At 64.9% G+C, this 454,409-nt stretch carries 415 protein-coding genes, 1 tRNA gene, 2 other RNA genes, 1 pseudogene and 1 riboswitch (2 of these 420 cut by a window edge); of the genes and pseudogenes, 219 read left to right on the top strand and 200 right to left on the bottom strand.

The genetic code is table 11. From position 1 onward, the window contains the following. Positions 1–973: the 5' portion of an ABC transporter substrate-binding protein gene (locus WN73_RS03435; protein WP_110117203.1), read on the bottom strand. Its footprint begins 242 nt before the window's first position; 973 of the gene's 1,215 nt are visible here — the first part of the coding sequence; its start codon is at positions 971–973; the stop codon falls past the left edge of the window. Positions 974–1,044: 71 nt separating this feature from the next. Here WN73_RS03435 and WN73_RS03430 point away from each other — a divergent pair, with 71 nt between their 5' ends. Continuing rightward, complete coding sequence (locus tag WN73_RS03430; RefSeq protein ID WP_271551424.1) at positions 1,045–1,365, top strand: hypothetical protein; 321 nt, start codon at positions 1,045–1,047, stop codon at positions 1,363–1,365. Then, positions 1,362–2,663 carry an MFS transporter gene (locus tag WN73_RS03425; protein WP_110117201.1) on the top strand — a complete coding sequence of 434 codons (1,302 nt, stop codon included), beginning with the start codon at positions 1,362–1,364 and terminating at the stop codon, positions 2,661–2,663. Before WN73_RS03430 ends, WN73_RS03425 begins: the two co-directional genes overlap by 4 nt. A 6-nt stretch (positions 2,664–2,669) precedes the next feature. Here WN73_RS03425 and WN73_RS03420 read toward each other — a convergent pair whose 3' ends face one another. Both WN73_RS03420 and WN73_RS03415 read right to left on the bottom strand, forming a co-directional pair. Further along, entirely contained in the window at positions 2,670–4,193 is a 1,524-nt protein-coding gene (locus WN73_RS03420; protein WP_271551423.1) for a hypothetical protein, read from the bottom strand. A gap of 184 nt (positions 4,194–4,377) precedes the next feature. Next, entirely contained in the window at positions 4,378–4,674 is a 297-nt protein-coding gene (locus tag WN73_RS03415; RefSeq protein ID WP_038965684.1) for a hypothetical protein, read from the bottom strand. Between the two features lie 282 nt (positions 4,675–4,956). Here WN73_RS03415 and WN73_RS03410 point away from each other — a divergent pair, with 282 nt between their 5' ends. Both WN73_RS03410 and WN73_RS03405 read left to right on the top strand, forming a co-directional pair. Beyond that, the gene (locus tag WN73_RS03410; RefSeq protein ID WP_162603772.1) at positions 4,957–5,748 is read left to right on the top strand and encodes a fumarylacetoacetate hydrolase family protein; all 792 of its coding nucleotides are present in this window, start codon (positions 4,957–4,959) and stop codon (positions 5,746–5,748) included. Positions 5,749–6,012: 264 nt separating this feature from the next. Then, positions 6,013–6,429: a hypothetical protein gene (locus WN73_RS03405; protein WP_038965678.1), complete on the top strand. Its 417-nt coding sequence runs from the start codon at positions 6,013–6,015 to the stop codon at positions 6,427–6,429. Positions 6,430–6,439: 10 nt separating this feature from the next. Here WN73_RS03405 and WN73_RS03400 read toward each other — a convergent pair whose 3' ends face one another. The 4 genes from WN73_RS03400 to WN73_RS03385 are packed head-to-tail and all read right to left on the bottom strand — an operon-like array spanning position 6,440 to position 9,770. After that, the gene (locus WN73_RS03400) at positions 6,440–7,183 is read right to left on the bottom strand and encodes an IclR family transcriptional regulator (protein ID WP_011089537.1); all 744 of its coding nucleotides are present in this window, start codon (positions 7,181–7,183) and stop codon (positions 6,440–6,442) included. Between the two features lie 37 nt (positions 7,184–7,220). Then, a complete protein-coding gene (locus WN73_RS03395) occupies positions 7,221–8,072 on the bottom strand; it encodes an HpcH/HpaI aldolase/citrate lyase family protein (protein WP_271551422.1) in 852 nt (283 codons plus the stop codon). Beyond that, entirely contained in the window at positions 8,072–8,587 is a 516-nt protein-coding gene (locus tag WN73_RS03390; RefSeq protein ID WP_323922755.1) for a MaoC family dehydratase, read from the bottom strand. Before WN73_RS03390 ends, WN73_RS03395 begins: the two co-directional genes overlap by 1 nt. Continuing rightward, positions 8,568–9,770, bottom strand: a complete 1,203-nt coding sequence (locus tag WN73_RS03385; protein WP_211434259.1) for a CaiB/BaiF CoA transferase family protein — start codon at positions 9,768–9,770, stop codon at positions 8,568–8,570. Before WN73_RS03385 ends, WN73_RS03390 begins: the two co-directional genes overlap by 20 nt. Before the next feature lie 226 nt (positions 9,771–9,996). On the opposite strand from WN73_RS03385, the gene WN73_RS03380 reads away from it, so the two are divergent. From WN73_RS03380 to WN73_RS03360, 5 genes are read left to right on the top strand one after another with little or no spacing between them, the layout of a single operon-like run. Then, positions 9,997–11,031 (top strand): TRAP transporter substrate-binding protein, encoded by a 1,035-nt coding sequence (locus tag WN73_RS03380; RefSeq protein ID WP_271551421.1) that lies wholly within the window; start codon positions 9,997–9,999, stop codon positions 11,029–11,031. 35 nt (positions 11,032–11,066) lie between these two features. Further along, on the top strand, positions 11,067–11,621 hold the full coding sequence (locus tag WN73_RS03375) for a TRAP transporter small permease (protein ID WP_271551420.1): 555 nt from the start codon (positions 11,067–11,069) through the stop codon (positions 11,619–11,621). Positions 11,622–11,633: 12 nt separating this feature from the next. Continuing rightward, positions 11,634–12,923, top strand: a complete 1,290-nt coding sequence (locus WN73_RS03370) for a TRAP transporter large permease (RefSeq protein ID WP_271551419.1) — start codon at positions 11,634–11,636, stop codon at positions 12,921–12,923. A 40-nt stretch (positions 12,924–12,963) separates the two neighbouring features. Next, positions 12,964–14,130, top strand: coding sequence for an acyl-CoA dehydrogenase family protein (locus tag WN73_RS03365; protein WP_028174522.1), 1,167 nt, complete (start codon positions 12,964–12,966; stop codon positions 14,128–14,130). 31 nt (positions 14,131–14,161) lie between these two features. Continuing rightward, positions 14,162–15,409, top strand: coding sequence for an acetyl-CoA hydrolase/transferase family protein (locus WN73_RS03360; RefSeq protein WP_271551418.1), 1,248 nt, complete (start codon positions 14,162–14,164; stop codon positions 15,407–15,409). A gap of 53 nt (positions 15,410–15,462) precedes the next feature. Here the strand turns inward: WN73_RS03360 and WN73_RS03355 are convergent, their stop codons facing one another. The 10 genes from WN73_RS03355 to WN73_RS03310 all read right to left on the bottom strand — a co-directional run bounded on the left by WN73_RS03355 (position 15,463) and on the right by WN73_RS03310 (position 21,448). Continuing rightward, positions 15,463–17,037: an AMP-binding protein gene (locus WN73_RS03355; RefSeq protein WP_271551417.1), complete on the bottom strand. Its 1,575-nt coding sequence runs from the start codon at positions 17,035–17,037 to the stop codon at positions 15,463–15,465. Between the two features lie 33 nt (positions 17,038–17,070). After that, positions 17,071–17,706: a uracil phosphoribosyltransferase gene (gene upp, locus WN73_RS03350; protein WP_028174525.1), complete on the bottom strand. Its 636-nt coding sequence runs from the start codon at positions 17,704–17,706 to the stop codon at positions 17,071–17,073. A gap of 298 nt (positions 17,707–18,004) precedes the next feature. After that, positions 18,005–18,133, bottom strand: coding sequence for a hypothetical protein (locus WN73_RS03345; protein WP_018641127.1), 129 nt, complete (start codon positions 18,131–18,133; stop codon positions 18,005–18,007). 90 nt (positions 18,134–18,223) lie between these two features. After that, positions 18,224–18,610 carry a hypothetical protein gene (locus WN73_RS03340; protein WP_011089526.1) on the bottom strand — a complete coding sequence of 129 codons (387 nt, stop codon included), beginning with the start codon at positions 18,608–18,610 and terminating at the stop codon, positions 18,224–18,226. A 17-nt stretch (positions 18,611–18,627) separates the two neighbouring features. After that, complete coding sequence (locus WN73_RS03335) at positions 18,628–18,816, bottom strand: hypothetical protein (RefSeq protein WP_028174527.1); 189 nt, start codon at positions 18,814–18,816, stop codon at positions 18,628–18,630. Between the two features lie 110 nt (positions 18,817–18,926). Beyond that, positions 18,927–19,322 carry a hypothetical protein gene (locus WN73_RS03330; protein ID WP_271551416.1) on the bottom strand — a complete coding sequence of 132 codons (396 nt, stop codon included), beginning with the start codon at positions 19,320–19,322 and terminating at the stop codon, positions 18,927–18,929. Between the two features lie 27 nt (positions 19,323–19,349). Beyond that, positions 19,350–20,267, bottom strand: a complete 918-nt coding sequence (dapA, locus tag WN73_RS03325; RefSeq protein WP_271551415.1) for a 4-hydroxy-tetrahydrodipicolinate synthase — start codon at positions 20,265–20,267, stop codon at positions 19,350–19,352. Between the two features lie 25 nt (positions 20,268–20,292). After that, positions 20,293–20,547: a hypothetical protein gene (locus WN73_RS03320; protein ID WP_271551414.1), complete on the bottom strand. Its 255-nt coding sequence runs from the start codon at positions 20,545–20,547 to the stop codon at positions 20,293–20,295. A gap of 132 nt (positions 20,548–20,679) precedes the next feature. Beyond that, the gene (locus tag WN73_RS03315) at positions 20,680–20,940 is read right to left on the bottom strand and encodes a hypothetical protein (RefSeq protein ID WP_271551413.1); all 261 of its coding nucleotides are present in this window, start codon (positions 20,938–20,940) and stop codon (positions 20,680–20,682) included. Positions 20,941–20,980: 40 nt separating this feature from the next. Then, positions 20,981–21,448 (bottom strand): hypothetical protein, encoded by a 468-nt coding sequence (locus tag WN73_RS03310; RefSeq protein ID WP_271551412.1) that lies wholly within the window; start codon positions 21,446–21,448, stop codon positions 20,981–20,983. 433 nt (positions 21,449–21,881) lie between these two features. Between WN73_RS03310 and WN73_RS03305 the strand changes: the two genes are divergently transcribed. From WN73_RS03305 to WN73_RS03275, 7 genes are all read left to right on the top strand, one after another. Next, the gene (locus tag WN73_RS03305; RefSeq protein WP_162185871.1) at positions 21,882–22,040 is read left to right on the top strand and encodes a hypothetical protein; all 159 of its coding nucleotides are present in this window, start codon (positions 21,882–21,884) and stop codon (positions 22,038–22,040) included. An 11-nt stretch (positions 22,041–22,051) separates the two neighbouring features. Next, entirely contained in the window at positions 22,052–22,141 is a 90-nt protein-coding gene (locus WN73_RS03300) for a K(+)-transporting ATPase subunit F (RefSeq protein ID WP_038965694.1), read from the top strand. 112 nt (positions 22,142–22,253) lie between these two features. Next, entirely contained in the window at positions 22,254–23,957 is a 1,704-nt protein-coding gene (gene kdpA, locus WN73_RS03295; protein WP_011089518.1) for a potassium-transporting ATPase subunit KdpA, read from the top strand. 65 nt (positions 23,958–24,022) lie between these two features. Continuing rightward, complete coding sequence (gene kdpB, locus WN73_RS03290; protein ID WP_271551411.1) at positions 24,023–26,137, top strand: potassium-transporting ATPase subunit KdpB; 2,115 nt, start codon at positions 24,023–24,025, stop codon at positions 26,135–26,137. A gap of 177 nt (positions 26,138–26,314) precedes the next feature. Continuing rightward, positions 26,315–26,920: a K(+)-transporting ATPase subunit C gene (locus tag WN73_RS03285; protein WP_060908709.1), complete on the top strand. Its 606-nt coding sequence runs from the start codon at positions 26,315–26,317 to the stop codon at positions 26,918–26,920. Between the two features lie 40 nt (positions 26,921–26,960). Then, complete coding sequence (locus tag WN73_RS03280; RefSeq protein WP_060908708.1) at positions 26,961–29,684, top strand: sensor histidine kinase; 2,724 nt, start codon at positions 26,961–26,963, stop codon at positions 29,682–29,684. Next, the gene (locus WN73_RS03275; RefSeq protein ID WP_011089514.1) at positions 29,681–30,370 is read left to right on the top strand and encodes a response regulator; all 690 of its coding nucleotides are present in this window, start codon (positions 29,681–29,683) and stop codon (positions 30,368–30,370) included. Before WN73_RS03280 ends, WN73_RS03275 begins: the two co-directional genes overlap by 4 nt. Before the next feature lie 111 nt (positions 30,371–30,481). On the opposite strand, the gene ku is transcribed toward WN73_RS03275, so the two are convergent. Then, positions 30,482–31,366 carry a non-homologous end joining protein Ku gene (gene ku / locus WN73_RS03270; RefSeq protein ID WP_271551410.1) on the bottom strand — a complete coding sequence of 295 codons (885 nt, stop codon included), beginning with the start codon at positions 31,364–31,366 and terminating at the stop codon, positions 30,482–30,484. A 116-nt stretch (positions 31,367–31,482) separates the two neighbouring features. Here ku and ligD point away from each other — a divergent pair, with 116 nt between their 5' ends. Beyond that, entirely contained in the window at positions 31,483–34,161 is a 2,679-nt protein-coding gene (gene ligD / locus WN73_RS03265) for a DNA ligase D (protein ID WP_271551409.1), read from the top strand. A gap of 113 nt (positions 34,162–34,274) precedes the next feature. Here the strand turns inward: ligD and WN73_RS03260 are convergent, their stop codons facing one another. Continuing rightward, on the bottom strand, positions 34,275–34,439 hold the full coding sequence (locus tag WN73_RS03260) for a DUF3309 family protein (protein WP_007595743.1): 165 nt from the start codon (positions 34,437–34,439) through the stop codon (positions 34,275–34,277). A gap of 181 nt (positions 34,440–34,620) precedes the next feature. Between WN73_RS03260 and WN73_RS03255 the strand changes: the two genes are divergently transcribed. Further along, positions 34,621–34,938, top strand: a complete 318-nt coding sequence (locus WN73_RS03255; RefSeq protein ID WP_271551408.1) for a polyhydroxyalkanoic acid system family protein — start codon at positions 34,621–34,623, stop codon at positions 34,936–34,938. 3 nt (positions 34,939–34,941) lie between these two features. Here WN73_RS03255 and treY read toward each other — a convergent pair whose 3' ends face one another. Genes treY through WN73_RS03225 form a run of 6 tightly spaced genes read right to left on the bottom strand, consistent with a single transcriptional unit; the run spans position 34,942 to position 48,955 of the window. Next, entirely contained in the window at positions 34,942–37,728 is a 2,787-nt protein-coding gene (gene treY, locus WN73_RS03250; protein WP_271551407.1) for a malto-oligosyltrehalose synthase, read from the bottom strand. A gap of 1 nt (position 37,729) precedes the next feature. Continuing rightward, on the bottom strand, positions 37,730–39,481 hold the full coding sequence (gene treZ, locus WN73_RS03245) for a malto-oligosyltrehalose trehalohydrolase (protein ID WP_271551406.1): 1,752 nt from the start codon (positions 39,479–39,481) through the stop codon (positions 37,730–37,732). Beyond that, complete coding sequence (glgX, locus tag WN73_RS03240) at positions 39,478–41,556, bottom strand: glycogen debranching protein GlgX (RefSeq protein WP_011089508.1); 2,079 nt, start codon at positions 41,554–41,556, stop codon at positions 39,478–39,480. Before glgX ends, treZ begins: the two co-directional genes overlap by 4 nt. A 3-nt stretch (positions 41,557–41,559) precedes the next feature. Further along, complete coding sequence (gene glgB / locus WN73_RS03235; protein WP_060908701.1) at positions 41,560–43,707, bottom strand: 1,4-alpha-glucan branching protein GlgB; 2,148 nt, start codon at positions 43,705–43,707, stop codon at positions 41,560–41,562. Beyond that, entirely contained in the window at positions 43,700–46,996 is a 3,297-nt protein-coding gene (gene treS / locus WN73_RS03230; protein WP_271551405.1) for a maltose alpha-D-glucosyltransferase, read from the bottom strand. Before treS ends, glgB begins: the two co-directional genes overlap by 8 nt. 12 nt (positions 46,997–47,008) lie before the next feature. Further along, the gene (locus WN73_RS03225) at positions 47,009–48,955 is read right to left on the bottom strand and encodes a maltotransferase domain-containing protein (RefSeq protein WP_271551404.1); all 1,947 of its coding nucleotides are present in this window, start codon (positions 48,953–48,955) and stop codon (positions 47,009–47,011) included. A 203-nt stretch (positions 48,956–49,158) separates the two neighbouring features. Between WN73_RS03225 and malQ the strand changes: the two genes are divergently transcribed. Then, complete coding sequence (malQ, locus tag WN73_RS03220; protein ID WP_161533606.1) at positions 49,159–51,120, top strand: 4-alpha-glucanotransferase; 1,962 nt, start codon at positions 49,159–49,161, stop codon at positions 51,118–51,120. Between the two features lie 29 nt (positions 51,121–51,149). Next, a complete protein-coding gene (locus tag WN73_RS03215) occupies positions 51,150–52,955 on the top strand; it encodes a glycoside hydrolase family 15 protein (protein ID WP_271551403.1) in 1,806 nt (601 codons plus the stop codon). A gap of 4 nt (positions 52,956–52,959) precedes the next feature. On the opposite strand, the gene WN73_RS03210 is transcribed toward WN73_RS03215, so the two are convergent. Genes WN73_RS03210 through WN73_RS03185 form a run of 6 tightly spaced genes read right to left on the bottom strand, consistent with a single transcriptional unit; the run spans position 52,960 to position 60,460 of the window. Then, positions 52,960–53,772: an HAD family hydrolase gene (locus tag WN73_RS03210; protein WP_271551402.1), complete on the bottom strand. Its 813-nt coding sequence runs from the start codon at positions 53,770–53,772 to the stop codon at positions 52,960–52,962. Continuing rightward, complete coding sequence (locus WN73_RS03205) at positions 53,769–54,311, bottom strand: gluconokinase (RefSeq protein WP_011089501.1); 543 nt, start codon at positions 54,309–54,311, stop codon at positions 53,769–53,771. The genes WN73_RS03210 and WN73_RS03205 overlap by 4 nt, the downstream gene beginning before the upstream one ends. Further along, positions 54,298–55,047, bottom strand: a complete 750-nt coding sequence (gene pgl, locus WN73_RS03200) for a 6-phosphogluconolactonase (RefSeq protein WP_271551625.1) — start codon at positions 55,045–55,047, stop codon at positions 54,298–54,300. The genes WN73_RS03205 and pgl overlap by 14 nt, the downstream gene beginning before the upstream one ends. Next, positions 55,047–56,558: a glucose-6-phosphate dehydrogenase gene (gene zwf / locus WN73_RS03195; RefSeq protein WP_011089499.1), complete on the bottom strand. Its 1,512-nt coding sequence runs from the start codon at positions 56,556–56,558 to the stop codon at positions 55,047–55,049. Before zwf ends, pgl begins: the two co-directional genes overlap by 1 nt. Positions 56,559–56,598: 40 nt before the next feature. After that, positions 56,599–57,597, bottom strand: coding sequence for a phosphogluconate dehydrogenase (NAD(+)-dependent, decarboxylating) (gene gnd, locus WN73_RS03190; RefSeq protein ID WP_011089498.1), 999 nt, complete (start codon positions 57,595–57,597; stop codon positions 56,599–56,601). A 13-nt stretch (positions 57,598–57,610) separates the two neighbouring features. Continuing rightward, on the bottom strand, positions 57,611–60,460 hold the full coding sequence (locus tag WN73_RS03185) for a bifunctional transaldolase/phosoglucose isomerase (RefSeq protein ID WP_271551401.1): 2,850 nt from the start codon (positions 60,458–60,460) through the stop codon (positions 57,611–57,613). A gap of 290 nt (positions 60,461–60,750) precedes the next feature. Here WN73_RS03185 and WN73_RS03180 point away from each other — a divergent pair, with 290 nt between their 5' ends. The 4 genes from WN73_RS03180 to WN73_RS03165 all read left to right on the top strand — a co-directional run bounded on the left by WN73_RS03180 (position 60,751) and on the right by WN73_RS03165 (position 66,508). Then, a complete protein-coding gene (locus WN73_RS03180; RefSeq protein WP_028174547.1) occupies positions 60,751–61,434 on the top strand; it encodes an STM3941 family protein in 684 nt (227 codons plus the stop codon). 298 nt (positions 61,435–61,732) lie between these two features. Then, positions 61,733–63,676 carry a PrkA family serine protein kinase gene (locus WN73_RS03175; RefSeq protein WP_011089495.1) on the top strand — a complete coding sequence of 648 codons (1,944 nt, stop codon included), beginning with the start codon at positions 61,733–61,735 and terminating at the stop codon, positions 63,674–63,676. Positions 63,677–63,695: 19 nt separating this feature from the next. Further along, the gene (locus WN73_RS03170) at positions 63,696–64,973 is read left to right on the top strand and encodes a YeaH/YhbH family protein (protein WP_028174548.1); all 1,278 of its coding nucleotides are present in this window, start codon (positions 63,696–63,698) and stop codon (positions 64,971–64,973) included. Beyond that, on the top strand, positions 64,970–66,508 hold the full coding sequence (locus WN73_RS03165) for a SpoVR family protein (protein ID WP_011089493.1): 1,539 nt from the start codon (positions 64,970–64,972) through the stop codon (positions 66,506–66,508). Before WN73_RS03170 ends, WN73_RS03165 begins: the two co-directional genes overlap by 4 nt. A 137-nt stretch (positions 66,509–66,645) precedes the next feature. On the opposite strand, the gene WN73_RS03160 is transcribed toward WN73_RS03165, so the two are convergent. The 6 genes from WN73_RS03160 to WN73_RS03135 all read right to left on the bottom strand — a co-directional run bounded on the left by WN73_RS03160 (position 66,646) and on the right by WN73_RS03135 (position 69,309). Further along, on the bottom strand, positions 66,646–67,089 hold the full coding sequence (locus WN73_RS03160; RefSeq protein WP_271551400.1) for a DUF1801 domain-containing protein: 444 nt from the start codon (positions 67,087–67,089) through the stop codon (positions 66,646–66,648). Continuing rightward, a complete protein-coding gene (locus WN73_RS03155; RefSeq protein ID WP_082755416.1) occupies positions 67,086–67,298 on the bottom strand; it encodes a hypothetical protein in 213 nt (70 codons plus the stop codon). The genes WN73_RS03160 and WN73_RS03155 overlap by 4 nt, the downstream gene beginning before the upstream one ends. A gap of 44 nt (positions 67,299–67,342) precedes the next feature. After that, a complete protein-coding gene (locus WN73_RS03150; RefSeq protein WP_011089490.1) occupies positions 67,343–67,774 on the bottom strand; it encodes an SRPBCC family protein in 432 nt (143 codons plus the stop codon). Continuing rightward, positions 67,771–68,094 (bottom strand): ArsR/SmtB family transcription factor, encoded by a 324-nt coding sequence (locus WN73_RS03145; RefSeq protein WP_271551399.1) that lies wholly within the window; start codon positions 68,092–68,094, stop codon positions 67,771–67,773. The genes WN73_RS03150 and WN73_RS03145 overlap by 4 nt, the downstream gene beginning before the upstream one ends. A 100-nt stretch (positions 68,095–68,194) precedes the next feature. After that, positions 68,195–68,644, bottom strand: a complete 450-nt coding sequence (locus WN73_RS03140) for a DsrE family protein (RefSeq protein WP_028174550.1) — start codon at positions 68,642–68,644, stop codon at positions 68,195–68,197. Positions 68,645–68,685: 41 nt separating this feature from the next. After that, the gene (locus tag WN73_RS03135; RefSeq protein WP_271551398.1) at positions 68,686–69,309 is read right to left on the bottom strand and encodes a hypothetical protein; all 624 of its coding nucleotides are present in this window, start codon (positions 69,307–69,309) and stop codon (positions 68,686–68,688) included. Positions 69,310–69,516: 207 nt separating this feature from the next. Here WN73_RS03135 and WN73_RS03130 point away from each other — a divergent pair, with 207 nt between their 5' ends. The 3 genes from WN73_RS03130 to WN73_RS03120 all read left to right on the top strand — a co-directional run bounded on the left by WN73_RS03130 (position 69,517) and on the right by WN73_RS03120 (position 72,476). Continuing rightward, positions 69,517–70,086 (top strand): STM3941 family protein, encoded by a 570-nt coding sequence (locus WN73_RS03130; RefSeq protein ID WP_028174552.1) that lies wholly within the window; start codon positions 69,517–69,519, stop codon positions 70,084–70,086. 393 nt (positions 70,087–70,479) lie between these two features. Then, positions 70,480–72,012 carry an SUMF1/EgtB/PvdO family nonheme iron enzyme gene (locus WN73_RS03125; protein ID WP_060908687.1) on the top strand — a complete coding sequence of 511 codons (1,533 nt, stop codon included), beginning with the start codon at positions 70,480–70,482 and terminating at the stop codon, positions 72,010–72,012. Positions 72,013–72,029: 17 nt separating this feature from the next. Further along, complete coding sequence (locus WN73_RS03120; protein ID WP_060908686.1) at positions 72,030–72,476, top strand: DUF4399 domain-containing protein; 447 nt, start codon at positions 72,030–72,032, stop codon at positions 72,474–72,476. Here WN73_RS03120 and WN73_RS03115 read toward each other — a convergent pair whose 3' ends face one another. From WN73_RS03115 to pqqA, 10 genes are all read right to left on the bottom strand, one after another. Next, positions 72,477–73,532, bottom strand: a complete 1,056-nt coding sequence (locus WN73_RS03115; RefSeq protein ID WP_011089483.1) for a 2-oxoacid:ferredoxin oxidoreductase subunit beta — start codon at positions 73,530–73,532, stop codon at positions 72,477–72,479. Continuing rightward, the gene (locus tag WN73_RS03110) at positions 73,529–75,376 is read right to left on the bottom strand and encodes a 2-oxoacid:acceptor oxidoreductase subunit alpha (protein ID WP_161533613.1); all 1,848 of its coding nucleotides are present in this window, start codon (positions 75,374–75,376) and stop codon (positions 73,529–73,531) included. Before WN73_RS03110 ends, WN73_RS03115 begins: the two co-directional genes overlap by 4 nt. Then, entirely contained in the window at positions 75,346–77,145 is a 1,800-nt protein-coding gene (locus WN73_RS03105) for an FAD-dependent oxidoreductase (protein ID WP_271551397.1), read from the bottom strand. Before WN73_RS03105 ends, WN73_RS03110 begins: the two co-directional genes overlap by 31 nt. A gap of 237 nt (positions 77,146–77,382) precedes the next feature. Then, positions 77,383–78,060 carry a DUF4286 family protein gene (locus WN73_RS03100; protein WP_271551396.1) on the bottom strand — a complete coding sequence of 226 codons (678 nt, stop codon included), beginning with the start codon at positions 78,058–78,060 and terminating at the stop codon, positions 77,383–77,385. A gap of 13 nt (positions 78,061–78,073) precedes the next feature. Next, positions 78,074–79,060, bottom strand: coding sequence for a prolyl aminopeptidase (gene pip, locus WN73_RS03095; protein ID WP_161533614.1), 987 nt, complete (start codon positions 79,058–79,060; stop codon positions 78,074–78,076). After that, positions 79,050–80,249, bottom strand: coding sequence for a pyrroloquinoline quinone biosynthesis protein PqqE (gene pqqE / locus WN73_RS03090; protein WP_271551395.1), 1,200 nt, complete (start codon positions 80,247–80,249; stop codon positions 79,050–79,052). The genes pip and pqqE overlap by 11 nt, the downstream gene beginning before the upstream one ends. Next, positions 80,246–80,557: a pyrroloquinoline quinone biosynthesis peptide chaperone PqqD gene (gene pqqD, locus WN73_RS03085; RefSeq protein WP_271551394.1), complete on the bottom strand. Its 312-nt coding sequence runs from the start codon at positions 80,555–80,557 to the stop codon at positions 80,246–80,248. The genes pqqE and pqqD overlap by 4 nt, the downstream gene beginning before the upstream one ends. Positions 80,558–80,582: 25 nt before the next feature. Next, positions 80,583–81,362, bottom strand: coding sequence for a pyrroloquinoline-quinone synthase PqqC (gene pqqC / locus WN73_RS03080; protein WP_271551393.1), 780 nt, complete (start codon positions 81,360–81,362; stop codon positions 80,583–80,585). Then, entirely contained in the window at positions 81,359–82,288 is a 930-nt protein-coding gene (gene pqqB, locus WN73_RS03075; protein WP_011089475.1) for a pyrroloquinoline quinone biosynthesis protein PqqB, read from the bottom strand. Before pqqB ends, pqqC begins: the two co-directional genes overlap by 4 nt. 148 nt (positions 82,289–82,436) lie before the next feature. Beyond that, the gene (gene pqqA, locus WN73_RS03070; protein ID WP_007595659.1) at positions 82,437–82,517 is read right to left on the bottom strand and encodes a pyrroloquinoline quinone precursor peptide PqqA; all 81 of its coding nucleotides are present in this window, start codon (positions 82,515–82,517) and stop codon (positions 82,437–82,439) included. 265 nt (positions 82,518–82,782) lie between these two features. On the opposite strand from pqqA, the gene WN73_RS03065 reads away from it, so the two are divergent. From WN73_RS03065 to tarD, 5 genes are all read left to right on the top strand, one after another. After that, complete coding sequence (locus tag WN73_RS03065) at positions 82,783–83,040, top strand: DUF6894 family protein (protein ID WP_028174561.1); 258 nt, start codon at positions 82,783–82,785, stop codon at positions 83,038–83,040. 232 nt (positions 83,041–83,272) lie between these two features. Further along, positions 83,273–84,673: an amidase family protein gene (locus tag WN73_RS03060; RefSeq protein WP_271551392.1), complete on the top strand. Its 1,401-nt coding sequence runs from the start codon at positions 83,273–83,275 to the stop codon at positions 84,671–84,673. 2 nt (positions 84,674–84,675) lie between these two features. Further along, positions 84,676–85,152, top strand: coding sequence for a glutathione peroxidase (locus WN73_RS03055; RefSeq protein ID WP_011089471.1), 477 nt, complete (start codon positions 84,676–84,678; stop codon positions 85,150–85,152). Continuing rightward, complete coding sequence (locus tag WN73_RS03050) at positions 85,149–85,406, top strand: DUF3297 family protein (RefSeq protein ID WP_011089470.1); 258 nt, start codon at positions 85,149–85,151, stop codon at positions 85,404–85,406. The genes WN73_RS03055 and WN73_RS03050 overlap by 4 nt, the downstream gene beginning before the upstream one ends. A 106-nt stretch (positions 85,407–85,512) precedes the next feature. Beyond that, the gene (gene tarD / locus WN73_RS03045; RefSeq protein ID WP_271551391.1) at positions 85,513–86,682 is read left to right on the top strand and encodes a D(-)-tartrate dehydratase; all 1,170 of its coding nucleotides are present in this window, start codon (positions 85,513–85,515) and stop codon (positions 86,680–86,682) included. 202 nt (positions 86,683–86,884) lie between these two features. Here tarD and WN73_RS03040 read toward each other — a convergent pair whose 3' ends face one another. Both WN73_RS03040 and WN73_RS03035 read right to left on the bottom strand, forming a co-directional pair. Beyond that, positions 86,885–88,234 (bottom strand): malonyl-CoA decarboxylase, encoded by a 1,350-nt coding sequence (locus WN73_RS03040; RefSeq protein WP_011089468.1) that lies wholly within the window; start codon positions 88,232–88,234, stop codon positions 86,885–86,887. A gap of 299 nt (positions 88,235–88,533) precedes the next feature. Further along, positions 88,534–89,334 (bottom strand): AraC family transcriptional regulator, encoded by an 801-nt coding sequence (locus WN73_RS03035; protein WP_161533618.1) that lies wholly within the window; start codon positions 89,332–89,334, stop codon positions 88,534–88,536. A gap of 59 nt (positions 89,335–89,393) precedes the next feature. Here WN73_RS03035 and WN73_RS03030 point away from each other — a divergent pair, with 59 nt between their 5' ends. Further along, entirely contained in the window at positions 89,394–90,566 is a 1,173-nt protein-coding gene (locus tag WN73_RS03030; RefSeq protein WP_161533619.1) for an MFS transporter, read from the top strand. Positions 90,567–90,985: 419 nt separating this feature from the next. Here the strand turns inward: WN73_RS03030 and WN73_RS03025 are convergent, their stop codons facing one another. Both WN73_RS03025 and WN73_RS03020 read right to left on the bottom strand, forming a co-directional pair. Further along, positions 90,986–94,144, bottom strand: a complete 3,159-nt coding sequence (locus tag WN73_RS03025) for an efflux RND transporter permease subunit (protein ID WP_271551390.1) — start codon at positions 94,142–94,144, stop codon at positions 90,986–90,988. Between the two features lie 12 nt (positions 94,145–94,156). After that, a complete protein-coding gene (locus tag WN73_RS03020; protein WP_028174566.1) occupies positions 94,157–95,350 on the bottom strand; it encodes an efflux RND transporter periplasmic adaptor subunit in 1,194 nt (397 codons plus the stop codon). A 243-nt stretch (positions 95,351–95,593) separates the two neighbouring features. Here WN73_RS03020 and WN73_RS03015 point away from each other — a divergent pair, with 243 nt between their 5' ends. From WN73_RS03015 to WN73_RS03005, 3 genes are all read left to right on the top strand, one after another. Further along, a complete protein-coding gene (locus tag WN73_RS03015; RefSeq protein WP_271551389.1) occupies positions 95,594–96,385 on the top strand; it encodes an ABC transporter substrate-binding protein in 792 nt (263 codons plus the stop codon). A gap of 185 nt (positions 96,386–96,570) precedes the next feature. Then, a complete protein-coding gene (locus WN73_RS03010) occupies positions 96,571–98,277 on the top strand; it encodes a phospholipase C (protein WP_271551388.1) in 1,707 nt (568 codons plus the stop codon). A gap of 13 nt (positions 98,278–98,290) precedes the next feature. Further along, on the top strand, positions 98,291–99,634 hold the full coding sequence (locus WN73_RS03005; protein WP_271551387.1) for a cytochrome-c peroxidase: 1,344 nt from the start codon (positions 98,291–98,293) through the stop codon (positions 99,632–99,634). A gap of 146 nt (positions 99,635–99,780) precedes the next feature. Here WN73_RS03005 and WN73_RS03000 read toward each other — a convergent pair whose 3' ends face one another. The 5 genes from WN73_RS03000 to WN73_RS02980 all read right to left on the bottom strand — a co-directional run bounded on the left by WN73_RS03000 (position 99,781) and on the right by WN73_RS02980 (position 105,292). After that, a complete protein-coding gene (locus WN73_RS03000) occupies positions 99,781–100,563 on the bottom strand; it encodes a hypothetical protein (RefSeq protein WP_039185849.1) in 783 nt (260 codons plus the stop codon). 371 nt (positions 100,564–100,934) lie between these two features. After that, complete coding sequence (locus tag WN73_RS02995) at positions 100,935–101,918, bottom strand: SDR family oxidoreductase (RefSeq protein ID WP_060908673.1); 984 nt, start codon at positions 101,916–101,918, stop codon at positions 100,935–100,937. Positions 101,919–101,984: 66 nt separating this feature from the next. Continuing rightward, the gene (locus WN73_RS02990) at positions 101,985–103,058 is read right to left on the bottom strand and encodes a hypothetical protein (RefSeq protein ID WP_060908672.1); all 1,074 of its coding nucleotides are present in this window, start codon (positions 103,056–103,058) and stop codon (positions 101,985–101,987) included. A 102-nt stretch (positions 103,059–103,160) separates the two neighbouring features. Then, positions 103,161–104,654, bottom strand: coding sequence for a flavin-containing monooxygenase (locus tag WN73_RS02985; RefSeq protein ID WP_271551386.1), 1,494 nt, complete (start codon positions 104,652–104,654; stop codon positions 103,161–103,163). 188 nt (positions 104,655–104,842) lie between these two features. After that, on the bottom strand, positions 104,843–105,292 hold the full coding sequence (locus WN73_RS02980; protein WP_011089457.1) for a cupin domain-containing protein: 450 nt from the start codon (positions 105,290–105,292) through the stop codon (positions 104,843–104,845). 187 nt (positions 105,293–105,479) lie between these two features. Between WN73_RS02980 and WN73_RS02975 the strand changes: the two genes are divergently transcribed. Then, entirely contained in the window at positions 105,480–106,505 is a 1,026-nt protein-coding gene (locus WN73_RS02975; RefSeq protein ID WP_271551385.1) for an AraC family transcriptional regulator, read from the top strand. Between the two features lie 9 nt (positions 106,506–106,514). Here WN73_RS02975 and WN73_RS02970 read toward each other — a convergent pair whose 3' ends face one another. Then, positions 106,515–108,392 carry an ATP-binding protein gene (locus WN73_RS02970; RefSeq protein ID WP_011089455.1) on the bottom strand — a complete coding sequence of 626 codons (1,878 nt, stop codon included), beginning with the start codon at positions 108,390–108,392 and terminating at the stop codon, positions 106,515–106,517. A gap of 164 nt (positions 108,393–108,556) precedes the next feature. Beyond that, positions 108,557–109,189: a cupin domain-containing protein gene (locus tag WN73_RS02965; protein WP_028174575.1), complete on the bottom strand. Its 633-nt coding sequence runs from the start codon at positions 109,187–109,189 to the stop codon at positions 108,557–108,559. A 218-nt stretch (positions 109,190–109,407) separates the two neighbouring features. Here WN73_RS02965 and WN73_RS02960 point away from each other — a divergent pair, with 218 nt between their 5' ends. The 11 genes from WN73_RS02960 to WN73_RS02910 all read left to right on the top strand — a co-directional run bounded on the left by WN73_RS02960 (position 109,408) and on the right by WN73_RS02910 (position 127,824). Next, positions 109,408–111,099, top strand: coding sequence for a peptide ABC transporter substrate-binding protein (locus tag WN73_RS02960; protein WP_271551384.1), 1,692 nt, complete (start codon positions 109,408–109,410; stop codon positions 111,097–111,099). Between the two features lie 27 nt (positions 111,100–111,126). Continuing rightward, complete coding sequence (locus tag WN73_RS02955; protein WP_271551383.1) at positions 111,127–112,077, top strand: ABC transporter permease; 951 nt, start codon at positions 111,127–111,129, stop codon at positions 112,075–112,077. Between the two features lie 2 nt (positions 112,078–112,079). Further along, positions 112,080–112,955, top strand: coding sequence for an ABC transporter permease (locus WN73_RS02950; RefSeq protein ID WP_271551382.1), 876 nt, complete (start codon positions 112,080–112,082; stop codon positions 112,953–112,955). Positions 112,956–112,995: 40 nt separating this feature from the next. Further along, the gene (locus tag WN73_RS02945) at positions 112,996–114,324 is read left to right on the top strand and encodes an NAD(P)/FAD-dependent oxidoreductase (protein WP_271551381.1); all 1,329 of its coding nucleotides are present in this window, start codon (positions 112,996–112,998) and stop codon (positions 114,322–114,324) included. 13 nt (positions 114,325–114,337) lie between these two features. Then, complete coding sequence (locus WN73_RS02940) at positions 114,338–115,264, top strand: 2-hydroxyacid dehydrogenase (protein WP_271551380.1); 927 nt, start codon at positions 114,338–114,340, stop codon at positions 115,262–115,264. Between the two features lie 200 nt (positions 115,265–115,464). Then, positions 115,465–117,333: an ABC transporter ATP-binding protein gene (locus WN73_RS02935; RefSeq protein ID WP_271551379.1), complete on the top strand. Its 1,869-nt coding sequence runs from the start codon at positions 115,465–115,467 to the stop codon at positions 117,331–117,333. A gap of 449 nt (positions 117,334–117,782) precedes the next feature. After that, positions 117,783–118,298 (top strand): hypothetical protein, encoded by a 516-nt coding sequence (locus WN73_RS02930; protein ID WP_028174581.1) that lies wholly within the window; start codon positions 117,783–117,785, stop codon positions 118,296–118,298. A gap of 316 nt (positions 118,299–118,614) precedes the next feature. Beyond that, complete coding sequence (locus WN73_RS02925) at positions 118,615–121,944, top strand: adenylate/guanylate cyclase domain-containing protein (protein ID WP_271551378.1); 3,330 nt, start codon at positions 118,615–118,617, stop codon at positions 121,942–121,944. Positions 121,945–122,262: 318 nt separating this feature from the next. Further along, positions 122,263–123,543, top strand: a complete 1,281-nt coding sequence (locus tag WN73_RS02920; protein ID WP_231166566.1) for an HlyD family efflux transporter periplasmic adaptor subunit — start codon at positions 122,263–122,265, stop codon at positions 123,541–123,543. 12 nt (positions 123,544–123,555) lie between these two features. Then, a complete protein-coding gene (locus tag WN73_RS02915) occupies positions 123,556–125,748 on the top strand; it encodes a glycosyltransferase (protein ID WP_271551377.1) in 2,193 nt (730 codons plus the stop codon). Positions 125,749–126,000: 252 nt separating this feature from the next. Continuing rightward, a complete protein-coding gene (locus tag WN73_RS02910; RefSeq protein ID WP_439711372.1) occupies positions 126,001–127,824 on the top strand; it encodes a diguanylate cyclase domain-containing protein in 1,824 nt (607 codons plus the stop codon). A 31-nt stretch (positions 127,825–127,855) separates the two neighbouring features. On the opposite strand, the gene WN73_RS02905 is transcribed toward WN73_RS02910, so the two are convergent. After that, positions 127,856–129,079: a polyhydroxyalkanoate depolymerase gene (locus WN73_RS02905; RefSeq protein WP_011089442.1), complete on the bottom strand. Its 1,224-nt coding sequence runs from the start codon at positions 129,077–129,079 to the stop codon at positions 127,856–127,858. Positions 129,080–129,260: 181 nt separating this feature from the next. Here WN73_RS02905 and WN73_RS02900 point away from each other — a divergent pair, with 181 nt between their 5' ends. Continuing rightward, a complete protein-coding gene (locus tag WN73_RS02900) occupies positions 129,261–129,917 on the top strand; it encodes a glutathione S-transferase family protein (protein ID WP_038967666.1) in 657 nt (218 codons plus the stop codon). 280 nt (positions 129,918–130,197) lie between these two features. On the opposite strand, the gene WN73_RS02895 is transcribed toward WN73_RS02900, so the two are convergent. Next, positions 130,198–130,422: a hypothetical protein gene (locus tag WN73_RS02895; RefSeq protein ID WP_011089440.1), complete on the bottom strand. Its 225-nt coding sequence runs from the start codon at positions 130,420–130,422 to the stop codon at positions 130,198–130,200. A 196-nt stretch (positions 130,423–130,618) separates the two neighbouring features. On the opposite strand from WN73_RS02895, the gene WN73_RS02890 reads away from it, so the two are divergent. Continuing rightward, positions 130,619–130,975, top strand: coding sequence for a hypothetical protein (locus WN73_RS02890; RefSeq protein ID WP_038967667.1), 357 nt, complete (start codon positions 130,619–130,621; stop codon positions 130,973–130,975). A 9-nt stretch (positions 130,976–130,984) separates the two neighbouring features. On the opposite strand, the gene WN73_RS02885 is transcribed toward WN73_RS02890, so the two are convergent. Next, the gene (locus WN73_RS02885; RefSeq protein ID WP_060908659.1) at positions 130,985–132,088 is read right to left on the bottom strand and encodes a mandelate racemase/muconate lactonizing enzyme family protein; all 1,104 of its coding nucleotides are present in this window, start codon (positions 132,086–132,088) and stop codon (positions 130,985–130,987) included. Between the two features lie 183 nt (positions 132,089–132,271). On the opposite strand from WN73_RS02885, the gene WN73_RS02880 reads away from it, so the two are divergent. The 4 genes from WN73_RS02880 (at position 132,272) to WN73_RS02865 (ending at position 136,594) form a co-directional block, all read left to right on the top strand. Further along, positions 132,272–133,105 (top strand): AraC family transcriptional regulator, encoded by an 834-nt coding sequence (locus tag WN73_RS02880; protein WP_038967668.1) that lies wholly within the window; start codon positions 132,272–132,274, stop codon positions 133,103–133,105. Between the two features lie 167 nt (positions 133,106–133,272). Further along, the gene (locus WN73_RS02875; protein ID WP_271551375.1) at positions 133,273–134,199 is read left to right on the top strand and encodes an SMP-30/gluconolactonase/LRE family protein; all 927 of its coding nucleotides are present in this window, start codon (positions 133,273–133,275) and stop codon (positions 134,197–134,199) included. Positions 134,200–134,339: 140 nt separating this feature from the next. Further along, positions 134,340–134,933, top strand: a complete 594-nt coding sequence (locus tag WN73_RS02870; RefSeq protein WP_038967669.1) for a GNAT family N-acetyltransferase — start codon at positions 134,340–134,342, stop codon at positions 134,931–134,933. A 14-nt stretch (positions 134,934–134,947) separates the two neighbouring features. Continuing rightward, the gene (locus WN73_RS02865; RefSeq protein WP_271551374.1) at positions 134,948–136,594 is read left to right on the top strand and encodes a GMC family oxidoreductase; all 1,647 of its coding nucleotides are present in this window, start codon (positions 134,948–134,950) and stop codon (positions 136,592–136,594) included. A gap of 1,138 nt (positions 136,595–137,732) precedes the next feature. Here the strand turns inward: WN73_RS02865 and WN73_RS02860 are convergent. Together WN73_RS02860 and WN73_RS02855 are read right to left on the bottom strand one after the other, a co-directional pair. Continuing rightward, positions 137,733–138,575 (bottom strand): AAA family ATPase, encoded by an 843-nt coding sequence (locus tag WN73_RS02860; protein WP_028152332.1) that lies wholly within the window; start codon positions 138,573–138,575, stop codon positions 137,733–137,735. Positions 138,576–138,682: 107 nt separating this feature from the next. Further along, positions 138,683–138,928, bottom strand: a complete 246-nt coding sequence (locus tag WN73_RS02855) for a GlsB/YeaQ/YmgE family stress response membrane protein (protein WP_011089433.1) — start codon at positions 138,926–138,928, stop codon at positions 138,683–138,685. Positions 138,929–139,080: 152 nt separating this feature from the next. Between WN73_RS02855 and WN73_RS02850 the strand changes: the two genes are divergently transcribed. From WN73_RS02850 to sseA, 3 genes are all read left to right on the top strand, one after another. Then, positions 139,081–140,256 carry a vWA domain-containing protein gene (locus WN73_RS02850; RefSeq protein WP_011089432.1) on the top strand — a complete coding sequence of 392 codons (1,176 nt, stop codon included), beginning with the start codon at positions 139,081–139,083 and terminating at the stop codon, positions 140,254–140,256. A 131-nt stretch (positions 140,257–140,387) separates the two neighbouring features. Continuing rightward, entirely contained in the window at positions 140,388–140,801 is a 414-nt protein-coding gene (locus WN73_RS02845) for a rhodanese-like domain-containing protein (RefSeq protein ID WP_018641027.1), read from the top strand. A gap of 125 nt (positions 140,802–140,926) precedes the next feature. Then, the gene (gene sseA / locus WN73_RS02840) at positions 140,927–141,778 is read left to right on the top strand and encodes a 3-mercaptopyruvate sulfurtransferase (RefSeq protein ID WP_028174595.1); all 852 of its coding nucleotides are present in this window, start codon (positions 140,927–140,929) and stop codon (positions 141,776–141,778) included. 2 nt (positions 141,779–141,780) lie between these two features. On the opposite strand, the gene WN73_RS02835 is transcribed toward sseA, so the two are convergent. Beyond that, positions 141,781–142,548: a hypothetical protein gene (locus WN73_RS02835; RefSeq protein ID WP_028174596.1), complete on the bottom strand. Its 768-nt coding sequence runs from the start codon at positions 142,546–142,548 to the stop codon at positions 141,781–141,783. 368 nt (positions 142,549–142,916) lie between these two features. On the opposite strand from WN73_RS02835, the gene WN73_RS02830 reads away from it, so the two are divergent. Then, positions 142,917–144,119, top strand: a complete 1,203-nt coding sequence (locus WN73_RS02830; RefSeq protein ID WP_039185840.1) for a L,D-transpeptidase — start codon at positions 142,917–142,919, stop codon at positions 144,117–144,119. 56 nt (positions 144,120–144,175) lie between these two features. Here WN73_RS02830 and WN73_RS02825 read toward each other — a convergent pair whose 3' ends face one another. Both WN73_RS02825 and WN73_RS02820 read right to left on the bottom strand, forming a co-directional pair. Then, complete coding sequence (locus WN73_RS02825; RefSeq protein ID WP_271551373.1) at positions 144,176–145,138, bottom strand: D-2-hydroxyacid dehydrogenase family protein; 963 nt, start codon at positions 145,136–145,138, stop codon at positions 144,176–144,178. A 130-nt stretch (positions 145,139–145,268) separates the two neighbouring features. Beyond that, positions 145,269–145,484 (bottom strand): hypothetical protein, encoded by a 216-nt coding sequence (locus WN73_RS02820; RefSeq protein ID WP_271551372.1) that lies wholly within the window; start codon positions 145,482–145,484, stop codon positions 145,269–145,271. Positions 145,485–145,720: 236 nt separating this feature from the next. Here WN73_RS02820 and ettA point away from each other — a divergent pair, with 236 nt between their 5' ends. Together ettA and WN73_RS02810 are read left to right on the top strand one after the other, a co-directional pair. Next, complete coding sequence (gene ettA / locus WN73_RS02815; RefSeq protein ID WP_271551371.1) at positions 145,721–147,370, top strand: energy-dependent translational throttle protein EttA; 1,650 nt, start codon at positions 145,721–145,723, stop codon at positions 147,368–147,370. Positions 147,371–147,377: 7 nt separating this feature from the next. Further along, on the top strand, positions 147,378–148,604 hold the full coding sequence (locus tag WN73_RS02810) for a lytic murein transglycosylase (RefSeq protein WP_271551370.1): 1,227 nt from the start codon (positions 147,378–147,380) through the stop codon (positions 148,602–148,604). Between the two features lie 83 nt (positions 148,605–148,687). Here the strand turns inward: WN73_RS02810 and WN73_RS02805 are convergent, their stop codons facing one another. Together WN73_RS02805 and WN73_RS02800 are read right to left on the bottom strand one after the other, a co-directional pair. Beyond that, positions 148,688–148,969, bottom strand: a complete 282-nt coding sequence (locus tag WN73_RS02805; protein WP_011089423.1) for a hypothetical protein — start codon at positions 148,967–148,969, stop codon at positions 148,688–148,690. Between the two features lie 211 nt (positions 148,970–149,180). Beyond that, positions 149,181–149,516 (bottom strand): hypothetical protein, encoded by a 336-nt coding sequence (locus WN73_RS02800; protein WP_038966395.1) that lies wholly within the window; start codon positions 149,514–149,516, stop codon positions 149,181–149,183. A gap of 134 nt (positions 149,517–149,650) precedes the next feature. On the opposite strand from WN73_RS02800, the gene WN73_RS02795 reads away from it, so the two are divergent. The 3 genes from WN73_RS02795 to bfr all read left to right on the top strand — a co-directional run bounded on the left by WN73_RS02795 (position 149,651) and on the right by bfr (position 151,004). After that, positions 149,651–149,953, top strand: a complete 303-nt coding sequence (locus tag WN73_RS02795) for a hypothetical protein (RefSeq protein ID WP_028176313.1) — start codon at positions 149,651–149,653, stop codon at positions 149,951–149,953. A 165-nt stretch (positions 149,954–150,118) separates the two neighbouring features. Then, positions 150,119–150,382 (top strand): (2Fe-2S)-binding protein, encoded by a 264-nt coding sequence (locus WN73_RS02790; RefSeq protein ID WP_271551369.1) that lies wholly within the window; start codon positions 150,119–150,121, stop codon positions 150,380–150,382. Between the two features lie 133 nt (positions 150,383–150,515). Further along, complete coding sequence (bfr, locus tag WN73_RS02785) at positions 150,516–151,004, top strand: bacterioferritin (protein ID WP_011089420.1); 489 nt, start codon at positions 150,516–150,518, stop codon at positions 151,002–151,004. A 130-nt stretch (positions 151,005–151,134) separates the two neighbouring features. Here bfr and WN73_RS02780 read toward each other — a convergent pair whose 3' ends face one another. The 3 genes from WN73_RS02780 to WN73_RS02770 all read right to left on the bottom strand — a co-directional run bounded on the left by WN73_RS02780 (position 151,135) and on the right by WN73_RS02770 (position 153,403). Continuing rightward, entirely contained in the window at positions 151,135–151,737 is a 603-nt protein-coding gene (locus tag WN73_RS02780; protein ID WP_161533643.1) for a pyridoxamine 5'-phosphate oxidase family protein, read from the bottom strand. 76 nt (positions 151,738–151,813) lie between these two features. Continuing rightward, positions 151,814–152,167 carry a hypothetical protein gene (locus tag WN73_RS02775; RefSeq protein WP_271551368.1) on the bottom strand — a complete coding sequence of 118 codons (354 nt, stop codon included), beginning with the start codon at positions 152,165–152,167 and terminating at the stop codon, positions 151,814–151,816. Between the two features lie 174 nt (positions 152,168–152,341). Continuing rightward, complete coding sequence (locus tag WN73_RS02770) at positions 152,342–153,403, bottom strand: alpha/beta fold hydrolase (RefSeq protein WP_161533644.1); 1,062 nt, start codon at positions 153,401–153,403, stop codon at positions 152,342–152,344. Between the two features lie 125 nt (positions 153,404–153,528). On the opposite strand from WN73_RS02770, the gene WN73_RS02765 reads away from it, so the two are divergent. Together WN73_RS02765 and WN73_RS02760 are read left to right on the top strand one after the other, a co-directional pair. After that, entirely contained in the window at positions 153,529–153,795 is a 267-nt protein-coding gene (locus WN73_RS02765) for a DUF2277 domain-containing protein (RefSeq protein ID WP_028176309.1), read from the top strand. A gap of 96 nt (positions 153,796–153,891) precedes the next feature. Beyond that, entirely contained in the window at positions 153,892–154,113 is a 222-nt protein-coding gene (locus WN73_RS02760) for a hypothetical protein (protein WP_028176308.1), read from the top strand. Between the two features lie 95 nt (positions 154,114–154,208). On the opposite strand, the gene WN73_RS02755 is transcribed toward WN73_RS02760, so the two are convergent. Next, the gene (locus WN73_RS02755; RefSeq protein WP_038966398.1) at positions 154,209–154,727 is read right to left on the bottom strand and encodes a collagen-like protein; all 519 of its coding nucleotides are present in this window, start codon (positions 154,725–154,727) and stop codon (positions 154,209–154,211) included. 158 nt (positions 154,728–154,885) lie between these two features. On the opposite strand from WN73_RS02755, the gene WN73_RS02750 reads away from it, so the two are divergent. Next, positions 154,886–155,167, top strand: a complete 282-nt coding sequence (locus WN73_RS02750) for a hypothetical protein (RefSeq protein WP_039185831.1) — start codon at positions 154,886–154,888, stop codon at positions 155,165–155,167. 26 nt (positions 155,168–155,193) lie between these two features. Here the strand turns inward: WN73_RS02750 and WN73_RS02745 are convergent, their stop codons facing one another. Both WN73_RS02745 and WN73_RS02740 read right to left on the bottom strand, forming a co-directional pair. Next, positions 155,194–155,439 carry a helix-turn-helix domain-containing protein gene (locus WN73_RS02745; RefSeq protein ID WP_027547911.1) on the bottom strand — a complete coding sequence of 82 codons (246 nt, stop codon included), beginning with the start codon at positions 155,437–155,439 and terminating at the stop codon, positions 155,194–155,196. 285 nt (positions 155,440–155,724) lie between these two features. Further along, on the bottom strand, positions 155,725–156,492 hold the full coding sequence (locus WN73_RS02740; protein WP_011089411.1) for an SDR family NAD(P)-dependent oxidoreductase: 768 nt from the start codon (positions 156,490–156,492) through the stop codon (positions 155,725–155,727). Between the two features lie 111 nt (positions 156,493–156,603). Here WN73_RS02740 and WN73_RS02735 point away from each other — a divergent pair, with 111 nt between their 5' ends. Then, positions 156,604–157,089 carry a J domain-containing protein gene (locus tag WN73_RS02735; RefSeq protein WP_161533648.1) on the top strand — a complete coding sequence of 162 codons (486 nt, stop codon included), beginning with the start codon at positions 156,604–156,606 and terminating at the stop codon, positions 157,087–157,089. Between the two features lie 129 nt (positions 157,090–157,218). Here WN73_RS02735 and WN73_RS02730 read toward each other — a convergent pair whose 3' ends face one another. From WN73_RS02730 to WN73_RS02715, 4 genes are all read right to left on the bottom strand, one after another. Next, positions 157,219–157,857: a hypothetical protein gene (locus WN73_RS02730; protein ID WP_271551367.1), complete on the bottom strand. Its 639-nt coding sequence runs from the start codon at positions 157,855–157,857 to the stop codon at positions 157,219–157,221. Positions 157,858–157,950: 93 nt separating this feature from the next. Continuing rightward, complete coding sequence (locus WN73_RS02725) at positions 157,951–158,202, bottom strand: hypothetical protein (protein ID WP_028176303.1); 252 nt, start codon at positions 158,200–158,202, stop codon at positions 157,951–157,953. Positions 158,203–158,442: 240 nt separating this feature from the next. Further along, positions 158,443–158,703 carry a hypothetical protein gene (locus WN73_RS02720; protein WP_271551366.1) on the bottom strand — a complete coding sequence of 87 codons (261 nt, stop codon included), beginning with the start codon at positions 158,701–158,703 and terminating at the stop codon, positions 158,443–158,445. Positions 158,704–158,846: 143 nt separating this feature from the next. Then, on the bottom strand, positions 158,847–159,230 hold the full coding sequence (locus WN73_RS02715) for a RidA family protein (protein WP_028176301.1): 384 nt from the start codon (positions 159,228–159,230) through the stop codon (positions 158,847–158,849). A gap of 480 nt (positions 159,231–159,710) precedes the next feature. On the opposite strand from WN73_RS02715, the gene WN73_RS02710 reads away from it, so the two are divergent. Continuing rightward, positions 159,711–160,145 carry a hypothetical protein gene (locus WN73_RS02710; RefSeq protein ID WP_038966402.1) on the top strand — a complete coding sequence of 145 codons (435 nt, stop codon included), beginning with the start codon at positions 159,711–159,713 and terminating at the stop codon, positions 160,143–160,145. Between the two features lie 94 nt (positions 160,146–160,239). Here WN73_RS02710 and WN73_RS02705 read toward each other — a convergent pair whose 3' ends face one another. Together WN73_RS02705 and WN73_RS02700 are read right to left on the bottom strand one after the other, a co-directional pair. After that, complete coding sequence (locus WN73_RS02705) at positions 160,240–160,935, bottom strand: glutathione S-transferase family protein (protein WP_271551365.1); 696 nt, start codon at positions 160,933–160,935, stop codon at positions 160,240–160,242. A 106-nt stretch (positions 160,936–161,041) separates the two neighbouring features. Next, positions 161,042–161,689 carry a glutathione S-transferase family protein gene (locus WN73_RS02700; protein WP_271551364.1) on the bottom strand — a complete coding sequence of 216 codons (648 nt, stop codon included), beginning with the start codon at positions 161,687–161,689 and terminating at the stop codon, positions 161,042–161,044. Between the two features lie 205 nt (positions 161,690–161,894). Here WN73_RS02700 and WN73_RS02695 point away from each other — a divergent pair, with 205 nt between their 5' ends. Next, positions 161,895–162,623 carry an SDR family oxidoreductase gene (locus tag WN73_RS02695; RefSeq protein ID WP_028176297.1) on the top strand — a complete coding sequence of 243 codons (729 nt, stop codon included), beginning with the start codon at positions 161,895–161,897 and terminating at the stop codon, positions 162,621–162,623. 124 nt (positions 162,624–162,747) lie between these two features. Here WN73_RS02695 and WN73_RS02690 read toward each other — a convergent pair whose 3' ends face one another. From WN73_RS02690 to WN73_RS02655, 8 genes are all read right to left on the bottom strand, one after another. Continuing rightward, positions 162,748–163,287, bottom strand: a complete 540-nt coding sequence (locus WN73_RS02690) for a mismatch-specific DNA-glycosylase (protein WP_271551363.1) — start codon at positions 163,285–163,287, stop codon at positions 162,748–162,750. A gap of 53 nt (positions 163,288–163,340) precedes the next feature. Beyond that, a complete protein-coding gene (locus WN73_RS02685) occupies positions 163,341–164,306 on the bottom strand; it encodes a DUF4917 family protein (protein WP_060908639.1) in 966 nt (321 codons plus the stop codon). A gap of 179 nt (positions 164,307–164,485) precedes the next feature. After that, entirely contained in the window at positions 164,486–166,384 is a 1,899-nt protein-coding gene (gene thiC, locus WN73_RS02680; protein WP_271551362.1) for a phosphomethylpyrimidine synthase ThiC, read from the bottom strand. A gap of 202 nt (positions 166,385–166,586) precedes the next feature. Continuing rightward, entirely contained in the window at positions 166,587–167,195 is a 609-nt protein-coding gene (locus WN73_RS02675; RefSeq protein WP_271551361.1) for a thiamine phosphate synthase, read from the bottom strand. Beyond that, entirely contained in the window at positions 167,182–167,964 is a 783-nt protein-coding gene (locus WN73_RS02670; protein WP_271551360.1) for a thiazole synthase, read from the bottom strand. Before WN73_RS02670 ends, WN73_RS02675 begins: the two co-directional genes overlap by 14 nt. A 152-nt stretch (positions 167,965–168,116) precedes the next feature. Continuing rightward, positions 168,117–168,314: a sulfur carrier protein ThiS gene (thiS, locus tag WN73_RS02665; protein WP_011089396.1), complete on the bottom strand. Its 198-nt coding sequence runs from the start codon at positions 168,312–168,314 to the stop codon at positions 168,117–168,119. 7 nt (positions 168,315–168,321) lie between these two features. Then, a complete protein-coding gene (locus WN73_RS02660) occupies positions 168,322–169,332 on the bottom strand; it encodes an FAD-dependent oxidoreductase (RefSeq protein ID WP_271551359.1) in 1,011 nt (336 codons plus the stop codon). Beyond that, positions 169,321–169,448, bottom strand: a riboswitch (TPP riboswitch). (Overlaps the previous gene by 12 nt.) 134 nt (positions 169,449–169,582) lie before the next feature. Continuing rightward, entirely contained in the window at positions 169,583–170,125 is a 543-nt protein-coding gene (locus WN73_RS02655) for a lytic transglycosylase domain-containing protein (RefSeq protein ID WP_060908634.1), read from the bottom strand. Between the two features lie 296 nt (positions 170,126–170,421). Here WN73_RS02655 and WN73_RS02650 point away from each other — a divergent pair, with 296 nt between their 5' ends. Then, positions 170,422–170,682, top strand: a complete 261-nt coding sequence (locus tag WN73_RS02650) for a pentapeptide repeat-containing protein (RefSeq protein WP_430640715.1) — start codon at positions 170,422–170,424, stop codon at positions 170,680–170,682. A gap of 8 nt (positions 170,683–170,690) precedes the next feature. Here the strand turns inward: WN73_RS02650 and WN73_RS02645 are convergent, their stop codons facing one another. Beyond that, a complete protein-coding gene (locus tag WN73_RS02645; protein ID WP_271551358.1) occupies positions 170,691–172,016 on the bottom strand; it encodes an ATP-binding protein in 1,326 nt (441 codons plus the stop codon). A gap of 14 nt (positions 172,017–172,030) precedes the next feature. After that, the gene (locus WN73_RS02640; protein WP_028176288.1) at positions 172,031–172,801 is read right to left on the bottom strand and encodes a response regulator; all 771 of its coding nucleotides are present in this window, start codon (positions 172,799–172,801) and stop codon (positions 172,031–172,033) included. A 180-nt stretch (positions 172,802–172,981) separates the two neighbouring features. Between WN73_RS02640 and WN73_RS02635 the strand changes: the two genes are divergently transcribed. Continuing rightward, positions 172,982–173,551, top strand: a complete 570-nt coding sequence (locus tag WN73_RS02635; protein ID WP_271551357.1) for a hypothetical protein — start codon at positions 172,982–172,984, stop codon at positions 173,549–173,551. 222 nt (positions 173,552–173,773) lie between these two features. Further along, positions 173,774–174,301 (top strand): PRC-barrel domain-containing protein, encoded by a 528-nt coding sequence (locus tag WN73_RS02630; RefSeq protein ID WP_028176286.1) that lies wholly within the window; start codon positions 173,774–173,776, stop codon positions 174,299–174,301. A gap of 248 nt (positions 174,302–174,549) precedes the next feature. Here the strand turns inward: WN73_RS02630 and WN73_RS02625 are convergent, their stop codons facing one another. The 8 genes from WN73_RS02625 to WN73_RS02590 form a co-directional block, all read right to left on the bottom strand. Further along, positions 174,550–175,761: an ABC transporter substrate-binding protein gene (locus WN73_RS02625; protein WP_011089388.1), complete on the bottom strand. Its 1,212-nt coding sequence runs from the start codon at positions 175,759–175,761 to the stop codon at positions 174,550–174,552. A 242-nt stretch (positions 175,762–176,003) separates the two neighbouring features. Then, on the bottom strand, positions 176,004–176,834 hold the full coding sequence (locus tag WN73_RS02620; protein WP_063921533.1) for an ABC transporter permease: 831 nt from the start codon (positions 176,832–176,834) through the stop codon (positions 176,004–176,006). Beyond that, on the bottom strand, positions 176,831–178,093 hold the full coding sequence (locus tag WN73_RS02615) for an ABC transporter permease (protein WP_271551356.1): 1,263 nt from the start codon (positions 178,091–178,093) through the stop codon (positions 176,831–176,833). The genes WN73_RS02620 and WN73_RS02615 overlap by 4 nt, the downstream gene beginning before the upstream one ends. A 22-nt stretch (positions 178,094–178,115) precedes the next feature. Then, the gene (locus tag WN73_RS02610; protein WP_028176283.1) at positions 178,116–179,174 is read right to left on the bottom strand and encodes an ABC transporter substrate-binding protein; all 1,059 of its coding nucleotides are present in this window, start codon (positions 179,172–179,174) and stop codon (positions 178,116–178,118) included. A gap of 56 nt (positions 179,175–179,230) precedes the next feature. Next, a complete protein-coding gene (locus WN73_RS02605; protein ID WP_011089384.1) occupies positions 179,231–180,340 on the bottom strand; it encodes an ABC transporter ATP-binding protein in 1,110 nt (369 codons plus the stop codon). Positions 180,341–180,475: 135 nt separating this feature from the next. Continuing rightward, complete coding sequence (locus tag WN73_RS02600) at positions 180,476–182,044, bottom strand: DUF4403 family protein (RefSeq protein WP_028176281.1); 1,569 nt, start codon at positions 182,042–182,044, stop codon at positions 180,476–180,478. Between the two features lie 140 nt (positions 182,045–182,184). Next, complete coding sequence (locus WN73_RS02595) at positions 182,185–182,823, bottom strand: Vgb family protein (protein WP_038966417.1); 639 nt, start codon at positions 182,821–182,823, stop codon at positions 182,185–182,187. Between the two features lie 28 nt (positions 182,824–182,851). After that, positions 182,852–184,072 carry a helix-turn-helix domain-containing protein gene (locus WN73_RS02590; RefSeq protein WP_271551355.1) on the bottom strand — a complete coding sequence of 407 codons (1,221 nt, stop codon included), beginning with the start codon at positions 184,070–184,072 and terminating at the stop codon, positions 182,852–182,854. Between the two features lie 150 nt (positions 184,073–184,222). On the opposite strand from WN73_RS02590, the gene WN73_RS02585 reads away from it, so the two are divergent. Next, the gene (locus WN73_RS02585; RefSeq protein ID WP_271551354.1) at positions 184,223–185,017 is read left to right on the top strand and encodes a DUF899 domain-containing protein; all 795 of its coding nucleotides are present in this window, start codon (positions 184,223–184,225) and stop codon (positions 185,015–185,017) included. Continuing rightward, positions 185,010–185,288, top strand: coding sequence for a hypothetical protein (locus WN73_RS02580; RefSeq protein ID WP_271551353.1), 279 nt, complete (start codon positions 185,010–185,012; stop codon positions 185,286–185,288). Before WN73_RS02585 ends, WN73_RS02580 begins: the two co-directional genes overlap by 8 nt. Before the next feature lie 114 nt (positions 185,289–185,402). Here the strand turns inward: WN73_RS02580 and WN73_RS02575 are convergent, their stop codons facing one another. From WN73_RS02575 to WN73_RS02565, 3 genes are all read right to left on the bottom strand, one after another. Then, positions 185,403–185,741 (bottom strand): GIY-YIG nuclease family protein, encoded by a 339-nt coding sequence (locus WN73_RS02575; RefSeq protein ID WP_011089378.1) that lies wholly within the window; start codon positions 185,739–185,741, stop codon positions 185,403–185,405. A 233-nt stretch (positions 185,742–185,974) separates the two neighbouring features. Further along, positions 185,975–186,397 carry a c-type cytochrome gene (locus WN73_RS02570; protein WP_246740539.1) on the bottom strand — a complete coding sequence of 141 codons (423 nt, stop codon included), beginning with the start codon at positions 186,395–186,397 and terminating at the stop codon, positions 185,975–185,977. 112 nt (positions 186,398–186,509) lie between these two features. Then, complete coding sequence (locus tag WN73_RS02565; protein WP_271551352.1) at positions 186,510–187,226, bottom strand: L,D-transpeptidase; 717 nt, start codon at positions 187,224–187,226, stop codon at positions 186,510–186,512. Between the two features lie 275 nt (positions 187,227–187,501). Here WN73_RS02565 and WN73_RS02560 point away from each other — a divergent pair, with 275 nt between their 5' ends. The 3 genes from WN73_RS02560 to WN73_RS02550 all read left to right on the top strand — a co-directional run bounded on the left by WN73_RS02560 (position 187,502) and on the right by WN73_RS02550 (position 190,062). Then, positions 187,502–188,554 (top strand): glycosyltransferase family 4 protein, encoded by a 1,053-nt coding sequence (locus WN73_RS02560; RefSeq protein WP_271551351.1) that lies wholly within the window; start codon positions 187,502–187,504, stop codon positions 188,552–188,554. 33 nt (positions 188,555–188,587) lie between these two features. After that, positions 188,588–189,277 (top strand): class I SAM-dependent methyltransferase, encoded by a 690-nt coding sequence (locus WN73_RS02555; protein WP_011089374.1) that lies wholly within the window; start codon positions 188,588–188,590, stop codon positions 189,275–189,277. A gap of 125 nt (positions 189,278–189,402) precedes the next feature. Further along, positions 189,403–190,062, top strand: a complete 660-nt coding sequence (locus tag WN73_RS02550; protein WP_271551350.1) for a hypothetical protein — start codon at positions 189,403–189,405, stop codon at positions 190,060–190,062. 281 nt (positions 190,063–190,343) lie between these two features. Here the strand turns inward: WN73_RS02550 and WN73_RS02545 are convergent, their stop codons facing one another. Next, a complete protein-coding gene (locus WN73_RS02545) occupies positions 190,344–192,008 on the bottom strand; it encodes an aminotransferase class III-fold pyridoxal phosphate-dependent enzyme (RefSeq protein WP_271551349.1) in 1,665 nt (554 codons plus the stop codon). A 35-nt stretch (positions 192,009–192,043) separates the two neighbouring features. Between WN73_RS02545 and asd the strand changes: the two genes are divergently transcribed. Both asd and WN73_RS02535 read left to right on the top strand, forming a co-directional pair. Then, positions 192,044–192,907 (top strand): archaetidylserine decarboxylase, encoded by an 864-nt coding sequence (gene asd, locus WN73_RS02540; protein ID WP_271551348.1) that lies wholly within the window; start codon positions 192,044–192,046, stop codon positions 192,905–192,907. A 67-nt stretch (positions 192,908–192,974) separates the two neighbouring features. Further along, on the top strand, positions 192,975–193,538 hold the full coding sequence (locus tag WN73_RS02535; protein WP_271551347.1) for an NUDIX hydrolase: 564 nt from the start codon (positions 192,975–192,977) through the stop codon (positions 193,536–193,538). Positions 193,539–193,804: 266 nt separating this feature from the next. On the opposite strand, the gene WN73_RS02530 is transcribed toward WN73_RS02535, so the two are convergent. Together WN73_RS02530 and WN73_RS02525 are read right to left on the bottom strand one after the other, a co-directional pair. Then, positions 193,805–195,247 (bottom strand): FecR domain-containing protein, encoded by a 1,443-nt coding sequence (locus tag WN73_RS02530; RefSeq protein WP_271551617.1) that lies wholly within the window; start codon positions 195,245–195,247, stop codon positions 193,805–193,807. Between the two features lie 295 nt (positions 195,248–195,542). Continuing rightward, positions 195,543–196,337: a DUF2147 domain-containing protein gene (locus WN73_RS02525; protein WP_271551346.1), complete on the bottom strand. Its 795-nt coding sequence runs from the start codon at positions 196,335–196,337 to the stop codon at positions 195,543–195,545. Between the two features lie 197 nt (positions 196,338–196,534). Here WN73_RS02525 and WN73_RS02520 point away from each other — a divergent pair, with 197 nt between their 5' ends. Next, positions 196,535–197,425, top strand: coding sequence for a DUF2147 domain-containing protein (locus tag WN73_RS02520; protein WP_011089367.1), 891 nt, complete (start codon positions 196,535–196,537; stop codon positions 197,423–197,425). Positions 197,426–197,835: 410 nt separating this feature from the next. Further along, positions 197,836–199,050: an extensin-like domain-containing protein gene (locus tag WN73_RS02515; RefSeq protein ID WP_271551345.1), complete on the top strand. Its 1,215-nt coding sequence runs from the start codon at positions 197,836–197,838 to the stop codon at positions 199,048–199,050. Between the two features lie 34 nt (positions 199,051–199,084). On the opposite strand, the gene WN73_RS02510 is transcribed toward WN73_RS02515, so the two are convergent. Then, the gene (locus WN73_RS02510) at positions 199,085–199,426 is read right to left on the bottom strand and encodes a DUF6665 family protein (protein ID WP_271551344.1); all 342 of its coding nucleotides are present in this window, start codon (positions 199,424–199,426) and stop codon (positions 199,085–199,087) included. 55 nt (positions 199,427–199,481) lie between these two features. After that, positions 199,482–200,117, bottom strand: a complete 636-nt coding sequence (locus WN73_RS02505) for a TetR/AcrR family transcriptional regulator (protein ID WP_060908615.1) — start codon at positions 200,115–200,117, stop codon at positions 199,482–199,484. A 195-nt stretch (positions 200,118–200,312) separates the two neighbouring features. Here WN73_RS02505 and WN73_RS02500 point away from each other — a divergent pair, with 195 nt between their 5' ends. From WN73_RS02500 to WN73_RS02485, 4 genes are all read left to right on the top strand, one after another. Further along, positions 200,313–201,629 (top strand): HlyD family secretion protein, encoded by a 1,317-nt coding sequence (locus tag WN73_RS02500; RefSeq protein WP_060908614.1) that lies wholly within the window; start codon positions 200,313–200,315, stop codon positions 201,627–201,629. A gap of 29 nt (positions 201,630–201,658) precedes the next feature. Next, complete coding sequence (locus WN73_RS02495; protein ID WP_271551343.1) at positions 201,659–203,242, top strand: DHA2 family efflux MFS transporter permease subunit; 1,584 nt, start codon at positions 201,659–201,661, stop codon at positions 203,240–203,242. 447 nt (positions 203,243–203,689) lie between these two features. Continuing rightward, complete coding sequence (locus tag WN73_RS02490; RefSeq protein ID WP_271551342.1) at positions 203,690–205,489, top strand: ABC transporter ATP-binding protein; 1,800 nt, start codon at positions 203,690–203,692, stop codon at positions 205,487–205,489. Between the two features lie 70 nt (positions 205,490–205,559). After that, positions 205,560–206,966, top strand: a complete 1,407-nt coding sequence (locus WN73_RS02485) for an MATE family efflux transporter (RefSeq protein ID WP_162603759.1) — start codon at positions 205,560–205,562, stop codon at positions 206,964–206,966. 32 nt (positions 206,967–206,998) lie between these two features. Here WN73_RS02485 and WN73_RS02480 read toward each other — a convergent pair whose 3' ends face one another. Continuing rightward, the gene (locus WN73_RS02480) at positions 206,999–207,742 is read right to left on the bottom strand and encodes a sulfite exporter TauE/SafE family protein (RefSeq protein ID WP_110117105.1); all 744 of its coding nucleotides are present in this window, start codon (positions 207,740–207,742) and stop codon (positions 206,999–207,001) included. 228 nt (positions 207,743–207,970) lie between these two features. On the opposite strand from WN73_RS02480, the gene WN73_RS02475 reads away from it, so the two are divergent. Further along, complete coding sequence (locus tag WN73_RS02475) at positions 207,971–208,231, top strand: hypothetical protein (protein WP_162603758.1); 261 nt, start codon at positions 207,971–207,973, stop codon at positions 208,229–208,231. Between the two features lie 7 nt (positions 208,232–208,238). Here WN73_RS02475 and WN73_RS02470 read toward each other — a convergent pair whose 3' ends face one another. After that, on the bottom strand, positions 208,239–209,609 hold the full coding sequence (locus WN73_RS02470; protein ID WP_271551341.1) for an aminotransferase-like domain-containing protein: 1,371 nt from the start codon (positions 209,607–209,609) through the stop codon (positions 208,239–208,241). Between the two features lie 49 nt (positions 209,610–209,658). Here WN73_RS02470 and WN73_RS02465 point away from each other — a divergent pair, with 49 nt between their 5' ends. Both WN73_RS02465 and WN73_RS02460 read left to right on the top strand, forming a co-directional pair. Continuing rightward, positions 209,659–210,117 carry a DUF983 domain-containing protein gene (locus WN73_RS02465; RefSeq protein ID WP_161533690.1) on the top strand — a complete coding sequence of 153 codons (459 nt, stop codon included), beginning with the start codon at positions 209,659–209,661 and terminating at the stop codon, positions 210,115–210,117. A gap of 70 nt (positions 210,118–210,187) precedes the next feature. After that, positions 210,188–210,901, top strand: coding sequence for an alpha/beta fold hydrolase (locus WN73_RS02460; RefSeq protein WP_271551340.1), 714 nt, complete (start codon positions 210,188–210,190; stop codon positions 210,899–210,901). A gap of 247 nt (positions 210,902–211,148) precedes the next feature. Here WN73_RS02460 and rnpB read toward each other — a convergent pair. Continuing rightward, an RNA gene (gene rnpB, locus WN73_RS02455) (RNase P RNA component class A) lies at positions 211,149–211,575 on the bottom strand. 148 nt (positions 211,576–211,723) lie between these two features. Here rnpB and WN73_RS02450 point away from each other — a divergent pair. Further along, on the top strand, positions 211,724–212,074 hold the full coding sequence (locus WN73_RS02450; protein WP_011089353.1) for a YciI family protein: 351 nt from the start codon (positions 211,724–211,726) through the stop codon (positions 212,072–212,074). After that, positions 212,071–213,309 carry an RNA polymerase sigma factor gene (locus WN73_RS02445; RefSeq protein ID WP_439711370.1) on the top strand — a complete coding sequence of 413 codons (1,239 nt, stop codon included), beginning with the start codon at positions 212,071–212,073 and terminating at the stop codon, positions 213,307–213,309. Before WN73_RS02450 ends, WN73_RS02445 begins: the two co-directional genes overlap by 4 nt. A 113-nt stretch (positions 213,310–213,422) precedes the next feature. Here WN73_RS02445 and WN73_RS02440 read toward each other — a convergent pair whose 3' ends face one another. Next, positions 213,423–214,205, bottom strand: coding sequence for an N-acetylmuramoyl-L-alanine amidase (locus WN73_RS02440; RefSeq protein WP_271551339.1), 783 nt, complete (start codon positions 214,203–214,205; stop codon positions 213,423–213,425). Between the two features lie 510 nt (positions 214,206–214,715). Between WN73_RS02440 and rsmH the strand changes: the two genes are divergently transcribed. The 18 genes from rsmH to recN all read left to right on the top strand — a co-directional run bounded on the left by rsmH (position 214,716) and on the right by recN (position 238,889). Further along, a complete protein-coding gene (gene rsmH, locus WN73_RS02435; protein WP_271551338.1) occupies positions 214,716–215,705 on the top strand; it encodes a 16S rRNA (cytosine(1402)-N(4))-methyltransferase RsmH in 990 nt (329 codons plus the stop codon). A gap of 3 nt (positions 215,706–215,708) precedes the next feature. After that, a complete protein-coding gene (ftsL, locus tag WN73_RS02430; RefSeq protein WP_011089349.1) occupies positions 215,709–216,101 on the top strand; it encodes a cell division protein FtsL in 393 nt (130 codons plus the stop codon). After that, a complete protein-coding gene (locus WN73_RS02425) occupies positions 216,098–217,840 on the top strand; it encodes a peptidoglycan D,D-transpeptidase FtsI family protein (protein ID WP_028176250.1) in 1,743 nt (580 codons plus the stop codon). The genes ftsL and WN73_RS02425 overlap by 4 nt, the downstream gene beginning before the upstream one ends. Before the next feature lie 70 nt (positions 217,841–217,910). After that, entirely contained in the window at positions 217,911–219,368 is a 1,458-nt protein-coding gene (locus WN73_RS02420; RefSeq protein WP_271551337.1) for a UDP-N-acetylmuramoyl-L-alanyl-D-glutamate--2,6-diaminopimelate ligase, read from the top strand. Beyond that, a complete protein-coding gene (locus WN73_RS02415) occupies positions 219,365–220,744 on the top strand; it encodes a UDP-N-acetylmuramoyl-tripeptide--D-alanyl-D-alanine ligase (protein WP_271551336.1) in 1,380 nt (459 codons plus the stop codon). Before WN73_RS02420 ends, WN73_RS02415 begins: the two co-directional genes overlap by 4 nt. A gap of 169 nt (positions 220,745–220,913) precedes the next feature. After that, entirely contained in the window at positions 220,914–222,017 is a 1,104-nt protein-coding gene (gene mraY / locus WN73_RS02410) for a phospho-N-acetylmuramoyl-pentapeptide-transferase (protein WP_011089345.1), read from the top strand. A gap of 112 nt (positions 222,018–222,129) precedes the next feature. Then, entirely contained in the window at positions 222,130–223,530 is a 1,401-nt protein-coding gene (murD, locus tag WN73_RS02405) for a UDP-N-acetylmuramoyl-L-alanine--D-glutamate ligase (protein ID WP_271551335.1), read from the top strand. Between the two features lie 236 nt (positions 223,531–223,766). Next, positions 223,767–224,918: a putative lipid II flippase FtsW gene (gene ftsW / locus WN73_RS02400; RefSeq protein WP_028176246.1), complete on the top strand. Its 1,152-nt coding sequence runs from the start codon at positions 223,767–223,769 to the stop codon at positions 224,916–224,918. A gap of 194 nt (positions 224,919–225,112) precedes the next feature. Continuing rightward, positions 225,113–226,213, top strand: coding sequence for an undecaprenyldiphospho-muramoylpentapeptide beta-N-acetylglucosaminyltransferase (gene murG, locus WN73_RS02395; protein ID WP_271551334.1), 1,101 nt, complete (start codon positions 225,113–225,115; stop codon positions 226,211–226,213). Positions 226,214–226,502: 289 nt separating this feature from the next. Next, a complete protein-coding gene (murC, locus tag WN73_RS02390) occupies positions 226,503–227,906 on the top strand; it encodes a UDP-N-acetylmuramate--L-alanine ligase (protein WP_271551333.1) in 1,404 nt (467 codons plus the stop codon). Between the two features lie 192 nt (positions 227,907–228,098). Further along, positions 228,099–229,016 (top strand): UDP-N-acetylmuramate dehydrogenase, encoded by a 918-nt coding sequence (gene murB, locus WN73_RS02385; RefSeq protein WP_211433520.1) that lies wholly within the window; start codon positions 228,099–228,101, stop codon positions 229,014–229,016. 156 nt (positions 229,017–229,172) lie between these two features. Then, positions 229,173–230,159 carry a D-alanine--D-alanine ligase family protein gene (locus WN73_RS02380; protein ID WP_271551332.1) on the top strand — a complete coding sequence of 329 codons (987 nt, stop codon included), beginning with the start codon at positions 229,173–229,175 and terminating at the stop codon, positions 230,157–230,159. 339 nt (positions 230,160–230,498) lie between these two features. Next, complete coding sequence (locus WN73_RS02375) at positions 230,499–231,527, top strand: cell division protein FtsQ/DivIB (protein ID WP_271551331.1); 1,029 nt, start codon at positions 230,499–230,501, stop codon at positions 231,525–231,527. Beyond that, positions 231,524–232,846, top strand: a complete 1,323-nt coding sequence (gene ftsA, locus WN73_RS02370) for a cell division protein FtsA (protein ID WP_011089337.1) — start codon at positions 231,524–231,526, stop codon at positions 232,844–232,846. The genes WN73_RS02375 and ftsA overlap by 4 nt, the downstream gene beginning before the upstream one ends. 93 nt (positions 232,847–232,939) lie before the next feature. Next, entirely contained in the window at positions 232,940–234,745 is a 1,806-nt protein-coding gene (gene ftsZ, locus WN73_RS02365) for a cell division protein FtsZ (RefSeq protein ID WP_271551330.1), read from the top strand. Between the two features lie 356 nt (positions 234,746–235,101). Further along, positions 235,102–236,064: a UDP-3-O-acyl-N-acetylglucosamine deacetylase gene (gene lpxC / locus WN73_RS02360; protein WP_011089335.1), complete on the top strand. Its 963-nt coding sequence runs from the start codon at positions 235,102–235,104 to the stop codon at positions 236,062–236,064. A gap of 247 nt (positions 236,065–236,311) precedes the next feature. Continuing rightward, complete coding sequence (locus tag WN73_RS02355; protein ID WP_271551329.1) at positions 236,312–237,202, top strand: outer membrane protein assembly factor BamD; 891 nt, start codon at positions 236,312–236,314, stop codon at positions 237,200–237,202. Positions 237,203–237,215: 13 nt separating this feature from the next. Further along, entirely contained in the window at positions 237,216–238,889 is a 1,674-nt protein-coding gene (gene recN, locus WN73_RS02350; protein ID WP_271551328.1) for a DNA repair protein RecN, read from the top strand. An 87-nt stretch (positions 238,890–238,976) separates the two neighbouring features. On the opposite strand, the gene WN73_RS02345 is transcribed toward recN, so the two are convergent. Then, the gene (locus WN73_RS02345) at positions 238,977–239,264 is read right to left on the bottom strand and encodes a GIY-YIG nuclease family protein (protein WP_271551327.1); all 288 of its coding nucleotides are present in this window, start codon (positions 239,262–239,264) and stop codon (positions 238,977–238,979) included. A gap of 113 nt (positions 239,265–239,377) precedes the next feature. On the opposite strand from WN73_RS02345, the gene ligA reads away from it, so the two are divergent. Further along, a complete protein-coding gene (gene ligA / locus WN73_RS02340) occupies positions 239,378–241,525 on the top strand; it encodes an NAD-dependent DNA ligase LigA (RefSeq protein ID WP_271551613.1) in 2,148 nt (715 codons plus the stop codon). A 104-nt stretch (positions 241,526–241,629) separates the two neighbouring features. Here ligA and WN73_RS02335 read toward each other — a convergent pair whose 3' ends face one another. Both WN73_RS02335 and WN73_RS02330 read right to left on the bottom strand, forming a co-directional pair. Next, entirely contained in the window at positions 241,630–242,907 is a 1,278-nt protein-coding gene (locus WN73_RS02335; RefSeq protein WP_271551326.1) for a multidrug effflux MFS transporter, read from the bottom strand. Positions 242,908–243,267: 360 nt separating this feature from the next. After that, positions 243,268–245,097: an aminopeptidase P family protein gene (locus tag WN73_RS02330; protein WP_271551325.1), complete on the bottom strand. Its 1,830-nt coding sequence runs from the start codon at positions 245,095–245,097 to the stop codon at positions 243,268–243,270. Positions 245,098–245,285: 188 nt separating this feature from the next. Between WN73_RS02330 and WN73_RS02325 the strand changes: the two genes are divergently transcribed. Continuing rightward, a complete protein-coding gene (locus WN73_RS02325; RefSeq protein WP_271551324.1) occupies positions 245,286–245,465 on the top strand; it encodes a hypothetical protein in 180 nt (59 codons plus the stop codon). 227 nt (positions 245,466–245,692) lie between these two features. On the opposite strand, the gene WN73_RS02320 is transcribed toward WN73_RS02325, so the two are convergent. Then, entirely contained in the window at positions 245,693–246,580 is an 888-nt protein-coding gene (locus WN73_RS02320; RefSeq protein WP_011089328.1) for a 50S ribosomal protein L11 methyltransferase, read from the bottom strand. A gap of 164 nt (positions 246,581–246,744) precedes the next feature. On the opposite strand from WN73_RS02320, the gene WN73_RS02315 reads away from it, so the two are divergent. Beyond that, the gene (locus tag WN73_RS02315; protein ID WP_011089327.1) at positions 246,745–246,900 is read left to right on the top strand and encodes a Flp family type IVb pilin; all 156 of its coding nucleotides are present in this window, start codon (positions 246,745–246,747) and stop codon (positions 246,898–246,900) included. A 287-nt stretch (positions 246,901–247,187) separates the two neighbouring features. On the opposite strand, the gene WN73_RS02310 is transcribed toward WN73_RS02315, so the two are convergent. Continuing rightward, positions 247,188–248,798 carry a phytoene desaturase family protein gene (locus tag WN73_RS02310; RefSeq protein WP_271551323.1) on the bottom strand — a complete coding sequence of 537 codons (1,611 nt, stop codon included), beginning with the start codon at positions 248,796–248,798 and terminating at the stop codon, positions 247,188–247,190. Between the two features lie 318 nt (positions 248,799–249,116). Here WN73_RS02310 and WN73_RS02305 point away from each other — a divergent pair, with 318 nt between their 5' ends. Beyond that, complete coding sequence (locus WN73_RS02305) at positions 249,117–251,396, top strand: spermidine synthase (RefSeq protein WP_271551322.1); 2,280 nt, start codon at positions 249,117–249,119, stop codon at positions 251,394–251,396. A 138-nt stretch (positions 251,397–251,534) separates the two neighbouring features. Here WN73_RS02305 and WN73_RS02300 read toward each other — a convergent pair whose 3' ends face one another. Continuing rightward, on the bottom strand, positions 251,535–252,518 hold the full coding sequence (locus WN73_RS02300; protein WP_161533705.1) for a glycerophosphodiester phosphodiesterase: 984 nt from the start codon (positions 252,516–252,518) through the stop codon (positions 251,535–251,537). Positions 252,519–252,674: 156 nt separating this feature from the next. On the opposite strand from WN73_RS02300, the gene WN73_RS02295 reads away from it, so the two are divergent. Then, a complete protein-coding gene (locus WN73_RS02295; RefSeq protein ID WP_271551321.1) occupies positions 252,675–253,937 on the top strand; it encodes a hypothetical protein in 1,263 nt (420 codons plus the stop codon). 17 nt (positions 253,938–253,954) lie between these two features. On the opposite strand, the gene WN73_RS02290 is transcribed toward WN73_RS02295, so the two are convergent. After that, complete coding sequence (locus WN73_RS02290) at positions 253,955–254,734, bottom strand: L,D-transpeptidase (protein ID WP_038966441.1); 780 nt, start codon at positions 254,732–254,734, stop codon at positions 253,955–253,957. Positions 254,735–255,061: 327 nt separating this feature from the next. Between WN73_RS02290 and WN73_RS02285 the strand changes: the two genes are divergently transcribed. Continuing rightward, positions 255,062–255,385, top strand: a complete 324-nt coding sequence (locus WN73_RS02285; protein WP_161533706.1) for a hypothetical protein — start codon at positions 255,062–255,064, stop codon at positions 255,383–255,385. 113 nt (positions 255,386–255,498) lie between these two features. On the opposite strand, the gene WN73_RS02280 is transcribed toward WN73_RS02285, so the two are convergent. Both WN73_RS02280 and WN73_RS02275 read right to left on the bottom strand, forming a co-directional pair. Beyond that, positions 255,499–256,260, bottom strand: coding sequence for an ABC transporter permease (locus WN73_RS02280; RefSeq protein ID WP_011089319.1), 762 nt, complete (start codon positions 256,258–256,260; stop codon positions 255,499–255,501). Continuing rightward, positions 256,257–257,180 carry an ABC transporter ATP-binding protein gene (locus tag WN73_RS02275; protein ID WP_011089318.1) on the bottom strand — a complete coding sequence of 308 codons (924 nt, stop codon included), beginning with the start codon at positions 257,178–257,180 and terminating at the stop codon, positions 256,257–256,259. Before WN73_RS02275 ends, WN73_RS02280 begins: the two co-directional genes overlap by 4 nt. A 288-nt stretch (positions 257,181–257,468) precedes the next feature. On the opposite strand from WN73_RS02275, the gene WN73_RS02270 reads away from it, so the two are divergent. Further along, positions 257,469–258,182 (top strand): hypothetical protein, encoded by a 714-nt coding sequence (locus tag WN73_RS02270; RefSeq protein WP_028176226.1) that lies wholly within the window; start codon positions 257,469–257,471, stop codon positions 258,180–258,182. A 121-nt stretch (positions 258,183–258,303) separates the two neighbouring features. Here the strand turns inward: WN73_RS02270 and WN73_RS02265 are convergent, their stop codons facing one another. Further along, on the bottom strand, positions 258,304–259,155 hold the full coding sequence (locus WN73_RS02265; RefSeq protein ID WP_271551320.1) for an alpha/beta fold hydrolase: 852 nt from the start codon (positions 259,153–259,155) through the stop codon (positions 258,304–258,306). Positions 259,156–259,285: 130 nt separating this feature from the next. Here WN73_RS02265 and WN73_RS02260 point away from each other — a divergent pair, with 130 nt between their 5' ends. Both WN73_RS02260 and WN73_RS02255 read left to right on the top strand, forming a co-directional pair. Further along, complete coding sequence (locus WN73_RS02260; RefSeq protein WP_271551319.1) at positions 259,286–259,906, top strand: CGNR zinc finger domain-containing protein; 621 nt, start codon at positions 259,286–259,288, stop codon at positions 259,904–259,906. A 177-nt stretch (positions 259,907–260,083) separates the two neighbouring features. Continuing rightward, positions 260,084–261,019: a LysM peptidoglycan-binding domain-containing protein gene (locus tag WN73_RS02255; RefSeq protein ID WP_271551318.1), complete on the top strand. Its 936-nt coding sequence runs from the start codon at positions 260,084–260,086 to the stop codon at positions 261,017–261,019. A gap of 340 nt (positions 261,020–261,359) precedes the next feature. On the opposite strand, the gene WN73_RS02250 is transcribed toward WN73_RS02255, so the two are convergent. The 5 genes from WN73_RS02250 to WN73_RS02230 all read right to left on the bottom strand — a co-directional run bounded on the left by WN73_RS02250 (position 261,360) and on the right by WN73_RS02230 (position 265,192). Continuing rightward, entirely contained in the window at positions 261,360–261,602 is a 243-nt protein-coding gene (locus WN73_RS02250; protein WP_051000309.1) for a hypothetical protein, read from the bottom strand. Between the two features lie 30 nt (positions 261,603–261,632). Continuing rightward, the gene (locus WN73_RS02245; RefSeq protein ID WP_271551317.1) at positions 261,633–261,950 is read right to left on the bottom strand and encodes a hypothetical protein; all 318 of its coding nucleotides are present in this window, start codon (positions 261,948–261,950) and stop codon (positions 261,633–261,635) included. A gap of 120 nt (positions 261,951–262,070) precedes the next feature. Further along, complete coding sequence (hspD, locus tag WN73_RS02240) at positions 262,071–262,526, bottom strand: small heat shock protein HspD (RefSeq protein ID WP_011089311.1); 456 nt, start codon at positions 262,524–262,526, stop codon at positions 262,071–262,073. A gap of 272 nt (positions 262,527–262,798) precedes the next feature. Then, positions 262,799–263,872, bottom strand: a complete 1,074-nt coding sequence (locus tag WN73_RS02235; protein WP_271551316.1) for a tartrate dehydrogenase — start codon at positions 263,870–263,872, stop codon at positions 262,799–262,801. Between the two features lie 21 nt (positions 263,873–263,893). After that, a complete protein-coding gene (locus WN73_RS02230) occupies positions 263,894–265,192 on the bottom strand; it encodes a D-galactonate transporter (RefSeq protein ID WP_271551315.1) in 1,299 nt (432 codons plus the stop codon). Between the two features lie 156 nt (positions 265,193–265,348). On the opposite strand from WN73_RS02230, the gene WN73_RS02225 reads away from it, so the two are divergent. Then, positions 265,349–266,266 carry a LysR family transcriptional regulator gene (locus tag WN73_RS02225; protein ID WP_028176218.1) on the top strand — a complete coding sequence of 306 codons (918 nt, stop codon included), beginning with the start codon at positions 265,349–265,351 and terminating at the stop codon, positions 266,264–266,266. Positions 266,267–266,304: 38 nt separating this feature from the next. Further along, a complete protein-coding gene (locus tag WN73_RS02220) occupies positions 266,305–267,129 on the top strand; it encodes an aspartate dehydrogenase (protein ID WP_271551314.1) in 825 nt (274 codons plus the stop codon). A 4-nt stretch (positions 267,130–267,133) separates the two neighbouring features. Here WN73_RS02220 and WN73_RS02215 read toward each other — a convergent pair whose 3' ends face one another. The 7 genes from WN73_RS02215 to WN73_RS02185 all read right to left on the bottom strand — a co-directional run bounded on the left by WN73_RS02215 (position 267,134) and on the right by WN73_RS02185 (position 274,916). After that, the gene (locus WN73_RS02215; protein ID WP_271551313.1) at positions 267,134–268,438 is read right to left on the bottom strand and encodes a PQQ-dependent sugar dehydrogenase; all 1,305 of its coding nucleotides are present in this window, start codon (positions 268,436–268,438) and stop codon (positions 267,134–267,136) included. A gap of 314 nt (positions 268,439–268,752) precedes the next feature. Further along, positions 268,753–269,379, bottom strand: coding sequence for a methyltransferase family protein (locus WN73_RS02210; RefSeq protein WP_271551312.1), 627 nt, complete (start codon positions 269,377–269,379; stop codon positions 268,753–268,755). Positions 269,380–269,406: 27 nt separating this feature from the next. Then, on the bottom strand, positions 269,407–270,438 hold the full coding sequence (locus WN73_RS02205; protein ID WP_060908588.1) for an NAD-dependent epimerase/dehydratase family protein: 1,032 nt from the start codon (positions 270,436–270,438) through the stop codon (positions 269,407–269,409). Between the two features lie 29 nt (positions 270,439–270,467). Then, positions 270,468–270,986 (bottom strand): Mpo1 family 2-hydroxy fatty acid dioxygenase, encoded by a 519-nt coding sequence (locus WN73_RS02200; protein ID WP_271551311.1) that lies wholly within the window; start codon positions 270,984–270,986, stop codon positions 270,468–270,470. Positions 270,987–271,160: 174 nt separating this feature from the next. Then, complete coding sequence (locus WN73_RS02195; RefSeq protein ID WP_038966451.1) at positions 271,161–271,832, bottom strand: OmpA family protein; 672 nt, start codon at positions 271,830–271,832, stop codon at positions 271,161–271,163. Next, on the bottom strand, positions 271,832–272,248 hold the full coding sequence (locus tag WN73_RS02190; protein WP_271551310.1) for a hypothetical protein: 417 nt from the start codon (positions 272,246–272,248) through the stop codon (positions 271,832–271,834). The genes WN73_RS02195 and WN73_RS02190 overlap by 1 nt, the downstream gene beginning before the upstream one ends. Positions 272,249–272,342: 94 nt before the next feature. Beyond that, entirely contained in the window at positions 272,343–274,916 is a 2,574-nt protein-coding gene (locus WN73_RS02185; protein WP_271551309.1) for an ATP-dependent helicase, read from the bottom strand. Positions 274,917–275,153: 237 nt separating this feature from the next. On the opposite strand from WN73_RS02185, the gene WN73_RS02180 reads away from it, so the two are divergent. Further along, positions 275,154–275,327, top strand: coding sequence for a DUF1328 domain-containing protein (locus WN73_RS02180; RefSeq protein WP_011089300.1), 174 nt, complete (start codon positions 275,154–275,156; stop codon positions 275,325–275,327). Between the two features lie 4 nt (positions 275,328–275,331). On the opposite strand, the gene WN73_RS02175 is transcribed toward WN73_RS02180, so the two are convergent. After that, a complete protein-coding gene (locus tag WN73_RS02175; protein ID WP_060908584.1) occupies positions 275,332–275,838 on the bottom strand; it encodes a thioesterase family protein in 507 nt (168 codons plus the stop codon). A gap of 85 nt (positions 275,839–275,923) precedes the next feature. On the opposite strand from WN73_RS02175, the gene WN73_RS02170 reads away from it, so the two are divergent. From WN73_RS02170 to WN73_RS02160, 3 genes are all read left to right on the top strand, one after another. Next, positions 275,924–277,348, top strand: coding sequence for an FAD-binding oxidoreductase (locus WN73_RS02170; protein WP_271551308.1), 1,425 nt, complete (start codon positions 275,924–275,926; stop codon positions 277,346–277,348). Positions 277,349–277,453: 105 nt separating this feature from the next. After that, positions 277,454–278,782, top strand: a complete 1,329-nt coding sequence (locus WN73_RS02165) for a Spy/CpxP family protein refolding chaperone (RefSeq protein ID WP_271551307.1) — start codon at positions 277,454–277,456, stop codon at positions 278,780–278,782. 123 nt (positions 278,783–278,905) lie between these two features. Next, positions 278,906–279,268: a hypothetical protein gene (locus WN73_RS02160; protein ID WP_271551306.1), complete on the top strand. Its 363-nt coding sequence runs from the start codon at positions 278,906–278,908 to the stop codon at positions 279,266–279,268. A gap of 183 nt (positions 279,269–279,451) precedes the next feature. Here the strand turns inward: WN73_RS02160 and WN73_RS02155 are convergent, their stop codons facing one another. The 3 genes from WN73_RS02155 to WN73_RS02145 form a co-directional block, all read right to left on the bottom strand. Continuing rightward, positions 279,452–281,125, bottom strand: a complete 1,674-nt coding sequence (locus tag WN73_RS02155; protein WP_271551305.1) for a SulP family inorganic anion transporter — start codon at positions 281,123–281,125, stop codon at positions 279,452–279,454. Between the two features lie 203 nt (positions 281,126–281,328). Beyond that, entirely contained in the window at positions 281,329–282,816 is a 1,488-nt protein-coding gene (locus WN73_RS02150) for a caspase family protein (RefSeq protein WP_271551304.1), read from the bottom strand. Between the two features lie 145 nt (positions 282,817–282,961). Then, the gene (locus WN73_RS02145; protein ID WP_038966458.1) at positions 282,962–283,882 is read right to left on the bottom strand and encodes a LysR family transcriptional regulator; all 921 of its coding nucleotides are present in this window, start codon (positions 283,880–283,882) and stop codon (positions 282,962–282,964) included. Between the two features lie 95 nt (positions 283,883–283,977). Here WN73_RS02145 and WN73_RS02140 point away from each other — a divergent pair, with 95 nt between their 5' ends. The 4 genes from WN73_RS02140 (at position 283,978) to WN73_RS02125 (ending at position 288,657) form a co-directional block, all read left to right on the top strand. Further along, the gene (locus tag WN73_RS02140) at positions 283,978–284,421 is read left to right on the top strand and encodes a DoxX family protein (RefSeq protein ID WP_060908579.1); all 444 of its coding nucleotides are present in this window, start codon (positions 283,978–283,980) and stop codon (positions 284,419–284,421) included. Between the two features lie 353 nt (positions 284,422–284,774). Continuing rightward, entirely contained in the window at positions 284,775–285,806 is a 1,032-nt protein-coding gene (locus WN73_RS02135; protein ID WP_028176203.1) for a TRAP transporter substrate-binding protein, read from the top strand. A 7-nt stretch (positions 285,807–285,813) separates the two neighbouring features. Beyond that, a complete protein-coding gene (locus tag WN73_RS02130; protein ID WP_271551610.1) occupies positions 285,814–287,667 on the top strand; it encodes a TRAP transporter large permease in 1,854 nt (617 codons plus the stop codon). 12 nt (positions 287,668–287,679) lie between these two features. Beyond that, entirely contained in the window at positions 287,680–288,657 is a 978-nt protein-coding gene (locus WN73_RS02125) for a hydroxyacid dehydrogenase (RefSeq protein WP_271551303.1), read from the top strand. On the opposite strand, the gene WN73_RS02120 is transcribed toward WN73_RS02125, so the two are convergent. Further along, positions 288,654–289,820 carry an ABC transporter substrate-binding protein gene (locus tag WN73_RS02120; protein WP_271551302.1) on the bottom strand — a complete coding sequence of 389 codons (1,167 nt, stop codon included), beginning with the start codon at positions 289,818–289,820 and terminating at the stop codon, positions 288,654–288,656. The two genes, WN73_RS02125 and WN73_RS02120, sit on opposite strands and share 4 nt — an antisense overlap. A gap of 326 nt (positions 289,821–290,146) precedes the next feature. Between WN73_RS02120 and WN73_RS02115 the strand changes: the two genes are divergently transcribed. From WN73_RS02115 to WN73_RS02105, 3 genes are all read left to right on the top strand, one after another. Then, positions 290,147–292,537 (top strand): bifunctional diguanylate cyclase/phosphodiesterase, encoded by a 2,391-nt coding sequence (locus WN73_RS02115; RefSeq protein ID WP_271551301.1) that lies wholly within the window; start codon positions 290,147–290,149, stop codon positions 292,535–292,537. Between the two features lie 139 nt (positions 292,538–292,676). Beyond that, a complete protein-coding gene (locus WN73_RS02110; RefSeq protein ID WP_110117067.1) occupies positions 292,677–293,975 on the top strand; it encodes an MFS transporter in 1,299 nt (432 codons plus the stop codon). Positions 293,976–294,115: 140 nt separating this feature from the next. Next, positions 294,116–296,701 carry an EAL domain-containing protein gene (locus tag WN73_RS02105; protein ID WP_110117066.1) on the top strand — a complete coding sequence of 862 codons (2,586 nt, stop codon included), beginning with the start codon at positions 294,116–294,118 and terminating at the stop codon, positions 296,699–296,701. A gap of 155 nt (positions 296,702–296,856) precedes the next feature. Here WN73_RS02105 and WN73_RS02100 read toward each other — a convergent pair whose 3' ends face one another. From WN73_RS02100 to WN73_RS02090, 3 genes are all read right to left on the bottom strand, one after another. Further along, positions 296,857–297,036: a hypothetical protein gene (locus WN73_RS02100; protein ID WP_131234274.1), complete on the bottom strand. Its 180-nt coding sequence runs from the start codon at positions 297,034–297,036 to the stop codon at positions 296,857–296,859. Between the two features lie 26 nt (positions 297,037–297,062). Beyond that, a complete protein-coding gene (locus WN73_RS02095) occupies positions 297,063–297,422 on the bottom strand; it encodes a hypothetical protein (RefSeq protein WP_110117065.1) in 360 nt (119 codons plus the stop codon). A 127-nt stretch (positions 297,423–297,549) separates the two neighbouring features. Continuing rightward, positions 297,550–297,993, bottom strand: a complete 444-nt coding sequence (locus tag WN73_RS02090; RefSeq protein WP_171463814.1) for a hypothetical protein — start codon at positions 297,991–297,993, stop codon at positions 297,550–297,552. A 341-nt stretch (positions 297,994–298,334) separates the two neighbouring features. Between WN73_RS02090 and WN73_RS02085 the strand changes: the two genes are divergently transcribed. Next, entirely contained in the window at positions 298,335–300,338 is a 2,004-nt protein-coding gene (locus tag WN73_RS02085) for a BTAD domain-containing putative transcriptional regulator (protein ID WP_110117063.1), read from the top strand. A gap of 3 nt (positions 300,339–300,341) precedes the next feature. Here the strand turns inward: WN73_RS02085 and WN73_RS02080 are convergent, their stop codons facing one another. Beyond that, positions 300,342–300,878: an MAPEG family protein gene (locus WN73_RS02080; RefSeq protein WP_011089282.1), complete on the bottom strand. Its 537-nt coding sequence runs from the start codon at positions 300,876–300,878 to the stop codon at positions 300,342–300,344. A 127-nt stretch (positions 300,879–301,005) separates the two neighbouring features. Beyond that, positions 301,006–301,317 (bottom strand): hypothetical protein, encoded by a 312-nt coding sequence (locus WN73_RS02075; protein ID WP_231166563.1) that lies wholly within the window; start codon positions 301,315–301,317, stop codon positions 301,006–301,008. A gap of 167 nt (positions 301,318–301,484) precedes the next feature. On the opposite strand from WN73_RS02075, the gene WN73_RS02070 reads away from it, so the two are divergent. Beyond that, positions 301,485–302,528: a medium chain dehydrogenase/reductase family protein gene (locus WN73_RS02070; protein ID WP_011089280.1), complete on the top strand. Its 1,044-nt coding sequence runs from the start codon at positions 301,485–301,487 to the stop codon at positions 302,526–302,528. Between the two features lie 167 nt (positions 302,529–302,695). On the opposite strand, the gene WN73_RS02065 is transcribed toward WN73_RS02070, so the two are convergent. The 4 genes from WN73_RS02065 to WN73_RS02050 all read right to left on the bottom strand — a co-directional run bounded on the left by WN73_RS02065 (position 302,696) and on the right by WN73_RS02050 (position 305,476). Then, on the bottom strand, positions 302,696–302,962 hold the full coding sequence (locus WN73_RS02065) for a hypothetical protein (protein WP_129557363.1): 267 nt from the start codon (positions 302,960–302,962) through the stop codon (positions 302,696–302,698). A gap of 255 nt (positions 302,963–303,217) precedes the next feature. Further along, positions 303,218–303,814, bottom strand: coding sequence for a tetratricopeptide repeat protein (locus WN73_RS02060; RefSeq protein WP_271551300.1), 597 nt, complete (start codon positions 303,812–303,814; stop codon positions 303,218–303,220). Next, on the bottom strand, positions 303,793–304,731 hold the full coding sequence (locus WN73_RS02055; protein ID WP_271551299.1) for a hypothetical protein: 939 nt from the start codon (positions 304,729–304,731) through the stop codon (positions 303,793–303,795). The genes WN73_RS02060 and WN73_RS02055 overlap by 22 nt, the downstream gene beginning before the upstream one ends. Before the next feature lie 133 nt (positions 304,732–304,864). Next, complete coding sequence (locus WN73_RS02050; RefSeq protein ID WP_271551298.1) at positions 304,865–305,476, bottom strand: TetR/AcrR family transcriptional regulator; 612 nt, start codon at positions 305,474–305,476, stop codon at positions 304,865–304,867. Between the two features lie 132 nt (positions 305,477–305,608). Between WN73_RS02050 and WN73_RS02045 the strand changes: the two genes are divergently transcribed. The 4 genes from WN73_RS02045 (at position 305,609) to WN73_RS02030 (ending at position 312,384) form a co-directional block, all read left to right on the top strand. Then, complete coding sequence (locus WN73_RS02045; protein ID WP_182872364.1) at positions 305,609–306,841, top strand: cytochrome P450; 1,233 nt, start codon at positions 305,609–305,611, stop codon at positions 306,839–306,841. A 145-nt stretch (positions 306,842–306,986) separates the two neighbouring features. Further along, the gene (locus WN73_RS02040; protein ID WP_271551297.1) at positions 306,987–310,607 is read left to right on the top strand and encodes an AsmA family protein; all 3,621 of its coding nucleotides are present in this window, start codon (positions 306,987–306,989) and stop codon (positions 310,605–310,607) included. A 354-nt stretch (positions 310,608–310,961) separates the two neighbouring features. Further along, positions 310,962–312,080: a DUF2336 domain-containing protein gene (locus WN73_RS02035; protein WP_028176188.1), complete on the top strand. Its 1,119-nt coding sequence runs from the start codon at positions 310,962–310,964 to the stop codon at positions 312,078–312,080. 61 nt (positions 312,081–312,141) lie between these two features. Then, complete coding sequence (locus tag WN73_RS02030) at positions 312,142–312,384, top strand: hypothetical protein (RefSeq protein WP_011089274.1); 243 nt, start codon at positions 312,142–312,144, stop codon at positions 312,382–312,384. 203 nt (positions 312,385–312,587) lie between these two features. Here the strand turns inward: WN73_RS02030 and WN73_RS02025 are convergent. The 3 genes and pseudogenes from WN73_RS02025 to WN73_RS02015 form a co-directional block, all read right to left on the bottom strand. Continuing rightward, a pseudogene (locus tag WN73_RS02025) lies at positions 312,588–312,981 on the bottom strand ((R)-mandelonitrile lyase). A gap of 121 nt (positions 312,982–313,102) precedes the next feature. Further along, the gene (locus tag WN73_RS02020) at positions 313,103–314,119 is read right to left on the bottom strand and encodes a zinc-dependent alcohol dehydrogenase family protein (protein WP_011089272.1); all 1,017 of its coding nucleotides are present in this window, start codon (positions 314,117–314,119) and stop codon (positions 313,103–313,105) included. A gap of 23 nt (positions 314,120–314,142) precedes the next feature. Further along, entirely contained in the window at positions 314,143–314,565 is a 423-nt protein-coding gene (locus WN73_RS02015) for a cyclophilin-like fold protein (RefSeq protein WP_249163080.1), read from the bottom strand. A gap of 208 nt (positions 314,566–314,773) precedes the next feature. Here WN73_RS02015 and WN73_RS02010 point away from each other — a divergent pair, with 208 nt between their 5' ends. Beyond that, positions 314,774–315,670, top strand: coding sequence for a LysR family transcriptional regulator (locus WN73_RS02010; RefSeq protein WP_271551296.1), 897 nt, complete (start codon positions 314,774–314,776; stop codon positions 315,668–315,670). Positions 315,671–315,745: 75 nt separating this feature from the next. Here the strand turns inward: WN73_RS02010 and WN73_RS02005 are convergent, their stop codons facing one another. Continuing rightward, on the bottom strand, positions 315,746–315,979 hold the full coding sequence (locus tag WN73_RS02005; protein WP_038966470.1) for a hypothetical protein: 234 nt from the start codon (positions 315,977–315,979) through the stop codon (positions 315,746–315,748). 319 nt (positions 315,980–316,298) lie between these two features. Here WN73_RS02005 and WN73_RS02000 point away from each other — a divergent pair, with 319 nt between their 5' ends. The 3 genes from WN73_RS02000 (at position 316,299) to WN73_RS01990 (ending at position 317,880) form a co-directional block, all read left to right on the top strand. Further along, complete coding sequence (locus tag WN73_RS02000; RefSeq protein ID WP_211433851.1) at positions 316,299–316,670, top strand: cupin domain-containing protein; 372 nt, start codon at positions 316,299–316,301, stop codon at positions 316,668–316,670. Between the two features lie 126 nt (positions 316,671–316,796). Beyond that, complete coding sequence (locus tag WN73_RS01995; protein WP_028176183.1) at positions 316,797–317,174, top strand: RidA family protein; 378 nt, start codon at positions 316,797–316,799, stop codon at positions 317,172–317,174. 220 nt (positions 317,175–317,394) lie between these two features. Beyond that, the gene (locus WN73_RS01990; RefSeq protein ID WP_011089267.1) at positions 317,395–317,880 is read left to right on the top strand and encodes a YkgB family protein; all 486 of its coding nucleotides are present in this window, start codon (positions 317,395–317,397) and stop codon (positions 317,878–317,880) included. 15 nt (positions 317,881–317,895) lie between these two features. Here the strand turns inward: WN73_RS01990 and WN73_RS01985 are convergent, their stop codons facing one another. Beyond that, positions 317,896–318,393, bottom strand: a complete 498-nt coding sequence (locus WN73_RS01985; RefSeq protein ID WP_060908566.1) for a GNAT family N-acetyltransferase — start codon at positions 318,391–318,393, stop codon at positions 317,896–317,898. Between the two features lie 175 nt (positions 318,394–318,568). Here WN73_RS01985 and WN73_RS01980 point away from each other — a divergent pair, with 175 nt between their 5' ends. Both WN73_RS01980 and WN73_RS01975 read left to right on the top strand, forming a co-directional pair. Then, complete coding sequence (locus WN73_RS01980) at positions 318,569–318,832, top strand: hypothetical protein (RefSeq protein WP_038966475.1); 264 nt, start codon at positions 318,569–318,571, stop codon at positions 318,830–318,832. A 177-nt stretch (positions 318,833–319,009) separates the two neighbouring features. Next, positions 319,010–319,765, top strand: coding sequence for an outer membrane protein (locus WN73_RS01975; protein WP_060908565.1), 756 nt, complete (start codon positions 319,010–319,012; stop codon positions 319,763–319,765). Positions 319,766–320,076: 311 nt separating this feature from the next. Here the strand turns inward: WN73_RS01975 and feoB are convergent, their stop codons facing one another. From feoB to ssrA, 7 genes are all read right to left on the bottom strand, one after another. Continuing rightward, the gene (gene feoB / locus WN73_RS01970) at positions 320,077–321,948 is read right to left on the bottom strand and encodes a ferrous iron transporter B (RefSeq protein ID WP_060908564.1); all 1,872 of its coding nucleotides are present in this window, start codon (positions 321,946–321,948) and stop codon (positions 320,077–320,079) included. Between the two features lie 49 nt (positions 321,949–321,997). Continuing rightward, positions 321,998–322,273, bottom strand: coding sequence for a FeoA family protein (locus WN73_RS01965; protein ID WP_011089262.1), 276 nt, complete (start codon positions 322,271–322,273; stop codon positions 321,998–322,000). 116 nt (positions 322,274–322,389) lie between these two features. After that, a complete protein-coding gene (locus tag WN73_RS01960) occupies positions 322,390–322,641 on the bottom strand; it encodes a ribbon-helix-helix domain-containing protein (protein ID WP_011089261.1) in 252 nt (83 codons plus the stop codon). Continuing rightward, positions 322,638–322,826: a DUF4169 family protein gene (locus tag WN73_RS01955; protein ID WP_011089260.1), complete on the bottom strand. Its 189-nt coding sequence runs from the start codon at positions 322,824–322,826 to the stop codon at positions 322,638–322,640. Before WN73_RS01955 ends, WN73_RS01960 begins: the two co-directional genes overlap by 4 nt. A 276-nt stretch (positions 322,827–323,102) precedes the next feature. Then, positions 323,103–324,536, bottom strand: coding sequence for a class II fumarate hydratase (gene fumC, locus WN73_RS01950; RefSeq protein ID WP_271551607.1), 1,434 nt, complete (start codon positions 324,534–324,536; stop codon positions 323,103–323,105). Positions 324,537–324,626: 90 nt separating this feature from the next. Next, the gene (locus WN73_RS01945; protein ID WP_011089258.1) at positions 324,627–325,145 is read right to left on the bottom strand and encodes an SspB family protein; all 519 of its coding nucleotides are present in this window, start codon (positions 325,143–325,145) and stop codon (positions 324,627–324,629) included. A gap of 114 nt (positions 325,146–325,259) precedes the next feature. Next, positions 325,260–325,627: a transfer-messenger RNA gene (ssrA, locus tag WN73_RS01940) on the bottom strand. Positions 325,628–325,710: 83 nt separating this feature from the next. Between ssrA and WN73_RS01935 the strand changes: the two genes are divergently transcribed. The 12 genes from WN73_RS01935 (at position 325,711) to WN73_RS01880 (ending at position 336,450) form a co-directional block, all read left to right on the top strand. Further along, positions 325,711–326,316: a chromate transporter gene (locus tag WN73_RS01935; protein WP_271551295.1), complete on the top strand. Its 606-nt coding sequence runs from the start codon at positions 325,711–325,713 to the stop codon at positions 326,314–326,316. Beyond that, positions 326,313–326,843, top strand: coding sequence for a chromate transporter (locus WN73_RS01930; RefSeq protein WP_011089256.1), 531 nt, complete (start codon positions 326,313–326,315; stop codon positions 326,841–326,843). Before WN73_RS01935 ends, WN73_RS01930 begins: the two co-directional genes overlap by 4 nt. A gap of 94 nt (positions 326,844–326,937) precedes the next feature. After that, on the top strand, positions 326,938–327,699 hold the full coding sequence (locus WN73_RS01925; protein WP_271551294.1) for a tripartite tricarboxylate transporter TctB family protein: 762 nt from the start codon (positions 326,938–326,940) through the stop codon (positions 327,697–327,699). 7 nt (positions 327,700–327,706) lie between these two features. After that, positions 327,707–329,221 (top strand): tripartite tricarboxylate transporter permease, encoded by a 1,515-nt coding sequence (locus tag WN73_RS01920; RefSeq protein WP_027544749.1) that lies wholly within the window; start codon positions 327,707–327,709, stop codon positions 329,219–329,221. A gap of 147 nt (positions 329,222–329,368) precedes the next feature. Further along, positions 329,369–330,349 carry a tripartite tricarboxylate transporter substrate binding protein BugD gene (locus WN73_RS01915; RefSeq protein WP_161533742.1) on the top strand — a complete coding sequence of 327 codons (981 nt, stop codon included), beginning with the start codon at positions 329,369–329,371 and terminating at the stop codon, positions 330,347–330,349. Between the two features lie 169 nt (positions 330,350–330,518). Then, positions 330,519–331,313, top strand: coding sequence for a thymidylate synthase (locus WN73_RS01910; protein ID WP_060908560.1), 795 nt, complete (start codon positions 330,519–330,521; stop codon positions 331,311–331,313). Between the two features lie 5 nt (positions 331,314–331,318). Then, entirely contained in the window at positions 331,319–331,804 is a 486-nt protein-coding gene (locus tag WN73_RS01905) for a GNAT family N-acetyltransferase (RefSeq protein ID WP_011089251.1), read from the top strand. Further along, positions 331,804–332,313, top strand: a complete 510-nt coding sequence (locus WN73_RS01900; RefSeq protein ID WP_011089250.1) for a dihydrofolate reductase — start codon at positions 331,804–331,806, stop codon at positions 332,311–332,313. Before WN73_RS01905 ends, WN73_RS01900 begins: the two co-directional genes overlap by 1 nt. Before the next feature lie 153 nt (positions 332,314–332,466). Further along, positions 332,467–333,609, top strand: coding sequence for an FtsH protease activity modulator HflK (hflK, locus tag WN73_RS01895; RefSeq protein WP_011089249.1), 1,143 nt, complete (start codon positions 332,467–332,469; stop codon positions 333,607–333,609). Next, entirely contained in the window at positions 333,606–334,502 is an 897-nt protein-coding gene (gene hflC / locus WN73_RS01890; protein ID WP_011089248.1) for a protease modulator HflC, read from the top strand. Before hflK ends, hflC begins: the two co-directional genes overlap by 4 nt. A gap of 74 nt (positions 334,503–334,576) precedes the next feature. Then, the gene (locus WN73_RS01885; protein WP_011089247.1) at positions 334,577–334,783 is read left to right on the top strand and encodes a DUF2065 domain-containing protein; all 207 of its coding nucleotides are present in this window, start codon (positions 334,577–334,579) and stop codon (positions 334,781–334,783) included. Positions 334,784–334,926: 143 nt separating this feature from the next. Further along, entirely contained in the window at positions 334,927–336,450 is a 1,524-nt protein-coding gene (locus tag WN73_RS01880) for a Do family serine endopeptidase (RefSeq protein ID WP_011089246.1), read from the top strand. A gap of 140 nt (positions 336,451–336,590) precedes the next feature. Here the strand turns inward: WN73_RS01880 and serB are convergent, their stop codons facing one another. Continuing rightward, entirely contained in the window at positions 336,591–337,496 is a 906-nt protein-coding gene (serB, locus tag WN73_RS01875) for a phosphoserine phosphatase SerB (RefSeq protein WP_060908559.1), read from the bottom strand. 11 nt (positions 337,497–337,507) lie between these two features. Here serB and miaA point away from each other — a divergent pair, with 11 nt between their 5' ends. The 11 genes from miaA (at position 337,508) to WN73_RS01820 (ending at position 351,627) form a co-directional block, all read left to right on the top strand. After that, on the top strand, positions 337,508–338,464 hold the full coding sequence (miaA, locus tag WN73_RS01870; protein WP_271551293.1) for a tRNA (adenosine(37)-N6)-dimethylallyltransferase MiaA: 957 nt from the start codon (positions 337,508–337,510) through the stop codon (positions 338,462–338,464). A 433-nt stretch (positions 338,465–338,897) separates the two neighbouring features. Next, the gene (locus WN73_RS01865) at positions 338,898–340,673 is read left to right on the top strand and encodes an acetolactate synthase 3 large subunit (RefSeq protein WP_271551292.1); all 1,776 of its coding nucleotides are present in this window, start codon (positions 338,898–338,900) and stop codon (positions 340,671–340,673) included. A 4-nt stretch (positions 340,674–340,677) separates the two neighbouring features. Beyond that, the gene (locus WN73_RS01860) at positions 340,678–341,649 is read left to right on the top strand and encodes a threonine dehydratase (protein WP_271551291.1); all 972 of its coding nucleotides are present in this window, start codon (positions 340,678–340,680) and stop codon (positions 341,647–341,649) included. Positions 341,650–341,672: 23 nt separating this feature from the next. Next, a complete protein-coding gene (ilvN, locus tag WN73_RS01855; RefSeq protein WP_011089241.1) occupies positions 341,673–342,215 on the top strand; it encodes an acetolactate synthase small subunit in 543 nt (180 codons plus the stop codon). 3 nt (positions 342,216–342,218) lie between these two features. Further along, positions 342,219–342,908, top strand: coding sequence for a class I SAM-dependent methyltransferase (locus WN73_RS01850; RefSeq protein ID WP_011089240.1), 690 nt, complete (start codon positions 342,219–342,221; stop codon positions 342,906–342,908). A gap of 69 nt (positions 342,909–342,977) precedes the next feature. Continuing rightward, positions 342,978–343,853, top strand: coding sequence for an EamA family transporter (locus WN73_RS01845; protein WP_011089239.1), 876 nt, complete (start codon positions 342,978–342,980; stop codon positions 343,851–343,853). A 7-nt stretch (positions 343,854–343,860) separates the two neighbouring features. Beyond that, positions 343,861–344,463 (top strand): LysE family translocator, encoded by a 603-nt coding sequence (locus WN73_RS01840; protein ID WP_028176170.1) that lies wholly within the window; start codon positions 343,861–343,863, stop codon positions 344,461–344,463. Positions 344,464–344,596: 133 nt separating this feature from the next. Next, entirely contained in the window at positions 344,597–345,616 is a 1,020-nt protein-coding gene (gene ilvC, locus WN73_RS01835) for a ketol-acid reductoisomerase (RefSeq protein ID WP_011089237.1), read from the top strand. Positions 345,617–345,973: 357 nt separating this feature from the next. Continuing rightward, positions 345,974–349,357, top strand: a complete 3,384-nt coding sequence (locus WN73_RS01830; protein WP_271551290.1) for a bifunctional diguanylate cyclase/phosphodiesterase — start codon at positions 345,974–345,976, stop codon at positions 349,355–349,357. A 51-nt stretch (positions 349,358–349,408) separates the two neighbouring features. After that, positions 349,409–350,509 (top strand): DUF2336 domain-containing protein, encoded by a 1,101-nt coding sequence (locus WN73_RS01825; protein WP_271551289.1) that lies wholly within the window; start codon positions 349,409–349,411, stop codon positions 350,507–350,509. A gap of 266 nt (positions 350,510–350,775) precedes the next feature. Next, positions 350,776–351,627 carry an SDR family oxidoreductase gene (locus WN73_RS01820; protein WP_162603835.1) on the top strand — a complete coding sequence of 284 codons (852 nt, stop codon included), beginning with the start codon at positions 350,776–350,778 and terminating at the stop codon, positions 351,625–351,627. Between the two features lie 9 nt (positions 351,628–351,636). Here the strand turns inward: WN73_RS01820 and WN73_RS01815 are convergent, their stop codons facing one another. Beyond that, the gene (locus WN73_RS01815; protein ID WP_271551288.1) at positions 351,637–352,257 is read right to left on the bottom strand and encodes a hypothetical protein; all 621 of its coding nucleotides are present in this window, start codon (positions 352,255–352,257) and stop codon (positions 351,637–351,639) included. Between the two features lie 37 nt (positions 352,258–352,294). On the opposite strand from WN73_RS01815, the gene WN73_RS01810 reads away from it, so the two are divergent. Beyond that, a complete protein-coding gene (locus tag WN73_RS01810) occupies positions 352,295–353,017 on the top strand; it encodes a TetR/AcrR family transcriptional regulator (protein ID WP_028176165.1) in 723 nt (240 codons plus the stop codon). Between the two features lie 180 nt (positions 353,018–353,197). Beyond that, entirely contained in the window at positions 353,198–354,910 is a 1,713-nt protein-coding gene (locus WN73_RS01805) for a sulfatase-like hydrolase/transferase (protein WP_271551287.1), read from the top strand. Positions 354,911–355,102: 192 nt separating this feature from the next. On the opposite strand, the gene WN73_RS01800 is transcribed toward WN73_RS01805, so the two are convergent. Then, positions 355,103–356,662 carry a glycine betaine ABC transporter substrate-binding protein gene (locus WN73_RS01800; protein WP_182869398.1) on the bottom strand — a complete coding sequence of 520 codons (1,560 nt, stop codon included), beginning with the start codon at positions 356,660–356,662 and terminating at the stop codon, positions 355,103–355,105. Then, positions 356,659–357,441 carry an ATP-binding cassette domain-containing protein gene (locus WN73_RS01795; protein ID WP_182869396.1) on the bottom strand — a complete coding sequence of 261 codons (783 nt, stop codon included), beginning with the start codon at positions 357,439–357,441 and terminating at the stop codon, positions 356,659–356,661. Before WN73_RS01795 ends, WN73_RS01800 begins: the two co-directional genes overlap by 4 nt. Positions 357,442–357,585: 144 nt before the next feature. On the opposite strand from WN73_RS01795, the gene WN73_RS01790 reads away from it, so the two are divergent. The 6 genes from WN73_RS01790 (at position 357,586) to WN73_RS01765 (ending at position 362,638) form a co-directional block, all read left to right on the top strand. Further along, positions 357,586–358,404: an ABC transporter ATP-binding protein gene (locus tag WN73_RS01790; protein ID WP_011089228.1), complete on the top strand. Its 819-nt coding sequence runs from the start codon at positions 357,586–357,588 to the stop codon at positions 358,402–358,404. Continuing rightward, positions 358,404–359,192 (top strand): ABC transporter permease, encoded by a 789-nt coding sequence (locus WN73_RS01785; RefSeq protein WP_011089227.1) that lies wholly within the window; start codon positions 358,404–358,406, stop codon positions 359,190–359,192. The genes WN73_RS01790 and WN73_RS01785 overlap by 1 nt, the downstream gene beginning before the upstream one ends. Positions 359,193–359,368: 176 nt before the next feature. Beyond that, positions 359,369–359,830, top strand: coding sequence for a DUF305 domain-containing protein (locus tag WN73_RS01780; protein ID WP_049832629.1), 462 nt, complete (start codon positions 359,369–359,371; stop codon positions 359,828–359,830). Between the two features lie 9 nt (positions 359,831–359,839). Then, complete coding sequence (locus tag WN73_RS01775; protein WP_271551286.1) at positions 359,840–361,309, top strand: YncE family protein; 1,470 nt, start codon at positions 359,840–359,842, stop codon at positions 361,307–361,309. 40 nt (positions 361,310–361,349) lie between these two features. After that, on the top strand, positions 361,350–361,868 hold the full coding sequence (locus tag WN73_RS01770) for a sigma-70 family RNA polymerase sigma factor (protein WP_271551285.1): 519 nt from the start codon (positions 361,350–361,352) through the stop codon (positions 361,866–361,868). After that, a complete protein-coding gene (locus WN73_RS01765) occupies positions 361,865–362,638 on the top strand; it encodes an anti-sigma factor family protein (RefSeq protein ID WP_271551284.1) in 774 nt (257 codons plus the stop codon). The genes WN73_RS01770 and WN73_RS01765 overlap by 4 nt, the downstream gene beginning before the upstream one ends. Before the next feature lie 56 nt (positions 362,639–362,694). Here the strand turns inward: WN73_RS01765 and WN73_RS01760 are convergent, their stop codons facing one another. Beyond that, complete coding sequence (locus tag WN73_RS01760) at positions 362,695–363,144, bottom strand: cupin domain-containing protein (RefSeq protein ID WP_028176159.1); 450 nt, start codon at positions 363,142–363,144, stop codon at positions 362,695–362,697. 139 nt (positions 363,145–363,283) lie between these two features. Between WN73_RS01760 and WN73_RS01755 the strand changes: the two genes are divergently transcribed. The 9 genes from WN73_RS01755 (at position 363,284) to WN73_RS01715 (ending at position 371,790) form a co-directional block, all read left to right on the top strand. Next, positions 363,284–364,309, top strand: a complete 1,026-nt coding sequence (locus WN73_RS01755) for an ABC transporter substrate-binding protein (protein ID WP_028176158.1) — start codon at positions 363,284–363,286, stop codon at positions 364,307–364,309. Positions 364,310–364,338: 29 nt separating this feature from the next. After that, the gene (locus WN73_RS01750) at positions 364,339–365,043 is read left to right on the top strand and encodes a hypothetical protein (protein ID WP_011089220.1); all 705 of its coding nucleotides are present in this window, start codon (positions 364,339–364,341) and stop codon (positions 365,041–365,043) included. Positions 365,044–365,138: 95 nt separating this feature from the next. Then, entirely contained in the window at positions 365,139–366,449 is a 1,311-nt protein-coding gene (locus tag WN73_RS01745) for an ABC transporter substrate-binding protein (protein ID WP_271551283.1), read from the top strand. Between the two features lie 29 nt (positions 366,450–366,478). Continuing rightward, positions 366,479–367,246 (top strand): ABC transporter ATP-binding protein, encoded by a 768-nt coding sequence (locus tag WN73_RS01740; RefSeq protein WP_161533757.1) that lies wholly within the window; start codon positions 366,479–366,481, stop codon positions 367,244–367,246. A gap of 3 nt (positions 367,247–367,249) precedes the next feature. Continuing rightward, positions 367,250–367,954, top strand: a complete 705-nt coding sequence (locus tag WN73_RS01735) for an ABC transporter ATP-binding protein (RefSeq protein WP_011089217.1) — start codon at positions 367,250–367,252, stop codon at positions 367,952–367,954. A 15-nt stretch (positions 367,955–367,969) separates the two neighbouring features. After that, entirely contained in the window at positions 367,970–368,851 is an 882-nt protein-coding gene (locus tag WN73_RS01730) for a branched-chain amino acid ABC transporter permease (RefSeq protein WP_028176153.1), read from the top strand. Beyond that, positions 368,848–369,867 carry a branched-chain amino acid ABC transporter permease gene (locus WN73_RS01725; RefSeq protein ID WP_182872347.1) on the top strand — a complete coding sequence of 340 codons (1,020 nt, stop codon included), beginning with the start codon at positions 368,848–368,850 and terminating at the stop codon, positions 369,865–369,867. The genes WN73_RS01730 and WN73_RS01725 overlap by 4 nt, the downstream gene beginning before the upstream one ends. Continuing rightward, positions 369,827–370,756 carry a polyphosphate kinase 2 family protein gene (locus WN73_RS01720; protein WP_011089214.1) on the top strand — a complete coding sequence of 310 codons (930 nt, stop codon included), beginning with the start codon at positions 369,827–369,829 and terminating at the stop codon, positions 370,754–370,756. The genes WN73_RS01725 and WN73_RS01720 overlap by 41 nt, the downstream gene beginning before the upstream one ends. After that, positions 370,753–371,790, top strand: coding sequence for a patatin-like phospholipase family protein (locus tag WN73_RS01715; protein WP_182872346.1), 1,038 nt, complete (start codon positions 370,753–370,755; stop codon positions 371,788–371,790). Before WN73_RS01720 ends, WN73_RS01715 begins: the two co-directional genes overlap by 4 nt. A gap of 361 nt (positions 371,791–372,151) precedes the next feature. On the opposite strand, the gene WN73_RS01710 is transcribed toward WN73_RS01715, so the two are convergent. Then, positions 372,152–373,036 carry an MBL fold metallo-hydrolase gene (locus tag WN73_RS01710; RefSeq protein ID WP_028176150.1) on the bottom strand — a complete coding sequence of 295 codons (885 nt, stop codon included), beginning with the start codon at positions 373,034–373,036 and terminating at the stop codon, positions 372,152–372,154. Positions 373,037–373,738: 702 nt separating this feature from the next. Here WN73_RS01710 and WN73_RS01705 point away from each other — a divergent pair. The 5 genes from WN73_RS01705 (at position 373,739) to WN73_RS01685 (ending at position 380,274) form a co-directional block, all read left to right on the top strand. Further along, on the top strand, positions 373,739–376,078 hold the full coding sequence (locus tag WN73_RS01705) for a mechanosensitive ion channel domain-containing protein (RefSeq protein WP_271551282.1): 2,340 nt from the start codon (positions 373,739–373,741) through the stop codon (positions 376,076–376,078). 102 nt (positions 376,079–376,180) lie between these two features. After that, a complete protein-coding gene (locus WN73_RS01700) occupies positions 376,181–377,179 on the top strand; it encodes a tripartite tricarboxylate transporter substrate-binding protein (protein WP_271551281.1) in 999 nt (332 codons plus the stop codon). 325 nt (positions 377,180–377,504) lie between these two features. After that, positions 377,505–379,157 carry an NAD-dependent malic enzyme gene (locus WN73_RS01695; protein WP_182869370.1) on the top strand — a complete coding sequence of 551 codons (1,653 nt, stop codon included), beginning with the start codon at positions 377,505–377,507 and terminating at the stop codon, positions 379,155–379,157. Between the two features lie 332 nt (positions 379,158–379,489). Further along, positions 379,490–380,008 (top strand): septal ring lytic transglycosylase RlpA family protein, encoded by a 519-nt coding sequence (locus tag WN73_RS01690; RefSeq protein ID WP_011089208.1) that lies wholly within the window; start codon positions 379,490–379,492, stop codon positions 380,006–380,008. A 101-nt stretch (positions 380,009–380,109) separates the two neighbouring features. After that, complete coding sequence (locus WN73_RS01685) at positions 380,110–380,274, top strand: hypothetical protein (RefSeq protein WP_166466032.1); 165 nt, start codon at positions 380,110–380,112, stop codon at positions 380,272–380,274. 263 nt (positions 380,275–380,537) lie between these two features. On the opposite strand, the gene WN73_RS01680 is transcribed toward WN73_RS01685, so the two are convergent. From WN73_RS01680 to WN73_RS01670, 3 genes are all read right to left on the bottom strand, one after another. Continuing rightward, positions 380,538–380,843, bottom strand: a complete 306-nt coding sequence (locus tag WN73_RS01680; protein WP_271551280.1) for a hypothetical protein — start codon at positions 380,841–380,843, stop codon at positions 380,538–380,540. Between the two features lie 128 nt (positions 380,844–380,971). Next, positions 380,972–381,244: a hypothetical protein gene (locus WN73_RS01675; protein WP_011089206.1), complete on the bottom strand. Its 273-nt coding sequence runs from the start codon at positions 381,242–381,244 to the stop codon at positions 380,972–380,974. A 129-nt stretch (positions 381,245–381,373) separates the two neighbouring features. Next, positions 381,374–384,064, bottom strand: coding sequence for a flavin-containing monooxygenase (locus WN73_RS01670; protein ID WP_271551279.1), 2,691 nt, complete (start codon positions 384,062–384,064; stop codon positions 381,374–381,376). A gap of 190 nt (positions 384,065–384,254) precedes the next feature. On the opposite strand from WN73_RS01670, the gene WN73_RS01665 reads away from it, so the two are divergent. Further along, positions 384,255–384,503, top strand: a complete 249-nt coding sequence (locus WN73_RS01665; protein ID WP_011089204.1) for a hypothetical protein — start codon at positions 384,255–384,257, stop codon at positions 384,501–384,503. A 151-nt stretch (positions 384,504–384,654) separates the two neighbouring features. Next, on the top strand, positions 384,655–386,136 hold the full coding sequence (locus tag WN73_RS01660) for a carboxylesterase/lipase family protein (RefSeq protein WP_271551278.1): 1,482 nt from the start codon (positions 384,655–384,657) through the stop codon (positions 386,134–386,136). Positions 386,137–386,143: 7 nt separating this feature from the next. Here WN73_RS01660 and WN73_RS01655 read toward each other — a convergent pair whose 3' ends face one another. Then, a complete protein-coding gene (locus WN73_RS01655; RefSeq protein ID WP_028176145.1) occupies positions 386,144–386,323 on the bottom strand; it encodes a hypothetical protein in 180 nt (59 codons plus the stop codon). A 158-nt stretch (positions 386,324–386,481) separates the two neighbouring features. On the opposite strand from WN73_RS01655, the gene WN73_RS01650 reads away from it, so the two are divergent. Next, entirely contained in the window at positions 386,482–387,285 is an 804-nt protein-coding gene (locus tag WN73_RS01650; RefSeq protein WP_028176144.1) for a DODA-type extradiol aromatic ring-opening family dioxygenase, read from the top strand. Between the two features lie 257 nt (positions 387,286–387,542). Then, a complete protein-coding gene (locus WN73_RS01645) occupies positions 387,543–388,016 on the top strand; it encodes a Crp/Fnr family transcriptional regulator (protein ID WP_211433578.1) in 474 nt (157 codons plus the stop codon). A gap of 25 nt (positions 388,017–388,041) precedes the next feature. Here the strand turns inward: WN73_RS01645 and WN73_RS01640 are convergent, their stop codons facing one another. Genes WN73_RS01640 through glgC form a run of 3 tightly spaced genes read right to left on the bottom strand, consistent with a single transcriptional unit; the run spans position 388,042 to position 391,064 of the window. Next, positions 388,042–388,302, bottom strand: a complete 261-nt coding sequence (locus WN73_RS01640) for a SemiSWEET transporter (protein ID WP_011089200.1) — start codon at positions 388,300–388,302, stop codon at positions 388,042–388,044. A gap of 45 nt (positions 388,303–388,347) precedes the next feature. Beyond that, on the bottom strand, positions 388,348–389,805 hold the full coding sequence (gene glgA, locus WN73_RS01635; RefSeq protein WP_271551277.1) for a glycogen synthase GlgA: 1,458 nt from the start codon (positions 389,803–389,805) through the stop codon (positions 388,348–388,350). After that, a complete protein-coding gene (glgC, locus tag WN73_RS01630; protein ID WP_161533769.1) occupies positions 389,802–391,064 on the bottom strand; it encodes a glucose-1-phosphate adenylyltransferase in 1,263 nt (420 codons plus the stop codon). Before glgC ends, glgA begins: the two co-directional genes overlap by 4 nt. A 334-nt stretch (positions 391,065–391,398) precedes the next feature. Here glgC and WN73_RS01625 point away from each other — a divergent pair, with 334 nt between their 5' ends. Then, a complete protein-coding gene (locus tag WN73_RS01625; protein WP_038966491.1) occupies positions 391,399–391,827 on the top strand; it encodes a hypothetical protein in 429 nt (142 codons plus the stop codon). Between the two features lie 119 nt (positions 391,828–391,946). On the opposite strand, the gene WN73_RS01620 is transcribed toward WN73_RS01625, so the two are convergent. After that, positions 391,947–392,933, bottom strand: a complete 987-nt coding sequence (locus WN73_RS01620; protein ID WP_271551276.1) for an ABC transporter substrate-binding protein — start codon at positions 392,931–392,933, stop codon at positions 391,947–391,949. Positions 392,934–393,411: 478 nt separating this feature from the next. Between WN73_RS01620 and WN73_RS01615 the strand changes: the two genes are divergently transcribed. From WN73_RS01615 to WN73_RS01575, 9 genes are all read left to right on the top strand, one after another. After that, positions 393,412–394,512: an ABC transporter substrate-binding protein gene (locus WN73_RS01615; RefSeq protein ID WP_271551275.1), complete on the top strand. Its 1,101-nt coding sequence runs from the start codon at positions 393,412–393,414 to the stop codon at positions 394,510–394,512. Next, positions 394,490–395,512: an ABC transporter permease gene (locus WN73_RS01610; protein ID WP_271551274.1), complete on the top strand. Its 1,023-nt coding sequence runs from the start codon at positions 394,490–394,492 to the stop codon at positions 395,510–395,512. Before WN73_RS01615 ends, WN73_RS01610 begins: the two co-directional genes overlap by 23 nt. Further along, a complete protein-coding gene (locus WN73_RS01605) occupies positions 395,506–396,306 on the top strand; it encodes an ABC transporter ATP-binding protein (protein WP_011089193.1) in 801 nt (266 codons plus the stop codon). Before WN73_RS01610 ends, WN73_RS01605 begins: the two co-directional genes overlap by 7 nt. After that, positions 396,300–397,472: an acyl-CoA dehydrogenase family protein gene (locus tag WN73_RS01600; protein WP_271551273.1), complete on the top strand. Its 1,173-nt coding sequence runs from the start codon at positions 396,300–396,302 to the stop codon at positions 397,470–397,472. Before WN73_RS01605 ends, WN73_RS01600 begins: the two co-directional genes overlap by 7 nt. Positions 397,473–397,502: 30 nt before the next feature. Continuing rightward, a complete protein-coding gene (locus WN73_RS01595) occupies positions 397,503–398,603 on the top strand; it encodes an LLM class flavin-dependent oxidoreductase (protein ID WP_110117019.1) in 1,101 nt (366 codons plus the stop codon). Further along, a complete protein-coding gene (locus WN73_RS01590) occupies positions 398,600–399,538 on the top strand; it encodes an ABC transporter substrate-binding protein (protein WP_060908529.1) in 939 nt (312 codons plus the stop codon). The genes WN73_RS01595 and WN73_RS01590 overlap by 4 nt, the downstream gene beginning before the upstream one ends. Positions 399,539–399,898: 360 nt before the next feature. Further along, a complete protein-coding gene (locus WN73_RS01585) occupies positions 399,899–400,744 on the top strand; it encodes a CmcJ/NvfI family oxidoreductase (RefSeq protein WP_271551271.1) in 846 nt (281 codons plus the stop codon). 104 nt (positions 400,745–400,848) lie between these two features. Beyond that, on the top strand, positions 400,849–401,145 hold the full coding sequence (locus WN73_RS01580) for a septal ring lytic transglycosylase RlpA family protein (protein WP_060908527.1): 297 nt from the start codon (positions 400,849–400,851) through the stop codon (positions 401,143–401,145). A gap of 43 nt (positions 401,146–401,188) precedes the next feature. Then, a complete protein-coding gene (locus WN73_RS01575; RefSeq protein ID WP_271551268.1) occupies positions 401,189–402,358 on the top strand; it encodes a Gfo/Idh/MocA family protein in 1,170 nt (389 codons plus the stop codon). Positions 402,359–402,568: 210 nt separating this feature from the next. Here the strand turns inward: WN73_RS01575 and WN73_RS01570 are convergent, their stop codons facing one another. The 7 genes from WN73_RS01570 to WN73_RS01540 all read right to left on the bottom strand — a co-directional run bounded on the left by WN73_RS01570 (position 402,569) and on the right by WN73_RS01540 (position 410,212). Then, the gene (locus WN73_RS01570; protein ID WP_271551267.1) at positions 402,569–403,879 is read right to left on the bottom strand and encodes an ABC transporter substrate-binding protein; all 1,311 of its coding nucleotides are present in this window, start codon (positions 403,877–403,879) and stop codon (positions 402,569–402,571) included. 189 nt (positions 403,880–404,068) lie between these two features. Then, entirely contained in the window at positions 404,069–405,307 is a 1,239-nt protein-coding gene (locus WN73_RS01565; RefSeq protein WP_271551265.1) for an ABC transporter substrate-binding protein, read from the bottom strand. A 41-nt stretch (positions 405,308–405,348) separates the two neighbouring features. Continuing rightward, a complete protein-coding gene (locus WN73_RS01560; protein WP_161533779.1) occupies positions 405,349–406,830 on the bottom strand; it encodes an ATP-binding cassette domain-containing protein in 1,482 nt (493 codons plus the stop codon). Continuing rightward, positions 406,830–407,756 carry a branched-chain amino acid ABC transporter permease gene (locus tag WN73_RS01555; RefSeq protein ID WP_011089184.1) on the bottom strand — a complete coding sequence of 309 codons (927 nt, stop codon included), beginning with the start codon at positions 407,754–407,756 and terminating at the stop codon, positions 406,830–406,832. Before WN73_RS01555 ends, WN73_RS01560 begins: the two co-directional genes overlap by 1 nt. Position 407,757: 1 nt before the next feature. Further along, positions 407,758–408,633 (bottom strand): branched-chain amino acid ABC transporter permease, encoded by an 876-nt coding sequence (locus WN73_RS01550; protein WP_110117013.1) that lies wholly within the window; start codon positions 408,631–408,633, stop codon positions 407,758–407,760. Between the two features lie 98 nt (positions 408,634–408,731). Further along, positions 408,732–408,854 (bottom strand): hypothetical protein, encoded by a 123-nt coding sequence (locus WN73_RS01545; RefSeq protein WP_256380425.1) that lies wholly within the window; start codon positions 408,852–408,854, stop codon positions 408,732–408,734. A gap of 254 nt (positions 408,855–409,108) precedes the next feature. After that, entirely contained in the window at positions 409,109–410,212 is a 1,104-nt protein-coding gene (locus WN73_RS01540) for an NAD(P)/FAD-dependent oxidoreductase (RefSeq protein ID WP_271551256.1), read from the bottom strand. Between the two features lie 223 nt (positions 410,213–410,435). On the opposite strand from WN73_RS01540, the gene WN73_RS01535 reads away from it, so the two are divergent. After that, positions 410,436–411,602, top strand: coding sequence for a hypothetical protein (locus WN73_RS01535; protein WP_244647667.1), 1,167 nt, complete (start codon positions 410,436–410,438; stop codon positions 411,600–411,602). 85 nt (positions 411,603–411,687) lie between these two features. Here the strand turns inward: WN73_RS01535 and WN73_RS01530 are convergent, their stop codons facing one another. Next, positions 411,688–412,809, bottom strand: coding sequence for a D-alanine--D-alanine ligase family protein (locus tag WN73_RS01530; protein ID WP_271551250.1), 1,122 nt, complete (start codon positions 412,807–412,809; stop codon positions 411,688–411,690). A 131-nt stretch (positions 412,810–412,940) separates the two neighbouring features. Then, entirely contained in the window at positions 412,941–414,173 is a 1,233-nt protein-coding gene (locus tag WN73_RS01525) for an SMP-30/gluconolactonase/LRE family protein (RefSeq protein ID WP_271551248.1), read from the bottom strand. A gap of 278 nt (positions 414,174–414,451) precedes the next feature. Here WN73_RS01525 and WN73_RS01520 point away from each other — a divergent pair, with 278 nt between their 5' ends. The 5 genes from WN73_RS01520 to WN73_RS01500 all read left to right on the top strand — a co-directional run bounded on the left by WN73_RS01520 (position 414,452) and on the right by WN73_RS01500 (position 418,999). Beyond that, positions 414,452–414,715: a hypothetical protein gene (locus tag WN73_RS01520; RefSeq protein WP_028176124.1), complete on the top strand. Its 264-nt coding sequence runs from the start codon at positions 414,452–414,454 to the stop codon at positions 414,713–414,715. A gap of 451 nt (positions 414,716–415,166) precedes the next feature. Next, a complete protein-coding gene (locus tag WN73_RS01515) occupies positions 415,167–416,729 on the top strand; it encodes a 2-isopropylmalate synthase (RefSeq protein ID WP_011089175.1) in 1,563 nt (520 codons plus the stop codon). 228 nt (positions 416,730–416,957) lie between these two features. Next, complete coding sequence (locus WN73_RS01510; protein ID WP_028176123.1) at positions 416,958–417,962, top strand: TRAP transporter substrate-binding protein; 1,005 nt, start codon at positions 416,958–416,960, stop codon at positions 417,960–417,962. 197 nt (positions 417,963–418,159) lie between these two features. Next, positions 418,160–418,756, top strand: a complete 597-nt coding sequence (locus tag WN73_RS01505) for a Spy/CpxP family protein refolding chaperone (RefSeq protein ID WP_271551241.1) — start codon at positions 418,160–418,162, stop codon at positions 418,754–418,756. Positions 418,757–418,923: 167 nt separating this feature from the next. After that, a tRNA-Lys gene (locus WN73_RS01500) sits at positions 418,924–418,999 on the top strand. Between the two features lie 408 nt (positions 419,000–419,407). Here WN73_RS01500 and WN73_RS01495 read toward each other — a convergent pair. Continuing rightward, positions 419,408–420,142, bottom strand: coding sequence for a spermidine synthase (locus WN73_RS01495; RefSeq protein WP_271551239.1), 735 nt, complete (start codon positions 420,140–420,142; stop codon positions 419,408–419,410). A gap of 270 nt (positions 420,143–420,412) precedes the next feature. Here WN73_RS01495 and WN73_RS01490 point away from each other — a divergent pair, with 270 nt between their 5' ends. Further along, the gene (locus WN73_RS01490; protein ID WP_011089086.1) at positions 420,413–420,733 is read left to right on the top strand and encodes a helix-turn-helix domain-containing protein; all 321 of its coding nucleotides are present in this window, start codon (positions 420,413–420,415) and stop codon (positions 420,731–420,733) included. Positions 420,734–421,460: 727 nt separating this feature from the next. Here the strand turns inward: WN73_RS01490 and WN73_RS01475 are convergent. From WN73_RS01475 to WN73_RS01445, 7 genes are read right to left on the bottom strand one after another with little or no spacing between them, the layout of a single operon-like run. Further along, positions 421,461–421,994, bottom strand: coding sequence for an NADH-quinone oxidoreductase subunit B family protein (locus WN73_RS01475; RefSeq protein ID WP_271551237.1), 534 nt, complete (start codon positions 421,992–421,994; stop codon positions 421,461–421,463). A gap of 13 nt (positions 421,995–422,007) precedes the next feature. Beyond that, on the bottom strand, positions 422,008–423,519 hold the full coding sequence (locus WN73_RS01470; RefSeq protein WP_271551235.1) for a hydrogenase large subunit: 1,512 nt from the start codon (positions 423,517–423,519) through the stop codon (positions 422,008–422,010). An 18-nt stretch (positions 423,520–423,537) separates the two neighbouring features. Continuing rightward, positions 423,538–424,989 (bottom strand): hydrogenase 4 subunit F, encoded by a 1,452-nt coding sequence (locus tag WN73_RS01465; RefSeq protein ID WP_110116924.1) that lies wholly within the window; start codon positions 424,987–424,989, stop codon positions 423,538–423,540. Further along, complete coding sequence (locus WN73_RS01460) at positions 424,986–425,648, bottom strand: hydrogenase-4 component E (protein WP_027548289.1); 663 nt, start codon at positions 425,646–425,648, stop codon at positions 424,986–424,988. The genes WN73_RS01465 and WN73_RS01460 overlap by 4 nt, the downstream gene beginning before the upstream one ends. Positions 425,649–425,653: 5 nt before the next feature. Further along, entirely contained in the window at positions 425,654–426,610 is a 957-nt protein-coding gene (locus WN73_RS01455) for a respiratory chain complex I subunit 1 family protein (RefSeq protein WP_028176117.1), read from the bottom strand. Next, a complete protein-coding gene (hyfB, locus tag WN73_RS01450) occupies positions 426,601–428,613 on the bottom strand; it encodes a hydrogenase 4 subunit B (RefSeq protein ID WP_271551230.1) in 2,013 nt (670 codons plus the stop codon). The genes WN73_RS01455 and hyfB overlap by 10 nt, the downstream gene beginning before the upstream one ends. Further along, on the bottom strand, positions 428,613–428,933 hold the full coding sequence (locus tag WN73_RS01445; protein WP_028176116.1) for a helix-turn-helix domain-containing protein: 321 nt from the start codon (positions 428,931–428,933) through the stop codon (positions 428,613–428,615). The genes hyfB and WN73_RS01445 overlap by 1 nt, the downstream gene beginning before the upstream one ends. Positions 428,934–429,265: 332 nt before the next feature. On the opposite strand from WN73_RS01445, the gene WN73_RS01440 reads away from it, so the two are divergent. Next, a complete protein-coding gene (locus WN73_RS01440) occupies positions 429,266–430,816 on the top strand; it encodes an ABC transporter transmembrane domain-containing protein (protein WP_271551227.1) in 1,551 nt (516 codons plus the stop codon). Further along, positions 430,698–431,357: a hypothetical protein gene (locus tag WN73_RS01435; protein WP_271551225.1), complete on the top strand. Its 660-nt coding sequence runs from the start codon at positions 430,698–430,700 to the stop codon at positions 431,355–431,357. Before WN73_RS01440 ends, WN73_RS01435 begins: the two co-directional genes overlap by 119 nt. Before the next feature lie 345 nt (positions 431,358–431,702). Here the strand turns inward: WN73_RS01435 and lpdA are convergent, their stop codons facing one another. The 5 genes from lpdA to WN73_RS01410 are packed head-to-tail and all read right to left on the bottom strand — an operon-like array spanning position 431,703 to position 436,936. Further along, complete coding sequence (gene lpdA, locus WN73_RS01430) at positions 431,703–433,100, bottom strand: dihydrolipoyl dehydrogenase (RefSeq protein WP_271551223.1); 1,398 nt, start codon at positions 433,098–433,100, stop codon at positions 431,703–431,705. Positions 433,101–433,113: 13 nt separating this feature from the next. Next, positions 433,114–434,397, bottom strand: coding sequence for a dihydrolipoamide acetyltransferase family protein (locus WN73_RS01425; RefSeq protein ID WP_271551221.1), 1,284 nt, complete (start codon positions 434,395–434,397; stop codon positions 433,114–433,116). Beyond that, positions 434,397–435,413, bottom strand: a complete 1,017-nt coding sequence (locus WN73_RS01420; RefSeq protein WP_011089072.1) for an alpha-ketoacid dehydrogenase subunit beta — start codon at positions 435,411–435,413, stop codon at positions 434,397–434,399. Before WN73_RS01420 ends, WN73_RS01425 begins: the two co-directional genes overlap by 1 nt. Before the next feature lie 3 nt (positions 435,414–435,416). Next, complete coding sequence (locus WN73_RS01415) at positions 435,417–436,649, bottom strand: 3-methyl-2-oxobutanoate dehydrogenase (2-methylpropanoyl-transferring) subunit alpha (protein WP_028176113.1); 1,233 nt, start codon at positions 436,647–436,649, stop codon at positions 435,417–435,419. Continuing rightward, a complete protein-coding gene (locus WN73_RS01410) occupies positions 436,646–436,936 on the bottom strand; it encodes a hypothetical protein (protein WP_271551217.1) in 291 nt (96 codons plus the stop codon). The genes WN73_RS01415 and WN73_RS01410 overlap by 4 nt, the downstream gene beginning before the upstream one ends. Positions 436,937–437,091: 155 nt before the next feature. Here WN73_RS01410 and WN73_RS01405 point away from each other — a divergent pair, with 155 nt between their 5' ends. Beyond that, the gene (locus WN73_RS01405; RefSeq protein WP_011089070.1) at positions 437,092–437,592 is read left to right on the top strand and encodes an Lrp/AsnC family transcriptional regulator; all 501 of its coding nucleotides are present in this window, start codon (positions 437,092–437,094) and stop codon (positions 437,590–437,592) included. Between the two features lie 143 nt (positions 437,593–437,735). Here WN73_RS01405 and WN73_RS01400 read toward each other — a convergent pair whose 3' ends face one another. Continuing rightward, positions 437,736–438,245, bottom strand: a complete 510-nt coding sequence (locus WN73_RS01400; RefSeq protein ID WP_011089069.1) for a hypothetical protein — start codon at positions 438,243–438,245, stop codon at positions 437,736–437,738. 378 nt (positions 438,246–438,623) lie between these two features. On the opposite strand from WN73_RS01400, the gene WN73_RS01395 reads away from it, so the two are divergent. The 8 genes from WN73_RS01395 (at position 438,624) to WN73_RS01360 (ending at position 449,143) form a co-directional block, all read left to right on the top strand. Continuing rightward, a complete protein-coding gene (locus WN73_RS01395; protein WP_011089068.1) occupies positions 438,624–439,622 on the top strand; it encodes an ABC transporter permease in 999 nt (332 codons plus the stop codon). A 38-nt stretch (positions 439,623–439,660) separates the two neighbouring features. Next, positions 439,661–440,674, top strand: a complete 1,014-nt coding sequence (locus tag WN73_RS01390; protein ID WP_028176110.1) for a sugar ABC transporter substrate-binding protein — start codon at positions 439,661–439,663, stop codon at positions 440,672–440,674. Positions 440,675–440,725: 51 nt separating this feature from the next. Further along, the gene (locus WN73_RS01385) at positions 440,726–442,846 is read left to right on the top strand and encodes an ABC transporter permease (protein ID WP_271551210.1); all 2,121 of its coding nucleotides are present in this window, start codon (positions 440,726–440,728) and stop codon (positions 442,844–442,846) included. Then, a complete protein-coding gene (locus tag WN73_RS01380; protein WP_271551208.1) occupies positions 442,843–443,925 on the top strand; it encodes a strictosidine synthase in 1,083 nt (360 codons plus the stop codon). Before WN73_RS01385 ends, WN73_RS01380 begins: the two co-directional genes overlap by 4 nt. Before the next feature lie 4 nt (positions 443,926–443,929). Further along, positions 443,930–445,423, top strand: coding sequence for a sugar ABC transporter ATP-binding protein (locus WN73_RS01375; RefSeq protein WP_271551206.1), 1,494 nt, complete (start codon positions 443,930–443,932; stop codon positions 445,421–445,423). Between the two features lie 17 nt (positions 445,424–445,440). After that, on the top strand, positions 445,441–446,403 hold the full coding sequence (locus WN73_RS01370) for an NAD(P)-dependent oxidoreductase (protein WP_333925089.1): 963 nt from the start codon (positions 445,441–445,443) through the stop codon (positions 446,401–446,403). 98 nt (positions 446,404–446,501) lie between these two features. Further along, the gene (locus WN73_RS01365; protein WP_011089062.1) at positions 446,502–447,983 is read left to right on the top strand and encodes an aldehyde dehydrogenase family protein; all 1,482 of its coding nucleotides are present in this window, start codon (positions 446,502–446,504) and stop codon (positions 447,981–447,983) included. Between the two features lie 80 nt (positions 447,984–448,063). After that, positions 448,064–449,143: an isocitrate/isopropylmalate dehydrogenase family protein gene (locus WN73_RS01360; protein WP_110116916.1), complete on the top strand. Its 1,080-nt coding sequence runs from the start codon at positions 448,064–448,066 to the stop codon at positions 449,141–449,143. A 10-nt stretch (positions 449,144–449,153) separates the two neighbouring features. Here the strand turns inward: WN73_RS01360 and WN73_RS01355 are convergent, their stop codons facing one another. From WN73_RS01355 to WN73_RS01335, 5 genes are all read right to left on the bottom strand, one after another. Continuing rightward, positions 449,154–450,050 (bottom strand): LysR family transcriptional regulator, encoded by an 897-nt coding sequence (locus tag WN73_RS01355; protein ID WP_038967682.1) that lies wholly within the window; start codon positions 450,048–450,050, stop codon positions 449,154–449,156. A gap of 820 nt (positions 450,051–450,870) precedes the next feature. Further along, positions 450,871–451,476 (bottom strand): DsrE family protein, encoded by a 606-nt coding sequence (locus WN73_RS01350; RefSeq protein ID WP_011089058.1) that lies wholly within the window; start codon positions 451,474–451,476, stop codon positions 450,871–450,873. Positions 451,477–451,512: 36 nt separating this feature from the next. Beyond that, entirely contained in the window at positions 451,513–452,133 is a 621-nt protein-coding gene (locus WN73_RS01345) for a hypothetical protein (protein WP_182872302.1), read from the bottom strand. Beyond that, entirely contained in the window at positions 452,130–453,173 is a 1,044-nt protein-coding gene (locus WN73_RS01340) for a TAXI family TRAP transporter solute-binding subunit (RefSeq protein ID WP_110116914.1), read from the bottom strand. Before WN73_RS01340 ends, WN73_RS01345 begins: the two co-directional genes overlap by 4 nt. A gap of 93 nt (positions 453,174–453,266) precedes the next feature. Next, positions 453,267–454,409: the end of a hypothetical protein gene (locus tag WN73_RS01335; RefSeq protein ID WP_271551196.1), read on the bottom strand. Its footprint extends 1,227 nt past the window's final position; 1,143 of the gene's 2,370 nt are visible here — the last part of the coding sequence; its start codon lies beyond the right edge, outside the window; the stop codon is at positions 453,267–453,269.

Here is a 454,409-nt window from a genome sequence, read left to right as displayed (position 1 = left end):
CGGCCGCCTTGATGCCTTTCAGGTAATGCAACACCGAGCCGTAGACGCCGGTGTGGATCATGGTCGGCATCACCTTGGTGCGCTCGTAGAACTTCTTCGACCAGGCGCGGGTGGCCTCGTCCATGTTCCAGTACGCGGCCGTGGTCATGTAGGTGCCCTGCGCGGCCTTGAGGCCGATCGCATGCACGTCGGTGTCGAACATCAAGAGGCCGACGAGCTTCTGGCCGCCCTGGACCAGGCCGAACTCGCCGGACTGCTTGATGGCGTTGTCGGTGTCCTGGCCGGCGTTGGCGAAGGCGACGACGTCGGATTTCGAGCTCTGTGCCTGGAGGGCGAAGGAGGAGAAGTCCGCGGTGTTGGTCGGGTGCTTCACGCCACCAAGCACCTTGCCGCCCATCTCGTTGATGAAGCGCGTGGCGTCCTTCTCGAGCTGCTGGCCGAAGGCATAGTCCGCGGTGATGAAGTACCAGGATTTTCCGCCCTCCTTGATCACGGCGGAGGCGGTCACCTTCGACAGGGCGTAGGTGTCGTAGGTGAAATGCACGGTGTTCGGGCTGCACAGCTCGTCGGTCAGCGAGCTCGCGCCGGGGCCCGAGAGCAGGGCGATCTTGTTGCGCTCGCGCACCATGTTGTGCACGGCGATCGCGATGCCGGAATTGGGGATGTCGACGACGGCGTCGACCTTGCCGTTGTCGAACCAGCCGCGCACGATCTGGACGCCGACGTCGGTCTTCATCTGATGGTCGGCGCTGATGATCTCGATCGGCTTGCCGAGCACGGTGGGGCCGAATTCCTCGACCGCCATTTTCGCGGCTTCGACCGACCCCGGCCCGCTGTTGTCGCGGCCCCAGCTTGACAGGTCCGTCAGCACGCCGATCCGCACGGCGTCGTCGGAGACCTGCGCGGTCGCGGTTGACGTCATGGCAGCCGAAGTCATGGCCGCGAGCATGGCGCAGGCCAAAAACCCTCTCATCGTCGTTCCCTCTCTTTTTGTGGGCCGCTTGGCGCGGCCGATTATCATGGCGACAAGTTAGATATTAGCGAATGAATTTGTCAATGGCGAATAAAAGCCCGGAAGGTTCCTCCGTGCTGGCGGACGACGGGAAGCGCAACTGCTTCAACACCCGTCATTGCGAGCGCAGCGAAGCAATCCAGACTCTTTCCGTGGAGGCAGTCTGGATTGCTTCGTCGCATCAGCGCAAAATTGCCACGCAATTTTGTCGCGAGCTCCTCGCAATGACGGCGTTGATGCAGTTGTGCGCCACCATTCCCGCTGTGGTCATCGCAGCAGCAACACCCCCGCAGGTTGCAACCGCCACCGCGATTGGCCATGATGCCGTCGGGAATCTTTGGGGCATGGAATGACGGCAGCAACGGGGGTCTCCGGCGCGGCGGAGCGATCGACGACGGCGCATGTGGTGTGGGCGAGCGCGCTCGGCACCGCGATCGAGTGGTACGACTTCCTGATCTACGGCACGGCGGCGGCGCTGGTGCTGAACAAGCTGTTTTTTCCGAGCTTCGATCCCTTTGTCGGCACGCTGGTGGCATTCTCGACCTATGCGGTCGGCTTCGTGGCGCGGCCGATCGGTGGCGCGATCATCGGGCATTATGGCGATCGGCTCGGCCGCAAGACAATGCTGGTCGCGACCATGATCGCGATGGGGCTCGGCACCTTCCTGATCGGCTGCCTGCCGACCTACAGCCAGATCGGCGTGTGGGCGCCGATCCTGCTCATCGTCCTGCGCTTCGTCCAGGGCATCGGGCTCGGCGGCGAATGGAGCGGCGCGGTCGTCATGGTGATCGAGCATGCCGGCAATCGCCGCGGCTTCTACGGCAGCCTGGTGCAGATCGGCTTTCCTGTCGGCGTTGCCGCATCCACCGGCATCTTCGCCCTGATGACGAAGCTGCCTGAGGCCGACTTCCTGAGCTGGGGCTGGCGCGTGCCGTTCCTGATCAGCATTGTGCTCGTCGGTGTCGGTTTCGTCGTGCGGCTGAAGCTTGCGGAGACGCCCCACTTCAAGGAGGTGGTCGAGCGCAAGGAGGTGCTGGCGCAGCCGGTCTGGGAAGTGCTGCGCCGCGACTGGCGCAGCTTCCTGCTGGCGATCGGCATCACGGTCTCGGAAGTCGGGCTCGCCTACCTCCTCACCGTCTTCACCGTGGTCTACGCCACGACAAAGCTCGGCCTGCCGCGCCAGGTTATCCTGGATGCGGTGGTCTATGCGGCGATCGTCGAATTCGCCACATTGCCGCTTGCAGGCTGGTTGTCCGATATCTTCGGCCGCAAGGCGCTGTATCTCGCCGGCGGCGTGTTCTCGGTGGCGCTGGCGTTTCCGCTGTTCTGGTTCCTCGACACCAGGGACCCGGCGTTGATCACGCTCGCGCTCGTCGTCACGATGACGCTGACGCATGCGCTGCTGTTCGGGCCGAAGGCCGCGTTCATGCCGGAACTGTTCCGCACCCAGGTGCGCTACAGCGGCGCATCGCTTGGTGCCAACGTCGCGGCCGCGCTCAGCGGCGGCTTCTCGCCGTTGATCGCAACCGCGCTGCTCGCATGGGCCGGCTCCTATTGGGCGGTGTCGGTCTACATCATCGCGCTGTCGATCATCACGATCGTCGCGACGCTGATGGCGCCGGAGACGGCGCGCGACGCGCTCAAATCGTGAGCGCCGTCATCGGCAGGCGGAGTTCGCGGCGCCCGGAATGGCGAGGAAGGTGATGGTCTGGGGTGCAAGGTGCACTGCGCCGGCCGCGGTCGCGCGCCCGGCGAGGTGCGGCAGCCCATCTTCGTCGGTCAGGGCCAGCGTGTTGCCGTTCAGTTGCACGGTTGTGCCTTCCAGCCTAGCGGCCTGGAAGGTGTAGCGCTCGGCGGGCAGCGGCAACACGATCGTGCGCGCTGTGCTGCGCGAGATATTGATCGCGAGCACGGTCACGGCGCCGCGCTTCGACGGATGACAGTGCGCGTAGACATGGAGGCCGGGTGCCATCGCGGCGCCTGCGTCGAGCACCGTCGTACCCATCAACCGACGCCAGAGCAGCGCGCCCCAATAATTCGGCCGCGGGCGGAACGTCTTCTCGTCCAGCAGTCCGTAATCGCTCGCGGCCAGCGTGTTGTGCATCACCACTTGAGCGCCAGCCCTGGCCATCCGTCCGAGCTGATCGAGATAGCGGAACGTATCGAGGAAAGTCTTGTCCCAGCGGTTGCCGCCGCAGGCGGCGTCCGCGGTTTCCGTCAGCCAGATCGCCTTGTCCGGCGCCAATTCGTCGCGCAGCGACTTGTAGGTCGCCAGCGCGGCATCGGTGCGGGCGAGCCACGCTTCGGACAGCGCGCGTGCCGGCTCATCGCGGCCGCCGCAGCGCGGCGAGATCGTGTTGTAGTGATGATAGGAGAAGCGATCGACACCGGCGCCCGAGGCGGCGAGCAGGTCGCGCGTGCGGAGGCCGGACGCGCCGGCGGAAGTTGAGTCACCGACCGAGCCTGGTCCGACGATCAGCGTCTGCGGCGCGGCGCGCAGCATCCACTCGCGAAAGATCCCGACATCGCGGACATAAGCCTTCGCATCGTATCCGGGCGGCGCACCGTTGGTCGCCGCGAGCGTCGGCTCGTTCATGAATTCGGCGGCGGCGATGTGGCCGCCCAGCGAGCGCGTATAGTCGATCAGGCGTTGCGCCTGATCCGGCCTCCAAAGGCCATCCGCATCGCGGCTGCCTGGGCTGATGGCAAAGGAGGTGACGATCTCTGCATCGACCGCGCGCGCAAAGTCGACGACGCCGCGCCACTGCGCGCGGCTTAGCACCGCGTTGAACCCCGGTGGCGGCGCGGCTGGCGCACTCTCGGTGTCGACGAAGAACGTCGCATTGGCCCAGGTGCCGCTCACGCGCAGATAAGCCGGCGACAACGCCGCCGCGAGCTTGCGCAGACGCGTGTTGCCGAGATCGATTGGAGGTCTGTAACTGTAGCGATCCTTGTCGGCCCACGCGCGCATCGCTTGCGGATAAGGCTTCCAGAACCGCCCGCCGGTCACCTCCACCATCTCGATGTTGTAGGACTGAAAGCGGGGATCGATGGTACCGATCGCTTGCAGCCCCGCAGGCGCGATCGCCACGGCGGCGGCGTGCGCTGCGCACGATGTTCCGGCCGCGAGCAGCGCAAGCCCTGTCGCCCGTGCTGCGTCAAGAAGTCCGCCGCGTGGCATTCGCCGTCTTGTATGCACGTCCTGACGCCTTACTTATGCGTGCTGCCAAAAGCAAATGCAGCCGCCCGAACCATTAGCCCCGCTACGTTCGAAGCGGCGCAGCCCTGGGCAAAGTTCTGGCCATAGCTGGCGTTGCGCGAGCAGAGCCTGGCGCATGTCAAGGCGTGAGTAGCCATGCGAGCATCTACGCGGCAGATTCTATATTCACCAGGACTTCTCCGGCGATGATTTCGGGATCCCCGAGATCAAGGTCATGCATGCTTGCTTGAACGAACTCCATCACCTTGTCGTTCGCCGCATTGGCGCATTCGCGGTCCTCAAATATCATCACGGCGACACCAACGCCTTCGCCCCCATCCAGCACATAGTAAGACTTGAAGCCGCGCGACTCCCTCAGGATCTGACCGACGCCGCTTTTGGCGCGGCGGGCAGCATCCGCGACCGAACGAACCTTGGTGTATTTTCGAATGAGTATGTACATCAGGCCACCCTTGCGTCTCGGTTCCTCCCCCACGCATCAAAGCATACCGGGCCGCTGCCGGACTAGGGCCTACTTATGGAATGGCCCAAAAGTGGAGGTCAACGCAGGCGCTGACAATGTCCGTCCTGCCGCATGACGGGTTGGATGCGGTTGAAGTTGGCTCATCAATAAGACGATGTCTCGTCGCGCCCGTCCAGCGTTGCTGGCATATTGAATATCGTCTAAGCAGACGGATCGGCGCGCATGAACGCCGACCTGCGAAGCAAAAAGGGAGCACAAAAGATGAAAAAGACCACGCGCCGGGATCTGCTCGCAACATCCGCCGCAGCCACCGCAGCTTCCATCGCGGAGGTTGCGCCCGCCGCAGCGCAGGCCGGACCGAAGCCGATCTTCCCGGTGCCGATGGTCGCGATCCCGATCGTCGGCGAGACCCAGGTGTTCCAGGTCCGCCGCATCTACTGCATCGGGCGCAACTATGCGGCGCATGCGATCGAGCGCGGCTCGGATCCGAACCGCGAGCCGCCGTTCTTCTTCCAGAAGCCGACGGACGCGATCCAGAACGTCGCGGTCGGCGAGGTCGCCGACCATCCCTATCCGTCGCTGACCAAGAATTATCATCACGAGGTCGAGCTGGTTGCCGCGCTGAAATCCGGCGGCACCAATATCCCGGCCGAAAAGGCGCTCGACCACGTCTATGGCTACGCGCTCGGTCTCGACATGACCCGGCGCGATCTCCAGAACGGCATGGCCGCGGAGAAGAAGCCGTGGGAAATCGGCAAGAGCTTTGACCACGCCGCGGTGCTCGGTCCGATCCACCCCGCGAGCAAGACCGGCCATTTCGAGAAGGGCGCGATCTCGCTCGCAATCAACGGCACCGTGAAGCAGAGCTCGGATCTCAGCAAGATGATCTGGAGCGTCGCCGAGCAGATCGCAAAGCTCTCGGAAGCGTTCGAGCTGAAGGCCGGCGACATCATCTATTCCGGCACGCCGGAGAATGTCGGCCCGGTGGTGAAGGGCGACGTGCTGCTGTGCAAGCTCGAGGGACTGCCGGACATGTCGATCAAGATCGTCTGATCGTCTTCGCCTCTCCCCGCGTGCGGGGGGAGGCCGGATTGCACCTTCAGATGCAATCCGCGTCGCGCGCTCGACGCTAACGGGTTTACCAGCGACAAGGTCGCGCCGTAGTTGCGCCGCGCGACCTCCGCTGGAATCGCGGTTTGAAGGCGAGGCCTCTGAATTGCCGGAGTTCCATCGGCGATTGCCCCGTGTTTGGCAACGAACAAACGTTCTGCAGCCATATTTCAGTAAGAAGTGATCTCCCGTGAGGGAGGCGCTCCGATGAACAAAGCTTTGATCACTGCCGTCGTGCTGCTGGCTGGCGTGCCTGCAAGCGCCGCCGCGCAAGAGCGCGCCGGTGCTGCAGCAATCGGAGCCGTATCAGGCGCTGTGGTGCTGGGGCCGATCGGTGCCGTCGCGGGCGCGGTGGTGGGCTATACCGCCGGACCTGCAATCGCCCGGTCCTGGGGCGCGAGAGATTCACGTTCGGCGAGACATCGGCAGCCGCCGCGCCGCGAGACGTATCGCGCAGCTGCAACCGGAGCTCCGCCGCGCGCACGTGAGGCGATGAATGCCAACGGCCAAATCAGGGCTGCCGGCAATCCGCCGGCCCAAGCCGCGCCTGCGGAGCAGCCTGTTGAAGCTGCACCGGCTGCGCCGGTACAGACTTTGGCGCCGCCGATTCAGGGATTCGAATGAAGCTTCGGCGTTAGGCCGCGGTGGTCTTCGGCCGCAGCCGGTCGACCGTGCGCGCGATCAGCGCCGCCACCTCGGCCACCTTCGGTCCAATCCGGAACTCCGGCCCCGCGACGACGACGGAGAGCCTGCGGTCGCCGATCGGCAGTGGAATCGCAGCGCCCGCGAGGTCGCGGCTGTAGTCGCCAAAGCTCTGGCAATAGCCGCGCTCGATCGAGTTGCGCAGTTCGGCTTCCACCGCCTCGATGCTGATCGGCGTCGACGGACCGTACTGCTTGAACTCGATCTTGCGATAGACGGAGTCGCGCTCCTCCTGCGAATATTGCAGCAGCAGCGCGCGGCCGCTCGCGGTCGCGTGGATCGGCACGCGGTGGCCGATGGTCGCGAAATAGCGGATCGCCGCCTTGGACTCGACGACGTCGATGAACACCGCCATCACGCCCGCGGGCGCCACGATCGACGCAGTCTCGCCGGTCTCGGCCGAGAGATCGGCAACCAGCGTATGCGTCCATGGCGGCAGCGGCTCGACCTCCGAGATCATCCGCGCCATGGCGAGCCAGCGCGGTGTCGGATAGAAGCCGGCGCGCGGCCGCGGCTCGTACAGATAGCCCTTCTCCGAGAGCGTCGCGAGCAGGTTGAAGGTCGACGAGCGCGGCCAGCCGAAATGATCGGCGATCTCCGCAAGCGTCGCCGGCTTCCTCGTATGGGCGAAGAATTCCATGATCTCCAGGACGTTTGCGGCTTGGCGAACGATCATGATCCGGTCCCGTCTGTCGCAGCGCGATGCCCTTGATCTAGGACTGGCCGAGGATCTTCTTCGCCGCGCGAAGATGCGGCTTGTCGATCATCTGGCCGTCAAGCCGCAGCGTTCCGGAGTTCGGATTGCTCGCGAACGCCGCGATCACCTTCTCCGCCCAGCTGCGCTCGGCTTCCGTCGGCTCGAATGCCGCGTTGACGACATCGACATGCTTGGGATGGATCAGCGCCTTCGCCGAAAACCCGTCGCGCCGCGCCGCCCGGGTTTCCTGCTCGAGGCCGGCCAGATTGTCGATGTCGGTATAGACAGTGTCGATCGGCGCGACCTCGGCCGCGGCGGCTGCCATCAGGCAGAGATCGCGCGCGAGGCGATAGGGACTGTGGAACACGCCGCCCGAGGACTTCTCTGTGGCACCCAAAGAGGCGGAGAGATCCTCCGCGCCCCACATCAGGCCGGCGAGGCGAGGGGAGCAGCCCTTGTAGCTGCCGAGCCCGAAGATCGAGCCGGCGGTCTCCGTCGCGACGCAGACGATGCGGGTTGCGCCGACCGTGATGCCGGCCGCCGCCTCGAGTGCTTCGAGCCAGGTCGCGACCTGCCGCACATCGTCGCCGCCTTGCGATTTCGGCAGCACGATGCCGTCGGGCCTGCCCGGCATCACCGCGGCGAGATCGGCCAGCGTCATGCCGGTGTCGAGCGCGTTGACGCGGACATAGAGCTGGTGTGGGCCGGGACGGCTCTTCAGCATCGCCAGCGTCAACCCGCGTGCTTCCGCCTTCTTCTCGGTGACGACGGAATCCTCGAGATCGATGATCAGCGCGTCGGCCTTGCCTTCGCTCGCCTTCTCGAATTTGCGCGGGGAATCCCCCGGCACGAACAGCATCGAACGCATCAGACCGGCCTCTTGTGCATCATCGCCATGCGGCGGCATTTTCCGACGATCTCGTCGTTCTGGTTCAGGGCGTGGTGCTCGAACTCGACGATGCCCGCTTTGGGGCGCGATTTGGATTCCCGCAACGAAAGCACCTTCGTCGTCGCCCGCAAGGTGTCGCCATGGAAGACCGGCTTCGGAAAGGTGACGTCGGTCATGCCGAGATTGGCGACGGTGGTGCCCATGGTCGTATCATAGACCGTCATGCCGATCATGATGCCGAGGGTGTAAAGGCTGTTGAAAATGCGCTGGCCGAACTCGGTCTTTTCGGCGAAATGCGCGTCGATATGCAGCGGCTGCGGGTTGAGCGTCAGCAGGCTGAACATGGTGTTGTCCATCTCCGTGACGGTCCGGGTCAGCGGATGCCTGAACTCCTGGCCCACGGAAAAGTCCTCGAAATAAAGTCCGGCCATCGCGATTTCCTCCCTGTATCGTGCGGTTTGGCTGGCGCTGCCGTTAAGGCGGCGCCGCCAGATGAACTGCTTTCTGCTGCGCGAGCGCCTCGATCTCGTCTGCCGAGAAGCCGGCCTCGTGCAGAATGTCGCGGCCATGCTGGCCGAGCGTCGGCGCCGGGCCGGCCGGCTCCGGCTGGGTCACGCTCCAGGTCGAAGGCACCCGCATCTGGCGGATGCGGCCTTCCACGGGGTGATCGACCGTCCTGAAGAAGCCGACCGCGTTGAGATGCGGATCGTCCAGAATCGTCTCCAGGGTGTGCATCGGCATCACCGGAATGTCGGCGTGCTCCAGCAGCTCGCGCCACTCCGCGGTGGTGCGGGTGAGGAAGATGTGGCCGATCTCCTCATAGATCTCGTCGATATGTTTCGTGCGTGACGCGTGGTTGGCGAAGCGCGGCTGCTGCAGGAATTCCGGCTGCCCGATCGCCTCGAAGAAGCTGCGCCAGTGCTTGTCGTTGTAGATCAGGACGCAGAGATAGCCGTCGCTGGTCTTGTAGGGCTTTCGGTAGCGCGAGAGCAGGCGGACATAGCCGCCATGGTCGAGCGGCGGATCGTAGGTGAGGCCGCCGAGATGATCGACCAGCACGAACTCGGTCATCGATTCGAACATCGGCACGTCGATGCGCTGGCCCTGGCCGGTGCGCTGCTGGTGCATCAGCCCGCCCATGATGGCGTTGACCATCATCAGACCGACGACGCGGTCGGCGATGGTCACAGGGACGTAGCGCGGCGTGCCGTCACCGGCGGCCGCGAGCAGCGTCGGAATGGTCGCTGCGCCCTGGATCAGATCGTCGTAGGCGGGCTTTGCGGCGTAGGGGCCGGATTGGCCGTAGCCGAAGGCGCCGACATAGACGAGGGCGGGATTGACCGCGGCCAGCGTCTCGTAGTCGAGGCCGAGCCGCGCCATCGCCTGCGGGCGCACATTATAGACGAGCGCGTTGGCGCGCCTCGCCAGCCGCAGCAGCGTGTCGCGGCCTTCCGTCTTCTTGAGGTCGAGGACGATGCTGCGCTTGCCGCGATTGGCGTTGTGAAACATCCCGCCCATGCCGGGCGTGCGGCCGGGACCGATCTGGCGGACAATGTCGCCCTCGGGGCTTTCGACCTTGATGACATCGGCGCCCATGTCCGCCAGCACCTGGGTGCCGTACGGGCCCATCAGGACGGAGGTCAGGTCGAGAACGGTGAAGCCGGCGAGCGGTCCCATGGGGCCTCGTTGGGTGCATTCATATTCGTGGAGTTAGAATTCATAAATCTGAGGTGTCAATTCGACCGTCCCGATGTTCCGTGCATGGGCCCATGCATAGTTCATATACTTGACTTATAAATTCACGTATATGTACATTTTCCTCAAGCAAGAAGTGGAGTGAGGGCCGGACGGATGGCAGCCGAAGGCTGCCGCCTTCGGCATGGGACGCGTCAGGGAGAACGAAATGAAGAAGAACAAGGTCTGGGCCGCAGCAGTGTTCGCGCTCGCGCTGCCGGTCTCGACGTTTCAGGCGCAGGCGCAGGCGCTGGAGCTGAAGGTCGCCGATAGCTTCCCCGCCGGCCACTATCTGGTTCGCCTGCTGCTCAAGCCCTGGATGGACGACGTCACCAAGCGCACCAATGGCGCGGTAACCTTCACCTATTATCCGAACCAGCAGATCGGCAAGGCCGCCGACATGTTGCGGTTGACGCAGTCCGGTGTGGTCGACATCGGCTACATCGGGCCGTCCTACGTCTCCGACAAGATGCCGCTGTCGGAAGTCGCGCAGTTGCCGGGGGCCTTTGAGACGAGCTGCCAGGGCACGCTCGCCTATTGGAAGACCGCGCGCGAAGGCGTTTTGGCCAAGCAGGAATACGCGCCGAACAAGATCAAGCTGCTGTTCGAGGTGGTGCTGCCGCCCTATCAGGTGTGGACCGCAAAAACCAAGGTCGACACGACCAAGGACATGCAGGGCCTGAAGCTGCGCGCCACCGGCGGCGCGCAGGATCTGACATTGCGTGCGCTCGGCGCCGTGCCGGTGCGCATGGCGGCGCCCGATGCGTATGAATCACTGTCGCGCGGTACCATGGACGGCCTGCTGTTCCCGATGGAGAGCGTCGTGGCCTATGGTCTGGACAAGCTGGTCAAGCACGCCACCGAAGGCGTCAGCTTCGGCAGCTTCATCGTCGCTTATTCCATCAACCAGTCGGTCTGGGACAAGCTGCCCGACGACGTGAAGAAGGCGATGAACGAGGCGTCCGAGGCGATCGAGCCGACTGCCTGTGCCCAGGTCGACAAGGAGACGGAGACCACCAGGAAGCACCTTCAGGACCAGGGCGTCAGCTTCGAGCCGCTGCCGGAGGCGACGCGTGCCGAGATGAAGGACAAGCTGAAGGGCGTCGGCAAGGAGTGGGCGAGCGGGCTCGACAGCCGCGGCAAGCAGGCGTCCGCCGCGCTGAAGGAGTTTGAAGATCTGCTCGCCTCCGGTGGCGCCAAGTAACCGTCCATGAAATACGGCAAAGGGAGGCGCTGGAGGTGATCAAGCGGGCGGGAGATGTGCTCGGCGCGCTGGAGCGCGCGCTGACGGTGATCGCGGTGTTGTTCCTGTTCGTGATCATGCTGCTTGTCGTGACCGACGTGTTCATGCGCTACGCGCTGAACCGTCCGTTTGCCTTCACCTATGATCTGATCGGCCTCTATCTTCTGGCCGGCGTGTTCTTCTTCACGCTGTCGGACGGGTTGCGCGAGCATGCGCATGTCGGCGTCGATATCCTCCTGTCGCGCTTCTCGCCGGCGGGACGGCGACTGTCCGAGATCATCACCGCGCTTGCCGGCCTGTTCGTGTTCGTCCTGATCTGCAAGGTCGGGTTCGAGCGTGCGCTGGAGAATTACGAGCAGCACGACGTGCTGGCCGGTGCGATCGCCTGGCCGACCTGGATATCGGCGGCGCTGGTGCCGTTCGGCTGCGGCGTGCTGGTGCTGCGGCTGGCGCTCCAGCTCGTCGGCAATGTGCTGAGCCTCGTCAGCGGGCGCGACCTCTATCCGCTGCCGCCGGTGACCGGCGTCGGCGAAACGCGAAGCTTTGAGTAACGGCAGGCATCCATGACACCTTTCATCGTTCTCGCCCTGCTGTTCGGCCTGCTGGCACTCGGCACGCCCGTCGGCTTCGCAATGGCCTTCTCCGGTTCGGTCGGCCTCGTGATGGTCGGCGGTTGGGGAACGCTGTTCGGCATCCTGCAAACCGCGCCGCTCTCGACTGTCTCGTCCTACGAGCTGATCACCATCCCGATGTTCCTGCTGATGGCGGACCTCGTGCTGCTGTCGGGTGTCGCGGACGACCTGTTCAAGACGGCGTCGGCCTGGGTCGGGCGCATTCCCGGCGGGCTCGGCATGGCGACGGCACTTGCCGGCGCAGGTTTTGGCGCGATCTGCGGCACCTCGACGGCGTCCGCCGCGACGCTGTCCTCGACCAGCCTTCCCGCGATGATCCGCCAGGGCTATGAGCCCAAGATGGCCGCCGGCGTGGTCGCGATATCAGGCACGCTGTCGATGCTGCTGCCGACCAGCGTCGCGCTCGTCATCTTCGGCCTGCTCGCCGAGGTGAACATCGGCAAGCTCCTGATCAGCGGCATCATCCCCGCGATCCTCGTCACCATCACCATCATGGCCACGATCTACTTCCTGGTCTGGCAGGATCCTTCGCGCGCGCCCGCCGCGAAATCGGTGCCGTGGCGCGAAAAATTCGCGCTGTTGTGGCAAGTCTCTCCGATGGTGGTGCTGTTCTCGATCGTGACGGGCACGATCTATCTCGGCGTCGCCACGCCGACGGAGGCTTCCGCCTTCGGCGCGTTCGGCGCCTTCCTGCTCGCGATCGGCAAGGGCAAGATCACGCCGTCATCGCTTTACCGGACGCTGCTGCGGGCCTGCCACGGCACCTGCATGATTATCATGATCCTCGTCGGCGCCTCGATCTTCGGCTACTTCTTCACGCTCACCCACGTCACGCAGGACCTCGTCGCCTGGATCGGCAGTCTGCCGACTTCGCGCTGGGTGATCATCACGCTGATCCTGTGCGGCTACATCGTGCTCGGCTCCTTCATGGACCAGATCGCGATCCTGGTGCTGACCGTGCCGATCGTGCTGCCGCTGATCAAGACGCTCGGCTTCGATCCGATCTGGTTCGGCGTCATCAAGATCGTCACCGCCGAGGTCGGCATGATCACGCCGCCGGTCGGGCTGAACTGCTTCATCGTCGCCCGTTATGCCAAGCGGCCGGTGGCGGAAGTGTTCCACGGCACTTTCCCGCATTTCATCGCCCATCTGATCGCGATCGCGATCCTGGTGGCGTTTCCGAGCATCATTCTCTGGCTGCCCTCGCAGATGGGGCGCTAGGATCGGAGCCCTGGCGGCTCCCAATCAGGAGATCGAGAACATGGATTTCGCGCTCACCGATCAGCAGGAAGCCATTCGCGATGCCATCGCCAAGATCTGTGAAGGCTTTCCCGATGCCTACTGGTTGAAGAAGGACCACGACGGCGGCTTTCCGCACGATTTCCACAAGGCACTGGCCGACGCCGGCTGGCTCGGCATCTGCGTGCCGGAGGCCTATGGCGGCTCGGGGCTCGGCATCACGGAAGCGGCGATCATGATGCGTACCATTGCCGAATCCGGCGCCGGCATGTCCGGCGCCTCCGCCGTGCATATCAACGTGTTCGGGCTCAATCCTGTCGTCGTGTTCGGCACCGAGGAGCAGCGCAAGCGCATGCTGCCGCCGATGGTCGAGGGCCGCGAGAAGGCGTGCTTCGCCGTCACCGAGCCCAATACCGGCCTCAACACCACCCAGCTCAAGACCCGCGCGGTGGCCAAGAACGACCGCTACATCGTCAACGGCCAGAAGGTCTGGATCTCGACCGCGCAGGTCGCGCACAAGATCCTGCTGCTGGCGCGCACCACGCCGCTGGAAGAGGTGCGCTCGCCCACCCACGGCCTCAGCCTGTTCTACACCGACTTCGACCGCAAGAAGATCAAGGTCCACGAGATCGAGAAGATGGGCCGCAAGGTCGTCGATTCCAACGAGCTGTTCTTCGAGGATTTCGAGATCCCGATGGAGGACCGCATCGGCGAAGAGGGCAAGGGCTTCCAGTACATCCTCGAAGGCATGAACCCCGAGCGCATCCTGATCGCGGCGGAAGCCGTCGGCCTCGGCAAGCTCGCGCTGTCGCGCGCGACCGAATACGCCAAGACCCGCGTCGTCTTCAACCGCCCGATCGGCAAGAACCAGGGCATCCAGCATCCGCTCGCGGTGAACTGGGTCGAGCTCGAGGCGGCCTGGCTGATGGTGATGCAGGCGGCCTGGCAATACGACAAGGGCTTGCCCTGCGGGGCCGGCGCGAATGCCGCGAAATATTTCGCAGGCGAAGCCGGCTACCATGCCTGCGAGCAGGCCGTGATGACCCATGGCGGCTTCGGCTATGCCAAGGAGTTCCACGTCGAGCGTTATCTGCGTGAAGTGCTGATCCCGCGCATCGCGCCGGTCAGCCCGCAGCTCGCGCTCAGCTTCATCGCGGAAAAGGTGCTGGGGCTGGCGAAGTCGTACTAGGTTGCCCGCGGATCGGTCGGGAGGATTGCCGATGCCCGAGGACAGCTCGCCGATCGATTTTGCCGGCCTGGTCCGGAACGATGATCTGGTCGTGTGCGGGCAGGCGACGGCGGAGCCGGTCACGCTGACGGAAGCGCTGATGGCGCAGGCAGCACAGCTTCCGCCCTTCCGCATGATGATCGGGCCAGTGTTCTCGGAGACGTTTTCGGCGTCGTGCGCGGGAAATGTGTCGTTCCAGAGCTACGGCGTGATCGGCAATTCGCGGCGGCTCGCGAAAGCGGGGCGGCTCGACGTGATCCCGAGCAATTACAGCGCCTTCTGTGCCGACTTCGCGGCGCGCCGCTACAAGGCCGATGTCGTTCTGGTGCAGCTTGCGGAGCTCGAAGGGCGGCTCAGCGCCAGCCTCTCCAACGACTACGTCATCGATGCCGCGCGCGGCGCACGCCTCGTCATCGCCGAGATCAATCCGGATACGCCCTTTACGTTCGGCGCCGAATGGCCGGAGGATGTGCCGATCCATGTTCGCGTGGCAGCCCGCAGGCCGCCGGTTGAATTGGCCTCGACGCCGCTCGATGACGTTTCGCGCCGCATCGCCGCGCATGCGGCAGGCCTGATCGCCGACGGCAGCACGCTCCAGTTCGGCGTCGGCCGAATTCCGGATGCGATCCTGTCCTCGCTGTCGCATGCGCGCCGTCTCGGCATCCATTCCGGCCTGATCAACGATGCCGTCGTCGACCTGATCGAGCGCGGCGCGGTGACGAATGCTGAGAAGGGCATCGATGTCGGCATCACTGTCACCAACCAGGTGATCGGGACCCGGCGGCTCTATCGCTTCGTGCACGAGAACAAGGCGGTCGCGGTGCGGCCGACGTCCTATACGCACGGCCAGAACGTGCTGGCGCGGATCAACCGGCTGGTCGCGATCAATTCGGCGCTTCAGGTCGGCCTCGACGGCAGTGTCAATTCCGAGACGCTGAATGGCGTCGCGATCGGCGCCATCGGCGGGCAGCTCGATTTCGTGCGCGGCGCCAACGCCTCTCGCGGCGGAAGGGCGATCATCGCGCTGCCGGCGACGGCCTCCGACGGGACCAGCCGGATCGTCGCTGACGTCGAGACGGTGACGACACCGCGCGCCGATGTCGATGCCATCGTCACCGAATGGGGCGTTGCGGAGCTGCGTGGCTGCGGCCTTGCCGAGCGCGCGCGCCGCATGATCGCGATCGCGGCGCCTGAGCATCGCGACGCGCTTTCGGCGCGGCTTCGCGGGCCCGCGCGCTAGCTCAGTTCATCATCGCGAGCGTCCATGACGAGATCGTCGAGGAGGTGGCCGGCCTATTCGGCGGCAATCCGCTCCATCGCCATGGCACGAAGCCGGGCGCGCTGGATTTTCACACCGTTGGCGCTGTCGGTGACGGGGAAAGCATCGACGACATAGATTCGTGCCGGCACCTTGTAGCCGGCGAGCCGCTCGCGCAGGCGCGCGACCAGCATCTCCTGTTGAGGCGGCTCCCCTGCTGGAATCACAAAAGCGACGCAGCGTGCGTTTCCCTTCAGGTCGACCGCGACCGCCTGGGCGTCGGCAACACCTGCGCAGGACTTGAGCTCGTCCTCGATCTCGCCGGGCGCGACAAGGAAGCCGCCGAGCCGCATCGCATCGCCCGCGCGGGTCTCGTAGACGAAGGAGCCGTCGCCGCGCAGCCGGCCGATGTCGCCGGTGCGGAAGAAGCCGTCCGCGGTAATCGCGTCGCGCGTGGCGTCGGGATTGTTGAAGTAGCCGAGGAAGCGTGACGGCGCGCTGATCTCGATCTCGCCGGAGACGCCGGGAGCTGCGAGTTCGCCGGTCTCGGTGTCGCGCACGCGGACCCTGGCCTCCGGCGACATCGGCCAGCCGCCGCCCTCGATCCGGTCGGCGAACGCGTCGCTGGCGCGGCCGATCGAGAACAGGGCCTGCACCTCGCTCGAACCGTAGAGGCCGTAAAGCGGCATGCCGCGCGCCTCGGCCTCCGCGGCAAGCTCGCGCCAGCCGGGCTGGAACGCGGCGAAGCCGAACACCTCGGCACGGAGGAAGGGCTGGGCCACGTCGGTGAGGGCGAGGATGCGGCGAAACATCTCGTCGGAGCCGAAGGCGTGGGTGATCTCATGCTCGCCGAGGATCTTCAGCGCCGGCGCCGCTTCGAAGGCGTCGAGCACATGGATGGTCGCGCCCGCCGCGATGAAGCCGAGCAGGCTCGTCATGCCGAAGGTGCCGCAGAACGGCAGCATGGCGAGGAGCGAATGGTTTTGCGGCGCGAGGCTTAGCGCCCTGGCGACGGCGGCGGCGTGCGCGGCCAGCGTCCGCTGCGAATGCGCGACGAGCTTCGGTCCCTTGGTCGTGCCCGACGTGGTGTAGAGCAGCACGGGGAGGTCGACGTCATCCTGGGCGGGCGGGGCCGGCGGATAGGGTTGGTCGAACGCATCGAACCGTACACACGGCCAGTGCGCCGGGATCGTATCCGCGCCGACCACTGCAAGCTGTCGCAGCGCGGGCACCTCGTCCTTGGCGATATCGGCGAGGATGGCGGCAAAGTCGATCGAGCGGAACGCGGCCTCGACCACCATCAGCCTGGCGCCGGACAAGCGAAGCAGATGGGCGACTTCCGCGCTGCGGTAGCGGGTATTGACGGCGGAGACGATCGCACCGAGGCGGGCGGCGGCGAACAGCAGCGCGACCCATTCGATCCGGTTGACCAGCCAGACCGCGACGACGTCGCCCTTGCCGACACCCTGCGCAGCAAGCCAGGCCGCGGTCTTTTCGATATTTGCCGAGAATTCCGCGCGCGAGACCGGCGTGCCGTCGAACACGAAGGCGGGATCCGCGAAGGCCTCGGTGCAGATCAGCGATTGCAGCGAAAATTCGTTGGAGCTCATGGCGCCCGGAGTAACCCGATCGCGCAAAACTGTCTACTTGGTGCCGAACATCCGGTCGCCGGCATCGCCCAGGCCCGGCACGATGTAGCCGTGGTCGTTGAGCCGCTCGTCGATTGCGGCGGTCCAGATCGGCACGTCGGGATGTTCGCTCTGGAACTGCGCGATGCCTTCCGGCGCGGCCAGAAGGCACACGAAGCGGATGTCGCGGGCGCCGCGGTTCTTGAGCAGGGACGCGCCGGCGCAGGCCGAGTTGCCGGTCGCCAGCATCGGGTCCATCAGGATCACGGTGCGGTCGGACAGGTCCTGCGGCGCCTTGAAGTAATATTCCACGGCCTGCAATGTTTCGGGGTCGCGGTAGAGCCCGATATGGGCAATGCGCGCCGAGGGCATCAGCGCCAGCATGCCGTCGAGGAAGCCGACGCCGGCGCGCAGGATCGGCGCCAGCGTGAGCTTCTTGCCGGCGATCTTCGGCGCCCGCATCGATGCGATCGGCGTCTCGATCTCGACCAGCTCCAGCGGCAGGTCGCGCGTCACCTCGTAGCCGAGCAGCATCCCGATCTCGTTCAGGATCTCGCGAAAGCTCTTGGTCGAGCGGTCCTTCTCCCGCATCAGCGAGAGCTTGTGCTGGACCAGAGGGTGGGCGACGACGTTGACGCTGCTTGTGCTCATGAAACCGCTCTACACGGTTCCGTGAAATTGCGCCAGATCGGCCGGGTATTTTCCGCGGGATACGTGGCCTCAAGCCGGCATCGCGACCTCCTTGCGGGCACGGCTGCTCGCCTCGTAGGCAGCCATGGTCAATTCACGCTCGATCGCCGTCCGCATGGCATCCATGGCCGGCTGGCGCAGGCGCTTGCCGTGCTCTGCACGTCGGCGCTCCAGGGCGCGCTGATCCAGGCGCGCGTCGAACGCAGCGGCCGGCCGATCGAGGTCACGGCGGCGGAACTGGCGCGTGAAGCGGTAAAGGCTAGACCCCGAGCCCCCGCGCGACGAGCGTGATCACGATCGTCAGGACCGCGCCCCAGACCAGGCTCAGCGTCATGGTCAGGATCGTCGTGGTGACTGCGTGCTCGAGATTTCCCTTGAGGAGCTGCACGCTACTTGTCCGGGGCGGGCGCCGCGCCGATGCGCATGCCGAGCAGCAATGCTCCCATCAACACAACCAGGATCGCGATCTTGAGCTCGATCATGTCCGCCGTCTCGCGGTCACGCGTGCAAGAAGCTGCCTCGCTCCCTCCGCGAGCACAATCAGCGGATTGCCGCGGTTCTCGATGTCGAGCTCGAAGGTCTCGGCGGGAAACACCAGCGCGCACCGCGCCGGCGCGCTCTGACGGTTGGCGAAATCCACCGCCGAGCTCTTGAACAGGAACAGGCCGCCGACACGTCCGTTCGCTTCGCGCACCACCCAGAGGCCGGCGCTGTTGCGTCCAATGAAGAACGCGGGAATGGCGGCGCTGACGACATCCGGATCGAGTGGCTTGAGCGCCGCCGCCTGCCTGGTATCGGGGCGGCGACGGGAAGCCTGAAGCGCAATTGCGGCCATGGCGGCTTCCTCACACATCTGCAAGGTCATAGGGGCCTCCCTGCGGGTCAGCCGTGCATGTGCCAGACATAGATTGCGGTCCTCAGCGCGATCAGCGCGGTGAGCACGCTACCCATCGAGAGCAGCGTCAGTGTGCCGAGAGCGAAACCTTTGAGCTGCGCCTTGCGTGCCTCGGAGATGCGCGCCGAACGCCCAGGCACGAAGGGGCGGTCAAGGCCATGTGTCAGGATCGACATTTTTTCAGTCCTTATCCGGAGTGGCGAGACGGCCGCTCCGATCTGTCCCGTATGATGGCCACCGCTGCGTATGATTGCGAGGTGACCGCCGCAGTTGCCGTATAGGAAAGTCATAAAGGCGCCGGCGGTCGCGCCAGCAGTCCTCTGAAGAGGTTCTGGTCGCGTTTCGGTTGCGGTTTGGATCGCGCAGGCTTCGAACGCGCCAGCCCGACGGCGGCGACGAAGGCGAGCCGCAGCCGCGGCTCCTCGATCTGCTTGCAGAAGCAGTCCAGGGTCGCCTCCGCGTCTTGCTGCCGGCCGTCGATGGCCGCGCAGAGACGGGAGCTGGTGCGCCGGAAGAAGTGCAGCGAGTCCTCGCCGCTGCGCCGGCCGCCGAGACGATCGAGTTCAACCGCGAGTGCGGCGACATTGTGCCTGTCGGAGTCGCTCAGCGTCACGGCAAAGCGCAGGATCGCCAGCTGCCAGGCGCCGAGCAGCCTCCGATGATCTTCAACTGATGGCGGCATGCGAGATCCGAACGACTGCGCGAGGCGTCAGGCGCCGACGCGGTCGATCAGCTCCTCGTCGGCGATCGCGGCGAAGGCGCGTACCACCTCCCGCTGCGCGGCCGCGTCCAGCGGCACGATCGGCAGCCTCGTCGCCGGCGACATCAGGCCCAGCACGCTCAGCGCGCCCTTGAGCGCCGCCGGGCTGTCCTTGGAGAGGCAGGTGATGAGCGGGATGAGGCGCCTGTGCAGGTAACGTGCCGATTGCAAGCGGCCTTGCCTGACCTGCGAGAAGATCATGCGGCACAGATCGGGGGCGATGTTGGAGACTTCCGAGATCGCCCCGTCGCCGCCGCTTGCGATATAGCCGAAGGCGGAGACGTCGTCGCCGGAGAGCAGGCGAAAGCCGGCCGGGAGCAACCGGGCGAGGCGCATCGGACGGGTGATGTCGCAGCTTCCATGGCGCAGGCCGACGAATTGACGGGACTCGACGAGACGCACCAGCGTCTCGTCGGCGAGCGGGCGCAGCGTGCGGGAGGGAATATCGTGCAGGATCACGGGCAAGCCGGTTGCACCGGCGATGGCCCGGAAATGCGCGAGCATCCCCTCCTGCATCGGCTTGTTGTAGGCCGGCACCACCGCCATCACGGCATCGGCGCCGGCGGCCTCCGCGCGCCGCGCGAGCGCGATGGCCTGGCTGGTCGCGTTCGACATCGCGCCGGCGATGATCCGCACCCGGCCGCGGGCGACGTCCACCGCGGCGCGAATGACGAGCTCCTGCTCGGCCGGGGAGAGCGTCGGCGCCTCGCCGGCCGTCTCGCAGACCACGATCGCGGGGACGCCAGCCGCGATCTGGCGCTCGCAGAGCGCGGTGAACGCCTTGAGATCGATTGTGTCAGCCGCGTCGAACGGCGTCGGCAGGTCCGGAATGAAGCCCGTGAACCAGGCAGAGGGAGGAGTGAACATGGCGTTTTCGCGGGATGGCGCCGGCTCAGGCGGCGCGCCGCGAGACGATGGCGTTGGGGCTCTTGCCCATGTCGAGCTCGATCTCGCGCGGCAGCTCGACGATGGTCTCCGGATGCTGTCCGTTCTCGAACAGCGCATATTTGACGGCCTGGGCGCGGCTGACGAACAAGCCGCCATAGAGGCCGTTCTGCTCCTGCGCGACCCATTGTCCCCGGCGGTTGCGGCCGATAAGGACGATGGTTGAGGTGGAGGTGGACGAGGGAGGGTCGACGAGTTTCACGGATGTATTCCTTCTGAACGACGCCGGCGCGGGATGCATGTCCCTGCCTGCGCGCTCAATATCCCGTCTCGCGAATATGATTTCGAGGGCGGGTGCGCGGTGATCTCATAGGAAGGTCATAAAGCCGACCGCTCAGGTCACATCATTGGCAATGTGGACCAGCGCGAAGAGCGCACCGAATGCAGCAGCTTCGTCCCAATGATTGAGGGCAGGGCCGAACAGCGCTTCGCGTCTGACGAGGCCGGCGAGCGCGCACAGGATGATCGACATCCAGAGCAGAACGGCAAGGCTTCGGCCGAAACCGATGCTACCGAATGCGGCAAAGGCGGCGAGCAGCGCGATGCGGACGGCGAAGCGTGCGATCACGCGCGCCGGGCTCAGCTTGTGCGGCATGTCCGGAGCTTGCGACAAGGTGTGAACCCGTCAGGCTGCTCTAGCCGAAATTGTCGCAGGCGACCGGCTCGTAGAGCGGATCCGGCACAGGACGAACGGAGGGAACGCTCGGCCGCGATACGTCCACGGCCAATGCCCGGACCTCGACGAAGGCCGACAGCAAGGCCAGTGCGAGGTCGGCGTGGCGTGCCTCGACCGCAGCGTCGAGCCAGTCCGGCAGCTCACGCTCGCGCGAGAGCGCGCAGTGCCACTCGCCCTCGTCATAGGCAATGCGGCGGACCTGCCATAGCGGCAGCTCGAGCTCGATCAGCGCCAGCGCCGCATCGGCCCAGGCCTCGGCGTCGATCAGGCGCATGACGCGCGTGGTGCGTTCGTTCTGGCCGAGCGAGGGGATGCGCCGGCAAGCATAATCGATGACGTCGTGCATCAGCGGTCGCGTCATCGCCGGCGCCGCGTGAAGCCGCTGGCTGAGGGATGGTGGGTCGAAACGTCGGAGAGCGGCGGTCATGTCAGGCCTCCCGGAGTTGGCGTCGGTCAGTCGGCCGGCATTGCCAAGATGGCCGGGAAGGCATTTGAAAACGAGATGGGGATCGGGCGAGAGATATAGGGATTTCATAAGTGCCCGGATTCTTCCGTGTAAGACCGACAGATCCTCGCCTGCCGTCTCGGTCGTAGGTGGAGGCTTATAGAAGCAGGGCTTTTTGAAAAGACCTTGGCCTCGGCCCGCCGTAACAACGGGAGGCGAAAGCGTTGGTGGATTGCGTCGCTGCGCGGCCTGCCTGGAACGATCGCCTGGAATGCGTCGTCCGTGTCACACGGCCGGCGGCTACGACGGGCCGGCCTTTATGAGATTCCTATAACGTCGCCATAGGCCTCATCTCGAAAACCTATGTGCGCGGTGGCACTTCGGCGCGGTGACGTTTCCCGGCCGGGAGAGACACGTGTTGCATTCGCCCGCAGCAAGCGGCCCGCCGGCGGGCAATGCCGGAGATCGTCTCGCATTGAGGAGTATCGCCATGATGGACATTCTGATGCTGGCGCTGGGCTTCGTCTTCTTTGCCCTCGCGATCGGCTACACCTACGCCTGCGAACGGCTGTGATGGAGCACACCATGATTTTCGATTATGCGCTCGCCGGTGCCGTCTCGTTCGGCCTCCTGTTCTACCTCACTTATGCACTGCTGCGGCCCGAGCGGTTCTGAGCCGTGCTGCTGCTTGCCGAATTGCTGCTGGCCGACGTCGCACTCGTCGCGGGCCTGCTTGCGCTACTCCTGCCACTGTTGCGGCGGACACAAAGCCTGAAGGGTTAATGCCATGACCATGATCGGTTGGCTCCAGATCATTCTTTTCTGCGTCATTATCGTCGCGCTGACCAAGCCGCTCGGCTGGTACATGACGCGCGTGTTCAACGGCGAGCGGACCTTCCTGTCGCCGGTGCTGCGTCCGATCGAAGCCGGGATCTACTGGATCTCCGGCGTCGATGAGAGGCGCGAGCAGCATTGGCTGACCTACACGGTCGCCATGCTGCTGTTCCATGTCGGCGGCTTCCTGGTCATCTACGGCGTGATGCGGCTCCAGGCCGTGCTGCCCTTCAATCCGGCCGGGCAGTCGGCGGTGGCGCAGGATCTCTCCTTCAATACCGCGATCTCCTTCATCACCAACACCAACTGGCAGAACTACGGCGGCGAGAGCACGCTATCCTATCTCGTGCAGATGCTCGGCCTGACGCACCAGAACTTCCTGTCGGCGGCCACCGGCATCGCGCTGGCGATGGCCCTGATTCGCGGCTTCTCGCGCGCCTCGGTGCGCACGGTCGGCAATTTCTGGGTCGACGTGACGCGCTGTACCCTCTACGTGTTGCTGCCGATCTGCGTCGTCTACACGCTGTTCCTGGTCTGGCAGGGCATCCCGCAGACGCTCGGCGACTATGTCGAGGCCACCACGCTCGAAGGCGCCAAGCAGACCATCGCGGTCGGCCCGGTCGCCTCGCAGGTCGCGATCAAGATGCTCGGCACCAATGGCGGCGGCTTCTTCAACGCCAATGCCGCGCATCCCTTCGAGAACCCGACGGCGCTGTCGAACTTCGTGCAGATGCTGTCGATCTTCGCGCTCGGGGCCGCGCTCACCAACGTGTTTGGCCGCATGGTCGGCAACCAGCGCCAGGGCTGGGCGATCCTCGCCGTGATGGGCGTGCTGTTCGTCGCCGGTGTCGCGGTCACCTACTGGGCGGAAGCCAACGGCACCTCGACCATGCATGCGCTGGGCCTGACCGGCGGCAACATGGAAGGCAAGGAGGTCCGCTTCGGGCTCGTCGCGTCCTCCCTGTTCGCCGTAATCACGACGGCCGCCTCGTGCGGCGCCGTCAACGCCATGCATGACAGCTTTACCGCGCTCGGCGGCATGATTCCGCTGATTAACATGCAGCTCGGCGAGATCATCGTCGGCGGCGTCGGCGCAGGCCTCTACGGCATGCTGCTGTTCGTCGTGCTCGCGATCTTCGTGGCCGGCCTGATGGTCGGCCGCACGCCGGAATATGTCGGCAAGAAGATCGAGGCGCGCGAGGTCAAGATGGCGATGCTCGCGATCCTGGTGCTGCCGCTGATGTATCTCGGCTGGACCGCGGTCGGTGTGGTCTATCCGGCGGCGGTTGCCTCCATGGCGAATGCCGGCCCGCACGGTTTCACCGAGGTGCTCTATGCCTTCACGTCGGCGACCGGCAACAACGGCTCGGCCTTCGCGGGCCTGACCGGTAACACCCTCTTCTACAACCTCACGCTGGCAAGCGCGATGTTCGTCGGCCGCTTCTTCATGATCGTTCCGGCGATGGCGATCGCGGGCTCGCTCGCCGCCAAGAAATCGATCCCTCCGTCGGCGGGCACCTTCCCGACCACGGGCGGGCTGTTCGTCGGCCTTGTTGTCGGCGTCATCCTGATCATCGGCGGCTTGACGTTCTTTCCGGCCCTCGCACTCGGCCCCATCGTCGAGCACCTCGCGATGAACGCCGGCCAAGTCTTCTGACCGCAAGTCTTCTGATCGACAAGTCTTCTGATCGACAATCTTCCGATTGGTTTGGAGTGACCTCCATGGATACGATGAAACTGCAAAAACGTGCTGCCGTATCGGCGATGCTCGATCCCAGGATCGTAGTGCCCGCGATCCGTGCCTCCTTCACCAAGCTCGATCCGCGACTGATGGTGAAGAATCCCGTGATGTTCGTGGTCGAAATCGTGGCCGCGCTCACCACCGTGATCTTCCTGCGCGACCTCGTCACCGGTGGCGCGAATCTCGGCTTCACGTTCCAGATCATCCTCTGGCTCTGGTTCACCGTGCTGTTCGCGAACTTCGCCGAGGCGGTCGCCGAAGGCCGCGGCAAGGCGCAGGCTGAATCGCTGCGCAAGACCCGTACCGAGAGCCAGGCCAAGCTGCTCACCGGCACCGGCCAGGCCTTCAAGCTGGTTCCGGGCACGAGCCTGAAGGTCGGCGACATCGTGCTGGTCGAAGCGGGGGACACCATTCCCTCCGACGGCGAGGTGATCGAGGGCGTCGCCTCCGTCAACGAGGCCGCCATCACCGGCGAATCCGCGCCCGTCATTCGCGAGTCCGGCGGCGACCGCTCGGCGGTGACCGGCGGCACGCAGGTGCTGTCGGACTGGATCCGCGTCCGCATCACGGCCGCGCAAGGCTCGACCTTCATCGATCGCATGATCAAGCTGGTCGAGGGCGCCGAGCGGCAGAAGACGCCGAACGAGATCGCGCTCAACATCCTGCTCGCCGGCCTCACCATCATCTTCGTGTTCGCCACCGTCACGATTCCGAGCTATGCGGCCTATGCCGGCGGCTCGATCTCGGTGGTCGTGCTGGTCGCGCTGTTCGTGACGCTGATTCCGACCACGATCGGTGCGCTGCTGTCGGCGATCGGCATTGCCGGCATGGACCGCCTGGTGCGCTTCAACGTGCTGGCGATGTCGGGCCGCGCCGTCGAGGCGGCCGGCGACGTCGACACGCTGCTGCTCGACAAGACCGGAACGATCACGCTCGGCAATCGTCAGGCGACCGCGTTCCGCCCCGTTCGCGGCGTGACCGAGCAGGAGCTGGCCGACGCAGCCCAGCTCGCCTCGCTCGCCGACGAGACGCCGGAAGGCCGCTCCATCGTCGTGCTGGCGAAGGAGAAGTACGGCATTCGCGGCCGCGACATGGCCGAGCTCGGGGCGACCTTCATCCCGTTCACGGCGCAGACCCGCATGAGCGGCGTCGATGCCGGCGGCGCGTCGGTGCGCAAGGGCGCGGTCGATGCCATGCTGAACTATGTCGGAGGCGGCGCGCCGCTGGCGGTGGCTTCCGGCAACACCGCACGGGCGATCCAGCCTGCGGAGCTCTCGGAGGTCGGCCGCGAGATCCAGATCATCGCCGACGAGATCTCGAAAGCCGGCGGCACGCCGCTGGCCGTCGCGAAGGACGGCAAGCTGCTCGGCGTCATCCAGCTCAAGGATATCGTCAAGGGCGGCATCCGCGAGCGCTTTGCCGAGCTGCGCCGCATGGGCATCCGCACCATCATGATCACCGGCGACAACCCGATGACGGCCGCCGCGATCGCGGCGGAAGCCGGCGTCGACGATTTCCTGGCGCAGGCAACGCCCGAGGACAAGCTCAAGCTGATCCGCGACGAGCAGGCCAAGGGCAAGCTGGTGGCGATGTGCGGCGACGGCACCAATGATGCGCCGGCGCTCGCCCAGGCCGATGTCGGCGTCGCAATGAACACCGGCACGCAGGCGGCCCGCGAGGCCGGCAACATGGTCGATCTCGATTCCAACCCGACCAAGCTGATCGAGGTGGTCGAGATCGGCAAGCAACTGCTGATGACGCGCGGCGCGCTGACCACGTTCTCGATTGCCAACGACGTCGCAAAATACTTTGCGATCATCCCGGCGATGTTTTTGGCGTTCTACCCGCAGCTCAACGTGCTCAACGTCATGAACCTGTCGAGCCCGCAGAGCGCCATCCTGTCGGCGATCATCTTCAACGCGCTTGTCATCATCGCGCTGATTCCGCTCGCGCTGAAGGGCGTCGCCTACCGCGCCGTCGGGGCCGGCGCACTGTTGCGACGTAACCTGCTGATCTACGGGCTTGGCGGCATCGTCATTCCCTTCATCGGGATCAAGGCGATCGACCTTGTCGTCGTCGCCTTGCACCTGGCCTGATCGTTGTCATGCGAGGAGCAAATTCTCTCTGTCATTCCGGGGCGCCTCGAAGAGGCGAACTACGGTGCGCAATTGCGCACCTGAGAATCTCGAGGTTCCGGGTTCGATGCCTTGCATCGCCCCGGAACGACGACAGAGATGCTTCGCTCGCAATGACGAAATAACTGGAGATTTGATATGCTCAGAGAAATCCGCCCCGCCATCGTCCTCCTGCTGGTGTTAACCGCCATCACGGGCCTTGCTTATCCGCTCGCGATGACCGGCATCGTCGGCATGCTCTTCCCCGCGCAGGCGCAAGGCAGCCTGATCGAGAGGGATGGCAAGGTGATCGGCTCCGCCCTGATCGGGCAGGAGTTCAAGGACGACAAATATTTCCACGGCCGCCCCTCGGCGACCCTGGCGCCGGACCCGAATGATTCGACCAAGACCGTCTCGGCGCCCTACAACGCCGCCAACTCGGGCGGCTCCAATCTCGGCCCGACCAGCAAGGCGCTGGCCGACCGGCTGAAGGAAGACGTGGACAAGCTGAAGGCGGAGAATCCGAACGCCGCCGTGCCGGTCGACCTAGTGACGACGTCTGCCAGCGGCCTCGATCCGGATATCTCGCCGGAAGCCGCGCAATTCCAGGTGCCGCGCGTTGCCAAGGCCCGGAATATGCCGGAAGAGGCGGTGAAGCAGCTTGTGGCTTCCAACGTCCAGGGCCGTCTGCTCGGCCTGCTTGGCGAACCGCGCGTTAACGTATTGGCGTTGAATCTCGCGCTCGATCGCGCCGCCGCCAAGTAGCGGTCTAGGCTCCCGGTGCGCAGATGATTATATTGGCAAAATGGTCCGAGAGCGCCGCGATTCCGAACAACGTCCGTCTCCCGAGGCACTGCTGGAAGCCGCGCGCCGGGAGGAAAGCGCGAGCGGCAAGCTGAAGATTTTCGTCGGCGCGGCTCCCGGCGTCGGCAAGACCTACGAGATGCTGCAAAGTGCCCATGCCAAGCGCAAGGCCGGCATCGACGTCGTGGTCGGCTTCGTCGAGACCCATGGCCGCGCCGAGACCGAGGCGCTGGTGCGGGGGCTCGAAGTCGTCCCGCGCAAGAGGCTCGACTACCGCGGCCAGACGATCGAGGAGATGGACCTCGACGCGGTGATCGCGCGCCGGCCGCAAATCGCGCTGGTCGACGAGCTCGCCCACACCAACGCGGCCGGCAGCCGCCATCCCAAGCGCTATCTCGACGTCGAGGAGCTGCTCTCCCACGGCATCGACGTCTACACCGCCGTCAACATCCAGCACATCGAGAGCCTGAACGACGTCGTCGCCCAGATCACCCATGTCCGGGTGCGTGAGACGGTGCCGGACTCGGTGTTCGACCGCGCGGATGCGATCGAACTGATCGACCTCACGCCCGATGACCTGATCCAGCGGCTCAGGGAAGGCAAGGTCTACGTCCCCAAGCAGGCCGAGCGGGCACTGGAGCATTATTTCTCGCCGGGCAATCTGACCGCGCTGCGCGAGCTCGCTTTGCGGCGGACAGCCGAACGGGTCGACGAGCAGCTCCTCACCCACATGCAGGCGAATGCCATCGCCGGCCCCTGGGCCGCGGGCGAGCGTATTCTCGTCTGCGTCAGCGAGGATCCGCGCGCCGCCGGCCTCGTGCGCTACACCAAGCGGCTGGCCGACCGGCTGCATGCGCCGTTTACCGCGATTTCGATCGAGACGCGGCGCTCCCTCCAGCTTTCCGATGAGGAGCGCGACCGGCTCGCCGACACGCTGCGGCTCGCCGAAGCCTTGGGCGGCGAGGCACTGACGATTCCCGCTGTCGGCCGCCGCATCGCCGACGACGTCGTCAATTTCGCACAGGGCAACAACGTCACCCAGATCGTGATCGGAAAGTCGACGCGCTCGCGCTGGTTCGAGATCACGCGCGGCTCGGTCGTGCATGACCTGGTGCGCCGTGCCGGCAATATCACGGTTCATGTCATCGCCGGCGACGATGTGCCGGGCGAGGCGGCGCCCAAGACCGCGGTGCAGACCGCGGCGCGGACGGAGCCGTTCGATCCGCTGCCCTATCTGAAGGCGCTCGGCATCGTGCTGATCGGCCTCGGCGCTGCCGAGCTGATTCAGCCGAGGTTCGGCATCGAGAACGTTGACCTCGTGCTGCTCACGGCCGTGGTGGCGGTCGCGGTCCGCTATGGCCTGTGGCCGTCGCTGCTCGCCACCGTCGCGGCCTCGCTGTCCTATAATTTCTTCTTCCTGCCGCCGATCTACACCTTCACGATCACCGATCCGACCAACGTCGCCGCCTTTGTCCTGTTCATGGTGGTGGCGATGATCGTCTCCAATGTCGCCGCGCGCGTGCGCACGCAGGCCGACACCGCGATCGGCCGGATCAGGACCACCGAGCAGCTCTATGCTTTCAGCCGCAAGCTTGCCGGCACCGCCACACTCGACGACGTCTTGTGGGCGACGGCCTATCAGATCGCGCTGATGCTGAAGGTTCGCGTGGTGCTGCTGCTGCCGGAGGATGGGCTGCTCACGGTGAAGTCCGGCTATCCGCCGGAGGACCAGCTCGACCAGGCGGACCTTGCCGCCGCCAACTGGGCCTGGAGCAATGATCGCCCAGCCGGTCGCGGCTCGGACACGCTGCCGGGCGCGAAGCGGCTGTTCCTGCCGATGCGCACCGGCCGCGGCCCGATCGGGGTGATCGGCATCGACAACGACCGTACCGGCCCGTTGCTGACGCCGGACCAGCGCCGGCTGCTGGACGCGCTGGTCGACCAGGGCGCGCTCGCGATCGAGCGCGTGCTGCTGGTCGAGGACATGGACCGCGTCAAGCGCACCGTCGAATCCGAGCGGCTGCGCTCGGCACTGCTCACGTCGATTTCGCATGACCTCAAGACGCCGCTCGCCTCCGTGTTGGGGGCCGCCTCCACGATGCGCGATCTGGCAGGTGCCTTGTCCGACACCGAGAAGCGCGACCTGCTGGCCACCGTGATCGACGAATCCGAGCGGCTCAACCGTTTCATTGCCAATCTGCTCGACATGACGAAACTCGAATCCGGCGCCATCGTGCCCAACACGGCGCTGCATGATCTTAGTGAGATCGTCGGCAGCGCACTCCGGCGGGCAGCCAAGATCCTCACGGCGCACAAGGTCGAGCTGGTGCTGGCCGCCGATCTGCCGATGCTCCAGCTGGATGCCGTGTTGTTCGAGCAGGTGCTGTTCAACCTGCTCGACAACGCCGCGAAGTATTCGCCGGCAGAGACGACGATCTCGATCAAGAGCCAGCGCGAGCGAGATCAAGTGGTGCTCCAGATCGCCGACGAGGGGAGCGGTATTCCGCCGGACGAGGTCGAGAGCGTGTTCGACAAGTTCTATCGCGTGCAGAAGGGCGATCACGTTCGTCCCGGCACCGGGCTCGGGCTCGCCATTTCCCGCGGCTTCGTCGAGGCAATGCATGGCACGATCTCGGCCGCCAACCGCAGCGACCGGAGCGGCGCGGTCCTCACCATCCGTTTGCCCGTTCCGGCACAGACCCACGCATTGGATACCGCCGCATGAGTGCCGCCCCGATCAAGGTTCTGGTCATCGACGACGAACCACCGATCCGCAAACTGCTGCGGATGGGGCTGACGACGCAGGGCTATGAGATCCTGGAAGCGTCAAACGGCAAGATTGCGCTGGAGAAGCTCACCGAGGAGCCTGCCCTGATCATCCTCGATCTCGGCCTGCCCGACATCCAGGGCCACGAGCTGCTCCGCACCATCCGGGCCCGCAACGAAGCGGTGCCGATCGTGGTGCTGTCGAGCCGGGGCGACGAGGCCGGCAAGGTGCAGGCGCTCGATCTCGGCGCCGACGACTATTTGACCAAGCCGTTCGGGATGGACGAGCTGCTGGCGCGCCTGCGCGCCGCGCTGCGGCACCAGCTCCAGGTCCAGGGCGAGCGACCGATATTCCGCACCGGCGATCTCTCCGTCGATCTCGTCCGCCGCATCGTCAAGGTCGGCGAGCGCGAGGTCAAGCTGTCGCCGAAGGAGTACGACCTCCTGCGCGTGCTGGTGCAGCACGCCGGCAAGGTGCTGACCCACAGATTCCTGCTCAAGGAGCTTTGGGACGAGCTGACGGATGCGCAATATCTGCGCGTCTACGTCCGCCAGCTCCGCCAGAAGATCGAAGCCGATCCGGAACGTCCGCAATATGTGCTGACGGAGACGGGGATCGGGTACCGCCTGAAGGCGGGGGATTGACTAAGCCGTCGTTCCGGGGCGATGCGAAGCATCGAACCCGGAACCTCGAGATTCTCAGGTGCGCAATTGCGCACCATAGTTCGCCTCTTCGAGGCGCCCCGGAATGACAAGCTAACCCGCCTTCCTCTGTCGCGCCGTCGACCGGTGCACCTTCTTCGCGGCTCGTCCCCGTCCTGTCGTCCGTCTTCCATGCGACTTGGCCGACGGCCGTCCCCCGCCGCGCCCCCTCAGGCTCTGCTTCAGCGCATCCATCAGGCTGACGACATTGCTCGGCCGCTCCTCCGGCTCCGGCAGCTTGATCGTCTTGCCGCTCGCCTTCCGCTTCACCAGCGCCTTCAGCGCGGTCTCGTACTGGTCCTTGAACTTGCTCGGATCGAAATGCGCAGCCTTGGTGTGCAGGATGTGACCGGCGAGCTCGACCATGTCCTTGGTGATCTTCGGACTCTTGATGTCGTCGAAGAACTGGCCCTCGTCGCGGAGCTCATAAGGATAGCGCAGCGTGGTGCCGAGCAGGCCCTTGCCGAGCGGCTCGATCGCCATGACATGCTCGCGGTTGGTAAGCACGATTTTTGCGAGCGCGACGCGCTCCTGGTCCTTCATGGCGTCGCGGATCACGGCAAAGGCGTCGATTGCGGCCTTGCCGTCTGGTGCGATGTAATAGGGATGGTCCAGGTAGCGCTGGTCGATCTCGTCGCTCGGCACGAAGCTCTCAATGTCGATGGTGTGGTTGCTCTCGATCTGGACCGCCTCGAGCTCCTCCGGCTCGATCTCGACGTATTTGCCCTTGCGCAGCTCGTAGCCGCGTCCCTTCTGGTCGCTCTCGACGACGTCGCCGGTTTCCGAATCGACCATTTGCTGCTTGAGGCGATTGCCGGTTTCGCGGTTGATCATGTGAAACCGGGTCTTCTCGGCGGCGGTCGTTGCGGGATAGAGCACGACCGGGCAGCTGACCAGCGACAGCTTCAACGTTCCCTTCCAATAGGCGCGGGGGGCCATTCCATTCTCCAGCGTTTTCAAGGCGTTTTGGAACTCCAACCGGCGCGTCGGGTTTTGGTTCCGGATGGGACTTTTGCCGTGATAGGCTTGAAGCCGAAAGAGATGCGGGACCGGTCGTGCTGCGAAAACTCTCCACCTATCGACAGAAGCGGGACTTCGAGAAGACCCCTGAGCCCTCCGGCGAGGCCGCGGTAGCCTCTTCGAAACAGCGACGCTTCGTGGTCCAGAAGCATGACGCCAGCCGGCTGCACTACGATTTCCGCCTCGAGTTCGACGGCGTGTTCAAGTCCTGGGCGGTGACGAAGGGCCCCTCGCTCGATCCGCACGACAAGCGGCTGGCGGTCGAGGTCGAGGACCATCCGCTCGACTATGGCGATTTCGAAGGAACGATCCCGGAAGGCCAATATGGCGGCGGCACGGTCATGCTGTGGGACCGCGGCACCTGGCAGGCCGATGATCCCGAGCGTGGTTTTCGGAAGGGCGACCTGAAGTTCACGCTGCACGGCGAAAAGCTGCACGGAAGCTGGGTGCTGGTCCGCATGCGCAACGATCGCGATGGCGGCAAGCGCACCAACTGGCTGCTGATCAAGCATCGCGACGAATTTGCCCGCGAGGGCGAGGACATCCTTGCCGAGGACAAGTCAGTCGCCTCCGGCCGCGCGATGGCGCAGATCGCCGAAGGCAAGGGCCGCGCGCCAAAGCCGTTCATGCTGGCGAAGGGTGCCAAGGGTAAGGCCGATGCTGTGTGGCAATCCAACCGCGTCGAGGAGACGAAGGGGCGGACCGTCGCGCCGGCGCCACGCGCGGCGTTGAAGGGCGGCAAGACCGTAAACAAGGCCGCAAAGAAGAGTGCCACGGCGGCTACGAACGCCAAGACGGTCTCGGAGATGCCGGATTTCGTCGCGCCGCAGCTCTGCACGCCGGTCGAGCGTCCGCCGGCCGGCGACGGCTGGTGCCACGAGATCAAGTTCGATGGCTACCGCGTGCAGCTTCGCATCGAGGACGGCAAGGCGACGCTGAAGACCCGCAAGGGTCTCGACTGGACCGACAAGTTCGCCTCCATCGCGAAGGAGGCGAATTCGCTGCCGGAGGCCATGATCGACGGCGAGATTGTCGCGCTCGACCACAACGGCGCGCCGAACTTTTCCTCGCTCCAGGCCGCGCTGTCGGATGGCAAGACCGAGGACCTCATCTTCTTTGCCTTCGATCTCCTGTTCGCCGAAGGCCGCGACTATCGCCGCCTTCCGCTCAGGGAGCGTAAGTCGCGGCTCAAGGAGCTGCTGGAGGCACAAAAGCGGAAATCGAACCAGATCCGCTATGTCGAGCATTTCGAGAGCGGCGGCGACGCCGTGCTGCAATCGGCCTGCAAGCTCGAGCTTGAAGGCGTGGTGTCGAAGAAGCTGGACGCGCCGTACCGGTCGGGACGGACGGAGAGCTGGACCAAGGCCAAATGCCGGGCCGGCCATGAGGTCGTGATCGGCGGCTGGAAGACCACCAACGGCAAATTCCGCTCGCTGATGGCCGGTGTGCATCGCGGCGATCACCTCGTCTTCGTCGGCATGGTCGGTACCGGCTTCGGCGCCGACACGGTCAAGCGCATCATGCCGCTCCTGAAGGAGGCGGCGTCGAACGACAGCCCGTTCGGCGGCAAGAACGCGCCGAAGAAGACGCGGGACGTGCACTGGCTGAAGCCGGAGCTCGTCGCCGAAATCGAGTTCGCCGGCTTCACCGCCGACGGCAACATTCGCCAGGCCGCGTTCAAGGGGCTGCGGCAGGACAAGCCGGCCGAGGAGGTCGAGGCGGAGACGCCCGCCGATACCGAGCTCGCCAGGCCGTCTGCTGGAAAGCGCGTTCGTGCGAAGTCCGGAAAGAAGAAAGATGCCGGCGCTGCCGAGGTCATGGGCGTCGTGATCTCGAAGCCGGACAAGGAGCTGTGGCCGGATGGCGGCGACGGCGAGGGCGTCACCAAGCTCGATCTCGCGCGCTATTTCGAGGCGGTCGGCGGCTGGATGATCGAGCACCTGAAGGGGCGACCTTGCTCGATCCTGCGCGCGCCCGACGGCATCGGCGGCGAGACATTCTTCCAGCGCCATGCCATGCAGGGCACCTCGAACCTGCTCGAGCTCGCCAAGGTGTCCGGCGATCGCAAGCCGTATTTGCAGATCGATCGCGTCGAGGGCCTCGCCGCGGTCGCGCAGATCGGCGGCCTCGAGCTGCATCCCTGGAATTGCGCGCCTGATGCTTATGATACGCCGGGCCGGCTGGTGTTCGATCTCGACCCCGCGCCTGATGTCGGTTTCGCCGATGTCGTCGAGGCGGCCAAGCAGATGCGGCAGCGGCTCACTGACGTTGGCATGGAGAGCTTCTGCAAGACCACCGGCGGCAAGGGCCTGCATGTGGTGGTGCCGCTGCTCCACGGCGCGCGCGACAAGGTGAGCTGGAAGGAGGCCAAGGCGTTCGCGCAAGGAATCTGCCAATGGATGGCGGATGACGAGCCCGAGCGCTATCTGCTCAACATGTCCAAGAAGCTGCGCAACGGAAAGATCTTTCTGGACTTTCTGCGCAACGATCGCCTGGCGACGGCGGTGGCGCCGCTATCGCCCCGCGCCCGCGACGGCGCGACCGTGTCGATGCCTGTCACCTGGGCGCAGGTGAAGGGCGATCTCGATCCGAAGCGATATACGGTGCGCACGGTGCCGGGCCTGCTGGCGCGTTCCAAGGCGTGGGAGGGCTATGACGATGCGGCCGCGTCGATCAAGGCCGCGATGAAGAAGCTTGCGGGGAAGATGAGGTAGTCGCTCTTTTAAACGTCATTCCGGGCTGCGCGAAGCGCAGACCCGGAATCCAGAGGTTTGCGGCGCGAGATTCCGGGTTCGCGCTTGCGCGCGCCCCGGAATGACCGACTTGGCTAGATCCGTCCGAGCAGCAGCAGGATCAGCAGGATGACGATGACGAGCCCGAGGCCGCCGCCGCCGTAATAGCCGGTGCCGTAGAACGGCCCGCCGCCGATGCCGCTGAAGCCGCCGAGCAGGGCGATGACCAAAATGATCAGAATGATCGTACCGATAGACATGCTAGTCTCCTCCAGCCCTCTGTTGAAAGGGTCGTTTGCACCTGTCCCTTTGGTGCGGGGGCAACTTGCCGCAGGTTTTAAAGTTCCGGTTTTGAAACGGGGCGACAGGTGCAAGTTGCATGGAACCTTTGCCGCTCGGGCCGGCATGATGAATGAGATTCAATCAGCGTAGGGCACGGCCATGTCAGCACCGCTTGTCGTTTCAATTCCCCATCGTCTCGGCCGCGAGGAAGCGGTGCACCGGCTGAAGTCCGGGCTTGGCCGCGCGGCGGCGAGCATTCCCGTGATGCAGGTGGAGGAGGAGCGCTGGAGCGGCGACAGCATGACCTTTCGCATCCGCGCACTCGGGCAGATTGCCACCGGCCAGGTCGACGTCGCCGACGACCAGGTCAAGGTGCAAGTCGTGCTGCCCTGGCTGTTGCAGCGCTTTGCCGAGATGGCGCAGGCGACGATCCGCAAGCGCGGGCAGTTGCTGCTGACCAAGGACGGGGGAAAGTGAGTTTCAGGCGCGCACGCGCTGCCGCGCAGGCCTGATGGCGCCCGCTGTACGGGCCTCGATGACGGCCGCGGGAAAATCACGAAAAGCCTGCGCGACCGGCAGTTCGTTGCCTGCAAGTCCCGGCGCAGCGTAGCCGGTGATGTCGATGGTGGCGTCAAAACCTTCGAGCGCGGGCCATTCCCGGCCGCCTTGCGAAAATGGCGCGAACAATCGCCCGACCACGACAATCGCCGCAGCGCGGTCGTGGCGACGGGCGAAAGCGATGACATGATCGGCGTGCGCGCCATGGACGTCCAGCGACTGGTAGTCGCCTTGCGTAAAAACGCCGGCGAGCTCGTTGCGCAGCTTGAGGAGGTGCCGCGTCCAGGCCAGCTTGAGCTGGCCATCCGGCCAGGTCTTGATAAGGCTGCTCCAATCCGGACCGGACAGCGAACCAAGCGCCGTATCCCGCGCGGAAAAATCCACCGGACGGCGGTTGTCGGGATCGACCAGCGACAGATCCCAGAATTCGGTGCCCTGGTAGAAGTCAGGAACGCCCGGCAGCGTTGCCTTGAGGGTGAGCTGGCTCAGCGAGTTCAACGCGCCGAGCAGCGCGACGCGGCGCGCCAGGGTTTGCAGCGCCTCCAGGAATTCGCGCGACTGCGCGGGATCGAGGATCTTCGCGACGAAGTCTCGTAGTCCGGTCTCGTAGGTCTCGTGCGGGTTGAGCCAGCTCGTCTCCTCCTTGCCCTCGCGGGCGGCCTTCAGCGCATAGGCCTGGATACGCTCGACGAAGCCGGCGTTCGCGGGTGTCTGAAGCGGCCAGGCGCCGAGCAGGGTCTGGTAGAGCATGTATTCGAACGTCGCCGACGGCGCGCGCAGATGGCCATGGAGCGCGAGATGCGGCGCGTTCAGCACCTTCCAGCGCGAAACTGCGCTGGTCCATTCGCCGGGAATTTCGCTGAGCGCTGCGATCCGGGCGCGGGCGTCCTCGCCGCGCTTGGTGTCGTGGGTGGCGGTTGCCGTCATCCCTTGCGGCCATTCCTTGGCGCGCGCGCGCATGGCCTCGTGGAAGGCGGGAATGGCAAGGCCGGTGCTCGCGGGATCGCCGCCGACCTCGTTCAGCGCGAGCAGCCGGTGGAATTGGTAGAACGCGGTGTCCTCCAGCGACTTCGCCATCACCGGCCCGGTGAACTGCTGCACCTTTAGCGCGAAGCGGCGCACGCGTGGGGCACTGTGCGGGGGCCGGCCGGGCTTGAGCAGGTCCATGGTGAGGGCATCGCGCAGGAAATCGAAAATGCCCTCGTCCGCGGCGAACCACTCTGCCCGGGCACGCGCGATGGTATCGTCGATCAGCTTGCGATCGTGCGCGGCAGGCGCGCCGGACGTGAGATAGGTGCGATAGACCGGGAAATGCAGCACGTAGAGCTCGAGCGCCTGCCGCAGGCTGTCGGCCGAGAAGTCGCGGGTCGAGTAATGCCCGTTGGCAATGCGTGCGAGCAGGCGCGTCAGCACGATGAATTCGCTGGTGAGCAGCGTCTCCAGCACCCGCCGCTTGGCCTCCTTGACGTAAGGCGCAAGCCGCGGTGGGCGATTGCTGACTTGCCGCCAGGTCTCGTCCAGCGCCTCCAGCCCCTTGGCGTCGACCAGCACTTGCGTGATGACGTTCATCCACTCATAGCCGGTGGTGCCCTGGATGCCGGCGAAATGCGGCAGGTGCTCGTGCTCGCACAGGATCTTTTCGATCACGGTGTAGAACGGCTTGGTGTTGCCTTGCGCGTCGCGCACCAGCCGGCGCAGCCGCTGGCAGTACTGGGCGGGATCGCGCAGGCCGTCGATGTGATCGAGCCGGATGCCGTGCAGCTTGCCGTCGGCCACGAGCTGCTTCACCAGCCGGTGCGTGGCAGCGAACGTGCCGGGGTCCTCGACGCGCAGGCCGGCGAGCCCGTTGACGTCGAAGAAGCGGCGGTAGTTGATGTCGCTGGAGGCGAGCCGCCAATGACCGAGCTTGTAGTGCTGGCGCTCCAGCAGATGATGCAGCGCCAGCGTCTGCGCCGGACGATCCTTGGCGGCACGATAGGCGGAAAGGCCGCTCGCGATGATGTCGGCCGCGCCCGCGATCTCCTTCAGCTCCGCCTTGAAGCCAGGGGCTTCCTTGCGGTTGGGACGGCGAAGGCCGGTGTAGCGGGCCGCGAGCGCGAGCAGGCGCTTGCCGGCCTCCGTCTCGGCGGCATCGGCTTCCTTCACGAACATCCGCAGCATTTCGCCATAGCGCTCCGGGGCGATCGGCAGGCGATGCTCGAAATACCAGGCAGAAAGGCTGCCTTCGCCGGCATCGTAGCGCAGCTCGATGTCGCCGCGCTCCAGCGCCTCGCCATAGGACGAACCGAGGATCGGCAGCAGCACGCCGCCGCGGGCGCGGTGGGGCAGCAGATCCCAGTCGATATCGAAGGCGGCCGCGTGCGGCGAAGTCGGTCCCCATTCCAGCACGTCAAGCCACCAGGGATTGTCAGCAAAGTGCACGCCGACATGGTTCGGCACGAAGTCGATGATGAGGCCGAGGTCGTTCCTGCCGAGTGCCTCGCTCAGCCGCGCAAAGCCGGCCTCGCCGCCGAGCTCCGGATTGAACTGGCTGTGATCGACGGTGTCGTAGCCGTGCGTCGAGCCCTTGCGCGCCTTCATCACCGGCGAGGCATACAGATGCGTGATTCCGAGCGATTTGAGATAAGGCACCACTGCGGCAGCCTTGTCGAAGTCGAAATCCGCGGTGAGCTGAAGCCGGTAGGTCGCGAGAGGAATGGCCGGAGGCATGTCAACCTCCGAGGCGCCAGACCACCGACCAGGGCGGAAGGCGATCGCCGGCCGCGCCGCCCCAGATCGGCGTGCCCGCATTGTCAGTGGAAATGATCTCGTGATCCGAGAGATTGGCGACGAGGCGCAGCGTCGTGCCGTCGCCCATGCGCCAATGCGCGCGGAGCAAGCCGCTATCGGTCGCCTCGGCGTCGCCGAAGCGCGCGCCTTTTAGCCGCGGCATGATCTCCTTGCGGCGGAGCGCGAGCAGGTCACGCACCAGAGCCAGCCGCGCATCCTGCTCCGGCGTGCGGCCGCCCCAATCGAGCACGGCCGATTGCAGTGTTGCCGGATCGAGCGGGTCGGGCACCTCGTCGCCGTATTTCTCATAGGCCCAGGCATATTCTTGCCTGCGTCCCTTGCGCACGGCGTCGGCCAGCCCGCCCTGGAAGTCGCAAAAGAACGGGAAGGGGACCTTCGAGCCCCATTCCTCGCCCTGAAACAGCATCGGCACCATCGGCACCAGCAGCGTGACCGCGAGCGCGGCTTCGATCTGCCGCGGCGATGCCAGGCTTTCGAGCCGCTCGCCGAGCGGACGGTTGCCGATCTGGTCGTGGTTTTGCAGGAAGTTGACGAAGGTCGCCGGCGGCAGCTCGCGGCTCGGCTCGCCGCGTGGCTTCTTGCCCCAGAACTCCGAGATCTCGCCCTGGTAGACGAAGCCCGAGGCGAGCGCGCGTGCGAGATCCATGCGCGGCGTCTGGTAGTCGGCATAGTAGCCGGCGAGCTCGCCGGTCAGCATCACATGCCAGACGTGGTGATAGTCGTCGTTCCACTGCGCGCGATATTTGCCGTTCGGCGGCTCCTGCGCGGCGTCGAGCAGGCTGGCGCGATTGTCGCCGTTCTCCAGCACCAGATGGATGTGCCGCCCCGTGGCCTTGGCAAGCTCGCCGGCGGCGACGCTGAGGTCTTGCAGCATCGACTGCTCGCCGGGCAGCGCCATGATGTGGTTGGCGGCATCGAGCCGCAGTCCGTCGAAGCGATAATCGCTGAGCCAGGACAGTGCGTTCTCGACCGCAAAGGCCCGCACCTGCGGCACGCGATAGTCGATGGCGCTGCCCCAGGGCGTGTGCGCGTCGGTGAAGAAGCTCGGCGCATAGCGTCCGAGGTAGTTCCCTTCGGGGCCGAAATGATTGTAGACGACGTCGAGAAACACCATCAACCCGCGCAAATGCGCCTCGTCGATCAGCGTCTTCAGGTCCTCGGGCCGACCGTAAGCGCTGTCGGGCGCGTACCACAGCACGCCGTCATAGCCCCAGCCGCGGTAGCCGGCGAAATCGGCCAGCGGCATCAGCTCAAGCGCGGTGATGCCGGTCGCTGTGAGATGATCGAGCCTGTCGATCATGGCGCGGTAAGTACCTTCCGCTGTGAAGGTGCCGACATGGCTCTCGATCAGCACCGTCTCTTCCCAGGGACGGCCGCGCCAGTCGCGCGCGCGCCAGGCGAAGGCGTCGTGATCGATCACCTCGCTCGGGCCGAACACGTCCTCGGGCTGGAAGGCGGAGGCCGGATCGGGCACGTCGATCTCGTCATCGATCCTGAACTTGTAGGGACTGCCGGTGGTCAGGCTGGCGATCTCGGCCACATACCAGCCGTCCTGCCGGCGCTGCATCGCGTGCCTTCGGTCGAGCAGGAGATCGACTCGTCGCGCGCCGGGCGCCCACAGGCGAAACGACACGCCCTCCTTCGTCGGCCTCGCGCCGAAGGACGGCCTCATAGCGCCCCCGCGAAGGCGAGCACGGAGCGCGGCGGCGCCTTGCTGTCGCTTCCAGGCTGGAAGTCGATCGTGTTCAGCTTGGCATCGGTCGTGTTGAGGATCTGCTGCCAGCTCTTATATTCGGTCATCTTGGGCAATTTGAATGCGATCTCTTCGGGAGCGGCGTTCAGGACGATAAAGATCGCGGCCCCGCCCGGTTCCATCGGCCCCATCACATAGGAGAGGAACCGCCCTTCCGGGAATTTCCAGTCGTTCTCCGTCATCTCCTCTCCGGCAGGCGTCAGCCACAGCGCGCCGTAGGAGAGGCCGTCTTTGGGGCGCCCGTCGAGCCAGCGATGGCTGCGAAGCTGCGAGAAGCGGCGGCGGATGTCGGCGAGACCGGCGACGAAATCGACCATGTCGTCGCCGTCCTTGCCGAGATTGCCCCAGCCGACCCAGCCGACCTCGTTGTCCTGGCAATAGGCGTTGTTGTTGCCGGATTGCGAGTTGCCGACCTCGTCGCCGGCGAGAAGCAGTGGAACGCCCTGTGCCAGCATCAGGCAGGCCAGCACGTTCTTGCGAAGCTGGCGGCGCAGACCGAGAATCCCGGGATCGTCGGTCGGCCCTTCGACACCGCAATTGTTGCTGTGGTTGTCGTTGGAGCCGTCGCGATTGTCCTCGCCATTGGCCTCGTTGTGCTTCTCGTTGTAGCTGAACAGGTCGGCCAGCGTGAAGCCATCATGCACGGTGATGTGGTTGATGCTGGCGCGCGGCCGACGTCCGTCGTGGTTGAACAGGTCGGACGATGCCGTCATGCGGCTGGAGATGTCGCCGATCAGGCTGCCTTCGCCGCTCCAGTAGCGGCGCATGGCGCTGCGATAGCGGTCATTCCACTCCGACCATTGCGAGGGGAACGCCCCGACCTGGTAGCCGCCAAGCCCGAGGTCCCACGGCTCGGCGACGAGCTTGACGGCGGCCAGCACCGGATCCTGCCGGATCGCGGTCAGGAGCGAGCTGCCGCGATCAAAACCGTTGGGCCCGCGCGCGAGGGTCGTGGCGAGGTCGAAGCGGAAGCCGTCGACATGGCAGACCTCGACCCAGTAGCGCAGGGAATCCATCACCATCTGCAGCACGCGCGGATGGGTGAGGTTCACCGACGAGCCGCAGCCGGTGAAATCGTCGTAATAGCGCGGGTTCTCGCGGTTCAGCCAGTAATAGGAGGCGTTGTCGATGCCGCGGTAGCACAGCGTCGGGCCGAGGTGGTTGCCTTCGGCGGTGTGGTTGTAGACGACGTCGAGCATCACCTCGATGCCGGCATCGTGCAGGCGCGCGACCGTGGTGCGGAAGGAATCGAGCGCGTTGTCCTGGGCGTAGCGGGGCTCGGGCGCGAAGAAGGACAGCGTGTTGTAGCCCCAGTAATTGGCGAGCTTCTTCTCGACCAATATGCGGTCGTCGACGAAACTGTGGATCGGCAGCAGCTCGATCGTGGTGACGCCAAGCTTCTTCAGATGCTCGATCATCGCCGGCGACGACAGGCCGCCATAGGTGCCGCGCAAGTTCGGCGGGACGTCGTCGCGCTTCTGCGTCAGGCCCTTGACGTGGGCCTCGTAGATGATCGTGTCTTCCCAGGCGATGTTGGGGCGGATCTCGCGCCGGCCCCAGTTGAAGGTCTCGTCGACCACGACGGCCTTGGGCATGCCGCGCGCATTGTCGCGCCGGTCGAAGGACAGGTCCTCGCGCGGGCTGCCGGTGCGGTAGGCGAAATGCGCATCGCTCCAGACCAGTCGTCCGGAGAGCCGCTTGGCATAGGGATCGAGCAGCAGCTTGTTGGCGTTGAAGCGGTGGCCGTGCTCGGGCTCGTAGGGGCCGTGTACGCGATAGCCATAGAGCTGGCCCGGCGAGACGTCGTTGAGATAGCCGTGCCAGACGTCCTCGGTCCGTTCCGGCAATTCGACGCGCTCGAGCTCGCGGCGGCCTTGCGTGTCGAACAGGCAGAGCTCGACCTTCTGCGCGTTGGCCGAGAACAGCGCGAAGTTGGTGCCGCGTCCGTCCCAGCTTGCGCCGAGGCGTGCGGGCGATCCGGCAGTCAGGCGCATCGGTCAGCTTTCCGGAACGAGGAAGATCGCGGCGAGCGGCGGAATGGTGAGGCGGAGCTCGGGCGTCTTGCCGTCGACGGCATGAACCTCGCCGATGTTCCCGACATTGCTGCCGCCATAATGGGCGGAGTCCGAGTTGAGCACCTCTTTCCACTTGCCGGCAAAGGGCACGCGAACGCGATAGTTGCGATAGACGTTGGGGGAGAAGTTGACGATCACGAGGCAGCGCGCGTGCTCGTCGAGCCCCTTGCGCAGCCAGGCGAACACGTTGCGATTGGCGTCGTCGGTAATGAGCCATTCGAAACCGGCCTGGTCGCAGTCCATCTGGTGCAGCGCCGGCACCGCGCGATAGAGCCGGTTGAGGTCGCGGATCAGCGCCTGGATGCCCGAGTGATATTTGTATTCGAGCAGGTGCCAGTCGAGCGACTGGTCGTGATTCCATTCGCGGCTTTGCGCGATCTCGGCGCCCATGAACAAGAGCTTCTTGCCGGGATGGCCGAACATGAAGCTGTAATAGGCACGCAGGTTCGCGAAGCGCTGCCATTCGTCGCCGGGCATGCGGCCCAGGATCGAGCGCTTGCCGTGCACGACCTCGTCATGCGACAGCGGCAGGATGAAATTTTCCGAGAAGGCATAGTGCAGGCCGAACAGGATTTCGCCGTGATGATGCTTGCGGTGAATCGGATCCTTGCTGATGTAGTTCAGCGTGTCGTGCATCCAGCCCATGTTCCACTTGTAGCCGAAGCCGAGCCCGCCGAATTCGACCGGGCGCGAGACTTGCGGCCACGCCGTGGATTCTTCTGCCGCCGTGGTTGCCTGCGGAAAGCGGGCGAACAGTTCGGTGTTGAAGCGGCGCAGGAACGCGATCGCCTCGATGTTCTCCCGTCCGCCATACTGGTTCGGAATCCAGGCGCCGGGCGGACGGCTGTAGTCGAGATAGAGCATCGATGCGACGGCATCGACGCGCAGGCCGTCGATCGCGTAGCGCTCCAGCCAGAACAGCGCGTTCGACACCAGGAAGTTCGTCACTTCGGTGCGGCCGTAATTGTAGATCAGCGTGCCCCAGTCGAGATGCCGGCCCTGCAGCGGGTTGGCGTGCTCGTAGAGCGAGGTGCCGTCGAAGCTGCCGAGCCCGTGCGGATCGTCCGGGAAGTGACCGGGCACCCAGTCGAGCAGCACGCCGACGCCTTCGCGGTGGCAGGCGTCGACCAGCGCGGCAAAATCTTCCGGCGTGCCGAACCGGCTGGTCGGTGCATAGAGGCCGGTCGGCTGATAGCCCCAGGAGCCGTCGAACGGGTGCTCGCTGACGGGGAGGAATTCGAGATGGGTGAACCCCATGTCGCGGGCATAGGCCGGCAGCTGCTCGGCCAGCTCGCGGTAGGTGAGCCATTCATTGTCGCCCTTGCGCCGCCACGAGCCGAGATGGACCTCGTAGATCGACATCGGCGCCGACAGCGCATTGATGCCGTCAGGCGCCGGGCGCGGCCGCGGCAGGTGCGCCTCGTCGAACACGATGGAGGCCGTCTTCGGACGCACCTCGCTCGCGAACGCCATCGGATCGGATTTCAGCGGCAGCTGATGGCCGTGCGGCCCGACGATGTCGAACTTGTAGTGATCGCCCCGCTTGGCGTGCGGGATGAACAATTCCCAATAGCCGCTGCCGCGCACCCGCATCGGATGGCGCCGCGAATCCCAGAAATTGAAATCGCCGACGACAGACACGCGCCGCGCATTCGGCGCCAGCACCACGAAGCCGATGCCGTCGACGCCGTCGAGCGTCATCGGGTGCGCGCCGAGCTTGTCATAGAGGCGCTGATGGGTGCCTTCGCCGAGCAGATAGAGGTCGAAATCGGTCAGGATCGGCGGAAAGCGGTAGGCGTCCTCGAACTCGACGACGCTGTCGCCGAATTTGGCGCGTAGCTGGTAATGCTTCGAGCCGTTCGGCAAGGCGCCGACGAACAGGCCTGCGTCGTGGACGCGGTCGAGCCGGGCGACCTCGCCGTGCTCGCCAACCGCCTCGACATTGGAGGCCTCGGGCAGAAAGGCGCGCACCACGCTCTTGCCGCCCTCGGGATGCAGCCCGAGATAGTGGAAGGGGTCGGCGTGGCGGCCCTCGATGATCGCGTAGGCCTCGGCAGGTAGTTTAGGCATGGGCTTCGCTCTCGGCATTGGACAGAATGCGAAGCAGTCCGGTCAGCGGCGCATGGAGCCCCTCAGGCCGGTGGGACAGCTCGTACTCTACTTCGTCGAACGCTTGATCAAGCAGGAAAAACCTTAACAGGCCTTCCGCGGATTGCGGATCTTCCGGCCACAGCCGCCGATCGGTCATGGCATCGCGATAGGCGGACAGGAAGGTCGTGGTGGCGCGCTCGCGCCATTCACTGAGCGCGGCTACAAGCCGGCTCTGCTCGTCAGTGCCTCCTGAAAGGGCCCGGCCAAGCGCCACGTTCACCGAAAGATCGATCGAGCGGATCAGACCGGCGACGTCGCGCGCGGCAGGCAGCTTGCGCCGCTTGTCGGCCAGCGGCAGACGCGGATCGCCGTCGAAGTCGATGATGCAGATATCGTCCTTCACGATCAGAATTTGCCCGAGGCGGAAGTCGCCATGATGACGGATGTTCAACCCGTCGATGTCGGATGGCAAGAGCGCATTCAGGCGGTCGGGCAGGCTCGTGCGCAATGCCGTGAGCTGGTCGATCAGCGGCCGGTCCGCTTCCCGCAGGCCGTCGCGGCTGTCGGCCAGTCGCTCGAACACCCGCCCGGCGCGTGCCTTGAGGTCGGAGACCCAGTGCCTGATGTGGGCGGAGCCGATCGGCTCCGGAGCGAGATCGTTAGGCCTTGCCGCGGCCAGAGCGACATGCAGCTCGGCGAGGCGCCGGCCGATCTGCATGACGAAGTGCAGGTAGGGCGACTGCTCCTGGGTCTCGCGCGGCGCTTCGCCCGCCGACAAGACGCGCTGCTCGTCGATATAGCGGTCGAGATAGCCCGTGGTCACCGCCCAGCCGTCGCCCTGGTTCTCGACATAGGCATGCAGCACGCCGAGTGTGCTGCGCTGATCGCCCTCGACCAGCTCGACGCTGCCGAGCAGCGCCGGCGTATTGGCAAAGCGGGCGACTTCCGTGAGGTAGTGGCCGATCTCGATCTCGGGATTGGTGCCTCCTTCGAGCTGGCGATAGATCTTGGCGACGTACTGGTTGTCGACCAGCGCGGTGCTGTTCGACTGCTCGATCGCGCGGATGCGTCCGGGTTCCTTGATGGTGTAGTCGGCAAACCGGCTGGTCGCCTTGAACTCCAGCCGCAGATTGTTCTCTTCCACCACCAGGTTCTGCGACAGGTTGCGCAGGAACAAGCCGATGAAGATCTGGTCGGTCGCGACGTCGAGCAGCGTACCTTCGCGCGCGCCCTGGCGCACGGCGGCGAGCGCCTTCGGGTTGAAGCGCTCGCGGTCGAAGCGCACCCATTCGATCTGCATCGGCAGCACGTAGCGGGTCGCAACGGCGTCCTGTTGCGCCGCCTCGAAGAACGCGATCCAGGGCCGGTTGTCGCCGATGTCGCAGAACGGCACCGCCGAGGTCAGCGTCGGCTTGATGTGCTTGGGATTGTGCTCGGGATACCAGCGCGTCCGCGACAGGAATCCCGGCAGCACATCGTGCTCGAACACGCCGCGCTCACGCGCCAGCGACACCCAGGTCGAGTTGACCGGCACCACCAGCGTTTCGAATTCCGGCACCGCGCGCGGCGTCACCGGCTCGGACTTGTCGCGCTCCATGAGATGGAACCAGTAGAAGCCGTATGGCCCCAGCGTGATCATGTAGGGCAGCTCGCCGATCGGCGGGAAGCGGGTGCGGCCGAGCATCTCCTGCGGGATGCGGTCCTTCCACGGCGACAGGTCGAGCTCGGTCGCCTGCGCCGCCCGCGAGAGGTTGGCGACGCAGAGGATCACCTCGTCGTGGTACTGCCGGACATAGGCCAGCACGGCGCGGTTGGCCGGGCGGATGAAGGTCATGGTGCCGCGGCCGAAGGCGAGCGTCGACTTGCGCACCGAGATCAGCCGCTTGGTGGCGCTGAGCAGCGAGGACAGGCTGCGCGACTGCGCCTCCACGTTCACCGATTCATAGCCGTAGACCGGATCCATGATCAGCGGCGCGTAGAGACGGGCCGGGTCGCAGCGCGAGAAGCCGCCGTTGCGGTCCGGGCTCCACTGCATCGGCGTGCGCACGCCGTTGCGGTCGCCGAGATAGATGTTGTCGCCCATGCCGATCTCGTCGCCGTAATAGATGATCGGCGTGCCGGGGAACGACAGCAGGAGCGAGTTCATCAGCTCGATCTTGCGGCGGTCGTTGTCCATCAGCGGCGCGAGACGCCGGCGGATGCCGACATTGATGCGGGCGCGCGGGTCGTTGGCGTAGGTGGTCCAGAGATAGTCACGCTCGACGTCGGTGACCATTTCCAGCGTCAGCTCGTCGTGGTTGCGCAGGAACAGCGCCCATTGGCAGCTTGCCGGAATGTCCGGCGTCTGGCGCAGGATGTCGGTGATCGGGAAGCGGTCCTCCTGCGCGATCGCCATGTAGATGCGCGGCATCAGCGGGAAGTGGTAGGCCATGTGGCACTCGTCGCCACGGCCGAAATATTCCTGCACGTCCTCCGGCCATTGATTGGCCTCGGCCAGCAGCAGCTTGCCCTTGGAGTAGGAATCCAGCTCCTGGCGCAGACGCTTGATGATCGCATGCGTCTCGGGGAGGTTCTCGTTCGAAGTGCCCTCGCGCTCGCAGAGATAGGGAATGGCATCCAGCCGGAAGCCGTCGACGCCGGCGTCCAGCCAGCGCTTCATCACCTGGATGAGCGCGCTGACCACGCGCGGATTGTCGAAATTGAGGTCCGGCTGGTGCGAGAAGAAGCGGTGCCAGTAGAAGGCGCCGGCCTCGTGATCCCAGGTCCAGTTCGACTTTTCCGTGTCGGTGAAGATGATGCGCGTGCCCTGGTATTTCTGGTCGGTGTCACTCCAGACGTACCAGTTGCGGGCGCTCGAGCCCGGATGGCTGCGGCGCGCACGCTTGAACCATTTGTGCTGGTCCGAGGTGTGGTTGACGACAAGCTCGGTGATGACGCGCAAGCCGCGCTTCTGCGCCTCCTGGATGAAGCGCTTGAAGTCCTTCATCGTCCCGAAATCGGGATTGACCGAGCCGTAGTCCGCGATGTCGTAGCCGTCGTCGCGCCCGGGCGAGGGATAGAACGGCAGCAGCCACAGCGCGGTGACGCCGAGCTCCTGGAGATAGGGCAGCTTCTCGGTCAGGCCGGCGAAGTCCCCGATGCCGTCATTGTTGCTGTCCGCAAACGCCTTGACGTGCAGCTGGTAGATGATGGCGTCCTTGTACCAGAGCTCATCCACGACCTCGGCAGCCTCAATCTTCTTGGTATCGACGGAAGACAGAACATTCATGGCGTTAAGCCTTTACGCCAGGCAGCGGAACAGCAGCGCCGGATCGCGGTCGGGATCGATACGCAACCTGATCCCGCCCCATTCGATGCGGGACTGTTCGCCGGTGAGGAGATTTTCGAGTGCGGTGACGTGGCGGCGCTGGCCGCCGGCGTCGATGGTGAGGTCGCCGAGCGGCAACCAGAATTCGCGCGCATCGCGCGAGAGCGCGATGGCGGCGACGACGGTGTTGGCCGGATCGGTCGCCTCTTTCACGAAGCTTATCGTCTCGCCGTCCTCGATGCCGAGAAACCGCAAATTCGCCGTCTGCTGGAGTGCCGCATTGTCGTTGCGGATGCGGTTGAGAGCGGCGATGTAGGGCTTGATGTTGCCCGGCTTGTCCCAGTCGCGATGCTTGATCTGGTACTTCTCGGAATCGAGATATTCCTCGCGGCCGGGGATGGCTTCGTGTTCGAGCAATTCGAAGCCGCTATAGATCCCGTAATTGCCCGACAGCGTCGCGGCCAGCGCGAGCCGCGACTTGAAGGCCCAGGCTTCGCCGCTCTGGAGATGAAAGGGCAGCAGGTCCGGCGTGTTCACGAACAGGTTCGGGCGATAGAAGTCGCGCTCGGGATAACGCGTCAGCTCGCCGAGATATTGCTCCACCTCCCACTTCGACGTGCGCCAGGGAAAATAGGTGAAGGACTGCGCGAAGCCGAGCTTGGCGAGGCCCTTCATCAGCTTCGGCCGTGCAAACGTCTTCGAGAACAGGATCACCTCGGGATGCCGGCGGCGGATGTCGCGGATCAGCCACTCCCAGAACGGAAGCGGCGCGGTATCGTGATTGTCGATGGCGAAGATGGTGACACCATGGTCGATCCAGAACAACATCGCGTCGCGGAACGCATTCCACAGCCCGGCCCGGTCGACGGAGGCGAAATCGGGGATGACGATGTCCGAATAGGGGCCATCAGCCGTCCGCACCGAGCGGTCCGGCCGCCATTTGAACCATTCCGGATGCTGCGTCAGCCAGGGATGGTCCGGCGAGCATTGCACGGCGAAATCGAGCGCGAGCTCGAGGCCGTATTCCAGGCAGGTCGCAACCAGCGCGCGGAAATCCTCGATGGTGCCGAGCTCGGGATGCAGTGCATCGTGTCCGCCCTCGGCGGTGCCGATCGCATAGGGCGAGCCGGGTTCGCCTGCGGTCGCCGAAGGCGCATTGTTGCGGCCCTTGCGCCTGTTATGCCCGATCGGGTGGACCGGCGTGAAGTAGAGCACGTCGAAGCCCATCGCGGCGATATCGGGCACGCGCGCGATGCAGTCGCGCAGCGTGCCGTGCCGGCCGGGGATCCGGCCCTGGCTGCGCGGCATCATCTGATACCAGGCGCCAAAGCGCGCCTTGTCGCGGTCGGCGATCAGCGGGAAGAGCGGCGAGCGCGTGAGGTCGGGCCGCGACTGGCTCTCGGCCATGGCGCTGCCGAGCTCGGTTGAGAGCAGCGGGGTGACATCGCCGGTCTGAAGATAGTCCTCGCATTGTCTGACGATCACCGCCGCGGCGTCCTGCCGCGCGCCATGCGCCTTGGTCAGGAGCCCGGCGCCCTCGATGGCGTCGAGGCTGACATCGGCGCCGGACAGCCGCTTGCGCGCGACCGCGTGAGACCAGGTCGCGAACTCGTCGGTCCAGGCCTCGATCGCGTAGAGATATTGGCCGGGCTCGACGGGCGTGAACGCGCCGGACCAACGGTCATTGCCGTGATGGATCATCGGCTCGCTCCGCCATTCCCGGTCCTGCTCGCGTCGCCAGATCAGCGCGGCGCCGACCACGGCCTCGCCGTCGCGGTAGATGTCGGCCCACACCTCGACGCACTCGCCCGCGATCCGCTTCACGGCGAAACGGCCGCCGTCGATCAAGGGATAGACGTCTTCGATGAGGAAAGCGCTGCCGGCTGCGGCACTTTCGACAGTTTGAATTGTCTTGTTCACGGTGATGCCATTGACAAGAAAGCAGGGCCCGTTTCCCTTGTCGGGAACCTACGCTTGATACCTATATAGAAAGCCGCTTGTGTGTCATTAGTTCCGCCTGGGAACGGCAGGCCCGTTTTTGAGTTACCCCTGACTAACGTCTTCCGCCACCTCGTTAAAATCCCTGCCCCCGGCCACACAATGGCCTGCAAGCTGCGTGCCGAATGGATCTTTTAGCTCAAGCCCAGATCAAGGGTGTTCAGTCCGAATTCGTGGACGCCCTCGGAAAGCTGCGGGTCACCGATCCCGTGGCCCTCAAATCCATCCTCGACGCCCTGCCGGAGAAGCGGGTTTATCGCTTCGTCAGCGGGCCCGTGGTGGTTCGCGCCCTGGGACATCCGCGGACGGAATTGGCGGCCACCGGCGCGCCGCCGCTGCAATGGAAAATCGCCGGCAACGGCAACGTGATCGCGCAAGGCGAGACGCGCGAGCCTGTCATCGCCTGGCCCGCCGGCCTGCCGCTCGGCTACCACCGCTTGACGCTGACCGATGCCGAAGGCGTGACCGAAGAGGTGCCGATGATCGTGGCGCCCGAGCGCGCCTTCGGCGGCGATTTCGACCGCGGCTGGCTGCTCGCCGTGCAGCTCTACGGCGTCCGCTCGGAGCGCAACTGGGGCATCGGCGATTTCACCGACCTTGCCGATCTCGTCCGGCTCGCAAAACAGCTCGGGGCCGACGGCGTCGGCCTCAATCCGTTGCACGTGTTGTTCGACGACCACCCGGCCGATTGCAGCCCCTATTCGCCGAACAGCCGGCTGTTTCTCAATCCGCTCTACATCGACGTCGAGGCGATCCCGGAATTTTCCGCGGACCTCGTCCCCGATGCGGCCGCGACCGCCGCGCGGCTGCGCGAAGGCGACCGTGTCCCCTATGCCGACATGGCGGCGCTGAAATGGCTGGCCTTGCGCGCTGCCTTTAACAGCTTCGTGCGGAGCGCGAGCGGCGTCCGCCGCAATCAGTTCGACGCCTTCCGCGCGGACCGCGCGCCGCTGCTGTCCCGCTTCGCCTGCTTCGAGGTGCTGCGGCATCGCTTCACCGGGCCGTGGTGGGAATGGCCCCCCGAGTGGCGGCAGCCCGACGAGACAAAATGCGCCCAGCTGCGCAACGGCCCTGACAAGCGCGAGGTCGAGTTCGTCGAATTCGTGCAATGGACCGCCGATAGCCAGTTGCACGCGGCCAAGGAGCTGGCCGGCCAGCTCGGCATGCGGGTCGGGCTTTATCTCGACGTTGCCGTCGGCGTGCAGTCCAACGGCTTCGATGCCTGGAACGAGCAGACGGCGATCTCGCGCCATCTCGCCGTCGGCGCGCCGCCCGACGTGCTCAACACCGTCGGCCAGGACTGGGGTCTCGCCGGCTTCAACGCCGGCGGCCTAGAGGCGCAATCCTTCGTGCCGTTCGCCGACATGCTGGCCGCCTCGATGCGCCATGCCGGCGCCATCCGGATCGATCACGTGCTCGGGCTGAAGCGGCTTTATCTCGTGCCGCGCGGCTTCAAGCCCGACAACGGCGCTTATGTGCAGATGCCGTTCGAGGCGCTGCTGGGCGCCGTGGCGCGCGAGAGCGCGGCCCATAAGTGCATCGTGATCGGCGAGGACCTCGGCACGGTGCCGGAAGGTTTCCGCGAGACCATGCAGGATTTCGGCATCTGGTCCTACCTCGTCATGATGTTCGAGCGCGACGATGCCGGCCACTTCCGCAACATCGACTATTACCGGCCGAACGCGCTGGTGACGCTGAACACGCACGACCTCTGCACCTATGCGGGTTGGCGCTCCTTCAGCGATCTCAAGATGAAGCTGTCGCTCGGGCTCGATCCCGGCGAGGACGACAAGGCCCGCTGGCATGCGCTCGGCATGCTCGATGAGATCCTGCGCCAGAACGGCATCAACGCCAACGATCTCTATTCGGTGCTCGCCTTCCTGTCGCGCACGCCCTCGCGGCTGCTCGCGGTGTCGCTGGAGGATCTGCTCGGCGTGATCGACCAGCCCAACATTCCCGGCACGATCGACGAGCATCCGAACTGGCGGCAGCGCCTGCCTGTCACGCTCGACAAGATCGCCTCGAAGGTCGATCTCACGGCCTTGAGAGCGGCGACGCGGGAACGTTCGTTGCTCGGCGGGAGTTAGTCCGCCGGGGTTTTTAGGCTCGCACGACATTGTCTCAGAGGATCGAGGACTATGCGCTGATCGGCGACTGCGAGACCGCGGCGCTGGTCGGGCGCGACGGCTCGATCGACTGGCTGTGCTGGCCCGCCTTCGATTCCGACGCCTGCTTTGCCGCAATCCTCGGCACGCGCAAGAACGGCCGCTGGCAGATCGCACCGGCCGGGGACGTCACCACGACGTCACGCCGCTATCTCGGCGATACCCTCATCCTCGAAACGCAGTTTGAGACGAGGAGCGGCATTGTCGCCTTGATCGACTTCATGCCGCCGCGCGGCAAGGCGTCCGACGTCGTGCGGCTGGTGCGCGGCGTCAGCGGCACGGTGAAGCTGCGGATGGAGCTCGTGATCCGCTTCGGTTTCGGCGTCGATATTCCCTGGGTACGCCGCTGCAGGGACGGTTCGCTGCTGGCGGTCGCCGGCCAGGACATGACCGTGCTGCGCACGCCGGTCGGGACCCGCGGCGAGGACCTGACGACGGTTGCCGAATTCGAGGTGAAGGCCGGCGAGACCGTGCCGTTCGTGCTGACCTATGGCCCCTCGCACCTCGATCCGCCCGAGCCGATCGACCCGGAGATCGCGCTCCAGGAGACCGAAAGATTCTGGAAGGACTGGTGCAGCCGCTGCACGCGGGACGGCGAGTATCACGATCTCATCATGCGCTCGCTGATCACGCTGAAGGCGCTGACCTTCGGCCCGACCGGCGGCATCGTCGCGGCGCCCACGACCTCGCTGCCCGAGAAGCTCGGCGGCAGCAGAAACTGGGACTACCGCTTCTGCTGGCTGCGCGATGCCACCTTCACACTGCTGGCGCTGATGAACTCGGGTTATACCGAGGAGGCCTTGGCCTGGCACAATTGGCTCTTGCGCGCCGCCGCCGGCTCGCCGGCGAACATGCAGATCATGTACGGCATCTGGGGCCAGCGGCGCCTGTTGGAATGGGAGGCGCGCTGGCTCGACGGCTATGAGGGCGCCCAGCCGGTCCGCGTCGGCAATGCCGCGCATGCACAGCTGCAGCTCGACGTCTATGGCGAGCTGATCGACGCCTTCCACCAGTCGCGCATGGCCAGGCTCAAGCTCAATGACGAAGCGACCTGGGCGCTGGAATGCGCGGTGCTCAATCATCTCGCCGAGGTCTGGGACCAGCCCGACCACGGCATCTGGGAGCGGCGCGGCGAGCCGAAGCACTACGTCTTCTCCAAGGTGATGACCTGGGTCGCCTTCGACCGCGGCATCAAGAGCGCCGAGACCTTTGGCTTCAGGGCGCCGCTGCTGCACTGGCGCGCGCTGCGCGAGGCCATTCACCGCGACGTCTGCAACAATGGCTTCGACGCGGAGGAAAATGCCTTCGTCGAGTCCTACGGCTCAAAGCTGCTCGACGCCAGCTTGCTGCTGGTGCCGGCGGTCGGCTTCCTGCCGGCGGAGGACCCGCGCATCCGCGGTACCATCGCGGCCGTCGAAAAGCACCTGATGCGCGACGGCTTCGTGCTGCGGCACGATCCGCGCGAGGTGTCCGAGGAAAAGCAGCCGATCGAGGGCGCGTTCCTGGCCTGCACCCTCTGGCTCGCCGATGCCTATGTGCTGTCGGGCGATCTCGACACGGCGCAGGTACTGTTCGACCGCGTGGCCGCCCTTGCCAACGACGTCGGGCTATTGGCCGAGGAATACGATTCCGTGGCGGGCCGCCAGACCGGCAACTTCCCGCAGGCGCTGACCCACATCGCGCTGGTCAACACCGCGCACAACCTGTCGGCTGCACGGCAGGAGAGCGAGAAGCCGGCGATGCAGCGGTCGAAGTAGTGACTTAGCCGACCCCGTTCCGCTTCAAGATCATCTCCATTGCCTCCGCAAAACCGTCCTGCTCGTTGGTTGCGGTGACGTGGGTGGCCTGGTCCTTGACGTCGTCGGTGGCATTGCCCATGGCGATCGAGGTGCCGCTGACGCGGAACATCGCAAGGTCGTTCTGCATGTCGCCGATGGTGGCGACCGCGTCGGTCGCGATGCCGAGGCGCTTGGCCATCGCCTCGACGAAGGTGCCCTTGTTGAAGCCGGGCGGGGTGATGTCGAGATAATAGGTCTGCGAGCGCACCGCGGTCGCCTCGCTGCCGAGTGCCTCCTGCATCGCCTTCTCGCAACGCTCGAGCCCGGCGGCGTCGGTGCTGGCGCCGACGATCTTGCAGGCGCTGGCAAGGTAAGGCGAGAAATCCGTCACGATGGTCGGATCGGAGCGGATGGTGTGCTGCTCATGGGCGACGTATTTACCGCCAGGGTTGTCGATCAGCCATTTGTCGGTGGTGAACAGCCAGATATCGGCGCGGAACTCCCGGAGGATCTGCAAGGACCGCTCGACCGCGCCTGCGGGGATGAGGTGCTGCTCGACCGGCTTCATCTCGGGATCGACGATCGAGGAGCCGTTGAACGGGCCGACCGGCAGCCACAGCGCCAGCGGCTCGATCAGGAAGCGCATGCCGATGGCGGGGCGGCTGGAGGTGATGGTGAAGCCGATGCCGGCCTGGTGCAGCCGCTGCACCGCGGACCTCGCACGTTCCGTCAGCGTCTTGTCCTTGGTCAGCAGCGTGCCGTCGACGTCGGAGACCACGAGTGAGATTGGCGTCATGGCAGAACCTTGGGTATTGCGCCGCCCAGTTTCAATTGCCGCACGACGCCGTCCACGATCGCCTCGACGGTTTCGTCGATCGAGACGGTGACGACGTGCTCGCTCGCCTCCGGGGCTTCCAGCGTGTTGAACTGGCTCGTCAGCAGCCCTGGCGGCATGAAGTGGCCCTTGCGGTGCGCGAGGCGTTCGGCGATCAGCTCCTTCGTGCCCTTCAGGAAGACGAAGCGGACGTCGTCGCGCCCCCGCAGCAGTACGTCACGATAGGTGTGCTTCAGCGCCGAGCAGGCGATGATGACGTGCTTGCCGCTCTTGCAAACCCGTTCGATCTCGTCGGCGATGGCGTTGAGCCAGGGCCAGCGGTCCTCGTCGGTGAGGGGATGGCCGGCCTTCATCTTCTCGACATTGCTGGCGGGATGAAAGCTGTCGCCGTCCTCGAAGCGCCAGCCGAGCCGCTCGCCCAGCGCCTCCGCAACCGTGCTCTTGCCCGAACCCGACACGCCCATCACGATCAACGCACAAGGTGCTTCAACGCGGCCCACGAATTTCCTCCGGAAGCGCGGCCTGGTCGACCAGCCAGACGGTCTCACCATTCGAGCGCGCGCGTACAGCCGGCAGAGTCTCGCCATTGAGGAGGCGCGTCAAGATCGGCTGCTTGTCATGTCCCGCAATCTCGAACAGCATTTCGCGGCAGGACGCAAGGACGGGCAGGGTGAGGGAGACCCGCGGCACGAAGGGTGCCACATTGGCCTTGGGCACCCCGACGACCCAGCGCTGCATTTCCTCGATTTCGGGGTAGCCGGGAAACAGCGAGGCGGTGTGACCGTCCGGACCGGCGCCCATCAAGACCAGGTCGAACAGTGGCCGGGCCGGATCGAGGCTTTCCGAACCGTAGAAGGCCTGCAGCTCGCGCGCATAGGCGGCGGCGCCTTGATCCGGGTTCTCAGTCGCGGTCGGGATCGGGTGGACATGGCCGGAGGGCGCATTGCGGTCGAGAAAGGTCGCGCGCGCGACCGCCATGTTGTTGAGGGGATCGTTCTCAGCCACGAAGCGCTCGTCGCCGATGAACCAGTGCACGCGATCCCACGGGATTTTTCCACGCCAGGAATCGCCGCCGAGCAGTTGATAGAGCTTTTTCGGGCTCGAGCCGCCGGTCAGGCAGATCGCGATACGCCCCGGATTGGCGCCAATCCGCGCCATCACCCGTTCCGCCGCGGCCTGCGCAAGGGCCTCGGCGTCGGCCGCGACAATCAGCTTCGGCTTGCCGGCCGCCGCCATCACGAAAACTTCCGCCAGCTTCGTCCGTCGCGCCGGAGCAGCTCGTCCGCGCAGGCGGGGCCGTCGCTGCCGGCTTCATAGGTCTCGATGCCGTTGGTGCCCTCGCTCTTCCAGGCGTCCAGGAACGGCTGCACCGCCTGCCATCCGGCCTCGATGCCGTCGGCGCGCTGGAACAGTATGTTGTCGCCGATCATGCAGTCGTAGATCAGCGTCTCGTAGCCGGTCGAGGGATCGACGCGGAAATAGTCGCCATAGCGGAACTTCATCTCGACGCCGTCGATGGTGATGCTCGGGCCCGGAATCTTGGCGTTGAACTGAAGCTCGATGGTCTCGGTCGGCGCGATGCCGATGGTAAGGAAGTTCTGCGACAGGCGGTCGACGTCCGTGCCCGAAAACATCGACAGCGGCGCCTGCTTGAACTTGATCGCGACTTCGGTGCGCTTGTGACCCAGCGCCTTGCCGGTGCGCAAGTAGAAGGGGACGCCGGCCCAGCGCCAATTGTCGATCATCAGCTTGAGCGCGACAAAGGTCTCGGTGGTGCTGCCGGGCTTGACGTCCTCGGTCTTGCGATAGTCCGTGATCTCCTCGTCGCCGATGCGGCCGGCGAGATATTGCGCGCGCACTGAATTCTTCAGCGCCTCTTCCCGGCTGGGCTGCTGGATCGAGGTGAGTACGTCGGCCTTCTCGGAGCGCACGGAATGCGCGTCGAAGCGGGCGGGGGGCTCCATCGCGACCAGCGACATCAGCTGGAACAGATGGTTCGGTACCATGTCGCGCAGCGCGCCGGTGGCGTCGTAGAAGCCGCCGCGATGGCCGACGCCGAGCTTCTCTTCCACCGTGATCTGGATGTGGTCGATGTGGTTGCGATTCCAGATCGGCTCGAACATGCCGTTGGCAAAGCGCAGCACCAAAATGTTCTGCACCGTCTCCTTGCCGAGATAGTGATCGATCCGGTAGATCTGGTGCTCGTCCATGATCTTCAGGAGCTCGGCGTTCAGCGCGCGTGCCGAGGCGAGATCGGTGCCGAACGGCTTTTCGATCACGAGGCGTCGCCAGGCGCCGTTCTCCTCCATCATGCCGGTGCGGCCGAGCTCGCGCGCGGTCGGCGCGAACGCGGCGGGCGGCGTTGCCAGATAGAACAGCCGGTTGCCGCCGGTGTCCTGCGCGCATTCCAGCGAATCCAGATGCTCGCGCAAGCGGTCGAAGGACGGCGAGTCCTTCGGGTCGGCCTCGACGAAGGTCAGGCATTGCAGCAGCTTCTGGGCGATATCGTCGTCCACGGGTCGCGTCGCGAACTGGCGCAGGCCCTTCAACAGGCTGCTGCGCAGCTCGTCATCCGATTGGCCCTTGCGGGCCACGCCGACGACACAGAACTTTTCCGGTAACAGGTGCTCGGCCGCGAGATTGTAGAGCGAGGGCATCACAAGGCGATGAGTAAGGTCTCCGGTCACGCCAAAGATGACGAAGGCGCAATTTTCCGGCTTGCGCTTGGCTTGCGGGTCTTTTGTCACGAATGATCGGCCTTCGCTCTGTTACTTGATACTTCGCCTTTTATTTGGGCTTCGAAGCGCCCGGCTGCTTCGGCTCCTTGTGGCCGCCGAAACCCGCGCGCATCGCGGAGAGAATTTTTTCGGCGAAGGTGTGTTCCTTGCGGGAACGGAAACGTGTGTAGAGCGCCGCGGTCAGGACTTCGGCCGGCACCGCCTCGTCGATCGCCGCATTCACGGTCCAGCGGCCTTCGCCGGAATCTTCGACGAAGCCGGAATATTCCGCCAATGCCGGGCTGTCGGCGAGCGCCGTCGAGGTGAGATCGAGCAGCCAGGACGGGATCACGCTGCCGCGCCGCCAGACTTCTGCGATGTCGGCGAGATCGAAATCGTAGCGATGGTCCGCCGGCAAGGCATCGATGTTGGCGTTCTTGAGGATGTCGAACCCTTCGGCATAGGCCTGCATCAGGCCGTATTCGATGCCGTTGTGGATCATCTTGACGAAGTGGCCGGCGCCGACGGGGCCGGCGTGGATATAGCCCTGCTCGATGCGGGGATCGCGCCCCTCACGTCCTTCCGTGCGCGGAATGTCGCCGGCGCCGGGCGCGAGCGCGGCGAAGATCGGATCGAGCCGGTCCACCACCTGTTTCTCGCCGCCGATCATCATGCAATAGCCGCGGTCGAGACCCCAGACGCCGCCGGAGGTGCCAACGTCGACATAGTGGATGCCGCGTGCCTTCAGCGCCTTGCCGCGGCGGACGTCGTCCTGCCAGAAGGTGTTGCCGCCGTCGATGATGACGTCGCCTTCCTGCATCACGCCCGCGATCGTGTCGATCGTCGTCTCGGTGATGCGCCCCGCAGGCAGCATCACCCAGGCCGTTCGCGGCCGCTCCAGCTTTGCGACGAACTCCTCCAGCGTCGCCGAGCCTACCGCGCCGTCTGCGGCAAGGCCGGCGACGGCCTTGGCGTCCTTGTCATAGACCACGGTCGAATGGCCGTGGCGCATCAGCCGGCGAACGATGTTGCCGCCCATCCGGCCGAGGCCGATCATGCCGAGTTGCATCTGAGAGATTCCCTTAATTCAGCGCGTCGTTAAGCGCCGCGTTGAGCGCCGCGAGACCCTTCTTGAGTCCGCCCTTCAGGTGGACGCGCAATGCGCGCCGCCCGCGCTCGGTGAGCACATCGAAATCGCCGCGCGCCTGCGCCGCCTTGATCACGCCGAAGCTGGCCTTCTGGCCCGGCACGGCCAGGTCCTTGGCGTCGTCAGCGGTGATCTGGAGGAACACGCCGCTGTCGGGCCCGCCCTTGTAGGCCTGTCCCGTCGAGTGCAGGAAGCGCGGTCCGAACTCGGCGCAGGTCGCGACATGGCGCTTCTCGCGCACCTCGAGCCGCATCGCCTGAAGCGCGTCGATGGTGGCCTTGTCGCGCGCGATGTAGCCAAGCAGGGCGACATAATCGCCATGGCCCGAGCGCGAGAGATGCGCCTTCAGCCAGGAAGTGAGGTCGCCGTTGGCGCCGGCGGCGCGCAGTGCCGTGGCGTTGGCCTCGTCGGTATAGAGATCGGCCTCGTCGGTGCTGACCACCGGCTGCTCCGCCGGCAGCGCGCCGGTCTTCTCGAACGACGCGGTGAGCTCGCGGGTCTTGATCTTGGCCGCTTCCACGTCCGGCTGGTCGAACGGGTTGATGCCGAGGATGCTGCCTGCCACCGCCGTGGCCATCTCGAAGCGGAAGAACTCCTGACCGAGATGGTCGATCGACTTCATGACGATGCGCACAACGGGATGGCCGGCCGCTTCGATCGCGGCAAGCTTCGAGTCATGGGCGGCGTCCGCCTCGCCCTCGGTACGGATGTCGATGAAGAAGCGGTCGTTGCCGTAAGCTGCGGCTTCGCCCAGCGGCTCGCCGTCGATCGGGATCAGGCCCTTGCCCTCCTTGCCGGTCGATTCCGCGATCAGCTGCTCGGCCCAGGCGCCGAAATCGGTGATCTTCTTCGACGACAGGATCGTCACCTTGTCACGGCCTTCGAGGCCGGCGAGGCCCATGGCAAGGCCGAGCTGCACGCCGGGATTCTCGCTTGGCGGCACGTCCGGTCCGCAGGAGCGGGCCATCGCGAGCGCATGCTTGACGAAGGTCTTGACGTCGATGCCCGCGGTCGCCGCCGGCACGAGGCCGAACGGCGAGAGCACCGAATAGCGGCCGCCGATCGAGGGCTCGCCGTGGAAGATGCGGGCGTAGTTCAGCGTCTTGGCCGATTTCTCCAGCGACGAGCCGGGATCGGTCACCGCGATGAAGCGGTGGCCGGTCTTCACCTTGGGGCCGACCGCCTGCGCGACGCGGTCGTGGAAATAGTCCTTCATCGCGTTCGGCTCGGTGGTGCCGCCCGACTTGCTGGATACGATGAACACGGTGTTGGCGATGTCGATCTTCGCTTCCATCGCCCGCACCTGGGCGGGATCGGTGGAATCGAGCACATGCAGCTTCGGAAAGCCTGACTTTCGCGCAAAGGTCTCGGCCAGCACCTCGGGCCCGAGGCTCGATCCGCCCATGCCGAGCACGACCGCATCGGAGAATTTCTGGCCCTTCACGCGGCTCGCATAGTCCTCGTAGTCGGCGACGTCGGCCTTGGCGGCGCTGTCGAGCCAGCCGAGCCATTTGTCCTCGTCGGCCCCGGTCCAGACCGATTTGTCACGCTGCCATAGCCTGCGGATCTTGGCCGACGCGCGCCATTCCTCGGTGCTCTTCGCCACCGCCTTGCCGAGCCCGTCGCCGAGCGACAACTGCTGGCGGTCGAGCGCGGGCCCGAGCACGGTGGCGCGCTTGTGCGCAACGGCGCCGTAGAGCTTGTCGGCGGCGTCGACGAACAGCTTGACGCCGTCCTTGACCAGCTCTTCGGTGATCGCGTCGAGCGAGACGCCGGAGCGCTCCAGCTCCTCCAGCACGCGCCTTGCGTCGTCGATGTTCTCTTCCAGGCTGTCGCGCGGCTGGCCGTGGTCGCGGAACGCATCCAGCGTCGCCGGCGGCACGGTGTTGATGGTGTCGGGGCCGATCAGCTCCTCGACATAGAGGACGTCGCTGTAATCCTTGTTCTTGGTGCCGGTCGAGGCCCACAGCATGCGCTGCGGCTTGGCGCCCCTGGCGGCGAGCCTCTCCCAGCGGGAACCGGAGAACAGGCGCTTGTAATCCTGGTAGGCGACCTTGGCGTTGGCGATGGCGACCTTGCCCTTCAGCGCGGCCAGCCGTTCCTTCTCGCTGGGGTCGTTGGCGCGCGCGATCTTCTCGTCGAGCTGCTTGTCGACCACCGAGTCGATCCGGCTGACGAAGAAGCTCGCGACGCTCGCGACATGCGACGGATCGCCGCCGCCTGCGACGTATTTATCGAGGCCGGCGAGATAGGCCTCCGCGACCTGGAGGTAGACGTCCCTGGAGAACAGCAGCGTGATGTTGATGCTGATGCCCTCGCCGATGAGCGTCTCGATCGCCGGCAGGCCTTCCGGCGTCGCCGGCACCTTAACCATCAGGTTCTTGCGGTTGACGTCCTTCCAGAGCCGCCGTGCCTCGGCGACCGTCCCGGCGGTGTCCATCGCAAGATAGGGCGAGACCTCCAGGCTGACATAGCCGTCGCCCCCCTTGAGGCGGTCATAGACCGGGCGGAGCACGTCGGCGGCGTTCTGGATGTCCTCGACCGCGACGGCTTCGAACAGGTCGGCCACGCTCCGGTCGCCGCGCTTCAGCGCCTTGCCGATCGGGGCGTCGTACTCGTCCGAACTGCCGATCGCCTTCTCGAAGATCGACGGATTGGAGGTGACGCCCTTGACGCCGTCGGTGTCGATCAGCCGCTTGAGGTCGCCCTTGGCGATGAAGCCACGGGCCAGGAAGTCCAGCCAGACGGCTTGTCCGTGCTTTTCCAGTTCTTTGACGGGATTCATGATACTTATTTATCTCCAAGCCTGCGGGCGAGGGGTTTCCGCGCCGGTCCTGACGCGCTATCCTCTAGCTTACATGCTCCCGGGAGGGAACCAATCAAGGGAATAGGCGTCATACCCTCCAGTGTAACTCCGTCGCGATCATGGCGATCCAGGCGGTTGTGGTCGTGTTGCGTAAAAAGTCGCTGGCCGGGGAGGTTCGGTCGAGGTCTCGTTGCGTAACGTCTGCCGGCCGCTGCACAGAGTGCATCGGCGGATTCCGATCCGCCTGATGCTTCATCGCCCGGTCGCGAATGGCCATGCTGGGGGAAGGCATGCACGCACATCCTGACGGCCCACCGCTCGCCGTCACCGACGGATCGCAATCAGTCGTGCCGGCCGTAGGTATCGACGCGGCCCACGATCTCGAAATCAACCCATGCACGACGTATCTGCGGCTGCTGGTCGCGGCGGGCTTTGCGATGACCCTGCTCAGCGCCGGCCTTGCCGTCGACTGGTGGGACGGCCTCGGCGACTACGACACGACGGTCGGCTATGCCGGCGTCGCGGTGTTCGGCCTGGTCACCAGCCGGCTGATCTGGATGCTCCCCGCCGAACGCGGGCCGGTGGTGATCGTCACCCCCTATGGCATCCGCGATCTCCGCATCGGCAATGAATTTCTGCTGTGGGAGTCGATTGCGGAGGTTTCGACCGAGGAGCGGCGCGGCCGCAAGGCGATCGTGCTGACGCCGACGCCGGGCTTGCAGCGGCAGCTCTCCTGTATCCGCGCCAACATCCGGTCGACGTCGCGCGGCGTGCAGGACGATCGCATCATCATACGCCCCGACGGACTGGCGACCGATTTTGACACATTGCTGCGCGCCTGCCGCGACTGTCACGCCGCCAGCGATTCACGCACCGCATTGCGGCGGGACCGCGATCAAGGCGCGGAAGGCTCGGGTCCGGTCTCACAAGGCTTGGCCGCACAAGCGTCATAAAGCTGCCGCCGGCTGACGGCTATGCTGCACCGCCGGATAGGCTGATCCCCGGTAACGCCCGGATGTTGCGGCCGAGTGACATTTGCTGGAAATGAGCGAAGATATACATAGATTCGCATAAATAACAGGCAGGTGCCTGTTCGTAACTCACCTGGTTGCCTACGTTGTGCGTTGCGTCGAGTCGGCCCCCGGGTGTCCAATGATCGTCATGTGCTCACGCTGATTCGAAACGGCCTGAGGAACGGTCCGGTAACTGCTTTCGTTTCAGCTTGTAGCGGAACTCACGCGGAGAGGGATCATGTACAACGATTCTCTATTCAACGCTTTCGCTCGGTCGTTCGAGGCGAGAAGCCAGCACGACATGTCGATGGCGGAATATCTGGAATCGTGTCGAAGCGATCCCATGAAATACGCGAACGCGGCCGAACGACTGCTAGCAGCGATCGGTGAACCCCAGACGATTGACACGGCCAAGGACCCACGCCTTGGCCGTATTTTTTTGAACCGCACCATCCGTACCTATCCGGCCTTCGCCGGCTTCTACGGCATGGAAGAAACCATCGAGCGCATCGTTGGTTTCTTCCGGCACGCGGCGCAGGGCCTGGAGGAGCGCAAGCAGATCCTCTATCTGCTCGGCCCCGTCGGCGGCGGCAAATCCTCGCTCGCCGAGCGGCTGAAGTCGCTGATGGAAGTGCATCCGATCTACGTGCTCAAGGCCGGCGACGAACTCTCGCCCGTGTTCGAGAGCCCGCTCAGCCTGTTCGATCCCGATCAGCTCGGGCCGATGCTGGAGGAGAAATACGGCATTCCGCGCCGGCGCCTCACCGGATTGATGAGCCCGTGGTGCTACAAGCGGCTTGAGGCCTTCGGCGGCGACATTTCCCAGTTCCGGGTCGCAAAAATCCAGCCGTCGCGGCTGCGCCAGATCGCGATTGCCAAGACCGAGCCCGGTGACGAGAACAACCAGGACATCTCCTCGCTGGTCGGCAAGGTCGATATCCGCAAGCTCGAGACCTACGCGCAGAACGACCCCGACGCCTACAGCTATTCCGGCGGTCTCAACCGCGCCAATCAGGGTATCCTCGAATTCGTCGAGATGTTCAAGGCGCCGATCAAGATGCTGCACCCGCTGCTCACGGCGACGCAGGAAGGCAACTACATCGGCACCGAGAACATCGGTGCGATCCCGTTCACCGGCATCATCCTCGCGCACTCCAACGAGGCGGAGTGGGCGAGCTTCAAGGCCAACAAGAACAACGAAGCCTTCATCGACCGCATCTGCGTGATCAAGGTGCCCTATGTCCTGCGGGTCACGGAAGAGCAGAAGATCTACGAGAAGCTGATCCAGGGCTCCGAGCTGGCGTCGGCGCCGTGTGCGCCGTCGACGCTGGAGACGATGGCGCGTTTCTCGGTGATGTCGCGCCTGCGCAAGCACGAGAATTCCACCGTGTTTGGCAAGATGCGGGTCTACGACGGCGAGAGCCTGAAGGAATCCGATCCGAAGGCGCGCAGCGTCCAGGAATATCGCGATGCCGCCGGCGTCGACGAGGGCATGGACGGCGTCTCCACGCGCTTTGCCTTCAAGATCCTGGCTGCGACGTTCAACCACGATCCGCAGGAGGTCGCCGCCGACGCCGTGCATCTGATGTACGCGCTGGAGCAGTCGATCAAGCGCGAGCAACTGCCCGAGGAAGTCGAGAAACGGTACCTCGAATTCATCAAGGCGGACCTCGCGCCGCGCTATGCCGAGTTCATCGGAAACGAGATCCAGAAAGCCTATCTCGAATCCTACTCGGATTACGGCCAGAACCTGTTCGATCGCTACGTCGACTATGCCGATGCCTGGATCGAGGACCAGGACTTCAAGGATCCCGATACGGGACAGCTCCTGGATCGCGAATTGTTGAACCAGGAACTGACCAAAATCGAGAAGCCGGCGGGCATCGCCAACCCCAAGGACTTCCGCAACGAGGTGGTCAAATTCTCGTTACGGTCGCGGGCCCAGAACGGCGGCAAGAATCCGACCTGGACCTCCTACGAGAAGATTCGCGACGTGATCGAAAAGCGGATATTCTCCCAGGTCGAGGACCTGCTTCCGGTCATCTCCTTCGGGTCGAAGAAGGACGGCGAGACGGAGAAGAAGCACGGCGAGTTCGTCGCACGCATGGTGGAGCGCGGCTACACCGAGCGTCAGGTTCGCCGGCTCGTCGAATGGTATATGCGTGTGAAGCAGGCCGGTTGAGGCGGATGGAAAAGTGCCCATTCACATTATTGACAGGCGCCTGAATCCAGGCGGCAAGAGTCTTGAGAACCGCCAGCGGTTCTTGCGTCGGGCCAAATCCCTGGTGCAGGGCGCCGTCAAGAAGACCTCGCAGGAACGCGACATCAAGGACGTCCTGGAGGGTGGTGAGGTCACGATCCCGCTCGACGGGATGCATGAGCCGCGTTTCCGCCGCGAAGGCGGAACGCGCGACATGGTGTTGCCCGGAAACAAGAAGTTCGTCGAGGGCGACTATCTGCAGCGTTCCGGCCAGGGCAGCGCCAAGGATTCCGGTCCCGGCGAAGGCGACAGCGAGGACGCCTTCCGCTTCGTGCTGAGCCGCGACGAATTCGTCGATCTCTTCCTCGACGACCTCGAGCTGCCGGATCTTGCCAAGCGCAAGATCGCGCAGACCGAGAGCGAGGGCATCCAGCGCGCCGGCTACACCACGTCGGGCTCGCCCGCCAACATCTCGGTGAGCCGGACGGTGAAGCTCGCGCTCGCCCGCCGCATCGCGCTCAAGCGTCCCCGCAAGGACGAGATCGAAGAGCTCGAAGCCGCAATCGCCGCATGCACCGACGAGGACGAGCGTGTGGTGCTTCTCGCCGAGCTGGAAAAGCTGATGGCGAAGACGAAGCGGATTCCGTTCATCGATCCGCTCGACATCCGCTACCGCCGCTTCGAGACGGTGCCGAAGCCGGTCGCGCAGGCCGTGATGTTCTGCCTGATGGACGTCTCCGGCTCGATGTCCGAGCACATGAAGGATCTCGCCAAACGCTTCTACATGCTGCTCTACGTGTTCCTGAAGCGCCGCTACAAGCACGTCGAGATCGTCTTCATCCGCCACACCGACCGCGCCGAGGAGGTGGACGAGCAGACCTTCTTCTACGGCCCGGCCTCCGGCGGCACGCTGGTCTCCAGCGCGCTCCAGGCGATGCACGACATCGTGCGCGAGCGCTTCAATCCGTCGGACTGGAATATCTACGCAGCGCAGGCCTCCGACGGCGACAACTCCTATTCCGACGGCGAGCTCACTGGGCTTCTGCTGACCGACAAGATCCTGCCGGTCTGCCAGTTCTTTGCCTATCTCGAGGTCGGCGAGTCCGGCGGCAGCGCCTTCGATCTCTCCGACTCCTCGCTCTGGACCCTCTATGAGCGCCTGCGCAACAGCGGCGCACCGCTCTCGATGCGCAAGGTCAGCGAGCGCAGCGAGATCTTCCCGGTGTTCCACGACCTGTTCCAGCGCCGCGAAACCTCTCAGGAGAAAGCCGCTCCATGACGGAAAGATTGTTCGAAGGCGCGGATTGGGACTTCCACACCTTGCAGCGCATCACCGATGCCTGTGAGGAGGTGGCGAAGAACGATCTCGGGCTCGACGTCTATCCGAACCAGATCGAGGTCATCACCGCCGAGCAGATGCTGGATGCCTACTCGTCGGTCGGCATGCCCCTGTTCTACAAGCACTGGTCCTTCGGCAAGCACTTCGCCTACCACGAGGCCTCCTACCGCAAGGGCCTGATGGGCCTCGCCTATGAGATCGTGATCAACTCCTCGCCCTGCATCTCCTATCTGATGGAGGAGAACACGGCGACGATGCAGACGCTGGTGATCGCGCACGCCGCCTTCGGCCACAATCACTTCTTCAAGAACAACTATCTGTTCAAGCAGTGGACCGACGCCGACGGCATTCTGGACTATCTCGATTTCGCCAAGAACTACGTCATGCAGTGCGAGGAGCGCTACGGCCGCGCCGAGGTCGAGCGTACGCTCGATGCCGCGCACGCGCTGATGTCGCACGGCATCGACCGCTACCCGGGCAAGAAGAAGCTCGACCTGCGCGCCGAGGAGAAGCGGGCAGGGCGTCGCCGCCAGCACGAGGAGGAGGTCTTCAACGACCTCTGGCGCACCGTGCCGGCGGGGAAGAGCAAGAGCCGTTCCGCGCTCAGCGTCGAGCGGCGCCGCAAGCTGCTCGGCCTGCCGCAGGAGAACCTGCTCTACTTCCTGGAAAAGAGCGCGCCGCGGCTGGCGCCCTGGCAGCGCGAATTGCTGCGCATCGTCCGCCACATCGCGCAATATTTCTATCCGCAGAGCCAGACCAAGGTGATGAACGAGGGGACGGCGACCTACGTCCACTATCGCATCATGACCAAGCTGCACCAGCAGGGCCGCATCACCGACGGCAACTTCCTCGAATTCCTGGGATCGCACACCAATGTGGTGTTCCAGCCCGAATTCGACGATCCGCGCTTCTCCGGCTTCAATCCCTACGCGCTCGGCTTCGCCATGATGCAGGACATCGAGCGCATCGTCACCAGCCCGTCGGACGAGGACCGCGAATGGTTCCCTGACATCGCCGGCAAGAACGACGTGATGGGCGTGCTGCGCGACGTCTGGGCCAACTACCGCGACGAGAGCTTCATCGGCCAGTTCCTGAGCCCGAAGCTGATGCGGCAGCTGCGCATGTTCCATCTGCACGACGACCCCGAGGAGCGTGCCGGCATCCGCGTCGATGCCATTCACGACGAGCGCGGCTTCCGCCGCGTCCGGCGCGAGCTGGCGCGGCAGCACGATGTCGGCTACATCGACGCCAATATCGAAGTGGTCGACGTCGATCTCTCCGGCGACCGCCGGCTGATCCTGCATCACCACGTCATCAAGGGCGCACAGCTCAACGAGACCGACGCCAAGCGGGTGCTCCAGCATCTGGCGGACCTCTGGACCTACGACGTCGCGCTGATCGAGGTCGATGCCAACGACAAGGTCCTGCGCGAATATGTCGTGAGCCCGCGCCCGATCCCGGCGGCGGTGGCCTGAGGCGCCGGCAACTTCTGGCGCTTGACGATGAGTCCCTACTAGTGCGCCGACGAAGGTGCGTTCCCTCCCCCCTTGTGGGGGAGGGAACGGAGAGAGCGTTGCCTTGCCCTGGCCAGACTCGATTTGACCTCAGCTCATCACGCTTTCGTCTTCGCTGGCTTCTTCTTCACCTTGGACGCGTTCAGGGCCACGGCTGCGCGGATCAGCGCCTTCAGCGCTTTCTCGTTGATTTTCTCGCCTTCGCGAATATCGATCGCGCGCCGCACATTGCCGTCGAGGCTGGAATTGAACAGGCCGGCCGGGTCATCGAGCGCCGCACCCTTTGCAAAGGTCAGCTTCACGACGGCCTTGTAGGTTTCGCCGGTGCAGATGATGCCGTCGTGCTCCCACACGGGAACGCCGCGCCACTTCCATTCCTCGACCACGTCAGGGTCGGCGTCCTTGATCAGGGCGCGAATCCGCCCGAGCATCTCGCCGCGCCAGTCGCCGAGCTCCTTGATCCTGCCGTCGATCAACTTGGACGCCGACGCTCCGTCCGCGTCCTTCGGGCTGCTTGTCTTCATCGTGGCGGCCTTCTTCATGACCGCGCCTCGCGCTGCACGCCGCTGCGCCGGTCAAGATAGGGCAGCGCAAACAGATACAGCCCGGTCGCGAGCAGCGGGATCAGCGGGACGAGCGCCAGGAAACCGATCCACACGGCCTGGATCTGCATGGTCATCGCGACGATGTTCGCGATGACGGCGATCGTGAAGGCGATGGACAGCCAGCGATGGATTTGTCGAATGTTCAACGAGACCTCCTTTGCAATGGTCGGAATGGATGTACGCCGCCGGCTCAATCCGGTCGCGCCAGCAGCTCGTCCAGCTTGGTGAGAAACTGCTTCCAGCCGGCATGCGCGCCGCCATAGGCCTGCTTCTGCGTCGGGCTGAAGCCCGCCTGCTCGACGCGCAGATGCGTGCCCGCATTCGTCGGTGTCAGCGTGAAGGTGACGACGCTTCGCAAGTCGAACGCCGCGTCCTCATGCGCGAAATTCCAGGTGTAGGCGAGCGTCTTCTGCGGCTCGATGGTGAGCACCTCGCAGTCCAGCACGCCGCCCCATTCGCCGCGAAGATTGAAGCGATGGCCGACTGACGGCTTGAAGTCGTTCTTCATCAGCCATTCCTCGATCAGGTGCGGCTGTGTCAGCGCGCGCCAGATCCGCTCGGCCGGAAAGGCAAATTCGCGCTCGATGACGACGGCGCGGGTCTCGCTCGAGGTTTCGGTCATTGGTCCATCCTCTTCAGGAGATCGTCGAGTGCGTCGAGCCGGTTCTGCCAGAACCCGGCCATCTGGCTGGTCCAGTCGAGCAGCGGATTGAGCGCACCGGGCTGGGCGCTGTAATGGGTCTGGCGTCCTTCATGGCGATCGCGCACGAGGCCGGCCTGCTTCAGCGCGCCGAGATGTTTTGAGACCGCCGGCTGGGAAACGCCCGACCGTGCCGTCAGTGCCCCGACCGTCTGCTCGCCCTCGCGGCACAACCGCTCGAAGATCGCCCGCCGGGTCGGATCGGCGAGCGTCCTGAACAGGAGGTCGGGGGCGGCGGACATGCGAATTCCATAACCAGGAAGTTATGGATTAATTCATAACCGCAGGGTTATGGGTAAGTCAAGCGCGATGCGAGCAGTTTTGGCGCGTTCAGATCCGCGCTCAGGGCCGCAGATAGAGATATCCCTGCGACTGGAGCTCGGCCAGGCGGACCACGCCGCCTTTCTCCGCGCTGACGAAGCCCGGCAGCAGATCCGTCAGCGTGACGTTCTGCGCCTTCATCGTGTTGCCGCAGGCCGCGAGCTCGACGCCGTCCTTGGAGAACTCGCCGACGCGCTTGCTGACATCGGGGTTGGCTTGCGCCGAGTGAAACGCCTTCAGCGCCGGCCCGTGGATCACCAGCGCGATCGTGACGTGCTCGGGGCCGCCGACGCCGTCGATGTGGTTCTGGATGTTGCCGAGCACGAAATTGACCTTCTCGGCGTCGCTGAGGTGATAGACGACCTTGAGCCTGTTCGACGGCGGAGCCTCGGTCGCGGCCTGTGCGCGGGAGGCGCCGAGCGCCGCACCTAGCGCTGAAACGGCGCTCCACAGGATGTTCCGGCGGTTCATGGCGATCTCCCTCGGCTGCGCCCGAATTTGCCGGACACATATCACTTGTGGCGGAGCGCGGCGAGTTCCTTGCGGTCGGTCACCAGCGAGGCGCACTCGCCGTTGTCGGTGCGGTCGAGGCGGAAAATCTTGTCGTCGGCGCCGGCGACCAGCGATTGCTCGGCCTCGTCATCCGGCTTGTTGTTCTGCCAGACCCTGACCTGTTCGAGCCGAATGATGGCGGACTTGTTGTCCTTGGACAGCGCCACTTCGATGCCGCCGCCTTCGCAGTCGACGCCGCAGCCCATGCGGACTTCGTCGCCCTCCGTGAGAAGCACCGCGTGGCTGCCGCACGACCCGCTGGAGTCGAAATCGCCGCTGCGATGGCGATAGCGGAAGCCCAGGCGGAAGGAATTGTGGAGTTGCTTGTCCTCCTTGTCGGTTTCCGCGGAGATCAGCAGCTTCATCGACGCGACCTTCTGCTTGGGATGCCGCGCCAGATGCTCGGCATCGTAGCGGCGGACGAAGCAGGCATAGGCCTTGTCACCCGGCGCTCCCGCATAGATTCGGGCCGTGAAGGCGTCGGCTTCGGCCTTTGTGGTTTCCCGGACTTTATCGGCCTCATCGGCGTGGGCGAGGCCGGTGAATGCGGCAAGGACAAGCGGCAGGAGGAGGGCAAGCTTCATGGTCGCACCGAACGCGTGAGCCGTTGACGGCCCGCGGCGGGACGGTCAGGGCCGATTGGCCGTTAGTCGCGGACGGAAAGCGTTGCGTTCAAGCGTTCCTGGCCGCACGCCTCGCGGGCAGCCTCGCGCAAGGTTCCCGCTGTAACAATTTGGAAGGAGGGGTGTCGGTAAGCCCCTGGTTGTTGCAGATGACTGGTGGCGGTCAAAATGTCCATAAGTCAGAACTTGCCCAACCTTGCGATAGGCTATTCCCTTGCGCGGCTGTTCAAGTTGCTGGGAGCCAGCCTGCTGGCGACGCTGCTGTGCGGCGCGCTCGCATTCAGCTGGCACTATGGCAAGGACATCGCCACGATCCAGATCGCGCTCAGCTATTTCGGCATCGTGTTTTTCGGCCTGACCACCTGCAAGACGCTCTCGACATTGATCTCCGCCAGGGAGCCGGTCCTCTTCATCACCCGTATCGGCATTCGCGACACCAGGATCGCCGATGACACCATCTCGTGGAGATCGGTGAGGGACATATCGATCTTTCGGTATCGCAGCCAGAAGATCGTCGTTCTTCAGGTCGATCCTCTTCTTGCCGGGCGGTTCGAAGGCGGCTTTCTGAAGCGCGTCTTGTCGCTGCTGAACAAGCCCATTGGCGCGGACGGTGTGCTCGTCACGGGTGGCCTGACCATGGACGGCGAAACACTGTTCGAGACCTGCAAGCAATACTGGACGGCCGGCCGGTTGGCATATTCGGGTCGCGCCGCAGCTGAGCCCGAACCTGTCCATTGAAGCCCGATGTGTCTTGGCTGAACCAGTGGCGGACTTCGTCGCCCTGTGTGAGAAGCACCGCGTGGCTGCCGCACGACCCGCTGGAGTCGAAATCGCCGCTGCGATGGCGATAGCGGAAGCCCAGGCGGGCCGTTAGTCGCAGGGTAAGCGCGGCGCGTTCACGTTCGCTCCTCCCAGAGATCGTCATCACTGGACCGACATGAGATGGATGTTCCGAGCGGTGCTTTAGTCGCTGGTTGGACCGGAAGGGTTCAAGGTCCTCGCTCCCTGGAACTCGATGTCGCGAGTCCTTCGACATTGTCCCAGTTTGTCAATGTGATAGCCTTCACAGACGATTGCTTCTCGAAATCGTAGGGTGGGGCGGCCTTTGTAAGTTTGTGGAGTCCCCGCGCAATGGGCGAAATTCGCAACTTCAGATCCGGGAATCAGAACGAGCCGCCTTCGCACGGCGCCATGCCTCGTCGTCTCGCAGCAATCATTGTCGGTGACATCGCTTCCTACAGCCGCTTGATGCAGGCCGACGAGGAAGGCACGCATGTCCGCGTCAAGCGGATTGAGCGGGACCTCATCGAGCCCAGTATCGTCGAGCACCATGGAAGCCTGGTGAAGACGACGGGCGACGGCTTCATCGCTATCTTCGATAGCCCTGTTGAGGCCGTTCGCTGCAGCATCGTCATCCAGCAGAATCTCATCGGCCGCAATGCCTCGCTTCCGAAGCACTCCCGGATCGAGTACCGAATTGGCGTCAATCTCGGCGATGTCATCATCGAGCCGGACGACGTTTACGGCGATGGCGTCAACATCGCCACGCGTATCGAGGGCATTGCCGAGCCCGGTCAGGTCTACATCTCGGGCGCGATCTACGAGCAGATCAAGCACAAGGTGGTGTGCGGCTACGAGGCCCTTGGCGACCGCAAGGTGAAGAACATCACCGACCCCGTACGCATCTATCGCGTCCTGCCCGACGCAGATGCCGTCGGCGGGACGCGAGGCCGGCGCGAGAATACCTTGATCTTTCTCCTCAGCTTGACGTTGCTGGTCAGCGCAGCCGGCGTGCTCTGGTATCTTCTGGCGCAGCCGCCCGGCAAGGGAAGCGAGCAGGCCGCCACGCCGACTGCCTCTCCGGTCGCATCTCCTGTCCAGCAGCCTCCGGCGCGCGAATCGGCCGTGCCGACGCCGCAACCGTCGCCCTCGTTGGCTTCACCTGCGCCGCCGGCACCGACGCCGACGCCCAGCCAATCGCCGACGCCCGCCAGCGAGCCGGACATGACCGCCATTCGCGGCGGTAGCTTCACGATGGGAAGCAACGACGATCCGACCGAACGCCCTGTTCACCAGGTCGCGATCAAGCCATTCTCGATCGGCAAATACCCTGTGACGGTGCGGGAGTGGAATGAATGCGCCGCCGCAAAGGCGTGTGGCTTTACGGCGATCGGGAAGGACGACGCCCCCGTCACGAATGTAAGCTGGACCGATGCCCAGCAATATGCGGCCTGGCTCGCGCAGGCGACGAAGAAGCCGTACCGGCTTCCGAGCGAAGCGGAATGGGAATATGCGGCGCGCGGCGGAACGCAGAGCAAATATTGGTGGGGCGACAAGCTCCAGCCGGGCATGGCCGGGTGCAAGGATTGCGGTGACGCAGCCGGCGAGCAGCCGGCGAAGGTCGGCAGCTTCAAACCCAATCCATTTGGACTCTACGATATGGGCGGCGGCGTCGATCAATGGGTCGCCGATTGCTGGCACAGGACTTATCAAGGCGCGCCCAATGACGGTTCGGCATGGAGCGGTGGGGACTGCAGTTCGCACGTCCTGCGCTCGGGCTCCTGGAAGAACGATTCGAGATACGTGCGGCCGTCCAACCGCGACGGCTACGATACCAATGTTCGTTACCCGACGCATGGATTCCGCGTCGCGCTCGGTCCTTGAGTGCAGGAGTAGATCCGATGCAAATCCTTCGCTGCGTTGCGCTGTCGGCGGTGCTCGCATTGCTCCCGGGCGTGGCCTTCTCGCAGGGTAAGGCTGCTCCAAAGGACGCAAAGGTTTATTTCATCACCCCGTATGACGGGCAAAGGGTGCGCGCCGGTTTCCTGGTCCGGTTCGGCTTGCGCAACATGGGCGTGACGCATGCCGGCGACGACTACCAGAACGCCGGCCATCATCATTTGCTGGTGGACGTCAGCGACCCCATCGATCCGAAGGAGCCGATCCCGCAGGACAAGTCGCATCTGCATTTCGGGGCAGGGCAGACCGAAACATTTCTCGAGCTTCCGCCCGGGACCCATACCCTTCAACTGGTGCTGGGCGACGCGAAGCACTATCCGTTCGAGCCGCCTGTCGTGTCGGACAAGATCACCGTGCGCGTCAGGCCGCTGCCTCAGCGCGGCAGATGATCACCGCAGGCTGGCGTTGAACTTGTCCAGGGCCGCCGAGCCCGGGCACAGCGTGTCCGCTTCCAGCGTATTGAGCGGCGTCTCGACCGTGTTGAGATGCGCGTGCAGGTCTTCCGCGTCGGGATCGACATAGAGCAGGCCGGTGACGATCTGGCCCTTGGCGGCGTGCTTCGCGAGGAAGGTCTGGGCGCCGAGCCGGTCATGCGGATCGTAGTCCGCGTCGATCTTGCGCAGCGCGATCTTGCTGCCGTCATGCTGCTCGACCAATTGCACCGTGCCCGGCGCATAGTCCACCGCGATCGGATCGCGGCCGACCAGCACGTCGAGCCGGTTCACGGCGTCGTTGTGCTCGCGGACATAGTCAAAGCTCTTGGTCGAGCCGGCATGGTTGTTGAAGGCGATGCAGGGGCTGATGACGTCGATGAAGGACGCGCCCTTGTGGCGGATCGCGGCCGCGATCAGCGGCACGAGCTGGGTCTTGTCGCCGGAGAACGAGCGCGCCACGAAGGTTGCGCCCAGTTGCAGCGCGATCGCCACGAGGTCGATGGCGTTGTCGGTGTTGGTCACGCCCTTCTTGGACTTCGAGCCGCGGTCGGCGGTCGCCGAGAACTGGCCCTTGGTGAGGCCGTAGACGCCGTTGTTCTCGACGATATAGGTCATGTTGACGGCGCGCCGGATCGAATGCGCGAACTGGCCGAAGCCGATCGAGGCGGAATCGCCGTCGCCGGACACGCCGAGATAGATCAGGTCGCGATTGGCGAGGTTGGCGCCGGTCAGCACGCTGGGCATGCGGCCGTGCACGGAGTTGAAGCCGTGCGAATTGCCGAGGAAATAGTCCGGCGTCTTCGACGAGCAGCCGATGCCGGAGATCTTCGCCACCCGGTGCGGCTCGATCGACAGCTCATAGCAGGCCTCGATGATCGAGGCCGTGATCGAATCGTGGCCGCAGCCGGCGCACAGCGTCGAGATCTTGCCCTCGTAGTCGCGATGGGTGTAGCCGAGCTCGTTCTTCTTGAGGCCCGGATGATGGAATTTCGGCTTGGCAATATAGGTCATGATACGGCCTTGCGGAGCGGGGTCACCTTGAGTTGATCCTGGTGATCGCCAATGGCTTTTGCGATGAAACGGGCGGTGATTGGTGAGCCGTCGTAATGCACGATCGGCACGAGGCGGACGGGATCGATGCCGTTCTCGTTGACGATGAGCTGGCGGAGCTGGCTGTCGCGGTTCTGCTCGACCACGTAGACGAAATCGTGCTCGGCGAGGAAGCTCGCCACGCTCGAGTGGAACGGGAAGGCACGGATGCGCAGGCGATCAAGCTGATGCCCGCGTGCCTCGAGCAATCCGATCGCCTCGTCCATCGCGGGGGAGGTGGACCCGAAATAGATCACGCCATATTTGGTCGGCCGTTCCGCATTGGCCTGCAGCGGCCGCGGCACGAGGTCCTGCGCGGTCTCGAACTTGCGCACCAGGCGCTGCATGTTGTCGGCGTAGACCGGGCCTTCCTCGGAGTAGCGCGCATAGCGATCCCGGGACGTACCGCGGGTAAAATAGGAGCCCTTGGTCGGATGCGTGCCGGGATAGGTGCGGTAGGGGATGCCGTCGCCGTCGACGTCGAGATAGCGGCCGAAGTCGCGGCCTTCCTCCAGCATCTCCGCGGTCATGATCTTGCCGCGGTCATACTGCCGCGCATTGTCCCACTTCAGCGGGCGGCAGAGGCGGTGGTTCATGCCGATGTCGAGGTCGAGCATCAGGAAGATCGTGGTCTGCAGCCGCTCGGCGAGGTCGAAGGCGGCGGCTGCGAACTCGAACGCCTCCGCCGGATCTTCCGGGAACAGCAGCACATGCTTGGTGTCGCCGTGCGAAGCATAGGCGCAGGCGATGATGTCGCATTGCTGGGTGCGGGTCGGCATGCCCGTCGAAGGCCCGGCGCGCTGGATGTTCATGATCACGGCCGGGATCTCGGCAAAATATGAAAGGCCGATGAACTCGGTCATCAGCGAGATGCCGGGGCCGGAGGTCGCGGTGAAGGCGCGGGCGCCGTTCCAGGAGGCGCCGATCACGATGCCGATCGAGGCAAGCTCGTCCTCGCCCTGCACGATGGCGTATTTCGCCTTGCCGGTCTCAGGGTCGTGCCGGTACTTCTTGCAATGAGCGGTGAAGGCTTCCGCCACCGACGAGGACGGCGTGATCGGATACCACGCGCACACCGTGGCGCCGCCATAGACGGCGCCGAGCGCGGCGGCGCTGTTGCCCTCGATGAAGATGCGGTCGCCCACCTTGTCGGACTTCTTCACCCGCAGCCCGATCGGGCATTTCAGGTTCTGCAAGGCCCAGTCGCGGCCGAGATGCAGCGCGTGGACGTTGGAGGAGAGCAGCTTCTCCTTGCCCTTGTACTGCTCGCCGATCAGCTGCTCGATCAGCTTGGCGTCCATGTCGAGCAGCGCCGAGAGCGCGCCGAGATAGATGATGTTCTTGAACAGCTGGCGCTGGCGCGGATCGGTGTAGGTCGAGTTGGTGATCGCGGTGAGCGGCACGCCGATCACGGTGATGTCGTCGCGGAATTTCGTCGACGGCATCGGCTTGGTGGAATCGTAGAACAGATAGCCGCCGGGCTCGATACCGGCGACGTCCTTGTCCCAGGTCTGCGGGTTCATCGCCACCATCATGTCGACACCGCCGCGGGCGCCGAGATGGCCGTCCTCCGTCACCCGCACCTCGTACCAGGTCGGCAGGCCCTGGATGTTGGAGGGGAAGATGTTGCGCGGGGAGACCGGCACGCCATGGCGCAGGATCGCGCGCGCGAACATCTCGTTGGCGCTGGCCGAGCCCGAGCCGTTGACGTTGGCGAAGCGGACGACGAAGTCGTTTACGCTGCTGATCGGCTTTTTGTCGGACATGCTGAACCTGCGTGAGTCATTTCGATCAAATATTTCTGCATGTCCCAGGCTCCGGTGGGACAACGCTCGGCGCACAGCCCGCAATGCAGGCAGACATCCTCGTCCTTCACCATCACGCGTCCGGTCTTGAGATCGGAGGACACGTAAAGATCCTGGTCGGGGTGCGGCGAGGGCGCCTTCAGGCGCTGGCGCAGATCGGCTTCCTCGCCATTCTCCGTGAAGGTGATGCAGTCCATCGGGCAGATATCGACGCAGGCATCGCACTCGATGCAGAGCGAGGTCGAGAACACCGTCTGTACGTCGCAGTTCAGGCAGCGATGGGCTTCGCCGAGCGCGAGCTTGACGTCGTAGCCGAGCTCGACCTCGGTGCGGATGTCCTTCAGCGCGATCACCTTGTCGCGGTGCGGCACCTTGAAGCGCTTGTCGACGGAGATGTCGTTGTCATAGCTCCATTCGTGGATGCCCATCTTCTGCGAGGAGACGTGCACCTCCGGCAGCGGCCGCTCGGTGATGTCCTCGCCCGACAGCAGTCTGTGGATCGACAGCGCGGCGTCATGGCCCTGCGCCACCGCCCAGATGATGTTCTTCGGGCCGAAAGCGGCGTCGCCGCCGAAGAACACCTTGGGGTTGGTCGAGACGAAGGTCTTGGGGTCGACCTGCGGCATATTCCACTTGTCGAACGCGATGCCGCAGTCGCGCTCGATCCAGGGGAAGGCGTTCTCCTGGCCGACCGCGACCAGCACGTCGTCGCAGGGAATGGTCTGCTCGGGGTCGCCCGAAGGCACCAGGTTGCGGCGGCCTTTGGCGTCGTATTCGGCTTTGACGTGCTGGAAGGTGACGCCGATGAGCTTGCCGGCGACATGCTTGAATGCCACCGGCACCATGTAGTTGAGGATCGGAATATCCTCGTGGATCGCGTCCTCCTTCTCCCACGGCGAGGCCTTCATCTCCTCGAAGCCGGAGCGCACGATCACCGTGACTTTCTCGCCGCCGAGGCGGCGCGCGGTGCGGCAGCAATCCATCGCGGTGTTGCCGCCGCCGAGCACGATTACGCGCTTGCCGATCTTGTCGGTGTGACCGAACGAAACGGAGGACAGCCAGTCGATGCCGATATGGATATTGGCGGCTGCCTCCTTGCGGCCGGGAATGTCGAGCTCGCGGCCGCGCGGCGCGCCGGAGCCGACGAAGATCGCGTCGTACTTCTCCGTGAGCAGCGCCTTCATGCTCTCGATGCGGTGACCGCCTTTGAACTCGACGCCGAGATTGAGGATGTAGCCGGTCTCCTCGTCGATCACGGAATTGGGCAACCGGAACTTCGGGATCTGCGAGCGCATCATGCCGCCGGCTTCCGGATCGGCATCGAACACGGTGCAGTGATAGCCGAGCGGCGCCAGATCGCGCGCCACCGTCAGCGAGGCCGGACCGCCGCCGACCAGCGCGACGCGCTTGCCGTTCTTCGGCGAAGGGCGCGGCAGGCGCTGCGTGATGTCGTCCTTGAAGTCGGCTGCGACGCGCTTGAGGCGGCAGATCGCGACCGGTGTTTCCTCGACGCGTCCGCGGCGGCACGCCGGCTCGCACGGACGATCGCAGGTGCGTCCCAGGATTCCGGGAAACACGTTCGATTTCCAATTGATCATGTAGGCGTCGCTGTAGCGGCCTTGGGCGATCAGTCGGATGTATTCGGGAACCGGGGTGTGTGCAGGACAGGCCCACTGACAGTCGACCACTTTGTGAAAGTAGTCGGGGGCCGCGATATCGGTCGGTTTCATTCCTACCCTGTCCGCGCAGGCCCAAAGACCCGGCGGCCTCTTCTGAGCTTGGCGAACGCTTAACGCGCGTCGATCTGGTTTCTGAATGACGTCATTGGGTTAGCTTATTAGAACTCTTCCGAAGTACAACGGCAAATTTGGGGGATCACCCGCTTTCATGGGAGCTGCGCGTGCACAGCATTAACGGCTGCGCGCAGCAATGCGGCGGTGCAATATGTTGCGGTGCATGGAGTCGCGTCAGCGGTGCGCGATGTCGCTCTTCGCGAGGTCCCACATCAGCGCGTAGGTGCCGACGGAGACGGGAAGCGGGAAGGGCGATGCGGCGGGGCCGGTGAAGCGTTCGGCAATGACAGCCGAGACCGCGCCGACATGCGTGCCGTCGATCAGCACGAACCAGTCGCGTGCACCTTCGTTGCGCACTGCCGGAATCCCGGGCGCTGCGCCCGACAATTCCGGCTCGCTCTCGAGCAGATGCATCGAGATGATGCCGTCGCGCTTTTCCGGCGCCAGCCTTTCTTGCAGCGCATCACGCCATGGCGCGGCGTTGTCGGGCGTCGGCCGCAGCCGCACCACGCCGAGCGCAGCTCCGCGTCCGCTGCCGTTGCTGATGGTGACGCGCGCGACGACGCGCAGCATGTCCTTGAAACGCGCCATGGTCTGCCGCGACCAGTCGGTCGGGCTCGCGAGCCTTGCCCGGTAGGCGGGGCTGTCGAGCACGTCGAGCGTCGCGGTCGAATAGAGGCAGAGATATTTGGGATTGGCGGCGTGCGCGACATAGCGCCGCGCTTCCAGGAATCCCTCGATCGCGACACGCTCTTCCAGATGCTCGCGATCGTACCAGCGGTTGAAATCGGCCTCATCGGCCGCGTCGATATTCATCGAGGTCAGCAGCATGCCTTTCCCGGCGAGCGGCATTTTTCTTGTCCTCTCATCGCGCGGACTTCGAGGCAAGGTCCGCGATCGACTTCATGACCGCGTCCCTCACGCCGGTATCATAGAGCGAATGCCCGGCTTCTTCCACGATGCGAAGCTCGGAACCCGGCCAGACTTTCGCGAGCGCATGCGCTGTCTCGGGCGGGCACAGCAGGTCGTAGCGGCCCTGGATGATGATGCCGGGAATGCCGGCGAGCCTCCCTGCATTCTGCAGCAGCTGGTTTGCGGTCATGAAGCTGTCGTTGACGAAGTAGTGCGCTTCCATGAACGGCGTCGCCGGTAATGTGCGCCAGACGTTCAGCGAGGCGAGGTCGAGCCGCGTCCGTGCGGGCTTGTGCTCGGACAAGATGCGCTCGGTATCGTGCCAGGCCCGCGCCGCCGGTCCATGCACGGCCGGATCGGCATCGAGGATGCGGCGCCAATAGGCGTCTACCGGCCGGTCCCGCTCCTCGGGCGGCAGCACGCTGAGAAAATCCTCGTGCAGCCCGGGATAGAAATGCGGCAGGCGCACGGTGAAGCCGGTGACGACTTCCGCCCGCGTGCCCAGGAAGGTCGCGCGCAGCGCGATGCCGGAGACGCGCTCGGGATGCGCCTGCGCATACGCCAGCGCCAGCGTCGCGCCCCAGGAGCCGCCGACCACGATCCAGCGTTCGAAGCCGAATTTCTCGCGGATCTTCTCCATGTCCGCGATCAGATGCGCCGTGGTGTTGTGCTCGCGCGAGCCCTTCGGCCGGCTGCGGCCGCAGCCGCGCTGGTCGAACAGCACGGCATGGAGACGCTCAGGATCAAAAAGCCGGCGATGATCGGGCTGGCAGCCGCTGCCGGGCCCGCCATGCAGGTAGATCGCAGGGATTCCGCCGGCGCGGCCGACGCTCTCGACATAGAGCTCAAAGCCGTCGCCGACGTCGAGCATGTCGGAGGTCAGCGGCGCAAAGGGATCGGCACGCCTGAGTGAGCTGGCCGCGTCGGCGTCAGGCGTCATTCTCGGGTTCCAGGGTGCCGCCGGCGAAGTTGCGGTAGAGGAAGCGGCTGGTCTCGCCCTCGGCCTCGCGCTCGGCCTGCTTGAAGATGGTCTCGTGCAGCGGCGACAGCGCACAGGCCGGATCGGTGTTGGCGGCATCGCCCGTCAGCGCGAAGGCCTGGCAGCGGCAGCCGCCGAAATCGATCTCGCGGAATTCGCAGGATTTGCACGGCTCCTTCATCCAGCCGGTGCCGCGATAGCGGTTGAAGGCCTCGGAGTTCTGCCAGATCCAGGCGATCGAGTGGTTGGAGCGCACGGATTCGAAGTCGAGCCCGGTGATGCTCTCGGCGGCATGGCAGGGCAGCACCTTGCCGGCCGGCGAGATGTTGAAGAACTGCCGGCCCCAGCCGCCCATGCACTTCTTCGGCCGCAGCGCGTAATAGTCCGGCACGACGTAGTCGATCGAAAGCCGGCCCTTCAGCCGTTCCCGCGCTTCCTCGACGAGGCGGGTGCATTCGTCGAGCTGCGCCACCGTCGGCATCAAGGCGGCGCGGTTCTTCAGCGCCCAGCCGTAATATTGCACGTTGGCGACCTCGAGCCGGTCGGCGTCGAGATCGATCGACATCTGGATGATGTCGGGGAGCTGGTGCAGGTTCTGCCGGTGCATCACCGCATTCACGGTGAGCGGCAGGTCGAGCTCGCGCGTCCACTTCGCGACTTCGAGCTTCTTGCGGTGCGCGTTCCGGTAGCCGGCGACGCGATCGGCAAGGCCCTCCTCGACGCCCTGGAAGCTGATCTGCACGTGGCACAGCCCGGCGTCCGCCAGCTCGCTCAGCCGCTCGCGCGTCAGCAGCACGGCCGAGGTGATGAGGTTGGTGTAGAGGCCGACGTCGCTGGCATGCTTCACCAGCTCGACGAGATCCTTCCGCGCCGTCGGCTCGCCGCCTGAGAAATGCACCTGGAGCACGCCGATCTCGGCGAGCTCGCTCAACACCTTCTTCCATTCCTCGGTCGTCAGTTCCTTGCCCGAGCGGTCGAGCTCGACCGGGTTGGAGCAATAGGGACATTGCAGCGGACAGCGATGCGTGATCTCGAGCAGCACGGCGAGCGGAATGCCGAAGGTCTCCGCCGTCGAGCGCTGCTTCTCCAGCACCGCGAGGCTGTCACTTGTCCCGGGCGGGATTTTGGGATTACCGAGCACATCGCTCATGACGTCTTCTCCCGGGCCTCGGTGAGGAAGCCCTTGTCGGCGAGATCCTGGAGCATGGCGACGACATCGGTGAGGATCGCCTCGCGCGGCGCGGCGTATTTCGCCGCCAGCTGGTCGGAAACGTCGCCAACGCTGCGCTCGCCGTTGCAGAGCTGCAGGACCTCGACCGCGATCTCGTCCGGTGCCAGCACGCGCTCCGGCGCCAGGATCACCCACACTTTGCGCGTCTCGTCGTATTTCAGCTTGGCATGCCGCGGCAGCACGGGGCGGCTCGCCTCGCTGACGCAGATATGACGCGGCCCGGCCATGACAGTTCCTCTTCAGCTCGCCTTTTTAGTTTTCTTTGGGCACGAACGCGCCCGGCGGAATGTGGCCCTCGACATAGGCGTGCTGGAGCGCATCGAGCTGCACCCACAGCACGTTGGTCTTGAAGATCAGCGCATTGCACACGGAGGCACGCTCCTCCGGCGTCCTCGCATGCGTCCTGACATATTCGAGCGCGAAATTGGCATCGCGCGGCGCCTGCGTGAGGCGGCGCTTGAAGTAGCTCATGATATCAGGATTGACGAAATCATAATGCTGCAACATGCCGGCGATGCGCTCTTCGTGGATGCTTGGCGCGAACAGTTCCGTGAGCGAGGAGGCGATCGCCTCCAGCGGGCTCTTCTCGCGGCAGTAGTGGACATAGGCCTCCACCGCGAAGCGCGTAGCGGGGAGAATGCCTTCGGTGGATTCCACATAGGCGGTGTCGAGGCCGAGGCCTTCGGTCAGCTTCAGCCAGCGCTCGATGCCGCCTTCGGAGCCGACATCGCCGTCATGGTCCTCGATGCGGTGGCGCCATTCCAGGCGCGTGGCGCGGTCGCGGAAGCGCGAGATCACCACCGCGTCCTTGATCGGGATCGTGCTCTGGTAATAGTAGCGGTTCAGCGCCCAGGCCTGCACCTGGCCCTTGTTCAGCATGCCGCCGTGCAGCAGCTTATGGAACGGATGCAGGCTGTGATAGCGGGTCGCGCCGATATGGCGCAGCGCCGCTTCCAGCTCCTCGGCCGAGTTGAGCTTGATGTCCTTGCCGATCGAGAGCGCGGTTATTCCAGTCAGTGATGCGGCATTCACAGCACGATCTCCGTTCCATCCGCGGGTATCTGCCAGCCCGCCTGCTCGGCCGCTTTCCGCTCGGGTGAAGCGGGCAGCAGCGCCGGGTTCGAGTTATTGATATGCAGAAACAGCTTCCTGTCGATATCGAGGTCGGCGAGCCGCGCGATCGCGCCGTCCTCGCCGGACATGGCGACATGCCCCATGCTCTTGCCGGTCTTGTGGCCGAGCCCGGCTTTGATCATCTCGTCGTCCTGCCAGACCGTGCCGTCGAAGAACACCAGCGCGGCGCCGTCGATCTCGGCCTTGAGCGCGTCGGTCACTTCGGCGCAGGCGGCGATGAAGTAGAAGCACTTGCCGGTTGTCTTGTCGGTGATCTTGAGCCCCAGCGTATCGCCGTCGCCGGTCTCGCCGCCCGGATGCGCCTTGCCTTCCAGGTACCAGGCCGATTTGCCGGGGACCGCGAACGGCAACACCTCGATTCCAGACCGCGCACCGTCAACCAGCCGCGGCTCGAACGGCTCGCTGATGGCGATCGGCTGGCGCCGCACGTTCTTCTCGTTCAGCACGTTGAAGATGCTGTTGGCGCTGAGGATCGCCAGCACCTTCTCATGCGCATAGACCGTGAAGGGCGAGCCCTCGCGCATCGACAGCAGGCCTGCCACGGCATCGACCTCGCCATTGGTCAGGATCACGCCCGCGACCGGCGTATGACGCAGCGCGCCCGGCTTGGGGTGCAGTTGCGGCGTGGCATTCAATTGCTGGCGCAGATCGGGGGAGGCGTTGATCAGGAACCAATGCTCACCGTCGCCGCTGAAGGCGACCGAGGCCTGGGTTCGCAAGAGCTCATCGCCGATGGCACGGGCCGTGCGGCAACCTTCGCAGCCACAATTCCATTGCGGCACTCCGCCGCCGGCCCCGGCGCCCAGGACGACGACGCGAAGCATGATCCGTCTCCTGGAGGCAACGTCGCGAGGTGGATCTCAGGCCGACACGAAATCTATCTTCCGGAAATGCATCGTGACCGGAAGACATCGTAGCCGAGAGTGCCCGACCGAAAGAACCACCTGCGCAGAACGCAAACTCACCAACCGCTTACTTGCGGGTGGCGCTCACATACATGTTGATTTCCATGCCGCAGGGCACTTCGACGATCTTCGGGGCTTTCCAGGCCATTTGGCTCTCCATTTTCGTGAATTCGGACGCATCCGCCCACGGGTTAAATTACTGCGGGTGGAAAAGTTCGCCAGTGAAATTTTCCCGACCTAAGTAGTAGGCTGGCGGAATTGTTGCACTGCAAAGAGAGCGTATTGCGGCCGTAAAGTTGAGCGAATGACATAAGAAAAATTACCGATAGGTCGTGATCCCTGTCGGGATAAACCAGTTGTGAGTATGGAACGGCTTCCAATCGGCTACAGGCGACCCAATCTGGACCTCGGTGATGCCCAAATATTTCTTCAACACCCGCATCGGCGATGAATTGATCGTGGATCCCGAGGGCGAGGATCTGCGGAATCCCGATCGCGCCTGGGAGGTCGCCCGCCAGATGATCCTGGAGGTCCTGAGATCGGAAGGGACCCAGCCGGCGCTGCTGGAGGCGGTGATCGAGGTCACCGATGTCGACGGCGAAGTCGTGCTGGAGTTTCCCTTCACCGAAGCGCTGCTGGACATGCCGGATCAGTCCGCGACGAGGCATTAGAGAGGTCCGCCGCTCTCTCCACGTCATTGCGAGGAGCGCGCGACAAAATTGCGAAGCAATTTTGCGCTGATGCGACGAAGCAATCCAGACCGGTTCCGCGGAGACAGTCTGGATTGCTTCGCTGCGCTCGCAATGCCGAAAGATGCCGCAATCCGAGCCCTTCGCCCTGCGAAATCCGCATGGCTTTACCGCGTTCCCGGCGCTAAAAGACGCCGGTTACACGGAGCAAGCCATGCAAGATCTCTGGCGCCTGTCGGCTGCCGACCTCGCCACCCTCGTCAAGACCAAAAAGGTGTCCGCCAGGGAGGCGGCCAAGGCGGGCCTCGCCCGTCTGGACGCCGTCAATCCCCAGCTCAACGCCGTGATCGACCACCGGCCGGAGGACGTGCTCAAGCAGGCCGACGCCGTCGATGCCGCAATTGGCCGGGGCGAGGACCCCGGCGTGCTGGCCGGCGTGCCCGTCACCATCAAGGCCAATGTCGACCAGGAGGGCTTTGCCACCACCAACGGCCTGAAACTCCAGCGCGACCTGATCGCGCGGGAAGACAATCCGGTGGTTGCCAATTTCCGCAAATCCGGCGCCATCCTGCTCGGCCGCACCAATTGCCCTGCCTTCTCCTATCGCTGGTTCACCACAAACCTGGTCCACGGCGACACCAAGAACCCCCGCGATGCCTCGCTGACGCCGGGCGGCTCGTCTGGCGGCGCCGGCTCGGCGGTCGCGGCCGGCATCGGCCATATCGCCCATGGCACCGACATCGCCGGCTCGATCCGCTATCCCGCCTATGCCTGCGGCGTGCATGGCCTGCGGCCGACCCTGGGCCGCATCCCCGCCTTCAATCCGGCGCTGCCGGAACGCCCGATCGGCCCGCAGATCATGGCGGTGTCGGGACCCCTGGCGCGCACCGTCAACGACATCAGGATTTCGCTCGCGGCCATGTCGGCGCGCGACATCCGCGACCCCTGGTATGTGCCGGCGCCGCTGGAAGGTCCCGCGCGGCCGAAGCGCGCCGCGCTCTGCCTCAACCCGGACGGCCTTGCGACCACGCCGGAGGTGAAGGCGGCGGTGACCGATGCCGGCAAGCGCCTCGAGCGTGCCGGGTGGACCGTTGACGTGATCGAGAACACGCCGCCGATGCGCGAGGCGGTCGAGTGGCAGATCAAGCTTTGGCTCGGCGACGGCTATGAGGCGCAGCTCGAGATGGCAGAGCGCGAAGGCGATCCCGGTGCGCTGGCGTGCCTGCGCGGCAACCGCAGCAGGGTGACGCCGATGGACCAGGCGAATTACGCGAAGGCATTGACCCGCCGCGCCACGCTGACCCGCGACTGGATGCTGTTCTTCGAAAAATATGCGGTGCTGCTGACGCCGGTCTCCGGCGAATTGCCGTTCCCGGATCATCTCGACCGCAAAGACGACGAATCCTTCAAGCGGGTCTGGGAGGCGCAGCTGCCCCAGATCGCGATTCCCTTCATGGGTCTGCCGGGCCTCGTGGTCTCCACCGGCCTCGTCGGCAAGGCGCCGGTCGGCGTGCATATCGTGTCCGGCCGCTACCGCGAGGATCTGTGCCTGCTTGCCGGCGAAGCGATCGAGGCGGGCGGCGTGCCGCCGTCGCCGATCGATCCCGTGGGTTAGCGATGTCGGCGATTTACGACTTCAAGGCCAACTCGCTGCTCGGCGAGGAAGTGCCCATGCGCCGGTTCGAAGGGCAGGTGCTCCTGATCGTCAACACCGCGAGCAAATGCGGCTTCACGCCGCAATATCGCGGCCTTGAGGATCTCTACCGCGATCTCTCGCCGCGCGGCTTCGCGGTGCTCGGCTTTCCCTGCAACCAGTTCGGCGCGCAGGAGCCGGGGCAGGCGAGCGAGATCCAGGAATTCTGCTCGACCAATTACGACGTCACCTTTCCCCTGTTCGAGAAGATCGACGTCAACGGCGCCAACGCGCATCCTTTGTATGAGTATCTGAAACGCCAGCAATCCGGGCTCCTCGGCGCCTCCATCAAATGGAATTTCACCAAATTCCTGGTGGACCGTGCCGGCCGGGTGATCGCGCGCTACGCGCCGACCGCGCGGCCCGAAGGATTGCGGCAGCAAATCGAGACCCTGTTATGAGCGAGACAATCATGAGCGACGAATTTCCGGACCGCCTGTCGGTCGATCCGAACAGCCCCTATTACAACGCGGACATCCTGGCGCGCGACGTCGGCATCCGCTTCAAGGGCATCGAGAAGACCAATGTCGAGGAGTACTGCATCAGCGAAGGCTGGGTCCGCGTCACCGCCGGCAACGCCAAGGACCGCCACGGCAACCCGCTGACCATCAAGGTGCACGGGCCGGTCGAGCCGTATTTCAGGGATAAGAAGTAGCATGCTGTCATTCCGGGGCTCGCGAAGCGAGAACCCGGAATCTCGAGATTCCGGGTTCGATGCTGCGCATCGCCCCGGAATGACGAAAAGGGAAAGTTGAGACCCCATGTCCGTCCGCATCGTCGACGTCCGCGAGATCACCAAGCCGATCTCATCGCCGATCCGCAACGCCTATATCGATTTCACCAAGATGACGACGAGCCTCGTCGCCGTCGTCACTGACGTTGTGCGCGAAGGCAAGCGCGTCGTCGGCTACGGCTTCAATTCCAACGGCCGCTACGGGCAGGGCGGCCTGATCCGCGAACGCTTCGCCTCTCGCATCCTGGAGGCCGATCCGAAGAAGCTTCTGAACGAGGCCGGCGACAATCTCGATCCCGACAAGGTCTGGGCCGCGATGATGATCAACGAGAAGCCGGGCGGCCATGGCGAGCGCTCGGTCGCGGTCGGCACCATCGACATGGCGGTGTGGGACGCGGTGGCGAAGATCGCGGGCAAGCCGCTGTTTCGCCTGCTCGCCGAACGTCACGGCGTCAAAGCCAACCCGCGCGTGTTCGTCTATGCCGCCGGCGGCTACTACTATCCCGGCAAGGGGCTATCGATGCTGCGCGGCGAGATGCGCGGCTATCTCGACCGCGGCTACAACGTCGTGAAGATGAAGATCGGCGGCGCGCCTATCGAGGAGGATCGCATGCGCATCGAGGCGGTGCTGGAGGAAATCGGCAAGGACGCGCAGCTCGCCGTCGACGCCAACGGCCGCTTCAACCTCGAGACCGGCATCGCCTACGCCAAGATGCTGCGGGACTATCCGCTGTTCTGGTACGAGGAGGTCGGCGACCCCCTCGACTACGCGCTGCAGGCCGCGCTCGCCGAATTCTATCCCGGCCCGATGGCGACAGGCGAAAACCTGTTCAGCCACCAGGACGCCCGCAACCTGATCCGCTATGGCGGCATGCGTCCGGACCGCGACTGGCTGCAATTCGACTGCGCGCTGTCCTATGGCCTCTGCGAATACCAGCGCACGCTCGAAGTGCTGAAGACCCATGGCTGGTCGCCAAGCCGCTGCATCCCGCATGGCGGCCACCAGATGTCGCTCAACATCGCCGCCGGCCTTGGCCTCGGCGGCAACGAAAGCTACCCGGACCTGTTCCAGCCCTACGGCGGCTTCCCCGACGGCGTGCGCGTCGAGAACGGCCACATCACCATGCCGGACCTTCCGGGCATTGGCTTCGAGGGAAAGTCGGATCTCTACAAGGAGATGAAGGCGCTGGCGGAGTAGTTCACTCCACGCCGCGCATGTATCGTTGCGATAGGCGCGAGAACTCTCCCCAACGTCGTCCTGGCGAAAGCCAGGACCCATTACCCCAGGGAGGAGTTATCGCGAAGACTCGTCGTCGCCTGCATCACCCACGCAACGCGGAGTCTTCGCCAAATGGGCTGCGGTGGTAATGGGTCCTGGCTTTCGCCAGGACGACAGAACCCTACGACAGCCGCATATCCAGCAGCCGCCGTCCTTCGCCCTTCAGCAGCTTCTTCACCGCGCTCGAGGCAACGATCTCGCCGTCATTGGCGTAGGCTTCGTGGTTCTTCTCGATGTCGTCGAGGCGGTAGAGGTAGTTGACCATCACGCCGGCCGACTCGCGCACGCCCTTGGGCGAGAGGTCGCCGAGCCAGTTGATGCGCTCGAGCCGCGCGCCGTTGCCGAGATGGAAGCGGGCGACGGAGTCGATCAGCCGGCCCTTCGCCGTGCGGGCCTTCAGGAAGTAGTGCGCCGCGAGCGGCTCCAGTATGCCGCGCAGCAGTGCCGTCGTCTCGGGGTTCTCGAACCATTTGGGATCGTCGAGGCGCTTCAGCACCTCGCGATCCTCGTCCGACAGCGGCAGCTCCTTGTCCTGCTTGACCCATTGCATGAAGCCCGGCACCGGCGACAGCGTCACGAAGCTGTCGAGCTTCGGCAATTCGCGGCGCAGCTCTTCCACCACCTGCTTGATCAGGAAGCTGCCGAACGAGATGCCGCCGAGGCCACGCTGGGTGTTGGAGATCGAATAGAACACGGCGGTGCGCGCGCGCTCGATCGGCAGATGCTGGCGGTCGACCGCCAGCAGCGGCGCGATCGCGCCGGGAATCGTCTCGGTCAGCGCCACCTCGACGAAGATCAGGGGCTCGTCCACCATCGCCGGATGGAAGAAGGCGTAGCAGCGGCGGTCGACCGGATCGATGCGACGGCGCAAATCGTCCCAGTCGCTGATCTCGTGGACGGCTTCATAGCGAATGATCTTTTCGAGGATGTTGGCCGGGGTTGACCAGTCAATCCTGCGCAGCACGAGAAACCCCCTGTTGAACCACGAAGAAAGCAGATGCGAGACGTCGCGATCGAGCGCGGCGAGATCGGTGTGTCCGTTCATCATGCCGAGCAGGTCGGCACGCATGTTGACGAGGTCGCCGGTGCCGCCGGGCGCGCGGTTGAGGCGGCGGATCAGCTCCTGCCGGCGCGGCTCGGAGGCGAAATGCAGCGAGCTCGCGTCCTCGTCGCTGGGCTTGGCGCGCCATTTCTCTATCGCCTTGGACAGGCGTTCCCGGTCGGGGCCGAAATCGCGCACCAGCGCCTCGAAGAAGGCGCGGCGTCCTGCCGCATCCAGGTCCTGGTAGAGATCGAGCACCTCGCGCGCCATGGCTGTGCCGGAGGCTTCGCCCCGGCCCGACAGCAGCGCACCGCAGAGCGCGATCAGGCCGTCGGCGTCCTGTTTGGTATCCGCGGAATCGCGACGAAGCAGCGTACGGCCGCGCTCGGAGATGGTGGCGAGGAGATCGGAGAAGAAGGCGTTAGCCATCTGGGCCTTTCGAAACCGGTTTGTGCGGTGCGGAAGCTTACACGGGATTTAGGCAGAAGCCGATCACAATCAAGCAGGGGAATTTGGCAACTTTAGTCAGGGCAGGCGACTCAGGAACGTTGTCATGCCCCGCGAAGACCGTCGCGCTTCACAACCGCTGTCATGCCCCGCGCAGGCGGGGCATCCAGTACGCAGCGGCGTCTCGGTTCTAGCCGCGCCGTCTCGGAGTACTGGATTGCCCGCCTTCGCGGGCAATGACACCGGGAGTGGAGCGGCGAGCAACGACACCGAGGTTGCCGCTACCCCTTCCCCGCAAACTCCGTCGGCGTCCGCCCTGTCACCTGGCGGAACGCGGCCGAGAACGCCGGCACGCTGGCATAGCCGAGCTGGGTCGCGAGCTGCTTCACCGAAACGTTCGCATCTGTGGACAGCCGCTGGATTGCCGCGGCGATCCGGGCGCGCTGGCACCAGCTCTTGAAGCTCAGTTGCGTCTCCGTGGAGAACAGCCGCGACAGCGTGCGCGCGGAGGTTCCGACCTCGCGCGCCAGCGTATCGATGTCGTGCAGGCCGGTTGGGTCGTCGAGCACGATCATCGCGGCGCGCCGGCAGCGCGGCTCGCGCGGCAGCGGCACGAAGGTCGCGGAATCCTCGGCCTGGTGCAATTCCAGCATGACGAGGCGGACCAGCAGCTCGGTGCGCTCTTCCGTGTTGCGCGCGTCGAACAGCGCGAGGATCGCCTGGTTGAGCAACGGCGAGACCCGCACCACGAATTCCTTGGTCAGGCCTTCATAGCGTTGCTCGCGCTTCAGCCAGGGCAGGTCGAAATACAGCGTGCGCAACTCGATGTCGGCGAGCAGGTCGATGGCATGCTCGAGCCCGGCCGGGACCCAGACGGCGCGGTCCGGCGGCACCAGCCAGCGGCCCTTCGGTGTCGTCACCTGCATCGTGCCCTTGGCGGCATAGACGAGCTGCGCCTCGCGGTGCATGTGCGGATCGAGCCGCAGGCCCCTGGGGTAGTCACGCGCGACCAGATGCACGCCCGCAGGCGAGCGATGGTTGCTCCGGACCTCCCGGAGGATTGGCGTTTCCAAGACAGTCATTGGCTGCATCCCGTCATTTGCCCGAAATATAACTCATTTCGGAGCAGGAGAGGATTCGTATGAACAGCCCCAGCCGGGTCATCAGTTTCGTCAACGCAGGCCATTTCATCGACCATTATTCGATGCTGATCTTCGCCGCCGCCGTGATCATCATGGGGCCGGCGCTCGGCATGGCCTATTCGGAACTTTTGCCTTACGCGACGCCGGGCTTCATCGCGTTCGGCGCGGGCTCGCTGCTGACAGGCTGGCTCGGGGACCGCTGGAGCCGCCGCCACATGATGCTGATCTTCTTCGTCGGCATTGGCCTCTCCATGATCTCGGTCGGCTTCGTTCAGACCCCGGTTCAGCTCGGCGCGGCGCTGCTGGCGATCGGCATCTTCGCCTCGATCTACCATCCCGTCGGCACCGCCATGATCGTGTCCTATGCCGACAGGCTCGGCCGCGAGATGGGCATCAACGGCGTCTGGGGCAATCTCGGCGTGGCCTCGTCCGCGCTGGTGACCGGCGTGATCGGCCAGTATCTCGGCTGGCGTTTTGCCTTCATCGTCCCCGGCGTCGTCACCATCCTGATCGGCATCGCCTTTGCGATGATCGTCGTGCACGAGGACCGCAAGGGTTCGAAGCAGGCGGCGGCGCAGGCGCGCGTCGCCAAGCAGGACATGTGGCGCGTGATCCTGGCGCTGCTGATCGTGGTGATCGCGATCTCCACCACCTTCAACGCCGTCACCGTCGCGCTGCCAAAACTGTTCGCGGAGCGGCTCGCCGATCTCACCAGGAGCCCGGCGCTGCTCGGCGTCATCGCGGCCTGTGTCTACGTGTTCGGCGCCATGACGCAGTACACGATCGGCCGGCTGCTCGACCGCTATTCGCTGAAGACGGTGGCGCTGCCGCTGTCCTTCATGCTGGCGCCGTTCCTGTATCTGGCTGCGAGCCTGTCCAATCTGCCGCTGATCCTGGTCTCGATCGGCATCGTCATGGGTGCGTTCGGGCAGGTCACGGTCAACGATGCCATGGTCGGCAAATACACCACGGAAGAGTGGCGCTCGCGCGCCTATGCCGTGCGCTATTTCGTCGGCTTCACCGCCGCCGGCGCCTCCGTCGGCCTGGTCGCCTGGCTCTACGAGCAGGGCGGGTTCGTCACCATGCTGCACGCCTTCGCCGCGCTCTGCCTGCTCGCGATCGCCGCCGCGTTGATCCTGCCGCGCGAGATCCGGACGCCGCAAGCGGCGTGAGGGGCAGTGAGGCGGGCGGCTCGCGCCACCCCGTCATTCCGGGGCGTCGCACAGCGACGAGCCCGGAATCCATTTACCCGCAGCTTCTGCCGCCCAATGGATTCCGGGCTCGCGCCTGTCGGCGCGCCCCGGAATGACAGAAGAGATGCGCGCAGCTGCTTCAACCTCGTCATTGCGAGCGTAGCGAAGCAATCCAGAATCGTTCCGCGGCGGGACTCTGGATTGCTTCGCTGCGCTCGCAATGACGGGGGAGATGGCGGCACATCGTGCATGCCACCCATGATGCCATTCTGCCAGTGTCTTGCCCGACGGGTCAAACGCTGGCGTCGCTGAAAAAAACTCAACGCCATCAACGCCGTTCTACTGTGCATGGGGTTGTTTTCGACTTTTTTATCGGAGCGGGCCTCCGCAGAAAAAGCCTACGGCTTCACCTCCACGGCCGGCTGCCCCTTCGGCGCCTTCTTCGACGCCCGCCAGTTCTCGAACCGCTGCACCACCACGAAGAACGCGGGCACGAACAGCACCGCGAGGCAGGTCGAGGCCAGCATGCCCGAGAACACGGTGATGCCGATCGACTTGCGGGCGCTGGCGCCGGCGCCGGTGGCGATCACCAGCGGCACCACGCCGAGGATGAAGGCGAACGAGGTCATCAGGATCGGGCGGAAGCGGGCGCGGGCCGCCTCGATCGCCGACTCCAGGATCGGCTTGCCGTCGCGGCCGTGCAGCTCCAGCCCGACCTCGACGATCAGGATGGCGTTCTTGGCCGACAGCGCGATCAGCAGGATCAGGCCGATCTGGCAATAGAGGTTGTTGTCGATCTTGAGGCCGTTGAGGATCAGCATCGGCCCGATCAGCGACAGCGGCACGGCGAGGATCACCGAGATCGGCGCGTACCAGCTCTCGTACTGGCCGGCGAGCACGAGATAGACCAGCAGCATGGCGAGGCCGAACACCCAGTAGATCTGGTTCGAGACCGCCTTCTCCTGGTACGACATCGCGGTCCATTCATAGCCGGTGCCGGGCGGCAGCGTCTTGTCCGCGATCTCCTCCATCAGCTTCAGCGACTGGCCGGACGAATAGCCCTGCGCCGGCAGGCCGATGATGGTCGAGGAGGGATAGAGATTGTAGAGGCTGATCAGCGACGGGCCGGTGGCCGGCGTGATCGTGGCCACCGTGCCGATCGGGATCATGTCGCCGTTCGAGTTGCGCACCTGCATGTTGGCGATATCGCGCTCGGCGACGCGGAAGGCCGGATCGGCTTGCGTATAGACCTGGAACACGCGGCCGAACTTGTTGAACTGGTTGACGAAGGACGAGCCGAGATAGGTCGACAGCGCCGAGAACACCTGATCGGTGGTGACATGCAAAGTCTGGGTCTTGACGCGGTCGATCTCGACGTTGAATTGCGGCACCGACGAGCGGAACGAGGACTGGACGCGCTGGAGCGCGCTCTGGCTCTGGCCGTTGCTGACCACCGCGCCGGTGATGGCCTGCAGCTTGGCGAAATCGCTGTTGCCGTCGCGCAGCTCGACCTGCATCGAGAAGCCGGCGGCGTTGCCGATGCCCTGGATCGGCGGCGGCGGCAGCACGATGGTGCGCGCCTCCATGATCACAGCGAGCTTGTCGTTCAGCCCGTAGACCAGCGAGCGCAGATCCTCGCCGGGACCTTTGCGCGCGTCCCAATCCTTCAGGATGATGTAGGCGACGCCGGCATTGGCAAGGCTCGCGCTGCTGTCGAGCGCGGAGATGCCGGCGATGGTGATGACCTGCTGGACGCCAGGCGTCTCCTTGATGATCTCGCTGGCCCGGTCGAGCACCTTCTGGGTCCGCTCCAGCGAGGCGCCGTCGGGCAGTTGGATGGCGGCGATCAGATAGCCCTGGTCCTCGATCGGCAGGAAGCCGGTCGGCACCCGCGACAGGCCGTAGCCGCCGATCCCGATCAGCACCAGCGCCACCGCGACCGACACCGTGGCGTGCCTGACCAGGAAGGTGATCAGCCGCGTGTAGCCGCGCTCGACGCGGTCATAGACGTTGTTGAAGCCGCGATAGAAGAAGTTGCGCCGCTCCGGCGGCACCGCCGGCCGCAGCCACAGTGCGCATTGCGTCGGCTTCAGGGTCGCCGCGTTGATGGCGGACAAGAGCGCGGTCGCCGCGATCACCAGCGCGAATTGCGAGTAGATGCGGCCCGTGAGGCCCGCCAGGAACGAGGCCGGCAGGAACACCGAGATCAGCACCAGCGTGATGCCGACGATCGGCGCGAATAGCTGGTCCATCGCCTTGATCGCGGCGTCGTGGCCGTTCATGCCCTGCTCGATATTGTGGGCGGCGCCTTCGACCACCACGATGGCGTCGTCGACGACGATTCCGATCGCCAGCACGATCGCGAACAGCGTGGACATGTTGATGGTGAAGCCGAGCGCCGCCATCGCGGCGAAGGCGCCGATGATGGTCACCGGCACGGTCGTTGCCGGCACCAGCATGGCGCGCCAGTCCTGCAGGAACACCAGGATCACGACCAGCACGAGCAGGCCGGCCTCGATCAGCGTCATGTAGACCTCGTGCACTGAGGCCTCGACGAATTTGGTTGTGTCGAACGGCGTGTCGTATTTGATGCCTTCCGGGAAGCGCTTGGCGAGCTCCGCCATCTTCTTCTCGACGGCCTGCTCGACCTGGAGCGCGTTGGCGCCCGGCGACTGGAACACGCCGATGCCGACGGCGGGCTGCTTGTTCAGCGAAAAGATCTGGCTGTAGGTCTGCGCGCCGAGTTCGACCCAGCCGACGTCGCGCACCCGCGTGACGTCGCCGCTGGTGCCTGACTTGACGATGATGTTCTCGAACTGGCTGGTGTCGTCGAGCCGGCCGTTGACGTTGAGCGTGTATTGGAACGCCTGGCCCGGCGGCGTCGGCGGCGCGCCGACCTGGCCGGCGGAGACCTGCTGGCTCTGCTGCTGGATCGCCTGGATCACGTCCTGCGGCACGAGGCCACGGACTTGCAGCTTGTTCGGGTCGAGCCACACCCGCATCGAATACTGGCCTGCGCCGAACACCGTGACGTTGCCGACGCCGGGCAGGCGCGAGAGCTCGTCGCGGATGTTGATGGTGGCGTAGTTGCTCAAATAGAGACTGTCGAACCGGGAGTCCGGCGAGGTCAGCGTCACGAACAGCAGGATCGAGGTCGATTTCTTCTGGACGGTGACGCCCTGGTTCTGCACGGACGTCGGCAGTTGCGACAGCGCGCTGGAGACGCGGTTCTGCACCAGCACCTGCGCGAAGTTGAGGTCGGTGCCGATCTTGAAGGTCACGGTCAGCGTATAGGTGCCGTCGGAGCCGCTGTAGGACTGCATGTAGAGCATGTCCTCGACGCCATTGACCTGTTGTTCGATCGGCAGGGCTACCGTGTCGATCACGGTCTTGGCGCTGGCGCCGGGATAGCGCGTGGTGACCTGCACGGTCGGCGGCACCACGTCGGGGTATTGCGCGATCGCGAGGTTGAACAGCGCGACGCCGCCGATCAGGATCATCAGCAGTGCGATGACGTTCGAGAGGACCGGCCGCTCGATGAAGAATTTTGAGATCATGGCAGGCAGCTCCTACTTGGCAGACGCCTGCGGCTGCTCGATCTTCGTCACTTGCGGGTCGATCTTCTGGCCCGGGATCACCCGCAGCAGCCCCGCGATCACGACGCGGTCGTCCGGCTTCAGCCCGCTCTCGATCACGCGCAGGCCGTTATCGGTGGGGCCGATCTGCACCTTGCGCTGCTCGACGACGTTGTCGCCATTGACCACCAGCAGATAGCGGCCGCCCTGGTCGCTGCCGAGCGCGGTGTCGGGAACGAGGAGCGCGCCCTTCTCCTGGTCGAAGGGCACGCGGACGCGGACGAAATAACCGGGCAGCAGCACCCGCTTGTCGTTGGGGACGAGGCCGCGCACGGCAAGCGTACCGGTCGACTGGTTGAGGGTCGGCGAGACGTAGTCGAGCTTGCCTTCATGCGGATAGCCGGTCTCGTTCTGGAGCCCGACTTGAATCGGAAATTGCTTGAGGTCGGTGGGCGTCAGTCCCCGGCGGGCCGCTTCGGCGCGGATGCGTAGCACGTCCTGCTCGTTGACGGTGAAGTTCACCCAGATCGGGTCCATCGCGACGATGGTCGCGAGCTGGGTCGGGGAGGAGACGCCGACGAGCTCGCCGATCGAGACCATGTGGGCGCTGACGACGCCGTCGAACGGCGCGGTGACCTTGGTGTAGCCGTAATTGACCTCGGCGATCCTGGTGTTGGCCTGCGCCTGCAGGAGATTGGCCTGCGCGTTTTCGCGCGTTGACGTCGAGGTGTCGAGGGTGGCCTGCGAGACCGCCTGCCGCTGCACCAGATCGCTTTGCCGCTTGAAGTCGGCCTCCGCCTGCCGGAGCGAGGCCTGGGCGCCGGCCTCGGCCGCCTGGGCCTGCTCGAGCTTCAGCTTGTAGGTCTCGGGCTCGATGGTAAAGAGCTGGGTGCCCTGCTTGACGAAGGTGCCGTCCTGGTAGTCGATCGACTGCAGGAAACCCTGCACGCGCGCCACCAAGTCGACATTCTTGATCGGCGCGGTGTTGCCGGTGGCCTCGACATAGCGCGTCACCGGCCGCTGCACGGGCGTCGCCACGTCCACCTTGGGCGGGGGCGGAGCCACGTAGGCGTTCTTGTCCTCGCAGCCGGCGAGCGCGATCACGGCGGCCGTGGCGGCTAGCGCCCGTCCAACATGTCTCCACGCTCCATTGCGATGTGCGGGAGATGCGGGATTCGCGCGCGTCATTCGGTGGCCCCCGATTGCTGTCTGTCGGTGCGGCAGGCTACCAACAAATGTCCGGCCGTGGAACACCATAGCCATGGCGGTCGTCGGCCTTGCACGGCGAACGGCGGTGTGGCCTTTGACAGGTTTGTCATGACAAACCGCTTTTCACCGCGCGCACGATCGACCAGAATTGTGTCAAAGGTCGTGTGGCGGAAGCGAAGCGGTCGGGACGACGAGAACAAGAAAACGCGAGGAGAACATGACATGTCCGCGTCCGTCCAATCGGCCCTCTCCGGTCTCGTTCTCGCGGCGGCGGTTGCCATGCCCGCGCTAGCCGATGGGCTGAAGGACGAGATCGCGCCGACCGGCAAGCTGCGGGTCGCGATCGCAATCAGCCCCGCAGGCGGCGCATTCTGGTCGACCAGGACGGAGACCGGCTATGCCGGCGTGCCGGTGGACCTCGGCAAGGAGATGGCGGCCCAGCTCGGCGTTGGTGTCGAATATGTCGTGCACCAGAACTCCGGACAGATCACCGACGCAGCCAGCAAAGGCACCTGGGATGTCACCTGGCTGCCAAAGGACCCCGAGCGCGAGAGCAAGATGATGTTCGGGCCGATCTACGAGGTCGCGGACGCCACCTACATCGTCAAGGCTGGTTCGAACGTGACCAGTTTTGCCTCGCTCGACCAGCCCGGCATCAAGGTCGCGGCCGTCAACGCCACTACCACCATGCGTGGCGCTGTCGCGCATCTCAAGAACGCTGAGGTCACCGGCTATCAGACCTATGATGAGATCTTCGGCCTCCTGAAGAACGGCGAGATCGACGCCTTTGCGCTGTCGCGGGACCAGCTCAACAAGATGGCGCAGAAGATTCCGGGTACAAAGGTGCTGGACGAGACGTTCAAGAAGACGGTGACGGCCGTCGCGGTGCCGTTCGGCCACAGCCTGGCGCTGACCTTCGTCACCAAATTCATGAACGAGGCGACGATCAACGGCACCTTGCGCAAGGCCTATGACAACAATGGCCTGAAGGATTCTCCGATCCGCACCGAGTAGACGCCCGCTGTGGCGGACTCCTCACCATGAGGGTCGAGGAAGGCAGCTTCGGGCAAATCGCCCGTGTAGAAAATCTTGTCTGAACAACTGCGCAAAGTGTCTCTTGCGTCAAACTGACACAGCTCTGTCATCGCGCGCCATTAACGTTCCCGGGGTCGGCGTCAATCCTTCGGGGCAACACAACAATGAAATCCAGATTTCTGACGACGGCCGCGATTTTCGCGGCCGCGACGGCACTCGCATGCGCCATGCCTGTTCTCGCGGACGATTTCGGTCGGGACCGCGATCATGATCACGATCGTCACCGTCATTCGCATGACATCCACACCGAGACGCCGATCAAGCATCTCGTGATCATCTTCAACGAGAACCGCTCGTTCGACCATTATTTCGCGACCTATCCGAACGCGGCCAATCCGTCCGGCTCTATACCCTTCGTGCCGAAGCCGCACACGCCGAAGGTCAACAACCTCGTCACGGCGAACCTGCTGGTCAACAACCCGAACAACAGCCCGGCCAACGGCACCGGCGCGACGGATCCGTTCCGTCTCGACCGCACCCAGGCCAACACGCGCTCGCAGAACCATGCCTACACGCCCGAGCAGCAGGCGGTGGACAACGGCAAGGAAGACCTGTTCCCGAAATTCACCGGCCGCGGCACGGCCGGCGGCGCCGGCGCGTTCGGCACCAACGGCCAGGTGATGGGCTATTTCGACGGCAACACCGTCACGGCCTTCTGGAACTACGCCCAGCACTTCGCCATGAGCGACAATCACTGGACCGACACGTTCGGTCCGTCCACGCCCGGCATGCTGGAAGTGGTCTCCGGCCAGACCAACGGCGCGCAGAACGTCGTCGGTACCTCGTCCTCGATCGCCGACGGCCAGGGCGGCCTGACGCTGATCGGCGACACCGATCCTGCCTACGATTCCTGCTCGAGCACGACCAGCACCGTGCTGATGACCAGCAAGAACATCGGCGATCTGCTCAACGACGAGCGCATCAGCTGGGGCAGCTTCATGGGCGGCTTCGACCTGACGCTCAAGAACGCCAACGGCACCACCGGTTGCGGCCGCAGCACCTTCTCGAGCAACGTCAACGGCACCATCGTGGACTACAGTCCGCACCACGCCTTCTTCCAGTACTACAAGTCGACCGCCAACCCGACCCATGCGCGGCCGAGCTCGGTCCAGGCGATTGGCCATACCCACGACTTCAACGGCAAGGTTGATCCGGCCAACCACAACTACGATCTCGAGGACTTCTACGCCGCGGTGAAGGCCGGCAACTTCCCGGCCGTCTCCTACATCAAGATGCCGGCCTTCCAGGACGGTCACGCCGGCAATTCCGATCCGCTCGACGAGCAGGTGGGCAATGTCGAGCTGATCAACTTCCTCCAGAAGCAGCCGGAGTGGCGCGAGACCGCGGTCATCATCACCTATGACGACTCCGACGGCTGGTACGATCACCAATACGTCGCGCCGAAGAGCGCCTCCTACGATCCGACCGCCGACCAGGTCAACGGTCCGGGCCTGTGCGGTCTCGGCCCGCAGAAGCAGCCGGCGCCGAAGGGGCTTAGCGGCAAGCCGGTGAACGGCCGCTGCGGCCCGGGCACCCGCGTTCCCTTCATCGTGGTCTCGCCCTATGCGAGGACGAACTTCGTCAGCCACACCTACATCTCGCAGGCCTCGGTGGTGCGGTTCATCGAGGACAATTGGCTGCGCGGCCAGCGTCTCGGCGGCGGCTCGTTCGACGCCAGCGCCGGGTCGATCATGGACCTGTTCGACTTCGATCATGATCATCGCCACGATCTCCGGGTGGACGCACTGTTCCTCGATCCAACTTCCGGCACTGTCATGACCAGCCCGCCGGACGAGCACCACCACCACTAGGACGCAAGGTCATATGAACAGCCGCACCATGTGGCTTTTCGGCGCCGGCCTGCTTTGTCTGGCCGGCGCCGTCCTTGTCGTCGCGACGCAGGGATTTGCGGAAGCAAATCCCGCGGGTGCGAATCCGAACCCGGTTCGTCTCATGCGTCCGCCGGCCGCTCCGCTCTCGGCGATGGCGCAGCTCGGCAGGGAGATTTTTTACGACGCCTCGCTGTCGTCCTCGGGCGCGCTGTCATGCGCGTCCTGTCACAGCCCGGATCACGCCTACGGTCCGCCCAATGACGGGCCGGTCATGCTCGGCGGCGCGACCTTGTCGCGCCCGGGCGCACGCGCGGTGCCGTCGCTGACATATCTCGATCGCCATCCGAATTTCAGCATCGGCCCCGACAAGGGTGACGACGACAACGTCGTCGACCTCGCGCAGATGGCCGCGCTCGGCCAGCTGGCTGCGCGCACCACCAAGACCGCGGGCGGTAGCGGCGCGTCAGCGAACATCGTTCCGCAAGGCGGCCTGTTCTGGGACGGCCGCGCCGACACGTTGCAGGACCAGGCGCTGTTTCCGCTGCTCGATCCCAACGAGATGGACGGCGGCCGCGCCGAGATCGTTGCAGGCAAGCTGCGCCGCGCGTCTTACGCCACCCGCTTCGTCGAGCTGTTCGGCGCTGGTGTGCTGAAGAATCAACGGCTCCTGATCGCGGAGGCGATGTTCGCGGTGGCGCGCTATCAGGTCGAGGAGCCAAGCTTTCATCCCTACACCAGCAAGTACGATTACTGGCTCGAGGGCAGGGCGCGGCTGTCCGAGAGCGAGCTGCGCGGGCTGCAAGCGTTCAACGATCCCGACAAGGCCAATTGCGCCGGCTGCCACACCTCGGCGCCGACCCGCGACGGGCTGCCGCCGCTGTTCACCGATCACCAATACGAGGCGCTCGGCGCCCCGCGCAACGCCGAGCTTGCCAACAATCGCGACCCCAATTATTTCGACCTTGGCGTTTGCGGCCCGCATCGCACCGACATGCCCGAGCAGACCCAATATTGCGGCATGTTCCTGACGCCGACGCTGCGCAACACCGCGGTGCGTCACGCCTTCTTCCACAACGGCGTCTTCCGCAACCTCGAGCAGGTGCTCGACTTCTACAATTTCCGCGACACCAATCCGGAGAAGGTCTTTCCGCGCGCCGCCGACGGCACCGTGCTGAAGTACGATGACCTGCCGCAAAAATATCACGCCAATGTCGACGTCACCGATCCGCCGTTCGATCGTCGCCCCGGCGACAGGCCGGCGATGACCGAGCAGGACGAGGCCGACATCATCGCGTTCCTGAAGACGCTGACGGACGGCTACAAACCGGAAAATTAGGGCGTGTGTGTATAAAAGCGGTCTGGGCGTGCGGGGGGCGCCGGCGCCACCAAGGCCTCGGCCGTGGTCGCCGCGGTTGAGCCAAAAGAGTCGGTTGTCGCCTGCATGAACACGCTGGCCGTTGCCACGGCGTGTCGCGGCTATATTCAAAAGAACTCGAGCGAAGGAAAGTGATTGACCAGTCTGTCCCAGAGCGAGAACGGTGGCCGTGGCTGCCTTTTGGCATCCCTGAGGGATAGACACCGCGGTGCCAGTCTCATCCCGTAATAAAGGTTCGCTCCGGAGACGCTCTGACCGCCCTGTATGCTGACAGTCGGATCGAAATTATTCTTTATCAGGTCTGTCGTTTGTTCCACGGAGCCCGCCGCTGAATTGTCGTAGGCCGCCACGTATTTCGTCGACGCCTTGAGGACCCGCTGTCCCTGGCAAACGTACTCGCCGTTTTCCAGATACCGTTTCACTTCCCGATCACAGGACTCGCGACGGAACAGCTCCTCAGCGATGATTGATAGGTCTTCAAGTGAGATCTCCAGCACTTGAACGTCATCGAGCTCCAGCTTTACAGCTTCCGCCAATTTTGCATCGGTATGTGACTGAATCGAACGCACGACTTTTGAGTCGAGCGAATATTGCGTCTTTCGTAGTTCGGAGGTGACTTGGGTTGCAGAAGATGACGTGCGGGTGACGCCAACCAGTCGCTCAGGCGAGACTTCGCACAGCATGTCGTAATCCTGGCCGTTCGGAGAGACATGATAGATGGAGCCTGGAGCGCGCAGGAGCACCGGCGGCGTTATCGGGTGAAAGCCGATAGCGGTGATTGCTTCGTTGAGTTTATTTGGGGGCGTGTGGTGACGTATCGCAGCCACGGATGCCAGTGGTGCGATGCTCACGATCGTCACTAATGCCCCCCACTTGATCAATGGGCGCATTGGAATTCTCCGCCGATTATCCGCAACAATAGTTTCCGCAGGGGCGCGCGCATGCGTTGGCCGAATCTGCCGGAATAGCCGTCGCGAATGCGGCGAGAGCAAAGATCAAAAGCAGTGCTGCGAACTTCATGACCTGTCCTCCTATGGGTTGACAGATGTTCGCTCGACTTGACGTCCGGAAACCCATGACGACTTGGCGCCGGGAAGCGAGACATCTTCTCGCCAAGCTACGCGCGGCATGGGGCCGCCGATATGAACCAGCTCACACTCTATCTAGAATTGTGGCGGGTGATCTCGCCCTTCTGCATGTCGTCGTTACCAAGGAACGACCGCTGTCGGTCACAAGACGATATCAAGATTATGAGTCTGCCCTAGCTCGTCATGCCCGCGTGCCACGCGGCGAGCACGTCCTTCTCGTCGTCGCTGGTGAGACCGATGACCGGCCCGTTGCCGGCGCGGAGCCAGTCGAACGTATCGCGCACGGTGGCGGCCACCGGGCGCGAGGTCAATCCGGCCTCGCGTGCCGGCGAGGTGTCGCGTGTCAGGAAGCCGGCGAAGTCGGGCAGGGGCAGCCACATCGGCAGTGATCGCGGACCTGCCCAGCGCCGTACGTCATGCGCTTCCAGGAAGGCGCGATCGACCCAGGTGAAGGTGCAGGCGGAGTTCAGCGCGGATGCACATTCGGTCAGGAATTCGCCGCGCGTGCGCACCGGTCCAATCCCGTCATAGATGCCGGTCAGGCCAACCTCGGCCGCATGCACGATCCATTGTGCGAGATCGCGCACGTCGATGAACTGGACGGCATCGTCAGGCGCTCCCGGCGCCAGCACCTCGCCGCCGCGCGCAAGCCGGGCCGGCCAGTACGCGAACCGTCCCGTCGGATCCTCCGGCCCGGCGATGAGGCCGGCCCGGCAGATGAAGGCATCAGTGCCGACGGCCTGCTCGCACGCGACCTTGGCGGCGCCATAAATGGCGTCGGTGCTGTGCTCGACGTCTTCGGCCATGGGCTCGCGCAGCGGCGCCGTGTCGGCGCGTTGTCCCGGTATGCGGTTGTCTGCGTAGACGCTGATCGTGGAGACGAAGGTCCAGTGCATGCCCGGCCGCTTCAGCGCCGCGACGGCGCGGCGAACCTGGCCGGGATGACGCGAGACGTCGACGACGGCATCGAATGTCTCACCCGCGAGCGGCGCGAGACCGTCCGCGACGTCGCGATCGATCCGGATCAGTCGGCTGCCTGCCGCGATCGGCCCGGCGAGACCGCGGGCGGCGCAGGTCACGTCGTGACCGTTGGCGCAGGCATGGGCCGCAATCGCGCGTCCGAGAAACTGGCTGCCGCCAAGGATGAGGATGCGCATGAAACTGCCCGTGCTGCTGATGAGATCACGAGCCTACTACGTCCGGTAGCGGTTACAACCGATGCCTCAGTGCGCCCTGATCTCCGCGTATTTCGCCATCGCCTTCTCGAACTTCCGGTTGAACAGCCACATCGCAGCGAGAATCTCGCGGAAGCTTGCCGAGCTGCGCGATCTGTCGGCCTGGCCGAACGCGAAGATGCTGTTGTTGCGCAAGTGCCTCATGATCGTGGGGCTCGACACCCGGTAGTTCAGGAGATCGCCCGATTTGAGCGCGGACCGCGTCGGGGTGGGAACGATCTGGATCAGCTCGAACAGCTTCATCTGGTCGATCGGGTCGGGCAGCGTCTTCACGATTCCCGGGATCTCCCGGAACAGATCGGCATGCGCGTTCATCAGGCCGTCGCGCACATTGGTCCAGTGATTGAAACGGTGATCGGTGCCGCGGGCGCGTGCCTCTTCCCTGTCGTCACGCGCGGCCAGCGCGGGATCGGCCGCCGCGATCTCGCTCTTGATAGACTCCCATTTCCTGCGGCCGTTGCGGTCCTCGGACGGGCCGGTCTGGAAGCTGCCCATATAGGTGTTCGAGCGCGCATTGCGGACGTTCTGCTTGCCGTTGGTCTCGGCAAAGAACAGCCCGAGGCTGATACGTCCCGCAGCTTCGGCGTGGCCAGGCGCAAGTCCCTTGGCGCGCGCGATAGCGACTGCGAGATCGACGACGTCCTTGAACGGCGTCGGCGAGTTCTGCGCGCCGGCGGGCGGCGCCTCCATGATCTCGAAGAGTCCAGCATATTCGTCGACCAGCGGCTCGATGTCGGCGTCGAAATAGGCCGGCGGAATCTCGAACTTGTTGGGCTTTCCGATCCGCGACGGCATGGCGTCGGTGAGATCCTTGTAAGCACTGATGACCGCGACGCGTGCCAGATAGAGCGCCTGTCCCGGCAGGTTCGGCAGCGGCTCCTTCGCCGCGATCTGTCGGCGCCGCTCGGCAAGGATGGATTTGAAATCGCCGAGCGCGCGATCGTAGGTGGCGAGCGCCTCCGATTGCCTCGCCGTGAGCGTTTGTGCCTGGCTCGCCGTGAACGTCGTGAGGATCAGCCCAAGCACCGCCAGGGCTGCGGCGGCGTGACATCGTCGTCCCATGGCGGGTTCCCGTGTGCCGGAGATTCGTCGATCATGGGATCGTAAACATCAAACGCGCGGACTGGCGAGTTGCAAATCCCGCTCAGCCCGGGTTCTCCGACCTTACGCTGTGGCCCGGTAGTCCGGCGCCGTCGCCAGGAACTTCGCATAGGCATCCGCATCCGGCGGCTGGAAGTGTCCGGCGAGCCCGCCGCGCTTCTGGTTCTTGGCGCCGATATCGGCCATCAGCTCGTCGAAATGGCGATAGTGATAGGGCGCGACGCACAAGCCGCCATAGACGCCGGCGGCCGGCCGCTCGACGCGCTTGAAGTGCAGCATCATCTCGATGTTGTCGCGCATCGCCTGCGCCGTCGGCTGGTTGGCGAGCTGGCCGTCGGCGTAGCGCACCAGCCAGTTGGCGGCGAGGTCGGCGCACAGCACGGTGCAGAACGAGGAGTTGAAGCCGACGAAGCCCAGCTCCGGCAGATCGGGGTTGGCGATCAGCCGGTAGAGCCGGTACTGACCGTCCGCGTCGACCAGTTTCTGCTGATAGGCCGCGGGCAGGAACGGCACGCCGAGCTTGTAGCCGATCGCGAGCACCGCGACGTCGGCGCCGACGCGCTCGCCGCCGCTCATCACGATGCTGTCGCCCTCGTAATGATCGAACGTGCCGAACACCGCCTTGATGCGACGGTCCGCGACCATCGGATAGAAGCCCGGCGTTGCGATCGGCACCGAGCAGTTGACGCCGTCCTCGATCCGCTCTTTCGGTACCATCTTGCACGGGCCAAGCTTGAGCTGCGCCTTCAACAGGCTCTCCAGCCCGCGCCAGTTCGCCCAGATCAGGGGCGCTGCGATGCGGTGTGCGAGCCGCGCCATCGCGCTGGCGCCCCAGCCCGGAAACATCTCCTCCTGCGCACGGATGTAGAGGATGCGCTTGAAGTTCACGAGGCCGCCGATGAAATAGGGGATCCGCCAGACCGGCTCGCGCATCACGATGGTGACTTCGCGTGCGCCTGATTTCACCGCGTTCACCGCGATGTCGGTCGCCGATTTCGAGCCGCCGAGCACGACGACGCGGCGTCCTTTCGCCAGCGTCGGATCGCTGTATTTCGACGAATGCAGGATCTGGCCGCCCTGCGCCAGAAAGCCGTCCTCGCCCGGGCAATGCAGCTCGCGCGGCTCGTTGAACTGCCCGATGCAGACCGCGACGAAATCGAAATCCTCGTTCGTCGCCTTACCGTCCTTGGTGGTCAGCGCGAGCGTCCAGCCCGGCTTCCCGTCGGCGCGGCGCGCCATGCCGGCGACCTCGGTGTTGAGGCGCAGCATGCGGTCGAGGCCGAAGCTTTTGGCGTAGTCGGCGAGATAGGCGTGGACCTGCGGCCCGGTCGGCCATTCCGGATAAGCGTCCGGCATGGCGCGATCGGTGTAGCGGTAGAGATCCTTCGGGCTCTGGGTCTGCACGTCAGGGTAGGAGCGCGCAGGCTCCCAGACGCCGCCGAGATCGCCGCTGCGCTCGAGAATGGTGACGCGGTGGCCGCGGCTGGAGAATGCCTTTGCGGCGGCGAGACCGGAGACTCCGGCGCCGATCACGCAAACATGCTTGGGACTGACCATGGGATTGCTCGCAATCAGGGTGTTTCGCGCGCAAGCGGCCACGTTCGGCCGCAAGGTGCGGCCGGCGGGGCTGCAAGCTGATGATAGGCGACGGGGAGGCGGCTGCCTCGAGCATGATCCGGAAAAGTGTGAAGCGGTTTTCCGAAAAGATCATGCTCAAACAACAGCTAAAGCGCGGCGATCGCGCTTTAGTCGTTGGCCTCGGGTGGCAGGAAGTCGACCTCGTGCAGTGCCGAGATGCGCACGACCTCGGCTGGGTCGGTCAGATTGTGGAGCTGGTTGAACAGCGCCTCCAGCTTCTGCATCGGCGAGACCCAGAACAGCGCGCGGCAGGGCTTGTCGGATTTGTTGAAATAGCCGTGCGGGATGCCGCGCGGCATGCGCACGAGGTCGCCGGCATGGGCCTTGACCCAGACGCCGTCGAGCTTGAGGTCGAGCGTGCCCTCCTGCACCAGGATGAACTCGTCCTGGGTCGGATGGATGTGCACCGGCACGAACTGGCCGGGATCGCTGTTGGTCTCGAACGCGAAGGTGGAGTCGGTGACGGCCTTGGGGAAATAGACCTGACCAAGGATGTTCCAGCTCTTGCCGCCATAGCCCGTGCCAACAGCGGTTATGCCCTTTTCGAGTGCAGTCATGGCTCGCTCCTCATGGATTCCGGCGAGGATGGAGCTTCGGCCAGCGACCGGCTGCCTGTCTATCCGCTAAACGAATCCGGATGGAGCTTTTGCCATGCAGCACGACGATTTTGCGACGCGGCCCTTTCCGCGTCCAGGGAACTATTATAGGCTTAAAGCAATTCCGTGACGCGAAGCGTGGTCGACGATGTCCGCAGCCGTGCTGGAAATGAGCGCAAGTGCGTCCGCAGCAGAACGGCTTGCGGACTTTGCCCGCGTCGCCACCGATGATGTCGATGAGGCGGCCGAGCAGATTGGACGCATCTTCTGTCCGCACGATCTCAAGCCGGCGCAGGCGCGGGCGGCCGGCTTCTCCGCCCGGCACAATTGCGCGGCGTTCGACGGCTTTTCCATCAACTACGTTACCTATGGCGGATCGGTCAGCATCGATCCCGGCTGCCTCGAGCGCTTCTTCCTGCTGCAGGTTCCGCTCACGGGCACCGCCCGCATTCGTGCCGGCGCCGGCGAATTCGATGCCGTACCGGACCGGACGGCGTCGCTGCTGTCGCCGACGATCCCGACCCGGATGATGTGGAGCGACTGTGCCCAAGTGATCCTGTTGCTTGACCGCCGCATGGTCGAGCAGCGCGCCGCGGCCTTGTCGGGGAGGGTCGCGGGCACGGTCGAGTTCGATCCTGTGATCGACCTGGACGCGCCGTCGGGGCGGGCCTTGCGGACCAGCCTTGGCGGGCTGATGACGCTCGCCGAACGTCTTGGCCCCTCCGGCAGGCTTTCACCGGTCGCGACCGCCGATTGGCGGGAGGCGCTGCTCGATCACCTGCTCAATGGCCAGCGTCACGGCCTGTCGGATGCGATCAGGACGTTCTCGGGGCAAGCCGAGCGTCTGCCGCGTGCGCTTCGCGTCGCGCGGGACCGTCTTGCGGACAATGCCGGCGAGCCGCTCGACCTTGCGCAGCTTGCCTGCGCCGCCGGGATCGGCATCCGCGCGCTCCAGCTCGGCTTCCGCCGTCATTTCGGGGTTTCGATCTCGGAGATGCTGCTCGACATGCGCCTCGCTGGTCTGCACGCCCGGCTCGCGCAGGCCCGGCCCGATGCCTCCATCACCGAGATCGCCTTCGATCTCGGCTTCACGCATCTCGGCCGCATGGCCGGCGCCTATCGTGAAAAATTTGGCGAGACGCCGTCGGCAACGCTGCGGCGAAGGATGAGCTAGCGCAGAGAGCTACTTTCGCGACCGCGTCGTGCCGCTGTCTTCAGCTGCTTGCCTGCGCAAAAAGCCCTCGACATCGGCCTGCACCGAGTAGGGTGTCGGGATCGGGTCGCCCACGGAATCGACGGCGGTGTCGAGAGAGCGGCGCAGCATGCGCGCGAGCTCGGCCTTGCGATAGGGTTTTGTCAGAAGCGGGGCGCCCTTCGTGGCGCGGCCCTGCGCGTGCATCGAGTCGTAGGCGTATCCGGAGGTGAACAGCACCCGCAGGGACGGCCGCGCGGCCACCATCTGCTCGGCGAGTTCGCGTCCGTTGATGCCGCCGGCCATCACGATGTCGGTGAACAGCAGGTCGAACGCCTTGCCCTCAGCGGCGATGGCGAGCGCTTCGGTCGCGTTGGCGGCGGGGATGACCTTGTAGCCGAGGCTCTCGAGCTGGACCGTGACGTATTGGCGGACGTCGCGATCGTCCTCGACGCAGAGGATAGTCTCCTGTCCGCCCACGACCTTGCGATCGTCATAGCCGGCGGGGCGCAGAGTGCTGGTCTCGGCCTTCGGCAGATAGATCGTGAATGTCGTGCCGCGGCCTTCCTCGGACGCGACCTTGATGCCGCCGCCGGATTGCTTGACGAAGCCGAACACCATGCTGAGCCCGAGCCCCGTGCCCTTGCCGACCTCCTTGGTCGAGAAGAACGGATCGAAGATCCGCTCCAGGATCGCCCGCCGGATGCCCGTGCCGGTGTCGGCGATCTCGATCTCGACATAGTCGCCGGCATAGCCGGCGCCGACCGCCACGGCCTCGCGCACGCCGAACACGACGTTGCGTGTGGTCAGGGTCAGCCTGCCGCCGTCCAGCATGGCATCGCGGGCGTTGATCGCGAGGTTGAGCAGCGCCGAGCTCAGCTGGCCGCGGTCGACGAAGGCGAGCCAGACCTTGCTGTCGAGCTTTGTCACGATCTCGATCTTCTTGTCGAAGGTCGCCAGCAGCAGTTTGGCGAGCTCCTCGAGCAGTTCGTTGACGTCGATCTCCGTCGGCTGCAGCGCCTGCTTCCTTGCAAAGGACAGCAGGCTCGAGGTCAGCGCGGCGCCGCGATCGGCGGCCTCGCTGATCAGCTTGGTGATGGTCGCAAGCGGCGGATTGTCCTTCACGGCGTCGGCAAGGATCTCGATCGTGCCGGTGATCACGGTGAGCATGTTGTTGAATTCGTGCGCGATGCCGCCGGTGAGCTGCCCGACCGCCTCCATCTTCTGGGCCTGTATCAGCTGCTCCTCGGCGGCGCGCTTCTGGGTGATGTCCTTGACGAAACTGTTGATGATGGTGCGCCCGCCAAGCCGGAGGGCCGTGCCCGACGCCTCGACCAGGATCGCATCGCCGTTCCTGTGCAGCAGGCTCACCTCGAAGCGAATGCCGATTGGCGTATCCGACAGTTCCGGCAGCAGCCGCATCATGCGCTGCCTGAAGCCGGCGCGGAGCGGCTCGGCGACGAGGAGGTCGACGACGTCGGCGCCGATGGCCTCCTGCCGCGACCATCCGGTCAGGGCTTCGGCCTGAAAGCTCCATTCCACGACGATGCCGCGTTCGTCGGTCTGAATGAAGGCGTCGAGCGCGGTCTTGATGACGGCTTGCGTCATCTGTGCGCTCTCGGCGACGGCCTTCGCCCGATCGGCCAGTTGCGCGGCAGCCCGCTCGGCTTGCGACGTCTCGATCGCGCTCGTGCAGAGACGCGCGAGCAGCACCGCAACGACACCGCTCGCCATCAGGGCGATGAGCTGGGCCATGCCGAACCCGCGCGGGCCGGCGGTGCCGGTCATGGCATAGGAAGCGAGAAGGAGTGCGGCGGTCACGACGACCTGGGTGGCCATCGCAAATGTCACAACCCCCCTGAGTTTCATGGTCTCACACCCAAGACGCCAGCCGCGGACCGTAACGGCCCCGTCCTGTCGAGGAGTCCGCCATTATGTGAGCTACAGATTCCGTGCGTTTCCGTCGAGGGGCAATTTCAGGTGGCGCGGGACGGCCGGCCGTCCCGGAAACGAGGCCCGGCCTGCCTCGGGCTTCAACCCGCCGGCGAATCGGTCTGGCGCAATGTCGTCACCCAGATCACGCGCGCCGTCTGCTGGGTCGGGTTGTCGAACATGTGCGGCACGATGCTCGGGAAACGAAAACTGTCGCCGGCCTCGAGCACGTGGGCCTGGTTGTCGAGCCACAGCCGCAGGCTGCCGGACAGGATGTAGCCGGCCTTCTCGCCGGTGTGCTGCAGGAAGTCGGTGCCGGACGAGGCGCCGGGATTGAGCGTGAGCTCGTAGAGTTCGAGCTGGCCCTTGCCATCCGGGGTGAGCGCTTCCTTGACGACGCCGCTCGCGGTGAGGCGCAGCAGGCGGCGGCTGTTCTTGCGCACGATGTAGCGCTGCACGTCGCCGGGATCGGTGGTCTCGAAGAAATAGGAGATCGGCACGTCGAGCGCGATGCTGAGCAGGCGCAGCGTGCGGATCGACGGCATGGCGCGCGCGCGTTCGAGCTGGCTGATCATGCCGTTCGACAGGCCGGTCTTGTTGGCGACGTCCTGGATCGAGAGGCCGGCGCGCTGACGCAGCAGCCGTACGGTTTCGCCGAGGCGCTGGTCGACCGCATCGTCGGCCTCGATCGTCGGAGCGTCCTTCGGACCGTTGGTATCGCCGCGACCATCCATGTCGCTCTCCCATGCATCATCTCAGCCTTGGACCGCATCGGTCCGAGGCTTCAGTCGGAGTGAAAAGGTCGCGCATACTAGCAATGCGATTGACAGCTGTATTTAGTCATGATGAACTTTTGATCGAAAAATTTAGAAGCACTAAAGCCCACTCCTGTCCCCTGCCGGGGTCTCGGGGCGCGGGAGACGGTGCCGTGTGCGACAACGGAGAGTGGGTCATGGCAAACGACACCGGCAGGTTCGGCGTTGGGGCAGTGCATCTCGGTAGTCCGAATCGCCGTCAATTCTTCCAGCTCGGGGCCGGCGCCGCGGCGGGATGGAGCCTCGCAGGCAATGCCTTCGCCCAGACCGAGCGCCCGACCAATCCGCCGGACAAGCCGCGCGGGCAGGTGATTGCGGCGCTGTCGCAGGAGCCGACCGTCTTCCATCCGCTGATGCCCGGCATCGAGGTCGATCAGGGCGTCTGGTGGCAGGTGTTCTCGCTGCTCTGGTACATCGATCCCGAGGGCAATTTCGTTCCCGATCTGGCGCGCGAGGTCCCGGCCATCGAGAATGGCGGCCTGTCGGCCGACGGCCTGACCTGGAAGATCAAGCTGCGCAGCGACGTGAAGTGGCATGACGGCACGCCGTTCACGGCGGACGACGTGAAGTTCTCGCTCGAGCTGATCAACAATCCCGATTTCCGCGCGCGCAGCCGCGTCGGCCACAGCCTCGTGAAGGACATCAAGGTCGTCGCGGCGGACGAGATCCACTGGCGAATGGAAGCTCCCTATTCGCCCTATATGTCGATCCTGGGATCGCTGACCTTCATCGTGCCCAAGCACATCCTGGAGAAGGTGTCAGATCCGAACGCCTCGCCGTTCCACAATGCGCCTGTCGGCACCGGACCGTTCCGCTGGGGTGAGCGCGTGCCCGGCGACCACATCCTCCTGAATGCCCACACCGGCTATCACGGCAAGGGGCCGTACGTCGAACGCGTGGTGTTCAAGTACATCCCCGACCTCACCGTGCTCTACACCCAGTTCCGCACCGGCCAGGTCGACTACACCGGCCTGCAAGGCATCCTGCCGAACTTCGTGCAGGAGGCGAAGACGCTGAAGGGCCGCAAGATCTTCGTCTCGGCGACGTCCTCGGTGGAGCATATCGCGCCCAACCTGGATTTCGGTCCCTTCGCCGACCGCGCGGTGCGCGAGGCGCTCTATCTCGCCATCAACAAGCAGGCGATCATCGACGCGCTCTATTACGGCCTGCCGACGCAGACCGAGAGCTTCGTGCCGCAGCAGGCGTGGTCGTTCCAGAAGGGCCTGCCGCAGCACAAATACGATCCCGCCAAGGCCAATGCGCTGCTCGATGCGGCGGGATGGGTTCGCAGCTCCAGCGGCGTTCGCGAGAAGGGCGGCGTCAAGCTCGAATTCACCAACTCGACGACGTCAGGCAATGCGGTGCGCGAGCAGACCCAGCAGCTCCTGGTCCAGGACTGGCGCGCGATTGGTGCTGCGATGCGCGTCAACAACATGCCGGCGGCGGTGATCTGGGGCGACTTCTGGCAGCAGTCGAAGTTCAACTCGGTGCTGGTTTCGGTGAACTTCATGCTGGGCAGCGACCCCGACGTGACGCCGCGCTTCGGCTCCGGCGCCATTCCCGCCAAGGGTGGCCGCGGCTACAACACCTATCAGTACCAGAGCCCGGAGGCCGATCGTCTTCTCGCCGAAGGCGCCAAGCAGTTCGATCTGTCGCAGCGCAAGACCACCTATGGCGATCTGCAAAAGCTGATCCGCAACGACCTCGCGATCCTGCCCATGTTCCAGGGCTTCATCGCCGAAGGCGTGAAGGAAGGGCTGCAGGGTTTCCGTCCCAACATCAACACCTCCATCAATTGCTGGAACATCCGCGAATGGTACTGGGCCTGATGGATCCGGCTCGCTGGATCGCCTGAGATGGCCCGTTATGTCGTCAATCGCCTGGCGCAGGCGATCATGCTGCTTGTGATCGTCTCGGCGATCGGCTTCGCCCTGCTGCATCTGGCGCCGGGCGGTCCGCTCTCGCAATTTGCCGCCTCCGCGCAGATGACGCAGGAGGATCTCGACCGCGTCACTAGGCAGCTCGGCCTCGATCGGCCGCTGCCGATCCAGTATCTCGACTGGTTCGGCCGCATGCTGAAGGGCGATTGGGGCAAGTCCTACCGCGACGGCGAGGCGGTGCTGTCGGTGATCTCCTCGCATCTCGGCGCAACGCTGGAGCTGATGGCGACGGCGACGATCATTGCGGTGCTGCTCGGCTGCTGGATCGGTATCCTTGGCGCGCTGCGCCGCTACTCGCTGTTCGACACGCTCGCAACCGTCGGCGCCATGATCGCGCTGTCGATCCCGACCTTCTGGTTCGGTCTCGTCACCATCTACGTGTTCTCGGTGAAGCTCGGCTGGCTGCCGGCCGGCAACCGCGAGACCGTCGGCGACGGCTCCTTCCTCGACCTGCTGCATCATCTGATCGCGCCGGCCCTGGTGCTGGCGCTGGTCGAGACCGCGATGTGGGGCCGCTTCATGCGCTCCTCGATGCTCGAGGTCATCAACCAGGATTACATCCGCACCGCGCGCGCCAAGGGCATGCCGGAATGGCGGATCCTCACCGTGCACGCGCTTCGCAATGCGCTGCTGCCGATGATCACGGTGGCCGGCCTCCAGTTTCCGACGCTGCTCGGCGGCGCGCTGGTCGCCGAGACCGTGTTCACCTGGCCCGGCATGGGGCGTCTGTTCCTCGATTCCATCGGCTACCGCGACTATCCCGTGGTGATGGGCATCCTGATGTTTTCGGCGACCATGGTGCTGATCGGCTCGCTGCTCGCCGACATCCTCTATGCCGTCGTCGATCCGCGCATCCGGGTGGGTTAGCGATGACGAGCGCGCTTCTCTCCACCGACCAGCTCGCGCCCGGCCAGGCCGCATGGCGGCGCTTCCGCCGGCACCGGCTCGCGCTTGCGGGCGCCGTGATCATCCTCGTTCTCGTCCTCGGCTCTGCGTTGGGTCCTTACCTGCTGCCGTTCGACGACACCTATATCGACATCATGAAGCGGTTCGCGCCGCCGCTCTCGGGCGCACACATCCTCGGCACCGACGAGCTCGGCCGCGACGTGCTGGCGCGGCTGATGATGGGCGGACGGGTGTCGCTCTCGATCGGCATCGTCGCGATGGTGATCGCGATGGCGGTCGGCATCGCCGTCGGCGCCTTCGCCGGCTTCTATGGCGGCGTGGTCGGTGCGGTCCTGATGCGGCTCGTCGACGCCGTGCTGTGCTTTCCGACCATCTTCCTGCTGCTTGCGCTCGCCGCGCTGACCGAGCCCGGCCTCGTCACCACCACCGTGCTGATCGCGGCGACCGCCTGGATGAGCGTTGCCCGCGTCGTCGAGGCCCAGGTTCGTTCGCTCAGGGAGCGCGAGTTCGCGGTCGCCGCCGTCGCGTTCGGCTCGTCGAACCTGCGGATCATGTTCCACGAGCTCGTGCCCAACGCGATCGCGCCGATCGTGGTCGCGGCGACGCTGAACGTCGCCAAGGCGATCCTGCTCGAATCCTATGTCAGCTATCTCGGCTACGGCATCCAGCCGCCGGCCGCGAGCTGGGGCAACATGCTCAACAACGCGCAGATCTATCTCACCAGCGCGCCGTGGCTCGCCATTGCGCCGGGCCTCGCCATCACGCTCGCGGTCACGAGCTTCAACTTCCTCGGCGACGGCCTGCGCGACGCGCTCGACCCGCGAATGAACATCCCATGACGAGCAAGAGCTCGATCGAACTGAAGTCCAGGAGTGTCCGATGTCCCCGCCGCTCAACCGTATAAATAGCGACGAACGCCTGCCGGCGCAGGCCGACGTCGTCGTCATCGGCGGCGGCGTCATCGGCGTCTCGGCTGCCTATCATCTGGCGAAGAAGGGGCTTTCCGTCGCGCTCGTCGAGAAGGGGCATGTCGGCGGCGAACAGTCGAGCCGCAATTGGGGCTGGTGCCGCCAGCAGGGCCGCGCGCGTGAGGAGATTCCGCTGGCGCGCGAGGCGCTGCGGCTGTGGGAGGACATGCAGAACGACGCCGGCGTCGATGCCGGCTTCCGCCGCACCGGCGTCTTGTTCCTGACCAAGAGCAAGGACGAGCTCGCCGGCTGGGAACGCTGGGCCGCGATCGCGCGCGAGCAGCAGGTGCATTCCACCGTCCTGACGCCGGCGGAGGTCGCCGAGCGCATGCCCGGCAATGCCGACAAGTGGGTCGGCGGCCTGCACACGCCGAGCGACGGCCGCGCCGAGCCGTCGATGGCCGTGCCCGCGCTTGCGACTGCCGCGCGAAAGCACGGCGTTACGATCCACCAGGGCTGCGCCGCGCGCGGGCTGGAGACGACCGGCGGGCGGGTCAGCGCCATCGTCACTGAGAAGGGCACCATCCGCGCGCAATCCGTGCTGCTGTCGGGCGGGGCATGGTCGTCGCTGTTCTGCCGCCGTCACGGCATCGAGCTGCCGATCGGTCTCGTCAACGCCACCGCGTGCCGGACCACGCCCGGGCCGGAGATCACGTCGGGTGCACTCGGTACCGATTTTTACTGCATCCGCCGCCGGCTCGACGGCGGCTTTACGCTGGCGCTGCGCAACCGCGGCACGGTCGAGCTGTCGCCCGATCTGTTCCGCTACGCGCGCACCTTCTGGCCGACCTATCTGCATCGCCGCAACGGACTGAAGATGTCGTTCGGCAAGTCGTTCTTCGACCAGCTCATGCGCGGCACCAGCTGGAGCCTCGACAAGCCGTCGCCGTTCGAGACCGAACGGGTGCGCGATCCCGCGCCCGACATGTCGCTGGTCAATGCGGCGCTATCAGCGCTGATCAAGTCCAACCCCGAATTGAAGGACATCAAGATCGCGGAAGCCTGGGGCGGCACGATCGACTGCACGCCCGATACGATCCCGGTGATCTCGCCGGTCGATGCGCTGCCGGGCTTCTTCCTCGCCACCGGCTTCTCCGGCCACGGCTTCGGCATCGGCCCTGCGGCCGGCAAGCTCGCCGCCGACATCGTGACCGGCTCGACGCCGCTGGTCGATCCTGAGCCCTACAGCCACAAGCGCATGATCGACGGCCGCCGGCTCGCGCCGGTCAGCCCGTTCTGAGGGCCTTGGCCGCATGACGGTTCTCTACAAGGCCAACATGGTGCGCGGCGCGGAGTGGGCGCGCTTCTTCGCGGAGCGCGCGCCGCATCTGCCGTTCCGGCTCTGGCCCGACATCGGCGATCCCGCCGAGGTGCGCTATCTCGTGGCGTGGGTGCCGCCTGACAACATCGCGGCGACCTTTCCAAACCTCGAGCTGGTCTTCTCGGTCGGCGCCGGCGTCGACCAGTTCGACGCCAGCAAACTTCCACCGCACATCCCGCTGGTGCGCATGCTGGAGCCCGGCATTGCCGAGACCATGGTGGAATACGTCACCATGGCCGTGCTCGCCCTGCATCGCGATCTCCTGCACTTCATCGCCCAGCAGAAGGAACAGGTCTGGCGCGAGATCCGGATCACGCCGGCGAAGCGGCGGCGTGTCGGCGTGATGGGGCTCGGCCAGCTCGGCCGGGCCGTGCTCGAACGCCTCAAGGCGTTCGGCTTCCCGCGTCTCGGCTGGAATCGCTCGCCGCGCGAGATCGAGGGCGTTATCTGCCATGCGGGCATGGCCACCTTGCCCGATTTCCTTGCGCAGACCGACATTCTCGTCTGCCTGCTGCCTCTGACCGATGAGACAAGCGGGATCCTGAACGCGGACCTGTTCGCGCGCCTGCCGCGCGGCGCCTCCCTGGTCAATGTCGGGCGTGGCCCGCATCTCGTCGAGGCCGATGTCCTCGCGGCTCTCGACAGCGGCGCACTCTCGGGGGCTGTCCTCGACGTCACCGATCCCGAGCCACTGCCGGCGGGCCATCCATTCTGGAGCCATCCGCGCATCCTGCTGACGCCGCACAACGCCAGCATGACCACGCCGGATACGGCCGTCGACTACGTGCTCGACGTCATCGCACGTCACCGTCGCGGCGAAGAGTTGCCGGGGCGGGTTGATCGCAGCCGTGGTTACTGAGGGGGGATGGTGATTTTGACATCGGTGCGGCCACGGGCTCAGTTCACCTCTCCCGCTTGCGGGAGAGGTCGGCGCGTAGCGCCGGGTGAGGGTTCTCGCCTCTTGGGGGTTCTCGATTGTAGAGACACCCTCTCCCCAACCCTCCCCCGCAAGCGGGGGAGGGAGCGCACCGTCTGCGCGGCATGTGCAGGGGGCTTTGCATGAGTATCGGTGCGAGCGGAGCTCACAAAGTGATCGCCGACGCGCAGGCACCTGTGCTGTCGGTTGCCGGCCTCGTCACCTCCTTCATGATCGAGCGGCGATGGATTCCCGTCGTGCGCAATGTGTCATTCGACGTCGCGCCCGGGGAGACCGTGGCAATCGTCGGAGAGTCGGGCTCTGGCAAGAGCGTCACGGCCCTCTCGATCATGCGGCTCATTCCGAGAGACATCGGCCGCGTCGAAGGGCGCGTCACGCTCGCCGGCCGCGATCTCCTCGCGCTGCCCGAAGCGAGCATGAAGGACATCCGCGGCAACGACGTTGCCATGATCTTCCAGGAGCCGATGACGAGCCTCAATCCGGTGCTCACCATCGGCTTCCAGATTGCGGAAGCGCTGATCCAGCATCGCGGCATGTCGCGGGCGGCGGCCGAGGCCGAGACCGTCCGGCTGCTCGATCGCGTCTGCATCCCCGCCGCGAAATCTCGCTTCCACGAGCATCCGCACCGCTTCTCCGGCGGTATGCGCCAGCGCGTGATGATCGCGATGGCGCTGGCCTGCAAGCCGAAACTCCTGATCGCCGACGAGCCGACCACCGCGCTCGACGTCACGATCCAGGCCCAGATCCTGGAGCTCCTGAAGGAGCTCCAGCAGGAAGAGGGGATGTCGATCCTCTTCATCACCCACGACATGGGCGTGGTCGCGGAGATCGCGGACCGCACGGTCGTGATGTATGGCGGGCAGGCGGTGGAGACCGATGCGACTTCGCGCATCTTCGCCGCGCCCTCGCATCCCTACACCCGCGCGCTGCTCGCGGCGGTGCCTCGCCTCGGCTCGATGGACGGGCGTCCGCGGCCGATGCGGTTTCCGATTGTCGACAAGGTCACCGGCACCTCGGATGAGCCGACCGAGACACCGGATACGGTCTCGACTGCCGAGCGCCCGCTGCTCGAAGTCTCGAACCTCACCACGCGCTTTCCGATCCGCTCGGGATTGTTCGGCAAGGTCTCCGGCCGCGTCCACGCGGTCGAGAACGTCTCCTTCACCTTGCACGCCGGCGAGACGCTGGCGCTGGTCGGTGAATCCGGCTGCGGCAAGTCGACGACCGGCCGCTCGATCCTCAAGCTGCTCGAGCCGGACAGCGGGACGGTTCTGCTCGACGGCCAGGATGTGCTGGCGATGAACGGCCGCACCTTGCGCGACTTCCGCAAGCAGATGCAGATCGTGTTTCAGGATCCGTTCGCGAGCCTCAATCCGCGCATGTCGGTGGGCACGGCGATCGCAGCGCCGCTGCTGGCCAACGGCCTCGCCACCGCTGCGCAGGGGCGCGACAAGGTCGCCGACCTGCTCGTGCGCGTCGGCCTGACCGCCGACATGGCCGCGCGCTTCCCGCACGAATTCTCCGGCGGCCAGCGCCAGCGCGTCTGCATTGCGCGCGCGCTCGCGCTCGGGCCGAGGCTGATCGTCGCGGACGAGGCGGTCTCGGCGCTCGACGTCTCGGTGAAGGCGCAGGTCGTCAACCTGATGCTCGACCTTCAGGCCAGCATGGGCCTTGCCTACCTCTTCATTTCCCACGACATCGCGGTGGTCGAGCGCATGAGCCACCGGGCCGCGGTGATGTATCTCGGCGAGATCGTCGAGATCGGCCCGCGCGCAGCCCTGTTCGGCAATCCGCAGCATCCCTATACGAAGAAGCTGATGGCCGCCGTGCCGGTCCCCGATCCCGCGCGCCGCGGCACCAGGCGCGAGGCCTCCAACGACGAGATCAGGAGCCCGGTGCGCGCGCCGGACTACCAGCCGCCGGTGCGGCAATATCGCGAGGTCTCGCCTGGTCACGTCGTCCAGGTGTGGGGCGAGGAGTGGTCGGCCTGAGGCGCGCAGGATGCGGTACGTTTCCGATGACGTGACCGAACGCATGAGTTGACGTGTACGAAGCAGGCAAGTGTAGATAGGTTTGATGTCGGCGAAAGCGCCGGGCAGATGCGGACTCGTCCTCCGGAAATCGTGACCGGATCGAGCGACAGGGAGCTGCGGAATGTGAACGATCTCATATTCCATCACACTCTTCTCGAGCTACCAATTCCGCAAGAAATTGCCGCACCCGAAGCTAACTGACAGACACGGGTGAGATGCAATGCCTGCGAAGCCGCGTGCTCGCAGCTTTGGATTGGCTCTCGTCTTTCTCACGAGCAAGCCAGCCCCATCACTCAGCACAGATTTTTCAGAAGTTGGAATCAGGGGAATCGCAAGACGTGTCCACGAGGCTGCCTCTATTCGGGGGCGGCCGGTAGGCTGCTACTTACCCAAGAAGGAGCTCACCAATGAAGCTAGGCGATGCAGTTTCCAGTGCAGTGTCCGAAACGAGGCAAGCCGGCAATCTTCGGATCGCTCGTTCCAGCCTGATCAAATCGGCCCATCTTCTTGAAAGAATTGGGCTCGCAGCCGTTGGCGCCTCTTGCGGCCTCTATGTGGGCGCGACCCTGTTGCGTCAGAGAGACGGACTGTTTGAAAGCGGCTGGATTGTGCTGATGACCACGCTCTACGGAGCTCTCAGCTATTATGTTGGAATTGATTTGTCTCGCAGTGTCGCTCGGAAGTCGATCTCGAGCCTCTCGGAAGAATACACCGGTTCCGAGGCGGTTGAGATCATGAGTGCGGCCGGAACGTTCGTCGCCGCCATTGCCGCAACCCTTTCAGTCAGCATCCTTGTCCTTGATCAAAATCTCCCCAACGGCCTGATAGGCTTTGTTGCCGGCTGTTGGGTGGTTGGCTCTTCGCTTCAAGTTGCGGCGGGCACGATGGCTCGCAGCTACGAAGCGTCGATGGACAAGGAATGAAGGACTGCGCTCACGGAAAGCGTCTGCCAGGCGTGGTGACGCGGACACGAGCCGCAGTGTTGGAGCGGGCCTCAGGTACGGGGTGAGTAGCCACGAATCATCGCAACCTCCGTCGTTCAACGCTGCGTGCTGACGATTTTTGGTGGCGCTGCCGTTCGCATCGGGCAATGCCGCTGCTTGGAAGCCGTATCGGTACTGAGCAACCTGAGTTTATCGCGCAACAAACAAGACGTGCCATCATGATGATGTTGGGATATCGTCCCCGCGCCGTGGTCCAAAATTCTGCTAACCGCCAACCACAGGATCGGTGGAGCCAATGCAGATTGCGGAGTGGCTCGAGAAGCTGGGACTTGGGCAGTACGCAGAGCGTTTTGTCCAAAATGGCGTCGACATGGGCGTCCTTCCCGAGCTGATGGACGAGGACTTCGATAAGCTCGGAGTCCTGCTCGGCCATCGCCGTAAAATGCTGCGTGCTATTGCCGACCTCGATCCCGCCGCGTTGATCGCATCGCCGGCTCCTCCTCATGACGCCGAGCGGCGCCACCTCACCGTCATGTTTTGCGATCTGGTCGGCTCGACTGCACTCTCGGCGCGTCTCGATCCCGAGGATATGTGGGAAGTGATCCGGGCCTATCGCGCTGCCTGCGCGAGGGTCATTTCCGCCTATGACGGCAGCATAGCGAGGTTCGTCGGCGACGGAATACTCGTCTATTTCGGCTATCCGCGCGCCCACGAGGATGACGCGGAGCGCGCAGTGCGCGCGGGCCTCGACGCCATCTCTGCGATGCGACAGCTCAAGACGAGCGGCGACGAACGGGTTGAGTTGCGGATCGCAATCGCGACCGGGCTTGTGGTGGTCGGCGACCTCATCAGCGGAGATGCGTCAGAGGAGAGCGCAACGGTCGGCGATACACCAAACCTCGCTGCCCGGCTCCAGAGCCTGGCGGAGCCGGGAGCGGTCGTCGTTGCCTCGTCGACGCGCCGGCTGCTCGGTGATCTCTTCACTTTTCGCAACCTCGGCCGCCGCGAGGTCAAGGGGATATCCGAACCCATCGCGGTCTGGGCGGTCGAGGGAGCGCCTGCATCGGAAAGTCGCTTCGAGGCGGTCCACGCGGCGCGCTCGATCGGCTTTGTCGGCCGCAAGGAGGAGATCGAACTCACGCTCTCGCGCCAGCGGTTGGCATGGCAGGGGCAAGGGCAGATGGTGCTGATTTCCGGCGAAGCCGGCATCGGCAAGTCGCGCATGGTCGCAATGCTGTCCGAAAGCCCCGTGTTGGGGGCGCACCGCCGCGTGCGATATCAGTGCTCGCCGTACCACACCAACAGTGCGCTTCATCCCTTTGTCGCGCAACTCGAGCGCGCTGCCGGCATTTGCTCGCACGACACGCCCGGGCAAAAGCTCGACAAGCTCGAGGCGATGCTGGCGCTTGGAACGCAGCAGGTTGCCCGGGCGACAGCGCTCATTACGGCACTGCTTTCGATCCCAACCGGCGACCGTTATCCGCCGCTCGGTCTGAGCCCGGCGCAGCTGCGGCGACAGACCTTTGCCACCCTTCTCGATCAGCTTGAGGGATTGGCGCGAGAGCAGCCCCTGCTGATCATCTGCGAGGATATGCATTGGGCCGATGCCACGACACTTGAACTGTTCGATCTCACGGTCGACCGGATCAGGCGACTGCCGATACTCGTGCTCATGACGTCGCGGCCGGAGTTCGAGCCCTCCTGGTCGGGCCTTGCCAACGTCACTCTGTTGCGGCTCGACCGGCTCGATCGGCAGGACACGCGGGCGCTGGTCGAGCAGGTGACTGTCGGTCGCCAGCTGCCACGCGAGATGATGAAGCAGATCATCGACAGGACGGATGGCGTCCCGCTATTCGTCGAGGAATTGACCAAGATGGTGCTGGAGTCCGGATGGCTCGTCGAAGGTGCCGGGCGCTATCGCCTCGAAAGTCCGCTCCCGCCGCTGGCTATTCCCGCGACGCTGCAGGATTCGCTGATGGCGCGGCTCGACCGGCTGGCTCCGGTCAAGGAGGTGGCGCAGATAGGCGCCGCCATCGGCCGCGACTTCTCGTACGCGCTGCTGAGGTATGTGGCGGGACGCGATGATCTGACGCTGAGCGCTGCGCTGGGGCAACTCGAGGAGGCCGAACTGCTGGTGTGTCGCGGGGCTCCGCCCGAGGCAAACTACAGTTTCAAGCACGCTCTCGTTCAGGAGGCGGCCTACGAGAGCCTGCTCAAGAGCAAACGGCAGGTGCTTCACACGCGCATCGGCGATGTCCTGCGCGAAAAGTTTCCAGTCGTCGCCGAGACCGAGCCGGAAGTTCTGGCACACCACTTCACCGAGGCTGGGCTGAACGAGGTCGCCCTCGAGTGGTGGCGCAAGGCGGGCCAGCAGGCGCTGAAACGCTCGGCCTATTCCGAGGCAATTGCGCATCTCGGCAAGGCGATTGCCATCGCCGATGAGTTGCCTGACGAGCCTCGCCGGATGATGAGCAGGCTGCATCTTCAAATCGCATATGGCCGCGCGTTAAGGGGCGGCCTCGGGCACAGCGCCCCCGAAACGGTAGCCGCATGGACGCGCGCCCGGCAGTTCGCTGCCGACATCAATGATCCGGTGGAACTTGCGCCGATACATTCGGGCCTCTTCAATGCCTGTCTGACACACGGCGAACTTGCTCCAATGCGGGAACTGGCCGACGCCATCATGAGTGCCGCGGAGCGACGACCGGACGCACCGGTGGCCGCCGTCGTTGCGCATTGGACAGGCGGCGTCACCTGCTGGTTCGGGGGCGACTATTTGAACGCGAGAACGCATCTCGAGCGGGCACTGGCGATCTATGGTGCCGAGCCGGATCCCGCGACGTTCAGGCCCTCGGCGCTGGATCTGCCGTTCGTGATCATGAGGTTTCTTGCTCTGGTACTTTGGCCGCTTGGCAGCATCGCTCGCGCGCGCCGGCTCGCAGCCGAAGCGGTGAGCGCTTCGGGAGAACAACGGGCGCTGTCCCGGGCCAATGCGCTTGTTCATCGGGCCGTGTTCGACGGACTGTGCGGGGGCATGTTGCAGCAGACGGATACCATCCTGGCGCTTGGTCTCGCGCGCGACCACACGATGCCGCTGTACGTGGCCGCCGGTACCTATCTGAATGGCCTCGCCAAGTGGCGTGCCGGCGACCGGATGGCCGGACTGACGGAAATGCGTCGCGGATGGACCATGCTGCGCGAGAATGACTGCTACCTCTGTGAACCGTTTTGGGGGATGCAGGTCGCGATGGCGGATGCAGAGGTGGGCCAACTCGAAACCGGGCTGGAGATCTTGAGCGAATTGATCGCATGGGCGGGACAATCCGGTCAGCATTGGCTTGATGCCGAGCTGCATCGCGTCCAGGGCGAGCTTTTGTCGCGACATGACCCTCCGAACGGTTCCGGGGCCGAAAATGCCTTCAGCCGGGCGCTGGAAATCGCACGACACCAACGGGCGAAGAGTTTCGAGCTGCGCAGCGCCCTTGGACTTGCGCGCCTGCACAAGACAAATGGCCGAGCCGGCGCGGTTTTCGAACTGCTCGCTCCCGTCCTCGCCGAATTCGAGGCGGAACGAAATCTTCCCGAAGTCGAAGAAGCGAAAGAGCTGCTTAGGAATGGGCGTTAGCCGCGCCGCCATTCAATCGGCGCAACCGGCGCGCCGACTTCAAGCCGGAATAGGTCGGCATCCTGGTCTTCGATTCGGGGAGCCGTAGTCTTCCGGTTTTGACACAGCTTAACCTAATGTGGTGAAAGCTAAATACGCTTCTCTTGGTTGTGAACGCGAGTCTGCTGCGGCGGCGAATCCCGATCTCGGCTAGCACCAATGTTGTCGGATTGCTCAGTGCCTCAAGGCGCAGACTCCATCCCAGGGCCGGGCCATGCGGCGATTGGCTTGCCTTCGCTGGGGCAGGCGCAGCGACCAAAGCCCATTGGAGATCCAGTCGTGGTTCGCTTGCATGTCGAACGTTTCATTCGCAGCCGGATTGTTCGCCGATCCTTGGCGCTCGGGATCATCGCTCTGAGCGGATGGACCCTGTTGCCGTATGTGACATACCGAATCGCTCCCTCCGCCTATGTCAATGCCGAGCTCATGCGGGTGACTGCACCGATGGCGGGTCAGCTCTCGTCAGATCTTCCACGCAAGGGTGAATATTTCCAGCGCACCCGGGTGGTGCCGCTGGTCGAGGCGCGTTCGCCGGATCGCCGACACCTCATGGACCTTGATCAGCAGCTTGCCATGTCCACCAAACGCGCCGAGCTCGCACGTCGGCAACTGGAGGAAATCGCCGAGCTCGATCGCAAGCTCGGCGAGCGCAGCGAGGACTATCGTTTGGGGATGGTGGAGCGCCTGAGCCACGAGATCGGCGAAACGGAAGCTGAAAAAGGCGGCTGTCTCGCCGAGGCGCGGCAGCGGAACGATGTCGCGGGCCGGATGGAGAGGCTCGTGAAGCTCGGCATCAGTTCGCAGATCCGCTCCGGTGAGGCCCAGGCCTCGCAGGAGGCAACCGCAACGCGGTGCCAGATGGCCGATGAACGCCTGCAGCGCCTCAAGACCGAGATGGGGGCGGTCGAGAAGGGCATCTATCTTCGTGGCGATGCCAATGACGTGCCCTATTCTCAGCAGCAGCGCGAGCGGCTTGTCCTCCGCCGCCAGGAGCTCGAGACGGACCTGTTGCAGAACAGCTCACGCGCCGCGCAGCTTGCCGCGGAAATCGCAGAGGAACGCACTCGACTTGATCGTCTCGATCACTACGATCTGTCCTTGCCCGCAGCCCATGTGGTCTGGTCGGTCGCGGCCAGCCCGGGCTCGATGGTCACGGAAGGGCAATCGGTCTTCGATTTTGCAGATTGCGAGCGCCGGTTCATCGTTGTTGAACTCCCCGAGCGTGATTTCGAGAAGATCAAGGCCGGAGATGCGGCTACCGTCCGCCTGATTGGGAGCCGCGAATGGAAGACCGGCCAGATCCGGCAAGTCCGCGGATCGGCAGCCTACGGCGATGATCGGCTGCTTGCGGCTCGGGTGCCGCGGCCTGATCCGGGCAACATCACCGTAGAGATATCGCTTCCGCCCAATGAGACGTCGGCCGACCGCAACGGCTCCTGCGATATCGGACGGTTGGCTGAGGTGCGCTTCGAGCGCAGCGCCGACGGCCTGCTACGATTGGTCAGCTCGAAGTTGAAATGGCTGACCGCTCGCCTGGAGCTCGACCAGTCGTCCCTGTAAGCGAGATGTTCCATGCAGGCCATGACTCTGCCGCTCTCTCAGCTGTTCGCGCCGATGCTGGGCATCTTTGCGGCGATGTACCTGTTGGCGCCGACCTTTCCAGTCGCGCGCCCTTGGGCGCGAGTCGCGGTCTTTGTCGTGGTTTGGCTCGTGGTCGCCCGCTATCTCGAATGGCGTATTTGCACCACCGTGCTGCCGGCAAGCGGGAGCTGGTATCAGGTCGGCTGGATCTGGTTCTGTCTGTTCGTCGAGCTTCTGACCTTCACAGATCAGTTCATTCTCTATCTGACTTTCCTTCGCAGGACCGATCGCCGCAGCGAAGCAGATCAGCACGAGCGTCGGCTTCGCAGCCTGCCGGATGACGAGCTGCCCTCGGTCGACGTCTTTATTCCGACCTATGACGAGCCATTCGAGGTGCTGGAAAAGACGATCACGGGCGCGCTGTGCCTGGGCTATCCAAATTTCCAGGTCTGGGTCTTGGATGATGGTCGCAGGCCTTGGCTCAGGGAACTCTGCAAGCAAAAGGGCGCGGGCTATCTCACGCGCGCCGACAACTTGAATGCCAAGGCCGGCAATATCAATCATGCCCTGACGAAGACGAGCGGCGACTTCTTCGCGATCTTTGATGCGGACTTCGTGCCGCAGCGCAATTTCCTGATGCGCACGATGGGCTTCTTCGCCGATCCAAAGATCGGAATCGTTCAGATCCCGCACACCTTCTACAATGAGGACCCGATGCAGGCGAATCTCGGCCTGCACAGGGGGCTGCCGGACGAGCAACGGTTCTTCTTCGATTCCATCATGCCGGCGCGCGACGGCTGGGATGGTGCCTTTTGTTGTGGTTCGAACTCCGTCACGCGTCGCGCGGCACTCCGCGCGGTGGGCGATGCCTTGCCGACCCAGTCCATCACGGAAGACATGTTGCTAACGCTGGTCCTGCTGCGCAAGGGGTACGTCACTCGCTATCTACGCGAGCCGCTGGCGATCGGACTGGCGCCGGAAAGCCTTGACGCCTTTTTCGTGCAGCGGCAACGCTGGGCGCGTGGCGCGATCCAGACGCTGTATCTCGCCGACGGCCCGCTCGGCCCCGGACTGGGCTTGATGCATCGGCTCCTCTTCTTTCCGACGCATTGGCTCTCAATGGGCCTGCGGGCGCTCGCGGTCGTCTTGGTTCCGATCGTGTTCATGTGGACTGGGCTAGCGCCTGTCGTCGACGTCACTCCTGAGTCGGTCTTCTATTACTTGTTCCCCGCGATCCTGGCGCTTAACGGCGGCATCTCCTGGTTCGCGCCGCACGAGCACTTTCCGCTCGCCGCTCAGGTATCGGCGACTATCCAGAGCTTCAAGATCTTGCCAACGGTGCTCGGGACTCTCGTCAAGCCGACGGGGCATGCGTTCAGGGTAACGCCCAAGGGCGCAGCCGCGCGACGCGCAAGCTACGCCGCGGAGATATTCTGGCCATCGGCGGGTCTGATGGCGTTGACGGTCGTCGGCGTGGTTCTCAACACCATCCCGGAATGGCGGATCATCGATCATCCGGGCGCTTTACCGATGGTCGCCTTCTGGTCGGTCGTGAACATCGTCGTGCTCTTCTTCGTCTGCATGACCTCGCTGCAGGCGCGGATGGGACGTGCCGAGGAGCGTTTCGATGTCGATGAATCAGTCTTGATCCTGACTGGGACCGGCGAGGTGCTTTCTGGGCGCGTGAGCAACGTCTCCCTCTCTGGCGCCGGCGTTCTGCTCGGCGCCGGCATTGACTGTCCTCGCGCTGGAGAACCGCTGCGCGTGCACATCGCGCAGGTGGGGTGGATCGACGCGATGGTCGTGCAACAAAGAGGCCATCTCGTCGGGCTGCAGTTCCATTTGCCGCAGTCGCTTGAACGAGACCTGCTGATCCGGAAGCTCTTTACCGTCGCCCGCCTGAGGGGCAACGGCGTCATCGCGTGCTCGGTGAACAGGGCGATGCTCAAGAACATCTGGTCAATGGCCGCGCCGTTGCCCCACATTGTTGCAGGCGGCGCCAAGCCCGCGTCGTTTTCGCCGACCGAACGCCTGCCGGCAGAGAGCCTGGTCATTCGGCCTCAACCGCGGATCGACGACTTGGCACATCTTGCCGGAGTTCGAAGCCTGCATCCGGCGAGTTTTACTGAACCTCACTTTGGTCGAGTGGCCGGCACAGTGCTCGAGGCCGTCAAGCTGAGCTGATTGCTGTGTTATCCTTCTCGTCCGATCAGTCCATGGGCTATCGATCGACGGTCAGGCCGCTCATCGATGCCGTCAGTCTCCTTCCGGTGCTCTGCCAAAAACCTCAACCGGAACGAGCAACCATTCCTTAGCCCAAGGCGTTTACGGGGTTGAGGGTGGAGGGAGCGTCTCTTGATCGATCACCGTAGTGATGTTCGCCAGGGGCGTCTGACGCTCTGGGCCTCCGCATTTGTGGCGGTCGCTTGCTTGGCGATGGTCGCGCTCAGCGGCTGGCGGGAGTGGTCCTCGCGACAGACGCTGCTGAAGGGCTCCGAAACGGACATGGCCAATCTGGCCCGGTCGGTGACGCAACACGCGGACGATACGTTCGAACTCGCGGACACCGTTCTCAATGTGTTGGTTGGCCAACTCGAACTCGAGGGAACCAGCCCGGCGGCAATCGCCAAGATTCAGACCTTTCTTTCCCGGCGCAAAGCCGCGAACCGGATCCGCGCCGTGTTCGTCTATGACGAGACCGGCCGCTGGCTCGCGACCAGCGAGCCTGTGGATTTCGCCAGTCTCAACAACAGCGACCGAGAGTATTTCCAGCATCATCGCGCCATGGCTGACCGGGGAACCTTCATCGGGCCTCCAGTGAGGAGCAGGTCGGGCGGGCAATGGATCATCACCGCGTCAAGGCGCTTCAATCATCCTGACGGCAGTTTTGCCGGAGTGGCTCTTACCACGATCGATGTCGACTACTTTCTGCAATTCTATCGCGGGTTCGACGTTGGCCAGAACGGCTCAATTTCACTGGCGACAGCGAAAGGCATTGTCCTCGCGCGTAGCCCGGACAACGGATACACGGGCCGCGATCTGTCGAATGCACCGCTCTTTAGGAATTTCCGCGAGCGGCCGGCTGCGGGCGTCTACTACTTCACGTCGCCTCTCGACGGCGTTCGGCGACTGAGCTTTTATCAACTGAGCAGTCGCTACCCCGTTCTCGTGGTTGCGACGGAATCGGAAGACGACGTCTTGGCTCCATGGCGCAGGGCCGCGCTGATGCGCATGGCTGCGGTGCTGGGACTGATAGGAGGGCTCGCTGTTGCGGGGCTTTTGCTGGTGCGCCAGTTGCACCTGCGGCAAAAGATGGCCGCCGCCCTGATCGCCAAGGAGGCGGATTTTCGCCTCCTTGCGGAGCAGTCGGGAGACATGGTCATGCGCATCGCGCTCGATGGACGCATCCTCTATACGTCGCCGTCCAGCGCGCGGGTTCTCGGCTGGGCTCCGAACGAATTGGTAGATACGTCGGCCCTTGCCGGCATAAATCCCGCGGACCTGGCCCGGGTTGAGCAAACGATCTCCGCGCTGATGAACGGCGAAGCCGAGGAGGCTAGAATCACTTATCGCACTCGGCATCGCGAGAAAGGCGAGGTCTGGATCGAAACCGCGCTGCGCGTCGCAAGGAGTGCGCAGAGTGGAGACATCAACGGCGTGGTGGCGATCTCGCGCGACATGACCGAACGTAAGGACCTGGAGGATAAGCTGTCGGCTCTCGCCAGTTCGGATGGCCTGACGGCCCTGGCAAACCGCAGACACTTCGACGAGCGGCTGGAGGCGGAATGGGACCGGGCGAGGCGCGAAGGAACGCCTCTGTCACTGTTGCTGATGGACGTCGATCATTTCAAGCGTTTCAACGATCAGTACGGGCATCAGGCGGGCGATGCATGTCTTCGCTCGGTCGCCGGGGTCCTGGCGAAGCAGGCCAGACGGCCTGCAGACGTAGCCGCTCGGTATGGTGGTGAGGAATTCGCCTTGCTGCTGCCAAACACGGACATGGGAGGGTGCGAGCAGGTCGGCGAGCGAATCCGGCAAGCGATTCAGGACCTCGGCATCCTCCACGCGCTCAACCCGCCATCCAAGCAGGTCACCCTCAGTATTGGTGGCGCCACACATATGTCGTTCGGCGACAAGGCGGATTGCACGTCGTTGATCGTGGCTGCGGATAAAGCGCTCTACGCCGCCAAGGAGAGCGGACGCAACCGCCTTGTGATGTCAGGGCAAGTCGTCGCGTGGCCCGGCTCGATACGGGCTTGAAGAGCAGCCCTCGCGCGGCGCGGCGTGCGCCTCACGAATTCACGTGCACGAAATCCCGCAGCAGCGGATAGATCTCGTTGTTCCAGCGCTTGCCGGAGAACACGCCGTAATGGCCGACGCCGGCCTGCATGTGGTGCACGCGGCGATAGGCGCGCACGCCGGTGCAGAGGTCTTGCGCGGCGAGCGTCTGGCCGATCGAGCAGATGTCGTCCTTTTCGCCCTCGACCGTCATCAGCCCCATGCGGCTGACGGCCTTGGTGTTCACCGGCCGTCCCCGATGCATCAGCTTGCCCTGCGGCAGCAGATGCTCCTGGAATACGTCGCGCACGGTCTCGATGTAGAATTCCGCGGGCAGATCCATCACCGCGAAATATTCGTCGTAGAAGGTCTTGATGGTCGCCGCCTTCTCCTTCTCGCCCTTGGCGATGTGGTTGGCGAGGTCCATGTGCTGCTTGATGTGCCGCTCGAGATTCATCGAGACGAAGGCGGTGAGCTGCACGAAGCCGGGATAGACCTTGCGCAGCGCGCCGCGGCACTGCACCGGCACGTAGTTGATCAGGTTCTGCTCGAACCAGTCGATCGGCCTGCTCTTGGCGAATTCGTTCACCCTGGTCGGCTGGATCCGCGTGTCGATCGGCCCCGCCATCAGCGTCAGCGTCGCCGGCCGCGAGGGATGGTTACCTTCGCACATGACGGCGGCGGCCGCGAGCGCCGAGACCGACGGCTGGCAGATCGCCACCATATGCGGGCGCGGGCCGAGCTGGCCGAGGAAGTCGATGAGATGATCAGTGTAGTCGTCGAGCCCGAAGCGGCCCTCGCTGCGCGGAATGTCGCGCGGATTGTGCCAGTCGGTGATGTAGACGTCGTGGTCCTGGAGCAGCGTCTTCACGGTGCCGCGCAGCAGCGTCGCGAAATGGCCGGACATCGGCGCGACCAGCAGCATGCGCGGCTGCTCGGGCACGCCCTGCTTCTTGAAGTGCAGCAGCGAGCCGAACGGGGTCGCGTAGGCGATCTCCTCGGTGACGGCGACCTCACGGTTGCCTACCATGACGCTGTCGATGCCGTAGGCCGGGCGATGGTAGGTGAGGGTAGAGCGCGAGATCAGCTCCAGCGCCGCCGACAGCCGGCCGACGACCTGGTGCGATACGCCCTGCGGCACCAGATTGAGGAACTTGAGCGCAGACGAGGCGCCCGCGCGCCAAGGCGCCGTCAGGTCCATCTGGTTCTGAAAGGCTTGATAATACATCGACATCATACTGAAGCGCCCACCTGTCCCATGGTGCCATGCAATATCGAAGCCAAAACTGAGTCAAATCGCCCGTAAAACTGGCACATCGCTTGCTCTTCAAGCGGGGTGTACACATTGGAAGCACAGGTAGTGGGCATGCCCGCGGGCCGGGCGGGGTGCCCATCTCAGGCGTGAGGGAAGAGGCCATATGGCGAAGGCGACACTGACCATCAGCAGCAAGAACTACTCGTCCTGGTCGCTGCGTGGCTGGCTGCTGACGAAGTTTTCCGGGCTCGATTTCGAGGAGATCGTGACCGCGCCCGACGATGCCTCCGCGCGTGCCGAAATCCTGTTGCTGTCGTCGTCGATCCTGGTGCCATGTCTGCGCCACGACGGCGCGACTGTCTGGGATACGCTGGCGATCGCCGAATACCTCAACGAGGTGATGCCGGACGCCGGCCTGTTGCCGGATGACCGCGTCCAGCGCGCTCATTGCCGCTCGATCTGCGGCGAAATCCATTCCGGCTTCACCACGCTGCGCGCCTCGCTGCCGGTCAATCTGAAGGGACACTTCCCCGGCTTCAAGATCTGGTCGCGCGCGCAGGCCGACATCGACCGCGTCTGGTCCATCTGGCGCGACTGCCTGGAGAAATCGGGCGGCCCGTTCCTGTTCGGTGAGAGGCGCACCATGGCGGATGCGATGTACGCGCCCGTGGTGACGCGCTTCGTGACCTATGACGTCAAGCTCGAGCCGCTTCTGAAGGCCTACGCCGATACCATCATGGCCATGCCCGAGATGCAGGAATGGATCGCGGCGGCCAAGGAAGAGCCGGCCGAGATCGAGGAGCTCGAGGTCGAATATTAGGCAGGCGTTGCGGTGGCCTGCCTGTTTCGGGGGCGGGGACCGGCTGGGGCGGCGGTGCGAGCCATGCCTTGTCCACCGTTAACCTTTGGCGTCGGCTCCAGGCTCGAGCCCACCCGGCCGTCGCGCAGATATTGTGCGCGAAAACAGACCCGCGTCGACATCTAGCCGTGAACAGGCGTGGACGAGGCGATTCGGCTGATTCGGACGCGATTCGTTCGAACCGCGTTCCGAAGGTTAAGGCGGAGCGCGGCCCCGTTGCATTTTGGAACAGAAGCCGCTGTCAGGCGACGCCGGAGTGCTTCACACGCGGCAAGCGCCAGCCGATCACGGTCGCTTCGACCGCGATGCCGGCCTCGTGGTTCTGCCAGCGTCCCTCGACATAGCGGCAGGCGAACGGCAGTTGATACGTTCCGCTGTGATCCTCGCACAGCACTTCGACCGGCAAGCCAGGAGGCGGTTCACCGGCTCCGTCGAATTCCGCCAGACGTCTATCGCGCGTTGCCATTCCAAAAATCTCCCCTAATCAAAGCCGCGGAAAGAGCGCCCATTTCTTCCGCGCGCGGTTCACTGCTCCCTGTCCCAAGGATCGTCCAAAGGGAACAAGCCAAGCTCAACGCGAGAATGCGGTACGAGTGTGGTAGCGTCCGGCGGCTGTGCGCAAACAGCGCACATTGCCGTGATCAATTTGACGAGGAACCTGCATGCCGTTTCGAAGCGCCGGCGTCTGTGTCGTGATGTTGCTGCTCGCCACGCTGGCGATCGCGCCGCTCCGCGCGCAGGACGTGCCCGGCATCGAGATCTGCACCGTCGAGAAGACCATGGAGCGGCGCACGAGCTGCCTCCAGAGCAACGTCGATTTCCTCCAGAAGACGATCACCAAGCTCAACCTCGATCACCAGCAGAAGCTGGATGCCGCCAATCGCCAGATCGACGCGTTGAAGACGAGCCTTGCCGGCTTGCAGAAGACGCTCGGCGATCTCCAGGCCGCGCAGACGAAGATCGCGGAGGACGTGAAGAAGAAGCAGGACGCGCCGCCGGCCAAGGACGCGGCGAAATAGGCGCCGCGCTCACGCGACGCGATATCGCTCCATCACGCCGCGGTCGGGCTCATAGCCGAGCCCAAGCCCAGTCGGCACCGCGACATGGCCGGTGGCATCGACGTCGGCGCGGCCGCCCCAGAGGCAGGCTTCGCGCTTCAGGTAGAACATCTCGACGAACCCGTCGTCGCGCCCCGCCAGCAGATGCAAGGTCGCAAGCAGGCCGGGGCCGAAATACGGGGAATGCGGGACGATCTTGACGCCGAGCCGATCGGCGAGCGCCGCGACCTTCAGGAACTCCGTGATGCCGCCGACCTTGATCACCGACGGCTGGGCGTGGCTCACCGCGCCCGCATTCATCATCTGGCGGAATTGATATTCCGTGCAGGCGTTCTCGCCGGCGGCGACGCCGAGCCCGCCCTTGCTGCGGACCTCGGCGAGCGCGGCAAAATCCTCCGGTGGCCAGACCGGCTCCTCCAGGAACATCGGCTGCGCGTCCCGGCATGTCCCGGCGAACGCGATCGCCTGCTCGCCCGACAGCGGGCAGTTCATGTCCACCATCAGCGGTACGCCCGGCCCGATCGCCTCGCGCGCGGCATAGACCGCCGGCGCCGTGGTCTCGTGCAGCTTGATGGCGCCATAGCCGAGCGCGAGCGCCTTCTTGCATTCGGCCGCGATGTTGTCGGGCGAGCCGATCCGCAACAGGCTCGCATAGGCCGGAATGGCCGGGCGCCTGGTCTCGCCGAGCAGGCGGTGCACCGGCACGCCCTTGATCTTCGCGGCGAGGTCCCACAGCGCGATGTCGAGCCCGGAGATCGCGAACATGGTGATGCCGTAGCGGCCGAACAGATGCAGATTGCGCTGGATCTGCTCCATCACCGCGGGAATGCCGGCGGCATCGGGAACCTCAAGCCCAAGTGCCTGCGGCGCGATCATCTCCTCGACGGCGCTGCGCGTGGTGCGGGGGCAGACATAGGCGAAGGCATCGCCCCAGCCGGTCAACCCGGCATCGGTCGTGACCTCGACGATCACCATGTCGAGCGCGGTGATGGCGGAGGCGCCCTGGCGGAAGCTCGCGACACCGGCGTCATAGGGGATGCGGATCTGGTGCGCCCGCACATCGGTGATCTTCATGACGCGGTTCCTCCTGCTTTCTTGTGAGCGGTTTCAAGGACGTCCCGAGTGTAGCCATGAACGCCGGGACGTTGCCAGTGGCTGTGCCGGCGTTATTCTCTTGCGGGACCGCAACGCCGATCAAGCGAAGCCCGCGGCGCTCCGTGCATCATGGTCGCGCTTCGAACGAGGGCCCGAACCACCATGAATCCAGCCCAGCGCGCGCTCTGGTATATCGAGAGCCATCTTGCCGAGCCGATGACGCTCGACGAGATCGCTGCGATCTCAGGCGTGTCGCGGTTCCACATCGTGCGCGCGTTTGCCGCAGCCACCGGCCTGCCGGTGATGCGCTACGTGCGCGCGCGGCGGCTGACCGAGGCGGCGCGCAGCCTTGCGAACGGCGCGCCGGACATTCTGTCGCTGGCGCTGGAGGCGGATTACGGCTCGCACGAAGCATTCACCCGCGCGTTCCGCGACCAGTTTGGCACCACACCCGAAGCGGTGCGGGCCGCGACGTGCACCGGCCATCTCAAGCTTCAGGAGCCGATCCTCATGGACTCCACCATCTCAGACACTCTCGCCCCGCCGCGTTTCGAGACCGCAACCGCCTTCCTCGTCGCCGGCATCAGTGAGCGCATCTCCTGCGACAACGGCGCGATCATCCCGGGGATGTGGCAGCGCTTCCACCAGGAGGTCGCCGACATCCCGGCGCGTGTCGGCAACGTCGCCTATGGCGTTTGCTGCAACGGCGACGATGCCGGCAATTTCGACTACATCGCCGGTGTCGAGGTCAGCGATTATTCCGACCTGCCGCGCCGCTTCGGCCGCATCCGCATCCCCGAGCAGCGCTATGCGGTGTTCGCCCACACCGACCACGTCGCCTCGATCAGGCGCACCGTCAACACGATCTGGAATCAGTGGCTGCCCGCCTCCGGCCTGAAGGCCGCGGACGCGCCGAGCTTCGAGCGCTACGACGAAAAATTCGATCCCGCGACCGGCAATGGCGGCTTCGAGATCTGGGTGCCGGTGCGCGGGTAGCACGATCCGCGATGACCCTTAATCGCGCCTTGCGGCGCAACGCTGGCATACCGTCCCGCTTGCTTGGCAAGCCCCGGTGACTTTGTCATAACCGCAGGCAAATCTTGCGTGTGGGGCCCGTGCCGGACATCCCGTGCAAGCCATAACAAGCAGCCGGGAGGGTCTCAATGTCTGACGTCCGCGTTCTCGCCACCGACCTCGAATTTCCCGAAGGGCCGGTCGTGATGCCGGACGGTTCGGTGGTGCTGGTGGAAATCCGCGGCCAGCGCCTGACCCGCGTCTATCCCGACGGCCGCAAGGAGATCGTGGCGAAGGTGCCGGGCGGACCGAATGGCGCCGCCCTCGGCCCCGACGGCAAGATCTACATCTGCAACAATGGCGGCTTCTCCTGGATTCCGACCGGCCAGATGATCATGCCGGGCCCGCAGCCGGACAACTATCTCGGCGGTTCGATCCAGCGCGTCGACCTGCAATCCGGCAAGGTCGAGACCGTCGTGACCAAATGCGGCGAGCACGAGCTGCGCGGGCCGAACGATCTGGTGTTCGACAGGCACGGCGGCCTCTGGTTCTCCGATCTCGGCAAGCGCCGCGCGCGCGAGATGGACGTCGGCGGCATGTACTATCTCAAGCCCGGCATGAAAGAGATCGTTGAGGTCGTGCACGGCGTGTTGCCGGCCAACGGCATCGGGCTCTCGCCGGACGAGAACACCGTCTACATCGCGGAGACGCCGACGGCGCGGCTCTGGGCCTATGAGCTCTCCGCGCCCGGCACGCTGAGGCCGCGCGAGGTGATCTATCGCGGCGAGCGGGGCAAGCCGATCTGCGGCCTCGGCGGCTACCAGATGTTCGACTCGCTCGCGGTGGAGGCTGGCGGCAATGTCTGCGTCGCCACCCTCGTCTCCGGCTGCATCTCGGTGATCGCGCCTGACGGCACCCTGATCGAGCAGGTCCCGACCGGCGACCGCGTCACCACCAACATCGCTTTCGGCGGCCCCGGGCTGAAGACCGCCTACATCACGCTGTCAGGCAAGGGCGAGCTGATCGCCATGGACTGGCCGCGCGGCGGTTTGCCGTTGAACTTCTTGAACAAGTGACAATCGCGCATTACGCGATTGTCATCCCGGGGCTATGCGGCGCATAGAACCCGGGATCTCGAGATTCTCAGGTGCGCAATTGCGCACCATAGTCTGGTCCTTCGGACCATCCCGGAATGACATTCATGAGGAACGATTCAATGCCCTGGCCCGATCCCATCACCCTGCGTGGACAGCACGCCCGTCTCGAGCCGCTGTCGCGTCAGCATATCGAGGGGCTGACCGAGGCCGTGAAGGACGGCGAGCTCTCGAAGCTCTGGTACACTGCGATTCCCCTGCCTGAGAACATGGGCAAGGAGATCGACCGCCGCCTGGCCTTGCAAGCCGCAGGCTCGATGCTGCCGTTCACCGTGTTCGACGCCGGCGGCAACATCGTCGGCATGACGACCTACATGAATATCGATGCCGCCAACCGCCGCGTCGAGATCGGCTCGACCTGGTATGGCAAGAGCGCGCAGCGCGGCCCGCTCAATACGCAGTGCAAGCTGCTGCTGCTCCGGCACGCCTTCGAGACGCTGAACTGCATCGCGGTCGAATTCCGTACGCACTACTTCAACCACCAGAGCCGCCGCGCCATCGAGCGCCTGGGCGCCAAGCAGGACGGCATTCTGCGCAGCCACCAGGTCGCGCCGAACGGCACGCTGCGCGACACGGTGGTCTACAGCATTACCGCCGCCGAATGGCCGACCGTGCAGGCGCATCTCGAATTTCAACTCAACGACAAGCCGCGCTGAGCGGCCGAGGCACCATGGACAGATTTGATTATGTGATCGTCGGCGCGGGCTCCGCCGGCTGCGTGCTTGCCAACCGGCTCAGCGAAGATCCGAACGTTAGCGTCTGCGTGCTGGAGGCGGGCCCGAGCGACTGGCACCCGTACATCCATCTGCCGGCGGGCTTCATCAAGACCTTCCACATGAAGAGCATCAACTGGGCCTACCAGCAGGAGCCGGGGCCCTACACCGGCGGGCGCAGCATCTACGCGCCGCGCGGCAAGACGCTCGGTGGCTCGTCCTCGATCAACGGCCACATCTACAATCGCGGCCAGCGCATGGATTTCGACACCTGGGCGCAGATGGGCAATCGCGGCTGGGGCTATGCCGACGTGCTGCCCTACTTCAAGCGGCTGGAGAAGCGGGTCGGCGAGGGTGAGGACACCTATCGCGGACGCGACGGCAACCTCATCGTCACCACCATGGACTGGCGCGATCCGCTCTGCGAGGCCTTCATGGAGGGCGCGGTCTCGCTCGGCATCCCGCGTAACCCCGACTACAACGGCGCGAAGCAGGAAGGCGTCTCCTACTGCCAGCGCACCATCAACAACGGCCTGCGCGTCTCCGGCTCGACCGCGTTCCTGAAGCCCGCGATGAAACGGCCGAACGTGCATGTGCACACCCACGCGCACGCGACCGGGATCATCTTCGAGGGCAAGCGCGCCGTCGGCGTGCGCTACACCAAGGGCGGCCGCGGCGGCACGCCGGTGGAGGTGCGCGCCAACAAGGAAGTAATCCTGTCCGGCGGCACCTATAATTCGCCGCAGCTGCTCCAGCTTTCCGGAGTTGGCTCGCCCGACCTGCTGGCCGCGCACGGCATCGCGGTGCGTCATGCGTTGCCGGTCGGCGAAGGCCTGCAGGACCATTATGCCCCACGCACGGTGGCGCGCGTAAAAGATATCAAGACCATCAACGAGCTCCGCCGCGGCTTCTCGCTGTGGATCGAGGCGCTGAAATGGGCAACCGCGCGCCGCGGCCTGCTCTCGCTATCGCCGACCATGGTCTATTGCTTCTGGCATTCCGGCGAGAGTGCCGAGAGCTCCGACCTGCAGCTCACCTTCACGCCGGCAAGCTACAAGGAAGGCGTGCAGGGCCAGCTCGAGGACGAGCCCGGCATGACGGTGGCCTCCTGGCAGCAGCGCCCCGAGAGCCGTGGCTATGTCCGCATCCGCTCGGCCGATCCCTTTGCGCCGCCGATCATCCAGACCAACTACCTCGACGCCGAGCTCGACCGCCGCGTCATCGTCGGCGGCATGAAGCTCGCGCGGCGCCTTTTGAAGAGTTCGCCGCTGTCGCCCTACTATGCCTACGAGGATTTCCCCGGCCCCAACATCAACACCGACGACGAGTTTCTGGCCGCCGCAACGGAGCGCGGCACCACGACCTTCCACCCCGGCTGCACCTGCCGCATGGGCCCGGCGGACTCGACATGGGCAGTGGTCGACGACCAGCTCCGGGTCCACGGGTTGGAGGGCCTGCGCGTGATCGATGCTTCCGTGATGCCGCGGATGATCTCGGCGAACCTGAATGCATCCACGATGATGATCGCGGACCGTGCCTCGGACCTGATCCGCGGCAAGGTGCCGATGGAAGCCGCGCGGATTCCGGATGCAGCGGTGGCGTGAGATCTTCGTAGGGTGGGTTAGCTAGCGGCTGCGCGAAGAGCAGTCCGCGCGGCGTAACCCACCACTTCTCTGGACGCGGAGACAAAAGAGGTGGGTTACACTGTTGCTAACCCACCCTACTAGATTTGTTGTGTCGCTCACCCGTCAATCCCTCCCCGCAAAAATATTCCACTTTACCGAAATTCGGAATTGCGGCATAAGTCGAAACAGCCCGGCCCGACGAAGAGGGGCGGTTCGCGAGTCGTTCGAAACGCGGGCCGGGTTGCGGTGGACGCGGCAGCGTCGTGTGCGAGAGGCTGAGGGCAGGGCGGATTGCTCTCCGTGAGCCCAAAACTTCGTGCGGACGAGCGGCGCTGCGTGCGTACGGCAAAACCGTGTGGTCCTGGCCGTCGTTGCTACGGTCAAGCTCTTGCGGATGCGGCAGTCGCGTCAACCGGCGCGGTGTCGGTGAATTCCGCGAGGACGAGGGAGGCCAGAACGAACTCGGCTCCCGGGAGAGCACGGCATAAGCCGTCCGACCACTGCGCAGGGAAGGCCGTGTGTTGGGCTTCACCTGTATGCCGCTGTGCAGTTTTTCTGCGTGTGCCTTCGCACGGCGGACCGTGGGTGCCAGCCGGCACCCGGCCTTCCCTGCGCCCTCTTTCCTGGAGGGTGTGATGGAGAGAGCAAAGCTCGGGCGAGATGAGCCGCGAGGATGCGAAGTCGTGTCTGTGACCACACACTCGCTGTCATCGCCCGCGAAGGCGGGCGATCCAGTATTCCAGAGGCGGTTGTGATGGAGCCGAGAGGCTGCGGCGTACTGGATTCCCCGCCTTCGCGGGGAATGACAGCGTCATCTGGAGAACCAGCCCATACCTCATCCTCCGTCATTGCGAGCGCAGCGAGGCAATCCAGACTGTTTCCGCGGAGGGATTCTGGATTGCTTCGCTGCGCTCGCAATGACGAGGTTGGGGCAGCGCGCAAATGCCTCCCCAACGTCGTCCTGGCGAAAGCTAGGACCCATTACCCCAGGGAGTGGTTTGGTGGGCGGTACTGGCCTCGGAGTCTTATCGATAAATCACGCGGTATGGGTCCCGGCCCCCGTGCGCAATTGCGCACTAGGCCGGGACGACACCGGGCGTGCGGTTGGCGGCCCGACCTACACTTCCCTTCGGCTCAAGAACGCCAGCCGCTCGAACAGATGCACGTCCTGCTCGTTCTTCAGCAGCGCACCGTGCAGCGGCGGGATCAGCTTGCGCGGATCGCGCTCGCGCAGTTGCTCAACGCTCATGTCCTCGTTGAGCAGCAGCTTGAGCCAGTCCAAAAGCTCCGAGGTGGACGGCTTCTTCTTCAGGCCGGGCACCTCGCGCACTTCGAAGAAGATGCGCAGCGCCTCTTCCACCAGGCGCTTCTTGATGCCGGGGAAGTGGACGTCGACGATGCGGCCCATGGTGTCGGCGTCGGGGAACTTGATGTAGTGGAAGAAGCAGCGGCGCAGGAACGCGTCCGGCAGCTCCTTCTCGTTGTTGGAGGTGATCATCATGATCGGGCGCTGCTTCGCCTTGATCGTCTCGCCGGTCTCGTAGACATGGAATTCCATGCGATCGAGCTCGAGCAGCAAATCGTTCGGGAACTCGATGTCGGCCTTGTCGATCTCGTCGATCAGCAGCACCGGGCGCTGTTCGGCGGTGAACGCCTCCCACAGCTTGCCGCGCTTGATGTAGTTCCTGATGTCGGAGACGCGGGCATCACCGAGCTGGCTGTCGCGCAGGCGCGACACCGCGTCGTATTCGTAGAGGCCCTGCTGCGCCTTGGTGGTGGACTTGATGTGCCAGGTCAGAAGCGGCGCGTTCAGCGCCTTGGCCACTTCCTCCGCCAGCACGGTCTTGCCGGTGCCGGGCTCGCCCTTGATGAGGAGCGGGCGCTCCAGCACGATCGAGGCATTGACGGCGACCTTGAGATCGTCGGTCGCAACATAGTCCTTGGTGCCGGTAAATTTCATCGCGCGTCCTTGTTGGTCGTCGTCCCAGATCTTGCCCTGCAGGCATCGCCCTGGTCCAACAAACGGAACGGCCGCTCATGGCGGCCGTTCCTGGTTCGGTCAGGCTTTCAGACCCGTTTTATCAGCGAAAGGATGACGAGCACAATCACCGCGCCGATGGTGGCATCCACGATGGCGCCGACCGTGCCGGTGGCGAGCTGGATGTGCAGCTGAGGCAGCACCCAGCCCGCCACCAGCGCGCCGATGATGCCGACGACCATGTTGCCGATCAGCCCAAATCCCGCCCCGTGGACAATCTTGCCGGCGAGCCAGCCGGCGATCGCGCCGATGATGAGTGCTGCGAGAATTCCCATTGCAAACGTCCCCAAAACAACCCCGTGAGGCGGCCAATTCTAGAGCAAAAAGCCTCCCGGTCCAGCAGCGTTCGCGATCTCGCTTCACCTCTCCCAATGGGAGAGGTGAAGCGCCCCTTGACGTCCGCCCCCCGACGGGCAATCTGTCACCCATGTTCCTGCAATTCTTCACTTCTCTGCGCGATGCGCAGGTCCCCGTGACGCTGCGCGAATACCTCACGCTGATGGAGGCGCTCGACGCTGACCTCGCGGACTACACCGTCGAGAATTTCTACTATCTGTCGCGCGCCTCGCTGGTGAAGGACGAGCGCAATCTCGACAAGTTCGACCGCGTCTTCGGCACCGTGTTCAAGGGGCTGGAGAGCCTGCTCGAGGCCATGGACAAGGCCGAGATCCCCGAGGAGTGGCTGAAGAAGCTCGCGGAGAAGTATCTCACCGAGGAAGAGAAGAAGCAGATCGAGGCCATGGGCTGGGACAAGCTCATGGAGACCCTGAAGAAACGCCTCGAGGAGCAAAAGGGGCGGCATCAGGGCGGCTCGAAGTGGATCGGCACCGCCGGCACCTCGCCGTTCGGGGCCCACGGCTATAATCCCGAGGGCGTCCGCATCGGTCAGGAGAAGAACCGCAACAACCGCGCCGTGAAGGTGTGGGACAAGCGCGAGTTCAAGGATCTCGACGGCAATGTCGAGCTCGGCATCCGCAACATCAAGGTGGCGCTGCGGCGCCTGCGCAAGTTCGCGCGCACCGGCGCGCCTGATGAGCTCGATCTCGACACCACCATCCGCGAGACCGCCAATCACGGTTATCTCGACGTGCACATGCGGCCCGAGCGGCGCAACGCGGTGAAGCTCTTGGTGTTCTTCGACATCGGCGGCTCGATGGATTCGCATATCGAGCAGGTCGAGGAGCTGTTCTCGGCGGCGAAGAGCGAGTTCAAGCACATGGAGTACTTCTACTTCCACAACTGCCTCTATGAAGGCGTGTGGAAGCAGAACAAGCGCCGTTTCACCGACCGCACGCCGACCTGGGACGTGCTGCACAAATACCCGCACGACTACAAGGTCGTGTTCGTCGGCGACGCCTCGATGTCGCCTTACGAGATCATGGTGCCGGGCGGCTCGGTCGAGCATGTCAACGAGGAGCCGGGTTCGGTCTGGCTCGACCGCATCATCCGCACCTATCCGCATACGGTGTGGCTCAATCCGGTCGCGCAGAAGCACTGGGACTATTCGGAATCGACCACCATCATCAAGCGCATCTTCACCAATCGCATGTTCCCGATCACGATCGAGGGGCTGGAGGGTGCGATGAAGGAATTGACGCACTAGCTTCCCGTCATTCCGGGGCGCGCGTAGCGCGAACCCGGAATCCATCGGGCCGCAATGTTCGTCGATAAATGGATTCCGGGTTCGATGCTGCGCATCGCCCCGGAATGACGAAATAACAGAAGGGAAGACCCATGCCCCAGACCATCACCCGCGGCATCAAGGCGCTGATCGACGAGGCCAATGCCGAGATCGAGACGCTCACCGCCAAGGACGCCATCGAGATATCCAAGAACGGTGACGTCGTCATCGTCGACATCCGCGATCCCCGCGAGATCGAGCGCGACGGCCGCATCCCCGGCGCGTTCGCTTGCACCCGCGGCATGCTGGAATTCTGGATCGATCCGCAGAGCCCCTATGCCAAGCCGATCTTCCAGGAAGACAAGAAGTTCGTCTTCCACTGCGCCGGCGGCCTGCGCTCCGCGCTCGCTGCCAAGACCGCGCAGGACATGGGCCTCAAGCCCGTCGCCCACATCGCCGGCGGCTACGCCGCCTGGCGCGACGCCGGCGGCCCGACGGAGCAGTGGGAGCCGAAGAAGAAGGGTTAGATCTCTCCCTTCGTCATTCCGGGGCGCGCGTAGCGCGAACCCGGAATCCATTCATCCACCATCTCTGCCGCGCGATAGATTCCGGGCTCGCGCTACGCGCGCCCCGGAATGACAAGGAAAGATCGATGACCCCCGACCCCCTCGTCTCCACCGAATGGCTCGCCGCCCATATCAACGACGCCAACCTTAAAGTGCTCGACGCCAGCTTCAAGCTGCCGGGCGTGCTGCCGCTGCCGAAGGACGACTATCTCGCCGCGCATCTGCCCGGCGCGGTGTTCTTCGACGTCGACGCGGTGTCGGATCATTCCAACCCGCTGCCGCATATGTATCCGAGCGCCGAGCAGTTCGGCCGCGACGTCGGCAATCTCGGCATCGGTAATGCCGACACGGTCGTGATCTACGATGCCGGCGGCTGGGTCGCCGCGCCGCGCGCGTGGTGGATGTTCCTGGCTTTCGGCCACGGCAATGTACGCATCCTCAATGGCGGCCTGAAGAAGTGGCGCGCCGAGGGGCGTCCCGTCGAGAGCGGCGAGGTGAAGCCGAAGCCTGCGACGTTCAAGGCGAGCTATGATTCAAAACGCGTGCGCAGCATGCAGCAGCTCATCGCCAACGTCGAAAGCAACAAAGAGCAGGTGATCGACGCACGCGCCGCCGACCGTTTCGAGGGCCGCGCGCCCGAGCCGCGCGCGGGCATCCGCTCCGGCCACATCCCCGGCGCCCGCAACGTGCCCTACAATCTCCTGTTCGATGCCGCGACCGGAACGATGAAGCCGCTCGACGATCTGCGTGCCGCTTTCACCGGTGCCGGCGTCAAGCTCGATGCGCCGATCGTGACGAGCTGCGGCTCGGGTGTGTCGGCCGGCGTGCTGACGCTCGCGCTCTATCGCCTCGGCATCACCGATACCGCGCTCTATGACGGCTCATGGTCGGAATGGGGCCAGGCCGGCGGCCCGCCGGTCGCGACCGGGCCGGCGTAAGCTTACTGGCGCGCGCGCGTGGTCGTCGTAGCGAAGGTCTGCTGCGGCTGTCCAAACGGGTCAAGCGACTGCTGCAGCTGTTGAGGCGGCGGGCGCCGCACCACGCGGTGCCGCTTCTTCGCCTTCGCCCGCGGCTTCGTCGCCTTGCTGTCCGGTGCGCTGCTGTCCGCCTTGGCCTTGGCCGGCGGATCCTTCCAGGCCGTGGTCGCGGGATCGTTCAGTGCAGCCATCCTGGCCGAGGCGGCATCGAGCGCCGAGGATTCCAGGGCGAGGCTAGGGTCAGCCGGGGCCGGCGCGCCGGCGGTCGGGACAGGGGGGGCCTCGGGGATCGATGCCGTGGTGTCGGCAGGGGTGAGCGTGTCGGTGGGAGCTGGTGCCGTGGCTTCCGTCGTCGTCTCGGTCTTGGCCGGTTCGGCGGCTGGCGCCTCAGCCGACGGTGTAGCGACCTGGGGCTCAGCGTCAGCCTCACTCGTCACCGCCGCGACCTGCTCGGGCTCGCTCACCGGCAGAGCGATGGTCGGCACCTGGTCGCGCAGCGACGGCGCGGTGGGCTCGGCCGGCTCCGGCTCCGCCCGCAAGGCCGCGAGCACCGGCTGGGCCGGCTCGGATGCCTGGGCAAACATCTGCTCCTGCGGGCCGTTCCGCCAGGAGGGGTTGCTGACATACTGCTCGTGGCTCGCCCGCAGCAGCGCGGCGGCGCCCAAGCCGAACACCAGGATGGAGGTTGACAGCAGGATCGCGGCAAGCAGGAAGCGAAAGCCGGGAAGCATCGAGGGATTGCGAATTTCCGCCCCGGCGGCGAGGTGGCCAGGGCCAATGAGCCATCTGAACGCGGTGACAGTACTGGTTGCCGCGTTCGCCACGCGGAATCGGAGCTCAAAGCGGCGGCGAATCAGGCTGATTCGAACATATCGCAACCCCTCCGCGCCGTTCCCTTAAAATCGGGGTCGATGACTCCGGCAATCCACGGCGGAATGCGATTTCCGCCCCCGTGATGCAACGGAGCAACGGTAGTCTTGCGGATCACAAATCGGCAAATCCGGCGCAAATCGGCCTGTAATGTCTTGAATGTGCCGCTATCTTCGGTCATCTGGCCGTTAGCGGTCCGATAGGGCCTGGGGACTATACAAGAGCGATGATGATCAAACATTTTCTGACGATATGCGCTGCCGCAACAGTCGCTGCGGCGGGAACCTCGCTCGCACAGGCCCAGAGCTATCCGGTCCAGCAGGCGCCGAGCTACGGCGCTCCGGCTGAATACCGCCCCGGCGACCGCACGCCGAGTTTCGACGCGCTGGAAGATGACGACGACGCGCTGCCGCAGGCATCGCTGCCGCCGCCCGGCCCGGGCGGTCCGATCTCGCCCAACGATCCGCGCTACGGCCGCCCCGCTGGTCCTCCGGTCTATTCGGCTGCGCCGCCGCAGGGGCCGGTGATGTCGCCGGATGATCCCCGTTATGGCCGTCCCGCCGGCGCTCCCGTCTACTCGGCTGCGCCGCCGCAGGGGCCGGTGATGTCGCCCGACGATCCCCGCTACGGCCGCCCCGCCGGCCCGCCCGCGGTGATCTATGCCGACCGTCCCGCTCAGCAGGCCCCCGGCAGCGACGGCCTGCGTCCGCCGGAAGCCGTCGGTGGTCCCGCCGCGACCGGAGCGGTCCAGGCCGGGCAGCCGCCGGTTGGCGCCGATGGCCGGCCGATGGCGATCGCCTCGCTCCCGCCCGAGGAGCAGCCCGACGCCGCGCCGGCACAGTTGCCGCCGAACCTGCGCCGCCAGGAGGTCTCGCTCGCGACCAAGGAGCCGGCCGGAACGATCATCGTCGATACCCCGAACACCTATCTGTACTACGTCCTCGGCAATGGCCGCGCGGTCCGTTATGGCGTCCGCGTCGGCCGCGACGGTTTCACCTGGACCGGCGTGCAGAAGATCACCCGCAAGGCCGAGTGGCCGGATTGGCATCCGCCGACGGAAATGATCGAGCGCCAGCCCTATCTGCCGCGCTTCATGGCCGGCGGTCCCGGCAATCCGCTCGGCGCCCGCGCGATGTATCTCGGCTCGACCGTCTACCGCATCCACGGCACCAACCAGCCCTCGACGATCGGCAAGTTCGTCTCCTCCGGCTGCATCGGCATGCTGAACGAGGACGTCTCCGACCTGTTCGACCGGGTCAAGGTCGGCACGCGCGTGGTGGTGATGCCGGGTGGTCCGGCGCCGGGAACGGCGACCGCCTCGGCTGCGCCCACCCCCGGTGCGCCGGCCCCGATGGCGGCCCAGGCCGGCCCCGTCCCGGGTACGCAGCCGACCGTGGTGCCGCCGCTGCCCGCGCCGGTCACCGTGCGCTAGGCGCTGCGAGACAATTCAGATTGCGAAGGGCGTGCCGTCGGCACGCCCTTTTCGTTTCAGGCCAGCTTGCGCGGCATCTCGCCGGCGCGGGTCCAGGCGTCGATCGCCTCGACCATCTGGCCGTAATGGATGCGCAAGCCGTCCTCGGTCGCGTAGCCGAGATGCGGCGTCAGCACGAGATTGTCGAGCTTGCGGAAGGGATGGTCGACCGGCAGCGGCTCGACCGAGAACACATCCAAGCCGGCGCCCGCGATCTTCCGCTGCTGCAAGGCCTCCAGCAGGGCCTGCTCATCCACGATCGGCCCGCGCGCGGTGTTGACGAGGAAGGCCGTCGGCTTCATCCGCGCGAGGTCCGCAGCGCCGACCAGTCCCCGCGAACGCTCGCTCAGCACCACATGGATGGTGACGATGTCGGCCTTGGCGAACAGCTCCTCCTTGGTGGCGTAGCCGACGCCGGCCGCCTTGCATTTCTCCGGCGTGAGGTTCGGGCTCCAGGCGATCACGTTCATGCCGAATGCTTTCGCAATGCCCGCCATCTTGCTGCCGAGCTTGCCGAGCCCGACGATGCCGAGCGTCAGCCCCTCGATCTCGACACCGGCAAAGGTCTGCCAGGGCTCGCCGGCATGCATGCGCGCATTCTCGCGGCCGATGCCGCGGGTCAGCTCCAGGATCAGGCCCATGGTCAGCGGTGCCGTGGGATCGCGGGAATATTGCGTGCCGCCGATCGCAACGCCCTTCGCCTTCGCGGCCTCCATGTCGATCGAGGCATTGCGCATGCCTGACGTCAGCAGCAGCTTCAGCTTCGGCAAGCTATCGAACAGGCTCTTGGGGAACGCGGTGCGCTCGCGCATCGCGCAGACGATCTCGAAATCGGCGAGCGCGCTGGCCGCAGCCTGCTCCGAGGTGAAGGGATGGCTGAACACGGTGACGTCGATGCGGTCGGACAGTTTCGGCCAGTCGGCGACGTCGAGGGCGATGTTGAAATAGTCGTCGAGAATTGCACAGCGCAGCCGCGTCATCAGCGTTCATCCATGGCGAGAGGTGATGGCGCCAGGCGGGTGCCATCGTCGGAACCGGGCCATGGTTGCGCGCAATCACACCTGCGCGCAAGCAGCTCGCGTCTTCAAAAATCCGATAGCGGGAAAGGGCTCAGAGGTCGCGGGGCTTCAGCCGGATGGGCGCATCCATGCCGTGCTTGGCGCGCCAGGCGGGGCCGGGGCCGCGCATGTAGTGCAGCTCGGGCCGGTAGGGGTTGAAGGCGGTGGCGAAGAAGCCCTTCCAGAAGCCCTTGATCTCCGCGACGAGCGCGGAGGTGCTGCCGGCTTCTGCCGGAACGGGAAGAGAATGGGTCTCGATCAGAGCCATGATGCGGCCTCGCTGTTCTCCCCGCCGCTTCTGCCGCGGGTGGCGTCTTTTTCGGCGCCGTGACGAGCTTTGGCCTGCTTTATTAAAAAATGGTTTCAATTGTCCGGATTGGCGTCAGCATGGTGTCCATCCCGTATTCATCCGTGGTGAACGGAGGGAAAACGTTGCCCTTTGGGGGCGGGATCGCTACATCGGCGGCAAGCAAATTTCCTCAAATCGAAGGTTTCACGGGACCGATGGCGCGCCAGTTCATCTATTTCATGCAGGGCCTGACCAAGAGCTACCCGACCCGGAAGGTGCTCGATAACATCCATCTGAGCTTCTACCCGGACGCCAAGATCGGCGTGCTCGGTGTCAACGGCTCGGGCAAGTCGACGCTGCTCAAGATCATGGCCGGCCTCGACAAGGAGTATAATGGCGAGGCCTGGGTCGCCCAGGGCGCCCGCGTCGGCTATCTCGAGCAGGAACCGCAGCTCGATGCCAAGCTTTCCGTGCGCGAGAACGTCATGCTGGGCGTCGCCAAGCAGAAGGCCATCCTCGATCGCTACAATGAGCTGGCGATGAACTACTCCGAGGAGACCGCCGACGAGATGACCAAGCTGCAGGACGAGATCGAGGCCCAGGGCCTCTGGGATCTCGACAGCAAGGTCGACCAGGCCATGGACGCGCTGCGCTGCCCGCCCGACGATGCCGACGTCACAAAACTCTCCGGCGGTGAGCGCCGCCGCGTCGCGCTGTGCCGGCTGCTGCTTGACCAGCCCGAGTTGCTGCTGCTCGACGAGCCGACCAACCATCTCGACGCCGAGTCGGTGTCGTGGCTGGAAGGCCATCTGCGCAACTATCCCGGCGCGATCCTGATCGTCACCCACGATCGCTACTTCCTCGACAACGTCACCAGCTGGATCCTCGAGCTCGATCGCGGCAAGGGCATTCCCTACGAGGGCAACTACTCGTCCTGGCTGGTGCAGAAGCAGAAGCGGCTGGAGCAGGAAGGCCGCGAGGACGCCGCGCACCAGAAGACGATTGCGCGCGAGCAGGAATGGGTCGCGTCCTCGCCGAAGGCACGCCAGGCCAAGTCCAAGGCGCGCTACCAGCGCTACGAGGAACTGCTGAAGCAGGCGAGCGAGAAGCAGACCCAGACCGCGCAGATCATCATCCCCGTCGCCGAGCGGCTCGGCGCCAACGTGGTCGATTTCGAAGGCCTCAGCAAAGGCTACGGCGATCGTCTGCTGATCGACGATCTCACCTTCAAGCTGCCGCCTGGTGGCATCGTCGGCGTGATCGGCGCCAACGGCGCCGGCAAGACCACGCTGTTCAAGATGATCACCAAGCAGGAGCAGCCGGACAAGGGCACCATCACGGTCGGCGAGACCGTGCATCTCGGCTATGTCGACCAGTCGCGCGACGCGCTCGACGGCAACAAGAACGTGTGGGAGGAGATCTCCGGCGGCAACGAGCTGATCCTGCTCGGCAAGAAGGAAGTCAATTCGCGCGGCTATTGCTCGTCGTTCAACTTCAAGGGCGCCGACCAGCAGAAGAAGGTCGGCGCGCTCTCCGGCGGTGAGCGCAACCGCGTGCATCTCGCCAAGATGCTCAAGTCCGGTGCCAACGTCCTGCTGCTCGACGAACCGACCAACGACCTCGACGTCGACACGCTGCGCGCGCTCGAAGAGGCGCTGGAGGATTTCGCCGGCTGCGCCGTCATCATCAGCCATGATCGCTGGTTCCTCGACCGCATCGCGACCCACATCCTGGCCTTCGAGGGCGACAGCCATGTCGAATGGTTCGAAGGCAACTTCCAGGACTACGAGAAGGACAAGATGCGCCGGCTCGGCCAGGACAGCATCATCCCGCACCGCGTGAAGTACAAGAAGCTGACGCGGTGATGGCGGCATGATGCGGCGGGCGCTCATCGCTGCGGTGATCGTTGTCACCTGTGGCTGGTCGTCCGCCCGCGCCGCCGACGCCGCCTTCACGCAGTTCATCGCCTCGCTCTGGCCGGAGGCGCAGGCGGCCGGCGTGTCGCGCGCGACGTTCGAGCAAGAGACGCGCGGGCTCGAGCCGGATTACAAGCTGCCGGATCTGATCCTGCCGGGCCGGCCGGCGACCGGCGCGCCGTCGCAGGCCGAGTTCGTGCAGGTGCCGGCCGACTACGTCAGGGACGCCTCGATCGCGCGCCTTGCCGCCGAGGGGCAGCGGCTCCTGCAAAAATATCGTCCCGCGCTGACCGAGATCGAGAAGAGCTCCGGCGTGCCGGCGACCGTCATGCTCGCGATCTGGGGCCGCGAGACCGACTACGGCCGCTACACGCTGCCGTATGATTTGGTCCGCGTGCTGGCGACGCAGGCCTATGTCGGGCGCCGCAAGGACACCTATCGCAACGAGTTCATCCTCTCGCTGAAGATCCTGGGCGAGGGCGTGGTGACGCGCAAGGACATGCGCTCGTCCTGGGCCGGCGCCACCGGGCTCACGCAATTCCTGCCGTCCGAATATTACAAGCACGGCGTCGACTTCGACCGCGACGGCCGCATCGACATCTGGCACTCGGTGCCGGATGCGCTCGCCTCCGCCGCCCAGCAGCTCGTCAACAAGGGGTGGCAGAGCGGAGTGCGCTGGGCCTACGAGGTGCAGGCGCCGGCGAAGGTCGATTGCACCACCGGGGTGCCGGAGGTGACGAAGCCGATCAGCCAATGGCTGCGCGAAGGCTTCGTGCCGGTGCGTGGACAAAAGCTCAGCGCCGCGGAGCAGGCGCAGCCGGCCTCGTTGCTGCAGCCGGAAGGAATCTACGGCCCGTCGTTCCTGACCACGAAGAACTACTTCGTCATCAAGGAATACAATTTCTCCGACCTCTACGTGCTGTTCGTCGGTCATCTCAGCGACCGCATGACGAGCCCGTTGCCCTTCGCAACGCCGTGGTCGGCCTCGAAGCAATTGCGCACCAGGGACGTCGAGACCATGCAGCGCGGGCTCACGCGCGTCGGGCTCTACAAGGACAAGATCGACGGCAAGGCCGGCATGCAGACGCGCGCAGCGCTCGGTGCTTATCAAAAGTCGGCGGGCCTGAAGGTCGATTGCTGGCCGAGCGAAGAGGTGCTGCGCTCGATCGAGGCGGCGCGATAGCGCGCGGGACCAAAAGAAAAAGCCCGGCCGATGGTCTCGGCCGGGCTTCGATCGCGGCGCTCACGAGCGCCATGGCGATCAGATCAGTAGCAGACGCGAACCGGGCGGATGACCCAGCCGTAACCGTCCCAGTAACGCTGACGCTGCCAGTAGCAGGGCGCGGGCGGCGGGGGCTCGGCGACGTAGACGGGGCCGCCATAGGCCGGACGGCTCGAGGCGATCGCGCCGCCGACGATGGCGCCGCCGATCAGGCCGGCCGCGATGCCCGCGCCGACGCCGTCATGGGCCTTTGCGGACGGAGCAGCGGTCACCAGCGAACCGGCGACCGTCGCAACCGTGAGGGCGGCAACTAAAGTCTTCTTCATGCTCTTGGCTCTCCTGGGAGATGGGTTCCCCTTGTTAGAGGCGCCCGGGGTTCAAAGGTTCACGCACACTCTGATGGAATTAGCCTTGCAGCTAGGAAGCGCGCAAATGGTCAATCCACGGTAAACGCACACAGAGCTGTGACGAGAAAAAGCGGTCTTTTTCGGGCTCCGAGATGAACGGCGCATCCGTCGTGAACCGGCTTTTGGCGCCTCAGCCACAGACCCTGACGCGGCGGACGCGCCAGCCATAGCCGTCCCAGAAGCGCTGCCTCTGCCAGACGCAGCCGCCGTAATAGTCGTCGGCGGCATAACCCGGGCCCGGCGCGTAGTAGCGGGGCGGGTAGTAACCAGGGCCATAACCCGGACCATACGCGTAGCCCGGTCCGGGTCCGTAATAATACGGGGAAGCGAGCGCGCCGCCGACAATGGCGCCGCCGATGATCCCAGCCGCCACGCCGGCAGCGACGCCGCGCTGCGCATGGGCCGGCGTCCCGGCCGTCAGGGCCACAGCGGTGAGGGCAGCGACTGCCAGGAGCGACTTCTTCATTGGCTTGACCTTTCGCACAAACACGCGGGAACTCTTTGGGGGGTAAAGTTCCATACTTCGTTTGAATGATCAATGAACGGCACCTTGGCCGGGTGCGACGAATTGGTGTGGACCGCAGCTCCGCCAGGGAGGCGATGATGGGCAACGCGATGATCAATGCATTGATTGCTGCCGGGATCGTCTTCGCCATCGGCTACGGCTGGATCACCCACCTCCAGAATCGCGGCCAACGCCGCTCCCGCGCAGGGGCCGGCAGCGATGGCGGCGGCGACAGCTATTCGGGGACCAGCGACGGCTTCTCGCTGGGAAGCTGGTTCTCCAGCGACAGCTCGGGGAACTCGACCGACACCGGCAGCTGTTCCAGCAGCGATAGCGGCAGCAGCGGCGGGGATTGCGGAGGCGGCGGCGACGGTGGGGGAGGCGGTGGCGGCGACTAGATCCGGCCGCCACCATCTTGATCCAGCGCAACACCCTATTTTAGAGCCGTTCTAGGCTGTTTCCGGGTCAGTTTGGAATAGCTTCAAATACCGGTTTTTCCCTTTGCATCCGGCTGGCCCGTTAAATATCGATGATGGCGCATCACCGAAGGGCCTGCCGCTTCCATGATCGTTTGTTCCTGTAACGTGCTGAGCGATGACGACATCCGCGCCGCTGTGGCCGAGTCCGACGACGCCGTGCGCCATGCCAAGCAGGTCTATGGCTGCCTCGGCTGTAGCGCCGAATGCGGCCGCTGCGCGCGGACGATCAAGACCATCATCGATGAAGCGCTTGGCCCGTGCGCCAAGTCCGGCTGCCCGCACAGCCACACCGTGGCCGCCAATGACGAGACGGCCGAGTCCGCCCAGTTCGCGCTCGCGGCCTGCTGAAATCTTCCGCGCTGTCGGCTGAGCTTTTCCCCCGCTGCGTCCCCGTAGCCGGTTGCCCCCTTCCGTAAACTCATTTAGAAGCGTTCTAAATTCGGTTTAGGATCGAGTTGGACTGCAAGAGCTGGAGTGAACCATGCAGGGCGACGCAAAAGTCATCGACTACCTCAACAAGGCACTGCGTCACGAGCTGACTGCGATCAACCAGTACTGGCTGCACTACCGCTTCCTCGACAATTGGGGCCTGCTGGACATGGCCAAGGTCTGGCGCAAGGAATCCATCGAGGAGATGGAGCACGCCGACAAGCTCACCGCGCGCATCCTGTTCTTCGACGGCTTCCCGAACATGCAGGTGCTCGATCCCCTGCGCATCGGCCAGAACGTCAAGGAGATCATCGAGTGCGATCTCGCCGCCGAGATGAGCGCGCGGGCGCTCTACCAGGAAGCGGCGACCTACTGCCACGGCGTCAAGGACTACGTCACGCGCGACCTGTTCGAGAAGCTGATGAGCGACGAGGAGCACCACATCGACTTCCTCGAAACCCAGCTCGACCTGATCGGCCGCATCGGCCTCGAGCTCTACACCCAGAAGCACGTCGGCGGGCTCGAGGGCGAGGGGCATTAAGCTCAGCCCCCGCTCTCTCCATTCGTCATGGCCGGGCTTGACCCGGCCATCCCCGTGCTGCGCGCAATGAAGACGTGGATGACCGGGTCAAGCCCGGGCATGACGATCTGTTTGCGGAACGAAAGCGCGCCTACAGCTGCTGCTTGTAGCGCTCTTCCACGATCTCCTGACTCTCCGGTTCGCCCAGGCCCGTCTGGTCGTGAATGACTTCGACGATGCTCGGCATCACCGAGCGCTGCACCTTCTCCGGCGACCACAGCTTCGAGCGCATCAGCGCCTTGCCGCAGTGGAAATAGACTTCGCTGACCGCGACGTTCAGCACCGCGCGCGGTGGCTTGCCGAACTCCACCATCGCGGCGAGCAGATCCGGATCGGCCGAGAGCGTGCCGCGCCCGCCGACGCGCAGCGTCTCGTCGATGCCGGGGACGAAGAACAACAGATGCACGAAGCCCGAGCCCTCGACGACGTTGCGAAAACTGTCGATCCGGTTGTTGCCGGAGCGGTCGGGCATCAGCAGCTGGTTGGGGCCGGCGACGTGGACGAAGCCGATGCCGCCGCCGCGCGGCGAGGCGTCGACGCTGCCGTCCGCGCCTGACGTCGCGAGCACGCAGAACGGCGACATCTCGATGAATTTCTTCGCATGCGCATCGATCGCGGGACGTGCCTTTGCTATCACGCGCGGGCTCGGCTTGGCATAGATGGTGGCGAGGTCTTCGGCGCAAAGATCGGTCAACGGCGTGTCTCCGCATCAGCTTGGGGGCAAGCTACCCGATCGGGCCGCCCCAGCCAATGAAATCCATTACGACGCGCTACACTGCATCGGCGGGCACGAAGCAGCTGATGATGATGGTGCCGCGATGGTGGACGTACCACACCACGGCCTGGCCGACCGGGTTGCCGCGGTCGCGGATGATGGCGCGTTCGGGCACTGCCATCCACTGTCCCTCGATCGGTACCCAATAGGCGCCGTTGCGCACGTCATAGTCCGTGCGATGACCGTCGGAGATGTCGCAGCAGGGCACGCCGTTCGGCGCGATCACGCTCTTGAACCAAGCGCGGATGTCGGGCGGGACGTGATCATATTGCCCGTTGTCGAACGCAAGCGCCGCGCTCGTCAGCGCCGTCATCGCAGCCAGCCAAACGCACAGTGCGAGCCTGCGCATGCGATCCTCCTCATCGCGTGTCGTGCCAATGGCGCGCGATCGCTCCGCGCCTCGATTCGTGTCGCTGACGCGATTAAGCCCGAGCTGTCAGCGCATTGCATGCTCAAATAATATGCGGCGCGAGAGGCGCCGCACATGATGCATTGCGATATGAGGACGTGCGGCCCGCCGATTCTACATCGTCCGTTGCGGCGCGGTTTGCAGCAATTGCCTGACCTGCTCGCTGTAGAACTTTGCATTGCCGGTGGTGCCGTGACCGCGCGTTTCGGTGCTGGCGGGGATCAGATACAGGCGGCCGTTCTTGACCTGCTTCATCGCCGCGTCCGTGAGGCCGGTCTCCGGCGGGTTACGCTCGTCGTCGGCGGAGTTGATCAGGAGCAACGAGGCTTCGATCTGCTCCAGCTTCTCCCCGGCATTGTAGTCGTGCGAGGACTCCCACTGGTAGACGAAGTCGTTGGCATCGGCCGTGATCGGCGTCGCGAGCCGCTCGTCGACGATCTTGTCGGCCTTGGCCGCCGTCGGCGCCTGCGATTGATAGGCCAGCGTTCCGCCGATGCTCGCGATGCCGTAGGCGGTGACGGCGTATTTCATCATGCGCGGCTGGCTGGAGTAGTTGCCGCCATTGTAGTCGGGGTCGTTGCGGATGGTGTCGAGCATGATCCGCCGCAGCATCCAGTTGCGCGATGCCATCTCGGTCGGTTGCGAGGCCATCGGGATCAGCGCGTCCATCGCCTTCGGATATTTCTCGCCCCACAGCCAGGTGTGCATGCCGCCCATCGAATTGCCGATGACGAGCCGCAGATGCTTGACGCCGAGTCCTTCCGTCACGAGGCGGTACTGCGCCTCGACCATGTCGTCGTAGTCGTATTTCGGAAAGCCGGTCTTCATGCCGTCGGACGGTTTTGACGATTTGCCATGGCCGATGCCGTCGGGAATGATGATGTAGTATTTGGCGGCGTCGAGCGACTGGCCCGCGCCGAACAGCTCGCCGGCAAAGCCTGGCGTCAGCATGCTTGCGCCCGAGCCGCCGGTGCCATGCAGCACCAGCACCGGTTGCCCGCTCGGCTCGCCGACGGTGGTGTAATGCAGCCGCAACTCCGGCATGACCTCGCCGGTGTGGAACTTGAAATCCCTGGCGATCCAGTCGCCCTGTTTCGGTGCAGGATAATCGGCAGCCATCGCCGACGCCGAGATGGACAGCAGAATGGCCGACAGCGCCGCGCAAGAAGTCTTCATGTTTCTCTCCCCATGCGGCTCGTATCCGGCGGCCGCGTTGCGGCGGATCTTAGCAAAACTCTCCGGAAGGATGTAGGATTTTGGTTCCGCCGATCGTCCTCGAGGAAAACATCGGGAGAGACTGCATGTGCCGCAACATCAAGACGCTGTTCAACTTCGAGCCGCCGGCGACGGAGGACGAGATCCATGCCTCGGCCTTGCAGTTCGTGCGCAAATTGTCGGGCTTCAACAGGCCGTCGCAGGCCAACGAGGCGGCGTTCGATCGCGCCGTGGCCGAGGTCTCGGAGGCGGCGCGAAAGCTCCTCACCTCGCTGCACACCCATGCGCCGGCGCGCGACCGCGAGGTCGAGGCGGAAAGGGCCAAGGAGCGCTCGCGGCTGCGCTTTGGCTAGCGGATCCACTGTCCCGTTCCGTGATCTGGCTCACGGTTTGGGGCGCCTCGACTTGCGATGATGTCTGCCGGGGTTTTGCCAACCCGGAGCACGACCATGACCCGCCCCCTTCTTCCGCTCAAAGCAGGTGCCATCATCTTCACGCTGCTGTGGACCGCGTGGATGATGTGGTGGGGCGGTTCGTTCTCGAGCGCGAGCGTCGTCATCCTGGCGCTGTGCGGCGCGGCGGTCGGCTATCTCTGGTATCGCGCCATGCGCTGGCAGTTCGAGCGCATGGGCATGCTGCCACGTAAGGATGATTCCTCAAGGGCTTCCTGATCCGGGCTCGTGTCCCGGACGCGGCGCTTCTTCAGCGGTGCGCCGCAGAGCCGGGACCCGGAATCGTGAGCGGATCTCTTGCTGAGCCGGGGCTGCTAATCCCTGTTGCCGTGCTTCTTCTTTTTCTTCTTTTTCTTGTGGTCGTCGTCTTCGCCGTCGTCGCTCTCGTCACCGGCGATCGGCTCGTCGGTTTCCTGCACGGCGGCCTCCAGCGCCTCGCGCTCGGCGGCTTCACGCTCGCGCTGGCGGCGGCGCTCGTCCCAGGCGTCGAAGAGCTGTTCGAGCCAGGGCAATACCTGCTCGATCGACGGCAACTGGCCGGGCGGGCCGGCCTCGCCGCGCGGGCCCTGCGGACCCACTGGGCCTTGCGGTCCGACAGGTCCCTGCGCCCCGGCAGCGCCACGCGGACCGGCCTCGCCCTGCTTGCCTTGCGGGCCGGGCTTGCCTGCGGGGCCAGCCTTTCCGATCGGTCCCGGCTTGCCTTGCGGTCCCGGCTTGCCGCGCGCGCCGTCCGGGCCGCGCCGGCCCGGATGTCCCTGCGGTCCCGGCCGTCCCGGCTCGCCTTGCCGCCCGCGCGGGCCCTGAGGTCCCTGCCGTTTCTGTTCGTCTGCCACGCCACTGCTCCCTTGACCGGAAGCAAGCTACTTAGCGTCGTTTGACGACAGCAGCAATTCTGTCCGCGCATCGCCCCCCGATTGATCAACATCAACCGGCGGCACGCGACGGCGTGTCACTGAAGGGCGCGCGGCCACAACCTCACGAGGAGCGACCGATGCGCGAAGCGTGGAAAATGTTCTGCTTGTCTGCAGTCACTTTTGCCGCTGCGCTCGGCCTTGCCCAGCTGTTGGTGCCCGATATCGTGCCGGTTGCTTTCGCCGAAGAGCCGCAGGGGTCATGGGCTGTCATGACGGCCTTCGTTCTCCGCGCGATCGAGCTGATCGCGGCCGCGGTCGCGATCATCGCGCTCGCGGTTCTCGCCGGCGCGTATCTGCAGCAGGAGCTGCGTCGGCTGTTTCGCAGCACATCGTCGCGCCGCGCGCCGCCGGCGGACTGATCGACCTCCGCGCGGCCACGCGCTGGTTAGTCCTGATAGGCCGGCACGTCGATGCCGGAGGCGGCATAGAGCCTGATCTTGTTGCGCAGCGTGCGTACCGACAGGCCGAGCACGCGCGCGGCGCGTGTGCGATTGCCGTCACAGCGGGCGAGCGTCTGGAGCACGAGCTCGCGCTCGACCTCGTCGACGGTCGCACCGATCAGCAGCGGAACGATCTGGTTTGGAGCAAGGAATTCTGCGCCCTGCGGCGCGGCGACATGAACAGTGGTCATCAATACACCTCCCGACCAACGCCCGCTTCCATCTTTGGAAGCGGATCGAGAACAAACGACCCCCAAGCCGTAAATCCACGGTGGGCGGGTTTGGTTAATGAAAGGTTAACCGCGGGCGATCGCACCAATTGACCTTGGGATTGCCGCGAAGCCGCCGCGATTGGCGCGAGATGCATGGTGATGCGGACGTATCTTGCGCCGCACATTCGCTGTCATGCCCCGCCCCAGTGCGCAATTGCGCACAAGGCGGACGATGACACTGAGCGGGTGGTGAAAGCGTCCTCCTCACACCGTCCGATATCCGCCGTCCACCATCACGATCGTTCCCGTGACGTAGGCCGACATATCCGACGCAAGGAAGATCGCGGGACCCACGATGTCCTCGGGCTTGCCGGTGCGCGCCAGCGGGGTGTGATCGACGAAGGCCTGCACCAGCGCCGGATTGGTGGCGCGCACATTGGCGTTGATGTTGGTCTCGATGAAGCCCGGCCCGATCGCGTTGACGCGCACGCCTTCCTTGCCGAGCTCGGCCGCGAGCGCCTTGGTGAAGCCGAGTACGCCGTGCTTGGAGGTGGTGTAGGCCGCCGAGCTCGGCGTGCGCAGATGCACGAAGGACTGGATCGAGCCGATATTGACGATGCGGCCCTTGGCTGCGCGCAAGGGAGCGAGGAAGGCCTGCGTCATGTTGAAGACGCCGTTGAGGTTGAGCGAGATGATGTCGTTCCAGTCCTTCGCCACCGTCTCCGTCTCCGCGGTGAAGGCGTTGCGGCGGGTGATGCCGGCATTGTTGACGAGGATCGAGACCTGCCCGACCTTGTCGGCGACCTGCTTGGCCAGCGCAAAGCAGTCGTCGCGCCGGGTCACGTCGAGCGCGAAACTCTCGGCCCTGCCGCCGGCCTTGCGGATCTCCTGCGCCCCTTCCGCGACGGTGTCGGCGTTGACGTCGAGCAGCACCACTTGTGCGCCCTCGCGCGCGTAGCCGGCCGCGATCGCCCGGCCGATGCCGGAACCGGCGCCGGTGACGACGGCGATGTGGTTTGCAAGCAATGCCATGACATTTTCCTCCCGGATTCGTTTCGAAATTTCATGAAAGGCTAACTCGAAATTAAGGGGTCGGAAACGGCGGCCTTGGCATACTGATTCTCATTGCTAAACGTTGCGCGCATGATGGAACGGCTTGAATCCTGGAAATTGGCGCTCGAGCGCCTGCGGTCGGCGGAGCCGGCCGATTGGGCCGAGGCGGGCCGGCTCATAGCCGAGATCGCGCGGATGAGCCCCGATGTCACGCTGCGACAGGCCGCCGAGCAGGCGCTTCCGGTGCTGCGCCAGGCTGTGGACAATGACGATCGCAGCGTCATGCTGGCGGCCCAGCGCCGCCTCGGCGTGGTCCTCGATGTCGTCCATGGTCTGACCGCGCCGCGCTTCGGCCGCCGCAACGCGACGCCGAAGAAACTCTCGAGCGAGGATCGCGCCCGCAAGGTGCTCGGCCTGCCGCTCGCGGTGCAGCTCACGTGCGAGGACATCAACCAGGCCTATCGCCGCGCCGCCAAGGGCATGCATCCCGACCGCGGCGGCAGCGCGGAAGCCTTCATCGACCTCGCCGCCGCGCGCGACCTCCTGATCCATCCCGGCGCGCACAAGGACGCGTGAGAGCGCTCAGACGAGATCTCGTAGGGTGGGCAAAGACGCATTTGCGCCGTGACCACCATCTTCGCGATGGATGGAATGGTGGGCACGCTTCGCTTTGCCCACCCTACGGCGTCTGCGCTGCTTCTAATCTCAGCTCTTGCTCACGCAACTCGGATAGGGCGCAGCTTCCCCTGGTACGATCGGGCAGAGCTCGATCGGGCTGAGTTCGCGCAGGCGGATTTGCCAGCGCTCGTCATTGACCGGCGGCTCGTCGCTCTCGGGGCCGCGTTCGGCCCATTGGATGGTGTAGTAGTCGGTCGTGCCCTTCAGCGTGACCAGCAGCGCGGTCTCGCTGTGGCGGGTCGGGCCGCTGTCGACGCGACCGCAGCCGATCACCGCGACAAAACCCTCGAAGCGGCCGAAATTCGTGGCGCCGAGCGGCTGTGCCGCAAAGCTGTCGGGGCAGGCCGATTTGAAGCCGCCGGCGATGGAGCCTGCGAGTGCCTCGGGCGAGGCGCCTTGAGTCAGCGTCATGCCCTTCTCGCCGATGACCGTGATCATCTGCGTCCAGCGTTCCGGCGTCTCGCCCTTCAGCACGGCTTCGCGGATGTAGTGGCCGCCCTTGGTGTTCTCGAACACCGCGACGAAGTTCGACGGCATCGCGAAGCTGACGAGCTGGCCGAAGATCGGCGAGATCACGCGGAAGGATTGCGGCGCCTGCGCCGGCGATGTGGAGACGAGTGCGAGCGATGCAGCGAGGATCGCTGCCGTCGTGATGAGCGTGCGCATCGATTGATCCCGCGGGAGCTGAGTAGAAACGCGAACGGGCAAGGATGCTAGCAGCGCATCCTTGCCCGACCCTTGTCGTCCGCCGATCGAATCTTACCAGGTGCAGTGGCCGTTTCTCAACGCGTGGTCCTTCAGCGCGAGTGCGTCGACGAAGGTCGGCACGGTGGCGCTGACGCGGGCGTAGTCGGAGGGCCACGGCGTGGTCGGGATGCTTTCGTCCCAGATCTGGCAGAAGCCGGTGTCCTGCCAGCGGATCAGGTGATAGCTGGCCTCCGCGGGGCTCGCGGCGACGAAGGCAGTGACGGCAAGACCGGCGGCAGCGCACAGCACGGAAATACGACGCATGATCAGCTCCTCAAATGAAAGATGTGATGCGCCTCCCGACAATGACGGGAGGGGTGGTGCGGGGCGCTTTGGGGGAGCGCGCCCCGGACAAGATGTGAGTAGTTCCGCCTGCTGATCAGGTTCAAGGCGCGTGCGCCGGAAATGCGGGATTTTGGCCGGAAAATGTGGGGCCGCGCGCCCAAAGAAGAGGGCGGATCGCTCGCGCGATCCGCCCTGCAAATCCGGTCTGTCGCGTCAGGCTCAGAGCGTGCAGCGGCGCTCCCCGCGCAGCTTGATCTGGAGGTCGGAGGCGGCCGTGAAGGTCGGGAACGGCTTGCTGACGACCTTGTAGGTCGAGGCGCCCCACTGGAACGGCTTGTACTTCAGGTCCTCGTTCCAGACCTGGCAGATGCCGGTGTTGTCCCAGCGGATCACGTAATACCCGGGCGCCGCGGATGCGGGCACGGCGAACACGGAGGTGGCGATGCCGGCAACGGCACAGAGGGCGAGAACGCGACGCATGAAAAATCTCCTTGTGGGGAAGTGTGACCCGAAAATTCGTGCGGTAAAAGCCGGTCCTTTGCAAGCCGGGGAGCCGCCGTTCACGGACATGTCAGGCGATGCAGGGCACTTGGTTTGGCCGCGTGCCCGGCAAGTCACACTGCTCACTTCGAAAGCGACGCCACCGCCTCGATCTCGATCAGCATCCGCGGATCGGGCAGCGCGTGCACCACGCAGGTGGTGCGTGCCGGATAGGGCGGCGGACCGAAGGCACCGGCATAGAGCGCGTTCATGGCGGCGACGTCGGAGGCACGCGTCAGAAGCACGCTGACCTTGACGAGATCGCGGACGGTTGCGCCGGCCTCGGCCAGCACGCGCTTGATGTTGATGGCGACGTTGGCGAACTGCGCCTCGAAGCCGTCGGGCAGCGCGCCATTGCCGTCGAAGCCGGGAATGCCGGAGACGAACAGGAGATCGCCGACGCGCGTCGCAAAGGACAGCGGCGGTGCCTTCACATGCGGCGGGGGCGCGAAATGCTGGATCGGCATGGGATCACCTCGGGGGTCGTGCAGGGCCCGTCAGCGTAGCGACATGCGGGGGACTTGCAATCGCCATGAGGGGGCGGCGCAGGGGGGCAATAACGAAAACCGCGAAAACAACCCCATGCACAGTAGGGATTACGCCGAAATCATTGGGCTTTTTTGAATTCGGTAACGCCGAAGCAATCGCTTGCTCCGTCGGGCAAAACAGGGGCAGAATGGCATCATGAAGTTGCCCGTCCTGCGGCACCAAGCTCCGCCGTCATGCCCCGGCTTGACCGGGGCATCCAGTACGCCGCGGCTTCCCCGTTCAGCCACCGCCGTCTCTGGAATACTGGATCGCCCGCCTGCGCGGGCGATGACAGTTGAATGCGATGCTGCACCTTGCGCCTCACGTCCACCCCATCATGTTCCCGCCGCGATCCATCGGATAGATTCGCTGCGTCTGATTCGATCCCTCCCTTGAAAAATAGCCCCCGGAGACGCCCCATGAAGATCGCTTCCACCCTTCGCGCCGCGCTGGTCGCCATCGCGGCGCTTGCCGGGCTCTCGACCTCGGCGCTGGCCGACGGCGGCACCGTGGTGCTGACGATCTACAAGGCGGGCTGGATCATCGGCGGCTCTGGCGGCTCGGGCGTCCTGAACTTCCGCGGCCGCTCCTATGGGCTCTCCACCGGCGGGCTCGACTACGGCCTCGTCTTCGGCGGCTCCAAGACCGTGCTGCGCGGCCGCGTCTCCAACATCAACCGTCCCTCTGACGTCGCCGGCGTCTACGGTGCCGCCGGCGCCGGCCTTGCCGTCGGCCGCGGCGCCCGCGCCATCGTGCTCACCAACCAGAAGGGCGCGGTGCTGGAGCTGTCGGGCTACCAGACCGGCCTGATGGCGAACGCGGATCTCAGCGGGCTCGCGATCACGATGCGGTAGGTGCGTAGGGTGGGCAAAGGCGCGTAAGCGCCGTGCCCACCATCGGTGTCAGCTCGGACGCAAGAGTTGGTGGGCACGCTTCGCTTTGCCCACCCTACGATTTTCCGACCGCCGCATGAATCCGCTCGCAATGCGCGACGAGATTGGTGTGCGCATCGACGAACGCCTTCAGCGGCGTCGGGATCGGAAAGTAGTAGATGTTGGCGATGAAGCCGTAGATGCCCGCATCGACGCTGGTCGGCGCTGTGCCGTGGACGAAACCCGTGGCGGGTACGATCTCGGCCAGCACCTCGAGGTCCGCAAGGCCTCGCGCATAGGCCTGCTCCGGCGTGTAGCGGCCGATGCCCTGGTAATGATAGCGCTGCGCATTGTACGCCTTCGCCTTCTCGAATCCTTCCGCATTGATCTGCGGATGCTGCGCGATGAAGGCGTCGCGGAACGCCGGATAGTAGCGCTCGTCCTTCCAGCGCGAGTACGACATCACCCAGTAGAGATCGTCCAGCATGCGGGTGACGAAGTGATTGGTCCTCCGTGCGTCCTGCGAAAGCCCGGCATCGATGCTCAGCCGATATTTCGCGATTGCATGCGCGATGATCGTCTCGCTGTCGCCGATGGTCTCGCCGTCGTCGACGATGTAGGGCAGCTGCCCGCGCGGCGCGGCGGAGGCATCGAAGACATGCTCGTGCACGAACGGCACGCCGGCGAGCTTCAGGAAGGCGTAGACCTTGAGGCCGTAGCCGTTGTTGTCCGCGACGCCGAACAGTTTTGGGTAGGAGTAGAGCGTCAGCATGAGCGGGCTCCTCCGTGTTGGCGGAGGCAGCATGCAGGGGCGGGGAGACGGACGCAATGGGCCGGCGGAATTCGTCAGGACGACGGTTGAGCGTGGGGCGCCGCTCCTACGAACGCGACGCGGCGGTGAACACCGCCGACTGCGCCTCGAACGCACGCCTGAACGCCGGCCGGGCTTCGCCGCGGGCGACGTACGCGGCGATGTCAGGGTATTCGTCCAGCAGGCCGGAGGTGTTGAGCCGGCGCAGCACCGTCACCATCATGAGATCGCCGGCGCTGAACGCTCCGTCGAGCCAGTCGGCATCGCCGAGGCGACGGGACAACTCGCCGAGCCTGGTACGGACGCGATCCTGCAACATGGGCAGGCGCGCCTCGTACCAGCTCTTGTCGCGTTCGAACAGCAGCGCCATTCCGAGCTCGACGATCGGCGGCTCCAGCGTGCTCAGCGCGGCAAACATCCACGCAATCGCGCGGCCCCTCGCATTTACCTCGAGCGGCAGCAGGCCGGCATAACGCTCGGCGAGATGGAGCACGATCGCGCCCGATTCAAACAGCGCGAGATCGCCGTCCTCGAAGGTCGGGATCTGCCCGAACGGATGCAGCGCAAGATGCGCCGGTTGCTTCATCGCCGCGAACGAGACGAGGCGGACGTCGTAGGGCTGGCCGACTTCCTCCAGCGCCCAGCGAACCCGCATGTCGCGCGCCTGTCCCCTGCCGCGGTCGGGCGAGCTTTCGAAGGCGGTGATGGTGGGCATTGGGAGTCTCCGGGGTGGTGGCGTATTGTCCAGAGGACGAACGGGCCGGGTGGGTTCCGACAACCTATCGCGTTTTCTGGCGCGTAGAATGGGTAGAACAAAGCGAAACCCATTGCCTACGCGCGTTGACCGTTTTGCGACGTGATCCACTTCGCCAGGTCGCTTTGGATCGCTATACTGCCAATCTCAGCAGGATGGTGCCCCCATGGCGAGAGAATTGGAAGGCAAGGTTGCCGCCGTGACCGGAGCCGCGTCCGGCATCGGATTGGCGAGTGCCGAGGCGATGCTGGCTGCGGGCGCGCGCGTGGTGATGGTCGATCGCGACGAGGCTGCGCTGAAGGCGCTCTGCAACAAGCACGGCGACACCGTGATCCCGCTGGTCGTCGACCTGCTCGATCCAGAAGACTGCGCAACGCTGTTGCCGCGCGTCTTGGAGAAGGCCGGCCAGCTCGACATCCTGCATGCAAACGCAGGCACGTATGTCGGCGGCGATCTGGTCGATGCCGACACCATGGCGATCGACCGGATGCTGAACCTGAATGTCAACGTCGTGATGAAAAACGTGCACGACGTGCTACCGCACATGATCGAACGCCGGACCGGCGACATCATCGTCACGAGTTCGCTGGCGGCGCATTTTCCGACGCCGTGGGAGCCGGTCTATGCGTCGTCCAAATGGGCGATCAACTGCTTCGTCCAGACGGTGCGGCGCCAGGTCTTCAAGCATGGCATTCGCGTGGGCTCGATCTCGCCCGGCCCGGTCGTCAGCGCGCTGCTCGCGGACTGGCCGCCCGAGAAGCTGAAGGAAGCCAGGGACTCGGGAAGCCTGCTGGAAGCCAGCGACGTGGCCGAGGTCGTGATGTTCATGCTGACGCGGCCGCGCGGCATGACCATTCGAGACGTGGTGATGCTGCCGACCAATTTCGATCTTTAGGGCGCATGCGCGGGTGACGGTGTCCATTCCTCATGGTGAGGAGGCGCGAAGCGCCGTCTCGAACCATGCAGGCCCCACCATCTCGCCCGCGGCCATCCTTCGAGACGACCGCTTCGCGGTCTCCTCAGGACGAGGTCTGTGGGTGTTGAACGTCCAGCGCAGCAATCCACGCGGCCAGTTCTCGCCACGGCTCCAGCGTCCAATGCCCGGACGCAGCACCGGACGGCGACGGCAACACAAAAATCTCCGGCAAGTTTCCATCGCGCGGCTGCCGCCCAAGCGAAATCCCGCTCGACGGCCTGCCGTAAAACAAGCTCGCCGCCTTCTTGCTCGTGAAAGCAATCGTCCGCGGCCGATACTTCTCGATCTTGGCCCTGACCCCCGGCACGTCGATCGTCTCCGTCGCGATCTGGTGATCCATCCCGGCGCCCGACTTGGAGAGATCGGTGAAGCCGATGCCGAGTTCGATCAGCGCGGCGAACTCGCCCGGCTGATAGCGCCGCGGCGTGATGCCGGCCTCATGGATCGCGCGCCAGAAGCGGTTGCCGGGATGGGCGTAGTAGTGCCCGAGCTCGGCCGAGCGCGTAGAGGCGGCGGTGCCGACGAAGACGAGGCGGAGGTTGGGGCGGAGCTGGTCGGGGAGGCGATGGAGGGTGGTGGGCAAATCAAACCCTGTAGATTGTGAGGTACAACAGGCTGAACCCGGATCGACGCCGACTACCAGATTTGGGCTGTACTCGCGTCTACGTAAGTGATCTCTATATCGCCGTTCCTCGTGCTAAACGGCGCAATTCTCTCCTTGACCGCCTGCAAATTCTCGTCGGGTTTGTACACGCAAATATACAACTCATCGATGCTGCTTCTAAAAACAGCATCATAGAGATGGTAGTCGTTCTCGGCGATCGAATGGCCATAAATGAAGAGGTCTCCGGTAAGCTCACTAAGCTTGTCGTAGCAATACCGAAGATAAGGCACGGAGTTTATTCGAGCCATTTTTTGGGTCGACGATCCCTCTGACACGAAGAGTGGCAGTTGATTTCGTCGCCTTATCGTTGCTGCAATCTCATCAATTATCGCGCCCCTTGTTACAACGCGCTTCAGTGTATCGCGCTCCTCTCCGAGGAAAAGATGCAATGCTCCGTGAAGATAATAGGTGTTGCATATCCCATCCTCACTGAAGGTGCGAAAACCATCGACTTCATCACCCAATCCAAATCCGTCGGTAAAGATCTTGCCGCCGACGCTCAGGATGACCCAGTAAAGCAGTAGGTCGTAGTTTATGGTGAAGACGTTGCCGAATTTGCGAAGGAATTGACCGCAACGATCTCGCTGCTCTTGTGGAATATCTAAAGAGATCGCGGGATGAACCTCTCTTACCGCGTGGATCAGTGCTTCGCGAACTGACACAGCATCTGTAGTAAATGTCGCGGCTCGATCGTTTGCACCGTAGGCTTCCTCGATCTTTGCTGCGCTCTCTAGCGCTTCCATGACCAATTCGAAGTCAACCGTGTTCAGCGTGTTGAAAACGTTCCTAATGGAGCCCCCGGCTGAAAGATTTGATTGGTCCAAGAGATTGCCGTACGAAAACTTTCCGCCGCCCTGTGCAATCGAGAAGCCGTTTCCAATCAGCAGCGATCGGTTCGCATTTGAGTCCTTAATGGCTTGGTCAAATGGAATGGTCATGGATGCCGATCCTAGTTCAAATGGAAAGGATTGCGTCAAAGCTGAGTTCTTGCAGCGAGAAACAATCATGTAGTACAATTATAGGTAGCTAGAGAGGCAATCACAACATTCTTTCAGCAAAAAGCCGGGCAGAATGCCCGGCTTTGATGTTCGCGGGGTGCCCAAGGAAAGGCTTGAGCTCACAACACCCGATTGCTCTCCTTAACCTTCTCCGCATCCAGATACACGCTGCTGCCCATCTCCTTGAACTTCGCACTCATCTGCTTCATGCCGTCCTCGGCGGTGCCGCTCAGCGACATGCCGATCGAGTTCGGATCGTTCAGCGTCGCCGCGTAGTCCCGCACGTCCTGCGTGATCTTCATCGAGCAGAATTTCGGGCCGCACATCGAGCAGAAATGGGCGACCTTGTGGGCTTCCTTCGGCAGGGTCTCGTCGTGGAAGTTTTTCGCGGTATCAGGGTCGAGGCCGAGGTTGAACTGGTCGCTCCAGCGGAAGTCGAAACGGGCGCGGGAGAGGGCGTCGTCGCGCAGTTGTGCGGCCGGGTGGCCCTTGGCGAGATCGGAGGCGTGCGCCGCGATCTTGTAGGTGATGACGCCCACCTTGACGTCGTTGCGGTCGGGCAGGCCGAGATGCTCCTTCGGCGTGACGTAGCAGAGCATGGCGCAGCCGAACCAGCCGATCATGGCAGCGCCAATGCCTGAGGTGATGTGGTCGTAGCCCGGCGCGATGTCGGTGGTCAGCGGTCCAAGCGTGTAGAACGGCGCCTCGCCGCATTCCTTGAGCTGCTTGTCCATGTTGATCTTGATCTTGTGCATCGGCACGTGGCCGGGGCCTTCGATCATGACCTGGCAGCCCTTGTCCCACGCGATTTTTGTCAGCTCGCCGAGCGTCTCGAGTTCGGCAAACTGGGCGCGATCGTTTGCGTCGGCGATCGAGCCCGGACGCAGGCCGTCGCCGAGCGAGAACGAGACGTCATACTTGCGCATGAGGTCGCAGATCTCGTCGAAATGCGTATAGAGGAAGCTCTCCTTGTGATGCGCCAGGCACCACTTCGCCATGATCGAGCCGCCTCTAGAGACGATGCCGGTGACGCGGTTGGCGGTGAGGTGGATGTAGGACAGGCGCACGCCGGCGTGGATGGTGAAATAGTCGACGCCCTGCTCGCACTGCTCGATCAGCGTGTCCTTGTAGAGCTCCCAGGTCAGCTTGACCGGATCGCCGTTGCACTTCTCCAGCGCCTGGTAAATGGGAACGGTGCCGATCGGCACCGGCGCGTTGCGCAGGATCCATTCGCGGGTGGTGTGGATGTTGCGCCCCGTGGAGAGGTCCATCACGGTGTCGGCGCCCCAGCGGATCGCCCACACCATCTTCTCGACCTCTTCCTCGACCGACGAGGTCACGGCCGAGTTGCCGATATTGGCGTTGATCTTGGTCAGGAAGTTGCGGCCGATGATCATCGGCTCGAGCTCGGAGTGGTTGATGTTGCAGGGGATGATGGCGCGGCCGCGCGCGATCTCCGAGCGCACGAACTCCGGGGTGATGAAGGCGGGGACCTCCGCGCCAAAACTCTCGCCGTCGGCGAGCGCTGCTTCCGCGCGCTCGAGCTGCTCCTTGCGGCCGAGATTTTCGCGCGCGGCGACGTAGATCATCTCCTTGGTGATGATGCCGGCGCGGGCGAATTCGAGCTGGGTGATCTTGTGGCCGTCGAGGCCGCGCAGCGGCTTGTGATAGGCGCTGAACGCGCGCGCGGCCTTGTCGGTGGAGAGGTTGCCGTTGTCCTCCGGCTTGACCTGGCGGCCCTCATATTCCTCGACGCCGCCGCGCTCCAGCACCCATTGCTTGCGGCTCCGGGCAAGGCCGGCGTTGACGTCGATGGTCACGGACGGATCGGTGTAGGGGCCGGAGGTGTCGTACACCGGCAGGTTCGGCTCGCCGGCGCCTTCGGACAGGATGATCTCGCGCAAGGGCACGCGCAGCTCGGGCGCGGCGTCCGGGGACGCGAAGATCTTGCGCGAGGACGGCAGCGGGCCGGTGGTGACGGCGGGAACGGTCTTGTCGGGATTGGAGCGGATGTTCATGGGATCCTCCTTAATTCAGTTCGTTGGCATCGCTGCACGAGAGACAATTACCGCTGTCATCCCCGCCTAGTGCGCAATTGCGCACGGGAGCGGGGATCCAGTATTCCAGAGGCCGTAGTGGGAAACGGAGAGGCCGCGGCGTACTGGATCGCCCGGTCAAGCCGGGCGATGACGGCGGAGTGTGTAGAGAGAGCGAGGCGCATCACGCCGCCTCCGCAGGTAGGCCGAGCCATTGCCGCACCCGCGCGTCGGGGTCGGTATTCTGCGTGACGTCGCTGACGACGGCGATGGAATCGGCGCCCGCGGCAAAAATCTCCGCGGCGTGCTCGAACTTGATGCCGCCGATCGCGACCAGCGGTATGGTGCCGATGCGCTTCTTCCATTCCGTGATCTTCGGAATGCCCTGCGGCTCGAAGCGCATCGACTTCAAGGTGGTGAAGAAAATCGGGCCCAGCGCGACATAGTCGGGTCTGGCGGCGAGCGCGGTCGCAAGCTCGGCGTCGTCGTGGGTGGAGATGCCGAGCGACAGACCGGCCTCGCGGATGGCCTTGAGGTCGGCGTCGGCGAGGTCTTCCTGGCCGAGATGCAGATACTTTGCGCCGGCGACGATCGCGGCGCGCCAGTAGTCGTTCACCACAAGCTTGACCTGCGTGCCCTCGGTGATGGCGAGCGCGTCGGTGACGATCTGCAGCGCTTCGGCGTCGTTCAGGTCTTTCGCGCGCAGCTGAATGGTGCCGACGCCGAGCTTGGTCAGGCGCTCGACCCAGGCGAGGCTGTCGACGACGGGATAGAAGCGATCAGGATACGGCATGCCAGAACGGGGTCCCAACGACAGGGGTGGACGGGGAGGCGAAGTCGCGGGCGTTCATCAGCCCGGCCTCAAAGGCGGTGCGGCCGGCCTCGACACCGAGGCGGAAGGCGTTGGCCATGGCGACGGGATCGGCGGCTTTGGCGATCGCGGTGTTGAGCAGCACGGCGTCATAGCCGAGCTCCAGCGCCTGCGCCGCGTGGCTCGGCGCGCCGATGCCGGCGTCGACCACCAGCGTGATGTCCGGAAGGCGGTCGCGCAAGAGCTTCAGCGCATCGCGGTTGGTGATGCCCTTGGCGCTGCCGATCGGCGCGGCCCACGGCATCACCACCTTGCAGCCGGCATCGACCAGGCGGTTGGCGACCGAGAGATCCTCGGTGCAATAGGGGAACACTTCAAAACCGTCCTTGATCAGGAGGCTTGCTGCTTCGACCAGGCCGACGACGTCGGGCTGGAGCGTGTCGTTGTCGGCGATCACTTCCAGCTTGATCCAGCTTGTGCCGAACAGTTCGCGCGCGAGCTTTGCGGTCGTCACCGCCTCGCGCACGCTGCGGCAGCCGGCGGTGTTCGGCAGCACGGTGACGTCGAGCTCGCGGATCAGATTCCAGAACGCATCGCCGGTCTTGCCGCCGGCGGATTCGCGCCGCAGCGACACCGTGACGATGTTCGAGCCGGCGGCACGGATCGCTCCTTGCATGATCGCCGGCGAGGGATAGAGCGCGCTGCCGATGAGGAGGCGCGAGGCGAAGGTTTTGCCGTAGAAGGTCACCATGTCGAATTCCCCGTCATTCCGGACGGGCCGCCGAACGCGGACCGATCCGGAATCTCGAAGTTGTGGCGCGAGATTCCGGGTTCACGCTTCGCGTGCCCCGGAATGACGGGCCAATGCAGCCGTCCTCGCGAAGTGAGCGTGTGGTCATCCCCTCACCCTCCCTGCCGCGGCGTGATGATCTCGATCTCGTCGCCGGCCTTCAGGCTCGTCTCGGCCCAGCGGCTTTTCGGCACGACGTCGTAGTTCAGCGCGATCGCGAAATGGGTGCCTTCGTAGTCGAGCTCGGAGAGCAGCGCGTCCACGCTGACAGAAGCCACCTCGCGCTGCTCACCGTTGATGATCACAAGCATTGCACGATCACCCGCATTGCATCACCTCGTTGTCGATCTGGCCGCGCTGGACGTATTGCAGCGTCAGCTCGGCGAGCGCCGGCGCGATCAGGAAGCCGTGGCGGTAGAGACCGTTGACGGTGATCCTGCCGCCGCGAATGCCGATGCGCGGCAGATTGTCGGGGAAAGCGGGGCGAAGGCCCGAGCCGAACTCGACGATGCGCGCCTCGCCGAACGCCGGGTGCACGGTATAGGCTGCACCCAGCAGCTCCAGCGCCGAGCGAACGCTGACGCCGGTGTCCTCGGCCTCGATCGAGGTCGCGCCCAGCATGAACAGATTGTCCTCGCGCGGGATCACGTAGAGCGGCCAGCGCGGATGGATCAGCCGCACCGGGCGGGCCAGCTGCACCTCGCTCGTCTCGATCAGGATCATCTCGCCCTTGACGCCGCGCAGGTCAGGCTGCTCGTCGCGCGCGGACAGGCCGCGGCAGTCGATCACGATGCCGTCGAGATCGGCGGCGCTGACGTCGCTGGAGAACTTGATGGTGCCGCCGGCGGCGCGGATGCGTTCGTGCAGCTTCGGCAGCACGCGGCGCGGCTCGACATGGCCCTCGGTCGGGAAGAACAGGGCGTCGCGGAAGCGGCCTTCCAGCGACGGCTCGAGCTCGGCAAGGCCGGCGGCATCGAGCCGGCGGTGCTCTTCGGTCATCCGGGCAAAGCGTTCGAAATCGTTGCGCTCGCGCGGATGGGCGACGACCAGGGAACCGTTGAAGGGCGTGTCGGGCAGCTCGCGCCGCCAGATGTCGAGGGAGCGCTGGCCCAGCCGGCTGATGATGGGTTCGGCAACCTCGGCCTCGCACCAGGGCGCCAGCATGCCCCCGGCCCAATGGCTGGTGGAGTCCGTCATGTCAGCGTCGCCGCGCTCGTGCAAGGTCACGGCGTGGCCGGCCTGCGCGAACAGCAGCGCCTGCCAGGCGCCCGCAATGCCTGCGCCGATGATGGATACCGCGGAATCCGCTCGCTTGGTCGTCTGTAACATCCCTGTCCCTTCGCCGGCATGACCCGGATCAGGTTCAAAGGGTCACCGCGGTCCTGGGCGGATTTGCCCATTTAGCGGTATCTCAGCTCCTCCTCGGAGCACCCCTCGGAACGGTGCCAATGTATGCCAGCGGGGCGGGGTGGTCAACGCGTTAGCCACAGGGCAGTCATTCCGGGGCGATGCGAAGCATCGAGCCCGGAATCTCGAGATTCCGGGTTCAGTCCTGCGGACTGCGCCGGAATGACAGCGGTTAGTGTGGAACCTGGGCCCGCGCGTTGCGGACGCGCTGGGCGAGCTTTTTGTGCGGCGTGGTGCCGAACATCGGCTGCGGGTTGCCGTTCGGCTCCAGCCAGGCCTCGTTGCTGGCCTCTCGCACCATCTGCTGCGCCGTTTCCTGGCGCTGCCGCTTTGCAACGTAGTAATAGCCGCCAGCGAAATAACGCACGGCTCGGGCATGGTCGCCATTGGCGGCGCGATAGGCGCCGGCGAGGTATTTGACCGCGTAAGTGAGATTGGTGTTGGGATCGCGCAGGCCGGCGGCATCGCCGGTGTAGCCGACGCCGCGGGCGGTCGCGAGCTTGATCTGCATCAGGCCGATGGTGCCGCCATGGCCGACGAGGCCGGGCTGATAGCGGCTTTCGCGCATGATGACGCGATGCACCAGCGCTTCCGGCACGCCGTTGGCGCGGGCATGGGCCGCGACCATCTCGGCGTACTCGGCTTCACCCGCGAACGCGGCCTGCGGCGACACCAGTCCGGCCGCGATGAGCGCGGCGACACGTAAAATTTTCATCAGATATCCCTGACGTCCCTGAGCGACCTGCGCCCGGCTGTTGTTATTGTTTGAGCATGATCTGTTCGGAAAACCGCGGTGCACTTTTCCGGATCATGCTTTAGGACTCCGGAACACGGCGATGATGTGACCAAACGCCGCCGCTGACGATTTTGCGGCGCCGAGCCGCTGTTACGACGCAATGCTGGCGTAGCTGAGCCTCGGGGCGGACGACCCCCGCTCGCGACAGTACGTCTGTCTATTCGCGCGCAGACGCGAAAGCGAGGATGAAAACGCTGCAAATCGGGAGAGGTGCCATGACAAAAACCAACATGGCCAACGCGGACTTTGTCAACGCGGACTTTGTCAGCGCGGACTTGGCCAAGGCACATTTCGGCGACATCCCCCGGCAAAATCCCTGTGCTCAATGCGGCGCGCCGATTCCGAAGCCCGACTGGATCGAGCCGGGCGAGGGGCGCATCTCCTATCTCTGGACGTGTCGCGCCTGCAATTATCAGTTCGAGGCGGTGGCGATCTTCGACGAGGTCGCCGTCACGCACACCCCGCTCGCGGCTTAAGCGACGCTCTACGCGGCGAGCCGCGGCTCCTGCCAGACCGGCAGCTCCATCCGCACGATCAGCCCGTGCGGCGTGCGGTCGTGCAGCGACAGCGTTCCGCCATGGGCGATCGCGATCGCGTGCGCGATCGACAGGCCGAGGCCGAAGCCGGTGGACTCGTCCATCGTGCGCGCATCGTCGCCGCGCGCGAACGGCTCCAGCATCTCCTGCTTGCGTGCATCCGAAATGCCGGGGCCGTCGTCCTCGACGTCGATGACGAGCCTGGTGCCGGATATGTCGAGGCGGATCGTGACCTCGGCGCCGTAGCGCACGGCGTTCTCGACGAGGTTGGTGACGCCGCGATGCAGGTCGTCGGGACGCGCCGCCGCGGTGGCCGAAGCGGGGCCGTCATAGTGCACGACATGGCCCATGTCGCCGAATTGGTCGGCAATGAGCTGGAGCGTGCTGGCGATGTCGACCAGCGTCACCGCCTCGACGTTGCGGTCGTTGCGCAGGAGCGACAGCACGGATTCCAGCATCGAGCGCATCTGGTCGAGATCGATCAGCATGCGCTTGCGGTTGACCTCGTCCTCGATGAACTCGGCGCGCAGGCGCAGCCGCGTGATCGGCGTGCGCAGATCGTGGCTGATCGCCGCCAGCATTCTGGTGCGATCCGACATCAGCCGCGCGATCCGCTCATGCATGCGGTTGAGCGCGCGCGCCACCGAGCGGATCTCCTCCGGGCCGCGCTCGGGCAGCGGATCGGCTTCGCCGTCCAGGCTGAAATTCTCGGCGGCTTCGGCGAAGGAGGACAGCGGCGCGGCCAGCGCGCGCGCCGCCCACAGGCCGAGCACGGTGACGCAGATGAAGGTGGTCATCAGCGCCGTCAGCCACGGTGCACCCCAGAACCACGGCCGCGGGCCGCCATCGACACGGCCGGCGATCACGCTGCCGTCTGGCAATTCGACGCCGACGCGGTGCGCGGTGTCGTCGGCGGCGAGCTGCACCACCTTGTAGCCGCGCCCGAGATGACGGCGCATCCCGCGTAGGTGCTGGCTGTCGCTCGCCGCGACAATGGCCGCCGTGCCGGGCGCGTGCATCTCGATGCCGAGCTTGGGGAAGGCGCGCGAAAGGTCGGCGACGAGGCGCGGCCGCTCGCCGGCCTCGGCCGAGCCGAGCAGCAGCGCGGCATCGGTCAATTGATGGGCGCCGTCCGGCGGCGTGTCCGGGCGGTCCGGCCGGCTGATCAGGAAGGCGGCGGTGACGACGAGATGGAGCGCGACGGTGGAAGCCAGCACCAGGGCTGCGATCTGCCCGCCGATACCCTTGAGATGGAAGAACCCGAACGGCTTCATCGTCGGCGCCCCCTTCAGTTGCCCAGGGGGACCGCGACCACTCCGGTGCTTGCTGCTTCAGTTCTCGCTGCTTCAGTTCTTGGCGTGAACAGATAGCCGCCGGAGCGCACCGTCTTGATGATGGTCGGATCGTGCGGATTGGGCTCGATCTTGCGGCGGATGCGGCTGACCAGCACGTCGATGGAGCGTTCGAACGAGCCGGTGTTGCGGCCCTGCGTGAGGTCGAGCAGGCTGTCGCGCGACAGCACGCGGCCCGGCCGTTCGCAGAACGTCCTGAGCAGATCGAACTCGGCGCTGGTCACCGCGACGCGCGCGCCTTCCGGATTGCGCAGCTCGCGCAGCCGCAGGTCGATGCGCCAGCCCTCGAAGGCGAGCGTGCTCGCGCCTTCGATCGAGCTCGCCGCCTGGGCTGCGGCCTGGCGGCGCAACACCGCGTTGATGCGGGCGAGCAGCTCGCGCGGGTTGAAGGGCTTTGCCAGATAGTCGTCCGCGCCCATCTCGAGGCCGACGATGCGGTCGACGTCCTCGCCGCGCGCGGTCAGCATGATGATCGGCGTCTGCGCCTCCGAGCGCACCTTGCGGCAGAGGCTCAGGCCGTCCTCGCCCGGCAGCATGACGTCGAGGATGATGAGGTCCACGCGATGATCGGCCATGGCGCGCGACATCTCGCGGCCATCGCTCACGGCGGTGACGTTACAGGCGTTGTTGCGCAGGTACTTCGCAATCAACGTCCGCGTTTCGCGGTCGTCCTCGACGACCAGGATGTTGGGATTGAGAATGGCCATGCGCTTTGTTTGTCCAAGATTCGGGCCAAAAGGCGAAGATTTTTGTTTCGGATTGTTTCTGCAGGCCCCGTCGCAGTGCCGGGACACACCCGGGCACTGGCGCGGCAAGGTCTCGTTAAGGCCGTTAACCATACCGTGGCGCGGCTATCCAAGAAACCCCGCAAGATCCACGGAGCCATCATGACCTCGATTTCGGCGGCCTCCGCCGGTACCCATCAGTCGCCGCTCCAGCGGCTGCAGCAGGAATTGCAATCGGAAGTTTCCGCCGGCACGATCTCGTCGTCGGACCAGTCCGCGCTCTCGACCGCGCTGACCGACATCGACACGGCGCTCCAGCAGAGCCGCTCGAGCGACCAGTCGAGCGGCGCGCGTCCCTCCAGGGACGACATGAAGTCGAAGATCGACGACCTCATCTCCAACGAGGTGTCGAACGGGACGCTGACCTCGGACCAGGCCGAACAGCTCAAGGGCGTGTTTCAGTCCGCCTTCGCGAGCGGTCCCGGTGGTGCGGGCGGAGCCGGTGGCGCAGGCGGACCGCCGCCCGGCCCGCCGCCGGACGACGGTTCTTCGGATCCGTCGTCGACGGACTCCACCAGCAGCACGTCGAGCTATTCGACGACGGCGGAGATTCTCCAGCAATTCCTCCAGGCGCTTCAGCAGTCGCAATCGTCGGCGTCGTCGTATGGTGCCAACGGCAACTCGTCCAGCAACTCGGATTTCTCCGCACTCCTGATCGACTACAAGAGCTGACCTGAGCGACGCAGGTCGGTGCGTTCCCCGCCGCGCTCGTGCTTCACCCAGGGCGCATGATCGTCGGCGGGGAACTGTGCATTGGAACGTTCCTGCGTGAGTTAAGGAACTTTCACTGCAACGCAGCGCCACCGTTGTGCGACGAAATCGCCGCAGCTTAGGAACTGCGCGTGATCGGCGCTGTTCTCTCCATACGAGTTTTTGCTGAAGGAGAGGACAACAATGCTGATGAAATCAATCGCCGCCGGCCTTGCCGGCACCGCGCTGCTTGCGACTGCTGTGTTTGCGCAATCGCCGACCGCCACCACCGACAAGGCGCCGACCGCGGCCACCACCACGACGACCACGTCGGCCTCGGGTGAATGGCGCACGTCGAAGATGCCGGGCCTGAAGATCTACAACGACGCCAACGAGAACATCGGCTCGATCAACGATCTGCTGATGGACAAGAGCGGCGCCATCAAGATCGCTGTGATCGGCGTCGGCGGCTTCCTCGGCATGGGCGAGCATCTGGTTGCCGTGCCCTATGACAAGCTGAAGTTCGTCAATGAGGCCGTCGCCTATACCGGCGCGGCCGGCACAAATCCGAACGCCAAGCCGGCGACGACCACAACCACGGGTGCCGCGACCGGCACCGACAAGACCGCGACGACCGTGACGGCTTCGTCGAAGTGGTATCCGGACCACGCCGTGTTCAACGCGAGCAAGGACGAGCTGAAGAACATGCCCGAGTTCAAGTACTCGGAGTAATGCGGTTCGCGTGACGATTTGAACGACGCGCGCCCGGTTTTCGCCGGGCGCGCTGTCGTGCTCTTCCCCACCTCTCCCCGCTTGCGGGGAGAGGTCACTTCGCATCGAAGATGCGAAGTGGGTGAGGGGGGACTCTCCGCGTGTCTAAGTAGGTGAGGGGGACTCTCCGCGAGTCTAACTGTCACCGTCGTTGTGGAGACTCCCTCACCCCAACCCTCTCCCCGCAAGCGGGGAGAGGGAGAGCACTTTTAGTGCGTCACCAGCGGGCAGCCGCCCTTGTCGAGCGGACGGAACGCCTCGTCGCCGGGCACGGTGGCGATCAGCTTGTAGAGATCCCACTCACCCTTGGACTCCTCGGGCTTCTTGACCTCGAACAGATACATGTCGTGGACCATGCGGCCGTCGATGCGGATCTTTCCGTTCTTTGCAAAGAAGTCGTTGACCGGCGTTGAGCGCATCTGCTCCATCACCTTCGGCGCCTCGTCGGTCTTGATGGCCTCGATCGCCTTCAGATAGTGCATGGTTGCCGAATAGAGGCCGGCCTGGATCATGGTCGGCATGTGCCCGACCTTCTCGTTGAAGCGTTTCGAGAAGGCGCGCGTCTCCTCGTTCATGTCCCAGTAGAACGCGTCGGTGACGATCAGGCCCTGCGTCGCCTTGATGCCGAGCGAATGCGTGTCGGTGATCTCCTGCAGGAGCGCGATCATCTTCTGGCCGCCCTGAGTGAGGCCGAACTCGGCGGCCTGCTTCAGCGCATTGGTGGTGTCGCCGCCGGCATTGGCCAGCGCGACCACCTTGGCCTTGGAGGCCTGGGCCTGGAGCAGGAAGGAGGAGAAGTCCGACGAGTTGAGCGGATGGCGGACTTCGCCGAGCACCTTGCCGCCGCTCTCCTTGACCACGTTGGCGGCATCGCGCTGCAGCGCCATGCCGAAGGCGTAGTCGGCGGTGACGAAGTACCAGGTGTCCTCGCCGCGCTTCACCATCGCCTTGCCGGCGACGTTCGACAGCGCATAGGTGTCGTAGGTCCAGTGCACCGTGTTGGGCGAGCAGGCGACGCCGGTGATATCGGAGGAGCCGCCGCCGGAATTGATGTTGATCTTGTTCTTTTCCCGCGTCAGCGCCGAGATCGGCAGCGCGACCGATGAGGTCGGCACGTCGAAGATCGCGTCGACCTTGTCGTTGTCGTACCAGTTGCGGGCGATGTTGACGCCGACATCGGGCTTGTTCTGGTGATCGGCGGCAACCACCTGGACCGGCTTGCCCGCGACCTTGGCGCCGTAGTCGGCGACCGCCATCTCGACGGCGGCGAGCGAGCCCTTGCCGGTCGCGTCCGCATAGAGGCTCGACATGTCCGTGAGCACGCCGATCTTGACGACATCGTCGGAAATCTGCGCCTGCGCCGTGCCGCATGTAGCGGCGAGCGCGAGACCGACTGCTGTGGCGGCGATGAGTTTTTGCATGTTGTTTTCTCCCTGTGTGTTGTTGTTTGGGGCGTTGTTGCGGGGACTGTTCTAGCGACAAACGGTCGCGGCAGCTAAGCCAAAGATGCGTGAGGGGGATGAGAAATATGGAGGGGGATCTATCGTCATTCCGGGCGCGCCCCCTTGGGCGCGCGCCCGGAATTCATTCATCCACCGTCGCTGCGGCCCGATGTGATTCCGGGCTCGCGCTGCGCGCGCCCCGGAATGACAGCGGGGGCCTTTCAGGCGCTGCTGCCCTTCAGCCGTTCGTTGCGTCGGCGCAAGCCTTCCAGGGTGGCGAGGAGGATGACCGATACCGTGGTCAGAATCACCGCCGCTGCCGTGATGGTTGGGCTGATGTTCTCGCGGATGCCGCTGAACATCTCGCGCGGCAGGGTGCGCTGCTCCGGACCTGCCATGAACAGCACGATCACCACCTCATCGAAGCTGGTCGCGAAGGCGAACAGCGCACCTGAGGCGAGGCCCGGCAGGATCAGCGGCAGGATCACGCGGCGGAACGCATCAAGCGGCGAGGCGCCGAGCGAGGCGGCGGCGCGCGCCAGATTGGTGTCGAAGCTTTGCAGCGTCGCGCCGACCGTGATCACCACAAAGGGCGTTGCCAGCGCGGTGTGGGCCAGGATCAAGCCGAGGTAACTGCCGGTCAGCCCGATCGGCGCGAAGAAGAAATACAGGCCGACCGCGGTGATGACGCCGGGCACGACGACCGGCGACAGCACGAACGCCAGCACGAGCGGCTTGAACCGGCTCTTCCACTGCGCCAGACCGAGCGCGGCCAGCGTACCAAGTACCATCGACAGCAGGGTCGAGGCGACGCCGATGATCATGCTGTTCTTCAGCGAATTCATCCAGCGCGGCGAATTGATGAAATCGTCGTACCAGCGCAAGGAGAGGCCCGGCAGCGGATAGGTGAGGTACGAGCCCGAGCTGAACGACAGCGGCATGATCGCCAGGATCGGCGCGATCAGGAAGATGAACACCAGCGTGGAGATGATGATGGTCGCGGTCCACGCGATGCGCTGGCTGGGCGTGCGGAGGGTGGAATTGTCGCTCAATTCTTCATTCCTCCCGTGACCTGCTGGCCCTGCACCAGCTTGCCGTAGACGAGAGCGAGCAGGACAGTGGCGAGCAGCAGCACCGCACCCAGCGCCGAAGCAAGGCCCCAATTGGCCGTCTCGGTTGTGTAGAGCGCGATGAAGTAGCTGATCATCTGGTCGGCGGCGCCCCCGACGAGTGCCGGTGTGATGTAGTAGCCGAGCGCCAGGATGAAGACGAGCAGGCTTCCCGCGCCGATGCCGGGCAGCGTCTGGGGCAGGTAGATCCGCAGGAAGGCGGTGAGTGGTGGCGCACCGAGCGAGGCGGCGGCGCGCATGTAAGCAGGCGAGATCGCCTTCATGCTGCTGTACAGCGGCAGGATCATGAACGGCAGGAGAACGTGGGTCATGGCCACGCAGACGCCGAAGCGATTGTAGATCAGGCGCAACGGCTGGTCGATGATGCCAAGCCACTGCAGGCTGTCGTTCACGACGCCCTTGCTCTGCAACAGCACGATCCAGGCACAGGTGCGGACCAGAAGCGATGTCCAGAACGGTAGCAGGACGAAGATCATCAGCAGGTTCGACCGGCCCGGCGGCAGCGTCGCCAGCAGGTACGCGACCGGGAAGCCGAGGATCAGGCAGAGTGCCGTGACGCTGAGGCTGATGAGGAAGGTGCGGGCGAACACGTCGCGGTAGATCGCCTGATCCGGCGGAGCTGCGACGATCGCGCCGTCCGCGTTCCGCGTCAGGTCGAGCGCCGCCAGAAGGTAGAAGCCGGTCGTTGGGCCGCTGGCGTCCTTGATCGTCGTCCAGGTGGCGCGTTCGCGCCAGGCCGGATTGATCCTGCCCAGCGTCTCCTTGGCCGCCCCTCGCTCCGGCGCCGCCTTCAGATTGCGTGCCGTGCTGGTCAGGATCGTGCGGAAGCCGTTCAGCGCGTAGTTGAGCCGCTTGGCCGCGACGGCCATGGTGCCGGACGCGCGCGCCGCCAGGATGTCGCTTGCCAGCGCTGCAAAGGCCTTTTCGTCCGGCAGGTCCTTGCCGTCCCAGTCGGCGAGAGCAGCTATGGTCTGCGGCAGAACCTGGCGCACCTCCCGGTCATCGACGGCGCGCCACAGCATGCCGGCGATCGGGCCTGCGAAGGTGAAGAGCAGGAAGACGAGAAGCGGCGCTACCAGCGCCAATGCCTTGACCTGGCGTGTCCGCTCCGCACGCCTCAATCGGCGCTTGAGCGGCACCTCGGTCGACGCATCGGCGCCGGTCAAAAGCGCATTCGTCATTGGTCGAGCCTTGCGGGGCGCGCTATTTCGCGGCCCATTTGTTGAAGCGCTCGGTCAAGCGGTCGATGTTCTCGAGCCAGAAGGCAACGTTGATCTCGACCGCGTTCTTGATGTTGTCAGGCGCTGTCGGCAGGTCCTTCAGAACGGCGGGCGCGAGCAGAGCGGCTGCGTCCTTGTTCGAGGTGCCATAGGCAATGTTCTCCGACAGTTTTGACTGGTTCTCCGCCTTGCCTGCAAAGTCCAGGAATTTGTAGGCCGCGTCCTTGTTCGGGCTACCCTTCAGGATGACCCAGCTGTCGAGGGTGAAGAGCGCGCCGTCCCACACCATGCCGAAATTCTTCTTCTCGTTCTTGTTCGCGGTGTCGATGCGGCCATTGTAGACCGAGGTCATCGCCACCTCGCCGGAGGCGAGCAGTTGCGGCGGCTGCGCGCCGGCCTTCCACCAGACGATGTCGCCCTTGATGGTGTCCAGCTTCTTGAACGCGCGCTCGACGCCTTCGTCGGTCGCCAGCACCTTGTAGACGTCCTTCGGCGCGACGCCGTCGGCCATGAGGGCGATCTCCAGCGTGGTCTTCGGGCCCTGACGCAAGGCGCGCTTGCCCGGAATCTTCTTGGTGTCGAAGAAGTCGGCCCAGCCATTGGGGGCCTGCTTCAGCTTGTCCTTGTCGTAGCCGAGAACGAAATCGTAGAGGATGGCGCCGACGCCGCAAGCGTTGACCGATGGCGGGATATAGGCGGCCTCGCCGCCGATCCTGGAATAGTCAAGCTTCTCGAACAGGCCTTCCTCGCAGCCGACCGCGAGTTCGTCGCTCTCCACCTGCACGACGTCCCAGGTGGCGGCACCACCCTGCACCTTGGCGCGCAGCACGCCGACACCGCCGTCCCAGGACTCGTCGTTCATCGGAGCCCCGGCCGCCTTCTTGAACGGCTCGAAATAGACCTTCTTCTGCGCATCCTGATACGCGCCGCCCCACGACACGACGGTGAGATCACGCGCCTGTGCGACCGTGGCCAGCGCAGCGCTGGCGCTGAATGCCGCGACGAAACCCAGAGCAATCCTGCCAGTTTTGCGCTTCAGCATGGTCCTTGTTCCTTCTTCATGTGCGTTACGTTGACGTTGATCGTTGCAGGTTCGGATCAAACGGGATCGAGGGCGAGGCAATCTTCGGGCCGGAAGGTGATGAACACGCTTTCGCCAGGAATGAGACTGTGATGCGCCCCCGGCTGAAGCTTGACCATGAACTCCCCGTTGCCGGCGACATCGAGCACGGCCAGCGCGTGGTCGCCGAGATAGATGGTGTTCTGCACCCTGGCCGGCAGCCGGTTCGGTCCTTCGCTGGAGGTGCCGTCCGGGACAATGGCGACGCGCTCCGGCCGCACCGACAGGGAGGTCGATGCGCCCGCGCCTGATACATTGACCGCCCGTGCGGTGACGGCGCCGCCACCCGCCAGCGCGACGCGGCAATAGTCCTTGTCGACCGTCTCGACGGTGCCGGCCAGCACATTGTTTTCGCCGATGAAGTGAGCGACGAAGCTGTTCACCGGATGCTCATACAGCGCGTCGGGCCTGTCGATCTGCTGCACGATGCCGTCGTTGAACACGGCAATGCGGTCCGACATGGTAAGCGCTTCACTCTGATCGTGGGTGACGTAGACGACGGTGATGCCCATCGTCTCGTGCAGTTGCTTGATCTCCAGCTGCATCTGCTCCCGCAGGCGCTTGTCGAGGGCGCCAAGGGGCTCGTCCATCAGCACGAGTTGCGGATTGAAAACCAGCGCGCGGGCCAGCGCCACGCGCTGCTGCTGACCGCCGGACAGCTGCCCGGGCCGCCGGTGCGCCAGGGTTTCCATCTTGATCATGCGGAGCGCCGCCCTGACGCGCTCCTGCGCTTCCGCCTTGTTGATTTTGCGGACGGAGAGCGGGAAGGCGATATTCTCCGCGATCGTCAGGTGCGGAAACAAGGCATAGTTCTGGAACACCATGCCGATGTCGCGCTTGTGCGGCGGCATGTTCTTGATCGGCCGGTCTGCGAGATAGATCTCGCCATGGGTCGGAACCTCGAAGCCAGCCAGCATCATCAGCGTGGTCGTCTTGCCCGAGCCCGACGGGCCGAGCAGGGTGATGAACTCGCCCTTCCTGATGTCGAGGTCGAGGTTCTTCACCACGAGGTGCTCGCCATCATAGGTCTTCTGTATGCCGGAAAATCGCACCAGTGCCGGCGCAAGCGTGACCATGCCGGCTTCCATGTTGTCCTCGCGTCATCGGCTACAGTGCTGTCAGGACCTCGTTCGAGGTTGCGAAGAACAGCTTAGCATCCTCCGATGAGAATGCTAGCGGGCCAAGCGACGAAGACACGCGCGGGCTTGGTGAGTGAAGACGCGCTACATCCCCGACAGCTTCGTCACGTACACGTTGAGCGAGCCGCCGGCTTCCGCGACCACGCGCAGCGTCTTGGAATCGAAGGCGATGTCGGCGAGCGTCAGGCTGTCGATCTTCGCGTCGACCTTGAGGCCGTCCTCGCTCTTCTGGTAGTCGGCGATCGCGGCCGCGATCTTCTCGCGGGCGTTGGCGGCGATCGGCTTCAGATCGAGCGTCGCCTTCTGCACCAGCGCCTGCTGCATTTGCGGCACCACCGCGCGCGCCGCCGCGCCGAGCAGCCCGAAGGCCGCCTCGGATTCCACCGCGAGCTGGATGTCGGCGAGCCGCAGCGTCTGCTGCGCCTGGTCGAGCATCGGCCGGCCCCAGATATGCACGGTCGCCTCGGCGCCGAGGCCGAGCCAGCTCTTCTTTTCTTTGGCGCGCACCAGAAGCGAGATCAGCAACCGGTCGCCGGACGGAACCACGTTGACGCTCTTCACGGTGACGTCGACCGGGCCCGAGCCGTCCTCGGGATAGGTGTGGCCGACCATCTGCGCAGCAATGAGCTTGTTGATCTCGGTGAAGGGCACGTCGATCGGCACGCCGATGCTCACGCCGGTGCCGGTCGGCGGCACGATCGAGATCTTGTCGGGGAACGGGCAGTCCGGCTTGGACGGCGCCGAGGTCACGCGCGTCTCCAGCTCGAGGCCAAGCAGCAGCGTCACGTTCTGGGCGTCGACGCGCGGCTGCGCGGCGATGGCGCGGGTCGGCTTCATCTCGAGCCAGAGCGGCGGCAGCGCGGCCGACGAGCCCGAGCCTTGCAGCGGGATCGTACGGCAGGCCCTGGCCCATTGCAGCTTGGCATTCTCCCGCAGCGACGGATCGTTGCGGATGCGCTCGGAGACGATGTTGATCTGCTCGCCGACGTTCTTGTCGATCAGCGGCTTGACCTGCGCCGGCACGTTGACCTTGGCGCCGGAGACGTTGAGGTTGGTGTCGCCGAGATTGACCTGCGCCCCGAGATTGGGCTCGAGATGCCAGTTGGCCGCGAGCTTCGGACGCGAGGTGACGACCACGTTGCCCTTGATCTCGGCGCTGGCGTTCAAGTTCTTGATGTTGACCGCGCCGATCCGTTTCGCCGCGTCACCGCCGAGCACGCTGCCGAGCGCGTCGCCGAGTGCGCCCGTGGCTTTGGCGGACAGCGAGCCCGTCACGTTCAGCTTGCCGCTGAGCGGCGTCGAGATGGTCAGCACGTCCTTGTCGCCGGCAGCCGCCATCGGTCCGCGCACGGCCGACCAGCCGATGTCGGCGTTCTCCAGGATCTGCGAGATCGGATTGTCGGCCTTGCCGGCGAAATTGCGCGGCGCGGCCTTCTCGGCCTGCTCGCGGATCGCCGAGATCGCGATGGCGACCGGCGCGACGACGATCGAGCTCTTCGAGGCCGGCGGCAGCGGCGGCAGCTGTGCGACCGGGGGCGCGGAATTGGTCGCGCGCGGCGACAGCCAGTCCATCGCCTTCAGGCTGATGAAGAACGACGCCGCGAGCACCGCCACGGCAATCAGGATAGTCTTGAAATTCAACGCCAGACGCATCTCACCCCCAGGCCGCCCGCGAGGGATTCTACAGGGCGGGAGAGGAGGGCGCTAGAGCGCATCGATGGGGTGGAATTGGGGCGAATGTGTTAACGGCCGCGTGCGCGCCGTTGCCGCACATTCAGGCCGTCATCGCGGGGCTAGCCGCGCCGCGGACGGCGGACCGCTCTCACATTGCCGCGATCTCCGCCACCGCAGTAGAAACGGTCACCGCCATCGGACTCCAGGCCCGAGACCATCGTGCCCGCCGGCAGGTCGAGCTGCTCCAGCACCTTGCCGCTCTCCGGGTCGATCCGCCTGATGTCACTGTCATCGCCCTCCCAAGTGCCGTGCCAGAGCTCGCCGTCGACCCACGTCACCCCGGTCACGAAGCGCTTGCTCTCGATGGTGCGGAGCACCGCCCCGGTCTCCGGATCGATTTGATGGATCTTGCGCTCCCGATATTGGCCGACCCACAGCGAACCCTCCGCCCAGGCGAGTCCGGAATCGCCACCGCCGCCGGGCGCCGGGATGGTGTTCACCACCTTGCCGGTCGCGGCGTCGATCTTCTGGATGCGGTCCTCGGCGATCTGGAACAGGTGCCGGCCGTCGAACGCCGTCCCGGCGTGCGCGGCGACATCGATCGAGCGTGTAAGCTTGCCGCTGGCCGGATCGACCGCGTTCAGCTTGTCGCCGGATGCGAACCAGACATGCGTGCCGTCATAGGTCACGCCGTGCACGGCCTCGACGCCCGGAAAGGGCCCGTACTCCCTGACGATCTCGGCGGCTGAACGTTTCATGTGCTTGATCCCTGTGAACTGATCCACCTTACGTCTTCAGCAGCGGTCCCGGGAGTAACAAGCCTGTCGGGAAGCCCGGGACGGGCGGGGTCATCCAGCGGCGCGCCCGTCCGTGTCCGAACGACTGCACCTTGTTCGATCGCGCGAGCTCCTCGAGCGCGCGCTGCACGGTGCGCGCGCTCGTTCGGAGCGCCAGCGCGAGCGCCGAGCTCGACCACGGCTCGCCATCGGAGAGGAAGGCGAGGACGGCGGCGTGCTTCTCCTCGACGGGCCGGGCCAGCACGAGGACGTCGCGCGTCTTGCGCGGCGCCAGCACAAAACCCTGCTTTGTCGCGCTGATTTCGGCCAGCGGCTTGAGCTGGGTGCGGAGCCGCCCGATCTCGACGCGCAATCGCGCGCGATGCGATTCATCGGCGTGCTTCGCCCGGAACGCACCTGATATCAGCACCTCTCGCGAGACATCCGCGGGCCAGGCTTGCGCCAGAAGGCGGGCCAGCGCGAACAGCACCGGGCGCGTTCCGAGCGACACGGCAACGCCTTGCCTGCGCACGACATGATGGAAGGTGTCCACGACGAGCGCCGTCGAGGTCGCCAGTCTTTCGACCTCCCCGAGCAACAGCGGGTGTTCGCTGCCGCGCGCGATCAGGCGCGCGGCCGGCGTGTCGAGGATGCGGTTCGCGCTGTCGACCTCGGCAGAGAGAGCCGGGATCCCTGCCAGCCGCGCTGCTTCTGCCGCGCGGCTGAGTGCCGTGCGCGCGGTTTCCGTCCTAAGCCGTCGGATCGCGATGCCCGCGATCACCAGCTCGCGCGCGACCTGGGACGCAGGCGGGAGCGATGCGCTGCCGACCTCGGCCAGCGTGCGCTCGGCCTCGTCGATGCGCCCGAGGAGGAGGAGACGGCGCGCCTCGATGTGGCCGGCATGGGCGGCATTGGCGAGATCGCCGTGCTTTTCGAGCGTCGCCCGCGCGGCCGCGAGCGTCTTCGCAGGCCAGCTCAGGTCGCGCGAGACGAGCGCGATCTCGGCTTCCGCCACGACGCATCTTGCGCGTGCGACCGCCTCTCTCGGACCGAAGGCACGCGCGGCGCTCCGCAGCAGCGTCTTCGCCTTGGCGAGATCGCCGAGCTGCGCCATCGCGATGCCGCGCAGCGCCAGCGACGGGGCATCGTTGCGCAAGGCGACACGGTTCAGCGCGCCGAGCGGATCGCCGGCTTCGAGCGCGCGGGCGGCGGCCGTGATCAGCGACTCCATTTCAATCCCGCCACACTTGTTACTCCCACCACGCAACCGCTTGGTGCCAGAAATCGTTGACGGCCGACAATGTGCGGTGAGGGGCGAGCGGTTCCACGTCTGTCATAGCGCGACGCGGAATGAGCGCCCAGGAGAGAGGTTTGGAGAGCCATGATGACATCAGCAGAAAAAGCAGGAAGTAACGGACAGGCCGCCATGCAAACACCGCCGGTGGTGTCGCCGCAGGACTGGGAGGCAGCCCGTCAGCAACTGCTCGTGAAGGAAAAGGCGCATACCCGCGCCCGCGACGCGCTGGCCGCCGAGCGCCGGCGCATGCCCTGGATGGTCGTCGACAAAACCTATGCGTTCGAGGGGCCCGGCGGCAAGGTCAGTTTGCTCGACCTGTTCCAGGGCCGGCGGCAGCTGATCGTCTACCGGGCCTTCTTCGAGCCGGGCGTGTTCGGCTGGCCGGATCATGCCTGCCGCGGCTGCTCGATGGTCGCCGACCAGGTCGCCCATGTCGCGCACCTGAACGCCCGCGACACCACGCTGGTCTTCGCCTCGCGCGCGCCGCAGGCCGATATCGCCAGGCTGAAGAAGCGGATGGGCTGGACCATGCCGTGGGTCACCATCACCGACAGCTTCGATGCCGATTTCGGCGTGGACGAGTGGCACGGCACCAACGTGTTCTACCGCGACGGGACGCGCATCTTCCGCACCTATTTCGTCAAGAGCCGCGGCGACGAGCAGATGGGCGGCACCTGGAACTATCTCGACATCACGCCGCTCGGCCGGCAGGAGGTCTGGGAGGATTCACCCAAGGGCTATCCGCAGACGCCGACCTACAAATGGTGGAACTGGCACGACAGCTATGTCGAGGGCGCTGCGCCCGACAAGCGATGGGTCGAGGTCACGGACGCCGGCGAGAAGGCGTTTCGCGAGGAGGCCGCGGAGGGTCGTGACTAGTCCCGTCAGCGCAACTGCGCCCGCCAGCTGCGATGGCGTGACTGCCGCGCGCCGCCTCGCCAGATGGCTGGCCTTGGCGGCGACGCCGACCTTCGCGGTCATGGCCATGCTGACCGCCGCGCTCGGCGGCGGCCCGGCGGACATGCTGTGCGGTGCCGGGCAGGGCTCTCTGCTCGGCGGCATGGTGCCGATGTATCTCTTGATGAGCGCGTTTCATTCGGCGGCGTGGCTGAGGCTGATCGCGGAGCGGCGAGGGGCGGGCGGCGGGTGAGAGGCGGGTGAGAGGCTATCCCGTGCACGCCTCGGCCTTCGAGACGCCGCTGACGCGGCTCCTCAGGATGAGGATCAACTGGCATCCGTGCTTCAGCAAAGTGTCGCCGCACACTCAGCCCTCATCCTGAAGGCCCGCCGCAGGCGGGCGTCTCGAAGGATGATGTGATCCGCGCTTCGCCAATTCATGCAGCTCGGCAAAATCGCCGCGCATGAAGGCTTCCTTCTTGGCGCGGCTCCATTTCTTGAGTTTGCGTTCGCATTCGATCGCGTCCGTGACCCTGTCGAACCATTGCGAGAATACGAGCGTCACTGGCCTGCGTGACTTTGTATAGCCCGCGAACGCGCCGGTGTTGTGCTGCGCGATCCTGATTTCGAGTTCGGTTCGTGTTGTACCGATGTAGTAGCTGCCATCGGTGCATCTGAGAATGTAGAGCCACACGCCTTCAGTCATCGTGCGCGCCTCGTCCTTCGAGACGACCGCTTCGCGGTCTCCTCAGGATGAGGCTAACTGGCATCTGCGGCTTGGTGCAAGAGATGAGTCGTGGTTGTTCGAGCTAACGGACGCCTCGGGAATGATTTGAAGCCACACACTCAGTCCTCATCCCGAGGGCCCGCCGAAGGTGGGCGTCTCGAAGGATGCGCTGCGATTTCCGATGCGGGCCTCAACACGTGGCACCGGCGCCGCTATTGTGCGCCCGACGCCGCCTGCAGATACGCAACCACCTTGGCTGCTTCGTCCGCGGAGACGCCGCCATAGGGCTGCATCTTGTTGCCGGAGACAACTTCATCCGGCTTGACCATGAAGCGGGTGAGCTTGTCCTGGTCCCAGACGAAGCCGGCTTCCTTCATCGACGGAGAGTAGTTGTAGTCGGGCAGCGAGCCTGCCTTCCGTCCAACAATCTTGCTGAGATTGGGGCCCAGACGATTGTCGCCCTCCTTCACCGAGTGGCAGGTGCGGCAGGAATTGTTGAACGCCTGCTGAGCTGCCTCGTCGTTCGCCGGTTGCTGGGCGCGCGAAGAGGGCGCGGACAGGAGCAGCGTCAATGCCCCGGCGCGGGCGATCGGGCGCAGCCATCTGCTTGGCGATGTTTGCAGGCGGGATTGCATCTGCGCCTCCATCGGGGATCGCGCTGCAACAGGCGCGCATCGGGATGTCGAGGGCCAACGAAAACGGCCCCGGTGGGTTCCGGGGCCGTTTGCGTCACAATGTCCTGTCGCTTTAGCGGGTCGCGGCGCCGAGCTCCGCGCGGCGCTCGGTCATCGGCAGCACGATCACCTTGGTGCCGACGTTGACTCGGGAGTAGAGGTCGGTGACGTCGTCGTTGGTCAGGCGGATGCAGCCTGAGGAGACGTGCTTGCCGATCGTGTCCGGCGCGTTGGTGCCGTGGATGCGGTAGATGGTGCCGCCGAGATACATGGCGCGGGCGCCGAGCGGGTTGCCGGGGCCGCCGGCCATGTGGCGCGGCAGATAGGGCTGGCGGGCGATCATCTCCGGCGGCGGGGTCCAATCCGGCCACTCGGCCTTCTTGGTCACCGACTGGATGCCGGACCAGGTGAAGCCGTCGCGGCCGACGCCGATGCCGTAGCGAACGGCCTGGCCGTTGCCCAGCACGTAGTAGAGATAGGTGTTGGGCGTATCGATGATGATGGTGCCCGGCGCTTCGCGTGTCGCGTAGGAGACGGTCTGGCGGCGGAAGCGGGCCGGCATCTCGACCGCGTCCTGATCCTCGGAGGGCGCGCTCTGATAGGTCGGCGCCTGGTAGGGCTGATAGGGCTGCATCGGCTGCGGCGCGGCCATCGGGGGCAGCGGCTGGAAGAAGGGGAAGAGCTGCACCGGCGCGGCCTTGGCCGGGCCTGCGAATGCGATTGCGGAGATCGCCACTGCGCTGAAAGCAACGGCGCGCGAGTACGTCTTGAACGTGTCCAGATTGAACATGTGATCGCCCCTGTTTGCGCGGGTGTTCGTGGTCACCCCGGCACCGTTGCGGTGCTCTGTTGCCTGGATCACTAACGGAAAGAAGTTTCGGGACGTTTGCGCGGAAAATCGAAAACGGTTTCATCGCGGCAAGGATTGTTTCATGACAGTTTCGTGGCCGCGTGGGTCCGTTAACGAACAAAACACCGGGCCGACACTTCTGTGACGTCACACGCCTGAAATATCCGTGGTTGATGGTCCAAAGCCGAGAATCATCAAACTCTCGGGATTTCCCCATGCGGGTATTAATCGCGACTGACGCCTGGCATCCGCAGGTTAACGGGGTGGTCCGGACGCTCACCTCGCTGGCGGGCGCCGCCAAGGCCCTCGACGTCGAGATCGACTTCCTCACGCCGGAAGGCTTTCCGTCGTGGCCGCTGCCGACCTATCCGGGCCTGCGTATTGCGCTGCCGAGCGCTAAGGAGATCGCGCGGCGGATCGAGAAGGCCGCACCGGAAGCGCTGCACATCGCGACCGAAGGGCCGATCGGCTGGGCCGCGCGGGCCTATTGCCGCCGCAACCGGCTCGCCTTCACCACCTCCTACACCACGCGCTTTCCGGAATATGTCTCGGTGCGGACCGGCATCCCCGCGAGCGTTGGCTATGCCGTGCTGCGCCACTTCCACGATGCCGCCGCCATGACCATGGTGGCGACGCCCTCGCTGCGGCAGGAGCTGTCCGAGCGCGGCTTCAAGCGGCTCGGCTTCTGGACGCGCGGCGTCAACACCGAGCTGTTCCACCCGGACGCTCCGGCCAAGCTCGATCTGCCGCGCCCGATCTTCATGACCATGGGCCGGGTGGCGGTGGAGAAGAATCTCGAAGCGTTCCTCGCGCTCGATCTGCCCGGCACCAAGGTCGTCGTCGGCGACGGCCCGCAGAAGGCGGCGCTCGAAAAGAAATATCCGGACGCGGTCTTCCTCGGTGAGAAGAAGGGCGCGGATCTCACGGCGCACCTCGCGGCTGCCGACGTCTTCGTGTTTCCGAGCCTGACCGACACGTTCGGCGTGGTGCAGTTGGAGGCGCTCGCCTGCGGCACGCCAGTTGCGGCGTTCCCGGTGACGGGCCCGAAGGACGTCATCGCCGATCATCCGATCGGTGCGATCGACCACGATCTGCGCACCGCGTGCCTGCGCGCGCTCACCATGTCGCGCGAGACCTGCCGCAACTTCGCGCTGGAGCGCTCCTGGGAGAACAGCGCGCGCCAGTTCGTCGGAAACCTCACCTCACTTCAGCCCAGCCGCGCCTTGCGCGCCTCGCCGGTGATGGCGCGGCGGCCGGTGCGCGGTTGATCCACCCTTTGAACCCCAGCGAGAACCTCACCGATGGCTAAGATCATGAACCTTGACGGCACCCAGCAGCTCGACCTCACCCGCGGCACGGTCGAGCAGGCCTACGACCGCTGGGCGCCCGTCTACGATCTCGTGTTCGGCGGCGTGTTCGCCAAGGGCCGGCAGGCCGCGATCGCAGCCACCAACAAGATCGGCGGCCGCGTGCTCGAGGTCGGCGTCGGCACCGGCATCTCGCTGCCGCTCTACGCCCCGAACCTGCGCATCTTCGGCACCGACATTTCGGAAGCGATGCTCGACAAGGCGCGCCAGCGCGTCGCCGAAGGCAAGCTGAAGAACGTCGAAGGCCTCGCGGTGATGGATGCCGAGAAGCTCGAATTCCCCGACAATTCCTTCGACGTCGTAATGGCGCAATATGTCGTCACCGCCGTGCCGAACCCGGAGAAGGCGCTGGACGAATTCGCCCGCGTGCTGCGTCCGGGCGGCGAGCTGATCATCCTGACCCGCGTCAGCGCCGATGCCGGCATGCGCCGTTTCATCGAGCAGAAGCTGCAGCCGGTGGTGCGTCCGCTCGGCTTCCGCACCGCCGAGTTCGCCTGGTCGCGCTATGCCAAGTGGCTGGCCGGCGCCCCCGGCATCGAGCTCGCCGAGCGCCGGCTGATTCCGCCGCTCGGCCATTTCTCGCTGGTGCGCTTCCGCAAGGTCGACGTCGCCAAGGCTGCGTGATCTGCGACTTCGCGTTCGCGTGCGTCATCGCGCCGCTGCACATCGTCACATGACAAAATGATGATGTCACACGGCGTACATCGAATCCCTGTAATCCCGTACCCGAAAGCATTTTGGGGGAGAGCATGATCAAGAATTATCTCGAGCAGCTGCGGACCCAGCGCTGGGACGACCATCGCTACTATCACCACAGCCGCATCAATCAGAGCCTGCACTTCATCAGCGCGCTGAGCTTCCTCTTCGCCTATGTCTGGCTGTTCGTCGATCCCGCGATCTCCGCGCTGGTCGGCTGGCTGGTGTCGATGACCTCGCGCCAGGCCGGTCACTTCTTCTTCGAGCCGCACACTTACGACCACATCAACCAGGCGACGCACGAGTACAAGGAAGAGATCAAGGTCGGCTACAACCTGCAGCGCAAGGTGGTGCTGATGGCGATCTGGGCGGCCTCGCCGCTGGTGCTGCTTGCCGATCCGACGCTGCTCGGCCTGTTCACGCCCTGGGCGAACGCGACCGACTTCATGCGGCAGGTCGCCAAGATCTGGCTCGTGGTCGGCGGCGGTGGTCTTCTGTTCCGTACCGTGCACCTGTTCTTCATCCGCGACGTCGAGACCGGCCTCGTCTGGATGACCAAGATCCTGACCGATCCCTTCCACGATCTGATGCTCTATCGCAGCGCGCCGCTCGCCCTGATGCGCGGCGAGCTGATGGACCCGGGCCTGCACCTCAACCCCGAGCACACGCTGGGCCTGATCTCCGAGCCCACGCTCGAAGAGCAGCACGCCTAAGCGCGCTGCGTAAACACAACACTCCGATGTCTGATGGTTGCGTCATGCCCGGGCTCGTCCCGGGCATCCACGTCTCGGGGGCCTTTTCGCCTCTCCCCGCGCGCGGGGAGAGGCCGACGCGCGTAGCGCGGCGGGTGAGGGGGGCTCTCCGCGGGGGCGTGGCTAGCCGATCGCTCGCCAACTCTCACCGCGCTCGCGGTGAGTCCCCCTCACCCCAACCCTCTCCCCGCAAGCGGGGAGAGGGGGAGGATAGGGCGGTGTTCGGGGCGCAGCGAAAAGCCTCAGCGCCCAAAACGCTTGGCCAGCATCTCTTTCAAAATCTGCCGCTTGATGTTCTTGTTGGTGAGCACGCCGTCGTGCCACCAGAAGCCGTCGGCCTTCATCTTCTCGGCGGCGCGGACGAAGCGTTCGGCCACTTCCGTGAAGTCGGCGTCGGTGTAGTTGAGGCTGAAGATCAGCCGTCCGGTGCCGACCCAGCTCAGCGCCAGGCCCTCGGCGCGCAAATAGTATTGCAGCATCCAGTTGTAGCGGGACGGCGTGGTGTATTTCACCGTCCAGATCGACGAGAAGTTTGCGAACCGCACCGGCAGGCCGGCGCTCTCCATCATCTGGTTGAGCTTTTCCGCGCGGCCGTTCCAGGTCGCGTCCAGCCCGTCGTAGATGGCGCGGAAGTTCGGGCTGGCGAGCCGGCTCAAAAACTCGTCCATCGCCGTCATGACGTAGGGATGCGAGTTGAAGGTGCCGCGCGCGAAGCAGATGTCGGCGGGACGATCGTCGCGGAAGCGGCGCATCAGCTCGCGTTTGCCGCAGACGACGCCGACCGGCAGGCCGCCGGCGAGGCTCTTGCCGTAGGTCACCATGTCGGCGCGCACGCCAAAGTATTCCTGGGCGCCGCCCGCGGCGAGGCGGAAGCCGACGAAGACCTCGTCGAAGATCAGCACGATGCCGCGCTCGGTGCAGACTTCGCGCAACTTCTTCAGCCATTCCGTGTAGGCCGCGCGATCGAAATTGCCGCCGCGGGAGCTGTCGACCAGCGAGGAATCGCCGGGCGCATTGGCGTTCGGATGCAGGCCCTGGAGCGGATTGACCAGCACGCAGGCGATGTCCTTGCGCGTGCGCAGGACATGCAGCGTCTTCTCCGACATCTCGGCGAGGGTATAGGTCTCGTGCGCGGGAAGCGGATTGCCGACGCCGGGCTGCACGTCGCCCCACCAGCCGTGATAGGCCCCCGCAAAGCGAACGAGATGCGTGCGCCTGGTGTGGTAGCGCGCGAGCCGCACCGCCTGCATCACGGCCTCGGTGCCGGACATGTGGAACGAGACCTCGTCGAGGCCGGAGATCTGGCACAGCCGGGTCACGTTCTCGAGGATAACGGGGTGATAGGGGCCGAGCACCGGTCCCAGCGCGTGCGCCCGCTTCTCGGAGCCCTCGATGCACTCCTTGTAGAAGTCGTTGCCGAAGATGTTGACGCCGTAGGACCCCGTGAGATCGTAGGAGGTGTTGCCGTCGACATCGGTGACGGTGACGCCGCGCGAAGACTCCATGAAGGTCGAGGTGCCCAGATGCTCGCGGACGAGGCGCGAGAACTGGAACGGCACGCGGTAGCTCTCGGTGAAGTTCAGGTCGGAGATCTTTTCCGCGGCTTCCTTCGTCATCGCGCGCCCCTTCGGGTAGCGCTCGGCGTAGAGGCTTGCGAGGCGGAAGAAGCCGTCCTTGCGCTGGGCCGCGATGTTCGCGGGCGCGCCGTCGCAAGAGAAGTAGTCGTTCTCTCCGAACTCGTAGAACGGGAGCAGCCGGGCCACCCGGCGCGACATCTTGGAGTGCCCGGCGAGCGAGCGGTGCTTGGCGTCGGAGAGTTCGATCCGCGCCTTGAGCTTCGGGAAGGCGGCGGCAGCGGACGCTGCGGCGGCTACGGACATCGAGAGAATCGGGAGTGTCGTTTCCATGACAACAAGCGCTAATACTGCGAGCTGACAGATTCATGACAGTCAAAGCCCTCATCGCCTCTTTCACCCAGCAGGAAGACCTCAACTTCCTGTTGACCAACCGCATCCCCCGCGCCGCGTTGACCCGCTTCATGGGCTGGTTCTCCAAGATCGAGAATCCGTTGGTGCGGGATTTCTCGATCGCGCTGTGGAAGCTGTTCTCCGACCTCGACCTGTCGGAGGCGCGGAAAACGCATTTCAAGAGCCTGCACGACTGCTTCACCCGGGAGCTGAAGCCGGGCCTGCGTCCGTTTGATCCCGACCCATCCATTGTCGCCAGCCCCTCCGACGGCATCGTCGGCGCGCATGGCCGGATCGCGGATACCGAGCTGTTCCAGGTCAAGGGCGCGCCCTATTCGCTGCTCGATCTGCTGGGCGATTCCGCCCTGGTCGACCAGCACCGCAACGGATCCTTCGTCACGCTGCGGCTGACCTCGAGCATGTATCATCGCTTCCATGCGCCCTATGACGCGCATATCGAGCGGGTCACGCTGATCCATGGCGACGTCTGGAACGTCAACCCGATCGCGCTGAAGCGGGTCGAGCGCCTGTTCTGCAAGAACGAGCGCGCGGTGATCCGCACGCATCTGTCCACCGGCGAGGCGGTGACGCTGGTGCCGGTCGCAGCGATTCTGGTCGCGAGCATCCGCCTGCACTTCCTCGACATGGTGCTGAACGCGCAGACGAAGGGCCCGGTCAACTTCCCCTGCGAAGTCAACGTGAGCAAGGGCGAGGAGCTCGGCTGGTTCGAGCACGGCTCGACCATCATCATCCTCGCGCCCGGCGATTTTGCGTTTTGCGACGGCATCGCCGAGGGCACTCGCATTCGCGCCGGTCAAGCGCTGCTCAGGAGAAAGTAGCCTTCAATCCGCCGTCCCCGCCGCCTATATGGTCGGCGGGGACGAATAGATCGATACGGATTGGGTGATGGCGCGGGCGCCGGCGATGGCGGCGGGGGGTATTGTGCTGCGGCGTGGCGCGCCGCCGCTGATCGCGGTCGTGCGCCAGCGCAAGCGCAACGAATGGGTCTTGCCGAAGGGCAAGCTCGACGACGGCGAGACGCCGAAACAGGCCGCGCACCGCGAGGTGCTGGAAGAGACCGGCCACGAGGTCGCCATCCACGAATTCCTGGGCACGCTCGTCTATCAGTCGGGCGGCCGCTCCAAGGTCGTGCATTTCTGGCGCATGGAGGCCGAGGGCGGTCCGGTCCGCAAGCTGATGAACGACATCAAGGCGGTCGACTGGCTGACGCTGGACGATGCGATCGTGCGCCTGTCGCGCGAATACGAGCGCGCCTTCCTGATCCAGATCGGCCCGATCGCGATCGCCGCCGCCGGCCTTGCATCTTCGGCCGCACCCGAGCCGCGGCCGGCGAGCGACGACGTCGACGCAGCCTTGCGGACGCTGACGCCCGCCGAGGCCGCGTCGGTCGACGAGCTGCGCCACGGCCTGTTGCAAAAGGTGAAGGCCTGGCTGCGCGGCGAGGCGTGAGTTGTCGTTTCTTACCTCTCCCCGCCCTTCAGCGGGGAGAGGTCGGATCGCGCAAGCGATCCGGGTGAGGGGCAGGGCACACCGTTGCAAAAATGGAAGTCCATCCGACACGCACGACAATTATCGAGCTGGGTGCTCCGCCGACAATTGAAATCGAGCTCGCGGAAGCAGCCCCTCACCTCAACCCTCTCAGCGCGAGCGAAGCTCGTCGCGCCCCCGTAAGAACGGGGCGAGGGAGCGCACCGGCGATGTGGCGCACTCGATGCCTACCGCCGCTCTTTCTTCTCCTTCGGAGCGGGCGCCGGCTTGCGCGGCGCTGCGGGGCGTTGTGCGGCGGGCGGGCGCTGCTGGAATCCGCCCTGGCGCTGGATGCCGCCGGGCTGCTGGACTGCGGGCGGCTGGCCCGGCTGCAATCCGGTGCGCGGCGCTTGCGGCTGCGGTGTCGTACCCGGCTGCGGCGGCACGGCTCCTCCCGGCTGTGCGGGAGTCTGGCCGGCGCGCGGCGGCTGGGTTTGCGGCGTGCCGCCGGGTTGGACGCTGGGTCCGGTGCGCGGTGCGCCGGCGGGCCGGCCCGCACCATGCTGCTGACCCTGTGGCTGCTGGCCCGCGCGCGGCGTACCGGGCTGCACCGCGCCGCCCTGTCCTTGTTGTCCTTGGCCCTGCCGCTGCGGCGGCTGTGCGCCTTGCCGGTTTGGCGTGCCCGGCTGCTGCTGACCCGGACGGTTGTTCTGGCCAGGCTGACCATTCGGCCGCTGCGGCTGTTGGCCCGGCGCCGTCGTCGGCCGCAATTGCTGCTGCTGCGGCGGCTGCGCCGGTCGCGGAATGCGGCTGATCGCGGTCGGATTGGCGCGGCGGAAGTCGCGCTGCTCGGTGACGATCTGGCGGCCCGTGGTCTGCGCCAGATGCACCTGGCTGACGAAGCTGCGGTCGCGCGCGATCTGCTGCGGGGCAATGGTGATCGGCACGGCCGCAAAGCGCATGCCGCCGGGGCCGCCCGTGCCGGGGCGGATCGCAAAGCCGCTTGCGGCTTGCGTCAGCGCGCCGAGCCGCGTGCCGCTGGTGCGGTCGTTGACCTCGATGTGTCCGACCCGGCCGTCGGCGTCTGGATAGAGCTTGATGTTGACGTTGCTGGCGCTGCTCGCGACCGCACCCTCGGGCACATCGACGACGCCGGTGGTGCCGCGGATGCCGAGCGTCGCGGTCGGCGTCGCGATCTTCATGTCGCCGGTCTTTGCCACCGCCGCCGCAACGAAGGCAACCGTGCCCTTGCCGATGTCGAAGATCGCCGAATTCTGCTTGCCGCCGTCCTCATAGACGTAATTGTCGATGGTGATCCTGGCGCTGGCGGAGAGGTTGAACGTGGTCGCATCGTTGAAGGTGATGCCGAGCGAGGAGTTCGACGAGGTCTGCACGACGTCGTTGAGATAGATGTCGTCGCGCACGCGCAGCGGATAGGAATTCTTGTCGCGGATCACGGTCGCGATCCCCGTGACGGTCGCAACGTTGCCGATCGGCTCGACGGCGGCGGATTGAGCGTCCGCGGCCGGTGTCGGCGAAGCTGCGGGCGTCGGGGAGGGGGCGGGCGCCGGCTGTGCCTGCGGCTGCGCCTGTGCGAGCTCGATTGCATCGGATGCACAAGCCACGCTCGCGCCGGCCAGCGGCAAGGCCAGCAGCGGAAGCGCGAACACGAAGCGGCGCCAGGCCACCATTGAAATCACGAGGGAGTCCCGGTGAGAAACGCGAGGCGAGATCGGCCGATTTCAGCCTGATTGAGCTGAATGGCGGATGAACATCTGTCGCATGGACGGGGCGAACGTTCAAACGCCACGTCCCCGCATCAGGGACGTGGTGGTCTATTCTTGCTCGTCATTCCGGGGCGCGACAACGTCGCGAACCCGGAATCTAGAAGTTGTGGTGCGCGTTTGTGGCGCGAGATCCTCAGGTGCGCAATTGCGCACCATAGTTCGATGCTTCGCATCGCCCCGGGATGACGCGCTCCGCGCGTCAGCTCACGCGCTTCCAGGTCTGGCCGCCGCAGAACATGCCGCCGAAGGCACAGCCCTGCACGCGCATCGCGTTCGGGCCCTTCATCGCGATCGTCGAGTCGTAGTTGCGGCCTGAGTCGGGGTCGTGGATGCGGCCGCTCCACTTCGCGCCTTCGGGCTTCATGTTGATCAGGATGCGCTCGTTGGTCTTCTCGGCGTAGCCGCACAGATTGGCGCCGCACTGCTCGACGCGGACATTGCCCTTGTTCTCTTCGGTCGCCCAGACGCCGATCGGCGTGTTGGCGGCCGGCGCCGGCGCAGCGACCACCGGAGCCTGAGCGGGCGCGGGAGCAACGGCGACCGGCGCGGGCGCAGCAACGGGAGCCGCAGCGGGTGCGGGCTGCACCGTGTTGTCGAAGCCGACGGACGGAGCGGCGGCAACCGTCGTGGCGGAAGCTGCGGGGGCGGCAATCGCAGGCGCGGCCGGCGCGGTCGCCTGGACCGGTGCCTGCTGCACGGGCTGCGGCTGCACCGGAGCCGGCGCGGGCTGCGCGGTGGTGGTGGCCGGAGCCGGCGTGGTGTCGACGTCATCGTCCTTGGAGCCAAGGCCCTTGAGGTTGATGTTGTTCAGCTTGATCGGCTTGTCCGACAGGCCCGGCGCGACGATGATCACGCAGTTGAGCGAGGCGCAGTTGCGCGGCGTCTCGATGCGGATGTGCTGACCCTCGATCTGGAACGAGATCGAATTGCCGGCATGCGCGGCCGCGGTCGACGCGAGGAAGAGTGCGGTGGCGGCGATGGTGAGCTTGTTCATGACAACCTCCGGAAAATGCGTGGTCCCGATCTGGACTGAAGTCGCTGGTGGATGAAGCGTGGTTCGACCCTACGCCCGGCCCGTCCCGTCCTCCGTGATGGACATCACAAGGACCCGTGGCGCCTGGGTGAGCCAGCGCACACTCAGCCGCATTTCATCCCGCGTAACCTCGTCGCGACAGAGAGAGGGAGGCGCCGATGACGCGGCTTGCGATTTCGCTTGGCATATTGATCGCGCTGCTGGCGGTTGCGCCTTCAGCCCGGGCCGGTTCCTACTCCTTCTCGATCGGCGGCCACCGGTTCCATGTCGAGGCGCCCAGGAATTGCCGGTCCGCGTCCTGCGTCTCGATTTCCTCCAATCGCAGCTTTCGGCCGGCGGAGGACGTCGCCACGACGCCTGCTGCGCCTGTCCCACCGCCGGTCGTCCAGGCGCCGCTGCCGGTCTATCCGGCAACCCCGGCCCGGCCGCCACAGGCGATTGCGGTCGCGCCGCTACCTGCGCCGCCGCCCGTGCTCGCCGCGACGACGTCGCAGCCCGTTGTGCTGCCGCCGGCGCCAAGATCCGAGGCACCAAGGATCGAGGCCCTCAGCTCCAATCCGCCACGGGTCGAGCTGTCGCGCGTCGATCCGCCAAAGCCGATCGCGCTCGATCCGCCGCGCATGGAGCCGCCGGTCGTCGCGCCGAAGCTCGAGATCAAGCCGACTACCACGATCGCACAGCGCAGTGACGACGAGTCGCCCGGCATGCCACTCGGGCAGTGGGAAAGCGACGGCGCCAAGGGCACGGTCCGCATCGAACGCTGCGGCTCCGCGCTATGCGGCTATGCACTGACCGAGGCGTCGAGCAGGGGCGAGAGCGTGCTCGTCAACATGAAGCAGAAATCGCACGACGTCTGGACCGGCAGCATCTACAGCCGCTCCACCGGCAACACCTATTATGCGAGGATGACGCTGAAGAGTCCCGGCAAGCTCTACGTCGAGGCCTGCGCACTCGGCCGCTTCTGGTGCTCCGGCAACGACTGGACGCGCATTGAGGAGCCGCAGGAGCAGTTGGCCACGACATCGCGGCAGTGGGGTGCGCGGTCGTAGCAATGCACTCGGCTTACGCTCGCCCTCCCGGGGAAGGTAAGCGGTCTCCGGCGTGGTTGATCGATGGCCGCTAGATCATGCCGAGCACGATGGCGCCGACGAAGGCCATGGCGAGGTACGCGGTGATCACGCTCAGTCTCCCGGCGAACGTCATGCCGTTGCTCCCAAGAATACTGGCTCCCAAGAATCCTGGCTCCCAAGAATCCTGCGCTGGAGGATGCTCCGCTGGAGCAGGCTCCCGCCGCTCGCGCGCCCAACCAACATGGTTAACAGAAAGTCACGTTGTGAAAAAGTCAGCCTTGCTGTCGCTCATCCCCAGGAGCTGGCGCACGGCCCGGGCCGGCATGGTTAAGGAAGGCTGAAATCAACACGTTGAAGAGTCTTTAAGTAAATTCACCGAACGTGCGTGCATGACGCGCGGAGTTCGTTTGTATCTCGTCGGCTCCATCGTCCTTGTTTCGCTAGCGGGTTGCGGACGCGGCTTCTTCCAGGCCGAACGTGAACCGTGGCGGGCCGAGGCGGAAGCCGCATGCCTGAAATCCGGCGCGGTGAAAGAGAGTGCGGACATCGTCCGCATCGACCCGATCTCCGGGCCCGGCAGCTGTGGCGCGGAGTTTCCGCTCAAGGTCGCCGCCATCGGCGAAGCCTCGAGCAGCTACGGGTTTGCCGACGAGGAGCTGCGCCCGCCGGGCAATGTCGGCAGCCAGCCGCGCTGGCCGGTGACGCAGCCGCGATCGAATGTTCCGCAGAACCAGGCATATCCGGCATCCTCCTATCCGCAGCGGTCGAACTATCCCGAGAGCGCGGTGCGCCAGCCGTCCGGCTATGGCGCCTCGTCCGGGCCGATGTCACTGAACGCGCCCGGCGTGGCGCCGCAGGAAGACGAGATCGACCTGCCGCCCGAGGGCACCGATGCCGCGGGCGCGGCGCGCTACATGAATGCGCCGAGCTATCCGGCGCGGCAGCCCGGTCCCGCACCTTATTCGCAGGCGCCCGCGCAGCAGCCGCTGCCGCGGCTCGGTCCCGCGCAGGGCAATCCCGTCACCGCCGTCGGCCCCGTCGCGGTGAAGCCGACCGCGACGCTGGCCTGTCCGATCGTGTCCGAGCTCGACCGCTGGCTCGCCGACACCGTGCAGCCGTCGGCGATGCGCTGGTTCGGCGCCCGCGTCGTCGAGCTCAAGCAGATCTCGGCCTATTCCTGCCGCGGCATGAACGGCAATCCGCACGCCCACATTTCCGAGCATGCCTTCGGCAACGCGCTCGACATCGCCGCCTTCGTGCTCGCCGACGGCCGCCGCGTCACGGTGAAGGACGGCTGGCGCGGCATGCCGGAAGAGCAGGGCTTTCTGCGCGACGTGCAGTCAGGGGCGTGCGCGCATTTCACCACGGTGCTCGCGCCGGGCTCGAACGTCTATCACTACGATCACATCCACGTCGATCTGATGCGCCGGGCCAGCCGCCGGCTGATCTGCCAGCCGGCCGCCGTCTCTGGCGAAGAGGTCGCCGGGCGCGCGCAGCAGCGCAACCCTTACGCCGGCAGGCGCGATCCCTATGTCACCGGCTCGCTCGGAGCGCGCAAGGCAACGACGCGCAAGCAGGAAGAAGACGAGTACGCTGACGATTAGGCGCGTTCGCCAGTAGCCCTACGCAGTCAGAAAGTTATTTCGAGGCCGGCTTCGACTGTGCGGGGACCACCCCCATGCACAGCTGCACCTCGCCGGGGACGTTGTAGGTGCGCATGATATGGCGGCTGTCGCGCAAGCCGGACGCCTCACGTTGCACCACGAACATCCAGAGCGCCTGGCCGGCTTCCATCACCAGCTTGCGCCTCGCCGCCTGCATCGAGGCCGGCGTCCCCGAGGCTGCGTGGGCGGCGTCGAACTCGCGCAAGCGCGCAAGGCTCTGCTCGAGTGTGCGGCCCATCCGTCCAAGCGCCGAGGCCTGTTCCTGGACGATCTCATAATGGAGGATATCGACAGGCGGGCGAAGATCACGGGACATGGCCGCAAATATAATGCCGCGAGACCGGCATGCGCAACGCGTGGCGTGCTTGCCGTTACTTCGCCCGGTACGCCGCCAGGAACATCCGCGTCGCGCTGTCGACCACCTCGGTCATGCGCTCTTCCGACGGTGCGGGCGCGGCCTGGAAGACGAAGGGCAGGAAGAGCGAGGCCTTGCACAGTTCCATGAACTGCGAGGCGGCAAGGTCGCAATCGTCGATCGTGAGATCGCCGGCGGCGGCGTGGGCTTTGAGATAATCGGAGAGGCGGTTGATGGTCTTGTCCAGCACCCGCGCGTAGTAGCGGCGGCCGACATCGGGCATGCGCTCGGCGATCGCCATCACGGTGCGGATCGCCGATCCGCCGCCCGGCCGGCAGAGCAGATGGATGTAGGCCCGGCCGAACTCATTCAGCGTGGTCTCGGCATCGCGGGCGGGATCGAAATTGAACACGACCTGACCGTGCTGTAGCGCCTCCTGCTCGAGGATGGCTTCGAACAGCGCGCATTTGTCGGCGAAGTAGACATAGAGCGTGCCCTTGGAGACCTGCGCCGCGCGCGCGATCTCGCCCATGCTGGCGCCGTCGAAGCCGAGATCCATGAACACCTTGCGGGCCCCGTCCAGGATCTGGCGGCGCTTGGAGCTGTCCTCCTCCTGGATGACGTGCAGATGTTCGCTGGCAGCTACAACCATTGGTTCAGGGTCTCGGAAGGTTTCTGGACGAGGTGCCGAACTATGAAACGCAAATAAAGGATTCGGGCCAGTAGGGTCCGACGCTTGATATTATGTATATTGACCGAACGGTTCGGTCAATGATATTTGGGTTAAGCGAGGGGAACACGCCGCAGGCGGCCGTCCTTCATCGCGCTTTTTTTTGAGGAGGCCTTTATGGCCGTATCGAGAGACCAGGCTGCGCGCGTCCTTCGCCAGGATACGGTGGAGACGAATTCGGCGAACGTTGAACCTGTGACCGAGACGTCCGCCGTTCTCGCCGAGCAGTTGCGCTCCCATGTGGCCGAGGAAGCGAAGCGCCGCAGCGAGGCGCCGGGGAAGCCCGTGACCGACAAGCCGGCCACACCCGGGTCAGACGCGCCCGCTGCCAGCGGCACGCCGAAATCCGGCAAGCGCAAATTCGTCCTGATGGGCGTCGGTCTCGTGCTGGCGCTCGCGGCAGCCGGCTATGCCGGCTATTACACGCTAGTCGGCCGCTTCTACATCGCCACCGACGACGCCTATGTCCGCGCCAACAACACCATGCTCGGCGCGCGCGTTGCCGGCCACATTTCCTCGATCCTTGCTGGCGACAACACGACGGTGCGCGCCGGCGACGTCATCTTCCGTATCGACGACGGCGACTACAAGATCGCGGTCGATGCCGCCGCGACCAGGATCGCGACCCAGCAGGCCACCATCGATCGCATCGGTCGCCAGATCGCGGCGCTCGAGAGCCAGGTTGCCCAGGCCAAGGCGCAGCTCGTCTCGGCTGAAGCGGGCCTCAAGCGCGCCGACCTCGATTATGAGCGCCAGCAGGCGCTGAGCAGCAAGGGCTTTGCGTCGCGCGCCACCTTCGAGAGCTCGGAAGCCGGACGCGACCAGGGCGCCGCCGCGGTCAAGGCCGCGCAGGCCGCCTATGACGTCGCCGTCAGCAACGTCGACGTCACCAAGGCGCAGCAGGCCGAAGCCCAGGCCCAGCTTGCCGAGCTCAAGACCTCGCTCGCCAAGGCCGAGCGCGATCTCGCCTTCACCGCGGTGCGCGCGCCGGTCAACGGCACGTTCTCGAATCGCCTCGTCAGCGCCGGCGACTTCGTCGCGGTCGGCCAGCGGCTCGGCAACGTCGTGCCGCTCGACGACGTCTATATCGACGCCAACTTCAAGGAAACGCAGCTCAAGCGCATCCGCCCCGGCCAGCCGGTGACGATCAAGGTCGATGCCTATGGCATGCGCAAGTTCTCCGGCGTCGTCGAGAGCATCGCGGCGGGCGCGGGCTCGGTGTTCACGCTGCTGCCGCCCGACAACGCCACCGGCAATTTCACCAAGATCGTGCAGCGCGTGCCGGTCCGCATCCGCGTGCCGAAGTCGGTCGCGAAGCAGAACCTGCTCCGCGCCGGCATGTCGGTCTACGCGACCGTCGACACCAACAAGGGCGCGGCCGACGCCGACAGCGAGGTCGATCTCGACGATCCCACCATGATCCATCCGCAGTAGGCGCACCTTAAACGCCGCGAGGTCGGACCATGGCCAACGCCACCACTGCTTCACCTGCCATGATGGCGGCCGCCGCTTCGGAGCGCATCGCGCCGAAGCGGCTGTTCGCCTTCATCATCATGGTGTTCGGGATGTTCATGTCGATCCTGGACATCCAGATCGTCTCGGCGTCCCTCAGTGAAATCCAGGCCGGCCTGTCGGCGAGCTCGAGCGAAGTCTCCTGGGTCCAGACCGCCTATCTGATCGCCGAAGTCATCGCGATCCCGCTGTCGGGTTTCCTGTCGCGCGCCTTCGGCACGCGGCTCTTGTTCGCGATCTCGGCCGCGGGCTTCACCGCCTCGAGCCTGCTCTGCGGCTTCGCCACCACCATCGAGGAGATGATCCTCTGGCGCGCGCTCCAGGGCTTTCTCGGCGCCGGCATGATCCCGACCGTGTTCGCCTCGGCCTACACCGTGTTCCCGCGCTCGAAATTCCACATCGTCGGTCCCATCATCGGGCTGGTCGCGACCCTGGCTCCCACGATCGGGCCGACCGTCGGCGGCTACATCACCGACCTGATGTCGTGGAACTGGCTGTTCTTCATCAACGTCGTGCCCGGCATCGCCATTACCTTGGGCGTGCTGGCGCTGGTCGATTTCGACGAGCCGCATTTCGAATTGCTCGACCGCTTCGACTGGTGGGGCCTGCTGTTCATGGCCGGCTTCCTCGGCACGCTGGAATACGTGCTGGAGGAAGGCCCGCAATATGAATGGCTGCAGGACACGACAGTGGCGATCTGCGCCTGGATCTGCGCCATCTCGGCGATCGCGTTCTTCTGGCGCGTCTTCACGGCGGCCGAGCCGATCGTCAATCTGCGCACCTTCTCCAACCGCAACTTTGCGGTCGGCTGCGTGCTCCAATTCTGCATCGGCATCGGCCTCTACGGCCTGACCTACATCTATCCGCGCTATCTCGCCGAGGTGCGCGGCTACAGCGCGCTGATGATCGGCGAGACCATGTTCGTGTCGGGCATCACCATGTTCCTGGTCGCGCCGCTGGTCGGTCGTCTCATGGTGAAGATCGACATGCGATACATGATCGCCTTCGGCCTCGTCGTGTTCGCGATCGGCTCCTACCAGATGACCTGGATCACCCGCGACTACGATTTCTACGAGTTGCTGGTGCCGCAGATCCTGCGCGGCGTCGGCATGATGTTCGCAATGGTGCCGACCAACAACATCGCGCTCGGCACGCTGGCCCCTGACAGGGTGAAGAACGCCTCGGGCCTGTTCAACCTGATGCGCAATCTCGGCGGCGCGGTCGGGCTTGCCGTCATCAACACCGTGCTCAACAACCGTACCGACCTGCACATCACGCGCCTCCAGGAGCGCGTGACCTGGGGCAACGCGACCGCGACCGAAACCCTGACCATGTTCATGCAGAAGTTCCAGGGGCTCGGCGATTCCGCGCTGATGGCGATGAGGCAGCTCTCGCAGCTGGTGCACCGCCAGGCCGTGGTGATGAGCTTCGGCGATGCCTTCTTCATGCTGACGCTGTTCTATCTCGGCCTCAGCCTGCTGGTCACGCTGCTGAACAAGCCGGCCTCGATGACCGGCGGCGGCGACGCGCACTGACGCCACGCACGCTGTCGTCGCCCGGGACGGTAGTGGTTGAGCCGAGAGGCCGCGGCGTACTGGATGCCCCGCCTTCGCGGGGCATGACAGTGGAAGATGAGATCGACGGCAGCTGCGAACCAAATTGCAACACTCGTTCGTGATCTCGCGCGGGCCCCGTTGCAAACCGCGAACGGCACATCTATAAAGCGCACCTCATTCAATCGAACCGGGAGGGATTTGCATGATTTCGTCGCATTCGCAGATCGTTCGCCCGCGTTCGTTGTTCTGGTTCGGTATGTCGGCGGCCTGTTAGAGGCCTCTTCCGCCAGATTCGATCGGGTCACGAGTCCCGATCGCCCCACTTCCCCAAGTCAAAATCACCTGTGAGTGACGCCGTCTGCCCTTCGTGGCCGACTTGCGTCCGTTGATGGAGCCGGCCCGCGCCAAAAGCGGCTGGATGATGTCATGACCTCTCTCTCAAAAAGGCCCGCGGCGATACGCATGGTGTTGCCCTTCGTGTTCCGGCACTGGTTGAACCAGCCCGGTCGCGGCCTGATCGTGGCCGGTGGCCTGCTGGGCGCGACCGTCGCCGACCTGTTCATGCCGGTCTTCTCCGGACATCTGGTCGATGCGCTGACACGCGGTTCGTCCGATCCTGACGCGCGCCACGCGGCGCTGGTTGCGTTCGGCGCCATCGTGGCGCTCGGTGCGGCCTCCGTGGTGCTGAGGTTGATCGGTCTCCAGGCGATCGTCCCGTTCACGCTCAAGATCATGTCGGATGTCGCCCAGGGCGCCTTCACGCGCGTGCAGCGCTTCTCGACCGACTGGCACGCCAACTCCTTTGCCGGCTCCACGGTGCGCAAGATCACCCGCGGCATGTGGGCGCTCGACCTGCTCAACGACACCATCCTGATGGCGTTGGCGCCGTCTCTGCTGGTGTTGATCGGCTCCATGGTCCTGATCGGCCTGCACTGGGCCTCGCTCGGCGCGGTGATCGCGGTGGGAGCGCTCTTCTACGTCGCTATCACCGTGCTGTTCTCGACGCGCTACATCGCGCCGGCCGCGCGAATCTCCAACGCCTGGGACACCAAGGTCGGCGGCACGCTGGCGGACGCGCTGACCTGCAACGCCGTGGTGAAATCCTTCGGCGCCGAGCTGCGCGAGGATACGCGGCTCGCCCGCGTCATCAACCGCTGGCGCGTTCGGGTGCGGCGGACCTGGTTTCGCTACAACTACACGGCCATGGCGCAGCTCTCGCTGCTGCTATGCTTGCGTGCGTCCGTGATCGGCGGCTCGGTGCTGCTGTGGATGAGCGGGCATGCCTCGCCCGGCGACGTCACCTATGTGCTGACGAGCTACTACGTCATCCACGCATATCTGCGCGACGTCGGCATGCACATCAACAACCTGCAGCGCTCGGTCAACGACATGGACGAGCTGGTGGCGATCCATGACGAGCCGATCGGGATTGTCGATGTGCCGGACGCGCGGCCGATCGCGATCGAGGGCGGCGAGATCGCGTTCGACCACGTCACGTTCCACTATGGCGGCCACCGCGCGCCACTGTACGACGGCCTGTCGGTCACGATCCGCGCCGGCGAACGGGTCGGCCTGGTCGGCCGCTCCGGCTCCGGCAAGACCACCTTCGTCAAGCTGGTGCAGCGGCTCTACGACGTCAGCGATGGCCGTGTGCTGATCGACGGGCAGGACATCGCGCTCGCTACGCAGCAATCGCTGCGCAGCCAGATCGCGATCGTGCAGCAGGAGCCGATCCTGTTCCACCGCACGCTCGCCGAGAACATCGCCTATGGCCGGCCCGGCGCCAGCCTGGAGGCGATCGAGCAGGCGGCGCGGCTGGCCAATGCGCACGACTTCATCCTGCGTCTGCCCAAGGGCTACGGCACGCTCGTCGGCGAGCGCGGCGTGAAGCTGTCGGGCGGCGAGCGGCAGCGCGTGGCGCTGGCGCGCGCCTTCCTGGCGGATGCGCCGGTGCTGATCCTGGACGAGGCGACGTCGAGCCTCGATTCGGAATCCGAAGCGCTGATCCAGCAGGCGATGGAGCGTCTGATGAAGGGGCGCACCTCGATCGTGATCGCGCACCGGCTGTCGACGGTACGCAGCCTCGATCGGATCCTGGTGTTCGACCGCGGCGAGATCGTCGAGCAGGGCACCCACGCCGTGCTCGCAGGCAAGCCCGGCGGCATCTATCGCGGCCTGTTCGAGCGCCAGGTGGTGGACCTCGGGCACCTCGCAGCAGCGGAATGAGAGGCGCGCGGCGGCGGGACGAAAGTCCCGCCGTCACGTGGCCTAAGGAATGCGCCAAGGATGGAATGAGATGAAAGACCTGACGAACGGCTCCATCGTGCGACACATCCTGGCCATGGCGCCTCCGATCATGGTCGGCATGGTCACGATCATGATCTGCCAGCTGGTCGATCTGTACTTCGTGTCGGGACTGGGCGATGCCGCCGTTGCGGGCGTCGCCGCGGCCGGCAATGCCGGCTTTCTCATCAACGCGCTGATGCAGGTGCTCGGCGTCGGCACGGTGGCGCTGATCGCGCATGCCGTGGGCCGCAAGGATCGGCCGGATGCCAATCTGATCTTCAACCAGGCGATCGCGCTGTCGGTGCTGTTCGGCCTGTTGACCCTGGCGATGGGCGCGGCGCTGTCGCGCCCCTACATGCGTGCGATCGCCGCGGACCAGCCCACGATCGAGGCGGGGACCACCTATCTGTTGTGGTTCATGCCGGCGCTCGCTCTGGAATTCGCGATGCAAGTGCTGGCATCTGCGCTGCGGGCGACCGGCATCGTGCGCCCCGCGATGCTGGTGCGGGTGCTCGCTGTCGCCATCAACATCGCACTCGCGCCGGTGCTGATCTCGGGCTGGGGCACCGGCCATGCGCTTGGTGTCGCCGGAGCAGGCTTGGCGAGCTCGATCGCGGTGGCCATCGGTGTCCTGATTCTGCTGGCGCATTTCCGCAAGGCCGAGCGCTACGTCGCCTTCAACCCGGCGCAGTGGCGTCCGCAGCCGCATCACTTGAAGCGCATCCTCAATGTCGGCCTGCCGGCCGGCGGCGAGTTCGCGATGATGTTCATCTTCATGGCGGTGGTTTACTACGTGCTGGGCGATTTCGGCCCGTCGGCGCAGGCGGGATTCGGCATCGGCCAGCGCGTGCTGGCCCTGATCCAGATGCCGGCGCTTGCCGTTGCGCTGGCCGCGGGGCCGATCGCCGGCCAGAACGTCGGCGCTGCCAACGGGGCGCGCGTGCGGGAGACTTTCGTCAAGTCGGCGTTGATCACTTCCGCCGTGATGATCGGCTTCATGATCCTGGCGCAAACGAAGCCGGAGCTGCTGCTCGCCGGATTCTCGAACGACCGGGAGACGATGGCGATCGCCTATCTGTTCCTGCGGATCATCTCGCTCAACATGGTGGCGCAGGGCCTGATCTTCACCTGCTCGAGCATGTTCCAGGGCCTCGGCAACACCAAGCCGGTACTGCTGAGTTCGGCGACGCGCGTGTTCACCTATTCGCTGCCGGCGATCTGGCTCTCGACGCGTCCGGGCTTCCGCATCGAGTACGTCTGGTACCTGTCGATCGCGGCGACCACGCTCCAGGCGGGCTTAAGCCTGTGGCTGCTGCGCCGCGAGTTCGACAAACGCCTGGCGCCGCTCCGGCAGGACGAGGCTTCGAAGCAGGTCGAGCCCGAGCCCGTCACGCCTCCTGCGCGCGTCCCTGCGTAGCGACGGCTTGTGACCTGCCGACGCAAGGAAGGCTAATGCGCACCTATGCTGTTCCAGACGAGGCCGAGCCCCGACAGGAACAGCAGACCGAGCACGACATCGCCAAAGTGCTTGTCGCTCAGCGCGTGATAGACGCGTGCGCCGGCCCATGCGCCGATCAACGTGCCGGGAAACGCGACCAGCGCGAGCCAGACCACCTTGAAGGCGACGAGGCCCGATGCCGTCTGCAACACCAGCGCGGTGGCGAGCACGGTGAAATTGAAGAGCTGGAAGATGCCGCGCCGCTCGTGCTTGTTCCAGCCGCGGATGTTGGCCCACAGGATCGGCAGCGGCCCGGACAGTCCCGCAAGGCCGCCCAGAATGCCGCCGGCAAAACCGATCGCGCCGTCGGCGATGCGGCCGCCGAACGTGATGGCGAGGGGCCTCTTGTTCAGATAGAGCGCGCTCGAGAAGATCAGCAGCAGCACGCCGATGCTCAGCTTGAACACCTTGGGATCGGCGGAGGCGACCATCATGGTCCCCAGCGGCACCCCGATCAGGCCGCCGATCAGGAACGGCCAGACCAGCGAGAGGTCAAAACTCTTCCACATCGACGGCAGCGTCGAGGTCTGGGCGATCACCGAGCAGATCAGCACCAAGGGCACCGCGAGCGAGGGCGGCAGCACGTAGAGCCAGATGCCGAGCGCCATCAGCGCCGTGCCGAACCCGGCCAGGCCCGAGACGAAGCCGCCGGCCAATGCGCCGAGCGGCAGCAGCGCGTAAGCGTAGGTTTCCAACGGATTGTCCTTGTCGCCACCGGCGATCCCGAACTGTTGATCGCCACCGCCCGCATAGCACGGCTGCGGCCGTGCAGGTCAATCCATGCTGCACGCAGGCGTGATCTGCTGCGTCGGGCTTTTGGGAAAGACATGCCTACATGATGATCGTACTTCAATCTAAAGGCCCGCCCGACGCCATCGTGCGCTCCGATCGGACAGCCCCGAATAAGAAGGTGGAGAATGACCATGACCCGCACCAACATTGCCGTTGCGGCCGCGCTGCTGTCGGCGGCGGCGTTGATGCCGACATTGGCGCAGGCGCAGTTTTCGGAGCCCGCGGCCTATCAGGCCGCCCATCCCGACCGCGACGTGCTCAATGGCGGCCAGCTCACACCCGCGGCGCGCGCAGCCCGTGGCGAGACGGCGGCGCCGAGCGAGGCCTATGCGGCCTATCCGTCGGGCATGACGCAGGTCGTTCGCCCGCGCCATCGCCGCCAGCATCAATAGGTTTCTGCTAGACGATCTGCCTGGTGTCGGCGGGCTTGTGCAGCGCGCCGACCAGGATGCGCAACGCCTCCGTCAATTCCGCCCTGTTGCGCGCTGCGCCCAGCGAGATGCGTGCCGCATGCGGCGGTGTCCCGTCGACGGTGAAGGCATCGCCGGCCACGACCGCGAGTCCATTCCGTAGCAGATGCGCCGCGACATCGGGGCGGCCCTCCGGCAGCCGCAGCCACAGATGATGGGCCGCGGGCTTGGCCAGAAACTGAAGGCCTTTCAGTGCGCGCTGCGCGAGTTGCTGGCGGCCTACTGCCTCGTTGCGAATGGCGGTGATGATGCGATCGGCGATGCCGGTTTCGAGCCAATGCGTCACCAGCGCGACCATCAGCGGCGCCGGCATCTGCACGGTGGCCTGCAAATAAGAACGCATCTCCTGCTGCGCGGCGTTGTCGGGCGTCACGAGGTAAGCAACGCGCAGCGCCGGCGCGATGCATTTTGACAGCGTGGTTGCGAGATACGTCCGCTCCGGAATGAGATTGGCGATCGGCGCCGCCGAGCGGTCGAGCAGCCCGTAGGCGTCGTCCTCGATCAGGATCGTATCGGCATCGCGGATGATCCTGGCGATCGCGCTGCGCCGCTCGGGAAGAAGCGTCACGGTGGTCGGATTGTGCAGCGTCGGAATGAGATAGACGGCCTTCGGCTTGTGGACACGGCAGGCCTTCGCCAGTGCATCGGGCAGGATGCCGCCGTCATCCATGGCGACGCCGACGAGCTTGACGCCGAGCCGCGCCGCGGCGGCCTTGATGCCGGGGAAGGTGAGGGCTTCCGTGAGCACGATGTCACCGGGCCGCGCGAGATGGGCGAGCAGATTGAACAGGACGGTCTGCGTGCCGGGAAAGATCACGAGCCTGTCGGCATGCGCGTGCGGGACGCGTGCGCGCATCCAGCGCGCTGCGACCTCCCGCTCATGCACGCTGCCGCCGGGTGGCTGGTAGTTCAGGAACGCGGTCAGGCCCGATTGGGCGCGGAGAGCTTCCAGCCCTGCGACGATGCGCTCGTCGAGCTGTGCCTCGAGCGGATGCGGCGGCACGTTCATCGAGAGGTCGATCGCGACGGGATGCGGCAGATCGACCGCGCGGCGCGCGCTGGTCTCCGATACGAACGAGCCCTGGCCGACCCGGGCCTCCAGGATGCCGCGGTGCCGCGCCTCGGTGTAGGCGCGCGTCACCGTGGTGAGGTCGATGTCGAGCGCCTTGGCCAGCGCGCGCTGCGTCGGCAGCTGCTGGCCGCGCACCAGCCGGCCGGCTGCGATGTCGGCCTCCATGGCATCGACGATGCGCTGGTAGCGCGGCCCGCTCAGCTCCGAGATTGTAGGGGTCCAATCCATGCAATTTAGGCCCATATCCTTTGAATGTATGGATGCAGGATATTATTGTATGGATCATCAGAACGGAAGAGGTGTCGTCATGACGACCGGTTCGGTTTCCCTGGCAAAGGCGATGTGGCGCGGTTTTCGCGGCAAGTGTCCGAACTGCGGCGAAGGGCACATGTTCGGACGCTTCCTGAAAGTGGCAGACAGCTGCGATCATTGCGGCGAGGAGCTGTTCCACCAGCGCGCCGATGACTTTCCGGCCTATCTCGTGATGGTCGTGGTCGGTCATCTCGTGGTCCCGGCGATCCTCGCGGTCGAAACCGCCTATGCACCGCCGGTCTGGCTGCAATTGGCCGTGTGGCTGCCGGTGACGCTGTTCGCTTCGCTTGCGTTGCTGCAACCGACCAAAGGCGCCATCGTCGGCCTGCAATGGCAGATCGGCATGCATGGCTTTGAGGCTGGCAAGTTGCGGCGCGAAGCCGGTGCGCTCGTCCTCGCAAAAGTGAATACGCGCGCGGTCTGAGCGGGTAGCGTTTACATCGCGCGCGCGGCCGCTACACTCCATCGTACAAACAAGAACGATGGAAACGCCGATGGCCGAACGCGCGAAGACCTTCCTGCTCTGTCACGGCGCGTGGTCCGGCGGATGGGCCTGGAAGAAGATGCATCCGCTGATGGCGCAGGCGGGCCACCGCCTGGTCGCGCCGACCTACACCGGGCTCGGCGAGCGCGCGCATCTGGCCAATCCCGCGATCGATCTCGAGACGCACATCCGGGACATCCTCAACGTCATCAAATTCGAGGACCTCAGCGATCTCGTGCTGCTCGGCCACAGCTATGGCGGCATGGTCGCGACCGGCGTTGCCGACCGCGCACGCGAGCGCGTGACGCAACTGGTCTATCTCGATGCCTTCGTGCCGCGCGACGGCCAGTCGCTGTTCGATCTCAACGAGAGCGGGCGCGAGCCGATGCGCAAGGCGGCGGCCGCCGGCGATGGCTACCGCATCCCGCCGAACCCGCCGCCGCCGGATACGCCGCAGGCCGATCTCGACTGGCTCAACGCGCGCCGCATCAACATGCCGATCAAATGCTTCGAGACGAAGTTGAAGCGGGAGCATGGCGAGCCGGCCATGCCGCGCAGCTACATCTATTGCACGCGCTTTCCGCCGGGCGACGTGTTCGGGCAGTTCGCGAAGCGCACGAAGAACGAGGATGGCTGGCGCTATTTCGAGCTCGACGCGAGTCATGCGCCGAACGTGACGGCGCCGGCGGCGTTGATGGGCGTGTTGAACGAGATCGCCGCCTGACCCACCGCCGTCATTCCGGGGCGTGCGCAGCACGAACCCGGAATCCATCTCTCCTCCGTCTCTGCCGCCTGATGGATTCCGGGTTCTCGCTTCGCGAGCCCCGGAATGACACCATTTGAATGGCTGCGCGCTCGGACAAAATGGTGAGGGGTCCGATGCGGTCAGCATCGAACCCCTCGTCACTTCTTAGTAGGACGCGTTTTCTTCACGCGAGCCGGAAAAACCACTTCGCTCGAAAACGCTTTAGAACATCAGCCGGCCTGTAAGCCGGGTTCTGTAGGGCACCGTCCGCTTGCGCGCACGATACGTGACGGCCATTCCTCTGGGGCCATGTTTGCACATGGCCTCGAGCAACCTACCCGGACGGCGGGCCTGACATCGCCCCGCGGCGTTATCGCTTGCGCGAACAGCCCGCTACGCCGTCCCTATTCGGTTTTGCTCCCGGTGGGGTTTACCATGCCGGCTCCGTTGCCGCAGCCGCGGTGCGCTCTTACCGCACCTTTTCACCCTTACCCTGCGAAGCCCGAAGGCGAAGCAGGGCGGTTCGTTCTCTGTGGCACTTTCCCTGGGGTTGCCCCCGCCGGACGTTATCCGGCACCGTATGTCAAGGGAGCCCGGACTTTCCTCCCCGGCGGCCTTTCGACCGTTGCCGGAGCGGCCGTCCGGCCGACTGACGGGGTTAGGCATGGGCATTTGTGACGGTTTCGTCAAGCCGAGATCGTCGCGCACGCGATCTGCAAATAATTTATCCTGAAGATGTCGTTCGATGTGCGCCCCGTTCGACTGGATGTCGGTGATCCCCCGAACAACAGGAGTTAAGCGATGCAGTATCTGCTGCTGATCTACCGGAGCGAAGCGGAATTGAGCAAGATGACCCCCGCAGACCGTCAGGCGATGTCGGCGGAGTACGGCACTTATACGCAGTCCATCGTCCAGAGCGGCCATTTCAAGGCCGGCGACGGGCTTCAGCCGACCACGACCGCGACCACCGTGCGCGTTCGCGATGGCAAGACCCTGACCACCGACGGTCCGTTCGCCGAGACCCGCGAGCAACTCGGCGGCTACTATCTGGTCGAGGCCAAGGATCTCGACACCGCCATTGGGCTGGCCGCGCGGATTCCCGGGGCCAAGGAGGGATCCATCGAGGTCAGGCCGGTCATGATCTACAAGTGATCTCTCCTGCCGACATCGCTCGGATCTTTCGCGACGAGGCGGGGCGGGTGCTTGCCACGCTGATCCGCCTCGTCGGCGATTTCGATCTCGCCGAGGACGCACTCCAGGATGCCTTCGCGGTCGCGCTCGAACGCTGGTCGGCGGGCGAGGTGCCCGATAATCCGCGCGCCTGGCTCGTCAATGTCGGCCGCAACAAGGCGATTGATCGCATCCGGCGGCAGGCCGTGTTCCGCGGCAAGCAGCAGGCGTTCGTGCATGAGCTCGAGCTCAACGCGCAGGCGCCCGACGAGCCTCCGGCGACGCTCGACGACGACATGCTGCGGCTGATCTTCACCTGCTGCCATCCCGCGTTCGCGCAGGAGGTCCAGGTCGCGCTGACGCTGCGCACCGTCTGCGGCCTCTCGACCGCGCAGGTCGCGCGCGCGTTCCTCGTCGGTGAGGAGGCGATGGCGCAGCGCCTCGTCCGCGCCAAGCAGAAGATCAGGCTCGCCGGCATTCCCTATGAGGTGCCCGAACGCGACGCGCTGGCGCAGCGGCTCGACGGCGTGCTCGCCGTCATCTATCTCGTCTTCACTGAAGGCTATGTCGCAACCTCGGGCGCAGACCTGATGCGGCCGGATCTCGCGGTCGAAGCCATCAGGCTCGGTCGTTTGCTCGACCGGCTGATGCCTGACCGGGCCGGGATCAAGGGCCTGCTGGCCTTGATGCTGCTGCACGACGCGCGCCGCGCCGGGCGCGCGACGTCGGCCGGCGACATCGTGCTGCTGGAAGAGCAGGACCGCACGCTCTGGGATCGCGCGCAGATCGAGGCGGGTCTGCGTCTCGTGGACGACGCACTGCGCATACCCGGCCGGCCGCAACCCTATGCGGTGCAGGCCGCGATCGCCGCTCTGCATGCGCGCGCGCCGAGCTTTGAGGCGACCGACTGGCCGCAGATCGCCGGCCTCTATGAGGTTCTGTTGCGCATCAGCCCTTCGCCGGTGATCGAGCTCAACCACGCCGCCGCAATCTCGATGGTCGACGGCCCGGCGCGCGCGCTCGATCTCGTCGACGCGATCACCGCACGCGGCGGGCTTGGCGGCTACGAGCTGCTGCCCGCGGTGCGCGCGGATCTGTTGCGACGGCTCGGCCGCAAGGACGAGGCGCGCGAGGCGTATGTCGCGGCGACGGCGGCGACGCAGCTCGAGCCGCTGCGGCGGCTTTATGCGCGAAGGATGAGGGAGATGGGCAACTAGCACCGTCATTCCGGGGCGATGCGAAGCATCGAACCCGGAATCTCGAGATTCTCAGGTGCGCAATTGCGCACCATAGTTCGCACTTCGTGCGCCCCGGAATGACGGCTATGCCGTCACTTCGACGCGACCGCGGTCGCGTCTGCCGGCAGGCTCGCAAGCAGCGCCTGCAAGGTCGACAGTGTCGAATGGTCCGCAACACCGTCCAGCCGTGCCGGGCGGAAATGGCGCTGGAAGGCGGTGACGACCTCCATGGTCGCGGCGTCGTATTTGCCGGTCAGCGGCACGCCATAACCGTATCGCGCGAGCGCCTGCTGCAGGCTCAGCACCTCGTCGCTGATGGTGCCGAGCATCAGGCTCTCGCCGCGCACGACGGGCGTGGGCGTGACCCAGTGCCCGACGCCGGAATTGGCCAGCGAATGCCACGGAAATTTCTCGCCAGGATCCTTTTTGCGCGCGGGCGCAACGTCGGAATGGCCGAGCACGCGGTGCGCCGGCACTTTTCGGCGCAGCATGATGCCGCGGCACAGCGCGATCACGGCGGCGATCTGGCGCAGCGGAAACTCCGGATAGCCCCAGTCGTGGCCGCGATTGACGATCTCGATGCCGATCGAGCAGGAGTTGACATCGTCCTCGCCGGCCCAGGACGAGACGCCGGCGTGCCAGGCGCGCCTCGCCTCGGGCACGCATTGCACGATGCGGCCGTCCTCGAGCACGACGTAATGCGCCGACACTTCCGTCCCCGCCGTGCACAGCCGCGCCAGCGCGCCCTCGACGTCGGGCATGCCGGTGTAGTGCAGCACGATCATGTCCGGCTGGCGTCCCTTGCTGCGCTCGCCATGGTTCGGCGAAGGAATGATGTCGGAGACGATCGACGAATCCGGCTCGAACGTCCGCATGTTCGCCGCGGCCTTGGGAACCGGGAGAACGCGTTGACGCTTCGAATCAGAACCAGATGGCGTGGACGAACCGGACGACATAAACAGCTCAAGTCGGAATAGGACAGGGCCAAGCCCTTCTCTTTACTATTCCTTTACCCTCCGCCGTGCGCAATCGCGCGTCGCGGTTAACGGATGCATTTTGGGCGGGTGTGTGGATGAGGCATCACTGCCGCTTCACCTTTTCGACTTGTAACGGGCCGATCAACGCTTTCTTAACGCTAAGGGCCGTTACTGAGGGATGAAGAGCCGACCCGCGTCCGGAGGCGGCCAAAGCGTATTTTGGCTCGAAATCCCATGGCTGCCCGACAAATTCCACTGGGAACACTGGGTTGGCGGCCCGGGACGACCGGGCTCGGTAACCATGCTGGACAAGGGTTGGGTCGTGGAACCGCCGCGACGCGGAATCATTCGAGGCGTTATGGGCTGGCTCGCCCCGGATCTGGCTTGGTTGTTCGGCAGGCGTGGCGCATGAGCTCCGCTCCTCACATTCCCGTGCTCGGTCGCGAGGCCATCGATCATCTCGCGCCGCGCGAGGGCGGGATCTATGTCGACGCCACCTTCGGCGCCGGCGGCTATAGCCGTGCCATCCTCGACGTGCCTGGAACCCGACTCATCGCCATCGACCGCGACCGCACCGCAATCGCCGGCGGCGCCGAGCTGGTCGAACGCTCTGCCGGTAGGCTGACACTGGTCGAGGACCGTTTCTCCCATCTCGCCGACGTCTGCGCCGCACAAGGCGTCGATGCCGTGGACGGCGTCGTGATGGACGTCGGGGTGTCCTCGATGCAGCTCGACCAGGCCGGCCGAGGCTTTTCGTTCCGCCTCGACGGTCCGCTCGACATGCGGATGGGGCAGGCGGGCCCGACCGCGGCCGACGTCGTCGCGCGCGCCTCGGAAGCCGATCTCGCCGACATCATCTATCTCCTCGGCGAGGAGCGGCATTCGCGCCGCGTCGCCCGCGCCATCGTCGCGGACCGGCAGGAGACGCCGTTCACGACCACGCGCGCGCTCGCCGACCTCGTCGGCAGGGTGGTTCGCTCCAAGCCCGGCGACATTCACCCCGCGACGCGGACGTTCCAGGCCCTGCGCATCTTCGTCAACGAGGAGCTCGAGGAACTCCAGACCGCGCTCACCGCGGCCGAGCGCGTGCTCAAGCCCGGCGGACGCCTCGTGGTGGTCTCGTTCCATTCACTGGAAGACCGCATCGTCAAGAATTTCCTCGCCGAGCGGTCGAAGACCGGCGGCGGCTCGCGGCACCTGCCGGAAGTCGCGCAAACCGCGCCGAGCTTCCAGCTCCTGACGCGGCGGCCCGTCGTCGCCGGCGAGGACGAAGTTGCGCGTAACCCGCGCGCGCGTTCGGCAAAACTGCGCGCCGCGGAGCGCACCTCGGCGCCGGCGCACAAGGACGATCAGTCTTCGTCCTGGCCAAGACTCTCCGACGTGATGAGGGGCGGCTAGCGCATGCGCTTCATCCACCTCCTCGTCATCGGCGCGCTGATCTTCGCGGCAGCCTATGTCTACCGGATCAAGATGGACTCCACCGCGCGCACGGAGAAGGTGTTGCGGCTGCATGCGGAAATCCGCGAGCAGCGCGATGCGATCGCCTCGCTCCGCTCCGAATGGGCCAAGCTTGATGCGCCCTTGCGCCTGCAAGGCCTGTCCGAGCGGCACCTGCCGCTCAAGCCGGTCAACGGCACGCAATATGACTCGCTGAAGAACCTGCCCGAGCGCCCGCCGCGGATGTTCAGGCCCGGCGAGCCCGACCCGATCGGGGCCATGCTCAACACCATCGAAGCCGCGAGCGATCCCGATACCGTGACGGGCTCCGTGCCTCAGCCCGAGGACAAGCAATGAGCCCGGCGACGCCTGCAAAACCCACCGAGCCCTGGCGGCAGCGGCTGATCCGCAGCCTGCTCTACGGGCGCAACGTCGACCGCGCCGCGAAGGCGCGCGCGCGCGTCGGACTTGCGATGCTCGCCTTCGCCTCGGTCTACGCCCTGATCGGTGGCCGGCTCGTGATGTTCGCGATCGGTGCCGACGCCCACAGTGCGCGCCGAGCGGCGGCGCAGGAGGTGGTTGCGACGGCGCGGCCCGACATCGTCGACCGCAACGGCGCCATCCTTGCGACCGACGTCAAGGCGGCGAGCCTGTTCGGCGAGCCGCGCCGCATCATCGACAAGGACGAGGCGATCGAGCTTCTGACCGCCACCGTGCCCGACCTCGACGAGGCCGAAGTGCGCGAGCGCCTGAAGACACGCAAGGGCTTCGTCTGGCTCAAGCGCGAGATCACGCCGAAGCAGCAGCAGGACATCCACAAGCTCGGCATTCCCGGCATCGGCTTCCTGCGCGAGAACAAGCGCGTCTATCCGACCGGCAACGAGGTCGCCCACCTCATCGGTCTCGTCAATATTGACAACCAGGGCATCGCCGGCATGGAGAAGTGGCTCGACAATCAAGGGCTCGCCGATCTCCATCGCGCGGGCTTTGCCACCGACCGGCTGCAAAAGCCGATCGAGCTCTCGGTCGATCTGCGCGTCGAGCACGCGCTGCGCGACGAATTGCTGAAGGCCAAGGAGAAGTTCCACGCCAAGGCGGCCTCCGGCATCATCTCCAACGTCAAGACCGGAGAGATCGTGGCAATGGTCTCGCTGCCGGACTTCGACCCGAACAATCCGAAGGAAGCGCACGACCCCGACCGCATCAACCGCCTGACCACAGGCGTCTACGAAATGGGATCGACGTTCAAGGCGTTCACGCTGGCGATGGCGCTCGATTCCGGAAAGATCAATCTGAACTCGTCGTGGGATGCGCGTGGAAACCTGCATTACGGCAAGTTCACCATCCACGACAGCCACTCACTCGGACGGTTCATCAACACCAAGGAAGTGTTCACCTACTCGTCCAACATCGGTGCCGCGCGGATCGCGCTCAACCAGGGTGTCGAGGCGCACAAGGCGTTCCTGGCCAAGATGGGACAATTGACGCGGCTGCGCACCGAGTTGCCGGAGAGCGCGGCTCCGCTGGTGCCGCGCCGCTGGGGTGAGCTGAACACGGTCACCATCGCGTTCGGTCAGGGCCTGTCGGTCGCGCCGCTCCAGGCGGTGATGGGCATCAACGCCCTGATGAACGGCGGCTATCTGATTCCGCCGACATTCATGAAACGCAGCGAAGACGAGGCGCGGGCGATGGCCAAGCGCGTGATCAAGCAGGAGACCAGCGACAAGATGCGGTATCTGATGCGGCTCAATGCCGAAATCGGTACTGCCAAATCCGCCGACGTGAAGGGCTACTATGTCGGCGGCAAGACCGGTACGTCCGAGAAGGTCATCAACGGCCGCTATGCCAAGAAGCGGGTGCTCAACTCCTTCACCGCGATCATGCCGTCCGACGATCCGAAATATCAGATTCTCGTCATGCTGGACGAGCCGCAGGCGCTGCCCGAGACGCATGGTTTCATCACCTCGGGCTTCAACGCGGTGCCCACGGGCGGGAAGGTGATCGAGCGGATCGCGCCGCTTTTGGGCATCGAGCCGCGATTCGACCTGCCGCCGTCCGACCGCCTTATTCTTGCAGCATCCAGGACAACCCAGTAATCAACCGGGTAGGCCATCGCCGGTGCTGAGTCGGGGGTTTTCGGCTTTCCGGCATGTCGACTGGACGACCATGAAACTGCGCGATCTCATAGGCAATGACGCCGCAATCGAGCCCGCTGTCGCGGCGCTCGAGGTGACGGGGCTTGCGCTCGACAGCCGCGTGGTCAGGCCCGGCGATCTCTTCTTCGCGCTCGCGGGCAGCAAGACCGACGGCGCACGCTTCATCGATGCCGCGGTTGCCGCCGGCGCAGTGGCGGTCGTCGGCGACCACGCGCCTGAAGCCAGCAAGGTGCCGTTCGTCACCGTTGCCAATCCGCGCCGCGCGCTGGCGCTGGCCGCGGCAAAATTCTTCCCCGACCAGCCCGCGACCATTGCGGCCGTAACCGGCACCAGCGGCAAGACCTCGGTTGCCGCGTTCACGCGCCAGATCTGGGAGCGGCTGGGCCATGCCTCCGCCAGCATCGGCACCATCGGGCTCGTCTCGCCGAAGCGCACCGTCTACGGCTCGCTGACGACGCCGGATCCGGTCGCGCTGCACCGGCAGATCGATGAGATCGCGCGCGAGGGCGTCACCCATCTTGCCTTCGAAGCGTCCTCGCACGGTCTCGATCAATACCGCCTCGATGGCGTGCGGGTTTCCGCTGGCGGCTTCACCAACCTTTCGCGCGACCACATGGATTATCATCCGACGGTCGCGCATTATCTCGCAGCAAAACTCCGGCTGTTTCGCGAACTGGTGCCGCCGGGTGGTGCCGCTGTGATCTCGGCCGATCACGATTGCTCGGCGGAAGCGATCGAGGCGGCGAAGGCGCGTGGCCTGCGCGTGATGGCGGTCGGCCGCAACGGCGACGGGGCAGGCGAGGGCATCCGTCTCGCCGGTGTCGAGGTCGAGGGCTTCTCGCAAAAGCTCGCACTTGAACATTGCGGCAAGCGTTATGTGGTCCGGCTGCCGCTCGCCGGCGAATTCCAGATCGAGAATGCGCTGGTGTCGGCCGGCCTCGCGATCGGCACCGGCAGCGATGCCGCCAACGTATTCGCGAGCCTCGAACATCTCGAAGGTGCCAAGGGCCGGCTCGAGCGCGTCGGCGAGCGCAACGGCGCGCCGATCTTCGTCGACTATGCGCACAAGCCCGACGCGCTGGCGAAGGCGTTGCAGGCGCTGCGGCCTTACGCCAAGCGCAGGCTGGTCGTCGTGTTCGGCGCCGGCGGCGACCGCGATGCCGGCAAGCGTCCGATCATGGGCGAGATCGCCGCGGAGAATGCCGACGGCGTCATCATCACCGACGACAATCCGCGCAGCGAGCAGCCCGAAGCGATCCGCGCGGCGATCCTCGCCACCGCAAAAGGCGCCCGCGAGATCGGCGACCGCGCCGCGGCGATCCGCGCCGCGATCGAGGAACTGGAACAGGGCGATGCGCTGCTCATCGCCGGCAAGGGCCACGAGACCGGGCAGATCGTCGGCAGCGAGGTGTTGCCCTTCAGTGATCACGAGGCGGTTGCCGCCGCCCTAGCGTCGAGGGTTGCATGAGCGCGCCAATATGGACGGTTGCGGAGGTCGCGCGCGCGCTGGGCGCTGCCGGATCATTCCCGGACACGCCGATCGACTTCGTGACGCAGGACAGCCGCCTGGTGAAGCCCGGCAGCCTGTTCGTCGCGCTCAGCGGCACGCCGAGCGGCGGCTTCATCTCGGCCTTCGCCAGCGCGCGCGACGGCTGGGAATTCGCCGACAAGGCGGAAGCCGCGGGCGCGGCCGCGATGATCGTGCCGCACGAGATCGCGGGCATCCGCATCCCGCAGATCGTGGTGAAGGACACGCTGATCGACGGCCTCTGGGGCCTCGCGCGCGCCGCACGCGCGCGCTTTGGCGGGCCGGTGATCGGGCTCACCGGCAGCGCCGGCAAGACCAGCACCAAGGAATTTCTGGCGGCCTATCCGAACGCCTATGCCAGCCCGTCGAGCTTCAACAATTTCTGGGGCGTGCCGCTGACGCTGTGCAATGCGCGGCCCGATGCCAGCCTCTGGGTCGTCGAGATGGGCATGAACCAGACCGGCGAGATCGCGCGGCTCAGCGAGTTGACGCGGCCGACGGTCGCGCTCGTCGTCAACGTCCAGCCGGTGCATCTGGAAAAGCTCGGCTCGCTGGAGGCGATCCGGCGCGAAAAGGTGTCGATCGCGCTCGGCCTGCCGGAGGATGGCGTGCTGGTGCTGCCCGCCGGGCTCAAGGCGTCCGAATGGAAGGGCAAGGTGGTGCGCTTCGGCGAGCATGCCGAGGTGCACGAGGTCACGCACGCGCCGCATGGCGAGAGCTGGCAGGTCGTGGCGATGATCGGCAAGAAGCAGATCGCCTTCAGCCTGACGCCGGGCGCGCCGCACCGCGTGCAGAATGCGCTCGCCGCGCTCGCTTCGATCCGCGCGGCGAACCTCGATGCCGCGACGCTCGCGATCAAGCTCGATCGGGTCGGCATCATGACCGGCCGCGGCGTCGAGCAGGCGGTCGGCGGTGTCACCGTGATCGACGACAGCTTCAACGGCAACCCGGCCAGCGTGGCTGCTGCGCTGCAAAGCCTGCAGGCGCGCAACGTAACCGGCGGCCGCCGCATTGCCGTGCTCGGCGATATGCTGGAACTGGGCGATGACGCACCAAGCTACCACACCGGCCTCACCAAGCATTTGGACGGCATCGACGGTGTCTACTGTGTCGGCCCCCTCATGCGTCACCTCTTCGAGGTGCTTCCATCGGGCAAGGCGCTTGGCTGGCACGACGATCCCGCCACGCTGAAGCCGGGCGAGGTCGCAAGCCTGCTGAAGGCAGGCGATGTGGTGGTTGTCAAGGGCAGCAAGAAGATGTTCTGGGTCAACAAGTTTGTGCCGGGCCTAGTGGCCGCCTTGCAGGCAAAGGCGTAAACTGCTTGGAAGGCGCTGTTTCCGAATCCTCCCTTTTCGGCGCGAAGCCGTCCGTTTTCCCACAGGTCGCCCGACCCATGATGAAGACCAGCGAATGCGCGTGAGGCACGTCGATAAGGCCAAGGCCGATAACAAGGCCGCGTGCGAAAGGCGCCATAGGACCGTCTGAATGTTTTACTGGCTGATCGAGCTCTCCAACACATTTCCGGGCTTCGGTGCCTTTCGCACCTTCCTGAACGTCTTCCGCTACATCACCTTCCGCACCGGCGGCGCGGTGGTCACCGGCGCGCTGTTCGTGTTCCTGTTCGGGCCCTGGATCATCGATCATTTGCGCATCCGCCAGGGCAAGGGCCAGCCGATCCGGACCGATGGTCCGCAATCGCATCTCGCCAAGAAGGGCACGCCCACCATGGGCGGGCTGATGATCCTGTCCGGCCTCACGGTCGGCACGGTGCTGTGGGCCAATCCGCTCAACCCGTATGTCTGGATCGTGCTGGCGGTGACGCTCGGTTTCGGCTTCGTCGGCTTCTATGACGACTACCTCAAGGTGACCAAGCAGACCACGACCGGATTCGGCAGCAAACTTCGCCTGCTGATCGAGGCGGCGATCGCGCTGGTGGCCTGCTACGCGCTGGTACGCTTGAACCGCGATCCCGCGTCCACCGCGCTGACGATTCCGTTCCTGAAGGACACCGTGCTGCATTTCGGCTGGTTCTTCGTCGTGTTCGGCGCCTTCGTCATCGTCGGCGCCGGCAATGCGGTGAATCTCACCGACGGTCTCGACGGCCTCGCCATCGTGCCCGTGATGATCGCGACCGCGAGCTTTGCGATGATCGCCTATCTCGCCGGCAACGCGGTGTTCGCCGACTACCTCCAGATCAAATATGTCGCCGGCACCGGCGAGCTCGCGGTGCTCTGCGGCGCGCTGCTGGGCGCCGGCCTCGGCTTCCTCTGGTTCAACGCGCCGCCGGCTTCGATCTTCATGGGCGACACCGGCTCGCTCGCGCTCGGCGGCATGCTGGGCGCGATCGCGGTCGCGGTGAAGCACGAGATCGTGCTCGCGGTGATCGGCGGCCTGTTTGTGCTGGAGGCGGTCTCCGTCATCGTGCAGGTGGTGTCGTTCAAGCTCACCGGAAAACGCATCTTCCGCATGGCGCCGATCCACCACCATTTCGAGCAGCTCGGCTGGACCGAGCCGCAGATCGTGATCCGCTTCTGGATCATCTCGGTGATGCTGGCGCTGGCCGGCCTGTCGACGCTGAAGCTGCGGTGACTTCTATGGTGGTTGATTTTCGCTGTCATTCCGGACGACGCGAAGCGGCGATCCGGAATCTCGAGATTCCGGGTTCTCGCTTCGCGAGCCCCGGAATGACGAGGGCGAGGTCATGATCCCGGTTACGTCCTTCGCCGGCAAGACAGTCGCGGTGTTCGGCCTCGGCGGTTCGGGGCTCGCGTCCTGTCACGCGTTGAAAGCGGGCGGCGCCGAGGTGATCGCCGCCGACGACAATGCCGAGAACGTCGCCAAGGCCGCGCAGGCCGGCTTCATCACCGCGGATTTGCGCGACGTCTCGTGGGCCGGTTTCGCAACGCTGGTGCTCGCACCCGGCGTGCCGCTGACCCATCCCGTGCCGCACTGGAGCGTGCTGAAGGCGCGCGAGGCCGGTGTCGAAGTCATCGGCGACATCGAGCTGTTCTGCCGCGAGCGGCGGCGGCATGCGCCGGATGCACCGTTCGTCGCCATCACCGGCACCAACGGCAAGTCGACCACGACGGCGCTGATCGCGCACCTGACCAAGGTCGCCGGCTACGATACCCAGATGGGCGGCAATATCGGCACCGCGATCCTGTCGCTGGAGCCGCCGCGCACGGGCCGCGTCCACGTCATCGAGATGTCGTCCTATCAGATCGACCTCACGCCCTCGCTCGATCCCTCCGTCGGCATCCTGCTCAATGTCAGCGAAGACCACATCGACCGCCACGGCACCATCGCGCACTACGCCGCAGTGAAGGAGCGCCTTGTTGCGGGCGTGCAGGCAGGCGGCACCTCGATCGTCGGCGTCGACGACGGTTATTGCCGCGACATCGCCGACCGGCTGGATCGCGCCGGCAAGAACGTGGTGCGCATTTCCGTCAAGAACCCGCTGGCGAGCGGAATCCATGTCGAGCACGGTACCATCGTGCGCACCGCGGGCGGCGCCCGCAGCGAAGTCGCCAAGCTCGGCGGCATCGGTTCGCTGCGCGGCCTGCACAACGCGCAGAACGCGGCCTGCGCCGCCGCCGCGGCGCTCGCGATGGGCATCAGCTTTGAGGTGCTCCAGGACGGCCTGCGCAGCTTTCCGGGCCTCGCGCATCGCATGGAGCAGGTCGGCCGCCGCAGCAACGTGCTGTTCGTCAACGACTCCAAGGGCACCAACGCGGATGCCACCGCGCATGCTCTGTCGTCCTTTGCCGATATCTTCTGGATCGCCGGCGGCAAGCCGAAGGCGGGCGGTATCACCAGCCTGACCGGCTACTTCCCGCGCATCCGCAAGGCCTATCTGATCGGCGAAGCCGCGCAGGAGTTTTCCGGCACGCTGGGGACACAGGTCGCGCACGAGATCAGCCAGACGCTTGACGTCGCCGTCGAACACGCCGCGCGCGATGCGGAAGCCTCGGGTCTCACCGACGCGGTCGTGCTGCTGTCGCCGGCCTGCGCGTCCTTCGACCAGTACCGCAACTTCGAGATCCGCGGCACCAAGTTCCGCGAACTGGTGCAGGCGCTGCCGGGTGTGAAGCCGGTGGTGTGAGGGCGCACTGGCTCCACATCTCCGCTGTCGTCGTCCGGCTTGACCGGGCGACCCAGTATCCCAGAGACGGTGCTTGAGCCGAGCGGCCGCGGCGTACTGGATGCCCCGCCTGCGCGGGGCATGACGAGCATGTGAGGTGAGCGCTCCCCCTATCTCGAAACATCCGCTTTTCCTTAACCCCCCGGTAACCAACCTCGGCGACCAATGGACCGACCTCTGTCCGAAAGCGGCCGCCCATGCTCTCCCGTGAAGAACGCACCCCCTTTTCCGAGTGGTGGTGGACCGTCGACAAGCCGCTGATGGGCGCCATCCTGGCGCTGATGCTGACCGGCGTGATCCTGTCGCTGGCGGCGAGCCCGCCGGTTGCGACCCGCATCGGGCTCGACCCGTTCCACTTCTTCAGCCGGCACGTGATGTTCCTGGCGCCGTCCTGCCTGGTGCTGCTCGGCGTCTCCTTCCTGTCGCCGCGCGCGATCCGGCGAAGCGCGCTGCTCATCTTCGCGGTCAGCATCATCCTGATCGCGGTGACGCTCGCGATCGGCCCCGAAGTGAAGGGCTCGCGGCGCTGGATCACGCTGCTCGGCGTCAACATCCAGGCCTCCGAAATCGCAAAGCCATCGTTCGTCGTCATTGCTGCCTGGCTGTTCGCGGAATCGACCAGGCGGCCTGAGATGCCGGCGACCTCGATGGCGCTGGTGCTGCTCCTGATGCTGGTCTCGCTGCTGGTGATGGAGCCGGACTTCGGCCAGACCATGCTGATCCTGATGGTGTGGGGCTCGCTGTTCTTCATCGCGGGCATGCGCATGATCTGGGTGTTCGGGCTCGCCGGCCTCGGCGCCGCCGGGCTGTTCAGCGCCTATTTGTTCGTCCCGCACGTCGCCGGCCGCATCAAGCGCTTCATGAATCCGGCCTCGGGCGACACCTTCCAGGTCGATACCGCGATGGAGGCCTTCTACAACGGCGGCTGGTTCGGGCTCGGACCGGGCGAGGGCATCGCCAAGCGCAGCCTGCCGGACAGTCATACCGACTTCGTGTTCGCGGTTGCCGCCGAAGAGTTCGGCATCATCCTGTGCCTTGCCATGCTGGCGCTGTTCGCCTTCGTCGTCATCCGCACGCTGTCGCGGGCCTACGCCAATGAGGACATGTTCTCGCGTTTTGCGGCCTCCGGCCTTGCGATCCTGTTCGGCGTTCAGGCGGCGATCAACATGTCGGTCAACCTTCAGCTGATCCCGGCGAAGGGCATGACGCTGCCCTTCATCTCCTATGGTGGCTCCTCGATCGTGTCGCTCGCCTATGGCGTCGGCATGATGCTGGCGCTGACGCGGCTGCGCCCGCGCACCGAGGTCGAGGCAAGCGGCCACGCCGAGGCGATGCGCAGCTACGCGTGACCGCTCTCGTGTCCCGGACGCGGTGCGGCACGAAGTGACGCTCCGCTGAGCCGGGACCCAGAATGCCGCACCAGTGGGCCCCGGTTCAGCAGCGCACCACGCCGCGAAGGGCGGCGCGCTGCGCTGCGCCCGGGGCACGAACACCTTCGTTGCCCGGCTCGCAATGACGGCGGAGGCCCTGTAAAAGGGCGTTTATGGACACCTCCCCCTTGATTCTTCTCGCCGCGGGCGGCACCGGCGGCCATCTGTTTCCGGCCGAGGCGCTCGGCGTCGAGCTGATCCGGCGCGGCTTTCGCGTCCGCCTCGTCACGGATGAGCGGGCGCTGCGCTATAGCGGGCTGTTCAGCAAGGATATGATCGACGTCGTCTCGAGCGAGACTGCGCGCGGCCGCAATCCGTTCCAACTCGCCTATGCCGGCCTCACGCTCGCCGCCGGCACGCTATCGGCCTACAGCCTGATCAAGCGATTGAAGCCCGTCGCCGTCGTCGGCTTCGGCGGCTATCCGACGCTGCCGCCGCTGGTCGCCGCAAAATTCGCCGGCGTGCCCGGCATCATCCATGACGCCAATGCGGTGCTCGGCCGCGCCAACCGGTTTCTGTCGAGCCGCGTCCGCGCCATCGCGACGTCCTTGCCGGGCGTGCTCGACCGCGACCCCGCGCTATCGGGCAAGACCACGACCGTCGGCACGCCGATGCGGCCGGCGGTCCTTGCCGCTGCCGCCGTGCCCTATGCCGCGCCCGAGGCGAACGGTCCGCTGCGCCTGCTCGTCGTCGGTGGCAGCCAGGGCGCGCGCATCATGGCCGACATCGTGCCGGGCGCGATCGAGCGGCTCGAGCCAGCGCTGTGGGGCCGGCTCATCCTCACCCAGCAGGTGCGCGACGAGGACATGAATCGGGTGCGCGCCGTCTACGACAAGCTCAAGATCAAGGCCGAGCTCGCGCCGTTCTTCACCGATCTGCCGGCGCGGCTCGCTTCCAACCATCTGGTGGTGTCGCGCTCCGGCGCCGGCACGGTCGCCGAGCTTGCCGCCATCGGCCGGCCCTCGATCCTGGTGCCGCTGCCGGGCTCGATCGACCAGGACCAGTTCGCCAATGCCGGCGTGCTGGCCAAGGTCGATGGCGCGATCCGCATCCCGCAGACCGAGTTCACCTCGGATCGGTTGGCTTCCGAAATCTCCGCCCTGGCCGCCGAGCCGGCGCGCCTTACCGCCATGGCCGCGGCCGCGAAGGGGGCAGGGCGGCTCGATGCCGCCGAGCGGCTGGCCGATCTGGTGGTCAAGGTCGCGGGCCTTTAGCACTCGTCATTCCGGACGGGCCGCAAGGCGGACCGATCCGGAATCTCGAGATTCCGGGTTCGCGCGCGCTGCGAGCGCCCCGGAATGACGAAAAAGGGCCGACTTTTGAATGTTACTCGTCATGGCCGGGCTTGTCCGACCAAGTCGGATTTATCCGAGTTGGTTCTTTTAAAAATGACGGCACTCGGTATACCGAGTGCCTATGCATCCACGTCTTGCAAGAAAGACGCTGGGATTCGTGGATGCCCGGGACAAGCCCGGGCATGACGACCGAACGACGGGATAAAGCATGAGACTGCCGCGCGAGATCGGACCCATCCACTTCGTCGGGATCGGCGGGATCGGCATGAGCGGGATCGCCGAGGTGCTGGTCAATCTCGGCTATGCCGTGCAGGGCTCGGACGCCTCCGACAACTACAATCTCGACCGTCTGCGCAAGAAGGGCGCCAAGGTCTCGGTCGGCCACAAGGCCGAGAATGTCGACGGCGCCGAGGTCGTCGTGGTCTCCACCGCGATCAAGCGCGACAATCCGGAATTGATGGCGGCGCGCGAACGGCGCATTCCCGTGGTGCGCCGCGCCGAGATGCTGGCCGAGCTGATGCGGCTGAAGAGCTGCGTCGCGATTGCCGGCACGCACGGCAAGACCACGACGACCACGATGGTCGCAACGCTGCTCGATGCCGGCGGTCTCGATCCTACCGTCATCAATGGCGGCATCATCAACGCCTACGGCTCCAACGCGCGCCTCGGCGCCGGCGACTGGATGGTGGTGGAAGCGGACGAGAGTGACGGCACGTTCCTGAAGCTGCCGACCGATGTCGCGATCGTCACCAATGTCGACCCCGAGCATCTCGATCACTTCAAGACCTTCGAGGCGGTGCAGGACGCCTTCCGCCATTTCGTCGAGAACCTGCCGTTCTACGGCTTTGCGGTGATGTGCATCGACCATCCCGTGGTGCAGAGTCTCGTCGGCAAGATCGAGGATCGCCGCATCATCACCTATGGCGAGAATCCGCAGGCCGATGTGCGGCTGGTCGACCTCACCCCGATGGGTGGTGGATCGAAGTTCAAGGTCGCGTTCCGCGATCGCAAGACCGGTGCCGTGCACGAGATTCCCGATCTGATGCTGCCGATGCCGGGTCGGCACAACGCCTCCAACGCCACGGCCGCGATCGCGGTCGCGCGCGAACTCGGCGTGTCGGACGAAGCGATCCGCAGCGCGATCGCCGGCTTCGGCGGCGTGAAGCGCCGCTTCACCAAGACCGGTGAATGGAACGGCGTCACCGTGATCGACGATTACGGCCACCACCCCGTCGAGATCGCGGCGGTGCTGAAGGCGGCGCGGGAATCCACCAACGGCAAGATCGTCGCCGTGGTGCAGCCGCATCGCTACACCCGCCTGCAATCGCTGTTCGAGGAATTCTGCACCTGCTTCAACGATGCGGACGCGGTCATCGTCGCCGACGTCTATGCCGCGGGCGAGGCGCCGATCGACGGCATCGACCGCGATCATTTCGTCGCGGGCCTGCGCGCCCACGGGCATCGCGAGGTGGTCCCGCTGCCGGCGGCGCCGGAGCTCGCGGGCATCGTCAAGGGGCTCGCGAAGTCGGGCGATCTCGTCGTGTGCCTTGGCGCCGGCAACATCACGCAATGGGCGTATGCACTGCCCGGCGAATTGAAGGCGCTGGGGTAGGGCGGCGATGCTGCACTCGTTGCTTGCCACACGGAATGGTGCGCTCCCTCCCCCCTTGTGGGGGAGGGTGGGGGAGAGGGGTAGCCACGAACTCCGATCTCGCTTGGGGCTACCCCCCTCCCTTACCCTCCCCCACAAGGGGGGAGGGTACGGAAGCAGTCTGCGTCCCTCACTTTTGGGGAGCGTTCGCGCATGAGCTTCCCCGACATCACACCCTCACTCAAAGCGACGATGCCTGATCTGCGCGGCCGGCTGCTGGCCAACCAGTCGCTCGCCGAGCTGACCTGGTTTCGCGTCGGCGGCCCCGCGCAGGTGCTGTTCACGCCGGCGGACGAGGACGATCTCGCTTATTTCCTCGCGCATCTCGCGTCCGACATTCCGGTCTACGTCGTCGGCGTCGGCTCCAACCTGATCGTGCGCGACGGCGGCATTGCGGGCGTGGTGATACGCCTGGCGCCGCGCGCCTTTGGCGAGGCGAGCGCGAGCGGTGACATCGTCACCGCAGGCGCTGCCGCGCTCGACAAGCGCGTGGCGGAGGTTGCCGCGAGCGCGAACATCGGCGGGCTCGAATTCTATTTCGGCATTCCCGGCACGATCGGCGGCGCGCTGCGCATGAACGCGGGCGCCAATGGCGGTGAGACCAAGGACGTGCTGATCGAGGCGCGCGGCGTCGGGCGCGACGGCAAGAAGCACGTCTTCTCCAATGCCGACATGAAGTTCGTCTATCGCAACAGCGGCGTCGATCCCTCCATCATCTTCACGTCTGCGCGCTTTCGCGGTGAGGTCAAGGATGCGGATGCGATCCGCGCGCGCATGGCGGAGGTGCAGAGCCATCGCGAGACCGCGCAGCCGATCCGCGAAAAGACCGGCGGCTCGACCTTCAAGAATCCGCCCGGCCATTCCGCCTGGAAGCTGGTCGACGCTGCCGGCTGCCGGGGCTTGCGCGTCGGCGGCGCGCAGGTCTCCGAGATGCACTGCAATTTCCTGATCAACACGGGCGATGCCACCGCGCACGATATCGAGACGCTGGGCGAGACCGTGCGTGCGCGCGTGAAGGCGAATTCCGGAATTGAGCTACATTGGGAAATCAAGCGGATCGGGGTTTCATGATCACCGTCATTCCGGGGCTCGCGAAGCGAGAGCCTGGAATCCATCGGGCGGCAGAGACGGTGGAGAGATGGATTCTCAGATGCGCAATTGCGCATCGTAGTTCGCGACTTCGTCGCGCCCCGGAATGACGAACGAGAGAGATTGCGGACTATGAACATGCGCATCACCATCCTCTTCGGCGGCTCCAACCGGGAACGTCTGGTTTCGGTTGCCTCGGCCCAGGCGCTGCATCAGGCGCTGCCCGAGGCCGATCTGTGGTGGTGGGACGTCGAGGACAGGGTGCATGTCGTGCAGTCGAAGCAGCTGCTCGAACATGCCCGTCCGTTCGAGGACGAGTTCAAGCCCGGCACATCAGGCATTCCGCTGGTGCAGGCGCTCGACCAGGCCAAGGCGGAAGATCGCGTGCTGGTGCTCGGCCTGCATGGCGGATGTGCCGAGAACGGCGAATTGCAGGTGATGTGCGAGGCGCGCGGCGTGCCGTTCACCGGTTCGGGCTCGGCCTCCTCGCATCTCGCCTTCGACAAGATCGCGGCCAAGCATTTCGCCGCGCTCGGCGGCGTGACGCCGCCCGCAAACATCGCGCTGGACGATATCGACGAGGCCTTCGCCGAATACGGCCGGCTGATCGCAAAGCCGGCGCGGGACGGGTCGAGCTATGGCCTGATCTTCATCAACGCCAGGCAGGACCTCGTCGCCGTCCGCAATGCCGCGAAGCACGAGGAGTATGTGATCGAGCCCTATATCGCCGGCGTCGAGGCGACCTGCGGCGTGCTGGAGCGCACCGACGGCTCGATCGTCTCGCTGCCGCCGATCGAGATCATTCCGGGCGAGGGCAATTTCGACTACGCCGCAAAGTACCTTCTGTCGACGACGCAGGAGATCTGCCCCGGCCGTTTCACGCCCGAGATCACCGCCGCGCTGAAGCAGCAGGCGATGCTGGCGCACCGGGCGATGTCCTGCACCGGCTATTCCCGCTCGGACTTCATCGTCTCGGCCAAGGGGCTCGTCTATCTCGAAACCAACACGCTCCCCGGGTTGACCAAGTCCTCGCTCTACCCCAAGGCGCTGAAGGCCGAGGGCATCGCGTTCGTCGACTTCCTGCGCGGCCTGGTCGAGCTCGCCGGGCGGGGTGTACGGAAATAATTAGGACTGGTTAACGGCCAAACGGGCGAAACGGCCCGTTTTGGGCCCCAAAACCGGTAAAATGCCGGACATCGCGGCATAAATGCCTCACAGGGCTGGGCAAAAAGCGTCCCGCGTTAACGAACTTTACCTTTTGTTTACCAGGACATCCGAAGGTTAACGCTGGCGGCGCATATGGCGCTTTGGCTGCCGGCGCGTGAGCTGTTGCGGGTGATGTCACCTCCAGCGAACGCTTTGATGGGAGAGGCTTCGTCTGCTGATCCGACCCGGCAAGTCCGAGACGTCATGTTCGCCAGGACCCGCGCGATGTCGCGGGCAAACTGTTGACGAGCTCGTGCAATGGATGGTGCAGGAAGCCTCACCCGGTCGTTTTTCAGATCGCTGAGGCCCCAAGCTGATCTGAAGGCGGCCGCTATCGGAGCGGTCGTGCTTCTGCGCGAGTGGGTGCAGGACAAGCGCCAGGAAAGACTTCACGCGGCACGCGCTGCCGCCAAGGACAAGATCAAAGCGAAGGCCGTGGTCGAGCGCGAGCCGCCGCCGCGCGTGGTCGCGCTGGTCGAGCGCTATCTGCCGCGCCGGGTCGGGATCAGCATGACCGTGCTGCTGCTGATCGGCAGCTGCGGCTTCGGCATCGTCAAGGGCGGCCATCTCCAGGACTTCGTCACGGCGGTCAGCGACGCCCGCAACGCGATGGCCAATTCCGCCGGCTTCCGCATCACCTCCGTCGTGATCAACGGCCGCAAGCAGCTCACCCAGGACGAGATCCTCGCGATCGGCGGCGTCAGCGGCCGTTCTTCGCTGCTGTTCCTCGACGCCGACGCCGTGCGCGACAAGCTCAAGGCCAATCCCTGGATCGCGGATGCGACCGTGCTGAAGCTCTATCCGGGCCAGCTCATGATCGAGCTCACCGAGCGCAAGGCGTTCGCGCTGTGGCAGGAGGCCGGCCGCCTCTCCGTCATCGCCGATGACGGCGCCGTGCTCGAGCCCTATGTCTCGCGGCGGTTCCTGTCGCTGCCGCTCGTGGTCGGCAAGGGCGCCGACACGCAGGCCCGCGATTTCCTCGCGCTGCTGGCGCGCTATCCGCAGGTCCACTCGATCACCAAGGCGGCGATCTTCGTCGGCGAGCGGCGCTGGAACCTGAGGCTCAAGGACGGCCTCGACATCCGCCTGCCCGAGCAGGACGTCGGCAACGCGCTTGCAATGCTGTCCAGGCTCGACAAGGAAGACAAGCTGTTCTCCCGCGACATCGTCGCCGTCGACATGCGCCTGCCCGATCGCCTGGTGGTGCAGCTGTCCGAGGACGCCGCCAAGGCGCGCGAAGAGCAGTTCAAGGACAAGAAGAAAAAGAAGGCCGGGGACGCTGCATGACCGGTCTCGATCGCACCCAGACGCCGAAGACGCGCCAGATGCCGCACAAGCGCGGCGGCCTCGTCGCCTGTCTCGACATCGGCACCAGCAAGATCGCCTGCATGATCGCGCGGCTGAAGCCGTCGGCGCCGAGCGAGGCGTTGCGCGGCCGCACCCACGCGGTGGAGCTGATCGGTTACAGCCAGATCCAGTCGCGCGGCATGAAGGCCGGCGCGGTGGTTGATCTCGGCGAATGCGAGCAGGCGGTGCGCCAGGCCGTCGGGCTTGCGGAGAAGATGGCCAAGGTGCGGGTCGAGTCCGTGCTGCTCTCGGTCTCCGGCGGCCGGCTCTCCGGCCAGCTGGTCGAAGCCGCCGCCGACATCCGCGGCGGCGCCGTGACGCCGGCCGACGTCAGCCGCGTCACTTCCACCGGCATGCGCCACGCCACCGGCGAGGGCCGCACCGTGCTGCACGCGCTGCCGGTCGGCTACACGCTCGACGGCGTCAAGGGCATCCGCGATCCCCGCGGCATGGTCGCGCATCAGTTCGGTGTCGACATGAACGTCGTCACCTGTGACGCCACCGTGGCGCGGAACCTGATGCTCGCGGTGGAGCGCTGCCACATCAATGTCGAAGCCATGGCGGCGAGCCCCTATGTCGCCGGCCTGTCGGTGCTGACCGACGACGAGGCCGATCTCGGCGCGGCCGTCGTCGAGATGGGCGCGGGCACCACCACGATGGCGGTCTATGCCGGCGGCCGCTTCGTGCACGCGGCCGGTTTTGCGGTCGGCGGGCAACACATCACGATGGATCTCGCGCGCGGACTGTCCGCGACCATTGCCGATGCCGAGCGAATCAAGACGTTATACGGGACCGTCATCACCGGCGGATCGGACTCGCGTGAGCTGATGTCTGTGCCGACAGCCGGTGACGAGCAGGATCTGCCACAGATCGTCTCCCGCGCTACCATCGCCAACATCGTCAAGCACCGTGCCGAGGAAATCTTCGAAATGGTCCGGGACCGGTTAAAGGATTCGCCCTTCGCATCAGAGCCCAACGGCCGCGTCGTGCTCTCGGGCGGCGCCTCGCAACTGACCGGTCTCGTCGAACTCGGAACACAGATTCTCGGCCGGCCCGTGCGGGTCGGACGTCCGCTCGGCTTCGGCCGGCTGCCCAACGAGGCGAAGAACGCCGCGTTCGCGGTGCCCGCCGGACTCCTCGTCTACCCGCAATATGTTCACCAGGAACATGTCGAACCGCGGCATACGCGGCAGCAGGTGAGGACAGGGACCGGCGGTTATTTCGGAAAGGTTGGACGATGGCTACGCGAGGGCTTCTGATGACTCCTTTCCGCAATTGTAATTGTCGATTTTCACCAACTCCCGCGGCCGCCGGCCGGGGCGAACCCACGCGCGCGTGATCGAGAGGCAAACATGACCATCAGCATCAATGTTCCTGACATTCACGAACTGAAGCCCCGGATCACCGTGTTCGGCGTCGGCGGCGCCGGCGGCAACGCCGTCAACAATATGATCACGGCGGGTTTGCAGGGCGTCGACTTCGTCGTCGCCAACACCGACGCGCAGGCGCTGACGATGTCGAAGGCGCAGCGCATCGTGCAGATGGGCACGGCGGTCACGCAAGGCCTCGGCGCCGGCTCGCAGCCGAACGTCGGCGCCGCGGCGGCGGAAGAGGTGATCGACGAGCTGCGCGACCATCTCTCGGGCGCCAACATGGTGTTCGTCACCGCCGGCATGGGCGGCGGCACCGGCACCGGCGCTGCTCCCGTCATCGCCAAGACTGCGCGCGACATGGGCATCCTCACCGTCGGCGTCGTCACCAAGCCGTTCCACTTCGAAGGCGGCCGCCGCATGCGCACCGCCGAAGCCGGCATCAACGAGCTGCACAAGGTTGTCGACACGCTCCTGATCATCCCGAACCAGAACCTGTTCCGGGTTGCCAACGAGAAGACCACCTTCGCCGACGCCTTCGCGATGGCCGACCAGGTGCTCTATTCGGGCGTCGCATGCATCACCGACCTGATGGTCAAGGAAGGCCTGATCAACCTCGACTTCGCCGACGTGAGAGCGGTGATGAGGGAGATGGGCAAGGCGATGATGGGCACCGGCGAGGCCTCCGGCGACAAGCGCGCGCTGACCGCCGCGGAAGCCGCGATCGCCAACCCGCTGATCGACGATAGCTCGATGAAGGGCGCCAAGGGCCTCCTCATCTCCATCACCGGCGGCAAGGACCTCACGCTGTTCGAGGTCGACGAGGCCGCGACCCGCATCCGCGAGGAAGTCGACCAGGACGCCAACATCATCGTCGGCGCCACCTTCGACGAAGCGCTCGATGGCCTGATCCGCGTCTCGGTCGTCGCCACCGGCATCGAGCAGGCCGCGATCGCCCGCAACAGCCAGGCTACCTCCGCTCCGGTCGCGAACGCAGCGCCGCAGGTGCAGCAGGCTCCCGCAGCTCCGGCCGCCGTCGCCGAGAGCCGTCTCGCCGACCTGACCGCGCGTCTGCGTGCCGATAACCAGCGCCTGGCCGAACGTGCCCAGAAGCTGGATGCGCAGGCCCCGGTGTCTGGATTCGCGCCGGCCGCTGCCGCGCCGGTGGCGCCGCGTCCGAACGTCGAGCGTGCTGCGCTCGCCGCCATCGCGGCTGCCGTTGCCGACGTTCCGCAGGCGCCCGCGCCGATGCAGACCTATGGCGACGTCACCGTGCGCCCGATCGCGCAGAAGCCGACCCTGTTCCCGGAGCCTGAGCAGGCCTCGGTCGCGATGCAGGAGCCGATGACGCCGGAAACCTTCATCCCGCCGCAGGCCGAGCGTGCGCCGATGCGTGCGCCGCGGATGCCGCGCCTCGAGGAGCTGCCGATGCCGGCCCAGGCCGAGATTCGTCAGGCCCGCGGCGAAGTCGAAGAAGAGACCCCGCAGAAGACCCGCCTGTCGCTGCTCCAGCGCCTCGCCAATGTCGGCCTTGGCCGCCGCGACGAGGAGAGTGAGCCGCCGGTCGCCGCCCGCACCGCTGGTCCGGCGATACCGCCGTTGCCGGAGCGTCGTCCGCAGAAGAGCGTGGCACAGCAGATCGCGGCCACCGAACCGGTATCGGAGTATGCGCGCCGTCCCGCGCCGCAGGGCCTCGACGTGCATGGCCGTTCCGCGCCTGTTGCGCCGGCGCCACAGGGTGACGACCATCTTGATATCCCGGCCTTCCTGCGGCGTCAGGCGACCTGAGGATTGTTACAATAAGGCAGACGCAAGAGGCCCCGGCAGCAAGCTTGCCGGGGCCTTTCCATTTTCACCGGGCAAGCCCGGATTGCATGGCCAAGCAACTGATTTTAAATCATTAATTATGCATTGGGTGGTTCAGTAAAACCGCCGGCAGCAGCCCAAAACCTCGGCGCAATTTGGTTAAGCCTTGGCGCGAATACGGCAGGTTTGGGGTAACAATCGGTAAAAAAGCGTGAGTTGGCGCTGTTTGAGGCAGTGACTATGGTTTGCCGTGACTTGGGGATACGGATTCGGACGGCGGCCTTGGCCAGTCTGTCAGGTTTGTATAAGTCGCAGTGGTCGTAGTGGGGCGGTTCCTGATGAAATTTAGCCGGCAAACAACGCTTCGTGCGCAAGCCACCGTGGTTGGCGTCGGCGTTCATTCCGGTCTTCCCGTCACCCTCACGCTTGGACCTGCGCCCGTCGACGCAGGTTTTGTTTTTGTCCGTACCGGCCTTGAGGGGAGTGACCGCGAAGTTCAGGCGACCGCCGAGCAGGTGATCGCGACCGATCTCGCCACCGTCCTCGGCGACCGCGACGGTCCGCTGGTCTCGACCGCCGAGCACGTGCTTGCTGCGCTGCGGGGTATGGGCGTTGACAACGCGGCTATCGAGATCGACGGGCCGGAAGTGCCGATCATGGACGGCAGCGCCGCGGCCTTCATTGCGGCGATCGAGCAGGCCGGCATCGTCACCCAGCCGGCGCAGCGCCGCTTCATTCAGGTTTTGAAGCCGATCTCGGTCAAGATCGGCGACTCCTTCGGCGAGATCCGGCCCCACGCCAACGGGTTCCGCGCCGAGGTCGAGATCGATTTCGCCAACCCCGTTATCGGTCGGCAGAGCTACGCCTTCGACCTCAACCCGGAACGTTTCCGCCGCGAAGTCGGCCGCGCCCGGACGTTCGGCCTGATGTGCGACGTCGCCCGGCTCTGGAGCGCGGGCTACGCGCTCGGCGCCTCCTTCGACAACACCGTCGTGTTCGACGATGAGCGGCTGCTCAACACCGAGGGCCTGCGCTACGCCGACGAATGCGTCCGCCACAAGGTGCTGGACGTGATCGGCGACCTCGCGCTGGCCGGCCTGCCGCTGCTTGGCGCCTACCGCTCGGTGCGCGGCGGCCACAAGCTCAACCACGCCGTTCTGACCGCGCTGCTTGCCGACCGTACCGCCTGGCGGGTGGTCGAGGGCGAGGCGGTCCGCCGCACCACGCGTCCCGTGGCCGAAACCGGTCGCGGTATCGTCGGCGGCCGGATTGCCGCGGCCTACGGGCCGGACGTGTCCTGAAGACACCTGTGGCCGCGGGCGTCTGGCGGCGGCTGTCCCCGGGAAACTCCTGGTAACCATGATCGACTAGCATTGCGGCACGTTCGCCTTAATCCGGGCGAAATGCCTGCCCATACGGTTGGTTAACGATCGTTTTTCGGATACATCGGCGTGGTCGCATGGCAGGCACCACGGCATCATTTCGCGCCCATGACGGGGTTCGTGGGCTGGCGGGCACCGCATCACAGGGCGTCAGGGCTTAAAACTCATGTCGGCACAGCGTATGACGCGCGGATATCTCTCGATCTCGCCTCGCGCGCGCGGGGCGCTTCAGGCCGCCACCTTCATCATGCTCGCGCTGCCGCTGGCCGGCTGCGGCACCGGCGCGCTGTGGGACAAGTTCACCGCCAAGGACGACACCTTCGTCGAGGAGCCCGCCGACAAGATCTACAATGAGGGCCTGTACCTCATGAACGAAAAGAAGGACATGAAGGCGGCGAACAAGAAGTTCGAAGAGGTCGACCGCCAGCATCCTTATTCCGACTGGGCCCGCAAATCGCTGCTGATGTCCGCCTATGCGTCCTACCAGGGCGGCGACTATGACGGCTGCATCGGCGCCGCCACTCGCTATGTCACGCTGCATCCCGGCAGCCCGGACGCGGCTTATGCGCAATACCTGATCGCCGCCTCGCATTACGACCAGATCCCGGACATCAGCCGCGACCAGAGCCGCACCGAGAAGGCGATCGCCTCGCTGGAAGAGGTGATCCGCAAATATCCGACGTCCGAATACGCGACCTCGGCCAAGGCCAAGATCGAGGGCGCGCGCGACCAGCTCGCCGGAAAGGAAATGAACGTCGGCCGCTATTACATGCAGAAGCGCGACTACACGGCGGCGATCAACCGCTACAAGGCCGTGGTCACGCAGTACCAGACCACGCGCCATGTCGAGGAGGCGCTCTACCGGCTGACCGAAGCCTATATGGCGATCGGCATCGTCGGCGAGGCGCAGACCGCGGCCGCTGTGCTTGGCCACAATTTTCCTGACAGCCGTTGGTACAAGGACGCCTATAATCTTGTAAAATCGGGTGGTCTCGAGCCGAGCGAGAATCAGGGGTCCTGGATCAGCAAGACCTTCAAGAAAATGGGCCTCGGCTAGGAAATTTGGTTCCATGCTAGCGCGTCTGTCGATCCGTGACATCGTCCTGATCGAACGGCTCGATATCGAATTCGCGACGGGCCTCGCGGTTTTGACCGGCGAGACCGGTGCGGGCAAATCCATCCTCCTCGATGCCTTTGCGCTGGCGCTCGGCGGCCGCGGCGACGCCGGCCTCGTGCGCCACGGCGCGGAGCAGGGGCAGGTCACGGCCGTCTTCGATATCCCCAAAAATCACCCCGCGGCGGCGATCCTCGCCGAGAACGGTCTCGACGACACCGGCGAGATGATTCTCCGCCGCGTCCAGCTCGCCGACGGCCGCACCCGCGCCTTCATCAACGACCAGTCGATCAGCGTGCAGACGCTGAAGGCGGTCGGCGCCGCTCTGGTCGAGATTCACGGCCAGCATGACGAGCGCGCGCTGGTCGATGCCGCCACGCACCGCCGCCTGCTCGATGCCTTTGCCGGCCTCGAGAAGGACGTTGCGGTCGTCGAGTCGCTTTGGGATGCGCGCCGCACCGCCAACACCGAGCTGGAGGAGCATCGCGCCGGCATGGAGCGGGCCGCGCGCGAGGCCGACTATCTGCGCCACGCCTCCGACGAGCTGAAGCAGCTCGCCCCCAAGGACGGCGAGGAGACCTCGCTGGCGTCCCGCCGGACCACGATGATGCAGGGCGAGAAGATCGCCTCCGACCTGCGCGAGGCGCAGGAGGCGGTGGGCGGCAACCACTCTCCGGTCGCGGCGCTATCGGCCGCGGTGCGCCGGCTGGAGCGCCGCGGCGTCAATTCGCCGGCGCTGGTCGAGCCCGCGGTCAAGGCGATCGATGCCGCGATCAACGCGCTGGAAGAAGCCGACCAGCATCTCCTGGCCGCGCTCGCCGCAACCGATTTCGATCCGGCCGAGCTCGAACGCATCGAGGAACGCCTGTTCGCCCTGCGCGCCGCCTCGCGCAAATATTCCACGCCGGTCGACGGGCTCGCCGCGCTCGCCGCCAAATACGCCGCCGACGTCGTGCTGATCGATGCCGGTGCCTCGCGCCTGAAGAAGCTGGAGCAGGCTGCGATCGAGGCAGACAGCCGCTATGCCGCTGCCGCCAAGAAACTGTCGTTGGCGCGGCAGAAATCGGCCGAGAAGCTCAACAAGGCCGTCAATGCCGAGCTCGCCCCGCTCAAGCTCGAACGCGCGAAATTCATGACCCAGGTCGAGACCGACGAGGCCGCGCCGGGGCCGCAAGGTTTTGATCGCGTCGAGTTCTGGGTGCAGACCAATCCGGGCACCAAGCCGGGCCCGCTGATGAAAGTCGCCTCCGGCGGCGAGCTGTCGCGCTTTCTCCTGGCGCTCAAGGTCGTGCTGTCCGACCGCGGCTCGGCGCCGACGCTCGTGTTCGACGAAATCGACACCGGTGTAGGCGGTGCGGTCGCGGACGCCATCGGCGGGCGCCTGGCGCGGCTTGCCGGCAAGGTCCAGGTGATGGCCGTGACCCACGCCCCGCAGGTCGCCGCGCGGGCCGACCAGCATCTGCTCATCTCCAAGGACGCCCTCGACAAGGGCAAGCGCGTCGCCACCCGCGTCAACGCGCTGGCCGCCGACCACCGCCGCGAGGAGATCGCCCGCATGCTCGCCGGTGCCGAGATCACCGCCGAGGCACGGGCGGCCGCGGACCGGCTGCTCAAGGCGGCGACGGCTTAGTTACACACTGTCATTCCGGGGCGATGCGAAGCATCGAACCCGGAATCTCGAGATTCCGGGTTCGGCTGCCGCCCCGGAATGACGGGCTTAGCTGCAAATCGATTCGTACAGATCATCCCAAGTCGGGTTCGTTTTCTCGATCAACTGAACCTTCCAGGCTCGCTTCCACTTCTTCAACTCCTTCTCACGCGATATCGCTGAAATCGGATCATCATAAATCTCGAACCAGACCAGCCGAGCAATATTGTATTTCGTTGTGAATCCGGGAACAGCCTTGATTCGATGCTCGTAGGTGCGGCGTACGAGGTCGTTGGTGATGCCGACATAGATTGCTCCATCGCGGCGGCTTGCTAGGATATAGACGTAATACGCCATGAGCCCCTCCCCACCGTCATTCCGGGGTGCACGAAGTGCGAACCCGGAATCTCGAGGTTCCGGGTCTGGTCCTTCGGACCATCCCGGAACGACGAGCTAGAACCTTAAGTATGATGGCAAGAGCAGCAAAATCCAAACCGCTCCGTGACGTCGCCGAGCTCACCAAGGCGCAGGCCAAGGTCGAGCTCATGCGGCTCGCGCTGGAGCTCGAAGGGCATGACAAGCGCTACTATCAGGATGACGCGCCCACCGTCACCGACGCCGAATACGACGCGTTGCGCCAGCGCTTCAATGCGATCGAAAAACGCTTTCCGGAATTCGTCAGCGCGGAATCGCCCTCGCAGAAGGTTGGCGCGGCGCCGTCAGGCCGCTTCAGGAAGGTCCGGCATGCCGTCCCCATGCTGTCGCTCGACAACGCCTTTGCCGAAGAGGACGTGCGCGACTTCGTCGGCCGCATCGTGCGCTTCCTGAAGCTCGACGACGACAAGATCGACTTCTCCGCCGAGCCGAAGATCGACGGTCTCTCGATGTCGCTGCGCTATGAGGGTGGCGAGCTCGTCACCGCCGCGACGCGCGGTGACGGTGCGGAGGGCGAGGATGTCACCGCCAATATCCGCACGCTCGAAGACGTGCCGCAGAAGCTGAAGGGCCGCAATGTCCCCGACATCTGCGAGGTGCGCGGCGAGGTCTACATGACCAAGAAGGCGTTCCTCGCGCTCAACGAGCGGCAGAAGGCCGCCGGCGATACGATCTTCGCCAATCCGCGCAACTCGGCGGCCGGCTCGCTCCGCCAGAAGGATCCGACCATCACCGCCTCGCGCCCCCTCGGCTTCTTCGCCTATGCCTGGGGCGAGATGAGCGCGATGCCGGAGGAGACGCAGACCGGCATGATCCACTGGTTCGAGCGCTGCGGCTTCAAGACCAATCCGCTGACCAGGCTGTGCCACTCGGTCGAGGAGCTGATCGCGTTCCACCAGAGGATCGAAGAAGAGCGCGCCGAGCTCGACTACGACATCGACGGCGTCGTCTACAAGGTCGACCGCATCGATTGGCAGGAGCGCCTCGGCTTCGTCTCGCGCACGCCGCGCTGGGGCATCGCGCACAAATTCCCCGCCGAGCAGGCCATGACGGTCCTGCGCGACATCGAGATCCAGGTCGGCCGTACCGGCTCGTTCACGCCGGTCGGCAAGCTCGAGCCGGTCGGCGTCGGCGGCGTGATCGTGCAGAACGTCACGTTGCACAATGAGGACTACATCAAGGGCATCGGCAACAAGGGCGAGGTGCTGCGCGAGGGGCGCGACATCAGGATCGGCGACACCGTCGTGATCCAGCGCGCCGGCGACGTCATCCCGCAGGTGGTCGACGTCGTCCTCGACAAGCGGCCGAAGACTGCCAGGGAATTCCACTTCCCCAAGACGTGCCCGTGCCCGCTGCACACCGACGTCACGCGCGAGGAGACGGCCGCCGGCGAAGAGGGCTCGCGCGCCCGCTGCACCGGCGAGTTCGCCTGCCCCTATCAGAAGATCGAGCACCTCAAGCTGTTCGTGTCGCGGCGCGCCTTCGACATCGACGGCCTCGGCGAGAAGCAGCTCCAGTATTTCTTCGACGAAGGTTTTGTGAAAGAGCCCGCCGACATCTTCACGCTGGAGAAGCGCAACGCGAAACTCAAGCTCGAGGAGATCGAGGGTTACGGCGCCACCTCCGTGCGCAACCTCTTCGCCGCCATCGAGAGCCGGCGCAGAATCGCGCTCGAGCGCTTCGTTTATGCGCTCGGCATGCGCCATGTCGGCGAGACCACCGCGCTGGCGCTGGCGCGCGGCTACGGCTCCTGGGAGGCGTTCCACGACGCCTGCCTCAAGGTCGCCAAGGGCGACGAGGAGGCGATGGCGGACATGGATGCGCTCGACCAGATCGGCGACACCGTGATCAAGAGCATCGCCGATTATTTCGGCGAGAGCCACAACCGCGGCATCGTCGAGCGCCTGACCAAGGAGGTCGAGATCGTCGACGCCGAGAAGCCGAAGAGCAACTCGGCCGTCGCCGGCAAGACCGTGGTGTTCACGGGCTCGCTGGAGAAGATGACGCGGGATGAAGCCAAGGCCACCGCTGAGCGGCTCGGCGCCAAGGTGTCGGGCTCGGTGTCGAAGAAGACCGATCTCGTCGTCGCCGGCCCGGGCGCCGGCTCGAAGCTCGCCGAGGCCAACAAGCACGGCGTCAAGGTGCTGACCGAAGACGAGTGGCTGAAGCTGATCGGGGAGTGATCTTGATTCCGTCATTCCGGGGCGATGCGAAGCATCGAACCCGGAATCTCGAGATTCCGGGTTCGCCTCTTTGAGGTGCCCCGGAATGACGGAGAAAAATCCCTCTACATCATCCCGCTCTCTTCCTCCTCCGCCTGTTCGATCAGCGTGTCGCTCACCACGACCTCGCGGCGAGGGACGACGAAGATCATCATGCAGGCGCAGAGCAGCGAGATCGCGAGCACGGCGGAGGTCAGCGGCAGTGTCGTTGAGGAGTGGCCGCCGAGATAGGCGCCGAATTGCGACATCAGCGCGCCGATGCCCTGCTGGAGGAAGCCCATCGCGCCCGACGCGGTACCGGCCGCTTCGGGGCGGATGCTGATCGCACCGGCGGCGGAATTCGCCATCACGAAGGCATTGCCGGCCATCACGATCATCTGCGTGCCGAACAGCCAGGCGGGCGCTTCATTCCAGCCGGCGAAACTCCAGAACAGGTTCAAAAGGCTGCCGCCGAGCTGAAGGCCGAGCCCGAACCAGATCAGCTTTTCCAGCGAATGGCGCGGCGCGAAGCGCACGCAGAGCAGATTGCCGACGAGATACGCAAAGCCTGACGTAGCAAACCACGCGCCGTATTCGGCGCTGCTGCGGCCCATCTGCGTCACCACGATGTAGGGGCCGCCGCCGGCGAAGGTGAAGATGATCTGCGAGGCCAGCACCTGGCACATCACGAAGCCGACGAAGGCGCGGTTCCTGATCAGGGTGCCGATGTCGGCGCGAAAGCCGCTGCCGGCGGCGCGGCTGCGACGCGTTTCCGGCAGCGCCACGGCGATGCCGACGGTGACCGCAACTGCGCCGATGGTGATGGCGTAGAAGATCGCGCGCCAGCCGAACGCGGTCTCGATCAGGCCGCCGGTGAGCGGCGAGAGCATCTGTCCGATCATCAGGGCCGCGACGACGAGGCTGATCATGGAGGCGACGCGCTGGCGCTCGTAGATGTCGCGGATGATGGCGCGGCTCACCACCATGCCGGTGGCGCCGCCCAGCGCCTGGAAGAAGCGTGCGGCGATCAGTTGCGGCAGGTTCTGCGCGAAGATGCAGGCAACGCTCGCCGCCACCATCAGCGCGAGCCCTGCGAGCAGCACCGGGCGCCGCCCGAACTTGTCCGACAGCGGCCCCATGATCAGCTGCGAGCAGGCGATGCCGACCATGAAGAGCGACACCGTCATCTGCGCGATCGAGATGTCGCTGCCGAAGTTCGTCGCCAGCACCGGCAACGCCGGAACCAACATGTAGAGCGAGATCGGCGCAATGCCGGTCATGACGACGAGCAGCAGCAACACCACGCGCGAGGTCGCGATGCTCTTCATTGCCGCTTCCGGCGGCCTGCTGATCATGCCGTGCATGCGTGTCCGTCTCTGACAGTTCGAATCGGACTGTAGCGTGCTCGCGCAAGACGGATATCGGCGTTTCGGAATGCGGCTATTCGGATTTTGGGACGGTTATAATAACAGCGCGATGGAGACCGACTGGGGCGCACGTCTCGTTCCACCAATGCGGTGTCATTCCCCGCGAAGGCGGGGAATCCAGTATTCCAGGGACGGAAGTGGGATACGGAGACGCTGCGGCGTACTGGATGCCCCGCCGGAGCCTGTCATCGGGCTCGCCGAAGGCGAGACCCGGTGGCGGGGCATGACGGCTGTGGGTGAGGGAAGCAGCCTTGCGCAAATCGCGTAGTGCTATGCGCTGCACTCTGAATGACGACCTTACGCCTTCAGCTCCGCCGTCGCCTGATCGAGCCACGCCTTCGTTGCCTCGTCCAGCGCCGGCCCTACCTCGGCCCGCACACGCGCGTGGTAGGCATTGAGCCAGTCGAGCTCGTCTTTGGTCAGCATGGCGACATCGATCAGCCGGCGGTCGATCGGTGCCAGGGTCAGCGTCTCGAACGCGTTCATCGGCTTCTCGGCGCCCTTGATGTCGGCGGCGACGACCAGCTCGAGGTTCTCGATGCGGATGCCGAAACCGTCGGTCTTATAGTAGCCGGGCTCGTTGGAGAGGATCATGCCGCGCTTCAGCGGCGTGGTGCCGAGCTTCGAGATCCGCGCCGGCCCTTCGTGAACACTGAGATAGCTGCCGACGCCATGGCCGGTGCCGTGCTCGAAATCGACGCCGGCGGCCCAGAGATATTGCCGCGCCAGCGTGTCGAGCTGCGCGCCATTGGTGCCGTCGGGGAAGATCGCGCGCGCGATCGCGATGTGGCCGCGCAGCACGCGGGTGAAGCGGTCGCGCATCTCGCCCGTGGGCTCGCCGATCGCCATGGTGCGCGTCACGTCGGTGGTGCCGTCTTCATATTGCGCGCCGGAATCGATCAGCAGCAGGTCGCCGGGCGCGATGCGCCGGTTGCTCTTGCGGGTGACGCGGTAGTGCACGATGGCGCCGTTCGGGCCGGTGCCCGATATTGTCGGGAACGACACGTCCTTCAGCGCGCCGGTGTCGCGGCGGAGTGTCTCCAGCGCCTCCACCGCGTCGATCTCGGTGAGCTTGCCGCTGGGCGCCTCGCGATCGATGAAGGCGAGGAAACGCGCCAGCGCCACGGCATCGCGGCGATGCGCCGTCTGCGTGCCCTTGATCTCGGTCGCGTTCTTGACCGCCTTGAGCAGCGCAATCGGATCGCTGCCGCGCACCGGCTTGCCGCCGGCGCCGGCGATCAGCCGGCTCAGCGCGTCGGCCGCGGTGGCATTGTCGAGCGCGATCGCGGCGCCGCTCTTGGCCAGCGCCATCAGCGTCGGCGCCATCGCATCGGGCTCGCGCACGTCGGCCGATTGCTCGAGATGGTCGCGCGTCAGGTTGGAGAGCTTGCGGTGGTCGATGAAGATGGTCGGCCGGCCGTCCTTCGGCACCAGCGCGTAGGACAGCGGCAGCGGGGTATGCGCGACGTCGGCGCCGCGGATGTTGAAAGTCCAGGCCACCGCATGACTGTCCGACAGCACCAGCGCATCGGCGCCGAGCTTGGCGATCTCGCTTTTGATCTGCGCCAGCTTCTCGGCCTCGCCGATGCCGGCATGTTGCACTCCGTGCACGGCGACGGGAGCAAGCGGCGGCTGCGGCCGGTCGTGCCAGACCGCGTCCACCGGGTTGCTGTCGACCGCCACCAACTCGGCGCCGGCCTTGGTGCAGGCGGCGGCGAGGCGCTCGGCTGCCGCAAAAGTGTGCAACCATGGGTCAAATCCGAGGCGGTCGCCGGCTTTCAGATGCGCCGACACCCAGCTCTCCGGCGGCGGGTCGATCAGCGATTCCACCGCCCAGGCCTTTGCATCGACCTGCTTGGCCGCCTGGATCGTGTAGCGGCCGTCCACGAACAATGCGGCTTCGCGGGTCAGCACCACCGCCAGTCCCGCCGATCCGGTGAAGCCGGTCAGCCAGGCGAGCCGCTCTTCCGAGGGCGCCACATATTCATTCTGCTGCTGGTCGGCGCGCGGAATGACGAAGCCGGTCAGCTTGCGGCGGGCGAGTTCTTCGCGGAGCGCCGCAAGGCGCGCCGTCAATGCGACGCCGGCCTCGGGCTCTTCGAATGTCTGGAAGTGTGCTTCGAACATGGTGGACCACTTTAGGATTATGGGGATCGCTCCGCAATGTGGACGCATTCGCGGCGCATCTGGCATGGACTGTGCTTGAAAAAGTTCCGCTTGAGTCGAGTGGAGTAAAGGGATGCGGCCTTTGAGCTCCGTCCGGATAACAGGGAAATTCGAGCAAGTGTTTCTACTCAACGGCGAGGGGACACACGATGCCAGCGTTCACGTTTGAGAAGATTTCGCCGCCGGCCCGCCGGGCCCCGGCCACAACCACACCGAAGAAGCCGCGCGGTCTCATCAGCCAGATGATCGACCGTTTCGCCGAGCGCCGCGCCCGGCGCACGCTGCAGGGCGAGCGCGCGATGCGCCGGGACGAGAAGCCGGCGGAGTAGGCGGTGTTTGTTCATCTCGCCCCGCTTGCGGAGAGAGATCGGATTGCGAAGCAATCCGGGTGAGGGGGACTCTCCGCGAGTCCAGTTCTCACCGCCCCCGTGGAGACTCCCCCTCACCCCAACCCTCTCAGCGCGAGCGAAGCTCGTCGCGGCCCCGCCTTCGCCATAGCTTCGGCGGACAAGAGCGGGGCGAGGGAGCACACCGCCGTCGCGGATGCTTGATCAGCTTACCCCACCTTCCGCAGCAACAGGCTGCTCCATCCCTCGATCCGCAAATGCCGCAGCGGCACGAGGCCGCGTGCGCGATAGGCGGCGATCACGGCGGGGGCCTGGTGCGTCAGCAGGCCGGAGAGGATGACGCGCGCGCCGGGCGCCAGGTGCCGCGCCATCGGGCTCGCCAGGTGCCGCAGCGGATTGGCAAGGATGTTGGCCAGCACCAGGTCGAACGGGCCCGCCCGGGCAAAATCCGGCGCGGCGAAGCCGGTGGCGCGGATCACCCGCACATGGTGACCGACTTCGTTCAGCCGGCCGTTCTCGGCCGCCACCCGCACGGAGGGCGGGTCGATGTCGGAGGCAAGCACGGCGCGATGCAGTGCCTTCGCCGCCGCGATGGCCAGCACGCCGGTTCCGGTGCCGAGGTCGAGCACGTTGCTCGGGCGGGAACTCTTCAGGACATGGTCAAGCAGGAGTAAACAGCCGCGCGTGGTGCCGTGATGGCCGGTGCCGAAGGCGAGCGCCGCCTCGATCTCGATCTTGAGCTTGTTCGGCGCGACGCGGTCGCGGTCATGGCTGCCGTGCACGACGAAGCGTCCGGCCGGCACCGGGACGAGGTCTTCCAGGCTGGCCTTGACCCAGTCCTTGGCTTCGACGGTGTCGAAGGCAAGCGTGTCGGCGATCTCATTTCCTGCTGAATTTACAACGAGTTCGCGCAGCCAAGCCTGGTCCGGCGCATCCGCAAAATGCAGCGTGACGTCCCATTGTCCGTCCGGCCGTTCGAAGGCGGCGACCGCGGCATCGCCTTCGAAAAACACCTCGGTGAGCACGTCGACGACGCGCCGGGCCGCGGCCTCGCTGCCGATCGAAAAGCTGGCGCGATGGGTGGGGGAAGGCTGCATGCTAGGGTTCCGTCAGGTTCAATTTTTGGAACTTTTGTTCCCAATTTTCCGCATAACTTGCGGTTCCGGGATTAACCCGTCCGAAGGTTGCGCTCCGTAGATTTTCGGATGTTGGGGCGAACCAACGCAGCTTGAAATAGAAATGGAGGCGAGTCTTGACGCGCATGATTTTGAAGTTCTGGTCCAATGAATCTGGTGCGACCGCAATCGAGTACGGCCTTATCGCGGCCGGTATCGCGCTGGCGATCATCACCGTGGTGAACGGCCTGGGCACCACGATGAACGAAAAGTTCACTTCGATTAGCACCTCCTTGAAGTAATTTCCGCCTCCCATTTCCCAGCGGGGGCACCTTTCTTCGTAGGCAATGTCTGACTAGCGCCCGCTCGGGAATTGCTCCTGGCGGGCGAAGTCATTTTCCCGCGTGCGATTCCCGGCCGGTGTCCACGGGTTGTCCGCCATTTGCCAGAGCGTTATCCACCGGCTCGTCCCGTCGTTGGCCAGCGGTTTTCCACCGCCTTTCCCCAGACTTGTCCCGATGGTCCGGTGCCGCCATCCTCTTCCCGGGCACACACCTCTCGACAGCCTGTCCACAGCCCATCCACAGACCTATCCACGGCTTCCGAACAGCGACCGGTGATCCCGCAGGATCGCTTGTGCTGCGTTGTGGCCGGGGGCGCCGGTGACGCCGCCGCCGGGATGGGCGCCGGAGCCGCAGTGATAGAGGCCTTTCAGGGGGCCGCGATAATCGGCATGGCCCAGCATCGGCCGTGCCGAGAACAGCTGGTTCAGCGTCAGCGCGCCGTGGAAGATGTCGCCGCCGAGGAGGCCGAACTGCCGTTCGAGATCCAGCGGCGAGAGAATCTGGCGGCCGAGCACGCTTGACGCAAAACCCGGCGCGTAGCTGTCCACCGTCGCGATCATGAGATCGGCGACCTCGTCGCGATGGTCGTCCCAGGATCTGCCGTCGGGAAGCTCCGGCGCGACGTGCTGGCAGAACAGGCTCGCGACATGCTTGCCTTCGGGCGCAAGCGTGTCGTCGAGCGTGGAGGGGATCAGCATCTCGACCACGGGTTCGCGGCTCCAGCCGTGCGCGCGCGCATCGAGAAAGGCCCGGTCCATGTAGCCGAGGCTCGGCGCCAGGATGATGCCCGAGGTGAGGTGATCGCCGTCATCCGGCAGCGCCGTGAAGGAGGGCAGGCGGTCCAGCGCCACGTTCATGCGGAAGGTGCCGGAGCCGTTCTTCCAGTGCCGGATGCGGGCGAGGAAGTCCTTCGGCAGGGCGTCGGCCGCGATCAGCCGCGTATAGAGCAGCTTTGGATTGACGTTGGCCGCGACGTATTTCGCCCGGATCGTCGCGCCGTTGTCCAGCACGACGCCGACGGCGCGGTCGCGTTCGACGATCACCTCGCGCACGCCGGCGTCCGTGTCGATCGCGACGCCCCGGCCCTGCGCGGCGCGCGCCATCGCCTGGGTGATCGCGCCCATGCCGCCGATGGCGTGGCCCCAGACGCCCTTCTTGCCGTTCACCTCGCCGAAGGCGTGATGCAGCATCACATAGGCCGAGCCGGCGGCGTAGGGGCTCGCATAATTGCCGACGATGGCATCGAAGCCGAACACCGCCTTGACCAGATCGTGCTCGAAGCGCTCGTCAAGCATCTCGCCGGCCGAGCGGGTGAAGAGATCGAGCAGGCTGCGGCTTTGCTCCAGCGTGAGGCCGCGCAGGATGTTGGCGCTCTGCAATGCGTTCACGGCCTCGCGGATCGCGTTGGTGCCAAAACCGTCGAGCAGGTTCGGCGGCGCGCGCAACACGAACTGCCGCAGCACGTCGGCGATGTCTTCCAGCTCGCGCGAGAAGCCGTCGAGTGCCTCCGCATCATGCGCGCTCAGCCGCGCGACTGACGCTTTTGTCCGTCCCTCGCCGGTGAGCAGATAGCTGCCGTCCGGCGCTGGCAGAAAATTCTGCGCCCGCCGTTCGACGATACGCAGGCCCTGCTCGGCAAGCCCGAGGTCGCGGATCACCTGCGGATTGAGCAGGCTCACGGTGTAGGCTGCGACAGAATTGCGGAAACCCGGATGAAACTCCTCCGTGACCGCCGCCCCGCCGACCACCTTGCGACGCTCGACCACGCGCACGCGCAACCCTGCCATCGCGAGATAGGCCGCGCAGGTGAGGCCGTTATGGCCAGCGCCGATGATGACGACGTCGGTTTCGGTCATGGGAGCTTCTGAATGTTCCACAGTCATTCCGGGGCGATGCGACGGGACCGCGTAGCGCGGCCCGGAGCATCGAACCCGGAATCTCGAGATTCCCCGGTGCGCAACTGCGCACCTGTGGTCTGGTCCTTCGGACCATCCCGGAATGACATCTCTATATCAAGCATTCCTCGCTGCAACATCACGAGCCCCTTTATTGCCCGTTCAGGCGCCTTGTGCTCCATTGCGCCCCGTCCGGCGCCCGCCGGAGGAACTGTCCGACGCGTCTTCTCGCGCGAACCGGTGCCCACTTCGCCGGAAAACGCTTTTGCCGGAGCTTTCATGGATTCGATCGTGCAACCCGCCGCCACGGAGCAGCCGTCGTCGTCGCGCAACCGGCTGCTGCTGGCGGTCTACACCGCTGCGATCTTCGTCAGCGCGCTGCTGCTGTTCTCGGTGCAGCCGCTGTTCACGAAGATGGTGCTGCCGCGTCTGGGCGGCTCGCCGGCGGTGTGGTCGGTCGCCATGGTGTTCTTCCAGTCGCTGCTGCTGGCGGGCTACGCCTATGCGCATCTGTTGATGCAGGTCCGGAACCGGATCGTTCCGGTGGTGGTGCATCTGGTGTTGCTGGCCCTGGCCTTCGCCACGCTGCCGCTCGGCATCGCCACCGCCTATGGCGAGCCGCCCGCGTCGGGCTATGCGGTCTGGCTGCTCGGCCTGTTCGTGGTCTCGATCGGGCTGCCGTTCTTCGCGCTCGCCGCCAACAATCCGCTGCTGCAAGCCTGGTTCGTCCGCACCGGCCATCCCGCCGGACACGATCCCTATTTCCTCTATGCGTCCTCCAACATCGGCAGCTTCCTGGCGCTATTGTCCTATCCGTTCCTGCTGGAGCCGATGTTCACGCTGCACACGCAGAACCGGTTCTGGACCGGCGGCTATGGCCTCCTGATTCTCCTGATCGCCGCCTGTGGCGTGCTGCTGCTGCGCTCGCCAAAACTGGCGGTGGTCGATGCGCGGACCGAGGAGATCAATGCGCCGGCCCCCGGCCTCGTGACGCGGCTGCGCTGGATCTTCCTCGCCGCGGTGCCGTCGGGACTGCTCATCGCCGTCACCGCGCACATCTCCACCGACGTCGCGGCAGCGCCGCTTCTGTGGGTGCTGCCGCTGTCGCTGTACTTGCTCACCTGGGTGGTGGTGTTCCAGTCGCGGCCGCTGCTGCCGCATAAATGGATGCTGATGCTCCAGCCGGTGGCGATCGCGGGCGTGGTCTTCCTGCTGGCCTTCGGGGGCGAACAGAATCTGCTGCTGACGCTCGGCGGTCATCAATTGTGCTTCTTCGTCATCGCCATGGCCTGTCACGGCGAATTGGCGCGGACCCGGCCGGCCGCCAAATATCTCACCGGCTTCTATGTCGCGCTGTCGTTCGGCGGCATGATCGGCGGCCTCTTTGCAGGCCTCGTTGCTCCATTCACCTTCTCGTGGATCGCCGAATATCCGATCCTGATCGCGCTCGCGGCGCTGTGCCGCCCGTCCGCCAACGAGCGTCTTGCCGGCATCGTCAAATGGTACTGGCTGGCGCTCGCCGCGCTCGCGGTGGCGCTCGTTGCGCCGTCCTACACCACAGGCAGCCTTTCGACCTGGTTCGAGGATCACCGCGTCTGGGTCGCCGGCTCCGTCGGCGTGCTCGCCGCGCTGCTGGCATTGGCGCTCAATGCCGGCCGCTGGAAGATCTTTGCCACGGTTGCGCTCGCGCTGGCGTTGATCCGTGTCTATCCGGCGGATGAGGGCCGCGTCACCACCGTGCGCAGCTTCTTCGGCGTCCACAAGATCGTGGAGACGCCCGGCGGCTATTTCCACGTGCTGATGCACGGCACCACGATCCATGGCGCCGAGCGCTTCCGCAACAATGACGGCACGCCGGTCACCGGGCGGCCCGAGGCGATCACCTATTATCACAAGGACGGCGGCATCGGTCAGGCCATCACCGCGCTCCGCGAGCGCAAGGGCGCGCCGCTGAAGGTCGCCGCGATCGGCGTCGGATCGGGCACGCTCGCCTGTGCCGCCGAGCCAGGGGAGAGCTGGAAATTCTTCGAGATCGACCAGTCGATGGTCGATGCGGCGCGCGACCCGAAGAATTTCCGCTACATCTCGAGCTGCCTGCCGGACCTGAAGCCGGTGATCGGGGACGCACGCCTGACCTTCGCGAAGGAGCCGGACGGCGCCTATGACTTGATCATCGTCGATGCCTATTCGTCGGATGCGATCCCGATCCATCTCGCCACCGAGGAGGCGATGAAGATCTACAAGGACAAGCTCGCTCCGCACGGCGCCGTGGTGATGCACGTGTCCAACCGGCATCTTGATCTCGAAACCGTCGTGGTCGGCATCGCCGACGCCAACGATCTCAAGAGCTGGGTCTTCAACGAGGATTCCGGGCGGGATGCCGACTACATCTTCTCGACCGACGTCGTCATCTCCGCGCGCGAGGAGGCCGACGTCGGCAAGATCGCCTCGTCCAAGGTCTGGGAGCAGACCGAAGCCGACGACAGGGTGCGGGTCTGGACCGACGATTATTCCAACATTCTGGGCGCGCTGTACCGGCGCTTGAGGGATGGGGAGTAGGTTTTTGCGATGTCTCGTGCCCCGGACGCAGCGCAGCGCTTCTTCAGCGGTGCGCTGCAGAGCCGGGGCCCATCATTCCGGGTCCCGGCTCTGCAGGGCAGCGTTGCACGCTGCGCTGCGTCCGGGACACGAGACCGCTCAAGGCGCCACCGGCGTTCCCGCCGGCAGCGCAAGTCCCTTCTCGCCCGCAACCTGCCGCAACAGGTCGGGCCTATCCGAGATGATTCCGTCGACGCCGATCTCGATCATGCGCGTCATGTCCTCGGGCTTGTTGACCGTCCAGACCACGACGCGCAGCCCGAGCCCGTGAGCCTCCGAGACGAGGGCCGCAGTCACATCGCCGAAATAGGGCGACCAGATCGCGCCGCCCGCAGCCTTGATGGTTCGCGGCAGCGAGCCGCCGTGATCGGCGGGGCTGAAACCCACGGTCCAGTTGGTGGCCTTGTCCAGCACCACGGTCTGTCCTGAACCGCGCTGGAGCGTCAGGTACACGGTCGGAATGGTCGGTGCCTGCTGCTGGACGAGCTGCAGGGTCCTCCAGTCGAACGACTGGATCATGACGCGCTCGGAAAACTTCTCGGCCTCGATCAGCCCGAGCAGTTTGGTGACAAAACCTTGCGGGTCGAGGGATTCGTCCGGATGGTTCGGATCGATCTTGGTCTCGATGTTGAAGCGCACGCGATCGTTGCCGGATTTGCGCACCAGCGCGAACAGCTGCCTCAAGGTGGGAATGCGTGTCCCCGGGACGGCGCGCTGCTCGGGGAATTGCTTGGCGTAGGCACTGTCCGGACGGAGCTGGCCGACGTCATAGCTCCCGACCTCTTCGAGCCGCAGTCGTACGAAGGGCGTGCCGGGCGGAGCGACATAGGCGCCGTTCGCATCCCGTGCCAGATCGGGATTGAGCCCGCGTTCATGCGAGATGATGACCGCGCCATCGGCGGTGACGCCGACGTCGAGCTCCAGTGTGTCCACGCCCATCGACAGCGCGTTGGCGAAGGCCGGCAGGGTGTTTTCCGGTAGCAGCGCCCGCCCGCCGCGATGCGCCTCGAGATCCAAGGCCATGGCTTCTCCTGCTGTGAGAACCGAGAGCACGGTCAGGATCGTCGCGGCACGTGACGGCATCACAGTTCGCAGCCCAAGTGAAAGGACCAAGGGAAAGGAAAGCATATGAAATCTTCGCTTGTTTCGTCCAGTCCCGTGGTCGACAGGCGGTTGACGGAGGCCGTGGAAGGCCGAAACTGGCCCTCCAAAAAAAGGATCGGTCCGGGGACGATTCATATGCGGCTTATCTTCATCGCAACGATGGCGGTTCTCATGGTCGGGCAGGCGGCAGCCAAGGATGTGCTTTCGGGCGCGAGCCTCTATGCGGACGTCGCGCGCTACGAATCCTTCGGCCTGCACCGCTTCGGCTCGCCCGGCGACCGCGCGACGGCGGACTGGATTGCCGGCGAGATGAAGCAGGCCGGGTTCGAGGTCAGCTTCCAGCCCGTCGTGCTCGGCCGGCAATATGTCGTCGAGCAGGCCAGCGCCGAGGCGAGCGGCACGAGCATCGAGGCGACGCCATTCTGGTGGCCGCCGGAAGACAAGGCCAGCTTCCATCTGTCCGCGCTGCTTGCGCGCGACGGTGACGTTGCCGGCAAGATCCTCTGGCTGGAGCTGCCATTCGATCGCGGCGCCTATCTCGGCCCCGCCCATCGCGCCGCGATCGCGGAAGCGGCGGCGAGGAAGCCGGCGGCCATCCTGCTGACGATCGGCAATCCTGCGGACGATCGTTTCGCCTACAATGTCACGCAGGAGGATGCGCCCTGGCCGGTGCCGGTGATGGTGGTCGGTGCCAGGTCGCGCGCGACATTCGAGCGCGCAATCGCCTCGGGCGAACCCGTCACCTTCGACGTCAAAGGGCATTATGAGCGCGATGTCGCCGGCCGCAACGTGATCGCCGAGACCGGCGCCGGCCGCGGGCCGACCATCGTCGTCTCGACGCCGATGACCGGCTGGTACTCTTGCGTCTGCGAGCGTGGCCCCGGCATCGCCAACTTCCTCGCGCTGGCGCGCACCGTCGCTGCCGAAAAATGGCCGGCGCATCTCGTCTTCATCGCCACCGCAGGCCATGAAATCGGTCACGGCGGCATGGAGCTGTTCCTGAAGCACGGCGCGCCGGCGCCGAAGGGCACGCTGGCGTGGATCCATTTCGGTTCGTCGAACGCGTGCTATGGCTTTGCGGAAGGCGCCGGCACCGAGCGGCCCGAGCAAGAGCGCTATCTCGTGCTGAGCAAATCCGCCGTTGCGCTGACGGACGAGGCCTTCGCCGGGGTCGCGGCAAAACGTCTGGTGACGGAGAAGCAGGCGGTCGGCGAGCTGCGCGACGTGCACGCGGCGGGCTATCCCAATTTCCTCGGCATGGCCGGCCGCCATCGCACGTTCCACACGCCGTCGGACGATCTCGGCGCGACCGGCCCCGAAATCCTCGAGCCGGTCGCCCGCGCTTTCGTCGGTGCTGCACGAAAGATCGTCGAACGCGGCGACGCCGCGTTCAGATAGCGTCAGTTCAGGTAGCGTCAGTTCTGATAGTAGTAGCCGCGCGGCTGGTAGTACTGGCGGGGCTGTGGCTGATAGTAGCCCTGCTGGCCGTAGCCCTGATTGTAATATTGCTGCGGCTGCTGCTGATAGACCTGCGCGTCATAGAGCGGGCGGCTGGCCGGACGCGGCGCCGGATAGCGCGCACCGGTGTCGCTGCCGTCGGCAGGGTAGATGTAATTGTCGTCCTGCGGCATGTAGCGGCGGGCGGGCTGCGCCGGCGGCGTCAGATTCACGGGATCGCCTGATGTGGCGTACTGCTCTTCCGCAGGCTGCGGTGCGCGCGCCACCGCATTGTTGGTGCGACCGCGGGGATTGCGCGCCAGCGCCACCTGCGCCGAGCCGGTCAGCGTCACCGTGGTGTTGAGCACGCCCTGCTGCTGCACCAGCGCATAGAGCGTCGATGCGTTCTGGCGCGACAGCCGCACGCAGCCATGGGATGCCGGCGTGCCGAGACGGCCGACCGAGTCGGTGCCGTGAATGGCGTGCCCGACCTTGGTGAAAAAGATCGCGTGCGGCATCGGCGCGTCGTCGAATTCCTTGGAGTAGTGGTCCTCTTCCATGCGGAAGGTGCGGAACGCTCCGTTCGGCGTCTCGCGCGAGGGAATGCCCGTCGACACCGGCCAGTGATAGCGCGCGACGCCGTCGACGGCGACGGTCATCTGCTGATTGTCCTTGTCGATGGTGATTTCGACCTTGGCCTGCGCGGTGCCCGCGCTCAAAAGCAGCAGGGAGGTGAAAGTAATGAAAAACGAACGCATCTGAAAACGCATTTGAGTTCTGGCCTCCGGCCTGTTCACGCTAAGCGCCGCGGCTCTCCGTCCCCCGGCGTGCACTATGCCTGCAATCCGGCTTTCGTTCCAGCAGCCGGCCCGGCCATCGTTAACGTGATGCCTGATGTAAGCAAGGCCGCTTTGTGCCGCGCCGCCCGCGGCGATGCTGACATTTTCGCGAGCGGAGATGCGTTCACGACGCCGACAATTCGTCACAAAGGCGCAACCATTTGGCCGCTCCGGGCGTTGAACATGGCCTACCTGACAGGCGGTTTTCGCCGCCGTTGACCTCTTGTATTTCCCTTGGGATCGAAGATGAACAAAGTCCGTATCGCCGCTGCGCAATTGCCGGCCGGTTTACCAGTCCGCCTGCTTTTCGCAGCCGCTGCCATCCTGCTCGCGCTGTTATCGCTGCCGCAAGCCGGCCATGCCCAGGGCATCGTGCGCGGTGCCCAGGAAGGCGCCCATGAAGGCAACCGCATTGCCGGCCCGGTGGGCGGTGTGGTCGGGGGCGCGGTCGGCGCCGGTGTCGGCGGCGCCGTGGGCGCGGTCGAGGGCGTGCTGGGCATTCCCCACCGTCACTACCGTCACTGCCGCGGGTATTATGACGGCTATCACCGCTTCCATTGCTATCGGTGATTGTCATTCCGGGGCGCGACGAAGTCGCGAGCCCGGAATCCATTCATCCACCAGCTCTGTCGCACAATGGATTCCGGGCTCGTGCTTCGCACGCCCCGGAATGACGACAGGGGTCAATTCTTCAGCCGGTACCCGGTGCGGAAAATCCACCAGATCGCGACCAGGCAGATCACCAGGAACGCCGTCGTCATGCAGATGCTGACGGCCACACTCACATCGGCGATCTCGTAGAAGCTCCAGCGGAAGCCGGAGATCAGATAGACGACCGGGTTGAGCAGCGCCACCGTGCGCCAGGTGGGTGGCAGCATGTCGATGGAATAGAAGCTGCCGCCGAGGAAGGTCAGCGGCGTCACCACCAGCATCGGGATCATCTGCAGCTTCTCGAACCCGTCGGCCCAGATGCCGATGATGAAGCCGAACAGGCTGAACGTCACCGCCGTCAGCACCAGGAAGGCCAGCATCCAGACCGGATGGTGGATATGCAATGGAACGAAGAGCCCGGCGGTGGCCAGGATGATCAGGCCGAGGATGATCGACTTGGTCGCGGCGGCGCCGACATAGCCGAGTACGATCTCGAAATAGGAGATCGGCGCCGACAGGATCTCGTAGATCGTGCCGGTGAATTTCGGGAAGTAGATGCCGAACGAGGCGTTGGCGATGCTCTGCGTCAGCACCGAGAGCATGATCAGGCCCGGCACGATGAAGGTGCCGTAGCTGACGCCCTCGACCTGGCTGATGCGCGAGCCGATCGCGGCGCCGAACACCACGAAATAGAGCGAGGTGGAGACCACCGGCGAGACGATGCTTTGCAGCAGCGTGCGCCAGGTGCGCGCCATTTCGAACAGATAGATGGCGCGGATGGCGCGGTGATTCATGACGTCCTCACGAGGTCGACGAAGATGTCCTCGAGCGACGATTGCGTCGTGTCGAGATCGTTGAAGCGGATGCCGGCGGTGCGGAGGTCGCTCAGCAGGCTGGTGATGCCGGTGCGCTCGCCCTTGGTGTCGTAGTCGTAGACCAGCGTCGCGCCGGAATCGCAGAGGTCGAGCTCGTAATGGCCAAGGCTCTCCGGCAGCGCGGAGATCTTGTTCTGCAAATGCAGCGTCAGCCGCTTCTTGCCGAGCTTCTGCATCAAGGTCGCCTTGTCCTCGACCAGCACGATCTCGCCCTTGTTGATGACGCCGATGCGATCGGCCATCTCCTCGGCTTCCTCGATGTAGTGCGTGGTGAGGATGATGGTGACGCCGGACTGCTGGAGCGTGCGCACCACCTCCCACATGCCCTTGCGCAGCTCGACGTCGACGCCGGCGGTGGGCTCGTCCAGGAACAGGATCTGCGGCTCGTGCGACAGTGCCTTGGCGATCATCACGCGGCGCTTCATGCCGCCGGAGAGCGTGATGATCTTGCTGTCCTTCTTGTCCCACAGCGAGAGGTCCTTGAGCACCTTCTCGATATGGGCTGGGTTCTTCGGCTTGCCGAACAGGCCGCGGGAGAAGCTCACGGTCGCCCAGACGCTCTCGAAGGCGTCGGTGTGGAGTTCCTGCGGCACTAGGCCGATCAGCGAGCGCGCCTTGCGGTAGGAGGTCTGGATGTCCTCGCCGCCGACGAGAACGCGGCCCTCGCTCGGATTGGCGATGCCGCAGATGATCGAGATCAGCGTGGTCTTGCCGGCGCCGTTCGGTCCGAGCAGGGCGAAGATCTCGCCGCGCTTGATATCCAGATTGACGTTCTTGAGCGCCTTGAAGCCGGACCCATAGGTCTTCGACAAATTGGCGACGGAAATGATGGAAGACATGATGGCCGCAAGTCTGAGGGGGAAAGGCTGGGGAATGGAGCTGGAACCCGCCCAGGCGGGCCGGTCAGCGGTGCCCTGAGATAGGAATGCCATTGCCCGGTCGCAATTGGCCGCAGAAAAATGGTCTCAAAACAGGCCCTTCGGTGGCAGGTTTCGGGCAAGTGTTGCGCGATGGTCACGGCTTGCTGCTAAGATTGTCGCTCACGCGGCTCTTTGTTGCGTCTGCGAGCAGGCCGTGGCTACGATTCCGGCCAATCGCAAAGCGTATTGTCCCCAGGGAAACCATCGATGAGACCGAACGGCCGTCACACCGCCGGCGCCAGCCAATTGCCCGCCATCCGTGTGTGGGCGATGTGCCTGCTCCTGCTGTCAGCTGTCGCCATGAGCCCGACCACCGCAAGGGCGGCGCCGAGCCAGGCCGCGGCCGCGACCACGCATGTCTACCTGCTCCGTGGCGTGCTCAACATCTTCTCGCTCGGGCTCGACACCATCGGCGCCCGGCTCGAGGCGCAGGGCATCCCGGTGACGGTCGCGAACTTCGTCTCCTGGTCCTCACTCGCCAATGAAGCTGCGACCGCCTACAGGGCCGGCCGCATCAAGACAATCATCCTGGTCGGCCATTCCTCGGGCGCGACCGCGCTGCCGGACATGATCGCCAAGCTCAACCAGCTCGGCGTGCCCGTGAAGCTCGCGATCGGCCTCGATTCCGTGTTCAAGACCAGGCTCTCGACCGGCGCCGAACGCTACATCAACATCTATATCGGCGATGGTCCCGGCGAGCCGGTGCGGCCCGCGGCCGGCCTGCGCGGCAAGCTCGACAATGTCGACGTGCGCGGCACCGGCGTCGGCCACATTTCGATCGACAAGAACGAGGCGATCCAGCGCCGCGTCATCGCCGAGATCGACGCCGCGATCATGCGCTCGCGCGCGCCGGCTCCGGTCGCCGAGCCCGGCGCCCCCCGGCAGGCGCGCTCGGCGGCGGCGACGGCGCCGCGGAACTGAGGAGCTTTGCGCGGCGAGCCGTGTTGTTCGACCGCGCTGCTGTCTCTCTGCATTGACCGGCAAGCTCAGAGATCGCGAAGAGCGGAAGTGAGCGGACGCGCGTCATGGCGCGCTCACATCGTCACACCAAGAACGCGCGAATGCTCTCCGCGATTTCCCTCGCGTGCGTTTCCAGCGCGAAATGTCCGGTGTCGAAGAACTGAACCACTGCGTTGGGATTGTCGCGCTTGAACGCCTCGGCGCCGGGCGGGATGAAGAACGGATCGTTCTTGCCCCAGACGGCCAGGAACGGTGGTTTGTAGGTGCGGAAATAGTCCTGGAATGACGGATAGAGCGCGACGTTGCTCCTGTAGTCGCCGAACAGGTCGAGTTGCACGCCGTCCGAGCCGGGGCGAGCCAGGTAGAAATTGTCGAGGTTCTGCCCGTCCGGCGACACCAGGGACGGATCGGGGACACCGTGCGTGTACTGCCAACGCGTCGCGTCCGGCGTGAGCAAGCCGCGCAGCGCCTCACGGTTGGCGGGCGAAGGATCTTGCCAATAGGCTTTTATCGGAGTCCAGCCGTCGCTGAGACCGTCCTCATAGGCATTGCCGTTCTGCGAGATGATCGCCGTGATCCGTTCGGGGTGATTCAGCGCGAGCCGGAAGCCGGTCGGCGCGCCATAGTCGAAGACGTAGACCGCGAAACGATCGAAGCCGATCACCTCGGTGAAGCGTTCGATCACCTTAGCGATGTTGTCGAACGTGTAGCGGAAGGTTTCGCGCGAGGGCATGTCGGATTGGCCGAAGCCGGGCAGGTCCGGTGCCACGATGTGGAACCTGTCCGCGAGCAGCGGGATCAGATCGCGGAACATGTGGCCGGCGCTCGGGAAGCCGTGCAGCAGCAGGAGCTTTGGCGCGCCAGCAGTGCCGGCCTCCCGATAGAACACCTTGAAGCCATCAACGTCTGCGGTGCGATAGGTGGTCGGGGCCATGCCAGTCTCCGTTCGTCCAAGTAACCTGTTTAATGTCATTAATAAGGTTACGTCGTTGGCGAGTAACTTGTCAATTGGTGTTTATCAGGTTACTTCTGCCCTGCCTCTTCAGACCGGCCAAGGACCGCTCATGGACCGCCCACCCGCCATGTTCATCGCCGACTCGCTTGGCCTTGATTTCCTGAATTCGGTGGCGACGCCGGTCGATACGCCCGTCGATTGGATCGACGATGGCGATGGCCTGATCGACTGGCTGGAGCAGGCGAAGCTGGTGCCGGCGGATGAACTGCACGCACTGAAGGCGCGCGCGGCGCCGGGTGAGCTGGATGAGGTCGCGGATCAGGCGCGTGCCCTGCGCGAATGGTTTCGCGGTTTCGTTCTGGAGCATGCCGGCCGGCCGCTCACGGCGGATGCATTGCGCGAACTCGGTCCGTTGAACGGCCTGCTGGAGCGCGAGGAGTCATTCCGCCAGATCGAGCCGGGACACGGTGATGTTGGCGGCGTTCTGAAGCTGCAAACGAAGCGGCGCTGGCGATCGGCCGAATCCCTGCTGCTGCCGGTCGGCGAAGCCTTGGCCACGTTCGTCTGCGACGAGGACTTTTCCGACGTGAAGGCGTGCGAGGGCCACAACTGCACGATGCTGTTCGCCGACCACACCCGCGGGCGCGCGCGGCGATGGTGCATCATGGCGGTCTGCGGCAACCGCGCCAAGCAGGCCGCACACCGCAATCGGCTCAAGAGCAGGCAGTGACGAGGGCAGGCAGGTGGTGGCTTCGTGCTGCCTGTTGGGCGCGTCCGGCAGATCACGGGCTCCTGATGGGGGGACCGCGTGTCGCGACCGCGTTCGGTGCCCCAAATTCCACCCAATCGGTGGTCACTAAGCAACCGGGGGACGGCGTTTGCCTTCCGTGGTGGGACTGCTGGACTGATGCTTGATCCAAGGCGAATCCTCGTGCTGGCAGCGGTTGCGCTGCTCGCCTTGAGCACCGGTGCGGCCGTTGCCTCACCCGCCAAGTCAAAGCCTGCCGCGGCCGCGCCCGTTGCGCCGCCGCCTCCGCCGGCCGAGCCGCTGCCGCCGCCGAAGATCTACCTGTTCCGTGGCGCCATGGGGCCGATCTTCTCGACCGGCATGGACCGGCTCGGCGAGAAGCTGACGAAGGCCGGCTTTTCCGCCGATGTCTACGAATTCACCATCTGCCGATGGATCGGCGATCGTGCCATCTCCAGCTACAAGGAAACGCCGGCGCCGATCGTGCTGATCGGTCACTCCATGGGCGGGCTGTGCTCGGTCGTCATCTCCGAGATGGCGGCCAAGGAGAACATCCCGATCAGCCTCGTCATCGCTATCGATCCCGCCCATGCGACCGGCGACGTGCCGCTCAATGTCGAGCGCTTCATCAACATCTTCCTGTCCGACAGCGTGCTCGGCGGCGGCGATGTCGTGGCAGTGCCCGGCTATCGCGGCCATTACGCGAGCTACGATCTCAAGGAGAACAGCCGCGTCTCGCACATCAACATCGAGAAGTCCGACGACATCCATCGCCAGATCGTCGAGATGGTGACGCAGTTGCCGCGCATTCCCGCGCAGGCCCAGGGCGATGCCGTGCCGCTGCGCTATCTCGTGCCGGCGAATACGCTGGTGGAATTGTGGGACTCCGGCGTGCGGGTGCCGGTACGCCGCGGCGACACCATGGAGAGCATCGCCGCAGCCAATCGCGTGCCGCTGTGGTCGATCGCGCAGAGCAACTCGCTTGCAGAGAACGCGACCCTCACGCCCGGCCAGTCCATCGTCGTCCCGCGCCATCTGACGCCGCCCGAGCCGACGGCAGCGCTGGCGACGCCGCCGCCTCCGGCGCGGCGGTAAGCGGTTAGCAGCGGAGATCGCCGGGACGGACGTGGCCTGACGCCGAGCGCCATTCCGTGTGTTGCCTTGTCATTCACGCAACCGCTGCCGCGGCAGCCGTCTTGGTGCTGGTGTCGCCAAGGACGAGCGAGCCATGGCGGAAGCTTGGCTCGCCGGTCGATAGGGCGCGGCGAGAAGCATCAGAAACAATGCCCTTTCCGCCGCATATTTCGCCGCAGGCCGGCCATTTTCCGACCCGTGCATGACGAGGTGTCCTTCGGTCGTGCAGACACGCCACTGCCATGTCGTTCGGCCGTATCTCCTCAAGAACATTTCGAAGGTCGGGAGGTTATCGGACATTTCAATTCGCCGTGTCAGCTTGCGTCATGAGCATGGTTGCCTTCCCGATCGCCCTCTTTGGAGCTCGAAGGGTGAGGGGAAACGCAGAGGCTGCAAGCTTTTCGATCGCGGAACGCTCCTCGGACAGGCGCCTTTCAATGAACCGCCGCTCGACCTCCGTCAGTTCGGTCTTGAGCAATCGTTGGTAACGGCCGATGTTGTTGCGGTGTGCGCGCAACAAGGCCAGCTCTTCATCAATCATCATCATCGCAATCCCCCGTTGAGCGGCCGCTGCCTAGGCTGCGAGACCGGTTCGCAAGATGGACCGCGTGCGGACCGGCTTGCCGCCCGGAGGACCCTTTGGATGCTGGTCCAGCATCGCAAGCGCGTCCAGAATCTCGTCGATGGTGACGGGCTTGTCCGAGCCCGGCAGTTCTCTCAGCGCCGGGTTTGAGGCAACGCTGGCGGCGTCTGAAGCCCAGGACGCGAGGATCGCTCGCTTCTCGCCGATCGACAGAGCCGGATCCTCGACGACGTCGCGGGGATGAGCATAGACAGAGCCGGGGTGCAGTATTGCGTTCAGGTCGATGATGTTGTCAGCATGATCGATCATGAGAGGTCCTCCTTCTCCTTTCGCTAAAACCTCTGTTTGCATTGGGGGGCGCGGTCGAAGGCCACGGTCGGTCCCGCCCGACGATCAGGCGGGATCACCAGGTCTCCGACAAAACGAAAATCAGGCGGCTCTGCCTTCGAGCTGATGCACGGTGCCGGACGGCGCCGCATTAATGGCAATTCGCCGCGGCTTCATCGCTTCAGGAATCTCCCGGATCAGTTCGATCTTGAGCAGACCGTTCTCGAACGCGGCGCTCTGCACCTGAACATAGTCGGCCAGGTTGAACTGCCGCTTGAAGGGCCGCGCGGAAATGCCCCGGTAGAGATACTCGCGTTCGGCCTTGTCCGCCTTGTTTCCCTCGACGATCACCGCATTCTGCTCGGCAGTCACGGAGACCTCGTCGGGCGAAAAGCCCGCGATCGCGAGCGAAATCTGGTAGCGATCCTCGCTGACGCGTTCGATGTTGTAGGGGGGATAATTATCCTCGCCGGCACGCTGTGCCGTTTCAACGAGGTCGAAAAGGCGGTCGAAGCCAATGGTCGAACGCCACAGGGGAGAGAAGTCGTAAGTGCGCATAGCCAAATCCTCCAAGGAGCAAAATGGATACGAGCGGCACCGGACACGACCGGTGCCCGTCTCAGTCGTTCCCGACCCATGAGGCGTCGGGGACGCCACCTCTCGGCGGCAACGAAAAAATAAAAAAACACAGTTTTGGTTTCAAGAGGGATGCCAAAAATTTTGGACCCTCCCGCGCCTCGCGGAGGGAGGGGGTCGTGCCTGCGACCAAGGTCAGGCGCCGGGCGCCGCCGGAGCCCACCATGGTCGCCGCGCCGGCGTTGCTGAACCCACTACACGTTCGAACCGTGGATCGCGTCGATGACGGCGTCGGTCACCTCCTTCGTCGTCGCCTTGCCGCCGACATCGGGCGTCAGCACCCCGGCCGCGCAGACGCGCTCGACGGCCGTCATCAGCCGTGACGCGGCGTCCTTCTCGCCGAGATGCTCGAGCATCTGCGCGCCGGTCCAGAAGGTCGCGACGGGGTTGGCGATGCCCTTGCCGGTGATGTCGAAGGCCGAGCCGTGGATCGGCTCGAACATCGAGGGGAAGCGGCGTTGCGGGTCGATGTTGCCGGTCGGCGCGACACCGAGGCTTCCCGCCAGCGCGCCGGCAAGGTCGGAGAGGATGTCGGCGTGCAGGTTGGTCGCCACGATGGTGTCGAGGCTCTTCGGATGCAGCGTCATGCGCACCGTCATGGCGTCGACCAGCATCTTGTCCCAGGTCACATCGGGGAATTCGCCGGCGACCTCGGCCGCGATCTCGTCCCACATCACCATGCCATGGCGCTGCGCGTTCGACTTGGTCACGACGGTCAGGAACTTGCGCGGACGCGACTGCGCGAGCTGGAATGCGTAGCGCATGATCCGCGTCACGCCGACGCGGGTGAAGACGGCGACTTCGGTGCCGACCTCTTCCGGCAGGCCCCTGTGCGCGCGGCCGCCCATGCCGGCATATTCGCCTTCGGAGTTCTCGCGCACGATCACCCAGTCGAGATCGCCGACGCCGACATTGCGCAGCGGCGAGGCGACGCCCGGCAGGATTTTTGTCGGCCGCACATTGGCGTATTGGTCAAAGCCCTGACAGATCGGCAGGCGCAGGCCCCACAGCGTGATGTGATCGGGCACGTCGGGGGCGCCGACCGCGCCGAAATAGATCGCGTCGAACTTCTTCAGCTCCGTGAGGCCGTCGGCCGGCATCATCACGCCGTGCTTCTTGTAGTAGTCCGAGCCCCAGTCGAAGGTCTTGACGTTGAAGGCGAGGTCGCCGCTGCGCCTGGCCAGCGCCTCCAGCACGCGGATGCCGGCCGAGATGACCTCGGGGCCGATGCCGTCGGCGGGAATTGCTGCAATCGAATGGGTGCGCATGGAAATGCTCCGTTTGAGAGATCAGTGGGATTGCGGGACGGGTTCGACGGGCGCGGTCTGCGCGCGCGACAATAGCAGGGTGAGGACCGCGGAGAGAACGAGCAGGCCGGCGACGAAGTAGAGCCCGCCAACGAAGCTGCCGGTCTGGTCCTTGATCCAGCCGATCATGGCGGGCCCGACGAAGCCGCCGAGATTGCCGATCGAGTTGATCGTGGCGATGCCGGCCGCGGCCGCGGGACCGGACAGGAACAGCGTCGGCATGCTCCACAGCGGCGGTTTTGCCGAGGAGATGCCGATGTTGACGAGCGCGAGCGCAACCAAAACGGCGACGACGCCGGTCGCAAGGCCGGCATAGGCGAGCCCGGCTGCGGCGAGCAGGCACGCCCACACCACATGCCAGGTCCGCTCGCCGGTGCGGTCCGAATGCCGCGCCCACAGGATCATGGCGACGACCGCGGCGGTTGCCGGCAGCGCGTTGAGGAAGCCGACCTGGAGCGAGGACAGGCCGAACTGCTTGATGATCTGCGGCGCCCAGACGCCGAGCGTGTAGAGGCCGGCCGAGGTGCCGAAATAGATCAGCGCCAGCGCCAGCACGCGCGGATCGGCAAGCCCGCGCCAGATGCTGTGGCTCGCGGTTGCGGCCTTGCTGGTGGTCTCCGCGTTCATGGTCTCGACCAGCCAGCGGCGCTCGTCATCAGTGAGCCATTTCGCCTTCTCGGGGCGGTCGGTCAGGAAGCCGAGCACGACGAAGCCGAGCAGCACGGCCGGCAGCGCCTCCAGCACGAACAGCCATTGCCAGCCCTTGAAGCCGAGCAGGCCGTCCATCTCCAGCAGCGCACCTGATATCGGCGAGCCCAGCACGGTGGAGAGCGGCGCTGCCGCCATGAACAGCGCGGTCACCGCGGCGCGCTGGCGCGCCGGGAACCAGTAGGAGAGGTAGAGGATGATGCCGGGAAAGAAGCCGGCTTCGGCGACGCCGAGCAGGAAGCGCAGGATGTAGAAGCCGGTCGGCCCCTGCACGAACGCCATCGCCGCCGACACGATGCCCCAGGTGATCATCACCCGCGCGATCCAGATACGCGCACCGATCTTGTGCAGGATGATGTTGGAGGGCACCTCGAACAGGAAATAACCCCAGAAGAAGATGCCGGCGCCGAAGCCGTAGACCGCGGGCGACAGGCCGATGTCCTTGTTCATCGTCAGCGAGGCGAAGCCGATATTGACGCGGTCGATGAAGGCCACGAAGTAGAGCAGCATGATGAAGGGAACGATGCGCCAGGTGATCTTGCGCAGCACGCGCGTCTGAATCTCGCTCGCCACCCTGGCCTCCTCAAGTTCCGGCTTGTTGTTGTGTCGGCGGGCCCGGAGGTCCATGCCGGCAACGAGCGTAGTCGGGAGGAAAGGGGGGACTCAATTGGCGCTGGTTTATACAAAAAAATGATATAATCCTCGCGAGGAGAGGCGAGAGGACCCTGGATGGAATTGCATCAGCTTCGATGCTTCGTGGCGGCGGCCGAGCAGTTGCATTTCGGCCATGCGGCGCAGCAGCTCCAGATGCTGCCGTCTGCGCTCGGGCGCCAGATCAGGCTGCTGGAAGAGGACCTGGGCACGCGGCTGTTCGCGCGGACCACGCGCGCGGTGTCGCTCACCGAAGACGGTGCGACGCTTTTGCGTGATGCCCGCGCCATCCTCGCCAAGGTCGAGGCGGTCGAGAATAATCTGCGCAACCGTTCGCGTGCCGGGGCCGCCCGGCGGCTGCGGGTCGGCGCCATCGACAGCGCGGCGGCGGGATTGCTGCCGCCGCTGCTGCGCGATTTTCGCGACAAGCATCCTGACATCGCGGTGCAGCTTCTGGAGGACAAGACGGTCCGGCTGCTGCCGAAGATTTTGACCGGCGCGCTCGATCTCGCTTTCGTCCGCCCGCCCGACAGCGCGGACAAGCGGCTCGAATTCCGCGATTTGCTCCAGGAGACCGCCATCGTGGCGTTCCCGCAGCGCCACGCGCTCGCGGAGCGCAAGTCGATCACGCTGGCGCAGATCGCCGACGAGGCCATGCTGGTGCCGGACCGCCGCTCGCGGCCGCACAGCCACGATCTCACGATCAAGCTGTTCGAGCAGGCCGGCCTCACGCCGCGCATCGTCCAGGTCGCCGACGAGAAGCAGACCATCATCCATCTGGTGGCAACGAAGCTTGGGGTGGCGATCGTGCCGCGCTGGACCACGCGCATGGCGGTATCAGGCGTGCGCTTCGTGCCGCTCCGGCCGAAGCAGAGCGGCCCGGTCGGCCGGCTGCCGCTCGCCGCCGCCTGGCTGCGCGGCTCGCGCGATCCGGCCCGCGATGCCATGCTGGCGGTGCTCGAGGCCCGCCTGCGCAGCTATGCGCGCGAGGCCTGAGGGGCTATGACATTGGCGTGGATAGAAGGTGGAAGGTGATGACGGATCGGAAAGCTTCGAGCGAATTGCGGGTGGCCATCGCGGGCCTGGGCTCGATCGGCACCAAGATCGCCGCCGCGCTCGATCAGGGTATCGAGGGGCTGACACTGTCCGCCGTCGCCGTGCGCGATCCCGCCAAGCATCAGGCATTCCTCAACGGCCTGCGTCGCCCGCCGCAGGTTTTGCCGATCGACCAGCTCGGTGAAGCCGCCGACATCGTGGTCGAGTGCGCACCGAGCAGCCAGCTGCGCGCGATCGTCGAGCCGGCAGTGAAGCGTGGCAAGGCCGCTGTCGTCGTCAGCGTCGGCGGGCTGCTCGACAATTTCGATCTCGTCGATCTCGCCCGGGCCAATGGCGGCCGCATCATCGTGCCGACCGGCGCGCTGATCGGGCTCGATGCCGTCAACGCCGCTGCGATCGGCACCATTCATTCGGTGAAGATGGTGACGCGCAAGCCGATCGACGGGCTGAAGGGTGCGCCCTTCATCGTTCACAACAACATCGACATCGACACGCTGCGCGAGCCGCTAAAGCTGTTCGAGGGCACGGCGCGCGAGGCCGCAAAAGGCTTCCCGGCCAATCTCAACGTCGCAGTCGCGCTGTCGCTCGCGGGTGTCGGGCCTGATCGCACCTCCGTGCAGATCTGGGCCGATCCGACCGTCACGCGCAATGTTCACCGCATCGAGGTCGAGGCGGATTCGGCGCGCTTCTCGATGTCGATCGAGAATATCCCGTCCGAAAATCCCAAGACCGGGCTGATCACGGCGCTGTCGGTGATCGCGCTGCTGCGCAAGCAGCGCGCCACGCTCTGTGTCGGGACGTAAACCTTTACGCGCCGGTGACGCGCCAGATCACGTTGCCGACGTCGTCGGCCATCAGCAGCGATTTCTTGTCGGGGCCGATCACGACGCCAACCGGGCGGCCGTAGGATTCCTTCTCGTCCGGGGACAGGAAGCCCGACAGGATGTCGCGACCGGGGCCGGACGGGCGGCCGTTCTCGAACGGGATGAACACCAGCTTGTAGCCGGAGAGCTTGCTGCGATTCCACGAGCCGTGCTGGCCGATCACCATGCCGTCGGGGAAACCCGGCAGCGTGCCTGCGGGCATCCAGCACAGGCCGAGCGAAGCGGTGTGGCCGCCGAGCGCATAGTCCGGCGTGAGCGCCTTGGCGACCATTGCCGGATCCTGCGGCACGCGGTCGTCCACCGTCTTGCCCCAGTAGCAATAGGGCCAGCCATAGAAGCCGCCGTCGCGCACCGAGGTCAGATAGTCCGGCGGCGTCTCGTCGCCGAGCCCGTCGCGCTCGTTGACGACGGTCCAGAGCACGCCGGTCGTCGGCTCCCAGGCAAGGCCCACTGGGTTGCGCAGGCCGGCACCAAAAATGCGATGCGTGCCGGCGGCGAGGTCGAGCTCATAGACCGCGGCGCGGCCTTCCTCGACCTCCATGCCCATCTCGGCGATGTTGCTGAGCGAGCCGACGCCGGCATAGAGCTTCCTGCCGTCGGGACTGGCGAGCAGGCTGCGCGTCCAGTGGCCGCTCGGCTTGAACGTGGTGAGCCGCTTGCCCGGCGCAGTGATGCGGTCGGCATTGGCGACATAGGGGAAGGCCATCACGCCGTCGGTGTTGCCGACATAGAAGGTGTCGCCGACCAGCGCCATGCCGAACGGCTGGCTGAGGTTCTCCATGAAGGCGCCGCGAACTTCGGCGACGCCGTCGCCGTCCTTGTCGCGCAGCAGCGTGATGCGGTTGGCGGAAACGCCGAGCGCGGCGGCGCGCCGCATCGTCGCCTGCATCGCGTAGTGAAACACGGATCGCGGCGGCCCCGCGATCTGGGTCGCTTCCGCGATCAGCACGTCGCCATTGGGCAGCACCTCGATCCAGCGCGGATGGTCGAGGCCGGTTGCGAACGCATTGACCTTGAGCCCGGGCGCGACGGTCGGCTTCTGGCCCTCGCTCCAGCCGCGGGCGGTCGGCATCTTCAGCGTCGGGATCGCGCCTTGCGGCTTTGCCTCGGGAATGGCGGGCGTCTGGCCCCATGCGGGCGCCGGCTCTGTGCCGGACAGCTTCCGCCATTGCAGAGCGATGCCGCCGAGAAGCGCAACGAACTGCGCAAAAATGCTGGAAAAGGTCATGAGAAGCCCCTGTCGAACCTGCGGCACAGTCCAACGCCGGATTGCTCCAGGCCCCGCGCGGGCCCAGGCCTGATCGTCGACCTCTCCAGGTCAACCATGGATGTCGTCGTGCCTCATTGCGCGCGCATCCAACTGGGTGGCGGTAAAAAGGTCAACCTGTGCGGGCTCGGATCGGGCCGTTTATGGCGCGGATGGCAGCACGCCGAATTTGCATGGCAAGGATGCAGGCGCCGATGCAGTGGCGCACGCTGCCTCCTCAACGTCGTCCTGGCTTTCGCCAGGACGACATCGAAGGATATGGCGGGCTTGTTACATCACCGCGGCGACAGGAACGGGATGATCATCGGCACGCGGCGGCAATAGGCGCCGTAGGCGTCCTCGCCGAGCTCCTTCGACAGGAACACCTCTTCCATCCGCCCCTTCTGCCACATGCCGAGCGAGATCAGGATCGCGCCGAGGATCGCGGTCACCGTCCCGACCGCGATGCCGGTCGCCAGCATGCCGGCGATCAGGCCGGTGTAGATCGGATGACGTACGATGCCGTACGGGCCGGTGTCGATGACGCGGTGGTCTTCCTTGTGGGTGATGGTGTTGGACCAGAATTTTCCGAGATGCAGCCGTCCCCACCAGGTGAAGGAGATGCCGGCGAGCACGATCAGCGCGACGATGTAGACGCCGGTGCTGCTGAACACCCAGAGCGGCTTCTCACCGAGCACTTCGGCGGTCCACGGCGTGAACAGGATGCCGCCGACCAGAATCGGGATGCGATAGCGGCCGGACTCCAGGGTCATCACCTGCTTTTGCGTGCGGCCCTGCCAGAACGAGGCGCCGACCCAGCTGGCGAGCCAGGCGAGCCAGATCAGGGCGAGCAGTTGCGTCGGCCAGGTCGTGGTCCAGCCACCCCAGGCGACAGAGAGAAGCTTGCTGAAATCGAAGGACATGAAGGTTCTTTGCGTTAGGCGGCGGCTTTAGCCAGCGCGCGAGGAGAGCGCGTGTTGCTTGATGGCGCCGGAGGGCTGCACGCCGCCGCGGGCGAGCAGATGGGTGATGGTTTCGCGCAGGACCGGCTCGATCGGGCGCGGCGAGTAGCCGAGCTCGGTTCGCGCCTTCCCGATCGAGAGATCGCTCGCGGCGAGCGCAATGCGCACGCCCTCGGCGGTGCCGTTGGGCGGCCGGCGCGTGAAGTTGTCGGATAGATATTCGAGCATGATGCCGGAGAGCTCAGCGATCTTGCCAGGCACGACGATCGGGAACTGGCGGCGGCCGCTCATCGCCGACATCATCCGCAGGATGCGGCCGAGCGGGACGCAGTCGCCGCCGAGGATGTAGCGCTGGCCGATGCGGCCGCGCTCCATGGTCAGCACGAGGCCCATGGCGACGTCGCGGACATCGACGAGATTGACCAGGAAGTTGAGGTGCGGCTGCACCTTCTTCTGGAGGAAGTACCAGAGCATCGCCGTCGGCGGCGTCAGGTTGTGGTCGGCAGCTCCGATCGGCATGGTCGGTGTGCCGATCACGAGCGGAAAGCCACTGGCCGCGGCCTTCGCGGCGTGATGCTCGGCGAGCGACTTCGACCGCGTATAGGCGCCGGGCATCGCGTCGGCCGGCTGGAGCGCCTCTTCGGCGGGAACGCCGTCGAGGTCGGCATAGGGGAACAGGATCGATTCCGTCGAGCAATGCAGGAAGCGCGACACGCCGCGCTTCATCGCAGCCGCCAGCACGACCTCGGTGCCGCGGAAATTGACGTCGTGAAAGTCCTGCTTGTTGGCAACCCACATGCCGGGCAGGCCGGCGAGGTGATAGACCTGATCGACGCCGGCCAGCGCGGCATCGACCGCGGCGCCGTCCAGCACCGAGCCGTGAACATAGTCGACGTCGGTATTGGCGGCGGCCGGCGGCCGGACATCGAGAACACGCACCCGCTGCCCACGGGCGCGGAGCGATTCTACGAGATGATGTCCGATGAAGCCGCTGCCACCGGTAACCAGTACGAGAGCCATGAAGAAGGTTTGCTGTTTCGCTTCTAGAGCTATCGGGTTGAAAGGGAATTGGTCGGAAGAGGCGCCAGAATCGCGGCAAGGTCGCGACGGAAGCCCAGTGCAATGAATAATTTTGCCATGACAAACATTGGTCCCAGCAAAAGATGCGACGGAAACGTGAATAACGAGGCTTCGCGCCCCTCAAAAACCTTGTGGCCGATGGTCTGCGCGGCGAGGCCGAGCACGACCAGCGTGGCGAAAATCGCCCACATCGTCATGGTGCTGGCTTGCGTCGAAATGGTCGTCGCGATCGAAAACAGCACGACGGAGACGGCCAGAATGCCGACCCCGAGCGCCATGTCGAGCAGCAGCCAATAGATCAGAACCGGCAGGGCCAGGATGACCGCCAGGCTGAGTTCGGTTCCGAACAGCGGCACCTTCACCAACGTCAGCGGTAGCACGGCGCCCGTGAACAGCAAGAGGATGCCGACCACGTGCATCGCCGTATTCCGGGGATCGCGATGGTACTCGACGTAAACGGCAAGTTGGCGTTGGAACAAGCCACCCATCTTGGTCTCATGCAGCACAGGGTTGGGGAAGGACGAACCAGAGCCTATAGCACCTGATAGGGCAGTGCACAAACCGGCACTATTGTCGCGCAAAACCGTGCTGTCGCACTGTGAAACAGGTCACAAAACGGTCAGGACTTCAATGGGTTCCGTCAGGCGTCGAGGCGCGCCTCGTCAGCGCTTCTTGGCGGGCTTTTTCGCCGCAGGCGCAGGTGCCGCAGCCGGATGCGCGGGTGCCTCCTCCGGTACCTTGGCAAAGGTCAGGATTTGCAGCTGGCCGTTGGCGGCCGAGGTCGGCTTGGCGCGGTCGAGAAACTGCTCCTCGCCGAGGCCGATCGGATGCAGCCGCTTGGTCGAGATCTTGAACGTGTTCACCAGCACGTCGCGGATCGCGTCCGCCCGGCGCTGGCTCAGGATCGCGTTGGCCTCGCGCGTCTTCGCGTTGGATTCGACATGGCCGACGATCAGGAAGGTGTAGGGCAGCAGCGAGGCATGAACCAGCGCATCCGCGATGCGGCCGACGGTCTGGTAGGACGCCGGCTGGATGATCGGCGTGTCGGCGTCGAACTGGATCTGCGCGTTGAAGGCGGGCAGCTTGGCGAGATCCGGCGCGATCGGCGGCCGGTTCACCGGACCCGGATCGTTCTTGATCCTCGCCTTGGCGCGCTCCATCACCTGCTGCTTCAGCGCGGGAAGGTCGATTTCGGCGGCCTCTTCGAAATGGTTCAGCTTGCCGACGATGTCGTCACGGGTCGGCGGCGTCGTCTGGGCGCTGGCTGCGCCCGCGAGCAAAGCCATGCCGAGCGCGATGCCTAGTCCGGCGGTGGTGAGCCCCTTCGCGCGCATCATCGATACCCCGCGTCGTCCACGGCCTTCAGGCAGTTGTTGCTGATGCCCTTGGGCGTCGAGACCAGGCAGGGGATCGACTTGCTGGTCTCCTTGGTCGAGCCGCCGCAGACCTTGACGATCTCGCGCTGGCAGGCGTTCGCCACCGTGACGCGTGCGGCGACGCGCTTCTGGATGGCGTCGAAGGCGCCGAGATAGTCGCTCTGGCATTGCTGGGAGAGCACATCCCGGTTGCGGGACAGGCACTCCTTCAGCCGGGTCGAGTCCGGATTGACGCCGCGGCAATTGGCGACGATTTCCGCGCCGCAGCTCTTGGCCAGCAGCCCGATCGAATCGCCAAAGCTCATGGTCTCCGCCGCCGCAAGCGACGGCATAACCAATGCCAGCACGATCAATGTGATGGAGCCCCGGACCATGGGCGCATCTGATACGGGGAAGTTCGCGGTGGTCAAGGGGCGTGGTGGGAAGAAACGCGGCGGCGTAACGCCGCCGCAACACCGCAAGGCCTGCTCACGCCCGCTGCACGAAACTGTCCACGACCTTCTTCTCGCCGGCCTTGTCGAAGGCGATGGTGAGCTTGTTGCCGTCGATCTTGGTGACGCGGCCGTAGCCGAATTTCTGGTGGAAGACGCGGTCGGAGAGCGAGAATTCCGAGGTCGTGCCGGTGGATTTGGCGACCAGCTCGCCCTCGATCGTCATCGGCCCGCGCCGGCGCGAGGAGAAGCTGCCGAAATCCGGTCCGGAGGACGAGGAAGACGAGAACGTCGCGGCCTCTTCCTCGAAGCTGCCGTGGCCGCCGGCGCCGGTGCGGCCGCCGCCCCGGTTGCGGTTGGCCTGCGCCCGCTGCCAGCCCGGCGTCGTATAGCTGGAGCCGAACGCCTCCATGTCGTCGAAGCGGGAGGCGCCGTAGCCGCCGGTTCCGCCCCAGGCCGAGCCGCCCTTGGATTCCGTGATCTCGACATTGGCCGCCGGCAATTCGTCGAGGAAGCGCGATGGGATCGTGGTCGTCCAGGTGCCATGGATGCGCCGGTTGGTCGCAAAATAGATCATGGCTCGGCGGCGGGCGCGGGTGATGCCGACATGGCCGAGCCGGCGTTCTTCCTCGAGGCCGGCGCGGCCCTGTTCGTCCAGCGTACGCTGGCTCGGGAACAGGCCTTCCTCCCAGCCCGGCAGGAACACGTTGTCGAATTCGAGCCCCTTGGCCGAATGCAGCGTCATCAGCGACACCGCGTCCTCCTCGGCGCCGCCGTCGCGGTCCATCACCAGCGAGATGTGCTCGAGGAACCCTTGCAGGTTCTCGAACTCCTCCATGGAGCGCACCAGCTCCTTGAGGTTTTCGAGCCGGCCTGCGGCGTCCGCCGAACGGTCCTTCTGCCACATCTCGGTGTAGCCGCTCTCGTCGAGCACGATCTGGGCGAGGTCGGTATGCGCGGTGACTTCGCGCTGGGCGCGCCAGCGGTCGAACTGGGCGACGAGGTCGCGCAAGGAGCCGCGCGCCTTCGGCTTCAGCTCGTCGGTCTCGACCACCGCACGCGCCGCCTCGAACAGCGGAATGCGGCGCTTGCGGGCATGGTCGTGCAGCATCTGCACGGTGGCATCGCCAAGGCCGCGCTTGGGCGTGTTGACGATGCGCTCGAAGGCGAGATCGTCGGCCGGCGAGTTGATGACGCGAAGATAGGCCAGCGCGTCGCGGATTTCGGCGCGCTCGTAGAAGCGCGGGCCGCCGATCACGCGATAGGGCAGGCCGAGCGTGACGAAACGGTCTTCGAACTCGCGCATCTGGTAGGAGGCGCGCACCAGGATCGCGATCTCGTTCAGCTTCTCGCCCTGGCGCTGGATCTGCTCGATCTCCTCGCCGATGCCGCGCGCTTCCTCCTCCGAATCCCACGAGCCTGTCACCGTGACCTTCTCGCCGTCCTGGTCCTCGGTGCGCAGCGTCTTGCCGAGCCGGCCTTCGTTGTGCGCGATCAGGTGCGAGGCGGCGGCGAGGATGTGGCCGGTCGAGCGGTAATTGCGTTCGAGGCGAATGACCTTGGCGCCGGGGAAATCGTGGTCGAAGCGCAGGATGTTGTCGACCTCGGCGCCGCGCCAACCATAGATCGACTGGTCGTCGTCGCCGACGCAGCAGATGTTTTTGACGTGAGACGTGGCCATCGGCGCGCCGACGGCTTGCTCCGTCATTCCGGGGCGATGCGCAGCATCGAACCCGGAATCTCGAGATTCCGGGTTCGCGTCTTCGACGCGCCCCGGAATGACGGCCTTGGGGGACGGCGCCTGCGACAGCAGCCGCAGCCACAGATATTGCGCGACGTTGGTGTCCTGATATTCGTCCACCAGGATGTATTTGAAACGCTGCTGGTACTGCCGCAGGATATCCGGGTGCTCGCGGAAGATGCGGATGTTCTCCAGCAGCAGGTCGCCGAAATCGGCGGCGTTCAGGATCTTCAGCCGCTCCTGATAGCTCGCATAGAGCTTGCCGCCCTTGCCGTTGGCGAAGACAGCGGCTTCGCCCGAGGGCACCTGCGACGGCGTCAGGCCGCGGTTCTTCCAGCCGTCGATCAGGCCGGCCAGCATGCGCGCCGGCCAGCGCTTGTCGTCGATGTTCTCGGCCTGAAGCAGCTGCTTCAGCAGCCGGACCTGGTCGTCGACATCGAGCACGGTGAAGTTCGACTTGAGCTGCGCCAGCTCGGCATGGGTGCGCAGGATGCGGCCGCCGATCGAGTGGAAGGTGCCGAGCCACGGCATGCCTTCCACCGCGTGGCCGAGCATCTGGCCGAGCCGGTGCTTCATCTCGCGCGCGGCCTTGTTGGTGAAGGTCACCGACAGGATCTCGGCGGGGCGGGCGCGGCCCTGGCTCAGGATGTGGGCGATGCGCGTGGTCAGCACGCGCGTCTTGCCGGTGCCGGCGCCGGCCAGCACCAGGACCGGGCCGTCCAGCGTCTCCACCGCCTCGCGCTGCTCGGGATTGAGCCCGGACAGATATTTCGGGCCTACCGAGGCGCGCGCACGCGCGGCGATGCCGCCGGCTGCGGGCTGGTGGTCGGGGACGCTTGTGATCTTGCTCGGCTCGGTCATGCGAATCATTTGGCCCCACGATGGCACCGCGGGGTGACGGGAGGGAGCCTTCATAACAGGGATTGGTCCCTATATGGGGCGGCGGTGCAGGGTTTTCCACGTACGCGGGGGGCCGATTTGTTCCTCCGACCCTGCGAATTTCCGCCTAGCGTGGGCAGGAACCATCGTTCCCGCGTCGAGATTGTCTGGACAGGTGGCGCGGCCAGCCGCGCCGACGCAGACAAACATCAAGACGAGGATTTGACCATGCTTGGCTGGGTTGTGACGTTTCTGGTTATCGCACTGATCGCCGGTATCCTGGGCTTTGGCGGCATCGCCGGCGCTTCGATCGAAATCGCCAAGATCATCTTCTTCATCGCGGTCGTGCTGTTCCTGGTTTCGGCCGTGGTCGGCCTCGCCCGCGGCCGCACCAGGATATAGGCGCCTAACGCTTCGAGGGCATCGCCACGCTGCGGCCGATGCCCTCGGGCCGGGCTAAGGCGCCGTGGGCCCTTGCCACCCCCGCGATGCGCTGCTGGATGTCGGGCGGAAACGCCGCAACGCGCCGCGCCTTCATGTCCATGTGCAGCGACATGTTTTCGGACGTCGCGGACAGCCAGCCTTCGGTGGCGTGCCTCATCTCCTCGAACGTATGCAGCCGCTTGTCGTCGGCCTCCAGCAGCCACACCAGGATCCGCACGGGATCGCCGAGATGGATCTCGCGCAGATAGCGCACATGGCATTCGGCGGTGAAGGTCGAGCCGTGACGCTCTTTCTTGTAAGTAGGACCGATGCCGAGCTCGAGCCAGAACTCGTCGATCGCCCGGTCGAACATCACGTTGTAATAGGCCATGTTGAGATGGCCGTTATAGTCGATCCATTGCGGCTCGATCTGCATGATCGAGGCGCTGAACGGCTCGGCCTTGGGCGCAGCAGTGGCACTCTCCGGCATGTGTCCTTCCCCAGCTATGCGTCCGGTCGCTTGACTTGACCGGTTAGATGTCCTTTGCCACGGTTCTTCTGTCGGAGGAATTTCCGTGGGTACGACCATCACCAATAATCCGCCGCGGCCGGAGCCGAAAGCCCTCGCGAGCGCACTGGAGCAGCTTGCCGCACGCTTCGGCAACCGCCTCATCACCTCGCAGGCCGTCCGCGAGCAGCACGGCCATACCACCACATGGATTCCCAACCAGCCGCCCGACGGCGTGGTGATGGCGCAGGAGACCGCCGACATCCAGGACGTGGTGCGCATCTGCGCCAGGAACCGCGTGCCCGTGATCGCCTTCGGCACCGGCACCTCGCTGGAGGGCCAGGTCAATGCGCCCGCCGGCGGCATCTCGATCGACCTGCGCGACATGAACAAGGTGCTCGCGGTGCACACCGAGGATCTCGACTGCGTGATCGAGCCCGGCGTTACCCGCAAGGCGCTCAACGAACATCTGCGCGACCAGGGCCTGTTCTTCCCGATCGATCCCGGCGCGGACGCTTCGCTCGGCGGCATGGCCTCGACGCGCGCCTCCGGCACCAATGCGGTGCGCTACGGCACCATGCGCGACAGCGTGCTGGCGCTGAAGGTGGTGCGCGGCGACGGCGAGATCATCACGACAGGCACACGCGCCAAGAAATCATCCGCCGGCTACGACCTGACGCATCTGTTCGTCGGCGCCGAGGGCACGCTCGGCATCATCTCGGAACTGACCATCCGCCTGCGGGGCATCCCCGAGACCATCGCGGCCGGCGCGGTGTCGTTCGAGACGGTGCATGGGGCGTGTCAGGCCGTGATCCTGGCGATCCAGACCGGCATTCCCGTGGCGCGCATCGAGCTGCTCAACGCCGCGCAGGTGAAGGCCTGCAACGCCTATTCCAAGCTGACGCTGCCGGAGACGCCGCTGCTGCTGATGGAATTCCACGGCAGCGAGATCGAGGTCGCCGAGCAGTCCAAGGCCTTCGGCGAGATCGCAAAGGAATGCGGCGGCGGCGACTTCTCCTGGACCACCAAGCCGGAGGATCGCACCAAGCTGTGGCAGGCCCGGCACGATGCCTATTGGTCCGTCAAGGCGCTGCGGCCCGGCGACAGCGTCGGCGTGGTCGCAACCGACGTCTGCGTGCCGATCTCGCGGCTGGCCGATTGCGTCAGCGAGACCGAGGAAGATCTCAAGCGCCTCAATCTGCTATCGCCGATCGTCGGCCATGTCGGCGACGGCAATTTCCACTGCTCGCTGGTCTGCGACACCAACGATGCCGACGAGATGGCGCGCGGCGAGGAGTTCATGCATCGTCTGGTCGAGCGCGCGCAGGCGATGGACGGCACCTGCACCGGCGAGCACGGCATCGGCCAGGGCAAGCAGAAATATCTCAAGGCCGAGCTTGGCCCCGAGGCGCTCGACGCGATGCGGGCGCTGAAACAGGCGCTCGACCCGCTGAATATCTTCAATCCCGGCAAGATCGTGCCGGAGGCGTAGCGCGCGCCTGCTGCGTCGCGGTCGCGGAACTTTCGGCCGCCAGGCTGGTTCCAATTCCCGTCAACTTCCGATGCCTCAATGGCGCGGCTCTGCGGGGAGGATGCGATGTTGCGACCGGTCATTGGAATTGCCGTGATGGCGCTTGCCTGCATGCTTGCGGGCACGGCTCTGGGCAAGGGCGGTGGCGGCCATGGCGGTGGCGGTCATGGCGGTGGGCACGGAGGCGGTCATGGTGGCGGGCATGGCGGTGGCCACCATGGTGGCGGCGGCCATTTTGGCGGTCATGGCTTCGGGCATGCGCATGGCGGCGGACATCACGGCGGCCCGCACTTCGCAACGGGAGCCCGACATGGTGGTCCGAACTTCGGTCAGATCCGCAATGCGGCCGTCCGCCCGGCGAATTTCCGCAACGCCCTCAACGCGCATTCCAGCGCCTTCCGCAACGGCCGTCTGATCGGTAATCCGGCGGCGCGAGCCCAGATCGCAGCGGCGGCCGCGCTCGCCGGCTGGCATGGCGCCAGCAGCGGATGGTGGCAACATCCGGGCGGCGGTTATGGCTGGGTCGGACCGCTGTTCTGGCCGTTCGCCTATAACGATCTCTACGACTACACGATCTGGGGCGACGGTCTCGGCTTCTGGGGCTACGGCTACCCGGACATCTATGCCGGCATCTTCGGGCCCTATGGCTATGACGGTCTTTCGGCCTATCTGCCGCAGCGGCCGCCGGGACGGCGGCAAGCGCGCGGCGTTGCGCTGGATCAGCTTTGCGGCAGCGACCGCCGCGAGATCGTCGGTCTGCCGATCGACCAGATCGCCGCTGCAGTGCAGCCGAGCGAGGCGCAAGGCGCAAGCCTCGACGAACTCGGCAACGCCTCGATCCTGGCGGCGGGCATGATCCGCGCGTCCTGCCCGACGCAGGTCGCGGCGACGGCGCCCGGTCGGCTGGCGGCGATGCAGCAGCGCATCGAGGCGATGGCGAAAGCCGTCGATCTCGTTCAGCCCGCCCTGGATAAGTTCTACGGCTCGCTCACGGACGAGCAGAAGGCGCGCTTCAATGCGCTGGCCGACGACCAGCGTCGTGCGACGGCTTCCAGCAACACCGAGGGATCGCTGGTCCAGAATTGCGGTGCGGCGGCTGCGCTCGATTGGCCCGGCGCCGACATCGAGGCGAGGCTGCACCCCAACGACACCCAGCGCGCGGCGCTACAGGTGCTCCAGGATACCAGCGCCAGGGTCAGCGCATCGCTCAGGGCGGCCTGCCAGCCCAACGAGGTGATGACGCCGCCGGCGCGAATGGTCGCGGTACGCAAGCGGCTCGACCTGATGCTCGACGGCGTCAAGTCGGTTCGCGCAGCGCTGGAGGATTTCTACGGCACGCTGAATGACGAACAGAAGGCGCAGTTCGAGGCCATCGGGCCACGTCGGACGTCGTGAATGCGCATCGAGCCAGGGAGCGTGGTGGAAAAATTGCCTCGCCGATCTCGATGGGCCTCTCTATGCTCAAGCGAGCCTGAGGACCGGTAATACAGCGGCTGGAAGACCGTGGGTGGTGGGGCAATGAAGTGGTTCGCGAGGCAGAACGCGGCGGACATCTGGGACGAGACGATCGAAGGGCCGCTCGGCGACATCGAAGCCGCCGCGCGTATCCGTGCCATCTGTGAGGCCGCGGCGTTGAGCGCGGCAGGTTCCGCGCGCAACGACAAGCGCGAGAGCGGGCGTTACGAGCGCGCGGCCAAGGTCGCGATGGAAATGGCGATGAAGATCTCGGATGGATTGATGCGCGATGATGCGGTCCATCGCATCGTCGATCTCTGCATGATGGCGAACGATCTCAAGACGGCGCAGATCCTGTTTCGTGCGATCCATGCCAGCTGGATTCGCGAAACGATCCAGCGGGATCACCCCACGCTGCTGCAGTGATGGCTGACTGTTGACGCATTGAAGGTGCGCTCCCTCCCCCGCTTGCGGGGGAGGGTTGGGGAGAGGGTGTTTCCACGGTGGGACTCCCCAAGAGGATAGAGCCCTCACCCGCCACGCTCTTGCGAGCGTGGCGACCTCTCCCGCAAGTGGGAGAGGTGCATCGAGCCCGCTGCTCGATCTCGCCTATTGCACTTTCGCCAGCTTGCGCACCGCTTCGTCCACGCTGTGGAAGACGTGCTCGCGGGGCAGGGCGTCGAACAATCTGAAGCGTTCGAACGCGTTCTGGGCGCGGACCGATTCCAGCCGCGCCAGCGCGACCGTGACGCCCTGTTCGCTGCACGCCTTGAACACGTCGAGCAAAATCTGCGCGGCGGTGAAGTCGATCTCGACCATGCCGCTCGCTTCCAGCACCAGCAGTTGCGGCGTCGCCGCGCCGAGCACCTTGGTCACGTCGCTGCGGAAACCCGGGGCGTTGAGGAAGGACAGCGGCGCCTGCAGCCCGATCACGGCAACGCCTTCGATGCGCTCGCCGGCGATGTGCGGATGCGCGGGCCACCAGATCGTGGTGCCCGGCACGCGCTCGAACTCGACCAGCCTGGCGCGCGTGGTGCTCCAGATGCCGTGCAGCAGCGACAGCATGATGCCGAGGAACGCGCCCTGCTGGATCGGCAGCACGATGATCAGCGCGGCGGTGGCGGCGATCAGCAGGAACTCACTGAAGGACTGGCGGTAGATCGTGACGATCTGCTTCACGCGGATGATGCGCAGCGCGACGAACAGCAGGATGCCGCCGAGCGCGGCGTCAGGAACGTGCTGCAACAGTCCCGTGCCGAATGCGAGCAGCGCCAGCACGATTGCCGCGGCGGCTAGTCCCGCGAGCTGCGATTGCCCGCCGGTCTCGGCGACGATGCCCGTCCGCGGCGGACTGGCATTGACGGGAAAGGCGCCGAACAGCCCGGATAGCATGCTGCCGGCGCCCGCGCCGAGGAAGTCGCGATCGACATCGGCGGGCTTGTCGGGATCGGACGGGAACGAGCGCGTGGTCGCGGCGGTCTGCACCATCACCACGACAGTGATCACGAAGGCGAGCGATACCAGATGCACCCAATGCTCCGGCGCAAGTTCGGGCAAGGTGAGCCGCGGCAGCGTCCCCGGCACGCTGCCGACGATGCTGACGCCCTCGCTTTCGAGGCCGAGACCGATCGTGGCCAGCGTCGCGGCGACGAGCCCGATCAGCGCCCCCGGAATCTTTGCGCTGATCTTCTCCGAGACGAAGACCGTTGCGAGCACACCGAGGCCGATGCACAGCGTGAAGGGATTGCTGCGACTGAGCTCGCCGGCGAGCACGCCGATGCGATCGAGCGTCGGCCCGCTCGGTGACTTCAGTCCCAGCACGCCGGGCAATTGCGACACGATGATATGGACGGAGATGCCGGCGAGGAAGCCGACCATGACCGGCACGGACAGGAGGTTGGCGATGCCGCCAAGTCGGAAGGCGCCGCCGGCGAGCATCATCACGCCGACCATCAGCGCCAGCGCGACCGCATACCCCTGATATTGCGGCGAGCCGACTGCGGCCAGCGCCGCAAGCCCGCCGGCGAAGATCGGCGTGATCGTGGAGTCCGCGCCGCAGGACAGGAAGCGGTTGCCGCCGAGCAGCGCAAAGCCGAGCGAGCCCGCCATGAAGGCGAAGAAGCCGATCTGCGGCGCAAAGCCGCCGAGCCGCGCGGTGGCCATCTGCTCGGGGATCGCGATCGCCGCCAAGGTCAGCCCCGCCATGAGGTCGCCGGGCAGAGAGTAAGAGGCGAGCGAGCGGAAGAGCGGCCATGCGTGCTTGGCGTGAGAATCGTGCGGCATCGAGGTCCCCGGAAAGCCTGTGTCGATCGATTAGACTACAGCATTTCCGGATTGGAAGGCGGCGGACGCAATTTCTCTACATCCGTTGTCATTGCGAGCGAAGCGAAGCAATCCAGAATCCCACCGCGGCGGCGGTCTGGATTGATTCGCTTCGCTCGCAATGACGGAGGACATATCTGTCCGCCGTATCGCGCGAGTCCCCTTCAGTACCGGCCGCGGTCGTTGTGATAATCGCCGCCGCGGCCGCCACCACCCATGCCCATGCCGATGCCAATTCCGATGCCGATACCTTGCATCACTGCGCCGGGCGGCGGGCCGCCGGGGGGCGGTGCGCGCTCGTAGACCACTTCGTCAGGCGGCGGCCGGCGCGGCTTCGGCGGCGTCTCGACCACCTTGCGCTTCGGCGGGGTGTCGTCGACGCGCTTCTTGATAATGGGCGCCACTGTCGGGTTGACCGGCGTTGCCGGTGTCGATGGCGCCGAGCACGGGCAGGTCGGGGCCATTGCGACGGCGACCGGAGCGGGCGTGGCTGCGACCGTCGCGGGCAGGACGTAGTTGCGGTTCTGCACGCGGAGCAGCAGCCTGCGCGCGGTTGCCGCGAGATCGCTGTTGTCCCAGTTCGCGAGGTAGGCCTCGAACGAGGCGCGGGTGTTGATCGCCACCGCGCGCTCCCAGGCCAGCATCTGGCGCCGGCGCTCCAGCACCGTGCGCAGGCGCGGCGTGCGGGCGTCCTGCGTGTACATCTCGATATAGGCCTGATACGCCTCGGCGGTGTCGTCGGCGATCACGAGCTCATAGGCGACCTTCGGCTCCTTGCCCTGCAAATCCTTGCGCCAGTCCGCGACGCTGCGCGTGCCGCCGGCGAGCGCCATCGCGGAAGCGCCCGGAATGGCAGGCTGCTGGCTGCTGCTCTCGCCGCCGAAGAACTTGAAGTCGGTCGTCAGCGAGGAGCTTTCCCACGGGATCTGCCGCCCGTCGGTCGATTGCGCCACGGCGATGCGGATGCGTTTGAACACTTCCTCGATCGGCAGGTTCGGTTGCTTTGCGACCGAGAGCGCCGCGGCGGTGTAGGGGCTGTCGATGCCGGAGCCGTCCTCGGCTTCCGCGCCGGGCGAGGTCGAATAGGAAATGAACGAGCCGGGTGCGCCCGCCTTGGTGTCGACGATCGCAAGCCCGTGGCCCGCGCCGCTCAGCGCCGGGAACGGGTTGTTGCGGCAGGCGTCGAGCATGAAGATGCGCGCCCGCGTCGGCAGCGCGCCGAGCGTGTTGAGCAGGTCGTTCAGCCGCACGCCCTGGAGCGGAATGTCGGCTTCGCGCTTGGGATCGAGATCGACCGGCACCAGATAGTTCTCGCCGTCGATCTGAAGCCCGTGGCCGGCGTAGAACACCAGCGCGACGGTGTCGGCGCCGCTGGCGCTGACCTTGCCGGCGAAATCCGAGATCGCCGTGCGCATCTCGTTCTGCGCGAGGTTGGCCGCCGTGGTGACGGTGAAGCCGGCATTGCCGAGCAGCTCGGTCATGCCCTTGGCGTCGTTGGCGGCGTTGGGCAGCTCCGGTACCGTGCGATAGGCGGATTGGCCGATCACGAGGGCGAGCCGCGCTTCGGCCGCGGCCTCCGTCGGCGTCATCAGTTGCGTGAGCGCAAGCAGGCTGCTGGCAAGGAACAAATTACAAAGCACTGGACGGCGCATGGTGTCACCTCCATCGGCAATGGGCGCGACGATGTCACCTTTTCTAGTCGTCCGCCATGACCCTGTCTGTGCACTGGATCACGCTGCGCGCTGCGGCAAAATGGGCAGCGGAGCTGTCGGAGCTGGCGCGTCAGGCCGTGCGTCGTCAGAACAGGCCGCGGTCCCAGGGCGGGTCAGGCGCAAAACGCGCGGCGAGAAAGTCGATGAAGGCGCGCACCTTGGCCGGCGGACGGCGGTCGGGCAGGTAGACCGCGTGCACGGCCGAGGTCTGGATCTCCGGCTGGTCGAGCGGAAGCGCCAGAAGCGTGCCGGCGCGAAGGTCGTCGGCGATGATGAAGGTCGGCTGTCGGGCGAGGCCGAGGCCCGCCAATGTTGCCGCGCGCAGCGCATCGCCATTGTTGGCGCGCAAGGTACCGCTGACCTGGACACGGATCTCGCCGTCGACGCCGAACAGCCATTCCGCCGCGCTCGCCTGCTGCGAAAGCGTGTAGCCGAGGCAGTTATGCGCGGCGAGGTCGGCGACGCGGCGCGGCGTGCCGTGTTTCGCCAGATAGGACGGTGCCGCGCAAACCACGAGGCGGTTCGGCGCGAGCTTTCGCGCCACCATGCTGGAGTCGCGCAGCTTGCCGATGCGGATCGCAAGGTCCCAGCCTTCCTCGGCGAGATCGACGAGGCGGTCGTTGAGGCCGAGCTCGACGGTGACCTCGGGATGGCGTTCCGAAAACTCGGCGATCGCCGGCGCGATCTGCCGCGTGCCGAACACGACGGGCACGTTGACCCGCAGCAGCCCGCGCGGTTCGACGCGCTCGCGCGCGACCGCGGCGTCGGCGGCCTCCATGTCGGCGAGGATGCGCTCGGAGGATTCCAGATAGCTTCGTCCGGCCTCGGTGATGGACAGCCGCCTCGTGGTCCGGTGGAACAGTTTTGTGCCGAGCCGGGCCTCGAGCGCGGCAACATGCTTGGTCACCATGGTCTGCGACAAGCCCATGGCCCGGGCCGCGCCCGACAGGCTGCCGATAGCCGCCACCTTGGCGAAGACTTCCAGGCTGGTCAGCCGGTCGAGCATTGATCTCACTCTAATGGTGTGAGGTATAATTCCAATATAGCGGATTATCATTCAATTGAGAATAGATCATAGCTGTCTCCAACAAGGAGACCGCCATGATCGATTCCCGTACCGCTCCCTATGCCGCGCTCGTGCTGCGCGTGACGCTGGGCGCGCTGTTCCTCGCCCACGCCGGCCTGAAGCTGTTCGTCTTCACCCCGGCCGGGACCGCAAAGTTCTTCGGCAGCCTCGGCTTCCCGCCCGAACTCGCCTACCTCATCATGACGGTGGAAGTTCTCAGCGGCGTCGCGCTGATCCTCGGTGTCTGGACCCGCTATGCGGCACTGGCCGGCATCCCGATCCTGCTCGGCGCGATCTTCACCGTGCACGGCGCCGCCGGCTTCTTCTTCACCAATCCGAAGGGCGGCTGGGAATATCCCGCCTTCTGGGCGATCGCGCTCGCGGCGCAGGCCCTGCTCGGCGACGGCGCCTACGCGCTGCGTCCGTCCCGCGATGTCGCGGCGGCACCCGGCGAGCTCAGCGGCGCGCATTCGCGCTGAGGTCACGGCATCTGCTCAAACGCGAAGCCGCGGGATCAAGATCCCGCGGCTTTCGTTTTGTCCGCTTCACATGCGGCCAATCAATCTGCGTTCGGCATTGATCCATACCTGAATTGGATCGATCCGCGTCAATCTTGCATGGCAGGTCTTGTCGCTGCCGTGCGGCATGATCGAAAACGCCTATAAATACAGGCGTTCCGCCGCGGTTTCTGCCGACGCGCCTGCCGCTCGTGTCATTACGGCAGCCCCGGCCGCGTCCCTTGCCTGTGCCGTCGCTTTGGCCATACAGTCCAAGCAAAGGCCGCACGCAACGATCGCGGACGCGAACAAAAAATACCGGGAGAGACCGCACCATGACCATCGTGCCCGTGAACCGTCGCGCGTTCATCAAGTCATCGGCGGCGGTCACCGCCGGCCTCGTGCTCTCTCCCGCCATCATCGGCCGCGCCGAAGCCGCGACGCTGAAGCTGAAATGCTCCTCCTCGCTGCCGAACGATCCCAAATATGCCAACGGCCGCGTCTACTATGACAATCTCGTCAAGAACCTGAAGGGCAACGGGCTCGGCGAGCAGGTCGAGGTCGCGTTCTTCCCTGACAACCAGCTCGGCCAGGAGATCGACGTCATCAATTCGGTGAAGCTCGGCGTCATCGACCTCATGGTGTCGGGCTCGTCGATCTCGGCCAATCTGACGCCGCTGGTCGGCACCTTCGACCTCGGCTTTCTGTTCTCGAGCTTCCCGCAGCAGACCAAGGCGTTCGACGCCGGCGCCGCCAAGCCGATCGAGGACGCGCTGCTCAAGGGCAGCAACATCCGCATCATCGCCTGGGCCTATAATTTCGGCTCGCGCAGCGTACTGGCGAAGAAGCCGGTGAAGACGCCGGAGGATCTCGCCGGCCTCAAGATCCGCACCCTGCCAAATCCCGTCATCACCGAATGCCTGCGCCTGATGGGCGCCGCCGCGACGCCGCTGGCGTTCGGCGAAATCTACACCGCGCTCCAGGCCGGCGTGCTGGATGGGCTGGAGCACGATCCGCCGACGATCCTGGCCAGCAAGTTCTTCGAGACCGCAAAGTTCTACGCGCTGACGCAGCACAATTTCTCGCCGCTCGCGATCTACTTCAGCGACATGACCTACAACCGCATGGATCCGAAGCTGCGCGACGGATTTCTCGATGCCGCGAAGAAGGCCGCAATCGACACGCGTGCTCATGGGCTTGCGGTCGAGAAGGAGGCGCTGGCGGCCCTGACCGAGAAGGGCGTGACGGTGGCCGAATGCGACCGCGAGGCGTTCAAGAAGCGCGTCGCGCCGCAGCACGAGAACTTCATCAAGGCGCGGCCGGAATCCAAGGCCGTCATCGACATCATCCGCGCGACGCAAGCCTGAGATGACGATGACAGCCGCCGTGCCCGTCTCGGGCGGCCGCCACGGGAGCATCACCCAGCTGCTGCGCCTCAGCGACGCGATCGCGGCCATCCTCCTGGCCGCCGATCTCGTGGTCGTCTGCGCGTCCGTGCTGCTGCGCTTCTGCTTCAATGCGCCGGTCGAATGGTCCGACGATGTCGCGCGCGGATTGATGGTCGGCTCGGCCTTCTTCGGCGCGGCGAGCGCGCTTGCGCGCGGCGAGAACGTCGGCGTGTCCTTCTTCCGCGATCTGCTGCCCCTGCGCCTGCGTACGCTGGTCGACGCCGCGAGCGCCGTGCTCGTCGTGCTGATCTCCTTCTATGTCGCCTACAACGCCATCAAGCTGGGCTCGCTGACGGCAGGCCAGACCACCGGCTCCGGCCTGCCGCTGGAGCTTACCTTCTATCCGATGGGCATCGGCGCGCTGTTCATGACGGTGTTCGCGATCGATAAGCTCTGCGCAAGGCCGCTGCCTGATATCGTCAGGGGTCTCGTTGCCGTCGCCGTCGTCGCCGGCCTCTATCTCGCCTGGGATTATCTGTCGCCGTCCTCGGTGCCGTCGGCGGGCACCTTGATGCTGATCGGCTTCTTCGCAACGCTGTTCGGCGGCCTGCCGATCGGCTTTGCGCTGGCGCTGGCCGCGCTGATCTTCATCTGGGTCGAGGGCGCGCTGCCGGGTGTGATCTTCGCCCAGCAGATGGCGCGCGGCATCGACAATTTCGTGCTGCTCGCGATCCCCTTCTTCATCCTCGTCGGCTACCTCATGGAAGCCAACGGCATGTCGGTGCGCCTGATCGAGCTGTTGCAGCGTGGGGTCGGCCGCATGCGCGGTGGGCTGAACGTGGTGATGGTAGCCTCGATGGTGCTGTTCTCCGGCATCTCAGGCTCGAAGATGGCCGACGTCGCCGCGGTCGGCTCGGTGCTGATTCCGGCGGCGCGCCGCTCGAAGCAGAATCCGGGCGGCGCGGTGGCGCTGCTGGCGGCGTCCGCGGTGATGGCGGAAACCATTCCGCCCTGCATCAACCTGATCATCCTCGGCTTCGTGGCGAACCTGTCGATCGGCGGCCTGTTCGTCGCAGGGCTCCTGCCGGCGGCGCTGATGGCGCTGGTCCTGATCGCGGTGTCCATCATCTTCGGCAAGCGGCCGGCGGAGGCCGAGGACGTTGCGCCGCAGATGCCGGTGTCGGGCCTGTGGAGCGGCGCGATCGCCTCGTTCGGCCTGATCTTCATGATCTTCTTCGGCTTCAAGAGCGGCTTTGCCACGGCCACCGAAATCTCCGCGTTCGCCGTGGCCTATGCGCTCGTCGTCGGCAGCCTGGTGTTCCGCGAGCTCGGCTTCAAATCGGCCGCGCACAGTTTCGTGCAGGCCGCAACGCGCGCAGGGCTCGTGCTGTTCATCGTCGCCGCCGCGCAGTCGCTGGCCTTCACGCTGACCTTGCAGCAGGTGCCGCATGCGGTCGGCGACTTCATGCTCGGACTATCGAAGACCAGCGGCGTCTGGCTGTTCATCCTGCTCGCGATCGCCGTGCTGATCGTGATGGGCTCGGTGCTGGAAGGCGCGGCCGCGCTGATCATCTTCGGGCCGCTGCTCTTGCCGGTGGCCGTGCAGCTCGGCATCGATCCCCTGCATTTCGGCGTGGTGCTGGTCATCGCGATGGGCATCGGCCTGTTCGCTCCGCCGCTCGGGCTCGGACTCTATGGCGCCTGCCTGATCGGCAACGTGCCGATCGAGCAGACGGTGAAGCCGATCATGGGTTATCTTGGCCTCTTGTTCCTCTGCCTGCTCGTCATTGCCTTCGTGCCATGGCTCTCGACCGCGCTGCCGCGGGCATTCGGCTACTGAAGGAGTCCTGCCGTGAAAGTCCTGCTCGCCCACACGCCGGAGATGCGGCGGAATTACTACGGCGATCGCAGCCTGAACGGCCTGCGCGCGGCCGCCGAGGTGATCCTGCACGAGGGCGATCAGCCGCTCGATGCGGCCGGCCTCGTCCGCGCGGCCAGGGACGTTGACATCGTCGTCGCCGATCGCATGACGGAGGGACGCGGCGAGATATTTCCGCAACTGCCGCATTTGCGCGCCTTCGTCCGCTGCGCCGTCGACATCCGCAACGTCGACGTCGATGCGGCCTCGAAGGCGGGCGTGCTGGTGACCCGCGCCGGCCCCGGCTTCGTTCAGGCGGTGGCCGAGCTCGCGCTCGGCTTCATGGTCGATCTCTCCCGCGGCGTGTCGCGGACGACGGCGGACTACCAGGCCGGACGTAAACCCGAGGCGCGGATGGGCCGCCAGCTCGCCGGTAGCAGGATCGGTATCATCGGCTATGGCAGCATCGGGCGCTATCTCGCCGAGATCGCCAAGGTGATGCGCATGGAGGTGTTGGTCGCCGACCCCTTCGCTGATGTCAGCGACAGCGCCATCAGGCAGGTCGGCCTCGACGAGCTCCTCGCCGCATCCGACTATGTCGTCTGCCTTGCGATCGCCAATGCAGAGACCGAGAACTTGATCGGCGAGGCGGCGCTGGCGCGCATGCAGAAGCACGCGGTCTTCATCAATCTCTCGCGCGGCAATCTCGTCGACGAGGCGGCGCTGGCACGCGCGTTGCGCGAGAACCGCATCGCCGGTGCGGCAATGGACGTCGGCCGCGCGCCCGACCAGATGCCGACGCCGGAGCTGGCCAGGCTGCCCAACGTCATCGCCACCCCGCATGTCGGCGGGCTGACGCCGCAGGCGATCGAGTACCAGTCGCTGGAAACCGTGCGGCAGGTGGAGGCGATCGTCAGGGGTGAGGTGCCGCCAGGCGCCGTCAATGCCGATCGCTGGACGCGGCGACCTTAAAACCGGTCCACCGCCCTGAACGTCCCGTCCTTCTGGATCACCGTCAGGAACACCTTCGGCGGGGCATCGATCATGCGCATGCCGACGGTGACGATGCTGCCGCTGATGTCGAAGCGGCCGACGTCGTTGATGGCGCGCAGCAGGCTCGCGCGCGTCGGTTGCGGTCCGGCCTTTTCCAGCGCCGCGGCTGCGAGGCGGCCGGAGAGATAGCCTTCGAGCGACACGAAGTCCGGCGTCAGCGTCGGGTCGAACGCCGTCTGCGCCGCCTGGTAGTCGGCGACGAGCTTGAGCGAGCGATTCCAGGGAAACGGCACGACCTGCGAGACGATGACGCCTTCGCCCTCGGGGCCGAGCTCCCTGGCGAGTGCATTGGCGCCGACGAAGGAGATGTTGACGAAGGTCGGATACGAGCCGCTGCGGTGTGCGAGCTTGATGAACTCGGCGCAGGGACCGTAGGTCCCGACCATGACGATGGCCTCGGGTTCGGCGCGCTTGATCATCCGCCAGGCTGCGGCGACGGCGCGGGTGTTGCGCTCGAAGGTGCCTTCGGCGGCGAGCTCGAGGCCGCGCCTGGCAAGCGCGCGCTTCACGCCGGCAAGTCCATCGCGGCCGAAGGAATCATCCTGGTAGAAGATGCCGATGCGGGTGAACCGGCGGTCCTCGGTGAGATGCTTGATCCATGCCTCGGCCTCCGCGCCGTAGCTCGCGCGGATGTTGACGACGTTTGGAAGCTCGAGGTCGCGCAGGAACTCGGCGCCGGTGAACGGACCGATAAAGGGGACTTTCCTGGCGCTGGTGATCGGTATCGTCGCCATCGCGGTCGGCGTGCCGACCGCGCCGATCAGCGCGAACACCTTGTCGTCCTCGAGCAGCTGCAGCGTCTGCGCCACGGAACGATCGGGGTCGTAGCCGTCGTCGCGGCTGATGAGCTGGAGCTTGCGGCCATGGACGCCGCCCTTGCCGTTGATCTCGGTGAACGCCGCGACGATGCCTTGCCGCATGCGCTGCCCGAGCGCCGAGGAGGGGCCTTCGAGTGCGGCCACCTGGCCGAACAGGATCGCATCGTCGCTGACGCCGACCTCATCGCCTTTCGCAGGCAGCATGGCCGCGGTCAGCAATGCGACGGTCAAGGCGAGGTATGTCGCGGAGCGCGATCGTGTCATGTGGAAGCTTGTCGGATGCTGGACGCGTTGGGGAAACGATAGTTCTGCGGGCTGAACAGGTCGCTAACCCGCGCCGCGACGACGATCCGTAAGACTCCGGGTAAAACCGGCAACTTACTACCACTCTGCCGCAACTCGCTGGGGCAATCGTTAACTAAGCCGCGCAATGCCGGACGACCAGGTTCCGAAATTTCGCAGTTCTTAACCCCGATCCCTGTCCGATAGTGGTTCCGGCGGCTCAACCAGAGGTTCGAGCGCGCCGCGCCGATGGGGACTTGCGGATCAAGATGGGCGGTCGCGATCAGAACGATCAGGATCGGAAACGGATGACCGGATGGTGGCGTGCCGCGCCGCTGCTCGGACTGTATCGCCCTGCGCTGGTCGCGGTTGCCGTCGGCCTGCTGTTCTCGATCGTGGGCGCGGCGGCCGTCGCGCGGTGGGAAAACCGCGTCACCAGGATCGAGTTCGAGAACGCGGCCGAAACCGAAGCGATCGTCATGCAGAACGGCATGAGCGAGTATATCAGCAGGCTCGTCGCGCTGCGCACGCTGTTCGAATCGACCAACGAGGAAATCACCCGCAGCGAATTCGAGACCTTCAGCACCCGCCTGTTCGAGCGCCATCCGGGCATGCTGCGCATCGCCTGGCTGCCGCGCGTCAACCGCAAGGAGCGCGCCGAATACGAGGCTGCCGCGATCACGGACGGCGTGTCCGGCTATCGCATCAAGTCGCTTCAGGGCGACGGCTTTGCGACGGCGCCGCAGAGCGACGAATATTTCCCGGTGTTCTACTCGACCCAGCCGAAGACGTCACAGGTCTACGGCATGGATTACGCGACCGTCCCGGAACGTCGTGCGGCCCTGGAGCGGGCGCGCGACAACGATCGGATCGCGGCCATCCGCACCCACCTGTTCGAACCCAAGGAGGGCGGCCGGCTGCCCGACGTCCTCGTGGCCATTCCCGTCTACGCCAAAGGGACGTCGCGCGAGACGGTCGCGGACCGGCGCCGCAATCTGGCCGGCTTCGTCGTCGGCATCTTCGACCTGCCGATGCTGATCCAGTCCATTCGCGTGACCACCGGCGCAAGCCCCGCGGTCAGCGTGAACGTCTATCCGCCCTTCACGGGGCAGATCGTCAGCCTGGAAGAAATGTTGCCGGACTATGCGTCGGCCGCCACGGCGCCGCAGTCGATGCGGGACGTGGCACGGGCCCTGCACTGGTCGGGCAGTCTCAAGATCGGCGACACCGACTGGCAGGTGCGCGCCATGCCGACGGCCGGCGGCGCGCTGGAGACGTCCTACGACCGCGCGGCCGCGGTCCTCGTCGTCGGCATGCTGCTCACGCTGTCGCTGTCGGCCTATCTGATGCTGGCAAGCCGCAATTCGCGGCGGCTGTCGCTGGCGAACCGTCGGGTGCTCGAGCTCGCCCAGACCGACATCCTGACCGGCCTGCCGAACCGCGCCTTCTTCCTCGCCCGGCTCGACGATCTCAACGGCCAGCTCAACGACGGCGGTTCGACCTTCTCGATCCTGATGCTCGATCTCGACCGCTTCAAGAACGTCAACGACTCCCTCGGTCACGGCGCCGGCGATGCGCTGCTGCGCCAGGTGGCGCAGCGGCTGAAATCGGCGCTGCGCGCCACCGACGTGCTGGCGCGGCTCGGCGGCGACGAATTCGCCATCATCCAGGAGGGGGCCGAGGATCAGCGCACCTGCTCCACCGAGCTGGCGGCGCGGATCGCGAAACTCGTTGCCGAACCGTTCCTCCTGCCCGGACATCGCGTGGAGATCGGCACCAGCATCGGCATCGCGATCGCACCGGATCACGGCAGCGACCAGGAACAGCTGCTCAAGAAAGCCGACCTTGCGCTCTATCGCTCGAAATCGGCGGGCCGCAACTGCTTCACCATCTACGACGAGGCGATGTCGGCCGAGCTCGAGGCGCGCAACACGCTGGAAGGTGACTTGCGCGACGCCATCGCGCTTTGCCAGCTCGAGGTGCACTACCAACCGTTCGTCGATGCCCACAGCAGTGAGCGGCGCGGCTTCGAGGCGCTGGTGCGCTGGCGGCATCCGAGTCGCGGCCTGATCCCGCCGGACCAGTTCATTCCGCTGGCCGAGGAGACCGGGCTGATCGTGCCGCTCGGCGAATTCGTGCTGCGGCGCGCCTGCGAGGATGCGGCCGGCTGGCCCTCCGGCCTCGCGGTCGCGGTGAACCTGTCGCCGATCCAGTTCAAGGAGGCCGAGCTGTTCGAGATGATCTGCGCGGCGCTCGCCGATTCCGGCCTGCCGCCCGAGCGGCTGGAGATCGAGATCACGGAATCCGTGCTGCTGGAACGCGGCGTCGAGAACCTCGCTTTCATGGAGCGGCTGAAGCAGCTCGGCATCGAGCTCGCGCTCGACGATTTCGGCACCGGCTATTCGTCGCTCAGCTATCTGACCACGTTCCCGTTTGACAAGATCAAGATCGACAAGTCGTTCATCCGCAACCTCACGCATCAGCCGCGCAGCTCCGCCATCATCGCCTCGATCGTGACGCTGGCGCGCGGGCTGGACATGTCGGTCACCGCCGAGGGCGTCGAGACATGTGAAGAGTTCGAGCGGCTGAAGGCGCTCGGCGTCAATTTCGCGCAAGGCTATCTGTTCGGGCGTCCGCAGCCGGTCGGCCAGATCGCATTCGACGAGTCCGTCCGGCCCTCGCAGCTCGACGCCGCCTGAGCGTTCGCCTCGAAGGATGTGCCGCAAGAAGCCGCGTTCTCTCGAATGCGATTGCGCCGGACGGGTATCCGCGAAAAGCGCTTGACCCAGGCATCGCCGGATGGTCGGTAGGATCGTCTAGGGATGAAATAAACACAACATGCGGCTTCCGTTCTTCTACGGCTGGGTCGTGGTCGCGGTGACGTTTGTCACCATGGCCATCGGCGTCAACGCGCGCACCGCGTTCTCGCTGTTCTTTCCGCCGATCATCTCCGAATTCGGCTGGGAGCGCGGCGTCACCGCCGGCGCCTTCTCGTTCGGCTTCGTGGTGTCGGGCGTGGTCAGCCCGCTGATCGGTCGCCTGATGGACCGCGCCGGTCCCCGCGCGGTGATGGAGCTCGGCGTCGCGCTGATGGGCGGCGGGCTGCTGCTCGCTCCGCTCACCAGCGAGCCCTGGCATCTCTACGTGACCATCGGCGTCATGGTCGGCGCCGGCAGCGTCTGTCTCGGCTATTCCGGCCAGTCGCTGTTCCTGCCGAACTGGTTCATCCGCAAGCGCGGTTTCGCCATCGGCATCGCCTTTGCCGGCGTCGGCATTGGCTCGGTGACGCTGCTGCCATGGGTGCAGCACATGATCGAAGAGACCGGCTGGCGCACGGCCTGCACCGCGATGGGCCTGCTCATCCTGATCGTGCTGGCGCCGATCAATCTGTTCCTGCGCAAACGCCCCGAGGATATCGGCCTTCGGCCGGATGGCGATGCCGCGCCGGTCGCAGGCGCCGCAAAGCCGGTCTCCAACATCGTCGATCCCGTCTGGGTCGGCACCGAGTGGACGCTCAAACGCGCGGTCGGGACGGCACGGTTCTGGTGGATCGCGGTCGGCTATTTCTCCGGCCTGTACATCTGGTACGCGGTGCAGGTGCACCAGACCAAGTTCCTGCTCGATATCGGCTTCAGCCCCGGTGTCGCGGTGTGGGCGCTCGGCATCGTCAGCCTGCTCGGCATTCCCGGCCAGATCGTGCTGGGCCATGTTTCCGATCGCATTGGACGGGAATGGGTCTGGGCCATCAGCTGCGCGGGCTTTGCGATCTGTTTCGCGGCACTGATGGCGCTGAAGTTCCAGCCTTCGCTCTGGCTCGTCTATCTCATGGTGTTCGCGCAAGGCGCGCTCGGCTACGGCCTCACCTCGATCATGGGCGCGGTGGTGTTCGAGATCTTCCAGGGCAAGCACCAGGGCAGCATCTTCGGTACGATCATGCTGGCGGCCCTGGCTGGCGGCGCGGCCGGTCCCTGGCTCACGGGTTTTCTCCATGATCGCACGGGCGATTACACGCTCGCCTTCGCGATCGCCATGGTCGTGAGCGGCTTGTCGGCGCTGTCGGTATGGCGGGCATCGCCGGGCAAGGTGCGGGCCGTGGCCGGACGGCTGCACAGGCTCCAGGGCGGACGCGCAGAGTAGGTTCCGCACACATCGGATTGCCTTCGTCTCTTTCGCGGACCGTTAAGCATGTCGCGCCTTGGCGGGGCGCGGCGGGACCGCAAAAACGTCTTGGACACCATCGAAGCGCTAGCCTCGACCGATTTCCGCCGGGTCCAACGATGTCTGCCTCCGATTGTCTCGTGACAGAAACTCCGCAACTGCTGCTGGCTGCGCTCGAACGTGCCGACGATGGCGTCGTCATCGTGGATGACGCGCAGCGCATCATCCACTTCAACACCGCCGCGGAGCGGATCTGGAAGCTTTCGCGCACCGAGGTGCTCGGTCGCGATGCCGCCGTTCTCACCCTCAAATGCCTCCAGGCCGACGCGGTCACGGGTTTCCGCGACGAGATCAGCCTCATGCGGCGCGACGGCAGCCGCATCAAGGTAGCCATCACGCTGTCCTCCGCGACCATCGATGGCGCGGTCCATCGCATCGTGTTCGCACGCGACATCACCGCGGAGGCCGAGCGCCGTGCGCGGATCGCGCTTCTCCACGCCGTCTCCGACCAGACCAACCGCGTGGTGATCATCACCGACACCGAGCAGAACATTGTCTATGTCAATTCGGCGTTCACTTCGCTCTTCGGCTATACCAGCGAGGAGGCCGAAGGACGCCGCGCGGGCGAGCTCATCGCCGGCCGCCACACCGATCGCAAGGCCGTCGCCAAACTCGTCAAGCGTCTGATGCATGGCGACCGCCGCGGCGAGGCCGAGGTACTCGCCTACGACAAGGACGGCGAGGAGATCTGGGTCTGCGCCCGGATCGATGCCTTCCGCGACAAGAAGGGCCGGGTCAAGCACATCTTCGCGCTGCTCGAGGACATCACCGAGACCAAGCAGCTCCGCTCGCTCCAGCAGCTCATCATGAGTGCGCTGGCCGACGAGGTCCCGATCGCCGAGATCGCCGACCGGCTGTGTCGCCGCGTCGAGGAGATTGCGCCCGACGTCGTCTGCTCGCTGCTTCACGTCGATGCCGCGGGCCTGATCCACCCGCTCGGCGGTCCCAGCTTGCCCGAGGACTATTGTCGCGCATTGGACGGCGTTGCGATCGGCCCCAATGTCGGCTCCTGCGGAACGGCTGCCTACTATGGCGAGCCGGTTCTGGCTGAAGATCTCGACACCGATCCGCGCTGGCAGCCCTACAAGGCGATGCCGCTCGGGATTGGCCTGCGCGCCTGCTGGTCGACCCCCGTCAAGGCCAAGGACGGCCGGGTCATCGCCACCTTCGCCTTCTACTATCGGGAGCCGCGCGCGCCGAGCAACTGGCACCGGCGCATCGTCGATGCCTGCGTCAACCTCGGTGCGTTTGCGATCGAGCGCAAGGAGGCACGCGCGGAGATCGCGCGGCTCGCCTATCACGACATCCTCACCGGCCTGCCCAACCGCGCGCAGCTGCGGCACCTGATCTCGGCCGCGATCGACGCCTGTCCGACCGGCAGCCACGTCGCGCTGGCCTTCCTCGACGTCGACCATTTCAAGGACGTCAACGATACGCTCGGCCACGCCGCCGGCGACGAGCTCCTGATCCAGCTCGCGCAGCGCCTGCGCGAGCAGATCGGGCCGGAAGACATCCTGGGCCGGCTCGGCGGCGATGAATTCGTCGTGCTGCTGCCCCATCGCGACGCCGAGGGTGCGGAGCGTGTCGCGACCGGGATCACCGAGGCGCTGGCTGCGCCGTTGCGGCTCGGCTCCCGGCAGATGCAGATGTCGGCCAGCATCGGCATCAGCCTCTATCCCGATCATGCGACCGACATCGACACCTTGATGCAGCAGGCGGACGCCGCCATGTACATGGCCAAGCAGGCGGGACGTTCGACCCATCGGCTGTTCAGCGCCGAGATGAACGGGTTGACCGAGCAGCGGCTGGCGCTGATCGCCGCGCTGCGGCGCGCCATCGCGGAGGGCGAGCTCACGCTCAGCTACCAGCCGCAGATCCGCAGCTGCGACGGCGCGATCCACGGCCTCGAGGCGCTGGCGCGCTGGCACGATGCCGAACTCGGCGACGTCTCGCCGGCAAAGTTCATCCCGCTCGCCGAGGAATGCGGCCTGATCGAGCAGATCGGCCTGTGGTCGGTGCGCGAGGCATGCCGGCAGATGGCGAACTGGCGCCGCGCCGGGCTCAGCATTCCCTGCGTGTCGGTGAACCTGTCGCCGATCAATTTCCGCAACGTCACGCTGGCGGCGCGGCTGGCCGACATTCTCGCCGAATATGGGCTGCCGCCGGACGCGCTGATGCTGGAGATCACCGAGGGCGCGTTCATGCAGGACAGCGTCGCCGCGCTCGAGACGATGAACGCGATCCGCGAGCTCGGCGTCGGGCTCTCGGTGGACGATTTCGGCACCGGCTATTCGAGTCTCAGCCGTCTCGCGCACCTGCCGATCCGCGAGCTCAAGATCGACCGCAGTTTCATGCGCGACATCGAGACGGACGCCGGCGCGCTCGCGATCGCCACCGCCGTGGTGCGCGTGGGGCAGGGCCTCGGCATGACCGTCGTCGCCGAAGGCGTCGAGACCGAGGCGCAGCGCAAATTGCTGGCCGATCTCGGTTGCGACGTCGTGCAAGGCTTCCTCTACGCGCCCGCGCTTCCCCCGGTCGCGTTCGAGCGCTGGCTGATCGAGCACTGCGCCGAGCAGGCGAGGGCGATGCTGGGGCGGCTCGATGTTGCGCCGGCAGATCGCGACGTGGTGAAGCGCTCGGCGTAGAGCGTGGACTCCTCACTAATCGGCCCGCGAAGGCGTGCCATGTCCAAATGTGCGGTGCATCGTTCGCGTGGCACCAATCGACATCCGCCGGAGACGGGCCGCCGGCGTCAGCACACAGCGCCGGGCGGCGTTCGTGGATCTCGCCACCGCGACGATCAAAACAATCCGGGGCTTAAATCCAGGCCATCGGTGAGCGAGAGCACGAACACGAAAGCGCACGCTCCGGCCAGCAGCAGGGCGTGTTTCGCCACGTCGGCGCGGGTGACCGAGACGACCGTCCGGGAAATCGCGTTGATGATTGTTGTCACGTCGGCCTCTCGATCTTTCACATCCAATGAAGCAGCTTCCGCCGCCGGCACCGTCAGTCGGCCCAGGCTGCGACGACCAAGGGAGGATCACCTTGCGCGGGTGCCGCGCGCGCGATGAGGACGCCGCCAATCACGTGAACGACGCCGAATCCCAGAAGAACGAGGACCATCAGCTGTGTTTCGCTCAATCGTCCCGCGTTCTTGCCCCTTCGCTTGTTCAGCATCTGACGAGCGAGCGTTTTCGTGTCCGGCGATGGCGTCGGGTCACAAAGGTTGATTTCGACCCGATCGAAACCGAGGTGCCGGTAGCGATGAACGACGTTGATTGCCTCTCGGCGGCGAGATTCGTGAAGTGCAGCAAGGATCGTTGGTGCCACCGAGGTCCGGGGTGGCGCGGGGTCGTCGATCTTCATGGCTAGTCTCCTGATGCTGCGCGGCATGGCGCAGGCGGGTGCGTGCGCCGGGCCCGCCTGAAACGATCGAAACCTGCATCGAAATCCGCCGACGAAACGGCTCTGGCTCTCGCAGCGGCAAAGGCCGTCAGCGCGACGCCGATTCCGGCGCGGGCGACAAAGAGAATGGCGGCGATTGCTGATCGCATCCGGCTGGGCTGCGCCTGAGCAGGACCGGCTCCCAGAAGAATCGGGTGGTTTCGGACGTCGCCTCGTGCGGGCAAATCCCGATGTCTCTGAGGTATTCGGGCTTGTGCCTGAGGTCGGCAAGCAGCTCTGCCCTGAAGCGGGCGCGCTGGTACCAGGTGACGAACAGCGTGAGGGGCGCCAGACCGCGCAGATGAAAATCCTTTGCGGGGGGAATAGTGTCGGAGATGCGCACCTGGGACTTTGTCCGGGGCGCAGTCGCGGCTTCATGAAATGACGCGCGACGACCTCTGGGCTTTGTTGCTTTACCCCAATCGTGAATTTGATCGTCCAGATGGGTCAATGCGATCTCCTGTTTGATGGCGGTTGGGAAGCCGGAGTCCATCAGTCGCCTCCGAAAAGGAGCGGTGCGACCGGAGGTGCCGAGTCCGAAGCCGCCCCGGCACTCGGAGCGGCAAGGGCCGTCAGCGCGACGTCGATCCCCGCAAGGACCACGAAAAGAACTGCGACCGCCGCTAGGAGGTGACGCGCGCGCATGACCGCTTTCCGGATGAAATTGCCGAGCGTCGGTTCACCATTCGGCATCCCGTCGCAATGCGATCAAAACCTGCGGGGGTCTTCGCCGGCGTTATTCAATCGTCATCGGCGCGTTAATAATGTTCGCAAGGGTGGCAATTGCTGTAGAGTGTATACCAAATGGGTGCGTCTGATTGAATCGGAGGCGGAGTGGCCACAACTACATCTGCGGCGTGCCCAATCTTTAGTCTCTCGCTTCTGGGACGTTTCGTACTGACAGGGCCGGATGGCGCCGTCAGCCTGCCGAACAAGAAGCTCGCGGGGTTGCTGGCCTTTCTGGCCTGCATGGCTCCTGACCCGCAGTCACGCGAAAAACTGTCGACCTTGCTGTGGGGATCTCACCTCGATGCGCAAGCGAAGCAAAATCTGCGACAAGCGCTCTTCAAGCTACGTCAAATCCTGGGTCAGGATGCGCTGAGGAGCGATGGCGAACTCGTGTCGCTGAATGCCATGGTGATCGCATGCGATGTGAGCCAATTTGAGGAGCTTGTCCAGGACGGCAGCCGTGATGCATTGAGTGCGGCGGCGGACCTCTATCGTGGGCGCCTGGCTGACGACATCAGCGTCGGCGAAGAATGCTGGAGCGAATGGGTAGCCGGCGAACGCGAGCGGTTATCGGAGCTGGCTCTGGGCGCTATGGTGACGCTCGGCGGGCATGAGCTGTCCGAGGGGCGTGCGGAGCAAGCCCTGCGAACCGGCCAGCGCGCCAATGCACTCAATAACCTGCGCGAAGATTCGCATCGCTTGATCATGCGCGCTTTGTCCGCAACGGGACGTAACGCCGAGGCGCTCAAATACTATCGGGACGTCGTTGCCTTGCTGAAGCGCGAGCTGAGCACCGAGCCCGATCTGGCAACCAGGTCGCTGGCCGCGGAACTGCGCAGCAATCACCCGCAGAACGCCGCGCCGGCTGCCGGTGAGGTCGCGCCGGAGGCCTCACCCCCGCCGGCGCTCGTCATGCACGGCGAGAGGCCGTCCTTGGTGGTTCTGCCGTTCAGCAACATGAGCGGTGACCCCGAGCAGGACTATTTCGCCGACGGCGTCACTGCGGACATCATCACGGCCTTGTCGCGCTTTCGCGCCCTTGTGGTGATTGCACGCGGGACGAGCTTTGCCCTCCGGGACAAGGGAATGACCAGCCAGCAGATTGCGCAACAACTCGGTGTCCAATACGTCTTGAGCGGCCAAATTCGCAAGGCCGGCAACCGCATTCGCGTGTCGGCCGAGCTGACCCATAGCGGCAGCGAGGCTCAGGTCTGGTCCGATCGCTATGACCGCCCGCTGACCGACATCTTCGATCTGCAGGATGACGTCAGCAGCAGCGTCGCTGCGGTCGTCGATCCCGCCGTTCGCAGCGCCGAAATCGAACGCGCACGTCGCAAGCCGCCAACCAATCTTTCTGCTTACGATCTCTACTTGCGTGCCCTTCACCACCTCTGGGGCGGCACCCGTGAGGATATCACCAAGGCGATCGACCTGCTTCGACAGTCTCTCAGCCTTGATGAGGCGCGCTCGCCGACGCTCGCGGCGCTCGCCTGGGGACTCGTCATGGCTTCGCCGCTTGGCGCACACACGTCGCCGGACGCCACGACCGAGGCGCTCAGTCTCGCGCGTCGCGCGGTCGAGCAGGACGGTACGGACGCCTTTGCCCATGCGGTGTATGGCTTCACACTGTTTGGGCCGGCCGGCGACAACGATCAGGGGCGTATTCATGCCGTCGAGGCCGTGAGGCTCAATCCCAGTTCGGCTTTCGCGTGGGGTACGCTCGGAATGATCGATAGCATGGCAGGCGATTACGAGAACGCAGTCACATGCCTTCATCGTTCTCTCGTCCTCAGTCCCTACGACAGCATGCTGCATTTGTGGATGACAGGATTGACGGCGTCTTGCTTTGCGCTCGGGCGCCACGAGGATGGCATCGCCTGGGCACGCAAGTCGGTTCAGCACAATCCGGGCAATGGCACCGGCCATCGTATGTTGGCGGCCAATCTGGTCGCCGTCGGCCGCCTGGAAGAAGCCCGCGAGATCACGCGGCGTCGCGATGCAACACAAAAAACAACGATCCGCGATCTGCGCGCCATGCGCTTTTTCAAGCAAAACGATGCTCTCGAACGCTACCTTTCGGCCCAGCAGGTTGCCGGTGTGGCCGATTGAGCGTCAAGCGCCGAGTGCAACGAGAAGCGTGCGACCGGTCATGAAGACGAGGATGAGCGAACCGACCGTCCACAGTGTCGCGCGAACTTCGTGGATTTGTCCCGTGAGATAGGCCAGAAAATGCAGCAGGCGTGAGGCAACGTAGCCGTAGAGCAGCCACTGCGCGAGCCGCAGCGACGGCTGCGTGAGGATATAGAGCAGACCCGCGACCAGGAAATACGGCAAGCTCTCGAGATCGTTCATCTGGATCCGGCGGATCCGCTCGACACGTTCGTTGGGAAGAAGCTGCGCTGGATCTGGCGCAGGATTCATCGGGGTCTTCTTGATATCCTCCGGCGAACGGTAGCCCCCCTTGGCTTGCACCATACGGATCACGGTCAGCCATGACATCGCCACGGCCTTCAAGATCATCAGGGTGGCGGCAACGACATACGTGGCGAAAAGGGGATCGTGAAGACTCATTCGGTCCAATTTGGCCCCCTTGTGACGTTTCCACGTGAGATGCGCGACCGCGCCGCGCCACCAGGCAAAGGACGTCACCCGTCCGCGTATAGCCCGGCGCGCTCGCGAACGCCACCGCCGTGGTGTGCGCGGGGCAGGGCGACATCGGCCGGGCAGCAAGAGACCGCCCGAAGGCGGTCTCGCACTCGGGAGAGAAGGCGTTCCGTCAGATATCAACCTGGATGGCCATGTTGGAGCGTACCCAATCGGATTGCCCAGCCTTTAGCCGCTTAGCCTGGAATTCTGCGAAAGCTGGATCGGCACCTAGTGCCGCCAAGGTGCGCCCATAAGCTTCTACGCTATCGAAGCGAGCGACGAAGGCGTAGTTTCCGACCTCGCCACCGATCACCGACCAATAGCTGACATCGGCCCCGTGTTTTTTCCAAAGTGTCGCGCCGTCCTTTGCAAGCTGTAAGATAGTCGCGAGATCGCTACCGGGCCTTGGATGCGAAACGAACTGCATGACAACTGCAGGCATTTTCCCCTCCAATGAAAAATGATGGCGCCAAACGACCCGGCTGGTCATTTGGTCCGAGGAGAATTCCAAACAGCGCGGCTCTCGCGCTTGATCTGGATCAACTCAATTTCTCCAGCCTGACGGCAGGCTGCCCGCTCTTGCGCCGCGGCATTGCATGGAGATCGCCCATGATCGAGCAGCGCAATCGAGTTGTTCAGGTCAGCCGCTTCGGTGATCCCGAGACACTGGAAGTTGTCGATACCCGCCTGCCGACCGCCGGCCGGGGCGAGGTGCGCGTTCGCGTACTCGCGTCGAGCCTCAGCTACACCGAGGTATTGATCAGGCGGCATCTGTACCCGCAAACGATGCGCCTCCGGCCGCCATTCGTCATGGGCTACGACGTGGTGGGGGCAATCGATCAGCTCGGCGAAGGCGTGCACGACTTTCAGATTGGCGACCGTGTGGCCGACATGACGGTGGTCGGGTCGAACGCCGAGTATCGCACGCTTCGGGCGGACGACTTGGCCCGCGTGCCGGTTGGCGTGGACGCCGCTGAAGCGGCCGCGCTGATCTTGAGCTGGACGACCGCGTACCAGCTTCTGCACCGCGCGGCCAAGGTCCAGCGAGGCCAACGTGTGCTCGTGCACGGCGCCGCCGGCGCGGTCGGCCAGGCGCTGCTCGTGCTCGGGAGACTGGCGGGCCTCGAGCTGTGGGGCACGGTGCGCGGCGAGCATATGGCGCTCGTCCGGGAGCTCGGGGCAACGCCGATCGACTACCAGCATGAGGACTTCACGCGGGTTCTGCCGGGCGGGTTCGATGTCATCGTCGACGGGGTCGGCGAAGACGGCTATCGCCGCTCATACGCGGCGCTCAAGCCAGGCGGCCTGCTCTGCGCCATCGGCTTCTCGGCGAGCGTGCAGGCACGGCGTCGGATGCTCCCTATCTTGATGGAGATCGCGCGCCTCTATCTGTGGAGATTATTGCCTGACGGCAAGCGAGCCCGCTTTTACTCGGTAAACGCCATGCGGGCGCGACATCCCACCTGGTTCAAGGAGGACCTGGAGGAATTGTTCGAGCTTCTGGCAGAAGGTGCCATCCGGCCGCGCATCGCCGAGCGGATCTCCTTCGACGAGGTCGCCGAAGCTCACCGTCGCCTCGAGGCTGGCGGTCTCGAGGGCAAGCTCGTGCTGTGCCCGGATCTCTCCTCGCGACGCAGCCAGCGCTCCGCCTGACGCCGTGCGACGCTGCCCGGGCGTTTCCGCTACGGTCAGGATCGCCGCTCGGCCCAAGACGCCGAGCCGGCTGGGAGCATGGCGATCGGCAGGAACGGGCCAAAAGGAGGCCTTACGGTCCGGCTCGCCCTGAGCGAAGCCGGATCGCTCACCGACCAGGGAGTGGCTCACTTCCGGGGCTCAACGACTGTCTTTGTTGATCCGTCCGGCGCTGCCTGCATCCCCGGTGGGCTTTGACCTTGCGGACTTTCCGGCTGCGCACCACCCGACTTTGTTTCAATCGGTCCGGTCCAACCTTGCGGCTGCAATTGACCTTTTTCTTCCGGCGCCGAGCGCCCAGTCGGCGTGTTCAAGTCTTTCTTCGGATCGGCTTGCGCTGTCGCAAATCCGCACGACACGGCCCAGCAAATCGTCGTTATCAGAATAATCCTCACGGCGACCTCCGCTTGGCTGAATGTAACAAACAGGCTGGGCCACCCTTCAGTTCCGTATTGCAATGCGAGCGAACGACCGATCGAAGAAGAATGTCCGCTTCGGGGTTAGTCGCGTCGGTTCGACAGGACACCGAGGACTTCCGGTCAAGCCTGGTGAACTGACATGATCAGCGCTGGTTAGCTTGTCTCAAACGGGCCAATAGGTGACATTCGAGATGGAAGGTCGCCAATGTCGGCAAGCGAATGGCCTTCACGCTATTGCTCCCGCACGCCTCCCTTCCTTAGCCCATCGAGAATTTCATCAAATTCCCGACGAAACTGCGGGTTGCTTGAGTATCCGTAGCCAAACTCACGGAACCACTGGATCGTGAAATCTGGTCGGATCTTGTTCAATTCAGTCAAGCTCTGCCGCGCCGGCTCCAATTGCCCGCTGGCTCCGTAAGCCGAGACCAGATCTACATAGGCGTACCAGAATGCGTTGTTTATGTTGATCACTCGCCTGCAGTCCTTGGTGGCTTCTTCATATTCCTGAAGGTGCAGGTGTGCATGGCAAAGGTTGTAATACCAAGAGACGGCAATCGGATCTTTCGGGCTGAGGCGGAGTGCCAGCTGAAGCGGCGAGAACGCTTCGCGGGCCCGCCCGGAGAGGATGAGTGCAAGTCCTTTCTGAGCGTAGGCGATCGGGAAATTTGGATTGATTTCAAGCGCAGCGTCGTATTCAGGCAACGCCTCCTCAGGGCGCCCAAATACTCGAAGAGTGTCCCCCTTTACCACGTAGGCCAACGCGTTTGACGAGCTTTTCGCAAGCGCCCTGTCGATGAGATCAGTCGCTATTTCTTTATCTTCGGCCATGGAGGTCGACCACCTGAAGCCCGGGCTAAGCACCATGCTTTCGCGATCATTGCATCGACGTTATCCGGATCGAGATGCAACGCACGGTCGAACAGGTCCTTTGCCTGCGCGATTTCCGTCTTCGACCGGGGCTCATAGAACTTTGCCCAGCCGCGCATCGTGAAGTCCATGGCGTCTGGATTTCTGGATTGGTCCTTTTCGCTGCGGCGGCTTTCGGCTTGCATGAGTTCAATGTTTAGCGAGCGTGCGAGCCGTCCCGTGATCTGGTCCTGCAAGGCGGCGAGATTCGTGCGATCGCCGTCGAAGCGATCGGACCAGATGTCGCGACCGCTTGCGGCATCCGTAAGCGACACGTTGACCCGGATCTGATCTCCGTTGCGTCGCACCGCGCCCTGTACCGCCCATCGGATGCCGAGCTCCTTGCCGAGCGTCTTAAAGTCGATCTGCTTGTTCTTGAATGTAAAGGCCGTTCCCCGTCCGATGACGAAAGCGCCGGGCATTTGCGCGAGATCGGTTGTCAGATCGGTCGTAATACTATCGGCGAAGTAGTCCTGCTCCGGATCGTTGTTGAGGTTTGCAAATGGCAGGACGACGAGAGACAACCGGGGAGCAACGTCAGGCCTGGCCGTAGCCTCTCTTTGCGTCTGTTGCTTGTCCGGAAACACATCGGTGCGGAGCGTCTTCCACACAGTCCAGTAGCCGACGAGACCACCCGCGATCGCGCCGATAGCGGCGATCGAGGCGAGCGCTCCGCCGATCAACTGCAATCGCGCCCGGAGGCGACTCGTTGGATTGCGAAGATCGCGATCGGATGGTGGTTTCCCCAATTGCTCCTTATCGGATGTCGCTTTGTCCGGTTGCTCGTTATCGGATGTCGGTTTGTCCGGTAGATCGGTGGAGACTTCCGAGTTCGTCATCGTTGCCTCCGCGCAGGAGCCAAACGTCCGGATTCCAAAAACTAGCAGATTTTCGCGGCTTTGGGTTGGTCAAGGTTGCTGACAAGTTCAAGCCTCTCTCAAGTTGTCGCTTGGACAATCGCCCCAGCCGCTGTCACCCCGCCGCCAGCCCCGTCCTCCGCCGCAGATCCGTAATCGCGCGCAGAAAACTGTCGGCCGGCGTCGTCTCTGGATCGATCAGCCGGTGCAGGCGAAAGCCGTCTTCCAGCGCCAGCACGACGGAGGCCATCCAGGGCGGGTTGAGCGCGTTGTTCTTGCCGTTGCTCTTCAACGTCGCCTCGACGATGTCGGCGATCAGCTTGCGCCGCGCGCGCAGGCGTTTGGCGAGCTCGGGCCGGCGCTTCTCGGCGCGCGCGACGTAGAGGATCATCTCCATGTGCAAGAGCGGCGAGCGGCCGAGCGGATCCTGCCGGCTGCGGTCCATCGTTCGCAGCGCCGCGATGAAATCGTCGAGATTGTCGTGCTGCGCGAGGATGTCCATATTGCGCCGGATCGACTGCTCGACATGGTCCTCGAGCATGGCGATGATCAATTCGTCCTTGCTGTTGAAGTTGGAATAGAACGCGCCGCGGGTGAAGCCGGCCGCGGCCGCGATCGCCTCGATGCTGGCGCCGCCGATGCCGTCTTCCTCGAACACCCGCGCGGCCGCCTCGAACAGTCTGTCGCGCGTGTCGTCCCTGGTCGGCCTGGTTCTCACCCTTGACATCGGACCAGGTTAGGGCAGAATGCAACTCGATACAACAATGTATCGAGTTGATAATTTCAGGGGATGGTTGCGCCGGGCAGTGGGGCTGCGATCGGCGTATTCGTGTCATGCGGCAACCGATTTGAGGTCACCATGAACGAGCAAGCGCAACCTGCCGGCGGCGATCCGCTGTTCAATCCGCTGTCGCCGGACTTCATCCGCAATCCCTATCCGCATTACGACCGGCTGCGCGCGATCGATCCGATCCATGTGACGCCGTTCGGCCAGTTCGTCGCCAGTCGCCACGCCGATGTCAGCCTCGTGATGCGCGACAAGCGCTTCGGCAAGGATTTCGTCGAGCGGTCCAAGCGCCGCTACAGCGAAAAGATCATGGACGAGCCGGTGTTCCGCAGCATGAGCCACTGGATGCTGCAGGCCGATCCGCCCGACCACACCCGCCTGCGCGGCCTCGTGGTGAAGGCCTTCACCGCGCGGCGCGTCGAGGACATGCGGCCGCGGATCCAGGAGATCGTCGACCAGGCCATCGACGCCGTGATCGACCGCGGCCACATGGACCTGATCGAGGATTTCGCCTTCCGCCTGCCTGTCACCATCATCTGCGACATGCTGGGAATCCCCGAGGACCATCGCGAGGTCTTCTACAAGAGCTCGCGCGACGGCGGGCGGCTGCTCGACCCCGTGCCGCTCACGCCGGAGGAGATCGCGAAGGGCAACGCCGGCAACATGATGGCGCAGATGTATTTCCAGCAGCTGTTCGAGCTGCGCCGCCGCAATCCCGCCGACGACCTCACCACCCAGCTGGTGCAGGCCGAGGAAGACGGCAACAAGCTCACCAACGAGGAGCTGACCGCCAACATCATCCTGTTGTTCGGCGCCGGCCACGAGACCACCGTCAATCTGATCGGCAACGGCCTGCTCGCGCTGCATCGCAACCCGGACCAGCTTGCGCTGCTCAAGGCCCGGCCGGAGCTGATGGTCAATGCGATCGAGGAATTCCTGCGCTACGATTCCTCGGTGCAGATGACCGGGCGCGTCACGCTCGAGGACATCGACGATCTCGGCGGCAGGAAAATCCCCAAGGGCGAGACCGTGCTGTGCCTGCTCGGCTCGGCCAACCGCGATCCGGCGGTCTATCCCGATCGCCCCGACCGGCTCGACGTCACCCGTCCCAACGTCAAGCCGCTGTCGTTCGGCGGCGGCATCCATTTCTGCCTGGGGGCCCAATTGGCGCGGATCGAGGCCGAGATCGCCATCGCCACGCTGTTGCGCCGGCTGCCGGATCTGCGCATCGACGACGTCGAGAACCCGGAATGGCGGCCGACTTTCGTGCTGCGCGGCCTGAAGAGCTTGCCGGCGAGCTGGTGAGGCGGCGGCGCGCGTTAACCTCCGCGCACAACAGTCGCTGTGACTTCGCCACACTTCCCCCTATATAAGGGGCTGTTCCGGCGCGCCTGAAGCCTTCCATGGGGCAAGGTTTGGCCCGGGTGCCGGTTTGGCCGAGGGGAGACCCGTGCAGACGACGCTGCTCGGATTGGCGATTGCCTTCATCATTGCGCTTCTGGCCGCGCTGATCGGGCCCTACTTCATCGACTGGAACCAGTTCAGGCCCCAGTTCGAGGCGGAGGCGGGCCGGATCATCGGCGTGCCAGTGCGGGTGGCGGGCGAGCTCGACGCGCGGCTGCTGCCGGCGCCGACGTTGCGGCTGCGCTCGGTCACCTTCGGCGGCAACAACGATCTCGGCCGCCTGCGCGCCGACAAGCTCGACGTCGAGTTCAGCCTGAGCGCGCTGATGCGCGGCGAATGGCGCGCCACCGAGCTGACTGTCAATGGCATGGCGGTCGATCTCGGCCTCGATGCGCGCGGGCGGGTCGATCTGCCGTCCACCGCGAGCGGCACCTTCAATCTGGCTTCGCTGGCGATCGAGCGCCTCAATCTCACCGGCCGCATCGCCCTGCACGATGCCGCCAGCCGCTCGACGCTGGAGCTCACCGACATCGCCTTCTCCGGCGACGTCCGCTCGCTGGCCGGCTCGGTGCGCGGCGACGGCCGCTTCACCGCGGGCGGCACGCGCTACCCGTTCCGCATCTCCTCCGGCCCGAGCGCCGACGGCAGCGCCACGCGTCTCCACCTCAACATCGATCCCGGCGAGCGCGCCATCCTCGCCGATCTCGAAGGCGTGCTCGCCTTCGACAACCGCCTGCCGAAATTCGACGGCGCGCTGACGCTGGCCGTGCCGGCGGCGAAGAAGGCCGGCGAGGCCGGGCCGACGCCCTGGAAGCTCACCGCAAAACTCAAGGCCGATCCCGCCGGCGCCAAGTTCGACCAGATCGACGCAAGCTTTGGCGCCGAGGACAATGCGTTGAAAGTCGGCGGCGTCGGCGATCTCAGGTTCGGCGCCTCGCCGCTGCTGCGCGCGGTGCTGTCGGCGCGCCAGATCGATGCCGACAAGCTGGCCGGCAAGGACGACGCCGAGCCGCTGCGCATCCTGCCGGCACTGCGCGCCGGCCTTGCCGCGATCCCGCAGGCGCCGATCCCGGCGCAGATCGAGTTCAACTCCGACCAGGTCATGCTCGGCGGCCGGCCGCTCCAGAACATCGCCGCCGAGCTCAAGACCGACGGCCGGTCCTGGACCTTCCAGCGGCTTGAGCTGCGCGCGCCCGGCATGACGCAGCTCTCGCTCAACGGCGCGGCGCCCGGCGCCGACAGCTTCAGCGGCCGGCTCAGCGTCGAATCCTCCGATCCCGATACGCTGGTGGCCTGGCTCCAGGGCCGCAGCGAGGTCAACCGCCGCAGCACCCGGCCGCTGCGGCTTGCCGGCGACGTGACGATCGCCGCCAACCATCTCGCCATCGACAAGCTGAAGGCCGACATCGAAGGCGGCGCCATCGAGGGGCGAATTGCTTTCGTCCAGACCGGCGCGAGCAAGGGCTCGCGGATCGATGCCGAGCTCAAGGCCGACCGTCTCGATCTCGACGCCGCTGCGAGCTTTGTGCGCGCGCTCGGCGGGCCGCAAGGCGAATGGCCGGAGGAGGCAAGACTCTCGCTCGATGTCGGCCGTGCGATCTCCGCCGGCCAGGAGCTGCGGCCGTTCGCGGCGAAGCTCGGCTATGGACCGGCGTCGCTGTCGCTGGAGCAGTTGCGGTTCGGTCAGACCAGCGGCGTGACCACCGAGGCGAGCGGCAGCTTCGACCGTACCAAAGCCACCGGCAAGCTCGCGCTGAAATCCTCAGCCAATTCGCTGCGCGAGCTTACCGCGCTGATCGAGCCGTTTGCCCCTTCGGTGCGTACGCGCTTCGATGCGATCGCGCCGCTGCCCGGTGCGACCCGCCTGAAGCTCGACCTCAGCCTCGACAGGAACGCCGAGCATGCCGATCGCAGCGACGCCCGCGCCGTGTTCGATCTCGACGCGCCGCAGCTCAAGGCCACCGCGACGCTGGCCGCACAGACGCCGGTAGCGGCCGTCAACGGCATCGACATCGACCGCCTGCGCAACAGCGACTTCACGCTCGATTCGAAAGCCTCGACCCCGCAGGCCGGCGCATTGCTGGCCTTGCTCGGCCTCGATCGCGTGGTGGCCGCGGGCGAGGGCGCTTCGCAGTTCGAAGGCCGGTTAAGTGGTGCCTGGCGCCGGCCGCTGCAATTGAACGCAAAACTGAGCGGCGGCGGGCTGGACGCAGACGCGCAAGGCAGCGTCGAATTGTCCGCGCCGGAACCGAAGGCGTCCGTGAATCTGCGCGTGCGCAATGTCAACCTCGCGCCGCTGTTCGGAACCGGCCCGGCCGGCAAATCGGCGCAGACCGTCAGCCTGTCCTCCCGGCTCTCTCTGTCCGGCAATCGCCTGACCTTCGACGATCTCGACGGCAGCGCGGCCGGCTCGCATCTGCGCGGTCGTCTGGCGGTCACGCTCGACCAGGAGAAGAGCATCGACGGCGAGGTAGGCCTCGACACGCTCGATCTTGCGCCGGCGCTCGCGCTTGCCGTCGGCGCGGCCGGACGCGATGCCGGCGAGCCGCTGAGCGCGGGGCTCCTCGGTGGCTGGCGCGGCCGCATCGCCTTCCAGGCGTTGCGCGGCACGTTGCCAGGCGGCGTCGAGCTGCGTCCCATCGGCGGGACGATCCGGAGCGACGGCCAGTCGCTCGCGCTCGATGCGCTCAAGGGCGGCGTCGGCGGCGGCGAGATCTCGGCGAGTTTTGACGCACGCAACGGCGCGAGTGGCGTTGCGCTGAACGCACGTATCGAGCTCAGCAATGTCGATGCGACCACGCTGCGCTACCGCGATCTTGCTTTGCCCAAGGGACGCGCCTCGGTGCAGATGGCACTGACCAGCCAGGGCCGCAGCGTCGCGGCGTTGACCGGCGCGCTCGCCGGCAACGGCACGGTGACGCTGGACTCTGCGGAAATCAGCGGCCTCAACCCGCGTGCGTTCGAGATCGCCATCCGCGCCAGCGACGGCGGTCAGGTCGCCGACGACAACAGGCTGCGGCAGCTGGTCGAACCCGCGCTGGCGGCGGGTCCCATTGCGGTCGCCTCGGCGCAGATCCCGTTCACGATCCGCGACGGACGGCTGCGCGTTGGTGCCACGCCGCTGGAAGCGAAGAACGCCCGCGCCATTGTCTCCGGCGGTTACGACATTCCCGCCGACCAGGCCGACATCCGCGCCAGCCTGACGCCGATCATGACCGGGCTCTCCGGCGCCCCGCCGGAGATCCAGTTGTTCGCGGCGGGCCCCCCCGACAAGCTCAACCGCACCGTCGATCTTGCGCCGCTGTCTTCGTGGCTCGCGGTGCGCACGATCGATCGCGAGACGCGCCGGCTCGATGCCATCGAGCGCGGCGAGCCGCCGCCGGCGACCGCGGCGCTACCGACGTTGGTGTCTCCGGATGCGGCGCCCGAGCAGGTGCCGGCCAACGTGCCGCTGCCGGGCCAGGATCCACGCCGCGCGCCGCCAAGGCCGAAAGCCGCGCCGACGCCGAAAGCGCCGCTGGCCGCGCCCGCAGCTCCAAGCCCGCCGCTCGCAAGTCAGCAGGTCGCGCCCTTGCCGCCGCCGATCGAGGTGAGACCGGCGCCGGGCCCCGCGCCCGCAAAGCCCAAGCCGAAGCCGCCGCTGGTGCTGACGCCGTCGAACCCGTAAGCGCGAAGTTAGTTTGGAGAGATCGGGCCGCGGGCCCTCTTAACCTCTCCCGCTTGCGGGATAGGTCGGCGCGAAGCGCCGGGTGAGGGTTCTTTCCATTAAGGGAGTCGCTCTGCGGAGACACCCTCTCCCCAGCCCTCTCCCGCAAGCGGGAGAGGGAGCGCACCTTCTCCCTTGCCCGCCGGTAAACCCATTCCATCGCATTTGAATGAATTCTCGTCGGCAAAACTGATCTGCCGACTTTACCGGATTCTCGCGTTTGTTCCCTAGTGTCGGGTGTCAGAGGAATTCGGCGTCGCGCCAGCACAGGCGGGATGGCTCGCCAAAGAACGACCAAGAACTGGGGTGATCGACATGAACGGGGCGAAAACGCTTCTACAGGATCTGGACGACGCGATCGCGCGCGGCACCGACGAAAGCCGGGCACGCGCGCTGTGGCACGCGACCGACATCCTGATCACCGGCCGCTACAGCGACGACGAGATCAGCATGTTCGGCGAGGTCATCGGCCGGCTTGCCGACGAGATCGAGGTTGCCGCGCGGACGCAGCTCTCCGAATTGATGGCGGCCTGCGATCACGCTCCGCTCAATGTCATCGAAAAGCTCGCTCTCGACGACGAGATCGCGGTCGCCGGCCCCGTGCTGCGCGACTCCACCCGTCTCGACGAGAAGATGCTGGTCGAGAGCGCCCTGACCAAGAGCCAGTCGCATCTGCTCGCGATTGCCCAGCGTAAATCCATCGGCGAGGCCGTGACCGACGTGCTGGTCAAGCGCGGCGACCAGGAGGTCGTGACGTCGGTCGCCAGGAACGAGGGCGCGCGCTTCTCCGGCTCGGGCCTGCTGCACATGGTCCGCCGCGCCGAGGGCGATTCGATTCTTGCCGAGCAGCTTGGCCTGCGCAAGGACGTGCCGCGCCACATCTTCCAGCAGCTCATCTCGAAAGCGTCGGAAGACGTCCGCCGCCGGCTCGAGAGCGAGCGCCCCGAGATGATGGCGCAGATCCAGAGCTCGGTGACAGAGGTCACCGGCGATCTGCAATCCAAGTTCGGCCCGTCCTCGCGCAGCTACTTCGTCGCCAAGCGCGTGGTGACGACGCAGTACCGCCAGGGCAACCTCAACCAGGACTCGATCTCGAACTATGCGCGCCAGCACCGCTTCGACGAGGTGCAGATCGGCCTGTCGCTGCTGTCGGCGCTGCCGGTCGACGTGATCGAGCGCGCGCTGATGGACCGCAACCGCGAGATGATCCTGGTGCTGTGCAAGGCGCTCAACTTCTCCTGGGACACGACGATGTCGCTGCTGTTCCTCGGCGCCAAGGATCATCTGATCACCGCGCGCGAGCTCCAGGACAACGAGCGCGAGTTCAGCCGGCTCAAGATCGAGACCTCGCGCAGCATCCTGAAGTTCTACCAGTCGCGCAAGACCGGCGCGGGTGCCGATGCGGGCCGTCAGCCCGAACTCCAGGTCCACTGAGCAAGTCCACTAAGCAGGTCCACTGAGCATCACCCGGGAATTGGCAGGGGAGTATTTGCAAATGTTGCCTCAATTCGGCACCGCCGTTCGCAAGAAGAACCTCAACAATGCCTTCGGCGCCGATGTCGGCGGCGGAGCTCCGGACAAGGCCTCGGTCGACGCCGCCTGGCTCGTGCTGGAAGCCGCCAACGATCTCGGCGATCACGCCGCGATCGAAGCCTGCCGCCGCGTCATCGACGCCGAGCTGAACGGCGCGGTCGCCGGCAGCTCGGATATCGATCTGGTGCTGGGGTATTTCAGGTAGGATTCCATCCGCGTTACACAACGGCTTCCACCGTCATTGCGAGGAGCTCGCGACAAAATTGCGAAGCAATTTTGCGCCGATGCGACGAAGCAATCCCGAATCTTTCCGCGGAGACAGCCTGGATTGCTCCCGCCTTCGCCAAAGCTTCGGCGGGACAAGTCACTGCGCTCGCAATGACGGCGCAGGACGCACCTCGTTACTTTTCAGCCGCGATATTGTTCGTCGCTGACTTTCTCCAGCCAGTCGACCGTCTTGCCGTCCAGCTGCTCCTGTATGGCGGTGTGCGTCATCGCCGTCGTGGCGCTCGCGCCGTGCCAGTGCTTCTCGCCCGCGAAAACCAGACCACGTCGCCGGGCCGTAGTTCCTCGATCGGGCCGCCCCATGTCTGTGCGCGACCCGCCCCCGCTGTCACAATCAGCGTCTGGCCCAGCGGATGGGTGTGCCGCGCCGTCCGGGCACCGGTTCGAAGGTGACGCTGGCGACGTTCGCGTGCGCCGGTGCGACGGCTGTGTGCAGCGGATCGATGCGCACTTGTCCGGTGAACCACGCTTCCGGGCCTTTTTGGGACGGCTGATCTCCACTACGCTTGATCTGCATCGACTGACTCCCTTGCTTCGACACGCCGGTTTCGCTCATTGTTGCCGATCGCGACGCGGAGACGACGGCGAAGGAGCCTGCTCCCGCGATCACGCGGCGCCGCGAGATCATGCATACGACCTCAGACGGTGATCATCGTCTTGATCGCGCGTCGCTCGTCCATGGCGCGGTAGCCCTCGGCCACGTCGGCCAGCGGCAGCTTGAGATCGAAGACCTTTCCGGGCTTGATCTTGCCGGCGAGGACGCGGTCGATCAGGTCCGGCAGGAAGCGCCGGACGGGGGCCGGTCCGCCGAGCATGCGGCGTTGCGCGAAGAACATCGCCTGGCCGTCGAAGGTCACGCCGTGGGGCACGCCGACATAGCCGATCGAGCCGCCGGGCCGCGTGCACTCGATGGCCTGCGTCATCGACTCCTGCATGCCGACACACTCCAGAACGGAATCGGCGCCGACGCCGCGCGTCAGCTCCTTGATGCGGGCAATGCCCGCTTCGCCGCGCTCCGCCACGATGTCGGTCGCCCCGAACTCGATGGCGAGCCGTTGCCGGGTCTCGTGGCGGCTCATGGCGATGATCCGCTCGGCCCCCATCGCTTTGGCCGACAGCACGCCCATCAGCCCGACGGCGCCGTCGCCGACCACGACGACGGTCGATCCCTCACGGACGTTCGCGGCGTCGGCGGCGTACCATCCCGTGCCCAGCACGTCGGAGGTCGCGAGCAGATCGGGGATGAGATCGGGCGAAGGCAGCTCCGCGGTCGCAACCAGCGTGCCGTCGGCGAGCGGCACCCGCGCGTACGGCGCCTGTGCGCCGGACATGAACTCGCGCTGGACGCATGAGGAATGAAATCCAAACCGGCAATGCGGGCAGGTGTTGTCCGAGATGCAGAACGAGCCGACGACGAACTGTCCGGGCCGCACCGTCGTCACCTCGCGTCCGACCTCCACGACGACGCCGCAATATTCGTGGCCCATATGGGCGCGGCCGTCGATCGGCTGCAGACCCCGGTAGGGCCAGAGATCCGAGCCGCAGATGCAGGTGGCCGACAGCTTGATGATGGCATCGGTGGGTTTGAGGATCCTGGGGTCGTCGACCTGTTCGCACCGGACATCACCGGGACCGTACATGAGTGTTGCCAGCATTGCTGAACCTCCAAATTTGAACGTCAGGTGAGAAGCTCTATGCGAAGAGGGTATTTCCCTCTCGCGAGCAGGGGCTGAATGCCATCCTCGAGTCGGCCGAGACGGATCAGCCCTTTCGAGTAGCGATAGCTGTCATGGAAGAAGACGAGATTGCCCCAGGGCGCGTAGTAACAGAGATCGCCTGGCGCCTCGTCCGCGAACGGGCTGCCGCCGTCCTCGGTCAGCTTGCGCAGCAGATAGGCAATCTTCTCGTTGGTCGAATAGTCCTCGATCGCCAGGTCGAGCGGCAGGCGCGAGACGAGTTCGCGTGCTGACGGGCCGTCGAAGAGGACCACCGTAAAGCTGTGACGATCGAAGGCGCATCGTATCCGCATGGTCGCGGCTCCCGTGTGCCAGGAAGCGTTCGTCGCGGTCAGGCCGGCCACCGGCCTGGAAACGGCGGCCATGGCCAGGAGACCTCCAAGAACGGACCGGCGCACCGGGCGATGTCTGGGCATGGTGCGTTCCTGTAGTCGGGCCAGGACGGCGCGGGGCACAGCGAAGACCACCCGCACCGCCGGAGATAGCCGATAGCGAGCAATCGGATTAGATGGAGTAATCCGCTTGCATTAATCGATGGGCGGCATAAATGGGGACGGTCGGCGGCGGAGAACGATGGCCAAGCAAGACTTCAACGACCTTCTTTGGTTCCTCACGGTCGCCAAGGAGCGCAGCTTCACCAAGGCGGCCGCGAAGCTCGGCATTGGCCAATCGACCTTGAGTCACACCATCAAGCGGCTGGAAGACCAGATGGGCATCCGGCTGCTGACGCGCACGACACGCAGCGTCGGTCTCACCGAAGCCGGCGAACGGTTGAGGCTGTCGATGGCTCCGCGCATCGCCGAGATCGAGGCCGAGATTGCCGACCTGATGGCGTTCCGCGACAAGCCCTCGGGGCGGATCCGGATGACGGTGTCGGAGCACGCGCTCCAGAGCGTGGTGTGGCCCAAGCTGCAGCCGATCCTGAAGGACTATCCCGACATCAAGCTCGAGCTCAGTCTCGACAACGGATTTCGCAACATTGTCGAGGACGGATTCGACGCCGGCGTCCGTCTCGGAGAAAGCGTCGAAAAGGACATGGTCGCCGTGCGGATCGGACCGGATTGGCGGCTGGTGGCCGTGGGCTCACCCGGCTACTTCGCCGAACACGGCGTGCCGGAGCACCCCCACGACCTCGTGCGGCACAATTGCATCAACCTGCGGCTGGAAAGGGCAGGTGGGCTTTACGCGTGGGAGTTCGCGAAGGACGGCCAAGAACTTCGCGTTCGAGTGGACGGGCAATTGACGTTCAACACCTCCTACGCCCAGGCCGATGCCGCGCTGAAAGGATACGGCATCGCCTATGTGCCGGAGAATGTCGTGCAACGGCACATCATGTCGGGGGACCTCGCGCTGGTCCTGGACAAGTGGTCGCCGGTGTTCGACGGATACCACATCTACTATCCGAGCTGCCGCCAGAACTCGCCCGCCTTCAAGGTCATCGTCGACGCGCTGCGCCATCGCGGCGAGTGAGAAAGTGGCGGGGCGGCCGACATGCAAAAGGCCTCGCCGAAGCGAGGCCTCCTTGTTCGATCGTGCTGGCTCGCACTAATCGTCCCAATGATGATAACGACGGATCACGACGCCGCGGTCGTAATCGCGGTCGTGATTGTACCAGCCACGGTGCCAGCCGCGGTCATGCTCGTAAACGCGCGCGCGGGGGCCGTCATAATAGTCCCTGTCGCCGCCGACATAGATGCCGACGCCGGCCGCATTGGCGATGGTCGGGGCACCGATTGCAAGCGTCGCTACCGCTGCAAGAGCGTAAGTCAGCTTCTTCATCTGTTCCTCCTGTTCGCGTCGTCGGGGGTCAACGACTGCCGTCACCACCTGTTGCAGGAACGGGCAAGAAACTTTCTTGAATGACTGTTCAGGTCGGTTGCATTCAGGAACATCATCGAAGCAGCCAGATGGAACTGCGTCAGGCGAGTCCCTCTGTTCCAAGTGGTCCCATGACACGAGGCTTTGAACGGGGCTGTCGCATATGAGGCAGAATGCTGTGAGAGCGGTTCAGCCTTCAACCTTGTCGCTTCAGGCATTCCATTGTCGTTCACCGCGATCTGGCGCGACGGCTGCAACTCTCGAACGAGACAGGTGCTCCATGGATGAACGTACCGACGGTCAGGCGAGCGCTCAACAAGCAGGGTTTGCCGGTGTTACGCGCAAGGTTCTCGAACGTCTGCCATTGCCGGGCAATCAACAGGAACTCATGGTCGTCGAGGTCACCTATCCGCCGGGTGGCGTCGCGCCGCTTCACCGGCATCCCGTTGCGGGCGCGATCTACATCGTCGAAGGTGTCGCCGAGTCCGCTTATGGCGGCGACGAACCGCGACAGTACCGGGCGGGCGAGACGTTGCAGGATCGGGCGGATCTTCCACACACCCTATTTCGCAATTGTGATCCGGAACGTCCGCTCCGTTTCCTGACCATCTACGTGCTCGAACCCGGACGCTCCTACACGCTGGAGCCGTGAGGTTGCTGCGGGACCTGATGGATTGCGCGTGGCTGCTGCACGCCGCGATGGCATTTGCGGCTTTTGCCGGAAGAGGGCAGTGGTGATAGTTCGGTGTTGCGGCAGGGAAACCATGGGAGCGCGTCGTTGACGAGGCAAAATATCTCATCGGGGTATGCGTTCGAAGACGCTTATGGCTACTCCCGCGCCGTGCGCGTCGGAAACCAGGTCTTTGTCTCCGGCACGACGGCTCGCCCGCCGCACCTCGACGGCGACGCCTACCTGCAAGCCAGGGCGATACTCGCATTGATCGCCGACGCATTGGCCGAGGCTGGCGCCGATATGCGGCATGTCGTCCGTACCGTGGTGTACGTGATCGATATGGCGGACACCGAGCATGTGGCGCGCGCCCACTCTGAAGCCTTCGATGCGGTGCGCCCGGCCAGCACGCTCGTCCAGGTCAGCGCCCTGACGCCGACATCGGCCCGCGTCGAGATTGAAGTGGTGGCAATCATCTCGGCCTGACGGGCCTCGCGCCGCTTGGGCGCTGCGATCCGTCGCGGAGCGCTGCTGGTAGCTTCTCGGAATTGCCTTCGATCATGGCGCCGACACACGCCGTTGCACGCACCTGTGATCAGTGGAACTCCGGATGCAGGTAACGGCGGAAGGATCTCTTCGTACAGCTTTCAGCGAACGTATTTTCTTCGCACGCTGATGGACGCGCATTCCGGGGAGAGATCGTCACATGATGGAATTCAACGTTGCCGAGAATGGTGGAGGTTCGTATCGTCCGCTCGCCATTCTCCGCTGGGTCATGGTGGTCATATTCGTGTCCTTCGGAATGCAGAAATTCACACTGCAATCCGCGCAGGGCATCGCGCAGTTCATCACCAACAGTCCGTTCATCTCCTGGCTGTCGATCTTCGGCCTGAGGGGAGAGGCCTATGTTCTCGGTGTTGCCGAATTCGCGATTGCGGCGCTGCTGGCGGCAGGTAGCTTCAGCCCGGTCTTGTCCGCCGTCGGCTCATTCATGGGCGTGGTGACCTTCGCGATCACATGGTCGTTCTTCTTCACGACGCCGGGCGTCGTCACATGGAGCCTGTCATCCGATCCCATGGCGTGGAATCTGACCGGCGAGTTCCTGTTCAAGGACATCGTCTTGCTGTGCGTCTGCGCCGTTCTGTTTCTGGCCTCATTGCCGCGATCGGCCATTCGGCTGCGCACCGGCTGAGCGTTGGGGCGTCGCTCACCGCCGGATCCGGTAGATCACGACGTCCTCGCCGTGATGCGTCGTGCTCTTCTCCAGAATGTAATTGGAGTTCTCCAGCACGCGGCGCGACGCACCATGTTCGACGAAGACCAGGCCGATGAGCGACGGCAGCGCGAGTTGCGACAGCCCGATATGCGTCAGCGCCGCGGCGGTCTCGCTCGCAAATCCTTGGCCCCAGAGGTCGCGTTTGAACGTATAGGCAATCTCGATCTCGTCGATACCATCAACGAGGATGTGCCTGATCCCCGCCCGTCCGGCGAATGCTCCGTCTCTCGTTCGCAGCACCCAGAGCCCGAAACCGTGCCGGTCCCAATGGGCCATGTTGACGGCGAGATAAGTCTTCGTCGCCTCCGCCGAACGGACACCGCCGAGATAGCGGGACACGTCGGGATCGAGATGGAGTGTGACGAGGTCGGCGAGATCATCGTCGCGCAGTTTCTCGGCGGTCAGTCTGTTGGTGCGGAAGTGATCCAATGAGGTTAGCGGCGTTCGAAGTGAGCATCGATTGTTGCGCCGACGATGCCGTCCTGCCGACGTCTTACTCAACCTCCCGATCGCCGGTGTGACGCGCGGGGTTTGATCTGCATCAAATACGCGGATGACGATCGCGCCACAACCCGACTTCGAGGCTCACAGGTTGACAGGTGCGATGATCCCGACTTGGTACGTCAGCTTTGAAATTCGACAACGTGGCGTTTTGCCGAGGCAGCGCAGTCCGCGCGAGACGCGGACGTTCGCGACCGAGGACGAAGCCAAGTTGTTCGCGCGCGCAAAGCTCGATGAAGGCCTTTCTGTTTTTGCAGGTACGATCAATCCTCACGTTCCGAGGCGGCTCATTCCGGCGCCAGATATCCATGCGTGGCTCAACGATGACGGCGGCTCTCTACCGTCAGAAGCGTCGGGCATCGATTAAGCACGCTACAGTGCATAGAGATGGCGCTTGGGTGTTGCCATTTTGATACGGGCTTCAGGACTCCTGCCCGCGTAAAGTTCCTCACATTCGCGAACCTTATGCACCTGGTCAGCATGGGTGCTCATTTCTGGACGAGACAGCGAATTTGAACGAAAGAGCAAAAAAGGGGACGAGACCATGAGGAAGTTTTCAACTGCTGCGATCGGCTTCGTGGCACTGAGTATGGCGGCTCCGGCCATGGCGGCCGACATGGCCGTCAAGGCGCCGCCGCCGGCACCAGTGGTGGCGGTCTACAACTGGAGCGGATTCTACATCGGGGCCAACGGTGGCTGGGGGCAAAGCCATGGTTGCGTCGACTTCGTAACGCCCGCTGGGACGGTAGCAGGTGGCTGCGCCGATCGCTCCGGTGGTCTTGCGGGTGGACAGATCGGGTACCGCTGGCAAACCAATCAGTTTGTGCTTGGTCTGGAAGCTCAGGGCGATTGGGCCGAGATCAAGAACACGCGCGTCAGCCTGATCGATCCGTTGATCTCGACCACAGGCAAGACCGACGCCATTGGGCTGTTCACAGCCCAGCTCGGTTGGGCATGGAACGCTTCGCTGTTCTACGTGAAGGGCGGCGCTGCCGTGACCCGCAATCGATTCGATATATTCAACAACGTCACCGGCGTCGGACTGGCTTCGGCAGGTCACACGCGCTGGGGCGGCGCCCTGGGTGTCGGCTGGGAATATGGTTTTGCGCCGAACTGGTCGGCCGGTATCGAGTACGACCATCTCTGGATGGGACGCGACAATTTCGGCTTCGCAGGCGTGGTCACGCCCGGCGGGTTGGCGCTCACCGGCAGCGGGATCAGCCAGGATGTGGACATGGTTACGCTTCGGTTGAACTACCGCTTCGGTGGTTTCGGTGCTCCGGTCGCTGCTCGCTATTGAGTGTGTGTGTCTTCCCGGTGAACTCAGGCCCCGGCATCGACCGGGGCCTTTTCATGGGAAGCCGAAGAAAACGATGGAGGTCCGGCATCAATTCCTGCGATGTCGCAAGGCCAGGCGCGAGTGAATTGTGCGGACTTGTCGAGGATGCGGGCCGCGATCAATCGTTGGCGGACGCTTCCCGATGATGCCATCATGCCGGTGTCTTGCCCGACGGGTCAAGCGAATTCGGATAATTCGTAAGCCATTGATTTCACGACCCCGTCTACTGTGCATGGGGTTGTTTTCGCAGTTTTTGGTTTCGAGAGGGGACTCTATCCCGCCCCCAACGCCACCGCGACGTTGTACGTCACGAGGCTCGCGGCATAGGCCAGCACCAGCATGTAGCTGAAGGTCACCGCCATCCATCGCCAGCTTCCGGTCTCGCGCCGGATCACGGCCAGCGTCGAGGCGCATTGCGGGGCGAAGATGTACCAGGCCAGCATCGACAGCGCGGTGGCGAGCGACCATTTCGTCGCCAGCACCTGGCCGATCTGCTCGGCCGCTTCCTTGCCGCCTTCGATCGCATAGACCGTGCCGAGCGCTGCGACCGCGACCTCGCGCGCCGCCATGCCCGGGATCAGGGCGACCGCGATCTGCCAGTTGAAGCCGACGGGGGCGAGCAGCGGCTCGAGCGCCTTGCCGATGATGGCGGCGAGGCTGAAGTCGATGGCGGGCTCGGTGGCGCCCGCCGGCGGCTGCGGGAACGAGGCCAGGAACCAGATCAGCACCATCATCGAGAAGATCGTGGTGCCGGCGCGGTGGAGGAACATCTTGGCCCGCGTGTAGACGCCGATCGCGATCGATTTCAGCCGCGGCATCTTGTAGTCCGGCAGCTCCAGCATGAACGGTGCCGGCGCGTAGTCGCGCAGCATGAAGAACTTGATCAGGAACGAGACGGCAAGCGCGCTGATGATGCCGGCGGCGTAAAGGCCGAACATCACGAGGCCCTGGAGGTTGATGAAGCCCCAGACGTCCTTCGCCGGAATGAAGGCCGAGATGATCAGCGTGTAGACCGGGATGCGCGCCGAGCAGGTCATCAGCGGCGCGATCAGGATCGTGGTCAGCCGGTCGCGCTTGTTGTCGATCACGCGCGTCGCCATGATGCCGGGAATGGCGCAGGCAAAGCTCGACAGCAGCGGGATGAAGGCGCGGCCGTGCAGGCCGGCGCCGCCCATGATGCGGTCCATCAGGAACGCGGCGCGCGCCATGTAGCCGAAATCTTCCAGCAGCAGGATGAACAGGAAGATGATGATGATCTGCGGCAGGAACACGATCACGCTGCCGACGCCCGAGATCACGCCGTTCTGGAGGAAGCTCTGGAGCAGGCCGGCGGGCAGGGTGGTGTGCACGAACTCGCCGAGCGCGTCGAAGCCGGAATTGAGCAGCTCCATCAGCGGCTGCGCCCAGGCGAACACCGCCTGGAACATAACGAACAGGATCAGCGCCAGCACGATGAGGCCGCCGACGGGATGCAGCACCACCGCGTCGATCCGCGCGGTCCAGGTGTCAGGCCGGCTCGGCAGGCTGACGCAGTCGGCGATGATGCGGTCGGCCTCGCGCTGGGTGGAGCGCAATTCGCCGACGCTGAGCGCGCGCCAGGTGTTCTCCGCAGGCTCGGTGGCGAGCCTGGCCGAGATCTCGTCGGTCAGCGTCAACAGATCGGCCGTGCCGCCCTTGCGCACCGCGATCGAGGTGACCACGGGCACGCCGAGCTCCTTGGCGAGCCGCTCGACGTCGACCGTGATGCCGCGGCGCGCGGCGATGTCGAACATGTTGAGCACGAGGATCATCGGCCGGCCGGTGCGCTTGAGCTCCAGCAGCAGGCGGATGGTCAAGCGCAGATTGGTGGAATCGGCCACGCACAGCACGAGGTCGGGCACGGTCTCGCCAGAGGCCTTGCCGAGCACGAAGTCGCGGGTGATCTCCTCGTCCGGGCTGCGGCCGCGCAGCGAATAGGTGCCGGGCAGGTCGACCACCGAGACCTGGCGTCCCTGGGGCGTGACGAAGAAGCCTTCCTTGCGCTCGACGGTGACGCCCGGATAGTTCGCGACCTTCTGCCGGCTGCCGGTCAGGGCATTGAACAGCGAGGTCTTGCCGCTGTTTGGCGTGCCGACCAGGGCGAGATGCAGGAGGGGTGCTTCCATGATTTTCAACGATCTGGGATCAAAGGCCTGAGGTCAGGGGGCGGCCGCCTCAGGCGACGATGATGGCCATGGCTTCGCGCCGACGGACCGCGATCGTGATGCTGTCGACCCGCACGGCGATGGGATCGCGCCCGACCAGCCCCTCATGCAGGACCTCGACCCGGGCCCCCTCGACGAAGCCGAGTTCGATCAGCCGGCTCTCGAGCTCGATGTCCGAGAGCGCCGAACCGGTGTCCCTGGCGGACAGGTGCTGGATGACGCCGGTGTAGCCGCGCAGGGCCAGACCCAGCGGCATGTGAGGGCGCGTATCATTGGTGTCGGTCATGCCCTGTATTTTCAACGCAGGGCATTGAGGTCAAGCGCGCTTGCTCGCCGGAAGCTGCACCTTAGAGTGATTTTAAAGTGCGAACGCCCCGACGCGCCGAAAAGACGCCTTGCCGGCTATTGGGCCGGGACCTTGTCCGGCTGGACGGCCATGGCGCGGCTCTTGAAGTAGTCGAGCACGAACAGGCGGATCGCCGAGGACAGATTGCCCTGCTGGCGGTTGCCGTCGATCTCGCCGACGAGCTCGGACAGCGTCATGTTGCGCAGGCCCGAAATCTCCTTCATGCCGTTCCAGAACGCCTCTTCCAGGCTGACGCTGGTCTTGTGACCGGCGACGACGATCGATCGTTTCACGACGGGCGACTTCATGGCTGCTCCTCGCGATCGATCTGATGCTTGTCCAGGTGCTCCTTCGCCCTGTCCGCGCGCGTCTCCTCCGCCGACCGCTCCGCCTTCGTGCGGCCGAACTTCGCTCGATTGGCGTCCGCCTGCTTCGCCGAGGCTTCCCGCTCGGCGCGCTTCCGGAAACGATTCAGGTTGATGACGTTCCCCATGCCGCGTCTCCATCATCCGATCCTCTTCAGGCAGGATGAAACGTTCAGAAACAGGGGGCCGCGTCGCGCCCCACAAGACTTGATTGTCATTTGCTCGTCCTCGTCAATCGGCCCCTTGGGCCATCAAACGATGAATTTCGCCCCGCCAAGGGCAGAATAGCTGCGTAGCACGCCGTCTTTCCGGAACATTGACGGTAATCAAATCCTGTCCTTTAAGCCTTACAATTATGAGCTTTTTGGCTCCGTATCATTACGGATGACTATCGGAATTAGGAATTACCCCGGTTTCGTCATCTTCTCCGGCTGCACCAAACGGTCGAACTCGTCCGCTGTGACGAAGCCGAGCCGCAGCGCCTCCTCCTTCAGCGTGGTGCCGTTGACATGCGCCGTCTTGGCCACCTTGGCGGCGTTGTCGTAGCCGATCTTCGGCGCGAGCGCGGTCACCAGCATCAGCGAGCGCTGCATCAGCTCACTTATGCGCTTTTCGTCCGCGCGGATGCCGCTGACGCAATGTTCGGTGAAGGAGCGCGCGGCATCGGCCATCAGCCGGATCGAGTGCAGCATGTTGTAGGCCAGCACGGGCTTGTAGACGTTGAGCTCGAAATGGCCCTGGCTGCCGGCGACCGTGATCGCGGTGTGATTGCCGAACACCTGGCAGCACACCATGGTCATCGCCTCGCATTGCGTCGGATTGACCTTGCCCGGCATGATCGACGAGCCCGGTTCGTTCTCCGGCAGGATCAGCTCGCCGAGCCCTGAGCGCGGACCCGATCCGAGCAGGCGGATGTCGTTGGCGATCTTGAACAGGCCTGTCGCGACCGAATTGATGGCGCCGTGCGCCAGCACATAGGCATCGTTCGAGGCCAGCGCCTCGAATTTGTTGGCGGCGCTGGTGAAGGGCAGTTTGGTGATTCCGGCAACGTGCTTTGCGAACAGTCTTGCAAAGCGCGGCTTCGCGTTGAGGCCGGTGCCGACGGCGGTGCCGCCCTGCGCCAGCGGATAGAGCTCCTTCACCGCGACCTTCAGTCGCGCGATCCCGCTTTCGACCTGCGCGGCATAGCCGGAGAATTCCTGGCCGAGCGTCAGCGGCGTCGCGTCCTGGGTGTGGGTGCGGCCGATCTTGACGATCTTGGCGAACTCCTTCTCCTTCTTGCGCAGCGCGCGGAGCAGTTCGCCAAGGGCAGGAACGAGATCGGCGGTGATGCGGCTCGCCGCCGCGATATGCATTGCGGTGGGAAAAGAGTCGTTCGACGACTGGCTCATGTTGACGTGATCGTTCGGATGCACCGGCTTCTTGGCGCCGAGCTCGCCGCCGAGCAGCTCATTGGCGCGGTTGGCGATCACCTCGTTGAGGTTCATGTTGGTCTGTGTGCCCGAGCCGGTCTGCCACACGACGAGCGGGAAATGATCGTCGAGGCTGCCGTCGATCACCTCGCGCGCGGCGCGGATGATGGCACTGGCGCGGCGCTGGTCGAGCAGGCCGAGCTCGCGGTTGGACTGCGCCGCGGCGAGCTTGACGATGCCGAGCGCATGCACGAGCGAGATCGGCATGCGATCCGTGCCGATGCGGAAATTCTGCCGCGAACGTTCGGTCTGCGCGCCCCAATAGCGATCGGAGGGGACCTCGATGGGACCGAAGCTGTCGGTCTCGGTGCGGGTCGCGGGGCGAGCGGTCTTCGTGCGTGCAGATTTGGCCATGAGCACATCCATTCCGCCGCGCGAAATGCCGCGCGGCCTCTTCATGTGCTCCTCTATATAGGCAGTTTGGCCGGGCGCGACGGTCTCGCGCGGTAGCCTAGATCATTTCTTGCGGAAACGATCGAGCCGCACGACTTCGGCGCCGCCCTGGCTCGGCGGGGTCGGCTCTTCCGCGGTCTCCGCCTTGTCCGTGGCGGGCGTGGGCACCGACAGGGCCGAAGGGGCAGGGGCCGCGGGCAACGTCTCGGGCGCGACCTCGGCGACATCGGACGTGTCGAACTGGAGGCCGAACTTCACGGACGGATCGAGGAAGCTCTTGATGGCGCTGAACGGCACCACCAGCCGCTCCGGAATGCCGCCGAACGACAGGCCGACCTCGAAGCGGTCCTCGAGCACGGTCAGATCCCAGAACTGATGCTGCAGGATGATCGTCATCTCTTCCGGATATTGCGCCAGGAGCCGCGACGACAGCTTCACGCCCTCGGCCTTCGACACGAAGGTGATGAAGAAATGATGCTCGCCCGGCAGTCCATGCGACGCGGCGTCGGTCAGCACCTTCCGCAGCACGCCGCGCAGCGCGTCGCGGGCCAGCACATCGTATCGGATATGATCGGTCGCCATGGTGGTCCTGTTGCATTCCAGGAGTTGGGCCCTGCCGGCCCGACTCGCCAAGCCGCAATAGTACCGCGCCTGAAGGGTCAGCAGGAGTCCCCGTGGGGGAGGAAATCGAAGGTAAGTGGAGGCTTCTGTTGCCAGGTGCCTCCGAACCCCGCCTAACGGAGCTTAACCCGTTAGGACTTTAAGATGGTCTTTCAAACTGCGTTACGCAGCCTGAGCAACCGGAGCAAAGTTGTCGTTGGCAACTATTGCAGTAGCCCGATAACGGCGGAACAATACCGGGAAAAAGCACGCCCTTTACGCCCTCGTCGATCCTATTTCGCCCCCGCCAAAACCCGCTTCTAGGGCTAGCCCGTGGGTGGGCTTTGGTGGAGGCGCCGGGTACCGCCCCCGGGTCCGAATGGTTTATTACGACGACCGTTTATTTCCATAGCCGGCGAACCGGCACCCCCAATATAGGGGGCAAAGGTTTAGAAAGACAGGGGTTTGGCGCGGCATGGCGCGGTTCCCTTTGGATAGGTTCCGGATAGCCTTGGCCTCGCGGCGGCCCTCGTTCTAAGCTCCTGACATGTCCCCGGATTCAGCACCGGCCGCCCAAGAGCCGGATCGTGCCGCGACCAGCGGCCCTCCGCCCAGCCTGGCCGCGCTGTTCGTGGCCTTCGCCCGGATGTCCCTGGCTGGTTTCGGCGGAGTTCTGGTGTTCGCCCGGCGGGCGATCGTCGAGCAGCACCGCTGGATGACGGCGGACGAGTTCAACGAAACCTTCGCGCTCTGCCATTTCCTGCCCGGGCCCAACATCGTCAATCTGTCGATGGTCTTTGGCGCGCGGCTGCGCGGGATCGCGGGCGGCGTTGCCGCCTTTGCCGGGCTGCTGCTGCCGCCGACGCTGATCATGACCGTGCTTGCGATCATCTACGCCCGGTTCGGCGATGTGGAGGTGCTGCGCCGCATCCTCGCAGGCATCTCCTGCGCGGCGGTCGGCCTCCTGATCGCGGTCGTCTTTCGCATGATGACGCCGCTGTTCAAGCGGATGGACGCCGTTGCGCTCATCCTGATGCTCGCCGTGTTCCTTGCCATCGGCGTGCTTCGCCTGCCGCTCCAGACGGTGCTGCTGGTCGCGATCCCCGTGAGTGTCGGCGCCACCTTCCTCCTGCGGCGGAAGGTAGCAGCGTGAACGCCGAGAACCCGATCTGGGCGCTGATCTCCACCTTTGCGCTGATGTCGCTGTTCGCGGTCGGCGGCGCCGCGGCCGCGGTGCCCGAGATGCACCGGATCGCGGTCGATGTGCATCACTGGATGACCGACAAGCAGTTCACTGATGCCTATGCGATCGCGCAGCTCTCGCCAGGTCCGAACGTGCTTATCGTGACGTTAATCGGCTATGCCGTCGCCGGCATCCCCGGCGCGCTGGCAGCGACGCTGGCCATGTGCCTGCCGACCGCGCTGGTTGCCTACTATGTTAGCCGGCTCTTGAACCGGCCGAGCCAATCGCGCTGGCCCGGCCTGATCCAGGCTGCATTGGTTCCGCTCTCGATCGGATTGATGGCGGCGAGTGCCCTGATCCTGGCCAACGCGACCGATCGCACGATTGCTGCGGTGCTTCTGACCGCGATGGTTGCGGTGCTCGCAGCGGTCTCGCGCATCAATCCACTATGGCTCCTGCTCGCCGGGGGCTTGTTGGGTTTTGCTGGCATTGTGTAATGAAAATCGCTAGGCAGTGATCCGGGCGAGGGATCCATTTCCAGCCGATTAGAACAACACTGCGCGTGACTTACGGGTCGCGGAGGAGACATGCATGGCCGATACGATGGGCCACTCAGCGACAGCCACCCGAAACACCTCGGTGGCGATCGGTTTTTGTCTGCTGGCCGTTGCGCCGCAGATATTCGAATTCATCTGGTCGATCGGGACGATCTTTGGCTGGGGCGCGGGACGCGGCCCGGCCACCGTTCTCATCAGCCATGCCACCGCGCTGGTCGCGGGCGCTCCCGCGGCACTGATCGGATCGGTCGGCGGTGAGACCAAGAAGGCGTCATCCGACGTGCTGCTGGCGCTGATCTATTCCTATCCGGTCTTAGCGGTGGCGATCGTCACGCTGTTCATGTCCATCCGGTCGGCCCAGGATTATGTCGGCGGCGTCATCCTGATGGCACTCGCGCTGTTCGCGCTGTGGGCCTCGAGCGATTTGCAGGGCATGCGCGGCTTCTCCTTCGGTGCGGGCACCGCGCCGCGCATGTTCGGCGGGCTGCTGGTCGCCTTGTCCGCCGGCATTGCCTTGACCGGCCTTCTGACCGACGGGCCGGCGATGGCCCATTATTCCTGGCGCGGGCCGCTGTTCGTGATGGTCTCGATCGTGTTTTTCGCGCTCGCGATCCGGCCGCTGGGCCTCGTGGTCTCCGCCTTCGCGAGCTTCATGATCGCGGCGATGGGCTCGCATGAGACGCGCTGGCTGGAGGCTGCCATCGTCGGCGCCTGCCTGACGCTCGGCTGCGCGCTGCTCTTCCCTTACGTGCTCGGGCTACCGATGCCGATGTTTCCGCGTTTCCTGATCCAGTGAGGGCGTGATGGATATTTTTGCCAACCTCGCCCACGGCTTCGCCGTCGCGCTCTCTCCGATCAACCTCCTGATGTGCCTGATCGGCGCCCTCGTCGGCACGCTGGTCGGCGTTCTCCCGGGCATCGGCACCATCGCGACCGTGGCGATGCTGCTGCCGATCACCTTCGGACTGCCGCCGGTCGGCGCGCTGATCATGCTCGCCGGCATCTATTACGGCGCGCAATATGGCGGCTCGACCACGTCGATCCTGGTCAACATACCCGGCGAGGCGACATCGGTCGTCACCGCCATCGACGGTCACCAGATGGCCAAGCAGGGCCGTGCCGGCCCGGCGCTGGCGATCGCGGCGATCGGCTCGTTCTTCGCCGGCTGCGTCGCGACCGTGCTCATCGCCGTGCTCGGCGCGCCGCTGACCAAGCTCGCGCTGGCGTTCGGTCCGGCCGAGTATTTCTCGCTGATGGTGCTCGGTCTGATCTTCGCGGTCGTGCTGGCCAAGGGCTCGGTGCTGAAGGCGATCGCGATGATCGTGCTCGGCCTGCTCATGTCGATGGTCGGCTCGGACATCGAGACCGGCGCTTCGCGCATGGCCTTCAACATTCCGGAGCTCGCCGACGGTCTCGGCTTTGCAACGGTCGCGATGGGCGTGTTCGGCTTTGCCGAGATCATCCGCAACCTCGACGCCGGCGCCGAGATGAACCGCGACCTCGTGCAGCAGAAGATCACCGGCCTGATGCCGACCAGGAAGGATCTGCGCGACTCCGCGCCTGCGATCCTGCGCGGCACCGTGCTCGGCTCGATCCTCGGCATCCTGCCGGGCGGCGGTGCCGTGATCGCGTCCTTTGCGGCCTATACGCTCGAGAAGAAGATCGCCAAGAACCCGTCGCGGTTCGGCCGCGGTGCGATCGAGGGCGTGGCGGCGCCGGAAAGCGCCAACAACGCGGCGGCGCAGACCTCCTTCATCCCGCTGCTCACCCTCGGCATCCCGCCGAACGCGGTGATGGCGCTGATGGTGGGCGCGATGACCATCCATGGCATCGTGCCGGGCCCGCAGGTGATGCAGAAGCAGCCGGATCTCGTCTGGGGCATGATCGCCTCGATGTGGATCGGCAACCTGATGCTGATCATAATCAACCTGCCGCTGGTCGGAATCTGGGTCCGCCTGCTCCGCGTGCCTTACCGGCTGATGTTCCCCTCGATCGTGATCTTCTGCGCGATCGGCATCTACTCGGTGAACAACGCACCGGTCGACGTCATCCTCGCCGGCGTGTTCGGTCTCGTCGGCTACTGGCTGATCAAGCACGATTTCGAGCCGGCACCGCTGCTGCTCGGCATGGTGCTCGGACCGCTGATGGAAGAGAACCTGCGCCGCGCACTGCTGATCTCGCGCGGCGACTGGAGCGTGTTCCTGACGCGTCCGTTGTCGGCGGTGCTGCTGGCGATCGCGGCGAGCCTGTTGATCCTCACGGTGCTGCCCGCGCTGCGCGCCAAGCGCGACGAGGTGTTCACCGAATCCGAGAACTGATCGCGCCTGCGTCGTCGCGGCGCCCTGCGTCCGCGCGCCGCATTCGGAAGTCGAATCGACTTGTGTGATGTCTTCGTGAAATGAAAATGCCGGCCCTTGTGGCCGGCATTTTTGTTTGTGTCCCAAGGAAACGACAAGGGGATCGGCATGACCTTTATTCGCGCGCTCGCGGGCGCATGTGCCGCGGCGGCCGCATCGCTGTGCGCGTTTGTCGCACCGTCCCAGGCGCAGACCTATCCGACGCGCGGCATCACCATGATCGTGCCGTTCGCGGCCGGCGGCCCGACCGACGTGATCTCCCGCATCGTCACCGCGCACATGGCGCAGACGCTGGGGCAGAGCATCGTCATAGAGAACGTGGTCGGCGCCGGCGGAACCACCGCGACCGCGCGGGCCGCGCGCGCGGCCAATGACGGCTATACGCTGATCACGGGACATATGGGCACGCATGCCGCATCCGTGCCGCTCTATCCGAAGCTGGCCTATCATCCGGAGAAAGACTTCGAGCCGATCGCGCTGCTGGCGGGCACGCCGATCCTGATCCTGGCGCGCAAGGACTTTCCGCCGAAGGACCTGAAGGAGTTCGTCACCTACGTGAAGGCCAATGCCGAGAAGGTGAACGCGGCGCATGCCGGCGTCGGCTCGGTCTCGCACGTGTCCTGCGAGCTCTTGCACTCCATCCTCGACATCAAGCCGGTCGGCGTGCCCTTCAACGGCACCGGCCCCGCGATGAACGCGCTGGTGGCGGGGCAGGTCGACTACATGTGCGACCAGATCGTCAACGCCGTGCCACAGATCAACGCCGGCACCATCAAGGCCTATGCGATCGCAACGGCCGAGCGCAATCCGTCGCTGCCGAACGTGCCGACGACGACGGAAGCCGGCCTGCCTGCGTTCCAGGCCCAGGCCTGGAACGCGATGTTCGCACCGAAGGGAACTTCGCCGGCCATCGTGGCGAGCCTGAACGCCGCCGCCGTCAAAGCGCTCGACGACGAGACGGTGAGGAAGCGCCTGCTCGAGCTCGGCAGCGTCATCCCGGGCCCAAAGGACCGGACGCCGGAGGCGCTCGCGACCCTCGTGAAGAACGAGATCGCGAAATGGACCCCGGTGCTCAAGCCGGCCAGTTAACCAGCACAATCAAGCCGATAGGCGGGGGCGGGACGCGAGTTCCGCCCCTTGCCGTTTGCACCGGAAACGCTCACTTTTTCCGGGTATAATCGGTGCAGGCAGCGAATCGCCGCTGTCGCAGCGCGGAGGTGGCCGCTAAGTTCGCGGCCTCCCCAAAGGCACACGACACATGCACCAGTATCAGGACCTGCTCGAGCGGATTCTCTCAGACGGCGCCGAGAAGACCGACCGGACCGGCACCGGCACGCTCTCGGTGTTCGGCCATCAGATGCGCTTCAATCTGTCGGCCGGCTTCCCGATGCTGACCACCAAGCGGCTGCCGCTGAAGGCGATCGTGCACGAGCTGTTGTGGTTCCTGAAGGGCGACACCAACATCAAATATCTGCGCGACAACGGCGTCACCATCTGGGACGAGTGGGCGGACGCCAATGGCGATCTCGGCCCGGTCTATGGTCATCAGTGGCGTTCCTGGCCCGCGCCGGACGGACGCAGCATCGACCAGATCGCCAACGTCGTCGATATGATCAAGCGCAACCCGGACTCGCGCCGCCTGATCGTCTCGGCCTGGAATCCGGCCGAGGTCGACAAGATGGCGTTGCCGCCGTGCCATTGCCTGTTCCAGTTCTATGTCGCCAACGGCAAGCTGTCGTGCCAGCTCTATCAGCGCTCGGCCGACGTGTTCCTCGGCGTGCCCTTCAACATCGCCTCCTATGCGCTGCTCACCATGATGGTGGCGCAGGTCACGGACCTGAAGCCCGGCGACTTCGTGCATTCGTTCGGCGACACCCATCTCTATTCCAACCATCTGGAGCAGGCGAAGCTCCAGCTCACGCGCGCACCGCGTGCGTTGCCGGTGATGCGGATCAATCCCGACGTGAAGGACATCTTCTCCTTCCGCTTCGAGGATTTCGAGCTCGTCGGCTACGATCCGCACCCACACATCAAGGCGGAAGTCGCGGTCTGACGCAGATGTCGCTCAACATCCGCCGCGTGCGTCCTGGCGAAGCCGGGCTGGTTCTTGCCTTCATCCGTGAGCTCGCCGAATACGAAAAGCTCTCGCACGAGGTCGAGGCGACCGAGGCTGACATCGCGGACGCGCTGTTCGGCGAGCGACCGCGGCTCTATTGTGCGATCGCCGAGTGGAACGGCGAGGCGGTCGGCTTTGCGGTCTGGTTCGCCAATTTCTCCACCTTCAGCGGCCGTCACGGCATCTATCTCGAAGATCTGTATGTGCGGCCGTCGCATCGGGGCAAAGGCCTCGGCAAGGCGCTGCTGGTCTATCTCGCAAAGGAATGCGTCGAGAACGGCTGGTCGCGTCTGCAATGGGCGGTGCTCGACTGGAACGCGCCGTCGATCGCGTTCTACAAGTCGCTCGGTGCCGTCATGATGGACGACTGGACGCTGTGCCGCGTCACCGGTCCTGCGCTGACGCGGCTTGCGGGGAGCTCTGTCTGATGGAGATCGTCTTCGTCGTGGCGGTCGCGGAGAATGGCGTCATCGGCGCAGGTAACGCGATTCCATGGCGGCAGAAATCCGACATGGCGCGCTTCAAGGCGCTCACGATCGGCAAGCCCGTGATCATGGGCCGCAAGACCTTCGAATCCCTGCCCCGGCCGCTTCCGGGCCGCACCAACATCGTGATCACGCGCGATCCGGCTTATCGCGCCGCCGGTGCCGTCGTCACGACATCAGCCGTGGATGCGGAGGCGATTGCGCGCGGCGATGCCCTGCGGCGTTCGGTCACCGAGATCGCGGTGATCGGCGGCGCCGAGATCTATCGGCAATGGTTCGGTCGTGCCGATCGGCTCGAAATCACCGAAGTGCATGCGCGCCCCGACGGCGACACGCATTTCGGCATCGACAAGGCAGAATGGGAGGAGACGGCGCGCATCCGTCATCCTGCCGGACCGAACGACAGCGCCGATTACTCCTATGTGACATATCGTCGGCGGCCGCGCCATTAACCGCATTCGCCAATGTTAACATTGACTTTTCTGCCCCCGGGCTTAGCTGCAAAGACAGCCCGGGCTGCGTTGTAAGGGACCTGCCTGTCCCCTATAAAGCCGGACCGGACAAAGCGGGCAGGGGCAATTCCACCCTGCCGAGGAGAGCGTCGAATGCCGTGGAAGAATCAGGGCGGTGGCCCATGGGGCTCGGGTCCAAAGGGACCATGGGGCTCAGGCCCGCAACCGGTCGGGCCGAGGCCTCCGGATCTGGAAGACCTTCTGCGGCGCGGCCAGGACCGCCTTCAGCAGATCATGCCGGGTGGCTATTTCTCCGGCGTCGGCATCACGCTGATCATCCTGATCATCATCGCGTTCTGGCTGCTGTCGGGCTTCTTCCGCGTGCAGTCCGAGGAGCGCGGCGTCGTGCTGCGCTTCGGCAAGCATGTCCGCACCGTGGATCCGGGCCTGAACTATCATCTGCCCTATCCGATCGAGACAGTGCTGCTGCCCAAGGCGCTGCGCGTCAACACCATCTCCATCGGCATGACGCTGATCGACGATCCGGCACGGCGCGGCCGCTCCATTCGCGACGTGCCCGAAGAGAGCCTGATGCTCACCGGTGACGAGAACATCGTCGACGTCGACTTCACCGTGCTGTGGCGCATCAAGCCCGACACCGGCGGCGTCGGCGACTTCCTCTTCAACATCCAGAACCCCGAAGGCACCGTGAAGGCGGTCGCCGAGAGCGCGATGCGCGAGGTGATCGGCCGCTCGCAGATCCAGCCGATCCTCACCGGCGCGCGCAACGTCACTGAACAGGGCGTGCAGGAACTGATCCAGAAGACTCTGGACAGCTACGGCGCCGGCATTCAGATCAGCCAGGTGCAGATGCAGAAGGTCGATCCGCCGGCGCAGGTGATCGACGCCTTCCGCGACGTGCAGGCGGCACGCGCCAATCTCGAGCAGCTGCAGAACGAAGCACAGACCTACGCCAACCAGGTGGTGCCGCAGGCGCGCGGACGTGCGGCGCAGATCATGCAGGCCGCCGAAGGCTACAAGGAGCAGGCGGTTGCCGAGGCCAAGGGCCAGAGCTCGCGCTTCCTGAAGGTTTACGAGGAATACAAGAAGGCGCCCGAAGTGACGCGTGAACGGATCTATCTGGAGACGATGGAGCGCGTGCTCGGCGGCGCGGACAAGCTCGTCTATGACGGCGGCCCCTCGGGCCAGGGCGTTGTGCCCTATCTGCCGCTGGGCGAATTGACGACGAAGCGGCCGCCCGCCGCCGGTCAGCAATCGAGCGGAGGCAGCCGATGAGGTCTCCGGTCACAGGTATCGTCACCCTCCTCGGGCTCCTGCTCGTCGTGATCGTCGGCTACATGTCGCTATTCACGGTGCAGCAGACCGAGCAGACCATCGTGCTTCAGTTCGGCAAGCCCGTCGACGTCGTCACCGATCCCGGTCTGCACTTCAAGGCGCCGTGGAATTCGGTGATCAACATCGACAAGCGGATCCTCGATCTGGAGAACCCGTCGCAGGAAGCGATCGCATCCGACCAGAAGCGGCTCGTGGTCGACGCCTTCGCGCGCTACCGCATCAAGGACGCGCTGCGCTTCTATCAGAGTGTCGGCTCGATCCAGGCTGCCAACATCCAGCTCACCACGCTCCTGAACGCGGCGCTGCGCCGCGTGCTCGGCGAGGTCACCTTCATCAACGTGGTGCGCGACGACCGCGAGAAGCTGATGCTGCGTATCCGCGACCAGCTCGATCGCGAGGCCGACGGTTACGGCATCCAGGTTGTCGACGTCCGGATTCGCCGCGCCGACCTGCCGGAGCAGAACAGCCAGGCGGTCTACCAGCGCATGAAGACGGAACGCGAGCGGGAAGCCGCCGAGTTCCGGGCGCAGGGCGGCCAGAAGGCGCAGGAGATCCGCTCCAAGGCCGACCGCGAGGCGACCGTGATCGAGGCGGAAGCCAGATCGCTGGCTGAGCAGACCCGCGGCGTCGGCGACGCCGAGCGCAACCGCCTGTTTGCGGAAGCCTACGGCAAGGATGCTGACTTCTTCGCCTTCTACCGGTCGATGACGGCCTATGAGAACGGGCTGAAGTCGAACGACACCCGCTTCCTGCTGCGGCCGGACTCGGATTTCTTCCGGTTCTTTGGTAACCCGTCCGGCAAGGCGGCGACCGCGACGCCGGCAAAGCCGTAAGCTAGACAAGGGCGGCGGCAGGTCTGGCCGCCCTTCGTCCAGACAAGAACAGCACCACGGGAGGTTCCAATCCGATGAGGTCCATTGCGTTCGCCGACTTCCTCATCGGCTTAGGCATCCTGTTCGTGCTGGAAGGCTTGATGTTCGCGGCGAGTCCGAACTGGATGCGCAAGGCCATGAAGAGCGCCATCGCCACGCCGGACAACGTCCTGCGGGCGGTCGGGATCGGTTCGGCCGTGGTCGGCCTGATCCTGATCTGGGTGATGCGGCGTCCGATTTAGGCCTCGCGCCAACGCCAAAGTGAAGGCAAGGGACCGGTTTTCGCCGTATTATCCGGGTCTTGAGGCCCGTGAAGCTCCGCGCTTGCGCCGTCCCCCCGTTCGAGCGCAGTCTTGACGCCGAATCCCTTTTTCTGGAGATCACAATGACCGCTGCCATCATTGCCCCGTCCCGCTTGCGCCATCGTGCGCGACTTGGCGTGAGAATTGGGCTGGCCGCGCTCGCCGTCAGTGCTTTCGGCGCGTTCGGCACGCCAGCTCAGGCGCGCGGACCGGAGGGCATCGCCGACGTCGCCGAGAAGGTGATCGACGCGGTCGTCAACATTTCGACCTCGCAGACCGTCGAAGCCAAGGGCGGCGGCAGTAACACCATGCCGCAACTGCCGCCCGGCTCGCCCTTCGAGGAGTTCTTCGACGACTTCTTCAAGAACCGCAGGGGTCCCGGCGGCCCCGGTGGCGGCAAGGGCGGCGACAACGGCCCGCCCCGCAAGACCAACTCGCTCGGCTCCGGCTTCATCATCGACACATCAGGCGTCGTCGTCACCAACAACCACGTCATTGCGGATGCCGACGAGATCAACGTCATCCTCAACGACGGCACCAAGATCAAGGCCGAGCTGGTCGGCGTCGACAAGAAGACCGACCTGGCCGTGTTGAAGTTCAAGCCGACGAAGCCGCTGGTCGCGGTGAAGTTCGGCGATTCCGACAAGCTGCGTCTCGGCGACTGGGTGGTCGCGATCGGCAACCCGTTCAGCTTGGGCGGCACGGTGACGGCCGGCATCGTCTCGGCCAAGAACCGCGACATCTCCTCGGGTCCCTATGACAGCTACATCCAGACCGACGCCGCCATCAACCGCGGCAATTCCGGCGGTCCGCTGTTCAATCTCGATGGCGACGTCATCGGCGTCAACACGCTGATCATCTCGCCCTCCGGCGGCTCGATCGGCATCGGCTTCGCCGTGCCGTCGAAGACGGTCATGGGCGTCGTCGACCAGCTCCGCCAGTTCGGCGAATTGCGCCGCGGCTGGCTGGGGGTGCGCATCCAGAGCGTCACCGATGAGATTGCCGAGAGCCTCAACATCAAGCCGCCGCGCGGCGCGCTGGTTGCCGGCGTCGACGACAAGGGCCCGGCCAAGCCGGCCGGCATCGAGCCCGGCGACGTCGTCGTCAAGTTTGACGGCAAGGACGTCAAGGACCCGAAGGATCTCTCCCGCGTCGTCGCCGACACAGCGGTCGGCAAGGAGGTCGACGTCATCATCATCCGCAAAGGCCAGGAGGAGACCAAGAAGGTCACGCTCGGCCGCCTCCAGGATCCCGACAAAGTGCAGGCCGCGGTGAAGACCGACGAGCCCGCGCCCGAGAAGCCGGTGACGCAGAAGGCGCTCGGCCTCGATCTCGCCGTGCTGAACAAGGACCTGCGCACGCGCTACAAGATCAAGGACAGCGTCAAGGGCGTGGTCGTCACCAATGTCGACGCCAATTCCGACGCCGCCGAGAAGCGCCTGTCCGCCGGCGACGTCATCGTCGAGGTGGCACAGGAGGTCGTCTCCAGCGGCGCCGACATCCAGAAGCGGGTCGACCAGCTCAAGAAGGACGGCAAGAAGTCGGTGCTGCTGCTGGTCTCCAACGCCGACGGCGAGCTGCGGTTCGTGGCGCTGAGCGTGCAGTAAGGGGCGATACGCCCCGCACTCAACTGTCATGCCCCCGCGAAGGCGGGGCATCCAGTACGCCGCGGCCTCTCGGTTCTAGCCGCACTGTCTCTGGAACACTGGATTGCCCGCCTTCGCGGGCGATAACAGCGGGGAGGAGGCTACCCCTCCACAAACTCCTCGCGCCGATACCCCTGCGCATAGAGCAGCGCGGTGAGATCGCCGTGGTCGATCTTTGCAGCAGCCGCAGCGGCCACCGCCGGCTTGGCATGATAGGCCACGCCCAGTCCCGCCGCCTGGATCATCGCCAGATCGTTGGCGCCGTCGCCGACCACGACCGAGTCGACGTCGTCGAGATCGAACGACTCCATCAGATCCACCAGCGTCGCGAGCTTGGCGGCGCGGCCCAGGATCGGCTCCTTGACCTCGCCGGTGAACTTGCCGTCGCGCACGATCAGCTCGTTGGCGCGGTTCTCCTGGAAACCGATCCTGGCGGCGACCGCGCTCGTGAACAGCGTGAAGCCGCCGGAGACGAGGCAGGTATAGGCGCCGTGCGCCCGCATGGTCGCGACCAGTGTGCGGCCGCCCGGCGTCAGCGTGATGCGCTTTTCCAGCACCTCGTCGACGACACTGGCGGGAAGGTCCTTCAGAAGCGCAACGCGCTCGCGCAGCGCCGGCTCGAACTCGATCTCGCCGCGCATTGCGCGTTCGGTGATGGCGGCGACATGGGCCTTCATCCCGACGAGATCTGCGAGCTCGTCGATGCATTCCTGGCCGATCATGGTGGAATCCATGTCGGCGAGAAAAAGCTTCTTGCGCCGGACGCCGGCTGGCTGCACGACGATGTCGATCGGCAGGTCGCCGCGAAGCTCGCGCAACCGCTGTTCGATGGCGTGACGGTCGCCTTCGAGGTTACTGTCGGCGCCGAAGGGAATATCGACCGCAACCCCGTCGAACAGCCAGTGCGCGGGCGCCGCCTGAGGCAGCACGGCGCGGGCGCCGTCGACGATGGTAGAGTCGAGCGCGGGACTATCGGGATTGCAGATCAGCGTGGCGACCAGGGACATTTGAGGTTTTCGTGAGCGAGGGGCAAGTCGGCAGAAGGCCTATTGGCAAGGCCGTGCTTATCGCAGGCCCGACCGCCAGCGGCAAGTCGGCGCTGGCGCTCGAGCTGGCGCTCGCCGCCGGCGGCGTCGTCATTAATGCCGATTCCATGCAGGTCTACCGCGACCTGCGCATCATCACGGCGCGCCCCACACGGGCAGACGAGGCGCTCGTGCCGCATCACCTCTACGGCCATGTCGATGCCGCCGTGAATTTCTCGGCCGGTGCCTGGGTGAGCGATGCAGCCAAGGCGCTCGAAGGGGCGCGAGCCGAAGGCCGCCTGCCGATCTTCATCGGCGGCACCGGACTTTATTTCAAGGCGCTGACCGCGGGCCTCTCTGTGGTGCCGCCGATCCCTGCCGAGGTGCGCGAAGACGTGCGCGCGCGGCTGGAGCGGAACGGCGTCGAGGCGCTGCATGCGGAACTCGCGGCCCGCGATCCGCGTGCGGCCGGGCGATTGAACCTGCGTGACCGCACGCGGATCGCGCGCGCGCTCGAAGTGATCGAGGCGACCGGGCGCTCGCTGCTGGACTGGCATCAGGAGGGCCAGCCGCCGCTGTTGCCCAGGGACAGTTTTCACGCGGTATTTCTCGCCCCCGGGCGCGACGAGCTCTATGCCCGCATCGATGCCCGCTTCGACGCCATGCTCGGCGCCGGCGCCTTGAGGGAGGTCGAGCGCCTCGCCGCCCGGCAGCTCGATCCGCTGCTGCCGGCGATGAAGGCCCATGGCGTGCCGGCCCTGATCCGGCATTTGCGCGGTGAACTCAGCCTGGACGAGGCGGCCACGATCGGCCGCGCCGACACCCGCCATTACGCCAAACGGCAATTCACCTGGTTCCGGCACCAATTGCCGGAGTTCGAATGGGTGAAGCCGGAGGAGGCGAGGGGCTGGCTCGCGGCGATCGCGAATGCGGCGCAGGACGAGGGTTGAGGCCTCCTATGCGCTGTCATTCCGGGGCTTGCAAAGCGAGAACCCGGAATCTCGGGATTCCGGGTCTGGTCCTGCGGACCATCCCGGAATGACGGCGTAGGCGACGTGCTTTTGCGCCGGGTTCCCCGAATTTACCTCTCGCCGAACCCCGGGAACACCGCTACACTGCCAAAATCGCGCTGGGACGGCCGCATCGCCTTGACATCCAAGCTTTGGCCGCTATGTTTCGCGCAACCTTTGGGAAGCCGGGCGCCTGCCATGCGTAACATTATTACCAAACTCCTTATCGCCGTCGTACCCAGGCACACCGCCGGGGATGGCTAGCTGCCATCCACATGACAGGCGGTGTGCATGGGCCCTCTTCGGGGCCTTTTTTATTTCCCGAACCCGACACGAATGAAGCCGCTGGCAACAGCGCATCCGGAGCAAGCCAATGAGCGACAAGAGCCACGATCCGAACCAGATGACCGGCGCCGCGATGATCGTTCGCGCGCTCATCGATCACGGCGTGACCGACATCTTCGGCTATCCCGGCGGCGCGGTGCTTCCGATCTATGACGAGATCTTCCAGCAGAGCGAGGTCCAGCACATCCTGGTCCGGCACGAGCAGGGCGCGGGCCACGCGGCCGAGGGCTATGCGCGCTCGACCGGCAAGCCGGGCGTTGCGCTGGTGACCTCCGGTCCCGGCGCCACCAACATGGTGACGCCGCTGACCGACGCGCTGATGGACTCGATCCCGCTGGTCTGCATCTCCGGCCAGGTGCCGACGCATCTGATCGGCAACGATGCGTTCCAGGAATGCGACACGGTCGGCATCACGCGTCCCTGCACCAAGCACAACTGGCTGGTGCGCGACGTCAACGACCTTGCAAAGGTCCTGCACGAGGCGTTCTACGTTGCGACCACGGGCCGTCCGGGCCCGGTGCTGGTCGACGTGCCCAAGGACGTGCAGTTCGCGACCGGCACCTATCATCCGCCGCGCAAGTCCGACGTTCACCGCTCCTACGCGCCGCGCGTGAAGGGCGATGCGACGCAGATCCGCAAGGCCGTCTCGCTGCTCGCGAACGCCAAGCGTCCCGTGATCTACACCGGCGGCGGCGTGATCAATTCCGGCCCGGAGGCGACCAAGCTGCTGCGCGAGCTGGTCGAGGTCACCGGCTTTCCGATCACCTCGACGCTGATGGGCCTCGGCGCGTATCCGGCGTCGGGCAAGAACTGGCTTGGCATGCTCGGCATGCACGGCACCTATGAGGCCAACATGACGATGCATGATTGCGACGTCATGCTGTGCGTCGGCGCGCGCTTCGACGACCGCATCACCGGCCGTGTCGACGCGTTCTCGCCGGGCTCGAAGAAGATCCACATCGACATCGACCCGTCCTCGATCAACAAGAACATCCGTGTCGACGTGCCGATCATCGGCGATTGCGGCAACATCCTCGGCGACATCCTCCAGGTGTTCAAGGCGGAGGCGAAGAAGCCGGACGTCAAGGCGTGGTGGCAGCAGATCGCGCAGTGGCGCGCCCGCAACTCGCTCTATTACAAGAAGAGCAACGACATCATCCTGCCGCAGCACGCGATCCAGAGCCTGTTCGAGGCGACGCGCGGCCGGGATACCTACATCACGACCGAGGTCGGCCAGCACCAGATGTGGGCGGCGCAGTTCTACGGCTTCGAGGAGCCGCATCGCTGGATGACGTCGGGTGGGCTCGGCACCATGGGCTACGGCCTGCCCGCCGCGGTCGGCGTGCAGGTGGCGCACCCGGACAGCCTCGTCATCGACATCGCAGGCGATGCCTCGGTGCAGATGACGATCCAGGAGATGTCGACGGCGGTCCAGTACGAGCTGCCGATCAAGATCTTCATCCTGAACAACCAGTACATGGGCATGGTGCGGCAGTGGCAGCAGCTGCTGCACGGCAACCGCCTGTCGCATTCCTACTCGGAGGCGCTGCCGGATTTCGTCAAGCTCGCGGAAGCCTATGGCGGCGTCGGCATCCAGGTCCACAAGCCTTCAGATCTCGACGGCGCCATCCAGGAGATGATCTCGGTCAAGCGCCCGGTGCTGTTCGACTGCCGCGTCGCTGCGCTCGAAAACTGCTTCCCGATGATCCCCTCCGGCAAGGCGCACAACGAGATGCTGTTGCCGGAGCAGGCGAACGACGAGGCCACGGCCAAGGCGTTCGCGGGCGGCAAGGCGCTGGTGTGACGTCATGTTCGACCTGAAGGAGCTCGAGCGCGCACATGCGATCGTGGGGCAGGCGGTGCCGGCGACGCCGGCGCATGCCTGGCCGCTGCTCGCCGAGCGGCTGGGCACGCGCGTCGTCGTCAAGCACGAGAACCACACGCCGATCGGGGCCTTCAAGGTGCGCGGCGGGCTGGTGTATCTCGAACGGCTGAAGCGCGAGCGGCCGAACATTCCGGGCATCATCTCGGCGACGCGCGGCAATCACGGCCAGAGCCTGGCGTTCGCGGCGAGCCGCCACGGCGTGCCTGCGGTGATCTATGTGCCGCGCGGCAACTCGGTCGAGAAGAACCGGGCGATGAAGGCCTTTGGCGCCGAACTCGTCGAGCATGGCGAGGATTTTCAAGCGGCCGCCGAGGAGGCGCAACGGCGCGCCCAATTTACCGGCCTGCACATGGTGCCGTCGTTCCATCCGGATCTCGTGCTCGGCGTCGCCACCTATGCGCTCGAACTGTTCCGGACGGCGCCAGATCTCGATGTTCTCTATGTGCCGATCGGGCAGGGCTCCGGCATCTCCGGCTGCATCATGGCACGCGACCTCCTGGGCCTGAAGACCGAGATCGTCGGCGTGCAGTCGACCGAAGCGCCGTCCTATGCGCTGTCGTTCGCGGCCGGCAAGATCGTGACGACGAAGACCAGCAACACGCTGGCCGACGGCATGGCAACGCGCATTCCCGACGCAGACGCGTTCGCGCTGATCCGGAAGGGCGCCTCGCGCATCGTGCAGGTCACCGACGACGAGGTCGCCGCCGCGATCCGCGCCTACTGGACTGATACGCACAATCTCGCCGAAGGCGCCGGTGCCGCCGCGCTCGCCGCGGCGCTTCGGGAAAAGACAAAACTGTCAGGCAAGCGCGTCGGTCTCGTGCTGTCCGGCGGCAATATCGATTTCGACCTGTTCCGCAGTTGGATCGGGGCAGAGGCGCCAGCGATGGCGTGACGGAGAGACAAGAGGGGACGACAATGAACCAGCCCGCATCCGCCTATTTCATCGAGGATCGCCACGATCCCAACGAGACGCATACGCTTTCGGTGCTCGTGCAGAACGAGCCCGGCGTGCTCGCGCGCGTCATCGGCCTGTTCTCCGGGCGCGGCTACAACATCGAGAGCCTCACGGTCTCGGAGACCGAGGCGCAGAAGCATCTGTCGCGCATCACCATCGTCACCACGGGCACGCCGATGGTGATCGAGCAGATCAAGCACCAGCTCGACCGCATGATCCCGGTCTACCGCGTTGTCGACATGACCCAGACCAAGCGCTCGATCGAGCGCGAGCTGGCGATGGTGAAGGTGCGCGGGCAGGGCGAGCACCGGGTCGAGGCGCTGCGGCTGGCGGATGCGTTCCGCGCCCGCGTGATCGACGCCACCACCGAGAGCTTTGTGTTCGAGATCACAGGCAATACGGACAAGATCAATCAATATATCGACCTGATGCGCCCGCTCGGCCTTGTCGAGGTGTCGCGCACGGGCGTTGCCGCGATCGGCCGCGGGCCTGAAGGGATGTGAACCATGCTGGCGCGCGACTGGTACTACAACGAGCGGAACCGGATGGGCATCGAGCCCGCGGTGGCGTCGATCTACGACAGCCACGACGATGCCGATCTGCGGGCGCGCGCCGCCCTGAAAATGCTCGGTGTCCAGCGCGGCTGGCGCATCGCCGACATCGGCTGCGGCAACGGCGTGCTCGCCACCGAAGCTGCGCTGATGGGCGCCGAGGTCGATGCCATCGACATCTCGCCGGCGATGCTGGCGCTCGCCGAGATCTATGCCCGGGACCGCAAGGCGCCCGTGCGCACGCAGTCGGCCGGCCTGCTCAGCTTCGCCTACCGGCCGGAATCCTACGATCTGATCGTCAGCGAGTTCACGCTGCATCATCTGCCGGATTTCTGGAAGGTGGTGGCGATGTCGCGGATCTTCCGCGCGCTGAAGCCGGGGGCGAGCTTCTATCTGCGCGACATCGTCTATGCCTCGATGCCCGACGCGGTCGAGCGCGACGTCGAGCAGTGGGCAGAATTCCAGATCAAGAACCACGATTTCTCGCGCGAGGGCGTGGTCACGCATATGCGCGACGAATATTCCACCTTCGGCTGGGTGATGGAGCGGATGCTGTCCGATGTCGGCTTCACGCTGGTCTCGGCCGACTATCACGCGCCGATGCACGGCACTTATCTGCTGCGGAAACCCAATCCTTCCACGTAAAGGCCGGCGAGCAAGGCTAGACCAGAACAAGAAACAGGGCTGCACGACAGGGCAGAACCGGAAACAACAATGAAGCCGGCCGACATCCTCATCGCCCTCCTGGTGGCGATCATCTGGGGGCTTGCCTTCGTGGCGAGCCGGATCGCGCTCGACGAGTTTTCGCCGGAACTGATGACGGCGATGCGCTTCATTATTGCTGCGGTGCCGTGCCTGTTCATTCCCAAGCCGAAGGTCGCATGGTCGCTGCTGATCGCGATCAGCTTCACGCTGTTTCTCGGCCAGTTCCTGAGCCAGGCCTATGGCATCGCCCATGGCGTGCCGGTCGGGCTGACCAGTGTCGTCGTGCAGAGCCAGGCGCTGTTCACGATCGGCTTCGCCGCGATCGCCTTCGGCGAGCGGCCGACACAAGTGCAGACGCTCGGCATCGTCATCGCCGCAGCGGGCCTGCTGATGATCTGCGGCACCGTCGGCTACGATTTCAGCGTTGCCGCCTTTGCGGTGCTGATGATCTCGCCGATCAGCTTTGCCATCGGCAATCTGCTGCTGCGCGGCGCTCGCGGCGTGCCGATGTTCGATCTGTTCGCCTGGCTGTGCGTCGCCTCGGCCGTGCCGCTGTTCGTGCTAGCGCTGATCGCCAACGGGCCGGCGTCGACCTGGACGTCGCTGACGCACATGTCCCTGACATCGGCGCTCTGCATGCTGATGCTCGGCGGCATTTCCACCAGCATCGCCTATTGGCTGTGGGGCCGCCTCTTGCGCGACTATCCCGCGGCCCAGGTGGTGCCATTCGCGCTGCTGGTGCCGTTCGTCGGCTCCGCCGCCTCCAGCATCGTGTTCGGCGAACGGTTCGGCCCGCTGCGCCTCGCCGGCATGCTGACCGTGATCGGCGGTATCGCCGTGATGGTGCTGGCGAGGCGTCCGCAAATCCTGCCGAAGACGGCGTGAGGTGAATATGGCCTACTCGCTCTTCTATGCCTTCCTCGCCTTCATGGTGGTGATGTACTTCACCCCCGGGCCGAATAACATCATGCTGCTGGCGTCGGGCCTGACCTATGGCTTCCGCCGCACCATCCCGCACATCGTCGGCATCGTCATCGGCTTTGCCTTCATGGTCGCCACCGTCGGCGTCGGGCTCGGCACCGTGTTCCTGGCCTATCCGATCCTCCAGACCATTCTGAAATATGCCGGGGCGGTCTACCTGATCTATCTCGCCGCCGTGATCGCCATGTCCGGCCCGACCAAGCCGGGCGAGGAAGATGGCCGCGGCCCAATGACCTTCTGGGGCGCGGCCATGTTCCAATGGATCAACGCCAAGGGCTGGGTGATCGTGATCGGCACCATCACCGCCTATGCGGCGATTGCCCGGTTTCCCATCAACATCGTAATCCAGACCCTGATCAGCCTGCTCGTCGGCACGGTCTCGACCGTGGTCTGGGCGCTGTTCGGCACTGCATTGCGGCCGATCCTGACCTCCGAGCGGCTGGTCCGCGCCTTCAATATCCTGATGGCGATCCTGCTGCTGGCCTCCCTCTACCCCGTTTTCATGGATGCATGATGTCGCGGATTTCCATGCAGAAACGGGTTTCCCTCAGGGCTGAAAATGCTCTAGACAGCCCCCGAAATCCGCAAATTTCACCCTTCGGACACTGACCATCGGCCGATTTCGGCCCTGAACGAGGAAACGACCTATGCGTGTTTATTACGATCGCGACGCCGACCTGAACCTGATCAAGGGCAAGAAGGTCGCCATCGTCGGCTACGGCAGCCAGGGCCACGCCCATGCGCTCAACCTGAAGGATTCCGGCGTCAAGGAAGTCGCCATTGCGCTGCGCAAGGACTCGAGCTCGGTTAAGAAGGCGGAAGCTGCCGGCTTCAAGGTGATGGATGTCGCCGAAGCCGCCAAATGGGCCGACCTCGTCATGATGCTGACCCCGGACGAACTCCAGGGCGATATCTATCGCGAGCACCTGCACGACAACATGAAGAAGGGCGCCGCCCTCGTGTTCGCCCACGGCCTCAACGTCCACTTCAACCTGCTCGACCCGCGCGCCGACCTCGACGTGCTGATGATCGCGCCGAAGGGCCCCGGCCACACTGTGCGCTCGGAGTATCAGCGCGGCGGCGGCGTGCCCTGCCTGATTGCGATCGCCAAGGATGTCTCGGGCAACGCCCACGACCTCGGCCTGTCCTACGCCTCTGCGGTCGGCGGTGGCCGCGCCGGCATCATCGAGACCACCTTCAAGGAAGAGTGCGAGACCGACCTGTTCGGCGAGCAGGTCGTGCTCTGCGGCGGCCTGGTCGAGCTGATCAAGGGCGGCTACGAGACCCTGGTCGAAGCCGGCTACGCCCCGGAGATGGCCTATTTCGAGTGCCTGCACGAAGTGAAGCTGATCGTCGACCTGATCTATGAAGGCGGCATCGCCAACATGAACTACTCGATCTCCAACACCGCCGAGTATGGCGAGTACGTCACGGGTCCGCGCATCGTCACCGCCGAGACCAAGGCCGAGATGAAGCGCGTTCTCGCCGACATCCAGGGCGGCAAGTTCGCCCGCGACTGGATGCTCGAGAACAAGGTCAACCAGACCTCGTTCAAGGCGACCCGCGCCAAGCTCGCCGCGCATCCGATCGAGGAAGTCGGCGCGAAACTCCGCGACATGATGCCCTGGATCAAGAAGGGCGCGCTGGTCGACAAGAGCAAGAACTAAGCACCGTCATTCCGGGGGGCGTGACGAAGTCGCGCCCCCCGGAACTCGATCCATATTCACCAGCTTCCGGGGTCTGCATGGAGCAGTCCCGGTCTGAAGCGGCCAGGTGATGTCCGCCTCGCGCCGGTGTGATCTCGCTGATCGTGCGCGCCGCTCCCCCCGCGCGGCGCGAAGCTCCGGCCGAAACCCACCTCGGTTTTGCAGCAGCATGGATGTTTTTCAGCGCTCCCCAAGTATTAGGGCACCGTTGCTGACCTGATTTCCGTACGACTACGGGATCGAATTGCGATAGGCAGATCAACCAAATCTTAGCGCGGCCGAGCGAGGGTGAGCCATTGCTCGTACTGCAGATGGACAATGCTGAACGCTTGGCGAAGGCTGGCCGGATCGCCGGGATCGTCCGTCACGATCCTGGGCTTGCTGTTTTCGCTCGTTGTCGTCGCCCTGTTTCTCGTTGATCTGGGCATCCGTTATCGAGAAGCGGTCGCATCAGCGAAAACCGACGCGCTCAATCTCTCGGCCATTCTTGCCGAGCATGCCGCGGTGACGTTCGAAGACATCGATCGAGTGCTGCTCGAGGCGCAGGCGATCCGCAAGGGCGCCTTGTCCGGAATATACGCCGATCCCGGTGCGGCCAATGCCGCGTTGCGTCAACTGGTCAAGAGCTCGTCGATTCTCGTCGCGGTCGGCTGGACCGATGCGTCCGGCGCGGTCGTTGCGCATTCCTACGAGCACGCGCCGCCGCGCAGCAACATCTCCGACATGTCGCACTTCATCGCGCAGCGCGATGGCGCCGGCACCGGATTGTTCGTTGCGCCACCCTATCGTTCGGCCGGCGGCGACAAGTGGTTCAGCGCGGCGTCGCGCCGGTTGAACAACCCGGACGGGAGCTTTGCGGGCATCGTCACTGCACCGCTCGATCAATCTTTTCTCCTCAAGATCTACCGCAAGATAGATCTGGGGCAGGACGGCTCGGTCGTCCTGCTCCATCGCGTCGGGCGGATCCTGGCGCGCGTTCCGGAACAGAGCAACGTTTTGGGCATGTCGGTTGCGGGCGGCCCGCTCTTCACCCAGTATCTGCCGGTCTCCGAGTCGGGCTCATACGAGCTCACCAGCCCCGTCGACGGCGTCACGCGCATCGCAGGGTACAAGGCCGTGTCCGGCCTGCCGCTGGTTCTGGTGGTGACTTACTCGCGTAGTTACGTGTTGCAGCCGCTGTACCGGCATCTCTACACCTTCGGCCCGCTGGCTGCCGCGATCGTCACCATTATTCTGATCGGCACATTCCTGCTGCGGCGGCAAACGAATGCGCTTGCGGCTGCGAGTGCCCGGTTCGATGCTGCGTTGAGCAACATGCCGCATGGGCTCAGCATGTTTGACGCCGACGAGAGGCTATTGGTCGCCAACAGCCGTTACCGCGAGATGTATGATCTCACGGAGTCGCAGGTCGAACCTGGAACGCCGCTCAGCAGCATCGTCGGCCACTACAAGGCGACGGGAGCCGAACTGGACGCGGAGGAATTCCTCGAGGGCGCAAAGCACCGGGCGCCGCGGATCCTCACGCTTGCCGATGGCCGGATCATCTCGATCCTGCGAACGCCCATGGCCGATGGCGGCTGGGTCGCGACTCATCAGGACATCACCGAGAGACGGCGAGACGAGATCCTGCTGGCCGAAAATGCCGCCGAGCTGAGGCTCATCAACACGCGGTTCGATGTCGCGATCAACAACATGAATCAGGGCCTGTGCCTGTTTGACGCCGATAAGAACCTGGTCGTCTCCAACAGCCGTTACCAGCAGATGTACGATCTGCCGGACGAACTGGTACAGCCAGGCACGCCGCTGCAGCGGATATTGCAGCACTATGCGGATCGCGGTGAAACCAGCTCGCTGTCGGTCGACCAGCATGTCCAGATCATGCCGACCCAGCGACATCAGGACTACGCGTTGAAAGACCACCGCCAGATCCTGATCCAGCGCAAGCCGCTGCCGGACGGCGGCTGGGTTGCGACGCACGAAGACGTCACCGAGCAAAAGCGCGGCGAGCAGATGCTGGCCCAGAAGGCAGCGGAGCTGGAGGCGATCAATATGCGCTTCGATGCTGCCCTCAACAACCTGTCCCAGGGGCTCTGCATGTTCGATGCGGACCAGAGGATCGTGGTCTCGAACGCGCGCTATGCCGAAATTTATCATCTGAGCGGCGATCAGATCGGGCCAGGCACTTCGCTGGCGCAGATTCTCGAATATCGGCGCGAAAAAGGGACGTATTTTGCCGACGTCGCGCCGGACGTCTATCTCAGCCAGAACGTGAAGCAGCTGAGCGAGATCCGGGAACTTGCCGACGGCAGGGTGGTCGCGATCGCGCGCCACATGATGCAGGATGGCGGCTGGCTCACGACCCACGAGGATATTACCGATCGGGCGAGAAACGAGAAGCGTATCGCCTATCTGGCGCAGCACGATCTGCTCACGGGTCTTGCGAACCGCGCCGTGTTCTCCGAAAAGCTCGACGATGCTGCAAAGCGGTCGCAGCGTCATGGCACGACGTTCAGCGTGCTGATGCTGGATCTCGACAGGTTCAAGGCCGTCAACGATACGCTCGGTCACGCCGCGGGCGACCAGTTGCTGGTCGAGGTTGCGCGGCGGCTGAGTTCGTCGTTGCGGGATACCGATGTGCTGGCGCGGCTCGGCGGTGACGAATTCGCGATCATCCAGGAGAACGAAAAAAATCAGAGCGAGGGCGCGATTGCTCTCGCTCTGAGGATCATCGGCCTGATCGAGCAACCCGTCGATCTTGACGGCCATCGCGTCAGCGTCGGCGCCAGCGTCGGCATCGCCTTCGCGCCGGAGCACGGCGCCGACGCCGAGACGTTGCTGCAGAAGGCGGATGTCGCGCTCTACGCGACGAAGTCTGCCGGCCGAAACGATTTCCGCATCTTCCAGCCCGAAATGACGGAAGCTGCGGACACACAGAAGTCGATGGAAGGCGAACTGCGGGAAGCGATGGCCCGCAACGAGTTCGAGCTGCACTACCTGCCGGTGATCGACGCCAGAACGCGCGCGATGACGGGCCTGGAATGTTTCGTGCGCTGGCATCACCCTTCGAAGGGTGTGCTGGCGCCTTTCCTGTTCCTCGGTGTCGCCGAGCAGGCCGGACTGATGGTGCCGCTCGGTGAATGGATATTGCGACAGGCCTGCCTGGACGCGGCTGCCTGGCCAGCGCACATCAGGGTCGCCGTCAACATGAGCGCCGCCCAGTTCCACAGGAGCAACGTGCTCGACGTCGTCCTGTGCGCGCTGGTCGAGTCGGGATTGTCGCCCGAGCGGCTCGAACTCGAAATACCGGACGCTGCGCTCCTGGACGGGAATCTTGCGGCCCACCTGCTGACGGTCCGGCAACTGAAAAACCTCGGTGTCGGCGTCGTCCTCGATAATTGCGGTGTAGGCTATTCCGCGGCGAGCTACCTCCAGAGCTTCCCATTCGACAAGTTCAAGATCGACCGCGCGATCGTGAAGGACTGCACGACGCGAAGGGATTGCGCCGCGGTCATTGCCTCCGCGGTCGCATTGGCGCGCGGTCTCGGTGTCGCCACGGTCGCCAAGGGCGTCGAGACCCCTTCGCAATTCGAGGCTCTTCAAGCAGCGGGTGTGGACTTCGTCGAGGGATACCTATTCGGGCGACCCGTGCCGAACTCTGAAATCAGTTTCGATTTGCCGTTGCCGGCACAAAACGTCGCGTGATCTCATGACCTCCGTCGGAACGCAGGCAACTCAACCCCAGGGTCACGAGAGATGAATTTGGCGAACGGCCTGATCGATCAACTCGAGATCGCGCTGGCGAGCCCGGAACTGTCGAAGCGCGCCGAGCTTCTGCGTCAAGTCGCCGATCTCTTCGTGTTGGGCTCGGGCAAGTTCAGCGACGTGCAGATCGATCTGTTCGACGAGGTGATGAGCACGCTTCTCAGGAATATCGAGTGCACCGCGCGGGCGACCTTCGGGGGCCGGCTTTCCAGATTGCCTGACGCGCCACTACGGACGATCCGCTTGCTGGCGTTTGACGATGCGCCCGAGGTGGCCGCGCCGGTGCTGGAGCACTCACCACGGCTCGACGAGGTGACGTTGGCGGAGAACGCGCGGACCAAGAGCCAGGATCACCTGCTGGCCATCGCCGGCCGCAGCCAGTTGACGGAACCCGTCACCGACGTCCTGGTCGAACGCGGCAACAGCGACGTCGCGGTGCGGACAGCCGGTAACGGTGGGGCCAGGTTCTCGGTCCAGGGAATGTCCCGGCTCACCGGCCGGGCCCGGGACCATGGCGCGCTCGCCATCTGCATCTGGGCTCGCCCCGATATCCCGCGCGCGAGCTTGCTGAAATTGTTCGTCCATGCGTCCGAGATGGTGAGGCGCAAGCTGGAGGCGGCCGATCCGCGCCAGGCGGCGCTGATCCGGAGTGCCATTGCGGAGAGCTCCGATGAGCTTCATACGATGGCCCGGGCAGGCTCGAGCGAACATGCCCGGGCGTTGGCCGAGGTGAGGTCGCTACATTCGGGTGGGCAACTCGACGAGGCACACGTGCTCGACTTCATCGGCGAGCGGAGCTTCGACAAGACCGCCGTCGCGCTGTCGCTCATGAGCGATCTGCCGATCGGAGCGATCGAGCGTGCGCTGGTCCGCTCCGAGCCCGAGCAGATTCTCATTCTTGCGAAGGCGATCGGTCTGTCCTGGGACACGACGAAGGCGATCTTGACGTTTCAGCCCGGTTCACCCCACGAGGCGAAAGAACGATTGGAGCAGTGCTTTGCAAGCTTCCTCCGGTTGAAGCCAAATACTGCGAAGGCCGCGCTCCAATTCTACCGGCTCCGCGAGCGGGCCGGCCAGGGTCCTGTCCACTAGCGGACGCGAACCCAAACCACATTCCTGGTCTCGCGCCGTTTTTCAGATTTTTTCAGAGTTTCGCGATCGCCAAAAGCTCGGCGCCTTCAGAGACAAGGATTCGGCTCTTCATCCGCCTTTTCAAGGCGCAAACAATCTCATTTCCCGACGTTCGCGCGCCGCTTCATCCTAAGAACCGACATCTGCCGCGCCTGCTTGAGAGCTGGGCGGCATTGCGCATCGGTGCCTTCCTCCTGCATGATCGCGGGAACTTTTGGGGAATGACCATGCGATCTGTCGTCGTCACCGGCGCGTCCACCGGCATCGGCTGGGCCATTGCGAAATTCATGGTCGGGCGCGGCTATCGCGTGTTCGGCAGCGTCCGCAAGCAGGCCGACGCCGACCGGCTCACGGGTGAGTTCGGCGCCAACTTCACACCGCTCCTGTTCGACGTCACCGACGAGGCGGCAGTCCTCGCTGCTGCGCGAAACGTCCGCGAGGCGCTGGGCGGCGAGACGCTGGCCGGCCTCGTCAACAATGCCGGTGTCGCGGTGGCCGGTCCCGTGCTCGAATTGTCGGTCGATGATTTCCGCCGCCAGATGGACATCAACGTCATCGGCCCTGTGATCGCGACGCAGGCTTTCGGGCCGCTGCTCGGCGCGGACCCGTCGCTGAAGGGGCCGAAGGGGCGGATCGTGATGATCAGCTCGGTCGCAGGCAAGAACGGCAATCCGCTGTCGGCGCCCTACTGCACCTCCAAGCACGCGATCGAGGGACTGTCGGAAAGCCTGCGCCGCGAGCTGATGCTGTTCGGCATCGACGTCATCATCGTCGCCCCCGGCGCGGTGAAGACGCCGATCTGGAGCAAGGCTGAAGAGATCGATCTCTCCGTCTACCAGAACTCGCCCTATCTGCCGGCGCTCAACAAGGTCATGGCGTTCATGATGGCGCTCGGCGCGAAGGGCCTGCCCGCCGAGCGCATCGCCGAGATCGTGTTCGAGGCGCTGACCGCGGCAAGCCCCAAGGTGCGCTACCAGATCACGCCCAACCCGATGCGGCATCTGATCGGGGCCGTGCTGCCGAAACGGACGCTCGATCGGATCATCGCCAAGCAGCTTGGGCTGTTGCCGCAGGGGTGACGCCCCGCTTCAGCGCGCCGCGACGGTCCGTCCGCGCGGATGGGCGGCCATCGCGATCAGCCGCAGCGCAATCACGGCGAGCAGCGGAAGGAGGAAAGCGGCATAGAGCGGCATCGCCGGCACGCGCTTGCCGAACGACACCATGAACTGGAGCCAGAGGTAATAGCCCCCTGTGAGGTGCAGCGCGCGCCAGGCGCGCGGCCCGAGCAGCGCGGCGGTGCGGTCGAACGAGGTCGCGCTCATCGCGATGATGAAGGCATAGCCGATGCCGCCGAAGATGTAGGAGGCGGCCGAGGTCGCCTCCGCAAAGTCGGCCGGATCCATATTGGCGAACGCGACGATCGCAACCGCGTGGATCGCGTGGGAGGCGGCGAAGCTCAAGCCCAGATAGCGGCGGTTGCGGCGCTGCCAGCGCGTCCAGGCATTGGGCCAGAGCCGGGCGAGAGCCGCGGCGCCGAAGGCGAGACAGAACAGCATGAGCGAGCTGCGCGCCGTGAAGCGGATCACCATCCGCACGCCCTCGACCTCGAATTGCCGCATCGAGGCGATCCACAGGCTGAGGACGATCAGGCTGAGGGTGAGGGCGGCCAGCAGCCTCCAGCCTTCGAGCCAGCTTTGCCGTTGTGACATGGTGGTTTCCTCCCTTATGTAATCATCGATTACATTTATGGCCGGCATATCCGTCAATGGTGTAATCGCTGCTTACATTCACGTTCGGGTGATGCTAGAAGGCCCGATGCCCGCCCGTCAGACCTCCAGGCCGCGCGCGCGCCGCCAAACATCCCAGGCCCGGCCGTACCACCACGGCGACCTTCGCCGCGTGCTGATCGATGCTGCGCTGCAACTGGCGGCCGAAGGCGCCGAGGTCTCCGTGCGCGAGGCCGCGCGCCGGGCCGCGGTATCGCCGGGCGCGCCGTTCCGGCACTTCCCCAACCGCGACGCGCTGATGGCGGCGGTGGCCGGGGAGGCGCAGCGGCGCTTTCGTGCGGAGATCGAGAAGGCGCTGGGCGAGGCTCCGGCCGCCGATCCGCTCGGCCGCTTCCGCGCCTTCGGCCTTGCCTATCTGCGCTGGGCGATGCGCAATCCCGCACATTTCGAGATCATCTCCACGGGGCGCTATTTCGCCCATGGCAGCTCCGCGGAGCTGACGCGCGACAATGCCGAGCTAATCGCCCTGACGGAGCAGATGCTGGCCGAGGCGGCGGAGCAGGGCCTGCTGCCGTCGGCCGACCTCAAGCGCATCCAGATCGCCGGTCGCGCCCTGGTCTACGGTTTTGCCCGGATGAATCTCGATGGCCACTTTCCGCGCTGGGGCGTGGAGGAGGGGGAGGTCGAGCGGATGGCGGAAGGGGTCATCGATCTGTTCATCGCCGGGATTGCCAAGCGCTAGCGTCGCCCGCCGCTAGGAATAAGCGAAGGTCGGATCGCGGCGCGCGTTGCCTGTCCTTGACTGTTCCGTTACAGTTTTATGACACGGTGCAGGCTTCCGGCTGCGCCGGACGCCCTAGTCGCCTTCGGGCCGGCCAGACGGCTAGGATCATCGTGCCGGACCAGCTGTTGCGTGTCGTCGATGGCGTCCGCGCCCAATCCAGGTCCTTCTGCCACGACTGCCGTGCTGGCGAGCGTTGCCGCGCTCGGCATCTGGCGGCTGCTCGCGGTCGCCGCGCCGCATCTGGCGGCCCTCGCGCTGATGTACGAGACCGAGACCGATTTCGGCTCGCGCCTCTCCTTCGCGCTCGCCTGGGGCATCCTCAATTTCTTCTGGATCACACTGCTGCGCCGGCCGGCGCTGTCGGGCGCGCTGTCGCTGACCTTGGTCGTCGTGCTGGTGCTGCTGTCGCGGCTCAAGCACGACGTCGTGCAGATGACGGTCAACTTCATCGACCTGATGATGATCGACCGCGACACCGTCGCGTTCCTGTTCACGATCTTCCCGAATTTGCGCTGGTCGGTGATCCTGGCCGGTCTCGTCACGCTGCCGCTGATGTACGCGCTGTGGTGGCTCGATCCGTTCCGCATCCGGCGCCTGCCGGCGCTCGCCTGCAAGCTCGCTTGTCTCGCCGCGCTGGTCGGCTATTCGCTCTATCATCCGGACGAGGCCTGGCGGGGGTATTACGACGACGGCTATCTCTCGAAGTTCTTCCGCTCCGGCGTCAGCGCGGTGTCCGACTTCGCGCAGTACGGCTTCATGGAATCGGCCGCCTCGACCAACGAGCGGCTCAACATACCGCTGGTGGACGCCTGCCATCCCACGGGCCGCCGGCCGAACATCATCATGATCCATGATGAATCGAGCTTCGACATCCGCGCCGCCCAGGGCATCAAGGTGCCGCAGGGCTATGGCAGCCACTTCAAGTCATGGGACGGCAAACAGCGCACGTTTCTGGCCGAGAGCAATGGCGGGCCGAGCTGGTTCACCGAATACAACGTGCTCGCCGGCCTCTCCTCGCGCTCGTTCGGCCGCTTCGCGTATTTCGTGACGCGCATCGCAACCGGCCGCGTCGAGCGCGGCCTGCCGCTGGCGCTGCGCCGCTGCGGCTACGACACCCTGTCGCTCTATCCCGCCTATGGCGGTTTCATGGGCGCACGCAGCTTCCAGATGACGACCGGCGTCGAACGCTTCCTCGATTCCAAGGACCTCGGCGCCAAGGACGTCGAACCGGACTCGTTCTTCTACGACAAGGCGCTCCGGTTGATGGGTGAGCGGACGCCGAACAAGCCGCTGTTCACCTTCATCTATCTCGGCGCCAATCATTTCCCCTGGGAGACGCGCTTCCGTCCCGATTTGCTGCCGAACTGGCGCGCGCCGGGCAATGTGGCGTCCATCGACGAATATCTGCGCCGGCAGGCGATGAGCGCCGAGCAGTACAGGGCTTTCGTCGCGGGGCTGAAGAAGACGTTTCCCGGCGAGCCCTTCCTGATCGTGCGCTATGGCGATCATCAGCCCGAGTTTGCGCCGAACATCCTCGAGCCCGGGCTCGACGAAGGCGCCATCGGCAAGAAGCTCGACGCCTACGATCCGCGTCTCTACGCGACCTACTACGCGATCGACGCCGTCAGTTTCGAGCCGGTCAGAAGCGAGGCCGTGATGGATACGATCGACGGGCCCTATCTGCCGCTTGTGATCCAGGAAGCCGCCGGCATCCCGCTCGACCCGTCCTTCGCCGTGCAAAAGGACATCATGCTCCGCTGCAAGGGCATCTTCTACGGCTGCAAGGACGGCGCCGAGGCGCGGCGGCTCAACCGGCTGCTGATCAATGCGGGGATGATCCGGGGGCTGTAGCGCTCTGACGCGTTTTGCGAGGGGGCGTTTTTTGGAGCGTCCATGTCTCTCCAATGTCGTCCTGGCGAAGGCCAGGACCCATACCGCGTGATCTATCAAATCGAGCGAGCTGCTAGTACCGTCCACATAACCAAGCCTTGGGGTAATGGGTCCTGGCCTTCGCCAGGACGACACCGAATAAATAGCGCAGGCCTACCGCCCGCCCACCTTCCCCCACAGCCATTTCGCCACCGCATCCGGCGACGAATTCGCGTCGTTGCCGCTGGCGCGCAAATTGGCCTCGCGCATGGTGGCGATGTCGATCTTGCCGAGCAGCGGTCTGAGCGCGGCCTGCAATCGCTCGTCGCCGGCGCGCTTGGGTGCGAGCAGCAGGATCGCATCGTAGGGCGGGATCGCGTGCCTGGGATCGTCGAGCACAACGAGGTCGTATTTCGCGATCAGCCCGTCGCTGGTGTAGCCGGCGATGACGTCGACCTCGCCGCTGGCGACCGCCGCATACATGAAATCCGGCTGCATCTGGCGCTGGGCGTGGAATTGAAGGCCGTAGGCCTTTTGCAGCGCCGCCCATTCGGGGCGCGAGAAGAACTCGTAGTCGCCGGCGATCGACAGCGCCGATGCGTGCGCGGCGAGATCGGCGATGGTGCGGATGCCAAGCGCCTCGGCGCGCTTTTTCGGGATCACCAGCGCATAGGCATTCTCGAAGCCGAGCTCGCCGAGCAGGGTGATGTTCTCCTTCGTGAGGGCTGTCTTCAGCTCCGCGAGCAGTTCGGCGCGCGGCTTGATGTCGGTGCGATGCAGCTGGTTGGCCCAGAGCGTGCCGGAATAATCGACATAGAGGTCGATGTCGCCCGCCTTCAACGCCCCGAAGATCACGCTGGAGCCGAGGCCCGAGCGCGCCGTGGCCGACAGGCCGGCCGCCTGGAGGCGATCCCTGAGCAGGGCCGACAGCACGTATTGCTCGGCGAAGGTTTTGGCGCCGACGACGTAGCCCTGCGACGAGCGGCCCATCGTCGGCACCAGCGTTGCGGCGACCAGTGCCGCGATCCCGACCGCGCCGAACCCGGTGCGCAGGCGGCTGCGGCGGCGCAGGCCGCTCTCGATCAGGCCGAGCAACTGATCGACGGCGAGCGCCAGCAGGGCGGAGGCAAGGCAGCCGAACAGCACGAATACCCAGTTCTGGGTCTGGAGCCCGGCAAAGATGTAGTTGCCGAGGCTGGTCTGCCCGATCGGGGTCGAGAGCGTCGCGGTGCCGATCACCCAGACCGCGGCGGTGCGGATGCCCGCCATCATCACCGGCAGCGCCAGCGGCAGCTCGACCAGGACGAGCGACTGCCGCGCGGTCATGCCGACGCCCTCAGCGGCTTCGATCAGCGCCGGGTCGATGCCGTTCAGCCCGGTGATGCCGTTGCGCAGCACCGGCAGCATCGAATACAGCGCCAGCGCCAGCATCGCCGGCAGGAAGCCGAACGCCGAGAAGGAGATTCCGAACCAGGCGAGCGTCAGGGACGCCGCCGCCAGCAACAACGGATAGAACAGCGCGAGCAGCGCCAGTCCCGGCACGGTCTGCACGATGCTGGCGAGCGCGAGCAGGATGCCGCGCGGCGCCGGGCGGTTGCGTGTCAGGATCGCCAGCGGCAGGCTGACGGCGAGGCCGAGCGCCAGCGCGGCCAGGCTCACCCGCACATGGTTGCCGAGATAGTCGGGCAGATGCGACAGCGCCTCGCCCCAGCGTGGATCGGTGAAGAGGCTCATGCCGCACCGCTCTGCGGCAGCAGCGCGTTCAGCCGCTCGACCTGGCGCCGCGGCGTGCGCAGCAGCTCCAGCACATAGGCGTCGGTGCTCGTGGAGAGCTCCGCGGGTGTGCCCTGCGCGAGCAGCTTGCCGCCGCGCATCACCGCGATGCGGTCGGCGAGCAGGATCGCCTCCGTCATGTCATGCGTGATCATGACCGTGGTCAGGCCGAGCCTGCGATGCAGCGAGCGATAGTCGTCGCCGAGCGCGTCGCGGGTGAGGGGATCGAGCGCGCCGAACGGCTCGTCCATCAGCACGATGCGGGGTTTTGCCGCGAGCGCCCGCGCCACGCCGACGCGCTGGCGCTGGCCGCCCGAGAGCGCCTCGGGCAGCCGGTCACGGTGCGCGGCACGGTCGAGCTGCACGAGCTCCAGCAATTCGTCGACCCGCGCTGCGATATCCGCTGCCGGTGCGCCCAGCAGCTTCGGCGTGATCCCGATATTGTCGGCGACGCTCAAGTGCGGGAACAGCCCGCCGCTCTGGAAGACGTAGCCGATCCGGCGCCGCAGCGCGACCGGATCGACGTTTTGCACGTCCTCGCCATCAACCGTGATGGTGCCGCGATCCGCCTCGATCAGCCGGTTGGCAAGCCGCAGCAGCGTGGTCTTGCCCGAGCCCGAGCCGCCGACGATGGCCACGAACTCGCCCTCGGCGATGTCCAGCGACACGTTGTCCACGGCCGTGAGGGAGCCGAAGCTCTTGGTGACGTGGGAATAGCTGATGGCGGGCTTGGAAGGCATCAGGACGGGGCTCACTCTTCCTTACCCTCCCCCTCCAGGGGAGGGTGAAGGAGGCGACGAAGCCCATGCGTAGCACGCTTGGCGGATTGATTGAACTTGGCCGCGCGAGCGGTTAAGGCATCGGACCAAATTCGGAGGGAACACATGACAACACCTACGGCGGTGGCGCTGGAAGATGCCAAGGTTGCGTTCCGGCTGGGGGACGGACGGGTCTATACGGCGGTGGAGAAGGCGCATCTTTCGGTCGCGCAGGGCGAGTTCGTCGCCATCGTCGGCCCGACCGGCTGCGGGAAATCGACGCTGCTCAACGTCGCGGCCGGGCTGCTGAAGCCGGCGGCCGGAAGCGTCAAGATCTTCGACCGGCCGCTCGCGGGGCTGAACCGGGATGCCGGCTATCTGTTCCAGGCCGATGCGCTGTTCCCCTGGAAGACCGCGCTCGACAACGTCGCTATCGGGCTCGAGATCAAGGGCACGCCGCGCGCCGAGGCGCTGCCGCGGGCGCAGAAATGGCTGACGTCCGTAGGCCTCGGCGCCTTCGCGGGCCGCTATCCCCACATGCTCTCGGGCGGCCAGCGCAAGCGCGTGGCGCTGGCGCAGGTTCTGATCCGCGATCCCAAGATCCTGCTGATGGACGAGCCGTTCGGGCCGCTCGATGCACAGACCCGCCAGGTGATGGGCAATCTGCTGCTCGATCTCTGGAACGCCGACCGCAAGGCGGTGCTGTTCGTGACCCATGATCTCGAAGAGGCGATCGCGCTCGCCGACCGCGTCGTGATCATGTCGGCGGGGCCGTCCTCGCGCATCATCGGCGACTGGCGCGTCGGCTTGCCGCGCCCGCGCGACATCTTCGAGGTGCGCCTGGACAAGGAATTCCATGCGCTCCACCGCGAGATCTGGAGCGTGCTCAAGGACGAGGTGATGAAGGGCTACGCGCAATCCACCCAAGCGGCGGAGGCGGTCTGATGTCGCGCCCGACGCTGCTTGCGCTGCAAGTCCTGGTCGCAGTCGTCTGCATTGTGCTGTGGCAGGTGCTGTCGACCGTCCCCGTGTTCGGCAAGATCGTGCTGCCGCCGTTCTTCTTCTCCAACCCGTTCGACGTGTTCAGTCAGATCGTGAAGTGGTTTGCCTCCGGCGTGATCTGGAAGCACCTCGGCATCACGCTCGCGGAATCGATCCTTGCCTTCGTGATCGGATCGCTCGGCGGTGTGCTGATCGGCTTCTGGTTCGCGCGCCAGCCGCTGGTCGCCGCGGTGTTCGACCCTTACGTGAAAATGGTCAACGCCCTGCCGCGCGTGGTGCTGGCGCCGATCTTCGCGCTGTGGCTCGGCCTCGGCATCTGGTCCAAGGTCGCGCTCGGCGTGACGCTGGTGTTCTTCATCGTGTTCTTCAACGTCTATCAGGGCGTCAAGGAGGTCAGTCGCACCGTGCTCGACAATGGCCGCATGCTCGGCATGAGCGAGCGGCAGCTGATGCAGCACGTCTATTGGCCGTCGGCGCTGTCCTGGATGTTCTCCTCGCTGCACACCTCGGTCGGCTTCGCCGTGGTCGGCGCCGTCGTCGGCGAGTATTTGGGATCGGCGGCCGGCCTCGGCTATCTAATCCAGCAGGCCGAAGGCGTGTTCGACGTCGCCGGCGTGTTCGCCGGCATGTTCGTGCTGTCGGCCTTCGTCATCCTGATCGACTTCGGGGTCACGCTGGTGGAGCGGCGCTTGCTGGTGTGGCGGCCAACAGCGTTGGATGGACGTGGCTAGCCGCCGCGTTGTCCTGCTGACATTTATGTGATTGACCGGCCGGAATAGAACGCGCGCCCACGCGTCATACCCCCATGCAACCACCTGCATGGGAGTTCAGGATGCACCGGTCACAGTTTCATCGCCTCGTTGCGGCGCTCGCAGGCAGATGCCGATGGCCAAGGCCCGGCCTTGGCATGGCACTCATCGGCGCACGCATTCTCGTCGCCTTCGCAATTCCTCCGCTCGTATTCGCGCATGAAGCCCATCCGGCCAACCCGCCGGCTGCGCTGAGCGCGGAGGAGCGTGCGTTCCTGGAAGAAAACGAATCCGCCATGGCCAAGATGATGAACGACATGGCTGCCAAGCCGACGGGCGACGTCGATCGCGACTTCGTCGCGATGATGAATCCGCATCATCAGGGTGCGATCGACATGGCGGTCATCGAATTGCGCTACGGCAAGAACGAGCAGTTGCGGCGCATTGCCCAGGAAATCATCGTCGACCAGATGCAGGAGATCGCGGCCATGAAGCTCGCGATCGGCGAACCGGCAACCGATACGACGCCCGCCCCGACCCAGCCGCCGTCTGGCCCCGTTGCAAGCGTCCATCATCACCCGGGCATGCAGATGGACATGTCCGCCGGAATGAAGAAGTAGGAGCGCCACATGAAGACGTCGAGAAGCAGCATCGGGAAGAGCATCTTCCTGGCGGCCACCATGCTTGCAACCGGTTCAGCCGCATGGGCAGGGCAGGCGCCTGGTGCGCTGTCCTCACCCGATATTCCGATCAGCCATCACGACCGCGTCTATGCCGCGGAGCAGTTCTCGAACACGGTCTCGGTGACCGACCCGGTCGACAACAAGCTGCTTGGGGTGATCCGGCTCGGCGACCCGCAGCCCGGCAATTTCAGCCCGCTCTACAAGGGCCAGGTTCTCGTGCATGGCATGGGCTTTTCGCCCGATCACAAGACGCTTGCCGTGGTGTCGATCGGCTCAAACTCGGTCACCTTCATCGACACCGCGACCAATGCGGTCAAGCACACGACCTATATCGGGCGGTCGCCGCACGAGGCGTTCTTCACGCCGGACGGCAAGGAGGTGTGGGTCACCGTTCGCGGCGAAAACTACATCTCCGTGATCGACCCGCAGAGCTTTGAGGAAAAACGCCGCATCACCACCCCCAGCGGGCCGGGCATGCAGATGTTTTCACCGGACGGCAAATACGCCTACATCTGCTCGTCCTTCAATCCCGAGACCGACGTCGTCGCGGTCGCCGAGCACAAGATCATCGCCAGGGTGAAGCAGGAGAGCCCGTTCTGCCCGAACATCGCGGTGACGCCGGATGGAAACCAGGTGTGGTTCACGCTGAAGGATACGGGCAGGACGCAGGTGTTCAACGCCAGGCCGCCGTTCAACCCGATCAGGACGATCGATACCGGTCCGATCACCAACCACGTCAATTTCGCGCACACTGCCAGGGGGACATTTGCCTACGTCACTATTGGTGGCCTGAACCAGGTGAAGGTGTTCCGCACCGACGACTTCTCGCAAGTCGCGACGATCCCGGTCGGCAATCTGCCGCACGGCGTCTGGCCGTCCGGTGACGGCACGCGCATCTATGTCGGGCTTGAGAACGCCGACGCGCTCGCGGCGATCGACACCGCAACCAACAGCGTGGTGGCGAATGTCCCGATCGGCCAGGCGCCGCAGGCCATTGCCTACGTTCCAGGTGCGGCTCCCAATCCTGATGACCGCCAGAACCTGCAGGCCCTCGGCGTTGCCGGCCAGGTCGCTCATCTCGCGCTTGCATCCAGGGACGGTTCGAAGGACGGAAAGGCGCCGACCAGCGTCTCGCTGTTCGATCAGGGCCTGATCCAGATCTTGCAGGCTTCGGTGACGGGACTTGAGCCCAGGCAGAAATATGTGCTGGCGCTGGCGGAGCATGGCGATGGAAGTGGTACGTTGCAGCCGTTGGCGGCGTTCATGACCAATCCGGCCGGATCAGCTATCGTCAACGCGGCCGGTCCGATCCGGCAGATTGTCGATCAGTCTGCGGCAGCTGCAAGACGGTATCTGGTGATTGCGTCCGGCGACGTGGCCATGCCCGGCGAGGCGGTCCAGATCGAGGCGCAATGACGTCCGGCCGAGCGGCAATGGAGAGCAGGCGGAGCGCCCCATGAAGGATATGCTGGTTCAGGTCGAGCCGCTGATCCCCGCGCTCCGCCGCTATGCGCGCGCGCTCATGCGCGATCGTGCGGCGGCCGACGACCTCGTTCAGGATTGCCTGGAGCGCGCCGTCAGCCGCTGGCACCAACGGCGTGACGGCAGCGTGCGTGCCTGGCTGTTCACCATCCTTCACAATCTGGCGGTCACGCGATTCCGTCAGGCCACAGCCCGAGGCAGGCATATGCCGATCGATGATGCAGGCGAGCAGGAGCTCGTCAGTGCGGCAGCGCAGGAGCACAGGCTGATCTATCAGGACGTCTTGAGCAAGCTGGCGAGACTGCCGGAAGAGCAGCGGGCCGTGTTGTTGCTGGTTGCGGTCGAGGATCTCTCCTACGCGGACGCCGCCGAAGTTCTCAAGGTTCCGGTTGGCACCGTGATGTCGCGACTGTCGCGTGCACGGGAAAGGTTACAACAGGAGATGGATGGCATTGCGCCAGGAAATGTCGTGGCATTGCGGAGCTCGAAATGAACCAGCGACCGATCACGGAGGATGATCTCCACGCCTATGTGGACCAGGTGCTCGAGCCCGAGCGTCGCGCGGAGGTCGCATCCTATCTGGACGATCATCCGGATGTCGCCAGACGCGTTGCGGCCTTCGCCACCCAGCGCGAGCAGTTGCGCGGCGCGCTTGCGTCAATCGCCGACGAGCCATTGCCGGCCGAGCTGAATTTGTCGCATATCATGGAGAACCGGAAGCGGCGTCCTCTGCCGGCATGGGGAGCAATCGCTGCGTTGCTGCTCCTCGGCGTCGGCGGTCTCGGCGGCTGGACCATGCGCAGCCTGCTGCAAGAAGGTTCGAACGGTCTGTCTGCGCTGGCCCAGGAGGCCGCCTACTCCTATGGCGTCTATGCGCCCGACCGCGTGCGGCCGGTCGAGATAAGAGCGTCCGACAGTGCCGAGCTCACGCAATGGGTCTCCAACCGGCTGAAGCAGCCGGTCAAGGTGCCGGATCTTTCCGTGTCCGGCTATCGGCTGATGGGAGGGCGTCTCGTTGCGACCTCGCACGGTCCGGCCGCGATGTTCATGTACGACGACGATCGCGGCGATCGCCTTGTCGTGCTGACGCGCCCGATGAGCCGCGGTGGACAGGATACGCCGATGCTGCCGCAATCGACCGGTGATGTCGCGGGTTTCGCCTGGGCGGACGGCGGCATGGGCTATACGCTCGTCGGCGAGCTTCCGACGGACACGCTCAAGCCGATCGCGAACGAGATCAGGAAGCAGGCGCGCCCGATCTAGCCGGGACATTCAGTGGACGGGCCCGCGCGTCGCGCGAGCCCCGGCAGCGCGAATGCTCAATCCAGCAGCTTGGTATCGTCGGGCGCCTGCGGCGGCGTCTTGATCGCGATTGCCTTAACCTGGCCGCTGATCGGCTTGGTGCCGCCATGCGGCGTGCCCTTGGGGATGATGACGAGGTCGCCCGGCTTCACCGTGACCTCCTTGTCGCCGAGCCAGATCGTCCCGGTCCCGTCCAGGATGTACTGGATTTCGTTGGTGTTGGGATGCAGGTGCTTGGGCACATTGCCGACCTGGATCGAGATGGTGGCGCCGTCGGCGCTTGCGAACATCTTGGAGCGATAGCCGACATTGTTGGCGGGCCCGAGCGCGTCGCCTTCCATCTCGCCGGTGTGGATGATCTGTGCGGTGACGTTCTCGGCGGCCAGCGCCGGCCGGAGCAACTGGTTTGCGCCGCATCCGGCGGCAAAGGCGGCGGCGATCGACAGTCCGGCGGCAAGGCGATTCATGGATGATTCTCCCCATCAGGAATTGTTCTTGTTTGGCCATGCTATTGCGCCCAAAGGCTGATGGCGAGTCGCACTTAGGCAGTGCTTCTCAAGCCGGTCCCGCTGCTCTATGGTGCCGCCGGCCGAACGGAGGAAACCAATGAAGAACACGATTGCCAGGCTCGCCGGCGCGCTGCTCGCGCTGACGCTCACCACCGGTCTTGCCGCGGCGCAAAGCAAGGTGACTATCGCGGTCGGCGGCGGTTCCTGCCTGTGCTATCTGCCCACGGTGCTGGCCAAGCAGCTCGGCGAATACGACAAGGCCGGCCTCAATGTCGAACTCGTGGACCTCAAGGGCGGTTCGGATGCGCTCAAGGCCGTGCTCGGCGGCAGCGCCGACGTGGTCTCCGGCTATTTCGACCATTGCGTCAACCTGGCGGCCAAGAAGCAGGAGCTCCAGGCCTTCGTCGTCTATGACCGCTATCCCGGCCTCGTGCTGGTGGTTTCGCCCGCGCACACGAACGAAATCAAGTCGATCAAGGATCTCGCCGGCAAGAAGGTCGGCGTCAGCGCCCCCGGATCCTCCACCGACTTCTTCCTCAAATACATGCTCAAGAGGAATGGCCTCGATCCCGCCGGCACCGCCGTGATCGGCGTCGGCCTCGGCGCCACCGCGGTGGCCGCGATGGAGCAGGGGCAGATCGACGCAGCCGTGATGCTGGATCCTTCCGTCACGGTGCTCCAGGGCAGCCACAAGGATCTGCGCATTCTCAGCGACACCCGCACCCAGAAGGACACGCTTGAGACGTTCGGCGGCGAATATCCGGGCGGCGCGCTGTATTCGACCGCGGCCTGGGTCAATGGCCACGAGAAGGAGACGCAGGCGCTCACCAATGCGATCCTCGCCACGCTGGCCTGGATTCACTCGCACTCGCCTGAGGAGATTATGGCGAAGATGCCGGAAGAGACCGTCGGCAAGAACAAGGACCTCTATCTCGCCGCGCTGAAGAACACGATCCCGATGTTCTCCGAGACCGGCAAGATGGACCCGAAGGGCGCGGACGCCGTGCTCGCCGTGTTCAGCGTCGGCTCGCCCGAGGTCGCCAACGCCAAGATCGACGTCAGCAAGACCTTTACCAACAGGTATGTCGAGCAGGCCAAGAAGACCACGGGGAGCGCCAAATAACTGACGCGAAGGCGTGGTAACCAGGCTTCATGACGTCCCCGGTCATTCATCGCGTCACGACGCTTGATCTCGCCGTGCGGCCGATCATCTGGCCGTTCGCCGAGGAACGGCGCGCCGAGATCGCGGCGCACTTTGCCGAGAAGCAGCGCGAGCGGCCGAAAATCTGGAACGGCCGCGTCCTGCTCGGGCGCGATGCCGTGTTCACGGACGGCCATCTCGCCGCGACCTATTTCGAGACCGATTTCGCGAGCTTCCTCGCCTGGCGCGACTGGGGCTTCCCTGACACCGCCGTGTTCAACGGTTTCGGCATGGGCGCGCTGCGCGCCTCCGACGGCGCCTTCGTGATGGGCGAGATGGCGCAGCACACCGCCAATGCCGGCCGCATCTATTTCCCCTCCGGCACGCCCGATCTCGACGACGTCAGGGACGGTGTGCTCGACATTCCCGGCAGCGTCGTCCGCGAGCTCGCCGAGGAGACCGGCCTGACCGCGGCCGACTACGCGGCGGAAACCGACTGGCACTGCGTCGTCAGTGGCCATGCGATTGCAATGATTCAGATAATCAACCTGGACATGCCGGGCGAGGCGATCCGTGCCCGGATCGAAGCCAATCTCGCGCGCGAGACCGAACCTGAGTTGTCGGCCATTCATCTCGTGCGCGGGATGGATGATCTCACCCCGACCATGCCGCGATTTGTCACGGCCTTCGTCGCGCAGCAGTTCGCCTCGCGCTGACGCGCGAGGCTTGACATCGCTGCGCGCAGCCCATGTGATGGGCGAAAAAGCAAAAGCAAGAAGAATGCAATGCACAATCGTCCAGGGAGGTTTAGATGCGCCTGCGCATGGCTGCCCGCTTGGTACGGGGGCTGATGGTCGCGATATCAGCGACGGGCTTGGCGGTCTCCGTCCAGGCCCAGGAGAAGAAGATCAAGATCGGCGTGGTGTTCGACCTGACCGGCCCGCTCGCGGGCGGCGGCTCTGAGCTCGGCTATATCGGCGCAAAGATCATCCTCGACCATTTCGCCAGGACCGGCGTCGAGGGCTACAAGATCGAGGCGGTCTATGCCGATGCGCAGAGCAAGCCCGACGTCGCCATCAACGAGTCCGTCCGCCTGCTCGAGCAGGAGAAGGTCGACATGGTGCTCGGCTTCTTCTCCTCGGCACAATGCGTGCCCGTGGCCGCGCGTGTCGAGCAGCTCAAGAAGTTCATGTGGATGACGACCTGCATCTCGTCCGCCGTGTTCAACGAGAAGGGCTACAAATACGTCTTCCGTCCGCAGGCGAGCGGCGATCAGTTCGGCATGATGACGATGGATTTCATCGCCCAGAACGCCAAGGCGAAGTTCGACAAGGAGCCGAAGGATCTGCGCGTCGCCATCATCCATGAGGACGGCGCCTATGGCGTCGACGTCTCCAGGGGTAACGAGGCGGGCGCCAAGAAGGCCGGCTTCAACGTCGTGATCAAGGAAGGTTATTCGGCGACCGCGCCGGATCTCTCGTCGCTGGTGACCAAGCTGAAGCGCGCCAAGCCCGACGTGATCTTCCACACCGGCTACAACCCCGACATCACGCTGCTGCTGCGGCAGGCCCGCGAGCAGGGGCTGAAGTTCGGCGCGCTGATGGGGCATGGCGCCGGCTATGGCGTCTATGAGAAGCTGAAGGAGGGCATGGGCGCGGATGCCACCTACATCTTCAACACCGACCCGATCTCGATCTGGCTCGCCAACCAGAAGACCATGGATCCGAAGCTTCCCCCCGTGATCAAGATGGTCGGCGAGGAGTTCGACAAGATCAGGCCCGGCGTCGCCATCCGCTCCGCCCATGTCGGCATCGGTGCGTCCAATACCTATGTGTTCATGAGCGATGTGCTGCCGCGCGCGATCAAAAAATACGGCGGGGTCGATCCCGACGCGCTGCGCAAGGCGGCGCTCGACACCGACATTCCCGAGGGCGGCACCATGCTCGGCTTCGGCGTCAAGTTCTACGGCGAAGGCACGCCGATGGCAGGGCAGAACGAGCGCTCGTTCCCCGTCGTGATCCAGTATCTCGAGGACAAGTCCCATGTGGTGTGGCCCAAGAGCCAGGCGCAGCGCGAGGCCGTGCTGCCACTGCCGAAGGGCACCACCTACAGCAACCAGTAGCGCAACACGCGAAGAAACGGAGAGCTTTGGTGTTGGAAGTCAGCGGGCTGGTGAAGCGGTTTGGCGGCTTCACCGCCGTGAACAACGTATCGTTTCGGGTCGACCAGGGCGAGATCCTCGGCCTGATCGGTCCCAACGGTTCGGGCAAGAGTACGATCTTCAACATGCTCTCCGGCACGCTGGCGCCGACCTCCGGGTCGATCCTGTTCGCCGGGCACGAGATCGCGGGCCTCGCGCCGCACCGGATCATCAACCGCGGCATCGGCCGTACCTTCCAGATTCCGCGCCCCTTCCGCCGCCTGACCATCTTCGAGAACGTCGCGCTCGCCGGCTTCTACGGCCAGGGCCGCCACAGCCGCATCATGGCCGAGGAAGCGGCCGAGCGGTCGCTGGCCATGGTCGGCCTGCCGACCGACCGCCATGCCAGCGTCGACGGCCTCGGCGCTGCCGGGTTGAAGAAGCTCGAGCTGGCAAAAGCGCTCGCTACCGCGCCAAAACTGCTGCTCGCCGACGAAAGCCTCGGCGGCCTTGACGAGACCGAGATGGACCAGGCCGCCGACATGCTGCGCAACATCCGCGACGAGCTCGGCATTACCATCATCTGGGTCGAGCACATCATGGGCGTGTTGATGCGGGTGGTCGATCGCGTCATGGTGCTCGATCACGGCGAGAAGATCTCGGAAGGGTTGCCGAGCGCGGTCGCAGGCGATCCGCGCGTCATCGAGGTCTATCTCGGCACCGATGCCGAGACCACGCAGGCCGCGGCCGCCGAAGCGCGCCGCCGCGCGGGAGGCTAGCCGATGCTGGAGCTGCGGTCCGTCAACGCCGGCTACGGTACGTTCCAGGCGCTGTTCGACGTCGATCTCGACGTGAGGGCCGGCGAGGCGGTCGGCGTCATCGGCCCGAACGGCGCCGGGAAGACCACCCTGATGCGCGTCATCTCCGGCCTGATCCGTCCCTCGCGCGGTTCGATCAGGATGGAAGGCGTCGATGTCGTGGCGACGCCGCCGCACAAGATCGTCAGCCTCGGCATTGCACATGTGCCGGAGAACCGGCGGCTGTTTCCGCAGCTCACGGTCGACGACAATCTGAAGATGGGCGCCTTCATGAAGGAGGCGCGCGGCCACTATGCCGAGCGGCTGGAGGTGGTGTTCGACCTGTTTCCGCGCCTGAAGGAGCGCCGCCACCAGATGGCCGGCACGATGTCCGGCGGCGAGCAGCAGATGTGCGCGATCGGGCGCGCGCTGATGTCCAATCCAAAACTACTGCTGCTCGACGAGCCCTCCGCGGGACTTGCGCCGGTCGTGGTGCAGCAGGTGTTCGAGCTGGTGAAGCGGATCCGCGCCCGCGGGCTGACGGTGCTGATCGTCGAGCAGAACGTGCAGCAGGTGCTCCGGGTGGTCGACCGTGCCTATCTGATCGAGGCCGGCACGATCCGCAGCTCAGGCACTTCGGCCGAGATGCTCGCGAGCGACACGGTCAAGGAAGCGTATCTCGGGGTGTGAGGGGCGGGCAGGGGCATGCAGGCATTCCTGGACATTTTCGACATCTACCTGCTGGAGGCCGTGATCAACGGCATCCTGCTCGGCGGCGTGCTGGCGCTGCTTGCGCTTGGGCTCAATCTGATCTTCGGCGTCATCGACGTGACCTGGATCTGCTATGCCGAGCTCGTGATGATCGGCATGTACGCCATGTATTTCATGGTGCAGTACTACGGCGTCAGCTATTTCATCGCGGCGCCGTTCACCATTCTTCTGGTCGCGCTGCTCGGCGCCGCGCTGCATTACCTCGTGATCGCGCCGCTGCTCACCGCGCCGCCGATCAACCAGTTGCTCGCAACCGGTGGCGTGCTGTTCGTGCTCCAGAGCTTTGCTACCGTCGCCTTCGGCATCGACTTCCGCAATCTCGGCATCCGCCTGCCGGTGCTCGCCTTCGGCGATATGAATTTCAGCTACGCACGACTCCTGTCGTTTCTGGCTGCGCTGGTCGGCATGGTCGCCGTCTACCTGTTCATGACGCGCACCTTCACCGGCACCGCGATCCGCGCCATCTCGCAGGACCGGCAGATCATGGCGCTGATGGGCGTCGATACGAAGAAGCTCTACCTCATCACCTCGGCGCTCGGCGGCGCGCTCGCAGGCCTCGCCGCCTGCCTGCTGGTGCTGCAATACGACGTGCACCCCTTCGTCGGCCTGTCCTTCGGGCCGATCACCTTCCTGATCTGCGTGCTCGGGGGCCTCGGCAATTTCATCGGCGGCTTCATCGCCGCCTTCGTGTTCGCCGAGATCATCTCGCTCGGCGGGCTGTTCTCCGACCTCGAATGGGGCTATGTGCTCGCCTTCGCCTTCTTCATCGTCATGATGTTCATCCGGCCCGCGGGCCTGCTTGCGAGGCGCCGATGACGGGGCAGGGGCGGCTTGCGGCATGGGCGGTGGGACTGGCGGCGCTGGTCGCGCTGCCCTTCGTCTATCGCGATCCCTATCATCTGCACATCCTGGTGCTGATCCTGATCTGGTCGTTCGCCTACACGTCCTGGTCGATGATGGGGCGGTTCGGCCTGGTCTCGCTCGGCCATGGCGGCTTCATGGGCATCGGCGCCTATGTCACCGCGCTGCTGTGGAATCATCTGGGCTGGTCGCCCTGGATCGGCATTCCCATCAGCATGGCTGCGGCGGGTACGCTGGCGCTGATCGTCGGCTATCCCTGCTTCCGCTTCCGCATCACCGGTCACTATTTCGTGCTGGTGACGCTGGCGCTGTCGGGCATCGTGCTCCAGGTCATCACCGCCACACGTGACTATACCGGCGGCTCGCTCGGCTACACGCCGAACCGCGCCTCGGGCAACAAGCTGCTGGCGCTGCAATTCGACGACAAGACGACCTGGTATCTGATCGCGCTCGGGGTCTGGCTGTTCGGCATCGTGGTCTGGCACTGGGTCGACCGCAGCATGAGCCGCTACGCGCTGGAGGCGATCTCGGAGGACGAGGACGCCGCGGCCGCCGCCGGCGTCGACGTCACCGCGGAGAAGCTGAAGATCACGCTGCTCAGCGCGCTGATGACGGCGCTCGCCGGCGCCATCTACTGCCAGTACCAGATGTTCATTACGCCCGACACGGTCAGCGGCATCGCGGTGTCGCTCCAGATGGTGTTTGCCGCCATCGTCGGCGGCCTGTTCGTCTCGCTCGGTCCGACCTTCGGTGCCGTCATCACGATCCTGCTGGCGGAGAGCTTGCGCATCGGCTTCGGCACCAAGGCGGTCGGCTGGGACAATCTCGTCTACGGCGTGCTGCTGGTGCTTTTCATCATATTCCTTCCCAAGGGTATCCTTGGTAGCGTGCTCGACCGACTGAAGCCGCAACGCAAGGTGCCCCGCGCCCATGAACAAGAAGCCGTCCAGATCGCTCGCCCAGGAACTTGACCGTTACATCACGCCGTTCCGCTACGACGGCTCGGGCAAGTTTCACCTCAAGGCGCACAAGACCAACGAGAAGGGCGATCTCGACAAGGAGAGGGCGCAGGAGATTCTCGACGCCAACAAGAAGCGGCTGATCGAGTTCCAGGAGAAACTCTACGCCCAGGACCGCTGGTCGGTGCTGATCGTGTTCCAGGCCATGGACGCGGCCGGCAAGGATTCCGCGATCAAGGCGATTTTCGAGGGCATCAACCCGCAGGGCTGCGATGTCCACGCCTTCAAGGCGCCAAGCAGCAAGGAGCTCGACCACGACTTCCTCTGGCGCCACGTCACCGCGCTGCCGGAGCGCGGCCATATCGGCATCTTCAACCGCTCGCATTACGAGGAGTGCCTGGTGACGCGCGTGCATCCGGAGATCCTCGCCAAGGAGAAGCTGCCGCAGAAGCTCGTGACCAAGAACATCTGGAAGGAGCGGTTCGAGGACATCTCCGCCTTCGAGCGTTACCTCACGCGCAACGGCACCGTGGTGTTGAAGTTTTTTCTCAACCTGTCCAAGGACGAGCAGCGTCAGCGCTTCCTCGACCGGCTGGAGGAGCCCGCCAAGCAGTGGAAATTCTCCATGGACGACATCAAGGAGCGCGCGCTGTGGCCGCGCTATCAGGCGGTCTATCAAGACATCGTTCGCCACACGGCAACGCCGCATGCGCCGTGGTATGTCGTGCCCGCCGATCACAAATGGTTCGCGCGCGTCGTGATTGGCTCGGTGATCAACGCTGCGCTCGAAAAGCTGGACCTGCGCTTTCCCCGCGCCGACAAGGCCTCGCTGGAGGAGTTCGAAGAGGTGCGCAAGGCGCTGGAGAAAGAAGCGACGGGAAGCAAGAAGCAAGCAAAGTGACAGCCAACCGGACCGCGGACCGCAAGACCGTCAACTTCGCGCTCCAGGGCGGCGGCGCGCACGGCGCCTTCGTCTGGGGCGTGCTCGATCAGGTGCTCGAAGACGGCAGGTTGGCGATCGAGGCGGTCAGCGCGACCAGTGCCGGCGCCATGAATGCGGTGGCGATGGCCTCCGGCATGGCGCACGGCGGCGCGGAGGCCGCCCGGGAGAGCCTGCACGCATTCTGGTACGAAGTGTCGCGTATGGACATGACGTACGATTTGATGTCGCCGCTGAACCAGTGGATACAGGCCCTGAGGCTGCCGCCGGAATATCATCCGGTCCACGCAATCATCCACACGCTGACGCACACGCTGCCGCCGGGCCTGCTCAATCCCTTTCATTTCAATCCGCTCCGCTCGCTGCTGCAGCGCGTGGTCGATTTCGACCGGCTCAATTCCTCGCCCGAGGCGCCGCAGCTGTTTCTCAACGCCACCAACGTTCGCACCGGCAAGATCAAGGTATTCCAGAGCCCGCTGCTCACGGCGGAAACCGTGCTCGCCTCGGCCTGCCTGCCGCCGTATTTCCAGGCCGTCGAGATCGACGGCGAGCATTATTGGGATGGCGGCTATCTCGGCAATCCCGCGATCTATCCGTTGATCTACCGCAAGGGCAGTCACGACGTCATCATCGTGCAGGTCACGGCGATCCGGCGCAACGAGCTGCCGACCAGTGCAGCCGATGTCCTCCACCGCATCAACGAGATCAGCTTCAATTCGTCCTTGATGCGCGAGATGCGCGCGATCGCCTTCGCCACGCGGCTGATCGACGACGGCGAGCTCGACAGCAGCAGGCATAGCCGCATGTACATACATTGGATTGGCAACGACCAGTTGATGTCGCAGCTCGGCACGGCCACGCAGTTCCACCCCGAATGGAGCCTGTTGTGTCGCCTGCGCGACGAGGGCCGCGAGGCGGCGCGAAGCTGGCTGGCGCGAAACTTCGACCAGATCGGAAAGTCCTCGACGGTCGACCTGGCAGACATGTTTCTCTAGGCCAGCCGAGCCGGTCATCGAAAAAGTACGAAAACAACCCCATGCACAGTAGCCGGTGCCAGTGGAATCAATGGCTTGGCGAACGGTCGCTGTTGTTCGGATTTAAAGATGTCCGTTTGACCCGTCGGGCAAGACAGGGGCATGATGTCATCATCGCCGCAGACCGGGCCGGGCGGGCAAAGCGACCTGTCTGCCGCAGGTCGTAGCTGCGATCTCTGATCTCGTAGGGTGGGCAAAGGCGCCCTTGCGCCGTGCCCACCGTCTCTCCACGATCGCGGCTGGCATGGTGGGCACGCGACGAGCCGCGCCTTGCGCGTCTCGTTGCTTTGCCCACCCTACGAGTTTCTCTGCAAGCGGCTTGCTAGTACCCGCGGCCCCACCAGTAGCAGAAGCGCTCGACATTGGCGGGCAGCGCGGTCTCGTAATTCGCCCACTTCTCGTATTTCGGCAGCTTCACTTCCTTCATCGCGGTATCGATGCATTTGCCGGCGTCCGCCGCCTTCTTCACCTCGGCGGAGAGATCCTCCATGTAGGCGATGTCGTCCTCGACGTCCTTCTTGGTGCCGAGCCGCCCGCCGGCATTGGGGTGGCCGGGGATCATCCGCTCCCAGTCGAGCGACGCCAGCTTCTTCAGCGAAGCGATATATTCCAGCGGCGAGACATTGTCGGGGATGTTGCGGAACTGGACGGACTCGATCGGCGCGAAATCGACGACGAAGACGATCTTCTCCTTCGGCAGCCGCATCACCAGCGAATTGTCGGAATGGTTGCGGCCGACATAGTTCAGCTCCAGCGTGGTGCCGCCGAGCGTGATGCTCTTCTTGTCGTCCACCACCTGATCCGGCATCACGACGTCGGCGAGCAGCGCATTCTGCTTCTTCAGCTCGAGCAGGCGCTCCTTGGTCCGCCGATGCGCGATGAAGGTGGCGCCGAGATCCTTGAATGGCTGGCCGCCGGCGATGTGGTCGTAGTGATGATGGCTGTAGACGACGTATTTGATCGGCTGGTCGGTGACCGCCTTGATCGCGTCGATATAGGGCTTGGCGGGTCGCAAGTAGGAGATCGGGTCGGTTGCGATCACGCCCTTCGGCGTCACCACGAACATCGACTGATGGCCGCCATAGCGGAAGATGTAGACATTGTCGGTGCCGTCGACCTTTCTGGTGGAGGTCTGCGGCGGGGTTTGCGCGAATGCCGATCCGGTCACGAGGGCAGCGAGAACGGCCATGCAAGTCAATGCTTTCATCTCTGGCTTTCTGGAAATAATGAGGACGGACAATCTCTTCGATACAAACGCTGCTGGAAGGGATTTATTCCGTCGCCTCATGCGACCAATCTGTCGCGGGAACGGCCTGGAACACGCCCTCAAATGTGATTTCAAAGCCATTGATCCTGCTTGACAGTTCTATGTCACGGGAGGAGCATGACGTTGGTCGCGAATACGCGACGCGCAACGTCCACCTCATGAGCAAGGGGAGGTCTATGACACCACCTCCGCAGATCCAGCCGCGTTAAGTGCGATGGAGCTCGTTCGGACTATCGCATAGCGGCAGAAACCGCGAACGGCACGCCGGGTCAAGGTTTAGAGGGCTCCATCAGTGAGGCAAGGCCCCTACCTGCCCGGCGCTGTGCTTCGCAGAGCGATTGGCATCACGCTTCATTTCTCCTCCTCCTCCTCACCGTCGTTCCGGAGCCATCCCGGAATGACGGGAGAGGTTTTTGGCGTGAGCATCGTGCTGTATCGACGCGCGCCCGCGAGCCGGTATTTCGCCGTGTCGGAAACGGGGTTCCTGCTTCCTGCATCGGGGCAAATGCCAAGAGAATGTCGCCTCCTTGGCCAACTTCCGACACAGCGCCGGGGCGAATAACGACGATCCGACATGACGCACGTGCTTCGGCGGTGACGGCCCCGTCGCCGCCTGCACATTCATTTTTTCAAGGAATCCTCGTGTCGCATAAGCTTGCCTCGGCGCTCCTCGCAGCGCTCTTCCTCGCCATCTCATCTCTCTCCGGCGCCCAGGCCGAGGCGCGTGCGCCGGCGACCAAGGGTGCGGCCACGCTGTCGCCGGACGAGGCCAGGCGCGCGCTGGAGACGCTGCAGGACGACCAGAAACGCGCGCAGATGATCGACACGCTGCGCGCGATCGCGAATGTATCAGGTCAGCAGCAGCCTGCGCCGTCCGCGCCCGAGCAGAAATCGCCGATCCCGCTTTCGGCCGATGGCCTCGGTGCGCAGCTCCTGCTCACGGTATCGGAGCAGATCGGCGAGATCTCGGGCGAGATCGCCGGCGTGGCGCGGACGCTCACGCACTTCCCGGCCTTCTATTACTGGATCATGCGAACCGCGAACGATCCCGCGGCCTACAACCTCCTGATCGAGATCGCCTGGAAGCTCGCGCTGGTGCTCGGCTGCGCCCTCTCCGCCGAGTGGGTGATCTTTCGTCTGATCCGCCGTCCGGTCGTGTTCCTGGAAGGTCGCGTGCCGCAGGCCGCGCATCTGCCGGCGCAGGCGCTGCCCATTGCAGATCCGCCGTCATCGGTGACCGATGTCACCCCGGAGCCCGAACTGCACAAGCGCCGCCACAGTCTCGTGCGGATCTGGCAGGTCGTGCTGCGGCTGCCCTTTGTGCTGGCGCGCCTGGTGTTCGAACTGCTTCCCGTGTTCGTCTTCGTGGGCATCGCCACCGCGCTGCTCGGAACGGAGATCGGCGAGCCCACGACCGTCCGCCTCGTGATCCTCGCGGTCGTCAACGCCTATGCGTTCTCGCGCGGGCTCATCTGCGTGGTCCGTGCGCTGGCGGGGCCGTCCGGCCTGTTTCCGGTTCGGGCCGAGACCGCGGCCTATATCGAGATCTGGGCGCGCCGCATCGTCGGCGTCGGCGTCTCCGGCATCGCCTTTGCCAATGTGGCGCTGCTGCTCGGTCTGCATCGCGCCGGCTACGCCGCGCTGCTGCGCATGGTGATGCTGGTCGTGCATCTCTTCGTCGTCGTCATCATCCTGCAATGCCGCCGCCAGGTCGCCGAAGCCATTCGCGCGCCCGCCGAGCGGCCGGGGATTGCGGCGCGCCTGCGCAACCGCATCGCCGGTGGCTGGCATTATCTTGCGATCGCGCTCGATCTTGCGCTGTGGGCGGTGTGGGCGCTGAACATCCGCAACGGCTATGCGCTGCTGCTGCAATATTTCGTCGGCACCATCGCGGTGGCGCTGATCACGCGCGTTGCCATCATGCTGACGCTGGGCCTGATCGACCGCGGCTTCCGCATCAAGCCGGAGATCCTCCAGCGCTTTCCGGGGCTGGAAATCCGGGCCAACCGCTATCTGCCGCTGCTGCGCAAGATCGTGTCCAGCGTGATCGCCTTCATCGGCTTCGTGGCCGTGCTCGAAGTCTGGGGCGTGGACGCCATCGTCTGGTTCTATGGCGGCCAGATCGGCGGACGGCTGATCTCGGCCGTGGTGACGATCGGCGTTGCCGTATTCGTCGCTGCGGCTATCTGGGAGATCAGCAACGCGCTGCTGGATCGCCAGATCAATGCGCTGTCCCGCGACGGGCACTACGCCCGCGCCGCGCGCCTGCGGACCTTCCAGCCGATGCTGCGCACCGCGCTGCTCTGCGTGATCGCCGCGGTCGTCGGCCTCACGGCGCTCAGTGAGATCGGCGTCAATGTCGCCCCGCTGCTCGCAGGCGCCGGCATCGTCGGCATCGCCATCGGTTTCGGTTCGCAAAAACTGGTGCAGGATCTCATCACCGGCCTGTTCCTGCTGTTGGAGAATACGGTGCAGGTCGGCGACAATGTCAGCGTGTCGGGGCTCTCAGGCGTCGTCGAGAACGTCTCGATCCGCACCATCCGCCTGCGCGCAGGCGACGGTGCCGTGCACATCGTGCCGTTCAGCGCGGTCACGACCATCACCAATGCCAGCCGCGGCGCGGGCAATGCGTCCGTCAGCGTCAACGTGGCCTACAAGGAGGACACCGACCGCGCCGGCCAGATCCTCAAGGATATCGTCGACGAGATGCGCCGCGAGGGCGAATTCCGCGCGCTGATCCGCGGCGACCTCGAGCTCTGGGGCGTCGACAAGGTCGATGGCGCGATGGTGTCGATCGTCGGCCAGATCCGCTGCACCGAGGCCGGCCGCTGGCCGGTCCAGCGCGAGTTCAACCGCCGCATGAAGCAGCGCTTCCAGCAGAACGGCATCGAGGTCGCATCGGCGACCCAGACCATTCTGATGCACGTCGCGCCGCCGGCTGACAGTGCCGCAAACCTCACGCCGCGGCGAGCCGCTGGATAACGGCTCGACAAACTTCCCCCTTGCCTCCACTCCTCCGGCAGCGTTCACTCCGGCTCCAGCGCGCTGACAACATGCGGGCGGCAAAAAGGGTGGGAGAGAACGATGCGGGGGCTGTGGGCCGGATTGCGCGGTCATCTGATCGTCATTGGCGTGTTGATCGGATGCGCGGCAGCGGCCGCGCCGGCAGGCGCCCAGCCCTTTCCATCGCGCCCCATTACGCTCGTGGTGCCGTTTGCAGCGGGCGGGCCGACCGACACGCTGGCGCGCATCCTGTCCGAGCGGATCGCTGCCGAGCTGCACACGACGGTGGTGGTCGAGAACGTCGCCGGCGCCTCCGGCAGCATCGCGGGCGCCCGCGTCGCGCGTGCAACCCCTGACGGCACGACGATCACCATCGGCCATTGGGGCACCCATGTGCTCAATGGTGCCATCTTCAAGCTGCCCTACGACGTCATCGCCGATTTCGAGCCGGTCGCGACGATTGCGATGGGGACGCAGCTCATCGTCGGCCGGAAGTCGCTCGAGGCCAACAATCTGAAGGACATGATCGCGTGGCTGAAGGCCAACCCCGGCAAGGCCACTGCCGGGACGGCCGGCGCCGGCACCGGCGCCCATGTGGCCGGCGTCTTCTTCAAGGAAAGGACCGGCACCGACTTCCAGTTCGTGCCCTATCGCGGCGCGGGGCCCGCAATGATCGATCTCGTGGCAGGCCAGATCGACATCATGTTCGATCAGGCCTCGAACTCGCTGCCGCAATACAAGAACGGTGCGATCAAGGCGTTCGCCGTGACCTCGCCGACAAGGCTAGCATCCGCACCTGATGTTCCGACGGTCGACGAGGCGGGCCTGCCGGGCCTCTACATCTCCTACTGGCACGGCATCTGGGCACCAAAGAACACGCCGAAGGACATCATCACAAAGCTCAACGCGGCCATCGTCGCCGTGCTCGCTGACGCTTCCGTCAAGCAGCGCTTTGGCGAATTGGGGCAGGAAATTCCACCGCGGGACCAGCAATCGCCTGCGGCACTCGCCGCCTTTCAGAAGGCCGAGACCGAGAAATGGTGGCCGATCGTGAAGGCCGCCGACATCAAGCCGGAGTAGCGCTGTCGCCTCATAACACGGCCTCATCCTGAAGAGCCTGCGAAAGCGGGCGTCTCGAAGGATGGCCGCGGGCGAGATCGGGGCCTTCATGGTTCGCCCGGCGATGCAAGGCATCGTCCGGAGACACGCGTGCCGCGCTCCTCACCAAGAGGGACAAGAGCTTTGCGGCGTTAACCTTTGCCTCGCGCTTGATCTGCGATCTGCACTAAAATTCTCGCTGCGGTGCGAGATCATATTCGACACATGAACTTCCTATGTCCTTGATCTCCGGGGAGCGCTGGCCGACAATGCTTGCTGTTCAATAAGAAACTCCTTGGGGGAATTCGTGAATAGACCTGCCCGGGTCGCTGCCCAGTCGCCATCGTCCGATCAATCGCACGGCATGACGCTGCTGCGCGATCCCTTGCTCAACAAGGGCACCGCCTTCACTGAGGCGGAGCGCGCCGCGCTCGGCCTGCGCGGCCTCTTGCCGCCCTGCGTGCTGACGATGGAGACGCAGGTCGATCGTGTGCTCACCAATCTGCGTATGCTGCCGACTGATCTCGAAAAATATGTCGCGCTGAATGCGCTGCATGACCGCAACGAGGCGCTGTTCTTCCGCGTCGTCGTCGACAATATCGACGAGATCCAGCCGATCATCTACACGCCGACCGTCGGGCTCGCCTGCCAGAAGTACGGCCTGATCTTCCAGCGGCCGCGCGGCATGTTCATCTCCTCGCGCGATCGCGGCCAGATCGCGGAGATCCTGAAGAACTGGCCCTATCCGGCCAGGCTGATCGTGGTCACCGATGGCGAGCGCATCCTGGGCCTCGGCGATCTCGGCGCCAACGGCATGGGTATTCCGGTCGGAAAGCTCTCGCTCTATTCGGCCTGCGCCGGCGTGCATCCCGAGCATTGCCTACCGATCGTGCTCGACGTCGGCACCAACAATGAAGAGCTCTTGAACGATCCCTATTATCTCGGCCTGCGCGAGCGGCGGCTCACCGGCGAGGCCTATGACAGCTTCGTCGACGAGTTCATGGTCGCCGCGCGAAAGACGTTCCCGGGCGTGCTGATCCAGTTCGAGGATTTTGCCAATCACTCGGCGTTCAAGCTGCTGCACAAATATCGCGATGAAGCCTGCGTTTTCAACGACGACATCCAGGGCACCGCGGCGGTGGCGCTTGCCGGCCTGTTCTCAGGCTTACGCATCTCCGGCGGCAAGCTGAAAGATCAGAAGATCCTGTTCCTCGGTGCGGGCGAGGCGGCGACCGGCATCGCCGATCTCGTGGTCTCCGCCATGATGGCCGAGGGCGCCACTGAGGCCGAGGCGCTCCGCCGCAACTGGCTGGTGGATTCCCGCGGCCTCGTCGTCAGCGGCCGGGATGGCCTGTCCGGCCACAAGCTCCGCTATGCGCATGCCGGCCAAGCGCCGATCACCGACTTCCTCACCGCGATCAAGACGCTGAAGCCGACGGCGATCATCGGCGTCGCCGCGGTCGGCGGCGCCTTCACGCCCGACGTGCTCAAGGCGATGGCCGGGCTCAACGAGCATCCGATCGTGTTCGCGCTGTCCAACCCGACCTCGAAGGCGGAATGCTCGGCGGAGGATGCCTATCGCTACACCGAGGGCCGCGCGCTGTTCGCTTGCGGCAGCCCCTACGACCCCGTGAAGCTCAATGGCCGCACCTTCGTGCCGCGCCAGGGCAATAACTCCTACATCTTCCCCGGCGTCGGCCTCGGCGTCATCGCCACCCGCTCGCGTCTCGTCACCGACGAGATGTTCATGGCCGCCGCCCATTCGCTCGCCGATTGCGTCGGTAAGGAAGACCTCGCGCAGGGCAGCCTCTATCCGGCACTCCCCCGCATCCGCGAAGTCTCGGCCCGCATTGCCGCCGCAGTGGCAGACGTTGCCTATCAGCGCGGGCTCGCCGACGGCCCCGCGCCCAACGACGTGAAGGCTCTGGTCCAGTCGCAGATGTACGAGCCGAAATACTGAGGCGAACGCGCGGAGGCGGCCCCTCGCTCCCTGTAAGAACGAAAGAGAGGATGGAGGGGCGGATCAGGCAACGCGCAGCATCGTCCGGCGCGATCCGGGTGACGGACAAGTGTGAGTCCGATCCGGACGGTACTCAACCGGGGGAGCGCCCGATCGCCCAGCGCGCCGTATCAAGCTGATTTCTCGCTGATTTGTCCCGATTCAGGACACGCCAGTGTGGTGGAATCGTCACAGCCGGTTGGGAAAAAGCCCTGGCCTCAGGCCCGCTTTTGTTCCGACAAGGTTCTGCCCTCATTGCCCACCGAACTTGAGGCCGTTCGGAGGGGCGTATCATGTCTCGCTTTGCACGTGCCGAAAGTGCCCGGATTTCCCCCGCGACCTCGTGCCGGTTGCTGCTCGCCATCATTGGTGCGGCCTCGCTTGCCGCCTGCGCGCAATCTCCGGTCGGCCGCCAGAAGGCCGATCTCGCCGGCACCGGCCGGCAGGCCGCAATCGAGCGGCCGCATCGCGTGGCGGCGTTGCATCCACGGCCGATCAGCCGGGCGCGTGTCCCCAACGGTGATGACAAGCGAACCGCCTCACATGGCGTTGCCAGCTTCTATTCGGATACGGAGACCGCGAGCGGCGAGAGGTTCGACAAGAACGAATTGACCGCGGCGCATCCCAGCCTGCCGTTCGGCACGAAGCTGCGCGTCACCGATGTTTCCTCCGGCCGCTTCGTGACCGTCAGGGTCAACGATCGCGGGCCCTATGTTCGCGGACGCGTGGTCGACATCTCGCCTTCTGCGGCCGAGGCGCTCGGCATGGTGGACAAGGGCATCGCCAATGTCAGGCTCGACGTCGTGCGGTGAGGGGCGATTCATCGATGCGAGCCGCCGCTTAACCGTCTGTTAGCCGCTTCTCAAGCACCATGGGTGCCCAAACAATTCGGGGCTTTTGGGGAGGCGGGCGCTTGAACACGATCCAGTATCTCGAAGATCAGGCCGCGCGTGCCGAGCGGCTCGCTAAACGGATCACGGATACGCTGACGATCGAAAAGCTCCTGGCCTTCGCCGACGAACGCCGCCGCGAGATCGAGGTCATCGCCGGCAAGTATCGGCGCGCCCAACCCTCATAAACCATGCTCTGAGCGCATTCGCCCTCACTGCAGCGCTCGGAACTTCCTCTCATTTCCCGCGTCATGTCCGTGATGCAAGAGGAGGAGAGAGCCATGGGTTTTGGACGAGGTGCTTTGCTTTGGTTGCTTGGCGTGCCGCTGCCGATCATTCTGCTGCTGGCATTGTTCTGGCATCACTGAGGTTGCCACACGAAAAGCGCCGCGGAAGCGGCGCTTTTTTTGTTGCCTGCGAATTGCGGCGTATCAACAACGATAACGCGCGATCAGGTGTGGCTCTCGACGAAATCGCTGAGATAGTCGGGCAGTGTCACGCCATCGATGTCGCATCGCGCGCGAATCTCGCCGGCGACGTCGGTCGAGATGTCCTTCATCCAGTGTTCGAGCGTGTTGAACGAGATCACCTTGATCGGGTCGTTGAAGCAGCCGGCGACGAGCTCGCCGATCGTGGTCTCGAGATCGCTTCGCTCGACGCGGATTTCGGTCGCCTCGTCGCGGCGATCGATCACCACGAACAGGGTCTGGTCTGCGCCATAAGGCACGACCGTGGATGGCACGCCAGCTCTCGGCATCTTGGACACTCACGCCTTGGCTTCCGATCTCCGTTAACGGGAAAAACCGGAAGAAGGTTCCTATGTGTGGGAAAAGCTTGTCGTGCACGTGCAGCCTTGGCACGCGCAGCCCTGGCGTCTGCACGCAATCAGAGAAATTCTCTCAGGCGCGATAGCTCGATGACGTGCTCGGGCGAGAGGATATCCGTGACCAGCGGCGGCTGCGCCGCCGTGCGGATCTCATAGAGATGCCGGGTCGCCGCCGGCTTGTCCATGAACGCCGAGATGCATTCGTCGAGCGTGCCCTCGCTTACCTGGTAGGACTCGCGGTCCGGCCGGCGCTGGTTGGCAAGTGACGGCCATTTATACAGCGCTGCACGTGCGCCGAAATCGACCTTTGAATCCGCAACCACGTCCCCCATCGCCTCGCCTCACGCAAAAAGAACCCCAGCGCGCAGACTTGCGCTCCGGGGCCCATACCTATCGCTTCATCTCGATGCCACATCTCCCAACGCGGCGGCCGGGAAAAGGTTCCCGGCTGCCTTGTCGCACTAGCTCGCGGCCGCTGCGATTTTGTGTCCCGGGCTGGTGTGACCGTGGCTGTGCTCGTCGCCGAGGCTGACCTCCGGCGGAAGCCCGGCAAAACGCCGCAGGGCCTCGGCCATCTGCACCCGGCCTGGCACTCCGGTGATCACCACGTCGACCATCGCAAAGGACGAGTGGAATTGGCCGCGCGCCTTGAGCTGCTCGACCGGGACGCCGGCAGCGGCCATCGCTTCGGCATAGGCGATGCCTTCGTCGCGCAGCGGATCGAACTCGCAGGTGACGACGAAGGCCGGCGGCAGGCCCGAGACCTTGCCGCGGAGCGGCGAGACACGCGGATCAGTACGGTCGGCCGGCGAGCAGTAGAGGTCCCAGAACCAGTACATCAGCGAGCGCGTCAGGAAGTAGCCGGTCGCATTGTCGTTGTAGGAGGAACGATCGAAGTCGCAGTCGGTGACCGGGCACACCAGGAGCTGGCCGGCGATCTCGGGCCCGCCGCGATCGCGCGCGAGCTGGCAGGTGACGGCGGCGATGTTGCCGCCGGCGCTCCAGCCCGCGACCAGCACCGGGCCCGGCTTGCCGCCGAGCTCGGCGGCGTGCTCGGCGATCCAGCGCGTCGCCGCATAGCCGTCCTCAGCCGCGGTCGGGAAGCGATGCTCCGGCGCGTGGCGATAGCCGACGCTGACGAACATCATCCCGGTCCGTCGCACCATGTCGCGGCAGAACGGATCGTCCGACTGCTCGTCACCGAGCACCCAGCCGCCGCCGTGGAAATAGACTACGACCGGATGTGGCCCCGGGGTTGCCGGCTTGTAGACACGATAGGGAAGCGGGCCGTCGGTGCCCGGCAGCGTTCCGTCGACGACATCGCCGATCGGTCGCCCCGCCGGACGGCCCTTGTTGAACTCGTTGACGAAGGCGCGGGCGCCGAGCGCGCCCATCGACTCGATCGGTGGCAGGTTCAGCGTTGCCAGCAGGTTCAGCACCAGCCGCACATCCGGCTGCAGCCGCACCACCTCGCCGTCATTGCACTGCGCGGCGACTTTGGGGCCGGTGAGCTTGAACCCGAGCATGCCGCGGCTGACGACCTCATCGCAGATGCTGCGATAGGGGCCGACACCGCCGGTATAGGGCATCAGGCCCTGCACCTTGCCGGGAACGTTCGCGCCCGTGTACCAGGTGTTGGCGAGCCGGTGCAGCGTCAGCATCGAGCAGTCGGCCATGTGCTGGCCCCAGCCGGCCTGCGCCGTCTCGGTCGGCTCGATGGTGGTGAAGCCGGCATCGCGCAAAGCCCTGAGCCGGTCCACGACCCAGTCGACATGCTGCTCGATCGACACCGCCATGTTCGACAGAACCGACGGGCTGCCCGGACCGGTGATCATGAAGAAGTTCGGGAAGCCCTCGACCGTGAGCCCGAGATAGGTCTGTGGCCCCTGCGCCCAGACATCCGATAGCGACTTGCCGCCGCGCCCGGTGATCGGATGCACCGCGCGGATCGCGCCGGTCATGGCGTCGAAGCCGGTCGCGAACACGATGACGTCGACGTCGACGCTGCGCCTGGCCGTCGTGATGCCGGTTGCGGTGATCGCCTTGATCGGCTCCTGGCGCAGATTGACCAGCGTGACGTTCGGCCGGTTGTAGGTCGCGTAATAGTTGGTGTCGAGGCAGGGGCGTTTTGCACCGAAGGGATGGTCGTGCGGCATCAGCGCCGCCGCCGTCTCGGGATCCTTCACGGTCGCCGAGATCTTTTCGCGGATGAGGTCGCAGATCAGCTTGTTGCCGTCGACGTCGACCGCTTGGTCGGCCCAGAGCTGGGTGAGGATATAGACGAGATCGCCCTTGCCCCACGCCTCCTCGAACCGTGCGCGGCGCTCGGCATCGCTGAGCTGCCAGCTGACGGCCGTCTGCTGCGGATAGGGCACGCCGGCCATCGACTGGCGCGCCTGCTCACGATAGGCCGCGCGGTCGCCTTGCAGCAGGCTCATGCGGTCGGAGGGCGCGGGGCCGTTGTGCGCCGGCAGCGCGAAATTCGGCGTGCGCTGGAACACGGTGAGATGCGCGGCCTGTTCGGCGATCAGCGGGATCGACTGGATGCCTGACGAGCCTGTGCCGATCACGGCGACGCGCTTTCCCGCAAGATTGACGCCGTCATGCGGCCAGCGGCCGGTGAAATAGACTTCGCCTTTGAAGTCCTTGACCCCGTCGATCTCCGGCGGCTTTGGTGCGGAGAGGCAGCCCGTGGCCATGATGTAATGGCGACAGGAGACCGGCGCGCCATTGTCGGTGGTGAGCTGCCAGCGCTCAGCCGCCTCGTTCCATTTGGCTTCGGTGACCTTGGTCCCGAAGCGGATGTCGCGGCGCAGATCGTAGCGGTCGGCGACGAAGCCGAGATAGCGCAGGATCTCGGGCTGGGTCGCGTATTTCTCCGACCATGTCCAGGCCGCCTCGAGTTCCGGATCGAAGGTGTAGCTGTAGTCGATGGTCTGGATGTCGCAGCGCGCGCCGGGGTAGCGGTTCCAGTACCAGGTGCCGCCGACATCGCCGGCCTCTTCAAGGGCGACCGTCGTGAAGCCGGCCTGGCGCAGGCGATGAAGCAGATAAAGGCCGGCAAATCCGGCGCCGACCACCGCGACGTCGACCTGCTGGGCTGTTCCACTGGCCGCTTTGGACTCGCGTGCGGCGACCATTGCGTCAGGCATGGCATTCCTCCCGTGTATTTTGTTTTGCCGGCAGGCTAACGCTGCAGGCTCGGCTTGTCATCAGGACAAGTGCAATCTTCGGTAGTCGATCGCGGCTTGATTTTGGCCGCGCGAAGGTTGCGGCGATACACGCACCGCGATGCACAATCGCCGGGATTGTCCGGTCTAATCAGACCACATCCTTCTGTGTATGCTTGCGATTACAAGCCACGCGTACCGACCGGGCGTCATGACAGAGTTGAGTGAGCGGACGAAAGCGAACATGGACGTCGTCCTGGAGGAGACGTGCCGCCAACTGCCGCATGGTGGCGATCACGACAGCCGCAAATTCATCGCCGAGCGCCTGATCGAGGCGGCGCAGGCCGGTCACTCCACGCTTGGTGAGCTTGGCATCGTCGCGCGGCGCGCGCTGGCGGAGATCATTGCCAAGGGCAGCTAGCCGGAGGCCGTAAATGAGTTGAGCTCTGGCCGCAGCGCAGGTGCGCTCCCTCGCCCCGCTCTCGCGGGGAGAGGTAAGACCGGAGCTTGCTTCTCCGTCAGCCGTAGACGTAACCTTCCGGGGAACTTCTCCGCGCATTGAGATCCCCAAGATGCGGTCCCTGCTTGCGCTCATCGTGGTTTCCGCATTCCTTTGCCTCGCCGGTTCGGCCATGGCCCAACCGGTCGGACAGTTTCCATTCGCGCTGACGCGCGAAGGCCAGATGCTCGGCGGCGTCGAAGGCGAGGTGGCGTTTTTCAAGGGACTCGCCTATGCAGCGCCGCCCGTCGGCCCGCTGCGCTGGCGCTCGCCGGAGGCAACGGCCGAGAGTTCTGAGATGCGCACCGCCTACGAGTACGGCGCGCCCTGCCTCCAGCCGTCGCTGCCAAAGGCGAGCGAAGATTGCCTCACGCTCAATGTGTTCCGCCCCTTCGGCGTCGACGGCCCGCTGCCGGTGATGATGTTCGTTCATGGCGGCGCCTTCGTCGGCGGCACCGCGAACGATCCGATGTTCGACGGCGCGAAACTCGCGCAGGCCGGCCTCATCGTGGTGACCGTGAATTATCGCGTCGGTGTGCTCGGCTGGCTCACTCATCCGGCGCTCTCGGAAGACGGCTCCGGAAACTACGGACTGATGGACCAGATCGCGGCGCTGCATTGGGTCCACGACAACATCGCGGCGTTCGGCGGCGATCCCGGGAACGTCACCTTGTTCGGCAATGGTGCGGGCGCGACGTCGATCGCGCTGTTGATGCTGTGCGACGAGGTGCGTGGTCTGTTTCAGAAAGCCATCCTGCAATCGGTGCCCGGCCGCGTGCGCCTGCGCTCGCGGCAGGAGGCGGAGGCCTGGGGCCTGCAATTCGTCGCGACGCTCGGACCGGATGCCAAGGAAACCAACGCGCGTGCGATCGGGCCTGCACGGCTGCTTGCCGCCGAAAAGAAGCTGCTCGCGAAAGTCCCGCTCGGCTTTGCGCCGACGATCGATGGAAGCCTCGTGAGGGAAGATATCGCCGCGGGTTTTGCGGCCGGGCATGAAGGGCGGATTCCCCTGATCATCGGCTCCAACGATGACGAGACGGATTTCGACAGCGAACCTGAAATCGCCGAGGCGCTTGCATCGTCTGGCACCGCCGTCGATGACCTGCGCAAGCTCTATCCCGACCTCGCCAAAGCTTCGGACCTCGCGGCAAGGTTTTATACCGACAAGGTCTTCTCCGAGCCGGTGAGGCTGCTGGCTCGTCTGCACGCCGCAAGCGGCGCGCCGACCTTCCGCTATCGCTTCGCCTACGTGCCGGAGGCCCGGCGCACCAACCCGGACGGCGGTCACGGGCGGGAATTGCAGTTCATCTTCGGCGTGGAAGGCGTGCCCGGTGCCGGCATCTTCTCACGGCGCGATCGCGAGCTCGCAAGCCGCATGCGCAGCTACTGGATCAACTTCGCCAGGAGCGGCGATCCCAACGGTCCCGACCTGCCACGCTGGGACGCGGCGGCGGGCGGCGATCGCCTGCTGCTGATCACGAATGATCGCACCGCGAGCGGAGACGATCCCTTCGCGGAGCGTCTCGACCGACTCGCAAGTGAGAGCAGAAAATGAGTTGGACTTAGGCCGCGAGCTCGACGCGCGGCGCCGGGCTCAGCCGGTCTTCCTCCAGATAGTCCATCGCGCCGTCCTTCTCGACGGCATAGAACTGCTGGCCTTCCCGCGACTTGTAGGCGGCGCGGACGACGCCGCGGCGGCCCTTGTCACTGTTGACGACGTCCCCCAGCGCAAACTTCCTCATCTCACGTCCTCGTCTTCTGGCCGACTCCTTCGACCATGGCGGGGATTTTGGAAGGCAAATCGTTAACGACTTGCTAACCATAGGGGTTTGCCTATGCTCGCCGCCGGTTGCGCGGGCGGCTCGCACGCGCATGTTGTCAACGAGACGAGCTTTCGCCCATGACGCGATTTCCGACCCTGTTCCTGTCCCATGGCGGCGGCCCCTGGCCGTTCATGGAGGACCGGCGGGTGCAATATGCCAGGACCGCCGAGGAGTTCGGGCGGCTGCCACAGCTTCTCCCCGAGAGACCAAAAGCCGTGCTCGTCATCACCGGACATTGGGAGGCGGACGCCTTCACCGTGTCGACCTCGGCGCATCCGCCGATGGTGTACGACTATTACGGTTTCCCGGAGCATACTTACCGCCTCAAATATCCGGCACCGGGTAAGCCCGAGCTCGCCGCGGAGGTGAAGGCGCTGCTCGCGCGCGCCGGCCTCGATTGCCGCGAAGATGCCAATCAGGGTTTTGATCACGGCACCTTCGTGCCGCTCGGCTTGATGTACCCGAACGCCGACATGCCGATCGTGCTGCTGTCGCTGAAATCGAGCTACGATGCGGCCGAGCACATCAAGGCCGGGCAGGCGATCGCCGCCCTGCGGGACGAAGGTATTCTGATCGTCGGCAGCGGGCTCACCTATCACAACATGCGCGGCTTCAACCGGCCGGAATCAAAGCCGGTCTCCTACGATTTCGAGGCCTATCTGAACGAGGCGATCAGTGCGCCGGATGCGGCGCGCCGCAACGCGATGCTGGTCGACTGGGAGAACGCGCCGAGCGCGCGCCTGGCGCATCCGCGCGAGGACCATCTGCTGCCGCTGATGGTCGCGGCCGGCGCTGCCGGCAACGACGTCGGCCATCGTGTCTTCGTGGACGAGGTCGCAAGCGTCGCGATGGCGTCGTACATGTTCGGTGGTCAGCCTTGAACCGCGCGGCTGCAAGCATCAAGGTTCACGCCGACGTCGCGTCGATCCTGCTGGCATGATCCGTTCCCAGAGCTGTTCGTAACGAGCCCTCACGGCGGGGTGACATTCGCACGCGCCCTCCCGTAGCCATCCGCCCGCCACAGTGCATATGCGGGTGCTTCTGACCGTATCGCTCGATTCACATTCGCGCTATGGTTGTGTCTATTGCTCTAAGATTTTTCCGAAGAAATTGATGGTGCCGGCGCTCCGACACCATTTTGGGTACTTTTGGCGTATTGGGAGAACCCGTCGCACTGGTGCACGCTGTCGTATTGGTGCCGGGTCTGGCTTTGCAGATCGAAGCTGCTCGCCTTCGCGCTCTCGCACAGCGGAGTGTCGAGTTCCGGGATGGCCTGACGCGTCACAGCCAGGCCCTGTTCGTTCAGGCCCAGCAATCCGTGGGCTGCAATGCATCCCACTCCGTCGAGGCGAGATTGGCGCGATGGCTCTTGCGCGTTCGGGATCTATCCGGCCGCGATCGCTTCAAGCTTACGCAGGAATTGATGGCCGAGATGATCGGGGTTCGCCGGAACAGCGTCTCGTTCGTCGCCCATGCCCTTCAGGAGGCGAACGTCATTCGATTCAGCCGCGGCCACATCGAGATCGTCAACGTCGCCGAGCTCAACAAGGCCACCTGCGAATGCTACCGTGCGGTGAAGTTGCAATACCAGCGGCTTCGTTTTTCCGACTGAACAAGAATCCGAGGCATCAGGAAGCTCAGCCGTATCTCAGCTTCATCACCAGAATGCCGCCGGCGAGCAGCATGGTGACGGCGTTCGAGGCGATCAGCGGCGCGTCGCCGCTGAGCAGGCCGTAGATCAGCCAGAGCGCCAGGCCCAGCACCATGACCAGGAACATGCCGAGCGAGATGTCGCGCGCCGAGCGGGTCTTCAAGACCTTGATGAACTGCGGCGCGTAGGCGACGGTGGTGCAGGTGGCGGCAGCAAAGCCGATCAGCTTGATCAAGAACGGGTCCATGCCGATCCTATAACATGGATTCGGCGTGGGCTCAGCCGGTACGTGCTAGGCGCGGCGCGATTCGATCAGGCTCCGATACAGCGCTGCATAGTCGCCGGCGCGGCTGCGCCAGGAGACGTCGGTCGCAAGGCCGTTTCGTTGCAGCTGCCGCCAGGTCAGCTTGTCGTGGAAAGCCGTGTTGGCCTTGCGCAGCGTGCCGGCGAGGGCATCCGCCGTCACCGGGCCGAACTTGAAGCCGGTGGCCTCGCGGCCGGACGCGTCCGCCTCGCCGATATCGACGATGGTATCCTCGAGGCCGCCGACACGCGAGACGATCGGCACGGCGCCATAGCGCAGCGCGCAGAGCTGGGTCAGGCCGCACGGCTCGAACCGCGACGGCACGATGAGCGCGTCCGAGCCGGCCTGGATCAGATGCGCCAGGATCTCGTCGTAGCCGATCACGACCCCGATCCGGCCGGGATTCGCGCGGGCGGCGGCCTGATAGCGATCCTGGAGATCGCGGTCGCCGCTGCCGAGCAGCGCGAGCTGCATGCCTTCGCCCAAAATGGTCGGAATGGCCTCGAGCAGGAGATCGAGCCCCTTCTGCCAGGACAGCCGGCTGATGACGCCGAGCAGGGGGGCTTCGTCCGAGGAATCGAGATTGAATTGTTGCTGAAGCACCGCCTTGTTCGCAGCGCGGAACGTAAGGTCCTCCGCGCCGAACCGATAGGCGATGTGCGAATCGGTCTGCGGATTCCACACCGCGATGTCGATGCCGTTGAGGATCCCGCTCAATGCGCCCGCGCGCGCGCGCAGCAGGCCGCCGAGCCCCATGCCGCCTTCGTCGCTCTGGATCTCACGCGCGTAGGTCGGGGACACCGTCGTGATGCGATCGGCGAATTGCAGGCCGGCCTTCAGGAAGCTGATGCCGCCGAAATATTCGAGGCCGTTGACGTCGAAGGAGCTCCACGGCAGGCCGATCGCACCGATCAGCTCAGGAGCGAACTTGCCCTGATAGGCCATGTTGTGGATCGTCATCACGGTGCCGGGACGCGGACGATTGTCGTAGCGCAGATAAGCGGGCGCGAGCCCGGCCTGCCAGTCATGGGCGTGCACGATGTCGGGCACGAAGGCCGGAACGAGGCCGTGGCCGATGTCGGCCGCCACGCGCGACAGCGCCGCAAAGCGCACGCCGTTGTCCGGCCAGTCGATCCCCTCTGCCGTGACGTATGGGTTGCCCGGCCGCGCGTAGAGATGCGGCACGTCGAGCACGAATAGGTCGAGCCCGTCATGCGCGCCGGCGAGCAGCCGGCCCGGCCCGCCGAAATAATCCGGCCAGCGCCGGATCTCCTCCGCGCCCGAGAGCAGCCGCATCACGTCGGGATAGCCCGGCATCAGGGTGCGCATCTCGACGCCGTGCGCCTTCAGCGCAATCGGCAGCGCGCCGGCGACATCCGCGAGGCCGCCGGTCTTGACGATGGGATAGACTTCGGAGGCGACCGCGAGGACGCGAGCAGGCGTCATGTATTCAGCCTGTCGATCATCGGTTGGGTGATGAGGGAGATGCCCTGCTCGGTGGTTCGGAAGCGTTTTGCATCGAGCTCGGGATCCTCGCCGATGACGAGCCCCTCGGGAATCTCGACGCCGCGGTCGATCACGACGTTCTTTAAGCGCGCCCCGCGCCCGACATTCACATAGGGCATGATCACGGCGTTCTCGACATTGGCATAGGAGTTGATGCGCACGCCGGTGAACAGCAGCGAACGGCGCAGCGAGGCGCCGGAGATGATGCAGCCGCCCGAGACCAGCGAGCTCACCGCCTGGCCGCGCCGGCTCTCCTCGTCATGGACGAACTTGGCGGGCGGCGTGATCTCCGAGTAGGACCAGATCGGCCAGGCGCGGTCGAACAGGTCGAGCTCCGGCACCACGTCGGTGAGGTCGATGTTGGCCGCCCAATAGGCGTCGACCGTGCCGACGTCGCGCCAGTAGGCGCGGGGATCGCTGCCGGAACGGACGCAGGAGGTCGAGAACTGGTGCGCGATCGCGCGGCCGTTCTTGACGATGTAGGGAATGATGTCCTTGCCGAAATCGTGGTTCGAGCTCGGGTCCTCGGCGTCGCGCTTGAGCTGGTCGAACAGGAATTTCGCATCGAACACGTAGATGCCCATGCTGGCGAGCGAGACGTCCGGCTTGCCCGGCATCGGCGGCGGATCGGCCGGCTTTTCCAGGAACTCCTGGATCCAGCCGTTCTCGTCGATATGCATGATGCCGAAGCCGGAGGATTCCGCGCGCGGCATTTCGAGGCAGCCGACCGTGACGTCGGCGCCGCTATCGACGTGCTGGCGCAGCATCACCTCGTAATCCATCTTGTAGATGTGGTCGCCGGCGAGCACGACAATGAATCGGGCGTTGTGCGACTCGATGATGTCGATGTTCTGGTAGATCGCGTCCGCCGTGCCGACATACCACATGTTCTCGGAGACACGCTGGCTCGCGGGCAGGATGTCAAAGCTCTCGTTGCGCTCCGGGCGGAAGAAGTTCCAGCCCATCTGAAGATGCCGGATCAGGCTGTGCGCCTTGTACTGGGTGGCGACCGCGATGCGGCGGATGCCGGAGTTCACCGCGTTCGACAGCGCGAAATCGATGATGCGGGACTTGCCGCCGAAATAGACCGCCGGCTTGGCGCGCCGGTCGGTCAGCTCCAGAAGCCGGCTGCCGCGTCCGCCAGCCAGGACGAACGCCAGCGCCTGACGGGCGAGCGGCTCATTTCCGACGGCACTCATGTCATCCTCCCACTCTTCTGGCGCAAGTCGGAGCCCTCGCGAGATGCCTCTCGGCCGCGCACCATTGGAACCAATAGTAACGGTACGAATAGTAAATCGGGAAGGTGGTTGTTGGTTGCGAACGCGCGGGAAGCTTAATGCTTTGCCGTCGTGCGCGGCGCAGGCGCCGTCGCATCGGTGTCATCCCGGCGCGGCGAGCCTGACCACAATTGAGGCATGCATGGGCTCTCTTGTGCGCCGCACGCAGAATCGAGCGTTTGACTTGGCGCAAGGATGCCCGATCATACGCCTGCGATCCTTTTTCCAGGCGAAACGTCCGAGAGGGAGCAAGACGATGAGGATCTGGACAACGGCAATTGCCTGTTCGCTGGCAGGTGCGGTCATGGCTGGCCAAATCGGGCAGGCCGCAGCAGCCCCGATGCCGACCAATGTCGCGGCCATGAAGGCTGCGGCCGGCGACGACGTCACGCAGGTGCATTGGCGCGGCGGCGGCTGGGGATGGGGCCTCGGCGGCCTCGCGGTCGGCGCGATCATCGGCGGCGCCATCGCCAGCAGCGCGCCTTACGGCTACGGCTATTACGGCGGCGGCCCGTATTACGGTGGCTATGGTTATCCTGGATATGGCTATGGTTATGCGCCGGCCTATTACGGCTACGGGCCGGCCTATGCCTATCCGCGATACTATGGCTACCGCCGGGTCTATCGGCCCTATTACGGCTATTACCGGCCGTATGCGCGCCCGTACTACCGCGGATATTGGTGATCGCGGTTAAAGCGAGAGCCACACGATCAGGCTCATGCAGGCGAGATGCGCGAGCACGATCGCGGCGAGATGCAGCGGGCCGGCCTTGAGGCGAAGCCTGCGCATCCCGCCGCCTCCGCCTAGTTCGACCCGGCGGCCGCCGCGGTGAAGCTGCGGTCGACGGCTTGGTTGACGTCGAGCTTCTTCGGCAGGATGCCGTAGCGCGTCGAGCGGTCCGAAGCTGCCTGGATCTCCTTCACCACGTTCTCGTCGATCACGATCGGGCTGGTGCGTTGCGCGGTGTAGGCCGACTGCAGCACATCCTCCGGCAGCCTGGTCAGCTCGGCCGTGCTCCTGGCGTATTCGGCAACATGATCCAGTGACCACAGCCGTGCCTTGTTCAACCGCTGCACCAGGTCCTGCACCGCCGCGCGCTTGGTGGCGATGGCATTGTCGGAGGCGACGATGAAGGTGATCGTCGGCGTCAGGCCGTCGCCGTCGGCGATCACGCGGGCCTTGTCCTTCAGCGTGGCGAAGGAGACATAGGGCTCCCACACCGCCCAGGCGTCGATCGAGCCCGCCACCAGCGCGATCTTGGCATCCACGGGGCCGAGTGGAGCGAACGTCGCGTCCTCCAGCTTGATCTGCGCCTTCTCCAGCATCGCGTCGATCAAGAACTGACCCCAGCCGCCGCGCGTGCCCGCGAGGCGCTTGCCCCTGAGGTCGGCCGCCGACTTGATCGGCGAATCCTGCCGCACGAGGATCGCCTGCGTCTTCGCATCCGAGCGCGTGCCGCCGATCGCCTTGATCGGCGCACCCGCCGCATAAACCGACAGGAAGGAGAGGTCGCCGGTGTAGCCGACGTCGAGCGCGCCCGCATTGAGCGCTTCGAGGATCGGAGCTGCCGCCGGGAATTCCGACCATTCGATCTTGTAGGGCAGGTCCTTCGCGTAGCCGGAGATCTCCAGCAGCGAGCGATTGCCGCCCTTCTGGTCGCCGACGCGCAGCACGACGGTGTCGGCCGCGAGCGATGCGGCCGCCGTCGACAAGGTGATGGCGGCCGCCAGCAGCGACGCCGCAAGCCGGCGCGTCAGGGAATGATCGAGAGAGGAAGAGTTGATGCTCATGTGATCTGTCTTGTTGGTTTGCTCACGGCGCGTGAGCGAACGATGCAGCGGGACGATCAAGTCTGTGAGCGCGCGATGCGCAGTCAATGAAATGGCCAACCGTATTGCGCGCGCGATCGGCAAGGACGTTTCAGCGAACGATCGCTTTCGAGAAAGCGACGTGCGCCGGCTGCAAAGCAGCGCTGCAACGATGCGGATGCCGCAGTCGTGATGGAGATTACAAACGGACCCGGCCGCGAAAATCCTTTCACCGTTCCTGCACGCGACGATGGAGAGAATGACTTCGCTTCGCGCAACATTCGAAATTCCATTTCATTGACGATGCGGCGAGCGCGCCGCATGATTTGCGCATCGCATCAACGCGGCGCCGGGAGCGCCGACGGAAAGACATTCTCTCAACGCAGCTCCGTACGGAACATGCGCAACGACATTCGTTGCGCAAACGGCGGAGACGTGCCAGCGCAGGAGCCAGGGCCCGATGAACAACGAGAACAAGCGCGGCGGATCGAGTCTCGACCGTCGCCATCTGCTCCAGGCGGGATTGGCTGCGGCTTTCGCCGCACCGCTCGGTGCGCTCGGCGCACAGGCCTTCGCGCCGCAGCCGATCGGATCCGGCATCGATTTCTCCGAGTTCCCGCTGTGCCGGACGGCATCTGACGCGCCCGCGCTGACGGGTGCCCCGCGTAAGCTAAAGCTGTCGTGGAATGCCGGCGCGGTCTGCCTCGCGCCGCTGCCCGTCGCCATCGAGCACGGCTTCTTCCAGAAGCAGAATCTCGACGTCGAGCTCGTCAATTATTCCGGCTCGACCGACCAGCTCCTTGAAGCGATCGCGACCGGTAAGAGCGATGCCGGTCTCGGCATGGCGCTGCGCTGGCTGAAGCCGCTGGAGCAGGGCTTTGACGTCAAGATCGCCGCCGGCACCCATGGCGGCTGCATGCGCGTGCTGACGCGCACCGATTCCAGCGTGAGCAGGCTCGCCGACCTCAAGGGCAAGATCGTCGCGGTCGGCGATCTCGCCGGTCCCGACAAGAACTTCTTCTCGATCCAGTTGGCAAAGCTCGACATCGATCCGGTCAAGGACGTCGACTGGCGCGCCTATCCCGGCAATCTCCTCAACGTCGCGGTCGAGAAGGGCGAGGTTCAGGCCTTCCTGTCGTCCGATCCGCTCGCCTATCTCTGGCTGAAGGACAGCCAGTACAAGGAAGTCGCCTCCAATCTCGACGGCGAATACCGCGACAAGAGCTGCTGCATCGTCGGCCTGCGCGGCAGCCTGGTGCGCGAGGAGCCGCAGGTCGCCCGTGCCATCACGCAGGCGCTGCTCGATGCCGCGATGTTCACCTCGCAGAACCCGACGGTGGCCGCGAAATCGTTCCAGCCCTACGCACCGAAAGCGGCGACGCTCGCCGATATCGAGGGCATGGTGCGCTACCACACCCACCACCATCATCCCGTCGGCGAAGTGCTGAAGCGCGAGCTCAAGGCCTATGCCGACGACCTGAAGAGCGTGCAGGTCTTCAAGCAGAGCACCGATACTGCCAAATTCGCGGAGCGCATCTATGTCGACGTATTCGCTGTCTGACGGCCTTGCCTCCGGCGCACCACGCCTCGCCCGCGCGCCGCTGCTTGCGAGCTGGGTCCGTGAATCCGGTGTCGGTATTCTTGCCAGCGTCGCCTGGATCGCCTTCGGCCTGTCCTGCCTGTGGTGGGAAGATGTCGGCGACTGGTCGCGCACGCATTCGCTCGGCATCGCCGCCTTCGTCATCGCGGCCGTCGCGCTGTTCGGCACCTTCGGTGCCGACTATCTCGGCTCGGCGGGCAAGGCGTTGCATAAGCGCGCGCCCTGGCTCGTCGCGCTCGGTGCCTTCCTGACCTTGTGGGAAGTCGCCACCGCAAAATTCGCCTGGTTGCCGCTGCCGTTCTTTCCACCGCCGCAGTCGATCATCGAGGTCTATACCGACGATCTGCCCAAGCTGCTCGACAGCGTGTTCGCCTCGGTCAAGCTCCAGCTTGGCGGCTATCTGATCGGCGCCACGATAGGATTCCTGACCGGCGTCTCGATCGGCTGGTCGCGTGCGGTTGGCTATTGGGTGCATCCGGTGCTGCGCTTCATCGGCCCGCTGCCGGCGACCGCCTGGCTGCCGATTGCCTTCTTCACCTTCCCGTCGAGCTGGAGCGCCTCGACCTTCCTGATCGCGCTGGCGACCGGCTTTCCCGTCACCGTGCTGACCTGGTCGGGCGTCGCGAGCGTCAGCAACGCCTATTACGACGTCGCGCGCACGCTGGGCGCAAAGCCGTCCTTTCTGGTGCTGAAGGTGGCGATCCCCGCCGGGCTCCCGCACGTGTTCGTCGGCCTGTTCATGGGGCTCGGCTCGTCCTTCGCCGTGCTCGTCGTTGCCGAGATGATCGGCGTCAAGGCCGGCCTCGGCTGGTATCTGCAATGGGCGCAGGGCTGGGCGGCTTACGCCAACATGTACGCGGCGCTGATCGTGATGTCGCTGCTCTGCTCCGGCGCGATCACGCTGCTGTTTTCGATCCGCGATCGCCTGCTGGTCTGGCAGAAGGGGACCGTGAAATGGTAGCCGCAGCCGCACTGGCCGAAGTCGCCACGCATCCCGCCGCCGGCGCCGCGCTCGACATCGAGCAGGTCAGCCATGCCTTCGACATCGACGGTGCCGAGCTGCCGGTGTTGAGCGACGTCAGCATCTCGGTCGAGCCCGGCGAATTCGTCGCGCTGCTCGGCCCGTCCGGCTGCGGCAAGTCGACCTTGCTGCGGCTCGTTGCCGGCCTCGACAAGCCCAAGGCGGGGACGCTGCGTGAGGACGAGGCCCGCATCACCCGGCCGCATCCCTCGCGCGTGGTCGTGTTCCAGGATCCGACCCTGTTTCCCTGGCGGTCGGTCTGGGACAACGTCGCCCTGGGCCTCGAGGCCCAGGGCATCCTCAAGAGCCAGCGGCAGCGCGTGGATGACGCGCTCGATCTGGTCGGCCTTGCGTCATTCCGCAACGCCTATCCGCACCAGCTCTCCGGCGGCATGGCGCAGCGCGTCGCGCTGGCGCGTGCACTGGTCAACGATCCCAAAATCCTGATCCTCGACGAGCCACTCGGCAAGCTCGACTCGCTCACCCGCATCACCATGCAGGCCGAGATCGTCGCGCTCTGGCAGCGCAAGGGCTTTACCACGTTGCTGGTGACGCACGACGCCGAGGAGGCGCTGGTGCTCGCCAACCGCGTCATCGTCTTCAGCGACCGTCCCGCGCGGGTGAAGGCCGACATCCGCGTCGACCGGCCCTATCCACGCCATCGCGGCGATCCGTATCTGGCCGACCTGCGCCGCCAGATCCTCGGCCTTCTGGGACTGGATGCGACATGGTGACCTCCATAGCCAAAGGCCGCCTGGCTCATAGCGAACCCGACTACGTCGCCCGCGCCGAGGCGCTGGCCGAGGCCTTCGCCGCGCGCGCGGCCGAGCACGACCGCACCGGCAGTTTTCCGTTCGAGAACTTTCGCGAGCTCTCCGAGGCCGGCCTGCTGTCGCTGACGGTTCCCGCAGTCCATGGTGGGGCCGGCGCCGGTGCGCGCTACGCCGCGCGCGTCATCGGCATCATCGGCAAGGCCGATCCGTCGACCGCGCTGGTGCTGTCGATGCACTACATCAATCATCTCGTCATGGCGCGCAGTCCGACCTGGCCCGCCCGGTTGTCGCGCAAGCTTGCGCGTGAGACTGTCGAAGGCCTTGCACTCGTCAACGCGCTGCGCGTCGAGCCCGAGCTCGGCTCGCCTGCGCGCGGCGGCCTGCCGGCGACGATCGCGCGGCGCACCGAGACCGGCTGGCGCCTGACCGGCCACAAGATCTATTCGACGGGATCGCCGATCCTGAAATGGTATCTGGTCTGGGCCCGGACCGACGAGGCGGAGCCGCGGGTCGGACAGTTCCTGCTGCCGGCGGGCCTGCCGGGCACGCGCATCGTCGAGACATGGGACCATCACGGCCTGCGCGCGAGCGGCAGCCATGACGTCATCTTCGACGACGTCGTGATCCCGCTCGATTCCGAGGTCGATGTCCGCAAGCCCGCCGATTGGCGCGGACCTGACGTCACGCAGGCGACCGTGCACACCATCTTCGTTGCCGCGATCTATGACGGTGTCGCCCGCGCCGCGCACGACTGGCTGATCTCGTTCCTGAAGCAACGCGTCCCCGCCAGCCTTGGCGCGCCGCTCGCGACTCTGCCGCGTGCGCAGGAGATCCTCGGCGCCGTCGAGGCCCGGCTCGCGGTCAATGCGCGGCTGATCGCCTCTTTTGCCGGCGATTTCGACGACGGTGTCGAGCTCTCGGCGGCCGAGTCCAATGTGATCAAGCTCACCGTCACCAACAATGCCGTGGCCGCCGTCGAGGACGCGCTGTCGCTCACCGGCAATCACGGCCTCTCTCGCACCAATCCACTGGAGCGGCACTATCGCGACGTGCTGTGCGGCCGCGTGCACACGCCGCAGGACGATTCCACGCGCACCGGCCTCGGCCGCGCCGCACTGGGCCTCTAGCTTTTCCGCAAAACAATCAGGGAGACGATCATGTCGATCGAGTTCATCGGCTTCATCAGCAACAACAATTCGTCCGAAACTGTCGTCCGAGAGGGGCCGGTCCTCAACCCCACCCACATCGAGACGGTGGCCAAGGCGCATGAGAATGCCGGCTTCGATCGTGCGCTGCTGGCGTTTCATTCGACGACGCCGGACGCGCTCCAGGTCGCCCAGCACGTGCTCAACACGACCAGCCGCCTCAACGTGCTGATCGCGCAGCGGCCCGGCTTCACCGCGCCGACACTGCTGGCGCGGCAGTTCGCAGCGCTCGACCAGTTTTCCCGCGGCCGCGTCGCGCTTCACGTCATCACCGGCGGCAACGCCACCGAGCTCCGGCAGGACGGCAACACGCTCGACGACAAGGACGAGCGCTACGCCCGCACCTCCGAGTTCCTCGATGTCCTCAAGCTGGAATGGACCAGCGACAAGCCGTTCACCTACAAGGGCAGGTACTACCAGGTCGAGAATGCCTTCTCGCAGGTGAAGCCGTATCGTCCCGAGGGCATCCGTGTCTATTTCGGCGGCGCCTCGGACGCGGCGATCGACGTCGCCGGCAAGCACGCCGACACCTTCGCGCTGTGGGGCGAATCCTATGCGCAGGTGCGCGACGTCACGTCCCGCGTTCACAATGCCGCGGTCCGGCAGGGCCGGCAGACGCCGCGCTTCAGCCTCTCGGTGCGCCCGATCATTGCGCCCACCGAAAAGCAGGCCTGGGAGAAGGCGGAAGAAATCCTGGCGCGCGCCACTGCGCTTCAGGACAAGACCGGCTATCGCAAGCCCGCCGACGGCCACGCCACCGCCGGTGCGCGGCGCCTGCTCGCGCTCGCCGACCAGGGCAGCCGCATCGACAAGCGGCTCTGGACCGAGATCGCAAAGCTCACCGGCGCCAACAGCAACACCACGGCGCTGGTCGGCACGCCCGAGCAGGTCGCCGAAGTCTTCGGCGACTATTACGACCTCGGCATCAGCCATTTCCTGATCCGCGGCTTCGATCCGCTGATCGACGCCATCGAATATGGCCGCGAGCTGATCCCGCTGACGCGCGAGCTGGTTGCCAAGCGTCAGGTCGCCCGCGGCGAGGCAGCTGAATGATCCGCCTCATGTTGGCCGGCGCGCTGCTGCTCGGTTCGTTGGAACTGGCGGCAGCGCAAACCACGCTCCGCGTCGGCGACCAGAAGGGCAATGCGCAGGCTGTGATGGAAGCGGCAGGCCAGCTCAAGGATGTCCCCTACAAGATTGAGTGGAAGGAGTTTCCGGCCGCCGCACCGCTGCTGGAGGCGCTCAGCGCCGGCGCGATCGAGACCGGCCTCGTTGGTGACGCGCCCTTCACCTTCGCTGCCGCCTCCGGCGCGCCGGTGAAGGCGATCGCCGCGATCCGGCAGACGCGCGAGGGGCTCGCCATCCTGGTGCCCGAGAATTCGCCGATCAGGAGTTTTGCCGACCTCCGCGGCAAGAAGATCGCAACCGGCCGCGGCTCGATCGGCCATCAGCTGATCCTGGCCGCGCTGGAGAAAAGCGGCTGGAGTGAGAGCGACGTGCAAATCGCGTTCCTCGCGCCCTCGGATGCCAAGATCGCCTACACGCATGGCTCCGTGGATGCGTGGTCGACCTGGGAGCCTTATGTGAGCCAGGAAGAGGTACTGTTCAAATCGCGCCGCATCATCACCTCGGAGGGCCTGACGCCGGGCCTGAGTTTTCAGGTGGCGCGGCCCGACGCTATCAGGAACAAGCGTGCCGAACTGACCGACTTCATCCGCCGCCTCACCGCCGCGCGGGCGTGGTCGCTGAACAACGTTGATAGCTATGCCGCGACCTGGGGCAGGCTGATGAACATCCCGACCGCCGTGCCGCTAAACTGGCTGTCGCGTGCAAAAATCCGCATCGCGCCAATCGACGACGGCGTGGTCGCGGACGAGCAGGGCACGATCGATTTGTACCTCCGCTGGGGTCTGATCAAGCAGAAGCTCGATGCGGCGGAGATCGTCGACCGCTCCTTTGCGGATGCGATCGCGAAGGCGGGGCTGTAGCTGCTAGGCACACTCGCGTGTCCTGGACGCGCTCTGGCGTGAAGTGCTGCACCGGCGTCATTCCGGGGCGCGACGAAGTCGCGAGCCCGGAATCCATTGATCTACAAAGATTGCGGCCCGATGGATTCCGGGCTCGCCCTGCGGGCGCCCCGGAATGACGGCGGCGGGGTACGAGAGTTGACGAGGCCCTCAAGCATCCGTGAAGCGAGAAGAACGTAGCCAGAGCGACCGCCGTTCTCGACAGATTCGTTCTGCGTTCCCTCCGCTTAACAACAGCTGCATTGCTATTTGCGTCACCTCCCTTGCGGCGCGCTCTACCCCGTCAAAAATCAATCCCACGACCACATCGGGAGACCGGCCATGGGCCTGCAAGAAACAAGAATCGAATCGCTTCCCTTCGTCACCGCCGAACTCAACTATCTCGCGCCGATTTCAGGCAAGCCGCGCACCTACGCGTTCGATCCGCCGCCGGGCGAGCCGAAGAGCACGTCGCTGCCGGAGCCGCATCAGGTGCCGATCTTCGACGCGCGGCTGATCGCGAACAATATCTCGCTCGACCGCGAAGGCTTTGCGCTGGTGCGCCATCCGACCCAAGTGAAGGACTTCTACAACGACGAGGAGGTGAGGGCGGTCTACTATCCCGCCGTCGAGGCCTTTTTGCGGGCGACCTTGAAGGCCGATCGCGTCGTCATCTTCGACCATACCGTGCGCAGGCGCGTCGAGGGCGCCCCGGATATTCGCGATGGTGGCCCGCGTCGGCCGGCGACGCGTGTCCATGTCGACCAGACCGCCGTCTCCGGCGCCAACCGCGTGCGCGAGCATCTGCCTGACGAGGCCGACGAGCTTCTGAAGGGGCGTGTGCAGGTGATCAATCTCTGGCGGCCGATCCGCGGCCCCTTGCGCGATTCACCGCTGGCGATGGCCGACGGCACCACGGTGGCGCCTGAGGATCTCATCGCCTCCGACCTGATCTATCCCAATCGCCGCGGCGAGACCTATTCGGTGAAATACAATCCGAACCACCGCTGGTTCTATTTCCCGGAGATGACGCCGGACGAGGCGCTTCTGCTCAAGTGCTACGATTCCGCAACGGACGGCCGCACCCGCTTCGGGCCGCATACCGCCTTTGTCGATCCGACCACGCCCGCCGATGCGCCGCCACGTGAGAGCATCGAGCTGCGCACGCTGGTGTTCCACAAACAGTAACAATGTGTGATGGCACTGCCGGGGTGACCCGGCAGTGTTCCCGGAACTTAGGGGAACAAGGCGACGTTTGCAGCGCGGGGCAGGGTCAACCGGGGAGCGGTGCCGTGCGAGCGCTGACCACTTTATTGTTTTGTCTTGCCACATTTTCTCTGGCGCATGCCGAAAGCGGACTTGCCTCATATTACGGGTACGGAAAAGGCAAAGGCGCCGACCTGACCTGCGCCCACCGCACGCGCCCGTTTGGCAGCGTGCTCAGGGTGTCCTACGGCGGCCGCTCGATCCAGTGTCGCGTCAATGATCGCGGCCCGTTCATCCGCGGCCGTATCGTCGATCTCTCGGTGCCCGCCGCCCGCGCGCTCGGCATGATGAGCGCGGGCGTGGTGCGCGTCTCGGTGGAATAGGGCTCCAGGCGCGCTATAGTGCCGCCCAAAGCAGGGGGGCGCTATGGCCAGGATCAGGGTGGGACTCGTCGGCTGCGGCTTCGTGTCGGAGCTGCACATGTATGCGTTCCGGCGCGTCTATGGCGTGGACGTCGAGGTCGCGGCGGTGGCTGCGCGCGGCGAGAAGGTCGTCGCGTTCGCCCAGCATCACAATATCCCGCGTGTTTATCGGAGCTTCGCCGAGCTGATCGCGGACGGCGAGCTCGATGTCATCGACATCTGCACGCCGCCGAACCTTCATGCGGAGATGATCGTCGCCAGCATGCAGGCCGGCAAGCACGTGATCTGCGAAAAGCCGTTCGCCGGCTATTTCGGCCGCGAGGGCGACACGCAGCCGATCGGCAAGCACGTGCCGAAGGCGCTGATGTATGAGCGCGTGATCGAAGAGATGGACAGGACGCGCGCCGCGATCGAGCGCACCGGGAAACTCTTCATGTACGCCGAGGACTGGATCTACGCGCCGGCCGTGACCAAGACCGCCGAGATCATCAAGGCGACCAAGGACAAGATCCTGTTCATGAAGGGCGAGGAGAGCCATTCCGGCTCGCACGCGGCCCACGCCGCGCAATGGGCGATGACCGGCGGCGGCTCGCTGATCCGCATGGGCTGCCATCCGCTCTCCGCCGTGCTCTATCTCAAGCAGGTCGAGGCCAGGGCGCGCGGTGAAATCATCCGCGTCGCCAGCGTCACCGGCGATGTCGGCAACGTCACCGCTGGCCTGAAGCCGGAGGAGCGCACCTACATCAAGGCCAACCCCGTCGATGTCGAGGATTGGGGCACGCTGACGGCGACGTTCTCCGACGGCACCAAGGCCACCGTGTTCTCCGGCGACATGATCATGGGCGGCGTGCGCAACCTGATCGAGACCTATACGAGCGGCGGCTCGCTGTTCGCCAACATCACCCCGAACACGCATCTGGTGAGCTACCAGACCTCCGAGGAGAAGCTCGCAAACGTCTACGTCACCGAAAAGGTCGACCGCAAAACCGGCTGGCAATATGTCTGCCTCGAGGAGGAGTGGACGCGCGGCTATTTGCAGGAAATCCAGGACTTCATGGAATGCGCCGCGACCAGCCGGCAGCCGCTGTCGGACCTCGCACTGGCCTACGAGACGATCAAGGTGAACTACGCGGGGTATTGGGCCGCGGAAGAGGGACGGCGGGTGGTGTTGTAGGGGAGATCGTTACCGCGGCGGGACGGAGCTCCCTCGCCCCGCTTGCGGGGCCGCGACGAGCTTCGCTCGCGCTGAGAGGGTTGGGGTGAGGGGGAGTCTCCGCGGGGACTGTGACAGCGGAGTTCGCGGAGACTCCCCCTCACCCGGAATCCGCGCGCATCGCGCGTATTCCGGCCTCTCCCCGCAAGCGGGGAGAGGCGAAGAACCCCCTCACGCCCCGTAGGTCGAGCCCTTCGGCAGGGGAAACACCGGGTCCTGGGTGCGGATGTTCGTCGGCCACACCACCGAGATGTGCTCGCCGGCGTTCTGCATCACGACCGGCGTCGAGCGTTCGTTCTGGCCGGAGAGCGGCGTGCCCGGCGGGAAGAACTTTACCCCATAGCCCTGGATGGTGCCGCCGGCGGGGATGTCGACGTCGAGCGCGGCCTTGCGGATCGCCTCGGGCTCGAAGCTGCCGTACTTTTCCTTGGCGACCGGCAGCACGTTGTTGAGCAGCACCCAGGTCTGGTTGAAGCCCATCGAGCAGTGCGGCGGCACGTCGGTGGCGCCGGTCTTGGCCTTGTAGCGCGTGACCATGGCGTTGGTCAGATCGCCGATACCCGGTGCGAGCTTTGCCGGATCGAGCAATTGCGCCGGCACGGGATCGATGTTGCAGAAATTGTCGATGTCGGGACCAAAAGTGGCGCGCAGCTTGTCGAGCTGGCTGTAGCCGGCGCCGGCGCCGAACAGCATCTTGAAGCGCAGTCCGCTCTCGCGCGCCTGGCGCAGGAACAGGGTGATGTCGGGGTTGTAGCCCGCATGAGAGATCACGTCGGTCTTGGCGCGCTTGATCTTGGTCACCAGCACCGAGAGGTCGGGCGCGGAGGCCGAATAGCCCTCACGCAGCACCACCTGGATGCCGGCCTCCTTGGCGTAGGCCTCGTCGGCGGCGGCGACGCCAACACCGTAGGGGCCGTCCTCATGGATCAGTGCGACCTTGACCTCCTTGGGATCCATTCCGAGTTTTGCTTTCGCATGCTCGGCGAGGAACCCGGCAAAAGCCTGGCCATACTGGTCGGAATGGATCTGCGCGCGAAACACGTATTGCAGGTTCTTGTCCTTGAACACGGCGGTCGAGACCGCGGTCGTGATCCAGAGGATCTTCTTCTGCTGCTCGACCTTCGCCGCGAGTGGCACCGCATGCGAGCTCGCATAGACGCCGTTGATGATGTCGATCTTCTCCTGGCTGATCAGGCGTTCGGCCTCGTTGATCGCAACGTCGGGTTTGCTCTGGGAATCCGCAGCGACTGGAGCAATCTTGGTCTTGCCGCCGATGCCGCCTTTCTCGTTGACGAGATCGATCGCGATCTGCGCGCCGATTGACGAGGCGACCGAGCCGCCGGCGGCGAACGGGCCGGTGAGGTCGTAGATCAGGCCGATGCGCAATGTCTCGGCTTGCGCCTGGGCCCTTGTCCAATCGAGGCTGAGTGCGGCGGCGGCAGCCGCCGAGCTCTTCAGCAACTGCCTGCGTGAAGTCGGCATCCTATCCTCCCTCAAGACCGTCTTATGATTGGTTGTTATCTTTTTGCGAAGTATGGGGAGGGGGACGGCGGAAAGTCAACATCGCCCAAGGTCGATACGCGGTGCGCCGCCGCACAACGCATCTGCGAAAGACAGCAAAAAGCCCACCGCTCCCCGCGGAGCGATGGGCCTGATGCCGGTGCGAGCCGGTTACTGCGACAGCTTCACGAAGTTCGGAAACTTCAGCTTGCCTTCCGCGATCTTCTCGGGCCAGACCACGACCTGCTTGGAGTCCTGCCACTGGAAGACGAGACCGGTCACGGCGCCGGGGCCGGACTTGATGCCGTGGGTGAACTCGTCGTCCTTGCCGTAGAACTGGATGCGGCCGATCGTGCCCTCGTAATCGGTCTTCTCGATCTCGGCGACCATCTTGTCGGGATCGGTCGAGCCCGCGCGCTTGATCGCCTCGGTGATGAAGTAGACCTCGTCATAGGCCGTGTAGCCGGTATAGGCCGGCGGCGAGCCGAACTTGGCCTTGAAGGCGGCCGCGAACGGCTTCGTCTTCGAGGTCACGGCGACATCCGGAGTGGCCACCGCCAGCGACGGGATGCCGTCGGCGGCGCCATTGGTGTCCTTCCAGAAGGTCGGGCTCAGCGCCTGCGCGCTGATGCCGAACATCGGGATCGGCACCTGCTGGTTCTTCCACTGCACCGTCGGCTGCACGCCGACATGCGAGATGCCGGTCACGATCACGTCGGGCTTCTTGCCTTCGATGTTGTTGAAGATCGGCGTGAAGTCGGTGGTATCCGGCGAGAAGCGCACGTGCTCGACGACCTTCAGCCCGGCCTTGGGCAGGCACGCCTCGTAGCCGACGTCGAGCGGCTTGGTCCAGGCCGCGTCCTCGCTCATGATCGCGACCGTCTTGAACTTGAGCTTGTCGACGAGCAGGTCCTTGGCGGCGTCGCAGACGAGCTGGGCCTGCGCCGCCGACGTCAGATAGCCGTGGAAGGTGTACTTGTTCTTCTCATAGTCGTTGTGGATTGCCTTGGTGATCTCGTTCGAGGCGGCGCCGGGGGTGATCAGCGGCATCTTCAGCCGCGCCGCCCAGGGCTCGAGCGCCAGCACGACCTCGCTGATATAGCTCGCGATCACGGCGGAGACCTTGTCCTCGCTCACCGCGCGCTGGAACGCTCGCACCGAGTCGGCCGAGGAGCTCTTGTTGTCGTAGGTGACGATCTCGATCTTGCGGCCGAGGATGCCGCCCTTGGCGTTGATCTCGTCGGCGGCGATCTGCGCGCCGCCCGGCGTCGCGGCGCCCGCGATCGACTGCACCTCGGCGATCACGCCGATCTTGATCGGATCGTTCGACTGCGCGTAGGCGGGCGCGGCGAGGCAGAGCGCCAGCGCGGAGGCGAGGAAGCTGCCGCTCAGGATGGTCGATGGTCGCATGGTCGTTTCCCTTCTATGCTTTTTTGTTGATGTTGACGGACTTAAAGAAAATCGGCGCCGGCTTCGCTGGCGAAGCGGCCGGGATCGCCCTCCCAGACGATCCTGGCGTGTTCGAGCACATAGACGCGATCGGCGTGCGGTAGCGCGAAAGTGACGTTCTGCTCGCCGAGCAGCACCGTGATCGACGTGGTCTGCCGCAGCTTCGTCAGCGCCTTGGACAATTGCTCGAGGATGACGGGGGCAAGGCCCAGCGTCGGCTCGTCCAGGATCAGGATCTGCGGCTGCATCATCAGGGCGCGGCCGATCGCGAGCATCTGCTGCTCGCCGCCGGACAGCGTCTGCGCCATCTGGCCCTGGCGCTCCTTCAGGATCGGGAACAGCTCGAACAGCCAGGCGAGCTGCGCCGCGCGCTTGTCGTCGGACAGATGCTGGCCGCCGAGATCGAGATTTTCGCGTACGCTCATCTCGCCGAACAGCTCGCGCGATTCCGGGCACTGCACGAGACCGCTGCGCGCGATCCTGGCCGGGCTCGTGCCGCGCAGCCTGTCGCCGCCGCGCACGATCTCGCCGCTATAGGGCAGGAAGCCGGAGATGGTGTTGAACAGCGTGGTCTTGCCGGCGCCGTTGAGGCCGACGACCGAGACGAACTCGCCTTCGTGGACGTGGATCGAGACGTTGTCCAGCGCCTGCGCCTTGCCGTAGAACACGCTGACATTCTCGACCTGGAGCAGCGGCACCTTGTCCTTGAAGCTGGTCTCGGGCCGCGCATGGGTCTCGATGGCGCCGCCGAGATAGACCCGTCGCACCGTCTCGTTCTTCATGACGTCCTCGGCCTTGCCGGTGACGATCTCCTCGCCGAGATACATCGCGAGCACGCGGTCGACCAGCGCTGCGACGCTCTTGACGTTGTGGTCCACCAGCATCACCGCGCGGCCGTCGTCGCGGAAGCTGCGGATCAGGTCGGAGAAGATATCGACCTCGGCCCGCGTCAGCCCGGCAAAGGGCTCGTCCACCAGTACGACTTTTGGATCGCGGGCGATAGCCTTGGCGAGCTCGAGCCGGCGCAGATCAGCGAACGGCAGCGTCGGCGGGCGGCGGTTCATGACGTTGCCTAAGCCCACGCGGTCGGCGATCCACTTGGCGCGCTCGACCAGCGCCTTGTCCGGAAACAGCATGAACAGGCTGTCCGGCAGCAGCGCCACCATGATATTCTCCAGCACGGTCTGCCGGTTCAGCGGCCGCGAGTGCTGGAACACCATGCCAAAGCCCTTGCGCGCGATCTTGTGCGCGGGGAGGCCCGCGACGTCCTCGCCCTCGAAGACCACTTCGCCCGAGGTCGGGCGCTCGATGCCCATCACGCTCTTCATCGCGGTCGACTTGCCGGAGCCGTTCGGCCCGATCAGGCCAAAGATCTCGCCGCTGTTGACCTCGAAGCCGAGGTTCTTCACCGCGGTCAATCCGCCGAAACGCTTGGTCAGGCCGCGGACTTCCAGCACGGCCCGGTTTGAAAGCCTCATATCCATCACGAACGAGCCTCGCGCGAGAGGGCCGCTCCGAGGAAGCCGCCGGGGAAGAACAGCACGACGAGCAGCGCGACCGCCGAGACGATGAAGGTTGCAAGCTCGCCGGTGGGCCTCAGGAATTCCCCGGCGACGATCAGGAAGATCGCGCCCAGCGCCGCGCCGAGCACGGTGCGCCGGCCGCCGAGCACGGCCGAGACGATCACGTTCACGCCGACCGCGACGTCGACGACGGTGCCGACCGAGGCGGTGCCGAAATAGAACACCAGGAGCGCACCCGACAGCCCGGAGAAGAAGGCGCTGACGATGAAGGCGGCGAGCTTGTGCTTGACGATGTTGAAGCCGAGCGCGCCGGCCTGCACCGGATCCTGGCCGCTCGCCTGCAGCACGAGGCCGATCGGCGATTGCGACAGGCCGTAGAGGATCGCGGCCGAGATGGTCATGAAGCCGAGCGCGATCCAGTAATTCGTGCCGGCATTGATGCTGATGACGTCGGGGATGGTGAGCCCGATCTCGCCGCCGGTGAGGTCGGCGAACACCACGATGAAATTTTGCAGCATCAAGACTGCGACCAGCGTGGTCAGGCCGAAATAGGGCCCGCGCACCCGCAGTGCCGGCAGCGCCAGCACCAGGCCGGCGATGACCGAGGCAAGCGCGCCGAGCACGATGCAGAGATAGACCGACCAGCCGAACTGGGCGTTGAGGATGCCGGCGGTGTAGGCGCCGACGCCGATCAGGAAGGTCGGACCGAAATTGACCTCGCCGGCGAAGCCGAACAGCAGGTCCCAGGCCATCGCGAACACGCCGAAATAGAAGGCGACGGTCAGCAGGCCCAGCACGTAGCCGGAGACATAAAGCGGCAGCGTCGCCGCGATCACGACCAGCGCCAGCGAGACGAAGAACAGGCGCGAAGTGAAGAAGGTGGACATCTCAGCGCCTCCCCAGAAGGCCCTGGGGCCGGATGTACATCACGAACACGAGCAGCAAGAGCGCCGGAATGGTGCGATAGGCCGGCGAGACCAGATAGGCCGTCAGCGTTTCGAGATAGCCGACCACGAAGGCCGCGATCAGAGAGCCCGAGACACTGCCGAGCCCGCCGAGCACGACGATCGAGAACGCGCTCGCCGTCAGAGGGCCGACGCTGTAGGAGCTGACGCCGAGGAACATGCCGAGCAGCACGCCGGCGATGCCGGCGAGGATGCCGTAGATCGCCCACACGACGATGTAGATGTTGGTGAGCTCCAGCCCGAGCAGCGTGACGCCGCGCGGGTTCATCGAGGCCGCCAGCACCGCCTTGCCGGTGCGGGTGCGGTTCACGAGCAGCCACAGCAGCGCGATGACGAGGCAGCAGACGATCGCGGTGAAGATCTCGTTCTTCGGCGTGCGCACGCCGAGGATCTCGACGACGCCTTCGACGATCGGCAGCACGGTCTTGGCGTTGTTGGTGAAGAAATAGGCGATCAGCTCCTGGATCATGATGCCCCATAGCAGCGTGCCGGTAAGGACGAAGATTTCCTTCTCCTCATTCGGAATGCGCCGGGAATCCTGGATCGGCTTCACCACGGCGAAATAGGTGGCGAAGGCCGTAAGGAGGGCGACCGCGACCCCGATCAGCGCGCCGGCATAGGTGCCGACGTTCAGGATGCTGGCGGCGGCCCAGGCGGCGACGGCTGCCGCCACCATGATGGCACCGTGGGAGAGGTTGAGCACGCCGGAGACGCCGAAGATCAGCGTGAAGCCGGTGGCACCGAGAGCGTAGAGAGCGCTGATGGCAAAGCCATCGATCAGGATCTGGAAAGCTCGCATTGATGATTGGCCGGGCAGACGAGCTGCCTCCTTTAGGGAAGGTGCTGTATGGAGCGCATGTGAACGCTTCCGAGCTCACGCCCGGAGAGCAGTCCCGATCAGCCTGTGATGGGTTTGATGAGGCTGGGAAGCCAGACGTCGGCCTTTGCAACGTCCTTCGGCGCGCCGGCCGTGGCCGTGTCGCGCGCCAATTGCAATGCAACAGAGAGTCGTTTCTTCATGTTGTTCTCTCCCTTTGAACAGGCCTCTTGTGAGCCATTGTGTCGCGACTATACCGGCCGAGACTTCCCCGGCAAGTGAAACTGCGTTCAGGATTATGAGAGAGGACTAAAGTCTAGCGCTGCGTAAATTGCAGGCAAAAGAGGCGTGAGACACTGATCCTGCCGCAGGCATGCAGATTCCGTCGGCGGGCATGCGTGAGTATCAAAGGCTGAGAGCAATCGGCGGTTGAGGAGCCGCGATGTCGGCGAGCGCTTCAGCGTGCTTGCAGCAGGGATGGATCGAGCGGTGTCAGCCGGGCGGGGTCGAATGGCGACAAGTCAATCTCGCGCGTTGCGCCTTCAGCGATCAGTTCTGCCAGCGCTTCCCCCGTCGCCGGCGCATTGAGGATGCCCCAGACATTGTGCCCGGTCGCAACATAGAGGCCTTTGCTCCGCGGCACCTTGCCGATCAAGGGCAAGCCGTCCTGCGTCACCGGACGGAAACAGGCCTGCTGCGCGATGATCCTTTCGGGACGGAACAGCGGCGATAGCCGCTCGGACACGGTCTGCAGCCGCGCGATCGCATCGCGATCGGGCGTCACGGCGGCGGGATCGAGCGGCAGCGGTGCGATGTCGGAGAGAGCCGTGATGTGCGTGCTGCCGTCCGCGCGTGGGAAGACCTCGATCGACACCGCGCTGCCGTCTTCCTCGCTCTCCAGGAATAACGCCTCGGCTGGCGCGTCGGCGGCGGTGTCGTAGACGATGCTCGGGCTGCGCTGGCCGTAGACGGGGGGCAGGCTCATCCATTGCGCCGCGAGCAGTGACCACGGTCCCATCGCGATCACGACGGCATCCGCCTCGATGAGGTCACCATCGATCTCGACGCCCCCGGCTGTCATTCCGTCGGTGCCGCGCGTGATGCCGGTGACGCGGCCAGGATGAAGCTTCGCGCCTTGCGCCAGCGCTGCGTTCATCACGGCCGACGTGAACTTGCGGGGATGAACGATCGCAGTCGTCTCCGCCGTGCCGATGCGCTGTGCAATGACGACGCCGTCGCTGAGCCAGCCAAGCGCGGACGGTGCATCCCGGCGCGCGTCGCCGTCGGACGCAACGAAACCGCTATAGGCGGTCATCGTCCGGTAGCCCCAATCGCCCGAGATCTCCTCCGGCAGTTGCGCGTGAAGCGCAAAGCTGCGCCGGGCCAGCGCATCGAGCGGCGTGCCGGTGCACCAGTCTCGTGCCAGGAAGCCGCCGGCCTTGCCCGACGCGGCGGCCGCGACCTCGGTCCGTTCCACGACGGTCACGTCGATGCCGCGGCGGCGCAGGAAATAAGCCGTGCAGGCCCCGATCACGCCGCCGCCGCAGACCACAACGCGCATGTTCTCTACCTTGTCGATCCCGCGGCGCGCGACTTCATCAGCTGTGCCGTGTTTCAAAATGTTTCACGCGGGCGTCATACCCGGTGGATACGTTCACTGCGGCAATTTGAAGCCGCAGGTGGGGCTTCTTCTCATTTTCGTAGATCGGGTCTGGCGCAGGACAATTCAACGTTGCTGCCTGCGGCGAGCCTTGTTCTGTCCAAAGCTGTTCTGGGGAGCGACGATGACGAGACTTCGCGAAGGGAAGTTGGAAGACGTCTACGGCAGGCTGCGCAAGATGAGTTTTCTCGTGCTTGCAGCCTGCTTTGCGATTTGTTCGATCGTCAGCGCGCATGCTGACGATGACGACCGGGGCAGGGGAGGCGAGAGCCGGGCCTATGCCATCGGGCTGTGGGGCGATTTGCCATATTCCGACCTCCAGGCGCAGGTCGGCGTGCCGAATCTGATCGCCGACATGAACGACCAGAAGCTGGCCTTCACGGTGCATGATGGCGACCTGAAAGCCGGCAGCGGCACGCCGGGATCCGTGACTCCCACGACGTGCAGTGACGCTCTGTATCAGCAGGGGCTCGGATATTTCAATGCCTTGAAATCCGCCGCGATGGTGACCCCCGGCGACAATGACTGGACCGACTGCGACCGGCCGGCGAACGGCTCGTTCAACTCGCGCGACAGGCTCGACCACGAGCGGAAGGTTTTCTTCAGCACTGACTATTCCCTTGGCCAGCGGCCGATCAAGCAGCAGGTGCAGCATGACAAGCTGTGCCTCGATCACAACAACCAGCTGACCGGGTGCGTCGAAAACCGCCGTTGGATCATGAAGGGCGTCGTCTACGCCACGCTCAACATTCAGGGATCGTGCAACAATCGTTGCGATACGTTGCCGGACGACGCCGAATGGGCCGCGCGCAACAACGCCAACATCCTCTGGATGCAGCAGACCTTCGAGATGGCGAGAACATATCGCGCCGCGGCCATCATGTTCATCTCGCAGGCGGACCCGGGCTGGGATCAGTCGGACGGAACCCGCGCGCCGTTGCGTGACCCGAAGACGCTCGCGCAAACGGACGCCAATCCGGATGGTTTCCAGGCTTTCCTGGTCGCGCTGCGCGATGAGGTGGTCGCCTTCGGCAAGCCCGTCGCCTACGTTCATGGCGACTCCCATTACTTCCGTATCGACCGGCCATTCCTCGATAGCAAGGGCCGGCGGCTCGAAAACTTCGTCCGCGTCGAGACCTTCGGCGACAATCAGGCGAACGGCAACAACGACGTGCATTGGCTGAAGGTGTTCGTGGACGACCGCAGCCGCGAGGTGTTCGCGTTCCAGCCGCAGATCGTACCCGCCAATCGGACCGCTGTGCCGGCGCCGCCGAAGCGTGGCGATGATTAGCGGGCCGTGCCGCCTCCGGTGCCTGACCTCAGCTGAGGTCAGCCTGGGGTCGGTCAGATCGGGCGCCGGCGGATCGCGCCGGCGCCTAGCTCGCGTAACCCCGTTCCAGCGATTGACGCTGCCGGTGCCGGTCCAGCGCCAGATCGACGAGGCGGCTCAGCAGCTCGCCATACGGCACGCCCGACGCTTCCATCATCTTCGGATACATGCTGATCGACGTGAAGCCGGGCAGGGTGTTGATCTCGTTGAAGCAGAACTCGCCGGTTTTCCGGTCGAGGAAGAAGTCGACGCGGGCGAAGCCGCTGCATTCGAGCGCCGCGAACACCAGGGTTGCGAGTGACCTGACGCGCTCCATCTGTGCCGGGTCGAGCCTGGCCGGAAGGTCGACCCGAGCGCCATCGGGATCGAGATATTTTGCCTCGTACGAATAGAACTCGTGATGGGCGTTGGGGTTCAGCTCGCTGGCGAGGCTGGCGAACAGCGTCTCGTCCTCGAGCACCGCGACCTCGATCTCGCGCGCGTCGATGCCCTGTTCGACCAGCACCTTGACGTCATAGCGAAACGCATCGTCGAGCGCCGCTTCGAGCGCATCCTGCGTCTTGACCTTGTGGATGCCGACGCTGGAGCCCATGTTGCACGGCTTGACGAAGACCGGGAGGTTCAGGCCCTCGACCGCCTTCGCAAGCGATGAGATGCGGTCCTGGACGAAGGCCTTGCGGGTGAGCACGCGATAGGGCGCGACCGGAATGCCGGCGAATTCAGCGAGCCGCTTGGCGACATCCTTGTCCATGCTGACGGCGGAGGCGAGAACGCCCGATCCCACATAGGCGACGTCGGCCAATTCCAGCAGGCCCTGCACGGTGCCGTCCTCGCAAAGCGGCCCGTGGATGACGGGAAAGACGACGTCGATCTCGATCGGGACGGCCGCGCCTTGCGTGATCGGCACAAGGACGCCGCGTCCGTCGGGTCCCCTCGCGAGCCGCATCTCCGGCGCATCGGGCAGGATCGGCAACGCCGCAGCGTGCGCCTGATCGAGTGAACGAAGATCGTTCCATTGCCACCGGCCCGTCCTGTCGATGGAGACCGGGATCACCTCGAAGCGGGTGCGGTCGAGATGCCTGAATACCGAAGCGGCCGATTTCAGCGAGACCTCATGCTCACCGGACCTGCCGCCATAGAGAACAACGACGCGAATTTTGTCTGCCATGGCTCAATTATCACGCGCTCGATCCGGAAGTCACCCTTTGTTGCCCGATTCAAGCATCGACGGAGCGATGGAAACAATTCGGCGCCGGCGAGGCACGCCGGCGCCGTGTCGCAATTAAAGGCTTGTGCCGTTCAGCCTGGCCCCGCGCCTTGCGTCGCCGTAAACACGGCGTAGAGCGACTGGCTCGCGGCCATGAACAGGCGGTTGCGCTTGGGGCCGCCGAAGCAGATGTTGCCGCACACCTCCGGCAGGCGGATGCGGCCGAGCAGCTTGCCCTCCGGCGACCACACCGTCACGCCGCTATAGCCGACGGCGCGCCCGGCATTGCTGGAGGCCCAGACATTGCCGTTGACGTCGCAGCGCACGCCGTCCGGGCCGCACTTCACGCCGTCGATCGTGCAGTCGGAGAAGCGCTTCTGGTTGGAGAGCTTGTTGTCCGCCCCGACGTCGAACACGAAAATCTCGCCCTTGCCGCCGGGGCCGCTGTCGCCCGGTCCCTTGCCGGTCGAGACGACGTAGAGCTTCTTGAAATCGGGTGAGAAGCACAGGCCGTTCGGATCCGGCACCTGCTCCTCGGTGACGACGAGGTCGACGCGGCCTGAGGGATCGATGCGGTAGCAGTTGGTCGGCAGCTCGCGCTTGCCCGGTGTGAAGCCGGCCGGCTGTCCGATCCGCGGATTGAGCTTGCCGCCCGAATTGCTCGGGCCGCCGGCGACGTCGGGCTCGCCTTCGTACAACTGGCCGCCATAGGGCGGATCGGTGAACCAGTAGCTGCCGTCGGGATGCGCAACGACATCGTTCGGCGAGTTCAGCTTCTTGCCGTTGTAGTTGTCGCAGAGCACGGTGGCGGTGCCGTCGTGCTCATAGCGTGTCACGCGTCGTGTCAGGTGCTCGCAGGAGAGCTGGCGGCCCTGGAAGTCGAATGAATTGCCGTTGGAGTTGTTGGACGGGGAGCGGAACACGCTGATGCGGCCGTCGTCCTCGCTCCAGCGCATCTGCCGGTTGTTGGGAATGTCGCTCCACAACAGATAGCGGCCCTGCGCGCTCCAGGCCGGACCTTCGGCCCATAGCACGCCGGTGTAGAGGCGCTTGATCGCTGTGTTGGGCTGCGCGAGATCGTCGAACGACGGATCGACCGCGATGATGTCGGGGTCCCAGAAATAGGTTGTCGGCGCGCCGTTGGGGCCGAAATCGCGGGGCGGGGTCGTGATCGTCGTCGGCGGTGCGGCAGGCCCGGTCTGGGCCAGCGCGGGGCCGGCCATTGTGGCCGCGGCGCCGAGCGCCAGTCCCCGGACAAGTGTTCGTCGTGAAAGCGCAGCATCCTGGTCACGCGGCTCGTGGTCACGAGCCTCCTGGCGTGTCATCGCGTCCTCCCGGTCATGTTCGGCTGGCCGGTTGATCCGGCCGAGCGCGGCGAAGGTTAGTCTGGTCCGCGTCAGGTTGCGAGAGGCAGGTTCGCAGCCTCCGCGCGATGCCGCGAGATCGCCGCAACATCGCCGCATTGCGGGGCTGTGCGAGGTGAAAGTCGACAATTCGCCTCGCCCGCGAGCTGTTAACCGGGACCGGTTTTGAGACCTGTCAAGCCTTGACCTCGCGCGCGATGCTGGCAGAACGGTGTGCGGGGCAAATACCGGAGTTCTCTGTGTTAGCCGTTGTTGCACTGGTCATTGCGCTCGCCGTCGCATTCGCCGCCGGCTATTTCACCCGCGATCTCGCCTCCCGCAAGCGTCGGGCGGAGGCGCGGCGCTGGCGGGAATACAGCGAGCCGGGCTGGCTGCGCGCCACGACGCCCGCCAACACCAACGAAGTTGCGAATTCCAACGCGGTTGCGAAGGTAGCCACCGGCGAACTCGGCCAGATGCTGGATCGCTGGGAGAGCAGGGCCCGTGCCCGCCGCGCGGGATAGCTTGACGTTGCTCCGTCGTTCGGATGGAGCGAAGCGCAATCTACTCGCCGTCAGCCAGAAGTGCGCGTCACGCGACGCGATGCCGATCAGGTCAGTCTTCCTGACCATCTTTTAGCGTTGCAGTTGCGGCCATTTCTCGTCTAGAAACAGGCGCATCGGGCCTCCCGGCAACCAACCGTCAACGGTTTTGACCGAGGATTTGAGGGCTCAAAAGGGTCTGGCAATGCTGATTCGCGGCCAAATCGATGGGATTTCGGGGGAGGTGGCTCTGGCCGCCGCCACGATCCCGGCCGCGCTGCTGCCCACCCTCCTTCTTGGCGGCCTTCTTCTTACTTGCCCCTGAGGGCCGGCTGGGCGCCACGCGCCTGGGCGCTCAGGGGTTGGTCGAGATCACCGGACACCTCAAGCGCCCAGCACTGAACGGCGCAAAAGCTCAAAAGGAAATCTAGTAATGGCCCCCGTGAACAAGTCCGACAAGGACCGCGTCATCATTTTCGACACCACGCTGCGCGACGGCGAGCAGTGCCCCGGCGCCACCATGACCTTCGAGGAGAAGCTCGAGGTCGCCGAGCTCTTGGATGATATGGGCGTCGACGTCATCGAGGCCGGCTTCCCGATCACCTCCGAGGGCGACTTCCAGGCGGTCAGCGAGATCGCCCGCCGCTCCAAGAACGCCGTCATCGCCGGCCTGTCCCGCGCCCATCCCGCCGACATCGACCGCTGCGCGGAGGCTGTGAAATTCGCAAAGCGCGGCCGCGTCCACACCGTGATCGCGACCTCGCCGCTGCACATGCGGGTGAAGCTGAACAAGACCCCGGAGCAGGTGATCGAGACCTCGGTCGCGATGGTCGCGCGTGCCCGCAACCAGATCGACGATGTCGAATGGTCGGCCGAGGACGGCACCCGCAGCGAGATGGACTATCTGTGCCGCATCGTCGAGGCCGTCATCAAGGCCGGCGCGACCACGGTGAACATCCCCGACACCGTCGGCTACACGGTGCCGGAGGAATACACCCACTTCATGAAGACGCTGATCGAGCGCGTGCCGAACTCGGACAAGGCGGTGTTCTCGGTCCATTGCCATAACGATCTCGGCATGGCCGTTGCCAATTCGCTGGCCGGGGTCGTCGGCGGTGCGCGCCAGGTCGAGTGCACCATCAACGGCATCGGCGAGCGCGCCGGCAACGCCGCGCTCGAAGAGATCGTGATGGCGATCAACGTGCGCAACGACAAATTCCCCTACTGGAACAAGATCGACACCACGCAGCTCACCCGCGCCTCGAAGGTGGTGTCGGCGGCGACCTCGTTTCCGGTGCAGTACAACAAGGCCATCGTCGGCCGGAACGCCTTCGCGCATGAGAGCGGCATCCATCAGGACGGCGTGCTGAAGGACGCCTCCACCTACGAGATCATGCGGCCGGAAATGGTCGGCCTGAAGCAGTCCTCGCTGGTGCTCGGCAAGCACTCCGGCCGCCATGCCTTCGTGCACAAACTGGAGGAGATGGGCTACAAGCTCGGTCCGAACCAGCTGGAAGATGCGTTCACGCGGATGAAGGCGCTCGCCGACCGCAAGAAGGACATCTACGACGAGGACATCGAGGCGCTGGTCGACGAGGAGATGGCGGCCTCCCACGACCGCATCAAGCTGACCTCGCTGACCGTGATCGCCGGCACCCATGGCCCGCAGCGCGCGACCATGAAGCTCGACGTCGACGGCCAGATCAAGATCGAGGAGGCCGAGGGCAATGGTCCGGTGGACGCGGTGTTCAACTGCATCAAGCGCCTCGTTCCGCACGAGGCCAAGCTCGAGCTGTACCAGGTCCACGCGGTGACCGAAGGCACCGACGCCCAGGCGGAAGTCTCGGTGCGTTTGTCGCATGACGGCCGCTCGATGACGGCGCGCGCGGCCGATCCCGATACGCTGGTGGCCTCGGCCAAGGCCTATCTCGGCGCGCTCAACAAGATCGTCATGAAGCGCCAGCGCGACACGGTGACGACGGCGGCGGCGAGCTGACAAGCGAAGCTTGTCATTCCGGGGCGCCTCGAAGAGGCGAACCCGGAATCTCGAGATTCCGGGTCTGGTCCTTCGGACCATCCCGGAATGACGCCGGTTGTGGTGGCGAATAGCTGCCCTGCTAAGGGCCAATAGCGGCTCGGTCTCCCAGCCGCTATTGATGCTCGCGGCTATTGGATAAGGCGCCCCGCGTTGGGCAGCCCAAGAGAATAACAACAGGGAGAGATCATGCGCACCTTCGCGATCGCGGCGTCCGTCGCGGCACTGGCACTTGGCTTGGCCATGCCGGCATCGGCCCAATCGCCGATCATCATCAAGTTCAGCCACGTCGTCGCCACCGATACGCCGAAGGGCAAGGCGTCGGAGAAGTTCAAGGAGCTCGCCGAGAAGTACACCGGCGGCAAGGTCAAGGTCGAGGTCTACCCGAACTCGACGCTCTACAAGGACAAGGAAGAGCTCGAGGCGCTTCAGCTCGGCAGCGTGCAGATGCTGGCGCCGTCCAACTCCAAGTTCGGCCCGCTCGGCATCCGCGAGTTCGAGGTGTTCGATCTGCCCTACATCCTTCCCGACCTGAAGACGCTGCGGAAGGTGACGGAAGGCCCGCTCGGCGCGCGGCTGCTCAAGCTCCTGGACTCCAAGGGCATCACCGGCCTTGCCTATTGGGACAACGGCTTCAAGCAGATGAGCGCCAACAAGAAGCTGATCGCGCCGGCCGATTACCAGGGCGTCAAATTCCGCATCCAGTCCTCGCGCGTGCTGCAGGCCCAGTTCAAGGCGCTCGGTTCGCTGCCGCAGGTGATGGCGTTCTCGGAAGTCTACCAGGCGCTCCAGACCGGCGTGGTCGATGGCCAGGAGAACACCTGGTCGAACATCTATACCCAGAAGATGCACGAGGTGCAGAAGTACATCACCGAGACCAATCACGGCTACATCGGCTACGTCGTGATCGTGAACAAGAAGTTCTGGGACGACCTGCCGGCCGACATTCGCGACCAGCTGTCGAAGGCGATGAAGGAAGCCACCGACTTCAACAACGCGCAGTCGCAGAAGGAGAACGACGATGCGCTCGCCGAGATCAAGAAGGGCGGCAAGAGCGAGATCATCAAGCTCACGCCGGAGCAGGACGAGGCGATGCGCAAGGCGATGGAGCCGGTCTACAAGGATGCCGCGAGCCGCGTCGGCCAGCCGCTGATCGACGAATTCCTGAAGGAATCGAAGAGCACGACGAACTGATCCAAAGGATGCATGAATGAAGGGGCTTCCGTGCCAGGCGCGGAAGCCCATTTTTTGTTGCGAATGATTTCCGGTTGCGGCTGGAGGTAAAAATCAGGCGTTACATCTTCGTAAGGACGCCCTCCCTGTCCAAGTTGTAATTTGCGTGTCAGATGCCCCGGGCCCATCCTCAGCGCATCCTTCCAGAGGAGGTTCGCATGAGGAAATTCACCATCGCAGCCATCGCCGTGCTCAGTATCGCCGGCTCGGGCGCGGTCTATGCCCAATTTCATCGCCCGTGGATGGAGCATTTCCGCCACGTCCGGATGAACCCGGAAGACCGCGCCGCCTTCGTCGACGCGCGGATCGCCGCCGTCCATGCCGGGCTGAAGCTCAACGCCGACCAGGAGAAGCTGTGGCCGCCGGTCGAGGCCGCCGTGCGCGAATTCGCCAAGCTGCGCATCGACCGCGCCAATGCGCGCATGAGTGCCGCCCCCGGCGCCGCCGACAAGCCGGAGGATCCGGTCGCCGGCCTGCGCCAGCGCGCCGAGGACATGGCGGCTTCCTCCGCGGCCCTGAAGAAGATCGCCGATACCGCCGATCCCCTCTACAAGACCCTGGACGAGGGCCAGAAGCGGCGCCTCGCCGTGCTGACCCGTCACCGCGGCCCGTTCGGCGGCGGCGAAGACGGCCCGCCCCGCCACTTCATGGAACGCGGCATGGACCGCATGATGGAGCGCGGCATGGACCACTTCCATGGCGACCGTTTCGACCGTGACGGCGGCCCGGACCGGGATCGCGAGGGCCGGCTCTGAGCCAACCTGGACTTTCCAGGGATTAACCTTGGCGAAGCCGCTGGAATCCAGCGGCTTTTCGCTTTTTTGGGCCTGTGGAAGAACCTTGGAAAACATGCGCCACATCGCTTGCCAGACCCGGATCGCTTTGCTAAACGACCGGCCTCGCAAGGCATTCACCGCCTTTCGGGCGCATAGCTCAGTTGGTAGAGCAGCTGACTCTTAATCAGCGGGTCCCAGGTTCGAGCCCTGGTGCGCCCACCATTTAAAAATCCTTCCTCATCAATACGTTACAAGCGGCAATGCCGAGAAAATGGGTCTCGTGCGACGTTTTTTTGGTCGCACGTCGCACGCCATGCGCCAGTTGCCGATGCTCTGAATGTTCTCGGCCCGGAATCTGGCACGCGAGAACCGTCGATGGCAGGACGGATCGTAGGGGTATCGTGGCTTCCGCGCGAAACCAAAGGTCCGTGACGATCCGGACACGCCGTGGACGATCGATCTGTTGCCGGCAAGCAGTGGCGCGAAAGGGTGGACCATCCACCGCGCTTAGTTTTCTAGATCGATGCTTACGCGGCCGCTGTGGAGAGAGTCCCAGTTCGCTTCCAACCGTTCCCCAAGGAAGAGACGAGCCCAGTGCCGGTTATCCACGTCGCGCCGGAAGCTGCGACATTAGCGCGATCCATTAGTGAGATCGCGATTTCGCAATCTCCCGCGGCGGATCGCCCAGCGTTCATGGCTATGGCGCATCACGCGATCGAGCGCTGCCGGTGAACCCAAGGTCTTCTCGGGGACGCAGGCGATGACCGCATTGCGATCCTCGATGAATTGCTCATCGACGATCCATGTCCGCAATTCTTCACCGGCGAGTCTGGCTGCGATCCGGTCGGGTGTAGGATCGATGTCGTGCGCGACCGTTACGTTCATCACGATCCGGCCGCCCGGTGCCAGACGGGCGCGGATGGCGTCGCAGGTCTCCGCGTCAAACTCCTCCGCGTATCGGAATCCCGGTCCACCGACGTCGATCGCAATGCCGTCGTAATATGCGCGGTCATCGAATACGAATTTTCGAAAGTCGGAAACGACGCAGGGCAGATCGTCCGGTAGATCGAAATACCTGTGCGCGAGCACGAAACTGATCGGGTTGATGTCGACGATGGTCAATCTCTTGCCGAGACGCCACAGCCGTGTCGCGAGATTTCCGCCGCCACAACCCAGGACGAGGATCTGTTCGGACCGAGACAGAAGTTCGTCCATGAGCTTCACATAGGTGAAGACACTTTCTCCGTCGGGCGTGGCCTGACTTTGCCTTACGCCCTCCTCGAAGTACACGCGTGTTCCATCCCATGAACACTCGACGATGTCGATCTGTCCGTTCGTTCCTTGATAACGCCCCAGCAGTTTCACGGCAGGCAAAGACCTTAAGATACGGGCATTAGAACGCATGCTTTAAACATCTCTTATCATGTAATTTGCTAAAGAGCCAACCACTTCGGGTGCCGTTGATAATATTTCCCGTATTCTTCGATAGAAATTCGACACAGGTTTCTGGCCGCAATCCGGTTCAAGCCAGCGAGAACTGGCGGTGATATATTTTGTATCTAGATTGATGCTTGAAGCGGTAATTTGGATGGTGTAAATATATTCGATGAGAAATTTGCCGAAGGCCGCCATTTCATGATCACGGCCAATCAACTCAGGGCCGCTCGCGCGCTCCTGAATATAGACCAGCGGCAGACGGCCGAACTCGCCGGTCTCTCAGTCCCCACCATTCAGCGCATGGAAGCAAGTGACGGAGTTATCCGTGGGAATGTCGATTCTCTGATGAAATTGGTTTCTGCCCTGGAGAATGCCGGGATCGAATTGATCAATCCGGGGGTTACGAGTTCGGCCGGTGGTCGAGGCGTCCGTCTCAGGGAGCACGTCGCGAAGCCGAAAATGAAGAACATGAAGCAGTCCAAGCCCTCTACGCCGCGGAGTTTGGAACGGGTGCGATGACCCCTCGAGCCATTCGAATGACGGGTTTCTCGATCGAGGATGATGAAAACGCTGAAGACAAGCGTACTTGCAAGTGGTTTCTCACGCCTTGAGGCGCCTAGTGGCACTGCACATTGATTATGACCGGTTGGTCTTGGGGTCAGAGTAGCTCTGGCAGCAACTTTGGACCAACGAGGATCTCGATGCTGCGAGAGGTCCTTGGCTGCCTTCTGATGAGGCAAGCGCGCTGCAGTGTCAGCACCATCTGGTGAGCCGACGGCGGGCTGACGCGGAAATATTCCTGCATGTCGGTTTCGGCCGGGGGCCTGCGATGCAGCCGGGTCTAGAGGGATAAAGGCCAGATCCTGCCCCTGCTTGGGCGTGAAGGTTTTTGCCGCAGGACTCACGCCGGCCATGCGATTCAGTTGTTCGTGTGTGCCTCGAACGAGGAGGCACGCCACGAATGTACGCTATCGGGTCGAACTCAGGCGAATCGAGCGTACCGAACTCAGGGTGCTGCTCAGCGGCGGCAAGCATGCGTCGCGCAAGCTCAAGCACGCACGGATTTTGCTGGCCGCCGATGGCGGAGCCAGCGATGAGGCCGACGGCGTTGGATCGCGACTAGACGCGGTGGAAACGTCATCCCGATATTGTGCGAAAAGGATCGGCGTCATCGCAAGGACTATCCCGGTCTGAACGCACCCTGCGATCACGCCGGCTTGGAATAGCCGAAGGCGCCGCCACAGCCTCAAATGGAATTGGTGTTTTTGGCCGCCTGATCGAGTAGGGCGAGAAGTCCTTGCAAGATCGTGGTGGGCGGCGGAGGACAGCCGGGAATATGAAGATCGACGGGAACCACCTGCGAGACCCCTCCTACCACCGCATAGCTGCCGGCAAAGCAGCCGCCATCCCGGGCGCAATCTCCGACGGCGACGACCCATTTCGGATCGGGGGTCGCATGATAGGTGCGCTCCAACGCGTCGCGCATGTTCTTCGTCACCGGTCCGGTCACCATCAACACATCGGCGTGACGCGGCGACGCAACGAACCGGAGACCGAAGCGCTCGACGTCGTAATAGGCATTGTTCAACGCGTGGATTTCAAGTTCGCATCCGTTGCAAGATCCTGCATCGACCTCGCGTATCGAGAGGCTTCGGCCGAGGCGCCGTCGTGCCGCGCGACCGACGGCAGTTGCGAGCTCGGTCACCGCGGCATCGTCCGGTGACGGTGCTTGCTCGGTGAACGGCCGGCGAAACAGGCTCTCAAAAAGCAGCTTGCGCATCTGGTGCCGTTCCTCAGAGATCGTGGCCCGAATAGGAGCAATTGAAGGATTTGTTGCAGAGCGGGAAGTCGGCGATGATGTTGCCCTCGATCGCGGCCTCTAGAAGCGGCCACTGAAACCACGACGGGTCGCGCAGATGGCATCGTTCGACCTTGCCATCCCGCAAGCGGAGCCAAACCAGAACGTCGCCGCGAAATCCCTCGACGATCGCCATGCCTTCCCGCGCCTCCCGCCGATGCCCCGCATGCGTTCCCAGCGGGCCATCGGGAAGCCGGTCCAATATCTGGTCGATCAGCAGAAGACTCTGTTCAACTTCGCGCACGCGGATCCAGACGCGAGCATTGACATCACCCTCGTTCAGGACCGGTACATCGAAGCGCAGTGCGTCATACGGCGCATACCCAAGTGTCCGGCGTGCGTCGAATGAGCGGCCGGACGCGCGGCCTACGTAGCCTCCAACGGCATACTGCCTAGCCAGAGCGGCCTTGAGTACGCCCGTATCGACAGTACGATCCTGTAGCGATGCCGTATTGTCGTAGAGCTCGACCAAAGCAGGAAAGCGCAACCGGATGGTATGCAGCGTCGTCCGGATGATTTCTCTCCCTTCCTCAGTGAGGTCGCGGGTCACGCCACCGGGTACGATGATATCACGCATCAATCGATGGCCGAATGCGGTATCGGACGCGCGCAGGATGCTCTCTCGCAACACGCCGCAAAGGGCGTGCATCAGCGTAAAGGAGGCGTCGTTGCAGATTGCGCCGATGTCGCCGAGATGGTTGGCGAGCCGTTCGAGCTCTGCGAGCAAGGCACGCAGCCAAACCGCGCGATCGGGCACGACAAGCTGTAAGGCCGCTTCGGCCGCTCGCGAAAACGCAAACGCGTAGGCGACTGTGCTGTCGCCTGACACGCGTCCGGCGAGCTGGACAGCCCGTTCAAGATTGGCTCCAGTCATGAGCCCCTCGATACCCTTGTGGGTATATCCCAGCCGTTGCTCCAGCCGGGCCACAGTCTCACCGCTGGCCGTAAACCGAAAATGCCCCGGTTCGATAATTCCCGCGTGCACCGGACCGACCGCGACCTGATGCAGACCGTCGGCCTCCACCGGCAGGAATTGATAGGGGGATGCCTTCGACAACGCGTTGATGGGGTTTCCCAAGGGGAAGCGAACGGCCCAACAATCGTGATCGAACCACGGGCGAGTGTCGGGCAAGCCTTCCGCTGACAAACCAAACAGATCGTTGATGGCGCGCTCCAGTCGAAGCGCCGGCGGGTGGTGTTTGCCGACCGAAGGATAAGTGCGGTCGGGGCAATCCAGGCTGACGGTGGCGACTTCTGCCGTATGTCCATCCATAATCGCCATGTGCACCGTTGAGGGTTCTCCCCAAAGGCCAAGCAGGCTCCAGCGTCCATGTGCCAGCTCGCTTGCCGCAAATGTCCAAACGGAAGCATCGACTGTAGCTCGCGGCCACGGGCTGTGTTGTTGGACCGGGCGGCCCTCCAGCATGAGATCGATCAGCGATGGCATATCCTGTTGATCTCCAAACTATCCAAGAAGGCGTGCCACGTGTTGGAACCATGTGACGAGCGGCGCCGGAAGATAGAGTCCCGCAATCAGAACCAGCGAGAGATGGGCAAACATCGGCACGTAGGAAGCCTCGGCTGACTTGGTGCTGCCTCGAGGCTCGCCAAATGCGACACTCGTCAGGCGCAACGTCAAAGCGCCGAACGCCAACAACAGCCCGAACACCAGCACGATCGCGAGCAGCGGCTGGCGTGCGAAGGTCGAGCTTACGACCAGGAATTCGCTCATGAAGATGCCGAGCGGCGGCAAGCCGGCGATCGCGACGACGCCCGTTACCAGACCCCAGCCGAGCGCCGGATGGGTCGCGGTCAAGCCCCGGATCCGGGAGATTCGCTGGGTGCCCTTGATCTGCGATATATGCCCGACGGCGTAGAAGATCGCGGACTTGGTCAGGCTGTGCATCACCATGTGCAATAGCCCTGCGAAATTGGCGAGCGGGCCGCCCATGCCGAACGCGAACACGATGATGCCCATGTGCTCGATCGAGGAATAGGCGAACAGCCGTTTGATGTCGCGTCGGCGGTAGAGCATGAAAGCGGCGAAGAGGAGCGAAACCAGGCCCATCGTCACCATCAGGGGGCCGGGAGCGATTGCCGCTGGATTGGCTGCGAGCAATATCTTGAAGCGCAATAGCGCGTAGAGCGCGACATTCAGCAGCAGCCCCGACAGTACCGCCGATATGGGCGTCGGACCTTCGGCGTGGGCGTCGGGCAGCCATGCGTGCAGCGGCGCCAGACCGACCTTGGTGCCGTAGCCGAGCAGCAGGAATATGAAGGCGACGTTGAGAAGCGCAGGATCGAAATTCGCGGCATGTTGGATCAGAAGTGTCCAGACCATGCCGTCCTGCCCCTCGCCCATGACCGGACGCGCCGCCATATAGACCAGGATGGTACCAAACAGGGCGAATGCGATGCCGACACTCCCCAGAATGAAATATTTCCATGCCGCTTCCAGAGCGGCGTGGGTACGATATATGCCGACCATCAGTACCGTGGTGAGCGTCGCAATTTCCACCGCGACCCACATCAGCCCGATATTGTTCGACACGAAAGCGAGGTTCATGCCGAACATCATGGTCTGATACATGGCGTGGTAGAAACGCAGATAAACCGGTGTCAACCGCCCAGTCTCCAGTTCATGCGCGATGTAGCTGGCGCTGAAGATGCTGGTCGTGAATCCCACGAAGGTGTTGAGCACGATGAAGACGATGTTGAGATCGTCGACGAGCACGTACGGCCCCGGCGGCGGACGTTCGATGACGAACAACGAGAGGGCCGAAAGAAATGTCGCCAGGCTCGCCACGACGTTCAACCGGGCCGTCAGCCGGTAACCCGGCAGAACGGCGAGCAGCGCTGCCGAGCCGATCGGAATTACCAGGATGGCTGCGACCGAATCGAAGGAAGCTATGTTCATCGCCGTTCGCCCCGGTAGTCATCGAGCGCGGAGACGTCGACGGAATCGAAACGTTCGCGGATCCGGAACAGGAAGATGCCGATGACGATGAATGCGATCAGGATCGAGAAGGCGACGCTGATCTCAACCACCAGCGGCATGCCCTTGGCGCCGGTTGCCGCCAGCACCAGCCCATTCTCGAGCGACATGAAACCGACGACCTGGCTGACGGCGTTGCGACGGGTTACCATGACCAGAAGTCCGAGCAGCACGACCGACAAGGCAAAAGCGAGATCCTCGCGCGCCAATGGATCGGCCTCCGCGGTCACCCGCAGCATCAGCACCATTGAGAGGGCAACCAGTGCCATCCCGGCCAGCATGGTCGGGCCGATCCCCACGGCGGACTCGATGTCACGATGTATCCCAAGCTGCTTGACGATGCGATGCAGCGCCACCGGAATGACGATCGCCTTGAAGACGAGTGCGATTGCAGCCGTGATGTAAAGATGAGGCGCGTCCTGGACAAAGGCCTGCCAAGCGACGGACAGCGCGAGCACCAGGGCATGAAGCGCAAAAACGTTGAGCAGCGAATAGAGCCTGTCCTGGTACAGCATCATGAAGCTGATCAGGACGAGCCCGCCGGCCAGCGTGTGCGAGACGTCGAAGGAGAGGCTGTGCATCTGCATCAGAAGCTCTTTGACACGAACAGGAGGAGGGTGCCGAGCAGGCCCAGCATGAGGGCCGCACCGAGAAATTGCGGAACACGAAAGACCCGCATTTTCGCCGTGGCGGTCTCGAACAGCGCGAGGAAAAAGCCGGCAACCGCGAGCTTGACGAGGTAGGCGACGGCGCCGATGGCATAGGAAAACGGCCCGGTACCGAAGACTGCTATCTTCCAGGGAAGGAACACGCACGCGATCAGCGAGACATAGAGCAGCAGTTTGAGGAAGGCGCCGAATTCGATCATTGCGAGATGGCGACCGGAATATTCGAGAACCATCGCTTCGTGCACCATGGTGAGCTCCAGGTGCGTTGCGGGATTGTCCACCGGTATTCGCGCGTTCTCCGCGAGCGCCACCATGATGAGCGCGATCATCGCCATTCCCAGCGATACCCGTAAGCCGACATAGGACGAGGCCATGAAATTTGCGACCGTCGAAAGTTGGGTCGAGCCGGCAATCAGCGCCGTGCAAAATACAAATAGCAGCATCGCCGGCTCCGCAAGCGCCGCTATCATGACTTCGCGGCTGGAGCCGATGCCGCCAAAACTGGTGCCGACGTCCATCCCGGCGAGCGCAAGAAAGAAGCGTGCGCTTCCCAGCAGCGCCACGATGGCAATCAAGTCCGCCGTCCAGTTGAAGAGGAGGCCGGTAGCGAACGTCGGCACCAGGGCGGCGGCAACCCAGATCGCGGCGAAGGTTACATAGGGTGTCACGCGGAACAGCCAGGAGGCGTTGTCCGCCAGCACCACTTCCTTGCGGAGCAATCGCAGGAGATCAAGATACGGTTGAAAGACCGACGCTCCCTGGCGACGCACCAGGCGGGCCTTCATCTTGCGCACAAAGCCCGTCAGCAGAGGCGCCAGCAGCAGCACCAGAAGCATCTGCATGCCTTGCACAAGAATGTCCGACATCACGACCATATCGCGAGAACCAGAAGGAGTGTGACGAGGGTCGCAAAGACCAGGCTGAGATAGCGCCGGATGGTCAGGAACTGTAGGCGATTGAGTTTATCGGCAGAGAAGCCAACGGCGCCTGCTATCGGCTCATACATTCGCTCCCAGATCAGATCGTGCAATTCGATTCGCAGGCGCGCCGGCCTGATATCCCCGGGGGGCGGCATCTCGACATGATCGCGGGCGTGGAACACGAGCGTACCGAAAACGCGGCGGATAGGCTGAGCGAAGCTTCCGCTCGAATATTGGGCCGCGGGTGTCGGATCGGAAAAGCCACAGCCCCAGGCCGGCCCCCGCCTTAAGGCACGAGAGGCAAAGCGATGAATAAAGACGACGGCCGCTGAAGCGGATATCGCGATGAACACCATAACAAGCAGCCCGTTGTATGAACTGCGACTCTCCGCAATCGGCGCGATCGAAAGCCAGGGTTCGTTGGCCTGGATCGGCATGCGGCCGCCGAGGATCTGTAGCGTGATCGGCGAAAGCGCGTCGATCACCAGTCCCGGCAGAATTCCGGCCAGCAAGCAAAGTGCGGCGAGGATGAACATTGCCGAAAGCGAGTAGCGGTCGACTTCCTCTGCGGTTTCCGCCGCCACGCCGCGCGGACGCCCGAGAAAGGTCACGCCGTAGGCCTTCACGAAACACGCCGCTGCCAACGCAGCCGCCAAGGCCAATAGAGCTCCCACCGCAGGCACGGTGATCTTCAGCGCCCATTGCGGCAACTCCGGGCTCTGCAATACAGCCTGGAACATGAGCCATTCCGAGACGAAACCGTTGAAGGGCGGAAGCGCTGAGATCGAGACACAGCCGACGAGAACGGCAAAGCTTGTGTACGGCATGCGATGAATGAGGCCACCCAGCTTGTCCATGTCCCGTTCGCCGGTCGCGGTCAGCACGGCGCCGGCGCCGAAGAAAAGCAGACTCTTGAAGAAGGAGTGATTGAGAACGTGAAACAGAGCCGCCGCAAACGCGAGCGCGGCCTGTAGTTTCAGGCCGTTGGCCTGGAAGGCCAATGCAAGGCCGAGGCTTGCGAAGATGACGCCGACATTTTCGATCGTACTGTAGGCGAGCAGGCGCTTGAGGTCCTTTTCCATCATCGCATACAAGATCCCCATTACGGCAGTGAGGCCGCCAAGAGAAAGCACGATCACACTCGCCCACCAGCTCGGCTGTCCCAGGAGATCGAATACCACGCGAATGAAGCCGTAGATCGCGACCTTGGTCATGACGCCGCTCATCAGCGCCGAGACGTGGCTCGGCGCCGCGGGATGCGCGAGCGGCAACCAGACGTGCAGCGGCACCAGGCCGGCCTTTGAACCGGCGCCGAGCAACATCAGGATCAACACCAACGTGGCCACGTAGGGCGTATGTTGAGCCGTGCGAATGGCGGCAAATTCGTAGTCTCCCGCCGGCCCCGCCAAGAGGCCGAAGGCTAGCAGCAGGGCGAGCGTGCCGAAGCTCGCCATGACGAGGTAGACGTAACCGGCTTTCGCGTTGCCCGGTTCACGATGGTGCGCCATGACGAGCGCCCAGGACGCGAGCGACATGAATTCCCAACAAAGCAGATAAGAAAACGCATCACCCGCCAGCACCACAAGGTTCATTCCTGCCAGGAAGGCGGGGAAGAAGGGCAACACGCGCTGCGGCGCCTCCTCATGATGACCGTAGCCGAGACCATAGAGGCTTGCCGATGCCCCTCCGAGATTGACGACGACGAGAAAGAACGAAGCCAGTCCGTCGAGGCGGAAATGGGCGCCAAGCCACGGCAATCCGATTGGCAGAATCAGATCGGCGTTCGCGGTATCGCCCAGCAACCAGTGAATGGATCCTATCAACGCAATCGCAGACGCGGCTAATGTCGCGCCGTAGATGATGGTCGTGGCGATCGTTGAGCGGCTCAGAACAATCGCCAGAACTGCCGATCCAAGCATTCCGGCAACACACAGCATCTGCAAAACGACAGCCGACATTACCTGCGCGCCTTCATTCCGCTTGATGCTTTGTTCTCTATCTGATTGTTCAAATAGATCTTTGCCGATCCGGAATTGACTTTCAGCCGCACCCCGCGCCCCTCGGCGCTACTGACAGCCCCTTCGTCGATCAACTCAATGCCGGCGGTGTCGAGAGCTGTAATCAGCTTCACCAGCGAATCGACATTGCCCCGAACCATGGCCTCACTCGCCTCCATGCGCTGGATCGTTGGCACTGAAAGCCCGGACAGTTCTGCGAGCCGTCGCTGATCGATGCCGAGGAGCACCCTGGCCGCCCGCAATTGAGCCGCTGTGATCATCGATCGCCCCACCACCCGATTCGAACGAACACCAAACGTCATCATTCTATCGTAACTAGTCATGTTATAATGTCAATATGTGATAGTTAAAACATCTAATCTAAACGAAATGTCATCGCGGGCTGTCGGCATCCAATCCTGATGCGTCGGGAGCCAATATGAGTTCGGCACCCGCGTGCGAGCTCATCGACCATACGTTTGAGGTTGTCGTCGCGGGCGGTGCCGGTTTGCGCGCCACCCAGGGCGCCGTCGGGGGCGGGCCTGACGACCGCCTGCATCACAAGGTGTTTGCGACCCGCAGCGATACTGTCGTCGAACGGCTCGGGCCCGCAATGGCCCGGACGATCGATGCAAGTCGCCGCGTATCGTCGCGATTGTTCCTGACCTCGACGTTCGCGTTGCCGCGCCTCCACCACGCCGCCGGACCGATCGTATGGCCACCTCGACCTTCGTCGGGGGCGACGAACGAGGGCTTGGCTTGCCCATTGAACAACGTTAGATGTAAGCGATCGTGTTATCCGTGGTTAAGTTGTTGTCTCAATCTGTTGCGCGAGTCGCGGGACCAGGCAAATCCTGCATGGTTCCCGGTTGGGATTCAGGCTGTCCTGGCTGGGTGTGGAGTCTGGGTCATGACCATTGCGATTGCGAAAGCGCCTGACGAGACTGCAGACATAACGAGCGGCAATGATCCTGATCTTCCGGCGTCGCTGCTTTCCTTCATTCTGGTAGCCAAATTCCTTGGCGTCCCGGCCGACGCTGGTCAGATCGCTCACGACCATGGCTCGCCGGGCGAGCGATACCAGCTTGAGGACCTCGCCCGGATCGCCAAGCGGCTGAAGATCGTCGCCAAGGTGAAGCCTGCGGCCACTGAGGCGCTTCACAAGGTCCCATTGCCTGCGCTCGCCGAATTGGAGGGCGGCGAAGCCGTCGTTCTGCTCAAGATCGACCAGCAGCCGGCTGGATCGCGCTTCCTGATCCAGCGCGGCAATGGCGGGCGCCCCGAGGTGTGGTCGGCGGACGATTTTGGCGGCCGGTATGCCGGACGGCTGCTGCTCATGACGACGCGCGAGCTGATGGCGGGGGCGACGCGCCCCTTCGACATCAGCTGGTTCATTCCTGCGCTCGTGAAATACCGGGGGCCGCTGCGCGACGTGCTGATCGGGTCCTTCTTCCTGCAACTGATGGGACTGATTTCACCTATCTTCTTCCAGCTCGTCATCGACAAGGTGCTCGTCCACCAGTCGCTGACGACGCTCGACGTGCTGGCGGTGGGGCTCTCTGCAGTGCTGATCTTCGAGACCGGATTATCGGCGCTGCGCAACTGGCTGTTTGCTCACCCCACCAATCGCGTCGACAGCGAGCTTTCGGCGCAGCTGTTCCGGCATCTTCTCAACCTGCCGCTGTCGTATTTCGAGGCACGCCGTGTCGGCGACAGCGTTGCCCGCGTGCGCGAGCTCGACCGCATTCGCGAGTTCCTGACCTCGAATGCCGTCACCGTGGTGATCGATCTCTTCTTCACCATCGTCTTCTTCGGCGTCATGTACGCCTATAGTCCGCTATTGACCCTGGTCGTCACGCTGTCGATCCCCCTCTATGTCGCGATCTCGGTGATCGTGACGCCGCCGCTGCGCGCCCGTCTCGACGAGAAATTCAAACGCGGCGCGGAGAACCAGTCCTTCCTCGTCGAAAGCGTCACGGGGATCGGCACGCTGAAGGCGATGGCGGTCGACAATCTGACGGGCCGCGAGGGCCAGTCCACGCGCTTTGCTAGGCGCTGTACATGGCATCGCGGAGAGTCTCTACGAGCGGTTTGTCGGGGAGGGAATGTCGAAGGACAGCGCCTTCCTCAACACCGCGGAGTCGATCACCGGGCCTATCAGTAAGACGATCTCGCGCTCCCGTCTGAAGGCAGTGTACGAGCAGCTTGAGGACAAGGAGAAGGCGGCGTTCCGCGCCGCCTACAACGCCTCGTACCATCCGTGCCGTGAGATTCTCGAGGAGATCTACGACGACGTTGCCTCGGGCAACGAGGTGCGCAGCGTCATACAGGCAACCCGCCGCCACGGCATCTATCCGATGCGTAACATCGACACCGCCGAAATGTGGACCGTCGGCGATAAGGTGCGCGTTGATAAGGAGCGCAACTATGCGCCAGTCAATCCGGAAACCGCCGGTGTCTATCTAGCCTGCATGATGGCGCAGGTCGATGTGCTAAAGGATCACGGCCACCCGTATTCGGAGATCGCCAATGAATCAATCATCGAGGCGGTCGACTCGCTCAATCCCTATATGAGCCATAAGGGCGTGTCATACATGGTCGACAATTGCTCGACCACGGCGCGGCTCGGCGCCCGCAAGTGGGCGTCGCGTTTTGATTATATTCTGAAGCAACAGGCCTTCCCCATAATCGGGGGGCCTCGGTAGGCGACAACACTCCGCTCGACAAGTTCCTCGCCAGCGACATCCACGAGGTGCTTGCGGTCTGCGCCGAACTGCGCCCGTCGGTTGATATCTCCTTAGTGCCGCGGTGAGATACTGGACCGGGCCTCGCGCATATGACGTTGCGCCGTGGGCGCGGCGTTGTGGTCGGCCGGAAGGTCGGCGAGCCGTTTTCCACCGACTCTGTCTCCCCTCATTGGCTCGACGGGAACGAATCCTTACGCGGCAAGACCGAAGCGCTCTGAGCAAGCTCGGTCAACATCACTTTGACGGCGATCCCGCGGACGTTCTTCGCTAGAGGCGCCTACGTGCTGTTCGTCTCGCGACGGCCTAGACGTGGATCGCGTGGCCGAGTGCCTTGAAGGCCGCTTCCTGAATGGCTTCGCCCAGCGTGGGATGCGCGTGGATCGTGCCGGCGATGTCCTGCAGGACCGCGCCCATCTCGATCGCCAGGCCGAATGCGGCAGAAAGCTCCGAGACGCCCTGTCCAACCGCCTGGATACCGAGAACGCGTTGATTGTCGGCCCTGGCGACGACGCGCACAAAGCCGGGCTCGCCATGGCGCGTCATCGCGCGGCCATTGGCTGCAAAGGGAAATTGTCCGACCTTGATGTTGATGCCGGCCCGGCGAGCCTCGTCCGGTGACAAGCCCGCGGAGACGATCTCAGGATCGGTGAAGCAGATCGCCGGGATGCAGCGCTTGTCCCACGCGCGTGGCATGCCGGCTGCGATTTCCGCCACCATCTCGCCCTGCGCCATGGCGCGATGGGCCAGCATCGGCTCTCCCGTGACATCGCCGATCGCGTAGATGCCGCGCATCGAGGTCTCGCAATGCTGGCCGATACGGATGAAGCAACCATCCATGTCGAGGACGAGTTGCTCCAGCCCCAATGCCTCGGTGACCGGCGTGCGCCCGACCGTGACGAGAATCTTGTCAGCCGTCAGGCTGCGCTCCTGGCCATCGGGCGTCTCGACGCGCAATCCGTCGCCCTGAGCGGTCAGGCCGAGCGCCCGGGCACCGGTCAGCACCTCGACGCCGAGCGCGGTCAAGCGTCTGGCGATCGGTGCCGTCAACTCGACGTCGTAGAGCGGCAGGATGTTGTCCTGCGCTTCCACCACGGCAACCTTGCTCCCCAGCTTGGCGAAGGCGGTCCCGAGCTCGAGCCCGATATAGCCGCCGCCGACGACAACGAGGGATTTTGGCACCTCCGCGAGCGAGAGTGCACCGGTCGAGGAGATGACCCTGCCGCCGAACGGCAGGGTCGGCAGCTCGACAGGAGCCGAGCCGGTCGCGATCACCACCGTCTCGGCCTTGATCGTCTTCGGGCCGGTCTCGGTCTCGACGACGATCGTCTTGCCGTCGCGGAAGCGTCCATGGCCCTGGACGATCTTGACCTTGGCCTTGCGGAGCAGCGCAGCGACGCCGTTGTTCAGCCGATGAACGATACCGTCCTTCCAGGCGATCGCCTGCTTGAAGTCGAGCGCAGGTTGCGCCGCCGTCAGGCCAAAGGGAGTCTTGCCATCAGCTGCCTCCGCCAGCTTCTCGAATTCCTCGGCAACATGAATCATCGCCTTCGAAGGAATGCAGCCGACGTTCAGGCAGCTTCCGCCGAGCTTGCCGCGTTCGACGAGAACGGTGTCGAGGCCGAGCTGGCCGGCGCGGATCGCGCACACATAGCCGCCGGGCCCGGCACCGACTACGAGGAGCTGACAGGTGATTTCGGTCATTGCTTGCTCTGCCTTAGGGGTCGACGAAGATCGTCGCCGGGTTCTCCAGCAACTCCTTGAGCCTCTGCACGAAGACGGCGGCGTCCCATCCGTCGATGACGCGGTGATCGAAGCTGCAGGAGAGGTTCATCATCTTGCATGGCACGAACTGCGTGCCGTCCCAGACTGGACGTATCGCGATCTTGTTGACGCCGACGATGGCGACCTCGGGATGATTGATCACCGGCGTGGTCGCAAGGCCGCCGAGCGCGCCGAGCGAGGTGATGGTGATTGTCGAGCCGGTCAGCTCCTCGCGCGTCGCGGTGCCCTCGCGGGCGCGCTGCGCGAGACGGTTCAGCTCGATGCTGCAGTCCCGGAGGTCGCGCGCCTCCGCATGCTTCACCACGGGCACGACGAGGCCTGACGGAGTTTGGGTTGCGATGCCGATATGGATGCCGGCATGCTCGTGGACGATGCCGGCCTCGTCGTCATAGAGAGCGTTGAGCGCGGGCTGCTCGGTAAGCGCCTTGACCATCGCCCGCATCAGGAACGGCAGCAGCGTTAGCTTCGGGTGCTCCGGCGGAGGCTTCCTGTTCAGCGTCGCGCGCAGATCCTCCAGCGGCGAGACGTTGACCTCCTCGATGATGGTGATGTGCGGGATGCGAGACTTCGACAGCGCCATCTTCTCGGCAATGCGGCGGCGCAAGCCCACCACCTTGACGTCGGTGACGGCGGTCTTCGGAGCCATGCCGCGACCATGGGTCGGTGCCGGCCCGCGCGACAGGAAGGCGTCGATGTCCTCGTGGGTGACGCGTCCGGCGGGGCCTGTACCGTGGACCTGGCGCAGGTCGATGCCGGCTTCCCGCGCCTTGAGGCGTATGGCGGGCGAGGCCAGCGGCTTCTCGCCCGGCGTGCGGCGGACCGCAGACGTGGTCGCCGGCCGGGCCTCGATGGCCGCGGGGCGGATGCGGGCAGGGGGCGTTGGCACAGCATCCGGGGTTTTGGCATTCGTCACGGCCGATGGTGTGGCGACGTCTTCCGTCGGTGCCTCGTCTGCCGGCTCCGAGGTATCATCGCCTGCGACCTTGAGCTTCACGAGCGTCGAGCCGATCGCCACCGCATCGCCAATCCGGGCGCCGATCCAGCTGACCTCGCCTGCGAGCGGCGAGGGAATCTCGACCGAGGCCTTGTCAGTCATCACGGTGGCGAGCAGGTCGTCCTCGCGAACAAGATCGCCCTCCTTGACGTGCCACTCGACGAGTTCTGCTTCGGCGATGCCTTCCCCGATATCCGGAAGCTTGACGCTGCGCTCACCCATCAGCGTGTCTCCATGATGTCGCGCAGTGCTTGCCCGAGCCTGATAGGACCTGGGAAATAGTCCCATTCCTGGGCATGCGGGTAGGGCGTGTCCCAGCCGGTGACGCGCATCACCGGCGCTTCGAGATGATAGAAGCAGTGCTCCTGCACCAGCGCCGTGAGCTCCGCGCCGAAGCCGGAGGTCAGGGTTGCTTCGTGCAGCACGATGCAGCGGCCGGTCCTGGCGACGGAAGCGATGATCGTCTCGAGATCGAGCGGAAGCAGGGTGCGCAGGTCGATCACCTCGGCATCGACGCCCGTCTCCTCGACTGCCGCCAGCGCGACGTGAACCATGGTGCCGTACGTCAGGACGGTGACGGCCTCTCCGGCGCGCCGCGTCACCGCCTTGCCGAGCGGCGTGGTGTAGTGTCCCTCCGGCACTTCGGAGAGCTCATGTTTGGCCCATGCGGTGACCGGGCGATCGTGATGACCGTCGAACGGGCCGTTGTAGAGCCGCTTTGGCTCCAGAAAGATGACGGGATCCGGATCCTCGATGGCCGCGATCAGGAGGCCCTTCGCATCATGGGGATTGGACGGCACTACGGTCTTCAGTCCCGCGACATGGGTGAAGAGTGCCTCGGGGCTCTGGCTGTGGGTCTGTCCACCGAAAATGCCTCCGCCGGTCGGCATGCGGATGACGAGGGGGCAGGTGAAGTCGCCAGCCGAACGATAGCGCAGGCGAGCTGCCTCCGAGACGATCTGGTCGTAGGCCGGATACATGTAATCGGCGAACTGAAGCTCGACGCAGGGGCGCAGTCCATAAGCGGCCATGCCGATCGCGGTGCCGACGATGCCGCATTCGCTGATCGGCGCATCGAAACAGCGCGAGACGCCGTACTTCTGCTGCAGGCCCTGCGTGCAGCGGAACACGCCGCCGAAAAAGCCGACGTCCTCGCCATAGACCACGACGTCGTCGTTGCGAGCCATCGAGACGTCGAGCCCCGAGCGGATTGCCTCGATCATCGTCATGCGCGGCATGGCTCAGACTCCGATCTGCTGGCGCTGCCGACGCAGATGCGGCGGTAGTTCGGCATAGACATCCTCGAAGATATCGCGCGCCGAGGGCTTACCGCCGGAATGCAGGGTGCCGAAGGCCTCGGCTTCCTTCTGCGCGGCGATGACGGTGGCAAGAATCTCGGCCTCGGTCTGCTTGTGGCGCTCCTCCGACCAGGCGCCGGCTGCGATGAGATGCTGCTTGAGCCGGATCACGGGATCGCCCAGCGGCCACTCCTCGGATTCGTGCTTCGGCCGGTAGGCGGAAGGATCATCCGACGTCGAATGGGCGCCGGCGCGGTAAGTGACGTATTCGATCAGTGTTGGCCCGAGGTTGAGCCGCGCCCGCTCGATCGCCCATTTTGCGACGGCATAGGTCGCGAGATAGTCGTTGCCGTCAACCCTGAGCGCGGGGATGCCGAAGCCGAGGCCGCGCGCCGCGAAGGTGCCCGAGCCGCCACGCGCGATGCCCTGGAAGGTCGAGATGGCCCACTGGTTGTTGACCACGTTGAGGACGACCGGCGCCTTGTAGGTCGAGGCGAAGACAAGCGCCGCATGGAAATCCGATTCCGCCGTCGAGCCGTCGCCGATCCAGGCGGCGGCAATGCGGTTGTCGCGCTTGATCGCCGACGCCATGGCCCAGCCGACCGCCTGGACGAACTGCGTGGCGAGGTTGCCCGAAATCGAAAAGAAGCCGTGCTTTTTCGAGGAGTACATCACGGGCAATTGCCGGCCCTTTAGCGGATCATGCTCATTGGAATAGATCTGACACATCATGTCGACGAGCGGATAGTCATGCGCGATCAGCAGGCCGGCCTGACGGTAGGTCGGGAAGTTCATGTCGTCGGGGCCGAGCGCGATGCGGAACGCGCAGCTCACCGCTTCCTCGCCGGTGTGCTGCATGTAGAAAGACGTCTTGCCCTGACGTTGCGCCATCTGCATGCGCGCGTCGAACGTGCGCAGGGTCATCATGTGGCGCAGGCCGGCGACCAGTTCGTCCAGGGAGAGGTCCGGCACCCATGGCCCGATTGCCCGGCCCTCGTGATTGAGCACGCGGATGATCGAGTAGGCGAGGTCACGAATCTCCTCAGGGAGCACGTCGACCGGCGGACGCCGGACTGAGCCTGCCTTCGGAATCGAGACGCCGGAGAAATCCGGCTTGCCCCCCGGACGGCTTGCAGGCTCCGGAACGTGAAAGCGAAGTGGCGTGGGGCTGTTCATGGAAGCATCCGCTCGTTTGCCGGTTCTGCAGAGACGACGCCTGGCCGACCGGATTCCTCGCGCGCGAGCCCCACGACGCGAAGGTCCGTGATGGCCGGATGGCGCGACAGCCGTTCCGCGATGTCAGTGCAATCGGCCGACGGCTGGACTTCAAGGACCATCCGTATCGTCCGGCCGCCACCGGGGCAGGTCGTCATCGCGACCTGGTCGAGGCCGAAGCCGAACCGCGCCGCGTCGAGGACGAGCCGAACGATCCCGTCAAAGGGGTCGGATGTGGTCGCGATCACGCTGACGGATCGGCGCTGTTGAGGTTGCATGTCACGTTCTCCCGCCGCACAATGATAATCTCCTGGTTCGAGAAAATTTCCCAAAATTCCGGTGTATTGGCCGGAATCGCGGAAAAATCTCCCGCCGGAATGCAAAAAGACAGAAGGATTGACCCATGCCCTCCAAGCGCAGCCCCGTCGAGGATCTCGATCATCTGGATCGCCGGATTCTCTCTGCGCTTTGCGAGAACGGCCGCTTGACGACGAGTGCGCTGGCGGAGCAGGTCGGGCTCTCGAGTTCTCCATGCTGGACCAGAGTGAAGCGCCTGGAGGAAAACGGAGCGATCGAGAAATATGTCGCGGTGCTCAATCACGCCAATCTCGGATACAACAACATCGCCTTCGTCGAGATCACGCTGGACAAGCATGACGACAAGGTGCTCGATCGCTTCGGTACTGCCCTGTCGCGGATTCCGGAGGTGATGGAGGCCTACCTGGTGACCGGCGATTACGACTATCTCATCAAGGTCGTCGTGCGAGACACCGATCACTACGAGCGCTTCCTGCGACAGTCGTTGTACAGGATACCGGGTATTCGGCAGTCGCGAACGACATTCGGCCTGCGCACCCTGAAGCGCCAGATTTCGATCGATCCCTCCAAGGCCGGTCCGCCGTAAGCGCGGCTGTTTCGAACGGGCCCCTGAGGGGCGGGCTCCCGCGATCGGGAGCCCGACGAAAGATGCTCGTGGCGCCGCGCGCCTAAGCCAGGAGCATTCGGTTCGACGCCAGCTCCCGTGTTCGAGCGGAAGCCAGCGGAGCATCAGAACGCGGTCTTCTTGCCGATGATGCCGACATAGCTCGATCGCACCAGGGCGCCCCATCGCCCATCCTTCTTGACGATCACATAGAAGGAATCGGCCGACAATATCGGCTTGTCGTTGGCGTCATAGCGCGTGAACCGCGTGATGAAGTGCAGCTTGTCGTCGGATTTTTGCACGAGCTTGCGATACGTCCATGCCGAACGCGCCCAGGTCGAGGCCTGCGCCAACTGCTTCGCGTCGTTCGATTGCGCATATTCTTCCGGCGTGTTCCAGATCTGAACCTGGCCGGCGGCGATCCGGATGTGCGGATAATGGACCGTCTTGGCCCAGGCTTCCGCATCTCGCGAGTTGAACGCCTTCATGAACTCGTCGAGATAGGAGCATCCCTGCTTCAAGAGTTCGTCGTTTCCGGGATTCAGGCACTCATCGTCGGCCTGAGTTTGAGCGAGCGCAACGGTGCTCATGCCAAAGAACACACCCGCGAGCGCGAGCAGTCTACGAAATTTCATACTTTACCTCCCTGTCAGGTGAAATCGGCTCTGTTTCGTTGTGATTGGTCGAGGCGCCGATCGCGTTTCGATCTTCAAGTAGGCGAAGCGCCGAGGCAATGCCGGCGAAGCGCAGTATTTCTGACGGGGGTGTCAGTTTTTCTCAACGGCCGAGATCTCGACGACACTGCCGGTGTGAGCGTCAAAATGCCGGAGGATCAGAAAAACGAAACAGGGGGTCAGAAAAAGCGCCTTGCATGAGGCGGGGAGACCTCGCTCATCTTGCCCACCAAGAAGAGCCTGTTGCAGGCGGGGAAACAACGATGATCGCGAGCAGTCAATCCTGCGCGAGGGCTCGGCCCGGTCGCGCCTCCGAAGCCGGAAACGGTTGACCGGAACATGAGCCGCTCGGAGCATCTGGTGCGTGGAATTCCATCGTTCAGGCTGACGCAGGAGGAGGTCATCTTCTGCATCACGCTCGTCCTGATCGCGGCTTTCTCGATCTTCCTGCCCAGGTTTCTCACCGCCGGGAACATCCTCACGCTGCTGAACAACGTCGCGACGCTCGGCATCCTTGCGGTCGGCATGGCGCTGGTCGTCGTCGGGCGCGGCATCGACCTGACCATGATCGCGGTGATGGTGATCGGCGTTGCGTTCAGCATCTGGCTGTCGACCACCGGCCTGCCGTTTGGCTGGGCACTGGTGGTTGGCGGGCTGCTCGTCATCCTCGTCGGCGTCGGCACCGGAACGCTCGTCGCGGTGGCGGACGTGCCGCCGATCTTTGCGACCCTCGGCCTCGCATCGGTGGTCTACGGCGCGGGGCGAATCGTCTTCAAGTCGGACGTGGTCTATGCTCCGACGGGGCACGGCTGGTTCACATTCCTCGGAACAGGGACGATCGCCGGCGTTCCCGTCTCGGTCTGCGTGGCGGCGGTGCTGGCTGGACTCGTGGCCCTGTTCCTGCGGAAGACCCGCTTCGGGCGGTTCATCTACGCGACCGGCGACAATCCTTTCGCCGCGCGCACCATGGGATTGCCGGCCCGGCCGGTCATCATCTCGCAATATGCCGCCAGCGCCCTGATTGCGTTTCTGTCCGGCATCCTGATGTGCGCGGTGGTCTCCGGCATCAACACGCGCCTGTACAACTCGACGCTGATCTACGATGTGCTTCTCGTCGTTGTGCTTGGTGGCATTGGCCTCAGCGGTGGGCAGGGCGGTGTCCGCAATGTGATCGTGGGCACGATCCTTGTCGGCGTTCTCACCAACGGCATGACGATCCTCAACATCAGCTTCACGGCCCAGAACCTCATCAAGGGCGTGATCCTGCTTGGCGCTCTGGCGATCGATGCGCTGCTCAATCCGCGCGACGAACAGACCTCGCAGAGTGGCGATATCTAGGGCGAACGCCTCAAGCGATTACAAACCGGGAGGACATCATGGTTTCAGTTCTGCGAAAATTGTTGTTGACGGGCCTCGTGCTCGGGGGCCTTGCGTCCGCGACGCCGAGCATCGCCGCCGAGGTGCAGCAGGTCGGCAGAGAGGCATATCTGAAGGCCCTCAAGGGCAAGAAGGTGATCTTCGTTCCGATCTCCCAGGGCTTCGACCTCAACCAGGCCTGGGTGACGGTATGGCAGCGGCATGCTCAACGCTATGGCTTCACGCTCGAAGTGCGCGATCCCAACATGAATACAGAGGCGGGCATTCGCGCGCTGACCGGCGCGATCGCCGAGAAGCCCGATCTGCTGATCGTGCAGAATCCGGACGTGCAGACCTATGCGCGCCAATTGAAGCAGGCTCAGGAGGCCGGAATTCCGGTGCTTCAGGTCAACATGCAGTCGGCGACCCAGACGGATTCGTATGTGGGAAACGATTGGATCGAGATGGGCCGGCTCGAGATGGGCGAACTGGCCAAGGCCTGCGCCAAGGGCAAGGGCCCGTCCACCAAGGTCGTCTGGCTCGCCGGGGTGGAGACCGGTGCGGCCAACATCTACATGCGCCAGGGCATCAACGAGGTGCTGGTCGCCAATCCCGACCTTCAGCTCGTATCTGATCAGGCCGCCAACTACGACTCCGACAAGGCGCGCCAGATCACTGCGACGGTTCTCCAGCAGCATCCCGATCTCTGCGGCGTGATGGGCATCTGGGACAACGCCGAGGTCGGCGCCGGAGCTGCCGTGGCAGCCGCAGGCAAGACCGGGCAGGTCACGATCGTCACGAATGGCGCAGGAAGCCAGACCGGTTGCGACAGCATCAAGAAAGGGCTCCTGACCGTCGTCTATAACTTCCATGCCGACATCCAGGGCGAGATCGCGGCAGGCCAGATATCCGAGCTGCTGCAAGGCAACCGCAAGGCGGCTGCCGTCAAGGACGTGTTCTTCGGGCCGGTGACGCGGGTCGACAAGAACAATGCGACCGGCCGCAACTGCTGGACGCTCGACGAGCTCAAGTAAGAGGCATGTCGCGCTACGGCCCCAGGCCGGCGAGCGCAGGGAATGAGCGAGATGAGTTTTTCGACCGATATCGTTCGCTGGCGGTACAAGCTTCTCCCCGATCACGTGATCGGGGAGGTCCTCACCAAGAAGTGGGTCGATAGCGCCATCCCGTTCCTGGCGCTGGCGCTGCTCGTGTTCGGCCTGGGACCGTTTGTTCCGCACTTCTTCGAATGGACCACGCTCGGAAACCTCGCGCGCCAGTTTGCGGAGTTTGGGCTGATCGTTCTCGGCCTCACGATCGTGATGATGTCGGGCGGAATCGATCTGTCCGTCGGCTCGGTTTTCGCACTGTCCGTGCTGATGTCCCTGATCGGCATGAATGTCGAGGGATGGAGCGCTGGTACTGGTCTCGTTGCCACACTGGCTGTCGGAGCCTCATGCGGTGCTTTGAACGGGCTGCTTGTCGGCTATGTCAGGATGCGGGCGTTCCTCACGACACTGGTCACCCTCATCATCTTCCGATCGTTGTTCGAGATCGTCTTTCCCGAGTTCTCGACGGCGATTGTGACCAACATGTCCGACTCCGCCGCGTTTGAATATCTCGGCACCGCGAATATCGGGCTGGCGCCGGTCTCCTTCCTGATCACGGCCGCCATCGCAATCGGCGTTCACGTGGTGCTCTCGCGCACACGGTATGGCTGGCATCTACTCGCCGTCGGTGGGGCGCGCCGTTCGGCGTACAATGCCGGCATCAATGTTCGCTGGACGATTTTCAGCGCCTATGTTTGTTGCAGCACCCTCGTTGCCCTGTCCGGATTCCTGTTCGCGAGCCGAATCGGGAGCGCGGCGTCGGACGTCGGGGCGGGACTCGAGCTGCAGGCGCTCACGGCCACTGTGCTGGGCGGCATCTCGCTGGGTGGTGGGCGGGGCACGGTCTCCAAGGCGATCATGGGGGCCGTTTTCGTGCTGCTCCTGTCGAACAGCTTCCTCGCGCTCGCGATCTCCGGCCCCGGGGCCGACCTCGTGCTGGGTCTGATCCTTGTCGCCGCCGTCTTCCTTGACGTGCGCTGGGTCAAGAACCGCCACAAGCTGCTGCGGAGCGTCTACATTTCCCCGGCCTATGCCCGCATGCCCGCCCCCATCCCGACGGACCTGGGCGCCGGCGCCATGGCACCGAACGACAGGCTGCGCGACGTCGGCGTCATCGGCCTTGGCATTCTGGAGGGCGCCGAGGACGTCATCTTCGATCGCCACGACAACCTCTACACAGGCAACCGTCACGGCGACATCGTGCGCTGGCTTCCGCCCGATTATCAGCGCTGGGAGGTGCTGGCGCATATCGGCGGCTCGCCGCTGGGGATGGCGTTCGATCGCCAGGGACATCTCAACATCTGCGTCGCGGGAATGGGCCTCTATCAGGTCGAGATGAACGGCACGGTGCGCCGCCTGACCGCGGAGACGAACCGGAGCCTGCTGTCGATCATCGACGATTCCAACATGAAGCTCGCGGACGATCTCGACATCGCGCCCGATGGCACGATCTATTTCAGCGAGGCGACGACGCGATTCGAGATGCACGACTGGTACTCGGACGCGCTCGAGAGTCGCGGCAACGGTCGTATCATCCGCTACGACCCGAAGACCAGAAGGACCCGAACCGTTCTGAAGAACCTCGTGTTTCCGAACGGCATCTGCATGTCCTACGACAACGAATCCCTGCTCTTCGCGGAAAGCTGGGCTTGCCGGATCAGTCGGTACTATTTCGATGGACCGAAGAAGGGCGAGGTGGAGGTCGTCATTCCGAACCTTCCCGGTTACCCCGACAACATCAATCGCGCGTCCGACGGGTGCTACTGGCTGGCCTTGATGGGGATGCGTACACCGGCGCTCGACCTGTCGCTCGAGATGCCGGGCTTCCGCAAGAGGATGTCGCGGCGGTGCTCCGAAGATGCCTGGCTGATGCCGAATTTGAACACCGGTTGTGTTCTCAAGTTCAACGAGCGCGGCGAGATCCTCGAAAGCTATTGGGATCAGGGCGGTCAGAAGCATCCCATGATCACCTCGATGCGCGAGCACAAGGGCGTGCTTTATCTCTGCGGAATCTTCAACAACCGGATGGGGACATATCGGCTGGAGGGAGCCGATCCAGCGTTCTGCGGTGTGGACAGCTATTGGGGCCACCGCTCGTGAAATGGATCGACAAAGTGCTGGGGCGCCGCGAAGGCGCGGTCACGGTGCCAGTGCTCGACGGCCCGTTCCTGTCGAACCAGAAGCTCGAGGCCGCACCGGTCCTCTGCCAGGTCGATCAGGTCGACAACCTCGTGGCTCTCGGTGCCAACCTCTTTGCCTCGAGCGGCTCCGGGCTGCTCCGTCTGCGGCCGACCTCCTCCTCAGGTCCGGAGACAATGGCAAGGTTCGATGCCCCGATCTCGGCGATGGCTGGACTCGGGGATGCGCTGGCGATCGGGCTGGACCGCAAGGGCCTCGTCGTGCGGGGCGGTCGCTTCGACGGCAAGGTGGTGCAGCATTCAGGTGATGTCCTGCATTGCCCGACCGCAATCGCGTGGCTGGACGAGTCGACGCTCGCCGTGTGCAACGGGTCGAAACATGTCGGTGCACTCGACTGGCGGCGTGCGCTGATGACGAAGGATCTTTCCGGCTCAGTCGTCGTCGTCGATCTCGTCAAGGACCGGGTTACGATCGCAGCGACCGGATTGGGGTGGCCATCCGGATTGGCGGCATCAGACGGACAGGTGTTCGTCTCCGAGTGTCTGCGTCACCGCGTCCTTGCGCTGGCGCTTCCGGCTGGAAAGCCCGTTGAGCTTGTCACCAGCCTGCCTGGCTATCCCGCACGCCTGACGCGCGCGGCTGCCGGTGGCATTTGGCTTTCCTTCTATTCCGTGCGCAACCAGCTCGTGGAGTTCATCCTGCGCGAGGATGAATACAGGAACCGTATGGTCAACGAGCTGCCGGAAGAGCACTGGGTGGCCCCGTCACTCTGTTCAGGACGCAGCTTCAAGGAGCCGATGCAGGGAAGCCAGCTGAAGCAGATGGGCATCCTGAAGCCCTATTCGGTCACGCGGTCTTATGGGCTGATAGCGTATTGCGACGCGAGCATGACGCCCATCGGATCCTTCCACTCCCGCGCGGACGGCACGCGGCATGGTGTCGTGGCGGCCGCCGAATGCGCAGGCGCGCTCTACCTCGCCAGCCGCGGTTCGAACGCGGTCCTGGAAATCCGCGATCCGGCGACGGTCCTCTCGGAGTAATCGCATGCAGCCAATTCTGGAAATCCGCAACGGAACGAAGCTGTTTGGAAGGATCCCCGCCTTCCAGGAAGTCGATTTCGCCGTTTCGCCGGGAGAGGTACACGCCATTCTCGGCGAGAACGGTGCCGGCAAGTCGACGCTGACGAAGGTTCTTGCCGGCGTCTACAAGCTCACGTCCGGAGAGATGCTCCTGAACGGGACGCCGGTGCAGTTGTCGACGCCTGCCGAAGGCCTGAAGCAGGGTATTGTCATGGTCTACCAGGAGACCAATCTCGTGCCGTCGATGACGGTGGCGCAGAACATCTACCTAGGCGAGGAGAAGGTGTTCAATAGGCTGCGGGGACTCTACATCCAGGCCCGACAATTCCTGGCTGGCATGGGATTCCAGGTCGATCCCACGGCACAGGTCTCGCAGCTCGGAGCGGCGCAAAAGCAGATGGTGGAGATCGCGCGCGCCGTTCATCACAAGGCGAAGGTGATCATCTTCGACGAACCGACGGCGACGCTCACGCCGGAGGAGAAGCGGCACTTCTTCAACCTGATCCGGCGTCTGGTGGCCGACAAGGTCGCGATCATCTTCATTTCGCACGCGCTTGAAGAGGCGATGCAGTTGGCCGATCGCATTACAATTCTCCGGGACGGGCGGCTTGTCGCATCGGATGTCAAGGAGACCTTCACGCGCGATACGGTCATCCAGGCAATGGTCGGACGAAACCTGACCGAGACGTTGCATGGCGATCACGGCCGCCCGCCCAGGCCGTATGGTGAACGGGTGCTCAGCGTGGAGAATTTGTCTTCGGGCACGATGGTCCGCAACACGTCATTCTCTATCTTCGCAGGACAGGTGACGGGTGTCTTCGGGCTGGTCGGCGCCGGTCGCACCGAAATGATGAAGGTGGTCGCTGGCGTGTTGAAGCGGGACATCTTCCATGGTGGCGAGATCAAGTATCGCGGCAAATCGGTCCGCTACCGGGTTCCGCGGATGGCGGTCCGCGAGGGCATCGTCTACGTCACGGAAGACCGCAAGTTCGACGGTTTTTTCGAGACAATGACGGTGGCCGAGAACCTGCATCTGGGCGAGCTCTCGCGCTTCTCGAACCCGCTGTCCGTGATCTCGATGACACAGGCGAAGGAGCTCGCGCGACAATGGGCCGGGCGGCTTCAGCTTCGGTCGATCAATGAAAAGGCCAGGGTGATCGAACTCTCCGGCGGCAACCAGCAGAAGGTCGTCATCGCGCGGTCGCTCATCCAGAAGCCCAGGCTGATCATCTTCGACGAGCCGACCCGCGGTGTCGACGTCGGCGCCATCGTCGAGATCCACCGGTTCATCAATAGCCTGGCTGACGACGGTCTCGCCGTGGTCGTGATCTCCTCCTACCTGCCCGAGGTCATGGCACTCTCGGACCGCATCCTGGTCGCAAAGCGGGGAAAGATCGTCGAAGAGATCAAGACAGCCGAGGCAACCGAGCAGCAGATCATGTACGCCGCCGTCCACTAGGCGGCCTGCCACAGCATATGCCGGCTGTCCCAACACGATCATGTGGGGCACGACACCGGCGACCGGACATGCAAGAGATGAACGAGGTCACCGTGACGAGGGTCGGAATTATCGGCGTGGGCCTGATGGGCCACGGCATCGCGAAGAACGTCCTGGCGCGGGGCCGCTTCCCCCTGGCGTTTCTCGATCACCCGGGCAACCAGCCCGTCGACGATCTCGTCGGACTCGGTGCCACAGCCTGCAAGACTCCTGCTGACGTAGCGGAAGCATCGGACATCATCATCCTCTGCGTCACCGGTTCGCCCCAGGTCGAGGCGGTTCTCACCGGTGACGCGGGCATCTTGTCCCGGCTGCGCAAGGGAACCATCATCGTCGATTGTTCGACCGCATTGCCGGAATCGACATTGCGGATGGCCGCGGCCGTCCGCGCCGCCGGCGGGGCCTTCCTCGATGCGCCCATGACCCGCACGGCAAAGCATGCGGAAGATGGGGCGCTGAACCTTCTGGTTGGAGGCGACGAAACAGATTTTCAGAATGCCTGCGCGGTCCTCGCATCCTTCACCGAGCGGGTCGAAAGAGTTGGGCCGGTGAGCTTTGGTCATCGGCTCAAGCTGCTCCACAACTATGTCTCGATCGGGTTCATGGCGCTGCTCAGCGAAGCCGCCGCACAGGCGGCCGATGCGGGCGTCGATCCCGCGGTTTTCGTCGATGTCCTCGCCAAAGGAGGTGGGGCCGGCGCTGCGCTACAGCGTATGACGCCAGCCATCGTGACGGACGACGTCGGCACGGTCCCGTTCTTCATCGGCAATGCGTTGAAAGACATCGATTATTACCGGACCATGGCAAGCGCATCCGGCGCATCCAGGACGATCGCGGACGGCGTTGCCGGCGCGATCGCGGCAGTGGTCGAGAGCGGTCACGGCGAGGCGTACATACCGGAATTGGCGCGCTTTCTGCGGAAGCCGCACCCGGCCGCCTAGAGGCCCTGCCCGAGTCGAAGAATCACCGCTATGCAGGCGCGAAATCAGACAACGGCGGGGCATCCGTCCATCGCCTCTGTTGAGACAGGAGTACTCCGATGACGAAAGCTGAGATCCGATTTCCGCTCGACGGCCGAGCCCGAAAGATGTTCGTCGATGGCGCGTGGGTGGAAGCCCGCTCGGGCAAGGTCTTCGAGACGCGCAATCCTGCGACCGGCGAAGTGATCGGTCGTGTCCCGCGCGGCGAGGCGGCCGACATCAGCGTCGCGGTCGCTGCGGCCCGACGCGCTTTCGTAGGACCGTGGAGCCGTTTCAAGCCGTTCGAGCGGCAGGCGCTGCTCCTGCGTATCGCCGACCTGTTCGAGAAGCACTGGGAGGAGATCAGCCAATCCGATACGGCCGATATGGGAATGCCGATCGCCCGGACGCGCGCAAACAAGCTTCGCGTGATCGGCATGCTGCGATACTACGCCGGCATGGCGACCGCGCTCCATGGGCAGACGGTAGATAATTCGCTTCCTGGGGACATCGTCTCGTTCACCCGGAAGGAGCCCATCGGCGTGGTTGGCGCCATCATCCCGTGGAATGCGCCGACGGCCGCATCGGTCTGGAAGATCGGGCCCGCGCTCGCGACCGGCTGCACGATCGTGCTCAAGCCGTCGGAAGAGGCGCCGCTGACGCCGCTGCTGATCGCGGATCTGATGAACGAGGCCGGCGTGCCGCCCGGCGTCGTCAACGTGGTGACCGGAACCGGGGTGGAGGCCGGCGCGCCTCTGGCCGAGCATCCCGATGTCGACAAGATCGTCTTCACCGGCTCCACCGCGACCGGCCAGGCGATCATCCGGGCTTCGGCCGGCAACCTCAAGCGGGTGTCTCTCGAGCTTGGCGGAAAGTCACCGGTCATCGTCTGTGCCGACGCTGATCTCGACAAGGCCGTGCCGATCGCCGCGATGGCCGCATTCGCCAATTCGGGCCAGATCTGCATCGCCGGCTCGCGCCTGTTCGTGGAGCGTAAAATCCATGATGAATTGGTCGAGCGGCTCGGGAAGTTCGCCTCGGCCCTGAAGATCGGCGATGGCGCGGATCCGACGACGGAGATCGGACCTCTCGTTTCCCAGCGACAGCTCGACAAGGTCGAGGGCTTCCTGCAAAGCGGGCGCGAGGAGGGCGCGAAGGTGGTGGCCGGCGGCCGGCGCGTGAGGGAGGGGAATCTTGCGAAGGGGAACTTCGTCGAGCCGACCGTGTTCGCCGGCGTCTCCGATGATATGCAGATCGCCCGTGACGAAATCTTCGGCCCGGTCATTTCCGCACTGCCGTTCGACACCCTCGACGAGGCAGTGGAAAGAGCCAATGCGACGCCGTACGGGCTCGCGGCAGGTGTCTTCACGCGCGACGTGAGCAAGGCCCACGTCATCTCTCGCAGCCTCCGCGCAGGGTCGGTGTGGGTGAACACCTATCACGCGCTGGATCCCGCAATGCCATTCGGCGGCTACAAGATGAGCGGATATGGCCGCGAGGGCGGCACCGAGCATCTCGACGAGTATCTGCACACGAAGGGTGTCTGGATCAAGCTGGACTGACCTTGAGACGATGCGATCGCATGCGTGCCTGCCGTGCGCAATCTGAGGCAACCACAGATGCAATTCACCGAGCGAGTATCATGAAAGACACTTACACAATTGCTGTCGTGCATGGCGACGGCATCGGCCCTGAAGTGGCGCGTGCGGCGGTCGCGGTGCTGCAGGCCGGCGTCCAGGCCGGAACGCTGCGGTTCGTGGACTATCCCGCGGGCGCCGATCATTTCCTGAAGACGGGGGACTCGTTCCCGGCAGCCTCGTTCGAGGGCTGCAGGACGGCCGACGCCATTCTGCACGGTGCGGCCGGCATTCCCGGCGTGGTCCATCCTGACGGGACCGAGGCCGGGCTCGACTTCACGTTGACGCTCCGCTTCAAGCTCGACCTTTTTGCCAATGTACGGCCGATCAAACTCTACAAGGGCGTTCCGTCGCCCCTGGGGCGGCCGGGTCCGATCGATTACGTCATCGTCAGGGAGAACAGCGAAGGACTCTATGCCGCGCGCGGCGCGGGTGCGCTACTGAGGGAAGAAGTGGCTGTCGATACCCTCGTCCAGACCCGGAAGGGCGTCGAGCGCATCGTACGGTTCGCGTTCGAGCTGGCCAGAACGCGCAACGGCTCGCCGAAGGACGGACGGCGCCGCGTGACCTGCTGCGACAAGGCCAATGTGCTGCGGACCTACGCGTTCTTCCGTGCCGTGTTCGACGAGGTGGCGAAGGAATATCCCGACATCGAGACCGAGCACGTCCTTGTTGACGCGATGACGGTTCATCTCGTCAACAAGCCCTCTCATTTCGATGTCATCGTTACCGAGAACATGTTCGGCGACATCATTTCCGATCTCGGTGCGGCGACGGTCGGCGGCATGGGCATGGCTCCATCGGAAGAGGTCGGTGACGGGATCGGTTTCTTCCAGGCCTCGCACGGCTCGGCGCCCGACATCGCGGGAAAGGGACTCGCCAATCCCTATGGAACCATCCTGGCATCGATCCTGATGCTGAGGCGTCTGGATCAGCGCCATCGCGATAGCCGGCTGAGGCTTGGGGCCGACAGGATCGAAGCTGCGGTGTGCGCCGGGCTGGAGGCCCCCGCATTGAGGACCCGCGACATCGGCGGCGTCGCGCCGACCAATCAGGTCGTGGATGCTCTGCTGAAACGGCTTTGATGCGCCGGGCTCAGCGGAGCTGGGCAAGGCTGGTTCGTATCAAGGTAATCAGCCGTTCGGTGTTGGGGCGGAGGATCGGCCCGCGCGCGGTGATCAGGCCGACCTGACGGAGCCCGACATGGTTGGAGATCGGCACCATGCGAAATTGCTGCACTCCGGCCTGCACCAGCGCGACCCGGGGCACGATTGCAATGCCGAGCCCGGACGCCGCAAGGGCCATTGCCGTCGTGGCCTGCTGGACCTCGAACGGGACATCGAGATGGATTCCCAGTGTCTCCAGCGTGTCATCGATCAATCCCCGGACAGCAGTCGATTTCGACAGCATGATCGTGGGTTTGTCGACGAGGTCGGCAAAGCAGACGCTCGATTGTCCCTCGTCGAAGACGGGCGGCACGCAAGCATAGAGCGGATCCTCGAGGATCGGCTCGAACTCGAAATCCTCCATGCCAGGAATCTGCGGACCAACTCCGAATTCGACATCCCGCCGTCGCAGCAGTTCAAGCATGGGCCCGGTCGGCAACTCCATGAGTTGCACCTGGGTGTTCGGATGACGGATCTTGAAAGTCGCCAGGATGTTCGGAAGCCAGCCAGTCGCAAGCGTCGGGACGCAGGCCATCTGAATGTGGCGGCTGCGCGACTGAGCTGCTTCCGTCAGCAAATCGAGCCCTGACTGGACCTCCTGCAGCGCACGCTTGGCCTGTTCGAACAGGATCCGGCCCTCGGGCGTCAGCAGGACCTTCTGCGGCGTTCTGCGAAAGAGCTGGACGCCGATCTGCTCCTCCAGCCCGCGGACCTGCATGCTCACCGCGGACGGAGACCGGTTCGATTCCTGTGCGGCTTTCCTGAAGCTTTCGTGCTCCGCCGCGAGCAGGAAGGTATGGAGAAGCTTGAGATTGATGTTCGACAACGGCTGCTACCTTGTTCGGCGTCTATGCGGTTTATCGCAGGAGGACGAGGGTTCCTCTCTTTGCCCGGAATGGGTCCACCCGCAATATCCAGTGCTGATTGGCAGGCACGCGCACGAAGAAATCTGCAGCCAAGTTGCGGTGCAGCAAGACTCCGGCCGGCCGGGCAAAAGCAGCGTTGTGATCGCGCGGCAGACGCCCATTCTCGGCCGGATAAGCTCCAGTCTGAGGCCGGCAAGCCATTGATTGCTCTCAACCCGTCGCAATCTCTTAATCAGCGGGTCCGAGGTTCGAGCCCCGGTGCGCCCACCAAATCGGCGGCTTAACGGGGGGAACCGTTTGAGCAGCTGATTTCTCGGACGGTCTTTTCCGATATCGGGCCCTGACGATGTGTAAGGCTACCCCGCGCTATAGCTTGAGGTCCTGCATCAAAGTGACTGCGCTGGCGGTGACGTGATCTTACCGCGCGGACGATCTCACCCGCCGGAGAGGGCGATCCGGACCTTGACGGACTGGAGCGAGAGTCCCCGTTTTTCAATCGGTAAGAAGGCAGGTGATCTTCAAGTCCATACCGGAGACGCCATCCATCAATCCGACCGTGGATGGTCGGTTCGCGCATCAATCGCGACCACATAGTCTGCGTGAAGAGTAAGCGGAGCCTTCGATCCGTCGAGAACCACACGGAGACTCTTCGGATAGTATCCAACGCCAATCACTCTCCCGGTCTTTCCAGCCAGGCGAGGGCCAGCCGTGGGCTTTACCTGAATACGCGACCCCGATGGAAATCTGGGGTTGGTTTGGGCCGGTCCTGACATGGTTGGCCTACGGCTTGACGTAGGTCCAGCCCATCTCCTGCAATTCCATCACGCGCACGACGCCCGACTTCACGACCTCCGCCTGCCGAACAATCGGTATGTCCTTGCTCTCGGCCTTCTGCATTTTCTCCTGGGTGTTGCCGCAGGCCTTGAACGAAACCTCGGGCGTGCTCAGGGCCATCTCCTCGATGCGCGTCTTTACCGGCGAGGTGTCTTCACGCAGCATGTGCAGGCCGGGCCCGAACGTGACGACCTCGATCTTCACCTTCTCGCCAGCGTCCTTGTAGTATTGCGCCACATTGGTCGCGTTGTTGAGCGCGAGATTCATCGCTGCGGGGTCGTTGGTATTCACCTGCAGGATCAAATGATGTTCTCTTTTCTTTGCTGCGGCCGAATCCTCCATGCGGGCAAACGCGGATTGCTTCCGCGTCGCCGTCGCCGTCGTCGGCTTCGCCACGTGTTGCCTCGCATGGCCCGCCTTGTGCGGGACGGGTTGCCCGTCCGCCGGCGTCCAGTACTTTCCGCCCTGCTCCGCGGCCGAAAACGATGCGGAAACCAGAACGGCGATCGCTGCCATCACGACCGATTTGGCGATATGTTGAAATCTGATCATTATCCGCCTCCATCGAAGAAAATCATATGCACACCATCAACGATTTGGTGTCGCGATCGCGCGCGGCCATTTGCACGCCGCGGCGATCTTCGCACGCGCCGCATCCAGCCCGGCGAGGGAGAACGTCCCGTCACGGGCAGCGCCGCCCCGTGGTGAGAGCAGGACAATAAGGTCCCCGCTGCCTGGAAGCGACTGCAGTAAGCGAACAACGTCCCCGGTGAACGCGACGCCGGGACCGAATGCCGGGACGGCTGCCGCAACCTGCACCGCCGGATTGTCATTGACGCGATAGGAAATTGCATCGTCACCGCCTCCGCGGGAGATGCCGGGTCCCGCGAGTGCCAGCTCCGTCCGGCCGCCGCGGCAGCGGATCGACAATTGCATCGCGGACTCGCCGGTCCCGGTGCGCGACGATGTCGTAGCGGTCGCGATCGGTGAATAGTCGATGGGGGAGGTCGTCTGGCTGACGATCCAGTCGTCTTCGGGCGTCGGGCGATTCTGAGGCGCGATGGTACGCGTCATTTTATTCAGACACGCCAGGCGCTCCGCGTGGTCCTTCTGAAGGCAGGAACGGAGCTGCGTCATGGGATCCTGGGCCAACGCAATGCCGCCTGTAGCCCCGAGCACAATAAGAAGAAGGACCGCGGCGCGTTTCATTGCGATGCTTGTGTTGCGCGGGGCTGGCGATCCAGCCACAGCTGCGCCGCAGGGACGCGCGTGAGACCCGGAACCGTCGCAGCAAGGTTGATGGATTTCCACTTCGGATCGAAGCCTGGCCCCTGCAATCTGTCGATCCGGGAGAACAGGTGATCGATGAAGCGCGCGACGCGCTCAGAGCGGTTCGAGTTGGCCGGCCAATTGAAGGCGACCAGAGCGGTCGGCACGGCGATCGTTGAAACCCGTTCGCCCGGCTTGATCAGATTGGGATAGTCGGTCCCATCGAGGGCGGCGGGAAGATAGTAGTCCTCGAACTTGCTCTCGTAGGGGAGGGGCAGGAACTTGAAACCTGGCTCCCAACGGCCGCGCACGAAAGCATCCACCGGCTTCGAAGTAATGAAGACGACGGCGGCCATCTCGCCCTTGCGCATCTGCTCGAGCGCGACCTGATGTGGAATGAACGTCTTCTCGACCTCGAGATTGAGGCGACTGAAGATCAGCGGCCCCGAATACGCCGCAGCGGTGCCCAGCGTATTGAAGTTGACTTTCTTGCCGGCGAGATCGTTCAAGGTTCGAATCTCGGGTCGAACGAAGATATGCAGCTCGGACGGAAACAGATTGAGGACATACGCAATTCGTCGCTGGATGTCCGGCACCTGGATCTTGTATTCCTCGAGCGCGTCGGAATTGATGATCGCCGCGTCGATGCCGCGCAAATAGAGCAGGGAATTAAGGTTTTCCGCGGCGCCACGAGTGACAACCGGCAGAACATGCAGGTTATCTCCATCGTCGACCACACGGGCGATCTCCGCCGCCAGGCGGATCGGCGCGCCCTCGAGGAGACCTCCGGCCAGGCCGATCGTCCAGGCGTTCATGGAGATCACCTGAGGCCTTGGCTGCGGCGGCTCGGGCCGTGCCAGACGAATCTTGTGAGGTCGAGTATCTTGCGGCCGCGCATCCGCCCAAGGTTGAATGGCCAGGAGCAATGGTGCGAACGACGCGAGCAGGAGCAGCCGACGCAATCCTGTAAGCCTTTTCATCGACCAACTCCTCTACACATGCTGCATCCGTGTCGGCGCTTTCGATCCTCGATTGCGCGTGGTCGGTTTGGAAAATCGCCGCACAAGACCGTGTTATCGACGCAAGGCTTCGAATCGCGCTTTCGCCTCCTTGATGCCGCCGGCTTCGGCCCGCGCATAGAGATCTCGCGCCCTGGTCGCGTCCCCGTGAGTTCCATACGTTCCAAGACTGGGTAGGATCAGCGGATCGTAGGTTTCAGCGAGTACGAAGATTGCCTGCGCACTGCCCATCCCGGCGACGTGCTCCAGCACGATCCGCGCTGCGCCGATGTCTCCCTGTTCGAGCAGCAAGCTCGCGCGCGCGATCAGCCTCGCGACTTGCACTGCTTCGTCAGGATTGACCCGGGCGTCGCCTGGGCTGCGCGCCACTATGGCCTGATCTTGGACTTGCTTATCCTGGGCTGGCTTCTCCTGGACCGGCTGATCCTGGATTTGTCGCGCCGGCGCTGCGAACGGCTCACGCATGGCCTTTCCGGTCGTCGCCGGCTGAGACGCGGGCGAGGGATGTTTCGCCACAAAGGCGCCGTTGTCGAGACGCGCCAATGCGATCTCCGTCTCCAGTCCTTCGGCCCGCTCGCGCTCACGCTGCAACAAGCCGCGCAGCTCGGCCGAGTCTCGCTCTCCGGCCTGCTTGATCCGTAGGACTTCCTCGCTCGCCTTGGACGCTCGCTCGGTCTGCGCGTCGAGATCGCGGCCTGCTTTCGCGAGATCCCGGGCCAGCTGCTCGGCCCGCTCGCGCTCCCGTTGCAGCGATTGCCCCAAGGAGGCGACTTCGCTCGCTTCAGTCTGCTTGTGCTGTGCCGCTTCCTCGCTGGCTTTGGCCGCTTGAGCTTCGTATGCGTAGATCTTGCTGCGTGCCATCGAGAGATCCTGCGCCAGCGCATCGGCTCTCTCGTGCTCCTTCTGCATCGATCGTATCTGCTCGGCGGCGCCGGCTTTTGCGGCCTGCGTCAGCCTGACGACCTCGTCGCTCGCTTTTGCCGCCAGGGCGGTCTGCGCATCGATATCGCGTTGCGCGGCCTCAAGCGCCTGCTCCAGCCGGCCGGTCCGATCCCGCTCCTGTTGCAGGAATTTCTGCAATTCCACCGTATCGCCCCCTGCTGCCGCTTTGAGCCGGGACGGGCCCTCGCTGGGCTTCGCCAACAGCGCGGTTTGCGCCTGATATGCATAAATGGCGCTTCGCGTCAGGGAGAGATC

It is taken from the genome of Bradyrhizobium sp. CCBAU 45394 (genome assembly GCF_028128655.1).
Lineage (GTDB): Bacteria > Pseudomonadota > Alphaproteobacteria > Rhizobiales > Xanthobacteraceae > Bradyrhizobium > Bradyrhizobium diazoefficiens.
This window is presented reverse-complemented; position numbering and strand designations above follow the sequence as displayed.

What these genes read in the sequence shown, in the direction of transcription:
- WN73_RS03430 (WP_271551424.1), top strand. Translation starts at nt 1,045, where the DNA reads ATGAATTTGTCAATGGCGAATAAAAGCCCGGAAGGTTCCTCCGTGCTG.
- WN73_RS03425 (WP_110117201.1), top strand. Translation starts at nt 1,362, where the DNA reads ATGACGGCAGCAACGGGGGTCTCCGGCGCGGCGGAGCGATCGACGACG.
- WN73_RS03420 (WP_271551423.1), bottom strand. Translation starts at nt 4,193, where the DNA reads ATGCCACGCGGCGGACTTCTTGACGCAGCACGGGCGACAGGGCTTGCG.
- WN73_RS03415 (WP_038965684.1), bottom strand. Translation starts at nt 4,674, where the DNA reads ATGTACATACTCATTCGAAAATACACCAAGGTTCGTTCGGTCGCGGAT.
- WN73_RS03410 (WP_162603772.1), top strand. Translation starts at nt 4,957, where the DNA reads ATGAAAAAGACCACGCGCCGGGATCTGCTCGCAACATCCGCCGCAGCC.
- WN73_RS03405 (WP_038965678.1), top strand. Translation starts at nt 6,013, where the DNA reads ATGAACAAAGCTTTGATCACTGCCGTCGTGCTGCTGGCTGGCGTGCCT.
- WN73_RS03400 (WP_011089537.1), bottom strand. Translation starts at nt 7,183, where the DNA reads ATGATCGTTCGCCAAGCCGCAAACGTCCTGGAGATCATGGAATTCTTC.
- WN73_RS03395 (WP_271551422.1), bottom strand. Translation starts at nt 8,072, where the DNA reads ATGCGTTCGATGCTGTTCGTGCCGGGGGATTCCCCGCGCAAATTCGAG.
- WN73_RS03385 (WP_211434259.1), bottom strand. Translation starts at nt 9,770, where the DNA reads ATGGGACCGCTCGCCGGCTTCACCGTTCTCGACCTGACCTCCGTCCTG.
- WN73_RS03380 (WP_271551421.1), top strand. Translation starts at nt 9,997, where the DNA reads ATGAAGAAGAACAAGGTCTGGGCCGCAGCAGTGTTCGCGCTCGCGCTG.
- WN73_RS03370 (WP_271551419.1), top strand. Translation starts at nt 11,634, where the DNA reads ATGACACCTTTCATCGTTCTCGCCCTGCTGTTCGGCCTGCTGGCACTC.
- WN73_RS03365 (WP_028174522.1), top strand. Translation starts at nt 12,964, where the DNA reads ATGGATTTCGCGCTCACCGATCAGCAGGAAGCCATTCGCGATGCCATC.
- WN73_RS03360 (WP_271551418.1), top strand. Translation starts at nt 14,162, where the DNA reads ATGCCCGAGGACAGCTCGCCGATCGATTTTGCCGGCCTGGTCCGGAAC.
- WN73_RS03355 (WP_271551417.1), bottom strand. Translation starts at nt 17,037, where the DNA reads ATGAGCTCCAACGAATTTTCGCTGCAATCGCTGATCTGCACCGAGGCC.
- upp (WP_028174525.1), bottom strand. Translation starts at nt 17,706, where the DNA reads ATGAGCACAAGCAGCGTCAACGTCGTCGCCCACCCTCTGGTCCAGCAC.
- WN73_RS03340 (WP_011089526.1), bottom strand. Translation starts at nt 18,610, where the DNA reads ATGACCTTGCAGATGTGTGAGGAAGCCGCCATGGCCGCAATTGCGCTT.
- WN73_RS03335 (WP_028174527.1), bottom strand. Translation starts at nt 18,816, where the DNA reads ATGTCGATCCTGACACATGGCCTTGACCGCCCCTTCGTGCCTGGGCGT.
- WN73_RS03330 (WP_271551416.1), bottom strand. Translation starts at nt 19,322, where the DNA reads ATGCCGCCATCAGTTGAAGATCATCGGAGGCTGCTCGGCGCCTGGCAG.
- dapA (WP_271551415.1), bottom strand. Translation starts at nt 20,267, where the DNA reads ATGTTCACTCCTCCCTCTGCCTGGTTCACGGGCTTCATTCCGGACCTG.
- WN73_RS03315 (WP_271551413.1), bottom strand. Translation starts at nt 20,940, where the DNA reads ATGCCGCACAAGCTGAGCCCGGCGCGCGTGATCGCACGCTTCGCCGTC.
- WN73_RS03310 (WP_271551412.1), bottom strand. Translation starts at nt 21,448, where the DNA reads ATGACCGCCGCTCTCCGACGTTTCGACCCACCATCCCTCAGCCAGCGG.
- WN73_RS03300 (WP_038965694.1), top strand. Translation starts at nt 22,052, where the DNA reads ATGATTTTCGATTATGCGCTCGCCGGTGCCGTCTCGTTCGGCCTCCTG.
- kdpA (WP_011089518.1), top strand. Translation starts at nt 22,254, where the DNA reads ATGACCATGATCGGTTGGCTCCAGATCATTCTTTTCTGCGTCATTATC.
- kdpB (WP_271551411.1), top strand. Translation starts at nt 24,023, where the DNA reads ATGGATACGATGAAACTGCAAAAACGTGCTGCCGTATCGGCGATGCTC.
- WN73_RS03285 (WP_060908709.1), top strand. Translation starts at nt 26,315, where the DNA reads ATGCTCAGAGAAATCCGCCCCGCCATCGTCCTCCTGCTGGTGTTAACC.
- WN73_RS03280 (WP_060908708.1), top strand. Translation starts at nt 26,961, where the DNA reads ATGGTCCGAGAGCGCCGCGATTCCGAACAACGTCCGTCTCCCGAGGCA.
- WN73_RS03275 (WP_011089514.1), top strand. Translation starts at nt 29,681, where the DNA reads ATGAGTGCCGCCCCGATCAAGGTTCTGGTCATCGACGACGAACCACCG.
- ku (WP_271551410.1), bottom strand. Translation starts at nt 31,366, where the DNA reads ATGGCCCCCCGCGCCTATTGGAAGGGAACGTTGAAGCTGTCGCTGGTC.
- WN73_RS03260 (WP_007595743.1), bottom strand. Translation starts at nt 34,439, where the DNA reads ATGTCTATCGGTACGATCATTCTGATCATTTTGGTCATCGCCCTGCTC.
- WN73_RS03255 (WP_271551408.1), top strand. Translation starts at nt 34,621, where the DNA reads ATGTCAGCACCGCTTGTCGTTTCAATTCCCCATCGTCTCGGCCGCGAG.
- treY (WP_271551407.1), bottom strand. Translation starts at nt 37,728, where the DNA reads ATGCCTCCGGCCATTCCTCTCGCGACCTACCGGCTTCAGCTCACCGCG.
- treZ (WP_271551406.1), bottom strand. Translation starts at nt 39,481, where the DNA reads ATGAGGCCGTCCTTCGGCGCGAGGCCGACGAAGGAGGGCGTGTCGTTT.
- glgX (WP_011089508.1), bottom strand. Translation starts at nt 41,556, where the DNA reads ATGCGCCTGACTGCCGGATCGCCCGCACGCCTCGGCGCAAGCTGGGAC.
- glgB (WP_060908701.1), bottom strand. Translation starts at nt 43,707, where the DNA reads ATGCCTAAACTACCTGCCGAGGCCTACGCGATCATCGAGGGCCGCCAC.
- treS (WP_271551405.1), bottom strand. Translation starts at nt 46,996, where the DNA reads ATGAATGTTCTGTCTTCCGTCGATACCAAGAAGATTGAGGCTGCCGAG.
- malQ (WP_161533606.1), top strand. Translation starts at nt 49,159, where the DNA reads ATGGATCTTTTAGCTCAAGCCCAGATCAAGGGTGTTCAGTCCGAATTC.
- WN73_RS03210 (WP_271551402.1), bottom strand. Translation starts at nt 53,772, where the DNA reads ATGACGCCAATCTCACTCGTGGTCTCCGACGTCGACGGCACGCTGCTG.
- pgl (WP_271551625.1), bottom strand. Translation starts at nt 55,047, where the DNA reads ATGGCGGCGGCCGGCAAGCCGAAGCTGATTGTCGCGGCCGACGCCGAG.
- gnd (WP_011089498.1), bottom strand. Translation starts at nt 57,597, where the DNA reads ATGCAACTCGGCATGATCGGCCTCGGCCGGATGGGCGGCAACATCGTT.
- WN73_RS03185 (WP_271551401.1), bottom strand. Translation starts at nt 60,460, where the DNA reads ATGAATCCCGTCAAAGAACTGGAAAAGCACGGACAAGCCGTCTGGCTG.
- WN73_RS03180 (WP_028174547.1), top strand. Translation starts at nt 60,751, where the DNA reads ATGGCCATGCTGGGGGAAGGCATGCACGCACATCCTGACGGCCCACCG.
- WN73_RS03175 (WP_011089495.1), top strand. Translation starts at nt 61,733, where the DNA reads ATGTACAACGATTCTCTATTCAACGCTTTCGCTCGGTCGTTCGAGGCG.
- WN73_RS03165 (WP_011089493.1), top strand. Translation starts at nt 64,970, where the DNA reads ATGACGGAAAGATTGTTCGAAGGCGCGGATTGGGACTTCCACACCTTG.
- WN73_RS03160 (WP_271551400.1), bottom strand. Translation starts at nt 67,089, where the DNA reads ATGAAGAAGGCCGCCACGATGAAGACAAGCAGCCCGAAGGACGCGGAC.
- WN73_RS03150 (WP_011089490.1), bottom strand. Translation starts at nt 67,774, where the DNA reads ATGACCGAAACCTCGAGCGAGACCCGCGCCGTCGTCATCGAGCGCGAA.
- WN73_RS03145 (WP_271551399.1), bottom strand. Translation starts at nt 68,094, where the DNA reads ATGTCCGCCGCCCCCGACCTCCTGTTCAGGACGCTCGCCGATCCGACC.
- WN73_RS03140 (WP_028174550.1), bottom strand. Translation starts at nt 68,644, where the DNA reads ATGAACCGCCGGAACATCCTGTGGAGCGCCGTTTCAGCGCTAGGTGCG.
- WN73_RS03135 (WP_271551398.1), bottom strand. Translation starts at nt 69,309, where the DNA reads ATGAAGCTTGCCCTCCTCCTGCCGCTTGTCCTTGCCGCATTCACCGGC.
- WN73_RS03130 (WP_028174552.1), top strand. Translation starts at nt 69,517, where the DNA reads ATGTCCATAAGTCAGAACTTGCCCAACCTTGCGATAGGCTATTCCCTT.
- WN73_RS03125 (WP_060908687.1), top strand. Translation starts at nt 70,480, where the DNA reads ATGGGCGAAATTCGCAACTTCAGATCCGGGAATCAGAACGAGCCGCCT.
- WN73_RS03120 (WP_060908686.1), top strand. Translation starts at nt 72,030, where the DNA reads ATGCAAATCCTTCGCTGCGTTGCGCTGTCGGCGGTGCTCGCATTGCTC.
- WN73_RS03115 (WP_011089483.1), bottom strand. Translation starts at nt 73,532, where the DNA reads ATGACCTATATTGCCAAGCCGAAATTCCATCATCCGGGCCTCAAGAAG.
- WN73_RS03110 (WP_161533613.1), bottom strand. Translation starts at nt 75,376, where the DNA reads ATGTCCGACAAAAAGCCGATCAGCAGCGTAAACGACTTCGTCGTCCGC.
- WN73_RS03105 (WP_271551397.1), bottom strand. Translation starts at nt 77,145, where the DNA reads ATGAAACCGACCGATATCGCGGCCCCCGACTACTTTCACAAAGTGGTC.
- WN73_RS03100 (WP_271551396.1), bottom strand. Translation starts at nt 78,060, where the DNA reads ATGCCGCTCGCCGGGAAAGGCATGCTGCTGACCTCGATGAATATCGAC.
- pip (WP_161533614.1), bottom strand. Translation starts at nt 79,060, where the DNA reads ATGACGCCTGACGCCGACGCGGCCAGCTCACTCAGGCGTGCCGATCCC.
- pqqE (WP_271551395.1), bottom strand. Translation starts at nt 80,249, where the DNA reads ATGAGCGATGTGCTCGGTAATCCCAAAATCCCGCCCGGGACAAGTGAC.
- pqqD (WP_271551394.1), bottom strand. Translation starts at nt 80,557, where the DNA reads ATGGCCGGGCCGCGTCATATCTGCGTCAGCGAGGCGAGCCGCCCCGTG.
- pqqB (WP_011089475.1), bottom strand. Translation starts at nt 82,288, where the DNA reads ATGCTTCGCGTCGTCGTCCTGGGCGCCGGGGCCGGCGGCGGAGTGCCG.
- pqqA (WP_007595659.1), bottom strand. Translation starts at nt 82,517, where the DNA reads ATGGCCTGGAAAGCCCCGAAGATCGTCGAAGTGCCCTGCGGCATGGAA.
- WN73_RS03065 (WP_028174561.1), top strand. Translation starts at nt 82,783, where the DNA reads ATGCCCAAATATTTCTTCAACACCCGCATCGGCGATGAATTGATCGTG.
- WN73_RS03060 (WP_271551392.1), top strand. Translation starts at nt 83,273, where the DNA reads ATGCAAGATCTCTGGCGCCTGTCGGCTGCCGACCTCGCCACCCTCGTC.
- WN73_RS03055 (WP_011089471.1), top strand. Translation starts at nt 84,676, where the DNA reads ATGTCGGCGATTTACGACTTCAAGGCCAACTCGCTGCTCGGCGAGGAA.
- WN73_RS03050 (WP_011089470.1), top strand. Translation starts at nt 85,149, where the DNA reads ATGAGCGAGACAATCATGAGCGACGAATTTCCGGACCGCCTGTCGGTC.
- tarD (WP_271551391.1), top strand. Translation starts at nt 85,513, where the DNA reads ATGTCCGTCCGCATCGTCGACGTCCGCGAGATCACCAAGCCGATCTCA.
- WN73_RS03040 (WP_011089468.1), bottom strand. Translation starts at nt 88,234, where the DNA reads ATGGCTAACGCCTTCTTCTCCGATCTCCTCGCCACCATCTCCGAGCGC.
- WN73_RS03035 (WP_161533618.1), bottom strand. Translation starts at nt 89,334, where the DNA reads ATGACTGTCTTGGAAACGCCAATCCTCCGGGAGGTCCGGAGCAACCAT.
- WN73_RS03030 (WP_161533619.1), top strand. Translation starts at nt 89,394, where the DNA reads ATGAACAGCCCCAGCCGGGTCATCAGTTTCGTCAACGCAGGCCATTTC.
- WN73_RS03025 (WP_271551390.1), bottom strand. Translation starts at nt 94,144, where the DNA reads ATGATCTCAAAATTCTTCATCGAGCGGCCGGTCCTCTCGAACGTCATC.
- WN73_RS03020 (WP_028174566.1), bottom strand. Translation starts at nt 95,350, where the DNA reads ATGACGCGCGCGAATCCCGCATCTCCCGCACATCGCAATGGAGCGTGG.
- WN73_RS03015 (WP_271551389.1), top strand. Translation starts at nt 95,594, where the DNA reads ATGTCCGCGTCCGTCCAATCGGCCCTCTCCGGTCTCGTTCTCGCGGCG.
- WN73_RS03010 (WP_271551388.1), top strand. Translation starts at nt 96,571, where the DNA reads ATGAAATCCAGATTTCTGACGACGGCCGCGATTTTCGCGGCCGCGACG.
- WN73_RS03005 (WP_271551387.1), top strand. Translation starts at nt 98,291, where the DNA reads ATGAACAGCCGCACCATGTGGCTTTTCGGCGCCGGCCTGCTTTGTCTG.
- WN73_RS03000 (WP_039185849.1), bottom strand. Translation starts at nt 100,563, where the DNA reads ATGCGCCCATTGATCAAGTGGGGGGCATTAGTGACGATCGTGAGCATC.
- WN73_RS02995 (WP_060908673.1), bottom strand. Translation starts at nt 101,918, where the DNA reads ATGCGCATCCTCATCCTTGGCGGCAGCCAGTTTCTCGGACGCGCGATT.
- WN73_RS02990 (WP_060908672.1), bottom strand. Translation starts at nt 103,058, where the DNA reads ATGGGACGACGATGTCACGCCGCCGCAGCCCTGGCGGTGCTTGGGCTG.
- WN73_RS02985 (WP_271551386.1), bottom strand. Translation starts at nt 104,654, where the DNA reads ATGGTCAGTCCCAAGCATGTTTGCGTGATCGGCGCCGGAGTCTCCGGT.
- WN73_RS02980 (WP_011089457.1), bottom strand. Translation starts at nt 105,292, where the DNA reads ATGACTGCACTCGAAAAGGGCATAACCGCTGTTGGCACGGGCTATGGC.
- WN73_RS02975 (WP_271551385.1), top strand. Translation starts at nt 105,480, where the DNA reads ATGTCCGCAGCCGTGCTGGAAATGAGCGCAAGTGCGTCCGCAGCAGAA.
- WN73_RS02970 (WP_011089455.1), bottom strand. Translation starts at nt 108,392, where the DNA reads ATGAAACTCAGGGGGGTTGTGACATTTGCGATGGCCACCCAGGTCGTC.
- WN73_RS02965 (WP_028174575.1), bottom strand. Translation starts at nt 109,189, where the DNA reads ATGGATGGTCGCGGCGATACCAACGGTCCGAAGGACGCTCCGACGATC.
- WN73_RS02960 (WP_271551384.1), top strand. Translation starts at nt 109,408, where the DNA reads ATGGCAAACGACACCGGCAGGTTCGGCGTTGGGGCAGTGCATCTCGGT.
- WN73_RS02955 (WP_271551383.1), top strand. Translation starts at nt 111,127, where the DNA reads ATGGCCCGTTATGTCGTCAATCGCCTGGCGCAGGCGATCATGCTGCTT.
- WN73_RS02950 (WP_271551382.1), top strand. Translation starts at nt 112,080, where the DNA reads ATGACGAGCGCGCTTCTCTCCACCGACCAGCTCGCGCCCGGCCAGGCC.
- WN73_RS02945 (WP_271551381.1), top strand. Translation starts at nt 112,996, where the DNA reads ATGTCCCCGCCGCTCAACCGTATAAATAGCGACGAACGCCTGCCGGCG.
- WN73_RS02940 (WP_271551380.1), top strand. Translation starts at nt 114,338, where the DNA reads ATGACGGTTCTCTACAAGGCCAACATGGTGCGCGGCGCGGAGTGGGCG.
- WN73_RS02935 (WP_271551379.1), top strand. Translation starts at nt 115,465, where the DNA reads ATGAGTATCGGTGCGAGCGGAGCTCACAAAGTGATCGCCGACGCGCAG.
- WN73_RS02930 (WP_028174581.1), top strand. Translation starts at nt 117,783, where the DNA reads ATGAAGCTAGGCGATGCAGTTTCCAGTGCAGTGTCCGAAACGAGGCAA.
- WN73_RS02925 (WP_271551378.1), top strand. Translation starts at nt 118,615, where the DNA reads ATGCAGATTGCGGAGTGGCTCGAGAAGCTGGGACTTGGGCAGTACGCA.
- WN73_RS02915 (WP_271551377.1), top strand. Translation starts at nt 123,556, where the DNA reads ATGCAGGCCATGACTCTGCCGCTCTCTCAGCTGTTCGCGCCGATGCTG.
- WN73_RS02910 (WP_439711372.1), top strand. Translation starts at nt 126,001, where the DNA reads ATGGTCGCGCTCAGCGGCTGGCGGGAGTGGTCCTCGCGACAGACGCTG.
- WN73_RS02905 (WP_011089442.1), bottom strand. Translation starts at nt 129,079, where the DNA reads ATGATGTCGATGTATTATCAAGCCTTTCAGAACCAGATGGACCTGACG.
- WN73_RS02900 (WP_038967666.1), top strand. Translation starts at nt 129,261, where the DNA reads ATGGCGAAGGCGACACTGACCATCAGCAGCAAGAACTACTCGTCCTGG.
- WN73_RS02895 (WP_011089440.1), bottom strand. Translation starts at nt 130,422, where the DNA reads ATGGCAACGCGCGATAGACGTCTGGCGGAATTCGACGGAGCCGGTGAA.
- WN73_RS02890 (WP_038967667.1), top strand. Translation starts at nt 130,619, where the DNA reads ATGCCGTTTCGAAGCGCCGGCGTCTGTGTCGTGATGTTGCTGCTCGCC.
- WN73_RS02885 (WP_060908659.1), bottom strand. Translation starts at nt 132,088, where the DNA reads ATGAAGATCACCGATGTGCGGGCGCACCAGATCCGCATCCCCTATGAC.
- WN73_RS02880 (WP_038967668.1), top strand. Translation starts at nt 132,272, where the DNA reads ATGAATCCAGCCCAGCGCGCGCTCTGGTATATCGAGAGCCATCTTGCC.
- WN73_RS02875 (WP_271551375.1), top strand. Translation starts at nt 133,273, where the DNA reads ATGTCTGACGTCCGCGTTCTCGCCACCGACCTCGAATTTCCCGAAGGG.
- WN73_RS02870 (WP_038967669.1), top strand. Translation starts at nt 134,340, where the DNA reads ATGCCCTGGCCCGATCCCATCACCCTGCGTGGACAGCACGCCCGTCTC.
- WN73_RS02865 (WP_271551374.1), top strand. Translation starts at nt 134,948, where the DNA reads ATGGACAGATTTGATTATGTGATCGTCGGCGCGGGCTCCGCCGGCTGC.
- WN73_RS02860 (WP_028152332.1), bottom strand. Translation starts at nt 138,575, where the DNA reads ATGAAATTTACCGGCACCAAGGACTATGTTGCGACCGACGATCTCAAG.
- WN73_RS02855 (WP_011089433.1), bottom strand. Translation starts at nt 138,928, where the DNA reads ATGGGAATTCTCGCAGCACTCATCATCGGCGCGATCGCCGGCTGGCTC.
- WN73_RS02850 (WP_011089432.1), top strand. Translation starts at nt 139,081, where the DNA reads ATGTTCCTGCAATTCTTCACTTCTCTGCGCGATGCGCAGGTCCCCGTG.
- WN73_RS02845 (WP_018641027.1), top strand. Translation starts at nt 140,388, where the DNA reads ATGCCCCAGACCATCACCCGCGGCATCAAGGCGCTGATCGACGAGGCC.
- sseA (WP_028174595.1), top strand. Translation starts at nt 140,927, where the DNA reads ATGACCCCCGACCCCCTCGTCTCCACCGAATGGCTCGCCGCCCATATC.
- WN73_RS02835 (WP_028174596.1), bottom strand. Translation starts at nt 142,548, where the DNA reads ATGCTTCCCGGCTTTCGCTTCCTGCTTGCCGCGATCCTGCTGTCAACC.
- WN73_RS02830 (WP_039185840.1), top strand. Translation starts at nt 142,917, where the DNA reads ATGATCAAACATTTTCTGACGATATGCGCTGCCGCAACAGTCGCTGCG.
- WN73_RS02825 (WP_271551373.1), bottom strand. Translation starts at nt 145,138, where the DNA reads ATGACGCGGCTGCGCTGTGCAATTCTCGACGACTATTTCAACATCGCC.
- WN73_RS02820 (WP_271551372.1), bottom strand. Translation starts at nt 145,484, where the DNA reads ATGGCTCTGATCGAGACCCATTCTCTTCCCGTTCCGGCAGAAGCCGGC.
- ettA (WP_271551371.1), top strand. Translation starts at nt 145,721, where the DNA reads ATGGCGCGCCAGTTCATCTATTTCATGCAGGGCCTGACCAAGAGCTAC.
- WN73_RS02810 (WP_271551370.1), top strand. Translation starts at nt 147,378, where the DNA reads ATGATGCGGCGGGCGCTCATCGCTGCGGTGATCGTTGTCACCTGTGGC.
- WN73_RS02805 (WP_011089423.1), bottom strand. Translation starts at nt 148,969, where the DNA reads ATGAAGAAGACTTTAGTTGCCGCCCTCACGGTTGCGACGGTCGCCGGT.
- WN73_RS02800 (WP_038966395.1), bottom strand. Translation starts at nt 149,516, where the DNA reads ATGAAGAAGTCGCTCCTGGCAGTCGCTGCCCTCACCGCTGTGGCCCTG.
- WN73_RS02795 (WP_028176313.1), top strand. Translation starts at nt 149,651, where the DNA reads ATGATGGGCAACGCGATGATCAATGCATTGATTGCTGCCGGGATCGTC.
- WN73_RS02790 (WP_271551369.1), top strand. Translation starts at nt 150,119, where the DNA reads ATGATCGTTTGTTCCTGTAACGTGCTGAGCGATGACGACATCCGCGCC.
- bfr (WP_011089420.1), top strand. Translation starts at nt 150,516, where the DNA reads ATGCAGGGCGACGCAAAAGTCATCGACTACCTCAACAAGGCACTGCGT.
- WN73_RS02775 (WP_271551368.1), bottom strand. Translation starts at nt 152,167, where the DNA reads ATGCGCAGGCTCGCACTGTGCGTTTGGCTGGCTGCGATGACGGCGCTG.
- WN73_RS02770 (WP_161533644.1), bottom strand. Translation starts at nt 153,403, where the DNA reads ATGAAGACTTCTTGCGCGGCGCTGTCGGCCATTCTGCTGTCCATCTCG.
- WN73_RS02765 (WP_028176309.1), top strand. Translation starts at nt 153,529, where the DNA reads ATGTGCCGCAACATCAAGACGCTGTTCAACTTCGAGCCGCCGGCGACG.
- WN73_RS02760 (WP_028176308.1), top strand. Translation starts at nt 153,892, where the DNA reads ATGACCCGCCCCCTTCTTCCGCTCAAAGCAGGTGCCATCATCTTCACG.
- WN73_RS02750 (WP_039185831.1), top strand. Translation starts at nt 154,886, where the DNA reads ATGCGCGAAGCGTGGAAAATGTTCTGCTTGTCTGCAGTCACTTTTGCC.
- WN73_RS02745 (WP_027547911.1), bottom strand. Translation starts at nt 155,439, where the DNA reads ATGACCACTGTTCATGTCGCCGCGCCGCAGGGCGCAGAATTCCTTGCT.
- WN73_RS02740 (WP_011089411.1), bottom strand. Translation starts at nt 156,492, where the DNA reads ATGGCATTGCTTGCAAACCACATCGCCGTCGTCACCGGCGCCGGTTCC.
- WN73_RS02735 (WP_161533648.1), top strand. Translation starts at nt 156,604, where the DNA reads ATGATGGAACGGCTTGAATCCTGGAAATTGGCGCTCGAGCGCCTGCGG.
- WN73_RS02730 (WP_271551367.1), bottom strand. Translation starts at nt 157,857, where the DNA reads ATGCGCACGCTCATCACGACGGCAGCGATCCTCGCTGCATCGCTCGCA.
- WN73_RS02725 (WP_028176303.1), bottom strand. Translation starts at nt 158,202, where the DNA reads ATGCGTCGTATTTCCGTGCTGTGCGCTGCCGCCGGTCTTGCCGTCACT.
- WN73_RS02720 (WP_271551366.1), bottom strand. Translation starts at nt 158,703, where the DNA reads ATGCGTCGCGTTCTCGCCCTCTGTGCCGTTGCCGGCATCGCCACCTCC.
- WN73_RS02715 (WP_028176301.1), bottom strand. Translation starts at nt 159,230, where the DNA reads ATGCCGATCCAGCATTTCGCGCCCCCGCCGCATGTGAAGGCACCGCCG.
- WN73_RS02710 (WP_038966402.1), top strand. Translation starts at nt 159,711, where the DNA reads ATGAAGATCGCTTCCACCCTTCGCGCCGCGCTGGTCGCCATCGCGGCG.
- WN73_RS02705 (WP_271551365.1), bottom strand. Translation starts at nt 160,935, where the DNA reads ATGCTGACGCTCTACTCCTACCCAAAACTGTTCGGCGTCGCGGACAAC.
- WN73_RS02700 (WP_271551364.1), bottom strand. Translation starts at nt 161,689, where the DNA reads ATGCCCACCATCACCGCCTTCGAAAGCTCGCCCGACCGCGGCAGGGGA.
- WN73_RS02695 (WP_028176297.1), top strand. Translation starts at nt 161,895, where the DNA reads ATGGCGAGAGAATTGGAAGGCAAGGTTGCCGCCGTGACCGGAGCCGCG.
- WN73_RS02685 (WP_060908639.1), bottom strand. Translation starts at nt 164,306, where the DNA reads ATGACCATTCCATTTGACCAAGCCATTAAGGACTCAAATGCGAACCGA.
- thiC (WP_271551362.1), bottom strand. Translation starts at nt 166,384, where the DNA reads ATGAACATCCGCTCCAATCCCGACAAGACCGTTCCCGCCGTCACCACC.
- WN73_RS02675 (WP_271551361.1), bottom strand. Translation starts at nt 167,195, where the DNA reads ATGCCGTATCCTGATCGCTTCTATCCCGTCGTCGACAGCCTCGCCTGG.
- WN73_RS02670 (WP_271551360.1), bottom strand. Translation starts at nt 167,964, where the DNA reads ATGGTGACCTTCTACGGCAAAACCTTCGCCTCGCGCCTCCTCATCGGC.
- thiS (WP_011089396.1), bottom strand. Translation starts at nt 168,314, where the DNA reads ATGCTTGTGATCATCAACGGTGAGCAGCGCGAGGTGGCTTCTGTCAGC.
- WN73_RS02660 (WP_271551359.1), bottom strand. Translation starts at nt 169,332, where the DNA reads ATGTTACAGACGACCAAGCGAGCGGATTCCGCGGTATCCATCATCGGC.
- WN73_RS02655 (WP_060908634.1), bottom strand. Translation starts at nt 170,125, where the DNA reads ATGAAAATTTTACGTGTCGCCGCGCTCATCGCGGCCGGACTGGTGTCG.
- WN73_RS02650 (WP_430640715.1), top strand. Translation starts at nt 170,422, where the DNA reads ATGACAAAAACCAACATGGCCAACGCGGACTTTGTCAACGCGGACTTT.
- WN73_RS02645 (WP_271551358.1), bottom strand. Translation starts at nt 172,016, where the DNA reads ATGAAGCCGTTCGGGTTCTTCCATCTCAAGGGTATCGGCGGGCAGATC.
- WN73_RS02640 (WP_028176288.1), bottom strand. Translation starts at nt 172,801, where the DNA reads ATGGCCATTCTCAATCCCAACATCCTGGTCGTCGAGGACGACCGCGAA.
- WN73_RS02635 (WP_271551357.1), top strand. Translation starts at nt 172,982, where the DNA reads ATGACCTCGATTTCGGCGGCCTCCGCCGGTACCCATCAGTCGCCGCTC.
- WN73_RS02630 (WP_028176286.1), top strand. Translation starts at nt 173,774, where the DNA reads ATGCTGATGAAATCAATCGCCGCCGGCCTTGCCGGCACCGCGCTGCTT.
- WN73_RS02625 (WP_011089388.1), bottom strand. Translation starts at nt 175,761, where the DNA reads ATGCAAAAACTCATCGCCGCCACAGCAGTCGGTCTCGCGCTCGCCGCT.
- WN73_RS02615 (WP_271551356.1), bottom strand. Translation starts at nt 178,093, where the DNA reads ATGACGAATGCGCTTTTGACCGGCGCCGATGCGTCGACCGAGGTGCCG.
- WN73_RS02610 (WP_028176283.1), bottom strand. Translation starts at nt 179,174, where the DNA reads ATGCTGAAGCGCAAAACTGGCAGGATTGCTCTGGGTTTCGTCGCGGCA.
- WN73_RS02605 (WP_011089384.1), bottom strand. Translation starts at nt 180,340, where the DNA reads ATGGAAGCCGGCATGGTCACGCTTGCGCCGGCACTGGTGCGATTTTCC.
- WN73_RS02600 (WP_028176281.1), bottom strand. Translation starts at nt 182,044, where the DNA reads ATGCGTCTGGCGTTGAATTTCAAGACTATCCTGATTGCCGTGGCGGTG.
- WN73_RS02595 (WP_038966417.1), bottom strand. Translation starts at nt 182,823, where the DNA reads ATGAAACGTTCAGCCGCCGAGATCGTCAGGGAGTACGGGCCCTTTCCG.
- WN73_RS02590 (WP_271551355.1), bottom strand. Translation starts at nt 184,072, where the DNA reads ATGGAGTCGCTGATCACGGCCGCCGCCCGCGCGCTCGAAGCCGGCGAT.
- WN73_RS02585 (WP_271551354.1), top strand. Translation starts at nt 184,223, where the DNA reads ATGATGACATCAGCAGAAAAAGCAGGAAGTAACGGACAGGCCGCCATG.
- WN73_RS02575 (WP_011089378.1), bottom strand. Translation starts at nt 185,741, where the DNA reads ATGACTGAAGGCGTGTGGCTCTACATTCTCAGATGCACCGATGGCAGC.
- WN73_RS02570 (WP_246740539.1), bottom strand. Translation starts at nt 186,397, where the DNA reads ATGCAATCCCGCCTGCAAACATCGCCAAGCAGATGGCTGCGCCCGATC.
- WN73_RS02565 (WP_271551352.1), bottom strand. Translation starts at nt 187,226, where the DNA reads ATGTTCAATCTGGACACGTTCAAGACGTACTCGCGCGCCGTTGCTTTC.
- WN73_RS02560 (WP_271551351.1), top strand. Translation starts at nt 187,502, where the DNA reads ATGCGGGTATTAATCGCGACTGACGCCTGGCATCCGCAGGTTAACGGG.
- WN73_RS02555 (WP_011089374.1), top strand. Translation starts at nt 188,588, where the DNA reads ATGGCTAAGATCATGAACCTTGACGGCACCCAGCAGCTCGACCTCACC.
- WN73_RS02550 (WP_271551350.1), top strand. Translation starts at nt 189,403, where the DNA reads ATGATCAAGAATTATCTCGAGCAGCTGCGGACCCAGCGCTGGGACGAC.
- WN73_RS02545 (WP_271551349.1), bottom strand. Translation starts at nt 192,008, where the DNA reads ATGGAAACGACACTCCCGATTCTCTCGATGTCCGTAGCCGCCGCAGCG.
- asd (WP_271551348.1), top strand. Translation starts at nt 192,044, where the DNA reads ATGACAGTCAAAGCCCTCATCGCCTCTTTCACCCAGCAGGAAGACCTC.
- WN73_RS02535 (WP_271551347.1), top strand. Translation starts at nt 192,975, where the DNA reads ATGGCGCGGGCGCCGGCGATGGCGGCGGGGGGTATTGTGCTGCGGCGT.
- WN73_RS02530 (WP_271551617.1), bottom strand. Translation starts at nt 195,247, where the DNA reads ATGGTGGCCTGGCGCCGCTTCGTGTTCGCGCTTCCGCTGCTGGCCTTG.
- WN73_RS02525 (WP_271551346.1), bottom strand. Translation starts at nt 196,337, where the DNA reads ATGAACAAGCTCACCATCGCCGCCACCGCACTCTTCCTCGCGTCGACC.
- WN73_RS02520 (WP_011089367.1), top strand. Translation starts at nt 196,535, where the DNA reads ATGACGCGGCTTGCGATTTCGCTTGGCATATTGATCGCGCTGCTGGCG.
- WN73_RS02515 (WP_271551345.1), top strand. Translation starts at nt 197,836, where the DNA reads ATGACGCGCGGAGTTCGTTTGTATCTCGTCGGCTCCATCGTCCTTGTT.
- WN73_RS02510 (WP_271551344.1), bottom strand. Translation starts at nt 199,426, where the DNA reads ATGTCCCGTGATCTTCGCCCGCCTGTCGATATCCTCCATTATGAGATC.
- WN73_RS02505 (WP_060908615.1), bottom strand. Translation starts at nt 200,117, where the DNA reads ATGGTTGTAGCTGCCAGCGAACATCTGCACGTCATCCAGGAGGAGGAC.
- WN73_RS02500 (WP_060908614.1), top strand. Translation starts at nt 200,313, where the DNA reads ATGGCCGTATCGAGAGACCAGGCTGCGCGCGTCCTTCGCCAGGATACG.
- WN73_RS02495 (WP_271551343.1), top strand. Translation starts at nt 201,659, where the DNA reads ATGGCCAACGCCACCACTGCTTCACCTGCCATGATGGCGGCCGCCGCT.
- WN73_RS02490 (WP_271551342.1), top strand. Translation starts at nt 203,690, where the DNA reads ATGACCTCTCTCTCAAAAAGGCCCGCGGCGATACGCATGGTGTTGCCC.
- WN73_RS02485 (WP_162603759.1), top strand. Translation starts at nt 205,560, where the DNA reads ATGAAAGACCTGACGAACGGCTCCATCGTGCGACACATCCTGGCCATG.
- WN73_RS02475 (WP_162603758.1), top strand. Translation starts at nt 207,971, where the DNA reads ATGACCCGCACCAACATTGCCGTTGCGGCCGCGCTGCTGTCGGCGGCG.
- WN73_RS02470 (WP_271551341.1), bottom strand. Translation starts at nt 209,609, where the DNA reads ATGGATTGGACCCCTACAATCTCGGAGCTGAGCGGGCCGCGCTACCAG.
- WN73_RS02465 (WP_161533690.1), top strand. Translation starts at nt 209,659, where the DNA reads ATGGATCATCAGAACGGAAGAGGTGTCGTCATGACGACCGGTTCGGTT.
- WN73_RS02460 (WP_271551340.1), top strand. Translation starts at nt 210,188, where the DNA reads ATGGCCGAACGCGCGAAGACCTTCCTGCTCTGTCACGGCGCGTGGTCC.
- WN73_RS02450 (WP_011089353.1), top strand. Translation starts at nt 211,724, where the DNA reads ATGCAGTATCTGCTGCTGATCTACCGGAGCGAAGCGGAATTGAGCAAG.
- WN73_RS02440 (WP_271551339.1), bottom strand. Translation starts at nt 214,205, where the DNA reads ATGCGGACGTTCGAGCCGGATTCGTCGATCGTCTCCGACATCATTCCT.
- rsmH (WP_271551338.1), top strand. Translation starts at nt 214,716, where the DNA reads ATGAGCTCCGCTCCTCACATTCCCGTGCTCGGTCGCGAGGCCATCGAT.
- ftsL (WP_011089349.1), top strand. Translation starts at nt 215,709, where the DNA reads ATGCGCTTCATCCACCTCCTCGTCATCGGCGCGCTGATCTTCGCGGCA.
- WN73_RS02425 (WP_028176250.1), top strand. Translation starts at nt 216,098, where the DNA reads ATGAGCCCGGCGACGCCTGCAAAACCCACCGAGCCCTGGCGGCAGCGG.
- WN73_RS02420 (WP_271551337.1), top strand. Translation starts at nt 217,911, where the DNA reads ATGAAACTGCGCGATCTCATAGGCAATGACGCCGCAATCGAGCCCGCT.
- WN73_RS02415 (WP_271551336.1), top strand. Translation starts at nt 219,365, where the DNA reads ATGAGCGCGCCAATATGGACGGTTGCGGAGGTCGCGCGCGCGCTGGGC.
- mraY (WP_011089345.1), top strand. Translation starts at nt 220,914, where the DNA reads ATGTTTTACTGGCTGATCGAGCTCTCCAACACATTTCCGGGCTTCGGT.
- murD (WP_271551335.1), top strand. Translation starts at nt 222,130, where the DNA reads ATGATCCCGGTTACGTCCTTCGCCGGCAAGACAGTCGCGGTGTTCGGC.
- ftsW (WP_028176246.1), top strand. Translation starts at nt 223,767, where the DNA reads ATGCTCTCCCGTGAAGAACGCACCCCCTTTTCCGAGTGGTGGTGGACC.
- murG (WP_271551334.1), top strand. Translation starts at nt 225,113, where the DNA reads ATGGACACCTCCCCCTTGATTCTTCTCGCCGCGGGCGGCACCGGCGGC.
- murC (WP_271551333.1), top strand. Translation starts at nt 226,503, where the DNA reads ATGAGACTGCCGCGCGAGATCGGACCCATCCACTTCGTCGGGATCGGC.
- murB (WP_211433520.1), top strand. Translation starts at nt 228,099, where the DNA reads ATGAGCTTCCCCGACATCACACCCTCACTCAAAGCGACGATGCCTGAT.
- WN73_RS02380 (WP_271551332.1), top strand. Translation starts at nt 229,173, where the DNA reads ATGCGCATCACCATCCTCTTCGGCGGCTCCAACCGGGAACGTCTGGTT.
- WN73_RS02375 (WP_271551331.1), top strand. Translation starts at nt 230,499, where the DNA reads ATGGATGGTGCAGGAAGCCTCACCCGGTCGTTTTTCAGATCGCTGAGG.
- ftsA (WP_011089337.1), top strand. Translation starts at nt 231,524, where the DNA reads ATGACCGGTCTCGATCGCACCCAGACGCCGAAGACGCGCCAGATGCCG.
- ftsZ (WP_271551330.1), top strand. Translation starts at nt 232,940, where the DNA reads ATGACCATCAGCATCAATGTTCCTGACATTCACGAACTGAAGCCCCGG.
- lpxC (WP_011089335.1), top strand. Translation starts at nt 235,102, where the DNA reads ATGAAATTTAGCCGGCAAACAACGCTTCGTGCGCAAGCCACCGTGGTT.
- WN73_RS02355 (WP_271551329.1), top strand. Translation starts at nt 236,312, where the DNA reads ATGTCGGCACAGCGTATGACGCGCGGATATCTCTCGATCTCGCCTCGC.
- recN (WP_271551328.1), top strand. Translation starts at nt 237,216, where the DNA reads ATGCTAGCGCGTCTGTCGATCCGTGACATCGTCCTGATCGAACGGCTC.
- WN73_RS02345 (WP_271551327.1), bottom strand. Translation starts at nt 239,264, where the DNA reads ATGGCGTATTACGTCTATATCCTAGCAAGCCGCCGCGATGGAGCAATC.
- ligA (WP_271551613.1), top strand. Translation starts at nt 239,378, where the DNA reads ATGGCAAGAGCAGCAAAATCCAAACCGCTCCGTGACGTCGCCGAGCTC.
- WN73_RS02335 (WP_271551326.1), bottom strand. Translation starts at nt 242,907, where the DNA reads ATGCACGGCATGATCAGCAGGCCGCCGGAAGCGGCAATGAAGAGCATC.
- WN73_RS02330 (WP_271551325.1), bottom strand. Translation starts at nt 245,097, where the DNA reads ATGTTCGAAGCACACTTCCAGACATTCGAAGAGCCCGAGGCCGGCGTC.
- WN73_RS02325 (WP_271551324.1), top strand. Translation starts at nt 245,286, where the DNA reads ATGCCAGCGTTCACGTTTGAGAAGATTTCGCCGCCGGCCCGCCGGGCC.
- WN73_RS02320 (WP_011089328.1), bottom strand. Translation starts at nt 246,580, where the DNA reads ATGCAGCCTTCCCCCACCCATCGCGCCAGCTTTTCGATCGGCAGCGAG.
- WN73_RS02315 (WP_011089327.1), top strand. Translation starts at nt 246,745, where the DNA reads ATGATTTTGAAGTTCTGGTCCAATGAATCTGGTGCGACCGCAATCGAG.
- WN73_RS02310 (WP_271551323.1), bottom strand. Translation starts at nt 248,798, where the DNA reads ATGACCGAAACCGACGTCGTCATCATCGGCGCTGGCCATAACGGCCTC.
- WN73_RS02305 (WP_271551322.1), top strand. Translation starts at nt 249,117, where the DNA reads ATGGATTCGATCGTGCAACCCGCCGCCACGGAGCAGCCGTCGTCGTCG.
- WN73_RS02300 (WP_161533705.1), bottom strand. Translation starts at nt 252,518, where the DNA reads ATGCCGTCACGTGCCGCGACGATCCTGACCGTGCTCTCGGTTCTCACA.
- WN73_RS02295 (WP_271551321.1), top strand. Translation starts at nt 252,675, where the DNA reads ATGCGGCTTATCTTCATCGCAACGATGGCGGTTCTCATGGTCGGGCAG.
- WN73_RS02290 (WP_038966441.1), bottom strand. Translation starts at nt 254,734, where the DNA reads ATGCGTTCGTTTTTCATTACTTTCACCTCCCTGCTGCTTTTGAGCGCG.
- WN73_RS02285 (WP_161533706.1), top strand. Translation starts at nt 255,062, where the DNA reads ATGAACAAAGTCCGTATCGCCGCTGCGCAATTGCCGGCCGGTTTACCA.
- WN73_RS02280 (WP_011089319.1), bottom strand. Translation starts at nt 256,260, where the DNA reads ATGAATCACCGCGCCATCCGCGCCATCTATCTGTTCGAAATGGCGCGC.
- WN73_RS02275 (WP_011089318.1), bottom strand. Translation starts at nt 257,180, where the DNA reads ATGTCTTCCATCATTTCCGTCGCCAATTTGTCGAAGACCTATGGGTCC.
- WN73_RS02270 (WP_028176226.1), top strand. Translation starts at nt 257,469, where the DNA reads ATGAGACCGAACGGCCGTCACACCGCCGGCGCCAGCCAATTGCCCGCC.
- WN73_RS02265 (WP_271551320.1), bottom strand. Translation starts at nt 259,155, where the DNA reads ATGGCCCCGACCACCTATCGCACCGCAGACGTTGATGGCTTCAAGGTG.
- WN73_RS02260 (WP_271551319.1), top strand. Translation starts at nt 259,286, where the DNA reads ATGGACCGCCCACCCGCCATGTTCATCGCCGACTCGCTTGGCCTTGAT.
- WN73_RS02255 (WP_271551318.1), top strand. Translation starts at nt 260,084, where the DNA reads ATGCTTGATCCAAGGCGAATCCTCGTGCTGGCAGCGGTTGCGCTGCTC.
- WN73_RS02250 (WP_051000309.1), bottom strand. Translation starts at nt 261,602, where the DNA reads ATGATGATTGATGAAGAGCTGGCCTTGTTGCGCGCACACCGCAACAAC.
- WN73_RS02245 (WP_271551317.1), bottom strand. Translation starts at nt 261,950, where the DNA reads ATGATCGATCATGCTGACAACATCATCGACCTGAACGCAATACTGCAC.
- hspD (WP_011089311.1), bottom strand. Translation starts at nt 262,526, where the DNA reads ATGCGCACTTACGACTTCTCTCCCCTGTGGCGTTCGACCATTGGCTTC.
- WN73_RS02235 (WP_271551316.1), bottom strand. Translation starts at nt 263,872, where the DNA reads ATGCGCACCCATTCGATTGCAGCAATTCCCGCCGACGGCATCGGCCCC.
- WN73_RS02225 (WP_028176218.1), top strand. Translation starts at nt 265,349, where the DNA reads ATGGAATTGCATCAGCTTCGATGCTTCGTGGCGGCGGCCGAGCAGTTG.
- WN73_RS02220 (WP_271551314.1), top strand. Translation starts at nt 266,305, where the DNA reads ATGACGGATCGGAAAGCTTCGAGCGAATTGCGGGTGGCCATCGCGGGC.
- WN73_RS02215 (WP_271551313.1), bottom strand. Translation starts at nt 268,438, where the DNA reads ATGACCTTTTCCAGCATTTTTGCGCAGTTCGTTGCGCTTCTCGGCGGC.
- WN73_RS02210 (WP_271551312.1), bottom strand. Translation starts at nt 269,379, where the DNA reads ATGTCCTTCGATTTCAGCAAGCTTCTCTCTGTCGCCTGGGGTGGCTGG.
- WN73_RS02205 (WP_060908588.1), bottom strand. Translation starts at nt 270,438, where the DNA reads ATGGCTCTCGTACTGGTTACCGGTGGCAGCGGCTTCATCGGACATCAT.
- WN73_RS02200 (WP_271551311.1), bottom strand. Translation starts at nt 270,986, where the DNA reads ATGGGTGGCTTGTTCCAACGCCAACTTGCCGTTTACGTCGAGTACCAT.
- WN73_RS02195 (WP_038966451.1), bottom strand. Translation starts at nt 271,832, where the DNA reads ATGCGCGCGAAGGGGCTCACCACCGCCGGACTAGGCATCGCGCTCGGC.
- WN73_RS02190 (WP_271551310.1), bottom strand. Translation starts at nt 272,248, where the DNA reads ATGGTCCGGGGCTCCATCACATTGATCGTGCTGGCATTGGTTATGCCG.
- WN73_RS02185 (WP_271551309.1), bottom strand. Translation starts at nt 274,916, where the DNA reads ATGATTCGCATGACCGAGCCGAGCAAGATCACAAGCGTCCCCGACCAC.
- WN73_RS02180 (WP_011089300.1), top strand. Translation starts at nt 275,154, where the DNA reads ATGCTTGGCTGGGTTGTGACGTTTCTGGTTATCGCACTGATCGCCGGT.
- WN73_RS02175 (WP_060908584.1), bottom strand. Translation starts at nt 275,838, where the DNA reads ATGCCGGAGAGTGCCACTGCTGCGCCCAAGGCCGAGCCGTTCAGCGCC.
- WN73_RS02165 (WP_271551307.1), top strand. Translation starts at nt 277,454, where the DNA reads ATGTTGCGACCGGTCATTGGAATTGCCGTGATGGCGCTTGCCTGCATG.
- WN73_RS02160 (WP_271551306.1), top strand. Translation starts at nt 278,906, where the DNA reads ATGAAGTGGTTCGCGAGGCAGAACGCGGCGGACATCTGGGACGAGACG.
- WN73_RS02155 (WP_271551305.1), bottom strand. Translation starts at nt 281,125, where the DNA reads ATGCCGCACGATTCTCACGCCAAGCACGCATGGCCGCTCTTCCGCTCG.
- WN73_RS02150 (WP_271551304.1), bottom strand. Translation starts at nt 282,816, where the DNA reads ATGCGCCGTCCAGTGCTTTGTAATTTGTTCCTTGCCAGCAGCCTGCTT.
- WN73_RS02145 (WP_038966458.1), bottom strand. Translation starts at nt 283,882, where the DNA reads ATGCTCGACCGGCTGACCAGCCTGGAAGTCTTCGCCAAGGTGGCGGCT.
- WN73_RS02140 (WP_060908579.1), top strand. Translation starts at nt 283,978, where the DNA reads ATGATCGATTCCCGTACCGCTCCCTATGCCGCGCTCGTGCTGCGCGTG.
- WN73_RS02135 (WP_028176203.1), top strand. Translation starts at nt 284,775, where the DNA reads ATGACCATCGTGCCCGTGAACCGTCGCGCGTTCATCAAGTCATCGGCG.
- WN73_RS02130 (WP_271551610.1), top strand. Translation starts at nt 285,814, where the DNA reads ATGACAGCCGCCGTGCCCGTCTCGGGCGGCCGCCACGGGAGCATCACC.
- WN73_RS02120 (WP_271551302.1), bottom strand. Translation starts at nt 289,820, where the DNA reads ATGACACGATCGCGCTCCGCGACATACCTCGCCTTGACCGTCGCATTG.
- WN73_RS02115 (WP_271551301.1), top strand. Translation starts at nt 290,147, where the DNA reads ATGACCGGATGGTGGCGTGCCGCGCCGCTGCTCGGACTGTATCGCCCT.
- WN73_RS02110 (WP_110117067.1), top strand. Translation starts at nt 292,677, where the DNA reads ATGCGGCTTCCGTTCTTCTACGGCTGGGTCGTGGTCGCGGTGACGTTT.
- WN73_RS02105 (WP_110117066.1), top strand. Translation starts at nt 294,116, where the DNA reads ATGTCTGCCTCCGATTGTCTCGTGACAGAAACTCCGCAACTGCTGCTG.
- WN73_RS02095 (WP_110117065.1), bottom strand. Translation starts at nt 297,422, where the DNA reads ATGAAGATCGACGACCCCGCGCCACCCCGGACCTCGGTGGCACCAACG.
- WN73_RS02090 (WP_171463814.1), bottom strand. Translation starts at nt 297,993, where the DNA reads ATGGACTCCGGCTTCCCAACCGCCATCAAACAGGAGATCGCATTGACC.
- WN73_RS02075 (WP_231166563.1), bottom strand. Translation starts at nt 301,317, where the DNA reads ATGCCTGCAGTTGTCATGCAGTTCGTTTCGCATCCAAGGCCCGGTAGC.
- WN73_RS02070 (WP_011089280.1), top strand. Translation starts at nt 301,485, where the DNA reads ATGATCGAGCAGCGCAATCGAGTTGTTCAGGTCAGCCGCTTCGGTGAT.
- WN73_RS02060 (WP_271551300.1), bottom strand. Translation starts at nt 303,814, where the DNA reads ATGGCCGAAGATAAAGAAATAGCGACTGATCTCATCGACAGGGCGCTT.
- WN73_RS02055 (WP_271551299.1), bottom strand. Translation starts at nt 304,731, where the DNA reads ATGACGAACTCGGAAGTCTCCACCGATCTACCGGACAAACCGACATCC.
- WN73_RS02050 (WP_271551298.1), bottom strand. Translation starts at nt 305,476, where the DNA reads ATGTCAAGGGTGAGAACCAGGCCGACCAGGGACGACACGCGCGACAGA.
- WN73_RS02045 (WP_182872364.1), top strand. Translation starts at nt 305,609, where the DNA reads ATGAACGAGCAAGCGCAACCTGCCGGCGGCGATCCGCTGTTCAATCCG.
- WN73_RS02035 (WP_028176188.1), top strand. Translation starts at nt 310,962, where the DNA reads ATGAACGGGGCGAAAACGCTTCTACAGGATCTGGACGACGCGATCGCG.
- WN73_RS02030 (WP_011089274.1), top strand. Translation starts at nt 312,142, where the DNA reads ATGTTGCCTCAATTCGGCACCGCCGTTCGCAAGAAGAACCTCAACAAT.
- WN73_RS02020 (WP_011089272.1), bottom strand. Translation starts at nt 314,119, where the DNA reads ATGCTGGCAACACTCATGTACGGTCCCGGTGATGTCCGGTGCGAACAG.
- WN73_RS02015 (WP_249163080.1), bottom strand. Translation starts at nt 314,565, where the DNA reads ATGGCCGCCGTTTCCAGGCCGGTGGCCGGCCTGACCGCGACGAACGCT.
- WN73_RS02010 (WP_271551296.1), top strand. Translation starts at nt 314,774, where the DNA reads ATGGCCAAGCAAGACTTCAACGACCTTCTTTGGTTCCTCACGGTCGCC.
- WN73_RS02005 (WP_038966470.1), bottom strand. Translation starts at nt 315,979, where the DNA reads ATGAAGAAGCTGACTTACGCTCTTGCAGCGGTAGCGACGCTTGCAATC.
- WN73_RS02000 (WP_211433851.1), top strand. Translation starts at nt 316,299, where the DNA reads ATGGATGAACGTACCGACGGTCAGGCGAGCGCTCAACAAGCAGGGTTT.
- WN73_RS01990 (WP_011089267.1), top strand. Translation starts at nt 317,395, where the DNA reads ATGATGGAATTCAACGTTGCCGAGAATGGTGGAGGTTCGTATCGTCCG.
- WN73_RS01980 (WP_038966475.1), top strand. Translation starts at nt 318,569, where the DNA reads ATGATCCCGACTTGGTACGTCAGCTTTGAAATTCGACAACGTGGCGTT.
- WN73_RS01975 (WP_060908565.1), top strand. Translation starts at nt 319,010, where the DNA reads ATGAGGAAGTTTTCAACTGCTGCGATCGGCTTCGTGGCACTGAGTATG.
- feoB (WP_060908564.1), bottom strand. Translation starts at nt 321,948, where the DNA reads ATGGAAGCACCCCTCCTGCATCTCGCCCTGGTCGGCACGCCAAACAGC.
- WN73_RS01965 (WP_011089262.1), bottom strand. Translation starts at nt 322,273, where the DNA reads ATGACCGACACCAATGATACGCGCCCTCACATGCCGCTGGGTCTGGCC.
- WN73_RS01960 (WP_011089261.1), bottom strand. Translation starts at nt 322,641, where the DNA reads ATGAAGTCGCCCGTCGTGAAACGATCGATCGTCGTCGCCGGTCACAAG.
- WN73_RS01955 (WP_011089260.1), bottom strand. Translation starts at nt 322,826, where the DNA reads ATGGGGAACGTCATCAACCTGAATCGTTTCCGGAAGCGCGCCGAGCGG.
- fumC (WP_271551607.1), bottom strand. Translation starts at nt 324,536, where the DNA reads ATGGATGTGCTCATGGCCAAATCTGCACGCACGAAGACCGCTCGCCCC.
- WN73_RS01945 (WP_011089258.1), bottom strand. Translation starts at nt 325,145, where the DNA reads ATGGCGACCGATCATATCCGATACGATGTGCTGGCCCGCGACGCGCTG.
- WN73_RS01935 (WP_271551295.1), top strand. Translation starts at nt 325,711, where the DNA reads ATGTCCCCGGATTCAGCACCGGCCGCCCAAGAGCCGGATCGTGCCGCG.
- WN73_RS01925 (WP_271551294.1), top strand. Translation starts at nt 326,938, where the DNA reads ATGGCCGATACGATGGGCCACTCAGCGACAGCCACCCGAAACACCTCG.
- WN73_RS01920 (WP_027544749.1), top strand. Translation starts at nt 327,707, where the DNA reads ATGGATATTTTTGCCAACCTCGCCCACGGCTTCGCCGTCGCGCTCTCT.
- WN73_RS01915 (WP_161533742.1), top strand. Translation starts at nt 329,369, where the DNA reads ATGACCTTTATTCGCGCGCTCGCGGGCGCATGTGCCGCGGCGGCCGCA.
- WN73_RS01910 (WP_060908560.1), top strand. Translation starts at nt 330,519, where the DNA reads ATGCACCAGTATCAGGACCTGCTCGAGCGGATTCTCTCAGACGGCGCC.
- WN73_RS01905 (WP_011089251.1), top strand. Translation starts at nt 331,319, where the DNA reads ATGTCGCTCAACATCCGCCGCGTGCGTCCTGGCGAAGCCGGGCTGGTT.
- WN73_RS01900 (WP_011089250.1), top strand. Translation starts at nt 331,804, where the DNA reads ATGGAGATCGTCTTCGTCGTGGCGGTCGCGGAGAATGGCGTCATCGGC.
- hflK (WP_011089249.1), top strand. Translation starts at nt 332,467, where the DNA reads ATGCCGTGGAAGAATCAGGGCGGTGGCCCATGGGGCTCGGGTCCAAAG.
- hflC (WP_011089248.1), top strand. Translation starts at nt 333,606, where the DNA reads ATGAGGTCTCCGGTCACAGGTATCGTCACCCTCCTCGGGCTCCTGCTC.
- WN73_RS01885 (WP_011089247.1), top strand. Translation starts at nt 334,577, where the DNA reads ATGAGGTCCATTGCGTTCGCCGACTTCCTCATCGGCTTAGGCATCCTG.
- WN73_RS01880 (WP_011089246.1), top strand. Translation starts at nt 334,927, where the DNA reads ATGACCGCTGCCATCATTGCCCCGTCCCGCTTGCGCCATCGTGCGCGA.
- serB (WP_060908559.1), bottom strand. Translation starts at nt 337,496, where the DNA reads ATGTCCCTGGTCGCCACGCTGATCTGCAATCCCGATAGTCCCGCGCTC.
- WN73_RS01865 (WP_271551292.1), top strand. Translation starts at nt 338,898, where the DNA reads ATGAGCGACAAGAGCCACGATCCGAACCAGATGACCGGCGCCGCGATG.
- WN73_RS01860 (WP_271551291.1), top strand. Translation starts at nt 340,678, where the DNA reads ATGTTCGACCTGAAGGAGCTCGAGCGCGCACATGCGATCGTGGGGCAG.
- ilvN (WP_011089241.1), top strand. Translation starts at nt 341,673, where the DNA reads ATGAACCAGCCCGCATCCGCCTATTTCATCGAGGATCGCCACGATCCC.
- WN73_RS01850 (WP_011089240.1), top strand. Translation starts at nt 342,219, where the DNA reads ATGCTGGCGCGCGACTGGTACTACAACGAGCGGAACCGGATGGGCATC.
- WN73_RS01845 (WP_011089239.1), top strand. Translation starts at nt 342,978, where the DNA reads ATGAAGCCGGCCGACATCCTCATCGCCCTCCTGGTGGCGATCATCTGG.
- WN73_RS01840 (WP_028176170.1), top strand. Translation starts at nt 343,861, where the DNA reads ATGGCCTACTCGCTCTTCTATGCCTTCCTCGCCTTCATGGTGGTGATG.
- ilvC (WP_011089237.1), top strand. Translation starts at nt 344,597, where the DNA reads ATGCGTGTTTATTACGATCGCGACGCCGACCTGAACCTGATCAAGGGC.
- WN73_RS01830 (WP_271551290.1), top strand. Translation starts at nt 345,974, where the DNA reads ATGCTGAACGCTTGGCGAAGGCTGGCCGGATCGCCGGGATCGTCCGTC.
- WN73_RS01825 (WP_271551289.1), top strand. Translation starts at nt 349,409, where the DNA reads ATGAATTTGGCGAACGGCCTGATCGATCAACTCGAGATCGCGCTGGCG.
- WN73_RS01820 (WP_162603835.1), top strand. Translation starts at nt 350,776, where the DNA reads ATGCGATCTGTCGTCGTCACCGGCGCGTCCACCGGCATCGGCTGGGCC.
- WN73_RS01815 (WP_271551288.1), bottom strand. Translation starts at nt 352,257, where the DNA reads ATGTCACAACGGCAAAGCTGGCTCGAAGGCTGGAGGCTGCTGGCCGCC.
- WN73_RS01810 (WP_028176165.1), top strand. Translation starts at nt 352,295, where the DNA reads ATGGCCGGCATATCCGTCAATGGTGTAATCGCTGCTTACATTCACGTT.
- WN73_RS01805 (WP_271551287.1), top strand. Translation starts at nt 353,198, where the DNA reads ATGGCGTCCGCGCCCAATCCAGGTCCTTCTGCCACGACTGCCGTGCTG.
- WN73_RS01800 (WP_182869398.1), bottom strand. Translation starts at nt 356,662, where the DNA reads ATGAGCCTCTTCACCGATCCACGCTGGGGCGAGGCGCTGTCGCATCTG.
- WN73_RS01795 (WP_182869396.1), bottom strand. Translation starts at nt 357,441, where the DNA reads ATGCCTTCCAAGCCCGCCATCAGCTATTCCCACGTCACCAAGAGCTTC.
- WN73_RS01790 (WP_011089228.1), top strand. Translation starts at nt 357,586, where the DNA reads ATGACAACACCTACGGCGGTGGCGCTGGAAGATGCCAAGGTTGCGTTC.
- WN73_RS01785 (WP_011089227.1), top strand. Translation starts at nt 358,404, where the DNA reads ATGTCGCGCCCGACGCTGCTTGCGCTGCAAGTCCTGGTCGCAGTCGTC.
- WN73_RS01780 (WP_049832629.1), top strand. Translation starts at nt 359,369, where the DNA reads ATGGCACTCATCGGCGCACGCATTCTCGTCGCCTTCGCAATTCCTCCG.
- WN73_RS01775 (WP_271551286.1), top strand. Translation starts at nt 359,840, where the DNA reads ATGAAGACGTCGAGAAGCAGCATCGGGAAGAGCATCTTCCTGGCGGCC.
- WN73_RS01770 (WP_271551285.1), top strand. Translation starts at nt 361,350, where the DNA reads ATGAAGGATATGCTGGTTCAGGTCGAGCCGCTGATCCCCGCGCTCCGC.
- WN73_RS01765 (WP_271551284.1), top strand. Translation starts at nt 361,865, where the DNA reads ATGAACCAGCGACCGATCACGGAGGATGATCTCCACGCCTATGTGGAC.
- WN73_RS01760 (WP_028176159.1), bottom strand. Translation starts at nt 363,144, where the DNA reads ATGAATCGCCTTGCCGCCGGACTGTCGATCGCCGCCGCCTTTGCCGCC.
- WN73_RS01755 (WP_028176158.1), top strand. Translation starts at nt 363,284, where the DNA reads ATGAAGAACACGATTGCCAGGCTCGCCGGCGCGCTGCTCGCGCTGACG.
- WN73_RS01750 (WP_011089220.1), top strand. Translation starts at nt 364,339, where the DNA reads ATGACGTCCCCGGTCATTCATCGCGTCACGACGCTTGATCTCGCCGTG.
- WN73_RS01745 (WP_271551283.1), top strand. Translation starts at nt 365,139, where the DNA reads ATGCGCCTGCGCATGGCTGCCCGCTTGGTACGGGGGCTGATGGTCGCG.
- WN73_RS01735 (WP_011089217.1), top strand. Translation starts at nt 367,250, where the DNA reads ATGCTGGAGCTGCGGTCCGTCAACGCCGGCTACGGTACGTTCCAGGCG.
- WN73_RS01730 (WP_028176153.1), top strand. Translation starts at nt 367,970, where the DNA reads ATGCAGGCATTCCTGGACATTTTCGACATCTACCTGCTGGAGGCCGTG.
- WN73_RS01725 (WP_182872347.1), top strand. Translation starts at nt 368,848, where the DNA reads ATGACGGGGCAGGGGCGGCTTGCGGCATGGGCGGTGGGACTGGCGGCG.
- WN73_RS01720 (WP_011089214.1), top strand. Translation starts at nt 369,827, where the DNA reads ATGAACAAGAAGCCGTCCAGATCGCTCGCCCAGGAACTTGACCGTTAC.
- WN73_RS01710 (WP_028176150.1), bottom strand. Translation starts at nt 373,036, where the DNA reads ATGAAAGCATTGACTTGCATGGCCGTTCTCGCTGCCCTCGTGACCGGA.
- WN73_RS01700 (WP_271551281.1), top strand. Translation starts at nt 376,181, where the DNA reads ATGCGGGGGCTGTGGGCCGGATTGCGCGGTCATCTGATCGTCATTGGC.
- WN73_RS01690 (WP_011089208.1), top strand. Translation starts at nt 379,490, where the DNA reads ATGTCTCGCTTTGCACGTGCCGAAAGTGCCCGGATTTCCCCCGCGACC.
- WN73_RS01680 (WP_271551280.1), bottom strand. Translation starts at nt 380,843, where the DNA reads ATGCCGAGAGCTGGCGTGCCATCCACGGTCGTGCCTTATGGCGCAGAC.
- WN73_RS01675 (WP_011089206.1), bottom strand. Translation starts at nt 381,244, where the DNA reads ATGGGGGACGTGGTTGCGGATTCAAAGGTCGATTTCGGCGCACGTGCA.
- WN73_RS01670 (WP_271551279.1), bottom strand. Translation starts at nt 384,064, where the DNA reads ATGCCTGACGCAATGGTCGCCGCACGCGAGTCCAAAGCGGCCAGTGGA.
- WN73_RS01665 (WP_011089204.1), top strand. Translation starts at nt 384,255, where the DNA reads ATGCTTGCGATTACAAGCCACGCGTACCGACCGGGCGTCATGACAGAG.
- WN73_RS01660 (WP_271551278.1), top strand. Translation starts at nt 384,655, where the DNA reads ATGCGGTCCCTGCTTGCGCTCATCGTGGTTTCCGCATTCCTTTGCCTC.
- WN73_RS01655 (WP_028176145.1), bottom strand. Translation starts at nt 386,323, where the DNA reads ATGAGGAAGTTTGCGCTGGGGGACGTCGTCAACAGTGACAAGGGCCGC.
- WN73_RS01650 (WP_028176144.1), top strand. Translation starts at nt 386,482, where the DNA reads ATGACGCGATTTCCGACCCTGTTCCTGTCCCATGGCGGCGGCCCCTGG.
- WN73_RS01640 (WP_011089200.1), bottom strand. Translation starts at nt 388,302, where the DNA reads ATGGACCCGTTCTTGATCAAGCTGATCGGCTTTGCTGCCGCCACCTGC.
- glgA (WP_271551277.1), bottom strand. Translation starts at nt 389,805, where the DNA reads ATGACGCCTGCTCGCGTCCTCGCGGTCGCCTCCGAAGTCTATCCCATC.
- glgC (WP_161533769.1), bottom strand. Translation starts at nt 391,064, where the DNA reads ATGAGTGCCGTCGGAAATGAGCCGCTCGCCCGTCAGGCGCTGGCGTTC.
- WN73_RS01625 (WP_038966491.1), top strand. Translation starts at nt 391,399, where the DNA reads ATGAGGATCTGGACAACGGCAATTGCCTGTTCGCTGGCAGGTGCGGTC.
- WN73_RS01620 (WP_271551276.1), bottom strand. Translation starts at nt 392,933, where the DNA reads ATGAGCATCAACTCTTCCTCTCTCGATCATTCCCTGACGCGCCGGCTT.
- WN73_RS01615 (WP_271551275.1), top strand. Translation starts at nt 393,412, where the DNA reads ATGAACAACGAGAACAAGCGCGGCGGATCGAGTCTCGACCGTCGCCAT.
- WN73_RS01610 (WP_271551274.1), top strand. Translation starts at nt 394,490, where the DNA reads ATGTCGACGTATTCGCTGTCTGACGGCCTTGCCTCCGGCGCACCACGC.
- WN73_RS01605 (WP_011089193.1), top strand. Translation starts at nt 395,506, where the DNA reads ATGGTAGCCGCAGCCGCACTGGCCGAAGTCGCCACGCATCCCGCCGCC.
- WN73_RS01600 (WP_271551273.1), top strand. Translation starts at nt 396,300, where the DNA reads ATGGTGACCTCCATAGCCAAAGGCCGCCTGGCTCATAGCGAACCCGAC.
- WN73_RS01595 (WP_110117019.1), top strand. Translation starts at nt 397,503, where the DNA reads ATGTCGATCGAGTTCATCGGCTTCATCAGCAACAACAATTCGTCCGAA.
- WN73_RS01590 (WP_060908529.1), top strand. Translation starts at nt 398,600, where the DNA reads ATGATCCGCCTCATGTTGGCCGGCGCGCTGCTGCTCGGTTCGTTGGAA.
- WN73_RS01585 (WP_271551271.1), top strand. Translation starts at nt 399,899, where the DNA reads ATGGGCCTGCAAGAAACAAGAATCGAATCGCTTCCCTTCGTCACCGCC.
- WN73_RS01575 (WP_271551268.1), top strand. Translation starts at nt 401,189, where the DNA reads ATGGCCAGGATCAGGGTGGGACTCGTCGGCTGCGGCTTCGTGTCGGAG.
- WN73_RS01570 (WP_271551267.1), bottom strand. Translation starts at nt 403,879, where the DNA reads ATGCCGACTTCACGCAGGCAGTTGCTGAAGAGCTCGGCGGCTGCCGCC.
- WN73_RS01565 (WP_271551265.1), bottom strand. Translation starts at nt 405,307, where the DNA reads ATGCGACCATCGACCATCCTGAGCGGCAGCTTCCTCGCCTCCGCGCTG.
- WN73_RS01560 (WP_161533779.1), bottom strand. Translation starts at nt 406,830, where the DNA reads ATGGATATGAGGCTTTCAAACCGGGCCGTGCTGGAAGTCCGCGGCCTG.
- WN73_RS01555 (WP_011089184.1), bottom strand. Translation starts at nt 407,756, where the DNA reads ATGTCCACCTTCTTCACTTCGCGCCTGTTCTTCGTCTCGCTGGCGCTG.
- WN73_RS01550 (WP_110117013.1), bottom strand. Translation starts at nt 408,633, where the DNA reads ATGCGAGCTTTCCAGATCCTGATCGATGGCTTTGCCATCAGCGCTCTC.
- WN73_RS01545 (WP_256380425.1), bottom strand. Translation starts at nt 408,854, where the DNA reads ATGAAGAAACGACTCTCTGTTGCATTGCAATTGGCGCGCGACACGGCC.
- WN73_RS01540 (WP_271551256.1), bottom strand. Translation starts at nt 410,212, where the DNA reads ATGCGCGTTGTGGTCTGCGGCGGCGGCGTGATCGGGGCCTGCACGGCT.
- WN73_RS01535 (WP_244647667.1), top strand. Translation starts at nt 410,436, where the DNA reads ATGACGAGACTTCGCGAAGGGAAGTTGGAAGACGTCTACGGCAGGCTG.
- WN73_RS01530 (WP_271551250.1), bottom strand. Translation starts at nt 412,809, where the DNA reads ATGGCAGACAAAATTCGCGTCGTTGTTCTCTATGGCGGCAGGTCCGGT.
- WN73_RS01525 (WP_271551248.1), bottom strand. Translation starts at nt 414,173, where the DNA reads ATGACACGCCAGGAGGCTCGTGACCACGAGCCGCGTGACCAGGATGCT.
- WN73_RS01515 (WP_011089175.1), top strand. Translation starts at nt 415,167, where the DNA reads ATGGCCCCCGTGAACAAGTCCGACAAGGACCGCGTCATCATTTTCGAC.
- WN73_RS01510 (WP_028176123.1), top strand. Translation starts at nt 416,958, where the DNA reads ATGCGCACCTTCGCGATCGCGGCGTCCGTCGCGGCACTGGCACTTGGC.
- WN73_RS01505 (WP_271551241.1), top strand. Translation starts at nt 418,160, where the DNA reads ATGAGGAAATTCACCATCGCAGCCATCGCCGTGCTCAGTATCGCCGGC.
- WN73_RS01490 (WP_011089086.1), top strand. Translation starts at nt 420,413, where the DNA reads ATGATCACGGCCAATCAACTCAGGGCCGCTCGCGCGCTCCTGAATATA.
- WN73_RS01475 (WP_271551237.1), bottom strand. Translation starts at nt 421,994, where the DNA reads ATGCGCAAGCTGCTTTTTGAGAGCCTGTTTCGCCGGCCGTTCACCGAG.
- WN73_RS01470 (WP_271551235.1), bottom strand. Translation starts at nt 423,519, where the DNA reads ATGCCATCGCTGATCGATCTCATGCTGGAGGGCCGCCCGGTCCAACAA.
- WN73_RS01465 (WP_110116924.1), bottom strand. Translation starts at nt 424,989, where the DNA reads ATGAACATAGCTTCCTTCGATTCGGTCGCAGCCATCCTGGTAATTCCG.
- WN73_RS01460 (WP_027548289.1), bottom strand. Translation starts at nt 425,648, where the DNA reads ATGCACAGCCTCTCCTTCGACGTCTCGCACACGCTGGCCGGCGGGCTC.
- WN73_RS01455 (WP_028176117.1), bottom strand. Translation starts at nt 426,610, where the DNA reads ATGGTCGTGATGTCGGACATTCTTGTGCAAGGCATGCAGATGCTTCTG.
- hyfB (WP_271551230.1), bottom strand. Translation starts at nt 428,613, where the DNA reads ATGTCGGCTGTCGTTTTGCAGATGCTGTGTGTTGCCGGAATGCTTGGA.
- WN73_RS01445 (WP_028176116.1), bottom strand. Translation starts at nt 428,933, where the DNA reads ATGATCACAGCGGCTCAATTGCGGGCGGCCAGGGTGCTCCTCGGCATC.
- WN73_RS01440 (WP_271551227.1), top strand. Translation starts at nt 429,266, where the DNA reads ATGGCCCGGACGATCGATGCAAGTCGCCGCGTATCGTCGCGATTGTTC.
- lpdA (WP_271551223.1), bottom strand. Translation starts at nt 433,100, where the DNA reads ATGACCGAAATCACCTGTCAGCTCCTCGTAGTCGGTGCCGGGCCCGGC.
- WN73_RS01425 (WP_271551221.1), bottom strand. Translation starts at nt 434,397, where the DNA reads ATGGGTGAGCGCAGCGTCAAGCTTCCGGATATCGGGGAAGGCATCGCC.
- WN73_RS01420 (WP_011089072.1), bottom strand. Translation starts at nt 435,413, where the DNA reads ATGCCGCGCATGACGATGATCGAGGCAATCCGCTCGGGGCTCGACGTC.
- WN73_RS01415 (WP_028176113.1), bottom strand. Translation starts at nt 436,649, where the DNA reads ATGAACAGCCCCACGCCACTTCGCTTTCACGTTCCGGAGCCTGCAAGC.
- WN73_RS01405 (WP_011089070.1), top strand. Translation starts at nt 437,092, where the DNA reads ATGCCCTCCAAGCGCAGCCCCGTCGAGGATCTCGATCATCTGGATCGC.
- WN73_RS01400 (WP_011089069.1), bottom strand. Translation starts at nt 438,245, where the DNA reads ATGAAATTTCGTAGACTGCTCGCGCTCGCGGGTGTGTTCTTTGGCATG.
- WN73_RS01395 (WP_011089068.1), top strand. Translation starts at nt 438,624, where the DNA reads ATGAGCCGCTCGGAGCATCTGGTGCGTGGAATTCCATCGTTCAGGCTG.
- WN73_RS01390 (WP_028176110.1), top strand. Translation starts at nt 439,661, where the DNA reads ATGGTTTCAGTTCTGCGAAAATTGTTGTTGACGGGCCTCGTGCTCGGG.
- WN73_RS01385 (WP_271551210.1), top strand. Translation starts at nt 440,726, where the DNA reads ATGAGTTTTTCGACCGATATCGTTCGCTGGCGGTACAAGCTTCTCCCC.
- WN73_RS01375 (WP_271551206.1), top strand. Translation starts at nt 443,930, where the DNA reads ATGCAGCCAATTCTGGAAATCCGCAACGGAACGAAGCTGTTTGGAAGG.
- WN73_RS01370 (WP_333925089.1), top strand. Translation starts at nt 445,441, where the DNA reads ATGCCGGCTGTCCCAACACGATCATGTGGGGCACGACACCGGCGACCG.
- WN73_RS01365 (WP_011089062.1), top strand. Translation starts at nt 446,502, where the DNA reads ATGACGAAAGCTGAGATCCGATTTCCGCTCGACGGCCGAGCCCGAAAG.
- WN73_RS01360 (WP_110116916.1), top strand. Translation starts at nt 448,064, where the DNA reads ATGAAAGACACTTACACAATTGCTGTCGTGCATGGCGACGGCATCGGC.
- WN73_RS01350 (WP_011089058.1), bottom strand. Translation starts at nt 451,476, where the DNA reads ATGATCAGATTTCAACATATCGCCAAATCGGTCGTGATGGCAGCGATC.
- WN73_RS01345 (WP_182872302.1), bottom strand. Translation starts at nt 452,133, where the DNA reads ATGAAACGCGCCGCGGTCCTTCTTCTTATTGTGCTCGGGGCTACAGGC.
- WN73_RS01340 (WP_110116914.1), bottom strand. Translation starts at nt 453,173, where the DNA reads ATGAAAAGGCTTACAGGATTGCGTCGGCTGCTCCTGCTCGCGTCGTTC.